The organism is Bacteroidia bacterium (assembly GCA_037045145.1).
Lineage (GTDB): Bacteria > Bacteroidota > Bacteroidia > AKYH767-A > OLB10 > OLB10.
The window spans coordinates 1-461,373 of record JBAOIA010000011.1; the positions used below are offsets into that span (position 1 = coordinate 1).

370 protein-coding genes, 1 tRNA gene and 1 riboswitch (1 of these 372 only partly in view) are annotated in these 461,373 nt (G+C 37.2%); of the genes, 145 read left to right on the forward strand and 226 right to left on the reverse strand.

Annotated features, from left to right (window positions below):
• The 11 genes from V9G42_01080 to V9G42_01130 form a co-directional block, all read right to left on the reverse strand.
• Nucleotides 1–286 (reverse strand): hypothetical protein (locus tag V9G42_01080; protein MEI2758004.1); only part of this gene is annotated, 286 nt, incomplete at its 3' end.
• A 97-nt stretch (nucleotides 287–383) separates the two neighbouring features.
• Entirely contained in the window at nucleotides 384–2,300 is a 1,917-nt protein-coding gene (locus V9G42_01085; GenBank protein ID MEI2758005.1) for a hypothetical protein, read from the reverse strand.
• A 26-nt stretch (nucleotides 2,301–2,326) separates the two neighbouring features.
• A complete protein-coding gene (locus V9G42_01090) occupies nucleotides 2,327–3,157 on the reverse strand; it encodes a T9SS type A sorting domain-containing protein (protein MEI2758006.1) in 831 nt (276 codons plus the stop codon).
• Nucleotides 3,105–3,575 carry a hypothetical protein gene (locus tag V9G42_01095; GenBank protein MEI2758007.1) on the reverse strand — a complete coding sequence of 157 codons (471 nt, stop codon included), beginning with the start codon at nucleotides 3,573–3,575 and terminating at the stop codon, nucleotides 3,105–3,107. Before V9G42_01095 ends, V9G42_01090 begins: the two co-directional genes overlap by 53 nt.
• Before the next feature lie 320 nt (nucleotides 3,576–3,895).
• Nucleotides 3,896–5,893, reverse strand: a complete 1,998-nt coding sequence (locus V9G42_01100) for a T9SS type A sorting domain-containing protein (protein MEI2758008.1) — start codon at nucleotides 5,891–5,893, stop codon at nucleotides 3,896–3,898.
• Nucleotides 5,894–5,990: 97 nt separating this feature from the next.
• Nucleotides 5,991–7,877 (reverse strand): hypothetical protein, encoded by a 1,887-nt coding sequence (locus tag V9G42_01105; GenBank protein ID MEI2758009.1) that lies wholly within the window; start codon nucleotides 7,875–7,877, stop codon nucleotides 5,991–5,993.
• 26 nt (nucleotides 7,878–7,903) lie between these two features.
• Nucleotides 7,904–9,376 carry a T9SS type A sorting domain-containing protein gene (locus tag V9G42_01110; GenBank protein ID MEI2758010.1) on the reverse strand — a complete coding sequence of 491 codons (1,473 nt, stop codon included), beginning with the start codon at nucleotides 9,374–9,376 and terminating at the stop codon, nucleotides 7,904–7,906.
• Between the two features lie 107 nt (nucleotides 9,377–9,483).
• Nucleotides 9,484–11,355, reverse strand: a complete 1,872-nt coding sequence (locus V9G42_01115; GenBank protein ID MEI2758011.1) for a hypothetical protein — start codon at nucleotides 11,353–11,355, stop codon at nucleotides 9,484–9,486.
• A 39-nt stretch (nucleotides 11,356–11,394) separates the two neighbouring features.
• Entirely contained in the window at nucleotides 11,395–12,813 is a 1,419-nt protein-coding gene (locus tag V9G42_01120; protein MEI2758012.1) for a T9SS type A sorting domain-containing protein, read from the reverse strand.
• A gap of 158 nt (nucleotides 12,814–12,971) precedes the next feature.
• Nucleotides 12,972–13,370, reverse strand: a complete 399-nt coding sequence (locus tag V9G42_01125; protein MEI2758013.1) for a hypothetical protein — start codon at nucleotides 13,368–13,370, stop codon at nucleotides 12,972–12,974.
• Nucleotides 13,371–13,705: 335 nt separating this feature from the next.
• Nucleotides 13,706–14,344 (reverse strand): response regulator, encoded by a 639-nt coding sequence (locus tag V9G42_01130; protein MEI2758014.1) that lies wholly within the window; start codon nucleotides 14,342–14,344, stop codon nucleotides 13,706–13,708.
• Nucleotides 14,345–14,548: 204 nt separating this feature from the next.
• Here V9G42_01130 and V9G42_01135 point away from each other — a divergent pair, with 204 nt between their 5' ends.
• The 3 genes from V9G42_01135 to V9G42_01145 all read left to right on the forward strand — a co-directional run bounded on the left by V9G42_01135 (nucleotide 14,549) and on the right by V9G42_01145 (nucleotide 23,448).
• Nucleotides 14,549–17,395, forward strand: a complete 2,847-nt coding sequence (locus tag V9G42_01135; GenBank protein ID MEI2758015.1) for a S8 family serine peptidase — start codon at nucleotides 14,549–14,551, stop codon at nucleotides 17,393–17,395.
• A gap of 118 nt (nucleotides 17,396–17,513) precedes the next feature.
• Complete coding sequence (locus tag V9G42_01140) at nucleotides 17,514–19,640, forward strand: M3 family metallopeptidase (GenBank protein MEI2758016.1); 2,127 nt, start codon at nucleotides 17,514–17,516, stop codon at nucleotides 19,638–19,640.
• Nucleotides 19,641–19,722: 82 nt separating this feature from the next.
• Nucleotides 19,723–23,448 (forward strand): ATP-binding protein, encoded by a 3,726-nt coding sequence (locus V9G42_01145; protein MEI2758017.1) that lies wholly within the window; start codon nucleotides 19,723–19,725, stop codon nucleotides 23,446–23,448.
• 3 nt (nucleotides 23,449–23,451) lie between these two features.
• On the opposite strand, the gene V9G42_01150 is transcribed toward V9G42_01145, so the two are convergent.
• The 5 genes from V9G42_01150 to V9G42_01170 form a co-directional block, all read right to left on the reverse strand.
• On the reverse strand, nucleotides 23,452–24,675 hold the full coding sequence (locus V9G42_01150; GenBank protein ID MEI2758018.1) for a two-component regulator propeller domain-containing protein: 1,224 nt from the start codon (nucleotides 24,673–24,675) through the stop codon (nucleotides 23,452–23,454).
• Nucleotides 24,676–24,730: 55 nt separating this feature from the next.
• Complete coding sequence (locus V9G42_01155) at nucleotides 24,731–29,158, reverse strand: proprotein convertase P-domain-containing protein (protein MEI2758019.1); 4,428 nt, start codon at nucleotides 29,156–29,158, stop codon at nucleotides 24,731–24,733.
• Nucleotides 29,159–29,290: 132 nt separating this feature from the next.
• Entirely contained in the window at nucleotides 29,291–30,463 is a 1,173-nt protein-coding gene (locus V9G42_01160) for a TlpA disulfide reductase family protein (protein ID MEI2758020.1), read from the reverse strand.
• 16 nt (nucleotides 30,464–30,479) lie between these two features.
• A complete protein-coding gene (locus tag V9G42_01165) occupies nucleotides 30,480–32,282 on the reverse strand; it encodes a pseudouridine synthase (protein MEI2758021.1) in 1,803 nt (600 codons plus the stop codon).
• A 7-nt stretch (nucleotides 32,283–32,289) separates the two neighbouring features.
• Nucleotides 32,290–33,015: an SIMPL domain-containing protein gene (locus V9G42_01170; GenBank protein MEI2758022.1), complete on the reverse strand. Its 726-nt coding sequence runs from the start codon at nucleotides 33,013–33,015 to the stop codon at nucleotides 32,290–32,292.
• A gap of 112 nt (nucleotides 33,016–33,127) precedes the next feature.
• Between V9G42_01170 and V9G42_01175 the strand changes: the two genes are divergently transcribed.
• On the forward strand, nucleotides 33,128–33,637 hold the full coding sequence (locus V9G42_01175) for an acyl-CoA thioesterase (protein ID MEI2758023.1): 510 nt from the start codon (nucleotides 33,128–33,130) through the stop codon (nucleotides 33,635–33,637).
• Nucleotides 33,638–33,742: 105 nt separating this feature from the next.
• Entirely contained in the window at nucleotides 33,743–34,138 is a 396-nt protein-coding gene (locus V9G42_01180) for a DUF1801 domain-containing protein (protein ID MEI2758024.1), read from the forward strand.
• A gap of 33 nt (nucleotides 34,139–34,171) precedes the next feature.
• Here V9G42_01180 and V9G42_01185 read toward each other — a convergent pair whose 3' ends face one another.
• Nucleotides 34,172–34,507 (reverse strand): hypothetical protein, encoded by a 336-nt coding sequence (locus V9G42_01185; GenBank protein ID MEI2758025.1) that lies wholly within the window; start codon nucleotides 34,505–34,507, stop codon nucleotides 34,172–34,174.
• A gap of 236 nt (nucleotides 34,508–34,743) precedes the next feature.
• On the opposite strand from V9G42_01185, the gene V9G42_01190 reads away from it, so the two are divergent.
• The gene (locus V9G42_01190) at nucleotides 34,744–35,622 is read left to right on the forward strand and encodes a pirin family protein (GenBank protein ID MEI2758026.1); all 879 of its coding nucleotides are present in this window, start codon (nucleotides 34,744–34,746) and stop codon (nucleotides 35,620–35,622) included.
• A gap of 24 nt (nucleotides 35,623–35,646) precedes the next feature.
• Here V9G42_01190 and V9G42_01195 read toward each other — a convergent pair whose 3' ends face one another.
• The 5 genes from V9G42_01195 to V9G42_01215 form a co-directional block, all read right to left on the reverse strand.
• A complete protein-coding gene (locus tag V9G42_01195; protein ID MEI2758027.1) occupies nucleotides 35,647–35,937 on the reverse strand; it encodes a DUF4157 domain-containing protein in 291 nt (96 codons plus the stop codon).
• 11 nt (nucleotides 35,938–35,948) lie between these two features.
• The gene (locus V9G42_01200) at nucleotides 35,949–41,063 is read right to left on the reverse strand and encodes a PKD domain-containing protein (GenBank protein ID MEI2758028.1); all 5,115 of its coding nucleotides are present in this window, start codon (nucleotides 41,061–41,063) and stop codon (nucleotides 35,949–35,951) included.
• A gap of 109 nt (nucleotides 41,064–41,172) precedes the next feature.
• Nucleotides 41,173–42,723 carry a T9SS type A sorting domain-containing protein gene (locus V9G42_01205; protein MEI2758029.1) on the reverse strand — a complete coding sequence of 517 codons (1,551 nt, stop codon included), beginning with the start codon at nucleotides 42,721–42,723 and terminating at the stop codon, nucleotides 41,173–41,175.
• Between the two features lie 105 nt (nucleotides 42,724–42,828).
• Nucleotides 42,829–45,576: a pitrilysin family protein gene (locus V9G42_01210; GenBank protein ID MEI2758030.1), complete on the reverse strand. Its 2,748-nt coding sequence runs from the start codon at nucleotides 45,574–45,576 to the stop codon at nucleotides 42,829–42,831.
• A gap of 32 nt (nucleotides 45,577–45,608) precedes the next feature.
• A complete protein-coding gene (locus V9G42_01215) occupies nucleotides 45,609–46,460 on the reverse strand; it encodes a M43 family zinc metalloprotease (protein MEI2758031.1) in 852 nt (283 codons plus the stop codon).
• Between the two features lie 140 nt (nucleotides 46,461–46,600).
• Between V9G42_01215 and V9G42_01220 the strand changes: the two genes are divergently transcribed.
• A complete protein-coding gene (locus V9G42_01220) occupies nucleotides 46,601–50,941 on the forward strand; it encodes a PKD domain-containing protein (protein MEI2758032.1) in 4,341 nt (1,446 codons plus the stop codon).
• Between the two features lie 11 nt (nucleotides 50,942–50,952).
• Here the strand turns inward: V9G42_01220 and pheS are convergent, their stop codons facing one another.
• From pheS to V9G42_01235, 3 genes are all read right to left on the reverse strand, one after another.
• On the reverse strand, nucleotides 50,953–51,975 hold the full coding sequence (gene pheS, locus V9G42_01225) for a phenylalanine--tRNA ligase subunit alpha (protein ID MEI2758033.1): 1,023 nt from the start codon (nucleotides 51,973–51,975) through the stop codon (nucleotides 50,953–50,955).
• A gap of 99 nt (nucleotides 51,976–52,074) precedes the next feature.
• Entirely contained in the window at nucleotides 52,075–55,386 is a 3,312-nt protein-coding gene (gene secA, locus V9G42_01230) for a preprotein translocase subunit SecA (protein MEI2758034.1), read from the reverse strand.
• 200 nt (nucleotides 55,387–55,586) lie between these two features.
• Nucleotides 55,587–56,096, reverse strand: coding sequence for a DUF6438 domain-containing protein (locus tag V9G42_01235; GenBank protein ID MEI2758035.1), 510 nt, complete (start codon nucleotides 56,094–56,096; stop codon nucleotides 55,587–55,589).
• 98 nt (nucleotides 56,097–56,194) lie between these two features.
• Between V9G42_01235 and V9G42_01240 the strand changes: the two genes are divergently transcribed.
• Complete coding sequence (locus V9G42_01240) at nucleotides 56,195–57,496, forward strand: hypothetical protein (GenBank protein ID MEI2758036.1); 1,302 nt, start codon at nucleotides 56,195–56,197, stop codon at nucleotides 57,494–57,496.
• Between the two features lie 41 nt (nucleotides 57,497–57,537).
• On the opposite strand, the gene V9G42_01245 is transcribed toward V9G42_01240, so the two are convergent.
• The 8 genes from V9G42_01245 to V9G42_01280 all read right to left on the reverse strand — a co-directional run bounded on the left by V9G42_01245 (nucleotide 57,538) and on the right by V9G42_01280 (nucleotide 65,121).
• Nucleotides 57,538–58,626 carry a class I SAM-dependent methyltransferase gene (locus V9G42_01245; protein MEI2758037.1) on the reverse strand — a complete coding sequence of 363 codons (1,089 nt, stop codon included), beginning with the start codon at nucleotides 58,624–58,626 and terminating at the stop codon, nucleotides 57,538–57,540.
• 4 nt (nucleotides 58,627–58,630) lie between these two features.
• Nucleotides 58,631–59,290 carry a YdcF family protein gene (locus tag V9G42_01250; protein ID MEI2758038.1) on the reverse strand — a complete coding sequence of 220 codons (660 nt, stop codon included), beginning with the start codon at nucleotides 59,288–59,290 and terminating at the stop codon, nucleotides 58,631–58,633.
• 70 nt (nucleotides 59,291–59,360) lie between these two features.
• Nucleotides 59,361–59,990, reverse strand: a complete 630-nt coding sequence (locus tag V9G42_01255) for a hypothetical protein (GenBank protein ID MEI2758039.1) — start codon at nucleotides 59,988–59,990, stop codon at nucleotides 59,361–59,363.
• A 288-nt stretch (nucleotides 59,991–60,278) separates the two neighbouring features.
• Nucleotides 60,279–61,565, reverse strand: coding sequence for an AMP-binding protein (locus tag V9G42_01260; protein ID MEI2758040.1), 1,287 nt, complete (start codon nucleotides 61,563–61,565; stop codon nucleotides 60,279–60,281).
• On the reverse strand, nucleotides 61,565–62,878 hold the full coding sequence (locus V9G42_01265; protein ID MEI2758041.1) for a C45 family peptidase: 1,314 nt from the start codon (nucleotides 62,876–62,878) through the stop codon (nucleotides 61,565–61,567). Before V9G42_01265 ends, V9G42_01260 begins: the two co-directional genes overlap by 1 nt.
• A 1-nt stretch (nucleotide 62,879) precedes the next feature.
• A complete protein-coding gene (locus tag V9G42_01270; protein ID MEI2758042.1) occupies nucleotides 62,880–63,245 on the reverse strand; it encodes a hypothetical protein in 366 nt (121 codons plus the stop codon).
• Nucleotides 63,246–63,334: 89 nt separating this feature from the next.
• Entirely contained in the window at nucleotides 63,335–64,222 is an 888-nt protein-coding gene (locus tag V9G42_01275) for a universal stress protein (protein MEI2758043.1), read from the reverse strand.
• An 11-nt stretch (nucleotides 64,223–64,233) separates the two neighbouring features.
• A complete protein-coding gene (locus V9G42_01280; GenBank protein ID MEI2758044.1) occupies nucleotides 64,234–65,121 on the reverse strand; it encodes a universal stress protein in 888 nt (295 codons plus the stop codon).
• A 165-nt stretch (nucleotides 65,122–65,286) separates the two neighbouring features.
• On the opposite strand from V9G42_01280, the gene V9G42_01285 reads away from it, so the two are divergent.
• Together V9G42_01285 and gldA are read left to right on the forward strand one after the other, a co-directional pair.
• Nucleotides 65,287–66,165, forward strand: coding sequence for a nucleoside phosphorylase (locus V9G42_01285; protein ID MEI2758045.1), 879 nt, complete (start codon nucleotides 65,287–65,289; stop codon nucleotides 66,163–66,165).
• 15 nt (nucleotides 66,166–66,180) lie between these two features.
• Nucleotides 66,181–67,092 carry a gliding motility-associated ABC transporter ATP-binding subunit GldA gene (gene gldA, locus V9G42_01290; protein MEI2758046.1) on the forward strand — a complete coding sequence of 304 codons (912 nt, stop codon included), beginning with the start codon at nucleotides 66,181–66,183 and terminating at the stop codon, nucleotides 67,090–67,092.
• Nucleotides 67,093–67,140: 48 nt separating this feature from the next.
• On the opposite strand, the gene tyrS is transcribed toward gldA, so the two are convergent.
• On the reverse strand, nucleotides 67,141–68,424 hold the full coding sequence (tyrS, locus tag V9G42_01295; GenBank protein ID MEI2758047.1) for a tyrosine--tRNA ligase: 1,284 nt from the start codon (nucleotides 68,422–68,424) through the stop codon (nucleotides 67,141–67,143).
• A gap of 121 nt (nucleotides 68,425–68,545) precedes the next feature.
• On the opposite strand from tyrS, the gene V9G42_01300 reads away from it, so the two are divergent.
• Nucleotides 68,546–68,788 carry a hypothetical protein gene (locus V9G42_01300; GenBank protein MEI2758048.1) on the forward strand — a complete coding sequence of 81 codons (243 nt, stop codon included), beginning with the start codon at nucleotides 68,546–68,548 and terminating at the stop codon, nucleotides 68,786–68,788.
• A 70-nt stretch (nucleotides 68,789–68,858) separates the two neighbouring features.
• On the opposite strand, the gene V9G42_01305 is transcribed toward V9G42_01300, so the two are convergent.
• From V9G42_01305 to rnpA, 9 genes are all read right to left on the reverse strand, one after another.
• Entirely contained in the window at nucleotides 68,859–70,994 is a 2,136-nt protein-coding gene (locus V9G42_01305; GenBank protein MEI2758049.1) for a ComEC/Rec2 family competence protein, read from the reverse strand.
• A 310-nt stretch (nucleotides 70,995–71,304) separates the two neighbouring features.
• A complete protein-coding gene (locus V9G42_01310) occupies nucleotides 71,305–72,684 on the reverse strand; it encodes a di-heme oxidoredictase family protein (GenBank protein MEI2758050.1) in 1,380 nt (459 codons plus the stop codon).
• 2 nt (nucleotides 72,685–72,686) lie between these two features.
• Nucleotides 72,687–73,736 (reverse strand): imelysin family protein, encoded by a 1,050-nt coding sequence (locus V9G42_01315; protein ID MEI2758051.1) that lies wholly within the window; start codon nucleotides 73,734–73,736, stop codon nucleotides 72,687–72,689.
• 7 nt (nucleotides 73,737–73,743) lie between these two features.
• On the reverse strand, nucleotides 73,744–74,166 hold the full coding sequence (locus tag V9G42_01320; GenBank protein MEI2758052.1) for a Rieske (2Fe-2S) protein: 423 nt from the start codon (nucleotides 74,164–74,166) through the stop codon (nucleotides 73,744–73,746).
• Between the two features lie 2 nt (nucleotides 74,167–74,168).
• Complete coding sequence (locus tag V9G42_01325; GenBank protein MEI2758053.1) at nucleotides 74,169–75,356, reverse strand: hypothetical protein; 1,188 nt, start codon at nucleotides 75,354–75,356, stop codon at nucleotides 74,169–74,171.
• Between the two features lie 54 nt (nucleotides 75,357–75,410).
• Nucleotides 75,411–76,979: an O-antigen ligase family protein gene (locus V9G42_01330; protein MEI2758054.1), complete on the reverse strand. Its 1,569-nt coding sequence runs from the start codon at nucleotides 76,977–76,979 to the stop codon at nucleotides 75,411–75,413.
• Nucleotides 76,980–76,994: 15 nt separating this feature from the next.
• On the reverse strand, nucleotides 76,995–78,671 hold the full coding sequence (locus tag V9G42_01335; protein ID MEI2758055.1) for a S41 family peptidase: 1,677 nt from the start codon (nucleotides 78,669–78,671) through the stop codon (nucleotides 76,995–76,997).
• 49 nt (nucleotides 78,672–78,720) lie between these two features.
• Complete coding sequence (gene yidD / locus V9G42_01340; GenBank protein ID MEI2758056.1) at nucleotides 78,721–78,942, reverse strand: membrane protein insertion efficiency factor YidD; 222 nt, start codon at nucleotides 78,940–78,942, stop codon at nucleotides 78,721–78,723.
• A complete protein-coding gene (gene rnpA / locus V9G42_01345; protein ID MEI2758057.1) occupies nucleotides 78,893–79,333 on the reverse strand; it encodes a ribonuclease P protein component in 441 nt (146 codons plus the stop codon). The genes yidD and rnpA overlap by 50 nt, the downstream gene beginning before the upstream one ends.
• Before the next feature lie 97 nt (nucleotides 79,334–79,430).
• Between rnpA and V9G42_01350 the strand changes: the two genes are divergently transcribed.
• Entirely contained in the window at nucleotides 79,431–80,048 is a 618-nt protein-coding gene (locus V9G42_01350; GenBank protein MEI2758058.1) for a hypothetical protein, read from the forward strand.
• 10 nt (nucleotides 80,049–80,058) lie between these two features.
• Here the strand turns inward: V9G42_01350 and V9G42_01355 are convergent, their stop codons facing one another.
• Nucleotides 80,059–80,814, reverse strand: coding sequence for an ABC transporter ATP-binding protein (locus tag V9G42_01355; GenBank protein MEI2758059.1), 756 nt, complete (start codon nucleotides 80,812–80,814; stop codon nucleotides 80,059–80,061).
• A gap of 74 nt (nucleotides 80,815–80,888) precedes the next feature.
• Between V9G42_01355 and V9G42_01360 the strand changes: the two genes are divergently transcribed.
• From V9G42_01360 to V9G42_01370, 3 genes are read left to right on the forward strand one after another with little or no spacing between them, the layout of a single operon-like run.
• The gene (locus V9G42_01360) at nucleotides 80,889–81,470 is read left to right on the forward strand and encodes a DUF3109 family protein (GenBank protein MEI2758060.1); all 582 of its coding nucleotides are present in this window, start codon (nucleotides 80,889–80,891) and stop codon (nucleotides 81,468–81,470) included.
• A gap of 57 nt (nucleotides 81,471–81,527) precedes the next feature.
• The gene (locus V9G42_01365; protein ID MEI2758061.1) at nucleotides 81,528–83,684 is read left to right on the forward strand and encodes a TonB-dependent receptor; all 2,157 of its coding nucleotides are present in this window, start codon (nucleotides 81,528–81,530) and stop codon (nucleotides 83,682–83,684) included.
• Nucleotides 83,685–83,705: 21 nt separating this feature from the next.
• Entirely contained in the window at nucleotides 83,706–84,344 is a 639-nt protein-coding gene (locus tag V9G42_01370) for a hypothetical protein (GenBank protein MEI2758062.1), read from the forward strand.
• 105 nt (nucleotides 84,345–84,449) lie between these two features.
• Here the strand turns inward: V9G42_01370 and V9G42_01375 are convergent, their stop codons facing one another.
• The gene (locus V9G42_01375) at nucleotides 84,450–85,085 is read right to left on the reverse strand and encodes an MBL fold metallo-hydrolase (protein ID MEI2758063.1); all 636 of its coding nucleotides are present in this window, start codon (nucleotides 85,083–85,085) and stop codon (nucleotides 84,450–84,452) included.
• A gap of 236 nt (nucleotides 85,086–85,321) precedes the next feature.
• On the opposite strand from V9G42_01375, the gene V9G42_01380 reads away from it, so the two are divergent.
• Both V9G42_01380 and V9G42_01385 read left to right on the forward strand, forming a co-directional pair.
• The gene (locus tag V9G42_01380; protein ID MEI2758064.1) at nucleotides 85,322–85,918 is read left to right on the forward strand and encodes a DNA-3-methyladenine glycosylase; all 597 of its coding nucleotides are present in this window, start codon (nucleotides 85,322–85,324) and stop codon (nucleotides 85,916–85,918) included.
• An 88-nt stretch (nucleotides 85,919–86,006) separates the two neighbouring features.
• Complete coding sequence (locus tag V9G42_01385) at nucleotides 86,007–86,735, forward strand: DUF1223 domain-containing protein (protein ID MEI2758065.1); 729 nt, start codon at nucleotides 86,007–86,009, stop codon at nucleotides 86,733–86,735.
• A gap of 16 nt (nucleotides 86,736–86,751) precedes the next feature.
• Here V9G42_01385 and V9G42_01390 read toward each other — a convergent pair whose 3' ends face one another.
• Both V9G42_01390 and metH read right to left on the reverse strand, forming a co-directional pair.
• Nucleotides 86,752–87,930, reverse strand: a complete 1,179-nt coding sequence (locus V9G42_01390; protein MEI2758066.1) for an acyl-CoA dehydrogenase family protein — start codon at nucleotides 87,928–87,930, stop codon at nucleotides 86,752–86,754.
• Nucleotides 87,931–88,021: 91 nt separating this feature from the next.
• Nucleotides 88,022–91,681, reverse strand: a complete 3,660-nt coding sequence (gene metH, locus V9G42_01395; protein MEI2758067.1) for a methionine synthase — start codon at nucleotides 91,679–91,681, stop codon at nucleotides 88,022–88,024.
• Nucleotides 91,682–91,809: 128 nt separating this feature from the next.
• A riboswitch (SAM riboswitch) is annotated at nucleotides 91,810–91,916 on the reverse strand.
• A 66-nt stretch (nucleotides 91,917–91,982) separates the two neighbouring features.
• Here metH and V9G42_01400 point away from each other — a divergent pair.
• On the forward strand, nucleotides 91,983–92,567 hold the full coding sequence (locus tag V9G42_01400; GenBank protein ID MEI2758068.1) for a pseudouridine synthase: 585 nt from the start codon (nucleotides 91,983–91,985) through the stop codon (nucleotides 92,565–92,567).
• A 40-nt stretch (nucleotides 92,568–92,607) separates the two neighbouring features.
• On the opposite strand, the gene V9G42_01405 is transcribed toward V9G42_01400, so the two are convergent.
• A complete protein-coding gene (locus V9G42_01405) occupies nucleotides 92,608–93,090 on the reverse strand; it encodes an isoprenylcysteine carboxylmethyltransferase family protein (GenBank protein MEI2758069.1) in 483 nt (160 codons plus the stop codon).
• Nucleotides 93,091–93,382: 292 nt separating this feature from the next.
• On the opposite strand from V9G42_01405, the gene V9G42_01410 reads away from it, so the two are divergent.
• Nucleotides 93,383–96,280: a GH92 family glycosyl hydrolase gene (locus tag V9G42_01410; GenBank protein MEI2758070.1), complete on the forward strand. Its 2,898-nt coding sequence runs from the start codon at nucleotides 93,383–93,385 to the stop codon at nucleotides 96,278–96,280.
• Between the two features lie 8 nt (nucleotides 96,281–96,288).
• On the opposite strand, the gene V9G42_01415 is transcribed toward V9G42_01410, so the two are convergent.
• From V9G42_01415 to V9G42_01450, 8 genes are all read right to left on the reverse strand, one after another.
• A complete protein-coding gene (locus tag V9G42_01415) occupies nucleotides 96,289–96,816 on the reverse strand; it encodes a YkgJ family cysteine cluster protein (GenBank protein MEI2758071.1) in 528 nt (175 codons plus the stop codon).
• Between the two features lie 87 nt (nucleotides 96,817–96,903).
• Nucleotides 96,904–98,628 carry a lysine--tRNA ligase gene (gene lysS, locus V9G42_01420; protein ID MEI2758072.1) on the reverse strand — a complete coding sequence of 575 codons (1,725 nt, stop codon included), beginning with the start codon at nucleotides 98,626–98,628 and terminating at the stop codon, nucleotides 96,904–96,906.
• 301 nt (nucleotides 98,629–98,929) lie between these two features.
• The gene (tsf, locus tag V9G42_01425) at nucleotides 98,930–99,763 is read right to left on the reverse strand and encodes a translation elongation factor Ts (GenBank protein MEI2758073.1); all 834 of its coding nucleotides are present in this window, start codon (nucleotides 99,761–99,763) and stop codon (nucleotides 98,930–98,932) included.
• Nucleotides 99,764–99,789: 26 nt separating this feature from the next.
• Entirely contained in the window at nucleotides 99,790–100,659 is an 870-nt protein-coding gene (gene rpsB, locus V9G42_01430) for a 30S ribosomal protein S2 (protein ID MEI2758074.1), read from the reverse strand.
• A gap of 19 nt (nucleotides 100,660–100,678) precedes the next feature.
• The gene (gene rpsI, locus V9G42_01435) at nucleotides 100,679–101,065 is read right to left on the reverse strand and encodes a 30S ribosomal protein S9 (GenBank protein MEI2758075.1); all 387 of its coding nucleotides are present in this window, start codon (nucleotides 101,063–101,065) and stop codon (nucleotides 100,679–100,681) included.
• A 6-nt stretch (nucleotides 101,066–101,071) separates the two neighbouring features.
• Complete coding sequence (rplM, locus tag V9G42_01440) at nucleotides 101,072–101,521, reverse strand: 50S ribosomal protein L13 (protein MEI2758076.1); 450 nt, start codon at nucleotides 101,519–101,521, stop codon at nucleotides 101,072–101,074.
• A 308-nt stretch (nucleotides 101,522–101,829) separates the two neighbouring features.
• Entirely contained in the window at nucleotides 101,830–102,969 is a 1,140-nt protein-coding gene (bshA, locus tag V9G42_01445; GenBank protein ID MEI2758077.1) for an N-acetyl-alpha-D-glucosaminyl L-malate synthase BshA, read from the reverse strand.
• Nucleotides 102,970–103,033: 64 nt separating this feature from the next.
• Nucleotides 103,034–105,970, reverse strand: a complete 2,937-nt coding sequence (locus tag V9G42_01450; GenBank protein ID MEI2758078.1) for a glycoside hydrolase family 3 N-terminal domain-containing protein — start codon at nucleotides 105,968–105,970, stop codon at nucleotides 103,034–103,036.
• Between the two features lie 198 nt (nucleotides 105,971–106,168).
• Between V9G42_01450 and V9G42_01455 the strand changes: the two genes are divergently transcribed.
• The 5 genes from V9G42_01455 to V9G42_01475 all read left to right on the forward strand — a co-directional run bounded on the left by V9G42_01455 (nucleotide 106,169) and on the right by V9G42_01475 (nucleotide 109,199).
• The gene (locus tag V9G42_01455; GenBank protein ID MEI2758079.1) at nucleotides 106,169–106,627 is read left to right on the forward strand and encodes a DUF4920 domain-containing protein; all 459 of its coding nucleotides are present in this window, start codon (nucleotides 106,169–106,171) and stop codon (nucleotides 106,625–106,627) included.
• Complete coding sequence (locus V9G42_01460) at nucleotides 106,620–107,066, forward strand: hypothetical protein (GenBank protein ID MEI2758080.1); 447 nt, start codon at nucleotides 106,620–106,622, stop codon at nucleotides 107,064–107,066. The genes V9G42_01455 and V9G42_01460 overlap by 8 nt, the downstream gene beginning before the upstream one ends.
• A gap of 1 nt (nucleotide 107,067) precedes the next feature.
• Nucleotides 107,068–107,823, forward strand: coding sequence for a hypothetical protein (locus V9G42_01465; GenBank protein MEI2758081.1), 756 nt, complete (start codon nucleotides 107,068–107,070; stop codon nucleotides 107,821–107,823).
• Nucleotides 107,824–107,825: 2 nt separating this feature from the next.
• Nucleotides 107,826–109,061: a glycosyltransferase N-terminal domain-containing protein gene (locus tag V9G42_01470; GenBank protein ID MEI2758082.1), complete on the forward strand. Its 1,236-nt coding sequence runs from the start codon at nucleotides 107,826–107,828 to the stop codon at nucleotides 109,059–109,061.
• A 64-nt stretch (nucleotides 109,062–109,125) separates the two neighbouring features.
• A tRNA-Met gene (locus V9G42_01475) sits at nucleotides 109,126–109,199 on the forward strand.
• 66 nt (nucleotides 109,200–109,265) lie between these two features.
• Here the strand turns inward: V9G42_01475 and V9G42_01480 are convergent.
• From V9G42_01480 to surE, 6 genes are all read right to left on the reverse strand, one after another.
• Nucleotides 109,266–109,709, reverse strand: a complete 444-nt coding sequence (locus tag V9G42_01480) for a VOC family protein (GenBank protein ID MEI2758083.1) — start codon at nucleotides 109,707–109,709, stop codon at nucleotides 109,266–109,268.
• A 136-nt stretch (nucleotides 109,710–109,845) separates the two neighbouring features.
• Entirely contained in the window at nucleotides 109,846–110,382 is a 537-nt protein-coding gene (locus V9G42_01485; protein ID MEI2758084.1) for a hypothetical protein, read from the reverse strand.
• A gap of 30 nt (nucleotides 110,383–110,412) precedes the next feature.
• Nucleotides 110,413–111,531, reverse strand: coding sequence for a lipid-A-disaccharide synthase (gene lpxB / locus V9G42_01490; protein ID MEI2758085.1), 1,119 nt, complete (start codon nucleotides 111,529–111,531; stop codon nucleotides 110,413–110,415).
• A 5-nt stretch (nucleotides 111,532–111,536) separates the two neighbouring features.
• The gene (locus tag V9G42_01495) at nucleotides 111,537–111,824 is read right to left on the reverse strand and encodes a hypothetical protein (protein ID MEI2758086.1); all 288 of its coding nucleotides are present in this window, start codon (nucleotides 111,822–111,824) and stop codon (nucleotides 111,537–111,539) included.
• 2 nt (nucleotides 111,825–111,826) lie between these two features.
• Complete coding sequence (locus V9G42_01500) at nucleotides 111,827–112,111, reverse strand: hypothetical protein (GenBank protein ID MEI2758087.1); 285 nt, start codon at nucleotides 112,109–112,111, stop codon at nucleotides 111,827–111,829.
• Complete coding sequence (gene surE / locus V9G42_01505) at nucleotides 112,104–112,874, reverse strand: 5'/3'-nucleotidase SurE (GenBank protein ID MEI2758088.1); 771 nt, start codon at nucleotides 112,872–112,874, stop codon at nucleotides 112,104–112,106. Before surE ends, V9G42_01500 begins: the two co-directional genes overlap by 8 nt.
• Nucleotides 112,875–113,042: 168 nt before the next feature.
• Between surE and V9G42_01510 the strand changes: the two genes are divergently transcribed.
• Nucleotides 113,043–113,969: a hypothetical protein gene (locus V9G42_01510; GenBank protein ID MEI2758089.1), complete on the forward strand. Its 927-nt coding sequence runs from the start codon at nucleotides 113,043–113,045 to the stop codon at nucleotides 113,967–113,969.
• Here the strand turns inward: V9G42_01510 and V9G42_01515 are convergent.
• A complete protein-coding gene (locus V9G42_01515) occupies nucleotides 113,966–115,588 on the reverse strand; it encodes a CTP synthase (GenBank protein ID MEI2758090.1) in 1,623 nt (540 codons plus the stop codon). The two genes, V9G42_01510 and V9G42_01515, sit on opposite strands and share 4 nt — an antisense overlap.
• Nucleotides 115,589–115,859: 271 nt before the next feature.
• Here V9G42_01515 and V9G42_01520 point away from each other — a divergent pair, with 271 nt between their 5' ends.
• Together V9G42_01520 and V9G42_01525 are read left to right on the forward strand one after the other, a co-directional pair.
• On the forward strand, nucleotides 115,860–117,227 hold the full coding sequence (locus V9G42_01520) for a LamG-like jellyroll fold domain-containing protein (GenBank protein MEI2758091.1): 1,368 nt from the start codon (nucleotides 115,860–115,862) through the stop codon (nucleotides 117,225–117,227).
• Between the two features lie 82 nt (nucleotides 117,228–117,309).
• Complete coding sequence (locus V9G42_01525; protein ID MEI2758092.1) at nucleotides 117,310–118,239, forward strand: Mrr restriction system protein; 930 nt, start codon at nucleotides 117,310–117,312, stop codon at nucleotides 118,237–118,239.
• Nucleotides 118,240–118,304: 65 nt separating this feature from the next.
• Here the strand turns inward: V9G42_01525 and V9G42_01530 are convergent, their stop codons facing one another.
• Both V9G42_01530 and proS read right to left on the reverse strand, forming a co-directional pair.
• Nucleotides 118,305–118,991 (reverse strand): hypothetical protein, encoded by a 687-nt coding sequence (locus tag V9G42_01530; protein ID MEI2758093.1) that lies wholly within the window; start codon nucleotides 118,989–118,991, stop codon nucleotides 118,305–118,307.
• A 12-nt stretch (nucleotides 118,992–119,003) separates the two neighbouring features.
• Entirely contained in the window at nucleotides 119,004–120,479 is a 1,476-nt protein-coding gene (gene proS / locus V9G42_01535; protein ID MEI2758094.1) for a proline--tRNA ligase, read from the reverse strand.
• Nucleotides 120,480–120,632: 153 nt separating this feature from the next.
• On the opposite strand from proS, the gene V9G42_01540 reads away from it, so the two are divergent.
• Nucleotides 120,633–122,309: a hypothetical protein gene (locus V9G42_01540; GenBank protein MEI2758095.1), complete on the forward strand. Its 1,677-nt coding sequence runs from the start codon at nucleotides 120,633–120,635 to the stop codon at nucleotides 122,307–122,309.
• A gap of 28 nt (nucleotides 122,310–122,337) precedes the next feature.
• The gene (locus V9G42_01545; protein MEI2758096.1) at nucleotides 122,338–123,837 is read left to right on the forward strand and encodes a hypothetical protein; all 1,500 of its coding nucleotides are present in this window, start codon (nucleotides 122,338–122,340) and stop codon (nucleotides 123,835–123,837) included.
• A 7-nt stretch (nucleotides 123,838–123,844) separates the two neighbouring features.
• On the opposite strand, the gene V9G42_01550 is transcribed toward V9G42_01545, so the two are convergent.
• Nucleotides 123,845–124,411, reverse strand: coding sequence for an OmpH family outer membrane protein (locus V9G42_01550; GenBank protein MEI2758097.1), 567 nt, complete (start codon nucleotides 124,409–124,411; stop codon nucleotides 123,845–123,847).
• 142 nt (nucleotides 124,412–124,553) lie between these two features.
• Between V9G42_01550 and V9G42_01555 the strand changes: the two genes are divergently transcribed.
• Entirely contained in the window at nucleotides 124,554–125,483 is a 930-nt protein-coding gene (locus V9G42_01555) for a GNAT family N-acyltransferase (protein MEI2758098.1), read from the forward strand.
• Here the strand turns inward: V9G42_01555 and V9G42_01560 are convergent.
• Nucleotides 125,480–126,451 (reverse strand): hypothetical protein, encoded by a 972-nt coding sequence (locus V9G42_01560; GenBank protein ID MEI2758099.1) that lies wholly within the window; start codon nucleotides 126,449–126,451, stop codon nucleotides 125,480–125,482. The genes V9G42_01555 and V9G42_01560 overlap by 4 nt on opposite strands.
• A gap of 73 nt (nucleotides 126,452–126,524) precedes the next feature.
• On the opposite strand from V9G42_01560, the gene yihA reads away from it, so the two are divergent.
• A complete protein-coding gene (yihA, locus tag V9G42_01565; GenBank protein MEI2758100.1) occupies nucleotides 126,525–127,127 on the forward strand; it encodes a ribosome biogenesis GTP-binding protein YihA/YsxC in 603 nt (200 codons plus the stop codon).
• A gap of 5 nt (nucleotides 127,128–127,132) precedes the next feature.
• Here yihA and V9G42_01570 read toward each other — a convergent pair whose 3' ends face one another.
• The gene (locus V9G42_01570; protein MEI2758101.1) at nucleotides 127,133–127,501 is read right to left on the reverse strand and encodes a DUF6370 family protein; all 369 of its coding nucleotides are present in this window, start codon (nucleotides 127,499–127,501) and stop codon (nucleotides 127,133–127,135) included.
• A 353-nt stretch (nucleotides 127,502–127,854) separates the two neighbouring features.
• Here V9G42_01570 and V9G42_01575 point away from each other — a divergent pair, with 353 nt between their 5' ends.
• The 4 genes from V9G42_01575 to ileS all read left to right on the forward strand — a co-directional run bounded on the left by V9G42_01575 (nucleotide 127,855) and on the right by ileS (nucleotide 134,465).
• A complete protein-coding gene (locus V9G42_01575; protein ID MEI2758102.1) occupies nucleotides 127,855–129,090 on the forward strand; it encodes a zinc-dependent metalloprotease in 1,236 nt (411 codons plus the stop codon).
• Nucleotides 129,091–129,110: 20 nt separating this feature from the next.
• Nucleotides 129,111–129,263: a hypothetical protein gene (locus tag V9G42_01580; protein ID MEI2758103.1), complete on the forward strand. Its 153-nt coding sequence runs from the start codon at nucleotides 129,111–129,113 to the stop codon at nucleotides 129,261–129,263.
• 47 nt (nucleotides 129,264–129,310) lie between these two features.
• Nucleotides 129,311–130,795, forward strand: a complete 1,485-nt coding sequence (locus tag V9G42_01585) for a T9SS type A sorting domain-containing protein (protein ID MEI2758104.1) — start codon at nucleotides 129,311–129,313, stop codon at nucleotides 130,793–130,795.
• Nucleotides 130,796–131,009: 214 nt separating this feature from the next.
• The gene (ileS, locus tag V9G42_01590; GenBank protein MEI2758105.1) at nucleotides 131,010–134,465 is read left to right on the forward strand and encodes an isoleucine--tRNA ligase; all 3,456 of its coding nucleotides are present in this window, start codon (nucleotides 131,010–131,012) and stop codon (nucleotides 134,463–134,465) included.
• On the opposite strand, the gene V9G42_01595 is transcribed toward ileS, so the two are convergent.
• Complete coding sequence (locus tag V9G42_01595) at nucleotides 134,434–134,859, reverse strand: hypothetical protein (protein MEI2758106.1); 426 nt, start codon at nucleotides 134,857–134,859, stop codon at nucleotides 134,434–134,436. The genes ileS and V9G42_01595 overlap by 32 nt on opposite strands.
• Before the next feature lie 13 nt (nucleotides 134,860–134,872).
• Here V9G42_01595 and V9G42_01600 point away from each other — a divergent pair, with 13 nt between their 5' ends.
• From V9G42_01600 to V9G42_01615, 4 genes are all read left to right on the forward strand, one after another.
• The gene (locus V9G42_01600) at nucleotides 134,873–135,445 is read left to right on the forward strand and encodes a TraR/DksA C4-type zinc finger protein (protein MEI2758107.1); all 573 of its coding nucleotides are present in this window, start codon (nucleotides 134,873–134,875) and stop codon (nucleotides 135,443–135,445) included.
• A 71-nt stretch (nucleotides 135,446–135,516) separates the two neighbouring features.
• Nucleotides 135,517–136,176, forward strand: coding sequence for a lipoprotein signal peptidase (locus V9G42_01605; protein MEI2758108.1), 660 nt, complete (start codon nucleotides 135,517–135,519; stop codon nucleotides 136,174–136,176).
• Nucleotides 136,177–136,650: 474 nt separating this feature from the next.
• Nucleotides 136,651–136,989 (forward strand): PadR family transcriptional regulator, encoded by a 339-nt coding sequence (locus V9G42_01610; protein MEI2758109.1) that lies wholly within the window; start codon nucleotides 136,651–136,653, stop codon nucleotides 136,987–136,989.
• 246 nt (nucleotides 136,990–137,235) lie between these two features.
• Nucleotides 137,236–138,189, forward strand: a complete 954-nt coding sequence (locus tag V9G42_01615; protein MEI2758110.1) for a hypothetical protein — start codon at nucleotides 137,236–137,238, stop codon at nucleotides 138,187–138,189.
• Between the two features lie 331 nt (nucleotides 138,190–138,520).
• Here V9G42_01615 and V9G42_01620 read toward each other — a convergent pair whose 3' ends face one another.
• The 9 genes from V9G42_01620 to V9G42_01660 form a co-directional block, all read right to left on the reverse strand.
• Nucleotides 138,521–141,040, reverse strand: coding sequence for a T9SS type A sorting domain-containing protein (locus V9G42_01620; GenBank protein MEI2758111.1), 2,520 nt, complete (start codon nucleotides 141,038–141,040; stop codon nucleotides 138,521–138,523).
• A 318-nt stretch (nucleotides 141,041–141,358) separates the two neighbouring features.
• The gene (locus V9G42_01625) at nucleotides 141,359–142,993 is read right to left on the reverse strand and encodes a peptide MFS transporter (protein ID MEI2758112.1); all 1,635 of its coding nucleotides are present in this window, start codon (nucleotides 142,991–142,993) and stop codon (nucleotides 141,359–141,361) included.
• 62 nt (nucleotides 142,994–143,055) lie between these two features.
• Complete coding sequence (gene tmk, locus V9G42_01630; protein ID MEI2758113.1) at nucleotides 143,056–143,685, reverse strand: dTMP kinase; 630 nt, start codon at nucleotides 143,683–143,685, stop codon at nucleotides 143,056–143,058.
• 24 nt (nucleotides 143,686–143,709) lie between these two features.
• Entirely contained in the window at nucleotides 143,710–144,696 is a 987-nt protein-coding gene (locus tag V9G42_01635) for a bifunctional phosphoglucose/phosphomannose isomerase (protein ID MEI2758114.1), read from the reverse strand.
• Between the two features lie 82 nt (nucleotides 144,697–144,778).
• Nucleotides 144,779–146,563 carry a DUF885 domain-containing protein gene (locus V9G42_01640; protein MEI2758115.1) on the reverse strand — a complete coding sequence of 595 codons (1,785 nt, stop codon included), beginning with the start codon at nucleotides 146,561–146,563 and terminating at the stop codon, nucleotides 144,779–144,781.
• 76 nt (nucleotides 146,564–146,639) lie between these two features.
• Nucleotides 146,640–148,109 (reverse strand): MBOAT family O-acyltransferase, encoded by a 1,470-nt coding sequence (locus V9G42_01645; GenBank protein ID MEI2758116.1) that lies wholly within the window; start codon nucleotides 148,107–148,109, stop codon nucleotides 146,640–146,642.
• Nucleotides 148,106–149,347, reverse strand: coding sequence for a GDSL-type esterase/lipase family protein (locus tag V9G42_01650; protein MEI2758117.1), 1,242 nt, complete (start codon nucleotides 149,345–149,347; stop codon nucleotides 148,106–148,108). Before V9G42_01650 ends, V9G42_01645 begins: the two co-directional genes overlap by 4 nt.
• Nucleotides 149,344–150,741, reverse strand: coding sequence for a hypothetical protein (locus V9G42_01655; GenBank protein MEI2758118.1), 1,398 nt, complete (start codon nucleotides 150,739–150,741; stop codon nucleotides 149,344–149,346). The genes V9G42_01650 and V9G42_01655 overlap by 4 nt, the downstream gene beginning before the upstream one ends.
• A gap of 15 nt (nucleotides 150,742–150,756) precedes the next feature.
• Nucleotides 150,757–151,233 (reverse strand): glucosaminidase domain-containing protein, encoded by a 477-nt coding sequence (locus V9G42_01660; GenBank protein MEI2758119.1) that lies wholly within the window; start codon nucleotides 151,231–151,233, stop codon nucleotides 150,757–150,759.
• A gap of 205 nt (nucleotides 151,234–151,438) precedes the next feature.
• Between V9G42_01660 and V9G42_01665 the strand changes: the two genes are divergently transcribed.
• Complete coding sequence (locus V9G42_01665) at nucleotides 151,439–152,986, forward strand: IS1182 family transposase (GenBank protein MEI2758120.1); 1,548 nt, start codon at nucleotides 151,439–151,441, stop codon at nucleotides 152,984–152,986.
• Between the two features lie 186 nt (nucleotides 152,987–153,172).
• Here the strand turns inward: V9G42_01665 and V9G42_01670 are convergent, their stop codons facing one another.
• The 8 genes from V9G42_01670 to V9G42_01705 all read right to left on the reverse strand — a co-directional run bounded on the left by V9G42_01670 (nucleotide 153,173) and on the right by V9G42_01705 (nucleotide 164,231).
• Nucleotides 153,173–154,993 (reverse strand): cbb3-type cytochrome c oxidase subunit I, encoded by a 1,821-nt coding sequence (locus V9G42_01670; protein MEI2758121.1) that lies wholly within the window; start codon nucleotides 154,991–154,993, stop codon nucleotides 153,173–153,175.
• Nucleotides 154,994–155,044: 51 nt separating this feature from the next.
• Complete coding sequence (locus V9G42_01675) at nucleotides 155,045–156,070, reverse strand: cytochrome c oxidase subunit II (GenBank protein MEI2758122.1); 1,026 nt, start codon at nucleotides 156,068–156,070, stop codon at nucleotides 155,045–155,047.
• A gap of 37 nt (nucleotides 156,071–156,107) precedes the next feature.
• Complete coding sequence (locus V9G42_01680; protein MEI2758123.1) at nucleotides 156,108–157,310, reverse strand: quinol:cytochrome C oxidoreductase; 1,203 nt, start codon at nucleotides 157,308–157,310, stop codon at nucleotides 156,108–156,110.
• Between the two features lie 28 nt (nucleotides 157,311–157,338).
• Nucleotides 157,339–157,944, reverse strand: coding sequence for a c-type cytochrome (locus tag V9G42_01685; GenBank protein ID MEI2758124.1), 606 nt, complete (start codon nucleotides 157,942–157,944; stop codon nucleotides 157,339–157,341).
• A 13-nt stretch (nucleotides 157,945–157,957) separates the two neighbouring features.
• A complete protein-coding gene (locus V9G42_01690; GenBank protein ID MEI2758125.1) occupies nucleotides 157,958–158,470 on the reverse strand; it encodes a DUF3341 domain-containing protein in 513 nt (170 codons plus the stop codon).
• Nucleotides 158,463–159,848, reverse strand: a complete 1,386-nt coding sequence (gene nrfD / locus V9G42_01695) for an NrfD/PsrC family molybdoenzyme membrane anchor subunit (GenBank protein ID MEI2758126.1) — start codon at nucleotides 159,846–159,848, stop codon at nucleotides 158,463–158,465. The genes V9G42_01690 and nrfD overlap by 8 nt, the downstream gene beginning before the upstream one ends.
• Nucleotides 159,849–159,885: 37 nt before the next feature.
• Entirely contained in the window at nucleotides 159,886–162,987 is a 3,102-nt protein-coding gene (locus tag V9G42_01700) for a TAT-variant-translocated molybdopterin oxidoreductase (GenBank protein ID MEI2758127.1), read from the reverse strand.
• Between the two features lie 71 nt (nucleotides 162,988–163,058).
• Nucleotides 163,059–164,231 carry a c-type cytochrome gene (locus tag V9G42_01705; GenBank protein MEI2758128.1) on the reverse strand — a complete coding sequence of 391 codons (1,173 nt, stop codon included), beginning with the start codon at nucleotides 164,229–164,231 and terminating at the stop codon, nucleotides 163,059–163,061.
• Nucleotides 164,232–164,523: 292 nt separating this feature from the next.
• Between V9G42_01705 and V9G42_01710 the strand changes: the two genes are divergently transcribed.
• Nucleotides 164,524–164,913: an SPOR domain-containing protein gene (locus V9G42_01710; GenBank protein ID MEI2758129.1), complete on the forward strand. Its 390-nt coding sequence runs from the start codon at nucleotides 164,524–164,526 to the stop codon at nucleotides 164,911–164,913.
• Between the two features lie 49 nt (nucleotides 164,914–164,962).
• Here V9G42_01710 and V9G42_01715 read toward each other — a convergent pair whose 3' ends face one another.
• The 3 genes from V9G42_01715 to rpoN form a co-directional block, all read right to left on the reverse strand.
• Entirely contained in the window at nucleotides 164,963–165,643 is a 681-nt protein-coding gene (locus V9G42_01715; GenBank protein MEI2758130.1) for a DUF4476 domain-containing protein, read from the reverse strand.
• A 136-nt stretch (nucleotides 165,644–165,779) separates the two neighbouring features.
• Entirely contained in the window at nucleotides 165,780–166,400 is a 621-nt protein-coding gene (locus tag V9G42_01720; protein ID MEI2758131.1) for a hypothetical protein, read from the reverse strand.
• A gap of 2 nt (nucleotides 166,401–166,402) precedes the next feature.
• Nucleotides 166,403–167,929 carry an RNA polymerase factor sigma-54 gene (rpoN, locus tag V9G42_01725; protein MEI2758132.1) on the reverse strand — a complete coding sequence of 509 codons (1,527 nt, stop codon included), beginning with the start codon at nucleotides 167,927–167,929 and terminating at the stop codon, nucleotides 166,403–166,405.
• A 217-nt stretch (nucleotides 167,930–168,146) separates the two neighbouring features.
• Between rpoN and V9G42_01730 the strand changes: the two genes are divergently transcribed.
• Complete coding sequence (locus V9G42_01730; GenBank protein MEI2758133.1) at nucleotides 168,147–169,991, forward strand: DUF349 domain-containing protein; 1,845 nt, start codon at nucleotides 168,147–168,149, stop codon at nucleotides 169,989–169,991.
• 26 nt (nucleotides 169,992–170,017) lie between these two features.
• On the opposite strand, the gene frr is transcribed toward V9G42_01730, so the two are convergent.
• Nucleotides 170,018–170,581 (reverse strand): ribosome recycling factor, encoded by a 564-nt coding sequence (frr, locus tag V9G42_01735; GenBank protein MEI2758134.1) that lies wholly within the window; start codon nucleotides 170,579–170,581, stop codon nucleotides 170,018–170,020.
• Between the two features lie 91 nt (nucleotides 170,582–170,672).
• Between frr and V9G42_01740 the strand changes: the two genes are divergently transcribed.
• The gene (locus tag V9G42_01740) at nucleotides 170,673–170,996 is read left to right on the forward strand and encodes a (2Fe-2S) ferredoxin domain-containing protein (GenBank protein ID MEI2758135.1); all 324 of its coding nucleotides are present in this window, start codon (nucleotides 170,673–170,675) and stop codon (nucleotides 170,994–170,996) included.
• A 13-nt stretch (nucleotides 170,997–171,009) separates the two neighbouring features.
• On the opposite strand, the gene V9G42_01745 is transcribed toward V9G42_01740, so the two are convergent.
• The gene (locus V9G42_01745) at nucleotides 171,010–171,363 is read right to left on the reverse strand and encodes an MmcQ/YjbR family DNA-binding protein (protein MEI2758136.1); all 354 of its coding nucleotides are present in this window, start codon (nucleotides 171,361–171,363) and stop codon (nucleotides 171,010–171,012) included.
• 87 nt (nucleotides 171,364–171,450) lie between these two features.
• The gene (locus V9G42_01750; protein ID MEI2758137.1) at nucleotides 171,451–172,914 is read right to left on the reverse strand and encodes a hypothetical protein; all 1,464 of its coding nucleotides are present in this window, start codon (nucleotides 172,912–172,914) and stop codon (nucleotides 171,451–171,453) included.
• A 385-nt stretch (nucleotides 172,915–173,299) separates the two neighbouring features.
• Between V9G42_01750 and V9G42_01755 the strand changes: the two genes are divergently transcribed.
• On the forward strand, nucleotides 173,300–173,884 hold the full coding sequence (locus V9G42_01755; protein ID MEI2758138.1) for a hypothetical protein: 585 nt from the start codon (nucleotides 173,300–173,302) through the stop codon (nucleotides 173,882–173,884).
• A gap of 51 nt (nucleotides 173,885–173,935) precedes the next feature.
• Complete coding sequence (locus V9G42_01760; protein ID MEI2758139.1) at nucleotides 173,936–183,025, forward strand: PKD domain-containing protein; 9,090 nt, start codon at nucleotides 173,936–173,938, stop codon at nucleotides 183,023–183,025.
• Nucleotides 183,026–183,177: 152 nt separating this feature from the next.
• Here V9G42_01760 and dxs read toward each other — a convergent pair whose 3' ends face one another.
• The 17 genes from dxs to V9G42_01845 form a co-directional block, all read right to left on the reverse strand.
• Nucleotides 183,178–185,109, reverse strand: coding sequence for a 1-deoxy-D-xylulose-5-phosphate synthase (gene dxs / locus V9G42_01765; GenBank protein MEI2758140.1), 1,932 nt, complete (start codon nucleotides 185,107–185,109; stop codon nucleotides 183,178–183,180).
• Between the two features lie 133 nt (nucleotides 185,110–185,242).
• Entirely contained in the window at nucleotides 185,243–185,989 is a 747-nt protein-coding gene (locus V9G42_01770; protein ID MEI2758141.1) for an ATP-binding cassette domain-containing protein, read from the reverse strand.
• Complete coding sequence (locus V9G42_01775; protein ID MEI2758142.1) at nucleotides 185,986–186,837, reverse strand: ABC transporter permease; 852 nt, start codon at nucleotides 186,835–186,837, stop codon at nucleotides 185,986–185,988. The genes V9G42_01770 and V9G42_01775 overlap by 4 nt, the downstream gene beginning before the upstream one ends.
• A complete protein-coding gene (locus V9G42_01780) occupies nucleotides 186,837–187,757 on the reverse strand; it encodes an ABC transporter substrate-binding protein (protein MEI2758143.1) in 921 nt (306 codons plus the stop codon). Before V9G42_01780 ends, V9G42_01775 begins: the two co-directional genes overlap by 1 nt.
• Before the next feature lie 145 nt (nucleotides 187,758–187,902).
• Nucleotides 187,903–188,097, reverse strand: a complete 195-nt coding sequence (locus tag V9G42_01785; protein MEI2758144.1) for a twin-arginine translocase TatA/TatE family subunit — start codon at nucleotides 188,095–188,097, stop codon at nucleotides 187,903–187,905.
• Nucleotides 188,098–188,158: 61 nt separating this feature from the next.
• Nucleotides 188,159–189,400 carry a peptidoglycan DD-metalloendopeptidase family protein gene (locus tag V9G42_01790; GenBank protein MEI2758145.1) on the reverse strand — a complete coding sequence of 414 codons (1,242 nt, stop codon included), beginning with the start codon at nucleotides 189,398–189,400 and terminating at the stop codon, nucleotides 188,159–188,161.
• Nucleotides 189,401–189,476: 76 nt separating this feature from the next.
• Nucleotides 189,477–190,313, reverse strand: a complete 837-nt coding sequence (locus tag V9G42_01795; GenBank protein MEI2758146.1) for a DUF4292 domain-containing protein — start codon at nucleotides 190,311–190,313, stop codon at nucleotides 189,477–189,479.
• Nucleotides 190,306–192,048, reverse strand: a complete 1,743-nt coding sequence (locus tag V9G42_01800; GenBank protein MEI2758147.1) for a tetratricopeptide repeat protein — start codon at nucleotides 192,046–192,048, stop codon at nucleotides 190,306–190,308. Before V9G42_01800 ends, V9G42_01795 begins: the two co-directional genes overlap by 8 nt.
• A 13-nt stretch (nucleotides 192,049–192,061) precedes the next feature.
• A complete protein-coding gene (locus V9G42_01805; protein MEI2758148.1) occupies nucleotides 192,062–193,063 on the reverse strand; it encodes a sugar phosphate nucleotidyltransferase in 1,002 nt (333 codons plus the stop codon).
• A gap of 79 nt (nucleotides 193,064–193,142) precedes the next feature.
• Nucleotides 193,143–194,510, reverse strand: a complete 1,368-nt coding sequence (locus tag V9G42_01810; protein MEI2758149.1) for a sigma-54 dependent transcriptional regulator — start codon at nucleotides 194,508–194,510, stop codon at nucleotides 193,143–193,145.
• 224 nt (nucleotides 194,511–194,734) lie between these two features.
• A complete protein-coding gene (locus tag V9G42_01815) occupies nucleotides 194,735–195,757 on the reverse strand; it encodes a radical SAM/SPASM domain-containing protein (GenBank protein ID MEI2758150.1) in 1,023 nt (340 codons plus the stop codon).
• Nucleotides 195,758–195,891: 134 nt separating this feature from the next.
• Nucleotides 195,892–196,563 carry an RluA family pseudouridine synthase gene (locus V9G42_01820; protein ID MEI2758151.1) on the reverse strand — a complete coding sequence of 224 codons (672 nt, stop codon included), beginning with the start codon at nucleotides 196,561–196,563 and terminating at the stop codon, nucleotides 195,892–195,894.
• A gap of 12 nt (nucleotides 196,564–196,575) precedes the next feature.
• A complete protein-coding gene (locus tag V9G42_01825) occupies nucleotides 196,576–201,411 on the reverse strand; it encodes a reprolysin-like metallopeptidase (protein MEI2758152.1) in 4,836 nt (1,611 codons plus the stop codon).
• A 206-nt stretch (nucleotides 201,412–201,617) separates the two neighbouring features.
• Nucleotides 201,618–202,424: a class I SAM-dependent methyltransferase gene (locus V9G42_01830; GenBank protein ID MEI2758153.1), complete on the reverse strand. Its 807-nt coding sequence runs from the start codon at nucleotides 202,422–202,424 to the stop codon at nucleotides 201,618–201,620.
• Nucleotides 202,425–202,432: 8 nt separating this feature from the next.
• Entirely contained in the window at nucleotides 202,433–202,798 is a 366-nt protein-coding gene (rbfA, locus tag V9G42_01835; protein ID MEI2758154.1) for a 30S ribosome-binding factor RbfA, read from the reverse strand.
• A 21-nt stretch (nucleotides 202,799–202,819) separates the two neighbouring features.
• Nucleotides 202,820–203,488 carry a hypothetical protein gene (locus V9G42_01840; GenBank protein MEI2758155.1) on the reverse strand — a complete coding sequence of 223 codons (669 nt, stop codon included), beginning with the start codon at nucleotides 203,486–203,488 and terminating at the stop codon, nucleotides 202,820–202,822.
• A gap of 97 nt (nucleotides 203,489–203,585) precedes the next feature.
• Nucleotides 203,586–204,431, reverse strand: a complete 846-nt coding sequence (locus V9G42_01845) for a DUF6268 family outer membrane beta-barrel protein (GenBank protein MEI2758156.1) — start codon at nucleotides 204,429–204,431, stop codon at nucleotides 203,586–203,588.
• Nucleotides 204,432–204,530: 99 nt separating this feature from the next.
• On the opposite strand from V9G42_01845, the gene V9G42_01850 reads away from it, so the two are divergent.
• From V9G42_01850 to V9G42_01865, 4 genes are read left to right on the forward strand one after another with little or no spacing between them, the layout of a single operon-like run.
• Entirely contained in the window at nucleotides 204,531–205,154 is a 624-nt protein-coding gene (locus V9G42_01850) for an outer membrane beta-barrel protein (GenBank protein ID MEI2758157.1), read from the forward strand.
• Entirely contained in the window at nucleotides 205,154–205,714 is a 561-nt protein-coding gene (locus tag V9G42_01855) for a UbiX family flavin prenyltransferase (GenBank protein ID MEI2758158.1), read from the forward strand. Before V9G42_01850 ends, V9G42_01855 begins: the two co-directional genes overlap by 1 nt.
• Nucleotides 205,707–206,681 (forward strand): hypothetical protein, encoded by a 975-nt coding sequence (locus V9G42_01860; GenBank protein ID MEI2758159.1) that lies wholly within the window; start codon nucleotides 205,707–205,709, stop codon nucleotides 206,679–206,681. Before V9G42_01855 ends, V9G42_01860 begins: the two co-directional genes overlap by 8 nt.
• Entirely contained in the window at nucleotides 206,665–207,345 is a 681-nt protein-coding gene (locus tag V9G42_01865) for an ATP-binding cassette domain-containing protein (protein MEI2758160.1), read from the forward strand. Before V9G42_01860 ends, V9G42_01865 begins: the two co-directional genes overlap by 17 nt.
• A 1-nt stretch (nucleotide 207,346) precedes the next feature.
• On the opposite strand, the gene V9G42_01870 is transcribed toward V9G42_01865, so the two are convergent.
• Nucleotides 207,347–210,085: a 2-oxoglutarate dehydrogenase E1 component gene (locus V9G42_01870; protein MEI2758161.1), complete on the reverse strand. Its 2,739-nt coding sequence runs from the start codon at nucleotides 210,083–210,085 to the stop codon at nucleotides 207,347–207,349.
• A gap of 99 nt (nucleotides 210,086–210,184) precedes the next feature.
• Nucleotides 210,185–210,967: a DNA repair protein RecO gene (recO, locus tag V9G42_01875; GenBank protein ID MEI2758162.1), complete on the reverse strand. Its 783-nt coding sequence runs from the start codon at nucleotides 210,965–210,967 to the stop codon at nucleotides 210,185–210,187.
• 120 nt (nucleotides 210,968–211,087) lie between these two features.
• Here recO and V9G42_01880 point away from each other — a divergent pair, with 120 nt between their 5' ends.
• The 9 genes from V9G42_01880 (at nucleotide 211,088) to V9G42_01920 (ending at nucleotide 217,138) form a co-directional block, all read left to right on the forward strand.
• On the forward strand, nucleotides 211,088–211,522 hold the full coding sequence (locus tag V9G42_01880; GenBank protein ID MEI2758163.1) for an Rrf2 family transcriptional regulator: 435 nt from the start codon (nucleotides 211,088–211,090) through the stop codon (nucleotides 211,520–211,522).
• Between the two features lie 51 nt (nucleotides 211,523–211,573).
• On the forward strand, nucleotides 211,574–211,807 hold the full coding sequence (locus V9G42_01885; GenBank protein ID MEI2758164.1) for a hexameric tyrosine-coordinated heme protein: 234 nt from the start codon (nucleotides 211,574–211,576) through the stop codon (nucleotides 211,805–211,807).
• Between the two features lie 73 nt (nucleotides 211,808–211,880).
• Nucleotides 211,881–212,270, forward strand: a complete 390-nt coding sequence (locus tag V9G42_01890; protein ID MEI2758165.1) for a group III truncated hemoglobin — start codon at nucleotides 211,881–211,883, stop codon at nucleotides 212,268–212,270.
• Nucleotides 212,270–212,560 carry a hypothetical protein gene (locus V9G42_01895; GenBank protein ID MEI2758166.1) on the forward strand — a complete coding sequence of 97 codons (291 nt, stop codon included), beginning with the start codon at nucleotides 212,270–212,272 and terminating at the stop codon, nucleotides 212,558–212,560. The genes V9G42_01890 and V9G42_01895 overlap by 1 nt, the downstream gene beginning before the upstream one ends.
• A 161-nt stretch (nucleotides 212,561–212,721) precedes the next feature.
• Nucleotides 212,722–213,657, forward strand: coding sequence for a tryptophan 2,3-dioxygenase family protein (locus V9G42_01900; GenBank protein ID MEI2758167.1), 936 nt, complete (start codon nucleotides 212,722–212,724; stop codon nucleotides 213,655–213,657).
• Between the two features lie 162 nt (nucleotides 213,658–213,819).
• Nucleotides 213,820–214,590, forward strand: coding sequence for a methyltransferase domain-containing protein (locus V9G42_01905; GenBank protein ID MEI2758168.1), 771 nt, complete (start codon nucleotides 213,820–213,822; stop codon nucleotides 214,588–214,590).
• Nucleotides 214,591–214,601: 11 nt separating this feature from the next.
• A complete protein-coding gene (gene ric, locus V9G42_01910; GenBank protein MEI2758169.1) occupies nucleotides 214,602–215,330 on the forward strand; it encodes an iron-sulfur cluster repair di-iron protein in 729 nt (242 codons plus the stop codon).
• Nucleotides 215,323–215,787 (forward strand): hemerythrin domain-containing protein, encoded by a 465-nt coding sequence (locus V9G42_01915; protein MEI2758170.1) that lies wholly within the window; start codon nucleotides 215,323–215,325, stop codon nucleotides 215,785–215,787. Before ric ends, V9G42_01915 begins: the two co-directional genes overlap by 8 nt.
• 79 nt (nucleotides 215,788–215,866) lie before the next feature.
• A complete protein-coding gene (locus V9G42_01920; protein MEI2758171.1) occupies nucleotides 215,867–217,138 on the forward strand; it encodes an NAD(P)/FAD-dependent oxidoreductase in 1,272 nt (423 codons plus the stop codon).
• A gap of 76 nt (nucleotides 217,139–217,214) precedes the next feature.
• Here V9G42_01920 and sufD read toward each other — a convergent pair whose 3' ends face one another.
• The 4 genes from sufD to V9G42_01940 form a co-directional block, all read right to left on the reverse strand.
• Nucleotides 217,215–218,519: a Fe-S cluster assembly protein SufD gene (gene sufD, locus V9G42_01925; GenBank protein ID MEI2758172.1), complete on the reverse strand. Its 1,305-nt coding sequence runs from the start codon at nucleotides 218,517–218,519 to the stop codon at nucleotides 217,215–217,217.
• Between the two features lie 11 nt (nucleotides 218,520–218,530).
• Nucleotides 218,531–219,283, reverse strand: a complete 753-nt coding sequence (sufC, locus tag V9G42_01930; GenBank protein ID MEI2758173.1) for a Fe-S cluster assembly ATPase SufC — start codon at nucleotides 219,281–219,283, stop codon at nucleotides 218,531–218,533.
• A 44-nt stretch (nucleotides 219,284–219,327) separates the two neighbouring features.
• Complete coding sequence (gene sufB / locus V9G42_01935) at nucleotides 219,328–220,773, reverse strand: Fe-S cluster assembly protein SufB (protein MEI2758174.1); 1,446 nt, start codon at nucleotides 220,771–220,773, stop codon at nucleotides 219,328–219,330.
• 73 nt (nucleotides 220,774–220,846) lie between these two features.
• Nucleotides 220,847–221,173, reverse strand: a complete 327-nt coding sequence (locus tag V9G42_01940) for an iron-sulfur cluster assembly accessory protein (GenBank protein MEI2758175.1) — start codon at nucleotides 221,171–221,173, stop codon at nucleotides 220,847–220,849.
• Between the two features lie 446 nt (nucleotides 221,174–221,619).
• On the opposite strand from V9G42_01940, the gene V9G42_01945 reads away from it, so the two are divergent.
• From V9G42_01945 to V9G42_01970, 6 genes are all read left to right on the forward strand, one after another.
• Nucleotides 221,620–229,020, forward strand: coding sequence for a T9SS type A sorting domain-containing protein (locus tag V9G42_01945; protein ID MEI2758176.1), 7,401 nt, complete (start codon nucleotides 221,620–221,622; stop codon nucleotides 229,018–229,020).
• Nucleotides 229,020–230,552, forward strand: coding sequence for a T9SS type A sorting domain-containing protein (locus V9G42_01950; GenBank protein MEI2758177.1), 1,533 nt, complete (start codon nucleotides 229,020–229,022; stop codon nucleotides 230,550–230,552). The genes V9G42_01945 and V9G42_01950 overlap by 1 nt, the downstream gene beginning before the upstream one ends.
• Nucleotides 230,549–231,490 carry a T9SS type A sorting domain-containing protein gene (locus V9G42_01955; GenBank protein MEI2758178.1) on the forward strand — a complete coding sequence of 314 codons (942 nt, stop codon included), beginning with the start codon at nucleotides 230,549–230,551 and terminating at the stop codon, nucleotides 231,488–231,490. The genes V9G42_01950 and V9G42_01955 overlap by 4 nt, the downstream gene beginning before the upstream one ends.
• Nucleotides 231,490–233,016, forward strand: a complete 1,527-nt coding sequence (locus V9G42_01960) for a T9SS type A sorting domain-containing protein (GenBank protein MEI2758179.1) — start codon at nucleotides 231,490–231,492, stop codon at nucleotides 233,014–233,016. Before V9G42_01955 ends, V9G42_01960 begins: the two co-directional genes overlap by 1 nt.
• A 304-nt stretch (nucleotides 233,017–233,320) precedes the next feature.
• Complete coding sequence (thiL, locus tag V9G42_01965; protein ID MEI2758180.1) at nucleotides 233,321–234,370, forward strand: thiamine-phosphate kinase; 1,050 nt, start codon at nucleotides 233,321–233,323, stop codon at nucleotides 234,368–234,370.
• Between the two features lie 11 nt (nucleotides 234,371–234,381).
• Nucleotides 234,382–235,161, forward strand: coding sequence for an exodeoxyribonuclease III (locus tag V9G42_01970; GenBank protein ID MEI2758181.1), 780 nt, complete (start codon nucleotides 234,382–234,384; stop codon nucleotides 235,159–235,161).
• 28 nt (nucleotides 235,162–235,189) lie between these two features.
• Here the strand turns inward: V9G42_01970 and V9G42_01975 are convergent, their stop codons facing one another.
• Nucleotides 235,190–236,173, reverse strand: a complete 984-nt coding sequence (locus tag V9G42_01975; protein ID MEI2758182.1) for a DnaJ domain-containing protein — start codon at nucleotides 236,171–236,173, stop codon at nucleotides 235,190–235,192.
• 91 nt (nucleotides 236,174–236,264) lie between these two features.
• On the opposite strand from V9G42_01975, the gene V9G42_01980 reads away from it, so the two are divergent.
• Nucleotides 236,265–238,121 (forward strand): ABC transporter ATP-binding protein, encoded by a 1,857-nt coding sequence (locus tag V9G42_01980; protein MEI2758183.1) that lies wholly within the window; start codon nucleotides 236,265–236,267, stop codon nucleotides 238,119–238,121.
• A 9-nt stretch (nucleotides 238,122–238,130) separates the two neighbouring features.
• Here V9G42_01980 and V9G42_01985 read toward each other — a convergent pair whose 3' ends face one another.
• From V9G42_01985 to V9G42_01995, 3 genes are read right to left on the reverse strand one after another with little or no spacing between them, the layout of a single operon-like run.
• Nucleotides 238,131–238,892 carry a LytTR family DNA-binding domain-containing protein gene (locus V9G42_01985; protein MEI2758184.1) on the reverse strand — a complete coding sequence of 254 codons (762 nt, stop codon included), beginning with the start codon at nucleotides 238,890–238,892 and terminating at the stop codon, nucleotides 238,131–238,133.
• Nucleotides 238,893–238,895: 3 nt separating this feature from the next.
• The gene (locus V9G42_01990) at nucleotides 238,896–241,766 is read right to left on the reverse strand and encodes a two-component regulator propeller domain-containing protein (GenBank protein MEI2758185.1); all 2,871 of its coding nucleotides are present in this window, start codon (nucleotides 241,764–241,766) and stop codon (nucleotides 238,896–238,898) included.
• Nucleotides 241,763–242,341, reverse strand: a complete 579-nt coding sequence (locus V9G42_01995) for a YceI family protein (protein ID MEI2758186.1) — start codon at nucleotides 242,339–242,341, stop codon at nucleotides 241,763–241,765. Before V9G42_01995 ends, V9G42_01990 begins: the two co-directional genes overlap by 4 nt.
• Before the next feature lie 56 nt (nucleotides 242,342–242,397).
• Between V9G42_01995 and V9G42_02000 the strand changes: the two genes are divergently transcribed.
• Complete coding sequence (locus tag V9G42_02000; protein MEI2758187.1) at nucleotides 242,398–243,630, forward strand: PAS domain-containing sensor histidine kinase; 1,233 nt, start codon at nucleotides 242,398–242,400, stop codon at nucleotides 243,628–243,630.
• Nucleotides 243,631–243,632: 2 nt separating this feature from the next.
• Nucleotides 243,633–244,520 (forward strand): WD40 repeat domain-containing protein, encoded by an 888-nt coding sequence (locus V9G42_02005; protein ID MEI2758188.1) that lies wholly within the window; start codon nucleotides 243,633–243,635, stop codon nucleotides 244,518–244,520.
• A gap of 7 nt (nucleotides 244,521–244,527) precedes the next feature.
• On the opposite strand, the gene V9G42_02010 is transcribed toward V9G42_02005, so the two are convergent.
• The 6 genes from V9G42_02010 to V9G42_02035 form a co-directional block, all read right to left on the reverse strand.
• Nucleotides 244,528–244,953, reverse strand: a complete 426-nt coding sequence (locus V9G42_02010; protein ID MEI2758189.1) for a SufE family protein — start codon at nucleotides 244,951–244,953, stop codon at nucleotides 244,528–244,530.
• 2 nt (nucleotides 244,954–244,955) lie between these two features.
• Nucleotides 244,956–246,647, reverse strand: coding sequence for a glutamine--tRNA ligase/YqeY domain fusion protein (locus V9G42_02015; GenBank protein MEI2758190.1), 1,692 nt, complete (start codon nucleotides 246,645–246,647; stop codon nucleotides 244,956–244,958).
• Between the two features lie 151 nt (nucleotides 246,648–246,798).
• Nucleotides 246,799–250,053 carry a tail fiber domain-containing protein gene (locus V9G42_02020; GenBank protein ID MEI2758191.1) on the reverse strand — a complete coding sequence of 1,085 codons (3,255 nt, stop codon included), beginning with the start codon at nucleotides 250,051–250,053 and terminating at the stop codon, nucleotides 246,799–246,801.
• A 4-nt stretch (nucleotides 250,054–250,057) separates the two neighbouring features.
• Nucleotides 250,058–250,990: a T9SS type A sorting domain-containing protein gene (locus tag V9G42_02025; protein ID MEI2758192.1), complete on the reverse strand. Its 933-nt coding sequence runs from the start codon at nucleotides 250,988–250,990 to the stop codon at nucleotides 250,058–250,060.
• A gap of 642 nt (nucleotides 250,991–251,632) precedes the next feature.
• Nucleotides 251,633–252,901 (reverse strand): cysteine desulfurase, encoded by a 1,269-nt coding sequence (locus tag V9G42_02030; GenBank protein ID MEI2758193.1) that lies wholly within the window; start codon nucleotides 252,899–252,901, stop codon nucleotides 251,633–251,635.
• A 13-nt stretch (nucleotides 252,902–252,914) separates the two neighbouring features.
• A complete protein-coding gene (locus V9G42_02035) occupies nucleotides 252,915–254,471 on the reverse strand; it encodes an aldehyde dehydrogenase family protein (protein ID MEI2758194.1) in 1,557 nt (518 codons plus the stop codon).
• 71 nt (nucleotides 254,472–254,542) lie between these two features.
• Here V9G42_02035 and V9G42_02040 point away from each other — a divergent pair, with 71 nt between their 5' ends.
• Nucleotides 254,543–254,974, forward strand: coding sequence for a DUF4258 domain-containing protein (locus tag V9G42_02040; protein MEI2758195.1), 432 nt, complete (start codon nucleotides 254,543–254,545; stop codon nucleotides 254,972–254,974).
• 9 nt (nucleotides 254,975–254,983) lie between these two features.
• Here V9G42_02040 and V9G42_02045 read toward each other — a convergent pair whose 3' ends face one another.
• The gene (locus V9G42_02045) at nucleotides 254,984–257,035 is read right to left on the reverse strand and encodes a gliding motility-associated C-terminal domain-containing protein (GenBank protein MEI2758196.1); all 2,052 of its coding nucleotides are present in this window, start codon (nucleotides 257,033–257,035) and stop codon (nucleotides 254,984–254,986) included.
• Between the two features lie 87 nt (nucleotides 257,036–257,122).
• On the opposite strand from V9G42_02045, the gene V9G42_02050 reads away from it, so the two are divergent.
• From V9G42_02050 to V9G42_02065, 4 genes are all read left to right on the forward strand, one after another.
• A complete protein-coding gene (locus V9G42_02050) occupies nucleotides 257,123–257,509 on the forward strand; it encodes a hypothetical protein (protein ID MEI2758197.1) in 387 nt (128 codons plus the stop codon).
• Between the two features lie 442 nt (nucleotides 257,510–257,951).
• Nucleotides 257,952–258,386 (forward strand): hypothetical protein, encoded by a 435-nt coding sequence (locus tag V9G42_02055; GenBank protein MEI2758198.1) that lies wholly within the window; start codon nucleotides 257,952–257,954, stop codon nucleotides 258,384–258,386.
• The gene (gene kdsB / locus V9G42_02060; GenBank protein ID MEI2758199.1) at nucleotides 258,383–259,141 is read left to right on the forward strand and encodes a 3-deoxy-manno-octulosonate cytidylyltransferase; all 759 of its coding nucleotides are present in this window, start codon (nucleotides 258,383–258,385) and stop codon (nucleotides 259,139–259,141) included. The genes V9G42_02055 and kdsB overlap by 4 nt, the downstream gene beginning before the upstream one ends.
• A gap of 52 nt (nucleotides 259,142–259,193) precedes the next feature.
• The gene (locus tag V9G42_02065) at nucleotides 259,194–261,242 is read left to right on the forward strand and encodes a S9 family peptidase (protein ID MEI2758200.1); all 2,049 of its coding nucleotides are present in this window, start codon (nucleotides 259,194–259,196) and stop codon (nucleotides 261,240–261,242) included.
• Nucleotides 261,243–261,428: 186 nt separating this feature from the next.
• Here V9G42_02065 and V9G42_02070 read toward each other — a convergent pair whose 3' ends face one another.
• From V9G42_02070 to V9G42_02130, 13 genes are all read right to left on the reverse strand, one after another.
• Entirely contained in the window at nucleotides 261,429–262,976 is a 1,548-nt protein-coding gene (locus V9G42_02070) for an IS1182 family transposase (protein ID MEI2758201.1), read from the reverse strand.
• Between the two features lie 363 nt (nucleotides 262,977–263,339).
• Nucleotides 263,340–264,701, reverse strand: coding sequence for a T9SS type A sorting domain-containing protein (locus V9G42_02075; GenBank protein ID MEI2758202.1), 1,362 nt, complete (start codon nucleotides 264,699–264,701; stop codon nucleotides 263,340–263,342).
• A 19-nt stretch (nucleotides 264,702–264,720) separates the two neighbouring features.
• Nucleotides 264,721–265,380: a hypothetical protein gene (locus V9G42_02080; GenBank protein MEI2758203.1), complete on the reverse strand. Its 660-nt coding sequence runs from the start codon at nucleotides 265,378–265,380 to the stop codon at nucleotides 264,721–264,723.
• 10 nt (nucleotides 265,381–265,390) lie between these two features.
• Nucleotides 265,391–265,984, reverse strand: coding sequence for a polymorphic toxin type 23 domain-containing protein (locus V9G42_02085; protein ID MEI2758204.1), 594 nt, complete (start codon nucleotides 265,982–265,984; stop codon nucleotides 265,391–265,393).
• Nucleotides 265,968–266,609, reverse strand: a complete 642-nt coding sequence (locus V9G42_02090; GenBank protein MEI2758205.1) for a hypothetical protein — start codon at nucleotides 266,607–266,609, stop codon at nucleotides 265,968–265,970. Before V9G42_02090 ends, V9G42_02085 begins: the two co-directional genes overlap by 17 nt.
• A 15-nt stretch (nucleotides 266,610–266,624) precedes the next feature.
• The gene (locus V9G42_02095; GenBank protein MEI2758206.1) at nucleotides 266,625–267,218 is read right to left on the reverse strand and encodes a polymorphic toxin type 23 domain-containing protein; all 594 of its coding nucleotides are present in this window, start codon (nucleotides 267,216–267,218) and stop codon (nucleotides 266,625–266,627) included.
• Nucleotides 267,202–267,681 (reverse strand): hypothetical protein, encoded by a 480-nt coding sequence (locus V9G42_02100; protein MEI2758207.1) that lies wholly within the window; start codon nucleotides 267,679–267,681, stop codon nucleotides 267,202–267,204. Before V9G42_02100 ends, V9G42_02095 begins: the two co-directional genes overlap by 17 nt.
• Before the next feature lie 134 nt (nucleotides 267,682–267,815).
• The gene (locus V9G42_02105) at nucleotides 267,816–268,034 is read right to left on the reverse strand and encodes a hypothetical protein (GenBank protein MEI2758208.1); all 219 of its coding nucleotides are present in this window, start codon (nucleotides 268,032–268,034) and stop codon (nucleotides 267,816–267,818) included.
• Entirely contained in the window at nucleotides 268,018–268,767 is a 750-nt protein-coding gene (locus tag V9G42_02110) for a hypothetical protein (GenBank protein MEI2758209.1), read from the reverse strand. Before V9G42_02110 ends, V9G42_02105 begins: the two co-directional genes overlap by 17 nt.
• Complete coding sequence (locus tag V9G42_02115) at nucleotides 268,767–270,320, reverse strand: polymorphic toxin type 23 domain-containing protein (GenBank protein ID MEI2758210.1); 1,554 nt, start codon at nucleotides 270,318–270,320, stop codon at nucleotides 268,767–268,769. Before V9G42_02115 ends, V9G42_02110 begins: the two co-directional genes overlap by 1 nt.
• Before the next feature lie 16 nt (nucleotides 270,321–270,336).
• Nucleotides 270,337–271,161: a hypothetical protein gene (locus V9G42_02120; protein MEI2758211.1), complete on the reverse strand. Its 825-nt coding sequence runs from the start codon at nucleotides 271,159–271,161 to the stop codon at nucleotides 270,337–270,339.
• Nucleotides 271,162–271,244: 83 nt separating this feature from the next.
• Nucleotides 271,245–272,570, reverse strand: a complete 1,326-nt coding sequence (locus V9G42_02125; protein MEI2758212.1) for an RHS repeat-associated core domain-containing protein — start codon at nucleotides 272,568–272,570, stop codon at nucleotides 271,245–271,247.
• An 821-nt stretch (nucleotides 272,571–273,391) separates the two neighbouring features.
• Entirely contained in the window at nucleotides 273,392–276,478 is a 3,087-nt protein-coding gene (locus V9G42_02130) for a DUF2723 domain-containing protein (protein ID MEI2758213.1), read from the reverse strand.
• A 204-nt stretch (nucleotides 276,479–276,682) separates the two neighbouring features.
• Here V9G42_02130 and V9G42_02135 point away from each other — a divergent pair, with 204 nt between their 5' ends.
• The 3 genes from V9G42_02135 (at nucleotide 276,683) to recJ (ending at nucleotide 280,621) form a co-directional block, all read left to right on the forward strand.
• Nucleotides 276,683–277,405 carry a type III pantothenate kinase gene (locus V9G42_02135; protein MEI2758214.1) on the forward strand — a complete coding sequence of 241 codons (723 nt, stop codon included), beginning with the start codon at nucleotides 276,683–276,685 and terminating at the stop codon, nucleotides 277,403–277,405.
• Between the two features lie 12 nt (nucleotides 277,406–277,417).
• Complete coding sequence (locus V9G42_02140; protein MEI2758215.1) at nucleotides 277,418–278,803, forward strand: outer membrane protein transport protein; 1,386 nt, start codon at nucleotides 277,418–277,420, stop codon at nucleotides 278,801–278,803.
• A gap of 102 nt (nucleotides 278,804–278,905) precedes the next feature.
• A complete protein-coding gene (gene recJ / locus V9G42_02145; GenBank protein MEI2758216.1) occupies nucleotides 278,906–280,621 on the forward strand; it encodes a single-stranded-DNA-specific exonuclease RecJ in 1,716 nt (571 codons plus the stop codon).
• On the opposite strand, the gene V9G42_02150 is transcribed toward recJ, so the two are convergent.
• Entirely contained in the window at nucleotides 280,613–280,921 is a 309-nt protein-coding gene (locus tag V9G42_02150; protein MEI2758217.1) for a DUF1905 domain-containing protein, read from the reverse strand. The two genes, recJ and V9G42_02150, sit on opposite strands and share 9 nt — an antisense overlap.
• A gap of 104 nt (nucleotides 280,922–281,025) precedes the next feature.
• Complete coding sequence (locus tag V9G42_02155) at nucleotides 281,026–283,290, reverse strand: aconitate hydratase (protein MEI2758218.1); 2,265 nt, start codon at nucleotides 283,288–283,290, stop codon at nucleotides 281,026–281,028.
• Between the two features lie 196 nt (nucleotides 283,291–283,486).
• On the opposite strand from V9G42_02155, the gene V9G42_02160 reads away from it, so the two are divergent.
• From V9G42_02160 to V9G42_02180, 5 genes are all read left to right on the forward strand, one after another.
• Nucleotides 283,487–284,566 (forward strand): carboxypeptidase-like regulatory domain-containing protein, encoded by a 1,080-nt coding sequence (locus V9G42_02160; GenBank protein ID MEI2758219.1) that lies wholly within the window; start codon nucleotides 283,487–283,489, stop codon nucleotides 284,564–284,566.
• Between the two features lie 119 nt (nucleotides 284,567–284,685).
• Complete coding sequence (gene lhgO / locus V9G42_02165; GenBank protein ID MEI2758220.1) at nucleotides 284,686–285,909, forward strand: L-2-hydroxyglutarate oxidase; 1,224 nt, start codon at nucleotides 284,686–284,688, stop codon at nucleotides 285,907–285,909.
• 171 nt (nucleotides 285,910–286,080) lie between these two features.
• On the forward strand, nucleotides 286,081–286,449 hold the full coding sequence (locus tag V9G42_02170; GenBank protein ID MEI2758221.1) for a cation transporter: 369 nt from the start codon (nucleotides 286,081–286,083) through the stop codon (nucleotides 286,447–286,449).
• A 21-nt stretch (nucleotides 286,450–286,470) separates the two neighbouring features.
• The gene (locus V9G42_02175) at nucleotides 286,471–287,247 is read left to right on the forward strand and encodes a T9SS type A sorting domain-containing protein (protein MEI2758222.1); all 777 of its coding nucleotides are present in this window, start codon (nucleotides 286,471–286,473) and stop codon (nucleotides 287,245–287,247) included.
• A 49-nt stretch (nucleotides 287,248–287,296) separates the two neighbouring features.
• Nucleotides 287,297–288,439, forward strand: coding sequence for a heavy metal-binding domain-containing protein (locus tag V9G42_02180; GenBank protein MEI2758223.1), 1,143 nt, complete (start codon nucleotides 287,297–287,299; stop codon nucleotides 288,437–288,439).
• Between the two features lie 281 nt (nucleotides 288,440–288,720).
• Here the strand turns inward: V9G42_02180 and V9G42_02185 are convergent, their stop codons facing one another.
• Both V9G42_02185 and V9G42_02190 read right to left on the reverse strand, forming a co-directional pair.
• Complete coding sequence (locus V9G42_02185; protein MEI2758224.1) at nucleotides 288,721–291,633, reverse strand: SdrD B-like domain-containing protein; 2,913 nt, start codon at nucleotides 291,631–291,633, stop codon at nucleotides 288,721–288,723.
• Between the two features lie 45 nt (nucleotides 291,634–291,678).
• Nucleotides 291,679–293,724: an O-antigen ligase family protein gene (locus V9G42_02190; protein MEI2758225.1), complete on the reverse strand. Its 2,046-nt coding sequence runs from the start codon at nucleotides 293,722–293,724 to the stop codon at nucleotides 291,679–291,681.
• A 347-nt stretch (nucleotides 293,725–294,071) separates the two neighbouring features.
• Between V9G42_02190 and V9G42_02195 the strand changes: the two genes are divergently transcribed.
• Nucleotides 294,072–295,007 (forward strand): hypothetical protein, encoded by a 936-nt coding sequence (locus V9G42_02195; protein ID MEI2758226.1) that lies wholly within the window; start codon nucleotides 294,072–294,074, stop codon nucleotides 295,005–295,007.
• A gap of 70 nt (nucleotides 295,008–295,077) precedes the next feature.
• Nucleotides 295,078–295,647: a polysaccharide deacetylase family protein gene (locus V9G42_02200; GenBank protein ID MEI2758227.1), complete on the forward strand. Its 570-nt coding sequence runs from the start codon at nucleotides 295,078–295,080 to the stop codon at nucleotides 295,645–295,647.
• Here V9G42_02200 and rsmI read toward each other — a convergent pair.
• Both rsmI and V9G42_02210 read right to left on the reverse strand, forming a co-directional pair.
• Nucleotides 295,619–296,290, reverse strand: coding sequence for a 16S rRNA (cytidine(1402)-2'-O)-methyltransferase (gene rsmI / locus V9G42_02205; protein MEI2758228.1), 672 nt, complete (start codon nucleotides 296,288–296,290; stop codon nucleotides 295,619–295,621). The genes V9G42_02200 and rsmI overlap by 29 nt on opposite strands.
• Before the next feature lie 29 nt (nucleotides 296,291–296,319).
• Nucleotides 296,320–297,018, reverse strand: coding sequence for a T9SS type A sorting domain-containing protein (locus tag V9G42_02210; GenBank protein ID MEI2758229.1), 699 nt, complete (start codon nucleotides 297,016–297,018; stop codon nucleotides 296,320–296,322).
• 99 nt (nucleotides 297,019–297,117) lie between these two features.
• Here V9G42_02210 and V9G42_02215 point away from each other — a divergent pair, with 99 nt between their 5' ends.
• Complete coding sequence (locus tag V9G42_02215; GenBank protein ID MEI2758230.1) at nucleotides 297,118–298,587, forward strand: hypothetical protein; 1,470 nt, start codon at nucleotides 297,118–297,120, stop codon at nucleotides 298,585–298,587.
• Here the strand turns inward: V9G42_02215 and V9G42_02220 are convergent.
• Nucleotides 298,580–300,970, reverse strand: coding sequence for an ATP-binding protein (locus tag V9G42_02220; GenBank protein ID MEI2758231.1), 2,391 nt, complete (start codon nucleotides 300,968–300,970; stop codon nucleotides 298,580–298,582). The two genes, V9G42_02215 and V9G42_02220, sit on opposite strands and share 8 nt — an antisense overlap.
• Before the next feature lie 226 nt (nucleotides 300,971–301,196).
• On the opposite strand from V9G42_02220, the gene V9G42_02225 reads away from it, so the two are divergent.
• From V9G42_02225 to V9G42_02235, 3 genes are all read left to right on the forward strand, one after another.
• Complete coding sequence (locus V9G42_02225; GenBank protein ID MEI2758232.1) at nucleotides 301,197–302,063, forward strand: hypothetical protein; 867 nt, start codon at nucleotides 301,197–301,199, stop codon at nucleotides 302,061–302,063.
• A gap of 161 nt (nucleotides 302,064–302,224) precedes the next feature.
• Nucleotides 302,225–303,259 carry a DUF255 domain-containing protein gene (locus tag V9G42_02230; protein ID MEI2758233.1) on the forward strand — a complete coding sequence of 345 codons (1,035 nt, stop codon included), beginning with the start codon at nucleotides 302,225–302,227 and terminating at the stop codon, nucleotides 303,257–303,259.
• A gap of 57 nt (nucleotides 303,260–303,316) precedes the next feature.
• On the forward strand, nucleotides 303,317–304,537 hold the full coding sequence (locus tag V9G42_02235; protein MEI2758234.1) for a TCR/Tet family MFS transporter: 1,221 nt from the start codon (nucleotides 303,317–303,319) through the stop codon (nucleotides 304,535–304,537).
• 21 nt (nucleotides 304,538–304,558) lie between these two features.
• On the opposite strand, the gene V9G42_02240 is transcribed toward V9G42_02235, so the two are convergent.
• Genes V9G42_02240 through V9G42_02250 form a run of 3 tightly spaced genes read right to left on the reverse strand, consistent with a single transcriptional unit; the run spans nucleotide 304,559 to nucleotide 307,978 of the window.
• Entirely contained in the window at nucleotides 304,559–305,569 is a 1,011-nt protein-coding gene (locus V9G42_02240; protein MEI2758235.1) for a M28 family peptidase, read from the reverse strand.
• Nucleotides 305,544–307,016, reverse strand: a complete 1,473-nt coding sequence (cysS, locus tag V9G42_02245; GenBank protein MEI2758236.1) for a cysteine--tRNA ligase — start codon at nucleotides 307,014–307,016, stop codon at nucleotides 305,544–305,546. The genes V9G42_02240 and cysS overlap by 26 nt, the downstream gene beginning before the upstream one ends.
• Before the next feature lie 2 nt (nucleotides 307,017–307,018).
• Nucleotides 307,019–307,978, reverse strand: coding sequence for an NAD-dependent epimerase/dehydratase family protein (locus V9G42_02250; protein MEI2758237.1), 960 nt, complete (start codon nucleotides 307,976–307,978; stop codon nucleotides 307,019–307,021).
• 221 nt (nucleotides 307,979–308,199) lie between these two features.
• On the opposite strand from V9G42_02250, the gene V9G42_02255 reads away from it, so the two are divergent.
• On the forward strand, nucleotides 308,200–309,864 hold the full coding sequence (locus tag V9G42_02255; protein MEI2758238.1) for a M1 family metallopeptidase: 1,665 nt from the start codon (nucleotides 308,200–308,202) through the stop codon (nucleotides 309,862–309,864).
• A 48-nt stretch (nucleotides 309,865–309,912) separates the two neighbouring features.
• Here V9G42_02255 and V9G42_02260 read toward each other — a convergent pair whose 3' ends face one another.
• From V9G42_02260 to V9G42_02270, 3 genes are read right to left on the reverse strand one after another with little or no spacing between them, the layout of a single operon-like run.
• Nucleotides 309,913–311,151 (reverse strand): T9SS type A sorting domain-containing protein, encoded by a 1,239-nt coding sequence (locus V9G42_02260; GenBank protein MEI2758239.1) that lies wholly within the window; start codon nucleotides 311,149–311,151, stop codon nucleotides 309,913–309,915.
• A 21-nt stretch (nucleotides 311,152–311,172) separates the two neighbouring features.
• A complete protein-coding gene (locus tag V9G42_02265; protein ID MEI2758240.1) occupies nucleotides 311,173–312,201 on the reverse strand; it encodes an HmuY family protein in 1,029 nt (342 codons plus the stop codon).
• A gap of 1 nt (nucleotide 312,202) precedes the next feature.
• A complete protein-coding gene (locus tag V9G42_02270) occupies nucleotides 312,203–314,401 on the reverse strand; it encodes a TonB-dependent receptor (GenBank protein MEI2758241.1) in 2,199 nt (732 codons plus the stop codon).
• Between the two features lie 186 nt (nucleotides 314,402–314,587).
• Between V9G42_02270 and V9G42_02275 the strand changes: the two genes are divergently transcribed.
• From V9G42_02275 to V9G42_02295, 5 genes are all read left to right on the forward strand, one after another.
• Nucleotides 314,588–315,355 (forward strand): hypothetical protein, encoded by a 768-nt coding sequence (locus V9G42_02275; GenBank protein MEI2758242.1) that lies wholly within the window; start codon nucleotides 314,588–314,590, stop codon nucleotides 315,353–315,355.
• Nucleotides 315,355–316,608, forward strand: a complete 1,254-nt coding sequence (locus V9G42_02280; GenBank protein MEI2758243.1) for a M28 family peptidase — start codon at nucleotides 315,355–315,357, stop codon at nucleotides 316,606–316,608. The genes V9G42_02275 and V9G42_02280 overlap by 1 nt, the downstream gene beginning before the upstream one ends.
• A 69-nt stretch (nucleotides 316,609–316,677) precedes the next feature.
• Nucleotides 316,678–317,415 (forward strand): lipoyl(octanoyl) transferase LipB, encoded by a 738-nt coding sequence (gene lipB, locus V9G42_02285; protein MEI2758244.1) that lies wholly within the window; start codon nucleotides 316,678–316,680, stop codon nucleotides 317,413–317,415.
• On the forward strand, nucleotides 317,412–318,545 hold the full coding sequence (locus V9G42_02290) for a serine hydrolase (protein ID MEI2758245.1): 1,134 nt from the start codon (nucleotides 317,412–317,414) through the stop codon (nucleotides 318,543–318,545). The genes lipB and V9G42_02290 overlap by 4 nt, the downstream gene beginning before the upstream one ends.
• A gap of 46 nt (nucleotides 318,546–318,591) precedes the next feature.
• Nucleotides 318,592–318,993: a hypothetical protein gene (locus V9G42_02295; protein MEI2758246.1), complete on the forward strand. Its 402-nt coding sequence runs from the start codon at nucleotides 318,592–318,594 to the stop codon at nucleotides 318,991–318,993.
• Nucleotides 318,994–319,100: 107 nt separating this feature from the next.
• Here V9G42_02295 and V9G42_02300 read toward each other — a convergent pair whose 3' ends face one another.
• On the reverse strand, nucleotides 319,101–320,096 hold the full coding sequence (locus V9G42_02300) for a ligase-associated DNA damage response exonuclease (protein MEI2758247.1): 996 nt from the start codon (nucleotides 320,094–320,096) through the stop codon (nucleotides 319,101–319,103).
• A 113-nt stretch (nucleotides 320,097–320,209) separates the two neighbouring features.
• On the opposite strand from V9G42_02300, the gene V9G42_02305 reads away from it, so the two are divergent.
• The 6 genes from V9G42_02305 (at nucleotide 320,210) to rseP (ending at nucleotide 328,382) form a co-directional block, all read left to right on the forward strand.
• A complete protein-coding gene (locus V9G42_02305; protein MEI2758248.1) occupies nucleotides 320,210–321,571 on the forward strand; it encodes an EpsG family protein in 1,362 nt (453 codons plus the stop codon).
• A 164-nt stretch (nucleotides 321,572–321,735) separates the two neighbouring features.
• Entirely contained in the window at nucleotides 321,736–322,563 is an 828-nt protein-coding gene (locus V9G42_02310; GenBank protein ID MEI2758249.1) for a glycogen/starch synthase, read from the forward strand.
• Nucleotides 322,564–322,613: 50 nt separating this feature from the next.
• Nucleotides 322,614–323,906 carry a DUF4270 domain-containing protein gene (locus V9G42_02315; protein MEI2758250.1) on the forward strand — a complete coding sequence of 431 codons (1,293 nt, stop codon included), beginning with the start codon at nucleotides 322,614–322,616 and terminating at the stop codon, nucleotides 323,904–323,906.
• Between the two features lie 6 nt (nucleotides 323,907–323,912).
• On the forward strand, nucleotides 323,913–325,748 hold the full coding sequence (gene glmS, locus V9G42_02320) for a glutamine--fructose-6-phosphate transaminase (isomerizing) (GenBank protein ID MEI2758251.1): 1,836 nt from the start codon (nucleotides 323,913–323,915) through the stop codon (nucleotides 325,746–325,748).
• Nucleotides 325,749–325,865: 117 nt separating this feature from the next.
• Complete coding sequence (locus tag V9G42_02325) at nucleotides 325,866–327,035, forward strand: 1-deoxy-D-xylulose-5-phosphate reductoisomerase (protein MEI2758252.1); 1,170 nt, start codon at nucleotides 325,866–325,868, stop codon at nucleotides 327,033–327,035.
• A 15-nt stretch (nucleotides 327,036–327,050) separates the two neighbouring features.
• A complete protein-coding gene (gene rseP / locus V9G42_02330; protein MEI2758253.1) occupies nucleotides 327,051–328,382 on the forward strand; it encodes an RIP metalloprotease RseP in 1,332 nt (443 codons plus the stop codon).
• Nucleotides 328,383–328,582: 200 nt separating this feature from the next.
• On the opposite strand, the gene V9G42_02335 is transcribed toward rseP, so the two are convergent.
• From V9G42_02335 to V9G42_02355, 5 genes are all read right to left on the reverse strand, one after another.
• Nucleotides 328,583–331,975 carry an efflux RND transporter permease subunit gene (locus tag V9G42_02335; GenBank protein ID MEI2758254.1) on the reverse strand — a complete coding sequence of 1,131 codons (3,393 nt, stop codon included), beginning with the start codon at nucleotides 331,973–331,975 and terminating at the stop codon, nucleotides 328,583–328,585.
• Between the two features lie 14 nt (nucleotides 331,976–331,989).
• Nucleotides 331,990–333,108, reverse strand: coding sequence for an efflux RND transporter periplasmic adaptor subunit (locus tag V9G42_02340; protein ID MEI2758255.1), 1,119 nt, complete (start codon nucleotides 333,106–333,108; stop codon nucleotides 331,990–331,992).
• Nucleotides 333,109–333,135: 27 nt separating this feature from the next.
• Nucleotides 333,136–334,437 (reverse strand): TolC family protein, encoded by a 1,302-nt coding sequence (locus tag V9G42_02345; GenBank protein MEI2758256.1) that lies wholly within the window; start codon nucleotides 334,435–334,437, stop codon nucleotides 333,136–333,138.
• 59 nt (nucleotides 334,438–334,496) lie between these two features.
• The gene (locus tag V9G42_02350) at nucleotides 334,497–335,111 is read right to left on the reverse strand and encodes a TetR/AcrR family transcriptional regulator (protein MEI2758257.1); all 615 of its coding nucleotides are present in this window, start codon (nucleotides 335,109–335,111) and stop codon (nucleotides 334,497–334,499) included.
• A gap of 125 nt (nucleotides 335,112–335,236) precedes the next feature.
• Nucleotides 335,237–336,250: an amidohydrolase family protein gene (locus tag V9G42_02355; GenBank protein ID MEI2758258.1), complete on the reverse strand. Its 1,014-nt coding sequence runs from the start codon at nucleotides 336,248–336,250 to the stop codon at nucleotides 335,237–335,239.
• A gap of 276 nt (nucleotides 336,251–336,526) precedes the next feature.
• On the opposite strand from V9G42_02355, the gene V9G42_02360 reads away from it, so the two are divergent.
• Entirely contained in the window at nucleotides 336,527–337,909 is a 1,383-nt protein-coding gene (locus tag V9G42_02360; GenBank protein ID MEI2758259.1) for an AAA family ATPase, read from the forward strand.
• Here the strand turns inward: V9G42_02360 and V9G42_02365 are convergent.
• From V9G42_02365 to V9G42_02375, 3 genes are read right to left on the reverse strand one after another with little or no spacing between them, the layout of a single operon-like run.
• On the reverse strand, nucleotides 337,903–338,532 hold the full coding sequence (locus V9G42_02365) for a sprT domain-containing protein (GenBank protein ID MEI2758260.1): 630 nt from the start codon (nucleotides 338,530–338,532) through the stop codon (nucleotides 337,903–337,905). The two genes, V9G42_02360 and V9G42_02365, sit on opposite strands and share 7 nt — an antisense overlap.
• A gap of 27 nt (nucleotides 338,533–338,559) precedes the next feature.
• Nucleotides 338,560–340,683, reverse strand: a complete 2,124-nt coding sequence (feoB, locus tag V9G42_02370; GenBank protein MEI2758261.1) for a ferrous iron transport protein B — start codon at nucleotides 340,681–340,683, stop codon at nucleotides 338,560–338,562.
• Nucleotides 340,684–340,700: 17 nt separating this feature from the next.
• The gene (locus tag V9G42_02375; protein MEI2758262.1) at nucleotides 340,701–340,928 is read right to left on the reverse strand and encodes a FeoA family protein; all 228 of its coding nucleotides are present in this window, start codon (nucleotides 340,926–340,928) and stop codon (nucleotides 340,701–340,703) included.
• Between the two features lie 188 nt (nucleotides 340,929–341,116).
• Here V9G42_02375 and mreC point away from each other — a divergent pair, with 188 nt between their 5' ends.
• From mreC to rodA, 4 genes are read left to right on the forward strand one after another with little or no spacing between them, the layout of a single operon-like run.
• Complete coding sequence (mreC, locus tag V9G42_02380) at nucleotides 341,117–341,962, forward strand: rod shape-determining protein MreC (GenBank protein MEI2758263.1); 846 nt, start codon at nucleotides 341,117–341,119, stop codon at nucleotides 341,960–341,962.
• Entirely contained in the window at nucleotides 341,943–342,464 is a 522-nt protein-coding gene (gene mreD / locus V9G42_02385) for a rod shape-determining protein MreD (GenBank protein ID MEI2758264.1), read from the forward strand. Before mreC ends, mreD begins: the two co-directional genes overlap by 20 nt.
• Before the next feature lie 9 nt (nucleotides 342,465–342,473).
• On the forward strand, nucleotides 342,474–344,315 hold the full coding sequence (gene mrdA / locus V9G42_02390) for a penicillin-binding protein 2 (GenBank protein MEI2758265.1): 1,842 nt from the start codon (nucleotides 342,474–342,476) through the stop codon (nucleotides 344,313–344,315).
• A gap of 3 nt (nucleotides 344,316–344,318) precedes the next feature.
• Nucleotides 344,319–345,581 carry a rod shape-determining protein RodA gene (gene rodA / locus V9G42_02395; GenBank protein ID MEI2758266.1) on the forward strand — a complete coding sequence of 421 codons (1,263 nt, stop codon included), beginning with the start codon at nucleotides 344,319–344,321 and terminating at the stop codon, nucleotides 345,579–345,581.
• Here the strand turns inward: rodA and V9G42_02400 are convergent, their stop codons facing one another.
• From V9G42_02400 to V9G42_02415, 4 genes are all read right to left on the reverse strand, one after another.
• Nucleotides 345,582–348,890 carry a hypothetical protein gene (locus V9G42_02400; protein ID MEI2758267.1) on the reverse strand — a complete coding sequence of 1,103 codons (3,309 nt, stop codon included), beginning with the start codon at nucleotides 348,888–348,890 and terminating at the stop codon, nucleotides 345,582–345,584.
• A gap of 118 nt (nucleotides 348,891–349,008) precedes the next feature.
• Nucleotides 349,009–351,252 carry a reprolysin-like metallopeptidase gene (locus V9G42_02405; GenBank protein MEI2758268.1) on the reverse strand — a complete coding sequence of 748 codons (2,244 nt, stop codon included), beginning with the start codon at nucleotides 351,250–351,252 and terminating at the stop codon, nucleotides 349,009–349,011.
• Nucleotides 351,253–351,334: 82 nt separating this feature from the next.
• Entirely contained in the window at nucleotides 351,335–352,090 is a 756-nt protein-coding gene (locus V9G42_02410; GenBank protein MEI2758269.1) for a hypothetical protein, read from the reverse strand.
• Nucleotides 352,091–352,342: 252 nt separating this feature from the next.
• Nucleotides 352,343–354,364: a gliding motility-associated C-terminal domain-containing protein gene (locus V9G42_02415; protein MEI2758270.1), complete on the reverse strand. Its 2,022-nt coding sequence runs from the start codon at nucleotides 354,362–354,364 to the stop codon at nucleotides 352,343–352,345.
• Nucleotides 354,365–354,603: 239 nt separating this feature from the next.
• Here V9G42_02415 and ruvB point away from each other — a divergent pair, with 239 nt between their 5' ends.
• Together ruvB and queG are read left to right on the forward strand one after the other, a co-directional pair.
• On the forward strand, nucleotides 354,604–355,638 hold the full coding sequence (gene ruvB, locus V9G42_02420) for a Holliday junction branch migration DNA helicase RuvB (GenBank protein MEI2758271.1): 1,035 nt from the start codon (nucleotides 354,604–354,606) through the stop codon (nucleotides 355,636–355,638).
• Between the two features lie 7 nt (nucleotides 355,639–355,645).
• Nucleotides 355,646–356,572, forward strand: coding sequence for a tRNA epoxyqueuosine(34) reductase QueG (queG, locus tag V9G42_02425; protein ID MEI2758272.1), 927 nt, complete (start codon nucleotides 355,646–355,648; stop codon nucleotides 356,570–356,572).
• A gap of 6 nt (nucleotides 356,573–356,578) precedes the next feature.
• Here queG and V9G42_02430 read toward each other — a convergent pair whose 3' ends face one another.
• Nucleotides 356,579–356,776 (reverse strand): hypothetical protein, encoded by a 198-nt coding sequence (locus V9G42_02430; GenBank protein MEI2758273.1) that lies wholly within the window; start codon nucleotides 356,774–356,776, stop codon nucleotides 356,579–356,581.
• A gap of 404 nt (nucleotides 356,777–357,180) precedes the next feature.
• Here V9G42_02430 and V9G42_02435 point away from each other — a divergent pair, with 404 nt between their 5' ends.
• Nucleotides 357,181–358,446, forward strand: a complete 1,266-nt coding sequence (locus V9G42_02435; GenBank protein MEI2758274.1) for an ATP-binding protein — start codon at nucleotides 357,181–357,183, stop codon at nucleotides 358,444–358,446.
• Nucleotides 358,447–358,547: 101 nt separating this feature from the next.
• On the forward strand, nucleotides 358,548–359,285 hold the full coding sequence (locus tag V9G42_02440; protein ID MEI2758275.1) for a CpsB/CapC family capsule biosynthesis tyrosine phosphatase: 738 nt from the start codon (nucleotides 358,548–358,550) through the stop codon (nucleotides 359,283–359,285).
• Between the two features lie 43 nt (nucleotides 359,286–359,328).
• Here V9G42_02440 and V9G42_02445 read toward each other — a convergent pair whose 3' ends face one another.
• Nucleotides 359,329–360,693 (reverse strand): MFS transporter, encoded by a 1,365-nt coding sequence (locus V9G42_02445; protein MEI2758276.1) that lies wholly within the window; start codon nucleotides 360,691–360,693, stop codon nucleotides 359,329–359,331.
• A gap of 35 nt (nucleotides 360,694–360,728) precedes the next feature.
• Entirely contained in the window at nucleotides 360,729–361,016 is a 288-nt protein-coding gene (locus V9G42_02450; protein ID MEI2758277.1) for a YdeI/OmpD-associated family protein, read from the reverse strand.
• Between the two features lie 81 nt (nucleotides 361,017–361,097).
• Here V9G42_02450 and purQ point away from each other — a divergent pair, with 81 nt between their 5' ends.
• Nucleotides 361,098–361,790 carry a phosphoribosylformylglycinamidine synthase subunit PurQ gene (gene purQ, locus V9G42_02455; protein MEI2758278.1) on the forward strand — a complete coding sequence of 231 codons (693 nt, stop codon included), beginning with the start codon at nucleotides 361,098–361,100 and terminating at the stop codon, nucleotides 361,788–361,790.
• A 213-nt stretch (nucleotides 361,791–362,003) separates the two neighbouring features.
• Here the strand turns inward: purQ and V9G42_02460 are convergent, their stop codons facing one another.
• From V9G42_02460 to metG, 8 genes are all read right to left on the reverse strand, one after another.
• On the reverse strand, nucleotides 362,004–364,100 hold the full coding sequence (locus tag V9G42_02460) for a SurA N-terminal domain-containing protein (GenBank protein ID MEI2758279.1): 2,097 nt from the start codon (nucleotides 364,098–364,100) through the stop codon (nucleotides 362,004–362,006).
• A gap of 84 nt (nucleotides 364,101–364,184) precedes the next feature.
• Nucleotides 364,185–365,021 carry a dienelactone hydrolase family protein gene (locus V9G42_02465; protein MEI2758280.1) on the reverse strand — a complete coding sequence of 279 codons (837 nt, stop codon included), beginning with the start codon at nucleotides 365,019–365,021 and terminating at the stop codon, nucleotides 364,185–364,187.
• A gap of 254 nt (nucleotides 365,022–365,275) precedes the next feature.
• On the reverse strand, nucleotides 365,276–365,602 hold the full coding sequence (locus V9G42_02470) for a T9SS type A sorting domain-containing protein (protein ID MEI2758281.1): 327 nt from the start codon (nucleotides 365,600–365,602) through the stop codon (nucleotides 365,276–365,278).
• Nucleotides 365,556–366,836 (reverse strand): hypothetical protein, encoded by a 1,281-nt coding sequence (locus tag V9G42_02475; GenBank protein MEI2758282.1) that lies wholly within the window; start codon nucleotides 366,834–366,836, stop codon nucleotides 365,556–365,558. The genes V9G42_02470 and V9G42_02475 overlap by 47 nt, the downstream gene beginning before the upstream one ends.
• Entirely contained in the window at nucleotides 366,833–369,616 is a 2,784-nt protein-coding gene (locus tag V9G42_02480; protein ID MEI2758283.1) for a T9SS type A sorting domain-containing protein, read from the reverse strand. The genes V9G42_02475 and V9G42_02480 overlap by 4 nt, the downstream gene beginning before the upstream one ends.
• Before the next feature lie 358 nt (nucleotides 369,617–369,974).
• Nucleotides 369,975–370,388: an energy transducer TonB gene (locus tag V9G42_02485; protein MEI2758284.1), complete on the reverse strand. Its 414-nt coding sequence runs from the start codon at nucleotides 370,386–370,388 to the stop codon at nucleotides 369,975–369,977.
• 34 nt (nucleotides 370,389–370,422) lie between these two features.
• Nucleotides 370,423–371,817 (reverse strand): class II fumarate hydratase, encoded by a 1,395-nt coding sequence (gene fumC, locus V9G42_02490; protein ID MEI2758285.1) that lies wholly within the window; start codon nucleotides 371,815–371,817, stop codon nucleotides 370,423–370,425.
• A gap of 32 nt (nucleotides 371,818–371,849) precedes the next feature.
• Nucleotides 371,850–373,952 (reverse strand): methionine--tRNA ligase, encoded by a 2,103-nt coding sequence (gene metG, locus V9G42_02495; GenBank protein ID MEI2758286.1) that lies wholly within the window; start codon nucleotides 373,950–373,952, stop codon nucleotides 371,850–371,852.
• Between the two features lie 134 nt (nucleotides 373,953–374,086).
• Here metG and V9G42_02500 point away from each other — a divergent pair, with 134 nt between their 5' ends.
• Nucleotides 374,087–374,998: an LD-carboxypeptidase gene (locus V9G42_02500; protein MEI2758287.1), complete on the forward strand. Its 912-nt coding sequence runs from the start codon at nucleotides 374,087–374,089 to the stop codon at nucleotides 374,996–374,998.
• Nucleotides 374,999–375,005: 7 nt separating this feature from the next.
• On the opposite strand, the gene V9G42_02505 is transcribed toward V9G42_02500, so the two are convergent.
• Nucleotides 375,006–375,362, reverse strand: a complete 357-nt coding sequence (locus tag V9G42_02505; protein ID MEI2758288.1) for a zinc ribbon domain-containing protein YjdM — start codon at nucleotides 375,360–375,362, stop codon at nucleotides 375,006–375,008.
• 142 nt (nucleotides 375,363–375,504) lie between these two features.
• Here V9G42_02505 and V9G42_02510 point away from each other — a divergent pair, with 142 nt between their 5' ends.
• The 11 genes from V9G42_02510 to V9G42_02560 all read left to right on the forward strand — a co-directional run bounded on the left by V9G42_02510 (nucleotide 375,505) and on the right by V9G42_02560 (nucleotide 386,584).
• Nucleotides 375,505–376,449, forward strand: coding sequence for a helix-hairpin-helix domain-containing protein (locus tag V9G42_02510; protein MEI2758289.1), 945 nt, complete (start codon nucleotides 375,505–375,507; stop codon nucleotides 376,447–376,449).
• A gap of 126 nt (nucleotides 376,450–376,575) precedes the next feature.
• On the forward strand, nucleotides 376,576–377,145 hold the full coding sequence (locus V9G42_02515) for an acyltransferase (GenBank protein MEI2758290.1): 570 nt from the start codon (nucleotides 376,576–376,578) through the stop codon (nucleotides 377,143–377,145).
• A gap of 15 nt (nucleotides 377,146–377,160) precedes the next feature.
• The gene (locus tag V9G42_02520; GenBank protein MEI2758291.1) at nucleotides 377,161–378,216 is read left to right on the forward strand and encodes a Gfo/Idh/MocA family oxidoreductase; all 1,056 of its coding nucleotides are present in this window, start codon (nucleotides 377,161–377,163) and stop codon (nucleotides 378,214–378,216) included.
• A 5-nt stretch (nucleotides 378,217–378,221) separates the two neighbouring features.
• Nucleotides 378,222–379,511 (forward strand): nucleotide sugar dehydrogenase, encoded by a 1,290-nt coding sequence (locus tag V9G42_02525; protein ID MEI2758292.1) that lies wholly within the window; start codon nucleotides 378,222–378,224, stop codon nucleotides 379,509–379,511.
• A 66-nt stretch (nucleotides 379,512–379,577) separates the two neighbouring features.
• Complete coding sequence (galE, locus tag V9G42_02530; GenBank protein MEI2758293.1) at nucleotides 379,578–380,603, forward strand: UDP-glucose 4-epimerase GalE; 1,026 nt, start codon at nucleotides 379,578–379,580, stop codon at nucleotides 380,601–380,603.
• Nucleotides 380,604–380,647: 44 nt separating this feature from the next.
• On the forward strand, nucleotides 380,648–381,715 hold the full coding sequence (rfbB, locus tag V9G42_02535) for a dTDP-glucose 4,6-dehydratase (protein ID MEI2758294.1): 1,068 nt from the start codon (nucleotides 380,648–380,650) through the stop codon (nucleotides 381,713–381,715).
• A gap of 6 nt (nucleotides 381,716–381,721) precedes the next feature.
• Nucleotides 381,722–382,726, forward strand: a complete 1,005-nt coding sequence (locus tag V9G42_02540; GenBank protein MEI2758295.1) for an SDR family oxidoreductase — start codon at nucleotides 381,722–381,724, stop codon at nucleotides 382,724–382,726.
• Nucleotides 382,727–383,142: 416 nt separating this feature from the next.
• Nucleotides 383,143–384,153: a hypothetical protein gene (locus tag V9G42_02545; GenBank protein ID MEI2758296.1), complete on the forward strand. Its 1,011-nt coding sequence runs from the start codon at nucleotides 383,143–383,145 to the stop codon at nucleotides 384,151–384,153.
• Nucleotides 384,154–384,360: 207 nt separating this feature from the next.
• Nucleotides 384,361–384,669 (forward strand): hypothetical protein, encoded by a 309-nt coding sequence (locus V9G42_02550; GenBank protein ID MEI2758297.1) that lies wholly within the window; start codon nucleotides 384,361–384,363, stop codon nucleotides 384,667–384,669.
• A 25-nt stretch (nucleotides 384,670–384,694) separates the two neighbouring features.
• Nucleotides 384,695–385,762 carry a winged helix-turn-helix transcriptional regulator gene (locus V9G42_02555; protein ID MEI2758298.1) on the forward strand — a complete coding sequence of 356 codons (1,068 nt, stop codon included), beginning with the start codon at nucleotides 384,695–384,697 and terminating at the stop codon, nucleotides 385,760–385,762.
• Nucleotides 385,763–385,933: 171 nt separating this feature from the next.
• Nucleotides 385,934–386,584 carry a GLPGLI family protein gene (locus V9G42_02560; GenBank protein MEI2758299.1) on the forward strand — a complete coding sequence of 217 codons (651 nt, stop codon included), beginning with the start codon at nucleotides 385,934–385,936 and terminating at the stop codon, nucleotides 386,582–386,584.
• Nucleotides 386,585–386,597: 13 nt separating this feature from the next.
• Here V9G42_02560 and V9G42_02565 read toward each other — a convergent pair whose 3' ends face one another.
• The 9 genes from V9G42_02565 to ssb form a co-directional block, all read right to left on the reverse strand.
• On the reverse strand, nucleotides 386,598–388,964 hold the full coding sequence (locus V9G42_02565) for a M14 family zinc carboxypeptidase (protein MEI2758300.1): 2,367 nt from the start codon (nucleotides 388,962–388,964) through the stop codon (nucleotides 386,598–386,600).
• Nucleotides 388,965–389,064: 100 nt separating this feature from the next.
• Nucleotides 389,065–390,414 carry a tRNA lysidine(34) synthetase TilS gene (tilS, locus tag V9G42_02570; GenBank protein MEI2758301.1) on the reverse strand — a complete coding sequence of 450 codons (1,350 nt, stop codon included), beginning with the start codon at nucleotides 390,412–390,414 and terminating at the stop codon, nucleotides 389,065–389,067.
• A gap of 28 nt (nucleotides 390,415–390,442) precedes the next feature.
• Nucleotides 390,443–391,714 carry an aminodeoxychorismate synthase component I gene (gene pabB / locus V9G42_02575; GenBank protein ID MEI2758302.1) on the reverse strand — a complete coding sequence of 424 codons (1,272 nt, stop codon included), beginning with the start codon at nucleotides 391,712–391,714 and terminating at the stop codon, nucleotides 390,443–390,445.
• A gap of 114 nt (nucleotides 391,715–391,828) precedes the next feature.
• Nucleotides 391,829–392,914, reverse strand: a complete 1,086-nt coding sequence (locus V9G42_02580) for an MraY family glycosyltransferase (protein ID MEI2758303.1) — start codon at nucleotides 392,912–392,914, stop codon at nucleotides 391,829–391,831.
• 9 nt (nucleotides 392,915–392,923) lie between these two features.
• On the reverse strand, nucleotides 392,924–394,414 hold the full coding sequence (locus V9G42_02585; GenBank protein ID MEI2758304.1) for a PorP/SprF family type IX secretion system membrane protein: 1,491 nt from the start codon (nucleotides 394,412–394,414) through the stop codon (nucleotides 392,924–392,926).
• A 9-nt stretch (nucleotides 394,415–394,423) separates the two neighbouring features.
• Complete coding sequence (locus tag V9G42_02590; GenBank protein MEI2758305.1) at nucleotides 394,424–396,925, reverse strand: gliding motility-associated C-terminal domain-containing protein; 2,502 nt, start codon at nucleotides 396,923–396,925, stop codon at nucleotides 394,424–394,426.
• 241 nt (nucleotides 396,926–397,166) lie between these two features.
• Complete coding sequence (locus V9G42_02595) at nucleotides 397,167–399,122, reverse strand: T9SS type A sorting domain-containing protein (GenBank protein ID MEI2758306.1); 1,956 nt, start codon at nucleotides 399,120–399,122, stop codon at nucleotides 397,167–397,169.
• 151 nt (nucleotides 399,123–399,273) lie between these two features.
• On the reverse strand, nucleotides 399,274–400,005 hold the full coding sequence (locus tag V9G42_02600; protein ID MEI2758307.1) for a hypothetical protein: 732 nt from the start codon (nucleotides 400,003–400,005) through the stop codon (nucleotides 399,274–399,276).
• Between the two features lie 89 nt (nucleotides 400,006–400,094).
• Nucleotides 400,095–400,433 (reverse strand): single-stranded DNA-binding protein, encoded by a 339-nt coding sequence (gene ssb, locus V9G42_02605; protein MEI2758308.1) that lies wholly within the window; start codon nucleotides 400,431–400,433, stop codon nucleotides 400,095–400,097.
• A 193-nt stretch (nucleotides 400,434–400,626) separates the two neighbouring features.
• Between ssb and V9G42_02610 the strand changes: the two genes are divergently transcribed.
• Nucleotides 400,627–401,010: a hypothetical protein gene (locus V9G42_02610; GenBank protein MEI2758309.1), complete on the forward strand. Its 384-nt coding sequence runs from the start codon at nucleotides 400,627–400,629 to the stop codon at nucleotides 401,008–401,010.
• A 28-nt stretch (nucleotides 401,011–401,038) separates the two neighbouring features.
• On the opposite strand, the gene V9G42_02615 is transcribed toward V9G42_02610, so the two are convergent.
• Nucleotides 401,039–402,253 carry a phosphoglycerate kinase gene (locus V9G42_02615; GenBank protein MEI2758310.1) on the reverse strand — a complete coding sequence of 405 codons (1,215 nt, stop codon included), beginning with the start codon at nucleotides 402,251–402,253 and terminating at the stop codon, nucleotides 401,039–401,041.
• A 191-nt stretch (nucleotides 402,254–402,444) separates the two neighbouring features.
• Between V9G42_02615 and V9G42_02620 the strand changes: the two genes are divergently transcribed.
• The 3 genes from V9G42_02620 to V9G42_02630 are packed head-to-tail and all read left to right on the forward strand — an operon-like array spanning nucleotide 402,445 to nucleotide 405,233.
• A complete protein-coding gene (locus tag V9G42_02620; protein ID MEI2758311.1) occupies nucleotides 402,445–403,584 on the forward strand; it encodes a hypothetical protein in 1,140 nt (379 codons plus the stop codon).
• Between the two features lie 7 nt (nucleotides 403,585–403,591).
• Nucleotides 403,592–404,779, forward strand: coding sequence for a regulatory iron-sulfur-containing complex subunit RicT (gene ricT / locus V9G42_02625; protein ID MEI2758312.1), 1,188 nt, complete (start codon nucleotides 403,592–403,594; stop codon nucleotides 404,777–404,779).
• Nucleotides 404,754–405,233, forward strand: coding sequence for a gliding motility lipoprotein GldH (locus V9G42_02630; GenBank protein ID MEI2758313.1), 480 nt, complete (start codon nucleotides 404,754–404,756; stop codon nucleotides 405,231–405,233). Before ricT ends, V9G42_02630 begins: the two co-directional genes overlap by 26 nt.
• An 89-nt stretch (nucleotides 405,234–405,322) precedes the next feature.
• Here the strand turns inward: V9G42_02630 and V9G42_02635 are convergent, their stop codons facing one another.
• The 4 genes from V9G42_02635 to V9G42_02650 form a co-directional block, all read right to left on the reverse strand.
• Entirely contained in the window at nucleotides 405,323–406,165 is an 843-nt protein-coding gene (locus tag V9G42_02635) for a hypothetical protein (protein MEI2758314.1), read from the reverse strand.
• A gap of 525 nt (nucleotides 406,166–406,690) precedes the next feature.
• Nucleotides 406,691–407,542 carry a hypothetical protein gene (locus V9G42_02640; GenBank protein MEI2758315.1) on the reverse strand — a complete coding sequence of 284 codons (852 nt, stop codon included), beginning with the start codon at nucleotides 407,540–407,542 and terminating at the stop codon, nucleotides 406,691–406,693.
• Between the two features lie 20 nt (nucleotides 407,543–407,562).
• On the reverse strand, nucleotides 407,563–408,426 hold the full coding sequence (locus tag V9G42_02645) for an RES family NAD+ phosphorylase (GenBank protein ID MEI2758316.1): 864 nt from the start codon (nucleotides 408,424–408,426) through the stop codon (nucleotides 407,563–407,565).
• A gap of 11 nt (nucleotides 408,427–408,437) precedes the next feature.
• The gene (locus V9G42_02650) at nucleotides 408,438–410,177 is read right to left on the reverse strand and encodes a trypsin-like peptidase domain-containing protein (GenBank protein ID MEI2758317.1); all 1,740 of its coding nucleotides are present in this window, start codon (nucleotides 410,175–410,177) and stop codon (nucleotides 408,438–408,440) included.
• Nucleotides 410,178–410,638: 461 nt separating this feature from the next.
• Here V9G42_02650 and V9G42_02655 point away from each other — a divergent pair, with 461 nt between their 5' ends.
• Nucleotides 410,639–412,894, forward strand: a complete 2,256-nt coding sequence (locus V9G42_02655) for an AAA family ATPase (protein ID MEI2758318.1) — start codon at nucleotides 410,639–410,641, stop codon at nucleotides 412,892–412,894.
• 10 nt (nucleotides 412,895–412,904) lie between these two features.
• The gene (locus V9G42_02660; protein ID MEI2758319.1) at nucleotides 412,905–413,639 is read left to right on the forward strand and encodes a hypothetical protein; all 735 of its coding nucleotides are present in this window, start codon (nucleotides 412,905–412,907) and stop codon (nucleotides 413,637–413,639) included.
• On the opposite strand, the gene V9G42_02665 is transcribed toward V9G42_02660, so the two are convergent.
• The 7 genes from V9G42_02665 to V9G42_02695 all read right to left on the reverse strand — a co-directional run bounded on the left by V9G42_02665 (nucleotide 413,636) and on the right by V9G42_02695 (nucleotide 419,354).
• Entirely contained in the window at nucleotides 413,636–414,043 is a 408-nt protein-coding gene (locus V9G42_02665; GenBank protein MEI2758320.1) for a cobalamin B12-binding domain-containing protein, read from the reverse strand. The two genes, V9G42_02660 and V9G42_02665, sit on opposite strands and share 4 nt — an antisense overlap.
• 243 nt (nucleotides 414,044–414,286) lie before the next feature.
• A complete protein-coding gene (locus V9G42_02670) occupies nucleotides 414,287–414,979 on the reverse strand; it encodes a DUF1003 domain-containing protein (protein MEI2758321.1) in 693 nt (230 codons plus the stop codon).
• Nucleotides 414,980–415,231: 252 nt separating this feature from the next.
• A complete protein-coding gene (locus V9G42_02675; GenBank protein MEI2758322.1) occupies nucleotides 415,232–415,930 on the reverse strand; it encodes an MjaI family restriction endonuclease in 699 nt (232 codons plus the stop codon).
• Entirely contained in the window at nucleotides 415,911–416,606 is a 696-nt protein-coding gene (locus V9G42_02680; protein ID MEI2758323.1) for an MAE_28990/MAE_18760 family HEPN-like nuclease, read from the reverse strand. The genes V9G42_02675 and V9G42_02680 overlap by 20 nt, the downstream gene beginning before the upstream one ends.
• Entirely contained in the window at nucleotides 416,603–417,688 is a 1,086-nt protein-coding gene (locus V9G42_02685) for a DUF262 domain-containing protein (GenBank protein MEI2758324.1), read from the reverse strand. The genes V9G42_02680 and V9G42_02685 overlap by 4 nt, the downstream gene beginning before the upstream one ends.
• Complete coding sequence (locus V9G42_02690; GenBank protein ID MEI2758325.1) at nucleotides 417,672–418,931, reverse strand: DNA methyltransferase; 1,260 nt, start codon at nucleotides 418,929–418,931, stop codon at nucleotides 417,672–417,674. The genes V9G42_02685 and V9G42_02690 overlap by 17 nt, the downstream gene beginning before the upstream one ends.
• A gap of 111 nt (nucleotides 418,932–419,042) precedes the next feature.
• Nucleotides 419,043–419,354, reverse strand: a complete 312-nt coding sequence (locus V9G42_02695) for a hypothetical protein (protein MEI2758326.1) — start codon at nucleotides 419,352–419,354, stop codon at nucleotides 419,043–419,045.
• 13 nt (nucleotides 419,355–419,367) lie between these two features.
• Here V9G42_02695 and V9G42_02700 point away from each other — a divergent pair, with 13 nt between their 5' ends.
• Entirely contained in the window at nucleotides 419,368–420,270 is a 903-nt protein-coding gene (locus V9G42_02700) for a tyrosine-type recombinase/integrase (GenBank protein MEI2758327.1), read from the forward strand.
• Nucleotides 420,251–421,474 carry an IS91 family transposase gene (locus V9G42_02705; GenBank protein ID MEI2758328.1) on the forward strand — a complete coding sequence of 408 codons (1,224 nt, stop codon included), beginning with the start codon at nucleotides 420,251–420,253 and terminating at the stop codon, nucleotides 421,472–421,474. The genes V9G42_02700 and V9G42_02705 overlap by 20 nt, the downstream gene beginning before the upstream one ends.
• A gap of 281 nt (nucleotides 421,475–421,755) precedes the next feature.
• Here V9G42_02705 and V9G42_02710 read toward each other — a convergent pair whose 3' ends face one another.
• Complete coding sequence (locus tag V9G42_02710; GenBank protein MEI2758329.1) at nucleotides 421,756–422,352, reverse strand: hypothetical protein; 597 nt, start codon at nucleotides 422,350–422,352, stop codon at nucleotides 421,756–421,758.
• A gap of 204 nt (nucleotides 422,353–422,556) precedes the next feature.
• Between V9G42_02710 and V9G42_02715 the strand changes: the two genes are divergently transcribed.
• From V9G42_02715 to V9G42_02725, 3 genes are all read left to right on the forward strand, one after another.
• The gene (locus V9G42_02715) at nucleotides 422,557–422,784 is read left to right on the forward strand and encodes a hypothetical protein (protein ID MEI2758330.1); all 228 of its coding nucleotides are present in this window, start codon (nucleotides 422,557–422,559) and stop codon (nucleotides 422,782–422,784) included.
• Between the two features lie 59 nt (nucleotides 422,785–422,843).
• Nucleotides 422,844–423,158 carry a tyrosine-type recombinase/integrase gene (locus V9G42_02720; GenBank protein MEI2758331.1) on the forward strand — a complete coding sequence of 105 codons (315 nt, stop codon included), beginning with the start codon at nucleotides 422,844–422,846 and terminating at the stop codon, nucleotides 423,156–423,158.
• 180 nt (nucleotides 423,159–423,338) lie between these two features.
• Nucleotides 423,339–423,821 carry a glycoside hydrolase family 20 zincin-like fold domain-containing protein gene (locus V9G42_02725; GenBank protein MEI2758332.1) on the forward strand — a complete coding sequence of 161 codons (483 nt, stop codon included), beginning with the start codon at nucleotides 423,339–423,341 and terminating at the stop codon, nucleotides 423,819–423,821.
• Nucleotides 423,822–423,974: 153 nt separating this feature from the next.
• On the opposite strand, the gene V9G42_02730 is transcribed toward V9G42_02725, so the two are convergent.
• The gene (locus tag V9G42_02730) at nucleotides 423,975–424,163 is read right to left on the reverse strand and encodes a hypothetical protein (GenBank protein ID MEI2758333.1); all 189 of its coding nucleotides are present in this window, start codon (nucleotides 424,161–424,163) and stop codon (nucleotides 423,975–423,977) included.
• Nucleotides 424,164–424,331: 168 nt separating this feature from the next.
• Between V9G42_02730 and V9G42_02735 the strand changes: the two genes are divergently transcribed.
• From V9G42_02735 to trxA, 6 genes are all read left to right on the forward strand, one after another.
• Entirely contained in the window at nucleotides 424,332–425,126 is a 795-nt protein-coding gene (locus V9G42_02735) for a sulfite exporter TauE/SafE family protein (protein ID MEI2758334.1), read from the forward strand.
• 97 nt (nucleotides 425,127–425,223) lie between these two features.
• Nucleotides 425,224–425,787 carry a YeeE/YedE thiosulfate transporter family protein gene (locus tag V9G42_02740; GenBank protein ID MEI2758335.1) on the forward strand — a complete coding sequence of 188 codons (564 nt, stop codon included), beginning with the start codon at nucleotides 425,224–425,226 and terminating at the stop codon, nucleotides 425,785–425,787.
• A gap of 10 nt (nucleotides 425,788–425,797) precedes the next feature.
• Nucleotides 425,798–426,310 carry a DUF6691 family protein gene (locus tag V9G42_02745; protein ID MEI2758336.1) on the forward strand — a complete coding sequence of 171 codons (513 nt, stop codon included), beginning with the start codon at nucleotides 425,798–425,800 and terminating at the stop codon, nucleotides 426,308–426,310.
• Nucleotides 426,311–426,433: 123 nt separating this feature from the next.
• Nucleotides 426,434–427,105, forward strand: a complete 672-nt coding sequence (locus tag V9G42_02750; GenBank protein MEI2758337.1) for an MgtC/SapB family protein — start codon at nucleotides 426,434–426,436, stop codon at nucleotides 427,103–427,105.
• A gap of 162 nt (nucleotides 427,106–427,267) precedes the next feature.
• Complete coding sequence (locus tag V9G42_02755; GenBank protein ID MEI2758338.1) at nucleotides 427,268–427,735, forward strand: DNA starvation/stationary phase protection protein; 468 nt, start codon at nucleotides 427,268–427,270, stop codon at nucleotides 427,733–427,735.
• 1 nt (nucleotide 427,736) lies between these two features.
• Nucleotides 427,737–428,054, forward strand: a complete 318-nt coding sequence (trxA, locus tag V9G42_02760) for a thioredoxin (protein MEI2758339.1) — start codon at nucleotides 427,737–427,739, stop codon at nucleotides 428,052–428,054.
• 48 nt (nucleotides 428,055–428,102) lie between these two features.
• Here trxA and V9G42_02765 read toward each other — a convergent pair whose 3' ends face one another.
• The 4 genes from V9G42_02765 to V9G42_02780 are packed head-to-tail and all read right to left on the reverse strand — an operon-like array spanning nucleotide 428,103 to nucleotide 430,645.
• A complete protein-coding gene (locus V9G42_02765) occupies nucleotides 428,103–428,993 on the reverse strand; it encodes a DUF5777 family beta-barrel protein (protein MEI2758340.1) in 891 nt (296 codons plus the stop codon).
• A 10-nt stretch (nucleotides 428,994–429,003) separates the two neighbouring features.
• Nucleotides 429,004–429,555, reverse strand: coding sequence for a YceI family protein (locus V9G42_02770; protein MEI2758341.1), 552 nt, complete (start codon nucleotides 429,553–429,555; stop codon nucleotides 429,004–429,006).
• Nucleotides 429,556–429,565: 10 nt separating this feature from the next.
• The gene (locus V9G42_02775) at nucleotides 429,566–429,937 is read right to left on the reverse strand and encodes a hypothetical protein (protein ID MEI2758342.1); all 372 of its coding nucleotides are present in this window, start codon (nucleotides 429,935–429,937) and stop codon (nucleotides 429,566–429,568) included.
• Nucleotides 429,938–429,943: 6 nt separating this feature from the next.
• A complete protein-coding gene (locus tag V9G42_02780; protein MEI2758343.1) occupies nucleotides 429,944–430,645 on the reverse strand; it encodes a c-type cytochrome domain-containing protein in 702 nt (233 codons plus the stop codon).
• 157 nt (nucleotides 430,646–430,802) lie between these two features.
• On the opposite strand from V9G42_02780, the gene V9G42_02785 reads away from it, so the two are divergent.
• The gene (locus V9G42_02785) at nucleotides 430,803–431,081 is read left to right on the forward strand and encodes a twin-arginine translocase TatA/TatE family subunit (protein ID MEI2758344.1); all 279 of its coding nucleotides are present in this window, start codon (nucleotides 430,803–430,805) and stop codon (nucleotides 431,079–431,081) included.
• Nucleotides 431,082–431,197: 116 nt separating this feature from the next.
• Entirely contained in the window at nucleotides 431,198–433,387 is a 2,190-nt protein-coding gene (locus tag V9G42_02790; protein MEI2758345.1) for a glutamine synthetase III, read from the forward strand.
• Between the two features lie 149 nt (nucleotides 433,388–433,536).
• Here the strand turns inward: V9G42_02790 and nadD are convergent, their stop codons facing one another.
• Genes nadD through nadA form a run of 3 tightly spaced genes read right to left on the reverse strand, consistent with a single transcriptional unit; the run spans nucleotide 433,537 to nucleotide 436,606 of the window.
• Nucleotides 433,537–434,112 carry a nicotinate (nicotinamide) nucleotide adenylyltransferase gene (gene nadD, locus V9G42_02795; GenBank protein MEI2758346.1) on the reverse strand — a complete coding sequence of 192 codons (576 nt, stop codon included), beginning with the start codon at nucleotides 434,110–434,112 and terminating at the stop codon, nucleotides 433,537–433,539.
• Entirely contained in the window at nucleotides 434,113–435,639 is a 1,527-nt protein-coding gene (locus tag V9G42_02800) for a toxin-antitoxin system YwqK family antitoxin (protein ID MEI2758347.1), read from the reverse strand.
• Entirely contained in the window at nucleotides 435,611–436,606 is a 996-nt protein-coding gene (gene nadA, locus V9G42_02805) for a quinolinate synthase NadA (GenBank protein ID MEI2758348.1), read from the reverse strand. The genes V9G42_02800 and nadA overlap by 29 nt, the downstream gene beginning before the upstream one ends.
• A 487-nt stretch (nucleotides 436,607–437,093) precedes the next feature.
• Between nadA and rpiB the strand changes: the two genes are divergently transcribed.
• Together rpiB and V9G42_02815 are read left to right on the forward strand one after the other, a co-directional pair.
• The gene (rpiB, locus tag V9G42_02810) at nucleotides 437,094–437,525 is read left to right on the forward strand and encodes a ribose 5-phosphate isomerase B (protein ID MEI2758349.1); all 432 of its coding nucleotides are present in this window, start codon (nucleotides 437,094–437,096) and stop codon (nucleotides 437,523–437,525) included.
• Nucleotides 437,526–437,550: 25 nt separating this feature from the next.
• A complete protein-coding gene (locus V9G42_02815) occupies nucleotides 437,551–438,270 on the forward strand; it encodes an outer membrane beta-barrel protein (protein ID MEI2758350.1) in 720 nt (239 codons plus the stop codon).
• 2 nt (nucleotides 438,271–438,272) lie between these two features.
• On the opposite strand, the gene V9G42_02820 is transcribed toward V9G42_02815, so the two are convergent.
• The 8 genes from V9G42_02820 to V9G42_02855 form a co-directional block, all read right to left on the reverse strand.
• Nucleotides 438,273–439,040: an ABC transporter permease subunit gene (locus V9G42_02820; GenBank protein MEI2758351.1), complete on the reverse strand. Its 768-nt coding sequence runs from the start codon at nucleotides 439,038–439,040 to the stop codon at nucleotides 438,273–438,275.
• Nucleotides 439,033–439,746 (reverse strand): ABC transporter ATP-binding protein, encoded by a 714-nt coding sequence (locus V9G42_02825; GenBank protein MEI2758352.1) that lies wholly within the window; start codon nucleotides 439,744–439,746, stop codon nucleotides 439,033–439,035. The genes V9G42_02820 and V9G42_02825 overlap by 8 nt, the downstream gene beginning before the upstream one ends.
• A complete protein-coding gene (gene nosD, locus V9G42_02830; GenBank protein MEI2758353.1) occupies nucleotides 439,743–441,002 on the reverse strand; it encodes a nitrous oxide reductase family maturation protein NosD in 1,260 nt (419 codons plus the stop codon). Before nosD ends, V9G42_02825 begins: the two co-directional genes overlap by 4 nt.
• On the reverse strand, nucleotides 440,989–441,417 hold the full coding sequence (locus V9G42_02835) for a nitrous oxide reductase accessory protein NosL (GenBank protein MEI2758354.1): 429 nt from the start codon (nucleotides 441,415–441,417) through the stop codon (nucleotides 440,989–440,991). Before V9G42_02835 ends, nosD begins: the two co-directional genes overlap by 14 nt.
• A gap of 12 nt (nucleotides 441,418–441,429) precedes the next feature.
• Nucleotides 441,430–442,005, reverse strand: coding sequence for a hypothetical protein (locus V9G42_02840; GenBank protein ID MEI2758355.1), 576 nt, complete (start codon nucleotides 442,003–442,005; stop codon nucleotides 441,430–441,432).
• 37 nt (nucleotides 442,006–442,042) lie between these two features.
• Complete coding sequence (locus tag V9G42_02845; GenBank protein MEI2758356.1) at nucleotides 442,043–442,603, reverse strand: fasciclin domain-containing protein; 561 nt, start codon at nucleotides 442,601–442,603, stop codon at nucleotides 442,043–442,045.
• Nucleotides 442,604–442,683: 80 nt separating this feature from the next.
• The gene (gene nosZ, locus V9G42_02850; protein MEI2758357.1) at nucleotides 442,684–444,669 is read right to left on the reverse strand and encodes a Sec-dependent nitrous-oxide reductase; all 1,986 of its coding nucleotides are present in this window, start codon (nucleotides 444,667–444,669) and stop codon (nucleotides 442,684–442,686) included.
• A gap of 22 nt (nucleotides 444,670–444,691) precedes the next feature.
• Nucleotides 444,692–445,204, reverse strand: coding sequence for a cytochrome c (locus V9G42_02855; GenBank protein MEI2758358.1), 513 nt, complete (start codon nucleotides 445,202–445,204; stop codon nucleotides 444,692–444,694).
• A 717-nt stretch (nucleotides 445,205–445,921) separates the two neighbouring features.
• Here V9G42_02855 and V9G42_02860 point away from each other — a divergent pair.
• Nucleotides 445,922–447,304, forward strand: coding sequence for a M20/M25/M40 family metallo-hydrolase (locus V9G42_02860; protein ID MEI2758359.1), 1,383 nt, complete (start codon nucleotides 445,922–445,924; stop codon nucleotides 447,302–447,304).
• Nucleotides 447,304–448,443, forward strand: coding sequence for a 4Fe-4S dicluster domain-containing protein (locus V9G42_02865; protein ID MEI2758360.1), 1,140 nt, complete (start codon nucleotides 447,304–447,306; stop codon nucleotides 448,441–448,443). The genes V9G42_02860 and V9G42_02865 overlap by 1 nt, the downstream gene beginning before the upstream one ends.
• Nucleotides 448,444–448,445: 2 nt before the next feature.
• On the opposite strand, the gene V9G42_02870 is transcribed toward V9G42_02865, so the two are convergent.
• From V9G42_02870 to V9G42_02890, 5 genes are read right to left on the reverse strand one after another with little or no spacing between them, the layout of a single operon-like run.
• Nucleotides 448,446–449,483, reverse strand: coding sequence for a rhodanese-related sulfurtransferase (locus tag V9G42_02870; GenBank protein MEI2758361.1), 1,038 nt, complete (start codon nucleotides 449,481–449,483; stop codon nucleotides 448,446–448,448).
• A gap of 35 nt (nucleotides 449,484–449,518) precedes the next feature.
• Nucleotides 449,519–449,758 carry a hypothetical protein gene (locus V9G42_02875; GenBank protein MEI2758362.1) on the reverse strand — a complete coding sequence of 80 codons (240 nt, stop codon included), beginning with the start codon at nucleotides 449,756–449,758 and terminating at the stop codon, nucleotides 449,519–449,521.
• Nucleotide 449,759: 1 nt separating this feature from the next.
• The gene (gene infB / locus V9G42_02880) at nucleotides 449,760–452,804 is read right to left on the reverse strand and encodes a translation initiation factor IF-2 (GenBank protein MEI2758363.1); all 3,045 of its coding nucleotides are present in this window, start codon (nucleotides 452,802–452,804) and stop codon (nucleotides 449,760–449,762) included.
• A gap of 56 nt (nucleotides 452,805–452,860) precedes the next feature.
• On the reverse strand, nucleotides 452,861–454,099 hold the full coding sequence (gene nusA, locus V9G42_02885; protein MEI2758364.1) for a transcription termination factor NusA: 1,239 nt from the start codon (nucleotides 454,097–454,099) through the stop codon (nucleotides 452,861–452,863).
• Between the two features lie 12 nt (nucleotides 454,100–454,111).
• Nucleotides 454,112–454,567: a ribosome assembly cofactor RimP gene (locus V9G42_02890; GenBank protein MEI2758365.1), complete on the reverse strand. Its 456-nt coding sequence runs from the start codon at nucleotides 454,565–454,567 to the stop codon at nucleotides 454,112–454,114.
• A gap of 135 nt (nucleotides 454,568–454,702) precedes the next feature.
• Here V9G42_02890 and V9G42_02895 point away from each other — a divergent pair, with 135 nt between their 5' ends.
• Nucleotides 454,703–455,425, forward strand: a complete 723-nt coding sequence (locus V9G42_02895; protein MEI2758366.1) for a 3'-5' exonuclease — start codon at nucleotides 454,703–454,705, stop codon at nucleotides 455,423–455,425.
• On the opposite strand, the gene V9G42_02900 is transcribed toward V9G42_02895, so the two are convergent.
• The 5 genes from V9G42_02900 to V9G42_02920 form a co-directional block, all read right to left on the reverse strand.
• Complete coding sequence (locus tag V9G42_02900; GenBank protein MEI2758367.1) at nucleotides 455,422–456,321, reverse strand: class I SAM-dependent methyltransferase; 900 nt, start codon at nucleotides 456,319–456,321, stop codon at nucleotides 455,422–455,424. The two genes, V9G42_02895 and V9G42_02900, sit on opposite strands and share 4 nt — an antisense overlap.
• A 67-nt stretch (nucleotides 456,322–456,388) precedes the next feature.
• The gene (gene mnmG / locus V9G42_02905) at nucleotides 456,389–458,263 is read right to left on the reverse strand and encodes a tRNA uridine-5-carboxymethylaminomethyl(34) synthesis enzyme MnmG (GenBank protein MEI2758368.1); all 1,875 of its coding nucleotides are present in this window, start codon (nucleotides 458,261–458,263) and stop codon (nucleotides 456,389–456,391) included.
• A gap of 86 nt (nucleotides 458,264–458,349) precedes the next feature.
• Entirely contained in the window at nucleotides 458,350–458,778 is a 429-nt protein-coding gene (gene ybeY / locus V9G42_02910; GenBank protein MEI2758369.1) for an rRNA maturation RNase YbeY, read from the reverse strand.
• Nucleotides 458,775–459,302: a 3-hydroxyanthranilate 3,4-dioxygenase gene (locus V9G42_02915; GenBank protein ID MEI2758370.1), complete on the reverse strand. Its 528-nt coding sequence runs from the start codon at nucleotides 459,300–459,302 to the stop codon at nucleotides 458,775–458,777. Before V9G42_02915 ends, ybeY begins: the two co-directional genes overlap by 4 nt.
• 17 nt (nucleotides 459,303–459,319) lie before the next feature.
• Complete coding sequence (locus V9G42_02920; protein ID MEI2758371.1) at nucleotides 459,320–459,607, reverse strand: hypothetical protein; 288 nt, start codon at nucleotides 459,605–459,607, stop codon at nucleotides 459,320–459,322.
• A gap of 74 nt (nucleotides 459,608–459,681) precedes the next feature.
• Between V9G42_02920 and V9G42_02925 the strand changes: the two genes are divergently transcribed.
• Entirely contained in the window at nucleotides 459,682–460,470 is a 789-nt protein-coding gene (locus tag V9G42_02925) for an SDR family oxidoreductase (protein MEI2758372.1), read from the forward strand.
• A gap of 2 nt (nucleotides 460,471–460,472) precedes the next feature.
• Here V9G42_02925 and V9G42_02930 read toward each other — a convergent pair whose 3' ends face one another.
• Nucleotides 460,473–461,373: the final stretch of a response regulator gene (locus V9G42_02930; GenBank protein ID MEI2758373.1), read on the reverse strand. Its footprint extends 2,459 nt past the window's final position; only the last 901 of its 3,360 coding nucleotides appear in the window; the start codon falls outside the window, past its right edge; its stop codon occupies nucleotides 460,473–460,475.

Sequence of the window (461,373 nt, forward strand, 5' to 3'; positions counted from 1 at the left end):
TGAAGCCTGTACCATACATGTTTTGTATGCCTAACTGTACTGTGGCTCCAGTCATTTGATTTCCACCTACATTAAATGTGTTTAACAACAGATTGAAATTATTGACGTAGCTGGTATATATCCCCGTTTGATTATTGGTGAATGTGCTGTTTGCCACAGTAAAGGAAATTGGTACTCCGGTACTTCGTGCATCAATGGCTCTATATAAGTTATTAAACGATGAACCACTGTTGACAGTGAAATTACTATTCATGGATTTGATTCCTATGCTTTTTTTGTTAAACATTACTGATGAATTATAATTGTTGAATTGACAACCCAAAAAACTCATGCCTGTGCAACCATCTATATATACATGCTGCGGTGTATTTGAAAAAATATAGTTATTCGTTAATAAAATTTACTCCGGAAAAATAACTCCTGTTGCCATAATTCTTGCCATTATATAAATTTACATAAGGCAAAAACTCCACATCCATGATGCAGTTTTTAAATGTAGCTCCGGTAGTGGCTACAACAATTCCGCCTCTGTGTAAATTAACGGCAGGGTTATAAAACTTTTGCGCACGAACACCACATATTGCATATTCTATTATTGAATTATTTTTAATGGTGAGCTTACCCACTGCAAGCGGCATTATATTCTGACTTTGATTGCTCTGGCTGCCCCATACTTCTACACCCTGCCAGGTATAGGCAACATTACATGGGTCTCCCATATAGTTTGAAGTTAACAGCGTACCATCTGTAAGTGTTAGCGTACTGCCGGGCTCTACAATAACCTTTGCTTCCGGACTAAATTTAAACGTCATACCGGAAATAGTGAGGTTGGAGTTTTGCCTTATACGTAATTCTCCTGTTACATGTATTGGCACACTTACTCCCAATGGATTGTTTGATGTACCATAACTCCATGTAGCGGTTTGGTTGGTGCTTGCATTGGCAGGATAATTCAATGTATGCGTGGTTACTACTTGTGGTGCAACAGATGGTGTTATCGAACTATAATCCTGCCCGTCTATCTGATCGGGTAGGGTGTAAAGCGTACTATTCGGGTTTACACCTCCTAGTGTATAGTCTGCTTTTGGCGGATTGGGGAATGCAAATGGCTCATTCCCTGTTAACATTACAGGTAATACAATGCTAGGGGCGAATGCTCCAATATTCTTGCCGAAACTTCCACCCATTAAAGAAGATGCATACATGTAACCGTTTTTGGCTAATTCTATTTGTGAAAATCCGAAGGACAGTACTGTATTAGGGTTATTTGATCCTGTCACAGAGATAGGTGTTTGATTGGTGTTAAAAGGAATGGCAACATCCACAGAATAAATACCGTCAGTGCCTGCTCCTACAAAAAGTTTTGTGGTGCTACCATCTTGATAAAACTCTACTCCGCGAAAACCTGATGTGCTTAGATTATAATTAGCTCCGGGAATATTAAACTCCTGATAAACGTTGGCTCCATAAGTGGTTACATCTGCATCTCCGTTGCCATCTAATGCCAAATAGTGATAGCGCTGTTGGGTGGGGAAACCGCCTCCATAATTTCCCTTTGCATAGCTTGCCCAGGCCAACCATTTTCCATCGGCAGACAGTTCCAACTCGCGAGAAAAAATTCGTGCCCCATCATTATCCAGCGGTGTGGTTGGATATATTTGTGATGTATTAACTGGAACCGTCACCGTGCCGTCATTGTTTACTATTACTTTATGGATCTGCCCACTGCCCGATGGCCCTAAAGTTAGCGTACCCGAGCCTGCCATAAAATAAAGATAACGCTCCTGATCTACTCCGTGCGGAAGACCTAAGGCAATGGCTCCAAACTCCGTATTTTCACCACCATTAAATTGAACCTCCACCAAGGCATCTGCCAATGTCTCTACCGACAAACTATTCATATCCACTACTGCCCGATACAAACCCGTAATACTATTGCCTCCTCCCCAGGTGCTGAAAATATTATACTTCCGCTGGCAATTGGTAATGGTATCGTTGGTGCCAAAAGGAACAATAATCACCTCTGCCCCTCCTGTAATTATTGTACCCAGCAGGGTGTTGTTGTAGTCATACACTTTGTTGTCGGCTATATAAAAAACAAGGTTGTTGCCACTGTCGTAAACCCCGTTGGCCACCTGAATGGCTGTGGCCGGGCTACCTGCAATGGGTGTAACCACTACGTTGTTGATTTGCACATCCACTTTATTGGGTGCAATAAACCAGTTTTTCATTTGTGCCTGAAGGGGTGCTGTGATGCTTAGCATCAGCAATGTGGTAATGAGGTTGGATAGCTTTTTCATTTGTTGGTTTTTTAAAAGATAAGATGTTATTTGTGAATTATTACTTTTTCTGATACTGTTCTTGCACCATAATAAAGTGTGGCTATGTATATGCCGTTGGACAGATGGTGCAGGTCAACACTTTCCTTTTTATAGCTGCTCAATGTGCCGGTATAAACACATTGGTTCATGATATTATAAATGCGCAATTCAGCCCTTTTCTTTGGAATGCCTTTGAACTGAAAGGTAAAATTGCCGGATGAAGGGTTTGGATAAACACTAAAACAAACAGGATTATTTCTTTCAGGATGATTAAGCCCGGTAAGCACATTACCTGTACTATCAGTTTTTATTATGTATGCTTTAGCACCGGTGCTTCCAAAAGTTTGTCCTGAAATAATATAACCGCCATCTTTTGTTTGTCTGACAAATGTACCTAAAGCACCCGGTGGCGAACCAAATTGCTTTGTCCATTCAAGATCTCCATTAGAATTAGCTTTAAAAAGATGCAAATATCCATGAAGTGGAACACCGTTAAAAATTGTGCCCACACCAACAAATCCATTGTCTTTAGTTTGTTGAAGTGAATAGATTTCTATTGCGTCTAAACTATAATGCTGTTTTGTCCAAAGCGTATCTCCAAGTGAATCAATCTTTATTAGATAAGTATTGTTTTTATAAAATGTGGTATCGTAAGTAATAGCTGCAATAATAAAATTACTATCAGAAGTTTGCTGAATTGACATTGCAACATCACTTGTTGATTTATCATAGGTTCTTGTCCACAATGTATCACCATAAGCATTGGTGCGGATTACATAGATTTCATCCTCCGGATGAAGGAAGTCCAATGCCACCGGCCATAATAAAACCACCATCAAAGGTTTTATCAATAGCCCTAGCATCGCTGCTTAAAGTAGCAGAATAATTATATACTTTATTAGCTATTAGCAGTCCGTTGCTTAAAGCACCAATAAAATAAGCGCTCCCATTAGTAGCGGAAGTTGCTGTGAAAAATCCCGTTAGACCATAAATGGCGCTATATAGCATAGCCAGACTATTTCCAAAGTAAACATTTGTTGCACCTATTCCGGCAGAAAAAACTTTTGCCCAGAGCGAATCGCCATTTACATCAAGCCGCAAAAGCCAGCTTTTAGAATATAGGCCACCATCATATAAAGCATTTACAATGTAACCACTGTCTGGTAATTGTTCTATGTAAGTTCCGCCTTCAGCACCGGGTCCGTTAAAAGTTTTTACCCACTCAATGGTTCCAATGGAATCTAATTTAGTCACTAATACCTCACCACCATTAATAGAATTAGTGCCTGTAAAAACATATCCCTTATCAAAGGTTTCCTGAATACTATAGAACTCCGTAACAGCCTAACGTATCAATAATTTTTTCAAAAGTGTTTTGGGCTTGCACTTTTATGGTGTTCAACAAAATAATAAATAGAATGAGGACTGCTCGTATGTTTTTTAGTTGTTTTTTACTCATATTTGGTTGATTGAATAATGTTATTCCATTGTAACTACACTTTTTTATTTCTTTACAGTTTTATCCTCATAGGAGAATGACTTCTGTTTCACTCTCCTATGAGGATGCTATCTTTTTATTTTCTCACCGTCAACTTCCCTCTTGCCAAAGTTTTACTACCTGCTTTTATACTAAAATAATACATACCGCTTTTAACAACAACTGTCTGCCATTCTATTACACCTTCTTTTTCTGTTATCCTCACCTTCATTATTTCTCGTCCTGTCATATCTCTTATCTCAAACTCTGGTTTATCTTTTAAGCTGTTGATGCTATATTGAAATGTTGCCTTGTCAGTTGCTGGATTCGGTAAAACCATCACCCTGCATGCCACTACATCTTGCACCTCCTGAAAATGCGCTGCAGGAATATTTGTATTTCGCATTTGTCTGTTGTTTCCTGTACCTGTGGTATCATAATTATCCTGTGTACATATATCATAATAAAAACATAGTGCGTTTTCAGCTATGCTTCCGGCTATATTTGCGTTGTTATTTGCAAATAAAATCAACTCATTGATCTGACTGCTATCGAGCATGGAAAGGTTTTTTCCAGAATCTAAAAGATTCTTTCTGTATTCATAAATGTAGTTGTAACTCGTTAAGGTTTGCTGTTCTGCTTCTGTCAATCGGTAGCATAGTGGTATGGATAGTAAAACATCTTCTGCCAATGCATAGCTGCCCTCTTCAAAGTAATGTTCTGCCATCTCATATTTTGCCTCCAGAGTTTGAATCCGATTTAACCAATAATTTATTTGTTGTGAAATATTGGTGGTGTCGCCCGGATTCGATTCTTCAATAGTTTGGTTGTTCTTATAATTTAAATCTGATAATATCTTGTTTGACACCAATGCCATTTTTTCATTGTAGTCGCCTAGTGTGTTTTCCATTACTGTGCGCGAGGTGCCTACATCCCACGTTGTCTCAATGGCGGCTATCATATATGCTGGCAAGGGTGATGGTATATCATATTGCAAATAGTCTAAAAAATCTTCACTTCTTGTTGCATCAGAATTGGCCATACATACTACCAATAGCATGGCAGGTGGCAGTATGCCTGTGCCTGCAACATCACGCAAAACCTCTTGCGATACATAAGGCGACAATAACAACAACTCGTCTCGTAATGTTGTTGCCTCGGTGGACCAGGTTTGTTGTATCTGTGTCAGCAGGTTGTTTGTACTGCCACCATCCATAAGCGTATTATATGTATAGAGTAAATTCAAATAGGCTGTCTCGGCAGAATCATATTCCATATACAACTGTGATAGCTCCACCTCATCTAACGGCCTCAATGCACAAGGTGGATCGCACAGATTGGAGGGGCATGTTTCACTTCCGCTTATTGGAATTGTTGTTACCTTATACGTACTTACAGGGGTCTGCTGCATATTGCCGGTTTTGCAATAATAACTTAGCTGTGCTGGTGAAAAATTGTAAATGTCATTCCCTTGATTTACCTCACCTGCAGAAAAAGTGTTTCGCGCAGGACTTTGCAAGCTGCCCTGATTCAACCTGATGCCATCCCACGTTGTCTCGCCTGAGGTATATATATAAAAATCGTAATTTACGTTTTGAGTATTCTCATTACATAAGTATTGAAGTCCCTGGAAGTTTGGATTTGTACTGCTGCGGTTGATGCCCCATGCATAGTTTCCAAAGTTAACTTCGTTGAAAGTGTTTTTATATATCTGATTACTCGATGTGCCGGTTTGGTAGCTGGCTATACCAAATTTTGAAGGATTGTATGCTGGGTTGTATGACTTGTTGAAATGATTCTCCTCAATAGTGAAGCCTGTACCATACATGTTTTGTATGCCTAACTGTACTGTGGCTCCAGTCATTTGATTTCCACCTACATTAAATGTGTTTAACAACAGATTGAAATTATTGACGTAGCTGGTATATATCCCCGTTTGATTATTGGTGAATGTGCTGTTTGCCACAGTAAAGGAAATTGGTACTCCGGTACTTCGTGCATCAATGGCTCTATATAAGTTATTAAACGATGAACCACTGTTAACTATAAAATTACTATTCATGGATTTGATTCCTATGCTTTTTTTGTTAAACATTACTGATGAATTATAATTGTTGAATTGACAACCCAAAAAACTCATGCCTGTGCAACCATCTATATATACATGCTGCGGTGTATTTGAAAAAATATAGTTATTCGTTAATAAAATTTACTCCGGAAAAATAACTCCTGTTGCCATAATTCTTGCCATTATATAAATTTACATAAGGCAAAAACTCCACATCCATGATGCAGTTTTTAAATGTAGCTCCGGTAGTGGCTACAACAATTCCGCCTCTGTGTAAATTAACGGCAGGGTTATAAAACTTTTGCGCACGAACACCACATATTGCATATTCTATTATTGAATTATTTTTAATGGTGAGCTTACCCACTGCAAGCGGCATTATATTCTGACTTTGATTGCTCTGGCTGCCCCATACTTCTACACCCTGCCAGGTATAGGCAACATTACATGGGTCTCCCATATAGTTTGAAGTTAACAGCGTACCATCTGTAAGTGTTAGCGTACTGCCGGGCTCTACAATAACCTTTGCTTCCGGACTAAATTTAAACGTCATACCGGAAATAGTGAGGTTGGAGTTTTGCCTTATACGTAATTCTCCTGTTACATGTATTGGCACACTTACTCCCAATGGATTGTTTGATGTACCATAACTCCATGTAGCGGTTTGGTTGGTGCTTGCATTGGCAGGATAATTCAATGTATGCGTGGTTACTACTTGTGGTGCAACAGATGGTGTTATCGAACTATAATCCTGCCCGTCTATCTGATCGGGTAGGGTGTAAAGCGTACTATTCGGGTTTACACCTCCTAGTGTATAGTCTGCTTTTGGCGGATTGGGGAATGCAAATGATGGTTGTCCTGTTGATATAGAAGGACTGCCCGCGGTAGGGTTAAAAGCACCAATTATATTTAAGCTACCTGAACTTGCATACAAATTTCCATTGTAGGCCAACTCTATTTGTGAAAAACCATAAGCTGGTGAATTATTCACAAATGTTGGTGTCTGGTTGGCATTATAAGGAATAGCTACATCCACAGAAAAAACACCATCAGTACCTGCTCCTACAAAAAGTTTTGTGGTGCTACCATCTTGATAAAACTCTACTCCGCGAAAACCTGATGTGCTTAGATTATAATTAGCTCCGGGAATATTAAACTCCTGATAAACGTTGGCTCCATAAGTGGTTACATCTGCATCTCCGTTGCCATCTAATGCCAAATAGTGATAGCGCTGTTGGGTGGGGAAACCGCCTCCATAATTTCCCTTTGCATAGCTTGCCCAGGCCAACCATTTTCCATCGGCAGACAGTTCCAACTCGCGCGAAAAAATTCGTGCCCCATCATTATCCAGCGGTGTGGTTGGATATATTTGTGATGTATTAACTGGAACCGTCACCGTGCCGTCATTGTTTACTATTACTTTATGGATCTGCCCACTGCCCGATGGCCCTAAAGTTAGCGTACCCGAGCCTGCCATAAAATAAAGATAACGCTCCTGATCTACTCCGTGCGGAAGACCTAAGGCAATGGCTCCAAACTCCGTATTTACAACACCGCTAAATTGAACCTCCACCAAGGCATCTGCCAATGTCTCTACCGACAAACTATTCATATCCACTACTGCCCGATACAAACCCGTAATACTATTGCCTCCTCCCCAGGTGCTGAAAATATTATACTTCCGCTGGCAATTGGTAATGGTATCGTTGGTGCCAAAAGGAACAATAATCACCTCTGCCCCTCCTGTAATTATTGTACCCAGCAGGGTGTTGTTGTAGTCATACACTTTGTTGTCGGCTATATAAAAAACAAGGTTGTTGCCACTGTCGTAAACCCCGTTGGCCACCTGAATGGCTGTGGCCGGGCTACCTGCAATGGGTGTAACCACTACGTTGTTGATTTGCACATCCACTTTATTGGGTGCAATAAACCAGTTTTTCATTTGTGCCTGAAGGGGTGCTGTGATGCTTAGCATCAGCAATGTGGTAATGAGGTTGGATAGCTTTTTCATTTGTTGGTTTTTTAAAAGATAAGATGTTATTTGTGAATTATTACTTTTTCTGATACTGTTCTTGCACCATAATAAAGTGTGGCTATGTATATGCCGTTGGACAGATGGTGCAGGTCAACACTTTCCTTTTTATAGCTGCTCAATGTGCCGGTATAAACACATTGGTTCATGATATTATAAATTTTTAGTTCAGCATTTTTTCTCGGAATTCCTTTGAACAGAATGGTAAAATTGCCGGATGAAGGGTTTGGATAAACACTGAAATCGAAAGGATTGTTTACTTCGGCAATGCCTGTGCCATTGCCTACCATGCCCAGGCTGTCTGTCTTGATGATGTAACTTCCTGTGGATGTTGCCCCACAAATAATAAATCCTCCATCTTTGGTTTGCCGAACAAAATAGCCGTAATTATCAATGTTTGGGTTATACGTTCTTGTCCACAGTGTGTCGCCTGTGGCATTTGTCTTTATTAAATATAAACTTCTGCCATTAGAATTGTCCGTATTGCCTGTCATTATATACCCACCATCGGTGGTTTGGTCTATGGAGTAAACAACCTGATGAAGAGGATAAAAATACTTTTTTGTCCAAAGGGTATCACCTGCAGCATCTGTTTTGATTAAATAAATATTATTCTTATACACAGTAGTATCATAGGTAATTGCCGCAATAATAAAATTACTGTCAGTAGTTTGTTTCACATCCATGGCAGCATCGCTTGTTGATTTATCATAGGTTCTTGTCCATAAGGTATCGCCATAGGCATTGGTGCGAATTACATAAATATCACCATACTGGGATGATGTGGCACCTGCACCTGCCATAATAAATCCGTTATCATAGGTTTTATCTATGGCTCTAGCATCGCTGCTTAATGTAGAAGAATAATTATATGTTTTATTTGCCGCCACCAATCCGTTGCTCAGTACGGCAATAAAAAAGACTCTGGGAACAATTGGCATCGTATCTTGTTCAAAGTAACCCGTTAGTCCATATATAGCATTATTAACCGAAGCCATGCTGTTAACCATTGAGGGTATGGTTGCTCCAGTACCACCACTTAAAACTTTTGTCCAAAGCGTATCACCATTTGCGTCAAGTCTTAGAAGCCAGCTTCTTGCAAAAGGTACGCCTATATCATAAACTGCATTTACCATATAACCACTATCCGGAGTTTGCTCAATATAATTAGCCCCTTCCATACTGGGCCCACTGTAAATCTTTGCCCATTCAATGGTGCCGGCAGAATCAAGTTTTACTATACAAACATCGTTGCCATTATAGATGCTGCCTCCGCAAAAAACATATCCCCCATCAAAGGTTTCCTGAATGCTATATGCCCCGGCACTCCCCAACGTATCAATAATTTTTTCAAAAGTGTTTTGGGCTTTAGCTTTCAGGCTGCTCAGCAACACTATTATTAATATAATCTTTATCTGTTTCTGCATAGCGTCTTTATGGTGTTTGGTTTTTTTGGTGATATATACATTAATAGGCATCCTGCCTTTTATCTTCTATAGGTATCACAAATGTAATCAGTAAATGGTGTTCATAAAAATATCTTTTGGCTCATTTTATTTGAGCCTTTCGGCTCACATTGCTCAAACTACATTATGAAAAATTTCCCTTTCATCCTCCTGTTGCCATAATTCTTGCCATTATATAAATTAATGTATGGCAAAAACTCCACATCCATAATGCAGTTTTTAAATGTAGCTCCGGTAGTGGCAACAATAATTCCGCCTCTGTGTAAATTAACGGCAGGGTTATAAAACTTTTGTGCTCGGGCACCACATATTGCATATTCTATTGTTGAATTATTTTTAATGGTGAGCTTACCCACTGCAAGCGGCAGTATATTCTGACTTTGATTACTCTGGCTGCCCCATACTTCTACGCCCTGCCAGGTATAGGCTACATTACATGGGTCGCCCATAAAGTTTGAGGTTAACAACGTACCATCTGTAAGTGTTAGCGTGCTGCCGGGCTCTACAATAACCTTTGCTTCCGGACTAAATTTAAACGTCATGCCGGAAATAATGAGGTTGGAATTTTGCCGTATGCGCAATTCTCCTGTTACGTGTATTGGTACACTTACTCCCAATGGATTGCTTATGCCATAGCTCCACGTAGTGCTTTGGTTGGTGATTGCATTGTCAGGATAATTCAATGTATGCGTGGTTACTACCTGTGCTGAAACAGATGGTGTGATTGCACTATAATCCTGTCCATCTATCTGATCGGGTAGGGTGTAAAAGGAAGTACCCCATGTACCGCCAGGAACATTGGATAAAGTAAAAGAAAAGTTATTTCCCAATATTTGAGGAATAGAATTTTGTGGATCAAAAGAACCCATATTATACATGTTACCGCTGGGATTGCAGGCAGCATACATTCTTCCATTATAGGCAAGCTCAATTTGTGACTTACCGTAAGTTGATAAGTTTGTGCCTGATGAGCCGCTTATCTGAGTAAAATCAGAGGCTGGAGGAGGCGTGGGATAGCTTGACCAGTTTGACCATGGCAGATTAATATAAAAAATACCATCTATACCTGCACCTACAAAAAGTTTTGTAGTGTTACCTGATTGGTAAAATTCTATCCCTCTGAAATCGCTTACAGTGTTATTGCCCGTGTAATTGGGAATATTAAATCTTTTATAAGAATTATTTAAATAATCACCGCTTGCATCTAGTTCCAAAATATGATATCGAAATTGTGTACCCGATTGGTGATTTACCATAGCATAGCTACCCCATGCCAGCCATTTTCCATCTGGCGACAAATCCAATTCCTGTGCAAACACTTCTGCACCGGTATTATTGTTAGGATTTGCAACCGTGGGATAAATACGACCGTTAAGGGTTACAGAACCATCATTCTTGATGGTTACTTTTTTTATTCCTCCTGCTGTTGAATTTGTTGTACCCGGGCCTGCTAAAAAATAAAGATATCGTTTGCTTGAGGTTACTCTACCCACAGCAATAGCTCCAAACTCAGTTCCTGTATTGCCATAATAGTTTATTGTATCAACAAGTGTTGAGGTAACAGATAAACTGTTCAAATCTACCTCCGCACGCCACAAACTTGTTGCGCTTGTAAAACCTCCAGATGTTGTAAAAACGTTAAACTTCCGATGGCAATTGTTAATGGTATCGTTATCTCCAAATGGAACTATTATTATTTCTGTTCCACCATTATTAAGAGAGCCTATAAGTGTATTGTTGTAATCATATACGCCTCCATCTGACACGTAAAATAAAAGATTGCCCGCTTTGTCATACATGCCATTAGCAACCTGTACAACAGTAGCAGCAGAAACTCCACCAAAAGTAGGCGAGATTGTAGATGGAATCGGTGGGGACAAGGACATGTCCATCTTTTTTGGCGAAATGTACCAGTGGTTCAATTGACTTTGCGAGTAACTTGATGTATAAACTACAATAAGTGTGATAACAAACAAAAATTGCTTTTTCATTTTATTTCGTTTTTTATAGTTAGACTGATAATTGTTGATTTACTTTTGAATGACTATTTTTTTTGAAAAATATTGATGGCTTCCTATGATGGTTCTGAGTGAGTAAATACCGGAAGCCAATTCGGATAAATTAATCTGTTTAGGTTTATTATTTATTATGTTTCCGGCATAAACTAGTTGCGATGTGGTATTATAAATATACAGGGATGCCGTTTTCGTTGCCATACCGTTAACATGTACCTGAAAAATTCCGGTTGAAGGATTGGGATAAATATTAAACTTAAATGGGTTATTTACTTCGGCAACACCCGTTCCGGAATTAATATTTCCTAAACTGTCGGTTTTTATTATGTAAGCACCTCCAACACCATTAATAAAGCCATCACCACTAATGATGTATCCGCCATCCTTGGTTTGTTTGACAAAATAACCATGGTCACCTGCTATGCTACCAAATTCTTTTGTCCATATTGTATCTCCATTCTGATTAGCTTTTAAAATATAAACTTGAGGATCAGGGTTATTTATGGTACCCACAACAACATACCCTCCATCATTTGTTTGAAGAATTGAACGTCCTTCGCAGGTAAGTGAACCGCCATAAAGCTTTGTCCAAAGGGTGTCTCCATTAGAATCAGTTTTGATTAAACTCAAATTATATTGAAATGTCGATAAATTCTGAACGATACCCGTTATTATAAAACCGCTGTCATTAGTTTGGAAAATATCAAATGCTGCTTCATGCCATGAAAGGTCATAAGCTTTTGTCCACAAGGTATCACCATAAGTATTGGTTCGGATTACATAAATATCAGATTGCGAAAAAGGTTTCCCAATAACACCTGCCATTACGAAACCACCGTCAAATGTTTTTTCTATTGAACGAGAATCAGTGCCATAAATTGAAGGACTATAAATTTTATTTGACAATTGAAACCCATTTCCAGCTGTTGCAATAAAAAAAGCACTGATAAATGTAGGAGGCATTGGCTTATAGTAACCCGTTAGTCCATATATTGCACTATTAACTGAAGTCATACTATTTTGCACCGATGGATCTGTAGCACCTGTGCCAGCAGAAAATGTTTTTGTCCAAAGCGAATCGCCATTTACATCAAGCCGCAAAAGCCAGCTTTTTGAATACAATCCCCCATCATATATAGCATTTACGATATAGCCACTGTCGGGCAATTGTTCTATATAATCCGCAGACTCAATTCCTGGTCCGCTATATCTTTTTACCCATTCAATAGTTCCAATAGAATCAAGTTTAACAATAATGGCATCATTGCCGTTCAAAGAGCATACACCACAATAAATGTAACCCCCGTCAAAAGTTTGCATAATACAATTTGCTCCACCACTACCCAATGTATCAACTACTTTTTCGAAGGTGTTTTGGGCTTTAGCAGCGTTAGAAAATAAAAAAACAAATATTACAACTATTACTGTTTTCATTGGTTATGGCTTATTTAAAATTGCAGTGTAAAGATAAAAAATCAATCTGTCATTATAGAGGATAACCATTTATAAAAATTTCAAAAAGCATCATGACTACTTGTAGCATAACAAACCAAATGAAAACACAATTTAGATTTTTATGTACAGAATAGAGCTTATGATGTCTCGATCATATCTTTATCTATAATTGCCAATAGTGGGCATATATCACAGGCCCTGCGTCCTTCCTGATGAAACCACCTGCATCTTTCGCGAATACTGCATTGTGGTAAAGTGGTGTCCTTACTCAATGACAGGTTTTCTATATCCTTAAGCACTTTTCGCAGACATCCGCACGATTCTCCCTGCCAGTGCTTGCATCCGCTTTCTAAGCAAACATTACTAAAACGGAACCGCCTTTCGGGATTGCTGATTGCAGTCATCACATCAAACAGGTCTTCATCCACAACGATGTTTTCTTTTAAAAAATCAAATGTATCATTATCAATTTTTACACCTATAAGCTTTGCTCCGGTTTCGCATTTGGTGATGGGGCACATTTTCAACTCTTTCATGTCTTTAATTTTTGCGGTTTTGTAATAATTACTTTTTTCACTGTTAAAATTTATCTGATTCCGGTATTCGTTAATACCGGAAATCAGAATTTTTCAAAAGGGTTAGCCTCAGGGCGATTTCCAAATCCGAGTTGAGGATATGACTTCAAAGTAATATACAATTAATTGAACAACCTAATGGTCTTGTATCAACTGCAGATGTGATTGTACAAAAGATAGTTGCTATTAAAAAGGCTTCAATTTCAATAAAAAATCTTCTTTTCTGCCTCGGGCAATCTCTATGGTATTTCCGTTTGACATGATTACTTCTCCACCATTATTGTGGCTTACAGACTTTACGTGTGACAAGTTAACCATATATGACTTATGTACTCGAAAAAATCAAAATCAGTGAGTGCTTTTTCATAAACGCCTAATTGTTTAGTGACCAAACGCTCTGTATTGTCTGTAAGAAAAAAGCGGGAATAATTGCCTTCGCCTCTGATATGTATTACCTGCTTTAACTTGAGTACATCAAACCCTGAAAATTTGGGAAGGGCAATGTGCATTTCGTCCTTTTGACTTACGTTGTGATTGTGAAGTAATACCTGCAACAGTTCAGCAGATTTTTTACGCTCGGCCTCTACCTCAAACTTTTTTATGGCCCGTTGAAGGAATTCGGGCGTAACAGGCTTTACAAGATAGTCAACCGCTGCTACTTCAAATGCACGTACGGCATACTTATCGAAACCGGTGATAAAAACAACACTGAAGTCAATTTTTTCAAATCTCTTCAAAAGGTCAAAACCTGAGTAAGGCGGCATGTCAATATCACTAAAAACCAAATCGGGTTTTGTGTTTCGGATAAGTGTTTCTGCCTCCGGTACAGAGTTCGCTGTGCCCAGAATTCTTATCTGCGGGAAGTAACTTTCTATGCAGTCTCTTATAAGCTTAATCTGGTTGACTTCATCATCAACAATCACCAGCTTTATCATGGCTTAAAAGTAGTGGAAATCTGACAAAAAACTCCGGTTACAAAATAATTTTTGCAACCGGAGTACCTAACCTAAGCCTATGAAACAATACAACTGATAAACGGTACAGCGCCAATATTGTTTTTACCTCTCACTTATTAACTGAAGGTGAACGACATATTCATTTTATATACATTCGCAACTCCAAAAAGTCACACAAATAATATGCTTAAAAATTGCATCATTGCATCCTTTTTATGGATAGCACCATGGATTACATCAGCCACGAACAACAACACCGGTCATTTTACACTTCCGGCAGGTATTACATCAGAAGATTATCAACAAGGAAAGGTCGTCTTTAAAGTTAAAGATACCTACCGCTCGCTCTGTACAGCTACAGGCATCAACATACAACCACTGAATGTGGTTTTAAACAATTTAAGCTGTACAACTGTTGCAAAAATGTTTCCCGGAAAAGAAAAACCAGCTACTGAAAGAAATGCCATGCATCAACAGTATGCCGATTTGAGTTTAATCTATGTGGCGCAGATTAGTCCAACGGCCTCCATAGAGAAAGCAATTAACGCCATGCTTGCCACAGGTGTTTTAGTCTATGCTGAACCGTCTTACCTCTATAAAACAAACTTTACACCCAATGACGGACAGATTGGCTCGCAGTGGTTTCTTACAAAAATTCAGGCTTTTAGTGCCTGGGACACACAACAAGGCGACACCGCTGTTGTTATCGGGATTGTTGATTCAGGCACCGACTGGGATCACCCCGATCTGCAGAACAATATTAAATACAATTATGCCGACCCTATCAATGGTGTGGATGATGACAATGACGGATACATAGATAATTACCGTGGATGGGATATGAGTATGAACGACAATAACCCAATGGTAGACATGAGCGATCATGGCTCACATGTATCGGGATGTGCTGCTGCTACAACTAATAATGGCACCGGTGTTGCTTCACCTGGATTTAATTGTAAATTTTTACCGGTTAAGTGCGCCAATGCCACTTCCGTTACCACAATTGACAGAGGTTATGAAGGTATTGTTTACGCTGCCGATCATGGATGTCAGATCATCAACTGCTCATGGGGAGGCAGTGCAGGTGGCAGCGTTGGACAAGATGCCATTACCTATGCAACGGTAAATAAAGGAGCCTTGGTTGTTTGTTCTGCAGGAAACACCTACACCGATATTGCGCAATATCCAGCTGCATACAATTATGCATTTAGTGTTGCTGCAACAAACTCAAGTGATGAAAAATCATCTTTCTCTACCTATAATTACTCCGTAGATATCTCTGCTCCCGGGTCAAACATTTTCTCAACTTTATATAACAATAGCTATGCATCGTTGGATGGAACTTCAATGTCTGCACCCATTACATCAGGCTGTGCTGCTATTGTAAAATCGCAATTCCCGTCATATAACAACATGCAGGTGGCAGAACAATTACGTATGACTGCCGATAATATTTATGGCGTTTCGGGCAACAGTGGTTACATTGACAAATTAGGCACCGGACGTGTGAATCTTTATAATGCAGTTACACAAAGTCCAAAAGGGGTTAGAATGGATAATATCAGTCTATCAGATAATAATGATCTTGCTTTTGTTGCCGGAGATACATTACGAATTTCAGGTGATGTGCTTAATCTTCTTGCACCACTTTCAAATCTTACTGTAACACTTTCAACAGTTTCAAGCAGTGTTACTATTTTAAATAATACTATTAACCCCGGTGCTATGGCAACACTTGATTTGGTTAATACTGCCACTACTCCATTTTTAGTTAAGATAAAACCTTCTGCTCCGGTAAATTCAAGTGTTGTATTTAAGCTTTCTTTTACCGATGGTAACCTCATCGTTAACCAATATTTTACTGTTGTTGTAAATGTGGATTACATAAATGTTAACATCAATGAAGTGGCAACAACCATTACCAGTAAAGGACGTTTGTTTTATTATGGTATAAATCAGGTTTCAGGATTGGGTTTTGATTTTAATGGTGATAATTTAGTTTATGATGGTGGATTGATGATTGGCAACAACAATCTTGTTTCCGACAACTGTCGTGATGGTGCAAATTTTGATGATGACTTTCAAAAACAAATTGCTATTAAAGCTATTATTCCTTCTGTAAAATCAGAATTTGACCTGACAACAAATTTTAACGACAACAATGTTGCCACTGCAAACAGATTAAAAGTTTTAGTCAGACATAACACTTATGCATGGAGTTCACCCGGAAATTCACGTTTTATCATTGTTGAATATCATATTAAAAATACAGGCACCAATGCATTGAGTACACTTTATGCCGGCATTTGTGCCGATTGGGATATTCAAACCTATGCTAATAACAAGTCTGATGTTGATGCAGGAATTAAAATGGGATATACATGGTGTACAGATAATGGCGGGCTTTATGCAGGTATCAAACTCCTGTCAGCGACACCGTTTAACTCTTATGCCATAGACAATGTAACCGGTGGTGCAGGTGGTGTTGATGCTACAAGCGATTTTACAAGTGCCGAAAAATATACTACCTTAAGCACAAGCCGTGCGCAGGCAGGAAACACACTTCCTGCAGGAAATGACGTGATTCAGGTTGTAAGCTCAGGACCCTTTAACCTTGCCGGAGGCGATTCAATAACCGTTGCCTTTGCATTGATTGCCGGTGACAGCCTTGCCGACATTCAGCAAAGTGCTGCCAATGCACAGATAAAATATGACGGCATTTTAACTTCTGTTCAGGAAAATATTGCTCAAGGATTGGAAACACAATTGCTGAATCCATACCCAAATCCTAACAGTGGAAACGAATTAAACATACCTTTCTATATTGCAAATAATGAAATGAAATCTGTAAATATGAGTTTGACAGATATGACCGGAAGAACCGTTGTTGAACTTCAAAATATGCAAGTAGTTTCAGGAATGAATATTCAGACTATTAACCTGACAGGGCTAAGTAATGGTATCTATCTGATTAAAATGGTATGTGGTGATAAAATTCACACCGGAAAAATCTCAATACAACATTAACTTTTAAATCAAAAAAATAATACTTCAAACCACACAGACAATAACATTTCTGTGTGGTTTGATTTTTCTATCTTAGCCAAGAGAATAATACAACTTCAATATCATTAATAATTGTGTGATGAAAAAGAAAACTATTTTAATACTTACAACCATGAGTATTGTTGCAACTTCATTTGGCGAAAACAAAGACATAAAAGAACAATCTGCAAATCCATTATTAAAACCCTGGGTAGGGCCTTACAATGGTGTGCCGGCATTTGATAAAGTTAAAGAAGAATATTTTATTCCTGCTTTTGAAGCTGCTTTTGCAGAGAAGAAAGCAGAGATTCAGAAAATTGCTTCAAACAAAGAAGCTCCCAACTTTAAAAACACCATTGAAGCAATGGAAAAAGCCGGAGCTACTTTAAATCGTGTAAGAGCAATTTATGATATATGGTCATCCAATCTGAATACACCTGCAATGACTGCTATTCAGGAAAAAATTGAGCCACAGATTGCAAAGTTTAATGATGAGATTATTCAAAATAAACCACTGTTTACAAGAATAGAAAAAGTGTGTAACGACACTGTGGGAAAAAAATACAGTGTTGAGCAACATCAGTTATTAAAACGCTATTTCAACAATTTTGTCCTTGCCGGTGCAAAACTTAGTGATGCTGATAAAGCTAAAGTGGCTATTATTAATTCACGATTGGCTACCTTGTTTACGCAGTTTTCTAAAAATCAATTGGCTGATGAGAATGAAAAATTTATTGAAATAAAAAATGAAGCTGATTTATCGGGATTGCCTGACGACTTAAAATCTGCTTATGCAAAAAATGCAAAAGAACATGGCAAATCAACCTGGACGGTTGCTAATACGCGTTCTGCAGTTGAACCCTTTTTAACTTTTGCCAACAACAGGGAATTACGTAAACAGGTATGGACAATGTTTATAAACAGGGGCGACAATGGTGATGCAAACGATAACAATAAAATTATTCCTGAAATATTAAAATTACGTTATGAAAGAGCTAAGCTGATGGGTTTTGCATCCTTTGCTCATCAGAAACTTTCAGACAAAATGGCTAAAACTCCTGAAGCAACCATGAAACTCATGGAATCTGTTTGGCCAGCTTCTATTGCAAGAGTAAAAGAAGAAGTTACCGATATGCAGGCTATTGCCGATAAAGAAAATGCAGGGATTAAAATTGAGCCATGGGATTATCGTTACTATGCAGAAAAAGTAAGAAAATCAAAATATGATCTCGATCAGAATGAAGTGAAACAATATCTTCAGCTGGAGAAACTCAGAGAAGGAATGTTTTATGTTGCAGGAGAATTATTCAATCTTTCATTTACTCAGGTTCATGATGTGCCGGTTTTTCATCCTGATGTTACTGTATATAAAGTAGAAGACAAAAACACGCATAAGTTAAGAGGAATTTGGTACTTTGATCCCTATGCACGTACAGGAAAGCGCTCGGGTGCATGGATGACCGCTTATCGCGAACAGGAAAAACTGAGCGGAAACATTACAACTATAGTTTCAAACAATTGCAATTACATAAAAGGCTCCGGTAATGACCCCGTACTGATTTCATGGGATGATGCCACTACTTTATTTCATGAATTCGGACATGCCCTGCATGGTTTATGTTCTGATGTTACTTACCCAACAATTTCCGGAACTAATGTGGCAAGAGATTATGTTGAATTCCCTTCACAGCTTCTGGAGCGGTGGTTACCAACGGCTACGGTATTACAGAAGTATGCAATACACTACAAAACCGGACAGGTATTGCCAAAGAGTTTAATTGAAAAATTAGATAATGCCTCTAAATTCAATCAAGGTTTTGAAACAACAGAATATCTTTCGAGTGCATTGGTTGATATGAAATTACATCTTGCAAGTGATAAGGTAATAGATCCGGATCAATTTGAAAAAGAAACCTTAGCAGCACTGAATATGCCATCAGAAATTGTAATGCGTCACCGACTGCCACAGTTTGGACATATATTTTCAAGTGATGAATACGCAGCCGGCTATTACAGCTATCTGTGGTCAGATGTAATCAGTGCAGATGCTACTGAAGCCTTTACACAAGCCGGTGGTTTGTACGATAAAAATATTGCAGATAAATTGTACCGAAATGTGTTTAGTGTTGGGGCATCAATAGATGAAAGTGCCGGCTACCGCAATTTCAGAGGTAACGACCCTGACGTTAAAGCACTTATGCGCAGTAGAGACTTTCCGGAGAAATAAGCTCTGAAAGGCTTATTATCATAACTATTTTGACGGTCTTCCGTATGATTAAATACTTTTGTTTAGTTTAACATTACGGAATGTGATCAAAGGGAACTTCAGATATTTTCTACTTATCCTTTCATTGGTATTGGTATTTTCTGCCATTGCTCTTGAATGGAATATGCATAAACGCGATCTTGACTTTATCCGGATAACCGTTTTTGCAAAAAAGACTTTACATGAAGAAGAAAACCGGGCAAATAAATATGTTGAATGGCTTGGCAATATGTTGTCGCGACAAACTAGCTATGCTGCCATTGATGACAGTTTGTTGCTTACCTCACAAAAACCTGTTAGTGCCTTCTACAGTTTTGTCTATCTCAACGACTCATTAATTTACTGGGATAACAACGCTGTAAGCTTTGCATACAATCAGGTTAAAAATGGTATCAATCAGCAACTGATTCAGCTTAAAAACGGTTGGTATGAATTGTTTCGTTACCAACGAAGAAATATTACCATCATTGGCTTGTTGCCCATTCGTGCCGGATACGACTTTCAAAACAAGTATTTGCGAAATGAGTTCAATCCTGTTTTGGGAATTCCTGAACATGCTTTACTGTTGCCTGCACCCGCTGTTGGATCCTATCCTGTAATCAGTTCCGATGGAAATTATTTGTTTAGTATCAAATACAATCCCATAATGAGTGATCCAGGTCGCTTATGGTATATAGCTGCCTTGTATTTGGCTGGATTTTTTCTTTTACTTATTTCATTCTATCTCTATGCACGACAGTGGTTATTAAAAAATCCATTCGTGTCTTTTGTAATAATAAGCCTTTTGGTTTTCATCAAATGGCTCATGCTGACATTTCGTTTTCCGGAATTTCTTTACGGAATGCCGCTGTTTAACCCTAAGTTTTATGCAACATCTTACTTTCTGAATTCGCTTGGTGATTTTTTACTAAGTGCATCGGTTTTTTGTTGTGTCATTCTGTTTGTTTATAACTATCTGCATTTAAGAAGGAGAAAAATAAAAGTAATCAGGCAAAGCCCAACATTACTTTCTATAGTTGTAATCGGAAATCTGTTGTTTACTTTTTTATTCTCCGTATTTATTAATTATCTTATAAGTGGTTTAATTCTCAACTCAAAAATTTCTTTCAACGTAAACAATGTTTTTGAATTGACGTTTTTCAGTCTTATTGGATTTTTAATTATTGGCATCCTACTTTTTTCGTTTTATATATCCTGTGAAGGAACCGTAAAATTTGCAGAGTATAGCGGCTTCTCATTACCATACAATTTCCTTTTATTTCTAATTACGCAAGGACTTTTTCTGGTTGTATTAATTCTATTTCGCAATACCGAAGTCTTTATTAATTATGGTGTAGCTACATTTTTCCTAACCAACTCGCTCATTCTATTTATCAGTTATATACGGTTTACAAGCAGACAAAATTTTTCATTTGTACGATACATGTTTGTCATAGCAGGTTTTTCTGTTTATGCTGCATATACTATTTCGAGTTTCAATATGGTGCGTGAAAAAAACAACATGCGTCTGTTGGTATCTAAAGTTGAAAACAGAGAAGACTTGATTGCAGAGTATTTGTTTCAGGAAATTGATCAGAAACTGAAGACTGACCCTGTTATTATCTCAAATATTACACAAGGAAGATCGCCTTTACTGGAAGAAAAAATAAAAAAACGAATCATATTAAACGCCTTTAATCAGGCATATTGGACACGTTACGATATTCAAATTAAAGCTTTTGACTCCGCAGGTGTTTCTCTGTTTGCCAATTCCGATACATTACGCAATGTAACTTTTTATGATAGCATCATCAATACTCAGACACGACCTACATTCAGTCATTCATTCAATTACCTGAGTGCCAACTCAGGTAAAATAGGCTACCTCGGAAAAATTACATATCCAAAAGGCACCGGTGGCGAACTTGCGGGTACAATAATTATTCAACTCGATTCTAAATTTAATCAGGAAGAAGGAGGATTTCCGGACTTACTACTTTCCGAAAAAATGCCTGCATCACGCGATCTTTCAAAATATGGCTATGCAAAATATGAGAATGGAAGACTAATTTTTCAAAGTGGTAAGTTTAATTATTTTCATTCTGCTGCTACTTATGACAGAATGTTTGGGCTTGTTAAATCCGATCAGTTTGTAACCTTAGGTGGATACATTCATTTGTTCTATAATCAGGATAAAACCAATCTAATTGTAATTTCATACAAATCGCCACAGGCTATTGAACAGGTAACTTTATTCTCGTATGTTTTTATCTTCTTTTCTGCATCATTCATGTTGATTTATTTGATTTGGCTTTACCTGGCTAATAATTTCAGGTTACATCTTGATTTCAGAAAACGTATTCAACTTTCAGTTGTCGGCTTAGTTGTAATTGCTATTTTATTAATTGGTGGCGGTTCTATTTTTTATATTTCACGAGGTTACTCCGAAGAACAAAAGGTTAGGATTAAAGAAAAACTATCAACACTGATGCTGGCTATTGAATCAGAATTTAATGATAAAAACTTAACTGAGGCAAATCTAACCGAAGAAACCACTTTAAACTTTTCAAGAATTTCCAATACACTATCAAGCGATTTTAATCTCTATGACAAAAACGGGCGATTAATTTATTCAACACAACCAAAAATATTTGATAAAGAGATTATTTCAAGGTTGATGAACCGGGGTGCCTTCGATCAACTTAAAAATTATCAGGCTAATGGTTATATTCATGATGAAAAAATCGGTTTACTTGAATATACTTCAGCATACGAAACTATTGTTAATAAAGACAATAAAGTGGCTGCATATATCAACCTCCCCTACTTTGCCCGACAAAATGAATTAAAAAAAGAAATCAGTGGATTTTTGGTTACGCTAATCAACATTTACGTACTACTTTTTGGGATCGCCATTGTAATCACCTTTATTATTTCAAACCGGCTTGTAAAACCATTAAACCTTATTCAGCAAAAATTGGCAAGAGTAAAATTAGACAGTAGCAACGACCTTCTTGAATGGGAAGGAGGAGATGAAATTGGCTCTTTAGTAAATGAGTACAACAAGATGGTGAACAAGTTGGCAAAAAGCGCTGATGCATTAGCACAGTCGGAAAGAGAGACTGCATGGCGTGAAATGGCCAAGCAGGTTGCCCATGAAATTAAAAATCCGCTCACGCCAATGAAGTTGAGCATGCAGCATCTTGCCCGTGCATGGAAAGAGAAGAATAACAATTTCGAAAATATCTTTGAGAAAGTTTCCAGGACAATGATAGAGCAGATAGACTCCCTATCAAGGATAGCGACAGAGTTTTCGAACTTCGCAAAAATGCCCAAAGGTAATTTTGAAAAAATTGACCTTGTAAAATCTATACAAAGCAACATTGACCTCTATAGTGAAGTGCGAAATGTAGATTTTGTGTTCAATAAAATCAACATTGATGATGAAGCTATTGTAAATGGTGATTGGGAGCAAACATTAAGAGCTTTTGGTAACCTTATTAAAAATGCTGTACAAGCTATCCCCGAAAATCAACGAGGATTAATTCAGATTCAGCTTACAAAAGAAAACAAACAATTTTATATTAGTATCACTGATAACGGTAAAGGCATTACCGAAGAAGCAAAACAAAAAATATTTACACCTAACTTTACAACTAAAAGTGGTGGCACAGGTTTAGGCCTGGCTATGGTAAAAAGTATTATAGAAAATATGCATGGCAAAATATCGTTTGAAAGTGAATATGGAAAAGGAACTACTTTTAAAATAGAGCTTTTTGAAGCTGAATAAAAGCTACTGTTTACAGAATCGTTTTATAACTGCAACATTATCTTTGGAAACAGCTTTCAAAGAATAAATACCATTTTTTAATCTGCTGACATCAATAGAACTTAAGTTTGTATTGATAGTCTCTGAATATACTATAGCACCTTTTACATCCATTACTTCAACTGTAAATGGCAAAATTTCTGCCTTGAAATTAATTTTGTCTGACACCGGATTTGGATATGACTCAAAATTACCAGCAGGAGCAAGATTACTTAATCCGGTAAAATCCTGAAACTTAACAACGCCTTGTGTTGCCGTTCCAATCCAGATATTGTTCATTGAGTCAATTGTCAGACATTGAATATTATTATCAGGCATTGCCGTATTGACCGTGTTAAAGCAAGTATAAACTGTGCCCGTTTTTCTGATGATACCACTATCGGCAGTGGCTACCCAAACAGACTGATGATCGTTGCTGAATTGAATGTCGGAAAGACTATTGGACTGAATGAAAGAACTCCCCATATAATACCAAAACCATCCGCCAATATTTCTATAAACTACAATTCCATTTGCAGGAGTTGCCATCCAGATGTTACCAACTGAATCCTCATCAAATGCTAAGATGGTATTATCAGGAATTCCTGATCCGTTTGAAATATTAAGGTTTGATTTAATAGTGTCTTCGTGAAGAATAAATAATCCGCCATTCACACTTCCGGCATAAACTTTTCTGTTTTTTGAAGTATGAATAGATGCAATTGTATTTTGAATGATACTGCTTGCGGCAGAATAAACTATCCAGTTGGTTCCGTCAAACTTTACCAGCCCGTCCTGATTACCAATCCACAATGCACCTGCTGAATCAAACGCAAGAGTTCTAATTGAATTTTCTGTAATAGGACTGTTGGTGTCATCATAGACTATCCAGTTTGTACCATCGAACTTTGCAACACCTCCACCAAGGGTACCAATCCATGCATTGTTCAGTGAGTCGAATGCAATAGCGCGTACACTCATTGCAGGTAATCCTGAACTGAAAGGTAAATAAACATTCCAGTTAACATCATCAAAGACTGCAAGGCCATAATCGGTCCCAATCCATTTTCTGCCTATATGATCAACTTCAATACAACGTACTGAATTTTCAGGTAATGGTGAATTTGCTGTTGTATAGTTAGTTAACACCTGTTGTGAAAACCCTTGCACAGAAAATAAAACCAGGAAACAAATTATTAATCTTCTCATTCTTTAAAAATAAAAACCCTCCCTTAGGAGGGTATTATTCCGGTTTTAGATATAACTATTGTATTACAACTTTTAATGTTTGTTTTTTACTACCTGTATCAACAGTTAACAAATATATTCCTTTATTGTATTTAGATAAGTCTAATTTGTGATTGTTTGTTCCTATCACATTTGCAATGTTTTTTATTAACACCGTCTTACCTAAAATGTCTGTCATTTTAATCAAAGCTATACCATTGGTTTCTGAATTTATTTTCAGGTTAACCATTCCTGTTGCAGTTGGATTGGGGGTTACTTCTAAATCGGAAACACTACTACTCATCTCACCTATGCGGCAATTAAATGCAACATGCACTGCTCTTCTGCCGGCATGTCCACAGTCATTGTATGCATTAACACCCACACTACCCGGGTTGGTTCCGAAGTTAACTGTGATGCTTGTGGTTCCTTGTCCGGAGGTAATTATTGATCCTGAAGGAACAATCCATTGATAGTTGTTTGCTCCAAACACACTGTTAGTCTGATAAGTCACATTTTGTTGTCCTGCACAAACTGTGGTTGGTCCTGTTAAAGTTGTTGGTACAGATGGTGTCTTCTTAATCGCAACACAACGTGGCTTACTGCTCATGCAGGAATTGTCCGCTGTTACGCAAACATTACCACTGCTGAAACTACTACTCACATTAATAGAGGCAATCTTAGTACCTTGTCCACTCACGACACTAGCCCCAGTAGGTACCGACCATGTGTAAGAAGTTGCTCCACTCACTGTGGCGGCTGTAAAATTTCCTGCTGCATTACAAAGTCCGGTTACAGGACCACTAATCGTTGATGGTGTAGCTGGAATATTCTTAGTAATGGTTAGCAATCTTTTGGAACTAACACCACAAGCTCCATTGGCAATTACTGAAACGCTACCGCTGGAAAAGTTAGATCCAAAACTCACTTGAATACTGTTAGTTCCTTGTCCTGAAAGAATGGTTACTCCTGAAGGAACTGTCCAGGTATAACCAATGGCATTGGCAACGAAAGCGACAGAATAGTTTTCGTTAACTGTTGGGCAAGGTTTTTTATTACCTGCTATCAATCCAGGCATGGCAGGTGCTGCTCCTCCTGTATTTGCATTGATAGTTATTGTGTTTGTACTAAAACATCCACCGGCAACAAAACCTGTTACTATATAAGTGGTTGTTGTAGCTGGTGTTGCAATTACGGTTGCTCCAGTTGTTGTATTTAAACCTGTTGAAGGACTCCATGTATAGGTATCTGCGCCTGAAGCTGTTAATGTAGCTGACTGACCATTACAGATAGAAGTTGTACTGGCAGTTACGTTAACTATAGGCTGTGTAATAATGCTTACGGTAATTGATGCAGAAGATGTACAGCCATTATCTGTGCCGACAACAGTATAAGTTGTTGTTGCAGTAGGATTGGCAATAACTGTTGCACCTGTTGTAGTATTCAAATTTGTTCCTGGTGACCACGAATAGTCCGATGCACCACTGGCACTTAAGGTCACAAACTGACCGCTGCACACACTAACATCGCCACTTGTTTGAACAACCGGGTTTGGAGTTACGTTTACAGTAACTGATGTACTATTTGAACATCCGTTGGCTGTACCTGTAACCAAATAAGTAGTAGTTGATGATGGTGATGCACTAACTGTTGTGCCGGTAGTGGTATTTAAACCAGTTGCAGGGCTCCATGTATATGCTGATGCACCAGATGCTGTTAATAGCGTTGACTGGCCTTCGCAGATGAAGTTGACTCCGCTTACAATTATGTTAAGTGAGGGTGTTACTGTTAGTTGTGTAATTACTATACTATCACAACCCGAAACATTGATAAAGTTATCATAATAGGTTCCTGTAGTTGTATAAATATTTCCGTTTATTGCGTAAGAACCCCCTTGACAAATTGTTTGTGGATTCTGAATTGAATCGGCCACTGGACCAAAAGGCAAATTCCACAATGTTGCATTCGTTGATGCACATCCAAAACTATTAACAATTGTTACATCCGGACCATGTAAGGGCAACGGATTTGCAAGTATTATTTGATTGATACATGCAGTTGTTTGATTGTTATCCCAAAGATAGGTGTATGGTGCATAAGCTCCGTTAGAAGTATCTGATGCACACACCTGAGCATAGCTTCCTGCACAATGACCATTAGGGTATGTTATAGAAACTAAAGCATAAGGTGTAGGTTTAACATTCACAATAACCTGTGCAGAGGCACTGCCACAGGCATTAGAACCCGTAACTGTATAATTCCCTGCCTGTACCGGTTGAATATTAATTATTGATGGAGCTGATTGAGTAGAACTGAAGCCATCAGGACCTGTCCAAGACCAAGAAGTAACATCATTACCAACCCCACTCAAAAACAAAATATCTCCAACACACAATGAGCCTGGACTTGCAAGTGCACTTACATTTGTAGGCACAGGATTAACCGTTACTGTAAACTGTGTGGTATCTGAACATCCATTCAACATACCAATAACCGAATAAGTAGTGGTTTGTGTCGGTGCAGCTGTAACACTGGCACCTGTAGTAGCACTTAATCCTGTTGCAGGAGACCATGAATAGGTAGTAGCGCCACTTGCAGAAAGAGAAGTAGAATTTCCTAAACAGATTGTATTGTTGCCGGAAACACTAACATTAGGATTTGCAACATTCACCGTCACTGAACCTGAGCCAGCACAACCTGTAGTACTTTCAACTGCAGAGACAGTATAGGTTGTTGTTTGTGCAGGATTAGCAATCGGATTCTGATTCGTTGAACTAAATCCTGAAGGATTAGATGTCCAGTTATACGATATTGTTGTCGGAACTTGTGAATTGATTTTTAATGTCCAGTTTTGAATAGTACCCACATCTACGGAGGCACGGTCAATTACATGAAGTTTCCAAACACCATTCACATTACCTGTCAAACTATTAAAGTTTCCTTCAGGAATAAATGTTCCATTATAAGGTGGATTACCGCTGGTTATAGCCATTGGTCCGTTCATTGCAAAAGTTGTATTGGTATAATTGTCACCACTTCCACCTCTGCGGTTACTTAACACAGCATATTGTCCTGATGGAGCCACCAAACGCAATTCAATGTCACCATCATAAGTATGTGTAATGTTTGCATTTACAGATACTACTACACCAGAACTTAACGTTGCCGGATTTATACCGCTAACAGTTATTGGTGATTGAACTCCTGTTGAATTATTATCAGGAATAGGATAAGCTGTATTGTTAGAAAAAGTTTGTACAACAGTTACAGTTCCTGAACTTGTTGCTGAGCCATTCAGTTGCACAGGATCTCCGGCACAAACATTTGCAGAACTTGTAGATGCAGTTACAGGAAAACTATTAACCGTTACGGTAATAGGAGTAGATGCAGTAGCGCAAGTTGATGTATTATTTACAGTACAGGTATATGTTCCACCTTGTGAAACAGTGATACTTTGTGTTGTAGCACCATTACTCCATAGATAATCGCTTGCACTGCTGCAAGTCAAAGTTACACTGCCACCTGCACAAAATGTTGTTGGTCCATTTGCAGTCACAGTTGGAACTACACCACCTTGTTTTGTAAGTGTAAATGGCACTGCCATTACGTTGTTGTTATCGTTCTCCTCAAGAAAATAATTGTCGGGGTCCTGTTGACATACGATGTAATACGTACCGTTGCAAGTACCGGGAGGAATGTTAATCCACATGCCATCAAGACTTTGATTATAGGTATCAAAATAACCAGCCGATATACCTTGTAACGTAGCTGAACAGCCATAACTTCCTCCACCTAAACCATAGTTACCATAAAACTCTGCAGGTGTATCAAGTGTATCGCCATTGTCCGCAATACACAATCCACTTCCATTTGATGATGCACATGCTCCAATATCTAATAGGCAAAAAGCAAGTTTAGCACCATTACCTACTATCGGCCAGTTAACCGGATTAGGGTCTGCTGTTGGTGTTCTTAATGTGTAAACACCCCAGTTGTCAACGTGCTGATGACCATGTGTTGGGTGATAAGTCATGGTTCCAGCAGGACGATCATAATATGACATTGAATTGCCATTTTTATGATAAATTCTTTGGTTGATAATAATTTTAGGATAGGTAATGTTATCTGGACAAATTGATGGTGCTGTACCAACAAAAGTATCTGTGCCGCAAACAAAAATATTTGATGAGCGGGTTTCCATTGGACCATGTCCGATGTTAGGTGTTGAGACTGTAATTCTAAGACGCCCATCGTTAGCTCCATTCCCTGACTGTGAATATTCAATAACACCATTAGAGCCAAGTATGGTCAATGGCTTTCTTGATGCTGTGATATCAGGTAATAAATCACAATTGGTTCCGCCACCCAGACAAGAGCAACCCGTAGCATTGGTTAATGTACATTGTGAGTACAGTGATTGTGCCGACATTAGCAAAACCACCAGAATTAGGTGAATACGATTCATTTGGTATTTGATTTAAATATTATAGGTGATAAAAAGTAGCCCAAATTAAACATATTTCTGAAACCAGCAAGTATGTTTTTTGACTAACTGAAAAAAATTGTGGTTAAAATTCACTAAACTATAGGCGAACAGCTATTTTTCTGAAAGTAACGTATCCATAATACGGATAAAATCGTCCTTTGTCTTTTCGTGATATGAGCCTGTGGCCGGCCCATTAAAACCTGTGTAGATTTTTCTGACATTACCTTTGCGATCAATAATAATAGTTGTAGGATAGCCATTGATTTTACTGAGCATATTCATTTTAGATGCAGCCATTTCTCTGTTACCGGCAATCAATGTTTCATACTGAACATGATATCTGTCTTTCACTCTTTTCACATTATTAACTGACTTTCTGAAGTCAGATGTTTTTTCAAATGCCAAACCGATTATGGTAATATCCTTGTCTTTGTTTCTGGAATAATAATCAGATAAAAAAGCTGTTTCGTCCATACAATTCGGGCACCATGTTCCCATCATTTCAATAACTACTACTCTACCTTTTAATTCTTTTCGGGGATATGAAAAAACCGTACTGTCCAATCGTAATGCGTTAAATGAAAAAGAAGTAGTATCACTCTTCAGAAAGGTTAGCTTAAAAGGATCTGGCAATTCTGCATTTTCATCAACCACTGCTTGCCAGGGTTGTTGCCAGTGATGCCCTGAATAAAAAACACCCTGCATTGTATTGTTTTTTACAGATGCTTTAAAGAGATAGGCAAATGCCCCATCAAAATAAGATAAAAACAAACTGTCATTATTCAGACATCCATGAAGATAACGATAATCACCAGATTCAGTTAAAAGTGTTCCTTTCACATCGGCACCTTCTTGTTTAAACATTGCAATTGCCTCAGATGAATCTTTTGTGCCCGGGCTGAATTTCCATTTCCATTTTTCAGCGAGTTTCATTTCAGACTTTGCATTATTTATAAAACGATAACTTTCTCCTAAAACAGCTTTGAAGGGTGTTGGTGCATAATTTTTTCTGGAATTGTTATACCAATAGCCATTCATGCTATCACCGGCAACCCTAACTCTGAATTCTGAATCGTAAATCGGTAATTGAATAATTAAAGAATCATTCGCATACGATATTTCATTGACTTCAATCTCTTCATCTCCATTTTTAATAAAAATCTCACTTCGTCCATTAACTTCTTTTGTTTCAAAATTAAATGGCAACTCACCTCCGGGTGTCATTAATACTGCTCTCCAAATACCGGAGGCAATAATCAAACCATGCAATGCGCTATGACTCAAGTGTATTTATAAAAAGCTATTTACTTCGCGTAATTCTTTTGCGTAATTCTTTGGGGTTCACCTTTGCTGTAGCCATCTTCAAAGCATTTACTTCCATCTCCGAGAGAAAACGCCATTTACCTCGTGCAATATCTTTCTTGGTCATACCAGCAAAAACTACGCGATCTAATTTAATTACATTGTAATCCATGGATTCAAATATACGTCTTACAATTCGGTTTTTACCTGAATGAATTTCTATTCCTATCTGTTTTTTGTCATTAAATCCACCATCGTACTGTATGTCGTCAACTACAGCTATTCCATCATCGAGCATGACCCCTTCTTTTATTTTTTCTTTATCAGAAGACTTTAGATTTCTATCCAGCTCAACATGATAAATTTTCTGAACTTCATAACTCGGATGGGTAAGTTTTTTTGCCAAATCACCATCATTGGTAAATAACAATACACCTGTAGTGTTTCTGTCAAGACGACCAACCGGATAAACACGCTCCTTACATGCACCTGCAATAAGATGCATAACTGTTCGTCTGTCTTGCGGATCATCCATAGTTGTAATGTAGTCCTTGGGCTTATTCAATAAAAGATACATGGGCTTTTCATTTCTGATAGTTTCACCATTGTACTTAATCACGTCATTCTGCGAAACCTTGGTTCCCATTGTTGTAACAATTTCACCATTTACAGAAATAAGACCTGCAGTAATTAATTCATCTGCTTCGCGTCTGCTGCAAATACCACTGTTGGCAATATATCTGTTCAAACGAACCTGTCCATCTGATAACTGTTCTGTTGTTTCTTTTCTTTTCTTACTATACTTTTTATTGTCGTCTTTCTTACGAAACGGTTTTTCAAATCTTCCTGAACTTCGCTCTTTTCTATCGTATGAACGTTTCTCTCCTGAATCATCATTAAAAGGTTTGTTAAATCGCCTTGGTTTTTCATCACCTTCAAAGCTATCATCTCTTCTTTTAAAACTTTTTGACTTTTCAAATCTTCCTGAACCACCAAAGTCACTTTGTTTTCTGAATCTTGGTTTATTATCGCCTTCAAATCCCTCACTTCTTTTTTTGTAAGGACGTGGGTTTTCAGACGACTTAAAACCTCTTTTCTCCCGGTCAAAACCGCCTTCTTTCTTAAAGCGCGATGGTCTTTCTTCTCCTTCAAATCCTTCACCTCTTTTTCTGTAAGGACGTGGAGATTCAGACGACTTAAAGCCTATTTTCTCTCGGTCAAAACCACCTTCTTTCTTGAAGCGTGATGGTCGTTCTTCACCTTCAAATCCTTCACCTCTTTTTTTGTAAGGACGTGGAGATTCAGACGACTTAAAACCTCTTTTCTCCCGGTCAAAACCGCCTTCTTTCTTGAAGCGTGATGGTCTTTCTTCACCTTCAAATCCTTCACCTCTTTTTCTGTAAGGACGTGGAGATTCGGACGACTTAAAACCTCTTTTCTCTCGGTCAAAACCACCTTCTTTCTTAAAGCGCGATGGCCTTTCTCCTCCTTCTCCATCAGAAGCTTTTGAGAAAGATCTTTTCCCTTCAAAACGACTTGATTTTCTTTTGTCGAAACCAGCGTTTTCATCACTGATGGAATCTCTTCGTTTTCTTTCAAATCCTGACTCATCAGCATCAAACCTGCGTTTACCGGAAAATTTATTTTTTGAATAATTGTTTCCTGATTTCACAAATTCCTCTTTGGATTTATCAGTGCTGCTTCCGAATTTCTTTCCTCTGGAAGGGCGTCCTTCAGATTTAAATTTGCCGGCTTGCGGCTTGTCGCTGTAGCCGCGTTTACGGCCTTTACTGTTCTGCATTTGTTGTTTATTGTATGGCAAACTGGGCCAATATTTCCATCTGTATAGTTATCTTCTGAAACTCAAGTCCTGAAGGCTCAAAATTGGAATCTGCCATTGAAGCTTCCATCATGCGGCTTTTCATCATCATTGGCTCTGCATAATTTGTTCCTTCAACTTCTTTTATCAACAACACTTTACCGATTTTTTCTCCAATTCCTTCACAAAGATAGGTGGCTTTGGCTTTGGCTGCCTGCAACGCTTCTGTTTTTACCTGCCTTTTAAACTCATCCATTTTGCTGTGTGAAGTGGAACTGATGTACATGTTTTGTGTGCCTTTGTCATCAAGCTGACTCATCAATCTTTCAATTTGTTCGCCTGAATTAAACTTAATTACATAACTTGATGAAGCAACAAAATCAGGGGCTTTCTTTTTACGTTGCCAGTACCACCCACTGTTATTGTAACCATTCATCCCCTGGATGGATATATTTTCTTTAGCTATGCCTGTCTTTGCGCAAGCAGCTAAAAAATTCTTGCGCACCTCATTAATATCTGTTTTTTTCTTATTCTCTGTGTATTCCTGAATGGTTATGACAACAAAAATTTCATCAGGTATTATTTTCATTTCTGCAGTTCCTGTGACTTCAATTTTTCTTGTTTCATTCATATTGGCTGGGGTTTGTGAATGTGCCATTTTAGTGCTAATCATTAGTGCGATTATGGCTGTCAGTTTTACTAGTTTTGTTTGCATTTTAATTGTTTTCCAATTTGGATACAAAGATAGGCTTAATTCCACAGTCAGGCTTTGATTCGTTCATTTAAGCTTAATTATTCAGATATTTGCTGCCGCAAAAAATCAGATTATGAAAGCAAAAACTGCTAAAGAGAGTTTAACCATACAAACTGAGATAGTACTTCCCAACGACACCAACGTGCTTGGCAACCTGATGGGAGGTCGCCTGCTACATTGGATGGACGTTTGTTCTGCTGTTGCTGCACACCGTCATTGTGGGCGTGTAGTGGTTACAGCTTCCGTAAACAATGTATCGTTTAATCAACCTATACGTTTAGGTGATATTGTTACCATTCAGGCAAAAGTATCGCGCTCTTTTACATCAAGTATGGAAGTCTTTATGGAAGTTTGGGTTGAACGTAATGCCACCGGAGATAAAATAAAATGCAATGAAGCCATTTACACCTTTGTGGCTGTTGACCAACAAGGCAGCCCCATAGCTGTACCAGAATTAATAGCCGAAACAGAAGAAGAAAAGAAACGTTTTGATGGCGCATTAAGACGCAAGCAACTTGCCTTAATCCTTGCAGGAAAAATGAAACCTGCTGATGCAACGGAATTAAAAGCATTGTTTTTTTAAAGTCATAAAATTCTATTCTGCTTCAATTTGTACAAGCAGTGAAAAAATACTTCTACTATTTTGTTCTGTAAAATCTGTAAATAGATTCTGTTACTTTTGTTCTTCATGGAAAAATCTATTCAGGCTTACAACAACAGTCAATTACCGGAAGACAAAAAAATTTGTGATTTATTGGCTGCTACTATTAATAGCGAATTAAAAGTTGCAGAAAGTAAAATTTGGCATGCACATCCGGTTTGGTTTATTAATGAAAACCCAATTGTTGGATATAGCAAACAAAAATCGGGTTTGAGGCTTATGTTTTGGAGTGGGATTGACTTTGAGGAAGAGGGCTTAAACGTGCATGGCGAAAAGTTTAAAGATGCTTCAGTTTTTTATACTTCATTTGAACAAATAAATTTAAAAGATTTAAAACGCTGGCTCAAAAAATCGAAAGCCATTCAATGGGACTACAAAAATTTAGTGAAAAGAAAAGGTCAACTTGTCAGAATAAATCTTTGAAGTTGACCTGCTCCTAATTAGTTTCACTTAATCCTAACTTCCAAGAACCGTAATTTTCGCTTTACGATTAGCATTGTTTTTGGTATCATACCAGAAAACAATTTTTTCAATTATTCTGTTATTGCCTTTTAAATCTATTACCCTGCTCTGACTGTTTTTGCTAAAACTGTGTCTCAATTCCAATTCTTGTGTTCCTCCATTCTCAAAATGAACAACCACCTTATGCATATTTAAAGCACCTCCACGAACCACAAATTTAAGTTGATGAAAAACACCATCATGTAAAGATACATCCAACACATCTTTATCTATTCTATAATCTACCACCTTAGTACCTAACACTCGCCAGTTTTCTGCTTTGAATGACATTGATACAGCTGCAATACATAAAAGTATGCTGCAGCAAATAATTGAATATCCTCTTTTCATAAATTTATTTTGTTTTTAGAATAGACTCGCTGAATTTCATTTGGTTTAATCTGTAACTAAAAGAAAGTAAATTTAGGAGTAATGATTCATTTAAAAACCATCTGACAATGAGAATACTTAATCCAGATTAATGTTTTTCTTCAACGGTCACTCTAACTTTGCACAAAAAAAAGAAAATGGCAAAAAGATCTGTAGAAATAGTTGTTAGTCCACGTGAACCACATTTTGTAGGTGACGGTTTCAGAGTACATAATTTTATACCCAGCGGTTATCGTCTTGACATGCAGCGGATGAACCCATTCATCATGTTGGATTATAATTCTAAATTTCACTTTGATCCCAGCGATACTCCAAAAGGTGTTGGCGTACATCCACACCGGGGATTTGAAACTGTTACCATAGCCTATAAAGGTAGGGTAGAACATCATGACAGCAGTGGCGGTGGTGGAGTAATAGGTGAAGGTGATGTTCAATGGATGACTGCTGCAAGTGGGGTGTTGCATAAAGAATTTCATGAGAAAGAATGGAGCAAAACAGGTGGTGATTTTCAGATGGTACAGTTGTGGGTAAACCTTCCTGCAAAAGACAAGATGAGTAAACCCAAGTATCAGGCTTTAGAAAATTCTAAGATCAATCGTTACAAATCAGAAGATTTGAAAACAGAGATTGAAATTATTGCAGGAGAATATAAAGGTATTAAAGGCAGTGCCTCTACTTTTACACCATTACATCTTTACAATGTTAAGATGGCCAAAGATGCTAAAACAGAATTAAGTCTGCCTAAAAATTTTAACACGGCATTATTGGTTATTGAAGGAAGCATTACAATAAATGAAACAGAAAAAGTAGATACAAATCATTTTGCACTTCTGGCTAATGACGGTGAAAGTTTTACAATTGAAGCTACTGAAAATGCCGTTTGTCTGGTGCTTAGCGGTGAACCCATTAACGAGCCTATAGCAGCACATGGTCCTTTTGTAATGAATACAAGACAGGAACTGATACAGGCTTTTGAAGATTTTAACCAGGGACGTTTTGGAACTTTGGACGAATAATAAACTTCACTCGAAGTATTAATATCAATCCTGATTCTCTGCTTCTCTGCATTCTATTTCAAAACGGTTGTTTAAATACCCATGGCGGATAGATTCAATTAGATAAAGAAAAATAAATTGAATAAATCCATAACGTTTGAACTGTTCAATGTGTTTGAGTTCATGCTTCATCCATTTTGAATCACTCTGAAAAGTTTTAACTGATGCCCCATGCAGATAAATTGTTTTTCCGAAGACAATTGCCATTGATTTGTAGCCTAAAAACCGGGCTGCCATCCATGCAACAAATGCATTCTCTTTAATCCTGAAATCCATTAACAGTTTTACTATCTGATTAGGTTTATATTTCCAACATAAAAATGTTGCTTACTGAATAAATCGCGAACTGTTGCTTTATATATGTAAACACCTTGTTGCACTTTGTTTCCTAAATAGGTTCCATCCCACCCTTTGCTTAAATCATTTGAAGTAAATAATAACTGACCCCAGCGATTAAAAACCTGTATGTGAAATTGAACAATGCCAATGCCGTAAGCATTCAAGGTTTCGTTGAAGCCATCATCGTTTGGTGTAAATGAATTTGGCATGTAAAAAGTAAAGTCATCTTTTATTTCTATACTGACTAATGCTGTATCCTTACAACCGTCTGCACTTTCTATATATTGTACAATGGTATATTGCTCTGGCTTATCATACCAATGAGAAGGATTTTGTTCTGTTGTATTCGTTGTATCTCCAAAATCATAGAACCATGATACTGCATTCCATGACCGGTCTTTAATTTCAATCAATGGATGCAAAATTGTATTACTTAATGGTTCTGCTACAAAAGAAGCTTCAGGTTTTGCAAAAACGTGTAAGTAGTCCTGCCGCAAAAAAGTATCGCGGCATCCTAAATCTGTTTCAACAAATAACACAGGACTAAAATATCCTGCCTGATCATAAACAACTGCTGCAGGGAATTTTAATGTATCTGCTATACCATTTCCAAAATCCCAATTCCATTTTGTTATAACCCCTTCATTGGTAACTGAGCTATCAGAAAATAAAACCCAAAGTGGCTGACATCCTTCAACAGTATCTGCAATAAATCCTGCTTCGGGTAACTGATAAACTCTATAAATATGTTTTATGCTATCAACACATTGATTGGCTGTTGTAACAACTAAAGTAATTTCAAAGTCGCCTGTACCTGAAAAGGTATAGGCAGGATTAGTTACAGAAGAACCTGAGCCATCGCCAAAATGCCATTGATTGGAAACAATACTTCCTGCAACAACATTACTTGAATTATTAAAAATCATAGGCTGATCTTTACAAACATTCAATGCTGAAAATGCTGCCTGTGGTTTTGGTGCAACGGTAACAGAATCTGCAACTGTATCACTGCAACCAAAACTATTGGTTACAACAAGTTCTGTATAATAAACGCCATAAGCACCATAATCGTGAACGGGATTTTGAAGTGCGGATTGATCGCCATCACCAAATTGCCACTGCCAAATTTGCAAGGAATCATTTACCGTTGAAGACTGATCAAAGAATGCAACCGGTGCTAACTGACATGCATTGCTGTGTGCAAAAGTTGCGATAGGCTTATCATGTATAATCACGGCAATGGTAGTGTCATTCTTACACCCATTACTTCCTGTAACTTCAAGGTTTATATTATAACTGCCCTCGTTCTGATAAACATGAGTAGGTGAAAAAATCGAATCACTTGAATTGTCTCCCCATTGCCAAAAGGTATTTGCAATACTCCCTCCTGACAATGTTGATTGATTATTGGGTACCAGAGCAGATTGTTCACAAATGTCATTAACAGAAAAAGCTACGTCAGGCAAATGGTTTACTAATACAGGAACTGAAACAGAATCTGAACAACCATTTGTTGCACGAACAATCAGCTTAACAAAAACGTTTCCCGACTGTAAAAATGTATGTAACGGTGATGCTATTGACGCACTGGTACTATCACCAAAACTCCATTTCCACCAATTGATGTTATAACCTGCTAAAGCCGATGTGTCCTGAAACTGTACAGGACTGCCGACACAGGGATTGGAAAAAATAAAACCTACATCAGGCAGCGGCCTGATGATAACGTTCTTTGCAATTGTCTTGCTGCAAAAACCTTCATTCTGTACTGTCAGTGAAACAGTGTACATTGTATCCAGTGAAAAAATATGTGACGGAGATTGTATTGTCGAAGTGGTACTATCACCAAAGTTCCATGACCATGAAATTAAACTATCGGAAACAGGAAGTGATAAGTCGTTAAAAAGTGTTGCATTTCCCAAACAGACATGTGGTGCAAAAAAATTGGCTACAGGTAAAGGAAACACACGAACCGTGTCTATAGCTGTGTCTTTACATGCAAAGTCTGATGTTGCAATTAACTGCACCTGATAATATCCGTCAAGCGTAAAAGTGTTTTGTCCATGTTGTGTTGCAGAAGTATGTCCATCACCAAAATCCCATTGCCAGCTTACAATATTTCCTGATGGTATATTTGATGTATTTTGAAATACTTCAACTGTATTAACACAGGCACTTCCTGTAGCAAACTGTGCCAATGGTTTTGGTCGTACAGTAATATTTTGAGTGACAGTTGCCTTACAATTGTTATTGCCTGTTACAGTGAGTGTAACCGGTTGAACTCCGTAATTTGCAAATACAAACTGTGGGTTGGCAATATTTGCAGTGCCACTTCCAAAATCCCATAACCATCCGGAAATACTTCCATTTATCAATGCTGAAGTATCATAAAAACTTCCGTTTGCTGACTGACACATTTCGTCCCAACGGAATCCTGCAACAGGCAGTGGTTTAATAAAAACTGGTCTGTAAACAGTATCGCTGCAACCGAGTGTATTACCTACAATCAATCCAATTTGCACAAAACCTGTATCAGTATAAACATGAAAGACGCTATCTGTACCGGTCAGAAAAGTACCATCACCAAAATCCCATTTCAGGTAATTGATACTTCCATTTGTAGATGTTGAAATACTGTTCAGATTAATACTGTCATTAACACAACTTGATGAGTTTGTAAACGATGGTATTGGTTTACCACTTACACTTACTTCATGTAATACCGTATGTGTACAACCATTGTTGCTTGTAACAGTTAAATAAGCATTGTAGCTTCCCGGTGCAGCATAGCTATGCGTTGTAGTTGCTGTATTGCCATGTGCGGTTCCATCACCAAAATCCCAATCCCATCCTATAATGGTGCCCGAAGAAATAGTTGATGTGCTGGAAAATGATAACGGCACTAAAGCGCATCCTGATGGTGCAGTAAATTTAGATACCGGTGTTATAGAAGTTGAAATATTATTTACAACACTATCAATGCAACCATTTGAAGCACCAACAATACTCATCACTGCGTAAGTGCCTGTACCGGTGTATGTGTGGTTAACGTTCTGGCCCGCTGTCTGCGCACTGCCATCACCAAAATTCCAAATCCACGAATTTATTGTTGTACCTGCCGGTGCAACAGCAGTACTGTTGAACTGAGCCTGCTGTCCGGGACAAACAGGCATTGAGGTAAATGATGCAACAGGAGAAGGTTTAACTGTAATACTTCGTGCCATAGAGTCACGGCATCCGTTATCGCCTAAAACAACCAATGAAATATTAAAACTTCCTGTGCTGTTATACTGGTGAAACGGGTTTTGTAATGTTGAATTTGTTCCATCACCAAAATACCACAACCATGATGAAATACTGCCACCTGCAAGACTTGATGCATCATTAAACGCTGTAAATTGTGATTCGCATGACCCACTGTTTGTAAAAGCTGCTGTTGGTAAACTTGCCATAGCAACACCTTTAGTAATGGTGTCTGTGCAGCCATTACTGCCTGTAACAATCAGCTGAACTGAGTAGTTGCCACCACCGTTATAAACATGAACCGGATTAGCAGTAACATCTAAGGGTGAGCCATCACCAAAATCCCATTGCCATGCAGTAATGGTGCCGCCCGTCAGTTGAGAAACATCAGTAAAAGTAACGGTATTGTTCATGCACTGAACACTAAATGTAAATCCTGCTACAGGATCAGGCATAGGCGATACAGGTTTAACAATAGTATCTGCACAGCCATTATCTCCTGTAACAATAAGTGAAACATCATAGGGCCCCATACCACTGTAAACATGTGTTGGGTCAGATGCTGATGATGAAAGAAGTCCATCACCAAACAACCATTCATAACTTGTTATTGTTCCGGAAGGGAAACTCGCATTCTGATTAAAAGTTACAGCCTGATTTGGGCATCCGGGTATAAAAGTAAAGTCCGAAACAGGGGAAGGTAAAATACTTATTGACTTGGTTATAGATTTGGTACAACCTCCTGCATTGGTTGCTGTAAGTGTAACATTATAATTTCCTGAAGATGGAAACTGATGCCATGGGTTCTGCATTGTTGAAGTAGTACCATCGCCAAAGTCCCACAGCCATTGGTTAACTGGCGAGCCAGACTGAACATAAGAGGAATCGAAAAACTGGGTTCCGCTCTCGCAGCCTGGATTGAAATTAAAATTTGAATACAACTGTGTAACGGCAATAACCTGATTTAGTGTAACAACACATCCGGTAACTGAGGTCATCTGAACTGAATATGTAGCACCTATGACAGGATTATTGATTGTGATGGTTTGCGATGTTGCACCATTACTCCAAAGGTAGGAGGCAAATCCAGGAGGAGCAATAAGCAATGCTGTAGAACTTCCGGGGCAGTAATCGCTGGTAACAGTCATCGGGCTGCAATATGCATCAACATAAGCATAACCAAAGTGGCCACCTAAGGAACAATCACCGGTAGAAAACTCAATGGTTACCGTTTGACCCATGTAGGACGACAGTTCAATACCTACTGTTGTCCATGTTTTAAAATGAATATCGCTTCCAATGTTAGGATCGAACCAAGTCTGAAAACCGGGAATACCGGCACCGGAAACCACATTGTAAGTTCCGCAGCCAACAGGGTTACCTGCCTGATCAAATACGCGAATCTCAAAACGTGGTTGTTCTATGGGGTCGTGTACAGGGTCTTCTAAAACAACTGCATAACGGTAAATAAACAACTCTGTTTGTGGTGTAACCTGAAAGGAATAAGAAAGCTGTTCTGCTTGTGAGCCTGCCTGATCATTTCCTAATCGTGCGGAATAAGTACCACCGGGTGCCACAACAGGAATCTGATTGTTTGAATGGGGATCAAATCCCGCACCTGACATGATAGTATGTTGTCCGGTCACTATCCCGTTAGAAAACATACTGATAGGGCAGCAAGAGCCGGTTCGTCCTGTCCAGCCTACAAAATTCCCTAATTCAAAATCAAGATTGGTACAACTGCTTGGCTGTTGACCGTATGATAGATTACCTCCAACTGTCATCAAGAAAACAAGTAAATAGATGGAGGATACTTTCATGGTTAAATGAAATAATGGTTTTTGACTCTTTATAGCTTGTAAAAGTAACAGAATTTTTTTAAAAACAACATGTTCTTTCTAAAAAATTCAAGCAAGTGTATAGACCCGACTAAAGCTTTACGAATCTTTTGCAGATAGTACTTTTATTCTGAAATTCAATAACTATTGAATACACTCCTTCTTTAAGCATACTCAAATCCAATACTGAATTTTGCGTTATAGCATCTTTCTTCATCACCACTCCTAAAATGTTGCAAACCGAATAACTTACCGGTATATTTTCAGTATGAAATTGCACAGACACTTTATTTTGCACAGGGTTTGGCAGTAAAAGTACCGATTCATTGTTCTGTAACTCCTGAATGTTTTGAGTGACCAGGTTATATTTAATAATTCCTATCTGAGTTTCTTCCTGTAAAATAGAAATATTGTCAAAATTATTGGCAAAAATCACATAGTATGAAGCTGTGTCCAGATAGTGCTGGAGATAATTCTCATCTGTATTGTGGCTATCATTATAGCTTGCACTTCCTATAACAGCACCGTTAAACTTGTCAATTTTTAATACAAGAATATCGTTGTTGACAGGATTATTTGCTGTGTTAAAAAAACTATAAGATAAAAAAGCATATTGTTGATTAAAAGCAATATCGCCAAAGTCATACTGTCCCTGCGACTCCGGCACCAAACTAATATTGAACAATGAAACATCCTGTCCGGTGAATCCTAAAAAAAAGCTGTTGGACTTAATATAATATTGGTTTGTTTGCTGATCTACAGCAAACTTCTCAAGTTCATCAAAACAAGAAACATTACTTGTAAAATTTTTTGTTTCTGTCATTGTTAACATATCTACACTTGCTACCGACACAAAATGACCTACCGCATCAATAAAAGCAATTTTAAGTGTATCAAAATCCTGAAAGACAATATGAGATGTGCCCATTGTATGACTGTAAATAGTATCTGCAAGTACAGCTCCGCTGCTTCCATCAACTTTAATAAGACGTGAACTATAGTTTGTTAAAGTGGGGTCGGCATTACGTACATACATCAATACTTCGTCTAAAGAATTCAGAAACAAAGTTGGCTTATCATTACTATTTGTACTCAGCACCGGCAATGCTGTCATCCACTGAAATAGGCCATTCACACTGAACTTATAAATTCTAACAGAATCAGAAACCATGCAGGTAAAAAAATCTGTTGCGGACAAATTACTTAGTGGTGCAGCTATAGTTCCATTGTTAACAGTAATTTCATTACTCCAGTCAGTTGTCAGATTTTCACTCATTGAATTATGAAACAACTTTATCACTCCACTGTTCGCATTATATTTAATGAGAGAGGTAATATAATGATTGGCTACATGAATGGTTCCACCACCATAATAAAAAGGTGACTGCACTGTATCATTGGTTAAAGTTATATTCTGAATATCATTTCCGGTATTCAAATCTACTTTTCTAAATCTCTGCAAATCATCTTCGTAAAATGAAAGTGTGAGCGTGTCCTGTTGAACATACTTGCCAAGAGGGTAAGAAAATGTATGTGGCTGAAGAGAATCGAAACAGCAAAAATTATTTACCCATTGCTGTGTGAATTGTGCTTTTAAACAAAAGCTACTCAACAAAAACATTACTGTTCCAAAATATTTCACTTTGAAAGTTGATTTTTAGAAACCATTTTAAAAATGATAATTGAGTTGAATAAATCAATCATCATCTTGTTAGGTATTACAATGTAAAATGCCTAAGCTGGGAATTTACTTCTTTCGGTTAAAATCACCTGCCTGAACAAATGAAATTTTGTCTGGATTAATCCACTTTTTCATTGCAGCATTTACATCTTCTACCTTCAATGCTTTAATTTTATTTTCAAACTCTTCATCCCATTTTATGGAGCGGCCGAGGTATATATAGCTGTTAAGCTTGCTGCATAATTCTCTGTCCTGAGAGCGGCTTACTGACCTTGCCTGTATTAATCCTTTCACAGCATCTGTAAGTTCGGTATTTGTAAATCCTTCGTTCAACATTTTCTGAATTTCTTCCTTCCATGCTGCTATCAGTTTTTCTGAGTTATCGGGATTATAGATGGCATAAGACAAAAATCCTCCTGATTCATCTAAAGAACTTGCCTGCAATTGTGAGCCAACACCATAGCTTATTCCTTCTTTCTGTCTGATGCGTGTTGCAAGTCGCGAGTTCAGAAAGCCTCCGCCCAACATATAATTTCCAACTAATAATGCGGGATAATCTGCATTGTCATCTTTCAACGGTAAATTCATTCCTGCCACCATCATTGCATTGGCTTTGTCGGGTGTATTGATTTTTTCGTTTACAGGGGTCACATCAAAATAAGGCTCAATTGCACGCTCATATAAAACCGGTGAGCCCCATTTATCAAGTAAATTATTCAGTGAAATAACCAATGATGGCTCATCAAAATCGCCAACAATAGCAGCAGTTGCATTTGAAGTGGTATAAAACCTTTCATAAAAATTTTTGATGTCAGCCAGCGTAAGTTTATTCAATGCATCCTTTTCCTCATCAAAACTCATTTCATAACGAAAATCGTCTTTGGGATAAGGATTAAGTGTTTTGCCAAATACCCTGAATGCGATTGACTGTGGTTCGCTGCGTGAACTTTCAAGATTGGAGATTTGTTCTTCTTTTAACTTATCAAACTCTGCCTGTGCAAATGCCGGTTGTTTAATGATTTCACCTATCAGATTTAAAATACCACTCAGGTTTTCTTTAGTTGTTGTTATTGATACATTAACAGTTTGCCCATCACCACGTATGCCAACATTGGATTTAAGTTTATCTATCTCGTCATTAATTTGCTGAAATGATTTATTCTTTGTTCCTCTTCTTAACATCGAAGCGGTGAATGATGCAGCAGTGCCTTTGTTTTGCATTACAGCAGCATTGCCCATTCTCAATGTAATGTTCACACTGACATTACCGCCACGAGTAGTTTTTTTCAGTAGTGTATATTTGGCACCTCCGGAAATAGTTGCCTGTTTTATTCTGTTACTGATGTTTGCAGGTGATGGATCAAATGCTTCTGCTTCTGCCAATGCTTTTTTCCCTTTATAATCTTTAACTAATGACTGAACATCAGGTGTTGCAGGAATCACCGCTCTGTCTGGTGTTGCATCAGGAATAAAAAGTCCTGTCGTTCGGTTGCTGGGTTTAAAATACTCTGCAGCCACTCTGTTCACATCGGCAGTAGTAACTTTTTCCAATGCATCACGATAAATAAAATACAAACGCCAATCGCCTTGAGAAATAAATTCACTCAGTGAAAGTCCTACCCTATCGCTGTTGTTAAACATCAATGACAGTTGCTTTATAATAGCATTCTTGCCACGCTCTGTTTCTTCGTTCGTAATAGGATTTTTACTCAGGTTATCAAAAATACCTTTCATTGTATTCATGACTGTATCAAGAGGCTTGTCTTTTAAAACTTCTGCATAGAAATAGGCATATCCCGGGTCTTTAAGTTGAAAAGAATAGCCCGATGTGCTTGTAGCTTTTTTTGTTTCTACCAGTGCTTTATACAATCTTCCTGAAGGCTCGTTGGTTAAAGCTTCTATCAAAACTTCAATAGCGGCATAGTCGGCATGAGAACCTGAGGGAATATGATATCCGCAAGAGGCAACCTGCACATCGCCCACTCTGCGTAAAACAACATTACGCTCGCCATCCTGAACAGGTTCTACTGTAAAAGTCTCCTGTAATTTACGTTCAGGTTTAGGTATAGGGCTAAAATACTCATTCACTAATTGAAGTGTTTTTTGCTCATCAATCTTACCGGCAATGGTAAGCACTGCATTATCCGGTTGATAATATTTATGATAAAATGCTTTCAGGTTTTCAATAGGAACACGTTCAATATCTTCTTTTGAACCAATGGTAGATTTTCCGTAGTTGTGCCATAGATAAGCTGTTGACATTACACGTTCTTCCAATACACTTGACGGGCTATTCTCTCCTCTTTCAAATTCATTTCGCACAACAGAAAATTCCGATTCAAGATCCTTCTTGTTGATGAATGAATTAACCATTCTATCGCTCTCAAGACTTAAAGCCCATCGAAGATTTTCTTCTGTTGCATTGAATGTTTCAAAATAATTTGTCCTGTCATACCATGTAGTTCCGTTTGGTCTTGCACCATGTGCTGTAAGTTCCTGCGGAATATTAGGATGTTTGGTAGAACCTTTAAACACCATGTGCTCTAATAAATGCGCCATTCCTGATTCGCCATATCCTTCCATGCGCGAGCCAACCAGGTAAGTAATGTTTACAGTGATTGTTGATTTTGATGGATCGGGAAACAGTAATACACGCAAGCCATTGTTGAGTTTATATTCCGTAATCCCTTCTACTGAAGTAACTTTAACGGGGGTAGTTGCTGTCTTGGTTTTGTCTTGTGCAAATCCATTAAAGGAATACAGTGCTATATAGACAAATGCAAGTACAAACTGATTTAATATTCGCAATTTCATAATGATGTGAGTTTAACTAATATAAAATTTTATTACCAAAGATAGTTTCTGTTAGTCAGAAATTGTTGTATCATCCAATTAAACTGTTGTGAGGTAAAACCGCATTTACAACCGGCAGAATAATATGACATGATGTTGCCAATATGCGGCACATACCAATTGCCTGAAGGGTCTGGCAGATAAGGAAGCATCTGACAGTCTGCACCATTTAATCCATTAGGATCTGCGGGGGTATCGCAAATCAGATCACCTGCAACCAGACAATTTGTACCATTAATGAGTTCTACGCCATTGGCTGTTTCAAAAGTATGATAGAGACCGAAAAAATGTCCCATCTCATGAGAAAAAGTTTTGCCATCACCAACACATGACTTATTCAGAAAAATCATGTCGCGTCCACCCGGAAAATGAGCATAACCACAAACTGATGAATTTGTATTGTCAAATAATGTATTGCTGAAATAAACATTTATTGTATTGGGGGTATAGTATAAATTGTAAACTTCATTTTCATGTTTCAATGCATAAAAATCATTGTAATTATAATTGTTTACATACACAAACTCACAGATGCTGAACGACAAACACATTGGTGCAAAGTCGTTATTTAAAATCTGCAATGCCGACAAAATGGATGCCTGTGTGATACCATCGGCACCGGTACTGTCACGAAAAATATAGGCAGTGATAGAAAGTGTTTTATTCAAACAGTTAATTGGAAAAAAAAGCCCACGCTGATTCTGCGAAGAACTTAAATTAGCTGCTGCTTCAGCCTGCATTTTGGCTGTATCAATAACCGTTCCGCACATGCCCTGTGCATTACCGTCTGATACTGTAAAAGCACAGAAAAATAAAATGACGTAAATTAAAGTTGCTGTTTTCATGCAAAGGCTATACTTTTGAGTGATTGAAAATTCATCTTACCGCATACTTACACTACAAACATATAAATTTTTTACATCGTTACCGAAAAGCCGTAAATTTGAAAACAAAAATTAACATTTCACTTTTTTCTTCATTCATCTTGAAAAGAATTTGTTTCTTCATTCTTTTTTGGAGTATATCCAATGCAAGTGCACAAATTACTGCAAGCACCACAAGTGGTTGTGCACCTCTGGTAAATGTCAATTTTACTTCTCCGGCAGGATTGACAAATATTGACTGGGATTTTGGTGATATGACAACATCAAATCTTCCTAATCCGGTACATACTTTTTTTACATCAGGCAGTTTTAATGTTGTTTGTACAGGTTTACTATCAGGAAATCCTTTTATTGACTCTATAAAAATAAATGTATTCCGAAAACCATTTGCATCACTTACAGCAACACCTCCGCTTTCAGGATGTGTTCCTTTAACAGTGCATTTTAATGATTCCTCTGTCGGTGGTGGTGGCACAGCCATTGTTTCAAGGCAGTGGGCATTTGGTGATGGTGCAACCAATGTAGGAAACAACCCCTCACCAACAAACATATACTCTCTTGCCGGAAGTTTTGCTGTCACGTTAAAAGTAACCGATGCCAATGGCTGCGACACTTCTATTTCTGTTCCAAATTATATAAACACCAGTATTCAACCTAATGCTGTAATATCAACAGTACCCAATCCACCTACTGGTTGCACTCCTCCATTATTGGTTGCCTTTTCTGCCTCTGCATCAACTTCTAATTCTACTACAGGAACAGGCCTTACCTACTTTTGGGATTTTGGTGGTGGAAACACATCAACAGTTGTATCACCTCCATCAATAAACTATCCTACAACCGGAACTTTTAATATTTCTCTTACAGTGACCGATAATAACAACTGTCCTAAAACAGTTACCACACAGGTTTTTATTAATCAACCTTTTGCTTCGTTTTATGCAGTTGGTGCGGTTAATGATACTGTTTGTCCTACAGTCATGTTCAAAAGTCAGTCTAGCGGCACCAATCCAATCTATAACTATGGTGATGGCACCTCAGGTGTTGACAGTATTCACACCTATGCACCGGGTACTTATCAGGTAACCTTGCAGGTATTGAATGGAATATGCTCTGACGATACAACCATTACCATTCATGTAGAAGATGTTGTTGCCAACTTTACTTCAACACCAAGTTACAGTTGCAGTTGGCCACTTACTGTTCAATATACCAGTACAGTTTCAACAGCAGGAACCTACCAATGGATTTTTGGTGATGGCACAACTTCAAACCTTGCCAATCCAAGTCATACTTTCTATCGTCCGGATACAAACCAATACACCATTTATGATTATTACTACTACACAGATCAATTAACTTTTACAAGTGTACATGGTTGTAAAGATACCGTTGTAATACAAAAAAACGATACGGTGTTTAGTATCACTGCGCGTTTTATGCCCAATAAGTCCATTGGCTGTGCGCCAATGACAGTTACTTTTTCTGATTCAAGCCGCTCGCGTGAGTCAATTGTAAATTACACCTATCTGTTTGGCGATGGTACGCAAACTTCAGGAAGCAATGGTGTGGTTTCGCATACTTACAACACACCGGGTATTTACTATGTGAGGTTAGTAGTTACAAATGCAGCAGGCTGTAAAGACACTTCTTTTGTGATTCCAATTTACGTTGGTTCTGCTGTCACAACTGCCTTTACCGTTGTACCTACGACAATATGCGCCTACACACCGGTACAATTTAATGTCCTTAATCCGGACACTAATAATATTTATCATTTTTCAGGTGATGGAGGAATGTTGTCTCACTGTTATAATCAGACCAATCCTATTTGGAATTTCAACACACAAACCGGACAACAGACAATTACACTTTCTACTTCAAACAATGGTTGCGTCAGCACAGCCACACAAAATGTCACTGTAAAAGGACCTATGGCAAAATTTTATGTGGCCGGAAACTGCAACACCCCTTTTAAATATAATTTCCCTGCAACAATTAACGATGCTTCTACATGGAACTGGGACTTTGGTGATGGTACTGCATTAATTAATTCAGGAAACATAAATCCAACACATACCTATGCTGCTACAGGTGACTATTGGGTAAAGTTGACTTCATTTAATACTACTTCTGGTTGTGCCCCCGATATTGATTCCAATATTGTTCGTGTCAGAAATTTATCGGCAAGCTTTACAGGAGATTCTGTAATCTGCACAGGTTATACTGCCAATGTAGATGCTTCTTCATCTATTGATGCTTATGGTAGTTGTAATGAAGGGTTTTTATGGTATTGGGGGGGGAATGCTTTTCCGCATAATTCAGCTTCGCCCATTGCATCACACATTTATTTTAATAATGGTCCCTTTTTTATTAAGTTGGTTGTTACCGACATAAACGGATGTGTTGACTCTGTGAAGAAAAAAATAAACGTGTATTCTTCCAATGCCTATTTTAAAACCAATAAAAACTACGGATGTCTTCCGCTTACGGTAAATTTTACAGACAGTAGTTTTGCTGATACAACCATAGCTACTTACTCATGGGATTTTGGTGATGGAAACACTTCTTCTGTTAAGAACCCTAGTCACACCTACACCACTGCACCCGCAGGCGGCAGCTGGACGGTAACACTGATTGTTACAGATTCTCTTGGCTGCACCAGTGTTTATCAAAAGACAATTACTGCGTCATTGCCTGATACGTTATTCTCTTCCACAAAAACAAATATTTGTGTAGGCGAGCCCATTGTATTCAACCCACATTTTACTGGTCATTCATCCTATTCGTGGAACTTTGGTGACGGCACCACATCTGCACAGGTCTCCCCGTCACATACTTATAATGCCTCTGGAGCATACACTGTAATATTATCTGTTACCGATTCAATAGGTTGCCCCGGAAGTAAAAAAATTACAAACTACATTAATGTGCAAGCATATCCAAAAGCAGGTTTTACCAGTAGTGCCGACAGTATGCTCAATAAATGCTATCCATTATTGGTAAATTTTTATGATACAAGTATTGTAAGTGTTTTTGGAAGCCGCAAGTGGAACCTAGGCAACAGCGCCAACATTTTTACAACGCCTGTGGCAGGAACCATTTATCAAACACCCGGAACTTACTACATTCAACTTATTGAAGAGACTACATTTGGTTGCAGAGACACCGCTTATGATACACTTCGTGTTCTTGGACCTGTTGGCAATTTCAACATTGCACCTGCAACAATCTGTAAAGGACAATCCATTACTTTCAGTATAAAAGATACAGCAGACCTTGGTGCATTTTCATGGGACTTTGGTGATGGTATGACCTCTCCGGGAATTTCACCAATAACACATACGTATAATATTAATCCAGTCAGCGGACAAACGCTTGTTGGGTTGGTGATGTGGTCGGCAGATTCGGCATGTACCTATACACAAACCAATCCTGTATTTATTCGAAAAGTGATTGCCAATTTCAACATTAACAGTGGTGACACTGCTTTATGTGTTGGTGAACCTGTAACCTTAGTGAACACTTCTCAAAATGCAAGTAACAACTACTGGAACTTTGGTAACGGTCAGACATTTAATGGTGCCACACCACCGTCATACACCATCAATCAAACAGGGGTTTACACCATTACCTTAGCAATAGATAATTCATCATGGGGGTGTAAGGATACTATCAGAAAAAAAATAAGCATCAATAACCTACCGGTAGTAACTGCAACCGGTGGCGACACTTGTTCCGGTAAACCAATAGTACTACATGCATCAGGTGGTGTAAGTTATCTGTGGTCGCCAGCAACGGGACTTTCAAGTACAACAGTCGCCAACCCTATTGCCACTCCTGGTCAAAGCACTATTTATACCGTATTGATAACAGATGTAAACGGATGTACAGGAGTAGCCACTGCGCCTGTAACAATTTACAGCCCGCCTCTGCAAGTAAATGTTACTCATTTACTTTTTGTAGGAGACTCTTTACAACTGAATACAGGACTTACAAATAATTTAATCATCAACTGGAATCCTGTTACAGGACTAAGTTGTGATCATTGTCCTGCCCCCTGGGCACAGCCTCTGGTTAATACACTTTATACTGCTACATTTACTGATTCCATAGGTTGTTTTTCCGGTATATCAAGATTCAATATTGAAATAGATCCACGAATAACTATTGATGTACCTACAGCTTTTTCACCCAACGGTGATGGCGATAACGATGTAATATATGTTAATGGACTTGGATTGAAACGTCTGATTGAATTTAAGATTTACAATCGTTGGGGGCAATTGATTTTTGAAAGTAACGACTTAAACAAAGGCTGGGATGGTTATTTTAAAGGTCAGTTGCAGAATGTAGAGACCTATGTTTATACAGCCAAAGCCGAAGGGTGGCTGAATGGTAAAATCGTGAGTAAGAAAGGAACTTTCAATCTGCTGAGATAAAATAAACTCCTTTACCCTATTCCACTAAACTGCTTCAAAAAGCGAACATCGTTTTCAGAAAAAATTCGTAGGTCGTTGATATTATAAACCAACATAGTGATTCTTTCTATTCCCATACCGAAAGCAAAACCACTGTAAACATTGCTGTCTATTTTACAGTTGTCGAGAACGGCAGGATCTATCATGCCACAGCCCAGAATTTCTACCCAGCCGGTGTATTTACAGATGTTACATCCTTCACCTTTACAAAAATTACAGGAAATATCCATTTCTGCAGATGGTTCTGTAAACGGGAAATAAGAAGGGCGTAATCTGATTTCAGTATCTGCACCAAACATCTCTCTGGCAAAATAGAGTAATGTTTGTTTCAAATCGGCAAAAGAGACATCTTTATCAATGTAGAGTCCTTCAACCTGATGAAAAAAACAATGTGCCCTTGCAGAAATTGCTTCATTGCGGTAAACTCTTCCGGGCGATATTGTACGCAACGGTGGTTTGTGCTTTTCCATAATTCTCACCTGCACAGATGATGTATGTGTGCGCAGTGCCAGATCAGGATTTTTGCGTATAAAAAAAGTATCCTGCATGTCGCGAGCCGGATGCTCTTCAGGAAAATTGAGTGCTGTAAAGTTATGCCAGTCGTCTTCTATTTCAGGACCATCAGAAACGGTGAATCCAACAGCACTGAAAATTTCAATAATTTTATTTCTGATAATTGATAGCGGATGCAAAGCACCTTCACTCAATGGCTCACCGGGTAAGGTGATGTCTATCTTCTTCTCTTCAGTAGTTATGTTCTCAAATTTTTCTTTAAAACTTTCGAAAATGGCTTCTGTCTTTTGCTTTAACAAATTAACCTGCAAGCCATAATTTTTTCTTTCAGCAGGTTCTATGTTTTTCATCAATGCAAACAAATCTGCCAACACCCCTTTCTTGGAAAGATATTTAAGACGGAAGTTTTCAAGATCGGCAGGTGATTGAATAGAAAATAATTCTGCCTCTTGAATATGCTGCTTAATTAATTCTTGCGACATAAGATAGAATAAGAAGATGCAAATTAACAATAAAAACTGCTGCTGTCAGCTAACATTTTAAATTGATTTAACAGTCAAATAAAATACCTGATGCAGCAATTAATCCACGCCTGCACCATGACAGTTTTTAAATTTTTTCCCACTACCGCAGGGGCAAGGGTCGTTTCGTCCGACCTTAACTTCGGCCTTAGCAGGTTGCTGTTTTGGTGGTTGCGGTGGCCCCTGTGGACGACTTTGTCCTCCTGAATCTGAGTCACTGTGGCTGGTTTGCATTTTGCTCATATCAGTACGTTGCTGTTGTACTTTAGCTTCACGCACGTTTTCCTGATTTTGCACAGGGATATAGCTTTTTATCAAAAACGAAACGATTTCTTTATTCACCCTGTCAATCATCTGTTTGAAAAGTTCAAACGATTCAAACTTATAAATCAACAGAGGGTCTTTTTGTTCGTACACCGCATTTTGTACACTCTGACGCAAGTCGTCCATTTCGCGCAGATGCTCTGTCCATGCTTCATCAATAAAATTAAGTACCGATGATTTTTCTAGAGAAGAAATTAACTCTTTACATTTTGAATCATACGACTTTTTCAACCCTGCAATTACATTCATTGCCTTTGTGCCATCACTGAATGGTACAACAACATCAACAATTGTCTGACCCTGATTGGTGAAAATATTTTCAATAACAGGGAATGCTTTTTCTGCAATAAGATTTGATTTCTGACGGTAATGGTTATTTGCTTTTTCAAAAACCATCTGTGTTAAATCTTCAAGCTTTATTTGTAAAAACTCTTTAGCATCAATTGGTGCTTCTATTGACAGATAACGAATCAGGTCTAACTGTAATGCATCAAAATCGCGCTCCTGATTGTAGCTGCTAACTATGCTTTCGCAAACATCGAATTGCATATTCATAATGTCGAGTGCAAGCCTTTCGCCAAACAACGCATGTCGTCTTTTCTTATAGATAACTTCACGCTGTGCATTCATCACATCATCGTATTCGAGCAAACGCTTACGTATTCCGAAGTTATTCTCTTCAACTTTCTTTTGTGCACGTTCAATAGATTTTGTAATCATGCTATGCTGGATTACCTCACCTTCTTCAATGCCCATTCTATCCATGAGTTTGGCAATTCTTTCACTGCCGAATAAACGCATCAAATCATCTTCTAACGAAACAAAAAACTGCGAAGAACCGGGATCACCCTGACGACCTGAACGTCCGCGCAACTGTCTGTCAACACGTCTTGAATCATGTCGCTCAGTACCAATAATGGCAAGACCACCTGCTTCTTTTACACCCTGACCCAATTTAATATCTGTACCACGTCCGGCCATGTTGGTAGCAATAGTTACCGTTCCTGCCTGCCCTGCTTCTGCAACAATATCCGCTTCTTTCTTATGCAACTTGGCATTTAAAACGTTGTGCTTAATATTTCTTTGCTTGAGCATTCGGCTAAGCAACTCCGAAATTTCAACCGATGTTGTTCCTACAAGAACCGGTCTGCCTGCTGCTGTGAGTTTGGCAATCTCTTCAATAACTGCATTATATTTTTCGCGCTTGGTTTTATAAACCAAATCTTCTCTGTCGTCACGAATAATTTTTTTGTTGGTTGGAATAACTACTACATCCAACTTATATATCTGCCAAAATTCACCTGCTTCTGTTTCTGCTGTACCTGTCATACCGGCCAGTTTGTGGTACATACGGAAGTAATTCTGCAAGGTCACTGTGGCATAGGTTTGCGTTGCTGCCTCAATCTTTACGCCTTCTTTGGCTTCAATAGCCTGATGCAAACCGTCAGAATATCTTCGTCCTTCAAGTACACGACCCGTTTGTTCATCAACAATCTTTACCTTTCCTTCGGCAATAATATATTCATCATCTTTTTCGAAAAGAGTATATGCTTTAAGTAACTGATTGATGGTGTGAATACGCTCTGATTTTACTGAGAAGTCGCGCATCAATGCTTCTTTACGCTCTAACTTTTCTTCGTTTGTTCCACCAGATTTTTCTATTTCTGCAATGGAAGCACCTACATCAGGCATAACAAAAAAGTTAACATCTTCGTTGTTTGCCGTAATTAGTTCAATCCCTTTCTCTGTCAGCTCAACTGTGTTATTTTTTTCATCAATCACAAAAAACAATTCTGCATCTACTTTATGCATTTCTTTTGACTGGTCTTGCATGTAGTGGTTTTCTGTTTTCTGCAATAATGCTCTTACACCTTGCTCACTTAAAAACTTAACCAATGCTCTGTTTTTCGGAAGACCTCTATATGCTCTTATCAATGGCATGCCGGCTTCATCGGGTTTGTTTTCTCCCAGTTTCTTTTTGGCATCGGCAATTACCGTGTTGATATAATTTCGTTGTGCATTAAAAAGAATTTCAACTTTAGGCTTCAATGCAAAATATTCCTGCGTGTCGCCTTTAGGTGTTGGACCTGAAATAATCAATGGTGTTCTTGCATCATCAACCAATACACTGTCCACCTCATCCACAATGGCATAGTGATGCGGTCGTTGTACCATCTCATGTGCATGACGCGTCATATTATCCCGCAGATAATCGAAACCAAACTCATTGTTTGTTCCGTAGGTGATATCAGCCAGGTAAGCCTTTCGTCTTTCTTCAGTGTTGGGCTGATGTTTGTCTATACAATCTACTGTAAGACCTAAAAATTCGAATATCGGACCATTCCACTCAGCATCTCGTTTGGCAAGATAATCGTTAACCGTAACAACATGCACTCCTGCACCTGCTAATGCATTGAGATAAATTGGTAATGTTGCAACAAGAGTTTTACCCTCACCGGTTGCCATCTCTGCAATTTTGCCCTGATGCAAAACAGAACCACCGATAAGCTGCACGTCATAATGAATCATGTTCCAGAGAACCTTACTTCCGGCAGCTGTCCAGGTATTGCTGTATATTGCCTTTTCACCTTCTATTCTGATACCATCACGCTTGGTTACCAGATTTCTATCATTATCGTTGGCTTCTACTGCCAGTTCTGCATTCTCTGTAAATCGTTTGGCAACTTCGCGGACAAGTGCAAATGCTTCGGGCTGAATTTCATTAAGCACCTCTTCTGTCTTCTTATTTCTCTCTTTTTTTAATGCATCTATACGATTATAAATTTCTTCCTTTCGGTTGGCATCCATTTCTGAATCGCTTTCAGCTTCTTCGTTTAGCTGAGAAAGTTCTGCATCAACCTCAGTAAGATAGTCTTGTATGCGTGTCTTAAATTCATTGGTTTTATTGCGTAAATCGTCATTGCTGAGTGCTGCCATGTTTTCGGCTGCTGCATTTACTGCTTCAATTACGGGTGACAGTGCTTTGTAATCGCTTTCGGCCTTACTGCCAAAAATTTTGGAAATAGTTTTATTAATAAAATCAATCATTGTTGCTGATTATAATGAGCTAAAAATAAAAGGTGACAAAAGTAACGTAAAGTGGCTGCAATTCAAAGTGATTTGCAAAGGTTGATTGCCTAAAAACTATGCTTTAAATGATTGGTGCATGAATTTAGGACCTCAATCAGCAAGCTGTTGTCAACTGAAATGCCAAAAAACATTTGGCGACATTATGGCATAAAAGGTTTCTAATCCTGTTGTTGTGCCGGTTTTTGTATCAGTCTCCACTGGCGATTTGGCTCTGTAAAAAACTTGTGCACTTTCTCTTCAAAATCCTTTAAAGAAGTTGGTGACTCGGGAACACCATCAAAAACACGTTTTGTTTTACCATTTAAATTCACTGTGACGATGGTAGCAGGGTAATCTGCAATACCCGGGTTATAAAAGCTATCCGGCATAGTAATAATTCCAGATTGCCTTGCTTCTTCAATAATATTATTCAGTTCCTGCTTTTCAATCTGTGTAGCATAAATTCCAAGGCTATCCATAAATCCTTTCCTGTTGATTACTGCATAACCGCTCTTATATAATGTTGCATCATAATATGGGCAACGGCCAAAACAAGGATAACGACTCATGCTGATGAGTAAACTGTCTGTTGAATTACTTTCAGAAACTTTTTTTGAAGTGTTGCATGAAAAGTTAACTGACAAAAGCAGGCCAACGAAAGGAACAGAAAATAAACTGACATATTTCATTCTGCAAATGTGAAAATAACTTTTGCCTTTATCAAATAACTGTGTGAAATAATATGAGCTGCTACATCCTTAGTAAAATCAATAAAAAATTTAAGAAAATGAAAAGTATAAAAATCATGGGAGTGTTATTACTCTCTGTCGGAACTGTGGCATTACTTACATCAATGAAAAAAAGCAGTGACCGTTTTAAAGTAAAAACTAAAGCCGAAAAAGGATGTGTTTTTCTTTCTGTTTTTGAAGCTGAAGGAATAGACTCGAACTTTATTTATTCAACACCGGTAAAGGTAAAAGAATCAATGTCATCGGCACTGGAGTGGATTAGCAAAGCACAATTAAAAGACGGTGGCTGGGGAGCAGGTTCTCATTCCAGACAATCGGTATTTGACCCACATGCCGTGAGTTCCGACCCGGCAACAACAGCTATGGTTGCTATGGCATTGCTACGAACAGGCAGTACTCCAACAACAGGAAAATATTCGGCCAACCTTTCTTTAGCAACAGAATACTTACTGAAACAAATTGAAGCTGCCGATGCACAAACATTAAATATCACTAAGCAAACAGCAACGCAGCCACAGGTTAAACTTGGTCAAAACATTGATGTTGTTCTTACCACACAGTATCTTACTAATCTAATGGATTACATCATTAACAATCAGACATTAAAAACAAGAGTAAGTAAAAGTCTTGATAAGTGCGTTGTTAAAATACAGCATGCACAGAGTGAAAATGGAAGTATTAAAGGTGCAGGATGGGCAGGTGTTTTGCAATCGTCCTTTGCAACCAATGCATTGGAAAGTGCAAAAGCAGCAGGTGCAGATGTTGACGAGGCAAAACTTGAGCGATATAAAAATTATCAGAAGGGAAACTATGATACAAAGACAAATTCTGTTGCCACAGGTGACGGTGCCGGAGTCATGTTATACAGTATTTCGGGTACTGCACGCAGTACTGCACGCGAAGCAAGTATTGCAAAAGATAAAATAGCAAAAGCAAAAAAAGACGGTAAATTATCGCCTTCTTCAACTGTCACAAGTGAAAGCTTGCAGGCTGCAGGTATGAATGAAGCTGATGCTTACAAATATGCTGCTGCCTATGAAATTAATCAGGCTGCCAGCAAGCAGGCACAGCGTAATGATGTGATGAATGGATTTGGCAGCAATGGTGGAGAGGAGTTTCTTTCATACCTGCAAACCGGTGAAGGACTAATTATCAGTAAGGATAAAGAATGGCATAAATGGTATGACAATGTGAGTGGACGACTTCTAAATATTCAGAATAATGATGGCAGCTGGAATGGGCATCACTGTATTACCAGTCCGGTTTTTTGCACAGCAACTTCTTTGCTTATACTATCTGTAAATAATGACATCGAAAAATTGGTGTCGCTGAATAAATAAAAAAGTATGGGAGTGCTGCATTTGCAGCACTCCCATACTTTTTAAGCTTTCACTTTACACTTCAGTATTGTATGAAAGCTCTCTCCTATCAAAGGGAATGTTTCAACAACTTCCAATCCTGCTTTTTCAACCAAACCGGCCATAGCTTTTACGCTGTACATTTTACTGTTGCCATTTGCCAGTGCAGTAAAATACAAGGATGTTGCCGTAAGACAATATGAAGCGGCTTCAAATTTTTGATTGTCAATAAATGGTTCAAGAATAAAAACTGTTGTGTGAGTTGACGCTGCCTGTCTTACATTTTCAAGAATGGCAACAATTTCATCTTCACCAAAACAATCTAAAAACTGACTCATCCAAACAACATCTGCACCTTTTGGAATTTTCTGACTTTTATCGAGTAGGTTAATCTCAAAATACGAAATGCGATCAGTAAGATTTCTTTTCTCAGCATTGGCTTTTGCAACTGCAATTTGCTGTGGCAGATCAAGAATTTTTACATGTACATCAGCATTGAATTCACAGGAAGCAAAGGCCCATTTCCCCGTATTTCCACCAATATCAAAAATGGTTGCCGGCTTTTCCTTAAACACAATGTTGAGTGCATCACGAAAAGCTTCATCACTATAAAAATGGTCAAACTCAAACCACGATTTTTTAATTTTTTCGGGCAGTGATGATAATGCAGGATAAATTGTTGGCCAGTTGCCAAGCGTTTTAAGTCCTTCAGGTTTTCCATTTTGAATAGACTCGGTCAGAAACTTGAATCCATCATAGCACACATCGTTTGTAAAGTTTATGTTAACACGAGTCATTTCATCAGAATTTAAAAAATATCCGAGCATAGTAACGGTTACAGTATGGTCGTCTAAATATTTTACAATATCGGCATTAGCTGCCATTTCGAGTAAAACTTTTACTCCATAAATACTTACGTTTGTTTTGTCACTTATCTCCTTTAGAGAGATTCCTTTTCTGTTTTTACATATCAGCGGTAAAATGCCTAAACGTTGCATGGCTACCACTACCTGAAAAACAACAGGTGCAAAAGCCAATTTCTGTGCTTCGTTTTTTGCTTCAAATGCAGTTAATTCGCGTTTAACTATCAAAGTATTTTCTTCTGAATCCATCTTTCTATTCCTGAACTATATTATGTGAATATTTTTTACGCAATCTTTTCTTCTTTAAATCTTCGATATGCCACTTTATATTTTTACCTAAAGTGCCTGCAAAACGTTGTTTAAAAGTTTCTTTCTCCGGCAAAGAAATAAAATTTTCTACTTTTTGCAATTTACCTTCTATATCAGGCTCATTATGTGGTAGCAAACGTAGTGTTTTGTACATAATTGGCAGATAAGAGATAGGCAGGCTAAAACGATGTATAAAGCTTACCATAGAACGTGTTTGCACCGGATCTGTTGCCAGTGCAATTTTTTTGAATCCTAACTTTTTAGCCAAACGATATGAATAATAAACATTTTCAACACTGTGCTCTGCTTTGTCTTCAACATAAATATGTTCTTCAGGAATCCCCATGGCTATAGCAAATGCTTTCATTGTCTTTCCTTCTACATAAGGTGAGTAAACAGCACTACCTGAAAAAATAATATTTTTAGCATAGCCATTCTGATAAAGAAATTTCGCCCAAATCATTCTCATTTGCACTACCTGTGGCCAGGGCTGGCCTTCAAAATAAGGAAATCCGGGAACTATAATTACATCAAATGGTTTTGTTGCAATTGCCTTACTATAGGCCTTTTCCTTCGATAAAAACAGACCACGGCAGGAAGACAAGAAAAAAGAAAGCAGGCAAAATAAGATAATCTGCCTGCTTAAAAGAAAGCACAAATTCTTATTCACCAAATTACTTGAATTTATTCTTCCAGGTTTTATAGTATTTACCTTCAATATCTTTTTTAAGTTTAGTTGCTGGCGCAATCCAATAGTTTTTCAAGCCAAAACCACCGGCTTTTTCTTCTATCTTTTCGGTGTAAAGCATCTTGTTGTTTGACAAATCAACAAATGTTACCCACAAAACAGCTTTTTCTAATGTTTTGTTGAAACTTTCAACTACATAAACCAATCCAATTGCATCTTTCTCTTTTGATTTATAATGTGAAACTGCTTTTTTAACATCATCTTCTCCAATAGAATAACTTCCATTTATAACTTTTTCATGCACATTAATTTTACTGTTGATATCCTGAACAACATCAACATTTGTCTCGTACTTATCATTCGTAAGTTTAAAAGCTTTTTGCAGACTGAATTTTTCATACTCTGCTACAAAAGTGTTGTTCCATGCGGCCAAAAATTTGTCTTTTACTGCAGCCGGGTCGGAAAAACCGTCAGTTCCGATAAATCGAGCTTGTGACAAATCATAACCCATAAATATGAGTTTAACATTGTTTTTAAAGAGTTCATTCATTTTCTCCTGCGAAAATGCATGAAGCATAATAAAGGAGAACAGTAAAGTAAGGCAGGTCTTTTTCATAATTTATAAGTTTGAAAATTTATTAAATGTAAATACTAAAATCTGTTTTTTTGAAATAATGTTGTTACTAATCAAATCAATGCTCAAAGTTATACAATTTTATTCATTTATAACAAACCAAAATGAGCCGCCATGTTTTTCAACATTAGCTAAATTTTGGCGATAAGAATCTGTATATCGCCTTAGCATTTTCTATCATATTAGTTTTTCTTAGATGTAAAGTTCAATTTTATGTTTCAATAATTTAATTTTCATTGCTGTTAAAATTTAATGTAGCAAGCTACAATCCTAAATATATACTATTCGTTCAGATTTACGTTTATCTGCCTTAAAAACTTTTTGTTGTAACTCATCACTATCAATAAACTTAAATGCCGGAGTTACTCTGATTTTGGACTTAAATAATGAAGAAATTTCATGTTCAAATGAATCAGAATATAAATCTTTTGGCAACACAATGGTAATGGCATCAATATTAAATTCATTTCGTCTGACTTCAACTTGAAATAATTCAATTTGCGGCATCATGTTGAGTACATTAAAGATTATTTGTGGAAATAATGTAGTTCCTTTAAACTTGATCATCTGCTGCTTTCTACCCATAACAGGGCCTAAGCGAGTGGTGAATCGGCCACATTTACATAAATCATAATGAACGTGGCATAAATCACCGGTTTTAAAACGAATTAACGGCATACCCTCTACACTAAGTGTGGTTACAACAACTTCACCCAATTCACCATTACGTACCTGCAGTCCGTTATCGTCAACTACTTCAAGAATTAATAACTCTGGATGTGCATGTCCGCCATTGCCATAACCACACTCTGTAAATGCAGAACTCATCTCCGTTGATGCATAGGTTGAATACAATTTTACATCCCACAACGAGGTGATTCTTTTTCCAAGCTCGTTCAATGAAAAATCAGCATTGCGAACAGGTTCTCCAAGACAAACAATTTTTTTTACTGAAGTTGATTGAAAATCAATTTTTCTTTCAGATGCATACTGTAATAATTGTGGTATAAACGATGGAATGGCAATTAATGTAGAAGGTTTAAAACGATGAATATAATCCCACTGCGCCTGAGGTGTTCCCGGCCCAACTCTTATGCTGGCAGCACCTAATTTTCTGATACCTAAAAAGTAGGCTAATCCTGCCATGAATAATTTGTCAATGGTGGTCATCATTTGAAAAATATCTTTCTTACTGCCATCAGCGCATTGCAGTGATAAGGCTTCGTTATATGCCAATCTTTCCAGGTCGGCTGATGTGAGATAAAATGTAACCGGATCACTCAATGTTCCTGATGTAGTCACATAATCGGCAACCAGGCTTTTATCAACACATAAAAAAGAATCATTATGTGTTGCCAGATTATCCTTTGTTGTAAATGGCAATTCATTTAAATTGTCAAGTGTAATGTTTTCAATCTTTATGTTATGTTGCCTGAAGACTTCTTTATAATATGCAGAGTTAGTGCTAACATAGAGCAGCAATTCAGAAAGTTTTTGTTGCTGCATTTTACGTATGGTTTCAACACCTTCAAATTCTATTTCACCGAGATGTTTCATTACTTTAATTTTTCAGTACAGGTTTCAATCATCTTTTGAATTTTTTCCTCTTCTGCCTTTGATGCCACTTCTTGTTTTAGTGCTTCCTTATAATAGGCTGTCGCCCTTTGGTAATTTTTTTCATGATAAAAATAATCGCCTAAACTCATGTAGGTAACATAGCTCATTGGGTTATTATCTATATATTGTTTGATCTCAATCTCACTGAGGTGCAGTTTTACACCAAAAGTATTGTGTTTATAAATGCGTTGTTTAATGACTTTAAATGCTTCAAATTTTTTTAAATCGTTGGAATTTACAAATTCACTGGCTGGAATATTCAGTGAGTCAGCATCAGGCATTTTTCCTTTTAAAACATCAGATAAGTTATAGTGAACATAAACACCTTCCTGATAAGGCATTGTAGAAATCCAAAAATCGCTGCTTTGAGGCTTGAACAAAATGCTGTGATGTGCAATCAACTGATTTATTGCCTTTGGATTTCCATAACCAATATTTTTATTGTGCATCCCAAACTTATTTCGGAGGACAGATACCGCTGATGAAATACTGAGTGGGTAATTTTCTTTTAGCAACTCTGTTATTCTGTCAAAGCGGAACTTACTATCGCTAAGCTCTATATTGGAAATGTTGTGTGGATCGTTTTTTAATTCAGCACCCTGATAGTGATTGGAGCATACCAACAATTCGTGTGGTGAATGATACACATCCATTCTTGTTGGTGTTTTCTCTATTAATGCAGCCGTGCTATCCTGTGCTGAGCCAATAAGCAACGATTCTGAAACAAATGTTTCTCTTTTTTCTGCAATTGCAATTGCCTGCTTAATGTTTGTTGCATGCTGCAAAATTTCGCGTGCTAATAATGAAATAGGATCCTTTGCAGTGGTAGGGATATCAGACTTTGCTGCATTGATAGTAACTGTTAACCCTTTTTCATTCATGCCCGAAACAACTCCGGTAAGTCCGGCCCATGAATAAGAAACAAATGAGTAGCCGCTATCAGGTTTTACAAAAAGTAACAGTTTGTTACGGGCAAAATCATCGCCCATATAAAAATCAAAATTTCTGCCGATTAGTAATTTATGATCGTCCGTAAGGCTGTCGTTAGCAGCAAATGACGTACAACCTACTAATTGAAAATCTGTAAGTGCATGTCCAATATCGTGTGCGGCATGATAGTTTAGAATTCGATAATACTTTGGTCCAATATAATCGTACTTATCGGAAAAAGAAAGTGAGATACCATAAATTTCGCGAAGGTTTTCTGCGGGAATATATTTGTAAATATCGCGATTAAACCATGCTACAAACATTTTAATAAACTGCAGAAAAAAATTTGTTGGGAATTATTTCATTGATCTGATCAACAAAATACTCTTCCTGTTTCTCAATTAATTCTTTTGCCAATACGCCATATACAACACCTCTTTCATAGTCATTTCCTTCAATATACATTTCCCAGACACCTTGTTGATTTTTGCGCAACCAGTTGTTGCCGATACGATAGCTGTCAACACCTGTTTGAATACGTTTAAGGTCACCTGGTTTTAGTTTACTGCTTATAGCAGGATCGGGAATCTGAATCCTCCATAGAAATAAAAGAAATAATATAATAAGTATGCCTGCAGTCCATAGTAAAGTTTTAAATATAAAGCGCAGACTACCTTTAAACGATGGCATTAATAGTATTTAAAATTCTGATTGGCGAAGGTAATAAAAACATGGGGGCGCTCCTTAAGCGCCCCATGTGTAAATCATGAAAATTATTTTTAATATCCAACAGTAATGGTGCTGCCGTCTGATTCTGACGGATGCACTGCCATAACCGGTATTTTACTATGGTTCACAACCTGTGTTGCATAGGTGCCAAGGAAAAATCCGGTAATACTTGGTTCTTGTTCTGTCATTATTACAATTAAATCAGCATCCCATTCTTCTGCTGCTTGCATGGTCATTTTGGCCAGGTTGTCGCCTTCAACAAATTTTTTCTCAACACTTACTCCATGTTGCAGAAGCCATTCCTCTACCTGATCCACTTTTAGTTTAAACATTCTCTTATTGTCTTCATTACCGAAGTTTATAAGACCTGCAATACAAATGTGTGAACCATAAGAACGTGCAACAGCTAATGCATAACTTACTTTCTGACGTGATTGTGGTGTATTATCAATTGGTAAAACAATTTTTTTAAACCCAATTTTCTTGCTGTGTGTCTGTACAGAAATCACCGGACAGCCTGCCTCTTCAACAACCTTGCTGGTGTTGGTTCCGACATTAAACTTTTTGTATCCGGAAACACCATGCGTTCCCATAATTATGATGTCAACTCTCTCGCGTTTGGCAACATCAACAATTTTACGATAAATTCTGCCAACCTCTGTGATAGACTTTACGGTAATACCGTTATTCATATGAATTTGCTTGCCAATTTCTTCGAGTTTGGTATTCGATTCAGACTCTAACTTTTTATCTACGTTTCCAAATGCTGCACCAAATGCCGAAGTAAAAGAAACCGATTCTAGAATATGAAGCAGATAAATATCTGCCTTTAATAATTTGGCCATGAAAACGGCATGTTCCAAGCTTAACGCTGCTGTTTCTGAAAAATCATAAGGAATTAAAATTCTCTTGATTTCAAATAATTGATTGCTGCTCATAGGAAATGGATTTATGATAGTACATATTGTGTTGTGTCTTTTCTAACCATAGGTCGGATGCATAAGACAGGAATTTCTGAGTTATTAATAACTTCTTGTGCTGCTGTGCCGATAAATAAATCTGCAATATTGGTTTCGCCTTGAGTCATGATGATTATTAAATCACACTTTTTCATTCTTGCATATTCGATTATACTTAACGATACATTTGAATCACTTTGCGGAATTAATTCACCTTGACATTCAACGCCCGATTCGGTAATGAACTGTTTTACCTGCTGCAATTGTCGTTCCAATTTATTGACTAAAAACTCATCATTGGTTTCAAGCACTGAAAAAATGTGCACTACAGCATCAAAAAGTTTTGCCATATCAATGGCATAGTTCACCTTTTCGCGTGTTTCTTTGGTAAGATCCAGCGGTAGTGCAATATCCTTACATCCTTTAAGGTGTTCATGACCTTTGATTGTAATGACAGGACATAAAGCTTCTTTAATTACTCGTGAAGTGTTGGAGCCGAGAAATTTCTTTTTCATAGTGCTGGCACCTTGTGTTCCCATCACAATAAATGAAGCATTAACGTCATTGGCTTCAGCTACAATTTCATCATAAATTTTTCCTGTTCTGATATTGGTGGAGGTAGAAACCTTCTCTTCTTTATGCACCTTTGTTGCCAATTCATCCAGTCTGCGCTCAATATCATTTCGAATCTGATCGGCATAGTTTTCTTTTGAAAAAATACTGTTGGTTAAATGAGATATAAAGTCCTGATCAATTACGTGCAAAAGTCTGATATGACTTCCGGTTAACCGTGCAAGATTATAAGTTTGTGAAAGGGCAATGAGTGATTGTTCTGAAAAGTCTATCGGGGTGACTATAACCTTCTTCTCTTGGTTCATAAAAAACAGGTGTATTAACTATGCAAATATAAAAAAAGGAAATATCAAATTTAATAAAAATGCCCTCCAACTGATTATTTAACTGTAAATTACATGAGCAGGTCGGACTTTTAGCCTGATGATTTAATATATCTTACCTTAGCACAGAAATTTTTTACAAATGTTATGAATCAAATATCCGAATCAGAGCTTATTCTAAACCCCGATGGAAGTGTTTATCATCTCAACCTTCTTCCTGATGATATTTCTGATGTAATTATAAATGTTGGCGACCCTGATCGTGTATCAAAAGTCAGTGCTTTTTTTGACAACATTGAAGTAAAAAAGCAGAAACGTGAGTTTGTTACCCATACCGGTCATTATAAAGGGCGTAGAATTTCTGTTATATCAACCGGAATTGGAACTGACAACATTGATATTGTATATAATGAGCTTGATGCATTAGTGAATATTGATCTTAAAACAAGAACTGTAAAACCTAATTTAACAGCACTTAATCTTATTCGTATTGGCACTTCCGGAGCGCTTCAACCCGAAATTCCTGTTGACTCATTTGTGTTTTCGACATTCGGTTTAGGATTAGACGGTTTATTAAACTTTTATCAATATACAAATACTCCCGAAGAACAAGCTATTATTGAAGGTTTCAGAAAGCACTATCCCAATAATTGCAAGCTGCCTGAATCCTATCTGACACGCAGCTCTTTAAAATTAGAAAAAGCACTTTCAGAAGGTATGTTTAAAGGTATTACTGCATCTTGCTCAGGTTTTTATGCACCGCAAGGAAGGGTGTTGCGCTATCAACTGGCCAGGACAGATATGATTGAAAAATTAAATTCATTCCGTCATGGTGAGCACAAAGTCACTAATTTTGAAATGGAAACCGGTGCTATGTATGGTTTGGCTAAACTTTTAGGACATCATTGTTGTGCTGTAAATCTTATTGTTGCCAACAGAATTGCACAAGAATTTTCAAAAAAATATGAAGAGCGCATGCATCAATTAATTCAAACTGTATTAGATAGAATCAGTGCTCAACTATAAATTTTTCAGAGGTATATGTCTGTTTCAGTAAAAAATGTAACTAAACTTTTTGGGAAGCAACGTGCTTTGGATAATGTAAGTTTTGAAATCAACACCGGACAGGTTGTTGGTTTACTTGGACCCAATGGTGCGGGTAAATCAACGCTTATGAAAATAATTTCATGCTTTATTCCTCAGCATGAAGGGAAAGTTTCTGTTTGTGGCTTTGATACACTCTCACAATCCTTAGACGTAAGGCGCAATGTTGGATATCTTTCCGAGCATAACCCGCTTTATCCTGACATGTTTGTTAAAGAGTATCTTCAGTTTGTTGGTGGAATTTTTTTACCTCAAAAAGCAGCTGCAAAATGTGCCGACAACATGATTGCCCTCACAGGATTAACACCTGAATATAAAAAGAAAATTGGTGCACTCTCAAAAGGTTATAGACAAAGAGTAGGAATTGCACAAGCACTTATTCATGATCCTGCTGTTCTCATTCTTGATGAACCAACTTCCGGATTAGACCCCAATCAGTTGGTTGAAATTCGTGCTTTAATACAATCCATAGGAAAACAAAAAACCGTTATTCTTTCTACACACATAATGCAGGAGGTTGAGGCTATTTGCAATCGTGTTATTATAATCAACAAAGGAAAAATTGTGGCTGATGATGATACCGGCATGCTTCGTCAAAAAGCTAATACTGTGCATGAAATCACTGTTGAGTTTGATGGAAAAATTGATGCTAAGTGGCTGCAATCTATTCCTACGGTGAGTAAGGTTATTCAACATTCCGGAAATACGTGGAAGGTAAATTACAGCGGTGACGATGATGTGCGTAAAGCTGTTTTCACTATGGCAGTAAGTCATAATGTAGCTGTACTGTCAATGCAAAAAGAAGAAAGCCGCCTTGAAGATGTGTTTCAACAGCTTACACAAGGTTGATTCTAACAAATACCGTCTCTTTTATTTATAAATATTTTAGGGTATTATTCAAACAGCCTTTATCAGGAAAAAATTCTTCTTACCTTTTTGAATCAGTAAAAATTTATTAGCAATCAACTGTTCTTTATTGACAATTTGCGAAGGGTCAGAAAATTTCAGCTTATTCATTGAAACACCGTTTGCAGTAATCATTTTTCGTGCTTCTCCTTTGCTTCCAAAAATTGATGTCTCTACTGCAAATAAATCAAGTACCTGTGTGCCTGCCTGAATTTTTTGAAAATCAACTTCAAATGCATTTTTACCTAATCCGTTAAAAACATCTTGTAAATCAGTCTCCGTTAATTGGGCAAGTTCTTTATCAGTGCCATTAAAAAACACTTCTGAAATTTCTAAAGCCCTATCGCAATCCTGTTGCGAATGTACACGGGTTGTTATTTCACCAGCTAATGCTTTTTGAAGTAATCTTAAGTGGGGCGCATTTAAATGTTCCGACTCTATTGTTTCTATCTCCTGTTGATTCTTCAGAGAAAATATGCGTATATAATTTTTTGCATCTTCATCACTTGCATTTAGCCAGAACTGATAAAAAGCATAAGGTGATGTTTTATTTCTGTCGAGCCATAAATTTCCGCTTTCTGTCTTACCGAACTTAGTACCGTCAGATTTTTTTATCAATGGTGTTGTTAAAGCAAATGCATCTTCAACACGACCTTTTCTTCGAAGTAATTCAGTTCCTGTAACAATATTTCCCCACTGATCGCTGCCTCCCATTTGCAGTTTACAGTTTTTTGCATAATATAAATGATAGAAGTCGTATCCCTGCACTAACTGATATGCCATTTCCATAAATGTCATTCCATTTTCTAATCTGTTTTTTACAGAATCTTTTGCCAGCATATAATTAACAGTAATGTGCTTACCCACATCACGAATAAAATCAAGAAACTTCACATCCCTGAACCAGTCATAATTATTGACAATTTCTGCTGAATTTTTTCCACAGTCAAAATCCAGAAATTTCTCTAATTGTTTTTTCTGACAATTTAAGTTGTGTTGCAGAATTTCTTCACTTAACATATTTCTTTCTGCGCTTTTTCCACTTGGATCACCAACCATGCCTGTTGCACCACCAACCAATGCAATTGGTTTGTGTCCTGCTCTTTGAAAATGCATTAATGTAGTAACCTGTACTAAATTTCCAACGCCCAATGAATCACTGGTAGGGTCAAATCCTATATAGCCGGTAACTGTTTCTTTATTCAATAATTCTTCTGTCCCGGGCATTATATCCTGCAGCATGCCGCGCCATCTGAGTTCGTCAATAAATCCCATATCTGATTTTTAGTGCCGGCAAAGATAATCATACAGCACTTTACTATTATCAGCTACAAAGGGTAAAATTCATGCAACCTTTTATTTGTTGTTCCGTACAACTTGCTTTAACATTAGCAATATGGCATACAAACAAATCATTATCCCTGAAAGATTTCTCAACTATTTATATCATGCTTTTAAAAACATAAGTAATCCTGAGAGTCACAGAGTAAAACTAATTACACGCGATGGACAGAAGTACCGCAATCTGCAGGTGATAAATGGTTGTGTGCTGCTAATAGAACGTTCAGCACCCGTTACTTCAAACGATATTGAAATTCTTCAACTTGATATGGATTTTATTCCGGTAAAAGTTAAATAATATTTGATGTTGGCACAGCCGGTAGTTCCGTTTACGGAATTGCCGGTTTTTTATTTGCTGATATTCTATCTCAAATTTTCACTTGTGCTGCACCTTGCTTCCTGCAATCCCAGATTTGCAAATCTTTAGGCAATTTACTGACATCAACTTTTGTGCGACTGCTCAAATCAACAATCAACAAATCAGAATCAAAATATTTAAAAAGTGTTGGTAGTTTATTTCTGAAACGCGAGGTAACAATTAGCCCATCAACTTTAATTTTGTTTAATGGTGTTTTTTGGGGTAGCCAGCTACCGGGAATAAAAAATAATTTACTGTCTATTTGAATAAATCCATCTTGAATAGCAGCAATATTTCCAACTATTTTACTGTTAAAAATCTCTTTTACTTTACTTTCTGAAGGCTGCTGAAAAAATGGAATGTGAAGCATTTCTCTTTTACCGGTTTCATACCAATAACGGTTAATATTAAAACGCAACAGGCTTTTATCTTCTATTACTTGTTGCGGTGTTATGACTAACCTCTTTCTTGCCTGTGACAAATCAATTGCTGTACTGTTTTTTAAGGCATATATTGTTAAGGTTTTTTGTTGCAGAATATTCCACTCATGCCACAGTTGGGCAAATAGAAAAACGATTGTCAATGCTAATGCTCCATAAAGCGCATTCCTATAGTTATAAAGCAGAAACCATACTATAAAAGCTATGATGCCATAGATAATCCATGTTTCTGCAATGTTAATATACAATCCACTAATCAAAGCAAACGGAAGGTTTTCTAAAAACAATAATAATTTATTCATAAGAAAGGTGAGTACAAAAGTTATTTTCCAAGAATAAAATACAAGAGATGACATGAAGGGTAATGCAGATAAAATAGTAGCGCCAACTGAAACCCAAATAATTCCCGTTGAGATAGGAATGACTAAAAGGTTAGATATTAAAAACAGATTCGGGAACTGATTAAAATAAAGTATTCCTAATGGAAATGTTACCAACTGCGCACATAATGACACTGAGGTCAACTGCCATGCCTGATTCATGAGTATTGAACTTGGATAAAGGACAGTAACCAATCGCTGATTCAGATAAACAATTCCTATAACAGCAAGATAAGAAAGCTGAAAACCAACTTCCGTAATTGAAAACGGATTAATCAACAACAGTAATAATGCAGAAGCCAGTGTAGTGTTCAGCATATAATTATCACGACCCAATTGTTTTGCAATGATGATGATTGAAATCATTGTTGCTGACCTTAATACTGAAGGTGAAAGTCCTGTAAGCATGGCATAAAACCAAATCAATAACAGAATTAGCAGTTGTTTAAACAGATTCAGATTCTTCTTATTGTCAGGAATAAAAATCAGTCTTTGCAATATCACAAAAATCAACCCTACATGCAATCCTGAAACACTTAAAACATGTAATGCACCCGAACTTGCATAAGCCGACAATAAATCATCATCAAGTAAATCATTAAAGCCTATTAACAGTGCTGAGCAGACCGCCACTTCCTGCGGAACTAAAATTTGTCCATGTATTTCATTCAAAAACTTTTTCCGTAATTCAAAAGCCGTACTCAAAAGAATATTAGAGAATCCTTTTCCTGCAGAAGCCCATCGCCCTGACTTTAAATAAAACTGATGGTATATCTGATGAAAACCAAGAAACCTTTTGTAGTTAAATGACCCCGGATTTTGCGGTGGTGCAATCGGTTGTGGTTTTGCATTGGTAACAATCATATCAGCATACTGCAATGCCTTTGCCGCAGCATCAGTGGCAAAATACAACAGTGTCTTACCTCTGCATGTCTGCCATTTATTGTTTTCAAAAACTGCTTCTATTTCAGCTTCTGCTTTTAAGGATTTTTGTTTGATGTGGTATGGCTCGGTTATACGGAGTAAAAAGTATTCAGCACTTTCAAATTGTGAATAGTGATATGGGTCATATTGTTTCGTCTTTAGTTGTGTGAGTAAAACACCCGAAGAAAATAAAAACAAATGCAATACTATTCCAAAAAGGTATCGAAGTTTATATCGCTGACTGAAATAATTTGAGAAATGAAAAACTAAAATTCCACTAAACCCTGAAAACAATATAGCAATTGCCAGCCATGAAGGCACATACATAAATATGCCTACTATTATACCGGTAACAAAGGGTATTAAAATTCTTAAAACAGGAATATGCGATAGGTGACGCATAACTGTGCGGTTTGCTGTAAAAGTATAAAATAAAACACAATATTGTAGATATTAATCGAAAAAAAAGATTGTGCTACTTTTCTCAATCTGACGAACAAAATATACCAATACCTCTGAAGAATAATTTTCTATATATTATCGGAAGAACTTTCTAAATGAAACTGATAAAAGAAAAAGATAATATCTATTAAAGTAATTCAACAATACGATAATTCACTTAAGAATATTTTGTGGAATCTTAAAACACATTGAATAAAAACATTTAGGTGTTTACAATCGGTAAATTCATTAAAGAACTTCCATTCGCAAATTACAACGACTGCAAAAATTTTATCAAAGCTAGTCGGTCGTTTTTGCTCATGTTCTTAAAAGCATTCTTTGCCGTCTCTGCTTCACCGCCATGCCATAAAATTGCTTCCTGCAATGAGCGTGCCCTGCCATCATGTAAATAAAAGTTATGGCCGTTTACTTTTTGTGTCAATCCTATACCCCATAATGGTGCAGTACGCCATTCACTTCCATTGGCATCAAAATCAGGTCTGTGGTCTGCAAGACCTTCGCCCATATCATGAAGCAACAAATCTGTGTAAGGAAAAATTCTTTGATTACTTACTTCTGGGAAATCAACACGAACACCGGTTTGCATAGCAGGTCTATGACAAGAACCGCACTTTGCATCATTAAAAAGCTTCTTACCTTGCAACACTGTGGCATCATCAGCACTCCGTCTAACAGGCACAGCTAATGTCTGTACGTAAAAAGAAACAGCACGTAATATACTATCAGGGATTTCAGGGTCATCGTTTCTGTTATCGTACTGTGCTTGCCCTTTGCTTGATTCTTCCGGAAAAACATAACTTGTAATACCCATGTCTTCATTATAAGCCCCTGCCGTTTGTTGCAACACTGTTGGATTATTTGCCTTCCAACCGAAACGACCTAAAGTGTGTGTTCCCTTTATTACATTCCAAACATAATTCGGCTTGCCGGAAATACCATCACCGTTGGCATCGTTCTCATCTGCATACTTAATAATTTCAGATTCGTCAACAGCTTCGAGCAAACCCAGGCCAAATACAGGTGGTGCCATACGAGGTGACAGCATTACTCCTGCCGGTAAAGGTATATAACTGTTGGCTAGCTGATAGGTTGGTGTGCGTAATGAATATGTTTCTCCGTCAGGAAATGTAAATGTTTGTTCAGAATAATTAATAATAACATCTGCTTCTTTGACAACACCATTTATAGATCGTTGTTGTAACTGCACGCCAAAACCCGGCACAGCCAATGGTCCTCCGTTTGATGCTACACCCGGTATGCTCACCCTGATTAACATAGCCGACAGTGGCTCACTACTATTTCCGGGTGGCTTACCCCTGCCATCAGCAATATGACATGATGCACAGGAAACATTGTTGAAGATAGGCCCAAGTCCTGAATTCAATGGTGCAGGTGCACTGACAAATGTTGCTTCAAATGCCTTATCACCTATTTCATGAATCATGGCATTATGTGCTGAAATTTCAGGAAAAATACTGGAGAATGCACCTGCAGACTCATCAAACAATGTCTGTTTGCCTCCTGAAAGCCACTCATTCCATTCTGATTCTGAAAGCACTTCGGCCTTTCTGCATGACTGTGCTCCGAATAAAAACAGAAAAATAATTACAACAACAATGCTTCTTTTCAAGACTAATTTATTTTTTGACTAACTAAATTTGCCAAATCGTTTTCGATAATATTTTTCAAATCACGAATTGCGTTCTGTGCATTGATTACCTGTGTTTGCTGTGTAAATATGGCCTCACCAAACGGAACTGTTATATTTCCCAATGCTGTTATAGCTGTACTGATTTTTGTTTTAATAGCGCCATCTAAAGAAAGATTGTTTGCTCTGACAAAACGCTCTAATGATTGACCTTGTGTAATATATTTTCCCAGATATACATTCTCAACACTTTTAATGTTGTTTGTAAAATCTATAATTGAATTTTTCGCAAATGGTGATTCTTCGAGCATGGCATTTTGAGAAACTAATGGATCTTCCATCTTTCCATCTGCTACTTCTTCACAAATACCTGCCATAGCACTTACCATTTCCATAAATGCAGCATGCTGTGTAGTGAAAACCTGACTACCATTACCTGCATTAGCAAACTCATTATGATAATTTCCGGTGTTCCAACTTGAAGCTACTTGCTGTGTTAGTGATTTCAGATTTGCTGCCAATGCCTCTAAATAATCTAACTGGCGTGAAGTAAATTGTACAATAGTTTTATTTCCATCAACTCCCCAAAGCAAATACTCAACAGGATGAAATCCTTTTAATGCATCTTCTAGCGAATTGACATAAGTTTCGTCATAAACAGATTGGTTGTTTAATACCGAATCGAGAGAATTAAAATCAACAGGCCAGGTGTCAATACGCGGATCAATATCATCTGTTGCAACAGGGCCAAACAAAAATCCTTCGGACTGCTCCCATGCCTGGCGACATTGTCTCCATAACGACTTACAGTTATCAAGGTTAGCCTGTGTCTGATTCTGAGTAAAGGCTGTAATTGCCTGGTGCAATTGTTCTGTTTTAGAAGCTAAATCATTGTAAGTAGCTTGTGCAACATTAACAGAAAAGTCATTCAGAATTTGTGTTGATGAATAATCATCACTGCTGCTTTTATCTTTTTTACAAGAACTTAAAACCAACACTGATGCTAATGAAAGTAAAATAAAACGAATTTGCATGATTAAATTATATTGATATTTGAATTAGTGAATTATCTATTACTACGGGGTATTTTTTCAGCGGTTGTGTTGCGGGTTCAGCAACAACGTTTCCATTAAGGTCAAAACGGCTGCCATGAAGTGTACAGTAAAGTCCTCCATCACTTACATTGAGTGGGTTGGCGCGGTGTGTGCATTTCATCTCTAAGGCAGTAAAATGATTGTCGGGGTTTTTAACCAGTAAGATATCATACTCTGCTGAAGCATTGCGCACAATTAAAATTTTCTTATCGTTCATGGCTGAAAGTGGAACTGTAAGAAGATGATTCACGGCTTCTGTTTTGAATATTGTAGTGCTTTTACACGAAGAAAGCAGCGACAGTAAACTTCCTCCTGCTACCACCATACCACAACTCATACATGAGTTTTTAATAAAATTTCTACGTTTCATTTTTAAAAACTATAGCCCACACCAAGATTTATAAAACTGTTTGTTGTATAATAGGCCGGTGCATTAGGAAATGGATTCAGATTAAGTGCAGGGTTGAGATCGCCTGTTTGCTTATAAACGTAATCTAACTTTACCACCACTCCGGCTGTAGGAAAGCAAGAAAATCCTGCAATGACATATTGCTGTTTCAAAATATCGTTTTCAATGCCATTCTCTGGAATACTGCTGTTAAGATTAAAATTTTCATATCGGACAAATGCATCTGTTCTTAGTCTTTTTAAGATGCGATAAGCAACTTCTGCATAACCACCAATGGATAATTCAGCAGTGTTGTTGGCATAGGCACGATTAATTTTATCGGCTTCGGGGATTGAAATTGCAGCAAAAAGTACTTTAGCTGTAAGTCCGTTTTTACGATATTGTACATTTACTTCGCCAAGCCCGACTGGGGTGCCGAACATACCTGAATTTAGTTGCAGGCTATCCGCTTCTCTTTTTGTCAGCCCGGCACTTCCACCATAGTAAGCTGAAAGCTGAAAAGTAAAATTTTGCTTTACATATTGCACTGACCCTGTTAAAGCTATATTAGAAGCTGTTGCATTGCTGCCTTCAAATCTGCCTCCACGAATACCGGTACCATTACTGAATCCTGATGCATCAAGCCCATTAACAACAGCAATGGAATAATTTAATCCTGTCATCACATCTGAACTGCCATATAGAGCAACACCCAACTCGCGCCATGTTGATGGAATAAGAAAAGTTTCTGTAAAGGGTCGTTGATTTCCATGAAAAGTTGTTGGTAAGTGGTTCTCATTAATAATTCCAATACGTGGAATAAATAGTCCAGCCTGTAAGTAAATTTTTCTATTTAGCTGAAAACGCAGATAAGCTTGCTCCAATGCAATCTCCCCACCTGCCTTGCCGCCTTCAACGCGTGCATCTGCCAATTCGGTTTCTGAAAGAAAGGATATATTCTTGCTGAATTTATGACCTACAAAAACTACGGCTCTGGTTAAGTTTGCATTAGCAGTCCTGTAGCGTGAATCATAACTTACCATCGCTTCTCCATAGCCTGAGATATAGGTCTGCTTTTCATTAGCTACATTGGTATGTAATGAATCCTCACCCGTTTGTGCCTGAGTAAGGAATGGAAAAAATATAAATATGGCTGCAATGTAGTTTTTCATTGAATAAAAATTATCGGCTGCGAAAGTAATGAGAAAATACTATTTAGAATGTTTCTAAATAAAATTTTTATCTAACTCTTTGTTTTTCAGAAACAAAAACAAGGAATTAAAAAAAATGAAAAAACTTACCCCTGCCTGAGTTTCAAGTGTATCTTCCGTCAGCATTGATAAAAAAGCCGTGACCCAAAAGGTCATATATAAAAAAGACCCGGAATTTTGATATTGAAAAACAGGATAAAAAAGCACAATAATGAAAAGTAAAAGAGCAGGAATACCCAGTGCAACAGCAACAGCCAAAAACTGATTGTGTGAACGTAAACGAAACTTTGTTTCTAACATCGAATTGGCTTCATCATATTTTTTTGCAAAAGCATCAGGCACATCACCTGTGCCAACACCGGTTAACGCATGTTGTTTGATAATTTGTAAAGCTGTCTGCCAGAACTCAAAACGCATAGTCAAAGAATGTCCGCTGGCATTACCTCCTGACCTATAATTATTCAACTCCCAAAGTGTTACCCTTAGTCTGTTGTGAATATTAGATTCTATTAATTCATCTGCATTCGCTACACCATGCTCTATTGCTTCAATTTCTGCTTCAGTAAGCAGTTGAACAGCATGAGCATCTTTTTTTAATCCTTTAGAAGATAAAAACCGGAATATTGTTCTTTTTATTTCATCACCATTCAGATTTTTTCCATCATAATTTATCTTGCTTCTATGGTTCCATGCTTCCCGCAATTCGGGTTCGCAAATGTTAATCCACACCGGATGACCGTTTTCAGCCTCACGGCTAAGTGTGTCATGCGTATAGGGAATACCATTTGCCGTATGCATAGTTAAACTATTCAACTCTGCTTCATTAAAGAATGTCACTTCATGCCATGTGTTTTTGATATTGAAAGCAAGTATTGTTACAGCCGTTACAACTGAACTTGCAATAATGCCTTTTAGTCTTACAGATTTACTATTCAGAATTTTTTTGATAGCATAAATCAATACTACTACTGCCAGTATGCCCAAACCGGTGACAGACTCTATTATTGTCAAGAAATACAGAAACCAGATTATTACAAGCAGCAACCCATAACCATATTTAACTCTTCTAAACAGCCAAAAAGATAAGTAAACAGCAATACAAATCAACAGCGACAGCCTGATATGTGAAATGAAAACAGAAATATCTCTGACATTGTGAAATTCAATGGGTATAATCCCAACATAAATACACATGCTGATTAATGTAGATACCAATACAGAAGCCACAAATACTAATGCCAAAGTTTTAAATTGCTTATCAGAAAAAACAGGCATTGACGAAAAAACAATTGGAACTAATAGTAAAGGCAGTTTGACACGTACATCTTTAAACCCATATTGTAAATCAGTAGTATAAAGCAATCCTGCCACATGCCAAAAAAAGAAAGCAGCCAGTAATAAAACAACTTTATTAGAAAATGCTTTCTTTAATTTTTCTTTTAAATCACCATTAAAAAGCCATGCTACTATGATTATCAGTTGTGATACACTCATTAAAAACATGGAGAGTGGCAGGCCAATAGCAAACAGTAAAACACCGGCAAAAAAAAGAGGATTACTAATACTTTGTAGCCGGCCTGTCATTATTCACGCAGAAAACTAGTGCTTTTCTTTAGCCGAAGCCATAGAGTTTTTCATGATGGAACTGTAAACATCTTTATCCTTGAGTGCTTCTGTTGCCTTCTTAATTTCCAAATCGTTTTTAAAAGATGCTTCAATCTGCCCGGACTGATAATAATAACGTGAAACAATTTCATTCTCGAGCAACTCTGTTATCTCGTCTTTAAATTTCTGAAGGTCTGCATTTTTATCATGCGATATTTTTTTCTTCAGCACTTCAAACTCTGCTGCTGCTGCACTAAAGTACTTTTCTTTTTCTGCTGTAGTTTTAAAATCATCAAGAATTTTTTCACTCTTGGTTTCATAATCATAGTCTTTTGCAGAAATCCATTTTACAAACTCAGCATATTCCGCATCAGAAAGATGAAATTCTTTTGCAGGTGCAATTGATGGATGTGTGTTACGATACATTGTTGCATAATCAAACAATAAATATTTCAGTAACAAACTTTGCGAAATGGGACTAAGCTGTCTGATATCAGTAACAAAGTCAGGCATAACACCACCGCCATCATAAACAGTACGACCGGCCTTGGTTTTAAATTGTGTGATGAGTGAATCAGGAATTTTTCCTACGCTGCCATCGTCATTACGATGTGAATAATCAAGTGCCTGAATGCAACGACCACTGGGAATATAATACTTTGCTGTTGTAACTTTAAGTTGTGCCCCATAACTCAACGGTCTGGTGGTTTGTACAAGTCCTTTACCAAAAGTTCTCTGACCAATAATGATACCTCTATCTAAGTCCTGAAGGCTTCCCGAAACAATTTCAGACGCAGAAGCACTGCTGCTGTTTACTAAAACAGCCACCGGAATTTCTGTGTCAACAGGATTGTTCAATGCATGATAGGTTTTATCCCACTCTTTGGCTTTTCCCTTTGTACTAACTACTTCAACACCTTTATTCACAAAAATATTTACAATATTAACTGCTTCGTTGAGCAGACCACCGGGATTTCCACGCAAGTCAAAAATCAATCCTCTTAATTTTGTCTTAGCTTCCAGGGCTTGTAATGCATTTTTAACTTCCTGCCCTGCATTTTCAGTAAATCCTGTCAGACGAATATAGCCTAAATCATTATCAATAATTCCACTGTAGGAAACACTGTTTATCTTAATCTCTTCGCGCACTACATTTTTATCAATCAGGTTGGGTTCACCATCGCGTCTGATTGTTATTTTAACTGAGGTTTTTGGCTGACCTTTAAGCAACTTGCTCACCTCCTCATTCTTTTTTCCTTTAATGGGTTTACCATCAAGTTCAACAATAACATCACCTGCACGCAGGTCTGCTTTTTGTGCTGGAAACCCTTCGTAAGGATCTGTTATAATAACTTCATTGTTGCGCTGGCCTATTAAAGAACCTATTCCTCCATACTGTCCGGTGGTCATGAAACGATAGTCTTCAATTTCGCTTTCGGGAATATAGTTGGTGTATGGGTCAAGAGAAGCAAGCATATCATCAATGCCTTTTTTCATCAGGTCACCCGGCTTTGTCTCATCAACATAATAAATGTTCAACTCTCGAAACAAGGTGGCGAAAATGTCGAGGTTGCGCGATATTTCAAAATAATCGTCACTGAAACTATAAACAGAAAAAGCAGATATGCCAACCAGAATAACGGCAACATACAATCTGATTCTTTTACGCATTTTTTGTAGCATCTTATAAACTATTTAATCAATTAATATTTAAAAATCATTAAGGTACCGGATGATGACCGTGACCACCAAATGGATTGCAGGATAAAATTCTTTTAAGTGATAAAAAACCACCTTTCAACGGCCCATACTTTTTCAGTGCTTCCATACAAAACTCGCTGCATGTAGGATAATAGCGACATGACATAGGCAACAATGGCGATATGGCTATTTTATAAAACTTTACTATGGCTATCAGAATCCTGTTCAGCAGTTTGATCATTCAATTCCTTTAAACGCTGTAAAATTAGGATTATTTTAGATTGTATTTCTGTGAAGGTAGCGTTAATATTTCCATTATAAACAAACATGATGTGAATGACCTGATCTTTCTTTTTCAGTTCGTTGCTCAATATCTGTTTATTAAGCCTGTAACTTTCTCGAATTAGCCTTTTAATACGGTTGCGTGAAACGGCACTTCTGATTTTTCGCTTAGGTACACTAATTGCAATTTTAACAGGAACTGTTGATGTACTTTCATTTAATTTCAGCCAATATACCCTGAAAGGAAAGCGGTTAAACGCTGCACCCTGACTAAATATCTGTTCAAAATCGTTCCTTCTACATAGACGTTCTGCTTTATTAAATGTATGTCGCAAAGTGCCCTCAGTCATTGTTTGCAAAAGTACAAACATTGTATTTGTAAGATAATTATTTTTCAAGATTATACTGTTTTTGATTCTAACTCTATAATTTGGCGAAAATTTAAATATGCTTAAATCCGGTCTGGCCCTTTGCTTTTTGTTTTTGCTTTTAGGGAACAGCAGCAGCGCCAAGGAAACCATTTTTAAAGAGCAACGCATTGGTTTTGGATATTATCCATCATTTCATGGTTCGCAAAACTTCTGGCTTAATTACAGTGTTAATAAGCGAAGCCGCAATGTCATTTATGCTATCCGAGGTATGTATAATTTTCGCTCCGAAAAAACGCAGGAAGTGAGTAATTATGCCATTGGACCCTGTGTTTCTGTAAAACTACTCTCATTTTTTAAAGAAAGATTAGAAATTAGACCTACACTGTATATTCCATATGTAAATTTTAAATACGAAAAAACAACCTACCCCGGAAGTTTATACGCAACACAATATAACGGTGCTGCACTTTTACCGGGTTTAAATCTGCAAACAGAGTTGACTGACAGAATTGGTGTGCGTTATGGTGCTAATGCAGGAATTTATTATGCTAAAACTCGTGAACCCATTTTTGAACAGAAAAACGGAGTTACAACTTATGATGTTTACACCGATAAAAACATGTATTGGATAATGCTGATTGATTTTAGCATTACCATTAAAATCACTAAAAATTATTTGCCGCATCAGCGTTAAGTAGTGCGTATTATTCGCGCCACTCCTGTCCTGTAAGATTCAGGAACACATCTTCCAGATTTGCTTTTTTTACTTCTTTTTTTCTTTCAAAACCTTTGGCTACTAAAGCATCAATCAACTGGTCTGGTGTATCGAGTGCTATAATTTTTCCGTTTTCAATAATGGCTACACGACTGCATAACTCCTCTGCCTCATCCATATAATGCGTGGTGATTACTACTGTGGTGCCTTCGTTTTTTATCTGTCGAATCAAGTCCCAAAGGTTTCTTCTTGCTTGCGGGTCTAATCCGGTGGTAGGTTCATCAAGAAAAATAACTGCCGGTTTGTTGATTAATGTTGTTGCAATAGAAAAACGTTGCTTCTGCCCGCCTGACAATTCTTTATATTTTGATTTTGCTTTATCCGTTAAACCAACTTTCTGAAGCAACTCCATTGCATTAACATCTCGGCTATACAATCCTGCAAATAAGTCAATCAACTCAAGTAATGTCAGACTTGGATAATAGCCTGCTGCCTGCAACTGAACTCCAATAATTTTTTTTATTTCATCATCGTCTGTACCAACATGAAATCCTTTGATAGTAATCTCACCTGAAGTTTTCGTACGAAGGGTTTCCATAATTTCAAGCGTTGTTGTTTTACCGGCACCATTGGGACCTAATAAACCAAAAATCTCACCTTCATTTACATCAAACGATATACCTTTAACAGCCTGAAAGCTTTCGTAATGTTTGACTAAATTATTTACCGTAATAATTGGCTCCATAATGTGCAAAGTTATAACATTTGACTTCCTTCGTCAAAATGCTATGAAGTTTTACCTTTGCCAAAAATAAACCGGTGTTAAAAGTTGATGACATACTGGTATCGGACCAGGTTATAACAGAGAAATTTATTTGCGATCTTTCCAAGTGTAAAGGAGCATGTTGTGTAGAAGGTGAATCGGGTGCGCCATTGGAAGAAGATGAGTTGAAAGCACTGGAAAAAGTCTATCCAAAAGTTAAATCTTATTTAACGGATAAGGGAATTAAAGCAATTGAAGCGCAAGGGTATTATATTAAAGATGATGATGATGAATGGGTGACACCCTTGATGTGGCCCGGAGGTCCATGTGCTTACACAATTTTTGAAAATGGTATTGCCCTATGTGGAATCGAAAAAGCATACCGAGATAAAAAAATAAAATTCAACAAGCCAATTAGCTGTCATCTTTATCCTATCCGTGTATTAAAAACAAAATCGGGCGATGCACTCAACTATCATGAATGGGAAGTATGCAATCCTGCCTGTAAGTTGGGAAAAAAAGAAAAAGTGAGGGTGTATGAATTTCTGAAAACAGCACTGACAAGAAAATATGGCGAAGCATGGTATAACAAATTAGTTAAGGCAGCACAAGAGTATTTACAGGCACTGACAAAATAATAATTACTTGACAAAACAATGAAATAATTTACCTTTGCTATTCCATAACCGAATCAAATGTATTTATTTAAACATAGAATAACCTGGTTGATTTTTTTTATAATTGTACAATCAGCAGCCGCACAAACTACAATTACAGGAACCGTTACCGATCAAAAAAATAATCCTGTTGCAGGAGCCAATATAGTTATTCGCGACAGTTATGATGGCGCCAGTAGCGATGCCTCAGGAAAATTTAATTTCACTTCTGACGAGACAGGTGATGTAATAATAGTTTGCAGTATGATTGGATTTAACCCTACTGATAAAAAAATAAAACTTCAGGGTGGTACTATTGAAGTAAATTTTAAACTAAAAGAAACAAGCAATGAACTAAATACCGTAACTATTACTGCAGGAGCCTTTGAAGCAAGTGATGAAAAGAAAATGGTCATTTTACGGCCTTTAGATATTGTTACTACCGCAGGTTCGCAAGGTGATATTTACGGAGCACTGCAAACACTTCCGGGCACACAGCCTACACAAGATCAGGAAGGACTTTTTGTTCGCGGTGGTGATGCTGCAGAAGCTAAAACACTTATTGATGGAATAGAAGTTGCCAACCCATATTTTTCAAGCGTTCCGGATGTTCCGCAACGAAGCAGGTTTTCACCATTTATGTTTAAAGGTACAAACTTCAGCACAGGAGGTTATTCAGCGCAATATGGTCAGGCCATGTCATCTGTTTTGGCTTTAGAGAGCGAAGATCTTCCACCACGTTCTGTCGGAAATATTGGTATCATGTCTGTTGGTGGTGGTGGCGGCTACATGCATCGGTGGAAAAAAACTTCAGCAGGTGTCTTTGCCAACTATTTTAACCTTGCACCTTATTTTGCCTTAATAAAACAAAACCGCGACTGGAATTCTCCTCCTCAGACTTTCAGCAGCTCTGCTATATTCAGACATAAAACATCTGAAACCGGCATTATTAAAGCTTTTATCAATTATCAGTATAGTGACTTGTCACTTAACTTCGACAATCTGGAAGACGTTACCGGAAAAAGTAAAAATCATTTTGGTCTCAACAACTACAATATCTTCTCTATAGTATCCTATAAGGAGGTACTGAATAAATGGACAGTGCAGGCTGCCGGATCATACAGTAAAGACATTAATCGCATTTATCCAAAACCACAACATCTGCTTTTCAGTAATCAATTGTGGCAAAGTCGTGTAGTAGTGTCACGATCAATAAGTGAGCTGAGCACTATACGCGGTGGCGCAGAAGTAAAATATAACGACTTCAGTAACCTCTATAATAATTTCAGAGTGGACAGTACTGAAATGTTTACTGCAGTTTTTCTGGAAGGTGATGCTTACATTACAAGAAAATTAGTAGCACGTGCAGGACTTAGAGTTGAAAATTCATACCTTCTTCGTGCAAGTAATCTTGCCCCTCGCATCAGTGTTGCATATAAATTAGGAAAGTTTGATCAGTTAAATGTAGCTTATGGTGACTATTATCAAACACCTGATAAAAACTATCTCATATTTACTAACCTTGACCACTTTGAGAAAGCAACACATTATATATTGAACTATCAGTATGTAAATGAAAAAAGAACTTTTCGTGTTGAAGCATACTATAAAAAATACAATCACTTGGTACAGACAACTAATATGGCATCGAATGTATATGCCACCGCTTTTGCTACTGGCGATGATGGAAAAGGCTTTGCACAAGGAATAGATTTTTTCTGGCGTGATAAACAAACTTTTAAGTATGTGGATTACTGGATTTCATATTCTTTCCTCGACACCAAACGAAAATATTTATACTATCCGTTTGAAGTACAGCCTACCTTTGCCTCAAAGCATGTAGTGAGTGTAGTTATGAAACGGTGGTTTCCAAAATTGAGAAGTAGTATTGGCTTTACTTATGTGTATGCAGCAGGAAGACCTTATTATAATCCCAATAAAACGAGTGAAAATAATTTTCTTTCCGACCGTACTAACGATTATAACAACCTGAGTTTAACGTGGAGTTACCTGACATCAATAGGCAGACACTTTACAGTAATTTCTGCTGCTGTAAACAATGTGTTGGGTATTGAAAGTGCCTACAGCTATCGTTACAGCACAGATGGACTAAGAAGAAGTGCTGTTGGCCCGACTTCAAAGCGTTCATTCTTTATTGGTGTATTTATCAGCTTCGGGGAAGATAAAACAGAATAAATTTTTAAATTAAATAATACAATGAAAAATCTCACATTTCTTTTATTCTTTGTTGCAGGCAACATGTTTGCACAAAGCAACATCAAGTTTGAAAAAACAATGGTCAAACAAATTGATATGCTTGGCAAAGCCAAAGCAGGTACAGACTACTTAAATGCTGCCAATGCATTTGAACGTATTGCAAATGCAGAAACTAAGGAGTGGCTGCCTTTATATTATCAAGCTTATGCTTTAGTACTTTCTTTAAATGATGAAAAAGACAATGTAAAAAAAGATGCTGTTTTAGACAAAGCTCTTGAAATCGCCAATAAAGCAGATAAACTTTCGCCCGATAATTCAGAGATAGTTACACTGCAATCATGGATTACCTCAATGAAAATTGGAATTGACCCAGCAACTCGCGGACAGAAATTAGGTATGGAAGCAGGAATGCTCACAGCACATGCAATAGAACTGAACCCGGAAAATCCACGTCCTTATTTTCTACAGGGAACCGGACTACTTTTTACCCCTGAACAATATGGTGGCGGAAAAGCCAAGGCATTACCGATTCTGGAAATGGCAATTGAAAAATTTAATGCATTTAAACCAGCCAATGCCATGATGCCTAACTGGGGAAAAGAATTTGCACAGAAAATGCTTGATGAGTGTAAAAAATAATTCTTGGTTTGAAGCAGTTTATTGTTTAGAAAGTTTCTGATTCAGATAATCTTTAAGGTTTCAAGGTGCAAGCATGTAGCTTGCACCTTCATTATTTTTTAAATCTTAAACTAAAAACGGATTGTACATTTTTTCAAAACCTATTGTTGTTTCGGGGCCATGACCCGGAAGTACTTTTACATCTGCCGGTAACGTAAATAATTGTGTTCTGATACTGTTCAATAATGTTTGTTCATCACCACCGGGTAAATCATAACGACCGATACTCATTTGAAACAATACATCACCCCCAATAACTATTTTATGTTGTTTATGATAAAAACATAAACTTCCAGGACTATGACCAGGAGTAAATAAAATTTCAAATGAAAGATTACCGAACGAAATAATATCTCCCTCATTCAAATACTTTTCTGCCGTTGGAGATGGCTCCAGAAATATTCCCCACTGCTTACTGTACTCTCCTGCCGCTTCGAGCAATCGTAACTCCAATTGATGAAACTGAGGTTTTAGTCCGAAAGTATCATAGACTAATTTGTTTCCGAAAATGTGATCAACATGGCAATGTGTATTCAGTAATAAAACCGGTTTAAGTTTTTGTTCTTTAATAAAGCCCAGCAACTCTTCCTTCTCTTCCGGCATATAACATCCGGGGTCTATTATAGCACACTGTGATGTCTCATCATAAACAATATAGGTGTTTTCTTCAAAAGGATTAAATGTAAATTTCTTTATCTGCATGACATTAGTTTATGAAACTGCAAATTAAAGAATATTAACTATTGCTTATAAGTAAAGAAAAACGCGACTTTTGAAAATTTAAAAGGAGATGCAGATTGCAGATTTGAAAAGTAGAAACTTTTTATGCTGTGCAATTTGCAAACTCAAATGTTAATTAGCTTATTATAAAACAAAAAAGTTAGAATTTTTCTGTGACTTATTTTATTAAGTGTGATACATTAGCCTAAATTTTAAATATGAAATACATCAAACATCTTTGTAAAGATAAAAAGTTGGCACCGGTAATTAAACATCATGGCGTTGTTGAACTAAAAAAAAGAAAAGATTTGTTTCTGAGCTTATGCGGTTCAATTATATCACAACAGTTGTCTGTAAAAGTTGCTGATGTAATAAAGCAGCGTTTTTATAATTTGTTTGATGGAAAACCAACTCCCGAAAAAGTGCTTCAGGCAAAAACAGAATCATTGAGAAGTATTGGTTTAAGTAATTCAAAAGCAAACTATATCAGAAACATCGCTGCCTTTGCAATGGAAAATAGTTTGCAGTTGAGTAAAATAAATAAGATGAGCAATGATGAGTTTATTGAATACATTACTCAGATAAAAGGTGTAGGCCGCTGGACTGCAGAAATGATAATGATGTTCACCTTAGGTCGCGAAGATGTTTTTTCTGTTGACGATTATGGTATTCAACAATCGGTAATAGGTCTATATAAAATAAGAATATCTGATAAGAAAAAGTTGCGTCTGCGAATTTTATCTATTTCTGAGCAATGGGCACCATACCGAACTTATGCTTGCATGTATTTATGGCGATGGAGAGATAATGCGTGAATACTCAATCCGTCATGCTCATAACTTCATGGATACCACATGTAGAATAGTATTATTTTATACATTTTTGCGTTACTGTTTTGTTTTCATGAAAAGATATATATTTATTCTACTAATGCTGCTGTCATCAGTTGCTTTTGCACAACCAACTGGTAGTGGTTTTGCAGTGGTAGAACTTTTTACTTCACAGGGTTGCGGCAGTTGCCCGGCAGCAGAAATAGTTCTTAAAAAAGAAATGGATGATGCAGTAAAAAACAACAAGCCTGTATATTTTTTAAGTTTTCATGTGGACTATTGGAATAAATACGGCTGGAAAGATCCATACAGCAGCATTAAGTATTCAAGACGACAAAATAATTATGTCAGCGCAACAGGCAGTAACGAAGTGTTTACACCACAGGTTTTTATTAACGGCAACACAGGCTTTGTTGGCTCCGACAGCAAACGTCTGAAAATAGAAATTGAAAAAGGTCTTAAAACACCTTCCAAACAAAAACTGACTGTCAAGGTTATGCAAACTCTTAATGATACACTACATCTCAGCTATAGTGCAAGTAAAGCCGATGCCAATGCAAATATTATTGTTGCCGTAGTACAAAAGAGTGTTACCACAAAAATTACAAAAGGTGAAAACATTGGAAGAACACTGGTGCAAGACAACGTAGTGAGACTTTACGAAGTTTATCCTGCTGACTTAAAAGGAACAATTCTGTTAAAAACCAACAAGCTAGCACTGGATGAGAATTTTCAACTCATTGCATTTATTCAGAACAAACAAAGTAAGAAAATTTCTGCTGTTACTGCATTAACACTTTAGTTTCTTTTCCTCTTTATCAGGTAAATGCATTTTCTCCTGTAATATCCATTCCTGTAATCAGCAAATGAATATCATGTGTTCCTTCGTAAGTAATTACCGACTCAAGGTTCATCATGTGGCGCATAATAGGGTATTCTCCAGTGATGCCCATGCCGCCATGTATTTGTCGTGCTTCGCGTGCACACCACAATGCAGTGTGTACGTTATTACGTTTAGCCATACTGATTTGTGCCGGGTTGGCTCTGTTTTCATTCTTTAATTTTCCAAGTCGCCATACTAACAACTGACCTTTGGTAATTTCTGTAAGCATCTCGGCAAGTTTTTTCTGCTGAAGTTGAAAGCCACCAATAGGCCTTCCAAATTGCTTACGCTCTTTGGCATAACGCAAAGCGCTGTCATAACAATCCATGGCTGCACCTAATGCCCCCCATGCAATTCCGTAACGTGCACTGTTCAAACAACCTAATGGGCCTTTCAAGCCTTTTACATTAGGCAATAAATTTTCTTTAGGTACTTCAACATTATCAAAAACCAACTCCCCTGTTGCGCTTGCACGTAAACTCCATTTTCCATGCGTTTCAGGTGTTGTAAATCCTTTCATGCCTCGCTCTACTATCAATCCTCTGATTACACCTTCTTCGTCTTTTGCCCAAACCACTGCAACCTGTGCAAAGGGCGCATTGCTAATCCACATCTTAGCGCCATTGAGTAAATAATGATCGCCTTTATCTTTAATATTGGTAACCATACCTCCGGGGTTTGAACCATGGTCAGGCTCGGTCAGGCCAAAACATCCCATCCATTCTCCTGATGCAAGTTTGGGTAAATATTTTTTGCGTTGTGCTTCACTTCCATAAGTATAAATCGGATACATCACCAAAGAACTCTGTACCGATGCAGTTGAACGAATACCACTGTCACCTCGTTCCAGTTCCTGCATGATTAAACCATAGCTAATCTGATCTAATCCACCACCACCATATTCTGCCGGAATATAAGGGCCGAATGCTCCTACTTCTGCCAGGCCTTTAATAAGATGTTTTGGAAACTCACACTTCTGACAGGCATCTTCAATAATTGGAGAAACCTCTTTCTTTACCCATTCACGCACACTGTCGCGAATCAATTTATGCTCGTCAGTTAATAATTCATCTATTAAATAATAATCCGGTGCCTGAAATCTGTCTTTTGACATGTTTTAAATTTTAGTCTGCAAAAATAGGTTTTTTGGTTGAAGGAAAATCTGGCTTTGCAGGAATTAAATTTGTACTAAGAATCTCTTCAAATTAATAACCTAAAATACTTCCCAGCCATTGTTCAGCTTCTTCAACGGTCATTGATTTACGTTTTGCATAATCCTCAACCTGATCGCGTTGAATTTTTCCAACAGCAAAATAATGTGATTCCGGATGTGCAAAATATAATCCACTGACAGCAGCAGTCGGATACATGGCTAAATGCTCTGTGAGTATTATTCCTGTATTTTTTTCTACATCAAGCAGTTTCCAAAGTGTATGTTTCTCTGTATGGTCAGGCTGTGCCGGATAGCCTGCTGCCGGTCGAATACCTTGATATTTTTCTTTAATCAAATCCTGTCTGCTCAGGTTTTCATCTGTAGTATAACGCCAGAATTCTTTTCTCACTCTTTCATGCAGATGTTCTGCAAATGCTTCGGCAAGACGGTCGGCCAAAACTTTTAACATGATGGCTGAATAATCATCATGATCGTCTGCAAACTTTTTTAACCATTGTTCAATTCCAAAACCTGTTGACACTGCAAAGGCACCTATATAGTCTGAAGAAAGAATAAAATCGGATAATGCAATATTTTTCTGACCTGCTGCTCTTTCTGACTGCTGACGAATGGTATGTAGTGTAGCAATTTTCTTTTCTCTTTTCTCATCAAATACTTCAATATCATCTCCCTTATTGGCTGCAGGAAAAATCCCGAATACGGCATTTGCGGTAAGCCATTTTTCTTTTACAATACGTTGTAGCATTGCTTGTGCATCATCAAAAAGTTTTTGTGCTTCTTTACCGCGATGTGGATCACTTAATATTTTCGGGTAGCTGCCTTTCATCTCCCAGGCAATAAAAAATGGTGTCCAGTCAATATATTCTGTCAACAACGACAAATCATAATCACTGAAAACTTTAACTCCTTTAAACTCCGGCTCTGAAACAACTGCACCGTTAAGCTCAAATTTATTTTGTTGCGCCTCTGTCAGCGACAAAAATTTTCCTTTAGACCTTTCTGCTTTGTGATAGGAGCGGGTTCTTTCATTCTCTGCTTTAACCTCTTCAATAAATTTACTTTTCTGTTCTGCAGAAAGTAAATTACTTACAACAGGTACACTACGTGAAGCATCGTTTACATGCACTACAACACCTGAATAGTTTGGCTCAATCTTTACGGCTGTATGTACCTTACTGGTGGTAGCTCCACCAATCAGCAGTGGCATTGTAAATTTTTCACGTTCCATTTCCTTAGCAACATGCACCATCTCATCCAACGATGGTGTTATCAAACCGCTTACACCTATTATATCTGCTTTATGTTCACGGGCAGCTTGAAGAATTTTATCTGCTGCGACCATTACTCCTAAATCAACAATCTCGTAATTGTTGCAGGCAAGTACAACGCCAACAATATTTTTTCCAATATCATGCACATCACCTTTAACTGTTGCTAAAACAATCTTTCCTTTCGATTGCCCTTTTACTTTTTCAGCTTCAATAAATGGAGTAAGATAGGAAACTGCCTTTTTCATTACACGCGCACTGCGTACAACTTGTGGTAAAAACATTTTCCCTTGACCGAACAAGTCTCCAACTACTCCCATACCAATCATCAGATGTCCCTCAATTACTTCTAACGCTTTAGAAACCTGTTGTCGTGCCTCTTCCATATCCTGATTCACAAATTCGTCAATACCTTTTATCAATGAGTGTGTGATGCGTGACTGCAGGTCTTCGTTACGCCAGGCGTTGGCAGATGCATTTACTTTCTTAACATTTTTATCCGTTGGTATTTGCGAAAGTTTAATCTCTTCTGCCTTTGCTAAAAGTTTTTCTGTTGCATCTTCTGTTCTGTTTAGAATAACATCTTCAACCAATGCAAGTAAATCTTTTTCTATTTCATCATAAACTATAAGCTGCGAAGGGTTCACAATGCCCATATCCATACCATTTTTTATACCATAAAAAAGAAACACTGCATGAATGGCTTCGCGAATAGGGTCATTACCGCGAAAAGAAAAAGAAACGTTGCTTACACCACCTGAAATTTTAGCAAGCGGCAAATTTTCTTTTATCCACTTACTAGATTCAAAATAACTTATTGCATTTTGTCGGTGTTCTTCCAAGCCTGTGGCAACAGGAAAAATATTAGGATCAAAAATAATGTCTTGCGCAGGGAAGCTAACTCTATTAACTAAAATATCATAGGCACGTTTTGCTATTTCAATTCTACGTGGTGTACTATCAGCCTGACCGTTTTCATCAAAAAGCATAACAATAACTGCAGCACCATATTTTTTAACTGTTTTTGCTTCATGAATAAATTGCTCTTCGCCACCTTTCAATGAAATGGAGTTTACTATTCCCTTCCCCTGAATACATTTTAGTCCGGCTTCAAGAACTTCAAACTTTGAAGAGTCAATCATCACAGGCACTTTTGAAATATCGGGTTCTGCAGCAATAAGATTCAAAAAAGTTGTCATGGCTTCAACGGCATCAAGCATACCTTCGTCCATATTAATATCAATTGCCTGCGCACCACCTTCAACTTGCTCGCGTGCCACACTTAAAGCTTCATCATACTTATTATCTTTTATCAGGCGAAGGAATTTTTTAGAACCTGTAACATTTGTACGTTCACCTACATTCATAAAATTTGAATCGGGTCGCAGTGTTACTGCTTCCAATCCACTCAATCTCAGATTAGGTTCTAATGTTGGTATTTGTCTTGGCCTATGTTTCTTTGCATGTTCTGCAATGTGTTTGATGTGGTCGGGTGTTGTACCACAACAACCGCCAATAATATTCACAAAATTACTTTGTAAAAAATCATCTATCTGCACACACATCTGATGGGGTGTTTCATCATACTCGCCAAACTGATTGGGTAGTCCGGCATTGGGATAACATGAAATATAAAAGGGTGCTTTCTCACTAAGTTCTTCCAGATAAGGACGCATTTCCTTTGCTCCCAATGCACAATTGAGACCTATGCTAAGAAGATTAACATGCGACACAGAGTTCAGAAATGCCTCAACCGTTTGTCCGCTCAATGTACGACCGCTTGCATCGGTAATTGTTCCTGAAATCATAATAGGCAAATCAACCTGTTTTTCTTCCATTACATTCTGAATGGCTACTAAAGCTGCTTTGGCATTAAGAGTATCAAAAATTGTTTCAACTAAAAGCAAATCCGCACCCCCATCTACCAAGCCGTTTATCTGCTCGCAGTATGCATCTACCATCTGATCCCAGCTAACTGCTCTGAAACCGGGCTTGTTTACATCAGGCGACAGAGATAAAGTTCTGTTTGTTGGCCCAATAGCACCCGCAACATAAAACGCTCTATCTAATTTATGTTTTGATTTATACAATGCAACTGCCTGCTTGGCAATTTTAGCCGACTCAAAATTCAGTTCATAAGCCAATGATTCCATGTGATAATCGGCCAATGAAATTTTCTGTGCATTAAAAGTGTTGGTCTCAATAATATCAGCACCTGCTTCGAGATATTCCAAGTGAATCGCTTCAATAATTTCCGGCTTCGTGATTGACAACAAATCATTGTTGCCCTTTAAATCACTTTTCCAGTCTACAAATCTTTTCCCCCGATAATCTGTTTCTTCAAGTTTATATCGCTGAATCATGGTGCCCATGGCACCGTCAATGACTAATATTCGTTCTTTAAGACAATCTTTAATATTCATTTTAAACTTTAATAGTTTTTTATCATTTTCAATTATTACATACTCACTCACCGCTATTTAGGCAAACGAAAAAAAATCTCTTCCGGTAAGCCGAAAGAGATTTGAATATTTTTATTGAATCTGATTTCGACTTATCTGCTTCCCTTAGGGAATGTGAATTGGCACCTTTTCTGCTATTGGCAGACGGTTGTCAAGGCATCGCAGGGCACAATCCCTCCGCCTTTCTCGATAAGCATTTAGAAAAGAACTGGTTGCAAATATACAGCTTTTCGGATGAATTTAAAACCAGTATTTTTAACTCGTGAAAAAATATTATGTACTTCATAAACCTTATGGCTACCTGTCGCAGTTTAGTGATGAAGCCAAACACAAAGGACTTAAACACCTCATTGACGTTGAACCGGACGTTTATCCAGCCGGAAGACTTGATGTTGACAGTGAAGGGCTTCTGATACTGACCAATGACAACAATTTAAAACATCATTTATTAAATCCTCAAAACAAACATAATCGTACCTATCATATACAAGTTGATGGGACTGCCACAAGTGTACATCTTAATCTGTTACGGCAAGGGGTAGAAATTACAATTGAAGGTAAACCATATAAAACTTTGCCTCCGCAAGCCGTAAACTTATTGAATGAGGTTTTTTATCCTGAAAGAATGCCTCCGGTGCGTTTTCGTAAAAACATTCCAACAAGTTGGATTGAAATGGTTCTCATAGAAGGTAAAAACCGTCAGGTAAGAAAAATGACAGCAGCTGTGGGTATTCCTACGCTTAGACTTATCAGAAGCAAAATTGAAGCAATTGATATTAAAGATTATCAACCCGGAGAATTAAAAAAAATAACGCGGTCGGATATTTTTAATTTGCTTAAAATTTAAATTATAGCGATGGTATAAGAAACGTTTATAGTTGCATTTCCTACAGCCAACGTCTAACCCTTTGTTTATACATTTCATACTCCTGACCAAATTCATGTTGCAGATATTTTTCTTCTCGTTTAATAATGTATTCTTGAATAAAAATCACCAACAACGGAAAAAAAATAAAATTCCACAAGTTCCCAATAAGAAAGGTTAAACCGATATAAACAAATAACAAACCCACATACATTGGATTTCTAGTTATAGAATAAATACCGGTGGTTTGTAGTGATGTGGCCGGTTTAATAAGCATAACGGTGTTTTTCGTCAGAAAAAACTGTCTTAAACTTCTGAAAAGAAAAAAAACGGCTGTGATTAACAAGGCAACCCCTGTCACCTTTGATAGTCTATAGTGAAAAAAGTTTGTAGCAAACGGGACTTTCTTTTGTAAAAATATTGCTGCTAAAAAGGTTGCTACATAAAACAAGGGTGGCGGAATATAGATTCCGGGTCCTTTAGATTTGTCGAATGCTATTTTCATAATAAGTTTTTATTACAATATATCCTGGTTTAACAGGTTGCAATCAATATAATTTTTTGGTTTATAAATTATACTTAACTGTTTATTTAATTATCAAAATCATTGATCAGTCTAAATACAAATATAGGTACAGTTAAATTGTTTTTTTATAGAACTATATTTACAATACAGTCAAACCAATAGACATGCAACCTTTCTCTGAATAATAATATATACCGTCTTGACAGAAAAATATATCAAATAACAAATTTAAAAACAATTTATACTTTTATCTGAAAATATTGATGATATTATGAATTTTCTCAAGCACTCATTGAGTCTGATTCTTTTGTTTTCCACTAACCTACTGACAGCTCAGGTAGATCTTACGAAATACGTAAATCCATTTATTGGAACAGGTGGTCATGGACATACTTTTCCGGGAGCAACACTCCCCTTTGGCATGGTGCAGCTAAGCCCCGATACGCGCATTGATGGCAGTTGGGATGGCTGTAGTGGTTATCACTATTCCGACAGTGTGTTGTATGGATTTTCACATACACATCTTAGTGGTACCGGTGTGAGCGATTATGGTGATATTTTGCTACTTCCATTGAACAATGAGCCTGCTTTGGATGAGAGTACACCAAAAGCATTATTCTCGCATAACAACGAAATTGCCACAGCCGGTTATTACGCTGTTACCTTACTTAATGACAGCATAAATGCAGAACTGACTGCAACATTGAGAACCGGCATGCACCGCTATTCATTTAATAAATCGGGATTAGTTTACATCTATCTTGATTTAAATCATCGAGATAAACTCACTGCAAGCAACATTAACATAATAAACGATTCCACCATTAAAGTTTATCGAAAAAGCGAAGGCTGGGCGAAGGAGCAAATACTTTATGCCAACATTCGATTTTCAAAACCTTTTATTCAATCAAAACAATTAGGTAATAAAAAGGCTGTATTTGTTTTTTCTATTTCTGAAAAAGAAAGTATCATGGCTAAAGTAGCATTATCAGCAGTTGATGATGACGGTGCTGAACGAAATATGATTCTCGAAAATCCGGACTGGAATTTTGAGTATATAAAATTAGCAGCCGCAAATAAATGGAATGAAGAATTATCGAAAATAAAAGTAAGCAGTACGGATAAAAATAAGTTAACTGTTTTTTACACTGCAATGTATCACTGCATGATTCATCCCAATATTTATAATGATGTTGATGGAAGATACCGTGGCAGAGATTTAATAATTCATCAGACAGACCATAATTATTACACTGTTTTTTCCTTATGGGATACATTCCGTGCATGGCATCCGTTGATGACTATTATTGATGCCGACAGAGTAACAGATTTTATTCGTACATTTTTATTGCAGTATGAACAAGGAGGCCTTTTGCCTGTTTGGGAACTGGCAGCTAATGAAACTGAGTGTATGATTGGTTATCATGCTGTGAGTGTTATTGCTGATGCCATGATGAAAGGTATAAAAGGCTTTGACTATGAAAAAGCGTTTGAAGCGTGCAAGTTTAGTGCAGAGCAACGCAACCGTTTTGGTTTAGGTGCATACATTGACAAAGGTTTTCTTGAAGCAGAAGATGAACATGAATCTGTTTCAAAAACATTAGAGTATGCTTATGATGATTGGTGTATTGCACAAATGGCTAAATTGTTGGGAAAGGAAGATGACTATAACACCTACATGCAACGCTCGCAGTCATGGAAAAATTTATTTGACCCGGTTACAGGATTTATCAGACCCAGAAGCAATGGTGGTTGGTTAAATCCTTTTGACCCCTTTGAGGTTAACAACAATTACACTGAAGCCAATGGCTGGCAATATAACTTTTTTGTACCGCAGGATATTGATGGTCTGATTACTTTTAATGGTGGCAAAGAAAAATTTGAAAAAAAATTAGATCAGCTTTTTAGTGCTTCTACAAAAACTACAGGTAGAGAGCAATCAGATATTACCGGCTTAATCGGACAGTATGCACATGGTAATGAACCAAGTCATCACATTGCTTACTTGTACAATTATATTGACAAGCCTGGCAAAGCTGAAAAAATTATCAATAAGGTGATAAATGATTTTTATAAAAACAGTCCCGATGGTTTAATCGGTAACGAAGATTGCGGACAGATGAGTGCATGGTATGTGATGAGTGCTATTGGCATGTACCCTGTGTGCCCGGGAAGTAATCAGTATTCGCTCACAACCCCACAATTTAATAAAATTGAAATATCAACTTCAGGAAATAAAATATTTACAATTGACACTAAGAACAAAACAAATAAAACAAACTTTCTGAAAGTCAAGAAAACAAAAAACATTGCTTATCGTGATGGGTTGCTATTTAATCACAGTCGTTTTAGTAATGATAATTTTTTAATACTGATTGCAGATAGTATTCCTTCATTATTACGTAAGAAAGATTCTGCAGATAATTTACAATATGCAGATACTTTTTATCGTGTTCCTGTAATTACCGGCTCAACAACAGTATTTAAAGATTCGCTTAAGATTAGTATAAAATCAAATCAGAAAGATAAAAGCATTATTTATTTGCAGCAAGGACCATTTGAACGTCCGGCAAAGATTGATTATAAAAAGCCTTTTTATATTTACGATACCTCAGTTATTCATGCTTTTGTTACAGACACAACAGGTATTGAAAGTAAGTGGGCAAAAGCTGAATTCTTTAAACTTCCACATCCGAAATGGAAAGTTTCAATTAAAGGAAATTACAATCCACAATATAATGCAGGTGGTGCAAACGGATTGATTGATGGCCTGCATGGCGATGTAAACTGGCGCAAAGGTCGTTGGCAAGGTTATCAGTCACAGAATTTTGAATGTGTTATTGATATGGGAAATCAACAAGAGGTTTCTTCTTTTAACACAAGTTTTTTACAAGATACAAGAGCCTGGATTCTTATGCCCGTGTCGGTAGAATACTTTACATCCGATGATGGTAAATTTTTTAGTAGCGCAGGCATTGTTCAGCATCAGTATGCCCCGGATAATTATGAAATAAGTATTGAGAATTTTAAACTACAAACCGAAGCTCCAATAAAAGCACGCTATATAAAAGTTGTTGCTGTAAATTTCGGAAAACTACCTTCATGGCATCAGGGTTTTACAATGGGTGGCGAAGCTTTTATTTTTGTTGATGAAGTAGAAGTAGAATGATAGAGTAATTAGTTGTTCAGCACAGTTGCATCTTTCTCTACAACTAATTTATACATACGTTCTACAACTTCATAAGTAATGGGACAACTGGTCATGTTGGGAATATTTACTTCACGGCCAATTAAAAAGTCTGTGTGTTGCAGATGTGGAAATCCGGAGCAGTCCTTTGGACGAATCTCATAAATACTGCACTTATTATCTTTTTGTAAAAACTGACATGGCGTTTTTGTATTCATCCAATCGCCTGTGTCGTCTTTATACAGCCATTTGTCTTTAAACTGTTGCACCGTCATTTTAAAATGCGCTGCTACTCTTTTAATATCTGCCGGTTGCCATGTTGGTGTCATGGTTTTACAGCAATTACCACAAGCAAGGCAATCAATTTTTTTAAATGCAAGCTCATTAAGTTTCTTTGCTTTTGCAGTCAACTGATGTACCTTACGGCTATGCAGTCCTTTCAAGAAAGTTGTGTACTTTTTTCTGTTTCTTCCCGATTTAATTCGAAATGCTTTTAAATCAATTCTTTTGATAGCCATAGTTTATAAACAAGCATGCAAATGAACAAATTTATTTAATAACTAAAATTATATGGTAGATAAGAAGGGTATTACTAAAAAGTCTGATTAAGCATCAATCCAGCTTTTTACATCATCCAGCGTTACCATACTTACATCAAGTTTAAGTTTCTTGCGCATGCCACCCATGTCGTTAAATAATTTGTTGGGATTAACTTCTTTGAGTTGTTGTTTTGAAGTGATTCCCATTCTTGAAATAACATCATTCCAGGGTGCAGGAATATGTGACAAACCCATGTCCGTTGCTGCGTTCGTTTCAATAGTCTCGGGTTTCATCTGTGGAAAAAACAATACATCCTGAATACTTGCAGAATTTGTCATAATCATACTCAAACGGTCAATGCCTATTCCTAAACCTGCTGTTGGTGGCATTCCATACTCAATGGCACGAAGAAAATCTTCGTCAAGTTGCATGGCTTCTTCATCGCCACGTTTGCCAAGTTCAAGTTGTTCTTCAAATCTATTACGCTGATCAATAGGGTCGTTCAACTCAGAAAATGCATTACACATTTCTTTACCATTACAGATAGCTTCAAATCGCTCCACCAATCCGGGTTTGCTTCGGTGCTTCTTCGCCAATGGCGACATCTCAACCGGATAGTCTGTTATAAATGTTGGTTGAATCAGATTGGGCTCACACTTGCTTCCGAAAATTTCGTCAATAATTTTCCCTCTTGCCATAGTATCATCCAACTCTATTCCCATTTGAGCGGCTGCCTTTCGCATAGCTGTTTCGTCCATTTCACTTACATCAACCCCGGTGTAATGTTCAATTGCTTCATACATGGTAAATCGCTTCCATGGACGTTTGAAGTCAATAGATTTATCTCCTACCGTCACCACTGTTGAGCTATGCAATTCAATAGCCACCTTTTCTACCATCTCCTCCACTAAATTCATCATCCATTCGTAGTCTTTATAGGCAACATACAACTCTATTTGTGTAAATTCCGGGTTGTGAAAACGACTCATCCCTTCGTTTCTGAAATCTTTTGAAAACTCATACACACCATCAAAACCACCAACAATCAGTCTTTTCAGATATAGCTCGTTGGCAATGCGCAAATACAAAGTCATGTCCAGTGTATTGTGATGCGTTTTAAACGGTCGCGCTGCAGCACCACCATACAAAGGTTGAAGAATAGGTGTTTCTACTTCAAGGTATCCTCTTTCATTCAGGTAATTGCGGATGGTGTTAACTAACTGAGTACGCTTACGGAATGTTTCTTTTACCTGCGGATTAACTATTAAATCAACATAACGCTGACGGTATCTTAAATCCGGGTCAATAACGGCATCAAAAACTTCTCCGTCTTTTTCTTTTACAATAGGTAAAGGACGAAGTGATTTACATAATAGTGTAACTGAACTTGCATGAATAGAAGTTTCTCCTGTTTTAGTTTTAAAGACGTAGCCTTTAATACCTATGATGTCACCTATATCAATAAGTTTTTTCCAAACTGTATCGTACATAGTTTTATCATCACCTCTACAAATCTCATCACGTTTTATATAAATCTGAATTTTCCCTTCTGCATCCTGAATTTGTGCAAAAGCAGCCTTGCCCATATCTCTTACACTCAAAATTCGGCCAGCAATACTGATTTCTTCTTTTCCTGCACCAAAACGTGCTTCAGCCTGTTCAAAGTTTTCAAGAATATAGGTGCTCTTTGAGTTTACTTCGAACTTCTCAGCCGGATATGGATTTATGCCCATTTGTAAAAGCTCATTCAGTTTTTCTCGTCTAATTTGTTCTTGCTCTGATAACGCCATTGTTTTAATAATTTGATTACAAAGATACATGTTGCTGCTTGCAATTATCAATTTCGGTCTGATAGTAGTTTTTTCCGATTAGGTGGTCACAATTTCCCGATGGGGACAAACTATTTGCCTTCTCAACAATACATGTCTAATATTGAATCGTTAATTAAAGATTAATCACTGATAAAATATTTTTAGTTCAGGGTGGGTTTAACTTCCCCCGTCAGCAAAACTGACGGGGTTTTTTTATGTCAGTTATCCATAAAAAAAGCCACCCTTTTGGAGTGGCCTTATGTGTATTGTTATGGTTTAGTTAACCAATTTGAACACGTTTGAAAGCTTTAACGGTAAGCCCTTTTTCCACTCCATCTAAATACTGACGAATGGTTTTCTTATCTTCTTTTATAAAAGCCTGATTCAACAAAGTTGATTCCTGATAAAATTTATTCAGTTTACCCATTGCTATCTTCTCAATCATATTTTCAGGTTTACCTTCTGCACGTGCCTGTTCTTTTCCAATTTCGATTTCGCGATCCAATGTACTTTGATCTACATCGTCTTTGTCAATTGCAACAGGATTCATAGCGGCAATTTGCATAGCCACATCCTTACCTGCTTCATTAGCAGCAGTAGCAGATGATAAACCTACCATTGAAACAACTCTGTTTCCTGGGTGAATATAAACCACCACCTTGGGAGCTTCGATTACTTCATAACGTGTAATTTCAATCTTCTCACCAATTTTGCCAACCATCTCAATCAGTTTTTCACTGATTGTTGTGCCTTGTAATTGTAAAGCCAACAATGCATCAAGACTTGCTGCATTATTTGTCAACGCTGTTTCAAGAACATCTTCTGCAAATTTTACAAACTCTGCATTTTTAGCAACAAAGTCTGTTTCGCAACTTAAAGCAACTAAATATCCTTTAGTAGCATCATTATTGGTCTTTGCAACAATATATCCTTCTTTTGCTTCGCGGTCTGCTCTATTTGCGGCAACCTTCTGTCCTTTTTTACGAAGCTCATCAATGGCTTTTTCAAAATCGCCATTGGCTTCCATCAGTGCTTTTTTGCAATCCATCATTCCTGCACCTGTCATCTGACGGAGCTTGTTTACATCGCTTGCACTAATTGTTACTGTACTCATTATTGTAATTATAAATCTTTAAAATATTAATCTTTTTTTCTTGTGGTCGGCTTACGGCTGCGTGTGGCAGCTTTTTTAGCAGGAGATTTTGACTTTCCTTCTCCTGACTCTTCACCTTCTTCTGACATTGCAAATTCTTTTTCGCCATCACCTCTTTCTCCACCTTCTTCTTCAGCAGCAGCTTCACGTTCACGATCTGCTTCTTTGTCCATTTTACGCTCTTCAAGACCTTCTTCAATAGCCTTAATCATGGCATTCATAATTAAAGAGATTGATTTTGTTGCATCATCGTTTGCCGGAACCGGAAAGTCAATCAATGTTGGGTCTGTATTGGTGTCGCAGATAGCAATGGTTGGGATGCCTAATTTCTGTGCTTCAGAAACCGCAATATGCTCTTTTAATACGTCAACAATAAAAAGTGCTGCCGGCAAACGCGTTAGGTCGGCAATACTACCTATAAGTTTTTCCATTTTAGCTTTCTGACGAGATACCTGAAGGCGTTCTTTCTTAGAGATGTTGTTGAAAGATTCGTCTTTCATGAAACGATCAAAGCCTGTCATTTTCTTTACCGACTTGCGCTGTGTTGCGAAGTTGGTTAACATACCACCGGGCCAACGCTCAGTGATATAAGGCATGCCAACAGACTTGGCTGCATTGGCAACGATTTCTTTTGCTTGTTTCTTAGTAGCAACAAACAATATTTTTTTGCCTGATTTTGCAATTTGTTTTATGGCAGCGGTAGCTTCTTCAAGTTTTGCAGCTGTCTTATTCAAATCAATAATGTGAATTCCGTTGCGCTCCATAAAAATATAAGGAGCCATTTTAGGATTCCACTTACGTTTCAGGTGTCCGAAATGACAACCTGCATCTAACAATTCCTGTGTATTAATAGACATTTTTTGCTGGTATAATTTTTTAACGTTTGCTGAACTGGAATTTCTTACGAGCCTTTTTCTGACCACTTTTCTTACGCTCAACCATTTTGGGATTACGTGTCAGGAGTCCTTCTTTTTTCAAAGCCGGACGATTTTCTGGATTCATTTCGCACAATGCACGTGAAATAGCTAAACGGATAGCTTCTGCCTGTCCTGTTATTCCTCCACCCATTACATTGGCTTTAACATCAAACTGCTCGTTTGCATTGATAACTGCAAATGCCTGTGTTACTTTATTCTGAAGTGGACCAGTAGTGAAATAGTTTTTGAATTCACGATTGTTGATTACAATAGTTCCTGTTCCCGGAGTCAGATAAACACGCGCTACGGCTGTTTTGCGTCTTCCTATTTTATGTATATTATTCATTGCCGATTAAATATCTAAAGTTATTTTACGGGGATTTTGTGCTTCATGGCTGTGTTCACTGCCAGCAAATACCCTTAGGTTTTTCTTTATAGCGTTTCCTAATCTGTTTTTAGGAAGCATTTTATGAATGGCATTTTCCAGAATTCTTTCAGGATAAGTATCTATCAGTTTCTCCGGTGAAGTAAAACGCTGACCTCCGGGATAGCCCGTGTGGCGCACATATACTTTCTGTGCCATTTTTTTTCCGGTAAGTTTTACCTTCTCGGCATTGATAATAATTACATTATCTCCGGTGTCAACGTGAGGTGTAAATCCTGGACGGTGTTTGCCTCTTAAAATCTTAGCCACCTCGGATGATAAACGGCCTAAAACCATATCGGTTGCATCAATCAGCACCCACTCTTTTCTGGCAGTTTTCGCATTCAGCGATATTGTTTTGTATGATAAAGTATCCACAGTATTATGTATTAACCTTTTACAATTGGGGTCGCAAAAGTAACACTTATTTTCAAACCAACAAACGTTATAAACAAAATAGTGTGAACAGTTTGCCAATATTAATCAACCGTTTTCTGTTCCTATCTGCAATGATTTTAAAATATAATTGATTATCAGATATTTAAATAAATTGATGCGCTATACATTTTGGTCGCATTATTCACAACAAATCATTGAAATGGGTTTAAAAGGCCTACCTCAGACCATCAATTTTTATTCTTTTATGATAAAAACATTCTTGAAAAAACAAATGAAAATGCCGGAACTTACGGTGCAACTGTAAAATTCTGAATAATGGACTGATAGTAATTTTCGTAACGCGGAAGGATGACGTTAATATCGAAATCGGAAGCTCGCTTCAATGCATTTTGCTTGAAAATGTTGAGTGTTTGATCGTCCTTTAATATGTGATAAGCTTTCTCCGCCATATCTTCAATGTCGCCAACATTACTTGTAAATCCTGTCACACCATCTAAATTTAGTTCAGGCATACCTCCGGTATTTGATGAAATTACCGGCACCTGGCAAGCCATGGCTTCTAATGCAGCAAGTCCAAAACTTTCTGTTTCACTAGGCATGATAAACAAATCACAAACAGATAAAATTTCTTCTATAGCATCCTGCTTACCTAAAAATCTAACATCATCACACAATTGCAGTTCACGACAAAGTTTTTCGGCACCGGCCCGTTCATCACCATCACCAATCATCAGTAATCGTGAAGGTATTCTTTTATGAATCCTTGCAAAAACCTGTATTACATCGTTCACCCTTTTAACTTTTCTGAAATTAGAAGTATGTACCAACAGTCTTTCTCCTCCTGGCGCAATGGCTCGTTTAAAATGGTCTTTTGGCTTTTTTGAAAACCTTTTCAGATCAATAAAATTATGGATGACTTCAATATGTTTGGTGACTTCAAAATTTGCATAGGTATCGCGCTTTAAACTTTCTGAAACAGCTGTCACACCATCACTTTGGTTGATAGCAAAAGTCACCACAGGCTCATAACTGTTATCGCGGCCAACAAGTGTAATATCTGTACCATGCAACGTGGTTATTACCGGTATATATATTCCCTTTGAAATCAGAATCTGTTTAGCAAGATAAGCTACGGATGCATGGGGTATGGCATAGTGCACATGCAAAACATCTAACCCCTCATGCATGGCCACATCAACCAACATGCTTGTTAATGCTGACTCATAAGGTGCATATTCAAACAACGGATAGTTACTTACCGATACTTCATGATAGGAAATATTTTCAGAAAAAGAGTCGAGCCGTACCGGCTGACTGTAGGTGATAAAATGAATACGATGACCCTTAGCTGCAAGTGCTTTGCCAAGTTCTGTAGCGACAACTCCACTGCCTCCAAAAGTGGGATAACAAACTATACCTATTTTCATACTGTAAGAATCAATCAACAAGAATAATGTTGATTTGTTTAACAGGTTGTAAAAATAGTTTCTTTCAACGTATTTTTCTTAAACAATCGTAAAACACCTGCTGTATTTCTGTTCTCACGCTTAGCTTACTGATTTTTTGGTTAGAAGCTGTTGGATAAATACGGTTAGAGAGAAAAACATAAACCAACTTATTGGAAGGATCGGCCCATGTGCAGGTGCCTGTAAATCCCTGATGGCCGAAAGTTTGCGGTGATGCACTTTTACATGTCGGGCTTCCTTTTGCAGGATTTGTTTCGGGTTTGTCAAACACCAAACCTCTTCTTATTCCGGAAATAGGTGCTTTCGTAAATACATCAACAGTAGCTTTGCTAATATACTGCTTACCGGCATAGCTGCCTCCATTGAGTAACATTTGCATGAGCACTCCAACGCTCTGCGCATTGGCGAATAAGCCTGCATTGCCTGCCACACCACCCATCAACGCTGCTGCCGGATCGTGTACATACCCCTGAACCAAGGTGTGCCTGAACACTGTATCATCTTCCGTAGGTACAATGTCTGCTAATGGAAATTTATTGCGAGGATTAAACAACAAATGACTCAATCCCAGTGGCTGATAAAATTCTTCATTGAGCAATACATCCATCTTTTTGCCTGCCTGCCTTTCAATAATTTTTTGCAATAGCAGCATTCCTAAATCAGAATATACATATTTTCCTTTTTCCGTTAATGGTGAATCTTTAATACTTTTATCTATTCTGACATAAAATTTAGGGTTCATAAAAAGACTGTCTGTTACCTGCACAGTATAATCATCATGCAATGACGAAGAAAAATATTTTTTCATCACTTTACCATTCTTAGTAAGTCCTTCTTTATAGAATGGAATCCAGGCTTGCAATCCTGCAGTGTGTGTCATAAGCTGTTCAACTGTTAATGACCCTTTATTGGTATTTCCATAATCAGGCAGGTAATATTCTATTGTCTGTTTTAAGTCAAGCAGATTATGGTCATAAAGCCACATGGCTGCAAGAGCAGTGGCATCAATTTTTGTAACAGAGGCAATATCATATATCATATCATTTTCCACTGCTTGTGTATCTGCATAAGTTGTAAAGCCAAACGATTTGTTATAGATAACCTTACCGTCAACCGATGCATATACCTGACATCCGGGAAATGCTTTTTGTTTTATGGCATCATTAATTAAGGAGTCCACTTTTTGCAGACATGTTAGATCAATATTTAACTCAGCAGGCATGGTATATTTTACCACACCCGTTGCCTGAAGATTCAGACCATCACCACGATGAAAGGTTAAGCCGGGTGTTACAGGCAATCTTCCATTGAAAGGGACAGCACCAAACAGTGCCTGTGCAGTTATGTGTTGTGGCAGATAAGTGTCTTCGTAGGCAATTATCAGAGCTTTCGTCTGATCGGGAATAACCAATTTATTCAGACAATATGAATTTCCAAACAACACAACAATAGCTTTGGTGCGCATAGAAACTTTTTGGATAACCGAATTCATGCTTTCAGTAATTCCAAAATTAAACTGAGGCTTGGTTGTTGTGTTATGAATGCTGACAATAACTTTTGTGAATCCTGATAATACTGCGGCAATGCTGTCCACGGTGGCAGGAGAAGCATCTTTTGACATTACAAAATTCTGAACAGGTGCAAATAGCGACAATGTTTGCTGAAATGCATTCTCAAGAGTATCGTTAATTACCAATGATGCAATCCGCTCAGAAGAACTGTTTTGCAGTGGTAAAACAGCATCATTTCTGAGTAGTGTCAGCGACTTTTCATACAAACGATAGTTGAGATATGAAGCACCCGCATTGTTTAAATCATAATACAGATTTGTCGTGTCAACAGGAGTATAGTTGTTTAAACCAGCCCAATGCTTGGCCATCAGAATTTTTCTGACTTTTTCATCAAGAGCACTTTTGCGCAACTTTCTTTTCTGAAGTGCAGTATTTATTTTTTCGATAGCCGGCTTCACATTCTCCGACATTAATAAAATATCATTACCAGCCAACAAAGCCTGCAATTCAATATCACCCGGTTTGGCATCGGCTACAATGGCACCTTTCATATTCAATGCATCGGTAATGACGAGTCCTTTAAAGTCTAAGTCGTCTTTAAGATAGCCGTTGATAATTCTTTTAGACAATGATGCAGGATAGTTCTCATCGTCAAGTAATGGAACATTCAGATGGCCTGTCATAATACTGCTGACCCCATTCCTAATAAGCTGCCTGAAAGGAAACCACTCTAAAGTATCTAACTCACCGGCAGATTTATTGATTACCGGCAAGGCATAATGCGAATCTGTATCTGTATCTCCATGACCGGGAAAATGTTTTCCACATGCAAGCACATGCTGATGTTGCAAGGCCTGCATATAAAATATTCCACCTTGTGCTACTTCAAATTTATCATCACTAAATGAGCGTGTATTAATTACAGGGTTCTGCGGATTATTGTTGATATCAATGTCAGGAGCAAAGTTTAGTTGAATACCCATACGTTTACATTGTGATGCAATTTCGGCAAATGCTTCATTAAGCAAACTGTCATCATGCATGGCCGACAAGGTCATTTGACGAGGAAAGCGAATGGTACTGTCCATGCGCATACTTAGCCCCCATTCGCCATCAATACTCACCAACAAAGGAATTTTAGCTGCTTTCTGCATTCTGTTAATACACTGTGCCTGACGATATGGCCCTCCTTTAAAGACAATCAAACCTCCAAGATGATAATTACGGATTAACGATTCTAATGAATCCAAATCTTTTTCAGGCCAAACACTTTGCATCTGTACCATAAAAAGCTGACCAATTTTTTCATCAACAGTCATTTCATCAAGTACACTATCGGCCCAATGATAAGATACAGGGTTAATAAATCCGGGCAGTTTCTTCTGCGAATAAGAAACTAAGGGAAGCAGCACCGTGAATAAACAATAAAGCGATTTCTTTAAAAACATCATGCAAAGGTATTTTCATAAAGCAAACTTTTTGCCTTTATACAATAGAGTAAATAACAGATTTATGTTAGAAAACCTTTATCTTAAAAGCTTCCGTCAGGGTGTTTGCTTAATGAATAGTTGTTTTTATAGTAATAGAATGAAAAAGACTGTATTTTAATTAAATCAAAAAATTACCTTTGCAATTCAAAATTCAATTACATGCGTACAATTATATTAGTTGCTTTTGCAACAATGATGAGTCTGACATTGATGGCTCAGGATAAAAAAGTTTCTCATTTCGGAAAAAAAATCACTGAAGAGAATGCACAACCAGCTTCTGTTGTTGACAGAATGTTAACTACAAAAGATACCGTGAATGTTAAAATTCAGGGGAAAATTACAAGTGTTTGTCAGAAAAAAGGCTGCTGGATGATGATGGAAACCGCTGATGGCAATACCATGCGAGTGCGTTTTAAAGATTATGAATTTTTTGTGCCTAAAGATTGTGCCGGGAAAACTGCTGTTATTGAAGGAATAGCTTTTAATGATGTAACCTCTGTTGCAGAGTTGAAACATTATGCTGAAGATGCCAATAAACCAAAAGAAGAAATAGAGAAAATTACCCAACCTGAAAAAAAGCCTGCATTTGAAGCAGAAGGAGTAATAATTTATGAATAAAATATTTGTCATAGCAGGAATCATGTTCTTGCTGTATGTATCATCCTATCAATACAAAACAGTATGGACAAATGCTGCGTTTGCAGATACTACCGATATTAATCCCAATAAAAGCAGTGAGCTTTCGTTACTGATGCGAGAGATGTACAACCATGCTGCCGAAGCACGCAAGGCAGTAAGCGAACAGCGGACAGTTTCTTATCCAAAAACATTTTTAAACATCAATACAGCAAAGCCAACTGATGATAAAACAAAAAATGAGTATTACACAACGTTTGCCGACTTATATCTTCAGACTTTGGAAGGTTATGAAAATTCAACCAATGCAAACAGAGTTAAAAGTTTCAATAATGTTGTAAATGCATGTCTGGCTTGTCATAGCAGTCATTGTCCGGGACCGGTACCAAAAATTAAACGACTATTAATTCCTCTTGATTAAAATGCAGATTAGAGTTTTTTTATTTGCCGTACTGATTTCGTTTTCTTCACTACAGACTACAGCACAGGCATTGGTACGTGATTCTGCCATTCTCATCCCATTTTTTGGTGTGGGAGGAGAATTTCATTTACCGGGTGGTGATATGAAAGAACGCTTTGGTGCTGATTATGGAGTGCAAAGCGTTTTTGGTATTAAGACACCAAAGAATTTTCTTTATAGTATTCAAGGTGGATTTTTTTTCGGCAATAAAATCAATCAACCCGGATTACTTGCAGGTATTGCATCTAGTTATGGAACAATAATTGGTAGCGATGGCCGCACAGCAGATGTCAGACTTTTTGAAAGAGGATATCACATCAGTGCACAGGCAGGAAAAGTGTTTGCATTCAAAAAACCAAATCCAAACAGTGGCATCTGGATTAGTGCAGGTGCAGGATTTATGCAACATAAAATCAGAATAGAAACCATTGGAAACACCGTAAAGGAGCTTTCTAAAAAATACAAAAAAGGGTATGACAGACTTACCAACGGAATTATTGTTGAAGAATTTGTTGGATATGTTTATTACGGAAATAAAAAGCTGATTAACTTTTATGCAGGATTTAATTTTATTCAGGGATTTACACAAGGGCGCAGAGACTATCAGTTTGATACTATGAAAGCCGATGATCAAAGTCGTGTTGATTTGTTATTTGGTTTTAAAGCCGGTTGGATAATTCCCTTCTATACCAATCCTGATAAATATTATTACTATTAATCATGTTGCTGCTTTATTCCATAGGAATAAGACTCTATCATTTAGCAGCAGCACTTGCTTCACCTTTTAATGCTAAAGCAAAAGCTTTTACTGAGGGTCGAAGAAATTTATTTCAAAAAGTACAGCAAGAACTACAAAACGAATCTGCCAAACGCATTTGGTTTCATTGTTCTTCTTATGGTGAATATGAGCAAGGTAAGCCTGTTTTGCAACAAATAAAAAAATTGTTTCCGCAATACAAAATTGTGCTTTCCTTTTTCTCTCCATCAGGATACAAGCAGGGTGCTAAAGAAAAATTGGCTGATTATGTTTTTTACTTACCCTGTGATAGCATCAGTAATGCACGTAAATGGTTGGATTGTATAAATCCAAACATGGCAATATTTGTTAAATACGATTACTGGTTTCGCTATATGAGTGAGTTGAGCAAGCGAAGTATTCCATTTATCTACATCTCTGCTGTGTTTAGAGCTAATCAATTTTTTTTCAAATGGTATGGAGGCACATTTATTAAAGAATTCAAAAAAGTAACCCGATTTTTTGTTCAGAACAATACCTCACTCCATATTTTAAATCAAAAAGGAATAACCCGGGTTGAAGTGAGTGGCGATACTCGTTTTGACAGGGTAATTCAATTGCCGGGATTGGAATTTATGGATGAAAAAATTGAAAGTTTTATTGCAGCAAAAAAAATAATTGTGGCAGGCAGCACCTGGCCGGAAGACCATCATTTACTGGCAGATTATTGTAATTCCACAGAAGTAAAACTGATATTGGCACCACATGAAATACATGAAAGTTCTTACAAAGATTTTATTGCTGCATGTAAAAAAAATGTAGCGTGTTATAGCAAGGCTACAGAAAATGAATTATTAAAAGCCGATGTGCTGATTATAGATAAAATTGGCATGCTTTCTAAATTATATCGTTTTGCAACAATAACCTACATAGGTGGAGGCTTTGGTAAAGGAATACACAACACACTGGAAGCAGCTGTATATGGCAAGCCTGTAATTTTTGGTCCTAATTTTCAAAAATTTGAAGAAGCTAAACAGTTGCTTGAGTCGGGAGGTGCATTTACAATCAGCAACTCTAGAGAATTGAAAACTATTTTTGATGATTTATTAAACAACAATAAAAAGCTGGAGCAAGTCGGTGAAATCTGTCAAAATGTTGTGAAATCCAATGCTGGCGCTACAATGATTATCACCAATTGGCTTCAAAACCATCTACATTAAGGGAAATTTCTACAAATTGTTTTTACATTTGAAAGGGAATACTACTTTTGCAGCCTCAAAATCAGGCGAGGTAGCTCAGGTGGTTAGAGCGCAGGATTCATAACCCTGAGGTCGGGGGTTCAATTCCCCCCTTCGCTACAAGAAGAGGCTGTCATGATTTATTACGACAGCCTCATTTTTTTTGAAACCTAAATTAATAGAAAATCAAATCTGACCTTTATACCTTGGATCAAAATCCACCATCCATTCAATGCCGTATTTATCTCTGAACATACCAAAATAAGAACCCCAAGGACTGTCTTCCAACGGACATTCTATTTTTCCTCCGGCAGATAAACCATTAAATAACTTATCTGCTTCTTCTTTGTTCTCTGTACTAATAGAAATTTTACTTCTGGTTTCATTTTCATTGTGTTTTCCCATTGACTCAGGCGTATCGCTTGCCATTAAAACATCGGTTTTACCTATTGGTAGCGCAATATGCATAATTTTATTCGCCTCCTTTTCCGACATTGGAAAATCAGGGTTTGAAGGCATGTCTTTGAAACGGACTATTGTTACAAACTCACCGCCAAAAACTGATTTGTAAAAGTTGAATGCCTCTTCGGCATTACCATTGAAATGAATGTAAGGATTGATACTTGCCATTTATTTTGATTTTAATGTGTTTATATTATTAGAAATTTGCTTTAGAAAATTATTTTTTCAATCAAAGTTGAATTACAATGAATGTCTCTTCTAACAATTTTCTAAGCCGTTATTTAATTTCAACTGCTATGTAGCTTCAATTATTCTTTATGCTGATTCTTTTAAAGAACCCATTCATAACTTTAACTGTATCGGTAGGAGAATTAAAATTGATGGCATTAAATGAAAACATTCCCTCTGCCGTACTGTCTGTAACATTGATGGTATTGAAAGTTAAGTTGGCAGTACTTGCAATGTAGGTAACAGAAGTTGAATTTTTGACAAATGTTGCCTGTGCATTACTGACAGTTCCTATGCTCAGTGAACCGGAATAAATTATAGTTAGTGAACCTAAATCTGATGATCCTGAAACAAAAAATGCACCATTTGCATACTTACTGGTGATGGTATTAAATACAGCCTTAAAAGTATCGGCATCAACCATTGCAGTCATAGTTGCCTGACAAAGTGGACATGGTCCGCCACAGTCAATATCTGTTTCGCCCTGATTCATGATGCCATCATCACAAGTGGCAGCAACTTGTGGCTCATTATCTGTTTCTGCTTCCTGCTTCTGACATGCAGAAAGCATTAAAGTAGCAATAAGTATAAGAATATAGCTTGCTGTTTTCACAAAAATAATTTAGCATAAAAATAAATAAATTTATTGTACAACCGTGTTCTTCAGAAAATCAACCATTTTTCGTGCTGTTTTTTCTGATGCCCCAGCCATGCCCAACTTAGCTTCCAACTCATCATAACCTGCAAGGATGTTGCCTCTATACTTTTCGTCTTCGAGCAACAATTTCATTTCTGCAGTCAGTGTTTTTTCATTCATGTCGTCCTGAATGAGCTCCTTTACCAACATGCGGTCAAGTATAAGATTTACTAAAGAAATGTATTTCACCTTAACTAATTGCCGCGCTATAAGGTATGAAAAACGGTTGCCTTTATAACATACAATTTCAGGTACTTTAAACAATGCTGTTTCCAATGTGGCTGTGCCACTGGTAACCAATGCAGCATAAGCCTGCTGCAAAATATCGTAGGTGTGGCCATGTATAATGGCAATATTCTTTCCGGAAATTGTCTGATAAAAGGAATCAGGAATGTTGGGTGCTGCTGCAATTACAGGACTAAAATTTTTAAATGCTGAAACAGCTTTCAACATCACAGGAAGCATTTCTTTTATTTCCTGCATACGGCTGCCCGGCAACAGTGCAATAATTTTTTTGTCATTATCCAACTGCGACAATGCCTTAGCCGGTTGATGTTTTATTTTTTCAATCTCATCCAGCAATGGATGTCCGGTAAACTCAACTTCATAATTAAACTTCTTATAAAAATCTCTTTCAAATGGCAATATCACAAACATCTTGTCCACATCGCGTTTAATTTTGTGTACACGCGATTGTTTCCATGCCCAAATCTGAGGAGATATGTAATAAAATACTTTTACACCTTGCTGTTTCAGAAACTCTGCAATCCGCATGTTGAATCCCGGATAGTCAACAAGAATTACCACATCAGGTTTAAAGGTTAGAATATCCTTTTTACAGGCTTCTAGGTTTTTAAAAATAGTTCGTAAGTTTTTTATCACTTCCACAAATCCCATAAATGCCAGCTCGCGGTAGTGTTTAACCACTTCTACTCCTGCAGCCTGCATTTTATCACCACCCCATCCACGCAAAACAGCATCTGTATCATATTTACGTAGTTGTAATACCAGATTGGATGCATGCAAATCGCCCGAAGCTTCACCGGCAATGATGTAGTAGCGCATCGGTATCAGAAAAATTTAAGATAAACAATGTAAAATCCATAAATGAATGTTGCAGCAATGACTCCGCGCGATCCGTTCAATTTACCAAATTTATCAAACACAAAGAATAATGCCAGGTTAGCAAGCAAACTTAAGCTGATAGCTGCTGCAAGTGTATTGTTTGCCACCAGAGTGTTGTAAAAGCCGGTAAAATTCATTTGACGGAATAGTCCAATATAATAGAGATAAAAACCAATTAACGGTGCAAGAAGGCCACCAATAAATCCTGTTATAAACTTATCTTTACTAAACATGATTATGATTTTTTAATAAGATAAAATACAAATAAGGCAAAAATAAAAACACTAAACATCCATCCACGGGCAAAGTGTTGTTTTTGAAAGTTAACCATCATTATTCGTAAAAAAACAAGCTGCAGTGCAAACACTATAAAATACAATCGTGGAAATGCCAGATAATCCTTTAGTGCAGATGTTGCAATTAACACTTCGGTGCGACTGATAAGCAGCCATGCAAGCACTGACACAATCAAAGCCAACAGTGCGCCTATATGAAATGTGTCAGGAATTTTCTTAAACATTCCAATGCAACTTGTTTAATATGGGAATGGCATGATGCGCTGTAAAGTCAAATTCAACAGGCACAACAGAAACATATCCATTTGCCAACGCCCATTCATCGGTATCTTCTCCTAAATCGGGATTGAGAAACTTTCCGGTGAGCCAATAGTATTTTTGTTGCGCAGGATCCAATCTTTCATCAAACTCTTCCTTCCATTTTGCCATTGCCTGCCGGCAGATTTTTAATCCTTTCATTTCTTTAAGCGGAAGGTAAGGAATATTTACATTTAGCAACAGTTCGCGCCAGGGGCCGCCCTGCAACACCGCACGTGTAACAACACCTGCATAATGACGTGCTGCTGAGAAGTCAGCATCAAACTTATAGTTTAATAAGGAAAATCCAATGCTTGGAATACCTTCTATAGCACCCTCCATTGCGGCAGACATGGTTCCTGAATAAATAACGTTGATGGAAGAGTTGCTTCCGTGATTGATTCCACTTACACAAATATCGGGCTTGCGATTTAAAATTTTATTGACCGCCAGTTTTACACAATCAACGGGTGTACCGCTGCATTGCCAGGCGTCAATTCCTTTAAACACATCTACTTTATGCAAACGTAACGGATTGTGAATAGTTATGGCATGACCCATGCCCGACTGTGGACTATCCGGTGCAACAACAACCACATGGCCTATTTCGCGCATGGCCTCCACTAAAGCATGTATGCCATTTGCTGTAATACCATCATCATTGGTAACTAAAATTGTTGGTTTCGACATGCTGCGAAGATAACAGTATTTTACTTGCTTTTGACCCTCAGTTGTTTAGTTGTTTTTGGGGGGCCGTATTAATCTTACGCTTATGTGTATAAGTCTATGATAACTCTAATATGTTCTCTATTGACTTTTGCAATTTTCCTTTATATTATTGAGAGATAAATATAATTTATGAATCATCTCATTCGCTACTTTTTTTTAATAGCTGTCTTTGGCTTGTCTGCCTGTAAAAAGGAAGAGAATAATAATGTCACTCCCGAAAAAGATATTGAGAAATTTTTCAGTGAGACAGGTGCTCCTGTACAACAATTTTCTTTTTCGTCTGCTGCCAACATCAACCAAACAACTGCAGCAGGAAATACTTTTATGATTTCTGCCGGAAGTTTCACCAAAACAGATGGTAGTGCAATAAGTGGAAATATTGATATAAAGCTACGGGAATGTGTAAGCAAGCGTGACATTATTCTTTCAAATCTGACTACACAATCTGGAAATAAATTTCTAACAACAGGTGGTATTTTTTATCTTGCAGCTTACCAAAACAATGTTGCATTAAGTTTGTCCAACGGCAAAACCATCAACTACTTTCTCAATTCTTCTTTCGGTAACGGACAGATGCTGCATCGTTATTACAGCAGTTCTTTACCTCTTGAAAATAAAAGTAATGATGTTTCATGGACAGCTGATGCCGACACTCAAATGATAAATCTGTTAACCTCTTCCAGTCAAGCGCACTATGCCTATGTAATGAAAAATACAGGTTGGCAAAACGCAGCAGAACCGGTTTTCAGCAATAGTAACAGAAAAAAAATAACTATTGACACCGGTACGGATTATGAAACTTCAAATACTGCCGTTTTTGTTTCTGTTGATGGCAGCAATACCATTTGTAAAGCCAAATCTGTTACACTAGGTGTTTGGGAAGTAGAAAACTTTCCTTTAAATCTACATGCAACGGTGGTGGCATTGGCGAAAGTCAATGATAATTACTTCTTTTCAAAATCATCGGTACTTGTCAGCACTGATGTATCTGTACCTTTAGTAATGAATTCCATTACCTTATCCGCATTAAAAACAGAATTAGAGCAACTGCCTTAAATCTGTAAGGCTCCTTTGGCAAATTCGCTGGCTGCCTTCACAAATCTTACAAATAATGGATGAGGATTTTCTACCGTACTTTTATATTCGGGATGAAATTGAACACCTACAAACCATGGGTGGTTTTTTATTTCAACTATCTCCACTAAGTTATCAGTAGGATTTATTCCTGTGGCAATCATACCGGCATCTTCAAACCTTTTCTGATACTTACTGTTAAACTCATAACGGTGCCGGTGTCGCTCATAGATTTTAGTTTTGCCATAGGCATTTGCTACCTTACTTCCTTTTACTAAAGAGCAAGGGTACTCTCCCAGTCGCATGGTACCCCCTTTTGCAGAGATCTCCTTTTGCTTGGCCATCAAGTCAATAACAGGATTTTTTGTCTCCTTATTCATTTCCGAACTGTGCGCATCTTTTAGCCCAAGCACATTGCGTGCAAACTCCACTACTGCACATTGCATGCCCAAACAAATTCCGAGAAAAGGAATTTTACTTTCCCTTGCGTATTTAATAGCTGCTATTTTTCCTTCTATACCTCTGTCGCCAAAGCCTGGAGCCACTAATATTCCCGACAAACCTTTAAGCTTATCGGCAACATTGTGTTCATCAATTTTTTCGGAATGTATCCACTCAATATTCAACTTACATTCATTAGCAACACCTGCATGAATAAATGCTTCGGCAATTGATTTATAAGCATCTTTAAGCTCAATATATTTCCCTATCAACCCGATTTTTACTTCAGACACCGGATGTTTTAATTTGCCCAAAAAAGACTTCCATGCCGTAAGGTCGGGTTCTTGTTTGAATGATAGTTTTAATTTATTAAGTACTACTTTATCTAATTGCTCTTTGAGCATGTGCAACGGAACTTCGTAAATGCTGCTGGCGTCAACAGCTTCAATAACGGCATTGACATTTACGTTACAGAATAAGGCAATCTTTCTGCGCAGATCGGCACCAATAGGTTTCTCGCTACGGCAAACCAAAATATCAGGTTGCACACCATATTCGAGCATGGTTTTTACTGAGTGCTGTGTGGGTTTGGTTTTTAGTTCTCCTGTAACATTCAGATAAGGTAAAAGTGTAAGATGAATAACACAACAGTTGCTGCCCATTTCCCAAATCATCTGACGGATAGCTTCCACAAAAGGCAATGACTCAATATCACCAACGGTTCCACCTATTTCAGTAATTACTATATCATACTCACCTGTTTCACCTAAAATTTTAATCCTTCTTTTTATCTCATCAGTAATGTGAGGGATTACCTGAACAGTCTTTCCCAAAAAAGCACCTTCGCGCTCTTTATTAATTACCGTTTGATAAATGCGCCCGGTGGTTACGTTATTTGCCTGAGAGGTGGGAACGTTTAAAAAACGTTCGTAATGCCCAAGGTCGAGGTCTGTTTCTGCACCATCATTAGTAACATAACATTCTCCATGTTCATATGGATTTAATGTTCCCGGGTCAACATTGATATATGGATCTAACTTTTGAATGGTTACTCTATACCCGCGTGCCTGCAACAATTTGGCAAGAGAAGCAGAAACAATCCCCTTACCTAATGATGAAGAAACACCACCGGTGACAAAAACATACTTTACAGCGCTCATAAGAAAAGGTTGTGGTGATACGGGATGCAAAAGTAACGTTTTGATTCGGCTTTGCAGAAAAGAACTCCAATAAATCAATATTATTTAGCAGCCTTTTACTTTTCACTTGTTTAAACAAACAATATTATTTCGAACTGCCACTATAAATAATCTTTAGGTTTATCTTGTCTTTAAAATTCCCACATGTGGCAGCGAATTTTAACTACAACAAAATCAACAAAATGCGTATTGAAAGTTTTTATATTTGTAAAAACTATTAAACAAAAAAGTAATGAAAAAATTATATGCTTTTGTGATTTTAATACTGGCAAACGCTTTCATAAGTTCAGTATCTGCGCAGAGTCAAAATGCACTTGATTTTGACGGCTTAGACGATCAGGTTGTTTCGGTAAATGCCTCGTCACTCATTGCCAATTCATCACAAATCTCACTTAGCTTTTGGGTGTATCCGCGTAACCCTGTTCCGGGATTTCCTGACTTTGATGGTCTTGCAGGATTCAGAGATAATACCGTAGCCGATTTCTATATTTTGCAGTATTCTTCCACTGCCGTTGAAGCACGTTTTCGAAACAGCGCTGGTATAAATTTCGACATACTTTCGCAAGGGCTGCAACTTAACACATGGCAGCAGTATGCACTAACTTATGATGGTTCATTCCTAAGACTTTTTAGAAATGGCTTAATTACCGATTCCGTTTCAGCCTCTGGTGTAATTTCCAGTACTGCCACATCATTTTATTTGGGTAATCTTGTTTTTAGTGGAACTAATTTCCTTCTTGATGGCCAAATGGATGAAGTGGCACTTTGGAACAGAGCACTAACCCCACAGGAAGTGTTGTGTATTTATAAAAATAAAGTCAATACTACTTCTACCGGATTACAACTTTATTATGATATGAACACCGGCATTGCAGGTGGAAACAATTCCGGCATTCTTACTATTCCTGATATTTCAAACCACATCAATGGAGTTTTACAAAATTTTAGCATGACTGGCACATCTTCAAATTTCGTAAATGGTGTTGACCATGCAACCGTTATTACAGACACACTTTGTTCTGGTCAAACTTATTCTTTCAACGGTCAAACTTTGACACAAGCCGGTGTTTACACTGCAACATTGGTATCATCCTTAAACTGCGACTCCATAGTGCGACTTACTCTTATTTCGAATGATACTACGGTAAATCAAAATCAGGCTGTATTAACAGCTGTACAGACTGGAGGAGTTTATCAGTGGGTAGATTGCAACAACAGCTATAACCCAATACCGGGTGCTACCAATCAGACCTACACAGCTACAGCTAATGGCAGCTATGCAGTTATCATCACTGCAAACGGATGCAGTGACACTTCAGCGTGTCATACAGTTGTTACAGTGGGTATCCATGAATATTCTGTATCAAACTGGAACACTTACCCAAATCCAACTGTTAATGATTTTACTATAGTTACAAATGAAATAATTAACAATGCTGAAATTATTATTTCCGATATATCCGGGAAACAAATCAGCAGAATGACTAAAGACATAAAATATCAGTATGCCGTTGATGTTTCAACTTTGCCTTGTGGCTCCTACATCATCACACTAAAAACTGAAAAGAAGACTGAAAAATGGCGATTGATTAAAATTTAAAAATACCAACAATACATACAGTTGTAATTCAGATTTTTTAAAGTTAGCACTCATTTTAGAACGACCCTACTACAAATAGACAATGGATAAAGAGTTAGAAAAATTAGCACCTTCAAAGCGGTCGGCAGCCAAGACATTGTTTGCGACTTTTAAAATTTTAAAAGAAGTAGGCGGACAACTTCCAGGCAAACAAGTCATAGACAAAATTCGTGAGACAGTTGAATTAACAGACTGGGAAAAACAAGTTTATGAAAAGACGGGGTATGTTAGGTGGGAATCAATTCTTCACTTCTATACCATTGACGCAATTAAAGCTGGATATCTAAGAAAAAACAAAGGGGTTTGGTATTTAACTGACGAAGGAGAAAAAGCAATAAAACTTGGACCTGCTAAACTTCTTGAGACTGCATCGCAACTTTACAGGACTTGGGCTGCTGACAACAAGGAAAGCAAACCCAAAAAGGGAAAAGACACAGAGGACGAACCGACCGAACTTGAAGAAAATAAAACACAAACTCAAAAAGCAAATCTTGACTTATTAGAAGAACAGGCTATTTCCGGAATAAAAGATTTCATCAGGGGTAAAAACGCTTATGAGTTTCAAGATATGGTTGCCGCATTATTGAGAGCTATGAAATATCACACACCATTTATTTCACCAAAAGGTAAAGACGGTGGTTTAGACATTGTAGCTTACAACGACCCATTAGGTGCGACCGCACCAAGACTGAAAGTGCAAGTAAAACATAGACCTGACGCATCAGTTCCTGTTGACGACATTCGTAGTTTGACAGGACTTCTCAACAAGGATGGAGACATCGGTTTATTTGTAACCTCGGGAACTTTTACATCTGAGGCAGAACGTTCCGCAAGAGAAAGTCATAGACACATTAAGCTATTAGACATTGACAATTTCATTGAACTTTGGCAAGAATTTTATAACAAGCTGACAGACGATGACAAGAATATGCTTCCATTACACTCAATCTATTTTTTAGGCAGCAATGATTGACAAGAAAGACAGAAAAATTAGTTCTAACAAAGTATTGGCAATAGTGGAGTTATCCGTTATAAAGTTTATTCTGTATCAAGATCATCGGCTTTCAGTTTAAAGCCCAGTTGCTTGCTGCTTGCAACAGCAGAGCCAAACGAGCCTGAAGATATTTCACGATAACTCATGGCAGGAACCTGATCAAAAGGTTGTGCAAACAAATCGTATTGCAGGCAAAATAAAACTATCTGATCGAGTACATCGTTCAGGCGTTGCTCTGTCAATATATCATTGCTGATATCATTAAACAATAACCCTAATTGCTTGCGTCCTTCAACCATAAAATGATTTTCGTAGTTGACAAAAATTCTGGCAACGAGCATGCCATAATCGTCATTCCTGCGTTCTGCAAGCGAGTCGGACAGAAAATTATAAACATGTATCACAGCACAACGACTGCGGTAGTCATCATCACGTAAATAAGAATAGCGATAAGCAGGATTATCAGGGCTTATGCGAAATAAATTTGGATGTAAATGAAACCATAACGTGTCATCGCCCAGTTGCAATTCACACTGATTACTTCCGGTATCATAAAATTTTATTCGCTGACGTTTGTTGGGTGCCTGATAGTACGTTGCTGTACCTTCAACAAATTTTTTCAGATAGTTTTTTATCTCATTAAAATGCCCGCTTGCAAATTCAACTATTTTGCAGTTGAGCGGGAAATGAGTTTTAATAAGTTCTGCTATCTTGTCGTTTACCGGTTCCATAGTTTTGAGATTTTAATAAGCTCGTGCAAACAATACCCTTTGTGTGCTGGGTTTTCCTGTAAGAATACATTTGCCGTTTTCTTGTTTGTTGTTTAATGGGATGCATCGGATGGTAGCCTTGGTCTTCTCTTTTATTTTTTCTTCTGTTTCTGCAGTACCATCCCAATGTGCAAATACAAATCCTCCCTTGGAGTCGAGTATTTTGATAAACTCATCCATACTATCGGCAACGTGGGTTGATGTGTCGCGAAAATCAATTGCTTTTTTAAAAATATTCTCTTGAATTTGCTGAAGAAGATTTTCAATCTTCAATTCAATATCTGTTATCTGCACTGTCATTTTCTCTTTGGTATCGCGTCTGGCAAGTTCAACAGTGCCGCTCTCCACATCACGCGGACCTATAGCAAGGCGAACCGGCACACCTTTCATTTCGTATTCGGCAAACTTCCACCCTGGTTTGGCTTGATCATCATCATCATATACTACGGCAATGCCTCGTGCGGTGAGTGCTTTCTTAATTTTAAGTGCAACGTCTGATACAAGTTTCAGTTGTTCATCACTTTTATAAATTGGTACAATGACTACCTGAATAGGTGCCAACTTAGGTGGTAACACCAATCCATCATCATCAGAATGTGCCATCACCAATGCGCCCATCAGTCGTGTTGAAACTCCCCATGATGTTGCCCACACAAAATCCTGAACACCTTGTTTGGATGTAAACTTTACGTCAAATGCCTTTGCAAAATTCTGTCCGAGAAAATGTGATGTTCCTGCCTGTAATGCTTTACCATCCTGCATAAGTGCTTCTATGCAATAGGTATCTAATGCACCGGCAAAGCGTTCGTTAGCAGATTTCACACCTTTAACAACAGGAATAGCCAGCCATTGTTCAGCAAATTCAGCATAAACATCAAGCATTTTTCTGGTTTCTTCAACTGCTTCTTCAGCTGTAGCATGTGCCGTATGCCCTTCTTGCCATAGAAACTCTGCAGTACGCAAAAACAAACGTGTGCGCATTTCCCATCGCACCACATTAGCCCATTGATTGAGTAAAATAGGTAAATCTCGATAGGACTGAATCCAGTTTCTGTATGTATTCCAGATAATTGTCTCTGATGTTGGACGTACTATCAACTCTTCTTCGAGTTTAGCTTCCGGGTCAACAACTACACTTTTTCCATCATCTGATTGTTTCAATCTGTAATGTGTCACAACGGCACATTCTTTTGCAAAACCCTCTACATGGTTGGCTTCCTTGCTAAAGAATGATTTTGGGATGAAGAGTGGAAAATATGCATTGCTGTGCCCTGTTGCTTTGAACATGCTGTCTAGCTGTTGTTGCATGCGCTCCCAAATGGCATAACCATAGGGTTTTATGACCATGCAACCCCTGACAGATGAATTTTCTGCAAGGCCTGCACGAATGACAAGCTGGTTATACCACTCTGAATAATTTTGATCGCGTGTTGGAAAGTCTTTAGCCATTTTTTATCTTTGAAGTGAAATTGCAATGAATGATTTTTGCAAAACTGTTGAATATTATGAGATGGCAGCAAAATTGTAAAACAAACATAACATATCCAATTACGTTAAACTATTGTGCATAAAAACATGTCAAATAATAAAAAACAAAATACGATGAAATCAATAGCACTATCTGCAGTAGCAATGTTCACACTTGCCTCCTGCACCTCATCACAACAGGCTTCAAATGCCTATTCCGATGACGTTTATTATTCATCCAAAGCAAAACCTGCTGAAGCCGTTCAGACACAGCAACAAGTGCAGCAGCCACAGCAGGATGCCAATAATCAAACAGAATCCAATCAGGGCAGCAGCACTTCTGCTGAAAACCGTTTTGATTATAACGATGCCGGCACAACAACACAGGATGGCAACACCTATGTGACAAATAATTATTACAACGATGATGATTATTATGACTACGCCTATTCATCACGCATACGCAGATTTTATCGCCCAATGTCGAATTATGGTTATTATGATTCATATTATACCAATTCATACTGGTATGATTACAATCCTTATGACTATGGTGTGAGCATTTATTGTGGTTATAATTGGTGGGCTCCTTCTTTCTGGTGGGCTCCTTCTTTCACTTATTTCAGTTGGGGTTATTCACCATATAACTACTGGTGGAGCAGTCCATATTCGTACTATGGATATGGCCCTTACCATAATCATGGCTGGAACAATTATAGCTATGGCTACTGGAATGGCTATAATAACGGATACTGGAATGGCTATTACGATGGTTACTATAATGGTTATGGCTACAATCCATACTATTTTAACAGTTACGACAGCTATAGCTATAACAACACTTATTACGGACCAAGACGCTCAACTTCAGGTTCTGGCAGCAGCAATGCCATTCCTCCAAGAAGTATGGCCGATTCATACAACAGAGCTTTGGTAAAAAACGGTAGAAACTCAATGCCTGTGAGTCAGAGCTTTGCAAATGCAATGTCATTGCCAACACGTGATTCAAAATCTACTGATGCAGAAGTAATTCATCCAAGGAACAATGTGAACACCAATAGTCCTGTAAAAGATTCTCGCAATGTTGAAACAGCACCTGTAAAAAATAATGATGCTGAAAACATTCATCCAAGGAACAATGTGAACACCAATAGTCCTGTAAAAGATTCTCGCAATGTTGAAACAGCACCTGCTAAAAATAATGATGCTGAAATCATTCATCCAAGGAACAATGTGAACACCAATAGTCCTGTAAAAGATTCTCGTAATGTTGAAACAGCACCTGTAAAGAACAACAGAGCCGATCAGTTTTCTACACCAAGAAATAATGGAGATGTAAAAGACAACTCAAGTACTCCTATTGCACCTCCGGTGCGTAACAACAGCAGAAATGAAGTTAATCCGGAGTACAATAGTAGTCCACGTAATACAGAAACTGTTCCTCCACGTAACTACGAAAGCAATCCACGTTATACTACACCTAAAGAATCTCCAAGGAGAAACGTTGAAAGTAATCCACGCTACAATACACCGGCAGAGTCGCCCAGAAGAAATTACGAAAGCACCCCTGAGAATGCGCCACGTCAATACAGGAATACTGAAAGTGAGCCACGCCCAAGAAGAAACGTAGAAAGTACACCAAAACATGAGGCGCCTACCAGACAACAACGTACTGAGCCTTCACGTCAGGAGCAGACACCAAGATATGAGCGTCCGGCTGCACAGCCACGTCAGGAGAGAAACTACTCTGCACCTTCACAACCACGACAAGAGTCAACACCTTCCAGAAACAATTCACGTAACGGAAGATAATTAGCAGTAAACAACAATTAAAGACATTATGGATAATAGATTTAAAAGCATGCTTGCGGCATGCTTTTTTTTAACCGCAACAGCTTTTGCACAGAACGAAAATGATGCATTACGATACAGTATGCAGCAAAACTTTGGTACTACTGCCCGCTCACTAAGTATGGGTGGTGCTTTTGGTGCTTTAGGTGCAGACTTTTCAAGTCTTTCAATAAATCCTGCAGGTATTGCCGTTTATCGGAGAAGCGAATTTACATTTAGTCCTGTATTACAGTTCAGAGATAATTCTGCTTCTTATTCAGGTACATTAACTACTGACAACAGAGCCAATATTGGAATAGGTAACCTTGGATTTGTACTTGCTTTTCCGCGCGAGAAAAAAACTTCCGGATGGATGGGAACATCATTAGGATTCGGTTACAACCGCATCAACTCATTCAGCGACAGGTTTGCTTTTGAAGGAATCAACAAAAACAATTCCATCAATGATTATTTTGCAGAAATAAGCAATGGAATAAGCAGAAACAATCTCTCCGATGATGAAATGTATCAATTTGATGCAGGTCTTGCATACAACAGTTATCTTACAAATCCTGTTGCTGACAGCAACCTCATTGACCAATATCAGGGCACTCTTTATAATGGAGATTTGAAACAAAAAGGCCTCATCACACGAACAGGCTCACAAGGTGAAATTGATATTTCTTTTGCAGCCAACTACGACAATAAAGTTTTTCTTGGTGCAACAGTTGGTATTCCTTATTTCAGATATTCTTCAACCGAAGTATATGAGGAATATGCAACGCAAAACACCACCAAAGACAGTCTGAGTGGTAAAACTTTTAAAAATTCAAAATACACACAAAAGCTTTCAACACAGGGTAATGGAGTGAATCTGAAATTGGGTATCATTATTAAACCTACAGATATGTTGCGTTTAGGACTAGCCATTCACACGCCAACATATTATGAAATGAACGATCAGTATTCTTCAAAAATTTATGCAAATTTTTCTGAAGGATATTTAGAAAACAAATCACCTGACGGGCGATTTTCTTATAACCTTACAACACCCTTTAAAGTAATCACCAGTTTAGGGTTGGTTTTTTTAGACAAAGGTCTTATCAGTGCCGACTATGAATATCTTAACTACAGCATGGCGCATTTTAACTCCAATGAGTATAATTTTTCTGACGAAAACAGAAGTATTAAAGACCGTTTTGAATCGGGACATACACTAAAGTTTGGTGCAGAATACCGTTATAAAGTTTTTAGTTTCAGAGCAGGAACTGTTATGCAATCCAGTCCTTATGAAAGCGGATTAACATACAAAGAAGGTAATCGTAGTGCAGTGAGCTACACCGGTGGCTTGGGGATTAAAGGGGGAAACTTTTTTCTTGATTTAGGTTATGCCTATACAAAAACAAGTGGCAACTACACACCATACACCTTGGTTGATGGCAGTCAGCCAACTGCTTCAATAAAAACAACCATCAACAGGTTTATGATGACTTTTGGAGCGAAGTTTTAAAATACGATTATTTTTTATTCAGCCCTTCAATTACACTTTGTGTAATATCGAGTGAATCGTTGGCTAATAAAATTCCATTACCGCGCTGATATCCGAAAACAAACTTAAAATTTGTTTGCTTATTCATATCTTTTAGATAGCCCACCAAATGTTTGTGCAAACTATCTTGCATGACGGCTTCTTCTTCAGTTAACTGATCGAGTAAATGGTTTTTGTATTCAACCAACTGTTGTTGTTTGTGTCCTAACCTTTCTTCTTCAGCACCGCGCTGCTGATCCGTCATATTTGCGCCTCGTTTCTGATAATTCACTATTTCGCCCTCCAGCTCTTTGCCTTTGTTTTTCAGAATCACATCAATGCTGTCTTGTTTCTTTTTAAGCGACTCACGAAGGCTAATGTAATAGTCGTAGTGTTCAAGTAATGTATCTACATTTACAAAAACAATATTGCCATCGCTCATAGCTGCAGAAACACCTGCAGGAGCACAATTGCTTGTACAGTTGTTTACTTTGTAAAACAAATACGCCACTGCCAGGGTAAGCAATACACAGTAAATTAAAAGTCCGTTTTTCATTTTTCAGAAGAATTATTCAAATAGCGTGCAAATCTATCAAATTAGGCATAACAATGAGGATACAAGAGATTAAACCTATTCTCAAACCAAATTTTTACTGTCATTCTATGCAATCAAAATACTTTTTCTATTTTCGTGAAGTATGCAAATCATTGACCCGGTCGAAAGGCACCTTCTGGAACAGGAACTAAACAATGGTCGCTTTATCCGTGATGCCAACAATGGGCCGAATAAGTTATATGTGGTTACTGTTCATGACTCGCCTAATGTGCTGAGGGAAATTGGCCGGGTGCGCGAACTCACTTTCAGGGCTGCCGGTGGCGGCACCGGAAAAGCACTTGATTTAGATGAGTTTGATCTGATTGAAAACTGCTACAAGCAACTTATAGTTTGGAATCCTGCCGAAAAGGAAATTGTTGGAGGCTACCGTTTTATCAGATGTGCCGATGCAGCCACTGACCCACACAGTCAGTTTAAGTTAGCTACAACAGAGCTTTTTCATTTCACTGAAAAATTTATCAAAGAATATTTTCCTCATACCATTGAATTAGGCCGCTCATTTGTACAACCACAATATCAGCCAACTGCAGAAAATCGTAAAGGCCTATTTTCCCTTGACAATTTATGGGATGGACTTGGTGCTATTGCCATTGATAATCCAGACATGAAATATTTTTTTGGGAAGGTTACCATGTATTTGCGCTTTAACCGCATTGCCAGAGATATGATTCTGGCTTTTATGCAACATTATTTTCCTGATGAAAATAAAATGGTTTACCCACATCATCCATTGCCGGCAGAAAACGATGTTAATGATTTTGTGGCAGGTCTAAAAAATCTTCCTTACAAAGAAGGGCATCATATTTTAAATAAAAAAGTACGTGAGCTTGGAGAAAATATTCCTCCATTGTTTAACAGCTACATGAATCTCTCTGCTACAATGAAAACTTTTGGTACTGCCTTAAATCATGAATTTGGCGATGTGGAAGAAACCGGCATTTTAATTTCTATTGATGATATTTACGAAAGTAAAAAAGCCAGACATGTAAACACCTATCATCCGGCACCTTAAAACTGTACCTTGCCGCTGCCGTTAAAAAGTGTGGCAGTAGTAAACTGTAATCTAAAAGGTGCATCACAGAAATCAAATGTGTTTAGCGCTTTTAATTTTACCGTACCACTTACTGCCTGATACGTTCCTGATGCATTACTGAATTCCACACAAACTTCACCGGGTGTAAGTGCTCCACTGCCACTGCCGGGGCAGTGTGCAGGATTAATAATATAGTTACCGGTAGATGGATTGTTGCCATAAAACGTAGCACGCAATTGCGAAGTTCCGTTAAGTCCTGTTCCTGTAATACTTCTTGTATTGGGATAAAGATTGGCACTGCCATAGGAATACAGAAAATAGTTGCTGTCTAATGTGTTGGCAAATGTGTTGGATGATGGGTTGCATTGATTAAAACTTACCACCACACTATCGGGCTTGCTATAGCAGTGATCTTTGTGAGCATAAACAGTATAAACACCTTCATTGCCTGGAATAGCGTTATTAATAACAGGATTAGGTAAATTAGATGTAAATCCGGAAGGGCCGTACCATACGTACTGTACTGAGTCTGTTACAGAATGTGCGTAAAGCTGAATGTCATCATTGGTTTGAATGACGGTGTAGTAGTTGGCAAAAACATCTTCAGGGCGATCGCAAACTACTGTAACATAAAAAGAGTCAATATTACTTTTACAAAGTCCATTAATATCAGCACCGGCATAATAATACCCTTCGTTGAGAGAGGATGATTCGGATATTACCGGATTGAAACCCGTAGCCACAAATCCATTAGGGCCTGTCCAGGAGTAGGTGGCACCTGTAAACAAAGTTGCCATTAATCCAATACTGTCTCCGGCAACAACCGTAGTATCGCCACTGATATGCATCTCCATTGCAGGACAAGGCGGATTATCTGCGCTTTTGTCGTTATGGCACGATTGCAAAATACAGAAAGCAAAAAGCAAAGAAATCAGGTATCTGTTCATTCCTTAAAACCGGACACGAAACTACATGATTCCGGTTGAAGATTAAAATTTACTTTTGTCATTTGTAAAAATTATGGAAATAAGTTCAGCAGAATTTGTTCAAAGCAATACGGATGTAAAAAAATGTCCGGAACCCAACAAGCCCGAATATGCATTTATCGGCAGAAGTAACGTAGGCAAATCATCACTCATCAACATGCTTTGCAACAAAAAGGGTCTGGCAAAAACTTCTTCTACTCCGGGAAAAACACAACTCATTAATCATTTTATCATCAATGAGCAATGGTTTTTGGTTGACTTGCCTGGATATGGATTTGCAAAAACTGCTCGTACAGAACGCGAAAAATGGGACGGCATGATTCGCAATTACATGATTTATCGCAAAAATCTGATGTCTGTTTTTGTATTGATAGATATTCGTATTTCACCACAACAAAAAGACCTTGACTTTATCAATTGGCTCGGTGAAAAGGCCATTCCATTCTGTCTGATTTTTACTAAAGCTGATAAACAAACACGCACTAAAAACGATTCATCTGTAAAGCAGTTTTGCGATCAGTTATATAAAACCTGGGCAACCTTGCCGCCACAATTTATTAGCTCTGCAGAAACCAAGGCCGGGCGTGCTGAAATATTAGCATATATTGACAACACCAACCTCTCTTTTAAAAAATAAACGTGTTACGGCTTTTTATTGCTGTCGGTCTGTTCACCGGCATCTAAAAGTTTAAAATAAGTAGCTTTAAAACGGTTGTTTACCACTTCTCCCTGAACTTCGGCTTTGCGTATGGCAACACAAAAACCGTTCGCATCGTGCGGATGTCCGAATTCAAAAATCGAAACCCCATCAACATAATATGCAGTGCCATTAATGCGCACAGCCAAATCGCAGTCATTACCGGGTAAATCAAACTTACACTCACCACAAGAGGCTTCAACGGTCATCAACACCTTTTCAGTATCCGGTTTTGAAGCTAATTTAGAGGCCACCTGTGCCTGAACATTAAGAGAAAGCATACCCAATAAGAATGAAAGAATAAAGTACTTCATGATATTCTATGGTTTAAAATGAAACACTACAAATATAACCAATTATATGGTGGGCATTTATTTTTCTATATCAGGAGTGCCCCTGTCAGCAGGAAAGAAATCGGTTAGATTAGCCCCTTTGATGGCCTACAATTAGCACATTTCAGGCTTGTACAACCTATGAAAGTTGCAGCAAGGCTGCTAATAATTTGGGTGATTATCAATTTTTAATACTTTTATGGTTTAAAAGATATATGAGTCAGACAAACTTGTAAATATATGTATGTTATCAAACGTTTGAACACAGTTGATAAACTGTAGTGCTTAAAAATATATTGTGATTTTTTATCTATACAATTAATATAAATTATATCATGAAAACAACATCAACTATTCTCGTCCTAATAATTTTTACAGTCCTATTTCAAATGGTTGCCAGCGGACAATGTGCAACCGATACTGTTCATCAACATTTGATGCAAACAGATTCCCTTTACGCAAGAAATTTTTCTATTCTTAAATCACAAGTTAATGGTGCTATAAAAAGTGAAACAGTAAATAAATTTCACTCTACTGTTTACACCATTCCGATTGTTGTTCATGTAATTCATGTAGGGGAGCCGGTAGGAACAGGATCTAATATTTCTACAGCACAAATTCAACAAGCCATAGTTGGATTAAACAATCGGTTTAGAAATATAATAGGTAATGGTGTTGATGTTGAAATTGAATTTTGCCTTGCAAGCGTTGACCCCAATGGTAATCAAACATCTGGGATTAATCGTATTAACGGAACAGTTTTGCCACGATATGCTGCTCATGGAATTAGCCTTTTCTTTAATAATTGTGATGCTCCAAGTGAAGATTCAGTAAAAGATTTAAGTAAATGGCCTGTTGCTGATTACTATAATGTTTGGGTAGTTAATAAAATATGCCAAAACTTTAATGGATATGTTGGATATGCTAATTATCCAAATGGTGGACCATATGATGGAACTGTTATTGCTTCATGGGCAATGGACAGTTTAGATGCAACCCTTGCGCATGAACTGGGTCATGGTTTCTTTCTGTACCATACTTTTGAAGGTGATGGTTATAATCTTAATTGCCCCGTAGATACAAATTGTACACTTGATGGCGACAATATATGTGATACTCCACCTCATAAAGTTGCCGATTGTGGATCAATAAACCCATGTACTTCTAGTGGTATTTGGAATAATAGTCGATATAATTATATGAGCTATTGTTCATTAAAAACATTATTCACACTAGGGCAAAAAAATAGGATGAGATCTACTGCAATTGTTTATCCAAGACTAAGTTTACTGTCTTCGCAGGGTTGTGGAATTGTCGGTATAAATAATATAAACGAAGATTCAATTGTGTATTTTTATCCAAATCCCTTTAATGATAACCTAAGAATTACCAGAAATACCAACGAAACACTTGATATAAGTTTATATGATGTTACCTCAAGAAAAATATTTAATCAATCATTTACTAACACTACTTTAATAAATACTGAACAACTGGCAAAAGGATTATATCTTTACGAAGTAAGAAATAGAAACAGAGTAATTAAAAAAGGTAAGGTTGTAAAGGATTGACAAGTGTAGAAATAAGTACCATGGCGGAAATTGTGCTTAAAAAGCAAACTTTCAATTATCAGGGAGAAGCCATAGTTTCCATTTCATTATTAAATTATGCACAAGGGGTGTATATAATAAAAGCTACATCTGAAACAGAGGAAAAAATAGCTAAATTGATAATTATCCGATGAGCATACTTAGTAGGTTTTTTCTTGGAATTTTATGCATTGTCTTACTTATGCCAAATGCTGTTGCACAAAACCGCAGCAGTATTTGGATATTTGGTGATAGTGCAGGAATTGATTTTTCAAATGTATTAAATCCAGTTCCTATTATAAGCAATTGCCAGAGCAGAGGTACAGTAGCGTCCATAGCAGATAGCGCAGGTGATTTTTTGTTTTATACAAGCCCTAAATTAAGGGCAGGTACTGCTAAACAAGGCAAAGTATATAATCGCCAATTCCACCTTATGGACAATGGCGATTCACTTCAGTATGTACACGGCATATATAATAGTGCAATCATCATTCCCAATCCAGCAGGGAATAATCAATATTATATTTTTAATGTAAATTCGAACGTAGGTTTAGGTTCTGTGAATGGATTATTTTATTCAGTTGTTGATTTAAACTATAATAACGGCTTAGGAAAAGTAACCACTAAAAATCAGCATTTGATAACTACCGATTATATGACCGATGCCATGGCAGCGGTGAAGCATGGCAACGGGCGAGACTGGTGGGTGCTATGCAAGCCGTTATATATTGACACATTAACAGGTGGTTTAATTTCTTCCGACACCTTTTATATTTACCTCGTAACGCCAGATAGCATACATACTCCCGTGAAGCAATGTATAGGTTATAATAAGGCTAGTTGGCTTGGAAATTTTACATTTTCATCTGACGGCAGCAAATTCAACTTTGTCTGTTATAGTGGCTTATCAGAAATTATGGATTTTGACCGTTGCACAGGAACAATGTCAAACGCCAATATCATTACTGATTCACTATGGAATATGGATAATTCTTTTATAGGCTCTGCATTTTCACCCAATGACAGTTTGTTATACATTATCAAAGGGGTCTATTATCCTTTTTATTTATTGCAATATGATATTTATTCGCAGGATATGGATACCATAGCACAGATAACCGGAACGCAAACGGTTGTAAACAGGGGGAGGTCCCCCGGTCATATCAGACTTGCTCCAGACGGAAAAATATACATGACTGCATCCTATACCGATACACTAGGGTATCTTTATTTCCCTTATGCAGATTCCTGTTATTTTCCTGAAAACATGTATTTGGGAGTCATCAACAATCCGAACGTGAAAGGTGTGGGGTGCAACTTTAATAATTTCGGGTTTTATCTTGGCGGCAAACGTACTTATTGGGGTTTGCCCAACAACCCCGATTATGAGCTAGGAGCACTTGCAGGCAGCGGATGTGATACTATCACAAACCTTACCCCCGAACTTTGTTGCAGAGATTTGCATTTAAAGATATTTCCAAATCCGGCAAATGAAACTATAACCATCAAGTTCAACCACAAAAATGTTGCTGACTACACCGTATTTGACACACATGGCAGAATAGTTCAGCAGGGAAAAATAAATGATAACAGTTCCATTTCTGTTAAGCAACTGCCGCAAGGTATGTATTTTGTTTTTGTCAGCAATAATGAAATTAGCTGCAATAGTAAATTTATAAAAAAGTAAGGTTGTTTTTATACATTTAGTTACAAAAAAATACACCCTCTCGTCCTCGCCTTAAGTCAAAGCCTTCGCGTAAGAAACGAGGAGGTAAAAACAAACACAGGTATTTTACATCCTCGATACACTTACACCATACTGCCCGTCAGACGCGGATGAGTGGGGCGGTAGGCTTTTGGATTTACTTTTTACCTTTGCACTCTTTGTAAAAACAGTGATGATGAATCAGAAACCATATCCAGAGTTTAAACAGTTGGATTTGGCCGCAATAGCCAATGAAGTTCTATTGAAATGGGATGCCGAAAAAACATTCGAACAAAGCATCGTTTTGCGTGAAGGGGCAAAAACATTTACCTTCTACGAAGGGCCACCCAGTGCCAACGGCCTGCCCGGCATTCACCATGTGATGGCTCGTGCCATTAAAGATATTTTTTGTCGTTTTAAAACCATTCAGGGCTTTCAGGTAAAACGCAAAGGCGGATGGGATACGCATGGTCTGCCCATTGAACTGAGTGTTGAGAAAACATTAGGTATTACCAAGGAAGATATAGGCAAGAAAATTTCTGTTGAAGATTACAACAAAGCTTGCCGCAAAGAGGTGATGAAGTATAAAGAAGTGTGGGACGACCTGACACGTAAAATGGGCTATTGGGTTGACCTGGAAAACCCTTACATCACTTTTGAAAATGGCTACATTGAAACTTGCTGGTACTTGCTGAAAGAGCTTTATAAAAAAGATTTGTTGTACAAAGGCTACACCATACAGCCCTATTCACCGGCAGCAGGAACAGGCCTCAGCTCCCATGAATTGAACCAACCCGGCACCTATAAGATGGTGAAAGATACAACGGTGGTGGCTCAGTTTAAAATTAAAAAAGAATCGTTGCCAGAAAACTTAGCATCACAGCTTGGTGATATTAAAAGCAATTTTTATTTTCTTGCATGGACAACAACACCATGGACATTACCCTCGAACAGTGCATTGGCAGTGGGCGAAAAAATTAGTTATGTGTGGGTGCAGACTTTTAATCAATACACCAACAAACCTATTGTAGTTGTTCTTGCCAAAGTTTTGTTTCCAAAATATTTTAGTGAGAAAAATGCAGCACTTAGTCTTGATGATTTTAAACCCGGTGACAAACAAATTCCTTTTAAAATTATTACAGAATGTAAAGGTTCTGCGCTGGCTGGTATTGCCTACGAACAACTTTTGCCCTATGTAAAACCTGATGGAAAAGCTTTTGTTGCCGTTGCAGGAGATTTTGTCAGTACAGAAGATGGAACAGGTATTGTTCACATTGCTCCCACCTTTGGTGCAGACGATTTTCGTACAGCTAAACAACAAGGTATAGAAGCTATTTTGGTGAAAGATGAGACAGGAAATGCCATGCCTCTGGTGGACAAACGCGGGCGTTTTGTGAGTGAGGTAACCGATTTTGCCGGTGAATTCGTGAAAGAAGAATACCTTTCGGAAGAGGAAAAAAAACAAGAACGGCAGAAACAAAATAGAGACAAATACCTGTCGGTAGATGAACGCATAGCTATCAAACTAAAGCAAGAAAACAAAGCTTTTAAAGTAGAAAAATACGAGCATAACTATCCACATTGTTGGCGTACAGACAAACCTGTTTTGTACTACCCATTAGACAGTTGGTTTATCCGTACAACAGCATGCAAAGAGCGGATGATAGCGCTCAACAAAACCATCAACTGGAAACCTGAGTCAACCGGCACAGGACGTTTTGGCAACTGGCTCGAAAATTTAGTTGACTGGAACTTGTCGCGCTCGCGCTATTGGGGCATACCCCTTCCGATATGGCGCAGTGAAGATGAAAAAGAAGAAAAGTGCATAGGCTCTGTTAATGAGCTAAGGCTTGAAATAGAGAAAGCCATTGCCGCAGGGGTGATGGATGCCAAACATTTGGAACATGTAGATGCTTCTAAAGCCGATTTTGATTTACACCGGCCTTACGTAGATAACATTGTATTGGTGTCGGATAGTGGGCAGAAAATGTACCGCGAAACAGACCTCATTGACGTTTGGTTTGACAGTGGAGCCATGCCCTATGCGCAGTGGCAGTTAGATTATGACAAACTCAACCGGGGTGAAGCCATGCCGTTTAAACAGGGGTTTGAAAAAAGCTATCCTGCCGATTTTATTGCAGAAGGAGTTGACCAGACTCGTGGTTGGTTTTTTACCTTACATGCCATTGCAGTGATGTTGTTTGATTCTGTAGCTTTTAAGAATGTTGTCTCTAACGGATTGGTGCTCGACAAAAACGGTAATAAAATGAGCAAACGCTTAGGCAATGCTGTAGATCCGTTTGAAACCATCAATAAATTTGGCCCTGATGCCACGCGCTGGTATATGATAAGCAATGCACAGCCATGGGACAACCTCAAATTTAACGTTGACGGCATTGCCGAAGTGCAACGAAAATTGTTTGGAACACTTTACAACACCTACTCGTTTTTTGCCCTTTATGCCAACATAGACGGTTTTATTCCTGACGACAAAAAAACGGTTCCCCTGGCAGAACGCTCTGAGCTGGACAGATGGATTCTTTCTAAGCTGCACCATCTGGTGAAAGAGGTAACGGCAGGGCTTGAAGACTATGAGCCTACTTTTGCAGCCCGTCAGATAGAAGAATTTGTTGATGAGCATCTCAGCAACTGGTATGTACGTCTTTCGCGCAGGCGATTCTGGCGCAGTGAAATGAATAAAGATAAACAATCGGCATACGAAACGCTTTTTGAATGTTTAATGGTTACCTCACAACTGATGAGTCCTGTTGCCCCATTCTTCTCAGATTGGCTTTACAGAAACCTGACAGATTGTGTTCGCAACACCTCTCCGTCCCTTTATCAGCTTAAATCCATACACCTAACCCTGCTGACACCGGCCAATGCATCTTGCTTAGACAGTGCCCTAGAAGAGCGTATGGATTTTGCACAGCGTATATCAAGTATGGTGTTGGCATTACGAAAGAAAGTAAACATAAGGGTGCGGCAGCCATTACAAAAAATACTCATTCCTGTTGACAGCCCTCAGCAACAAAAGGTTATAGAACAGGTGGAAAAACTGATACTTTCAGAAGTAAATGTCAAAGAAATGGAGTTTGTTACCGATGCCTCGGGATTGTTGGTAAAGAAAATTAAAGCCAATTATAAAGTGCTGGGCAAAAAACTGGGAGCACTCATGAAAGATGCTGCTGCTGTTATTGCACAAATGACTCAGGATGATATACGTACCTTAGAAAGCAAAGGTGCTTTTGACCTCAGAATCAACGAAAATGTAGTTGCTATTTCTGTCGAAGATGTTGAAATCAGCTCAGAAGATATCCCGGGCTGGCAAGTCAACAGCAATGGCAGTTTAATAGTAGCATTAGACATCAGTATATCGCCTCAATTGCGTGACGAAGGCATTGCCCGTGAACTAGTTAACAGAATACAAAACCTGCGTAAAGACAAGGGATTTGAGGTTACGGATAAAATACAGGTTAAACTTAAAAATCAGCCATCTATAATCACTGCTATCGAAAGCAATTTAGACTATATTTGCGCGGAAATTTTAGCCTCCTCATTTACATGGGTAGAAACATTAGCTGCTGCTGCAGCCGATGAAATAGAGGTTGAAGAAGGAGTTAAAACAATAATTGAAATAGAAAGGATTTAAAAATGGCAAGTAAAGCGAAGAAAAAGCCTGTGACGAAGAAAGCAGCACCAAAAAAAGCTGCAGCAAAAAAGGCTACACCAAAAAATAAAAAAGCAGCGGTTAAAAAAGTAGTTAAAAAAACTGCTGTAAAAAGCAAGCCTTCAGCTAAAAAAGCAGTAGCTAAAAAGCCTGTTGCAAAGGGCAAACCGGCCAAGGCAAAGTCTGCACCTAAAAAAGCAGTTGCAAAAAGAAAAGTAATCAAGAGTAAAGTCGTTGCTAAAAAAGCAGTAAAGGCAAAACCTATTGTAAAAGCTAAAGTAAAGGCAGTAAAACCAGCAAAAGTTGCTAAGGTAAAACCGGCAAAAGTTGCTAAGGCTGTAGCTGTTGCTAAGCCACAAAAAGAAGATAAAAACAAATCGGCTACATCTATGATTAAACACGTAGAAAAACCGAAAGAATATACACGCAGACGCAGCAATCCTCCAATTGTTAAACCTGCTGCACCTCCACGTACAACACCATTGCGTGAAGACCCTGTTCTTCCTGATGCACCGGTTGCCTCAATTCTTAAAAAACCGGTAGCAATGCTTGACAACAGACCAACAAAGTTGGAAAATAGCCCTGATAAAACCCGCTACAGTGATGCAGAATTAAATGAGTTTCGCGAGTTAATTATTCAGAAATTGACTGATGCAAAAGTTGAGTTGAATAACTTACAGGCATTTCTTAACAACAGCAATGAGCATGGCACTGATGACACTGCATCATCTTTTAAGATGCTTGAAGATGGCAGCGACACTTTAGCAAAAGAAGAAGCAGGGCAGCTTGCTGCACGCCAACGTAAGTTTATTGAGCAATTGGAAAACGCATTGGTACGTATCGAAAACAAAACGTATGGCCTTTGCCGCGTAACAGGCAAGTTGATACCAAAAGAAAGACTTCGTGCTGTACCACACACTACACAAAGCATTGAAGCCAAGGTACAACAGTATCGCAATTAATAATTATTTATAAAAAAATACGAGGGTTGTCAGCTATTTTGGCAATCCTCATTTTATATCAATCCATTCCATTGAAAAAATATATTACGCTTGTTGCCGTCATTCTGATTTTAGATCAGTGTTTAAAATTCTGGATTAAAACCAATATGTATCTCGGCCAGGAATATCATATTGCAGGTAATTGGTTTATTATTCATTTTACTGAAAATAACGGAATGGCCTTTGGTATGGAGTTGTTCGGAAAAAAATTCCTTTCACTTTTCCGTATCGGAGTTATGTTTGCATTAGCCTGGTATGTTTGGCATCTGCATAAAACAAAAGCACATCATATTTACACCACAGCCATGGCATTAATTTTTGCAGGTGCAGTAGGCAATATTATTGACAGTATTTTTTATGGTCGCTTATTTTCATCCAGCGAGTTTGGTGTAGCTGCATTTATGCCCGATGCCGGTGGCTATGCCGGGTGGTTACATGGTAAAGTGGTGGACATGTTTTATTTTCCGATTATTCAAACACACTATCCACAATGGTTTCCGTTCTGGGGGGGTGAAGAGTTTATATTTTTCAGACCGGTTTTTAATATTGCCGATTCAGCAATTACTGCAGGTGTTTTATTAATTATTCTTTTTAACCGTTCTATTTTTAAGCATATAGAAGAAAAATCTCCGGAGCCTACTGCGGAAATGCCATTAGCGGAAAAGGAAGAACAACAAGTTACAGAACAATAGTTTTTCATCACGTTTATTACTGCTACAATAGCACAATATTTACTGCTACATTGTAAATAAATAGGAGTAACTGCATCCTCGTCACATGCACACAATGCTCCCTTTCTGACAAAGACGAATTTATAATATAGATGATTCACATTGTGGTATATTAAAAGACCGTAATGATGCTTTGAAAACATTTATTAATACTCACACCAAAATTCCTAATCTCTATCTCACAAGGCTAAATAATTTCTTCATGGAGCAGTTGGTGTTACTATTGGTGCTTTTGTTACGTGCTTAGCGTTTATTAATAGAATAAATTCATTGGTAAGGTGAAATGCTTTTCAGAATATCTTTAACAATCATTTACCATTGATTGAATTTTTTATTGTGAAAATCAATAAGTTAATAATTATTTTTTAAAAATATTTTTATAATACATAATATTCTTATGTATATTTGTGTTATGTATTCAATATTTATAATATGATCTACTCTTCCGAACTTATAAAAGGCACACTAAAAACCATAATACTAAAACTATTGAAAGAAAACAAAAGAATGTATGGTTATGAAATTACGCAAACGGTAAAAGAACTTACCGGTGGAAAAATACAACTAACAGAAGGCGCTCTTTATCCTTCACTCCATTCACTTGAAGCAGAAGGGATATTAGTAACCGAAACAGAATATATTGGTAAGCGGGTGCGTAAATACTATAAGCTTAGTCCTGAAGGAAAAAACATGACCAAAGAAAAACTGAGCGAGTTTGCCGATTTCATAAACACCATGAAATTTTTACTGGATATAAAAATCAACAATGCATAAATGTATTGCATCACTGAGCAACAGATAACGTTTATACTTAACGACATTAAAGAAAAAGGCGTTGAGATGGAGGACCTGCAGTTAAACCTCCTAGACCATGTTTGTTGTATCATTGAAAATGAGCTGGAAGCAAATGGGGACTTCGAGCAATTCTACTTCGCTACCATTAAAACTTTCTACAAGAAAAGTTTAGGTGAAATTGAAGTAGAAACAATTTCCCTTGTTAACAATAAAAACTATTATGTAATGAAAAAAGTAATGATGATGAGCGGGATTATTTCCGCAGCGCTTTTTAGTCTAGGTATAGCTTTTAAGTTTCTACACTGGCCGGGAGCAAGTGTTTGTATTGTACTTGGTGTAGGTATTTTAAGCCTTGTATTTTTACCATTGGTTCTTACTCTTAAAGTAAAGGAAAAACAAAGTACACGAGACAAATTTCTCCTCTCCATGGGAATGTTAAGTGCTGTTTGTATGATCCTTTCTATCTTGTTCAGAAGTATGCATTGGCCGGGATCCCTTTATTTAGGTTATCTGACCATTATCCTTTTAATTCTGGTCTATTTGCCTGTTCATCTCACATTTGGCATTAAAAATCCTGACACAAAAGTGAATACAGTTGTAACATCAGTACTATTAGTAATAGGTTGCTGTCTGTGGTTAACGCTTGTGGTTTCCCCAAAAGGATTGCAGATGCAAGGAGTAAGAAACACGCAATCAATAATTCGAAACAACGAGCTGTTGCAACAGGAACAACACCAAATTAGTGAACTTATTAAATCACATAAGTCAACATCTCCCCTACTTGAGCAAGGCGAAAAAATTAATGCATTGTGCAATGATATAGTTGAATCATTAGCTCAACACAACACGGGACTTAAAACATATAACCTTGTTCTTGAACAAAAAGATGTGAGTATTAATGACACCTATTTTAATGATTTTTTAAATGAAATACCTGAGGCCGAAAATAAATTGAATGCGTTGCGAAAACTATCAATTCAGTATAACACAGAACAACTTAAGTATGGAGAAAAATTATCGCCTATCCCTCTTACACAAAACATACTGGAGAGTAGTAATGGCCGACATTCAGTTAAAGTAATGCAAGCTTTTACTGATCTTTTTCAAATACAGATGTTTATATTGCAAAATGAGAGGAGACTATTGTCTGCAAAACCAATAACAGCATTATTACAGTAGGTTGTGATAAAGTAAATTATTAAACCCAGATGATACATTAGAAAAAATATAAGGAGCGGTTATTCCAGGCAATGTACAATAAAAAGTATCTTACCAATGTCTTTTATCAACTGTTACACTTAGTTTTAGCATTGGAGTTCCATTAAATGTTATCTGGTTAAATGGACACTGGTAGGTGTAAAAATAAATTCAATATTTTAATTCCAGCACTCTCTGACCGGTAATTTATATCCTCGTCACACTTACATAAATCCGCCCGTCAGACGCGGACAAGTGGAGAAAATTTAGCTGAACAAAAGGTAATTTACTTTTTGTTCAGCTAACATTGTGTTTATCGTTTAACTAATTTGTAGTTTGTAATTCCATTTTCATTGTTTAGTTGCAGAATATACATGCCACTAACAAATTGCTGCATATTCATCACATTCCTACCCTGATGCAATATACCACTCCACAATTGCTTTCCTTCAATAGTCATAATCACTGCATTCTCTGTCTGAGGTAATTCAATTGTAAGATAGCCGTTAAACGGATTTGGAAACACATTATGCCCTTGTTTAAAAACAGTTTGTAAACCAACTGTTGTCATATTAAACACTGCTGACATAGCTGAACAACCGTTTGCATCTGTAAACATTAAAGTGTAGTTTCCGTTTTGTGATGGAACAAAAAAGTTATTTGTAGCACCGGTTATGGCATTACCGTTGTAAAACCACTGAAAAGTACCTGCACTCGTTGATGCCAATAATGAATCGTTAGAAAGTGCAATTGTAGGTACTGCAGGTAATGGGTATGCTGTTACTGTAACAAGAGTTGACATGGCAGAACCACAAACATTAGTTACTTCAACCTCATAATTGCCACTTTGCGTTGCTGTTATTAATTGCGAAGTTGCCAAGGTTGTTCCATTTAGATACCATTGCCAGGTGTAATTATTACCTGATGGTGCTGTAAGTACAACATCTCCTCCTGCACAGAATGACAAAGTCCCTGAAGCGGTTATTGCCGCAATTGGTAAACTGTCTGCTGTCAGTATTACAGCAACGGAAGTATCGCTGCCACATAGGTTACTTTCAACAATAGTATAAACGCCCGCAGCATTTGCAAAATGATTATTGGCAGTAATACCGGGAAGAACATTTCCATTATGTAACCATGTAATACCGGCAGACTGCAAGGAATAGCTAATAAGTACAGAATCACCATGACATAAAGTTGAAGAAACTGCTGTGAGATTTCCTGCAATCGGTGCTGATTGAACGGTAACTGTTTGAACAGACGATGTTACATTACCACAACTGTTGCTCACAACAACTGTATAATCACCGCCATTTACAGCAGTGTAATTTTCTGTTGTAGCACCGGAAATATCAACACCATTCAATTGCCATTGATAGGAATATGTAGAATCATATAACGTAGAAAGTGTAACTGCATTACCTTGACAGATAGATAACGCACCTGAAGCAGTCACCAGAACTGTTGGTAATGGCATAACATTAATCGAAACAGCATTTGATACAACAGTACCACATGAGTTAGTAATATTTAATACAAAGTTACCTGTTGCTGATGCCAAGTAGCTATATGTAGTAGCACCGGAAATATCTGTGCCATTTAGTTGCCATTGATAAGTGTAACCTGAATCACTATTTACTGACTGTAATAATGCCGAGTTGCCACTGCAGAATGCCGATAAACCCTGATTAACAATAGAAGCAACTGCACTGTTCTCTATTCTTAAATCAAATCCATTATCACCGCCTGTCAAAGCAGGACTTGAAGAAACAATTCTGATTCTGTAACCATTTCCTGCAGGTGTATTAGCAGGAATTACTGCACTAATATTTCCAGAAACTCTTGAAGTAACATTTCCAATGTTTACAGCATTTGCAAAGCTGCCGGTGGCATCACTTAACTGTGCTGTAAAAGAATTAGCAGACTGCAAAAACCCAGAACCGTTGAAACTACCGGTAGCTGTGTATGGAATTGATATGCTACTGCCTGCACAGTATGCTGCATTTAAACTTCCGGGTGATACCGTATTGTAATCATCGCGATATAAAATTTCTGTTACTACTTCTAACCCTAAAATTTCTGTTGTTGTAATCTGTAGTACAGGAATAATTTCATTATTTGCCAACCACTTGTATTGTGTTGTCTTAGGTCTGTCTAAAGCAAAATTCAGATTTAATGTGTCAACACTTATAGTATCTTTAATATACAATTGTGTCTTAACTCGTAATGTGTTGTAAGTGCCATGTGGTGTTGTAAGAGTACCCCAACCATCAACATGATTAATTCTTGTCTGCGAAAGTCCATAATAACCTAAACCCGGGAGTCCGATATTCCATGCTGACTGAGAAGTATCTGCATCGTTATAGCTTAATGGCAGGTTGTAAATAATATCATGCTGACTGAAGGCAACCGGCATAGGAATATTCGCAATCTCTGCGCCAAAGCCCACCTGTTTATATACGTTACTTGAACGATAATAAAAATTATATGGATCAGTAATTGTCAATAAAGGGTTTGAAGGCAAAGCTTGTCCGGGTTCTGTCACGTTAGCTCTGTTAGGATTAAATGGCAGATTAGAAAAAAACAAAGAATAAATAAATCCAGTAGATGAAACACTTTGATAAGATTTTAAATCTTGTCCATTGTTCCGGAGGTTACCAAAGCTCCAAGTGTGATTGGCACCAGTAGCACTAAAGTTTATCAATGGATTAACAACAGCTTTTGTGAATCTGGCAGTATCACCAGCCGAAGGCATTTCATTGTTTGTGATACTAATTTGTGCCTGCGAACATAGGCTTCCTAATAAAATAACAGCAGTAGATAGTAACCTCATAATACTCGGATTTTGAATTATACCCATAATATCTCAATTTCCATGCAAGTAATGTTCGTTTTGGGTAAAGGTGTGATATAACCTTGTGAATGGCTGAAATTTTCAAACCAAAAAAATCTCTCTTCTAAAAAGAGTAAAAACATTTTTATCTACCTTACTAATCTGGAATATTAACAGATACATCAAAATGTTATCTGTTATTGTAATAAGAATATATAAAGACTATTTGGAACATCTATAAAAAAATCACCTCTTCTTTAGAGTTTATTCAGGAACAGTATGCAGACAAAGATTTAGAATAAGAACAATAAAACACTATTACGCTCCATGTTCTTTAACAATTTTATTGAGCCATTTAAGCATCAGAAGAATAATCATGGTTGTAATTAACACCAATGCAAAGTTCACCAAGAAGAAGTTTGCTTTATGTTCGTATTCATCCCACATACTTGCAAGCACGCCACTCAATTTATTTCCTATGGAAGTAGATAAAAACCATCCTCCCATCATCAGTGCTGTCAGACGTGGTGGACTTAGTTTTGAAACTAATGACAATGCCATTGGACTTAAACAAAGTTCTCCAACAGTTATTACTCCATAACTTGCAATAAGCCACCACATTGAACTTTTTTCTAACCCATTATGGCAGGCATAAGTGGCTGCAACCATTACCAATGTTGACAATGAGGTAATGAGAAAACCATAAAATATTTTCCAGGTAGTAGAAGGCTCTTTATTTCTGCGTTTGAGATATGCCCAAAAAGCTACTATAACCGGTGTTAGCAACACTACCCAAAATGGATTAATTGATTGCCCTAATTCCGTTGAAATAAGTGTTAGCGACTCACCTTCTTTAGGCAATTTATCTACTGGAATATTCTTGTAATAAAGTGGGTAATCCCATGTTTTAATTGCTTTTTTATTTTCGTCACGTGCCACACGAAACTGACTATCTGTTAAAGGTACAGAATCTTTTGCGTAGGTTACAGTTTGTGTTACTCCAAGTACTTCTGCAACAGGCTCTATACGCTGTGACACTTCGCGATTGGTATAGCTTTCAGCCCAAGTGGTGAGTGCTGTACCATTTTGTTTAAACACGGCCCAAAAAACAATAGCAACAGCAAACACAGCCAGTAATGCTGCCAGTGGTCGTCTGTCTTCTTTGTCAGAACGTAAAAGAATATTTACATAATATCCGGCTACCGGCAATGCTCCCAAAATAAATGCATCTGTAGAGTCGCTTCCAAAAATATTATCAGGAATTATCCAGCCAATATAGCCTGCAATTAATGCAGGTAATAATGTTATGCCCAATATTTTTGATACAGGCATATCTTCGGGTTTTACAGCCTTGCGAACATCGGCATGTGCGAAGTGTTTATTACCAATCCAAAAAATAATAACTCCAATAAACATTCCAATACCTGCAGCGGCAAAAGCTGCACCCCAACTAAAGTTGTTTCGTAAATAGGAGCCGAAAAAATTACAGATAAACGCACCGATATTTATCCCCATGTAAAAAATATTATATCCAGAATCTTTAAGTGGCTTATACTCCGGATCATTATACACATTACCCAGAATGGTTGAAATATTTGGTTTAAAAAATCCATTACCAACGATTATGAGCAATAGCGAAATATAAAATGCAGTCATGCCGGGAATTGCTAAACCACAATATCCTATACCCATTAGAATACCTCCAAGTGTAATAGAAATACGATAACCTAAAACCCTATCAGCAATTAATCCGCCTACAAAAGGAGTCAGGTAAACTAATGCAATGAATGTTCCGAAAATATCTGAAGCTTCTTTTCTATCCATTGCCATGCCACCACGTTGTGTGTCTGTCATGTAAAGGAAAAAAATACCAAGCATGAGATAGAAACCGAATCGTTCCCACATTTCAGATAGGAACAGGTAGGGCAATGCCTTTGGGTGCTTCTTATTCATTTTGAAATGATTTAAAATTTCAGCAATGATAAAAAACTAAACTAAAAAAACAATAAATTTTCTTAGGTATGCAACAAATTTTTTACGATTTTAAAAACTTCGGATGCTACTTGCTGAACCTCATTTTTACCATTAACAAAAGCGATGTTTTCAGATTTTTTTAGTAATTCGAATGCCTTAAGATAATTGCCATAGACTTTATGCAGGTTTTCTTTGGTTTCGTACAGTTCTGTTGAGGTGCGTGAAGTAATAATACGATTAAATGCTGTTTCAGGATCTACATCAACAAAAACATTCAGGTCAGGCTTCAGCAACGCTGCACATTTTGCATTGATAGACATTACCCATTCCATTTCTACATAGGCACTGTGATAGGCATAGGACGAAAAATAATAGCGATCTGTGATTACTGTATAACCTTTTTCAAGCATAGCCAGTATTCCGTTTTCTTTATCTAGCAAATGTTGCAGTCTATCTGCAACAAACAATGCCGCAATAGTATGCTGATCTGCATTTACTGTATGATTAAAAATTGACCGGATGAGTTTACCTGTTTCAAAACTTGTTGGCTCATGTGTTGTATATACTTTATAGCCCGCTTGTTCAAGATTGGTCTTTAGTAATTGCACCTGAGTGCTCTTACCACTACCGTCAATTCCCTCTACTGCGATAAATAAATTTTCTCTTTTCATGCATGACAGGTTCAAACAGAATAATTAATTCAGTTTGGCCATTTCACTTTTAAGGTAGTCAATAACTTTCACTTCTGTACAATCAATATTTCTTATTTCGCTAAGATACCAGCTAATCCAGTCACCAAGGTGAATCAGATAAACAGCCTTTTCAAGTGGGGAATTTCCTTTGCTCCACACTTCGTAAATGTGTGGTGTGTAACGATTAAAAATTTCTTTACAAATTTCCATTCGCTTTGCTGTTCTGAAAAAATCATCTTTATCTCTGAACAACACTACTGCAACATCATGATGGGGCTGTGTCCACCCTACCAATTCATTGTGTGTCATTTCCGGAAAGACATGATGCCAACACAACATCTTTCCATTTTCCTGAACTTGTTGTCTGAAACGAACAACAACGCCTTCATTATTGGAAGCAGAATAAATTACCGGAATTTTTCCAATCAGTTCTGATGCCAGTTTATGTGATGCTGTTTTGATGTTTTGAGATTCAGCTTCTATAAGTTCAATGGCTTTTTTTAAGGATGATTTAAAAGCATCACCAATGAGATTAAAAGCATGCAGTATATAAAAAAGTTGTGTTGACGAATATCCATAGCAGGAACGTGGTGGCATGCCTCCGGGAATTAATATATGATCCAACCCATGTTGTTTCGCTAAGTCCACTGTTTTACCTCCCGAACTAACACATACAACTTTTGCGCCTTGTTTAAGAGCCATTTCCATGGCATGAAGAGTCTCTTCTGTATTTCCTGAGTAAGAACTCACAACTACCAGAGAATGTTTATTTACAAACGCAGGCATAAAATAATCTTTGTTCACTAAAAACGGAATGGGCATTTCTTTTTCACACAACTGCGACACGATGGTTCCTCCAATACCGGAACCTCCTAGTCCGGTTACCAATACATTTTTTATTTCATGTGGCCAGCTTGTTGCTTTAAAAGTCTCGCCAATAGTCATGGCCTCACGCAGTTGAGCCGGAAATTTTTCGATTAGTTGCTTCATATCCATACAGCAGAAAAACTTAAAATGTTATGCTGCAAACATAAGCTATTTGTATGAAAATTTATACTTAGCAATAGTTATTTCAACCTTGCTTTTTCTGCTCTTTAATCCATAGGTCAATGGATTTTTCCAATACGCTAAGCGGAAGACAGCCATAAGAAAGTAGCTGATCATGAAATTTTTGAATATTGAATTTATCTTTCAACTCCTTTTCAGCTTTATGTCGCAATTCAATAATTTTTAATTGACCTATTTTATACGACAATGCCTGACCCGGTATTGCCATGTAGCGTTCAATTTCTGCAGTAATATCAGCCTCACTTTCCATTTCATTATCCAATGAATATTGAATTGCTTTTTCACGAGACCAACCTTTAAGGTGAATACCCACATCTACAACCAAACGGATGGCTCTGTGCATTTCCTCGCTCAGGCTTCCAAAATATTGATAGGGATCTGTATATAAACCTAACTCTTTTCCGAGTGACTCTGTATATAAAGCCCATCCTTCACCATAAGCTCCAAACCATCCAAAGCGTCTGAATTCCGGTAGTGATGTGTTTTCTTGCTGCAAAGAAATCTGATAATGATGCCCGGGGATGGCTTCGTGCAAGAATAAATCTTCCATACCTACAACATTATATTTTGTTGCATCCAAAATAGGCACATAAAAAACACCCGGTCTTGACCCATCAGGAGCAGCAGTATTATATTCGGCACTTGCAGATGCTGCACGATAGGCCTCTGTTTGTCTGACTTCAAAAGCTGCTTTAGGAACATGATTAAACAGTTTTTTCAACTGCGGTTTCATTCTGTCTTCAATTGCAAGGTAAGCTTCAATTACATCAGAATCCTTTTTAAATGGAAAAAATTGTGAATCTGTGTGAATGAAATGAAAAAATTCTTTCAGTGAGCCTTTAAATCCGGTTTCAGCTTTAATTTTATCCATCTCCGAATGTAAACGTTCAACTTCTTTAAGGCCTACATTATAAATCTCATCAGGGGTCATGGTTGTTGTTGTCCATTTATTAGCAAGCCAGGTATAATATTCTTTTCCTTCCGGAATATTAGAAATACCGGCAACAGTAAGACAAGCCGGAAGATAAACTTTCTCTAAAAATACTGCCATCTTTTCAAAGCTAGGATTTAGCTCCTGTAAAATAGCTTTTGAATAAACATCTGTTAATCGCTTTTTATCTGCATCAGAAAAACTATCGGGCATGTTTTTAATTGGTCCGTAAAAAACACTTTCTTCAACTTTACTTGCAATGAGTGATTTATACTGAGGAATTGTTCTTTCAATGAGAATGCGTGGAGGTACAACACCTTGCAACATTCCCCTCTTCATATTACTTATAGAAGTATCCTGATAGGCTACAAAGGCCGAAATACGTTTCAGAAAATCATCATAGTCTTTTACAGTTTTAAATGGCTGAGAGCCGTTTCCGGAGCCTAATTGAGAGAATGTCAGATGCATACCCCAAAACTGATTTACAGGCATCAGATTTGAATGGAATCTTAAGCCTTTTTCTTCTATTTCCAGGGTGTATTGCAAAACCTCATAGCTTATCAAATCCTGACCAGTCAATTCAGGCTTGTTAATGGTCAGTAGTTTCTCTGAGTAACGGTGATAGAATTGACGAAGTGTATCTATATAAGCATCGCTGATATCAATTGGCAGTAAATCATTATAACGATTATCGGAATTTGCTGTAGCTTCAAGAGGAAAATAATGCATTCGCTCTTGATAATAACCATCAGTAATTTCTTTCAGCAGAACAGATGTATCTTTTATTGACTGTTTTCTATTCTCGGTTGTACATGAGCTAATAAAAAATACACAAGCTGCCACTAGATACTTTTTCATTTTACCTCCAATTTGAAAAACCAAATTTAATATTAATAATAAATAATAAATATCGAATATTGTCTAGTATTCTTTATCAGAATTGGAGATAAACCGGCATGACAGGATCGGCCTGTTTAAGGACAATAACAATAATTATTACTGCAGTAGCTACAGATGCCTTCAGTAGCCAATGCCATTTTTCTGTGTATTTGATAATAAATTCATTCCATCGCATTGGAAAAAAGTGCAATACAAATCCCAGTAACATCACTACTAGCACTTCGCTATAATTGGTGCTGAATAGTTTCCAGCCTTCAGAATAAAAGTTAAACACAATCTGATGAATCATGTTAAAACTGTCGTTAAAGGTTTTGCACTTAAAAAATATCCAGCAAAGACAAACAAAATGAAATGTAATAAAGACACCGGCAAGGTGTGTTATACGGCCTGAAAAATGTGAAGGGAAAGCTGACTTCCACAATTTATGAAATGCCAATGCCACACCATGTAATGCTCCCCAAAAAATAAAATTCAGACTGGCTCCATGCCATAGTCCTCCAAGCAGCATGGTTATAAATAAGTTTATGTAGGTTCTCACTTCACCTTTACGATTACCGCCCAAAGGAATATAAAGATAATCGCGTAACCATGATGAAAGAGAGATATGCCATCTGCGCCAGAATTCTGTAATGGAAGCCGATTGATATGGTGCAAGAAAGTTAATATTGATATCTATTCCCATCCATTTTGCAATACCTATTGCCATGTCACTATATCCAGAAAAGTCACAATAGATAACCAATGCATAGCCATACACCGCAAAAAGGCATTCCATACCTGTGTGTCGCAAAGGGTCATCAAACACATACTGAACAAGATTGAGATAAATAAAATCTGAAATAACCACCTTCTTAAATAATCCTGTTAGAATTAAAAACAGACCTTTAGAGACATCATGTGCAGTGAGTGTAATACCTTTTCTTATCTGTGGAATAAAATCTGCCGCACGAACTATTGGCCCCATCATCAGTTTTGGAAAAAATGAAAGAAAAAACAGGTAGTCAATAAATCTTTTTACTGGCACAAACTGTTTTCTGTAAACATCAATAGTATAACTCAGATTCTCAAAAGTATAAAATGATATTCCTATGGGCAGATAGACATCTATTGGCTGAACATTTCCGGCTAGTACGGCATTATACAAATCAATTAGCAGGTTGGTATATTTGAAATATGCCAGAAGTCCAAGATTGATTACAACACTGAAAACGAGCAATGCTTTTCTTCGAAAATCGGATGTTGCGCTGTGAATTAAATTACTGAGGTTAAAATCAACTATTGCTGCCACAAGAACCAATAGAACATAAACACCTGATGCTTTGTAAAAGAAATAAAGTGAGAAAAGCGTCACTGCAACAATTCGTACAGTTCCTGTTCGCTGCAATAGTCTGAAAACAAATAAAAACAACAATAAATAAAAAATAAAAAATGAGCTGTTGAAAAGCAATGGATTTGCTTTATCATATAAAAATTGTTGCCCAAGTTCTTCCCAGTCTATTGTCATTGATAAGATAATGGTTTAAGAATTGCCTGAAGCAACATTAATCCTTGCATTTCATATCCTGCACGGTTCAGGTGAATTCGTCTGGCATCACTCATTTTATTTTTTGCAAAACGAAACATACTTCCTTTTCCCCCTGAACATTCATAAAGATCAAAAAATGCAATTTTATTTTCTAAGCAATATTTCTGAAGGAGATTTCTGATTGTAATTACATTTGGGTTTGGCGCAAACACACCTCGTCTGATACGTTTGCATGATTCTTGCGGTGAGGTAATTAATATTGATGCTGATGGTGAAACATACCTGAGTTTGGCTATAAAGGAATCTACTGTCTGAATAAATACTGTTCCATCAAAATTCTTTGCAAAAGCCTCGTTCGTGCCAAATGAAAGTATATAGAGATCAGCATTCAGTTCTGGTACTTGTTCAAAAAACAATGGTTGACCAAGAAAGCTTTGGTACTCTGCACCATTTACACCAATATTATGATAGACAACACCCGAGCTATCATTCAACAGGTTTAAACCAAATAAAGCAAAAGATGTGTCTGAATTGATTTTAATCTTACAGTTTGATAAATAGTTAAGTAATCTGAATTCTTTAATTCCAGTTGCAAGCTTTATTGGATTCACAGCTTCTGTTATTTCCAGACTATCGCTTGCAGTCATACCGGTGCTATCAGGTTTATAAAAAACCTGTACACTGTTAAATTTATAATCTATACCTTCATTATTTCGCAAACTAATACCTACAGATGGATTACTATCGTTTGTTGTTACTGAAAATCCGCTTATGCCTGTTGCAAGAGAATCTTTAGTAACAACATTTCTACTTCCATTCCAGATATTTTGAGAAAAAGAAACATAGTCATGCGGGCCATTAGAACGTGCAAGTCTGTAGGGAAACACCATTCCTCTGCCCGCATTACCATAGCGTTGTTGCAAGCCTCTGCGAACCATTCCTGAAAAATATCCTGCCTGCAAATGCGAATCGCCAATATGCACAATGTTAATTTTATTTCCTTTGGATTTACAATACAACAGTTTATTATAAAAATTCTTCAAAGCCTCCTGTTGCTCAATAATTGCTGAGTCAGGCTTAAGAAATTTCAATAAAGACATTTTTTGTGCAATAAATTTTTCGTATTGCAACACAGGCATTGTAGTATCGGAATCATTTTGTGCATGACAACTTGTACAAAATATCAACAGAGAAAGAATTAAAAGTGTTCTTATCATTGTTTTGCCTGAGGATCAATTATTGTATCTTTTTTCACTTCCATAACACTCACTGTTTTACTATATCTATCATAGCTTTTAATAATATCATCATACAGCATTCCGGCAATTTTTCTTCCTCCTGCAAAATTAGGATGCGTGTAATCTAAATTAGCCAATCGCGGATTACCCTCAGCCCAACCCACCATGCTGTTATAACCTCCCATTGCTTCATATAAATTATAAAAGGCTACATTACTTCTTTGTGCAATTCGTTTTTGCAATTCTACAAATACCGGAATATCCGGTTCTGTTTCATAGCCATCTTCTGCACGATAACTTTTATCTCCAACACTCATTATTAGTATTGATGCATCTGGGAATGCTTCTTTAATGTAGTTTAATGTTTTCTGAAAAGAAGAAGCATACCAACTATAATTTTTAATATCATGTGCTACTACATTTAAACCATAGCTCAGAATTATCAGTTTGTAATTTTCTTTTGTTCCAAGATTTTTTAATTCCCCAAAAGGAATATTTGAAAGCGGAATACCAGAATTTCCCCGAAATGAAAAATTATCTACATAAACACCCTTGCCATTGTCGAAGTAAAGCCCATGTATCTCGCAACCCGGCTTCTCAAAAGTTAATTTTATTCCTTTTATAGTTTTGTTCTTTACCAATTCAATTTCTTTAAATGCAGTAACACTATCAATCGGAAAAACATCAGCAGTGTCTTCATTCAGAATAAAACTTGCTGCCGGGCACTGCCGACAAATTATTTTTACTTCAGAATAGACAGGGTATAATCTGCTTGTTTTGTAATCAACCCAGCTACCTTTTGACGAAACAAAGCTATATCCTCCAATTCCAAGTTTAAAATTTTGCCTTGGCTTTTTTATAAAACTATAAACCTGCCAGTCGTCAGAAAAAGTTTGTCTTATTGTTTGTCTGAATTGTGCTACCGGTGAAGTAACAGGAACAAAACCAACACCGCTGCCACCAAATAATTTTTGCATTAATTTTCTAAAATCCTGTGTTACCAAATCTCCTTCAATCATTGAATCACCGAACCAAGCAATCCTGATTTTTCCATTTTCATTTTCATTATTGTGTAATGCTTCAAAAAATTCAGATAAATCAAGTTCACCAATTTTGTAATTTACTTTAACGGACGATGATTTAGCTGTGTCTTTTAATACCGGCTTAATTGTGTCATTCTTAAAAAATACGGAATCATTAACAATTGCTAAATTTTGTGTCTCATCTTTTTTACTTTTCTTATTAACAATATCGCTATAGAGGTTAATTTTTTTACTTCCTTTCAGATAATTTGGCATTACTGATATAGCAGATAATATTACTGTAATGAAAAACAGAATTTTTACAGGTTCATTATTTCGGAATTTTTTCACAGCTTTTTATTGACTTTACTGAGCAGTACGAGCTTTAACCAATTTTAACACCTTAATGTAATGAGGAGAACGAGCGTATTTTATTCGTTTCAGAAAATCATAATAATTTTCTGAATGGTTTGTATAAAATTTATCTTGCCATTTTTTATAATAATCAACACTTGCTTGCCAATTGATAAAACTCATATAGTGTTTTGTAAAACGAAAGGCAAAAAGATTGTTTTTATCCATTAGAAGTTTGGCTTTGAAGTGTCCTGTTTCGAGCAATGCTTGTTTTAATACTATATCAGAATTTAAAACTCCAATACTGTCCATATAATTTTTAACATCATTAATATTTATTCTTGGTTTATTATAATACTTCTCCTTTTTATGCTTCTTGGCAACAACTTTTGTAGAATCAGAAAATGCAAACAGAGTTCCGCTATTGAATATTGCAGCAATCAAAAAAAGAAAAGTGTATTGTTTGATATTATTAAAAAAAAACTTCATTGGTGCAAAATTATCAATTTATATATGCCTTTAGTGCTGACTTTTACTCTTTGTAATAACGCTGAAAAAGTATTTAAAAACAGAAGAGGCTGTCTCAAAAGTAGGCAGCCTCTTTTGATTTTTTAGAAAATCAAAGGTTATTAACAAAAAAAGAATAGTTATCCAAAAGGGAAAGAAGGAAAGGTGATGCAACTAAATTTGTTGCATGAGCAAAACCAATATAGTATTCAAACCATATCAGTTTAATCCGCAAATGTTGTTGCCACCGAGTTTTGATGAACTCATTGATAAGAATCATCCGGTGCGTGTAGTACAACAAATCATCAGCGAAATTAAAATAGATGGGCTGATTGATCAGTATAAAGGAGGTGGTACAAGTTCATATCATCCACGTATGCTATTAAGCGCCATTGTGTTCGCTTATTTAAGCAATACGTACAGCAGTCGTAAAATAGAAGCGGCCCTGAAAGAGAACATCCATTACATGTGGCTAACGGGTATGAGTACACCGGATCATAATACGATTAACCGTTTTCGCAGTTCGAAATTAAAAAATGAGATTAAAGAAATATTTGCCCAGGTGGTAACCCTGTTGGTAAAGGAAGAACTGGTTAGTATAGAAGAAGTTTATACCGATGGCACCAAGATAGAAGCCAATGCCAACAAATACACCTTTGTGTGGGGCAAAGCCATCAAAACGCAAAAGGAAAAAATAGCAAAACAGTTAGAAGCGTTGTGGAACTACAGCCAGCAAGTTGCCGTAGAAGAATTAAAAGATACCGAACCGATTGATTTTAAGAACATCGATGCAGCAAAAGTAAAAGCTGTGGCAGCGCAGATTGATGAGGCATTGAAAAACAAACAGGTTGAAAAAAAAACTCTTGACCAAATCAAAAAAGCAAAAACCGATTTTGTAAAGCGCATGGAAAAGTATGAGCAACAAGAGGCCATACTGGGTAATCGAAACAGTTACAGCAAAACCGATCCGGATGCAACTTTTATGCGTATGAAGGAAGACCACATGCGTAACGGACAACTTAAAGCCGGATATAATTTACAAGCCAGTTCATGTCCCGGTAAAAAAATATTTTGTGTGAACTACAGCTTGCATCAAAAACCAACCGACACCACTACTCTCATTCCGCACATCAATCAATATCAACAACTTTACGGTAGTTATCCAAAGAGCATCACAGCAGATGCCGGATACGGGTCGCACGAAAACTATCAGTTCCTGCAAAACAACAGCATTGAGGGCTATGTTAAATACAACACCTTTGATAAAGAACAAAAGCGCAAAGCCACCTATAAGAAAGGATTTAAGAGTGATGAACTTTATTACAATAAGGAGCAAGATTGCTACTACTGCCCAATGGGTCAACGCATGCAATACATCAGTACTTCAACACGCACAACCGAAAATGGATATACACAACAGGTAAAAAAATACCAGACGCAAAACTGCAACGGATGCCCGTTAAGAAGCGTATGTCATCAATCAAAAAACAACAGAACAATCGAAGTCAATCAGCAACTGATCCAACTGAAAAATAAAGCCAATGAAAATTTGAAAAGTGAACAAGGCATCGCCCATCGAAAAAAAAGATGCTACACCATAGAGCCTGTGTTTGCTTGCCTCAAGCAAAACAAAAATTTTAAACGGTTCATGCTGCGATCTATTCCTAAAGTAGAGATAGAGGCCGGATTGTGCCTGATCGGATTTAATCTCAAACAAAAAGCACTCTTGAACTGAAAAAAATCAAAAAAAGGATGTCATAATCATTAAAAACATCTCCTAATGCACCATAACGTCCTTCAGGAATAAAAATAAAACTTGATTTCTTTTTAATCATCTGCCTCTATAAAGCAGTATATAAAAAAAGGCTGCCTCAATTTATTGTTTTGAGACAGCCTCTTCAGAAATAATTATTAATTCACGTTACTCTTCACCCGGAAGGTTTGAGTTTTTTGTTTGCGAAAAAGGAATTGTTTGAGGAATATAATCATCATCTGCGCCTGGTTTACTGTAGTCATAAGGCCAACGATAAACTGTTGGTACAGGACCACTCCAATTGCCATGAATACCTGTTCCTGCAGGCGATGTCCATTCAAGTGTATTACTATGCCATGGATTCTGAGGTGCTTTCTTTCCTTTAAAGATGGAATAGACAAAGTTGAAAAGAAAAATAACTTGTGCAATTGCCGCAAGGAAAGCAAAAAGAGTAATTATTGTGTTTATATTTAAAAACACATCAAAACCTTCATAAGCAGAATTTGAATAATATCTTCTTGGAACACCACCAAGTCCTATAAAGTGCATTGGGAAAAATACACCATAAACAGCTATCAGTGTCAGCCAGAAATGTACATAACCTAAGGTTTTATTCATCATTCGGCCAAACATTCTAGGAAACCAATGATAAACACCGGCTAACATTCCAAATATTGCTGATGCACCCATTACAACGTGAAAGTGGGCAACAACAAAGTAGGTATCATGTACATTGATGTCTAATGCTGAATCACCAAGAATAATTCCGGTCAATCCACCGGAAATAAATAACGACACCAATCCAATTGCAAAACACATGGCCGGTGTGAGTTGTATTTTTGCTCGCCATAAAGTAGCTAAGTAATTAAACACTTTAACAGCTGAAGGAATTGCTACAAGTAATGTGGTAAATGTAAATACAGCCCCAAGGAAAGGATTCATTCCTGTTACAAACATGTGGTGTCCCCATACAATACATGATAAAAATGCAATGGCCATTAATGAGCCAACCATGGCTTTGTACCCAAATATTGGTTTACGACCCATTGTTGACAACACTTCAGATGTCAAACCAAATGCAGGAAGTATGATAATATATACTTCGGGGTGACCTAAGAACCAGAACAAGTGCTCATACAACACAGGACTTCCACCTGATTGTGGTAAAGCTACTCCGCCAATAAAAATATCTGAAAGGTAAAAACTTGTTCCAAAACTTCTGTCAAATACCAAAAGTAATGCTGCTGCAAAAAGAACCGGGAATGTCAATACACCAAGTATTGCAGTAATAAAGAATGCCCATACTGTTAATGGAAGCCTGGTCATACTCATTCCTTTTGTACGAAGATTGATTACCGTACAGATATAATTGATACCCCCAAGTAACGACTGGACAATAAAGAAAACCATACTCACCAACCAAAGTGTCATACCAAGGCCAGAACCCGGCATTGCTTGTGGTAAGGCACTTAATGGTGGATATACTGTCCATCCTCCTGCTGCTGGGCCTGTTTCAATATAAACGGAATAAGTCATTACTGCGCAAGACAGGAAGAAAAACCAAAAGCTTAGCATATTTAAAAAGCCCGATGCCATATCACGTGCACCAACTTGTAAAGGAATAAGCAGGTTACTGAAAGTTCCGCTAAGTCCACCTGTTAAAACAAAGAACACCATAATGGTTCCATGTATTGTTACAAGCGCCATATAGAATCCCGGATCTAGTCTTCCACCTTTACCCCATTTACCAATCAAACTTTCCAGAAAAGCAAATTTGGTATCAGGAAATCCTAATTGCAAACGAAATATTAATGACATGTACATTCCGAAAAATGCCATAATGATTGCTGTAATCAGATATTGTTTGGCAATGGTTTTATGGTCCTGGCTGAAAATATATTTTGTCCAGAATGTTTCGTGATGTTCGTGATCATGTGTGTGATCATCGTGATGTTCTATTGCAACATCTGCTGTATGTTTTACGTCCATTATACTATTATTCTTAGCCTAAATTATATTGAACAAAAGAAATTATCAAATTTAAATTGTTTCACTGCTGTTTGCAGTATTGTTTAATGTACTCACCGGAGGTGCAGCTTTAACTTCAGAAGCTTTTTTCTGTGATTTCAACCATGCTTTAAAATCAGCAGGTGTGTCAACCACCACTTTCATTTTCATGGTGTAATGTGCAACACCACAAATTTTGTTACAAAGCAACACATAGTCAAACTTATCATTACCTGTAATCTTTCGCATTTCAGCTGTGGTAATTGTAGGTTTAAATGAGAAAAACGTATTCATACCGGGTACTAAGTTCATTTGTGCTCTGAAGTGTGGAAAATATGCGCTGTGAATTACGTCACGTGCATTAAATTGAAATTTCAATTCCTGTCCAAGTGGAATATGCATTTCATTGCCTGTTGTATAGATATCATCTTTTACAGCGGGATCATTTGCATCTAATCCTAATGGATTATCATCAGTAATGAGTTTATAGTTGGATTTTCCCAGTGTATTATCAGGTCCGCTAAAACGGGTAATCCATGCAAACTGATATCCATAAACCTGAACATTCATGCTGTTTTCTTTTTCAGAAAAGATACCGTTCCATTGTTTCAAACCGGTAATGATCAAAGTAGTTAATACAATTGTTGGAACTATTGTCCAGATTAATTCAAGTTTATAGTTTTCAGGATAAAAATAAGCTTCATGCTTTTTGATATCTCTATACTTATAAGAGAAATAAAACAAAGCTATTTGAGTGATAAAGAAAACTATACCAATGATTGCCCAGTTAATATTTAAAAGTTTATCCAATCCAACACCGTGTTCAGATGCAGAGACCGGAAGCAAATGTTTGGAATAGTCAATTGTAAGATAAATTATAAGACCAAGACCAAGAACCATAAATACAATAAAACCATACCCATTGGAATTATTGTGTCTAATCTCTTCTTCTTGTGAGTCACTGCTACCGGTTAGTTCCGAGGATAATTGTACAATAGTCATTAGTCTAACTAAAACAAGAATGCCAAGCAGGATTGATATTGTTATTAAAAGTGTCATGTCTTAATATTACAGATTTGTGTTAAAGTCTTTTATATTATAAAATAAAATGCTCGCTCTCCTGAAGCATTGGATGTTTCTGAGGAAGGAGTGATAATTTGCTAAGTGCATTAAATACAACGAATATAAACATTCCCATAAAACCAATGGTTGTACCAATTTCCAGGATTCCTATTGTACCTTTTTCGTGCATAATTCCCGGCACTACCATCAGATAGGTGTCTATCCAGTGGCCAACAAAAATTACAGAGCCTAATATTGCCAATAAACGTAATTTTCTTTTTGCATCACGAGTCATTAAAATTACAAAAGGAAGAATGAAGTTAACTAAAAAGTTGGTTACAAAAAGAGTTTTGTAATAGTCTTGTCTTTCCATAAAATAGGTTACTTCTTCGGGAAGGTTAGCATACCAAATGAGCATGAACTGTGCAAACCATAAATAGGTCCAGAATATACTGAAAGCAAAAATAAACTTGCCTACATCATGTAAGTGATTTTCGTTTAAATGATGCAGATATCCCTGACTGCGCAGATAAACAATTATTAGAGCAATTACACCTAGTGAACTAACAAAAATTCCTGAAAAAGTGTACCAGCCATACAGTGTGCTAAACCAGTGTGAATCTATTGACATTACAAAATCCCAGGCAGAGGTTGATGAGGTAACTGCAAAAAGAACAAGAAAAATAATACTGAGTTTACGACTACGGTTATGATGTTCTATAGCACCTGTTAAATCTTCTTTCATTGCATGTTTACGCAACAAAACTGCGAAGCCATACCATATAACAAAGTATGCCACCATTCGAATTAAGAAGAATGGGACATTTAGGTATGCACTTTTACCTGCTAAAATTTCATCATAATCCGGATTGGGTTTTCCATCAGGCAATGTTTCCATAACTAACTCATGGTGTGTCCAATGCCAGATATGATGACCTGCGGCAAAAAATAAAATGAGCATAATGACACCACTAATCCAAAGGTATTGCGACATAGCTAATGGAATTCTAATGATGTAAACACTCCAGCCAACTTCTGCAGCATATTGTACTGCGTAAAAAAACAAGCCACCTAATGCTATGGTTAAAAAGTAAAAGTTGTTGTGCATGAGGTTTGCCCATGTTTGATCCGGATTTGTAGCAAAGCTTATTCCAATTGAAATTGCACCTATCGCCATGAGAATAAACGAAAGGGTTTTCAGCTTACTTGAAAAGGTATATGTGAGATTGTCCTGCATAGTATTATCTTAAATAGGCTGCGTTATGTTATTTATTTTGTGCGGTAGCCGAACTGTCAGTAACAACTGCTCCAGGTTCGTCTCCCTGTAAATGGTTAATGTATAAAATAATTTTCCAACGGTCATCTGCACTTACCTGTGCTGCATGCGATCCCATGAGGTTTCTACCGTAAGTGATAGTGAAAAACATTTTCCCATCAGGTAGGTCCTTAATTGCCGCACTTGTATAAGACGGTACAGGGAATGGGTCTCCTTTAATTTTAAGCCATCCTTTACCATCACCTTTTTCACCATGACAATGGGCACAATAAGTATTAAATTCCGTTTTACCCCGTTCCATATTTTCTGCTGTAGATTGAAAAGGATTTTTTAACTCCAAACCTGCTGCCTCATATCCTTCATTGGTATTGGGGTAATTAAAGTCAACGTACTGACCTCTGGCAACTGTTCCGGCAACGGGTGCCAATGCAGAAACACTATCTTTTGTGATATGCGATGGAGAATACGCTACCACCGCTGGTGTACGATACATATCAGGCATATATTCCAAGCCCGGTGATTGTTTATCGCCACAGGCGCCAAGCAATAGCATGCTGCTTATTATTACACTTAAATATTGGTATGTTTTTTTCATCCGATTTAATTCTTTATGATCTTATTTCCACTGCACCAACTTGTTTCAACGATTCGCGAATAGCAGTTTCATCACTTACTTTTCCTTCAACAGTTAAAACAAAATGATCGTCATGCATTCTATCATGTATAACATTAGGAGTAACTCCGGGTAGTAATTTGCTTCGCAGGTAGAATGTAATCACCATGCCATGTGCCGCACATAAAACTGTAAACTCAAAAGTTATGGGGATAAATGCAGGGATATTCTTATATAAGTTCCAACTTGGTTTACCACCAATATCCATTGGCCAATCCCATATATTCATGTACCACATCATTAAAAGTGCTAAGCATGTGCCGGTTGCACCATATAAAAATGAAGCGATGGAAATTCTGGTACGTTTAAGGCCTAAGGCACTATCAAGGCCGTGTACAGGAAATGGCGAATAGGCATTGGTACATTTAATACCTTTTGATTTTAGTTCTTTAATAGCATTTAAAAGAACTTCATCATCATTAAAAATGCCATGCAGTTGTTTAGTCATGATGTTGTACTCCTTTCTTTGATTGAGAGCCGGATGACTTCAAAATAGTTTTTAATTCGCTCATTGCTATAACAGGGAAATATCGTGTAAAGAGTAAGAAGGGAACAAAGAACAAACCTATCGAGCCGATAAAAAGGCCTATCTCAACCCACGTTGGATGAAACATTGTCCAACTTGATGGAACAAAGTCTCTGTGTAATGAAGTTACGATAATTACAAAACGTTCGAACCACATACCTATGTTTACAATAATTGATAAGAAGAATGTTACGAAAAGGTTTCTTCTGAGTTTACTGCTCCACATTAATTGCGGTGAAATTACGTTACAAGTCATCATACTCCAGTAAGCCCACCAGTAGGGTCCGGTTGCACGATTAATAAATGCATATTGTTCAAATTCTACACCTGAATACCATGCAATGAAAAACTCAGTCAGATAAGCACATCCCACAATAGAACCGGTAATAAGAATAATCCTGTTCATCATGTCAATATGATAAATTGTAATATACTCCTCTAAGTTTAATACTTTACGTGTAATTATCAGCAGTGTTTGAACCATTGCAAATCCCGAAAAGATAGCTCCTGCAACGAAATACGGTGGAAAAATTGTTGTATGCCATCCCGGAACCAATGCTGTTGCAAAGTCCATTGATACTACAGAGTGTACCGAAAGAACCAGCGGTGTTGAAATACCTGCCAGTACTAAAGAAACCTCTTCAAATCGCTGCCAGTTTTTAGCTGAACCCACCCATCCCATACTCAAGGCTGAATACCAGAATTTACGAGCTTTGGTTTTTGCACGATCGCGAACTGCTGCAAAGTCTGGAATCAATCCGGTGTACCAAAAAACTAATGATACAGAGAAATAAGTTGAGATTGCAAAAACGTCCCATACCAATGGAGAATTAAAGTTTACCCACAATGAACCGAATTGGTTTGCAAAAGGAAGTGGCCAATAGGCAACCCATGGTCGGCCCATGTGTGCTACAATAAATGACGCAGCACAGATTACGGCAAATATTGTCATTGCCTCTGCAGAGCGGTTAATTGATAACCTCCATTTCTGACGAAACAATAATAAGATTGCAGAAATCAAAGTTCCTGCGTGACCAATACCTACCCACCAAACGAAGTTGGTAATATCCCAAGCCCAACCAACAGTTTTGTTCAGACCCCAAACACCAAGTCCTGTTCCAACGGTATAAGCTACACAAATAATCCACCATAAAAGTGCAGCACAAGCAACACTAAATACCATCCACCAGTATTTGTTGGGTTTAGATTCTATAGGTCGGCAAACATCCTCAGTTATATCATGGAGCGTTTTATCTCCTTCGATGAGTGTCGGCCTAAGCGGTGATTCTACATTCGACATATTGTTGAAAAATTTCTATTAGTTCGATTAATTTTATTTATGCTTTATGACTGTTATTGGCTTTGCCTGTAGTGTTACGTATCTTAGTTAAATAATTTATTGAAGGCTGAACATTAAGTTCTTCAAGCAAATGATACATACGTTCGCTACCACTTTGTTTTACCAATCGGCTGGATTTGTCATTATAATCACCAAAAGTAATTGCATTGGTTGGGCAAGTTTGAGCACATGCTGTATTAATATCGCCATCTTTTACAGGATGCCCTGCTTTCTTGGCTTCTAACTTACCATATTGAATGCGCTGAACACACATAGAGCATTTTTCCATTACACCTCTTGAGCGCACAATTACATCCGGATTCAACACCATTTTGCCATAATCATTATTCATGTTATAGTCAAATTGAGGATTATCAGAATATTTAAACCAATTAAAGCGTCTTACTTTATACGGACAGTTGTTGGCACAATAACGTGTTCCTACACAACGGTTATAAGCCATCATATTCAAGCCATCCTCGCTATGAGTAGTTGCGGCAACCGGACACACTGTTTCGCATGGCGCATGATTACAATGTTGACACATTACAGGCTGAAATACAATTTCAGGATTCTCCGCAGGTTCTTCCATAAAACCATACATACTTAACTTACCCACTCCCTGCTCATGTGCTTTTTCCTTATCCATATCGCTTGTATAATAGCGATCAATTCGAATCCAATGCATTTCGCGGCTGCGTTGTATCTCTTCTTTACCTACCACCGGAACATTATTCTCTGCAGTACATGCCACTACGCAGGCGCCACAGCCAATACATGAGTTTAGGTCAATGGACATACCCCAGGCATTTATTGGACGGTCGAATCCCGGATTATCTTTTGTTGCCCAAAGGTCTAATTCTTTAGCTGAAACTTTTCCTTTATAAGAATGAAATTTCTCCTCTTCATTACCTGCCTTAGGATCTTTAATATACTCTTCAAGTGTAGATTCTTTTACAATAGCACGACCCATCATGGTGTGGTGAGACTGTGTTGTTGCAAGTGTGTAATCGGCTTCAACCGTTTTATTCAGACTTGCTCCACTAACTGTAAAGTTAAATGTACCTTCTGAAAAAGTCAGTAATGGGTATGCATTCATCCCAACTTTATTCCCTGCTTTTCCACTACTTGTTCTACCATAACCGGCAGCTATAGCAATTGTATCTTTTGCCTGACCGGGTTGTAATAAAACCGGCCCTTTAAGTGTTACATTCCCTGATTTAACTTCAATAATATTTCCTTGTACCAGACCTTTTTCTTTTGCCATTGAAGGGGCAATGGCAAAATAATTATCCCAACATATTTTAGAAACAGGATCAGGTAGCTCTTGAAGCCATGGGTTATTTGAATGACGTCCGTTACCTATACCAGCTTTTTCATAAACTAGAATATCTAAACCGCCTGACTTTCTAGCAGCAACGGCACTCGCTGCATCATTTATATTACCAACAAAGGCAGGCTCACTCTCTGTAACTTCACCATTCCAAACACCTTCCTGCAAAACTTTTTCCCATGCAGGTACAGATGCCATTCCCGTTGCTGTTGAAAGAAGACCTTGTCTCCAATTTTGCATCAGAAACTCATGATAGTCTGTTACTGCTGCCTCGCTCCACAATAAAAATAATTCTTGTGATTGTTTTGTATCAAACAGTTTTTGAATTGTTGGCTGCATTAAGCTGAACATATTGCGTACAGGCTCTGCATCATTCCACGATTCAAGATAGTGAGAGTCCGGACAAATATAATCGCACTTAATCGCTGTTTCATCATTACGGTCAGACAAAGAAATTTTTACTTCTACTTTGTTTAATGCAGAAGTAAATGCTGTAGTATCAGGATAGTTGTACAAAGGGTTTGCATTGTAAAAAATTACAGCACCCACTTCACCTGAGTTCATTTCACGTAATAGTTCAGCCATAGCTTCATCATTTCCCTGTCGTACATTGCTATGTTTTGCTATACTGATTGTGGCGCCATAATTACCAAGCAAGTTGTTAATGGCCGCAACAATTAATTGATCGTTTACATTATTACTGCCACAAACAACCAATGATTTACCTTTTGCATTCCAAAGTTCATTTGCTGTACTGTTAATAGCAGCATCTGCATCGGTCTTGCCTGCACTTACAGTTGCAGCACCTGCTTTAGAGGCTACTGCATTATATAATGACAACAAAGCATTGCCTGTCTGGCTTGCCTTTAATTTATATCGGTTATCAGCATTGCTACCTGTTAAAGAAAGGGCTGCTTCAAACTGAATGTGTTTCGACATGGTTTTTTTGCCATCATCTAACTTTCTTGTCTGTGCGTACTGACGTGCATATTCAATTGGTGCAATCCAGTTATTCAGAAAATCAGCACCAAAGCTTACAATTACATCAGCTTTGTCAAAGCTAAAACTCGGAGTTGCTGCCTTTCCAAATGCTAACTGGTGTGCTTTAATTATTCCATACTGTGATATGGCATCATAGGTTACCAATTTAGCAGTAGGATATTTTGTGGTAAAAGTTTCAATTGCCTTTTTTGTTGTTGGGCTAATGATGGTTGAAGAAACAATACGGATTTTTGTCTGCTTTGTATTAGCAGCAGCCAGTTTCTCTTTTATTTCTTTATTAACAGTATCCCAACTTGCAGCCTTGCCTTTTGCCATTGGGCCTTTAATTCTTTCGCTATCGTACAAATCCAAAACCGAAGCTTGTACTCTTGCATTGGCACCACCTTTAGTAAGTGGCGACAACTCATTACCATCAACTTTAATTGGACGACCTTCGCGAGTTTTTACAACGATACTTGCATAATCATGACCATCAAAAAAAGTTGAGGCATAATAATTAGGAATTCCGGGAACTAAGTTCTCGGGACTTATCAGGTAAGGAATTGTTTTTCGAACAGGGGCCTCGCATGCTGCCATTGAAGCGGCTACAACACCAAAACCTAAAAATTTGAGAAAATCTCTGCGTGGTGTGGCATCTTTGCTTTCAGCTTTTTTGCCAAGAACTTCATCCACAGGGATTTCTTCAAAAAACTCATTGTTTTTAAGACGAACAAACTCTGCATCATTTCTGAGTTCTTCTACACCTTTCCAATATCGTTTTTCCATATATTATTTAAAAAGTTTGTGGCCGACTGTTTTTTATTTGAATGAACAGATACAGCTTTTAGTGTTTTTGATTAATAGTGACAGCGGGCACAATCAAGACCGCCAATTTTGTCAACTGTAAGTTTAGCATCTTTACCATACTTGGCTGCTAATGTTTTATGCACTTCGTCATAATAGCCATTGCCATCCATTTTAACTTCTGTTTCGCGGTGGCAGTTTATACACCAACCCATGGTCAATGGTGAGAATTGCTTCACAACATCCATTTCCTGCACAGGTCCATGACAGGTCTGACATTCGATTTTTCCAACATTAACGTGCTGAGCATGATTAAAATACGCTAAAGCCGGTAAACTGTGTACTCTAATCCATTGTATTGGCTTTTGATTAGTTCCATATTTAGAACCATCCCAATCAAGGGCTGCATAAATTTTCTTGATTTCCTTATCGCCATATACCGGTCCTTCTTTAACATATTTATGGCAGTTCATACAAGTACTTGCTGAAGGAATATTGGCATGACGGCTTTTATCTGCACCACTATGGCAATAAAGACAGGCTATTTTATTATCTCCGGCATGAAGCTTATGCGAAAAGTGTATGGGCTGCTCAGGCTCATAGTTGGTATATACACCTATATCTTTTAATGCATACCACCCTTTAACGCTACCTAAAACTACCAAAAGCAATAAAACAACTGCAATCAGTTTTTTATTCTTGCTAACCCATAAGCTACGTGCCTCTTTTGGTGCTAAATGAGGTGGATGAGGAATACCTTCTTTTTCACGCACTGCATATTCCAGACCTTTTTTAACTTTATTGAGTGTAGCTGCCAATGCAATTAATATCAGGATAATAGCTAACACCCAATACAAAGTAGAGTTATCTTTTTCAGTTGCAACTGTTCCGGGTGCAGGTGCTGTGGGTGCAGCTGCTACCGGTGCCTGCTCACTCTCTTTACCAATATAGGCCAAAACTGCATCAATCTCAGCATCAGATAGATTCTGATTAGGCATGACCATTTTATTGAACTCATTGAAAACTGCTACGGCATCTTTATCACCGGCTTTTACTAATGCTTGTGAGTTCTTTATCCATTTATGTAGCCACTCAGCACTGAATTTTTTATGCACATCCTTTAGTGCAGGGCCAATTACCACATCATTCATTGCGTGGCATGATTTACAGTTGGCATCAAAAAGTGCTTTACCATCCTGTGCTTTAACTCCTATTGAAAATGACAATATCAGGAGCATAAAAAACAACCCCTTACATTTGACAAGAAGGTTATTAGTGAGCTTTTGGTGCATAAATTGTTTTTGTTTTCGTATCAATTTATAAATTAGTCAAACTGCAATAATTCCGTAAAATTCCAGTTTGGAGCGCGCAAATTTATAACTTACCTTTTTTAATTCATAAAATTTTCAAATTAAAATTTAGTCTAAATAACAGTCTTTTATGTTTTTTTTGACCTTGTTATTCAATTTTAAGCTGTTTTTACTGCAAGTTTTATGTTTAATCTGTAATATTGAAGCCATGATTAAAATTGTAAAGAATGTCCTATTAATTATATGTTGCATTCTTTTTCATGTTCAAACCAAGGCACAGACCGGTGATGATAGCCTGACTCATGTACTTATAAAAAAACATATTGCCTATAATATGGCTAAGCCCTTTTCGCAAGGCTACCGCATTCAACTTTATTTTGGGTCACAACGTGACAAAGCCTATGAGTTAAGGACAGAGTTTATAAAGCTATATCCGCAAACGGCTGCCTATGTACTATACCAGCAGCCCAACTTTAAATTAAGAGTTGGCGATTTTCGTACACGACTTGATGCACAAAAAAGCTTAAAAGAGCTTCAGGCCTATTACCCATCGGCATTTTTAGTTAAGGACGATATAAAATTAAAAATGGACGAATAAAAAAAGGTGCCGTTTCTGACACCTTTTCACTGTAATTTATTTATTTCTTTTAGTTGCGTAATGCAATATAATCTGTCAACTCGGTAATGCTGCTTTCGAAACTAAACTGATCATTAACTAAAAAGTAGTTGTTTTTATCCAATGTTTTAGAATAGGCATATTTTGCTAATTCAAGTTTGCTCGACTCAAATGTCATTTGCTGCATTAATCGTCCAACCTGACGTGAGTTGAAATAATTATTATTGACCAACTGTTTTGCAACGGTCATGCGGGTACTTTCAAAATTATAGTTGGTTAAGGACTGTATCATTTGACTAAACTCATAGTCATCCACTTCGCAACGAAGATGTTGTGGATAATAATGCGGCTCTTCATATACCTGTGGTGCATATTCAAAAAGTCTGCTTCCGGTTATACGAAATCTGTTACGATTAACCTCTGCCATCACTTCTGATGCTTCGGGAATAAATACATATCCGGAAAAAACAGTGATATAGACAGGATGATGTGGATGTCCTGCAAGACGCATCACTTTAATAAAATGGTTTCCTGGACGCAATCCATCAGAATAAATATTTGTTGAAGCATTGCTAAATGGTGCTCTGTCTATTGATACAGTCAAAAGACTTCTATCAACAGAAGTTATGGCCAAAGCTGACTGAAAAGGATGAGCTGCTTGCACAATAACAGCTAAACTTAAGATGGCGAGAGTAGTAAATAGTTTTTTCATAATAAACCTCACTTTCTAATTTAACAGATTAAATTCAACTGTTATGCCAAACTATTAAAGTTAAAGCTTTTCTGTTTTAGTTCAGAATCATTTCATCTTTAAAAACAATATATCATGCTATTATAAATACAGTAAATTATGTACTGAGTGACCACATGATAAAAAGATACTCGCAAGCAAAACCAACTATGAATCCTACGTACAGTTGTGAATGTGTATGAGCATTTTGAGATAGGCGGGCTGTTGCAGTAAGTCCGGCCAATAAAAGTGCTAATATAAAAGGAAGAAGAAACTCATTACCCATTAAAACTGTAAGTATATAAAAAGCACCTGCCATTCCTCCTATACCAATGAGATGAATACTTATTTTCCAGAAAAAGTTAATTATAAATGCAAGTGCGATACAGCATGCTGCTGCCAGAATTAGAATTTTTATAACAGATGAAACCGGAAGTCTCAACAAAAAATAATAACAGGCAATATAATAAACTAGTGTTAAAAAATAGGGTATTGTTCTACTTTGTCTGTCCTCCATCAATAAACCTTTAACCCCTTGCTTTTTAAGTAACAATACCGATGTTAAAAAAGGCATCAGACAGGTGAGGATAAAAACTGCTGCTAAAATTATTCGCTGTAATGCAGGTGAAAGTGTATAAGATAGATAGGTGTCCGAATTGAAAAGTATAAGTAATAAATAGATAGGTATTATTAAAGGATGAGTCAGATAAGTAATGATTGAAAAAAAACGGTTCAACATTTTTAAAACTCTTTTCGCAGCCTTGCAACAGGAATGTTTAGTTGCTCGCGATACTTGGCAATAGTTCTGCGTGCCACATTATAACCCTTGTCCTTTAGAATTTTTGCCAATTTATCGTCCGGCAAAGGTTTTTTCTTATCTTCTCCTTCTATAGCATCAGACAGAATTTTTTTCACTTCTCTTGTACTCACTTCCTCGCCCGAATCTGTTGCCATACCTTCCGAGAAAAAAGTTTTTATCAGAAATGTGCCGAAAGGTGTTTGTACATATTTGCTGTTTGCAACTCGTGAAACAGTTGAGATATCAAGCCCAACAACCTCTGCAATATCTTTTAAAATCATTGGCTTTAATAGTCGTTCATCACCTTCCAGGAAATATTCTTTCTGATAGTTCATGATAGCTTGCATGGTATGAAGCAGTGTTGCCTGACGTTGTCTGATAGCATCAATAAACCATTTTGCTGAGTCAATTTTTTGTTTTAGGTATAAGATAGCCTCCTTCTGCGAACGATCTTGTTTTTTACTCTTTGCATAGCCCTCCATCATTTCATTGTACTCCCGGTTAATTCGCAAATCAGGAGCGTTGCGGGAGTTGAGCATCAACTCAAGCTGACCCACGTTGTTTGTTATGATAAAATCAGGCACTATATGCTGAACAGATTTTGTTTCTGCGGAGATATCTCCTCCAGGGCGCGGATTCAATTTTAAGATTTCATTCATGGCTTGTTTCAAATATTCGTCAGGAATATTCATCAATCGGGCAATTTTTTCAAAATGCTTTTTTGAAAACTCATCCATGTAATTTTTAATAATTTCTATTGCTCTGTTAACCGATTTGCTGTTAGGTTTTCGTTGCAGTTGAAGCAGAAGACACTCCTGCAAATTACGTGCACCAACACCAGGCGGGTCAAATGTTTGAATCACTTGCAAAACCTGTAAAAGTTCATCGGCATTAGTTTCAATATTCTGTGTAAATGCAAGATCGTTAACAATAGAATTTAAATCTCTGCGCAAGTATCCATCTTCATCCAAACTTCCAATCAGGTGCTTTGCCATTTGCATTTGTTTGTCGTTGAGGGCAACCATTCCAAGTTGCGCAAGCAATGTTTCCTGAAAAGTTACAGACGAACCATACGGCACTTCTGTTCGTTCATCATCAGGCGAGGTGTTATTGGCAGAGGTTTTATAGTAAGGAATATCTTCGTCAGTGATATAATCATCAACATCAAAATCATCATCTGTTCTGTCTTTTATGTCCGTATCAGCAGTATTGTCAAATTCGTCTTTTTTATTTTCATCACCTTCATTTTCCTCTACGCCTTCTTCCAGTTCAGGGGTTTCGTCCTCATCCTGCTGTACATCTTCGTCCACATCTTCGGGAGCGCCTTCTTCCAATGCAGGATTAACCTCCATTTCCTCTTTTATCCGCTGTTCAAGTGCCATGGTGGGCAACTGAAGCAACTTCATCAGCTGAATTTGCTGAGGTGAAAGCTTTTGTAAAAGTTTTTGTGATAAGCTCTGTTTTAACATAATTCAATAACGCTCCAAATTTACCATTTTTTATACGAGGATAAGACAAAATGGTTTTTATACATCTATATTGAATTAATATTAAAACAAAAAACCGATTTTTAGCTCAATAATTTCTTGCATTAAACAGGTATTTTGTTTTACATTTGTAGTCAGATAAAGCCTTCTCCAAAGGAAGGCTTCATTGTTTGATTATTATTTAATTTTAATTAGTACCATGACAGAAGTAAACAATGATTTTCTTGCAGAAGAAAATCAGCAAGCAGGTGGAATTCAATCGGAGAATGAATCTATTACACAACCTATGCAGGAGGAGCATCTTGCAGCATTGCCCGAAGAACATCTTGAAACATTGCCTGAGCAGGAAGAAAATTACAATCATTTAACCAAGGCTGAACTTGTTAAAGTTGCTGAAGGGTTTGCAGATGGTGATGTTGCTGCTGTAAAAAATAAAATCAATGCATTGAAGAATGCATTTGAACAAATTCAATCTTCAGAAAAAGCACTGGCACTGTCAACCTTTTTAGAAGAAGGTGGTGTTAAAGATGATTTTAAATTTAGCTATACGCAAGCAGACGATCGTTTTCTGGCAGCATTAAAAAAATACAACAAACGCAAAGCTGAATATGCAGAGCAACAGGAAAAACTCAGAGAAAATAATTTAAATGTAAAGCAGGAAATACTTGTTGCCATGAAAAGCCTTATTCAAAATGAGGAAAACATGCAACGTGCATTCGATCTGTTTCACGAACTACAGGCAAAATGGCGTGCAACAGGACCTGTTCCTTCAGGTCAGTTGAATGATTTGTGGATGACCTACAAGCTTTACACAGACAAATTTTATGAAAACATAAAAATTAACCGCGAACTTCAAGAGCTTGATTTCAAAAAGAACCTTGAAGCTAAGATTGAACTCTGCGAAAAGGCAGAAGATCTGATTAATGAATCATCATTAAATTCAGCACTACAGACATTGCATAATTTACAAAGCAAGTGGCGCGAAACCGGTCATGTAGGACGTGATAAAAGCAATGAAATCTGGGAACGATTTAAAGCTGCAAGTGATAAAGTTTATGAACGCAGAAAAGAATATTTTGAGCAGTTAAAGCAACGCTATGCTGAAAATTTAGCTGCAAAAAACCAACTTATTTCAAAAACTGAAGAGTTACTTAAAGACGAGCCCCTGAAAGCCTCTGAATGGATGGAGAAAAGCAAAATGCTTGTTGGAGTTCAGAATGAATGGAAAAAAGTTGGCTTTGCCGACAAGAAATCTAACGATGAGGTTTGGGCTAAGTTCAGAAGTTTGTGTGATGGATTCTTTGTTCGAAAAAATGATTTTTTCACATCATTGAAAAAAGAACATGCTGCCAATCTGCAACTAAAAAATGAATTATGTATTCAGGCAGAAGCATTAATAGAAAATACCGATTGGAAAAAAACAACAGAGGAGCTTAAAAGACTTCAGGCCGAGTGGAAAAAGACCGGATTTGCAGGTGACAGAAACAATCAGAAAATCTGGGAAAGGTTTAGAAAAGCCTGCGATGCATTTTTTGAAAGAAAAAATGCGCATTACACTTCTCTTGAATCTGACTATAAAGAAAACTTCGACAAGAAAAACGCGCTTATTGAAAAAGTAGAACAATTTACACTCGGTGAAAATATTGATGAGACTATTGATCAATTAAAAGATTTTCAACGGCAGTGGAGTGAGATTGGTATGGTGCCGCTTGAACATAAAGACACCATTTATGCAAAATTCAAGGCAGTGATTGACAAACACTTTCAATCAATAAGACAACATAACAAAGAGCGATTTACAACTGGACATAAACCATCTTTTAGAAGTGGCAAACCGGGTAATGAAAAGAATGATTTAAAGTATAAGATTAATCAACTTACAGGAGAAATTAATACCTGGGAAAATAATCTTGGTTTTTTTGCTCGTTCTAAAAATGCTGATGCAGTACGCAAAGAGTTTGAAGATAAAATCAATCATGCAAAAGAGGAAATAAAACGAATTAAAAAACAGTTAGACGAAATCTCTCAGGCACCTAAGGAGTAATTGAACCTACTCCTTTTTACAAGACATTAAACAGTCATTACTTCTTTCTCTTTTGTTTCAAGATGTTTATCAACTTTTGAAATAAAGCCATCGGTAGTTAACTGAATTTTAGTTTCTGCCTCGCGAGCTTCGTCTTCAGTAATGCCTTTCTTCAATTCTTTCTTTATTGCATCATTGGCTTCTTTTCTGATTGAACGTAAACTTATTTTAGCATTCTCTCCTTCGGTTTTACATCGTTTAACCAAATCTTTTCTTCTTTCTTCTGTTAATGGCGGCACTGCAATACGAATGATAGAACCGTCATTCTGCGGATTAAATCCAAGATTGGCAATCTGAATGGCCTTTTCAATTGGACCTAACATACCCTTTTCCCATGGTTGTATTACAATAGTACGGGCATCAGGTGTATTGACATTGGCAACCTGATGTAATGGTGTTTGCGAACCATAATAATCAACATGAATAGACTCGAGCATCTGTGGATTTGCTTTACCAGCTCTGATTTTTGCCAATTCAGTCTCAAGATGCGAAATGGATTTGTCCATATGCGATTGCATTGTATCAATTATCTTTTTTGCTATGTCGTTCATACACCGTAATATTTAACAGCAAAATTAAGCATTGAATTTGAATTGGACTAATTGAGTTTGAATTCTGAACACAATTAGTTTAATTTGCATTATGAGGTTTCAAAAACACATTTTTATTTGCACCAATCAACGCAAAGAAGGTGAACGCAAATGTTGCGGTGAAGTGCATGGTCTTGCACTGGTTGCAGCATTCAAGAAAAAAATTAAAGAATTACAATTGTCCATACCTATTCGTGCGCAAAGGTCGGGCTGTTTAGATGCCTGCGACTATGGCCCATCGGTTGTTGTTTATCCCGAAGGTATTTTTTATGGTAATGTTCAGTTATCGGATGTTGATGAAATAGTTGAGCAGCACATAAAAAATAACAAACCTGTTGAGCGGCTTATAATAAATTTTGATGATAAAAAAGTTTAAGTTCTGATTGACATTAAACTTCAAACCTCATGCGTACTTTTTTGGGTAATTTTTTAACCACTTCAGAATAGCTGTGATCAATAAGCCATTTTAATTCAGAAGGAGGAATAGATTTGTTAAATTCCACAGAGTTCCAATATTGCTTGTTCATGTGAAAGCCAGGTGTAATTTCAGAATAATGTTCACGCCACTCTAAAATAATTTCCGGATTCATTTTAAGATTTACCGTCATGGGCTTTTCTGTTAATGAAACTAAAGCAAACATTTTTCCGGCAACCTTGAAAACTAATGTGTCTTCATCGAAAGGAAAACTCTCTGTTGTTTCTTGTTTCGACAAACAATAGTTTCTGAATTTTTCAATATCCATTTGATACTATCAGTTGATAAAAGTAGTAGAAATTATTCACAACAAATTAAAAAAACAAAGGCGGCAATTTCTGCCGCCTTTGTTTTTTTAATCTTTAATTGGATTTGTCATTTTCCGAATCAATGTATCATCAATTTTAATATACTTCAGAATTGGTTTATCACAATTATTTGCTTCTTCAAACTTAATCAATAATTCGTTGATGCGCACAATTTTTCTCCTGAAGTCCGAAGGCTTTAATGCTGTTTTAAGAATCTTTATAAATATTGTGGTTGACTCAAACTCATGTTCAAAATCGGCAATCTGTCTTTTAATGCTTGAAATCATTTGTTGTGCCAGGCTATCTTCACCCATCAGACAATAGCACAACCCTTGAAAAAGTTTGCTGTCAACATCGGTATGTGTGAACTGTTTTAAAGAAATATTATTTCTTAAATCGTATATAGTTTTTGCTGCACCCTGGTAATCCTTACTATAAAATTTACATAAAGCAATGTACTTCTTAAAAGAAATATAATGATACGGTTCGTTTATATTGAGGTCAAATGTTTTTTCAATTGTCTGATTAAATTCATTCAATCGGTACATTTCACCATCAACCAGAAACTTTTCAACTCGAGAGTTCAGATACTGGATAATAAAAAAGTGCATAGCAGTTTTCTCACTCCAGTCAATAATAGTGTCATTTATTCCATTGCTCAGGTAATGATCGGCTCTAACCTGATTTTGGATTTTCTGATAGTATTCATAGTGAAGTATATCTACCAAAGGACTAATGTTACTATAGAGTGTATCTATCGGAAATGCATCAAATATTTCATTAATACGTTTTAAAATATTTTCTATTTCAAGTTCAAGGGATTTTAACTCCTGTCGTTTTGATGGCAATGAACACAAGTAATAGATTCTGACAATATTGTATAATACAAACAAACGATGTGAATCATACATTTCTGCAATATTGGCAATCTTCCTTTTAAGCATAATAACTTCTTCTAAAGTATCAGGGTCAAGTGTTAACTGATAGGCCCCTAATTTTTTAAAGAAGAGAAAAAATATTTGCTCAGCTTTTGAAATTGCCAATGCATAGGCAACATGTTTATTGTAAAGCTTGTTGTAATGCTCGTAGTCTTCATGATGAATGTGCAACAATGCAAGTGTTTTATAAACTGTAATCAACTCATTACTCATATCATACTCCTTCAGTTGCTTTTCAATTTCTTTTAAAGCTCTGATAGAGAAATCGCGGTTGGTTCCATAAAGAGTTGCAGGAACACGAACTACTTCTTCCATCAATTCACGAATAGGGTTTTCAACTTTCTTAGAAAGGATTTCTGCTATTCTTGTATTGAGACGGGATTTTAATGTATAATAAGCACTTGGATTAACCTGAAGTTGCTTCATCATTTCTGTATCATCAAAATGATTGTCGTTGCGTGTAGCTTCTAAGACATAATAAGGCTTGTTTTTCTTCTTGCCCGATACCTGAAGCAACAATGCCTGATACTCTTCGTCACTAAGTTTCTTTATTGTTTTTCTTAATATATCCATATAAGCTTATGATTAACTTTTTTAAAGACTCTTCCTTATTACGTAAAAAAAACTGCAAGGTTTTAGCTTTTTTAAAAAAATTTCCAGTTTGCATGTTAATGTCCTGGTACCCTTGAAACCCGTTATTAATCTATTTCATTTATATAATAATAAATATACTTTTCTGATAACCCGTTTAAGCACATCAATAAAAGCAATATAAAATGCTCTATCAAGAAGCAAAACCAACTCAATTTAATGAAAAGTGTAACCCAGATACAAATCGGGCGTAAAAGCGGATATGAAAAGAAAATGTGCAGATGTATTACAATGTAATGTTTTATCAGAAATTACAAAAACTACTGCTCATATAAAACGTAAATTTCACTTATAAAAATATATCATTATGGAAGATACAACGATGAACAACACAATGGACTTTTACAAAATGGTTCGTGAAAACCGATTTGCCATGTATTCAAAACCTCGCAGATATTATAATCGTGATGGCATAAAAGGTTCAGCAATCAAGTTCTTGTTTTTTGTGCAGGCAATTATTTTCTTTTTGATGCTTGTGACACTTCATTCTGCTACAGCACAAACAGCAACTACACAACCTGTATTAATGGCTGATGCCAACATAAATGGAACTATTGCAAACTATACTACCATTTATAACTCAGGAAAAGTATTTCTGAACTGGACAGCAAAAAACGAGTCGGCTGATTGTCTTTATATCGTTGAGCGATCTCTTGACGGGAAAGTGTATGAGTCAGTAGGTATAAAAGAAGGTCTTGGTACTGCTGTTGAACTTTTCTATTCATGGATGGATCAAACACCTCCAAACGGATATGCATTTTACAGAGTAAAAAAGATTGCACGAGATGGTTCGCAATATTACAGCTCTACCAATACGGTAATAAATCTTGATTCAAGCTATGATCCGAAATCAAACTATGCTTCGGATAAAAAGCCGGAGGATCAGAAATAAGAAATATAAAAGGGACGACATTACACTTTGAATTTTTTTAACTTATCAAATATGAACAGATACTTTACCACAGGCAGAAACATCACGTGGAAGTTATGTTTTGCTATTACGCTTCTACTTGGCACATTTAATGTCAAGGCGCAGATTCCAACAGCATCGTTTGCTGCTGATTCTACAGAAGGTTGTGTACCTCTGACGGTACATTTCAGCAATACTTCCACTTTAGCCACAAGCTACTTCTGGGATTTTGGAAATGGTAATACATCAACATTACCCAATCCACAAACTGTTTATTTAGCTCCGGGAAATTATACTGTGAAGCTAATTGCCTACAACAGTACTTCCGGAAAATCAGATACATTGATTATTCCGAATTACATTGACGTTGTTTCTTTTCCGACAGCTAACTTCACATCTAATGTTACATCAGGGTGTAGTCCATTATCAGTATCATTCAATAATACTTCATCCAACTTTACCTCGTGTATATGGGATTTTGGTGATGGTTTTTCATCAACGCAAACAAATCCGACACATATATATAGTATTCCAGGAACTTATACTGTAAAGTTAGTAGCTTATTCATCTTATGGTTGTTCAAACGTAAAAACTCAAACAAACTATATTACTGTTTATGGTCAACCAACAGCACAGTTAACCGCAAATCCGTCAAGCACATGTGATGCCAATCAGGTTATTCAGTTTAACTCAGCATCTGCCGGGGTTGTAAGTTATCTTTGGAACTTTGGTCAGCCTTCGTCAGGTGGTGCAAATTCTTCAACGTTACAGGATCCTACACACACTTATGGAACTCAAGGTTCTTTTAATGTTAGTTTGATTGTTACTGATGCCAATGGGTGTTCAGATACTGTAGTTGCAAACAATATGATTTCTATTGGAACAGCACTTACACCAACATTTACCTGGACCAATGGCGCGGGATGTAAGCCGTTAACAACAAATTTTACTGCACCATCAATAACAGGTGCAACCAGCTATGCATGGAACTTTGGTGATCCTTCATCAGGTGCTCAAAACACATCTACTGCTGCAAACCCTTCACACACTTATGCAAACTCAGGCACATACTCTGTTTCTCTCTTTGTAACAACATCGAGTGGATGTAACGGAGGTGTGACTTTAAATAATATCATTGTTGTTGATCAACCACCGGTAGCCTCGTTCACATCCAATCCTACAACAGGATGTAAACCACTTGCAGTACAATTTAACAATACTTCGACAGGTGCTGCCACTTATCTTTGGGAATTTGGTGACGGAACTACTTCAACACTTGCATCACCTTCTAAGACATATACAACAGCAGGTACTTTTAATGTAACATTACATGCATTCAGCACTAATGGTTGTGAAACAATAATTGTAAAAAACAACTATATAGTAGTCAATCAAGCAGTAGCTAACTACACTTACAATCCCGGGTCAGGATGTGCACCATTAAATGTTAGTTTTAATCCAACGGGTACAACAGGTATTGTTGCATTCGAATGGAACTTTGGTGATCCCGCTTCAGGAGTATTAAACACTTCTACAGCATCAAATCCAACACATCTTTATAATAACATCGGAACTTACTCAACTAAACTGATTGTTACATCATCAGCAGGTTGTAAAGATACACTTATAAAAAACTTTGTAAAAGTCAGGGATGCTTCTGTTCTTTATACTGTACCTGATACAATTAAGGGTTGTCAACCTTATCCGGTATCATTCTCCAATCCATTACTGGGAGCTACTGTTTTCCATTGGGATTTTGGTGTACCTTGGTTAACTAATGATACAAGTAATGTAGCAAATCCAACTTTTACATTTGACTCTGTTGGTATTTATACAATAACATTAAATTCGTTCATGCCAGGAAATAATGGATCCGGATGTTCGCAATTTTTTAATCCAGTTGCCATAGTACAGGTGTTTCCGATGTTAATTTCACCGATCACCTATATTCAAGCTACCCCTTGTGCACCCTACCTGATTCACTTTAGCGATACCACCATGGATGTAGTTTCATGGGATTGGGATTTTGGTGATGGTTCACCACATGCTACTACACAGTTTCCTTCTCATACCTATGCACAACCCGGGACGTATACTGTGGTATTGAATATAGTTTTGCAAAGTGGGTGTATGACTAGTTTAAGTACTACAATCACTTTAGGTTATCCTAATCCGATAACAGTAAACAAAAAGGCCGGTTGTCATGATGATCCATTTACTTTTGGCTTAACAGGAGGACCTTGGACAAACATACAATGGAATTTTGGTGATGGCGTTGGTACGTCAACTTCTGCTAATCCAACATATACTTATAATCAAGCTGGAACTTTCATAGTTTCTGTAAATGTAACAAGCAGTGATGGATGTGTTAATACTTATACTGATAGTATTACAACAACAAATCCACAGCCATCGTTTGTCATAAATGGACCTACATCAAGTTGTACGAATCAATTTGTGTTCTTTACAAACACTTCAACAGGTGCAACTTCGTATTGGTGGGACTTTGGTGACCCAACATCATCTACCGGATTTTCTTCTTTAGAAAATCCATCAAGAAATTTTACTACTCCAAAAGCGTACACCATTTCGTTAACAGCAACCAATGGTGCCTGTTCGCGTACGGTTACTTATCCAGCATTGATAAGAATTAACAGAGCTGCTCCGAATTTCTCATTCACACAGAGCTCGCAATGTTTTCCTATTACTGTTACATTAACTGATCTTACCGGACCTACACCTGCTATTAAATGGGGTTGGAATTTTTATAACGGCTCAACAGATTCAACACAAAATCCGGTTTACACATTCTATGCGCCACCAACCTCTGATACAATTTCGCTTTGGGTTAGAGATACAAATGGATGTTCAGCAACAAAACGACTTAAAGGAATAAAATACAAACAAGCAAAATTTACCATGTCAGCAACCGGAGGTTGTAATCCAACAACAATTTGTTTTACTGACGCCAGTGATACTACTGTTGTTTCAAGGAAATGGGATTTTGGAAATGGTGCCACATCAACACAAACTAATCCTTGCTATACTTATACAACTGATGGAGTATATACAGTGACTTTGATAACAACCTTCTCCACAGGCTGTAAAGACACATTAGTCATGACGAATGCTGTTACTATCTCAACACCTTCTGCCGACTTTAATGTGCCTACGCAGGCATTTTGTGCACCGGCATTAGTAAATTTCAACAATCTTTCAACTAATGCGACAACATACTATTGGGATTTTGGTGATGGCTCTAATTCTATTGCCACATCGCCATCGCATGTGTATAACGTTCCAGGTGATTATACTATTACTTTAATAGCTATTAATGGAACATGTCGTGATACAATGACGAAAGTTAACTACCTTCATGTACCGGGAACTTTCTCATATTTTAACCTTGTGAGTCTGCAAAGTTGCGTAGGAAACTTAGTTCAGTTTACTGACAGTTCATTGAATGCACAAACATGGTTATGGAACTTTGGTGATGGTGACAGCTCTACCCTACAAAATCCAACACACTTATATTCAACAACAGGAAGTTTCACCGTTTCACTGATTACAAGTGATAACCTTGGATGTTCTTCACACTATATATTCAGTAATCCGATAGTTGTTCATCCTGTTCCAACAGCTTCTGCAACAACTATAGATACCGTTGGTTGTAGTCCTTTAACATCAACATTTACGCAAAACTCAACAAATGCAACTTCGTATCTGTGGAACTTTGGCGACCCTGCTTCAGGTGCATCAAATACTAGCACTGCATCTACAGCAACACATACCTACACTCTAGCCGGTACTTATCAACCCTATTTTGTTGCCTACAATAATTTTGGATGTAGTGATACTTTGTGGTTGCCTAAGACAATAAATGTTAATCAAACACCGGCAGCACAATTCAGTTCTTCTGCAACCAATGGCTGTACGCCTTTGACTGTAAACTTTACAAACACATCAACTCAATTAAACTCCCCTCAATACTTATGGAATTTTGGAAATGGTAATACAGCCATTACTTCAAATGCTACTGCACTTTATGCTGATTCAGGAAGCTTTAATGTTAGTCTTATAGTTACAAATACTGCAGGATGTACAGGCACAGCAACTACACAAATTACAACTGTTCTTTCACCAACAGCTATTGCATCAACAACAGATACTGTTGGATGTAGTCCACATACTGTGAACTTCACAAACACATCTTTGAATGCAACAAGTTATCTATGGAATTTTGGAAATGGTGCTACCTCAACACTTGCGAATCCAAATTATACCTACCTTAATGCAGGCAACTATACTATAACATTAATTGCAACCAATGCTTCAGGCTGTAGTGATACACTTGTGTTCCCATCTCAGATAGTTGTTAACCAAACTCCACGGGCAAGGTTCAATATGAGTCCGGCTACAGGATGCTCTCCTCTCACCGTTAACTTTACAAACACTTCTGCTAATACTTCCGGTGCAACATACAACTGGAACTTGGGTAATGGAAATACTGCATCTACGCCAAATACCTCTTCCGTATATCCTGATTCCGGAATTTTTGCAGTTACATTATTAGTAACAAATGCTAATGGCTGTTCAGATGATTCGGTAAGAAACGTAGTTGTAAAATTATCGCCAACAGCAAGTGCATCTACAAATGATACAACAGGATGTAATCCATACACAAGTACGTTTGTAAACAACTCAATAAACGCAACATCTTATAGCTGGAATTTTGGTGATGGAGGAACATCAACGCAAGTAAATCCTACACACACTTATCCCGGAACAGGTAATTTTACAGTTACACTTATTGCAACAAATACAGCAGGATGTAAAGACACTTTCGTGTTTAACAATACCATTCAGGTAAATCAAACACCATTGGCATCATTTACTTCATCAGCAATAACAGGGTGTTCGCCTTTAAATGTTAACTTCACCAATACCTCAACCGTTATATCAGGAGCTACCTATTTTTGGGATTTTGGAAATGGCAATACTTCAACATCTGCCAATCCATCTACAGTATTTGCTGATTCAGGTATTTATCAGGTTGTGTTGAATGTAAACAATGGAAATGGATGTACTCATACGGCTTCGCAACTAGTCACCATTAACATTTCTCCAACAGCAAATGTAATAACTGCTGACACCGCAGGTTGTACACCTCATGCTGTGAGCTTTACTAACAATTCTACTAATGCTACAAGTTATCAGTGGAACTTTGGTAATGGAGCAACTTCAACAGCAGTAAACCCTAACTATACTTACACAACAGGTGGATTGTTCAATGTAACATTAATTGCCAGCAATTCTGCCGGATGTCGTGATACATTTGTTTTACCCTATCAGATTAATGCAAAGCAATCTCCCAGAGCGAGATTTAATATGAGTCCGACTCTTGGTTGTGCACCTCTGAATGTAAACTTTACCAATACAACTGCAAATATGCAAGGTGCTACTTTCAACTGGAATTTTGGCAATGGGTCTTCAGCAACGATAGCAAACCCTTCAACAGTTTATTCAGACTCTGGCACCTATGCTGTAACATTAACAGTTACCAATAGCAACGGTTGTTTTGATGACTCGACACGAACAGTTCGTTCTAATCTTTCACCAACAGCAATAGCTGCTACAACAGATACTGCAGGGTGTGCTCCTTATACCAGTACATTTACAAACAATTCTCTTAATGCTACCTCATATCAATGGAGTTTTGGTGATGGCAGTACCTCTACGATTGCAACACCAACACATACCTATAACACATCTGGAAATTATACTGTAACATTGGTTGCTACCAATGCATCAGGTTGTAGAGATACATTGGTGTTTCCATATACTATTAAGGTAAACAACAAACCGGTAGCTGCATTTACACCTGCGTCTGCATCAGGATGTGTTCCATATACTGTGACCTTTAACGATATATCTACACAGGTATCAGGAGTTACTTACTTATGGAACTTCGGCAATGGCGATACTGCAACCACCAAGAATCCAACATACACATTTACTAATACTGGAACATTCACTGTCAGTATGATTGTTACCAATGCAACGGGTTGTATGGATAGCACTTCGCATACGGTAAATGTAAACGGCCTTCCTGTTGCTATGGCTTCAACAAATGACACCACAGGTTGCACACCACAGGCAGTAAGTTTTACAAATTCATCTTCTAATGCAACTTCTTATATATGGAACTTTGGAAATGGCTTGACATCAACCACTCCAAATCCAACACATACTTATACAACAGGTGGATTATATACTGTAACATTAATAGCAATTACTTCTAATGGTTGCCGTGATACATTTACGCTTCCTTATCAAATAAACATAAAGCAATCGCCTTTGGCTGGTTTCAGCCAATCTGCTACAACCGGTTGTTCACCCTTGGCAGTGACTTTCACAAATACTTCTTCAAATATATCAGGAACTGTATGGAACTGGAACTTTGGAAACGGGTCAACATCGTCCTTACAAAACCCAACTACATTTTATCCTGATAGTGGTACTTATCAAATAACACTTTGGGCAATGAACAGCAATGGTTGTATGGATGATACCGTGAGAACCGTCAGAGTAAATCAAACACCAACAGCGATTGCAGCTACAAATGATACCATTGGTTGCACACCTTACAATGTAAACTTTAGCAACAACTCATTGAATGCAGCTAGCTATAACTGGAATTTTGGTGATGGAATAAGTTCAACAACAGCAGTTCCAAACCACACCTATACCAATGCAGGAACATATACCGTTACACTCATAGCTACATCAAGTGCCGGTTGTAAGGACACTTTAATTTTACCTAATAATATTACGGTAAATCAAACTCCGGTTGCTTCATTTACAAAATCTGCATCATCAGGCTGTTCGCCATTAACGGTAAACTTAAACAACACTTCAACACAAACTAACAATGCTTCTTACCTATGGAACTTTGGTAACGGAACTACTTCTACACAAACCAATCCAAGTGTACAATACACAGATTCCGGAAATTATACAGTAACATTAATTACAACTAATTCCAGCGGATGTTCGGACAGTACAACACAGCAAATACATGTTGACTTGTCGCCTACTGCAATTGCAGCGACAACAGATACATTAGGTTGTAGTCCACATATTGCAGTATTTACCAATAATTCCATCAATGCAGGTTCATATATCTGGAACTTTGGTGATGGTTCTACTTCTACAGTAACAAATCCAACACACACTTATGCAAATGCCGGAAATTATACTGTATCATTAATTGTAAGTAATGCAGCGGGTTGTAAAGACACCTTGTTGTTACCACAAACAATACAGGTTAACCAAACACCGGTGACGGCATTTACGCCATCAATAACTTCAGGATGCTCGCCATTGTCTGTTAACTTCAGCAATCAATCTTCTGACACTATCAATGCAAACTTTGCTTGGAATTTTGGAAATGGAACTTCCTCAAATGCAACAAATCCAACAAATGTATTTGCAAGCTCAGGAACATTTGCTGTAACACTTACTGTAACCAATGCAAATGGATGCCAGGATACTGCAACACATAATATTCAGGTGATGCAAACACCAACAGCGAATGCATTCACAAATGATACAACAGGTTGCTCACCATTTACTGCAAACTTTACATCACTTTCTGCAAACAGCGACTCTGTGGTGTGGTATTTTGGTAACGGAACAACAGCTTCCGGAAATAATGTTCAGGCAACTTATTTGCAGCCCGGAGTTTATCAACCTTACCTAATTGCTTATAATTCTACAGGATGTACAGATACTTTCTATCTTCCAAAAACAATTCGTGTTAAACTTTCACCTGTTGCAAATTTTGCTGCAGACCAAACTGCATCATGTTCAGGAACCAACTTTACTTTCAGTAATCTGTCTTCCGATACATTGTCACCGGTTTATCAATGGACAATTGGTGGTTTCAGTACAAACAATCCATCATTCTCCATACCATTGTTGACACCCGGATTCTATACTGTGGCTTTGTCAGTTACTAATAGTAATGGATGTGCTGATTCAATTGTAAAAGCAAATTACATTCAGGTATTTGACACTTTACCTCCACCACAAGATCCTATTTATAGTGTAAGTGTTTTGTCTGATACGCAAGTAGAAATTAAATGGGCTAACAGTGCTGCTTTAGATTTGGGCTCTTATAAATTGTGGCGATTGGATCCTTCAAGTGGAAATTATGTGAATGTATATACAGACAATAATCCAAGTAACTCTACAATGAATCCGGAGTCGAAATATACTGAGAATGGATTAAATACATTGAGCAACACCTATACCTACAAGCTTCAGACGCTTGACAGGTGCTCGTTTGCACTTCCATTAAATGTATTGAAAGCTCATACTACAATTAACGTAAGTGCAAATAAGAACAGTAATGGTATCAATGTTACATGGACGCCCTATCAAGGTTGCCCGGTATCGCAATATGAAATCAGCAGAACTGAAATGAGTAATGGCAGCAGTGCAGTCATAGCTACTGTTCCTGGATCAACACTGTTTTACTTTGATTCAACTATGATTTGTCCTGATGACTACAGTTATAGAATAAAAGCTTACGATCTCTGTGGAACAACTTACACATCATATAGTGATACAGCAGCAGCAAAACCAGATTACAATTTACAGGAGCAACAAGCTATCATCGTTCGTTCCACAGTTGTTAACAACAACTTTGTGCTTACTGAATGGTCTGAACCAAGATTACATCCTGAAAGAGTAATGGAATATAACATTTATCGCAGCACAGATACGACAGGAAATTTCTATTCACTACTGGCAACAGTTTCAGCAAATGTTACAAGCTATGAAGACCTTGCAGTAAATGTTAATGAACAAAACTATTACTACAAGATTGAAGTAATCAGTGATTGTAACATGGCAGGTCAATTAAGCAGCAACAGTTCTTCAATATTGTTACAATCGAAATGGGAATATGCAAACAGCAGATTGTGGTGGACTAAATATGATAAATGGGATACAGGAGTTGAACGATATGAAATAGAAAAATATAACTGGGGCACCGGCCAATGGGAAAAAGTTAAAACAGTTCCCGGCAATGCTACAGAAACAGAAGTCGATGAGTAATTAAATTATTCATTGTGTATGTCCCCCCGAAACCCGACTCGAGAAGTCGGGTTTCTTTATTTACGTTACTCAGAAAATTTTGATGATTAAAATAATTTTCAACCAGCCTCAACAATTAACATTGAGTGACTTACTAAACTAACAGAAAAAAATTATTTAAGAGATTTAATACCGGGATGTGATGCAGTAACCAGCTGTCTAACCGTTTTCATTATTGATTGTGTATCAAAATGACATTCTGCATATAATTCAGCTTGCTCACCATGTTCAATAAATTGATCGGGGATACCCAGCCTTACTATTTCTGCAGCATAGCCGTTATCAATCATAAATTCTGCAACTGCGCTTCCCATTCCTCCTTGCAGGCATCCATCTTCAACTGTAATAATCTTTTTAAAATTAGCAAAGACTTCGTGAAGCAACATTTGATCAAGCGGTTTCACAAATCGCAAATCATAATGTGCTGGATAAATATTTTCTTTAGCAAGTTCATCACATGCTGCTACTGCAAAATTGCCCGGATGTCCGAAAGTTAAAATAACAACATCTTCGCCTCCTCTCAATTTGCGACCTGTTCCAACAGGGATTGCGTTAAATGGTGTACGCCATTCTGTCAATACTCCATTTCCTCTTGGATAACGAATACAAAAAGGACCTAAGTTATCATGTTGAGCAGTGTACATCAAGTTACGCAACTCTTCTTCATTCATTGGAGCACTTACAATCATATTGGGAATGCATCGCATAAAGGCAATATCAAATGCGCCATGATGTGTGGGTCCGTCAGCTCCTGCAAGCCCACCTCTGTCGAGACAAAAGACCACATTTAATTTTTGAAGTGCAACATCATGCACCACCTGATCGTAGGCACGTTGCATAAATGAAGAATAAATATTACAAAAAGGTATGAGCCCTTGCGTAGCCATGCCTGCACTAAATGTTACAGCATGTTGTTCTGCAATACCTACATCAAATGCTCTATCCGGCATTGCTTTCATCATAATATTTAAAGAACAACCTGAAGGCATTGCAGGTGTTACGCCAACAATTTTTGAATTTTTTTCTGCAAGCTCCACGATAGTATGACCAAACACATCCTGATATTTTGGAGGTTGAGGGGTATTGTTTTGCGGCTTAAAAATTTCACCTGTTATTTTATCAAACAAACCAGGTGCATGCCATTTGGTTTGATCTTGTTCGGCTAGTTTAAATCCTTTTCCTTTTACAGTAAGACAATGTAAAATTTTTGGTCCGGGAATATTTTTTAAATCTTCAAGTACTTTGGTCAGATGGTTCACATCATGGCCATCAATAGGGCCAAAATATCGAAAGCGAAGTGATTCGAATAAGTTACTTTGTTTGAGCACAGCCGATTTCATAGCATTCTCTATTTTTTGTGCTATTGCCTGTGCATTGGGGCCAAACTTACTAATGACACCTAATGCTTTCCAGATTTCGTCTTTTACTTTATTATAAGTTGGTGATGTAGTAATGTCAGTAAGGTATTCTTTTAATGCACCAACATTAGGGTCAATACTCATGCAATTGTCGTTAAGTACAACAAGAAGATTACTGTTTTCTACGCCACCATGATTAAGTGCTTCGAATGCCATTCCTGCTGTCATGGCACCATCGCCAATTATAGCAATATGCTGCCGGCTTTTATCCTCTTTTAATCGGCTTGCAACACTCATTCCCAGTGCTGCAGAAATTGAAGTTGAACTATGACCTACTCCAAAAGTATCGTAAATACTTTCGCTCCGTTTGGGAAAACCGCTAATGCCTTTATAAATCCTATTGGTATGAAAAATATCGCGTCTGCCTGTTAAAATTTTATGACCATAAGCCTGATGGCCAACATCCCAAATCAACTGATCGTTGGGTGTATTAAAAACATAATGTAGTGCCACTGTTAATTCTACAACACCGAGGCTAGCCCCAAAGTGTCCTCCGTTAACAGAAACAATATCAATTATAAATTGTCGTAGTTCCTTACAAACCTGTTCGAGCTGCTCCGGTTTAATTTTCTTTAAATCGTCAGGTGTGTTAATTCTACTAAGAAGCTCTCCTGCTTTAATTTCCATACAGCAAATAGTCATGCAAACTTACAAATAATGAATGGAACAACCTCAATTACCAATGAAAACAGCTTATTATTTGGTAAAAGGTTGATAAATACCCCTCAAAAGAAGGTTTTTCCTTGACAGACAGTTCAGATTAATCAAACCAATTTACTATTTCGTTCAGCGTTAATCTCTCCTTTGAAACATTATCTAAATCCCTAATTATTTGGCCTGATGCCATTTGAATAACTCTATTTCCATAATCAAGCACTTGTTTGGTCTGATGTGTAACCATTAACACAGAAACCTGCATTTGATTTAAAATCCGTGTGGTTAATTTCATAATCAGTTCTGCACTTTTAGGATCTAGGGCTGCCGTGGGTTCATCCATCAGCAGCAATTTAAAGTCATCCATAGTTGACATCAATACTGTTAATGCCTGACGTTGTCCTCCGGAAAGTGCTCCCATCTTACGATTTAACCGGTCTTCGAGACCAAGGTTAAGCCATGAAACTCTTTCTCTGATGGAGTCAATAAATTTTCTGTCAATACCTAATTTCAGATTCTTTGATTGAGTTCGCAAAGTTGCCAGCCGGAAGTTTTCAATAATAGTAAGATCCGAGGCAGTACCTGATTGTGGGTTTTGAAATACTCTGGCAATAAAACGACTTCGTTCATGTTCTTTAAGTGCAGAAATATCGTTACCATCAACATAAATACTACCTTCATCAAACAATAAAGTTCCTGCAATAATATTCAGCAATGTAGATTTTCCTGAGCCATTGGCACCAACAACAATCACAAATTCCTTTTCTTTAATTTGCAGAGATGTAGGTTGCAAAGCAATGACAGGCTTTTCACCATCAAAAAACTTTTTGCTTATTTGTGAAATTTCGATCATTGCGCAGGCTTAAAAACAAATTTAAAAACTCCTGCTGCCAGTAGTACAAGAATTGCCGTAAGCAGTTTAAGCATTTGTGGAGGTACACCGGCAAGCAATGCAAATGCTAATAGCAATCGGAATAATACAGAGCCTAATAATACCGTAATTAAAGAACTTAGTATAGAAGTGGATTTGAAAAATACCGCAAAAGATTCGCCCAATATAACAGCAGCTAATCCGGCAATTACAATTCCAATACCCATATTGATATCAGCAAATCCCTGATACTGCACCATCATATAACCGCTTAATGCTGTCAGTGCATTGGCAATTGCCAAACCGGCAACTTTCATAAAATTAGTGTTAATGCCCATAGCTTTAACCATTAACTCATTGCTTCCTGTTGCCCGCATTGCAATACCGAAATCGGTTTTCAAAAGCCAGCATAACAACAACAACAAAACAATTGAAAACACCAATGCAAGTAACATATTATAACTCATGTTTTCATTAAAAATATTTGCTTCATTGATTAATGGAATGTTAGGCCTTCCCATAATAAACAGGTTTATGGAATAAAGTGATGTCATGACCAAAATACCTGCAAGCAACGGATGCAACTTTAACTGTGTGTGAATGATACCTGTTGCAATACCTGCCAAAGCACCTGCAACAAGTACAATAGGCAATACAGCAGCAGGAGGCAAATCATTTGAAATTAGAATTGCAGTGACAGCGCCACCTAAAGTATAGCTGCCATCGGTGGTAATGTCCGGAATATTAAAAATCCGCAAAGTCAGATAAATGCCGAATGCCATGGCAGCATAACACAAACCCTGGATTATTGCAGGAATAATTACTTCCATCAGGGTGTATTAATTACTATAAAACCATTGGGGGCAACAAGGTTGAAACGTGCTGCTGCTTTACTATTGAATACATATTGCCTGACCTGAACAAGCTCCGGTTTGGGGATTAACGCAGTATTCGATTTAAGATAATTTGCAGCTTCCACACCTGCCTGAAAACCCCATTGATAAAAATCGGCACCGTATGATGCAATAGCACCACGGCCAACCAAACCTGCTTCGCTGGTAAAAACAGGAAGTTGTGCTTCATTGCATGCTTTAACCACAGTTTCAAACGATGCAAAAATGACATTGTCGGGCAGCGCAAAAAAAACATCAGGTTTTTTTGCAATAAGCGATTGTGTTACCAATTGTGTTTCTGAAGAATTTGTAACCGGCAATGCAATTATCTTCATCCCTGATGCAGCTGCTGCTTTTTGTAATTCTTCAAGGGCATCTCTTGATTGTGGTTCGCTGGAATTATAGATAGTACCAACATTGATTGCATTGGGAAAGAAACGTTTTATCAATGCTACAGAGCTGTCAATGTATGCCAATGTTTCAAAAACACCAAACAGATTTTTAGGATAGTTTCCCTGAGCATCTGTGAGTCCTGCTAGATCGGGGCGTGGTGCAACCATCATACAAACAGGAATTTCTTTTGTGTGCTGCACTGCTGCAATTGTTGATAGTGTTGAATTGGCTGCAATGAGCTTTACATTTTTTGAAATAAGATAATCACAAGCCTGATTTAACACGGCAATTTCTCCCTGTGCATTTGAAAAATAAACTTTGAGTGTTTTGTCTTTTTCTGAAAATCCATTCTTTGCCAAAGCATCAAGAAACCCTGTTCGTGCTTTAGCTAAAGTTGCATCTTCTGCAATATCTAAAAATCCGATTGAAGGAACAGTCTTTGACGGATTGCTGCAAGATGTCATGAAACAAATTGATACAATCCAAAATATTTGCAGGTTTTTCATAACAAACTATAAAAGTATAAAACTAAAAAAATCAAAACAATCTGAAATGAAAAACGGGACGCTGCTTGCGCAAACGTCCCGAAGCCATGAAAACTATCGTTGTTTATTTATTCTCTTTTTTTTCTTCATCCTTTTCAACTCCGGATGATGCGTCTTTAAATTCTTTTATTCCTTTACCAAGTCCTCTTGCTAATTCAGGTAATTTTTTTCCTCCGAAAAACAACAACAAGACCAAAACAATCAGTAATATTTCGGACCCACCTAAACTCCAAAGCAGTAAACAAGTAACAGAACTCATTATTTAAATATATGGTACAAATATACAAGAAATTTAATGCTATATACAAATAATCGTTAAATTATTTTTTTGCAATCCACACAATGGGATTTAATTTGGTAAATCCTTTCCAAATTTGCAAATTAAGATCTGCGTTGCCGGAATCCGAATCGGTCCTGACACGTCCAATATTTTGTTTTGTTGTAACTTTCTCACCTTTAGTAACAAACACTTCGTCAAGGTTGGAATAAACAGATAAAAATTCGCCATGTCTGATAATTACTGCCGAACCATTTGGTAAATTGACTGTACCTGTAACTTCTCCACTAAAAATGCTACGTACAGAGCTACCTTTGGCCGTTCGTATATCTATCCCATCATTCTTAGTTGTCACATTTTTCAATAATGGGTGCTGATGTTCTCCAAAAGTCTCAGATATTCTCCCTTTTTCAACAGGCCATGGTAAACTGCCTTTATTCTTGGCAAAGCTATTGCTTAATTGCTGTGCTTCAGGTGTTAATGTAAATACGTTTTCGTTGGTAACATTCTTTTTACCTGCTTTCACTGCCTTTTTCTTTGCTGCCTCAATTTCTTTTCGCACCAATGCTGCAATGGCCTTGTCTAACTTAGCCTTGTCCCTGATTTTTGCTTCAAGCTTTTTGCGCAATGACTTTTCACTTGCCTGAAGATTAACCATCATTTTATCCTGCTCTTGTTTTTCACTTTCAAGATTCTTTCTTTGGCTTTCCTGACTTTGTTTGAGTCCGGTTTTTTCATTTTTCTTTTGTTGCAAGTCGGCTTTTTTACTGTTTAGATTGCTTTGCACTTCTGCAATCTGCTCAACATGAAGACGTCTGTTTTCCGTAAACTGTTTTAAAAATTTAAGTCGCTTGTAGGCCTGATTGAAATCGTCAGCTGCAAAAACAAACATCATGGTTTGATATTTATTTCTGTTGCGTTGTGCAAACTGAATCATTGCTGCATAGTCTTCGCGCAATTGCTTCATTTGGTGTTCAAGAGAATCTATTGATTTTCCGGTTTTATCAATTTCACCGCTGAGTGATTTAATTTCAACATTAATTGAGTTGATGAGTTCATTGCGAAGCGATATTTTTTTTCTCAAGGCATCAAGTTGTGCTTGTGTGGCATTTTTATTTTTCTCTGTAAGTTTCAGCAACTTGTTGGTTTCATTGATTTCATGCTGAAGGCGTTCTCTTTTTTTCTCCAGTTCGCGTTTATTACCTTGTGCCAAAACATTATTGCACACAACCAATAATAAGAATGCAGCAATAAAATAAATCCAACCGAAACGGAAAATTTTCATTGCAGCAAAATTAGGTTTAGTGCTTCCTTTAGTTCTGATGAAACAAATTAATTATTGACACATTTATGCACGACAATCAGCGTGCTTTCTTAAAGCTTTTGGGTATGTTGAATGGAAACTCCAACGTGTCTTCAACGGATACCTTTGTATATTCTATGTCAACAAGAATATTTTTTTCTGCTTTAATATTCGTTACAGAATGATAAGGAAAAAACCCTGCAGAGGTGTCTGAATAACCGGAATATTTTGTTATCAGTGATTTTTGAATTCTGCTGTCTTCAATAGCTAATTTCATAATCCTATAGTTACTTCCGTCAACATAAAAATCCTGAATGACGGGTTTGCTCGGGTCTTTCTCTTCAAGTGACCGTTTTAGTTTACGCTTACTGAGTGTACTGAGGATGTAATACTGATCTTCAAGATAAACCGAGTGAAACTTATTTCTTTTATAAACAAAAAGATTTCCTGTCAGAATACCCTGAACAATATCAAAGTCGAGGTTGCCTGCAAAAAGCAAATCGTTAATTTCTTTGTAGCCGGAAACTTTATACTCTTTATTGATTCTGTCGAGAAAACGAACCGTATCCTGTGTCAGCAATATGCGTACGGCTTCTATACCGAGTAGTGGTGAAACAGAAATCCAGATAGCACTGTCGCGGCATATACGCAATGAAACATTAAAGTTATTTTTATCACCTTCTATATTTGTATTGACTGTTGCTTTACCGCTAATCCATTTACCATAAAAAGCACTGTCAACAATATTTTTCAATAAGGTTTCTGCTGCTTGCTCTTCAAGTTTTGTTATTGGCTTAATTACAATCGGCTTTTCTGACTTCTTGGTAACCTTACAGGCATTAAACACCAACATTGGCATCAAAACACATAAAGTAATCTGAAGAAATTTACTCATACAACTTCTTATCCCTGATTTTCTGGTCTAACAGTCCCGATGCATCTCCTGATTGCTTTGCCTTTTTCCAGTATTCAAATGCTTTTTCGGATTGATTCAGCTTAAACAAAATATCACCATAATGTTCCAGAATTGTACCGCTGTTTTCACCACCATTTTCCATGGCTTTTTCAATCCACTTTTTTGCTTCATCATACTTGCCTTCCTGAAACAATATCCATCCATAGGTGTCTAAAAATGAAGATTGGTTGGGTTGAAGTTCATTACTATGTTTTGACATCTTTTCTGCCTGATCTAACTTTTCTTTTCTAACGGAAAGATAGTAGGCATAATTATTCAGCACAAAAGGTTCATTGGGATCAATTTCAAGAGCCTTATCGAACGAACTGTCAGAGGCTGAATATTCTTTTGTCTTGTTATAACAATCACCCAGGTTGGAATAAAATTGTATCAATTGCTGGTCGTTGTCAACTACCAATTTAACACCTTGGTTTAAAACAGTAACTGCTTCGGCAGGCAAGTTAAGCTGACTTTTTGCTATACCATTGAGAAGATAAAGTGAAGATTCATTAGGAAACAATCCAATTGCTTCGGCACTTGCCGTATCCATGGCACGAAAATCTTTAAGCTCAGAAAGATTAATAACATATTGTTGCCAAACATTCAGATTATCTTTTTCCAGGTCTAATGCTTTTCTGTAAAATGAAACAGCCTGTTTATAATCTTTATTCATGGTTAACAAATCACCATAAATAGCCTGTGCACGAGCCTCATCAGGATGAGTTTCTGCAAGGGTTTTACACAGCTCCATACACTGTAACATCATTGAAGAATCGCGTTGCAGCAATGGAATGTAAGAGGAGATTATTTTAACTTTTATATCTGTATCTAAGTCGCGGTTGGTAAATGCTTTTTGCAAATTTTCAAATGATTTCTCTTTATCACCTTTGTTGCGATAATAATCAGCGAGATTGAGATAAATGCGTGGTTCATTCGGATTAACAGCCTTCATTCTATCAATTACAGACAATGCTTTGTCGGGCATGTTGTTTACTGAATAGAGTTCATATAGGAGCGAGTATATATCCATACTCTCCGGATTGTTGACAATATAATTTTCAAGTACTTCAGCGGCTTTGTCAACTTTATTTTGCTTCAGATAAATTTGCTCTTTACGCAAAGTAATTTCTTTATCAGGGCCAACAATAGATTCGATTTTATCAAAGGCTTTTAAGGCATCATTCAACTTAGATGCATTTACCAATGCATAAGCCCACTGATAATAAAAATCTATTCGTTGTGGAAATTCAAGCGTAAGGTTCTGATAAATTAAGGCAGCTTCGTTCCACTGATTTGTTCTTTGATAAATTTCTGCCAGCAATTGTTTATACCATTCATTCTTTGGATTAATGCTTGATGCACTTTTTGCAAAGTTTAATGCTTCAGCATATTTTTTACGATTAGCATATAGCTGCGCCATTTCATAAAGCGAAGCATCGTTTCGCGGATCAATTTTTAAACACTCTGCAAAAAGTTCAAGTGCACGTCCTTCATTACCCAATATTTTTTCTTTATTGGCATTCACAAAGAAGTACATAAGTTTTGTTTTATTCTCTTCTGAGAGATTGGTGTCCTTGCCTGCGGAAGCTGTTTGTTGACTTGTTTTACAAGATGTGGCCAATACACCTATCAACAAAAAAACCAAAACTTTATGTACTGATAAAAACCTATTCATCTTAACTTATTATTTATGCCCGTGTTGAATAATCACCCATGCTCAAATCATCGGACTTACCTTTATAAACACAATAGTTTCCTATCATTGAATTACTGATAATGGCATCGCTGATATTGCTGTTGGTTTGAATAATACATTGTGAAATAACACTGTTCTCAATTTTTGATTTTGCGCCCACACTCACTCCGGGGCCAACTATGCTTCCAATAATTTCTGCATTATCTGCAATAAAACACGGTTTATTGATTACACTATTTGTGATTTTTGCTGAAGGTGAGATATAATTTTCCGGGTATTTTATATTGAGCATACGTCCGTTGGTATAGGTTGTAGCATCTTTATTACCACAGTCGAGCCACTCCTCTACTTTACCGGAAACCAATTTTAGTCCTTTGTTTTTCATGTTCTCCATGGCATTGGTTAACTGAAACTCTCCTTTATCTTTAATATTATTATCTATCAAATATTGAAGTTCATTCTTCAGATTTTCGCCATCTTTAAAATAGTAAATACCTATGATTGCCAAATCAGAGACAAACTGTGCAGGTTTCTCAACAAAGTCTGTTATGATATTTTCGGAATTAACTTTAACAACACCAAACTGACGTGGGTCTTCTATCTGTTTGACCCAGATGGCACCATCTTTCTCAGAATCAATTTTGGCATTACTTTTAAAAAGAGTATCGGCAAAGGCAACAACAACTTTTCCTTTCAGTGAAGAATGCGCACATAAAATAGCATGGGCAGTTCCTAAGGGTTCGTCCTGATAGTGTATTGTTCCCTTAGCACCTAATGATGCGGCAATATCTGTCAGCGTTTTTTCTACCTGACTACCAAAACGACCTACAACGAATGCAATTTCATCAACCTTTTCGGGGCAAACGGAAATAATGTCTTCCATAAGATGTTGAACAATAGGTTTTCCGGCAACAGGAATAAGCGGTTTAGGTACTGTTAAAGTGTGAGGGCGCATGCGTTTGCCCATGCCAGCCATTGGAATAATTATTTTCATACGTTATTAATCGTCATTATTTGGAGCGGCAAAGGTAATGAAGAGATGGCTCTGTTCAAACTCAATTTCCAAAGCATACTTAATCTTCAGAATTGCTTTTTTCTTTATTTAACAGTCTGTAAATAGTGCTTTTACCGATGTTTAATTTTTCGGCAGCTTGAATAACATTACCATTGCATTGAGACAATACATGTAGGATGATTTTCTTCTCAAACTGCTCCATTGTGAGGTTTTGCGACAGAAGTTCTGTCTCAAAATTACTCTGTGAAAACAAGATATCATCGGATTCAATCATATCATTGTTACTCATCACAACTGCCAGTTCAATAATTGATTTCAACTCTCTGACATTGCCAGGAAAATGATAAGCCAGAAGTTTATTCTGAGCTTTAGCAGACATTTTTTTTACAGGCAGTTGATTGTCTTTACAAAACTGAGTGATAAAATATTTAGCAAGTAGAATAATGTCCTTTTCTCTCTCACGAAGAGGTGGCAGGTTTATCTGAAGTCCATAAAGTCTGTAATACAAATCTTCTCTGAATCTGTTCTTTTTTACCTCGTCAAGCAGGTTACGGTGGGTAGCAGCAATTATGCGTGTATTAATTTTTAAAGGCTTGTTACTTCCTACACGCACCACTTCTTTTTCCTGCAACACACGAAGGAGTTTTGCCTGCAGGGATAGCTCCATTTCTGCAATTTCGTCTAAAAATAAGGTGCCACCATCGGCCTCTTCAAATTTTCCAATTCGGCTTTGAAGTGCACCTGTAAACGCACCCTTTTCATGACCAAACAATTCACTTTCGGCAAGTTCAATAGGAATAGCTGCCATGTTTATGGCAACAAATCCCGACTTTTCCCTTGACGAATTGTAATGAATAGCCTTTGCAATTTCTTCTTTCCCTGTACCCGTTTCACCCGATATGGTTACTGTGATGTTGGTGGCCGCTGCCTTTTCGATAAGCGGAAACAATGCTTGAAAATTGCTGCTACTGCCAATCAACCTATCCTGAAAATTATATTTTTTCTCCACCTCTTTTTCAAGGCGTGAAATTTTTTGTTTCAACCCCTGTCGCTCTTTTATCAGCTCTACCGTATTGAGCAGTTTCTCTCGTATATCTTTCGATTTAACAAAATAGTCAACTGCTCCTGATTTTAACAATTCTATAGCAGTGTCAATGTTGTGTTGTTCGGAGATGATGAGCGTATCGGCATCAGGGCATTGTTCTTTAATGAGTCCGAGCAAAGTACTTCCATCAGTGTCGGGAAGATGATAATCAATGGTAATGATGTCGGGGTGCAGATGAAGGTTCTTCAGTACTTCTTTACCTGTGCTGAAAACCGTTACAGCATGATCGGGGTTCAAGGACAACACATAGTGCAGAAACTCTCTGTACCAGTCGTCATCTTCTACAACGAAAATACGTGTAATGGAGGTGGTATTCATCATACAAAAGAAATAAAAAAAGGTTGCCGTTATGATGAAGCAACCTTTTGTAATGTTGTCCGACTAGGATTCGAACCTAGAAAGGCAGAACCAAAATCTGCAGTGTTACCTTTACACCATCGGACAAACGAGGGCGCAAAAATAGCATATTTTTGAAAAGAAAAAATCACTTTTTCAAAAAATCTAAATACTGAAAATTAACTGTTTATGTAAGTATTAGAAACCTTTCAGGTCCAAACCTTAGTACCTTCGGTACAATTGGTACAAATGTCAATATTACTTCGCGATTTGAGGACCAACTTTCTAAAACGGTTATAAGGTTCACTTTGCCACACTTTTCTAAACCCCAAAGTTGCAACCTGCCCAAGGCGGTGACTTGCATCTTTATCAAAACAGCAGGGAACCACATTTCCATCCCAGGTGATGACACATGAATGCCACATCCGCCAGCAATGATTTAATAACGGATTGCGAATACTGTAGGTACCGTCTTTATTTTTCTTATAACGTGAATGTGTAAGATCGTTTGGCATCAATTCATTGCCATGAACATAATCATAGAGTTGGGCTGTTTTATAAACCACTTCGTCAATACCGATGGATTTGGCTAATTGCTGTACCTCTTTTATCTGATGTTCGTTAGGCTTTACAACCAAAAACTGAAAAATGAGATGTGGTGTTTTGGATTTAAGCTGTCGTTTCCATTTCACCATGTTTTGGGCACCTTTAATTACTTTCTCTAAAGATCCGCCTATACGATATTGCTGATAGGTTTCCTGAGTGGTTCCATCAATTGAAATAATTAGTCTGTCAAGACCCGACTCAATGGTTTTGCGTGCATTGTCATCATCCAGATAATGTGCATTGGTAGATGTTGCAGTATATATTTTTTTCTGTGATGCATAACGTATCATCTCAAATAGATTCTTGTTGAGAAAAGGTTCTCCTTGAAAATATAAGATGAGGTACAATAAGTCAGGTGCCAGTTCATCAACAACTTTTTCAAAAAAGTCGGGCTGCAACATACCTGTTGGTCTGCTGAATGCGCGCAGTCCACTCGGACATTCAGGGCAACGAAGATTACAAGAAGTTGTAGGCTCCATTGAAATACTCACCGGCATTCCGCTGACACTTGCCTTCCCGGTTATGCGCGACAAATAATAGCTACCAAGAATTTTACTGAAGTTAAACAGTCGTCTGAAAGTTAACTTACTCAGCAGGTTTGATATGTCTTTAAAATTACGATTCAATGGAAAAGAAACAAAACACGAAAAAGTAAAAATTACGAATACAATTTACTTGTTTCTTATGACAAAGTAAACATTTGTGCAAAGCTAATGTTTTTATATGCTTTTTTAATTTGAATCTTTTATTGGAAGTTACGCTAACGACATTGCCATTTTGAATTTTTCGGCAATGGTATCTTATAATGCATGGCTTGATTTGTTTTGGGATGGGAAAAAAGTATTTCAGTTGCTATCAAAGCAATGGCTCCTTGCTGATATTCAGTTGTTGCACCATAAAATGAATCGCCAACAACAGTTGCATTTCTTGAAGAAAATTGTACACGTATCTGATGGTAGCGACCGGTAATTAATTCAACTTTATAGAGAACCGCATTTGACCTTGTGTTACATACTTCTTTATACTTTAACTCTGCTCTGACAAAGCCTTCCTTCTTTCTATTTGAAAGAATTGCTTTTTTAAGTTTTGTGTGTTTCTGATGATAGTCTGTAAGTGTGCCTTCTGCAGTAGGTAAAGCATGTTCTGCTAGCACGTGATAAACCTTTGTGATACTCCTACTGTTAAACTGTTGGTTGAGATTTTGCAAAGCAGATTTTGTTTTTGCTATAATAATCAACCCTTCTGTCACACGGTCAATACGATGCGGAAAGCTGATGTAGTAGTTTTTGTTGGTTGGGAATTTTGTTTGAAGATGATTCAGAAACCAGCTTTGCAGCGAAGGATTTCCATAGTTATCATCTTCGACCATTAACCCTGCCGGCTTATGCAGCACGGCAAGGTAATAGTCTTCAAATAGGATTGATGGTAGCAACTGTTTATTTGTTTATTGAACAATAAACTTTGATGTCATTTTATATCCGTCACCATTGGTGAAATAAACAAAATATATTCCCGGTTTCAAATTTTCATTTCTGAATTCTAAAGCATTTGATTGCAGGTGTTCTTCTTTTAGTACACAGTTCCCCAGCACATCATAAATTAATATACTGCCATTATCAACTGTAAGGTCGCTACTTATTATTATTGTTGCCTCTTGGAAAACAGGATTTGGAAAAACAGATAGAGTAGATTCTGTTTCAAATACATTACTCTCTCCGGCTGTGCGACAAGGATTAACTTTAACCTGTACTAATGGAGACAGTTTGGAGCAACCATTACCGGTTTGGCGAACTCTGTATCCTCCTGCTGTATTTGCAGTATAAGAAGCACCTGTTTCACCGGTAATATCAACGCTGTTTTTAGTCCACTGATAAACTACACCCGGCCAAGAGTTAGTACTTAAAACAACATTCTGACCATTACAAATTGTTGTTGGACCCGATGCTGTAATTGCAGGTGTTGGGTTATTAATTACCGTCAAGACCAAATTAGCTGTTGTAACTGGACAAATACCATTTAAAGAAACTATAGCATAATAAGTACCTGCTGATGTAACATTACAAGATGGATTTACAGCACCATTTATGGCAACATTATTTCTATACCACTGATAAGTGTATATAGGATTTGAAGTAACCGATAAGTGGAAAACTTGTCCGGCACAGATTGTAGCTGTTCCTGAAGGAGAAATAACAGCAGAAACTGTAGCGCTGTTTACCGTCACAACATTGGACGTTGCATTACCACAAGGCGATGTCATATAAACTGAATAACTGCCTGCAGTGTTTACAGTCAAAGTCGGTGATGTTGCTCCGTTAATATCAACACCATTATTTTTCCATTGATAGGTGAAACCTGTGCCCGTACTTGCAGATAATACTACAGAAGCACCTGTACAAATTGTAACTGTTCCTGCAGGAAGCACCGATGCACTGAATGAACCAATTGATACCGGTATTGCATTGGAAATTGTTGTACCACATGATGCTGAAACCTTACATGAGTAACTGCCGCTGGAAGTTGCTGCATAAGTTGTACCTGTTGCATTGCTTATATCCACACCATTCTTTTGCCATTGATAAGAATAACCCGGAATAGGGTTCACCAGTGCCATATTTACTGTTCCGGTAGGTGAGCATAAAGTTGTCTGGTCGTTGGTGTTTATCTGAGCTGTTACACCTGTAGCCTTTTTAACACTAATTGTTTTTGATTTAACACAACCGTTTGCAGTTTCAATTACTCTATACCCACCTGCTTGTGTTGCATTATAAGTCTGTAAAGTGGCTCCGGGAATATCTACACTGTTAAACTGCCATTGATAATTTACGCCTGCAAAAGTATTGGCAGTGAGTGTAACATAGCCGGGTACACAAAACGAAAGTGATGTTGACGAACTAATGGATGGTGTTGGGTTATTAATAACACTAACCACAATTACATTTGAATTTCCTGAACAAGTACCTGTTACTTTACAATAATACTGTCCTGCACTGCTTGCATAATAATTCTGATTGACTGAAGTTCCTAAGGCAACATTATTTCTATACCACTGATAGGATGATGCCCCTGCAGGAGCAGATAGTTGAACATTGCTTCCGGCACAAATGTTTGTAGAACCATTAGCAGCAATTTGTGGTGATCCGGTGCCAAGCGTTAGTATTGATTGTGATGAAGTTGCTGAGCAACCTGCTAAAGTAACCACAACATCGTAATTGCCGGATACGGTGGCTGTATAATTATCGGCAGTGGCGCCTAAAATATTGTTGCTGTTAAGTCGCCATTGAAAGCTAAACCCTATACCTGTTCCGGCATTTAATAATTGTGATGAATTACATGTTGTAATATTTCCTGATGGTGTAATTGTTGCAACAGGTAGTGGGTTTACTGATGTTGTTGCGCTTGTGCTTCCTGTACATCCACTGGCATTAGTTACAGTTACTGTAAAAGTTCCTGCTGTTGATACATTGATTGATGACGTTGTTGCTCCGTTTGACCATAGATAGGCACTAAAGCCTGCACCGGCATTCAATGTTGTTGAACTGCCTAAGCAGAATGATGTTGCTCCGCTGATAGATGGTATAGGATTTGAATTAACTGTTGTTGTTGCACTAGTGCTTCCTGTACATCCACTGGCATTGGTTACAGTTACTGTAAAAGTTCCTGCTGTTGATACATTGATTGAAGATGTGGTTGCTCCGTTTGACCACAGATAGGCACTATATCCTGCACCGGCATTCAATGTTGTTGAACTGCCTAAGCAGAATGATGTTGCTCCGCTGATAGATGGTATAGGATTTGAATTAACTGTTGTTGTTGCACTAGTGCTTCCTGTACATCCACTGGCATTGGTTACAGTTACTGTAAAAGTTCCTGCTGTTGATACATTGATTGAAGATGTGGTTGCTCCGTTTGACCACAGATAGGCACTATATCCTGAACCGGCATTCAATGTTGTTGAACTGCCTACGCAAAATGATGTTGCTCCGCTTATTGATGGTGTTGGGTCTGTACTAACTGTTAAGTTACTATTGTTGTTGCTGCCAATTACTGAAGGATTAGAACTAATCACACGAATTCTGTATCCTGCTCCTGCTGCAGTACCTACAGGTATCTGACAATTAATTGTTCCGGCAGTGGTAGAAGTAAGCGTACCAATGTTCACAGGGCTGGCAAATGAACCGCTGGAATTTGAAAGTTGTGCTGTAAATATATTACCGGCATTGGCTGCCGCATCAACAGTGTAAGAAACATTTAACAATGTACCTTTACAAAAACTTAATGGTGAAACTGGTGATGTGGTTATTGTTGTTAACCCGGTTGAAGTTGTAATTGTAAAATTTGTATTACTGATGTCGAAGAAAATATTTCCAACCGCTTCAACTTTTACTCTTGCCGTTGTTGTTGAAATATTAGGAACTGTAATGGTCTGGCTTCCATCATTAGGAGTAGTGGCTAATAAAACTGTTGGGTAGGTATAACCACCATCAGTACTTAATGAAATTTTCACGTTAGCAGTATTGATACCACTTCCTGTTGTTCCACTAACATTCCAGGTTACTGTTTGTGTGCTATTGCCAGCCCAGGTTACAGCTGTGTTTGGCGCAGTAACTGCGAAAGCGCCACCTGCGTTAACAACTGTCACAATTAGGTTAGTGTCAGGATGCATGATGCCACCGCCACCGGTACGGCTGTCGCGTGCAGTTAGTCTGAATTTTAAAGTACGTGCCTGATTAGGTAGCAACTCTCCTACTGTTGTTGTGTTATTTACCACATCAGACATTTGCGGAAAGGTGCGTGATGGGCTTGTGGTAGGTGGAAAAGGACGAAACATTGGTGCCGTAGTTGACTGTACATTCCATGCACCCGCAGAACCCAAATCGCGTTCTTCCCAAGAATAAGTTAGTGCATCACCATTTGCATCAGTTGCAGCTCCTGTCAAAACAAATGGTGTGCTGATAGGAATTGAACAGTTATTACCCATATTGGTAACTACAGGCGCTGTATTTCCTGTAGAAGTTGTAACCGGACAGGAGTTTCCTCCTCCTGTATTTGAAAAAGTTATCATCTGATCAAGGCTGTAGCCATGAAAATAAGCTATACTGTGTGGTGCAAGATTATCGCTTCCGCAAATTCCGGCATAAGCCTGAATGGTAATGCCACTACCGGGTTCATAAGCTGCCGTAGAAGATCGGTTGCCATTGCAACTTCCTGTTGTGCTGTTAAAAGTATGATCACCTCCAAACTGATGACCCATTTCATGAGCTACATAATCAATATCAAATCCATCTCCTGAAGGAGCGCTATTTCCGGTTACACCTTTTGCTTTATTGGAACTGCTACATACACAGCCCAAATAAGCCACACCACCACCACCTGTGCTGAATACGTGACCTATATCGTAGTTTGAACTGCCAATTACATTATCACAAGTAGTTTGATTCTGGCTCAACATTGTTGAGCCATTGTTGTTGGTAAATGGATCCGTTGACGAATTGGTATAAACAATCAGGTTGTTGTTGGCAACCATGATCATGCGAATTGAAAGTTCTGATTCATACACACCATTTACACGATTCATTGTAGTAGCCATTCCTGCCATTGCACCCGATACGGTTCCTCCATAAAATGCTGCATACTCACCTGTACACGCTAATGCAAGCCTGTAGGTTCTTAGCAGTGTACCGTTGGTACGCTGCACTGTATTACTAACTGTATTTTGTATTTCCATTGCTGTTTCGTCAGCTAGAGAGCATTCAAAAGAGTTTTGTCTGACTAAATTTTTTCTCTCATAGCTCATGTAATAATTTACCGTATTTTGATTATAAGGATCAATATAGACATCGCCTTTTGAAGAACGAATCATGGCATGAAATCCAAATTGTGTTACATCCAATTTGATGGTTGATGTAACATCGTTAATGCCCTTACCGGTGTATGTCTTTATTTGTGGAAATTTGGCAGCCAAATCAGGGTGCATGATGTTATATTGAAAAATGCTGAAACGCTCAAAAGAGCCATCAGGCATTGGCACTTCAAGCATCAATCCGTTGGTAAGATTTGATGTTTGAGAAGGCTCCGGTTTTGCGGTATTTAAATACTGTTGTAATAAATTTAAATCGAGATTAAGTGCTCTGTAGCTTGAAGGTACAGTTAGTCGTTCACCGGAAACCGGAATAGAAGATACCTCACGCCAGAAATTTCTAGAATCCTGAGCGTTGAGGACATAGGTTGCTTGTATGATGAGCAATGCCGTCATCATTGTTTTGAAAATACCCTTCATTTGAAAATCGTTTTTTATTATACTTTGAAACAAAATTCCTTAAAAAAACCATTATTAGCAAAGGTCGAAGTAATAAATGCACAAAAAGAAGTATCGTATGCAAAATACATTAGTTGTTTTGGAGAAGTCAGGGGAATCAGAATAGCGTGCTTAGACATAACAATATAAAAACCTGCTGCCGAAAGAAAGATGTTAAACAAAAAAAATTATTTCCAGGCTTTTACGATGAGGCCGGTGCCCGTAGGATGTGTCATGTTTACATCAAAATAGTTTAACACAAAACAAATTGGATAAAACAACAGATAATAGAATGGTAAAACAACAAAAAAGGCTTTGGTATATCCCAATGCAGAGATAGGATATTTCATGGATAAGCGCCAGGATATTTTTCCAGGAGTACCGTAAGAATATTTTGCTTCGGCACGGCTAAAACCATTTCGTAGCAGCTTTGCTTTTATATCGTCAATATTATAGCCATCGCGAACATGCTCTTCGATGAAAGATTGCTGGTCATCACCATGAACATCACTACCGCCCTGATCGCTTGGTGTTGAAATGACTAACATGCCTCCGGTTTTAAGCGATGCCGAATAATTTCTGAACACCTGTTCATCTTCAAGAATGTGTTCCATTACATCAACACAAACAACAAGATCGTAAGTTGAAGGTGATTGGTATTTTGTTAAATCTTCTATACCAAATTGTACGTTCTTATATCCTGCTTTATGAAAAAATGCATTACAATCACTAACTTGTTCTTCTTTTACATCTACTGCATATATTTTCCAATTCTTATTTCGCGAAGCAAGCCAGTAGGTGTATTGTCCAAAACCCGATCCTGCATCTAAAATATTTGCATTATCACCATATAATTTTTCCCACTGCCTTAGCTCTTTATGAATATGCCAGGCACGCAAGAGAAGTAAATCGAGTAAACGGTAAAATGTTTTTCTTAAAAATGGTGATTTATTAAACACCTCACCCAGTGAGCGTTTTATAGGATCGTATTGCATTCAGTGTGTCAGTCTTCCTTTGGGTCGTTTTTATGAATTTCTTTAAACAACTGTTCAATATGCTCTGCATAGTCTAAGCTTTCATCATTAAAAAATTTGAGCTCCGGGATATGCCGTATTTGATTTCGGATTCTGTTGCCTAACTTTCTTCTGATGTCGTGCATCTTATGATTCAGGTTACTTACTATCTGTTCGGCATCTTTTTGCTTGAACAAACTTAAACGCACATAGGCAATACCAAGGTCTGGTGTTACTCTGACATTGGTAACAGTAACAAAAGCATTTCCATAAAACGAACTGCCTTCGAGCTGAAACAAACTACTGATTTCTTTTTGCAACATTCTTGAAATTTTCTGTTGCCTTGTGCTATCCATTAAATCATACTTAAATTAAACTTATTTGATTTCGCCAAGCTTGCTTGTGAGAAGCTGAATGGCAGTACGCTGACTGTCTATTTCACTCTTCTTCTTGTTCAGGTCATTTTCCTTTTTGTAAACATCGTCTTCTGCTTTTTTGATATTATCCTTATATTTTTCAATATCGCTGCGCAAAGTTTTAATATCTTTTTCTACAGAGCCTCTGTCGCTCTCCATCTTACCCAACAATTTTTCTGCATCTTTTAGTTGCGCCTGAACTGGTGCTTTTGTAGTTTCAACTGCAAAACTTTTTACCATCTGCTCTGCTGCTCCATACTTGGTGGCATCAACAGATGATGATAAATAAGCTCCTCCCAAATCAAAGGCAACCATCACTTTAACACTGTTGTCTGATTTGTTTTCTTCAAAACGAGCGTAAATGTCAACAGGATTGTTTCCCCAGTCTTTTATCAAAACATTGTCGGTAAAAGTTTCTTCTTTACCTGCTGTTACTTTTTTACTCTTTAAAGATTTCATATAGGTTGTCCAGCTATTGGTTACATCTTTAAGGCTGTTGTTAAAGCAAGTTGTAACAATTGCAGGCTGCTGTCCGGTAGAGAATGTTGATGTTTGCTCAGCTACAGTAAGAACTTGTGCCGAAGTAATTGTGTGCGCAAAAAACAATGCTGCCGCTAAAAATTTTTTCATACTTTTTTTGTTTAAAAATAATGATACAAAGGTAGTAAAAATGACACTTCGCACTGAAAGTACGGTGATTAAAATCATTAACCTCATTGAAACTGCTCTAAAGTTTATCAAGCCTCACTCTATAAGTATATCCTAACCTCACAAACCACGAATTTTGAATACTCATAGCGCTTTGTGAATCTATATTCCGATTCTTTGTTCCCAGAACAAACTTTCTGAAAACAGAATGTCCGGTTTCTAAAAACAATACATTGTTCTTCTTAATATAAAAATCTGCTGCAATTCTAAGCAAGTTGTCATTGGTTCTTAGGTAATAGCTGTCGTCCTTTCGGTAAGAAAGTGTTATGGTTTTAAGCGAAATTAAAAAATGTAATTTGTTGATGACGGCCTTATACTCTCCGTTGAGCGAAGCAGGAAGAATACCCCATAAATTCCATCGTGGTGTTATACGATAATCTATTCCGAGAAGTGGCAAAAAATAGGGACCGAAAAATTCACTATTATAATATATTCCAAGTTTGTAACTAATTCGTTCTGAAGGATGATAGGTTTGTAAAACCGCTCCTCCTATCTGATAGCTGTCTTTTTGTAACCAATATTTACTTTCAGAAATAGATTTTGGAATAAAAATAAAGGCTGTTTTAAAACGTTTGTTTTTCCACTCATGCTGCCATGTCAGTGTAAGCTGTCCACTCATATAATGTTTATCTTGCTGACGCAATCTGAAAACGAACCTGTCAAAAGAGGGATTAATGATAAAAATATTGTTACCGTTTTTTATAGGAAGCGTCAGGAAAAAATTGGTGTATTGAAGTGTTGAAGATTCATTGTTGGTGAATTTTAATGGACGATGATAACTATAGTTCAATGATGCAATGTCAATTAATGGCTGTGCCACTACCGACTGATTCAATACAAAAAGCAATAGAACTACAAGACGCATATTTATAGCTTATTTAATGCAAGATTAGCATTTGGGCTGCAAATTACCAACCTTTACAACCTGTTAATTTTTACTTTTGTTGTATATAATACTCAAACAATGTTTAGCATTTTTAAAAAAATATTGATTTTGCTTTTGTTGCCCTTCATTGCAAATGCACAATCGTTCAAAGCTTCCATTATTGCCGGTGTCAATGCATCACAAGTTTCCGGTGATGAATTAGGGGGGTTTAATAAAGCGGGAGTAATGTTCGGAGGCAGTACCTTTTTGTCTGTAACGCCAAAATCAGATGTTGCCATGGAGTTGTTGTTTATTCAGAAAGGAAGTAAAACTCCTACATCGAAAGACAACATCAATGCCGACTATTACAAAATGAGTTTAAATTATCTGGAAGTGCATTTTAATTATACTTATCATGCATCTAAAAAAATAGGATTACATGTTGGTCCTACCTTTGGTGTACTGGTAGGTGAGAAAGAAGAAGATATAGCAGGAGAGTTGACAGAAAGACCAGAGTTTGAAAAAACAGAACTAGGTGTTGCGGGTGGGCTATCATTTCACTTCAGCGAGAAAGTTGGTTTGTATATGCGCTTGTCAAATTCGCTGTTGCCCATTCGTAAAATGGGTGCAGACACACGTTATTTTAAAAGCGGACAATACAATAGCGGTTTGGCATTTTTTCTTACTTATACTTTTAGTTCAAAAGACAAACAAAAGCAATAATGAAAAATAAAATAGTAGTTGCCGTTTCCGGTGCCAGCGGTAGTATTTACGCATCAATGTTGTTTGATAAATTGTCAATGTTAAAAGAACAATTTTCAGATGTTGCAATAGTATTTTCAAAAAACGCAACAGCTGTGTGGCAACATGAATTAGGTAATGATTCATTTAAAACATTTTCTTTTAAAAGGTATGATACGATGGATTTCAATGCACCATTTGCATCTGGGTCAGCACAATATAATACTATGATTATTATTCCATGCAGCATGGGAACAATGGGAAGGATTGCTGCAGGAATTTCAAACGATCTGATAACACGCGCAGCAGATGTAATACTCAAGGAGCGCAGAAAACTTATTTTAGTTACACGTGATATGCCGTTGAATCTTATTCATATCAACAATATGAAAGCCATAACTGAAGCCGGAGGAATAATTTGCCCTGCATGTCCGTCTTTCTACAGCAAGCCGCAAACTATCAATGATGTGGCAGCAACAGTAGTTGACCGTGCGTTGGATCTTGCAGGATTTAGTTTAAACAGTTTCCGCTGGAATGAGTAAACAGCCTTCGGCATTTGATATGCTTTCCAATCTTATTTTCATCAGATTGCAGCAACTTAAACGCGAGTTGATTAGAACCGGATGGCTTTACAGTCTTATACTCTTAATCATTGTCGGGATTTTTGGATTTTTATTTTATCATTTGGTGCAAACACAAATTCATAGTTTTTATTTATCGGCTTTATTGATTATAACTGTGTATGCTATTCATAGTACCAGAAATGATTTGACATTTATCAAACAACAATTATGGAATCCGTATTTTATCCTGACATCTGAATACCTCTTGTTGACTCTTCCGGTTTTTATCTTGTTATTTGTAAAAGGTTTTTTTGCATCAGGATGCATAATAATTGCAGGTTGTCTCTTAGTAGCTTTAACTGTTCCCGGAAATTCAACAACCTTACTTTTTCCAAAACTTACAAGATGGATACCTTCAGGAATGTTTGAATGGAGGAGCGGTATTCGTAACTCTAAAGGTATTGCCGCAGTCTTTATTATTGGTTTGTATGCGTCCTGTTTTTTAAAGTTTTTTCCATTAATATTCCTGTGGTTAATCACCATATCAGTTGCCGGGTTTTATCAATTTGGAGAACCATTGTCACTTCTCTATTTACATGAAAATGCCAAACAACTGCTAAGAAGTAAAATTATTAGTTCTTTGTCACTTTACTTAAAGATAACTTTTATTCCGGTATTGGCGAATATATTTTTTCATCCTCAAATTTGGTGGGTTAACATACTGATTTATTCTTTATACACACTTGTTGTTATTTGTGCAGTGTTGATTAAATATGCTGTTTACAAACCCAATGAAAAACTAACAGCAGGAAGTATGTTGCTATCTATAGTTTCTATTTCACCGGCTCTTCCATTCACCATTCCTTTTCCCATAGTTGTTGCAACTATAAAGTATAAAAGCGCTCTTCAAAACTTAGATTACTACTTTCATGATCAGCATCAATAATCTGAAAATTTCTTTTGATAAACAACAGGTGATTAATATTGAAAAATATTATTTTAATACAGGAAAAACACTTGGTATTATTGGTCTTAATGGTGCCGGAAAAACAACTTTTTTTAATGCCGTATGCAAGTATTTAAAGCGTGATGTACAAGCCGTTTTGTTAAACGATAAACCATTTGAGCGTTGTGATGCAGCCTATCTGGAAACAACAAACTACTTTTATAATAACATTACTGCCGAAGAATATCTTTCGCTTTTTCCATCCAATAATTTACTTTTCAATAAAAAGAATTTGATTGAACTGCTTCAGTTAAAATCCAATGAGTTGATTGATACTTTCTCTACAGGCATGAAAAAGAAGCTGGCTTTGATTGCAATTATCTGTCAGGACAAACCGGTGTATATTTTAGACGAGCCTTTTAACGGATTGGATTTAGAATCGAATAAAATTCTGGAAATGCTGATTCAAAAACTAGCTGAAAATGGTAAAACAATATTTCTCTCATCACACATTCTTTCCCCATTGACATCATTGTGTGCTGAAATTCATTTGATTCAAAATGGACGTTTTGAAAAACAATTTCAGCCTGAACAGTTTAACGAAATTGAAAATGTATTATTTTCTAATCTCACCGAGAAGGTCAATTCAATTCTAAAAAAGTAATTTAGACAGTTACTTTCTCAAATGCTGCTTTAATTAATTGTTGTTGTTCTTCATCATGAGCACTGTGTGATCCAGTTGCAGGACTGGCACTTTCAACACGTGCAATAAGTCTGATGTTCAAATCCGGCATCATCCGTTTTATAAAACTCCATGCACCCATATTATCAGGTTCTTCCTGCAGCCAGATAATGTCATCTGCTTTTGAATATTTCCTTAGCAGTTTTTCAACCTGCTGATGTGGGAAAGGATAAAGCTGCTCAATTCTGATTAAAGCTATGTCAGAAATTTTTTCTTCTGTGCGATGCTGTAATAGGTCAAAATACACTTTACCTGTACAAAAGATTACACGCGAAACCTCATTAGCCTTAACTGTATCATCAATTACTTCACTGAATATTTTATCCGTAAAATCACTGATGGTAGAAACACAAAGCGGATGACGAAGCAAACTCTTTGGTGTAAATACAATCAAAGGTTTTCTAAAAGACCATTTAAGTTGACGTCTTAAAGCGTGGAAAAAATTAGCAGGTGAAGTACAGTTGGTAACAACCATATTATATTCTGCGCTTAGCGTAAGAAAACGCTCCATACGTGCGCTGCTATGTTCGGCACCTTGTCCTTCATAACCATGAGGCAGCAACATTACCAATCCATTCATACGATTCCACTTGTCCTCTGCGCTGCTCAGATACTGATCAATAATTATTTGTGCACCATTTCCAAAATCGCCAAACTGTGCTTCCCACAAAACCAAACTGTTGGGTGATGTAAATGCATAACCATATTCAAATCCTAAAACACCATACTCCGACAACAGCGAGTTGTAAATGTAATATCGTGCTTGCTTGTCTGAAATATGATTGAGTGGTGTATATTGCTCTTCAGAATCTTCAACACGAACAACAGCATGTCGGTGTGAGAATGTGCCGCGTTCACAGTCTTGTCCGCTCAAACGAACAGGAAACCCTTCATAAAGTAAGGTTCCATAAGCTAATAGTTCACCCATTGCCCAATCCAACCTGCCATCACCTTTTAACATTTCTTTTCTTTCACTGAAAAGTCGTGTTATCTTATTAAAAAACTTTTTATCTGCCGGAAGATCTGTAATTTTTTCTGCAATTGATAATAATACCTGTGACTTAACTGTTGTATCCGGAGACTGAACAAAATCTTCAGGAGTTGAAAAGCGGAGTTTACTCCATGCACCATCTTTAAAGTTAGGAACTTTTGTTTTCTCAACTTTTTTGGCAACACTTAATTTTTCTTCAAGCAATGCTTTGAATGATTTTTCCATCTCCTTCACCAGGTTTGTTTCTATCTCGCCTTGTGAAAGTAATTTCTGAATATAAATTTCTCTTGGGTTTGGATGTGAAGCAATGGCCTTATACAAAAGTGGTTGCGTGAAACGTGGTTCATCACCTTCGTTGTGCCCATATTTTCTGTAGCAAAGAATATCAATGAAAACATCACGATGATATTTCTGACGATATTCCATCGCCAATTTCACTGTGTAAATGAGCGCTTCAACATCATCGCCATTGACATGAAACACTGGTGACAAAGTTACTTTTGCAACATCGGTACAATAGGTACTTGATCGTGCATCAATATAATTAGTTGTAAAACCTACCTGATTGTTTATAATAAGATGTATAGTTCCTCCCGTAGAATAACCCTTGAGTAATGACATCTGAATAACTTCATAAACCACACCTTGTGCTGCTATCGCAGCATCACCATGAATCAAAATCGGTGCAATATCATCTGTTGTTCCCCCTTGAGCATCAATTTTTGAACGAACTATTCCTTGTACCAATGCATCTACTGCTTCGAGATGCGAAGGGTTTGGTGTTAATGAAATATGTACTTTCTTGCCATCATAAGTTTCAACATCTCCAGAATAGCCAAGATGATATTTTACATCACCACCAAAGGCATTATCTTCAAAAGCTTTTCCTTCAAACTCAGTAAAAATTTCATCATAGCCTTTATTGAGAATATTTGCAAGTACATTCAGGCGGCCTCTATGTGCCATGCCTATAACAAATTCTTTGATGCCCATTTTGGCACCAAATTCAATTACTGCATCGAGTGCAGGAATAGTTGTTTCGGCACCTTCGAGTGAAAAACGTTTCTGTCCAGCAAACTTTACATGTAAAAAATTTTCGAATGCAACAGCTTCGTTCAGCTTATTCAGAATTTTTCTTTTATCATCAATAGTAAACTCAAGGCTGTTTTTGCAGCTCTCCATTTTTTGTTCAAACCATTTTACTACTTCCGGGCTTCTGATATACTTATACTCCACACCAACACTGCGGCAATACGTGTCGCGTAGGTGTGCGATAATATCTGATAATGATGCTTTGCCAATTCCAATTTGATGACCTGCCTGAAAAAGCGTAGGCAGATCACTCTCAGACAATCCAAAATGCTGAATATCTAATGTAGGTTGATATTTCCTGCGCTCACGAACAGGATTGGTATCTGTAAATAAGTGTCCACGTTTGCGATAATCACTAATTAATCGCAATACCATAAACTCCTTTTCTATATGTGCTGCATTTGCTGCCGATACAACATTGCCACCATCAGGCGATTGGCTTTTCCTTGCCAGTTCAAATCCATCAAAAAAAGTCCGCCAGGTATGATCTATTGACTGCGGGTCTTTAAGATATGAGTTATAAAGTGCTTCTATCGCTACCGGATCAGCATTACCGAGGTAAGTACGTTTCTTTTCCACATTAAAAAATAACTGAATTCAGCGCACAAAGGTAGTCAATTTGCCGGTGTAAAAACTGATTTTGGTTAGCTCAATAGCCATTCTGTATTTAAAAACTCATCAATTAAACAGTTCGGTTAGTATATCAACACTTTGCAAACGAAAACCATCCGGAAGATGCAGTTGATAATATTGCAACAAAACATTCATTAAATCTGTTCGCTGTTTATGATTAAATTGTGGATTATTGATTGATGAATTAAGACATCGATGTAATAAAAACGAAGTTGATGAATCAATGACATAGAGATGTGACGAGTTTTTTGAACTAAAATTACCCTCCTTCAAGTCAAAACAAAATTGTTCCTCATAATTATCTGTAGGTCCAAAACCGAGAAATGCAGAAAGCTTTATCATAAAAAAAAGATGAAAATCAGGGTTGGCTGTTAATGAATTATCGAGTTGAACTATGCTATCAAACAAAAATCTGAAAAGTGCAGGATTAGCCTCTTCTTCACGAATAGTACGGTATAGCAATTCTGCCATAAAAATTGACTGTGTGCTTTTGGTAATATCAAAGGGAATAGTGATAAAGCGGTTTGCAAAAGCCAGATTCTTTATGCGTTGAAGTCCTTTGTCCGGACGATGATAAACAACAAGCTGCAGTAAGCATAAAGGTTGAAAAAATACACTCTTGCTTTTTGCCTTTGAAGAACGCACACCATTAACCAGATAGGTCTGTATGCCAAATTTTTCTGTATAAATTTTAGCAATAACAGATGAATCGCCATAGGGCGACATGTTCAAAACAATTCCGTCTGTGTTATGCAAGGCTGACATTCCGTTTTTTCTGTTCTGCGTATTTTGCTGCAAATTTATGACATGATTCTGACGATTCAGCATAAATATAAAAACAGTTTTAACACTGCATAAATACAATGAAATTGACATTTAAAAATAATTTACGATATTTTTGTCGTAAATAAAAAACTTCCTACTTTTGTACCCTGAAAAAACGCAACAATGTTTTCTAAAGCCTGCGAGCATGGCATAAAGGCCATAATATATATAGCAACACAATCCATGGATGGAAAGCGCGTAAAAATTGGTGATGTTGTAGAAAATTCCGGATCACCTGAAGCTTTTACTGCAAAAGTTCTGGGCTCATTAACCAAGTATCATATCGTAAATTCCTATACAGGACCTAACGGGGGATTTTTTATTGATGTTAAGGACATGAAAAAAATAAAAATGAGCGACATCGTCAATGCCATTGATGGAGATTCATTATATAATGGCTGTGGTATGGGACTGAGTGAATGTAGTAAAGCACAGCCCTGCCCTATGCACGATAAATTTATTAAAGTCAGAAAAGAAATAAAAGAAATGTTAACTACAACTACTGTTTACGATTTGGCATTAGGACTAAAGTCCGGAAAAACAGTTTTAATGAGATAATAAATTTATTTAAATCAGAAATATTCAATAGACAATAAAAAACACAAAACAATGGAGACTACAGAAATATGGCTACCATCGCTAATCACAAAAACACCTCAGGAGGGAAGAGAATTAGCAATTAAAATGGCAAGAAAATCAATTGCAGCAATACAAACAAATCCGGAGGTAAGAAAAAAACTACGTGACGATTATGCATCCGACACAAAACAACTGATAGCTTCTGCTAATGTAATAGCACTAGAATTTCAGACTGTGGCAGCAGCAAATAATTATTGGAAGTAATTCTTTACATTTTACTAATGAGCATTACAATTAAAAGATTTACATTAAAGTTAAAACAAACTAATTTTCAGTAATGGTGATGAAAGATATTGAAAACATAAACGATATACAATTATTGGTGGATGGCTTCTATAGTAAAATTCGCAATGACGAACAATTAGGTTCTATTTTTAATGGTATTATAAAAAACAGATGGCCCGAACATCTTGAAAAGATGTATCGCTTTTGGCAAACAATTCTATTAGATGATCAAACTTACTTTGGCAGTCCATTTGTTCCACATGCTAAAATGCCGGTAGATAAAAGTCATTTTGAGCAATGGATAAAACTATTTTCCGAAACTGTTGATGAAAACTTTGCTGGTGAAAAAGCAGAACAAGCCAAATGGCAAGGTCAGCGAATGGCAGATATGTTTCATTACAAGATTGAATATATTAAAAACAGTTCCACTACTCCACTATAATGACTGTTGTACATCTGCCCATAGCCTTAATTGCATCCACACTATGGATTGGATTTGTTAGTGCAATAAGTTTTATGGAAGCCTGGCTAAAATTCAGAGCACCGGGAATTACTATACCCTTAGGTTTAGGTATTGGCAGGTTAGTTTTCAATGCACTCAACAAAATTGAATGGGTTCTTGCAACATTAATTATCTGTAATCTTATTTTAGCTAAAGAACAATTTATCAATCCCGTCAATGGAGGGCAGGGAATATTTTATCTTATTCCGTTACTTATATTATTATTTTAGACACTTTGGCTTTTGCCACAACTTGATGCCCGAGCACAAATGCAAATAAACGGTAAGCCGGTTTTGCCTTCTAAACTTCATTTTTACTATGCAGGACTTGAAGTGGTTAAAGTGGTATTTTTAGCAACATTTATTTTAACACTCTTTAAAAACATAACAACATGAACAATGAAAAACTAATTAATGAAATTGAAAATAAATATCAGCAAACAGGTGAAAATTCAGAAACCTATCTGAAAGGACTTTTACATGCAAAACCCATTACCTATTGGGACTATGTAGAAGTTGAAACACTTTTATCGCTGCAAAGACCCAGAACGAATTTCAAAGACGAAGAAATTTTTGTGATGTATCATCAGGTCACAGAGCTTGTATTGAAAATGATGGTACATGAAATAAAACAAATGGTTTTTGATCCATTTGCAGAACACATTTGGATTGATAAAATCAACCGCCTCAACCGTTATACATCCATGCTGATAACCTCCTTTGATGTTATGAAATATGGAATGAACTATGATGATTACAATACTTTCAGAAGTACACTGGCTCCTGCAAGTGGATTTCAATCGGCACAATTCCGATTCATTGAAATTTACCTGACACGATTGGAAAATTTAATGAATGAAGAAGGAAGAAAAAGATTAGGAAACAATCCATCAATAGAAGATTATTTTGAACATATCTATTGGAAAGATGCAGGTATAGACCGTAAGACAGGAAAAAAATCTATGACTTTAAAACTGTTTGAAGAAAAATATTTAGCAAGCTTCATTGCACTAGCAAAAAAAGTAGAAGGCAACACTATAGAAGATAAAGTGATGCAAATGGGAAATTGTTCTGATGCGCTTAAAACGAAGTTAAAAGAATTTGATCACATGTATAATGTAGCCTGGCCAATAGTTCATCTTGAAACAGCACAGCATTATCTCGATTTAAAAGGAGAAAACAAAGCTGCTACCGGTGGAAGCGAATGGAAAAAGTATTTACATCCAAAATATCAACAAAGAAAATTCTTCCCTTCATTATGGACGAAAGAAGAAATTGCAAACTGGGGAAGCAACGAATTTCAAACTACAACGAATAACAAATCATAATAATAGCACCGTTTTGATTCTAAAAGCAACTTGTTTGCTTTAATATCTGAAAAAAACTTTACCATTTTCAGATATCCTCTCACCCAACACCTGCACTGTCAAATAGATTCAGAACTTGTGGTTATTATTTATTAATTATTAAAGATCATAAAATAAATAATCATGGATACTAAAGATATACAGAAAGCACATGGCCACTGGATATTGGCCAAAATGGGTAAAAGGGTGTTACGCCCCGGTGGTAAAGAACTTACCAAGAAATTAATTGATAGCTTAGCTTTTAACGCTTCAGATGACGTAGTTGAGTTTGCTCCCGGAATGGGATTTACAGCATCTCTTACACTTGCGCACAAACTACATTCGTATGTTGGTATAGATGCTGATGAAGATATTGTGAGAATGTTAAGTAAAAAACTACAAAGTGCGCAAGCATCTTTTAATCTCGGAAATGCATCTCAAACAAATCTCAAAAGCGCATCAAAGGATAAAGTTTATGGAGAAGCTATGCTAACCATGCATGCCGATCATAGAAAGTCTGAAATTATCAGAGAAGCACATCGCATTCTCAAAAAAGGAGGCTGGTATGCCATTCATGAATTAGGTCTTACCAATGTAGATGAAACATTAAAAAGCAAAATTCAAAGAGATTTGGCTTTATCAATAAAAGTTAATGCCCGTCCACTCACTGAAAACGAATGGAAACATTTGCTGGAACAGGAAGGTTTTACTGTAAAAAAAGTTATGACCAACGGCATGCACCTTCTTGAAATGAATCGGATAATAGATGATGAAGGTTTGATAGGAGCTGCAAAAATCAGTTGGAACATTCTCACGCATCCAAAAGCAAGAAAAAGAATTCTTGAAATGAGAAAAGTATTCAAACAGTATCAAAATCACATGAATGCAATTGCAATAATTGCTGAAAAACTTTAAAAATAAAAATTATGCAAATCACAAAAGACACTATTGTTGGCGACTTGGTTGCTAAAGACTACCGAACAGCAACAGTTTTTAAACAAAACGGTATAGATTTTTGTTGTAATGGTAATCGCACACTCGAAGAGGTGTGCAAACAAAAAGAAATGTCTGTAACAAACATCATTGGTGAACTAAATCAGGTTTCGCAGCAAATATCAGCAGCACAGACTGATTTTAATTCCTGGCCATTGGATTTACTTGCCGACTACATTGAGAAAAAACATCATCGTTATGTAGAAGAAAAAATTCAGGAGATAAAACCCTATTTAGATAAAATTTGCAAAGTACATGGTGAACATCATCCGGAGTTGTATGAAATCAACCAACTTTTTAACGATTCTGCGGGCGAGTTAGCCATGCACATGAAAAAAGAAGAGTTGATTCTATTTCCGGCAGTAAGAAGAATGGTGAAAGCACAAATGCAAAAAACAACACCTGAAAGACCACAGTTTGGATCGGTAAATAATCCGATTAAAATGATGATGCATGAACATAATAACGAAGGTGAGCGTTTCAGAAAAATTGAGGAGTTAAGCAACAAATACAATCCACCACAGGACGCTTGCAACACATACAGAGTATCGTTTGCCATGCTCAAAGAATTTGAAGATGACTTGCACTTGCATATTCATCTCGAAAATAATATCCTTTTTCCAAAGGCATTAGAACTTGAAAAACACATATATCATGAGTGAGCCGATAAAAAGAAATGAAGCACTTAAGCCAATAAGTCGCGATCATCATCACGCCCTCTTGCTGGGCTGGAAAATCAGACAGGGAATAAAGAATAAAATACCTGCCGAAAGAATTAAAAAATATGTTGATTGGTTTTGGTCAAGTTATCTTGAAAATCATTTTGAGTTGGAAGAAAATAACTTGTATCCGGTATTAGGAAGCGATCATGCAAGCATTAAAAAAGCTATGCAGCATCATGAAAAGCTTAGGAATCTTTTTCTTAGTAAAGAACAAACCATTCAACAATTGGATGAATTACAAAACGAACTTGACAGGCACATTCGTTTTGAAGAAAGAGAGTTGTTTAATGAAATTCAAAATGCAGCATCGGCAAAACAATTACAAGACATGGCTGCAGTGCACAATGAACCATTTCATGACAACTACAGTGATGAGTTTTGGGTGGCTAAAAAATAGTTTTCTAATATTTCAGACCAAGGGCATTAAATCACATTGTGATGTTTAACGCAACATCAGTTTTTTAAAGAGCTTTTATATGAATATTCCTGATCTGAAAATTCCACGTGTTGTTATAATCGGTTGCGGCTTCGGTGGATTACAATTAGCCAAATCACTCCGCAATGCTCGTGTGCAAATAGTGATGTTTGACACAAACAACTATCATACTTTTCAACCTCTACTTTATCAGGTTGCCACTTCGGGTTTGGAGCCCGATTCTATTGCCTATCCCATCCGAAAAATTTTTAAGAAACAAAAAAACTTTCTTTTTCGTTGGGGAAAGGTAGAAAATATAATTCCTGAAAAAAACACCGTTCAAACTACAGTTGGGGAAATAACTTACGACTATCTGGTAATTGCTACCGGAACAACAACTAATTATTTTGGTAATGCTGACATAGCTCAACATGCCATGCCAATGAAATCCGTCATTGAAGCAATTAACCTCCGTAGTTTAATACTTCAAAATTTTGAACAGGCATTGCTCACGCAAAGTTTAAAAGAGCAAGAGGCTTTAATGACATTCACCGTTGTTGGTGGTGGCCCAACAGGTGTTGAACTTGCAGGGGCCTTGTGTGAGTTAAAAAAACATGTGCTGCCAAACGACTACCCCGAACTTGATTTCAGAAAAATGCGTGTGCTGCTTATTGAAGGCACAAACACTGTTCTGCAGGCAATGAGTAAGGTAAACCAGCATCGTGCATTAAAATATTTAGAAGAGTTAGGATGTGAAGTTTGGCTGGAAACACAGGTGTCGTCTTATAATGGCGAAGAAGTAGTTTTTAAAAACAATAAAGTATTGCCAAGTAAAAATCTTCTTTGGGCTGCAGGAATTAAAGGCGTTACAATTTCCGGCTTAAGTGACGATGCCCTTAATAATCGGGGGCGATATATTGTTGACGAATATTGTAAGATAAAAGGTTATGAAAATATATTTGCTATTGGTGACGTTGCAAGTATGACTACTACAAACCTTGCTAACGGACATCCACAGGTGGCACCGGTTGCAATTCAGATGGCACAATTGCTTGCTGAAAACATACAGCAGGAGATAAGGCAACAGCCGATTAAAAAATTCAAATATTTTGACAAAGGCACAATGGCAACCGTTGGAAGAAACAGAGCGGTAACAGAATCTTTCAATATTCGTTTTGGAGGTTTTGCAGGATGGATGGTGTGGATGGCATTACATTTAATGCTGCTTGTCGGATTTCGAAACAAGGTGGTGGTATTCATTAACTGGTTGTGGAACTATATTAACTATGACAGAAATATCAGATTGATTATTCCTCCTTATAAGAGGAAATAGTTTCTGATTAAATCTATAATAATTCTAAAGGAAGGAAATCTAACTTCGTAAATACGGTAACCGAAGTGTATTTCAATTACTCTTCAAATTCAACCGTAGTATTTAACTTTTGTGATAGTAGCTTTAACAAGTTTGATTTAAGCGCATCATTATTGATTTTTTCAATAACATCACTGGCAAATGCATAATTCAGTAAAGCTCGTGCATCGCGTTCACCAATACCACGCGAACGAAAATAAAACAATGCATCATCATCCAGCTGACCTGTGGTTGCGCCATGTGAGCATTTTACATCATCTGCAAAAATTTCTAATTGTGGCTTAGCATTCATCACGGCAGTATTACTCAACAATACATTCTTACTGCTTTGAAAAGCATTGGTCTTCTGTGCATCTTTTCGAACAAAAATCTTTCCGTTAAAAACCCCTTGTGAATGGTCGTCCAAAATATTTTTGTACAACTGATTACTTTCACAGTTTGGACTTGCATGGTCCACCACTGTATGATTATCCACCACCTGATAGCCATCAGCAACAGTGAGTCCATTCAGATGCGCACAGGCATTGGGTTCACTTAAAATAATTTCAAGGTTGTTGCGAACTAAAGCACCGCCCATTGTTACAGTAAATATATCAAATACAGCATTGCGTTGTACACGGGCATAAACTCTGTTAATATGGTTGGCATTACTGTTTTCATTCTGTTTGATGTCGAATTCAACAACTGCATTTTCACCTATAAGAAATTCTGTCACCGTATTTGTGAGTGATGGGAAATTATTGAGTGAATGATAAGTTGCTATTACCTGAAATGTTGAATTTTTTCCGGCAACAACTATACATTTAGGGTGTGCTGCAACAGCTTCTACTTGCGAATCGTTAACATGAAGAAGATGAATAGCCATTGGCATACGGCAATCATCAGGAACATGAATCATGATACCGCCCTGATGAAAAGCAGTATTCAAAGCATGAAAAGGTTCGTCTTCCGAATTACGCAAAGTCTCTAAATACAGCTCTGCTTCTCTGCTTTCGAGCGAATAAATACTGAAAGGGTGTTTGTGGCTTTGATGTCCGGAAAACTCAGAACAATAACGTCCATTCATAAAAACCAAATTCACAGTATCGCTGCCTGCATCGTTGAATTGCTCAAGGTCTGAAGCTTTCAATTGTGATACTACCACACGGTGATTGTATTTTGTCTCACTGATAGGTTTCAGGTTAAGATACTTCCACTCTTCATGTTTTGAATCAGGAAATCCTTTCTCTAAAAATTTATTTAATGCTTCGAGCCGCAATTTTTGCAGCCCGTCAAAGGGAATATTCTCTTCGGCAATGCTTGTTTCGTTAGTCACAGAAAGTGTATCAACAGATGAGTTCACAATAATCAGGTTTAAATTTCAACTTCTTCTTTTATCCAATCATATCCTTTCTCTTCCAGCTCAAGCGCCAGTTCTTTAGGACCGCTCTTTACAATTTTTCCCTTATACAAAACGTGTACAACATCAGGAACTATGTAGTCAAGCAATCGCTGATAGTGAGTAATGACAATGAAAGATCGTTTGCCATCACGTAATGCATTGATACCATCGGATACAATTCTGAGCGCATCTATATCAAGTCCTGAGTCGGTTTCATCAAGTACACATAACTCCGGTTCAAGCATGGCCATCTGAAAAATTTCATTACGTTTTTTTTCACCTCCACTGAATCCCTCATTAACGCTGCGCTGTGTCATACTTTTATCCATCTTCACCAACTGCATTTTATCTTTCATCAGCTTTAAAAAATCTTTTGAATCGAGTGCATCCAAACCTTTTGACTTACGCACTTCATTAACTGCTGTTTTCAGGAAGTTGGCATTACTTACACCCGGTATTTCAATCGGATACTGAAATGCAAGGAATATTCCTTTTCGTGCTCTGTCTTCGGGAGAAAGCTCTATAAGATCCTCACCGTGAAACGATATTTCTCCTTCATTAACTTCATAAGCTTCGCGTCCTGCAAGTACCGATGCCAATGTACTTTTTCCTGAACCATTAGGCCCCATAATGGCATGAACTTCTCCGGGATTTACCTGAAGGTTTAGTCCGTTTAATATTTCTTTACCTTCGACTGAGGCATGTAGATTTTTAATGTTTAACATACTTTTTTTACAAACTTTATTCTTCTGACTACTATATTTAAATTTTATCCGACTGATCCTTCCAATGAAACCGCCAATAGTTTTTGTGCTTCAACAGCAAACTCCATTGGCAACTGATTAAACACTTCTTTGCAATATCCATTTACTATAAGTCCGATTGCATCTTCAGTAGAGATGCCTCGCTGATTGCAATAAAATATCTGATCTTCTCCAACTTTTGATGTTGTGGCCTCGTGCTCAACTTTGGCTGTTGGATTTGCACACTCCAGATAAGGAAAGGTATGTGCACCGCATTTATCGCCAAGCAGTAATGAATCGCATTGCGAAAAATTTCGTGCTTTCTCTGCCTGTTTACCAATGCGGACTAAGCCACGATAACTATTGTTGCTGCGACCTCCGCTAATTCCTTTACTGATGATAGTGCTGCGTGTATGTTTCCCAATGTGAATCATTTTTGTTCCGGTATCGGCTTGCTGAAAATTGTTGGTTAATGCAACAGAATAAAATTCGCCTGTTGAATAATCACCTTTTAATATTACACTTGGATATTTCCATGTAACAGCACTGCCTGTTTCAACCTGTGTCCAGCTTATTTTAGAACGTTCTCCTGCACACAGTCCCCGCTTGGTAACAAAATTAAAAATACCTCCGCGACCTTCCTTGTCACCCGGATACCAGTTCTGTACCGTACTGTATTTTACCTGTGCATCGGTATGTGCATAAATTTCTACTACCGCTGCATGCAATTGATTCTCGTCACGCTTTGGAGCTGTACATCCTTCGAGATAGCTAACATAAGCACCTTCATCAGCTATAATAAGTGTTCTTTCAAATTGACCTGTGCCTGCTGAGTTAATTCGGAAATATGTACTCAACTCCATTGGGCAACGTACACCTTTAGGAATATAACAAAATGAACCGTCACTAAAAACGGCACTGTTTAAAGCAGCATAAAAATTGTCGGTATAGGGAACCACGCTGCCCATATATTTTTTTACCAGTTCAGGATGTTCCTGAACAGCTTCGCTGAACGATGAAAATATTATTCCCAACTTACTTAACTCGTTCCTAAACGTAGTTTTGACACTAACACTATCTATCACTGCATCAACAGCTACACCCGCAAGGCGTTTTTGCTCAAGCAATGAAATTCCAAGTTTATCAAATGTAGCTTTGATTTCCGGATCAAGTTCGTCTAAACTGTTGAGTTGTTTCTTGGGCTTAGGTGCAGAGTAGTAAATGATATCCTGAAAATCAACTTTTGGATAGTTTACATTAGCCCACTGTGGCTCCTGCATTTTTTGCCAGTGACGGAATGCTTTTAAACGGAATTCAAGCATCCACTCGGGTTCTTTTTTCTTGGCCGAAATAAATCGTACAATGTCTTCTGATAAACCTTTGGGAGCATTCTCCGATTCAATGTTACTTACAAATCCCCACTTATACTCGCCACTCGTTACCTCATCTATTATTTTTAAATCTTCGCTCACTGTTTTACAAAATTTGTTTATTTAGATTATTTCTAAAATTACTTATTGGATAAAAAAAATTTACCTACATAGTTTATACTGCAAAGCTTTCTCCGCAACCACAAGTTCTTGAGGCATTAGGGTTATTAAACTGAAACCCTTTGCCATTTAAACCATCTGTATAATCAAGTTCTGTACCTACTAAATACAAAAACGATTTTCTGTCGCATACTATTTTTATTCCCTTATCTTCAAACACTTTATCTTCCGGTTTTAGCTCTGTATCAAAAACCAACATATAGGTTAAGCCCGAACATCCGCCTCCTTCTACACCAACGCGAATAAATGCATTGGCAGGCTTGTTCTCTGCTTGCATTAAACTTAAGGCTTTTGATTTGGCTTTTTCAGTTACTGTTATCATTTTCAAGTACTTATAAAAGTGGTGCAAAGATAGGCTTAATTGATGTTATAGTCAACAATTACGAGGTATAAAAGTTTTTATGAAGATAATAAATAGTGTTGGTAATGCACTTAGGGAAAATAAATAAATTTGAAATACCAACTCTTTTCCCATTTCAAAATTTATTCCTATCCTTGTAACACAATTTAATTCAAAAAAATGACATAAAAAACAACATACATAAAATATTGCGTTAGCAAATTCTTGGTTCAAAATCGGCTAAATTTTAATATTCAACTCAAGAATAAGTTAAACGCTGCGTTCTGCGCGGTGTTGACTTATTTGAGTTGTGGGTTCTTAGCCGAACCTTGAGCCAGATAATCAATTTCCGCGCAATTTTTTTTTGCTCAACCCCTACAAATCCAAAAAATCACTGTAATTTAGTCACACCCCGAAAACCAAATATTATGAAAAACCTAATTTTTACCACTATAACAGCCATTGTGCTCTGCATGACTGCTTTGTTTACTCAGGCACAAACTACTTTATTCTTATCCTCACCCGACACCCTCAGGGCATGTGATGTAAACAGGTTTAGCGTTTCAATTGTAAATCCTGTTACCGATACGGTAATCATCACACCTCAATTGAATTTTCCAAACGGAACTTCTGCAAGCTGTACAACAAGTGGCAGTGGTGTAAATTACATCTTTGAGAGTGTTTCCGGAGGTAGTGCCACTACATTGCAAACAGGCAATGTTTTGCGCTTTGTATTAAACGGAACCGGCACAGTTACTTACACCTATCGTGCAGAGATAGATTGCCATGTAATTATGATTGATTCTTCGGCAGGATTGGTTAAACTGCAACAGGATTTTACGGGAAGCAATTCCTATATCATAAACCCCGGCAGCAGCAACAGTATAGAGCAAGCCGTTAACTACACCAAAATAACCGAATTAAATGCAGGCAACAATTTTTATGTTAACTACCAACAAGATACAACATGGCTTTTCTACTATAAAAATACGCTTTCGCACAGAGCAAACATTGGCTTTACTTTCAATGTCTATACAGGCACAGCCTGTAATGATTTGGTGTTTGGTGCAGTGGAATACAGCATTGGACTCCAAGGCCAAACGGTGGCTTACAGCGGCTCCCCTTCTCAAGATACAGTGATGCTAAATGCATCCGACACATTGGTGATACGGATAAAGGTAAAAGCTACCAATTGTGTGTCGTGCAGCAGCATGAATGCAGCCTTCAGCTACCGGTGCAACCAAAGCCTGAGCGGTTGCAGCACTTGCGAACACAGCTTTGTTCATGCCTACACAGCCAACATGAACGATAAGCCTAAAATAGATGTGTTGCGAGTGAGTCCGCAGCAAGTTACCTATGACAACAGTTGCATTAACGATACTACACAAACAACCCTGTGGAGCTACACGCTTGTAAACACAGGCAATTGTGCTATTGACAGTGTTCAGTTTGATCTGACACAACTTGGCGATGCAGCATGGGATGTACGCAGGCTGATGCTCATGCCCCGTAAAAGTTTGGTGATTGAAAAAACTTCGTTGTCGCATTGTACTATTGATACCGTGCTTGAACTGAAAAGCCAGCATCTGTGTGCCGATTTGGTGGACACTGCCGTGTATAGTTGCTATACCATGATTACTGATTTTTATCCCGGAGATACGGTGCATCTGCAGTTTGCGCTGTTGCGATGCAGCCAGGACACCTCTGTGCTGATGAATGCTTATAAATACTACAATGCATGGATGTTTAAAGGATTAAAGACAAGAAGTATTTGTGGTGTGGAACAGACCATACCCACAGCCAGTGGCTTTGCCGCAGGCACCCTGTTGGCAGGTCAGACAGGTGGTGGCGGATACGATGTGCATCTGCAACATCAGTTCTACCCTTCGGTGTCCGACATGAGTGTTTCCAATTCCGGCACTGGAGAGAAAGCTACCTTCAATGTCAATCTGCAAAGCATCCTCAACAATGGCAAGCCTTATGTGTATCAACTCTTGGGCTGCAATCAGCCGCAGCAACAATGCACCACTTTAAACGGATGGCTGCGTGCTACTGTGGTGTGCAACACCAACCTCACCATTCCCAATGCTTATAGTGATGCTTTTATGATAACACTGTCTGCCACTGGCGACACTACTTTTTATAAACCCTACTACTACGACATCACGCAGGACAGCCTGAGTTGTGAGGCTAAAAGATACCACTATTACTTTAACCTTGCCGACAGTGGCATGCGCACTGTGATAGACAGCGGCAGGTTTGTTTATACCCTGCAGGCCTGCTGCAAAAGCGACATCGACCCCACACCCTACAAGGCAGAATTTCATTTGCTTGCCGATGCAGGCAATTGCTTTACTATCAATTTACCCTCAGCAAGTGTTTTTCATTATCAGGAGCCTACTTTTAGCGCAACCGATGGCATAGCGCAATGGCTGCCGCTGAGCCATGCCGGCAATACTATTAGTGTGCATTGTCCCGGGTGTAAAATTTTTGGCCCAATAGTTGACCATTACCGCATGGAACGCAACACCTACGGCCTTCAGGACAGCGACAACGACCATCGTGCCGACAGTGCCACTGCTGTTATAGATACAGGCAGTGTGTGGTTTGCACAAAACAAAAATAACCTGAGCAGCACCACCCTTGCCTTTGGCGACCGCTGCACAGACTACCTGCGTGCCCACGTGCAGCCTGGCGACCCCGGCAATGACGGCTACACCTATGCCATGATGAAAGCCTTGGGGCTGCGACTGAATGCCCTGCAACTGAGCCGCATCATGCCCTTGGCATTAGACACCATGATGGTGGTGCCCGACACACTTACATTTTATATTGACGACCCCACCGATAGCATTGGCGGTTGTCTGGAATGTGAGCCTTTTGGTGCAGGCAACGATGATTTTATTACCCTGCTTAAAATTGTAGTAACGGGGACGGATATTGCGCAGTTCTTTCTAAACACCAACACCAATCTTAACGAATACCTGTACAACTTTACCAGTTTTTTTGACAGCACGGCAGTGAGCGATACAGGCAACCTGCACATCACCACATTGAACGTGCCCATAGGCAGCAGTCGCAGCTTTCATGGGTTCGAAGAAGGGCAAAGCATCAGACTTAAAGTGAGCTATCATGTTTGCGGCAACTTTAACCCTGCCGGTGACCTTACAGCAGAAAACACCTTCAGGCAAAGCCACATACAAAACACCATGTGGCTGAGTGGAAAAAAACAATCTCACTCGCAGGTGCCGCAGATGGAACAAAGCCTCACCCTGCTGCAAGACAGTATGAACATTACCATTTACGATACATTAGCGCCACCCTACAATCTGATGGACACAAGCTATGTCAACAACCGGTTGTTTTTTTGCGAAACAAGAGGTAACTTTGCTTACTTTGCAGCTACCACTTTCAGAAACAAAACCATCATCACCAACAAAAATATTTTTCAATGCCGCAAACGTATGGAGATAAACATGTCATCGGGCTATTGCAACAATGCACAGGTGTATGATGCCTATCCGTTTGAATACCGCAGTCCGCTGATGGCGGGGCAGTCTGTTGCTGTTAATGTACCACCGGGTTATGAAATTGTGCAAGCCACCAGCAAACATAAGGTGCCCATAGGCAACAACTTTTATCAAACACTGCCTGTTGACATCACAGCTCTGTTGCCAAATACTACAGGCAACTTTTCTTTAAATACCACACCATTTATTGCAACACATTGCCTTACCAACGACACAACAGCACAAAACCTTACCACCGGCACCACAGCCTACATGGGCGACCAGTTTTATGAGCACACCATTACCTTAGACATGATGCCTATTGCCTGCACCGATGATACGGCACACAACAACAGCAGCAGCACAGTGGTAACTTTTGGCAATCAGGCAGCACCCTGCCAGAGTTTTTATGGCTGCCAAAATACCTCTGTAACGGCAACCAACTCGAGCAATGCCATTGAAGATTTTACCTTAGCACCGCAACTCACCTCTATGGGAATTGGCAACAGTCTGGCCACAGGCATTGGCGACACGGTGTGCTGGAACAATCTGGTTTTAATGAATACCACAAAAGATAATGCAGACAATGTTTTTCTCTCAACAGTAAATGCACCTGTCTATCTGAGCCAGTGGCATTACATAAGCCATCCTTCGGGCACCATAACACAGGCAAATGGCGATGTGATTGGGCTGACACCAACCTTAGCACAAAATATTTTACTGAGCGGCAATGTTTGTGCCGTGATGGACTCCTGCCCTCCGCTGCAGGATACGCTGCAATTTTATCTCTACTACGGTTGGAACTGCAAAAACTTTCCGGCTACACCTTTTGCTATTGACAGTGTTTGTTTTGCCGACAGTGTGCCGCTGAAGTTTACCCGGGCAGCTTATGAGTTGGTCACGGCATCGTGGAGCCAGACAAACAGTTTTAGTTTATGCGATACCCTTTTTGCAGAAGCCAAATTCCAGAATGGCAAGGCAGGTTTTGTTTATCCCTTTCTGGTAACACTGCCCGGCTACGACCCGCGCCTGCAGATTATTGCAGCTATGGCAAGCAGCAATACAGATACTGTGGGGCTTACACCCACAGCAGCACCTGATGTGTGGACAGTGACAACAGACAGCCTGCTGGCACTATTGGGTAGCACAGGCATACACAACAGCCAGTATGTTACCATACGTTTTTTGATGGTGGCATCTTGTGGCTTTGGAATGAATGTGGCAGACATTTTGCCCGACCTGCAACTTAGTGCAACAACATTGTGCAGCGACACCATCACTGCCACCTCGCGGCAATTGGGTTTTGCCATGCCTGCATTTGCATGGGATTCTACCAGCCAATGCCCCGACTGCTGGAGCATTGCCAAAACTGCCAACACCGACACAGCAGCAGCAATTACCGATACGGTGACCTACACCATTACCGTGTGCAACAACAGCGTAAATACGCAGACCGGTACCCTTGCAGACAACACCCCTGCAAATTTTGTAATTACCAACAGCACACTGCCTGCAACAATAACGCTAAACTCCATGCAATGCGACACCTTTACCGTATCAGGATATTTTACCTCTCCGGGTAGTTGTTTTTACAATGTAGCAAGTGTTACTTCTCCGGCTAATACCGTTTGGAAAGATAGTGTTTGTGTGAGTGTGAACTATGCTTGCACAGACAGCAGCACGTTCATCATTTACGACAGCACCTACAGCACTACCCTAAATTACAGATACGACACCTTAAACATATTTGTTGAAGGCACACTGTTTGTAAACGATACCTTAAAACTAATGCGCTGCAATGTATATATGGATGCAGGGGCACATATTATTGTACAGAATGGCGGCTACTTAGACATTGACAGCAGTATGGTTATTGGATGCCTTGCCATGTGGCGCGGCATAACGGTAGAAGATTTTGGAGAGTTGCTGGTGCATGAAGGCAGCACCGTTGCCGATGCCGACACTACTGTGCTTGCCAACAACAAAGCAAAAGCTACATTGCAAAACGCTTATATCACAAACTTTGTACTGGGTGTGTATGTGCCACCTACTACAAATGCTTACTACAACGGCACAACATTAAAAGTAGCGCAGACAACTTTTGATTTTACAACATTTAAACCAAACTACACAGGGCAAAATACACATGGCGTAAAGCCGGAGTGCGGTGTTTTATTGAATGATTGGATTGGGACGATTGGAACCTATCAGGATTCTATGTGGCTAAACAAATTCTTAAACCTGAACAATGGTATTGTTACCAAAAGCAGCACTGTAACAGTAAAAAATTGTTTCTTCGGCAATATACAAGCCGATGCCTTTTATGGTAAACAATACAATGGCACGGCAGTAGCATCTGTTGGTGATGTTGCAGCGGGCAAAAGAGGCAACCTCACCATGCAGCCCGTGATGAACAATCAAATCACTATCAACAGCAGCCACTACGGTGTGTGGACAAGCTACAGCACACTGAACTTAAACAATGTACGCATGGACAGCATGTATATAGGCACAACAGTGAACCGTTGCAAAGACTACCTGAGTGCTACCATTGCCTGGAATGAAATAAAAGCCAAACGTGCAGGTATTGTCTGTAACAACAATGCCGGTGCAGCCAAGATGGATTTAAACAACAACACCATTCATGTTAATGGTGCAGGATTAAATGTGGCATCAGGTATCATCATCAGCGAAATCAATAAAAACGGACAGGGTAATTATTATATTGATAACAATTACCTGTATCTTTACAATGTGCGTTATGGCATACGCATGCAAAATGTTTACAAACCATTGGTGGCACATAACTACATAGAGCAAAACAACAGCAGCAGCAGCTTTTACAGCGAAGGCATAACATCAAACAATTGCGACAGCACTCAGGTACGTTGCAATGGTGTACGCAATCTTAATATTGCTAACACAGCAACAAAAGGTATTGTTTACAGCATCAGCAGTAATGCAAGCATCAGTTGCAACAGCATTGACAGCACAGCAACAGGAATATTTTTTGGCGGCAACTGCATGGGTGCTCAACTCAAAGGCAACACCATGCGCAATAACCTATTGGGGCTGTACATTAACAATGTTGGGTTGATTGGCGTGCAACCCAACAACGGAAATAAATTTATTGATTACCGCGATACGGTTGGTGCGTATAATGCAAACATATCAGGTTTGCAGCTTTCGGAATTTCGTGTAAGAATAACAGATGTAATGGGTAATATCTATTATCCAATTCTTGCACAGCAAAACTTAGGTTGGTTTCAACCAATTTTAACGAGTAGTCCTTATCAATGTGGCACTGCGTGTTACGATATGCTTACGGAAGTTGATTATGAATTGCTGTACCGCATCATTGCCAGTGACAGCATTATAACGGACATATTTATCCCCGAAAGCCAGAGCATGGCAAGGCAGTATTTGTTTCAGGTATTGGCAAACAACGACAGTTTGCTTGCAAGCGATACGCTGTTTCAGAATTTTTATAATGAAATGCTTGCAGAGGCAGAAGGCCAACTTAATTCAGTAGAAAGAAGGTTTGAAACCTACGGCAAAATGGATTCTACTTTTGCGCCCATGTTGCATAACATTGATTCACTTTTAAAAGAATTTAATAGTTCTGTAGAAGATTTTGAAGTGATGCGAGATTCAATCGAGCAATCAGGCACCAATGCTGATTCTCTATTGGAACAATGGATTATACAAATAGAAAATTTAGAAACAACCAGACAGAACATTATATTGCAGTATAATGCTGTTGTAGCGGGTGAAATGTATGAAGGCGAATTAACCAACAACATTATAAATGGTGATGAACAAAATGAAATAAACAGTACATTAATGAATGACCTGTTTATGCAGTTAGAAGAAGCCAATTATACAAACTTTAATGAATTGTACTCGCAGTTGTTAAGCATTGCCGAGCAATGCCCTTACTACGGAGGAGAAGCGGTTTACAGGGCAAGAGCAGCAATTGCTTTGGTAAATGATTCCATTGAATATAATGATGATGTTGCTTGTTTGCCGTATGGTATTTACAAACAAGGGGGATTACCTGATAAAAATTCAGATGATGTAAGAATCAGTGTGAAACCTAACCCTGCAAACAGTTACATAAAAGTAAAAGTGATTTGCAGAGAAAATGAAATGTATAATGCTAAAATTACAAATGCAATGGGACAGAAAATTTTAGAAACAACTTTACAGTGTAATAAAGAAAATGTTATTCGCACCACTAATTTTCAGCAGGGCTTTTATACAGTAACAGTAAAGACAAATACAAAAGTTCATTCATTCAAATTATCAATTATCAGATAATGAGATATAAAATTTTGGTTGTAATATTAATTGTGTTCTTCCCGGTGCTATTAGCAGCACAGGGAAGAACACATAATTTTTTAATTGGCTACAATACACTAACAGACCAATATACTACAGCAGGGAAAGCGCGTTTGTTATTTGATAGCGTGTCTATTGTTGTTGCAAGTGATGTTAGAAAAATGGAATTTCGCGCAGCACAGGGAAATATCAGTGATGAGAATGGCAATTTGCTAATGGTTAGTAATGGCTGTTGGATAGCTGATGCCACAGGCGACACCATGCTAAATGGCGGTGGGCTTACACCGCCCGGCAGCTTTACAAATGATTTTTGTGGATTATATCCAGAAGGGATTCCATTTTCTTATTCAAGTATGATTTTGCCCTATCCTGATAATCATGATAAGTATATTTTGTTTCATCAGACAGGTGATTATAATTTAGGCGGTGATGTTGCTCCCAATTTAATGTACAGCGAAATAGATTTGTCGCTCAATGGTGGCTTGGGCGCAGTAACATTAAAAAGTCAAATTCTTATTAATGAACCGTTGTTTCCAAGTATTACAGCTTGTAAGCACGCCAACGGACGGGACTGGTGGATAATAGCTTTTAAAGAGGCATCAAATAAAATTTATAAAATTCTACTCACACCCACAGGCATTGATACCATTATTCCTCAAGTTCTGAATGTACCACCAGCCTCTTTTAATGGCGGACAACCCACATTCAGCCGCGATGGTAAAAAATTTGTATATGCTGATTTTTGGGGAACAATAAACAACGTTTTTCACGATGTAAGACTGTTTGATTTTGACCGATGCTCAGGAATGTTCAGCAATGAACAGATAATAGATATTACCGATACCTATGCAGGCTTTGGCTTGGCATTTTCATCGGATTCAAAGTATTTATATGCTTCTTCATTTCAAGTAATTTATCAAATGTGTGTGGATTCATCTAATGTAGCCGCAACTAAACAAATTGTTGCTGTAAATGATGTGTATGGCTCACCAATACCGCCCTTCTATACAAACTTTTGGTTAATGTACCTTGCAGCCAACGGTAAGATTTATATTTCATCGGGTAATGGTGTGGTGGATTTTCACTACATTAATTATCCCGATAGTGCAGGCGTAGCCTGTGATGTTCATTTGCATGATTTGCATTTGCCCTGTTATTCTTTCAGAGGCAATGTTAACCACCCCAACTACTACCTTGGCTGCGATACCACACAAACCACCTGCCCGTGTTTAACAACCGGCATAAATGAAATTAATCAGCATAATTTTAAATTCTCAATTTCCCCCAACCCAAACAATGGCAATTTCAAAATCATGTATTTGCTACCTCAGAATCGCAAGGGCACTTTTGAGGTGTTTGATATTACAGGCAAAAAAGTTTTTAGTTACAACCTGCCGCAATGGAGTACGTTACAAAATTTTGATTTGAGTTTTTTAAGTAATGGCGTTTATCATTGCATTATTCAAAGTAATCGTTTTTCTGTTTCTAAGAAATTAGTAATAATAAAATGAGCGGTATTTTTATTCCCGAAAGCCAGAGCATGGCAAGGCAGTATTTGTTTCAGGTATTGTCAAGCAACGACAGCTTGCTTGCAAGCGACACGTTGTTTTTGAATTTTTACAATGAAATGTTAGCGGAGGCAGAAGGACAGTTGCAGGAAGTGGAAAGAAGGTTTGAAACCTACGGTAAAATGGATTCCATTTTTGCGCCCATGCTGCAAAATATTGATTCGCTGACTAACCTGTACAATTATTACATTGAGCATTTTGATGAAATGCGTGATTCCATTGAGCAGTCTGGAATAAATCCCGATTCCTTGCGCGAACAATGGATTTTTCACATAGAGAATTTGGATGTTACAAGAGTAAACATTGTTATGCAGCACAACGCTGTTATATCGGGCGAAATGTATGAAGGGGAATTAACCAATAATATTACAAATGGAGATGAACAGAATGAAACAAACAGTACACAAATGAATGAACTGTTTATTCAATTGGAGGAAGCGAGTTACACTAACGTTAATGAATTATATGCACAGCTCATGAACATAGCCGAGCAATGCCCTTATTACGGTGGTGAGGCTGTATATCGTGCACGTTCAGTGTTAGAATTAGTGAATGATAGTTTGGTTTACAATGATGATGTTAATTGCTTGCAATACGGAATTTACAGACAGGGAGTGATTGCTGATGAAAATAAAAACGCTGTTATTATTGTTAAGCCCAACCCTGCAAATGAATATGTGTTTGTAAAAGTTCTTTGTAATGATGATGAAAAGTTTGCTGCTGAAATTTCTGATGCTTACGGACGTATAGTGTATAAAGATGATTTAAGTTGTAATAAAGAAAACAAAATCATTACAAGAGAATTAAAGCAGGGTATTTACACCTTGCTTGTTAAAACAACACAAGGAAACAAAACATATAAGATTGCAATTATCAGGTAATGAAAAAGTTAATCATTATCCTGAGTTGTGTGTTCTTTCCATCAATAATAAATGCACAGGGAAGGACACACAATTTTCTAATTGGTTACACAACAATTCTTGACTCGTTTACAACTTCCCCAAAAGGAAGATTGTTATTTGATAGTACGTCTGTGAGTGTAATTGGCGAAACAAGAAAAATGGCTTTTCGTGCAGCGCAGGGAAATATATCAGATGAAAACGGAAATTTATTAATGGTAAGTAACGGCTGCTGGATAGCCGATGCCACAGGTGATACCATGATGAATGGAGGTGGGCTTACGCCACCCGGCAGCTTTACAAACGATTGGTGCGATTCATTTCATGGTATTCCGTTTCCTCATTCTTGTGTTGTGTTGCCGTACCCTGATAATCCTGATAAATATATTTTGTTTCATCAAACAGGCGATTATAACTTAGGCGGTGATGTTGCGACAAACCTGATGTATAGCGAAATTGATTTATCAATGAATGGCGGCTTAGGCAAAGTAACATTTAAAAGCCAGATTCTTATTAATGAACCGTTGTTTCCATGCGTTGCCGCTTGTCGCCATGCCAATGGTAGGGATTGGTGGATAATCGCATTTAAAGAGGCATCAAATAAAGTTTATAAAATTCTGCTTACGCCCACAGGCATTGACACCATTATTCCTCAATTTCTGAATGTTCCTCCTGCTTCATTCAATGGTGGACAGCCCTCATTCAGCCGCGATGGTAAAAAATTTGTCTATGCTGATTTTTGGGGAAATTTCGGGAATGTTTTTCACGATGTAAGGCTATTTGATTTTGACCGGTGTTCGGGAATGTTCAGTAATGAAAAAATTATTGATATATCTGATTCTATTTCGGGATTCGGTTTATCCTTTTCATCAGATTCAAGATATTTATACGCTTCATCGTTTCAACACATTTTTCAAATGTGCGTTGATTCTCCTAATGTGGCAGCTACAAAACAAATCGTTGCAACAAATGATTTATATTATTCTCCTTATCCACCCATAACAACAAATTTTGCATTTATGTATCTTGCCGCTAACGGCAAAATTTATATTTCATCAGGTAATGGTGTAGTGGATTATCACTATATCAACTATCCTGACAGCGCAGACATGGCATCTGATGTTCATTTACATGATTTGCATTTGCCCTGTTATTCAGGAAGGGGAAATGTTTATCATCCTAATTATTATTTAGGGTGTGATACTACGCTTGGCTGTACGCCATGTTATACAGGCATAAATGAAATAGGGCAGCATGATTTTAAATTTTCTATTTCACCCAACCCAAGCAATGGCAACTTCAAAATAGTTTATCTCTTACCACAGAACAAATCCGGCATACTTCAAATATTTGATATAACAGGTAAAGAAGTTTATAAACAAAATGTGCCACCGTGGAGTACCATGCAATACATCTCATTGCCAAAAATTACAAGCGGTGTTTATCAATGTGTGATTAGCAGTAGCAATGAAAGGGTGCATAAAAAGTTGGTTGTCTTTAAGGAGTAATAAAAAGCAAACACTCAAACCTAATATACCATGTTTACAAAGTTTACTTCATGCCTCAAAGACCGACCTTCTGAAAAAGCACGTTAAGCAAAAGCCATCTGTATGAGCAAAAAAAAACTGATTCAGAATAAAAATCAAGTGTATCTGAAGTTTAAATTGTAAAAAGGCCTTCTTTTTATCATCCATAAATGTAGCAGACATTGATAAGCTAAGACTATTAAAAAATAACTCGTATTTTTATTGGATAATAATACTTCTCTATTTTGATTCTTTACTTTTGCCATTAAAGTATAATTTTGTTTCAATGTTTGAAAACGCAAACAACCGCACAGAGTTGAGTAGCTTAGGTGAGTTCGGACTTATCAGGCAACTGGAAAAGGCCGTTGAAATCAACAATAAAGAAACACTAAAAGGCATAGGTGATGATGCTGCTGTTGTTAACTTGAATAATGATGAAAATGTTCAGCTTATTACAACCGATATGCTACTCGAAGGTGTACACTTTGACCTTGTTTACTGTCCACTCAAACATTTAGGATATAAAGCTGTGGTAGTAAACCTGTCTGACATATACGCCATGAATGGACAACCCAAACAAATTGTTGTGGGTCTGGGATTGAGCAATCGCTTTTCACTCGAAGCCATTGAGGAGCTTTTTAACGGTATGTTGATTGCATGCAAACATTATGGTGTGGATTTGATTGGTGGCGACACTACCAGCAGCCGAAGTGGTTTGGTTATTTCAGTCACTGCCATAGGTACAGCAAAAAAAAATGATGTGGTTTACAGAAACAGTGCTCAGGAAAATGATTTGATTTGTGTTAGTGGTGACCTTGGTGCTGCATATTTAGGATTACAACTGCTGAACAGAGAAAAGAAAGTGTTTTTAGATAGTCCGGGAGTGCAACCCGATTTTCAGGGGAATGACTATTTACTTGAACGACAACTAAAGCCCGAAGCAAGAAAGGAGATAATTGAAGCATTGAAAAATACAGGAGTAAAACCCACTGCCATGATTGACATCAGTGATGGACTTGCTTCAGAAATTATGCATATTTGTACGCAGTCAGAAAAAGGTTGTACAATCTATGAAGCTAAAATTCCTATTGACGAAAAGACCTTTAATCTGGCTCGTGAATTTAATTTAGATCCAACAGTATGTGCCATGAACGGTGGTGAGGATTACGAACTGCTGTTTACTATCAACCAAAAAGATTTTGAAAAAATCAACAGAGTAGCTGACATATCTATTATCGGTCACATCACAGCTAAGGAAGAAGGTTATTATATGCTCGATAAATCTGACCGTAAAGTAGCTTTGAAAGCACAAGGCTGGGATGCATTAAAATCATAAAAAATATTACAATGAGTCAAAAAAACTACCGCATACTTTGCTGGAATGTAAACGGAATTCGTGCTATCTGGAAAAAAGGATTTCCTGAATGGTTAACAAAAGAAATGCCCGATGTACTATGTCTTCAGGAAACCAAGGCACAGCCAGAACAATTGGATGATGAAATAAAAAATTTCATTGGCTATAAAAGTTATTTCTTTTCTGCTCAGAAAAAAGGATATAGTGGCGTTGCCATCTACACCAGACGTGAGCCCTTGAAAGTAAGGTATGGATTAGATGACGATTCCTTTGATGTAGAAGGGCGTTGTATAGAAATGGAGTTTGAAGATTTTGTGTTATACACTGCATATTTTCCAAATGGTGGTCGTGGCCCGGAACGGGTTAAGTATAAATTGGATTTTTATGATTCGCTTTTTCAAAGAGCAGAAAACATGAGAAAGAAGAATAAAAATATTGTTATTTGCGGAGACTATAACACAGCACACAAGGAAATAGATTTGGCACGACCAAAAGAAAATTCAAAGACAACAGGTTTTTTGCCTATTGAGCGCGAATGGATTGATAAAATTATTGATATGAAGTATGTAGATATTTTCAGAGAGTTCAATAAGGAAACCGGTCAATACACTTATTGGGATCAGATTACACGCGCCCGCGATCGTAATGTTGGCTGGCGTATAGACTACTATATGATTTCTGAAGAACTGCGTAAATACGTCAAGAGTGCTCCCATACACATGAATGTAATGGGTAGTGATCATTGTCCTATTGAACTGAATTTGTCATTCTAGAAATTCTTGTAAAGAAATTTGTCACTGTTTATAAAAACAATTTGTTGACAAACATTAATGTACGGCTTATCAGGTTTCGTGCATGAGGTGGATATGGCTGGTATCCATTTTGCAGATATGCGTTTACCAATGAATATTTTCTTTCAGACATAAAAACGGGTTTCACCTTTACGAAGTAGTAAAGCAGATAGGTCATAATTGCTCCATAAGCAGAACCTATAATAAACCCAATAATTACATTTCTGTCAATTTTTATGGCAAGTATCAATCCCCAGAGAGCAAAAAACAATTTAAGTACTCTGCCAATGGTATGATATACCTGTGCATAATAACTTCTGGGAACATAAATGATGTGTTTTGTATTGACTAAATATTTTCTGTTTGCACCTCCTTTCTCGGCATTGTACCATAGTGAAACCTGTAAAGGTTTTCCATCAGCAAGTTTATTAGGAGAAAAAAAACACTGTTGCGGCAACACCTGAACAAATTGTGTGGATGTAAAAAAAGTTTTACCAAATAATTTAATGGCTGCACGATTTATTGTAAAATTACCCGCTCGTTTTGCTGTAAGTACATATCGAATAGTTGTTTCGCGTGCAGTTTTTTCCAAACGATACACATCTCGAAATGATACAAATGGTTTGCCTGTAATATAAAAATCACGCAAATCTGGCTTTTGCATAAATCTTCCTTCACCGGTATAGGTAAAAATCAACTCAAACTCTTCGCAAACTTTAACTTTATTACTGCTGACTTGCATTTCGAAATAGTGATCAAACTGAGCGGCATTGCTGCGCGAATAATTTTGATATTGTTTATCAAAACTCCTTCTTTTATCAGAGTCTGTCAGTAAGGCATAAGCCTCATTTAATTCTCTGAAAAGCTCCTCAGCATGATTGTCACTGTTGCGGTCAGGGTGAAGCTCGAATGCTTTTTTACGATATGCCCGCTTGATTTCCTCTGCTGTTGCTGAATAGGATACACCTAAAATGATATATGGATCTTTCTGCATTTAGTGCTTATGGGTAACGATTAAACAATATTGAACATTTTTGTGTTAGTTTGCAACTGTTTTTAAGCATTTATTTATAACAATTATTTTTTTGAAAAATTACTTTAAAATACTTCGATTCGTAAAACCTTATTGGGGCTATGCATTATTGAATGCATCGTGCAACATATTGTCAGTTTTATTTTCATTTTTTTCATTAACATTAATTGCTCCATTTCTTGATTTACTGTTTCTGAAAGATGATAACTTTTACTTAGAGAAAATGGCTGCAGGCAAACCGGTGTTGAATTTATCAACCAGGTCTGTTGTTGATAGCTTCTATTATTACCTTACCGAAATGATCACCGACCCCAACAGAGGCAAACAATATGCATTAATGTTTATTTGTATTGCCGTTGCCGTGATGTTTTTTCTTAAAAACCTGTTTCGCTATTTGGGACAGTTTTTTATATCACCAATCAGAAACGGTGTGGTTAAGGATTTGCGTGCAGAGGTTCATAAAAAGATGATGCGCCTTCCATTATCGTGGTTCAGCAATGAACGTAAAGGTGACATCATAACACGTGTTACCTCTGATGTACACGAAGTGGAATGGAGTGTAATGAGTTCGCTGGAAGTGGTGTTTCGCGACCCTTTCAACATATTTCTGTTTTTGGGAATGATGATTTTTATTAGTGCCAAGCTCACTGTTTTTGTTTTTATCCTACTTCCATTAGTTGGTTTTTTAATTGGCCGTATTGGTAAAAGCCTTAAACGTACTTCTGCAAAAAGTAAAGAAAAACTTGGATTGCTGATTTCAATTATTGAAGAAACACTCTCCGGCCTGCGTATTATTAAAGCTTTTAACGCAGAAAAGTTTATGTCAGAAAAATTTGCAAAAGTTAATGAGCGATACAATACCATCGCCATCCGTGCATTACGCAAAACAGATTTATCTTCACCATTAAGTGAGTTTTTAGGTACTGTCACCATGATGATTGTAATGTATTTTGGCGGCATACTTGTACTGGGAAAAGATGCATCACTGTCAGCTTCAGCATTTATAACCTACATTGCCTTGTTTTCGCAAATTATTCCACCTGCGAAATCTTTCACACAGGCATTTTACAATATTCAAAAAGGGCTTGCCTCTGCCGACAGAATATTTGCAGTGCTTGAAGCCGAAGAGAGTATTAAAGATCAACAGTCGGCAGATACAATTAAATCATTCAATGATAAAATAGAATATAAAAATATTTCTTTTGCCTACAGAAAAGGTGATGAAGGTTTTGTTTTAAAAAATGTGAGTTTTACCATTGATAAAGGAAAAACAATTGCATTGGTAGGACAATCAGGATCGGGCAAAACTACACTTGCAGATTTGTTACCGCGTTATTATGATGTTGATGCAGGAGTGGTGCTGATTGACGGAATAGATATCAGAAAATTACAATTGTATTGCCTCAGAGAGTTAATGGGTGTCGTTTCGCAGGAGCCTATTCTTTTTAACGATACTATTTATAACAACATTGTTTTTGGCATGAGTCATGCAACAGAAAAAATGGTTGAGGAAGCTGCAAAAGTTGCCAATGCACATGAGTTTATAATGCAAATGCCTGAAGGGTATCAAACAAATATTGGTGACAGAGGCAGTAAACTCTCCGGTGGACAGCGGCAACGAATAAGTATTGCACGTGCTGTTCTTAAAAATCCACCCATTTTGATTCTTGATGAAGCTACATCAGCATTAGATACAGAAAGCGAAAAGCTGGTTCAGGAAGCATTGACAAGTCTGATGAAAAACCGTACGGTATTGGTGATAGCTCATAGGCTAAGCACAATTCAACATGCCGATGAAATTATTGTTTTGCAGAAAGGAGAAATTGTTCAGCGTGGTACACATACGCAACTTGCAAAAGTTGAAGGTGTTTACAAAAAGCTTTATGAATTACAAGGTTTAAGCTCCTGAAAAAATCTTTTATTTTCCTGCCAGCCATTGCTTAAAAACGCCACTACGTTCTGTACTAACAATTGTGTCTTGAATAGTTGTTGGATGCAGCGTGAGCTTAACTCTGGATTTTGACACTACATTCATTTTCTGAATAGCCTTAAAGTTGACAATAAACTGCCTGTTAATTCTGAAGAATACAGAAGGATCAAGAATAAGCTCAAGCTCATCTAAGTTATGATCAACAATAAATGATTCTCCACTAAAAGTGCAAAGGTTATTTATCTTATTCTCTGTAAAAAAATAAGCTGTATCTTCAATTTCTACAGTTTTAATAGTATCAGCAAAACGAATAACAATTCTTTTCTGAAAGCCCTTTTTTTCCTGCAATAAAGATTGAATCAGTGAATCATAATTTATTGTTGAATCTGATTCTATAAACCAATTCTCATACTTCTGTATTGCCGCTTTTAGTTCTTCTTTTTTAACCGGTTTCAGCAAATAATCCATTCCATTGTGTCGAAATGCATCTATTGCATACTCATCATAAGCCGTACTAAATATTACCGGTACTTTTACAGAACAATTCCTGAATATTTCAAAACTTAATCCGTCTGCAAGCCTGATGTCTGAGATAATCAGATCGAAACTTTTATTTTGACTAAAAAATTCTTTGCCGGATCGTACAGAGTCAATTACTGAAACAATCTCCACGGCAGTATGAACCTCATTAAGAAGCTTTATCAGTCTGCGGGCAGCAGGCTCTTCATCTTCAAAAATTACTATTCTCATTTTTTAATTATCTATCAACGGCAATGATACAACAAAATAATCTTGTGATGATTCAATCTGAACCGTTTTATCAGTCAGCAAACGATAACGTGCAATAATATTACGCAGCCCTGTACCTGTTGATTCATCTTTATTCCATTTAAGGTTAATATTATTACTAATGACAATCTCTGAACCGGAAAATGACACATGAACCTTTAGTTTCTTTTCTTTAGAAACTTCATTGTGTTTAATAGCATTTTCCAGTAAAAGTTGCAAAACCATAGGAACAACATTCTTTTCATCGTACATGCTATGTTCGTCAATTACTAGTTGTAAGTTAGAGCCAAATCTCTTTTGTTGTATAAAATAAAATGCCTTCACAATTTTAATTTCTTCAGATAGTTTAATGGTATCTTTATCTTTATAAGTAACAATATTTCTGAAAAATGAAGAAAGGTTTTCTACATACTCAACAGCATGTTCTTTGTCATGTTCAATTATATCAATAAGTGTATTAAAACTGTTGAACAGGAAATGAGGGTTAACCTGATTGCGTAATGTTTCAAACTGAAACTTGATGGAATCGTTCCTTAATTGTTGTAATTTTTTTACTCTTGCATCCCTAATTGTTATGAATAGGTAAATCAACACAATTGTAAATAATACAAGTGTAATGTAAAACCAATCTTCATTCCAAAATGGTTTTTTTATTTCAAACGAAAAACTTCTTTCATTATTGAATGTAAATTGTGGATTTATTGAAGTTCTGATTTTAAAAACATACTTCCCCGGTGGCAGGTTTGGAAATACTTGTTTATTATCCTTCGTTTTTATCCACTCTGTGTTAAGGCCATCTAACTTATATTGATAAAGAATTCTTTCGGGATTAGTAAACCAAGTTGCCGCATACTCAAATGCGATTGTGTTTTCATTGTGACCAAACACAGGCATATCTACAAAACGATTTTTAAATACCGGTTGTATCATGTTTAATTTACTCAGTTGCGGTACGGTATTTGGGTTCAGTAGTTTCGGATTTATTACAACCATTCCTTTGGCAGAGCCAAACCATATTCTTCCAATACTATCTTTAGCTACAGCATTAATGTCCGGGTTAAGGTTATCGAGATTATTTTCTGTTCCAAGATACATCACTGATCCTGTTGCATGGTTCAAAATATCAATTCCTCTTTTATTAACCATTGCCACACTGCTATCATTAAGTACTGCAATACTTGTTATATTCAAATCTCGAATACCGTTTGTTCGGTTATATAACTTAAAGTTGTCGCCTTTAAGACAAAAAATTCCTTCATCGGCAACACAAAACCAAATCACATCATTCTTATCACCGGTGATTGAATATACGGTTTTACCTTTAAACCTTCCGTCAAGTGGGGCAACAAACCTATCATCGTCTAACAACACTATTCCATTCTGATCTGTGCCGAACCAAAAACGTCCTTTTACATCACGATAAACACAATAAACATAATAATTTCCCAGTGGTGATTCAAGAGAAAAACTTCTGATACTGTATTGAAGGTTGTCTGTTTTTAATTCCTTTACTTCTATTAAAGCTGCTCCTCCAAATGTTCCAAGCCAAATAACTTTTTCATTACCATTAATAAATAAAATACTGCTATAATCGAATGGAACTTCTATTCTCTGAATTTCATTCTCAGAAGGATTTATTCTGAATACCCCTCTACCTAATGTACCAACCCAGATATATTTTTCCTGATCAATATACAAGCCTGATACATCAATATTTTTTTCGGAAGGAAGAATCGTCCATTCTTTTATTGTAGTTGTGTTAAAAGACAGAAGCAAAACTTTGTTTTTAATACTCACTACCATTCTATTGCTATCGAGAAAAGCGACTTCATGAACATTTTTTATATCAACCCCATTAAATTGATTTAAAAATGTAAGCCATTGCCCGTGTGAACGAAACAAACCACGTTCGGTTGCTACCCAAACATTATTCTGATGATCAATTGCTACTGAATATACTGTGCTAAATAGTCTATCCGACTGTTGTTTAAAAGAAAACATTCTTTCTTCAGGGTTCTCACAGTACAGTAGTCCACCTGACTCTGTTGCCACCCAAATTTCATGTGTTTGTTTATTTAAAATAATGTCATTTAGTGCACCGTATTTCCAAACTGATTCATTTTGTTGTTTTTGAAAGCTATTCTGCTTAAGGTCGTAAATGCATAATCCGTTTTCTTGTGTGCCAAGTAGCAGTTTTGAATCATATAAAACTATTTTCTTAACTATATTATCACATAATCCGTCTGTGGCCTGTAGTTTACGAAGAACTTTCCTTCCTCTTACTGTTGTGCACAGCGACAATCCCTGATCCGTTCCTATCCACATGTTACCCAATTTATCAGAAGCTGAAGTATAGCAGTAATCATCGCTCAATCCATCTTCAATACCAATATGATAATATTTTTTATCCTGCAAATAATATGCCCCATCTCCAGCGGTAGTAAACCACATAGAACCATTGCTATCCACATTGATTGATGTTATGGCAACTGTTGTTTTTAGTTTAAACGCTTTAATTATTCTTAATGTATCATCTTCAACAAATCCTATTTTACCATCTTTTGTGCCAATCCAAATTATACCGGCAGCATCTTCAAATAATGTATTCACATTGCACTTTATGTCACTATCAATTGCAAGCAAATGATGGTCATTTCCATCACTACGGTAAAGACCCTCTGAAGTACCGGCCCATAGAAACCCATTCTTACAAAACAAAATGGCATTGAATGTAAAATTTTGGGTATCTCTGTTTAAAATAATTTGCTTAAAAAAAGGATTTTGTCCATTCACAATTTGTACAATACAAAGCAGAATTAAAACTATTCTTCTCATTTACGTCTTAATATAGCTTTTACCTGTACCAAAACTTCGTTGGCAATTTTTTCCTGAACAACACGAGGCACCTTTATCTTATGATCTTTTAACGGGACACTAAAGACCGAATAAACAGTAACAACATTTCCCTGGATAGTGATTTTTGACTTAATAATCCTTTCTTGCTCTACCCCGTGAATTGTTAGTTTACCTTTTGCTCTTACTGTTATTTCACTTGGTTTAGAAATATCAACATCTTCAATAATCTTACCTGTAAATGTTGCAACAGGAAATTTATCACTCTCCATATAACGATCCAGAAAATGTTCTCGCTGCAATTCGGCATTGAAACCTTTAAAAGAGTTTATAGGAATTAAAAATTCAAATGCTTTTTTCTGAAAATCAACAATGGCTTCCAACTTTTGAGACTTTGCATCTATCAATTCCAACTTGGCTTCACTTCGAAAAAATACTTCACCATTGGTGCAGGAATAAACAGATTGCCCAATGACAGTATCAGGCAAGCAAAACAAGAAAATCATGAGTAATAACCTTCCACCTTGTTTCATTAAAACAAAAATATTAATCCGCATGGATATTTTCAAAGTTTAATTGTAATGATATAAATTTGTGTTTTTGATGATTGATTATGTATTCTGAACAAAGCCACAAATTTCACGGACAGCTATTTAAATATGCAACGGAGAGCGTTGTTGTTACCAACTCCAAAGGTCTCATTGTAACAGTAAACCCTTCTGCACTAAAACTTTTTGGCTATACAGAGAATGAAATTATTGGTCAGAAAATTGAAAAGTTGATGGCTTCGCGATTTGAAGCGGTGCATCAAACACACAGAGCCGGTTTTTATAAAAACCCACATAATCGTTCCATGGGCATTGGACTCGACCTTCATGCCATGCGTAAAGATGGAAGCGAATTTCCGGTTGAAATTAGTTTGAGCCCCTTTACATTGAATGACGAATCGTATGTAATGGCTTTTATTATTGACATAACGGGAAGAAAAAAAGTTCAGGCACAGATGCTTGAACAGAAAAATCAGCTCGAAGATATTACCCGTATGCTAAAACAAAGCAATGAGCGTTTGGAAGCAAAAGTTCTTGACCGTACAAAAGTTTTAGAAGAAGCACTCAACGAAATTGAAAAGTCCAGAAAAGAATTAAGCGAAGCTCTTGCAAAAGAAAAGGAATTGAATGAACTCAAATCACGGTTCTTGTCAATGGCATCACATGAGTTTCGCACACCACTCACCACCATTCTTTCATCAGCATCATTAATTACCGCATATATTGAAAAGGAGCAGCAAGACAAGCGTATCAGACATGTTGAACGAATAAAATCTGCCGTTAATAATCTGAATGATATTTTAAGTGACTTCCTTTCGTTGAGTAAAATTGAAGAAGGAAAAACAAAAACCGATTATGAAGTATTCAATCTGAATAATATAATCAGTGAAATTATTAATGATCTGGCTACAATAAAAAAACCCGGACAAGCAATTAATTATGTACATACAGGAAAAAATGATGTATTGCTCGATCCAAGGTTGATTCGAAATATCGTCATCAATATTCTTTCAAATGCCATAAAATTTTCTGATGAAGGAAAGCTCATTGAAATAAAAACAGATATTGGTGAGAATACCACTGTGCTTGAATTTAAAGATCAGGGAATTGGAATCAGTAAGGAAGATCAACAACATTTGTTTGAACGCTTTTTCAGAGGATCGAATGCTACCAACATACAAGGCACAGGACTTGGCTTAAATATTGTTGCCCGCTATGTTGAGCTGATGAACGGTGTAATTGAAACCGAAAGTGAACTAAATAAAGGAACTGCTTTTAAGATTACTATACCCTGTTAATAATGAATATTTCTAATCCAATAATTTTCAATGGTCATGGCAGTGCTGTATATTGCCTGTTACCAAAAAATCAAAATGCATTTTATTCCGGTAGTGGCGACCATCATCTGATTGAATGGAGTATTGAAACACCTGATAAAGGCACTGTTGTTGCAATTCTTCCGGCAGGTATTTATAGTTTTACTTTATTTAACGATTTGCTCTTTGCAGGCTGTGGCAATGGCGAAATACATAGTGTTAATATTAAAAATACATCTGCTTTAGCAAAGGCACATTTACACAACAGTTATGTCTTTGATTTATTTCTTAATAATCATCAACTCTACACAGCCGGTGGTGATGGACAAATAATTCGAACAGGCTTACAATTAAACAAACATGCATCCGTTCGCTTAGGTGACTTTAAAATCAGAAAACTATTACCACATCCGGACGAACAACACATAATTGCAGGTTGTGGTGATGGCACTGTCAGAATTATTAACTCAAACACCTTGAAAGAAGAACAGATTATTACTGCACACAACACAGGTTTTTCTGTCAATGCACTTTGCTTTACGCCTGATAAAAAATTTCTTCTGACAGGCTCTCGTGATGCACGACTTAATGTATTCGATGTACAACAAAATTTTAAGCTAATTGAAAGTATTGCCGCTCACAATTATGCAATTTATGCTATTGCTTTTAACCCCTCCGGAAAATTGATGGCAACAGCCAGTCGTGATAAAAAAATAAAAATCTGGAATGATGATTTATCTTTTATTTCCCGTATTGAAGAACATCCTGTAGGTCATAAAAATTCTGTGAACACACTTTGTTGGCTCTCAGATACAGAGCTAATCACCACGGGTGATGACAGAAGTATAATGTTATGGCATCTCAATGCATAACAAATAATTACCCCTCTTTATGCGCTAGTGCATAGGCTTTCATCTGCTTAATCATGCTGGCCAAACCATTAGCACGGGTAACAGCAATATGTTGGCGCAGACCTATAGCATCAATAAATTTCAACTCTGCAGATAGGATCTCTTCCGGTGTGCGTCCACTCAATACTTTTATCAGTAAAGCAATTTCGCCCTTTACAAAAACAGAATCGCTGTCGGCTTCAAAAAAAAGCAAACCATCGTTTTCAAAAGCATTGAGCCAAACACTACTCTGGCAGCCTTTAATTTTATATTCTTCTTTCTTAAAACGCTCTTCTAATGCCGGCAGTTGCTGACCCAGTTCTATGATGTATTCATACTTCTGTGTCCAGTCGTCAAACAACTCAAAGTCTGCAATAATTTCTGCCTCCACTACATTTATATTTTCCTGCTGCATGACTATTTCTTTTGTTTCTTTTGTTCTTTCGCCCACTCATCTTTTAACGTCACTGCACGGTTGTATATTCTTTTTGCAGAGGTGCTGTACTTGTCTTCTACAAAATAACCCAACCTTAAAAACTGAAAGCGTTCTCCTTTATCATGATGTAAAAGGTCGGGTTCTACTTTGGCATTGCTGAAAATTTGTAATGAATGTGGGTTGATAAACTTTTTAAAATCTTCGTCCTGAGCATCGGGTGCTTCAACAGTAAACAACTTATCGTACAACCGTACCTCTGCATCCACAGCAGTGGCAGCATTCACCCAATGTATCACACTCTTTACTTTTATACCCGACTTATCCTGTCCACTTTTGCTCTCAGCAACATAGGTACAATGAATCTCCTTGATAGTACCATCATCATGTTTCAACACATTTTCGCATTTGATAATGTAAGCATGCTTTAGTCGCACCATGCCTCCAACAGTAAGTCTGAAAAATCCTTCTCCGGCATGTTCCATAAAATCATCATGCTCAATAAAAATTTCTCTGCTGAATGCAACATCTCGATAGGTTTTTTCAACTGCTTCCGGATTGTTTTCTGCCTTTAAAATTTCAGTTTTGCTTTCCTCATAATTCAACAACACCACCTTCAGAGGATTGATAACTGCCATGGTTCTGACAGCAACTTTATTCAAGTGTTCACGAAGACAAGATTCCAGCAAATTAAAATCAGTAACATTTTCACGTCTGGAGATTCCTGCCACTTCTGCAAAATTGCGGATGCTTTCAGGAGTATAACCACGTCTGCGCACACCGCTGATGGTGGGCATGCGCGGATCGTCCCAACCGTCAACAATTTTTTCGTTTACCAATTGCAAAAGTTTACGTTTACTCATCACCGTATAACTAATGTTTCGTCTGGCAAACTCAAACTGTCTGCTGGGATAAATATTTAATTTTTCAATAAACCAATTGTACAAAGGTTTATGTACTTCAAACTCCAGAGTACAAATACTGTGTGTGATATTTTCAATGGAATCACTCTGCCCATGTGCAAAATCGTACATGGGATAAATACACCATTTGTCGCCAGTGCGGTGATGATGGGCATGTTTGATGCGATACATCAGCGGGTCGCGCAGGTGCATGTTGGGCGATGCCATATCTATTTTTGCACGCAATGTTTTCTCGCCTTCTTTAAATTCACCATTACGCATACGTTCAAATAAGTCCAGATTTTCTTCAACAGAACGGGTTCTATAAATTGAATTTTTACCTGCCTGCGTAGGTGTACCTTTCATGGCTGCAATTTCTTCTGCTGTTGAATCATCTACATAAGCTAATCCTTCACGAATAAGTTTTAAGGCAAACTCATACAATTTTTCAAAATAATCACTGGCATAAAATTCATTGGCCCATTCAAATCCCAGCCAACGTATATCTGCTTTAATGCTCTCTACATACTCTGTATCTTCTGTAACGGGGTTGGTATCATCAAACCGCAGATTGGTTTTTCCACCAAAACGCTTTGCAATGCCAAAGTTTAAACAGATAGACGAGGCATGACCCAAATGCAAATAACCGTTTGGCTCAGGTGGAAATCGGGTAAGCAGCTTTCCCTGTTGTACTTTTTCTGAATGAATTTCTGCGTCAATCATTTCTTCCAGAAAATTCATAGTTTCTTTTCCGGTTTTTTTGGCCTCTGACATATATCTATAATTGAAAAGCAAAGGTAAGGAAAAGCTATTGCATGGTTTTTGAAGAACAAGGTACTGCGAAAAACAGCCTTTAATGCTATATTGAAAAGAGGCGCATTGCAAAGATTTATACTTGAAGAATCAAAAAAAAATTTAAACTGAATTATTTCACTTTCACCATGCGTTTGGTTTTAACGGTTTTATTATTGACCACCAACGAATAGCTGTATTGACCCGATGAAAGATTGCTTCCATATACCAACAGTGAGCCTGCTCCTGCCTGATGTATTTTAACCGACTTTAATATGCTGCCGTTCTGATTGTAAAAAACAAGCATGGCAGTTATTGTTTTTGTGTCCTGTTGCGGTATGTTCCATGTGATAGTGGTGTTTTCTGCAAATGGATTGGGGTCATTGCCCAATATGATTGCCGGTGTGTTATCCAGCTCTATGGTTTGTTGATTGTTGCTATTGTTTTGATTTAACAAGGGTGCATTGCAGCATGAGGCTACCGCCATCACCAACGAATCGAGCCTGCTTTGCAATGTAGTTAGTTGGCTGGTTAAGGTGTCTATCTCCTTAGCCTGACTTTTATAGCCTGCTATCAGCAGCGGTATAAACTCTGTGTAGTTTACTGCCTGAATATTTTTTTGTTGTGATAGCACTGTGCCTGCCGTATCGTATTCTTCGGGCTGTATAAATTCTTTTACCAACTGGGGTAGCACTTGCCTTACTTCATGTGCCAGCAAGCCGTAGTGCTTGCCTCCCTGCAACGTCAATCCGTAATTATTCAACGTATCGTAATTAAATGTATAAACAGAAAGATTATTGAGCAAGGTGTCGCTTTGTATTGCCGGTGTTATGTTTTGTTTTAATGACGAATCGCTGGTGTTATAAACGGCTGTTGTGGTATAAACTTCGCCATTAAAAAATCCTGCTGCCTTAGGGCATGTGTTCACTCCGCTACTACATTGATGATTGTAGGTGCCTGAATATATTCCGTAATTAAATAACGTCCCTCCTTGTGCCAAGGAATAGATGCCATAGCTGAATGTTGATGTGTTTCTGGACAAGCTAAATACACCGCAATTTACGTATCCGGTTCCCGTACTTGTAAAATAGCCACCATAGTTATTTACTCCGGATAGAACGGTGCCAAATGCCTCGCCTGATACACCATAATTATTAGCCAAAGGCCTTGTTGTGCCGGAGACTGAGTTTGCACCTGTACCTTTGAATTTGCCTCCAATATTATATATATTATTTCCGGTGCGTACTCCTGTACATTCCCCATTTACACCTGTCATTCTATTGCTGAGTAAAGTGTTTACATTTGTATTGTTGTTTACTGCTTTTACTGCATCTGTCATGTTGTTTCCTGTGTAGTTTAACGGTGTACGGGCTTCAACATATAGTTTAGAATGATTTCCACTTACAGGACCATTATAATCATCTTTCATATAGCACGTATTGGTTGCAGGGTCAAAGCTCAACCAATGGTTTACATTGCCTGCATTATCTTCGTGGTCAATGGTTAAACTGTTTACAATACTATTGCCTGTAGGCGTTCCTACCATACGCAGGTGATATTGTTTATTTGCATCGCCATATAATTTCAGCAAATCTTTTACATTGGGACTTGTTGTGGCGCTGTGAAGTATAGAAAGCCCTTCATCATCCTTTGATTCTATCATCACCGCAGGTGGATTATTTTGACCATGCACCGTTAATCCAAATGGTGTGCTTATGTGATTGCATGTAAACAGTGCAGTGCCTTCCATCTGAAATTTATACTGAGGAGTAGTGGTAAAAAATCCAATACGATTGTTAGGTGTTGCTGATGCATTGTTGTAAATATCGCTGCATTGTAGCACGTTGCCTGTATTGTCGAAGAGGGCAACTATATCTTGTATGTTACAATTGCTACTTACCGTGCCGCCAATGTCATTCACTAAAATCACATCCTTAGTTATAGGGTCAACACTAAGTACTTTACCATTTGAATTGCTTGTTGTACTTAAATTTCTTAAGCGCAAACCGCTAATTGCTGATGAGGTAGAATTAATATCAACAACATTTGCAGGCGAAACAGACAAATCAAATCCGGTAAAGTGCCCTGTTGGATTGATTTTCAAATCACCACTTGCTGTTGTTTGAAAGTTGGTGTGAATATTATTTCCATAATCATAAGAAATACGAAACTGTGGTACATTTAAGCTACTTAATATTTGTAGTTTGGTAAGAGGGCCGCCTGCAACACCTGACATGCCTATGCCCACGTTAATATCATTATCTCCCAATATCATTACTTTATCATTAACAGCTGTGGCATTGGTGCCTATAGCTGATGCATTGGAAATACCAGATGCCGTGCCACTCCCGCTACCTGCACCAACAAATGTATTTTGATGACCATTTCGGTTGGTAATGCCTGACTCATAGCCTATAAAAGTATTTCTCATGCCTCTATCATTGTTTTCACCTGAACTCTTTCCGATAAAAGTATTTTGATCGCCCTGTATATTACTTAGCCCAGACTTGGAGCCGATAAATACATTAAACCGAGCTGTATTAACTATGCCGCTTTGGTAGCCTGAAAACACATTTTCATCTCCTGTTGCAAATTTTCCGCTCTCTGTACCGCAAAAAACATTGTAATTCCCCTTTATAAAATTTTCTCCAGAAGAATGTCCAAAAAAGGAATTACCATTACCATCATTAATATTTCCTGACCCACTGCCCAAAAAAGTATTTGTACTTCCTGTGTTATTGTTTCCGCTTAATACTCCCAAAAATGTATTTGCATTACCCTGATTGTTTTCACCGGAGCGACTCCCAACAAATGTGTTCTCATGTTTGTCGTACATTTTTCCTGCAAGCCAGCCAATATAGGTGTTGCCGCCAGAATGTACATTATTCATACCAGATTCTTTTCCATAAAAAGTATTGGCATAACCATTGGTATTATTAGTACCTGAATATGCCCCCATGAATGTGTTATCAATACCTGTATTGCTCTGCCCTGCGCCTACGCCCACAAAAATGTTATTTGCTCCCCAATTATGCAGCACCGTTTGATGGTTTATGCCTATTCCTGTATTCGGAAAATTAATATCAGGCAATATATCAAGCACATCATTGCCCGGTGTAAAGTTTAACCCTATGCCTATGTGACCGGGTGATTTATCTATTATCATCCGTTGGTAGTTAAAAGTTCCTGCTCCGGCATTGGTGTAAAAGTGAATGGGCTGGTCAAGTTCGTGTTTGATGTTTAAATCGGGGCTTCCCGGTGTGGTGTTCCAACCGACATAATTTGTATTCGCGGAATAAGTATTAGAACTTACTGACACTTGTGCAAAGGTTTTATTGATTAATAAAACCCAAAAGCAAGTTAATGCTGTTAAAATTTTACTTTTCATCTTTTTAAAGTTTAATAAATTTATAATAATATATGTTGTTGTTGTGAGTTTTTAATTTTATAAAATATATCCCTGATTTTAAATTGCCAATATTCATTTCTACAAGGTTAGTGTTTAAATTACTCATTTTATTCATGGGTTGCCCTGTAATACTAATAACAGAAACATCTTTAAAATAAAATTCATCCGTAACTATTTTCAACCTCTCCTTTACAGGATTTGTGAATTTAATCATCGAGAAATTAACGCCCTTATCATTTATATTCGTTGTGGTATCTTCCATAATGGCTATATCATCAATATAATAATAAGCCTGTGATGCAGGAGGTATGTAAATTGTGTCCGTATTTGTGTCATCAAAAAAATTGCCTATGGTCATATAAACATAATCGGAATCGGCAATAAAACTACCTTCAACATGAACCCAGTTAAGAGTATCTGTAATTATTGAATCAGTATAAAACTGAGAATAATTGCCAACAGGTGCAGGATTACTCAAATTATAATTAACCGTGCTGAATAACAGTCCCATTTTATTACTGGCTAAATTAACACATGAATTTGCTAATGAAAGATAATAGGAAACCCTATATTTAACTCCTGTAATTAACGGATTAATTAACTGACAGGTAAAATATTCTCTTTCATTACCACCATTGAGGTAAGCAGCAATAAATCCGCAATATGCAGAACCACTATGTGCATATTGATAGCCAAGAAAATTATACGGCACAGAACAATTGTCAGCAATAAAAGCACAATCATTAAAATAATCTGGACTACCTTTACTCACATGCCACCCCACAGCTTTATCTAACTGGTTGGCATAATGAGGGCACTCTATGGTATCTTCAAAACTCGGGTTGGGCACTAAATTAATTTGCGCATTGCAAAGGTTGTAAGCAAAAGTTAAAATAAGTAGTATAAGTTTTTTCATCACCTTTAATTTTTTGTTAATTGATTCAATTGTTCTTTTAGTTGGGCTATTTCGTTTTTCAGTTCGTTTAGCATGGCTGTTACATCTTGCTTTTGGTTTTCGTTTTTTATAATAATTTGTTTGACTGTTAGCGCTCCGTTATTTCTAACTCACATTTGCGAAACGGGAATGGTGTAATGTAGCGATGGTGGCTGCGGGCTAAGAAAAACGCAGCATGCGCTTATAGCGCATCAACCTTGCAAGTGCTTCTGTTGTTATCATGGTAGTTTGGTCTAATTTAAGAATTGTAAAATTAAAACTATTCAACTCAATTTATCAAATTTTTCTGAAATTACTTCTTACTAGAAGTTTACTCCCTTTTGTCCTTTTCTGAAGCCAAAAACCCTGCATAAGAAAAGAAGGTGTTTTTCTTTTTACTTCTTTCCATGATGAAAAAACTAACAATAAAAATACTGCCTGAAAAACTGCTTACACGGTTGTATGCTAATAGTTGACAAGTGTTGGCAGGTAAGCAAGATGTGTACTAAAAAACGTCAGGAGGTGCGTTTGTGGCTTGGCTTACGCCTACAATATCACTGGCGTAACTTGTCCCATTCAAACAATTCTATCCGTTAGACAATGTTTGTAATACTTAATAATCTGCTATCTTCTCAACCTACTAATTGCCATCTTCACTCCCTGCACAAGTGTTTCTATCTCGGCCAGGGTGTTGTAAAATAAAAACGAAGCACGAATGGTTCCGGCAATATTAAATCTTTGCATAACGGGCTCTGTACAGTGATGCCCTGTACGAACTGCAATGCCTAAGGTGTCGAGGTACATGCCTGCATCCATAGCATTAACTCCTTCTATGATAAAAGATACCACACTGGTTTTTTGATGTGCTGTACCTATAAGCCGAACGCCATCTATTTCGGCAAGTAATTTTGCAGCCCTTTCGGCCAACATAATTTCATGATTTACTGCGCCAATGCGGTCTAAGTTATTTAAGTAATCTATGGCAGCTCCAAATGCAATGACATCTGCAATGTTGGGTGTGCCTGCTTCAAAGCGGAAGGGAATATCGTTGTAGGTAGTTTTCTCAAAACTCACACTTTTAATCATGTCGCCACCACCGCGGTAGGGTGGCATGTTGTTCAGTAAATTTGATTTACCATAAAGCACTCCTACACCTGTTGGTCCCAACATTTTATGTGCAGAAAAACAGAGAAAATCACAATCTAACTGCTGCACATCAATAGGCTCATGCACTACGGCCTGTGCAGCGTCTATCAATACAGCAACTGTCTTCCCGGTTTTCTTCTCATGCTGGCGAACGGCATGTACAATGGCTAAAACAGGGTTAATAGTACCTAATGAATTAGAGGTATGGACTACTGCTACAATTTTTGTTCTTATGGAAAGCAACTTTTCAAATTCAGACAACAACAACTCACCATCATCATTCATGGGAATAACCTTGAGTAATGCCTTTTTTTCCATGCAAAGCATCTGCCATGGAACAATGTTACTGTGATGTTCCATAGCAGAAACAATAATTTCATCGCCTTCGCCAATATGTTGACGACCCCAGGTGGCAGCTACCAGATTAATGGCATCTGTTGTACCTCCGGTAAAAACAATTTCTTCTTCTGTTGCAGCATGAATAAAATTTTTAACCTTTATGCGTACATCATCATAAGCCTTCGATGCCGTTTGCGACAAAAAATGTACACCCCGGTGTATATTGGCATTATACTCTGAATAATACTTAACCAAGGCATCAATCACCGGTTGAGGCTTTTGCGAAGTTGCTGCATTGTCGAGATATACCAATGGTTTTCCATAAACACTTTGCGACAGCACAGGAAAATCCTTTCTGATGCTTTCTGCATCAAATACTACGGTTGCGGTTTTTGTCAATCTGCTCATTGTTCAGGCTTGTTTACACATCAAAACGGATACCTTGTGCCAAAGGCAGGCTGGTACCAAAGTTGATGGTGTTGGTCTGTCTGCGCATATAGGCTTTCCATGCATCAGAACCAGACTCTCTTCCACCACCGGTTTCTTTTTCGCCACCAAAGGCTCCGCCAATTTCTGCACCTGATGTTCCGATATTGACATTGGCTATTCCGCAATCCGATCCTGCTGCTGACAAGAACAATTCCATTTCGCGCATGTTTGATGTAAATATGGATGACGACAATCCCTGCGGAACATTATTCTGCATGGCAATTGCTTCTTCAATAGTATTATACTTCATCACATATAATATTGGCGCAAATGTTTCTTCCTGTACAATTTTAAAATTGTTTTGCGCTTCAATTACACATGGTTTTACATAACATCCCGATTCATAGCCATCACCGGAAAGAACACCACCTTCAACAATAATTTTTCCACCTTCTGCTTTGGCTTTTTCAATGGCATTAAGGTAATCCTGTACAGCACCTTTATCAATCAATGGGCCTACATGATTGCTTGCGTCTAAGGGGTTGCCGATTTTTAATTGAGCGTAGGCGTTTTTAATCACATCAAGGGTTTTATTGTAAACGCTTTCATGTATAATCAATCTGCGTGTTGAGGTGCAACGCTGACCGGCAGTGCCCACAGCACCAAATACTGAACCGATAAGAACCATATTTAAATCGGCCTGTTCAGAAACTATTATTGCATTGTTGCCACCTAATTCAAGAATGGTACGTCCAAAGCGTTCGGCAACCGATTTGGAAACATGTCGGCCAATGCGGGTAGAACCGGTAAAAGAAACTAAAGGAATGCGTTTGTCATTATTGATTAAGTCACCCGATTCATTACCAATTACCAGACAGCTTACACCCTCCGGAATATTGTTTCTTTTCAAAACTTCTGCAACAATATTTTGACATGCAATGGCACACATAGGAACTTTGGAACTTGGCTTCCAGATACAAACATCGCCACACACCCATGCCAGCATGGAGTTCCAACTCCAAACAGCGACAGGAAAATTAAATGCAGAAATAATGCCTACAACACCCAGTGGATGCCACTGCTCATACATGCGGTGCATAGGTCGCTCACTGTGCATAGTGAGACCATAAAGCTGACGCGATAAGCCAACAGCAAAGTCACATATATCAATCATTTCCTGCACTTCACCCAGTCCTTCCTGAAGACTCTTGCCCATTTCAAAAGAAACTAATTTTCCCAAAGGCTCCTTATATTTACGTAGTTCATCACCCATCTGACGTACAATTTCGCCACGCTTGGGTGCCGGCATTAAACGCCATACCTTAAAAGCTTCTTCAGCAGTTTTCATCACTGTAGCATAATCATCTGCAGTAGCGGCATCCACACTGCCTATTTTTTGCCCGTCAACAGGTGAATAAGAGTCTATGGTTTTACCTTTTGTGGTAATCCATTTACTGCCTGTGGCAGCACCTTTATTTATTTGTGCTATTCCCAACTGTTTCAGCACTTGTGCAATGCCATAATCTTTCTCAACTACTGTGTCTTTCATATTTGTTTATTTTTATTTGCTGATGTAATGTAATTTTAGCCTGCAAAATTAAGCATTTCAACGCCTTGTCTATGGTAAAAACAACATCTAAAGCATCAATTGCAATAATTATTTTATTGGCACTTGCATTACTAACAATAAAAGGCATTAAAAGTTGCCGTTCAACGAATGAAAATACTGAAGTTGCTGCACCTCAATGGAAAGATGATGGCCGCAATAAAAGAAGCGAGTGGCGCTATCAGCCTTTAGAATACACATCACATGCAAAGTGTCGCATGCAATGTCGCCAAATCAGCGAAGCAGAGGTTTCTGAAATCTTAAGAAGCGGAACCATTAACTACAAAAAAAGTAATCTTAATGACAAGCCATGCCCCACCTATGCCATTGAAGGAAATACAAATGACGGACAAAAAGTGCGCATTGTTTTTGCAGCCTGCAAAACAAATACACGTGTGGTAACAACGATTGACATTGGCAAAGAGCATGAGTGTGATTGCAAATAGATGTTCACCTTATCGCACCATTAAAAATTTTCCATAGAAATAAACCGCTTTTGCCGATTTGAGGGTATATAAATAAATACCGTTTTCAAGACCTTGCCCTGACCAATTGTTGCGATAGTCTTTTGTAGTATAGACTTCACGACCCTGTACATCATAAACAGTTAAACTTATGGGATTACTGAGACCGGTAACTACAAAGCCATCATCCTTATCCCATAATGTTGAAATCTTAGGATTGCAATTTTCAGATACAGCAACTTTTGAATTGCAGCTACCGTCATAAACATAAAGAGAAACGGCATTTACTCCCAATGCTGCGATAAAAGAGGTAATGTCCTGTGGCAAGCTGTTGTAGTTTTCTCCATTTGTACTGATATAATATCTTACCGCACCTTGGTAAGGCTGCCATGTAAATTTATTTCCATTTGCTGTAAGTATAGGGCAGTTTAATTGTGGTGCTTCCGGTTCAGGTTTATTGACGACATGAGTTGAATCCGCAACCATACAACCATCAGTTGTTGTAAAAAACATTTTGCAAAAACCTTCTTTAGTAACATCTAACCACGATTGATTATTCTGAAGTGTATCACCATCAAATATCCAGAGAAAAGTGCCGTTATCATTGATACCACTCAACAATTCTATCTGACTGTTTACACATCGTGCAACAGTATCTGACAATAGAGATAAAGGCACATTGTAAAAACTAACATGTAAAGTATCAAATGCCATACAATATCCTTCTGACCATGCCTGCACCACAACACTTCCGGTGTCGGCCGGAGTAAAGATATTGGTATCGGATGCATAAGGAATGTTGTTTAAATACCACATTACGTGTGAACTGTTGGTAGTACAATTTATTTCAGGGAAAGAAGACTCTTTACAAATATTAATATCAGTACCCAGACTTACAGATACTGCCTGTTTACGGATTATATAAATGGTGTCTGTTGCTTGACAAAATGACCCTAAGTATGCCTGTAAAATATACTGTCCGGTGTCAGCAGGTTGCAAATAAGAAAAATGTTGATTTAGCAGCGTATTGTTGAAATACCAATTGTAATTTGCAACGGGTGTTGAAGCAGAATATAAAACAGGTAACGTATCATAGCTGCATGTCCACAAATCGCTGCCTAAATCAACAGTCATATTGTTGTAGCTGTAAAATTTTGCAATTGTATCACTAACACTCACAAAGTTGCCACATAAGTCGGAAATAGTATTGCCATCGCTGCCATTGGCGGCAAGCAAATAAAAGTTGTTGCTTCCGGCAAATGGCTGAGCAAAAAATAACTCTGCTTCTGTTATGTAAGGATGTGCAGAATCACAGCCTACAAAAGTTATACTTACAGGTATTTGTAAGTTACCATTATCATCAGCAAGAATCATATCACTACCACTTGATGTTAGTGTACTGCAAAGAACAGGTTCATTAAACTTTACTTTTAAAGATGTTTGTGTACAAGCTATGGTGTCGTTGGATGCATGTGGCGGTGTAACATCAAAAATTAATGCCGTGGATGCAGAAAAGTCAATGGTATAGCCACTTTGTGAGGAGGAATAGTTACTTATGTTGATAAGGTATGATTCATTTGCAAGAACAGAGATGACACTTTCTGTCTGACCACAAGGACCAAAATTTCCATTGGCACCCGTGACACCATTACATCCAATATTGGCATCATAATTACAGCTGACTTCCATTGAAGAATCGTTGTAAATATTGCTGCATGACTTTTGTGTGATGTTAAATACTGCCCAATCATAATCATCAGCCACGTTAACCGGTGTAATGCTGAAACTGATTGTTCCGGCAGAATGTGTTCTGAACAAATACCAAACATCATTTTTTTCGCCTGAAGAAAGACACGAATATGCGTTGTTGATCTCATTGGGAATATTTCCTGACCCCGTATATGATGCCGTAGTAGAATAGGTTGTCTGACAAATAGGAATAGCACCAAAACAATCTTGCTCGGGCATACCCGATAAATTAGTTTGTGCATGACTGCTGCAAATCCAGAAAAAACCAATAAGGTGAAGTAAAAAATGTCTCATCCGTATTTAGTATGATACGAATTTCTGTTCGCTATGTTGAATACATATCCCGAAAAATCTTACACTATAAATTAATCTTCTGCACTATTGAAAATAGCTACTTTTACTCCATCTATTCAAACAACAAACATGTACGAAAACTATTCGCAACCCATACTCCCTTTTAAAAAATTCAGTCTCCGGCTGTTTAAAAACTTTCTATGGTCGTGTAGCATACTGTTACTTTCTCTCCTTGCCGGAATGGCAGGATATCACTATCTTGAAGGATTATCATGGATAGATTCCATGCTGGAGGCATCTATGATTCTTACCGGAATGGGACCACTACACCCATTAACCAACGACTCTGCAAAAATCTTTGCAACTATTTATGCCCTTTATAGCGGGGTAGCGTTTTTAACGGCTATTGCTGTTTTTCTGGCACCGGTCATTCACCGTTTTATGCATCATTTTCATTTTGATGACGATAATTAAACTTTTTTCTCTGTTCTCTTACAAGTCAATAAAATGCCGCAGACTATTAGTTAAATGCTATGTTACTTAAAAATTCTATACCAACAGCAGCCTCATGCACAAAACCGAACACTTGATTTATAATAACTTATGCCTGACATTAAAATAATTTTACCCTATCATAAAACTTTTTTATTGTATGGATGTTCCTAATAGTAATGAGTTTGGTTCTTTTGAAAGATTAAAAATTATCCAAAATCTTTTCAAAACATGAAATTTCTACTGAATTCATTGTTTTTTAATATTAATGTTGTACTTTAGCACTGTAATTTAGAAACGAGAAACACAAAATATTTTTTTCATAGGGTTAGTTTTAGGTTACGAACAGGGAACTCAACGGAGTTCCCTTTCGTTTTTTATATACCTGAGTAAATATTGCCGATGATGTTTTACTTTTGAGCGAATGAAAAAAACAGTTTTAATTTTTACTGTGCTCCTCTTGACAGGTCACATTGCATTGGCTCAGAAAATAAATCCTACCACAGAGGCCGAATTTCTATATGGCTCCGTTGGATACAAAATTCAGCTCAACAACAAGCTTCCTGTAAAAGAAGGATATTCTTTAAAAGATTTCAAACCGGTAGTTGAAGAAAATCGTCAGGTAGAATTTAAAGGCGTTTTCCGTAAAGGAGAAAACACCCCCTGTGCTGTGATAATGATTTATACTAAACTGCGTAATGCTCCGCAATACTATTGCATACCTACAGATGATGCATCAGCGGATTTATGGCAAAGGTTTAATGCAAGCCTTCTTGACGATTCGGAAAACCAGCAGCCACAGTTACAGTTTTTTGCTTACTGTTTAGCCTATTTGTCTTCTCAAAATCATCAGCCATGAGTGAGCGTATAAATGCGCTGGCAGTAATACCTGCCCGATATGCCTCTACTCGTTTTCCGGGTAAACCACTAGCCTTGATACAGGGAAAAACTATGCTGCAACGTGTTTATGAGCAAGTAAAGAAAAGCCATGTAAAAAAAATTATCATTGCTACAGATCATGATGACATTGAGACACACGCCAAAACTTTTAATGCCGAAGTGATGATGACACGGGCAGATCATGTTTCGGGCACTGACCGCATTGCCGAAGTGATACAACGTATTCAACAAAGATTTGATGTTGTTGTCAACATACAGGGTGATGAGCCTTTTATACATCCCGAACAGATAGATCAAATTATCAACGCTTTTAATGACCCAACAACAGATATTGCCACTATGGTGAAACCGGTTTCAGGAGCGGACGAATACCACAGTGCCGATGTGGTGAAAGCTGTATTAGCCATTAATGGCAATGCTTTATACTTCAGCAGACAGCCTTTACCTTATTTCAGAAAAGGATTTGACGAAAAAAAACTACAACAAAATGCTTACAAGCATCTTGGCATGTATGCCTACAGAACAGAGGTAATTAAAAAAATTGCGCAACTTCCGGTGGCACCACTCGAAGAGGCCGAACAATTAGAACAACTGCGGTGGCTTCAAAACGGTTATACCATCAGAGCAATAGTTACTTCAACAGAAACCATTGCCGTTGATACATCTGATGACCTGAAAAGAGCAGTGCAATTTCTAAACAAAAACAACGTCTGATATTTTTATAATATCATACTTTAGTACACTGAAAATTTTAATCACAGATACAATGAATAAAATCATCTTGCTGGCAGGAAGCCTGCTTGCAGCCACCACAGTGATGGGGCAAAGTAAATTAACTCCGGAACTTCTTTGGAAGCTGGGACGTGTTGGAGAGCAGGCATTATCTCCGGATGGAAAAACCGTAGTTTATACTGTCAGAAATTTTAATCTTGCCGACAACAAAGGCAACACCGACATGTACACCATAGCTGCTTCAGGTGGTGAACCCAAATTGATTGCAGGCACGGCAGACAATGAAACCTCACCTGCATGGAGCGCTGACAGTAAAAAAATCTATTTCCTGAATGACAAAGGCGGTGTCAACAATTTGTGGAGTATGAATGTTGATGGATCTGATGCAAAACAAATTTCGAACTCGAAAGATGATATTGCATGTTTTGGCATAGCCCCTGCAGGCAATAGAATATGGATGGTAATGGAAGTTAAGGTTGATAAAACTACACAGGACATTTTTCCTGACCTGCCCAAAGCCACCGGAAAAATTTATGACGACCTTATGTACCGTCACTGGACAGAATGGGAAGATGGCTCCTACTCGCATGTGTTTGTTGCCGATTTTAAAAATGATGTTGTAGGTACTGCCACAGACATACAAAAAGGAGAACGTTTTGACACACCAATGAAACCTAATGGCGGTGGCGAACAAATAGCCTGGAGCAATGACGGGAAAAAGCTTGCCTATACCTGTAAAAAACTTGCGGGCAAAGATTATGCAACAAGTACCAACTCTGATATCTATCTTTATGATGTAGCTTCCGGAAAAACTGAAAACATTTCTGCATCGAACGAGGGTTATGATATGTCGCCAGCATTTTCGCCTGACAACAACAGATTGATGTGGTTAAGCATGCAGACACCCACCTACGAAGCCGACAGAAACAGGATTATGATTTATGATTTTGTATCTCAAAAAACTACTGAGGCAACAGCCGGTTTTGATTATACTGTTGATGCTGCAAAGTGGGCACCTGACGGATTTAAAATTTATTTCATCAGTGGCATCAATGCTACCGATCAGTTATGGGTTTATGACGGACGACTGCGCAGCTACCCACCCCTTCGGCAGCTAACCACCGACATTGGCGACTACACAGGCTTTTCACTTTCTGCCAATAAAACCGAGCCTTTTTTAGTAGCTTCAATGATGTCTATATCATCACCTACGGAACTGTTTCGTGTAGATTTGAAAACAGGCAAATCAACACAGTTGACTTTCACCAATAAAAATGTTTTGAAAGACACCCGTATGGGAAAAGTTGAAAAGCGAATGATTAAAGCAACGGATGGCAAAGAAATTCTCACTTGGGTAATTTACCCTCCTGATTTTGATGCCTCCAAAAAATATCCAACACTGCTTTACTGTCAGGGTGGACCGCAAAGTACCGTATCGCAGTTTTTCAGCTACCGTTGGAATTTTCAGCTCATGGCTGCCAATGGCTACATTGTAGTAGCACCCAACCGCAGGGGTTTACCTTCTTTTGGCACGGCATGGAACCGCGAAATTTCCGGTGACTGGGGTGGGCAGTGTATGCGCGACTACCTGTCTGCCATTGACGAAGTAAGCAAAGAACCTTTTGTAAACAAAGACCGTTTAGGTGCTGTTGGTGCCAGCTTTGGAGGCTACAGTGTTTATTGGCTTGCAGGACATCATCAGAAACGTTTTAAAGCTTTTATTTCACATTGTGGTGTCTATAATCTGGAAAGTATGTATGGCACTACAGAAGAGCTGTGGTTTCCAGACTTTGATCTGGGAGGCTCCTTCTGGCAGACACCTAAGCCAAAATCATACACACAGTTTTCTCCTGTTGACTTTGTGCAGAACTGGGATACTCCAATTCTTGTCATTCATAACGAAAAAGATTTTAGAGTGCCTTTAGGTCAAGGTATGGAAGCCTATACCGCGGCAAGACTACAAAATATCCCTGCCCGTTTTCTTTATTTTCCGGACGAAGGACATTGGGTTAACAAACCACAAAACAGTGTGATGTGGCAGCGTGTGTTTTTTGGCTGGCTCGATAAATACCTTAAACAATAATTTGATTCAAGGCATATCAAATAAGAGGCTGTCTCAAAACAATAAATTGAGGCAGCCTTTTTTTATATACTGCTTTATAGAGGCAGATGATTAAAAAGAAATCAAGTTTTATTTTTATTCCTGAAGGACGTTATGGTGCATTAGGAGATGTTTTTAATGATTATGACATCCTTTTTTTGATTTTTTTCAGTTCAAGAGTGCTTTTTGTTTGAGATTAAATCCGATCAGGCACAATCCGGCCTCTATCTCTACTTTAGGAATAGATCGCAGCATGAACCGTTTAAAATTTTTGTTTTGCTTGAGGCAAGCAAACACAGGCTCTATGGTGTAGCATCTTTTTTTTCGATGGGCGATGCCTTGTTCACTTTTCAAATTTTCATTGGCTTTATTTTTCAGTTGGATCAGTTGCTGATTGACTTCGATTGTTCTGTTGTTTTTTGATTGATGACATACGCTTCTTAACGGGCATCCGTTGCAGTTTTGCGTCTGGTATTTTTTTACCTGTTGTGTATATCCATTTTCGGTTGTGCGTGTTGAAGTACTGATGTATTGCATGCGTTGACCCATTGGGCAGTAGTAGCAATCTTGCTCCTTATTGTAATAAAGTTCATCACTCTTAAATCCTTTCTTATAGGTGGCTTTGCGCTTTTGTTCTTTATCAAAGGTGTTGTATTTAACATAGCCCTCAATGCTGTTGTTTTGCAGGAACTGATAGTTTTCGTGCGACCCGTATCCGGCATCTGCTGTGATGCTCTTTGGATAACTACCGTAAAGTTGTTGATATTGATTGATGTGCGGAATGAGAGTAGTGGTGTCGGTTGGTTTTTGATGCAAGCTGTAGTTCACACAAAATATTTTTTTACCGGGACATGAACTGGCTTGTAAATTATATCCGGCTTTAAGTTGTCCGTTACGCATGTGGTCTTCCTTCATACGCATAAAAGTTGCATCCGGATCGGTTTTGCTGTAACTGTTTCGATTACCCAGTATGGCCTCTTGTTGCTCATACTTTTCCATGCGCTTTACAAAATCGGTTTTTGCTTTTTTGATTTGGTCAAGAGTTTTTTTTTCAACCTGTTTGTTTTTCAATGCCTCATCAATCTGCGCTGCCACAGCTTTTACTTTTGCTGCATCGATGTTCTTAAAATCAATCGGTTCGGTATCTTTTAATTCTTCTACGGCAACTTGCTGGCTGTAGTTCCACAACGCTTCTAACTGTTTTGCTATTTTTTCCTTTTGCGTTTTGATGGCTTTGCCCCACACAAAGGTGTATTTGTTGGCATTGGCTTCTATCTTGGTGCCATCGGTATAAACTTCTTCTATACTAACCAGTTCTTCCTTTACCAACAGGGTTACCACCTGGGCAAATATTTCTTTAATCTCATTTTTTAATTTCGAACTGCGAAAACGGTTAATCGTATTATGATCCGGTGTACTCATACCCGTTAGCCACATGTAATGGATGTTCTCTTTCAGGGCCGCTTCTATTTTACGACTGCTGTACGTATTGCTTAAATAAGCGAACACAATGGCGCTTAATAGCATACGTGGATGATATGAACTTGTACCACCTCCTTTATACTGATCAATCAGCCCATCTATTTTAATTTCGCTGATGATTTGTTGTACTACACGCACCGGATGATTCTTATCAATGAGTTCATCAAAACTCGGTGGCAACAACATTTGCGGATTAAACTGATATGGTTTGAATACTATATTGGTTTTGCTCATGCAACAAATTTAGTTGCATCACCTTTCCTTCTTTCCCTTTTGGATAACTATTCTTTTTTTGTTAATAACCTTTGATTTTCTAAAAAATCAAAAGAGGCTGCCTACTTTTGAGACAGCCTCTTTTTTATTCTGATAAAATTTCAAATCTACTGAACCAATGATTTCTAAATTTTAAATTCTTTCGTAACCACTTTCTTCTTACACACCAAAGTTAATGTTGCACACAACGCTACCCGTCAGACGAGGATGAGTGGGGGTTAACTCACCTTACTCCGGTTAGGTTGCTCTCGCAACTGATGTAATTGGAGGTAATTAGAAACGTTCTGCATTTTCAATTTGTATCATGACAGTTGTATAGTTGCATCATTCATGATATGAGTTTTGTTTGAGTACCTTTATTACACGAATTTTATTACCACTTTGCAATTTTAAAAAGTACAATCCTTCTGATTTTTGACTCCAGTCAAGTTGATAATTAAGCCTTTTAAATTTAACTTGTTCGTTTAGCTTTCCATAAATATCTGTTACTGTCAGCAACACTTCTCCTTCGGCTTCAGGAAAATTAATTCTTAAAGTATTGGTTACAGGATTTGGAGATACGTGTAAGTTATCTTTTTCTACTTCCTTGGTTGAAGTCAAAAAATTCAAATCGTTTGGGAAGTTAGGCAACCCGACAGAAATATAATTACTATCTAAAGAAACAGCATTGGTATCATAGCCACACATCGGCCCCTGAGCATCGGGATAATTGATTGCACCTAAATAGGTGCTCCATAATTCAACAACATAAATTTTGTTATCAGGAGCTAAAGCTAAATCGCACATATACATTGGTGTCTGGCCAACTACAACCGGAGGTAAAGTATTCTGTGTCATATCAAACTGATAAAGAATACCGGGATGATAATATGAAACATAAAGATATTGCCCGGATGGGGAAAAGGCGCTTGAATACAACCATGAACTATAATATAAAATATCGTTTGCAGGATCAAACGAAACAATTCCTGTTGAGTTATCAAAAGAATAGGTTTGAACACAATCATCATAATATACTACGCTCAACTTGTTACCGGCTACATTTGATTTCATTGTGCCACAACCCATATTGCCATTGGGTGTTACACCTGTAGTACTTACAACAGGTGTTAGAACGACTCCTGATGGCGTAACCCTGAAACTTAAAAACTTATTTTCAAGTTTTTTATGTGCTATTAGCCAGTAATCCTGACCATTTGAATGGCGGATTGCACTTTGTTTTTCTGACATTGCAGTATCCAATAGAAAATTTTTAACTGTAACATCACCCAAGCCACCATCAAGTGTAATGTCAACAACAGAATACCACAAACCATTTGATGAATCTAAACCTCTTTCTGTTGTAAAAACATAATATTCTGTTGTGCTTAGTGGTTTTTTTACAATCAGCGCAGCTTGTGTGGCAGAAGCACTACTGTTTAATCCAACACCATTGGGCATGGCATGATGTATTCTGTTAAAAACATGTTCGCCATCGGCATAAAAAAGTAGTGTTCCGGCACTATCACTTATTGAAGAACATCCTTCCTGGGTAAGTGAGCTTATTGCACATCCCGGCATAAAAACCGGACTACCGATGTTAAATGACAAATAACAGTATTCGCCAAACAACCAATTGTTATATTCCTTTTGCGCATTTGAACAGAGTGCAATGAATATAAAAAAAATTGTAATGTTTTGTTTCATATTACATTAATTTAATGCTTTATTTTATTTTCCTGCTCTCATGCAATCCTTTTTTATACCACCTCTTTTTTAAAAACCATGCTTGACTGCTATCCGGTTTGAAATCGGTTGGGTAAAATTTGTAGAATGCAGGTGTTTTATAAATAAGAATAGAATCATTAACATTATACCTGCTTGAATTATATAACTTATTCCACCAAGTGCATTTTTCTTCTGAAATAATCAAATTATTTGCACTCCCAATCCTTCCATACAAATCAATTGTATTTCTATTCATTAATCCAGTTTGATGTGTACCGTTATTATAGAAATATTGAATAATCAAACTATCGTTGATTAGGCGATAAATTCCCCATTTATCTCTTACTATACTTTTTATGTTGTAATCTTCTTTTAATTCCTGAAAAACGGAAGATTCTTCACTCCAAACTAGCTCATAATTTTCAATGTGTGTATAATTTGAGATTAATACCTGTCCGTTATTATAAAGAAACATAAAAATAGGCGAATGGTCGTTGTTACTTTCGCTTATTAAATAGATGCCATTCGTTTTTATATCCTGTTTTTGCTGTTTAATGGTCAATGGCGTTTTATAAATGTAAAAATATTTATGTACGTTATAACAACTTGACAGCATCAAAAATATCAATACATATAAAACAATTTGAAATTTCATCATATTATTTTATTTAAAATAAACCAAAGGGATTATACGTTCTATAATACAAATATAACTTAGATGGTGTATTATAATCAGTTATAATATATGGAGATCCATGCCATCCAGGAATTAAATTAGCCCACCATGACTGATGAATACCGTTTTGAAAAGCATCCTGTATCCAAGGGGAATCAATACCTATACGACTAACAGTGCCTGCACCATTTACTCCGAAATAAAGGGAACTATAAATTCTTTTCCCATCAGCATAAGACCCATTTCCCCCTCTATTTTTTTTATATATTCTACTTTCCCAAGTTTGGTCTATTTTACTTTTATCAGGATTGTTTGTATAAACATTCATCCCCACAGACAATTCTCCGTAGCCAATTTCAGCAGCTGCAGTTCTGTATTTATCACCACCGCCCCACGATGATGGTAAAAACGCATCATTGGTCATACTAAAAGAAAAATCACCATTGTGGTATGAAGCATACCAGTTGGTCTGAGCATCATAACCACCATAGTGTGTAAAGCCCAAGGTATAGCTGCTGTTGCTTTGGTTATAAGTTGCCCCAAAGCCATATTGCCATTCATTGCCTTTGCTACTTCCTGCTTTCATGCAGTCCTTTTTTATACCACCTCTTTTTTAAAAACCATGCTTTGCTGCTATCCGGTTTGAAATCAGTTGGGTAAAATTTGTATTCAACAGGAGGAGTGAATTTTTTAACAGCATTTTCATTGTATATCGTAGGGGACATGGACTGGCACCATCCACACTGTTTTTCCACTAACATTATCGTGGAATCATTGGTAATTACCCCTCGTAATTCAACCAAATCTCTTTTAACAGTAGTCTGATTAAATTTATAAAAATATTGTATATAAATTGAATCATTTATAATTTTATAACTTCCCCACCACTCTTTATTAGGAAACTTATTCCAATATTTTTCTAATGATTCTGCGTAATCTTTAGGATTCGACCAAAACAAATTAGCCATGTTTTCTACACCATGTGGTGGCACATAAGTACTGCCATCTAAATAAAAACAAATATATCCTGTTGGGTAAGATTCATTACTACTTTTTATGAAATAAATACCATCATAACGAATACGGAATTTATTCTTCGAAAAAGGAACTTCCTTGAAATAGTTAAAACGTTTATGCTTACTTATGCAAGCTGGTAAATTAATAATAGTTACAATCAGTATTACCAAAATTATCCGTTTTTCATATATCATAATATTAGATTAAGATTAATATAATGAATAAGGAGAGTTAAACTTATTAAACCTATAAAAGCCGGTAGGAGTGGTATAATCTATCTGAAAATACGGTGAGCCTCCCCATAATATTCTTGCAAAACGAGACTGATGTAACCCATTTTGAATGGTATCCTGAATCCAAGGGGAATCTATGCCTATACGACTAACAGTACCTGCACCATTTACTCCAAAATAAAGGGAACTATAAATTCTTTGCCCATATGTATAAGTCCCATTAGGATTATCTCCATAAATATGAGAAGTCCAATTATTGTTCGTTTCGGATTTACCATCAACATAAGGATTATTAGTATATAAACTCACTCCAAGTCTTAAATTTCCATATCCCAGTTCAAACCCTGCTGTTCTGTACTTATCACTACTATTACCATTTACAATATTTAAAAACGCATCATTGGTCATACTAAAAGAAAAATCACCATTGTGGTATGAAGCATACCAGTTGGTTTGAGCATCATCACCACCATAGTGTGTAAAGCCCAAGGTATAGCTGCTGTTGCTTTGGTTATAAGTTGCCCCAAAGCCATATTGCCATTCATTGCCTTTGCTACTTCCTGCTTTCATGAAGTCCTTTTTTATACCAGTGCTTTTTTAAAAACCATGCCTGACTGCTGTCGGGTTTGAAATCGGTAGGATGATAATAACAAAGAATTGTATCCTGATCGAAAAAAGTCTTTAAATCATAAGCATAAGTTGGATAGATTATCAATGTTGAATCATTTAAAATTTTAGTTTTAGTTTCCAAAACCATTCTTCCACAAAAGCAATCATTACATTTACCAAATTGTTGAAATATCATTGTTGAGTCACTTGTTACTTTATAATTACCCCATAATTCCTTATTATTAAAATCGTATTTACTCAATAAATAATTTGGATTAAAAGGTGCATGGATCATATAAGGATCCATTAAGATAGAATCCTGAGGAGTTTTTTCGAACAGCATGATATCTTTAACTAATCCATTCTCAAAAAAATAATAGGCTGTTTTTAATTTCTTGTCTGTAGATAAATAAACCCCATTCATAATAAATCTATTTTTTATATCGGCAACAGGCTCCTTATAGATCTTATAGGGTTTAATACAATTTAAACAAGATGATAAAAGCAGGACAAATACAGCTAATAATACAAATGAAAAATTTTTCATAACAAATAGAGCTAATAAAGTGAAAAGGTAGAATAAATACCATAACGTAAATACCAATTAGTAGGTGGTCCATTTCTTGTATCAAAATACGGACTTCCTGAAATGTATTTATGAATACCATTTTGGAAAAAATCTTGTACCCATGACGCATCTACTCCAATTCTGCTAACCGTCATCCCTGAGTTTATTCCAAAATATAATCCTGCATATACTCTACTTCCTGCTTTCATGCAATCCTTTGTTATACCAATGCTTTTTTAAGAACCATGCCTGGCTGCTGTCGGGTTTGATATTTATTGGAAAAAATTTATATTTTACTTTCGGTAAATAACTTTGTGGATTTTGTTTTTTATTGTATTCGCATTGATAGCAGTGAAACCACCGTCCACAATTTCTATCTGTAATTAGTAACGTTGAATCATTCTCAAAATATCCGTTCAATTCAATCATATATCTTTTAAAGATAATACTTTCCTGATCCGTCCTTGTAAAATATTGTATTTTTATCTTGTTTCCATTAATTTTATAAGCCCCCCACCATTCTTTAATTCCTTTATTGTTTTTATTTACATTGTTATTAAAAATATTATTTACATTTTGATAAGGGTCACTCCAGAAAATCGAGTCATAAATATGCATATAAGGCTCAATGCTTCTAATTAACCATGGTCTATTTTTATCATACCCAAATTCAGTTTCCACCAAATAACGATTATGTCCCCCAGAACTACGAATATAAGTCAATCCATTAGTGTATAGAAATAAATATACGAATGGAACACACCTTTCAACTGGTTCACCATTTAAATAATAGATACCAGTTGTTTTAATATTAAAGGTATTTAAGTCTTCCTTTGGAAAAGAAAAATTAGTAAATTTTTTATGTGTTGTATAACAACCAATTGTTAATAAACAAATTATAAAACTTGAATAATACGTAATTATTAAGATTATTTTTTTCATCAATAAAGTGAATAAGGAGAATAAAAACGATTAAACAAATAAAAACTTGCAGGGGTAGAGTAATCAGTAGGAAAATAAGGTGAGCCTCCCCATAATATTCTAGCAAATTTGGATTGATGTAATCCATTTTGAATGGCATCCTGAATCCAAGGGGAGTCAATACCTATACGACTAACTGTATTTCCATCGCTAACACCAAAATATGCAGCACTATATATCCTTCTACCATCTGCATATGCACCTTTTCCTGAAGCATTCTCTCCATAAATTGGAGATGGCCAATTTTCTCTGCTTTCTGAAACAGGATTATTCGTATAAATACTTACACCAATACTTAAATTTCCATATCCCAGTTCAAACCCTGCTGTTCTGTACTTATCACTACTATTACCATTTACAATATTTAAAAACGCATCATTGGTCATGCTAAAAGAAAAATCACCATTTTGGTATGAAGCATACCAGTTGGTTTGAGCATCATCACCACCATAGTGTGTAAAGCCTAAGGTATAGCTGCTGTTGCTTTGGTTATAAGTTGCCCCAAAGCCATATTGCCATTCATTGCCTTTGCTATTATAAGAGTAACCTCCAGAAACACCAAACATCCAGTTGCCCGAACGATAACCAACATTAACTCCTGCACTGATATCGCGCTGAATGCCAACCCCAACACTTGCTGCGGCTTGCCAATCGCCCTGGTTGTAGCTTGCATTAACTGAAACACCGATTGAATATACATCTAATCCTGCTGTTATCTTAAAATAATTGTTTTTGTATATTGTAAATTGACCCAACTGGCTCATTCCATTGGTTACGGTATTGGCAACATCACTAGAAAATTTCCAGTCGCCACCGCTTGACATTGCTGTACAAGAAAAGAAAAAAAGCCAGGAGGCTGCTTTTAGAAAATGCCCACTCGGATCCGTATATTTCAACGGATTATTGAGCGCATACGCATACCGGTTCATACCAATGGTACTCGACACATTGTTGTTGTAATTGTCAACACTTAACATGCGGCAGAGGGTGGGGTCGTACATGCGGCCGTTCATGTTTATCAAATCAAATTTTTCTAAATGCTCATGTCCGGTGTAACCTCTGTCGAAATACAGTGCCGATGGAGTTGGTGTAAGCGGAGCATTTGCCTGATACAGTGCCCATGTTTGTGGGTCTCTGCGCCTGCCCCAGGCATCAAAGCTCACCTGCTGCAGTACGTTACCTGCATCGTCTGTTATACAATCTATGCTGCCAAGGTAATCTGTAGTTATATAGCGTGTGTTATACTGCGTTGCCGGTGTTTTTTCCACCACTGCCACCAACCCGTAAGGTGAATGAATGTAATGCAATCTTCGCATTACATTATTGCTTGCATCTCTAAATTCCTCATAGTCGCCTGCATAGTATTTAATCTGTTCGGTGGTGTTGGTTTGCGTATTTATCAGTTCGGTTTTAAAACGCTCGTCATCAGCTGCATAGGCTATGTTGTACTCATAGTCTCCTTCGGTTATCTGACTTGCTTTGTTAAAAGCGGTGTAGGCGATTTTTTGGAACATTACCACATTACCCCTATTATCTAAAATATTTAATTCCCAAACTTTCTACATAAAAATAAGCATTAGTGCTTTTTTTATAAGTTTTTTTTGTGCGTAAACACTCATCAGTAATAATAAATTGCGTATAATTAGATTTATCCCAATATTCAAGCAAGGATGGCTCTCCTGGTCTTCTACAATCAACATCAGAAGTAAGCGATGTTGTTATAATCTTCTTTAGATTATTTAAATCTCTATCTTTTAGTATTACAGAATCTTTTTTTATCATTTTAATACCTTCTCCATCATTTGACAATCCAATTGTTTTATAAAAAGTAGCTGACTTTTCATGAAATTTTATTTCATACAAAAAATATATTCTTTCACAAGTCAGCTCATACGTTATGCTCGGTTTAATGTCAGTTCTATTTTTTAAACAAGATTGCTTTAAATTCGTGGGAATTAATATTCTTAACGAAGGGGTTTGCTCTTCAACAATCTTCTCTACCCTTAACTTTTTATATATATACGAAAACCTTGCATCATCTATTACTTCAATATAATTATTCACAACACCATTATTTACTAATGTTTTAACATCAGTGGAGTTTACTGAATGTAGAGGATTAAAAGTTATAAGAGTATCTGTACATTCAATATCAATAGTTTTTAACACATAATGCATTCCTCTATTTTTTTTATTTGAGCTAAAGATTTCACTATTGTTATCAATAATATTCACCATACCTATATTAAATTTAAAATTGCCAAAATCATCAACATTGTATGTTAGCGTATATATAGAATCGTGTGTTACATACAATACAGGTTTACGTTTAATGACGACCTCTTGGAGTTGCATAAACGAGTTTTCTTTTTGAGAATAACAATATGGCGTGTAGCCTATCAAAAAGATAAAACAATGTGCAAAAAATATTCTAATAGTTACCATTGAATAAATGGAATTATAGTTCTGGAATAAAATAAATCTCGGAAAGAAGATACTGGATTGCTTAAATAACGATAACCATAAATTTTAACACTACTAATTCTTTCTAAAGATTCAAATCGGTAGGTAGTACCATGAAGTTCTTGTTTTATTATGGTATTTCCTATTAGGGAGTTATTAGATGGAACTTCGACTCCTGTTAATCTATCAACATTTGATGAAGCTTTAATGGTTGCAACAAAATTACCATCCGAATTAGTGTTAATTTTAATATATTCTCCTTCCACTACTTGAGTGTCGTATGAACCATTCACCTCACTATAACCTACCTTGTTATCATTTAAAGCATTCAACGATGCATCACCAATTCGATTAATTTTAACAATCACATTTTGTTTTTCTGCACCAGTCCAAAAATTTCTGTCATGAATAACAGCATCTATTCCTCCTGTAACTCCACCAAGAACCCCTCCTACAACGGCTCCTATTGTTCCATCGTGAAGACCTGCTTGAAGCATTTGTCCTATATTTTTGTTTTCTATAATTGAGTTGCCAAATCCAGTTACAAAGCCTCCTGCAAAGCCCGCCCCCGTACCGGTCACAAACCCCGAAGCAAAGCCTGTACCTGCAGCCGTTGAAGTGCCCACAAAACCTGCTCCAAATCCCGCTCCACCAACTACAGATGCTATTCCTCCTCCCACACCGGCTGCTAATGCGCCTGCTGCTGCACCAACACCAAAAAAACCAAGCCCTTTTGCATTAAATTGAGCGCCATGTACAGCCCAATTTACAACTCCCCCCACAACAGCACCTATTACAATATGCCATATATGCCCATCTTCTTCATAATATTTTAAAGGATTGTTCCCAACATACGCATACCTGTTCATGCCAATGGTACTCGACACATTGTTGTTGTAATTGTCAACACTTAACATGCGGCAGAGGGTGGGGTCGTACATGCGGCCGTTCATGTTTATCAAATCAAACTTTTCTAAATGCTCATGTCCGGTGTAGCCTCTGTCGAAATACAGTGCCGATGGAGTTGGTGTAAGCGGAGCATTTGCCTGATACAATGCCCATGTTTGTGGGTTTCTGCGCCTGCCCCATGCATCAAAACTCACCTGCTGCAGTACGTTGCCTGCATCGTCTGTTATACATACTATGCTGCCAAGGTAATCTGTAGTTATATAGCGTGTGTTATACTGCGATGATGGTGTTTTTTCCACCACTGCCACCAACCCATAAGGTGAGTTAATGTAATGCAATCTTCGCATTACATTATTGCTTGCATCTCTAAATTCCTCATAGTCGCCCGACATACACTTTGTTTATATGATTATACTCTCAAAAGTAAAAAATTTTTTCATGTATTGTTTTTTGTATTCTATGGCAAGCGTTAATTACATCCTCGTCTCTCGCACACTATGCTACCCGTCAGACGAGGATGAGGGGGGATTCCAAAACCAACTGTATAATTAATTCAATGCTGCATATGTAATTCCTGCCAATATCATAAGGATTATTGAAAATGTCATATATGCAATAGTAATCAATATAAAATGTACTTTCTTAAGCCTATTGGTTTTGTCATAATACTCTTCTATTTTTTTATAATTACTATTATAAAGAAATAAACTTTTGTTGATGAAATATAATATAATAGGAAAAATTGAAAAGAGAAGTAAAAATAATATCTTATTTATTGGAAAGAATTGTATCACCTTAGTGAGAGTTAGCGTTACTCCAAAATAATTTGTTATACCGAACAAAAGCACATTTGTTGATGACTCAGGAACTAAATGTTGTAAGTTTTCCTTTGTCGTTAGCTTAACACATTTATAAATTATATAAAACAGATAATAATATGGATTCATGGCTTAACTCTGTTAGGTGTTAAAACTGGTGCAGGAGCATTACACAAATGTAATCAGTAAATGGTGTTCATAAAAATATCTTTTGGCTCATTTTATTTGAGCCTTTCGGCTCACATTGCTCAAACTACATTATGAAAAATAGCAATTATTAAAAAAACCTAACCGAAATCATAAATTTTCTTTATGAAAACTATGTGCTGAACCCCTGAAAAAAAAGAGGTTGCTGTATTTAAACAACAACCTCTTTATTATCGTTACTGAAAAATTTATCTCGAATACTGTGCTTCCAACTGTTCGAATCGTTTTTGCAAATCGTCAGTTATGGCTTTCTGGTCTTTAAGTTTCGAAAGCCTGATTAACTCCTGAAACACTGCCAGTGCCTGATTGGTTTCCCGTTCTACACTTTTGGCATAAGGTGTTCCTTTGAGTGATAAATAATATTGCAAATCGTTCTGATAAATATCGGCCAAACGTTTAACAATTGTATTCCCTTTTTCAATACTTTCTTTTGAATCCGTTTTCTTTAATTCCACATCATTGCTAAGCATCTGTAAACTATCAGGCAATACATTATTCATTGTACTGCGATAGTACAGCTCGGCAATACGCAACATCATAATGTTATAGGGAACTGTTTTATCAGGCATTTCTACCAGACACTTATCAAGAACTTTCACTGCAGAATCAGGCTCGTTTTCTGCAAGCAATGTTTCACTAAGACGTGCAAAATTATTACGGAAATTCATGGTCATGTTCAGGTTGTTCTGATCGAGGTAAACTCTTTCGTCTTTCATATTACCCCACATAAATTTATTCATCATGTTGTCGTACATGCGTTCCGAAGCAACACTACCGGTTTGCCCTGATGGGTCGGCAGCAGCTTTAATAGGAACAAAACGATAAGCCAATCCTTCTGTCTGAAAATAATTTTCGAGATTCAGATAGGAGTCGTTACCCACCGTCACTGCAAAATATATTGGGCGTGTCCAGTCGTTGTGTGCTATAAGATCCAATATCATCAGGTCGGCTTTCATAATATAGTTTTTGCTGATTTCAAATTCAATATAATCAACAATCTTGCTGGTATCTTTTGCCTCCACAACATGATTTTTTATCACTGCCTCTTTATCCACTTTTATTCTGAACTTTTTTGTAGGCAGATAATTAAATTCATCGCCACCTTCGCTGCGCACCTTAGCCTCGGGATTATCGCTGGTAACAAACTCAATAATATCTTTCAGGTCGCTATAGCCTTGTACACTTCTGTCGTAAAACGGAATATAATCACGCGTTCCCTGAACATACTGTCTTGTTTTTAGTGTAAATGGAACCGGATCTGATTCATAAGCCTTACGTTTTATCTGATCTATGTACCAGTCGGTGTTGAGCAGACTCAGGTTGATAACACGCACATCGGTACGAACGCCCTCTACATCCTGAATATACCAGAGCGGGAAGGTATCGTTATCGCCATTGGTAAAAATTACTGCATTAGGCGCACAGGAGTTGAGGTAGTTATAAGCAAAATCGCGTGAGGTATAACGGTAAGAACGGTTATGGTCATCCCATCCTTCTTTACCCATCACAGCAGGCACCGACAGGCAAAGCAACGCTGCCAGCATTGCCGCAGTTGTTTCGGGCATTCGCTTTTTAAGTGCATCTGCAATTGCAGCTACTCCCAGACCAATCCAAATACAGAAAGCATAAAATGCACCTGCATAAGCATAGTCACGTTCACGAGGCTGATAGGGTGTCTGATTCAGATAGATGACAATGGCAACACCGGTCATGATGAAAAGCAACATGACAACATTGGCATTGTTCATGTCTTTTTTATAGTGATAAACCAAACCTGCCAGCCCCAGCAATAGTGGTAAGAAGTAGAATGTATTTCGGGCTTTGTTATTTTTCATGCTATCGGGTAATTTATCCTGCGGACCCAAAAACATACTGTCAATAAAAGGAATACCGCTTATCCAGTTTCCTTTTAATATGCTGCCATGTCCCTGTATATCGTTTTGGCGACCAACAAAATTCCACATAAAATAGCGCCAGAACATGTGGTTCATCTGATAGCTGAAAAAATATTTGAGGTTATTGCTGAACTCCGGTTTTTGTTCACCTTTTATTCCTGACCATTCTTTGTAGGCTGAAACATGATTGGGCTCGCGGCTGTACATACGTGGAAAAACTGTACATCGTGCCGGATCATATTCGGGAATAACTTTAGCTCCGGTTGGAATGTATTTTCCATCAATAGCTGTGTAGCTCATTGCTCCTTCTGTCTGACCTACAACTTTGGCATCATAATATTGTCCGTAGCCTAAGGGGCGGTCGCCATATTGCTCGCGGTTGAGGTAACCTAAAAGTGCAAAGGCATTCTCCGGGTTGTTTTCGTCCATTGGCGGATTGGCTAAAGAGCGTACCACAATTTGCGCATAAGAAGTATATCCCAACAACAGAAATGCAAAACTCAGCAAGATGGTATTGAGCAAAGATTTTTGATTTTTCTGTGAGTAATAAATACCATAGACTAATGCAGCAATGATGATGAGTGAGTAAACCACAAATCCTGTCCACAGGGATGAACCGGACTGATTGAACCATAAGTCTATTTTAGCACCAATGTTTACAAACCCTGCAATAATTCCGTACTGCACAACCATTAAAATGACTAATGAAATACCCATTGTTTTGGCTATACCCATCCACGAAAAAGGATATTTGCGGAAATAATAAACCAAAGCCAGTGCAGGGATACAAAGTAAGTTCAGTAAGTGCACACCTATTGACAAGCCCATGAGGTAGGCAATGAGAATTATCCAACGGATACTGTGCTTTTCGTCTGCAACATTCTCCCATTTAAAAACAGCCCAAACAACAATACAGGTAAAAAACTGGGATGTTGCATAAACCTCACCTTCAACAGCAGAAAACCAAAATGAATCTGTGAAAGTAAATGCCAAAGCACCAACAACACCACTGGCAATTACTGTGAGTATTTGCGAAAATGTGGGCTCCTGATTTTTAGTAAAAACTACTTTTCTGGCAATGGCTGTGATGGTCCAGAAAGTAAACAAAACGGCAAATGCACTCATTATTGCACTGAATGCATTAACCATAATAGGAATGGATGCTTCATTGCCACCGGCAAACAATGTCATGATGCGTGAGAGCATAAGAAACAATGGTGCTCCGGGAGGGTGGCCTATCTGTAGTTTGTAGGCCGCAGCAATAAACTCGCCACAGTCCCAAAAGCTGCCTGTCATTTCAATGGTTGACAGAAATACCCACGCTGCAATGGCAAAAACTGCCCAGCCTGAAATGTTGTTGAATTTTGTATATTGTTTCATGTAAAACAAAGAAGGTTACAAGCGTGCGAAAATAGCAAATTATGCTTCTGAATGGCTTATAATTTTAAATAAGCTGTGAATACCGTTAACAACATTTAACCTCTGACATGATTTACTGATGAATATGTTAAGTGAAATAACACTACTCCTTATGTTTAAAACAAGAGGTTTGTAAAATGCCGTGCAATACGGTAACATTGCAAAATGAACTTAGTAATTGATATAGGCAACACCAGAATAAAAGCCGGGGTGTTTGATGGCAAGAAATTAATGACTTGTTTTCTTATAAAATCTTTTAAAAAAAGTTCTTTAACCTTTCTGATAAACCGCTATGCTATTCGTTCAGTAATTTTTTCATCAGTAGTAAAAGAAGAAAAGCTCTTAGCAGTATCAGAATCTTTACAAGTATTTTATTTGAACCATAAAACGGCATTACCCATCGTTAATGATTATGCAACACCTGCAACATTAGGCACAGACCGTTTAGCCAATGCCTGTGGGGCAGCCATTCTTTTCAAAAAGAAAAACTGTCTTGTATTGGATGCCGGCACTTGTCTGAAATTTGATTTTATTACTGATGAAGCACACTATAAAGGAGGAGCAATTTCTCCTGGATTGAATATGCGCTATCAAGCATTACATGACTATACAGACAAGCTTCCTTTAGTCAGAAAAACAGATTTAGTTGAATTGACAGGATATTCAACTAAAGCCTCTATTGCCAGTGGCGTGCAGAATGGTATTGTTGCAGAGGCAGAGTATTTGATAGGTGTTTATAAAAAGCAGTTTAAAGGCCTTAAAGTGATTGTTACGGGTGGCGATATGGCGTTTTTTGCAGATAGACTGAAAACACACATCTTTGCAGCCCCGGATTTAACTCTTGTTGGGTTAAACAGTATTTTGAATTTTAATCTGGCCCGGCAGTAAAACAAGTTGATAATGCAGAAACAAAAATATATTTTCATAGTACTTTTCCTTGCTTTAGGTCTGGCATCTCATGCACAAACAGGCACAGAAACCCCCTATTCACGCTACGGCATTGGCGAATTGCAGTATGGTGGCTTTGCCCGTCAGTCGGCAATGGGTGGACTGGGCGCAGCTTTTCAAAGTACCTCTGCTGTTAACTTTAGTAATCCTGCATCGTATTCATCAATTCGCATAAGCACTTTTGAAACGGCACTGCGAGGTGAGTTTGCACAAACATCAACATCGGATTTAAAACAGACAAAAAAAGGAATTTTATTAAACTATCTTTCATTAGGTTTTCCGGTAATGAAAGATAACTGGGGTGCCAGCTTTGGTTTAATCCCTGTAAGTTCTACAGGCTACAATCTCAAAGAATCCGGTCAGGTTATCAACCCTAACGATACCATTACAACAGATTTCACCAAATACTATAATGGTAGTGGCGGATTAAGTCGCTTTTACATTGGCAACGGATTTGCACCCTATTCAAAAACTCTTGATAAATACTATGCTTCACAACACTATAAAGACTTAAAAGAAAAAGGCGACACAGCTACCATCAATAAAGAAGTGCGATGGAGAAAAATTGTAAAAGGATTTTCAGCAGGTTTTAATGCATCCTATCTTTTTGGAAGCCTGAATAACGTACGCAGGGTAAAGTTTAGTAATTCGGCATTTATCAATACAAAAATTACTGAAAGCACTGCTTATGCCGATTTTTATTTTGATTACGGCATTCAATATCGCTATGATTTTACTGCCGACAATAAACTTATTATAGGCATTTCAGGCTCAGGAGGCACAAACATCAAAGGCAGACGTGATGTGCTTTGGGCATTGGTTTCATCATCAGATTTTGAAGCTAATATTGATACTGTCTATTTATCTGAAAACGAAAAAGGCAAAGCATTTATTCCAACATTTATCAATGCAGGGTTTATGTTTCAGCAAGGTGATAAGTGGCTGATGGGTGCTGAATATGCAACACAACAATGGAGCAGATACAAAGCTTTCAGCTCAAATCAAAAACTTAAAGATATGTGGCGGATTTCTGCAGGTGCACAATATATGCCTACAAATAAATTAGCCTACCGTGCGGGAATAAAAGTTGAACAATCGTATATAAACCTCAATAACAGCCGTGTCAATGATTACGCACTTTCTTTAGGTGTGGGTGTGCCTGTACGTCTCACCTCAACAGAAAGAAGGTTATTTGACAACCGTACGATGCTCCATTTTAGTATTGAAGGCGGACAGTTGGGTACTACAAAAAATAACCTCGTTAAACAACAATATGTGAGGCTTTATGTAGGTATTACTGCCAACGAACTTTGGTTTATCAAGCGGAAATACGATTAACAAAACGCTAAATCAGCCTTTTCGTCAGATTTTTTTAAGTTTTACATCGGCCTCCACACTAATACAATAGTGAGGTTCTTATATTTGCTGACAGAAAACAAAATGAATAAACGCTGGACACTGCTGAAACAGGCAGATAATGATAAGTCAATAAAATTTGGTAAAGAGTTAAATATTAACCCTGTGCTTGCCAACTTATTGATTCAGCGAAGTGTAAACACCTTTGATGAAGCAAAAGAGTTTTTCAGACCCTCACTGTCATTGCTTCACGATCCATTTTTGATGACAGATATGGAGAAAGCAGTAGCCCGAATAGATAAAGCAATTGCCAAAGGTGAAAAAGTATTGATTTATGGTGATTATGATGTTGATGGTACCACAGCAGTAGCCTTGGTTTATCGTTTTTTTAAAAATCGTTTTGCCGAGTGTAACTTTTACATTCCTGACAGAAATACTGAAGGTTATGGGATTTCTTTTCAAGGAATAGATTGGGCAAAAGAAAATGGCTTTACTTTAATCATTGCACTTGACTGCGGTATAAAAGCAATGGATAAAACAAAGTATGCCTCAGAAATGGGTATAGATTTTATCATTTGTGACCACCACAGACCGGGAGCAGAAATTCCACAAGCAACTGCTGTTCTTGACCCAAAACGGGTAGATTGTGCCTATCCTTGCAAAGATCTTTCCGGATGTGGTGTTGGTTTTAAACTACTTCAGGCATTTGCCAAAAAAAATAATATTGACCAGCAACAAGTGCTGGACCTTATAGACCTTGTAGCCATAAGTATTGCTGCAGATATAGTTCCTATTCTTGGTGAGAACAGAATTTTAGCATATTATGGTCTTGAGCTTATCAATAAAAATCCACGTACAGGCATAAAAGCTATTCTAGAGTTAAATGCCATCAGGCGCGAACTGAACATTACTGATGTGGTGTTTATCATAGCACCGCGCATCAATGCAGCAGGAAGAATGGATCATGGAAAGTCGGCAGTGCAGTTACTCATCAGTGATTCTGCTGGTGATGCCAACACAGAGAGTTTAAAAATTAATCAAAACAATCTTGACAGGCGCGATGCCGACAAGCAAATTACAGAACATGCATTGCAGCAGATTAGCCGCGATAATACTTTTGAAAGTAAACGAAGTACCGTTGTTTATAGTGCAGAGTGGAATAAGGGTGTAATAGGCATTGTAGCTTCACGACTTACAGAAAAATTTTATCGTCCTACAGTAGTATTGACAGACAGCAACGGACATATTGCCGGTTCGGCAAGGTCTGTAAAAGATTTTGATGTGTATAATGCTATTGAAGCATGCAGCGAATATTTAGATCAGTTTGGCGGACACATGTATGCAGCAGGACTAACCTTAAAGCATGAAAATTTTGAAGCCTTTAAACAAAAGTTTGAAGAGGTGGTTTGTGCCACCATTGAAGAACACATGCTTACACCGGAGGTGGAAATTGATGCAGAATTAAATTTAGAAAGTATTACCAAACCATTCTATAATGTGCTAAAACAATTTGCACCCTTTGGCCCGGGCAACATGTCGCCTGTGTTTGTTAGCCGAAATTGTGTTGCCGACAAAAATCAGACACGACCCGTAGGGCAAGATAACAAACACCTGAAACTATCTTTTACACAGCATGGTTTGGGCAAGAATTTTTCTGCTATTGGATTTCAGTTAGGCGAATATGCCGATGTACTAAAGTCAGGAAAACGATTTGATGTTTGTTACCATATTGAAGAGAATCATTTTAATGGTAACACTGAGCTACAACTCAACATTAAGGATATAAAAATTTCAGAATAGTTTTTTCTTTACTTTCTGAGGAGTAGAGATTTTCTTTTTTATCTCAATAGATATTTCAACACTATCTCCAATTGTTTTGCCAATTGCTTCGCGCCATTCTTTTTTAATTGTCAGCCAATGTGAGCCATCTGTCTTCGGTTGCAAGGCACCTTCAATAGGGTGGTTATCTATGAAACCTGTTATCTCTATAATACCTGTTTCGCTAAAGTGATTGCCTGCTTCTCTCAACACCACATAAGTAGAAACACCTCTGATGTCCCTGCGATGGAGATTTGTTTTTAAACTTAACTTTTTCGCCATAGCACTTCTGTTTTTATTTTACCCTATAAAGATAAGAAAATAAAAATGAAAAACTCCAGTATAAAAAATTGATACCGGAGTTTTGAAGTATTAGAAATTTAATATCAGGCTTGTTCGCTGCGGATAATGTTTAGAGCACCACCGGCTTTAAACCAGGCAATCTGATGTTCGTTATAAGAATGATTTACTTTGATTTCATCTTTTGACCCATCTGCATGATGTAATACCATTGTTAATGGAACTCCGGGTGAAAACGCTGTCAGGCCTATAATATCAAAGGTGTCATCTTCTTTTATTTTTTCATAGTCTGCTTTATCGGCAAATGTCAATGCAAGCATACCTTGTTTCTTCAAATTGGTTTCGTGAATGCGGGCAAACGATTTTACCAATACAGCACGCACACCTAAGAAACGTGGTTCCATTGCTGCATGTTCGCGCGAAGAACCTTCACCATAATTTTCATCACCCACAACAATAGAGCCTATTCCTTTTGCTTTATAAGCACGTTGCACTTTGGGCACTTCATCATAGCTGCCGTCAAGTTGATTCTTTACGCTGTTGGTATTATCATTAAATGCATTAACTGCACCAATAAGCATGTTGTTGGAAATGTTATCGAGATGTCCTCTGTATTTCAACCACGGACCTGCCATTGAAATATGATCAGTAGTACATTTACCTTTTGCTTTGATAAGAAGTTTCAAGCCTTTTAGGTCGCTCTTTTCCCATGCTGCAAATGGTGCAAGCAACTGCAAACGGTCGCTTGTGGGCGAAACAATTACTTCAACTTTACTTCCATCTTTTGCCGGTGCCTGAAAGCCTGCATCTTCAACAGCAAATCCTTTAATTGGAAGTTCAATGCCTTGCGGTTCGGCCAACTTTACTTTTTCCCCTTTATCGTTTGTGATAAAATCTGTAACCGGGTTAAATGTAAGGTCACCTGCAATGGCTAATGCAGTTACAATCTCTGGTGAAGCAACAAAAGCATGTGTATTGGGGTTGCCGTCATTTCTTTTTGCAAAGTTGCGATTAAAAGATGTGATGATAGAATTCTTTTTGTTTGGATCGTTGGTATGGCGTGCCCACTGTCCAATACAAGGACCACAGGCATTTGCTAAAACCACCCCTCCAATTTTTTCGAAAATGCCAAGGTAGCCATCGCGCTCAACAGTATATCGCACCTGCTCGCTGCCGGGAGTAATTGTAAATTCACTTTTAGCTTTAATTCCTTTTTCGGCTGCCTGTTTTGCCAATGATGCGGCACGCGTAATGTCTTCGTAAGATGAGTTGGTACAAGAACCGATGAGACCTACTTCTAATTTTGCTGGCCATCCATTCTCTTTTACTGCTGCTGCAAACTTACTTAGCGGCCATGCTAAATCCGGAGTAAACGGACCATTAATGTGGGGCTCTAATTCAGAGAGGTTAATCTCTATCACTTCGTCAAAATATTTTTCAGGTTGCTGATAAACTTCGCTATCGCCACGCAGGTGGGTAGCAATGCCATCAGCAAGATCTGCTACATCGGCACGTCCTGTTCCGCGCAGGTAGTCAGCCATTTTTTTATCGTAATTAAAAATAGAAGTTGTAGCTCCTATCTCTGCTCCCATGTTGCAGATAGTTCCTTTGCCTGTACATGACATGCTCTCTGCTCCTTCTCCAAAATATTCAACAATCTTATCTGTTCCACCTTTAACGGTTAATATTCCCGCTACTTTTAATATTACATCTTTGGCAGAGGTCCATCCGCTTAGCTTACCTGTAAGTTTTACTCCGATAAGCTTGGGCATTTTCAGTTCCCACGGTAATCCGGCCATAACATCACAGGCATCGGCACCACCAACACCAATGGCTATCATTCCTAATCCACCGGCATTTACGGTATGGCTGTCGGTTCCAATCATCATTCCTCCCGGAAAAGCATAGTTTTCTAAAATTACCTGATGGATAATTCCTGCTCCCGGTTTCCAAAAACCTATTCCGTATTTATTGGAAACAGATGCCAGAAAATCAAACACCTCCTTACTTTTATCCAGAGCAGAGGCCAAGTCTTTTGCAGCTCCGTCTTTTGCCTGAATCAAGTGGTCGCAATGTACGGTTGATGGTACTGCAACTTGTGGTCTGCCGGCTTGCATAAATTGCAACAAAGCCATTTGTGCTGTAGCATCCTGCATGGCTACACGGTCAGGATTGAAATCTACATAGGCTTTGCCACGCTCATAGTTTTTTACCTCAAACTGTGGCAAAAGGTGACTGTATAATATTTTCTCTGTTAATGTTAGTGGACGGTTCAGGTTTTTACGGGCCTGCTCAATGCGTGCAGGCATTTCAACATAAACCTTTTTAATCATTTCTATATCAAATGCCATGATCAATGTTTTTTTATTTTATCGGAACGCAAAAATACAGATAAAGACGATTCATAATTGTTTGATTGAATCTAAATAACCGCCTTAGCTGCATTTTAAAAACAGCGCTCCGCAAAAAGAGTTTCATTTTTTTTGAAAAAACTTTTCTTATTGAAAAGAATGAATTACATTTGAGGTGCCAAAAAAAATAAATATCATGAAAACACTACAAAAACAAATTATTGCATTTTGCATTCTATTAACACTTACAGGAGTTGTATTTGTATCCTGCAAAAAAGACAAAGACAACAACAATACTGTTCCGGCTACGGAATATGGTGTTGTCACCGGCAAAGTACATTCGCCCAACAATGTGGTTATTGCCAGTGCTAAAATCATTTCGGGAGAATACTCCACCATAAGTAATACACAGGGTGAATTTTCACTTAGTTTACCTATAGGATTTCATAAACTTATAATTCAAACCGGAAGCGGGCATGTGTTTAAGTCAGAAGTTGATGTTCAGGTAAATGCACACGAAACAATTTCTTTAGACAATGCACAAAGTGAGCTTAAACAGGTTAAGCAAATTGCATTCATACCGGGAGCTTATGATAGAATTGAAACTATCATTATAGACACTCTTGGATATACTGCAACTGCAATTACGGTTTCCTCTCTCGACAACTTGAATTTTATGCAAAGTTTTGGAGGTATATTTTTAAATTGTGGTGTTAACGGAAATTTAGATAGTTTAAAATATGCCAATCTTAATAATTATGTGAGTGGTGGTGGTAATCTTTATGCCTCTGACTGGTCAGTTGAGTTTTTAACCGGTGATGGTTTTTTCCGACCTTCCGCCTCTTCCTTTTTTACCAACAGTGCATTCAAAAATCAAACTCATGAAGCTGCTTATAGTACAATGTCAACCTGTACCTCTCCCTTAAACGGAGGTTTTTTACCTGACAGTGCTTTGTGTACAGCCAAATTTGGACCTGTCACCATGGTGCAAAATGCACATATTCTCGATCCGGATATTATTAATGTTTTGGGCAAAGATTCAATGGATATCTATTACGATTTAAATGCATGGGAAGTAATCAGCTTAGTAAATGCTCCATTTACCACCATCATAGAAGATACACAGTCCGGTTTAGGATCATTAGCCGTTACCTGCGATTTAAACGGAACCATACCGGCAGGACACATCACCTACACTACCTTTCATAATCATCCACAGGGCAACATCAGTCAGGATGTTAAATTAGTCTTGCAGCATTTTATTTTGAATATGTAGGTTGCACCTCTTTTACTGCTTAAATTTTAAAAACCCGAAAAGTATTTGGGCTGAATTTGATATTGTGTAAACATATTAAGAGTGCTTCATTTACCTTTGCCGCAATTTAATAAGTAAGCATGAGTAGTCAAGCAGAATATGATGTAGTAGTAATTGGTGGCGGATGTGTAGGCATGGCATCTGCCTATAAACTTAACCTGCGTTTTCCACATCTGAAAATTGCAGTACTTGAAAAAGAAGACCGCCTTGCTGCACATCAAACAGGAAGAAACTCAGGAGTTATACACTCCGGCCTTTACTACAAACCGGGCTCTTACAAAGCTAAAAATTGTGTGGATGGGAGAAGAGAGTTGGTTTCTTTTTGCAAAGAACATGATGTGGCACATGATGTGTGCGGAAAAATTATTGTGGCCACTGATGAAAAAGAATTGCCACACATGAATCGTGTTTTTAATAATGGTTTACAAAACGGTGTTGAAGGAATTGAAAAAATTAATGCGCAACAAATTAAAGATATTGAACCATTTTGTACTGGCATAGAAGGTATATGGGTTCCTTGCACAGGCATTGTTGACTACGTTGGGTTGACAAATAAGCTGGCAGAAATTATAGAACAAAAATTTACGGGAAGCAAAGTGTTCACAGGTCATGAAGTAACAGCTTTTGAAAAGCAAGATGGTCACACACTAATTGTCACCAAAAAACAAAACTTCAAAACCAAACACCTCATTAGTTGTACAGGGTTGTTCAGCGACCGAATGGCCAAGGCAGACGGTGTGGATCCTAAGATGCAGATAGTTGGTTTCAGAGGCGATTACTATGACCTGACAGAAAAAGGAATGCACAAAGTGCGAAACCTGATTTATCCTGTTCCCAATCCGGAGTTTCCTTTTTTGGGTGTTCACTTCACAAGGATGATACAGCACGGAGTAGAATGTGGACCTAATGCAGTTTTTACTTTCAAGCGAGAAGGTTACGGAAAAACAGATTTTGATTTAAAAGATACGCTTCAGGCATTATCCTACGGTGGTACATGGAAATTATTTTTCAAACACTGGCGTTTTGGTTTGGATGAATACAAAAGAGCTTTTTCCAAAAAGTTATTCCTAGAACGGTTGCAGCGACTAATCCCTTCATTGGAGATGGACGACATTACTCCCGGAAGGGCCGGTGTGCGCGCAATGGCACTCGATGCCAGCGGCAATATGATTGATGATTTTAAGATAGAATACAGCGGCAATGCCATACACGTTCTCAATGCGCCATCACCGGCAGCTACTGCATCATTGGCTATTGGAACAGCAGTGATGGAAATGGCAGAAAAACATTTTCAGATTCATTAGTGTTAATTTTGTTTAATAACTTGAACAGAAACTAAGAAAACACATATTTCAGCTTACGTCTATTCATTGAGGTAAACTACTCATGTTTATGAATGACAATAATCATTTCAATCTTTAACCTTTAAAGGCTTTTAATATCTAATTTTGTGGTGTATTTAAAGATAAGTCACTATGCATACATTATTCAAATTTTCTGTTTTACTCTTAAGTATTGTGTTTTTTAACATAAGCAGCTATGCACAGGAAAGTAAAACAGACACCATTAAAGTTTTTGGTAACTGTAATATGTGTAAAGAAAAAATTGAAGGTTCTTTAAAAGAGAAAGATGGTATAACAGCAAAAAATTGGGATAAAAAAACCAAACTTTTGGTCGTAACTTATGATGCTGCAAAAATTTCAAAAGAACAAATAGGACAAAAAATTGCAGATGTCGGCTATGATAATCAGTATGCAACAGCTACTGAGAAAGCATATAAGAAACTGCATTCATGCTGTCAGTACGACAGGCCTAAACAACCTGCCGGTGATGAAAATAAATAGTCACGCAACAAACATAATAAAATGAAAAAGCAACTCCTTACACTTATTCTTTCAGCCATAACATCTTTAGGTATGGCACAAACAGCTACAGATTTTACAGCAAACGACTGTAATGGCAACTCACATAATCTTTTTACAGAATTAAATTCCGGAAAGGTTATTGTCTTATGTTGGGTTATGCCATGTGCATCATGCACAGGACCAACATTAACAACTTATAATGTTGTTCAAAGTTATCAGGCTTCCAATCCAAATAAAGTTTTTATGTACACCTGCGATGATTATGCAAACACCAATTGCACTTCTTTAAACAGTTGGGCAACCGGAATTGGTGTTATGCAACAAAGCTGGTCGCTGCGATTTTCAAATACAGCAATTAACATGTCGCATTATGGTTCACCCGGCATGCCAAAGATTGTAGTTATCGGGCCTAATCATACTGTGTTTTATAATTCAAACAATACTGTTAATGCCACTAACCTGCAAAATGCCATTAACAATGCTTTGGCAACAACAGGTTTAAGCGAAAATAATTTACCTGCATCATCATTATCTGTGTTACCAAACCCTACTCAAGATGTAACAAAAATTAAACTCAATCTTCTGAATAACGCTGATGTAATTCTGGAGTGCTATAACCTTGAAGGAAAAAAAGTGCAGGAAATATTTTCCGGAAACCTGAATAAAGGAGAGCATATTATTCCTGTAAATCTTGAACCTTTTACTAATGGTATGTATCTTATCAAATTTTCTGATGGAAAACAATCAAAGTATATTAATTTGATAAAATCCAAGTAATAGAAAAACAGTTTTTCGGTTGGCATTAAATTTTGTAAATTAAATATCTATGTGTAATAAAGCTCAACTGAAGTTTTCTTTAGTTCTGTTATTAATTTGCTTCTCTGTTTCAGATACTTTTTCACAATGTTGTGCCGGTGGTAGTGGTAGCCCCATTGCCGGTGGAACATCACAAGGGGTACTTCAGGAAAAACAAGTTGAAATCAGTACTAACTTTCAATTTATCAGCACCAATAAATTCTATAAAAAAAGTTCCGTAGCTCCGGATTCTGTAAGAACATTTGATGGCTTTAAAAACACTTATGAATACTTCAGGGTAGCTTATGGTATTACAAAAAACTTAACTTTTTCTGTTGAGAGCGGTTATTATTATCAAAAGAAAGAAATAGGCCTGAATAATGATGAGGCTACAACATACAATGCAAAAGGTTTTGGCGACTTAATTCTCTTTCCACGCTACGATATCATTAACTGGACAGAAGAAAAACACCGTACAGAAGTAACTATTGGTTTAGGTTTTAAAATTCCACTTGGAAGTTATAATGACTCAACAGGCAATGTAGAGCCTTTTTCGGGAAACACCTATTATGTTACCAACCCGACATCGGTACAGCTCTCATCAGGGGCACATGATATTATTTTTTACACCTTTCTTTACAGAGGGTTTACAGAAAAAAACTTTAGGGTTTTTGCTAATGCCTTATACATAAAGAAAGGTTATAACCCCAATGGAGAAAAACTTGGTGACTTTGCCAGTGTAGGGATTTTTGCTGGTAAAACTTTCTTTAATAACCTAGGTGTAACCTTGCAGGCACGATATGAATGGATGGACAGAATGAAGGTAAATGAATCTATTTATCTGTTCGGAAAGCCATCAAACTATTTTCCGGAAGCCACAGGCTATAAAAAAGTTTTTATCTCTCCACAGCTCAGTTTTACAAAAGGCAAGTTTACTGTTTATGGCTCCTACGATATTCCCGTTTATCAATATTTAAATACATCGGAACATTACACCCAAATGGGTTCGCAGCATCAGGCTACTATTGGTATTACTTATCGTTTTCTGGCGTTAAACAGCTTTTTAAAAGAAGGTTCCGGCACCACCTATGTTTGTCCAATGCATCCACAAGTCACTTCCGGTAAACCGGGAAAATGCCCTGATTGTGGAATGGACTTGGTTAAGAAGAAATAAATTTTTAGTAATCCCCATCAACGATAACCAGCTTCTGCTCTCCCTGATTGTTTTTGGCAAGTAGATGTTGTTGCTTTAGCCAATGCTTTAGGTTCAACTGTCTTTTATAATAAGTACGTTTTACTACAGTTTGCTTGTGGTTTATATCCACAAAACACAAAGGGTTTATTCTGGCTTAGTAGCAACATCAATAAAAATATATACTTTTTTTTTTGATGACAAAAAAATAACGGCTGCTCAAATCGAGTCAGCCGTTATTTCACTTAATTCTTCTGTTTATTCTAGTTGCTTATTATAAATCTTCCGGAGTATGATTTTGCATTACCCTCTGGCAGCAATCTGAAATAATACATGCCCTCTGCAAGATTTTTGCGTTCTATACTAATTCTATTCATGTTAGTAGTGGTGTGCAATATCTCTTTTCCTGCTGTGTTATAAATAACAAGATGATATGTTTGATTATTTTCATTATCAAAAACAATATCGGCCTTACTGTTAAATGGATTGGGAATTACTCTTACCATTGACTGCGATGAAGCAGGTATTTCCACAACAGAAGTTGGCAAGCCAATTACCATAGTATTGAAAGTTTCATTGGTAATTATCGGATCATTCTGATCAAAATATATGGCTGCATCATTAAATACAGTTGTGTTATTTGGCAACCACTGATTTGCCATGATACTGTAACGCACATATCCGTGACTTAGCAATTCGTTGGTGTTACTGTCAACTAACATTATATTGGGGAAAGTAAACACCACTTCACGGTTGCTGATGTTAACCTGTGTTTGTACATTATGACTGGCATCAATCAATGCAAAAGTATTCAGGTCAAGACCGGCATCAATAACATCTCTGACAACCACTGTATAGGCTGTATCATTTCCGGTATTCTGGAATCGTATCAAATAATCCAATTGACTACTCATGAGTGTGTAATTGTTACTTAAGATTCCGGCAGGTGTCACCGACTTATCATTAGGATCATAACTACAACTAACAATATTACTTGAAATTAAAGTATCTGTTTCCATCACTGTTCCGTTTATCAAAGATTCCATAATGATGGTATCTGAAACTAAGCTACCTGCTGCGGGCATTCCAAGTTCGAATATGATTAAGCCGGTTGTCTGTGCAGTTAATCCCGGAAAATCATAAACTACTGTTTGTCCATTGACAGAAGTTGGTGTAATGCTTCCGGCAATGAAAGTTTGATTGGGCGAGAATTTCATGGTAATTCTAGCATCGTAAGTTACATATCCGGTGTTTTTATATTTGACTGTAGTTGCATTGTTTAAAAGGCACCTGCGTAGGCCAACCCGTGATACTACTTTGCAATCATAAACCGGTAAGGTAGAATTAAGACCAAAATCGAGACCTGTAGTGGTGGCTGAAGCATTTACGGTGTAACTTGGTTGACTACCTGGCGATAAGGAATAGCCGGGCATGGTATTTTGCCACTGTACGGTATGAGTACCGGCATAACTTCCCGCACTATAATTTCCGGAGTTATCCGTAAACACAAATACATTATCAGGTTGTACAGTTACTTTCTGGCCTGAAAAACCAGGTTCTCCTATATCTTTTATACCATTACTGTTTGCATCATAAAATACATTGCCTTGCAAAAACAGCGAACCCTGATCAACATAAAGAGCATTTTGTAAATATAATGTTATGTAAGAACCGAATCCAGTAGTATCATAAACTACACGTAGATTGTACCAACCAACAGGTGCATTGGCAGGAATTGAAAAATCTGCATAAAAGTGGAAATCGTCTATTACAATAAAAGTATTTGCATTGGCATGGTACGTAACTGCCGTATCTGTACGGTATAAGTAGGCATCATATATTGCTCCTGTGGGTGGTGACGAACTTTGAAAGATAGTATTTGCTCCGGAAATGTATGCAGTAAAACCTGTACCTGCCAGCACATTGAATGGTGACATTGAAGTTAAATATTGATTGGTAGAGCTTAAAGGGAAGTTGAGCCCTGTTGTAGTGATGGTATAGTTACCACTGATGGTAGCGGCACTAGGTGGATTAACCACATTGTTTGCTGTTGGTGTGATTGTAATAGTTTTGCTACCCGGTAATGTTGGTATTTTATAGTTACCTAAATAATCAGTCTGAACGGTTTGATTGTCGGGCTGAAGCGTGATAGTCTGCCCCGCCATACCAGGTTCCTGAAATCCTAGCAAGCCATCCGGGGTGACATCACTAAATGCAGTGCCTGAAAGGTACATGCTGGCAGCATAAACGGTTACAGCATTTGGTAGGGTTAAAGTATGAATATCTCCAAGAGAGTCAATATAGAAAACAACTAAATTATAAACACCGGGTGCTAAATTATTCCCAATACTAAATGAACCTGAAAACTGTGTTTGATTAATTACAGTTACATTCCAGCCAAAAGCTACAGGTATACCTCCTGGAGTTATAAGATAGGTGTTCATAATTGCCCCAATTGGTGATCCATTTTGTAAAGCCACACCTGCACAGGAAATAACTGCATTCAAAGTAGTGCCCTGCAGCATAGAGTCGGGCGAGATATTGAGAACTGCAGGCCCTGTGGCCGTTAGTCCAAAATTATATCCCGTTGCCGGTGCTGTAAAATTTCCGGTATAGGAGGCCTGACTTCCTGCTGATATCATGTAACTTGGCGATGGTTGCCACATAATGGTTTTTGTTCCTGGAGAAGTGTTAACAATATAATTTCCGTTTGAATTGGTAGTAAATAGAGTATTATCGGGTGTTAGTAGTATTTGTTGACCGCCTATACCTAGCTCCCCTGCGTCCTGCACCCCGTTTCCATTCTGGTCGTCAAATACTACACCTGAAATGGTAACGCTTGCCGAAAGAATTTCTACGGCATTAGGCAATATCAACGTAATAAAAGTTCCCTGACTGGCTGTATCTTCATAGACATAGCGCAAATCATACCAACCATAGGGAACAAAATTGGATATTGCAAAATCCATCTCTGTCTGTGTTTCGGACAAAGCATTCATGGAACTCAATGACCCTATAATGCTGTTTGTCCCCTGCTCCAAATAAAAACCTATGGTTGATGAGGACTGAAATAGGGTGTTGGCTCCGCTGATAAGAGCCGATAGGGTTGTACCCCTATAAGTTGAATTCGGTGATACCGATGTTAATGTTTGTGCCAACGTGGTTTTGCACAACATTACAATTACGAGTACTGCTACTAACTTTTACATGATTTGCGATTTTTAGTGAATATTATTTTTAATAGAATCTATTTCATGTCTTATTACCTGAACAAAACTTTTGTTTTGCTTCATGGCTATACTTTCATAATACCAAAGATTGGTCCCTGTATATTTTACTTTCCAAACCGGATTTACATTAGGATCAAACCCAACCGAGCGGAATATACTATCGCCTACATGTTGTATAACAACTATCATGTAGTCTGCATACTTGGCAGGCGGATGCAGCGCTCTTACTTCTCTAAACAAATTATAAGCTCCCAATTTGTTTCCTTTATTGAATACAGCAATGGCCTGATTGAATTTTGCATCCGGAAAACGTGGATTGATTTCAAGCGCTTTATTAAAATAGTTGTTTGCCGTATTGTTATCTCCTGCATTCATATAAACAGCGCCAATATCATTCAGTATTTGTACATGATACGGTGCCAAAGCAATGGCATCCTCATAGTAGCTTAATGCCTCCTTGGGTTGGCTATTCATAAATGCTGCTGCTCCTTTATACCAGGCAATGGGTGTTGCATTATAATCAATAGGGAAATAGGTTTCATCCATTGACTTGGCAATTCTATAGGCTATGGGCCATTTGTTTTTTTCTTTGGCAGCAAGCAATTGCTGGTACTGCGACTCTGCATTTAAGCGTGCCGCTGTTACCTTGGTAGAATAAATAGCAAAAAACATGAAACCAACCAATGCCACCGGCACAAGTTTAGATTGGCTTAGTTTTTTACTTTCTTTCATTTTGTAAAATATCAACAGTGAGAAATAAGTCATCAATATTACCATCAGGAGCATTTTCTCCATCGGGAAACCAAAAAAAGAAACTGTTGTAAATGTAACTAGTCCTGCCAAAAGTACCAAATTTTCTTTTGCTTTATTAGTTACATATTGCTTTATAGACATAAAAATACCCCAGCCCAACAAAAAAACATAGGAAATAAATCCGCCTATTCCGGTTTCAGCAAACATTTGAAGAAAATCGTTATGAGGCCGGGTAAATTTAATGTTGTCGGTAGTAAGGTAATTGGCTCCTGTAAACCCATACTTCGGTGCCAGCAATTTCCAGTTTGCCAATCCGCAGCCTGTCCAAAAATTTTCAACTATCAGTTTACCCGAATTTCGCCAAAGCATCATTCTTTCAAAAACACTGTTGGCATTAAACTTCACATCCGTAGTGTTTCCTTTTAAATAGGATACTGCAATTTCTGCTTTCCTGAAACCATCAATTTTATTAAAGACTAAAATTAACCCAACTATTGAAGAAAAGAGAGTAGCAATGGTAACCAAATTAATCCGCTCCTGCCTAACCTTGAATTTTATGGTAATAGTATTTCGAATCTTTGAATAGGATAGAAATGAAAGAACTATCATCACTAACACAAGCGCTACAAAAACAGAAGATGATTTAAGAAGTATCAAATAAACCAATGATAAGGCAAGAGAAACAATTGCAGATTTTTTCCACCTGTTTGAGTCCGCTATGATGCACATAACTTGCAATGGCATGCAAAGTGCAATCATTTCGGCAAATGAATTTTTATTGGATAATAATGAGGTAAGCCTAAAACCTATCTCAAATTCTTCTTTGTGTTCGTGCGCATAGTTCCACATATCAATCAACTGCCAAACGCCAACCAATTGAATAATATAAACCAGTAAAACTACTGTTCTTGAAACCATTTTCATTGGGTCAGCAACTATCTTACTCAAAATCGAAAACGCCAATAAATAGAACAACAACAATGTCCACTTGATGAATTCAAACAAGCCGTCATTGCTACTTAAGCTTTTATTCCATGCCATTCCGGTGATGACAACAACAGCAAACATGATAAACACAGGAGCAAAAGAAGTATCGAATATAGAAAATGTGATTTTTTTACTGTAGATACCATATAAAATTAATGCAGCAAACGGAAAAACAAATACCGATGCTGTCAGTAATCGTAAAGTATGGTCAGGGTCGGGCAAAGTGCTTGAAAAGGAAATAGTAAGCACTATCATAAAAAGTACAAACAAATAAAAAGCAACTTTATGTATTGACATAACTATCCTTATAAATTTACCAAACACAGAAAACAAACAATGCTAACAAAGATAGTTGCAAAAGGTGAATTAAGGAATTAAAATTTATGCAAAATAGCCGTTTCAGTATCCACAAATTGTACAAAAAAGATTGATAACTTTGTTTATCAGGAACAGTTTTATTTTAAATCAGTTAAGACCTACCTATATGTTGTATTTGTTTAATCAATATTATAGTTCATTGTTTATTGAATTCTGTGCTATATTGGTAAGTGTCTTTTTTAGCTTAAAAGTTGCAGGTAGCTTAAAATATTCTTTTTGTATTCTAAAAACAAGAAACTATATCTTTACATCTTTAAGCACATGAAATGAACACAGAAGCTCTCATTCTTACCATCAGAAAAAACATCGTTTGGATATTAGTCATTGCATTGGTAGCTTTTATAGTCAGTTATAAAATATCAGGAAGATTGAACAACTATTATAAAGCTGATATTATGTTTTTGTTAAACGATTTAAATCTTACTGATGATTCACCAAAGGAAAACAGCATTAGCAGCGTTATCAAAAACAAATCTATAGAAAATGAAAGGATTCTTGCTATCATTTACTCAGATGCACTCATCCAAAAAGTAGATAAAAAACTGAAACTTGGAAAGCATTATGGTTTAGATGACAAAGATCCAAAATACACGCTCAAACTAACCGCTTCTTTTGTTAAAAATGTTGCTGTAGAAATAACCTCCAGCAAAATTCTGTTGCTGAAAGTACGTGATAGAGAAGGACCAGAATTTGTTGCTAATTTAGCTGAGTCTATTATGAATGAGCTTTTGGCTTTTAACCGTGATCAAACCCAAGAATTGTTAAATGAAAAACTAGCATTTAACAGAGCCTTATTTAATACCTTGGATTCACGCTATATCAGTAAATTAAAAAAATTGGAACAATCAGTAGAGCAGCTTAGACACAACCGTCCAAAAGAAATGACATTTAATGATTTCCTTGTTATTAAATACAATATTATGGAAACCACCAAACAAATGGGAATGTTGACTTCTGAAATTGAAGATAACATCAGGAGCAATCTTTTAATTAATAAAACATTAGAAGGTAAAAAACTGGAAAGAATAATTGTCTTAAACAAAAAATACCTGATGCCGCAATCTCAAAATACAATGTTAAATCTGGCCGTTGCAACCGTTGTTTCCTTTTTAACCATACTTTTATCAATAATTGTGATTCATAGTTACGGATCCAATAAAGATTTAATTCATCTGTTTATTTTTGGTAAAAAGAAAGTGTAATTTTTATTCAATGCTTTTTGTTCAGCCCTCTTTTTTAATCAGAAATTTTTACGCTCGTTTGTTATGGCGAATGTCTGTTCATGAACCTATTGTTTACCTTACGTTTGATGATGGTCCTGATCCCGAAGTTACGCCTTTCGTATTGTCGCAGTTAAAGAAATGGAATGCTCTGGCAACCTTCTTTTGTATTGGAAACAATATTGAAAAACATCAGCAGCTGTTTAATCAGGTTGTTGCTGCAGGACATCAGATAGGCAATCACACACAGAATCATTTGAATGGTTGGAGTAACAACCTCAATACTTATTTGACTGATGTTGAACAATGCAGCACACATATTTCATCAGGTTTGTTCAGACCTCCTTATGGAAAAATCACGCTGAAACAAATTCGTTCACTACGTTCAAAATGGCAAATTGTAATGTGGGATGTTTTGTCTTACGACTTTGAAACTAAGGTATCACCAACAGCGTGTATTCAGAATGTGATGCAGCATGTACGTCCGGGATCTATTATTGTTTTTCACGATAGTAAAAAGGCATTTAAAAATTTAAGTGAAACGCTGCCTTTTGTTTTAGAAAAGCTTTCAGCAGAAGGTTATTCTTTTAAGGCTATTCCTCCTTACCGGCCACAACAATAACAATTTCACCTTTAGGTGGATGGTTGGTATAATATTCTGTGATCTCTGCTAAAGTACCTCGCTTTTTTTCTTCAAACATTTTTGAAATTTCACGTACCACACAAACTTTTCTATCAGGTTCAAAGTAAGTCATAAAATCCTGCAGTGTTTTGATTAACTTGTGTGGCGACTCATAAAAAACCATAGTACGAGCTTCTTCCTGCAAAGTCTTTAATTTTGTTTGTCGTCCTTTCTTAACTGGTAAAAAGCCTTCAAACACAAAACTGTTGCAGGGAATACCTGACATTACCAAAGCAGGAACAAAAGCTGTGGCACCGGGCAAACAAGTGAGTTCTATTTCATTCTCAATACAGGCACGTGTAAGTAAAAAACCCGGATCTGAAATACCCGGTGTTCCGGCATCACTGATTAAGGCAATTGATTTTTGTTCTTCTTTTAAAAGTCGCACCAACTCATTCACAGCTGCATGTTCATTGTGTTGATGGTGTGTAAAAACCTTTTTTGAAATTCCGAAGTGGTGCAACAGCACAGAAGCAGTGCGTGTGTCTTCTGCAAGAATAATGTCGCATGACTTGAGAATATTTAATGCTCTGAGGGTAATATCTTCGAGGTTACCAACCGGTGTGGGAACGATGTATAACATTCATCAAAAGTAACCAATAGAAGTTAACTTTAGTTTTTTATAAATTTTGCATTATAAACATGATCATCAGAAGTGATTGCCTCTAAAAAATAAACCCCGTTTGACAGTCCTTCAACTGTTATCCGATTTGACAAGTCAAAAGAATAGTTTCTGACCTCCTCACCGGCAGGGTTGAATATTCTTACCCTTTTAAGGTATAAATTTAAAGGCACATTCAGGTAAATAAACTTGTTGGAAGGATTAGGAATCACGTCAAATTTACTTCTGTCATATTCATTTACGCCAACAAACGGTAGAAATAGTACACAGGCTAAGTAAGGGTTGTATTTAACCACCGTGCCTCCTTGTGTACTGACCGGCCAAACCACAACTACATTACTGCCTGCTTTGTAATTAGCACCATTGAAAAAATAAGGTGACTGAATTAAAATGTTTATACTGCTATTTGGTTGAATAGTATATGACGTTCCAGAATTAAGAATTATTGAATCTTCCGGAAGTGAATCACTCTGTAGTTTCAACATCAAACCACCAGTAAAAGTGGCATTGGCATTATAATTCTTAATGGTAACCTGAATATTTGCATAAGGCTGTTGTTCAAGGGCAGAATCAGGGCATTGTGGAAATTGAGGTGAAATAGCTATGACAGCTAATGAATCTGTTTGTGCTGAGGCAAATTCACAAAACATCAAACTTATAAACAACACTAATATCTGAACCCTTTTCATGATGAAGTTTTTTAAAATAAAGACTAAATAAAAGTATAAATTGTTTTTCAATGCTGAATATTTATTTTTGCTTTATCTTACCTGCCCAAAAAGGAAATAATGGATATTTTAAATCAACTGATTAACGGACTTAACAAAGAAGAAGTACGTTTTTTTAAAATGTATATCAATCGTTTTGAGAAAACTGAAAACCGTAAAGATGTTCAATTGTTCGATTATATCCGTAAATCAGCAGATAGATTTTCCGATGATATTATCTTTAAAAAATTATATCAACCCAAAGAAAAAAATTCTTATTACCGCTTAAAGAACAGGCTCATCAGAGAGGTAAATAAAAGCCTGACATTACAGCATTTTGACGATGATACTGTTGTATATATTTTCAGGCTGCTGGCATTGGTAAAATTCTATCTGAATAAAAATGCTCTAAAGCCTGCCTATTTTTTTCTTTGCAAAGCCGAAAAAAAGGCCAATGAAACAGAAAACTTAGAATTGTTAGACATCATTTATGGCGAGTACATCCGACTCTCGCGCGAAATGACAAGTATAAATCCGGAGTTTTATATTGAATGTAGAAAGCAAAATTCAGAGAAGCTAAACCAACTCCGGGTGATTGATGATATTCTGGCTGTAGTTACCTATCGGTTAAAAATTACTCAGAATTTATCATCAAAAGACGAAACGGTAATTTCATTACTTCAAAAAACTACTGATTCTTTCATTGGTGACCCAAAGGTTATTAAAAGCCCTCTCTTTCGTTTTAGGATTTATAACGCAATTAGTCAGTTGCTACTGCAATCGCATCAATACATACTATTAGAAGATTACCTGCTAAAAACGCTAAAAATATTTAATCAGGAGAAACTGTTCACTAAAAACAATCACGAAACCAAACTTCAACTGTTGGTGTATTTGGTTAATAGCCTATATAAAAATAACAAGTTGAAAAAGTCGCTTGAATACACAAACATTTTACACAATGAAATGAAAGCATACAACCATCTTTTTTATGATAAATTTTTATTCTATTACTTCAATGCACTGGTGATTAACTATTCAAAAACTGACAAACAAAAGGAAATAGTTACGCTGCAGGAGATGGAGCAAAATGAAAAAATTAATTCTAACTTTTTTTACCGTCAGTTTATCCTGTTGAATTTTGCATTGGCATATTTTGACCAGAAAGAGTTTACCATGTCGGCTAAAAGTTTTACGCGGTTACAGATGCTGCCGGACTATAAAGAAACTGATGAGTCGTTGCGAATGAAAGTTGCCGTTGCAGAACTTATGACACGCTATGAGTTAAGCGACTACAACACTTTTGAATATAAGTTAAAACAATTTAAAAAAGACTTTAAAAGTGGGTTGAATATACTTGAAAACAAACCAGAAAAACTGATGAGTGAGATATTAAATCTAATGATGTCCATAAGTAACAGAAAAAACAAAGCAATTGAATTACGTTTAGCACAACTCAAAACCCTATCTAATGATGAAGACCAATGTGGCTTGATTAACTATATTGATTGGCTTCAGGAAAAAAAATTATTCAAAAATAAAATCAATTAGTTGCCTCCTTTTCCAGGCGCTCAATATCTTGCTGCATGGCAGAAACAAGTTTCTCAAACTGTTCGGAACATTGTTGCAATAATTCAGTAGCAGCTTTTTTTTCTGTTCCTTCAAGCATTAACCATTCTATATTCTTTAAGATTGATGCAAAGGTATCTAAGTCAAGTTGCCTGAACCCCGGAATCATTCTGTGAACAGCTGCTGCCGATTGCTGAAAATCTGATTCCTTAGCAAAATGAATGCTCTTTTCAATCAAACTTTGATTGCTTGAAATAAAAACCTTCAACATCCTGATAACAAAATCACTTTTTCCGTTTGATGTCCGAAATAAGTTTTCGAGAGAATAGCTCAATAACGGTTGATGCTGTATCTCACGATTTTTTTCTATCAGCGGTAAAAGAATTTCAGACAGCTCGTGGAGCTTAAATGGCTTCAGAATAACTGCATTCATCCCTGCTACTATACATTCGTTTTTTGCGTCATTCATCATATTGGCAGTGATGCCAATCAATGGTAACATGGAGCTAATGTGTTCGCGAATAAAAGAGGTAGCATTTCGCCCATCAAGTTCAGGCATCTGAATATCCATTAACACACCGTCAGGATTATACAACAGAATTTTTTCAATTGCCTCTTTACCACTTTCTGCAGTTATAACTTCTGCACCACCATCTTTCAACATGGCAGAAATTAATTGTCTGTTGAGTAAATCATCTTCTGCAACAAGCAAACGCAATCCATGTAATGAAACAAACTTTGTTTCTGCAATATTTGTTTCATCACTTTCAACTATAGGAAAGTGTAGCATAACAGATACTGTTGTTCCTTTTTGAGGAACACTTTTCATGGATATTGTTCCCTTCTGCAGCTCAACTAATTTCTTTGTGATTGCTAAACCCAGACCCGTTCCACCATAGTTTCTTTCAATATTTTCAGCCTGCTGATATGGGTCAAATAACCTGGCAATTTTATCTTCTGCAATGCCAATACCGGTGTCTGTTATCTCGAAATTAAAAAAGTCATCTTCCTTTTTCTCAACTTTTACAAATACGGTTCCTTTTTCTGTAAACTTTATTGCATTACCAATAACATTGATGAGCACTTGTCGCAACCGCAAAGCATCGCCCGAAACAGTCATATTACGAATAGTATTTGCTTCTGATAATAAGGCAACATTTTTTTCGTCAGCTTTTTGTCTTAATAAAGTTACTACATTATTTACTTCCTTATAAATAACAAAAGGCTCTTGTAAAAAATTTATTTTGCCTGTTTCAATTCTTGAAAGGTCCAATACATCATTTACAATATTCAATAGGTGTTGCCCTGCCATATTGATAGTGTTTACATAATGTCTTTGTTCTGTAGTTGTGTTGGTTTGTTGCAGCCTGTTGATAAAGCCTGTCAGTGCACTTAAAGGTGTTCTGATTTCATGACTCATTGTTGCCAGAAACTCTTCCTTAAATCGTGCAAGCTGTTCTGAACGTGCCCGTGCTTCTTCAAGTTGAATTTTATATCTGTTGGCACGACTGATATCCGTAAGAATAATTATTGAAAGTATTAATATGAGAATTGAAGCTGTAATAGTTGCAATTACAACAGTTTTTAACTGTTGCTGCGACTGACTGATAACTTCCAGTGATCTGCTTTCGTTATTATGTCTGATGTTTTCCTCGAGTAAAGCAATTTGTGTTTGAATCTTTTCTTTCAACATTCTGTCTTGCTCCAGTAACAACAGCTCACCATCACTTAGTTGAGCTACCATTTTAATCTCATTCTCCTTAGCTTCAGAAATGGTTTGTTTGATGGTGTTTAACTTCTGTGCTTGCAAGTTGTTTAAAGAATCGAGTAACATTGCTTTTTCTTCAAGTTCTTTTAATTTCTTACCTGAACTAAAAAGCTTTTTAAAAAACCCAGGCTTTGTTGTTTCTATACTATCAATACTCTGATAAATAATATCATCCTTAACCTTATCAGAAATTTTACTCATGGCAGCATTGATGAGCTGTCTGTAGCGTAATTCAATCAGCTTTTGATAAATTTCGAACTTATGATGGATGGAGGTTGTAAGTGAATCAAATGCCTGACTGTTTGCAGGAAATAAACTTTTAAGTTTTATAAGCTGAGAGTCCGTCTGAGCTACTTGTTCATAATAATTTTCTAAATATTTTTCGTTGCGTGTAATAGCAAAAGAACGTACATGGCTTTCAGCAAGGTTAACATTCAGAATTAATTCTTTCAGGTCAGAAAGTCTGGTATCGGGTTTTTGAAGTAGTGTAATTGTTCTGCTTAATGCTGTTGTATTCTGATAATTAAACCATGCCAGAAAAAATGCTACTGCAAGTGCCAGCAACATCAGAATAACTATATACAATCGTTTCTGCATAATGACTCAAAAATACAACGCTGAATCTCCCAATGGTGGAAATTATTTCCCAAAATGAAACAATTTTTCAGAAATCGGATATCTGTTGTATGGGCGTTAATAACTTTATAACTTATTGATTGGTAAAGTCTTTAAATGTGTACAAGCCTGTTGAATCATCAACAGATGCTGCAATGGCACATTATTTAATAATCTATTGATGATAAACATTAAAAAATCAATTACAATGAAAAAGCTAATTTTAATTGCACTTCCAATAGTAGGTATGACCTTGTTTGGTTGCGAAAACTATAAAGAACAAGCTGCACAGTTAACACGTGAGCGTGATTCTTTAGTATCACTGAATGTTGCAGGAACACAAACTATTGATGAGTTCATCACAACATTAACAGACGTTGAAAACAGTCTTGGTAAAATTACTGAAAAACAAAATTCCATTGCAATGACTGCAGACCGCAATCCGGAAGCAGCACGCAACTCACGCGAGAGACTCAATGCACAGATTGAAGAAATTAATCGTATGATGCAGGAAAACAAAGAAAAAGTTGAGCAGTTGACTAAGAAAATTAAAGGCTCAAATGCATCTGCAGCAAAATTTCAGAAAATGGTTAAGTCGCTTCAGGAGCAGCTTACTCAAAAAGAACAGGAACTTGCTTTGTTAAATGAAAAATTAGCAGGGTTAAATGTTGAATTGGCTACTTTAAAAACCAACTTCGATTCGCTTTCTACAACAAATCAAAATCAGGCTACAGTAATAGCTGATCAAACAACTAAAATTCACACTGCTTATTATACCGTAGGAAACTACAAAAACCTTCGCGACAAACAAGTGCTTTCTAAAAAAGGTGGTGTCCTTGGTTTAGGTAAAAAAGCAACTGTAGTGCCTGCAATTAAAAACGACAATTTCACCAAAATCGATTATACCCAAATCAGCACTATTCCTGTGAATAGTAAAAAAGTTGAGTTGGTTACTACACACCCTGATGGATCATACAAAATTGAAAAGAACAATGATCTTGTTAGCGACATTTTGATTACAGACCCTGAAAAATTCTGGAGTGCATCAAAATATCTTGTTGTATTGACCAAATAATAAAAACAGAAAATAAAATATTCTTTGGTTTTAGGTTGGGTAGCGGGGCAGCAATGCTCCGCTTTTTCTTTTTAAGAGATGAATGTTTAATAAAATTTTTTACCTAAGTATGTTATGTTACAAAGTCACCATACATTTGTCCCTCCTGACATTAAGAAGTTATGCAAAAGAAATTTTTTTGCCTTATACTATTGGCATTTGGGTGTTTAAACCTCCATGCACAAACAAATCCTGCACAAGCAACTGAAAAAGAATCGTTAGTTAACTGGATTAGCTTAAACGAAGCTGAAAAACGAAACAAGGAAATTCCAAAGCCCATTATTATTGATTTTTATACCAGCTGGTGTAGCTGGTGCAAGGTGATGATGAATACAACTTATTCAGACCCATCAATAGCCTCATATATCAATGCCAATTTTTATCCGGTTAAATTTGATGCTGAAACCAAAGACACTATCGAGTATGATGGGGTTACCTACAAACCAACAGGCACGCAAAAGCGCGACCCGAATGAATTTGCAGTAAAAATGCTAAATGGTACCATGATGTATCCTTCTACTATTTTCATGAATAAGGCTGCTAACTTTACCATGTCTGCACAGGGATATTTGGAAACAAAGAAGATAGAACCCATGTTGGTTTTTACCTTGGAAAATGGCTTTCGAAACAGCAGCTATGAAGATTTTAATGCCCAATTTCAAAAAGCATTTTACGATTCCTTACAAACCAATATTTACGAATCTGTTAAATGGCAAACCCCTGCACAGTTTTTTATTAAAGACAAAAAGCCGGATCAGAATAAGAAAATTGTATTTATCAATACAGACTGGTGCAATACGTGCCGTGTTATGTACAGAACAACTTTTAGTGATACTGCTGTAAGCAGCATGTTATCCAAACATTTTGAATTGGTAAATTTCAATCCTGAAACTAATGACAAATTATTTTTTCAGGATAAAGAATTTGAGAACATACATTCTAAAGAAATGCCGTTTCATCAGTTGGTGTATGCACTTAGCCGAAACGGATTAATATTTCCACAAGTAATATTTATGGATGAAAAGAATACCGTTGTTGATGCTATTCCATTTTACCTGAATCCAAATGTTTTTAAAAATATTGTACGCTTTTACGGAGAAGATATTTATAAATCAAAAAACTGGGAGACATATATCAAAGAACAGGAAACAAAATAATCCCTGATAATTATCTTAGATAAAATTTAAAGGCCTGATAACACAAATCTCTTCCGTATGAAAAGCTTAAAAAATCCTGTTACTTTTATATTTATTACTGTATTAGTTGACTGCATCGGTATTGGAATTATTTTTCCGGTAATTGCATCATTGATAACAGAAGTTAGTCATGTTCCCGTCAACAAAGCAACAACATACAGCGGTTGGATGATGACTCTTTATGCTTTGATGCAGTTTGTTTTTTCTCCTGTCCTTGGTGGCATCAGTGATCGCTATGGTCGCAGACCGGTGCTACTCTTGTCATTGTTAGGTTTAGGTATTGATTACCTGTTTTTATCAGTGGCACACACCCTCACGCTATTATTTATTGGAAGAATTATTGCTGGAATATGTGGTGCAAGTTTTACTACCAGTTTTGCCTACATTGCCGATGTTAGTCCGTCTGAAAAAAGAGCTCAGTATTTTGGAATGATGGGTGCAGCCTTTGGTGTCGGATTTATCATTGGTCCTGTTCTTGGGGCATTAGCAAGTCATTGGGGTGTGCGTGCACCTTTTGTTGTAGCTGCATGTTTGTCTCTACTAAATTTTCTATATGGATATTTTATTTTGCCCGAATCATTGAAACCCGAAAACAGAAGAGCATTTCAGTGGAAGCGAGCGAATCCTTTGGGTGCATTTATTCAGATTAAAAAAAGCAAGAATATCAGAACACTCATCTTTACCATGTTTTTACTTTATCTTGCAGGTCAGGTAATGCCTTCTATCTGGGCATTCTACACCAAGTTTACCTACAACTGGTCTGATGCAGAAATAGGTTATTCATTAGCTTTTGTCGGTGTGATGGTGGCTATTGTACAAGGCGGATTAATTAAATGGTCACAAACAAAATTGGGTAGTCACACTTCAATTTATACAGGACTTGCTTTTTATCTGGTAGGATTAACACTGTTTGCCATTGCCAATCAATCGTGGATGCTTTATGCATTTACTTTTATCTATGCATTAGGAGGCATTGGTCCGCCATCAATTCAAGGAATCATTTCAGGTTTAGTACCGCCTAATGAACAAGGCGAACTACAAGGAATGATGACTGCACTAATGAGTGTGTCAACAATTTTATCTCCACTACTCATGACTAATTTGTTTTACAATTTTACAAAACCCGAAACGATATTTTATTTTTCCGGAGCACCATTTGCTGCTGCTGCAATTTTAGTGTTGATTTCATTCTTTGTGGTAAAACGGGGCATAAGAAATTTGTCACGCGTAAATGCCTGAACCGTTATTTCTCCGAAAGACTTACTTTGTAAAAATTGTTTGAAGCACCACACGTCCTACCATATTTAATGTGTTTTTATCAATTATTGAAAGGTTGTCGCCATGTGTATGATGATAAGGTGGATATTCTTTCTTTACATTGTCGTAGTGAACAATATCAATGGTTCTGATATTGGCAAGTTGATTTATGTATAAATGGTCATCTATTGTTTGTGGAGCAGGTTCATTAATAAAATATTGTCCATAGCCCATGTTTTGCGCTATGTTCCAAACCCTGCTCAACACATCCGGTGCATAATACAATGATGTTCCTTCCTTTGGAAAAACCGGATGAACACCACCAACCATATCGAGAAGTATTCCGTATTGCGCAAAATAATCGGAGCGATGCATGTTCTTTGCCCAGAATTGTGAACCCAAGCACCATGTATTTTCCTGACGTGGAAAACGGGTATCATCTTCTTCCTGCCCGTAATCTTCAAGGTCAACCAACAATATATCAATGCCTGTTTCAAGTCCTGATGCAGGCAACAACCTTGCAATTTCAAGCAACACTGCCACACCACTCGCTCCATCATTTGCTCCGTCAAAAGGTTGATCCTTTCCAATTGAATCATGATCGGCCCAAGGGCGTGTGTCCCAGTGCGCAAGCAACAACACTCTTTGTTTTGCCTCAGGTTTATATTCAGCAATAATATTTTTAAGTCTGAATTTTTTATTATCGAATGTGGTTATTGTTTCAGACTGAATTTGTGTCTGTAAACCAAAAGATTTTAATTTCTGAAAAAGATAATCAGCGCATTTTGCATGTGCATCAGTTCCCGGAACACGTGGACCAAATTCAACTTGTGTCTGTAAATAATGCAAGGCCGAATCACTATTAAATGCCGGCACGGGAATATTAATTGCGGCTGGAGCTTCCTGTTTTGTTTCTGTACTCTCCGGTGCAGGCTGTTTACACGAACCTATTACAAGTAAACTAGCAATGGTAAGTAATTTTAAAAAACTATATTTTTTCCCAAGTACTGCCATCTTTTGAGTCTTTAACATTTATTCCCATTGCATTTAAACTGTTACGAATATGATCCGAAACAGAAAATTCTTTTTTTGCTTTAGCCTGATTACGCATTTCAAGAACCAATTGCATTACATTATCAAACATAGACTGATCGCCTGAAGCAACTGAATCGTCCATCAGTCCTGCAATATCAAAAACAAAATGCTGAATAATTGATTTTGCTTCTGCAATATCTTCTTTAGTCATCTTCTCTTTTCCATCATTGGCAGAGTTGATTATCCGAACTAACTCAAACAACTGTGCAACCATTACCGGACTGTTGAAGTCATCGTTCATGGCATCATAGGCGTTCTTTCTTATTAAAGATAAATTTACAGAGGTAACGTCTGAGGCCTTTACGCTGTTGAGTGTTTTAACGGCAGACATCAATCGCTGATAGCCCTTTTCTGCTGCCTGCAAAGCTTCATTGCTGAAGTCGAGCGTACTTCTGTAATGCGTCTGCATCATAAAAAAGCGAACAGCCATAGGCGAATAGCCTTTTTTGAGTAAAGGATGATTGCCTGTAAAAAGTTCACCCGGAAGAAATCCATTACCAGCAGATTTTGACATTCGCGTACCGTTAACCGTTAACATGTTGGTATGCATCCAATAGCGGCATGGCTGCACGTTGCTGCATGCCTGCGACTGTGCAATCTCATTGGTATGATGTGTTGCTGCAAGGTCCATTCCGCCACCATGAATATCAAAGGTAGTACCCAAATATTTAGTACTCATTGCCGAACATTCAATATGCCATCCGGGAAAGCCAATTCCCCAAGGCGAAGGCCATCGCATGATATGCTCAGGCTTTGCATTAATCCACAGTGCAAAATCCAATCGCCCTTTTTTTTCATCCTGTCCACCCAGTTCACGTGTGTTGGCAATCATATCTTCCAACAAGCGGTTGGTGAGCTGACCGTAGTTAAATTCTTTACTGTATTTCTCTACATCAAAATAAACAGTGCCATTCACTTCATAAGCATAACCATTGCTGATGATTTGCTTAATCATTTCAATCTGCTCAATGATATGTCCGGTTGCAGTAGGTTCAATACTTGGCGGCAAGGTGTTGAATGCACGCATCACATCATGAAAACCTAAGGTGTAACGTTGCACAATTTCCATTGGCTCTAATTGTTCCAGACGTGCTTTCTTAGCAAACTTATCATCACCTTCATCTCTATCGCCTTCGAGGTGACCGGCATCGGTAATATTTCTTACATAACGCACTTTATATCCCAGGTGCAAGAGATAACGATAAATGAGATCGAAAGAAATAAATGTGCGGCAGTTACCTAAGTGCACATCACTATAAACAGTAGGACCGCAAACATACAGTCCTACGAATGGAGGTGTTAATGGCTCAAATTGTTCTTTCTGTCGTGAAAGTGTATTGTAAATATTCAGCGGTTGATATTCCATGTTTATTTTTTGTATTTTTCTCTGATGTGTTTTAACATTTCTGAGGTCATTTCTTTGAGATCGTACTGATGCTTCCATCCCCACTCTTTTTGTGCAATACTATCATCAATGCTTGCAGGCCATGAGTCGGCAATTTGCTGACGTGAATCAGGTGTGTATGTGCAGGTAAAAGTTGGAATATGTTTTCTTATTTCTTCAACCAATTCAGCAGGTGAAAAAGAAATACCTGCAAGATTATATCCACTGCGTGTTTTAATTTTTTCTACAGGTGCATTCATCAGTTCCAACGTTGCACGAATAGCATCGGGCATATACATCATTGGCAGTGTAGTATTTTCTTTCAGAAAACAGTCGTAAGTATTTTTCAAAACTGCATCATGAAATATATTTACAGCATAGTCTGTAGTTCCTCCTCCCGGGTCAGCTTTGTAACTTATCAGGCCGGGATAACGAATACTTCTAACATCAACGTGATGTTTTTGATTGTAATATTCGCACCAGCGCTCACCGGCTTGTTTACTGATGCCATATACTGTTGATGGCTCCATTATTGTTTGCTGTGGTGTTGAATTGCGAGGGGTTGTTGGACCGAAAACAGCAATGGAGCTTGGCCAAAATAATTTGATGCCGGTATTTTCTTTGCAATAATCGAGCATTACAAACAGTCCATCCATGTTGAGTTTCCATGCTGCTTTAGGTTTTTGCTCTGCCACTGCCGATAATAATGCTGCAAGTAAATAAACCTGCTTTACATTATTTTTCTTTATGAGGTCGTACACCTGCTGTGTATCCAACACATCGGCCATATAGAATGGACCCTTCGCTTTAAAATCGGCAGGCTGATCTTTTATGTCTGTTGCAATAACATTGTCAGACCCATATAATCTTCTGAGTTCTTCTACCAGGTCTGTTCCTATCTGACCTGCGGAACCCAGCACAAGCGTTCGCTCTGTTTGTGACATATTTTACAAATATCTGTGAAAGGACAAAAGTAAAATTTCTAGGCGTTTGTTTAAATGCCTTCTACATAAATCCTTCGGACTTCTTTTATTTTGGTTACTGGCGCTATTATAGCGCAGGTTTTTTCTTTTATAAAAATGCTGAAATTAAGATTGAGAAGGCTTTTGCAATTTCTTAACTATTTATTACAAGATGCTTTCTACTTTTGAAAAAAATCTAAACAATGAAAAAGCAAGTTATATACCTCTCTGTATGCTTCCTTATAGCGTTAAATTGCCAAGCACAACTTTTTAATGGTGATAAACCTGCATTTACCCATGCTGATTCGTTACGTGGTTTTCTGTCGCCAATAAGAAGTTGTTATGATGTTAAATTTTACGACTTGTCAGTTACATTGAATATTCCTGATGAATCTATTTTGGGTAGCAACAGCATTTGGTTTGAAGTAGTAAGCCCAACAAAAATGATTCAAGTTGATTTAACAGAAAAGTTATCAGTTACCGCTATTACTGATGAGCATAACAATAAACTAAACTTTAGTCGTGATGGTAATGCCATAATGATTTCTTTTCCAACAATATTAAATAAAGGCATGCATTACAAAATAAAAATTGACTACTTCGGGAAGCCTGTTGTTGGCAAGATGTTGCCCTGGGATGGTGGCTTTAAATGGACTAAGGACGAAGATGGTTTGCCATGGGTGGCTGTTGCCTGTCAGGGAACAGGTGCTAGTGTGTGGTGGCCATGCAAAGATCATCAAAGTGATGAGCCTGACAGTATGATGATAAATATTACTGTTCCAAAAGAATTGATGGATATTTCAAACGGAAGACTTCGTAAAAAAACTCCTGTGGGTAATGATATGATGCAATATAGTTGGTTTGTCAGTTATCCGATAAATACTTACAATGTAACCATAAATGTTGGAGCCTATGTTCATTTTAATGATTTGCATGTAAACAACAACGATACTTTAACACTTGACTATTATGTAAAATCATACAATTTAGAGAAAGCAAAAAAACAATTTGAGCAAGTGAAACCTATGTTGAATTGTTTTGAAAAATATTTTGGAAAATATCCTTTTTACCGTGATGGTTATAAGTTGGTAGAAACACCATACCTGGGCATGGAACACCAGAGTTGTATTGCCTATGGAAACAAATATAAAACCGGATATTTGGGAGCGGATTTTTCAGGTATAGGTCTAGATTTTGACTATATCATCATTCATGAGACAGCACATGAATGGTGGGGAAATAATCTAACAACAAAAGACATTGCTGATATGTGGGTACATGAAGGCTTTGGCAGCTATGCAGAAGTGCTTTATGTAGAATGTTTGTATGGAAAAGCAAAAGCACTTGACTACGTCAATGCACAACGTAAAAAAGTAGGAAACAAAACTCCGGTCATTGGTCCTTATGATGTTAACACAGAAGGAAGTGGTGATATGTACCCTAAAGGGAGCCTGTTATTAAACACCATCAGACATTATATTGATAATGACTCCTTGTTTTTTTCTATTCTGATGAACCTGCAAAAAACATTTGCTTATCAAACCATCACCTCTGCAGATGTTGAATCATTAATGACAAAACAGTCAGGTAAAAATCTTGCACCAATATTTGATCAATACCTGCGCCAAGCAGCAATTCCTGTTTTTGAATATGAAGTGGTGAAAGAAAAACCATTACAAATACGTTATCGCTGGACAGCAAATGTTGCTGCTTTTAATTTACCGGTAAGAGTAGATTGTAACAATGAAAATAAAAGGTTATCCGTAACAACACAATGGCAGGAAACAACACTTGAAGGGTTTGACAGTAATTGTTTAACTGTAAGAGATGACCTTGGCTATTTTCACATCACTAAATTGAATAAATAAAAAAGGCTGCCCTTTAACAGACAGCCTGATATTAAAATCAACTCAATATTATTGTACAACCAATTTAAGTTGTTGTAGTTGTTTGCCGGTGTCAATTTTTACAATATAAATTCCCTTTGTGAAATTTTCTGAAGGAATTGTTATGTTACTTAGCCCATTTACTTGCTTTGCAAATGATGAAACCAAACGGCCATTCAATTCTGTAACAACAATATTAACTGTTGTGGCATTGTCGCTGTTTATAATAAGTTGCGAGTTACCTGTTGCAGGATTCGGATAAAGTGCAATAGCTTCAATACTGTTGTTTTCCAAAACCGATAATGGACCCATGTCATATTTATCAAAATAGAAGTTGCCGTTAGCAGAACCACCAAATCCGGTGAATACCATTTTCCATTTATGATTATTTTTGTCTATGACAAAATAAGCAACAGAATCTTCAATTACGAATGTTGAGCCGTTGAAAGCTTTCCAGTCATAGCCAATAAGGTTGTTTTCGTATGAATACCCATAACCTGCATCGGTGGCAGTAGTTACATCATTTACCGGATAGGCTTTAACAGATTGTACACTGTCGTTGGTGAGTACCCCTGTAACTTTGTAATTGATAAAATGATCAACATATTGCTGGAAACAAAGATCCCAACTGTCCTTGGTTGGTTCGCGGTCCAAGAACTGATCGTTTGCAATTGAGTAGTAGCCGAAGTTCTTTGCAGGATAGCTCAACTTTTGTAATGAACGTTGAATTTCATTGCTGCCATCTAAATCAGCAATTCGAAAATTATAGGTTGCATTGATAAGCGATTCAATCCAGATTTTTTTAACTGTATTACTATTTAGTTTTATAAAATAAACAGAATCACCCATTACAGCGTGCGAGCCTAAATCATACTCTCCCCAGCCGAGATCAAACATATCGGATGTGTCTGCTGTGGTGTTGAATGCACCGTTAAACATATGTGCTTCGTTATTCAACAACTCGTAATTGTACATACCTGTTGTATCTGCAGCTGTCATGGTACTCCACTCCGAGGCATCTTTATTTGCTTTAAAAAGTTTTACATTATTCTTTGAATTGATGAGAATGGCTGCTTCAAAACCTGAAATCTGAAATCCAAGGTCCCAATCAGTATTGTCAATGGTTGATATGGTAGCATTGGCCATACTGTAAAAAGTCTGATTGGTGTAGCCGGCATTAATGGTTACTGTTTCGCTTACTTGTGCAATTGCAGTAAAAGGCAGTAACAGTGCTATCAATAATTTAGTAGTTGTAGAAATGTGTATCATTTGATTATTTAATTTAAGAATTTAAAAAATACGTTGATAATAAAATGCAGGATAACCTCTTTCGCCTGAAGTATTGTAAAAATCATAGAACTTTATTTTATAATACTGATCGTTTTTATCCTTGAGTATATAATATATGTCGGGTGTTATGTAATATTTATTGTCGTTAAAATTGAAATACTTCCATTCAAATCCAATAATATTTCCTGTTGAATAGAATGGATAAGAAGAAATATCGTTATGATTAAAATTCTCGAATGGCATATAACCGGGCAGAGAATCTTTTTTAAGAATTGCACAGGTAATATTGTTCCATCGGTTAGACAGAACACCGTTTACAGAATAATATCTGAATTGCAATGGCTCGTCCCAATAGGTGTGAATATAACGGGTAAACATCATTTCCCATTGATCTTTAGGTGGAGCAAAGCTTACCATTTGACCACCATTGTTGAAAGAAAAATAAACCTGTGAGTAGTTATTGTCTTTTGTTATAACAAACTCATGATAATCGGAATTATTCAATTTGCTGTATCGAATCGTATAGGTACTGCTGTCAATAGTCACAATTTGAATTTTACGATAACGGTCACTGCCTATATGGCTGAATTTCCCTCTGTCAATAATTACTATTTGTTGATTTACATCGCCACTTGAAGTTAAATTACTTCCAAACACAGTGCTATCACCCAGCATATTATCAGAATCGGTGAGCCAGTTAAGTCCTGTTGTATCAGTATTTATAATATCTGTACATTGAGTACGCCAAGCAAACATGTACTTGCCTGTGTTGAGATAAATATGCTTTGATTCGGGTGAAGCATCAAATGACAGATCATAATCTTTGACTGCACTGCTTTTTACAACACCGGCTGTCAGACTTACAAAAACAACTGTATCGTAATTTACTCCAATATTTACTTGCATGGATTGTAAGGTTGTGTCAATAGGAGGCAGCACAATTGCCTTGTCATTATCTTTTTCGCAAGAGGTAAAAAGCAATGTTGCAATGAATAAGCTAAATAAATATATGCTGACTTTGTTTATCATGTTAAATATTCACTGAAAGTTTTAAGAAAAATAATCGTCCGGGAAGCAAAGAGGAAGATGATGAACCACCGCTGTGTATTTCGCCTGTGGAGAATCTTCTTACATCGGTAACATTAAAAATGTTTTTAAGTCCACCTCCTATTTCAATTCTGTCCTGCCATATTTTTTTTGAAACGGTAACATCGAGCAATTGATAATCTTCGTTGGTTTGTTTGAGGCTGTTGCCTTTACTGTCTAAAACATACACAGGAACTTTTCCATTGTACTTGTAATACATTCCTGCTGTCAATCCGAAAGGTTTAAAACAATAGCTTACAGAGCCATTTACCTGTGGATACCATGACAAATCATTAACAAGTGATTCGTTGAAGGATGATGTTCCCGTATAGGAAATACCTGCTGAAACTGAAAAACTGCCAACATCAATTTTATTTGACCATTCAATGCCTTGTGATGTAAAGTGTCCGACATTGATGTAGGTATATAGGTTTGATGTATCACTATAAGTTGCTAATGTTATCAGGTTTTTTACTTTGTTGTAATACAGTTTTATCTCTGAATTTATTTTTACACCTTTTATCTGTGGCAATAAGGAATATATTAACTGAAAATTATCTGACGACTCAGGCTTTATGTTACTATTTCCCTGAACATTGTGATTAATATCAATAAAGTCAAGATAAAGTTCTTTAATTCCGGGAGTGCGAAATCCACGGCTATATGCAAGACGAACCGCTTGAATTTTTGTTAAATCATACTTTAGATTCAGCGAAGGAATTAACGGAATTGTAAAATCTGAATGTAATGCATAACGCAATCCGGGTCGGATAAGCAGTTTAGAAAAAGGTTTGTACTCTGCACTTGCAAACACTGCATATTCCTGCATGGCAGCTTTGTTGCTAATACGTTTACCTGTTCCATTTTCAATATTAAAATCTATGCCTCCCTGATAATTAATATTTTTATTTTCATCAACATGGCTGAATGCATTTCTAACATTCCAACTGTAAAATTTTGTTTCATCACTAAAATCAGGGCCTGTAAGTTCTGTCTGTTCAAGGGCAACCATATCTTTCAGAAAAACTTCTTTATGCCTGTCGTATCCTGAAAAAGCTACATGTCCATTGATTTTATTTTTTCCTGAAAGGAACCAATCGTAACTAATTGAATGGTTGTTGCGAAGGGTTTTAAAATAAGTGTCGTAACCATAAGCCGAAAATGGTGTAATTGTGACAGGGCCTTTATCGGTAATTTTCTCATCAAAGATGCCCATTTGATATGCAACCTTCACCTTGTTGAAAGTATATTGCAGCAATGCTGTACCGAAATATTGTGTCTTGGGTTTCCACTCAAAAGCTCTTCTGTCATCAATAAGGTTCCATCCTTCAAAAAAGTTTCGCCCTCCTGTAATTTTAAGCCCTGCATGTTTAAAGTTTACGGAGGTATTCAGGTCCGTGTTGTAGGTTCCAATGTTTTCGTAATAAGCCGATGCGCCTGCAGTAGTTTTTTTAATAGTTTGTGGTTTTGTAATCAGATTTATGGCGCCTGCAATTGCATCTGTACCATAAGCAGTGCTCATTGGTCCTTCAACTACTTCTATTCTTTCAACTGCTGCAAGATTAAGTTGGTTGAGATCAATATTTCCGTTCATTCTTCCTATTACAGGTACACCATCTATCAGCACTTTTACATTTTTCATATCCATGCCCATCATGGTTAGTGTGCTGCCGAAAGCCTGATCATAACCAGTGCTCATATTGAGTTGTTTGCTGAGAACATCGGCAACATTAACAGCGCCCATATTGTCAAAAGTTTCTTTGCCAATTACTTTTATGGCATAGGTAGATTGTATGGTAGGTGCAGGTGCATAAGATGCTGTGACAGCAACTTCATTGAGGCTGACCTCATTTCTGGTTAGCCAAATGGTATCACCGGAATTTTCTTTATTAATTTTTTGGTTCTGATAACCAAGACAACGCACCTCAATTAAAGAACCCGATTCTCTTGTTGCCGGCAATTTAACACATCCTTTGTTGTCGGGTAGTAGAATTTGTGATTTCCCGGAAGGCATTATCCAAAGTACAACGGCCTCATTTACCGGCTTGCCATTGGATTTATCTTTAATAAATAATACTTGATCGGTAGCAAAGAGCGTTACAGATAACAGAAAAAATGTGAATAGGAGTATGGGTTTTTTCACGGTTGCAAAAGTAAAAGCACCTCCCTTCAGCACAGAAAAGTTGTGTTGATAAATATCAGTCAGCCAATAATGTTGACAGTAGTATGACAATTAATTTTGCTCATGAAAATATTCTGAGGTTACAGTTAGATTTTCCAAATCAAAAATGAATTAATTTATTTAGCGTTAGCATAAAAACACAATTTCATGACAAAGCAATCTATCACCAACGAAATTCAAGTTGCAATTGAACAGATCTATAGGCAATGGGGCGTTTTTTCATTAGACAACCGTATTCCTGAAAATGATGAACTGGATATGTTGAAAAGCAAACTGATGAAACTACACGATAAAATCAATCATCTTCAATTACTTGAATCCGTTTACAATAATGAGCAACCTGTGCAGGTAGCTTTTACAGAAACAATGAAGCAACCATTACTGCAAACTGTCATTGAAAAAGCTGAGCCAGAACAACAAACACGTGTTGAAACAATGGAACCGGAAATTAAAGTAGAAACTACAATAGTTTCAGAAGTAAAAACAGTGCTGGTAGAAGAAGTAAAACTTGTTAAAAATTCTGAGCCTGTTATTCCACCTGTACAATCAGTAAGAGCCGAGGTTTTTAAAGTGGTGGATCAGACTGTGGCAACTATGTTTCACGAGACGGAAACCATACATGATAAAATAGGTGTTGAACAACCGGCTTTTGCTATTGCAGATAAATTAAAATTATCACCTATCACTGATTTGGTCAAAGCCATTGGCATTAATGAAAAATTTTTGTTTATCAATCAGTTGTTTAATGACGATTCTATAAAATATCAATCAGCGATAGACAGGTTAAACTCCTCAGCAAATTTTAACGAAGCCTATATGTACTTCGACTCTGAAATTACCTCCGGCAATCAGATAGACAAGAAAAGCGATGCCTTCAGGCAGTTTGTAGATTTGCTGCAAAGGCGATTCATGTAATGCTGCGAAAACATACTCTTGCATCACTGATTTTTATTTGTGTACTACTCCAGAGACATCTTGTATTTGCACAGCAAGACGATGCACGTAAAGTCATTACAGAATTAACTTCAAAAAAATATTTTGGTCGCGGCTACCTAAAAAATGGCGATAAGAAAGCGGCACATTTCATTAAAAAACAATTCAGCAATCTTGGATTAACGCCTGTTAATAACAGATGGTTTCAACATTTTACACATCCGGTAAACCGCTTTCCAAAAAATGTAAGTTTGATTACCGACACAAAAAGCTGGATTCCCGGAAAAGAATTTATAATTCATCATCAATCATCAGCTGCGAATGGAACCTGGCCTATAGCATGGGCAGATTCTTCAGAAATTATTTCATGTCTTAACAATGATTTCGACAGTTGTTATGTTATAACACGTCCGGTTTACAATAAGCATCAAAAAGAAATTACAACATTACTGTTTAAACGAAAAAAAGGAGCATTGGTGATTCTTGAAACGAATAAATTAACATGGAGTGTTGGCACTTCTGTGTTTAATACTCCTGTTGTTGAAGTATATGATAGTTTATTCAGTCGTCAAACTAAAAACATCACCATAAAAGCAGATGCTGAATTTAATACACGATATGAATCAAAAAATGTAATTGGATTAATTACCGGAAATAAAAAACCTGATTCTTTAATTGTAATAACTGCACATTACGATCATTTAGGTGGCATGGGAAATAAAACATTTTTTCCTGGTGCTAATGATAATGCAAGTGGTGTTGCCATGTTGCTTTCTTTAGCAGAATATTTTTCAAAACAAGAAAACAGACAACCCTATTCTATTTTATTTATTGCTTTTGCAGGTGAAGAAGCCGGGTTACAGGGTTCAAAATACTATACAGATCATCCTTTGCTTCCATTATCAAAAATTCGATTTTTGATAAATCTCGATTTACTTGGTACAGGCGATGATGGTATTATGGTTGTTAATGCAACTGAATTTGAAAAAGATTTTTCAATTTTACAATCCATCAACGACACAGCCAAATATGTAAGCAGCATTGGCAAAAGAGGTAAAGCAAAAAACAGTGACCACTACTACTTCAGTGAAAACGGTGTGCCTTCATTTTTTATTTATACACTTGGTGGCGTTACCTGGTATCATGACGTAATGGACAAGTCAGAAACTCTGACTTTAACCAAGTATGACAATGTATTTCAGCTTTTAAAATCATTCGTCATTGCTTTGCAGTGAGCAAACTTTATCACTGAAAAATCGTTTCTCCTATTCAATTATCTTTGTAAATTATTATATTTTATAAAAGTGCAGGAAATACTTTATGCGGATTTAGGTTCATCGGACTACAAACAAACCTGGGATTTTCAAGAGCAACTTCTTCAACAGATTATGCAACTGAAATTAGAAGGACGTAATCAGGGATTTGGCGATCATGCACCAACACCGCATTACTTATTGTTTTGTGAACATCCGCATGTTTTCACCTTAGGAAAAAGTGGAAAGCCTGAACATTTGCTTTCTAACGAGCAGCAACTTAAAAATGCCCATGCTACCTACTATAAAATAAATCGTGGTGGCGATATTACTTATCATGGTCCCGGACAAGTTGTAGGCTATCCCATTCTGAATCTTGACTTGTTTTTTAATGACATTCATCGCTATATGCGCTTCCTCGAAGAGGTTATTATTCGAACCTTAAATGAATATGGCATTGTTGGGAGTAGAATTGAAAAACTTACAGGGGTGTGGATTGATGCAGGAAAGCCAAGTGCCAGAAAAATTTGTGCCTTTGGTGTACGATGCAGCAGATGGATAACTATGCATGGGTGGGCACTCAATGTGAATACACAGTTAGATTATTTTAACCACATTGTTCCATGCGGCATCAGCGATAAAGCAGTTACATCCATGGAAAAAGAACTTGGAAAAAATATGAATCTTGATGAAGTGAAATCCATTTTACTAAAGCATTTCAGTGAGGTTTTTAACGCATCAATTAAAAATGTTGGAAAAGAAAAACTTATTGTAAAAGAAAGAACATGAAAAAGATAATCAAATACCTGCTGTTTATTTTACTGATAACAACAGGAATACTTGCAGCTTCAGGAAAACTGTATTACTACAAAGCTCTTGTTTACAACTTTGTTGATATTGACGATCTTAATTTATTTCACAACAGAGAGGTTAAAAATGGAACCGGATTGCCATGGAATTTTTCTACAGACTACAACAAAAAAAATCTGACCGACACACTAACTGCATTATTGGAAGCCAACAAATCTGTTGCATTTTTAATCGTAAAAAACGATTCCATTTGTTTTGAAAAATATTGGGAGGACTATGGGCAGCAATCACTCTCCAACTCATTTTCTATGGCAAAAAGTATAGTAGCATTATTGATAGGAAAAGCAATTGACGAAGGAAAAATTAAAAGTCTCGATCAGCCGGTTGCAGATTTCATTCCTGAATTTAAAGATGGAGAAAAATCGAAAATCACCATACGTCATCTGATGATGATGAGTTCGGGGCTTGATTGGAATGAAGGTTATTCATCTTTGACATCACAGGTTACGGAAGCCTATTATGGTACAGAACTTTACAAACAAGTAACCTCATTGGGTGTTGCCGAAGTTCCCGGTAAATTTTGGGAATACAAAAGCTGCGATTCGGAATTGTTAGCCATCATCGTCAACAAAGCAACCGGAAAGAGTGTTGCAGCGTATGCCTCTGAAAAACTTTGGAAACCATTGGGTGCCGAACACAGTGCACAATGGAGCCTTGACCATAAAGATGGTTTAGAAAAAGCTTACTGTTGTTTTTACAGCAATGCACGTGACTTTGCACGGTTTGGAAAATTGATGCTACAACATGGTCGTTGGAATGACACACAAATTATTGACTCTGCTTTTATACACCAGTGCATCACACCAAATAATTTACCTAATAAAGAAGATAATAAACCTGTTCAACACTACGGCTATCAATGGTGGTTATCCACCATCAGTAATCACCCTGTATATTACATGCGTGGCATCTTAGGACAATATGTCATTGTTATTCCCGATATGCAGATGATTATTGTACGGTTAGGCCATAAAAGAAGTAATAATCCGGATGGAAAGCCTAATGATTATAAATTTTATGCCGAACAGGTCATTAAAATGTTTGAATAACACGCTGTCACGGTAACTTCTAATTACATTACTCGTTAAATATTATATGCTAAAAGATATTCCACAACTAAAAGTTGAAAATGTAGCCGTTGCCATAGTAAAAGAGCAATCAAACGGTGCTGATGTTTGGAATGCCTACATCATTAACCTGAAAAATGAAGTGTTGGAGGGTGTGTTGATTACAAGTAAAGGCTATGGCATGATGGAAGGTGAAGAAAGAAAAACGTCAACTCTCAGACATTTTATAGAGAATATTCCTCCTCTTTCGTGTGCAAAAATTGAACCTATTACAGATAATGTTCTTAACTTGAATAATGAGTACTGGGTAAGCTTTTATCTCAACAACACCATGTACGATCGTAAATATGTCTTTCTTCCAGGCGTAATCAACGAAGAATTTTTTACACAGATACCATTGCTTGAAAAGCGTGGTGTGATGATAAGGTAACCAATAAACAATCTGTAATCGGTTTGCTTTTTCTGTTTTCAAAATCGAAAATAGTTTAAAACACTTGTTTGGTTTTAAAATATTTATGCGAAAACATTAATTTCATTTTAATCAACGCTACCTACCCCTTTCATCATATTAATTTCCTTTGCATCATATCCATTTTCGCAAAGCCATTTTGAAAATGTTGCTGTACTTCCATGAGTTACATAAATTTTTTCTGCACCACTTTCTTTAACTGCTGTATTCAACTCCTCCCAGTCGGCATGGTCGCTTAGTGCAAAACCACGGTCAACATGACTGTAATATTTCGATTTACCATGCAACATCCAGCCACTGCAATAACCAACACTATAGTTTTCAAGTTTCTTGAATAATGCTGAGCGCGCCCCTGATGGTGATGCAAATATTAATGCCCCTTTCAGGTTTTCTTTTTCATAGTTTGATTTCAACTGTTTAACATAAGGCAAATCACAACCGGCTTCGCGCAATCTGTTGTTGACAGCAACAACATCGGGTGTTCCATAAATACCAAAGTCAAAATGGTTTAAGTGTTTAATAAGCCTTTGCATTTTACCAAGCGTATAACCCATCAGCACAGAAGTAGTTTGTTGCTGATTATTTGTATTTATCCATGCAGAAATATCCTGCATCACCTGTTGTTGTGGCTGCCATTTGTAAATGGGTAAACCAAACGTTGACTCTGTAATAAACACATTACATTTTACTTGTTCATATTTAGGACAGAAACCATCATCGTGTAGTTTATAATCGCCAGCTGCTACCCATACTTCATCTTTATACGCAACCTTTATCTGTGCACTGCCAATAATATGACCTGCCGGATGCAAAGAGAACTTTACTCCGTTAATGGTAAATGTTTCACCATAATCAACCGTACGCAAACTGATTTGTTCGCCCAATCGCATACGCAGCATGGCTTCTGAATCTTTATGAGCAAGATAGTGACTGCTTCCAGGGCGTGCATGGTCGCTGTGCGCATGTGTGATGATGGCATTTTCCACTCTGCGATGTGGATCAATATAGACATCTGCCTGTGGACAGTAAATACCCTTGTTTGTCAACTCTAATAACATTGCCATGACGATGATGCAATTATTTGTAATTACGTAAAGATATAAATGTGTTGTTAAAATAGAATTAACATCATACAAAAATGGTTTAAACATGTTACTTTGCGTCCATGAATCAGACTATGCGGCTTATCCTTTTGGGAATATTGGTGTTTGCCAGTCGTTGGTTTTTTCTTGATGCCGGTTATGGTGCCGAAGAAGATGCATGGGGCTATGCCATGAATGCACTTGCAATGGATTCAACACATAGTTATCAGTATTCACGTTTGCCCGGACACCCTGTACCTGAGTATATCTATTACCTTTTGCCTGTAAGACATTCTTTTGTTTTTAACCTATGTACAGCGCTGTTAAGTACCATTGCTGTGTTGCTGTTTTATTTAATCTGCAATAAGTATAAACTCAATGCTACAGCCGGAGCGTTGATGCTTGCTTTTACTCCAGTATTTTATATTCAAAGTACCAATGCAATGGATTATAACTGGTCTTTGTGTTTCTTATTAGCATCACTCTATTTTGCAGGAAGGAGAAAAATATTTTTAGTTGCCTTCATGCTTGCTTTAGCTACAGGATGCCGCATCACTGCTATTCTTTTTATACTACCACTGTGTATTTATCTCTATAAAGCTGATAAAAGCTGGAAACATATCAGGCAATTGCTTTTTCTTACACCCATACTCAGTACACTATGCTATCTTCCATTAATTCTGAAATATCAATTAAAGTTTCTTACCTACGTAAATCAGTTTGGATATCCCTCTGTTTTAAAAACCATCTATAAAGCATCTTTTGGAGTTTGGGGTACATTGGGTTTTATAGTTATAGTTATAGCTTTTGGATATGCTCTTCAAAATATTATTATTGGAAACCAAAGCCGAAAATATAAACCCATATTGTTGTGTGCCGCATCAACAATTATAATTTATACCTTACTTTTTTTCTATGAACCGCATAAGTCTGCATATCTCATTCCAATAATTCCCTTCGTGTTTATAATAATTCTGATTGCATTGCAGGACAAAGTTTGGCCCGTAGTGATTACAGCTTCATTGGCAACAAGCTGTTTTTTTGCAGGTATCAATCTGGCCGAGCCCAACCGGTCGGCACTACCCGGTAAATTTGCATTAACAAGAAAAGTTAATAACCAACGGATATGCTTCGACCCTTTGAGTGGTAATGTTGTTGACGATTATGCCAAAAGAATACAGCGAATAAAATATGCTGAAAGTGTTATTGAAAAAGTGCAGCATCTACAAGGTGGCAATGCAGTGATTTGTGGCTATTGGGTTAATATGATTTCCATTTTGAGTATAGGACACCTGAACGAGCAAATAACACTGTTGCATTATGCCGATGAGCAGGAACTGATAAGATTGAAAAATGCCAATATGAAGATTTATTATATACCGGGGCAAGACAGTTTTAATGATGTTTGTTTTAAAAGTGTCTTTACACATAAATGGGCAAAAAGCCTATTTCCATAAAAATTATCAATCTCAATAGCTAAATTTAGTCTTCATTTAAAGTTAAAGTTTAATCCTTTTACCTGCATATCAACGACTTTAACAAAATATCGTTAAAATTTTGCCGGTGCAAAGGGAATTTTTATATATTTTTGCATACGTAAATTTTAAGAGAAGAAGATTGCATGATTAAAAAGCCCAAGGTCCTGTTCATATCGCAGGAAATTTTCCCTTATCTCGAAAGTTCAACAATAGGTAACATTGCAAGACATCTGCCACAAGGCACACAAGAGAAAGGTAAAGAAATAAGAACCTTTATGCCACGCTTTGGCGTTGTTAATGAGCGTAGAAATCAATTACATGAAGTTATCCGACTTTCAGGTATGAATCTGATAATTGATGAAAGCGATCATCCTTTAATTATAAAGGTTGCCAGTATTCAGGCTGCTCGCATGCAAGTGTATTTCATTGATAATGAGGAGTATTTTCAAAGAAAACACACAACGCATGATGCAGACAACAACTTTTTTAAAGACAATGACGACCGAACCATTTTCTTCTGTCGTGGTGTTCTTGAAACGGTTAAAAAACTCGGTTGGGCACCGGATATAATTCATTGCCATGGCTGGATGTCGAGTCTGATTCCATTATTTGTAAAAACAGCTTATCGCGAAGACCCTATTTTCAGAAATGCAAGAGTAGTGTATTCTGTGTATGATGATGAATTCAGTGAATCCTTTCATGACAGTTACTCCAAAAAGTTAATGATGGAAGGAATATCAACTAATGATGTAAAAGACATAAAAAGTCCAAACTTCGAAAACATTACAATTGCTGCAATTAACAAGTCCGATGCTATCATTAAAGGTGCTGAAAAACTCAATACCAAGATTGATAATCATATTAAAAAATCAGGCAAATTGATTTTACCATACCAATCTCCTGAAAATTACGTTGAGGCATACAATACTTTCTATGACGAAATCATGGAAGAAATATCCATTGAAGCCTAAGCAGAGTATTGTCCAACATAAATTATTTTCAAAAACCACGCCTTATTTATATGCAACACTTTAAGCGTTTGTGGATGGCATGTGTCGTGCTTCTAAGCATTTCATGTAACAAACCCGATTCTGTAGGTTTGAACCTCTTACCCGGAGAAGATGCCATGAATGTTGATTTTTTCGACACATTGACACTTCAGACTTCATATAAGCAGGAAGACAGTTTGCGTACCGATGCACATCTGCTTTATGAACTTCAGGCCACCAATCATCAGTTAATGATCGGAAAATATGTTGACCCTGTTTTTGGTGAAACAAGTGCTGAGTTATTTACACAACTTAAGCCATCAGCAGTTTTTTCCAATACCAACAAAACATTTGATTCGTTATTTCTGAATCTGGCATATATTTCTAACTACGGTGACACTTCTGCCTTGCAGACTTTTGAGGTTTATGAACTCACTGATGCCATGTATGACACGGCAAGTTATTATTCTTTCAACAATCTTAATTACAGCACAAAAGTTGGCGAAATAACATTTAAGGTTGAAGATGTAAAAGACAGTATTGTAAATATTGACTCAACAAAAAGTGCCCCACGACTGCGTCTGCGACTAGATGATGTTTTAGGTCAGAAAATATTTAACTCCGACTTAAGCGATCCATCAAAATTTAAAGAAACGGTTAAAGGTTTTTGTATTAAACCGGCAGCAGCATCGTATGGAAGTATTATCAATTTCGATGCAAAAACAACCGTTTCGTCAATGATAATGTATTTTACAGATCCGGCTACTACAGGCATTGACTCATTACCGTTTTATTTTTATAGTTCTGATGGCAGCATAGCCCGTTTCAGCAGGTTTACACATGATTATTCAGCATTTGATTTCACCAATCCTCTGACTGATAAAGCCTACGTTCAGACAATGGGTGGTATAAAAACAAAGATCACCATTCCCTATCTCAACAACCTGAAACAATTAGGACCTATATCCATTAATAAAGCTGAATTAATAATTAATGTTGACCCTGGTACCGTAACCAATTTTCCTGCTCCTGATGCATTGAGTCTTTATGCCATAGATTCTGAAGGGCAAATACAAACTTTGCCTGATTTGACACGTTCATCTACACTTTTTGGCGGTGGACTGGCAAATAATCAGTATCGTTTTAATATTGCACAGTTTTTGCAACAGATTTTATATGAAAAACGTATAGACTACGGAATGTACTTAAGAGTCAGGGTGCCGGTAGCCTTTCAAACACCAAATCGTGTGGCTTTGACAGGAGGTGATTCTATGTCAACATTACGAATGAAACTACAAATTACTTATACAAAATTAAATCCATAAAATATCATGTGTGGAATCGTTGCCTATATAGGAAATCGTCAAGCTTATCCAATAGTTATTAAAGGACTTCAGCGTTTGGAATATCGCGGTTATGACAGTGCCGGTGTGGCATTATTGAATGGCGAATTGAGTGTTTACAAAAAAGCAGGAAAGGTTGCTGACCTGGCCGCCTATGTATCTGATAAAAATTTAGTCGGACAAGTAGGAATGGGACATACACGTTGGGCAACACATGGTGAACCGAACGATAGAAATGCACATCCGCATTATTCCGAATCGAAAGATTTAGCCATCATCCACAACGGTATTATCGAAAACTATGCAGCCATTAAACAAGAGCTGATAAACTTAGGTCATACATTTAAAAGTGATACAGACACTGAAGTGCTGATACATCTTATTGAAGAAATAAAACATAAAACCCATGTAGCTACCGAAGAGGCTGTACGTCTTGCTTTGGGCGAAGTTATTGGAGCTTATGCCATTGTTGTTTTATCAAAGAATGAGCCTAACAAAATGATTGCTGCACGTAAGGGCAGCCCTATTGTTGTGGGTATTGGTAAAGACGAATTTTTTATTGCTTCTGATGCAACACCTATTGTAGAATATACTAAAAACGTTGCCTACCTTAACGATGGCGAAGTTGCAACAATAGATAATGGTAAGCTGACTGTAAAAACTATTGATAACGAAACCAAAATTCCTTTTGTTCAGGAATTGGAGTTAAAGCTTGAAGCCATTGAAAAAGGTGGTTACGATCATTTCATGATGAAAGAAATCTATGAGCAACCCCGCTCTATTTGGGACAGCATGCGTGGTCGTATTGATGCTGACAAAGGCAGGTTGAGATTAGGTGGTATCAGCGAATTCGAAAATAAACTTATCAATGCAAAAAGAATAATCATTGTTGCCTGCGGAACATCATGGCATGCAGCATTGGTTGCAGAATATCTTATTGAAGACCTGGCACGTATTCCTGTAGAGGTTGAATATGCCTCCGAATTCCGATATAGAAATCCTATCATCTCAGAAGATGATGTAGTAATTGCTATATCGCAAAGTGGCGAAACTGCCGACACCCTTGCAGCCATTGAAATGGCTAAAGAACGCGGTGCAACAATCTTTGGCGTTTGTAATGTTGTGGGAGCATCTATTCCACGTGCAACACATGCAGGCTCCTATACACATGCCGGACCGGAAATTGGTGTGGCTTCTACCAAAGCATTTACGGCACAAGTAACAGTACTGACCTTAATGGCACTTCAGATTGCTAACAAAAGAGGTACCATCACACAATCACGTTTTCGTGCATTGCTCAACGAACTTGAGACCATTCCTTCAAAAGTAGAAATTGCACTTAAATCAAACGATAAGGTTAAAGAAATATCTGCATTGTTTAAAGACTCCAGAAACTTCCTTTATTTAGGTCGTGGTTATGGATTTCCTGTTGCATTAGAAGGTGCATTAAAACTTAAAGAGATTTCATACATACATGCCGAAGGTTATCCTGCTGCAGAAATGAAACACGGGCCTATTGCTTTAATTGACGAAGAAATGCCTGTAGTTGTTATTGCAACAAAAAATTCTTCATACGAAAAAGTGGTTTCAAACATTCAGGAAGTAAAAGCACGTAAAGGAAAAATAATTGCCATTGTAACAGAAGGTGATGTTGATGTTAAGAAGATGGCAGATTATGCAATTGAAATTCCGGAAACGGATGATATTCTTGTACCATTAGTAAGTGTAATACCATTGCAGTTATTAAGCTATCATATTGCAGTTATGCGTGGTTGTAATGTTGATCAGCCTCGTAATCTGGCAAAAAGTGTTACCGTTGAGTAACATTTGTGTTTCATCAACTTCTCTCATAAAATTTCAGTTAACATTACCATATCGCTGCTGGATAATTCATACTTCAACAGGATTTAACTAATATTGTCTGCTCATAGTCAAAAAACTTTGAAAAAACGAATTGCAATTCTTGGTTCAACCGGTAGTATTGGCAGGCAGGCACTTGAAGTGATTGCCGCACATGCCGATGTTTTTGAAGTTGAGTTATTAACTGCAAACAGTAATATTGAACTACTCGAAAAACAAGTAAGGCAATTTACCCCTGCTACAGTTGTTGTAACTGATAAAGAGAAATACAAAACGCTTAAAGAAAATATTGCAGACCTTCCGGTTAAAGTTTTTGCCGGAATTGAGTCTGCTGAACAAGCCGTACAGTCCGACTCCATTGACATTGTTCTTACAGCCATGGTAGGCTATGCAGGATTGTTACCAACGATTGCAGCAATAAAAAGTAAAAAGACCATTGCCCTTGCCAATAAAGAAACACTTGTGGTGGCAGGAAAAATTATAACCTCCCTTGCAGAAGAAAACGGTGTGAGCATTTACCCTGTTGACTCCGAACACTCAGCCATTTTTCAATGTCTTACAGGAGAGTTTCATAACCAGATAGACAAAATTTATTTAACAGCATCGGGCGGGCCATTCCGAGGAAAAAGTAAAAAAGAGTTAGAACAGGTAACATTGGCTCAGGCATTGAAACATCCAAACTGGAGCATGGGTGCAAAAATTACGGTTGACTCTGCTACCATGATGAATAAAGGCCTTGAAATGATTGAAGCCAAATGGCTCTTTGGATTGCAGCCACATCAAATTAATGTTGTTGTACATCCACAGTCAATCATACATTCTGTAGTGCAATTTACTGATGGCAGCATGAAAGCACAAATGGGTTTGCCTGATATGAAACTACCTATACTGTATGCGTTAAGCTATCCACATCGCCTGAAGACCGATTTCATGAGATTCAGTTTTTTTGACTACCCTCAACTTACTTTCGAGAAACCGGATACAGAAGTTTTTCCTGCCTTACTCCTGGCTGAAGAAGCAATGAAAAAAGATGGAAACATGCCTTGTATTCTTAATGCAGCAAACGAAGTTGCTGTTGCTGCGTTTCTCAAAGAGAAAATAAGTTTCTTTCAGATTCCCGGCATTACAAAACATCTCATGTCAAAAATTACCTACATTGAAAAACCATCGCTTGAAGACCTTATTGCAACAGATACAGAAACACGATTGCAAACGGAAATATTATTGACTAAAAAAATTAACTTCGCATAAAATTTTTAAAATCTGATGAGTGGATTGATTATGGCAGCTCAGTTGATACTGGGCCTCTCAATATTGGTAACCCTGCATGAACTGGGACATTTTCTTGCTGCAAGAATGTTCGGTATCAAGGTCGAAAAGTTTTACCTGTTTTTTGATGCATGGGGAATAAAATTATTTAGCTTTAAAAAAGGCGATTGTGAATATGGTATAGGATGGCTTCCTTTTGGCGGCTATGTAAAAATTGCAGGCATGGTTGATGAAAGCATGGACAAAGATCAGTTGGCACAGCCTGCACAACCTTGGGAATTCAGGAGTAAGCCCGCATGGCAAAGATTAATTGTCATGGTTGCAGGTGTTGTAATGAATGTTATCCTTGGCATTGCCATTTTTTCAATGAGCTTATTGCACTACAAAGGTAGTTATCTTAAAAACGACTCTGTTAAACATGGCATTGTTGCCTATAAACTGGGTGAGGAAATTGGTTTGCGTACGGGAGATAAAGTTGTTGCTATTAATGGAAAACCATTCGATCGTTTTGATGACTTACTTTCAACACGTGTATTATTTGGTGCAACATTAACTGTTAACCGCATTGGTGAGACAATACAAATTGAAGTGCCTGATGATTTTTATAAAAAAACAGGTCCTAATGCACGTTCACTTTTTCTTGGAGCAGGACATCTGACCTATGTTGTTAAAGAAGTTGTAGTTGGCGAAAATGCATTCAAAGCCGGTGTAGAAAACGGTGATATCATTACAGAGGTAGATAAACAAAAAATTACCGGTGAAGATTTTATGCAACGCTACTTTGCTGATAAGAAAGGAGAAACTGCATTACTCTCAATAATTCGCGATGGCAAACCCATGGACATTACAGTAAACATCAGTTCAAAAGGAACTATTGGCGTGCGATATAATGGTGACGTAGTAATACCTGAGGAATATATTAAAACACCTTACACATTATCATCAGCATTGGCATTTGGTACATCAGATGCATTTGAAACATTAGTGAGCAATGCTAAAGGGTTTAAGAAACTCTTTAAAGGTGAAGAAAAATTTCAGGAATCTGTTCAAGGGCCTATTGGTATAGCAAAAATTTATGGTGGCACTTGGGATTGGCCACATTTTTGGGTGCTTACCGGCTTGCTGTCTATGATTCTTGCTTTTATGAATATACTTCCTATTCCTGCACTCGATGGCGGGCATGTTTTATTTCTGCTTATTGAATCTGTAACACGTAAAAAATTCAGTGATGCATTTATGGAAAAAACTCAGGTTGTTGGAATGGTTTTACTCCTCTCATTAATGGTCTTTGTTATTGGAAACGATATCTGGCGGGCATTTATTAAATAGTTTTTTATTACAACTTTTTCTTCCTTATTTCAAAATTAGTTGGCCTTCTTGCAGCAAGATTTATTTTACCTGTTACCTAATAAACGAATTTAAATTAGAAAGTTTTTTTAAGTAATAGAATAATTGTCAAAAATTAAAAAGGCTATCTCAAATATCATTCTGAGACAGCCTTGTTCAATTATAAACTTTAAAAATTTCTATCAGGCAATCAATTCATCATCCGGTTTTTTCATTAACGGCTTTGGTCTTTTGTAAATTTTTGATTTCAGATTTTCTGACATCAGATACATTACCGGAACTAAAAACAGTGTAAGGAAAGTGGCAAACATTAACCCGAATATCATTGTCCAGGACAATGGTCCCCAGAAAGCTGTGCTGTCGCCACCAAAGAAAATATGAGGATTAAATTCTGTAAACAGCGTTACAAAATCAATATTCAAACCTATTGCAAGCGGAATAAGTCCTAATGATGTTGCAGTGGCTGTAAGAATTACGGGAGTCATTCTGGTGCGACCGGCTTCAACTATTGCCTCGAATGTTGGTACGCCTTGTTCACGAAGTAACTCTGTAAACTCAACCAACAATATTCCATTTCTAACAACAATACCTGCAAGTGCTACAACACCAATACCTGTCATCACAATAGAGAACCCCATTTTGAATAGGGCAAACCCAAGTAATACTCCTATAATACTAAATATAATTTCAGATAAAATTATTATGGGCTTACCTATTGAGTTAAATTGAATTACCAATATCATAAAAATCAATCCTAAAGAAATCAACAATGCTGTTCCAAGAAACGACATTGTTTCTGCTTGTTCTTCCTGCGAGCCTGCAAACTTAATTTCTACACCCTCTGTCTTTGGAAATTGTTTAACCGCAGCCATCACATTACTCACAACCTCTGCTTCGCGACTTTGATAGTCGGTCAGCAGGTTTGAAGAAACCGTTACCACCCTTTTCTGATTCTTTCTCTTTATGACACCATAGGTGTTATCATATTTCACTGTTGCAAAAGATGCTAATGGAACATTACGTACCAACCCGCCCATTGACATGTCGCGATAAAGTATTTTTAGATTATTAAGCAGGTTTACATCATAGCGCTGATCTAACTTATAGCGAAGCATAATTTTATACTCATCATTTAAATCGCGATACTTTGACGTTTCGCGGCCAAGAACTGCCATGTTGATTTCATTTCCTACAGTACCTGTCATAATTCCAAGACGATTCATGTGTTCGCGATTGATATCAAATACTATTTGTGGCTTGCTATCCTGTAAATCAGATTTTAACTCTTCCACACCTTCAATCTGTAAAGAGTCGAGATATCGCTTAAGGCTTTTAGAAGTTGTAGTTATTGCCTGAAGATCATCACCACTAACTTCAATAGAAATTGGTTTTCCTACAGGTGGTCCACCTTGCTCTTGTGCAACAGTAACTTCAGCACCGGGAACAGTGTTTTTTACTGCTTCTCTGATTTTCTCTAAATAGTTGCTTGTTGAAACACCCTTTCTTTTACTGTACTCGACAAAAGCAACTTCAATTTTACTCTTGTTGGCATAGTATCCCTGATCTTCGTCTGAAGGATCAGATACGTTTACACCCACGCTTGCCATAACAGATTTTACGACATCATTCTTTTCTCCCAACACATTATACACCTTGCCCTCCAGAATTTTTGTAACAGAGTCTGTATAGGCCTGATCGGTTCCAACAGGCAGTGTTGTGAAAACATAAACAAAGTTTGGATCTGCAATAGGGAAAAAGTTTACACCACCGTTTCGAAGTCCAATTGCAATGAATGATAAAAACAGCAATCCAATAGTTCCTGCCATCATTGTACGTGGGCGATGAAGTACTTTAATCAACATTCTTTTATATGATTCCTGTACTGAAGGCCAAGTTTTAGTCTGAAAACGAACAATAACTTTATGTAGCCAAAACCTGTGAAGCAAATTCAGAAGTAGAATAAAAATGGTAAAATTTCCCATACCAAAAACACCAGTCACATAAAATATCAATGCAATAGCAATAAAAATGATAGAAGTAATTTTCAAACCTTTATATGGGTTGTGCTTTTCATCGTGTTTTTTCATAAAACTAACGGCAAACACCGGGTTGATAATGTATGCAACGACTAAAGATGCCAGTAATGTTATGATAAGAGTAATTGGTAGAAAGAACATAAACTTTCCTATGATACCTTTCCAGAACGCCAAGGGTACGAATGGTGCAAGTGTGGTGAGTGTTCCTGAAAGCACCGGTAAAAACACTTCGCCTGTTGCCATTTTTGCCGCTCTTACGATATCTGTCTTTCCGTTGTCAAAAATTCGATGTGTGTTTTCAATAACAACTATAGCATCATCAACAACAATTCCCAAAGCAAGCAGAAAGGAGAACAACACAATAAAGTTAATTGTAAAACCAATTACAGGTAATACTAAAAATGCAACACACATAGACAGTGGTACTGACATAGCAACAAAGAATGCATTACTTGTTCCCATAAAAAACATCAGCACCATTAATACCAACACAAATCCAATGATGATTGTATTTATTAAATCATGCAACTGAACACGTGTTTGTTCGCTCTGATCTCCTGTAAGTACTACATTCAAATCTTTAGGCCATGAATTTGCTTTAAGTTCATTAACAACATCCACAATTTTATCTGATGCATCAATCAGGTTTTCACCGGAGCGTTTGATGATGCTGAGTGTAATTACGTTTTTATGATTTAGTCGCGCATAGCTTTCCTGCTCTTTGTAGGAGTCCACTACTTCTGCAATATCTTTTAAATAGATAGGAGCACCATTTATTGAATTTACGACTAAGTTTTTTATCTGATCAACATTAGTAAACTCCCCAGAAACACTCAATGACCTGCGTGTTCCATCGGCCATTCGTACACCGCCACCGGGTACAGTCATGTTCTCGTATTTAACAGCACGTTCAATATCGCTCATTGTCAATCCGGATGATTGCAGCTTAAGCATGTCAACATTTATCTGAATCTCACGCTCCAACTCTCCTATCAGTTTTACTTCCTTAACTTCTTTGAGGCTTTCAATTTTATCTTTTGCATCATCAGCATAGCGTTTCAATTTTGCAAGATCATAATCACCGGAAAGGTTTACTGCCATAATAGGTAGGTCAGAGAAGTTTACTTCGATAATATCAGGCTCGTTGGGTAAATCCTGAGGAAGGTCATTGCGCGCGCGGTCAACAGCATCTTTCACCTTTCGTTTAGCTTCTTCAATCTTTACATCGCTGTTAAACTCTACAACAATACTACAATAATCCTGCAGTGCATTACTCTTGATTTTTTTTACACCTGAAATTCCTTTGCATTCTTTTTCAATATGACGCACCACCAAATTCTCCATATCTTTTGGTGAAGTACCCGGATAGACAACACTGACATAAATATTAGGTAAAGAAATATCAGGAAAGCTTTCTTTAGGAATATTGATGTATGACATGATACCCGTCAGCGTAATAATGACGGTAATAATGTAGATAGCAGTACGATTATCAATCGCCCATGATGAGGGCTTGAATTCTTTAAATATATCTTTCATAAAACGTTTGCGGTTTATAGTTTAATGATATCGCCTTCAACTAAATCGTGATATCCTGTTGTTATTACTTTATCACCTTCATTCAGTCCATCAGTAATCTCAACATTGCCATTATAAATCATACCACTTTTTACTGCTTTACGTTTTGCAACTGTTTTTCCTCCTGAATTTTCAGCAACAAAAACATACTCACCATCAAGTCCTTTTTGTACAATACTTACCGGAAGCGACATTGCCTTTTCCTTATTGTAATCAGCAATTTTTAAAACAGCCAGCATATTAGGTCGCAGAAAATTTTCTTTGCTTCCAAATCGAACTTCCACATTAAAAGTACGGTTCAGGTTGCTGATGGCATTACCGGAATAATAAACTTTACTTGTAATTTCCTTACCCAAGTCTGGAAAATAAACCAACACATTGTCATTTTTGTGCACTCTTCCAATATAAGATTCCGGTAACTCTCCTTTTACTTTAAGCATTTCGAGGTTTACCACTCTGATGGCAGGAACCTGTGGCGAAACTAATTGTCCTGTTTTTATCATTACATTATCTACTGTGCCACTGAACGGTGCCTTAATACGAGTCATATCCCACTGCTCCTGCATAGATGCTAACTTTTTCTCTGCACCTTCTTTTCTTGTTTTTGCTTCCAGATACTGTACTTCGCTACCTATCTGTTGATCCCAAAGGTTTTTTTGACGGTTATAAAGCGTTGTTACCAGATTGAGTTCGTTCTGCACTTCAGCAATTGCCTTCTGCATTATCTGATCATCTAGAGTTGATAGCACCTGACCTTTGGTTACATGATCGCCTGCTTTTACATTGACTGAGGTTACTGTCCCTGCTGTTTTTGGACTCAGTATAACATCTTCATCACCTTCAATATTTGCCTGCACTTCAATATAATGAGTAAATGGTTTCAAACTCATTTCTGTGGCTGCAACAAACTTTACTTTGTCTTTCCTGGTAGAATCTGTAAGAGCTATTTCTGCTTCTAATGATTTTATTTTTTCATTTAACTCAGATTGTTGCTTTCTGAGTTTTTCAAGCTCTTCAACTTTCTTGCTGCTGTTTCCTCCACCGCAGGCAGTAAGAAATCCAATTGCTGTTAATACTATAATTACCTTTTTCATATATTTTATTATGTCAGAGTTTATATTTTATTTTATTAATGTTCCTGTTGCTTTTTCAAAATCTACTTTGGCAATAAATGCATCTACCATTGCAGCATAATAATTTGTTTCCGCTACTTTCAAAGCTGTTTCGGCATCCATCACTTCAAGACTGCTGCCAACTCCCTGCTGATATTTTATTTTTGTAATTCGAGCAACATCAGCAGCCAGTGTTCTGTTTTTTTCCTGACTGGAAAGAGAGCCCAATGCATTGGTTAAAGTTGTCTTTGCAGTCTGCGCTTCTAATTCAAACCCTTGTGTTGCAGTCCGAATTTGATTCTCCATTTTATTCAATGTAAACCTAGCCTGATTTACTCTTGCTGCTTTCTGAAAGCCATCAAAAATGGGTACATTAAGTTTAACCCCTATTATAGAAGTTCGAAACCAGGGTTTGTTTTCAAAAATATCAAAATCATTGCGTGAAGCACTTACGCTGTATGATCCAAAAGCTGCTAACGAAGGCAGGTAAGAAGATTTTTTTAATCGTAAATCTGCTTTAAGCAGTTCTTTGGTTGTATTCAACACATCCATTTCTATTCTGTTACTTATATCAATGTTTTGATTCAAACTATTGTCCGCAACAACTTTAACATCTTCTAATTTGTCTGTGAGAATAAGCTCATCACTAACATTTAATCCTATCTGGAATTTCAACAGATTTTGTGCAAGTACAATTAATCGGTCAGCATTTGCTTTCTCGGTTTCAATATTGTTATAGGCAAGGCTGATACGGTCTAAATCAATCTTTTCAATAAAACCATTATTATACATAACCTGCATTTCATCAAGCTGCTTTTTTAATCGTTTGACATTTGCATCAAGCATCTGCAAACGCTCATTATTTACCTGAACATTATAATATGCTTTGCTGATGAGTGCTGCTTTCTCTGTCTTGGTTTGAACAACTTGCTTTCGCATCAAATCGGCATACATCCGTGATGCTTTTACGCCAACTAAATAAGATCCGTCAAACAATAATTGAGATGCCGACAGTCCTGCTGTGGAACTATATGGCTGGCCAAATTGTACTGGTGCATAGCTGCCTTTTTCTCCGCCAAAAAATTCAGCAGGAACAAAGGTTGTCGGTATGTCAATAAAATGTGTGATGTCAGCACTGGCACTGACTTGTGGTAAACCAATTCCCAATAATTCATTGGCTCTGCTTTGTGCTGATTTTTGATCAAGAACTGCATTTTGAATATCCGTCTGATTTTGAAAAGCAAAATCAAGAGCCTGTTTCAGTGAGAAGGAATAGGACTTTTTGTCGGATTGCTGTGCTTGTATATTCATTGATATAAGCAACAGAAATCCTGTTAGAAATTTAATTTGATTTAGCATACGGTTGTTATTTATTCTTCGTCTGTTATGTTTTTATATTTATTAATGAGTTTATGCCCCTTAACGGTTACTATGCCATGCAAATAATGATCGAGCAGTGCAACCTGAACATCCTGCGTTTTGAAGTTTTTTAAGGGAAATACATTGGTATTCATTCCTAATGTAATCTCCTCGATTCTAAGCTTTACCAATATTTTAATATTGATATCCGGTCGGTAAAGTTTTTGCTCAATGCCTTTTAAAAGATTCCTTTCAATGACCTCTGCCACATGTTTATCTTTAAACTGCACATACATACTCCACACTCGTGGATAAAATTTCTGTAAGTCTTCAAACAAGGCCGGATTAATGGTGGTGAACATATCTTGTAATTTTTCCATTGTCAAAAATATCTCGTGAATGGCATCCTTACTTTCTGTTTCTACATGTTGGAACTCACAACGGCTGTTTTTTAAATACCCCTGACAACATTCAGATACAATTTCATCCTTATCATCAAAACATGCATAAATTGTTTTTTTTGAAACAGATAAATGCCTTGCTATGTCGTCCATGGTAATGCGCCTGACTCCATGCGCCAGAAATAATTCCAACCCCGACTCTAAAATTCTTTCTCTTATATCCATGCTAATTGTTAAAAACGGGACAAAACTATGGAAACTATTTTAGTTTTTTAAGTTTCCATAAGAAATTTTAAGAAGTATTTAACAATTTTTAACCTCGTTTTAGGAGATTCGATGAAAGTAAATGTCTATTTCAAAAACAATTCTTTTGATAAGCCCAGCCACTCCAAGGCTGTGCCACCAAGCAAACGTTCTTTAGTTTGCAAATCGAGTTTTGAATTTTTAATTAAGGTTCCCGGAATATTTTCACCTAACGGAAAAGGATAGTCGCTGCCTAATGCAACACGATTTGCGCCAGCAAAATTAATAAGGTAATGCAACATGTTTTCATCATGCACCAATGAGTCAAAATAAAATTTACCAATATATTTCTCCGGTGAAGTTGCATTATCTAAAGCTACCAAATCGGGACGGCAATCAAAGCCATGTTTAATACGTCCAAACGTTGAAGGAAAACTTCCTCCGCCATGTGCAAAAGCAACACGCAAGTTTGGTAATCTTTCAAATACACCGCCAAAAATCATAGAACAAATGGCGCGAGATGTTTCTGCGGGCATTCCCACTAACCAAGGCAGCCAGTATCGTTGCATTTCTTTCTGACCCATCATTTCCCATGGGTGAACAAAAAGTGGCATATCGTTTTCTGCACATGCCTGAAAAAACGGAAACAGGTTCGCATCATTCAGGTTCCAGTCATTTACATGTGAACCTATTTGTAATCCTTGAAGACCTATTTTTTTGCACCTTTCCATTTCCTTTATAGCCAAATCAGGTGCTTGCAGCGGCACAGTACCCAAACCCACAAAACGTTTTGGATATTGTTGAACTATGCTTGCAATATGATCATTCAGAAATTCTGATACAGCAAGCCCATCTGCAGGTTTTGTCCAATAGGAAAACATTACAGGTACAGTACTCAATGCCTGAACATGAACACCATGTGCATCACACTCATGCATTCTTGTCTTTGCATCCCAACAATTACTTTCAATCTCACGAAAAAAAGTACCGTCATCACGCAACATCCTTGCACAACAACTTTTGTGATGATCCAAAGTGATAAAACCACCATAACCAAATTTCGACTTCCAGTCAGGTAATTTTTCAGGCAATATATGTGTGTGTATGTCTATACTAAGCATTGTTTTAACTTTTTCAGTGCGAAAGTACAAAGATTAATGGGTAGGTGATAAGTGCATATTTAGAGTTCATATTAAAATAAGTGACTAAATAAGTGTTGTTAAGTTTAGATAACCATTTGTTTCGATAACGAGTAGTTCTTAAAATTTGCACAACTCCATACGCCATTAATAGTATCATAAATAGCCTTACTTATTCTGATAACTTTTCCTTTTGTATTTTTATGCGATAATAACGCAAAAAAAATATTGAAGCCTGCAGCAGTTTTAAACCTTTTATTGAAAAATTTTCCCTTTGAACCAACCAATGCTCAGAAAAATGCATTTGCCGGATTATCAAAATTCATAACAGAAGACACTTCATATAAATGCTTTCTGTTAAAAGGCTATGCCGGAACAGGAAAAACTACCGTCATAAATTCTCTTATTAAAACACTAATTCATTACGATTTCAGGGTAATAATGCTTGCCCCGACAGGGCGCGCTGCAAAAGTCATTAACCATTACACCGGTGATGATGCATCAACTATTCATCGCTATTTATATGAAATAAAAAGTGATAAAAATGGTGACATTAAGACAAAGGTAAAACCCAATAAATACAAAAAACAGATTTTTATTATTGATGAGTCTTCAATGATTTCGAATGAAGATGATAAGACTTTATTTAAAGGAGCAAGTTTACTTTCTGACCTTGTTGATCATGTTTACAGTCAGACAGACAATGCCATTGTCTTTATTGGTGACACTGCGCAATTGCCCCCCGTTGGCTTGCAATGTAGTCCGGCATTGGATCAGCATTTTCTTCAAAACAATTGTCAACTTGTGGTAAGACAATATGAATTGAAAGAAGTGGTGCGACAACAACTTCACTCCGGAATATTAGCTAATGCACATTGCACACGACTATTGCTTGAAAGAGAGGAGCGTTTTCCTCGTCTGAAAACATCAGGGTTTGACGATGTAAAACAAGTATCTTCTTCAGAGCTGTCTGAAGTGCTTTCGGGATATTTTCCTTCCGGTGACGATAACACAGTATCTATATTGTGCAGAAGCAATAAACAGGCAAACCGTTACAATGAATATATAAGAAAGACTTTTTATGGTTTTGAAGAGGCAGTTGAAAAAAACGAAAGATTGATGGTTGTAAAAAACAATTACTACTGGCATGAATCAGACAATGCCAATGCCTTTATTGCCAATGGTGATGAAATTAAACTGATTCGTTTAAAAAAGCAGGAAGAATATTTTGGATTTCGTTTTGTAAATGCTACTATAGAATTATCTGATGATAAGTCAACAAGACTTGAGGTAAAACTGTTGCTTGATACCTTGAGCAGTGAGTCGCCTGCATTGACTTATGATGAGTATAAAAAATTATTCGATGAAGTAAGAAATCATTATCGCAAGGCAGATGGTAAGGTAAACATGCGTAAACTCAGGGAAGATCCTTATCTCAATGCATTGCAGGTAAAATATGCCTATGCTATTACAGGGCACAAAGCACAGGGTGGGCAATGGGAAACAGTGTTTATTGATCCGGGTTTTATGGCAGAAGAAATGTATGGTGTTGATTATATGCGCTGGCTCTACACTGCCATTACACGTGCTCGCAAAAAAGTTTTTCTGATTAATGTACCTGATCGTTTCTTTGTTCAATAATCTACAGGCATCACTTCGGTAATGGGATTAATAAAGTAAATGCTTTTGGAACGACAATCAATACAACTATAATTTTTGCGGAGTTTTTCTTTTTTGATAAAAGTACGACCGGTTCTGATTTTAAACTTAACGCCAAAGTTTATTTCTTCCAGGGTAGTCCATTTATCTTCTTCTCTGTCGTAGTTGCGTAATGCCCTCAGCAGGTCGTGGTCCGAGCAGCTTGTGGCAGATGGATTTGTCATATAATTATTCAATGCAACAACAACATCAGTTGGAAAAATATTCTCTTGTAATATTGGTAGCATCAGTTTGCGATACTCTTCTTTCCAGTCTTTTCCATGTGGAGTGATAATTTGTTTTTTACGTTTCCACTGGTTTAGATGTGCTACTTCATGAATGAATGTGATGAGAAAGGCATAAGGATTAAGGTCGTGATTGATAGAAATACGGTGACCAAATCCCCTTTGTGGCGGACGGTAATCACCATATTTACTATTTCGGCTTCTTGTAATTTTAAGATTTATCTGATGTTCTTCAATCCACTGTACACAATATTTAATTGCTTTATGGGGAACATATTTCTTTAATGCTTCTTCTATAAATTCCAGTGTAACTTTTGCCATAATTTATTTCGGTCGAAAAATAATAAATTAACTCAGAAATTGAAATGCGGCAAAACTTGATACCCATGCTAAAGCACTCATATACACAAACTGAATGATTGGCCATTTCCAGGTTCCTGTTTCACGTTTTACTACTGCAAGTGTACTCATACATTGCATGGCAAAAGCATAAAATAACATCAGAGAAATTCCAACTGCCAAGGTATAAAGTGGCGTTCCATCTGCTCTTTTTTCTGCACTCATTTTTTCTCTAATCGGCAGATTTTCACCTTCGCTTCCTACACTATAAATGGTTGACATGGTTCCGACAAACACTTCGCGTGCTGCAAATGATGTCACCAAAGCTATCCCTATTTTCCAGTCGAAGCCCAACGGCTTAATTACAGGTTCAATAATTTTTCCTGTCCATCCTGCATAGGAATGTTCCAGTTTTTGCGCCTGCAATTGATTCAGTTCGTCCTGTGTTGTTTCGGGAAGTTCTGCTTTAGCTTCGTATAGTTTTTCAGTTTCGGCATATTCTTTTCCAGGTCCTCGTGATGATAAAAACCAAAGTATAATCGAAATAGCAATGATGATTTTTCCGGCATCGAATAAAAATATTTTTACTTTATCGAAAATCACGAAGAAAATATTTTTCCATCGTGGCAAACGGTAAACCGGTAATTCCATGATAAAAAAATCACGCTGCTTAGCCTTAACAAACATTTTAAACAACCATGCAGAAAATATGGCTGCAACAAATCCGATCAGATACATGAGCATCATTACCAATCCCTGAGAATTAATAAACCCAAAAACATAATAACGAGGAATAACCAACGAGATGAGTAACGTATAAACAGGAAGTCGTGCAGAACAACTCATCAATGGTGTTACCATAATTGTTACTATACGTTCTTTCCAGCTTTGAATGGTTCGTGTGGCAAGAATGGCAGGAACGGCACATGCTACACCACTCATCAATGGAATTACTGACCTGCCATTTAATCCAAATGGTCTCAGCAACTTATCCATAATAAAACTGACTCTTGCCATATATCCGGTGTCTTCAAGAATGGTAATGAATAAAAACAATAAGGCAATTTGTGGTACAAATATGATGATGCCACCAAGGCCGGCAAGAATACCGTTTACAATAAGATCATTCAACACACCTTTTGGAAGTATTTCGCTTATTTTTTGAGAAAAATCGGCAAAAGTTCCGTCAATAAAATCCATCGGAAACTGTGCCACGTTGAATATAAACTGAAAGATTACAAAAAGTATAGCTAAGAAAATTCCATATCCCCATATTCTGTGTGTAACCAAATTGTCAACGGTTCGTGTCAGTGATTTTTGCACTGAGGCCGGTTCGCTGACACAACTTTTAAGAAGAACAGAAATAGTTTTGTAACGCTCAAGTGTTTCCGTTGCCTGCATTGCTTTTTGGCTAAACTGATGCTGCTGTAAAAGTGTATCCAGTTTTTGCTTTCCGTCTTGCCCTACAAAACTCAAATCAACTTTATCGTAATTACCTGCAAGAAGATACGCAGTGTAATCACTTTTTACCGGAAATGCTTGTTTGATTTCCTGAATCAATTCAGGTGCCAGTGTTGTTGCCGGCATAATATCGTTTTCGGGAATTGGAATAGTGTGGAGAACCGCTTTCTTGATTTCTTCTATACCGGTTTTCTGACGTACAATTGCCGGAATTACTTTGATGCCTAATGCCTGTTCCAGTTTTTTAATATCGGGCAGCAACCCTTTGTGAACAGCTAAGTCCATCATGTTAAGCACCAAAACAACAGGAATCTTCAGGTCAATTATCTGAGAGCATAAGAACAAACTGCGTTTTAGGTTAGATGCATCAGCAATAACAATAATCCTGTCGGGAAAAGATGGGTCTTGTGGGTCGGTTAGTACTTTATATGGAATTTGTTCATCAAGTGTTTTAGGGTATAAGCTATAAATACCGGGCAAATCTGTTAGTTCAACTTTATAATCAACACCTTCAAACGCATTGCGTAAGCTAAAGTAGCCCACATGTTTTTCTACTGTCACACCCGGAAAGTTGGCTACCTTTTGATTGAGACCCGTCAATACATTAAACAATGTGCTTTTACCACTATTAGGGTTACCAACCAATGCCACTTTTAGAATAACTTCACCCACTTAAATTCTCCTTCTATTTATAATGTACTCACCCATACAGTTTCTGCCTCATTTTTTCTTAAACTAAGCTGATAGCCTGCAACTTTAATTGCAATCGGATCGCCCAAAGGAGCCGTTCGTTCCATCAGTACAGTTTCACCGGGAATACAACCCATTTCCATCAGCTTAAGTTTTATCTCTTCATCACTGAAATTCTGAATAACTCCCGCCTCACCCGGCTTTAATTCGCTTAACTTTTTTTCCAATCCGGCACTATTAAATTTTATGATGCGAAAATAGGTAACCGCAAGCACATTACGGTCACTCAGTTGGTGGTGATTTTTGTAAGAAAATATTGATAACCTCGTTTAAAACTTTTCAATTGTCAACAATGCTTAGAAAATTAACTTTGCACCTTTGTAAAGGTTGGGTTTCATTCTGCAAATTATAGTTTATGCGTAATTTATTCCTGTTTTTAAGCCGGAATTACATTTTCATATTTTTTATACTGCTTGAGGCAGTTTGCTTCTTCCTTATTGCACAAAACAACTCTTATCAGAATGCAGCAACACTTAACTCAACCAATAAAGTTGTGTCATCTGTTTATTCCACTATAAGTTCTGTAACCGATTATTTGAATCTGGCTGAAAACAACAGAAGGCTTGCCGAAGAAAATGCCTACTTGCGCACTCAGCTTCCTTCATCTTATTTCGATACCACAGTTGTAAGAAATCATAAAGTGGACACCCTTCACAATCTTGAATATTCCTACATTGAGGCTAAAATCATTAACAACAGCACAAACAGGCGCAACAATTATATGACTCTTAACAAGGGTTCCGATGCCGGTATTGCACCCGAAATGGGTGTCATTACAGGTCATGGGATTATTGGCATCGTTAAGAATGTATCTGCACATTACAGCACGGTTACCTCATTTCTTCACACACAAAGCAAGGTAAGTGTGCGCTTTAAAAACAACAACTACAATGGTTCAATGGTTTGGGATAGCGATAATTCTCCAACAGAGGCTACAGTGATTGACATTCCGCGACATGTGCCCTTTAAAGTTGGCGACACCCTGGTAACTACAACATTTTCGCCCTACTACCCTGAAGGTATTATGGTAGGTACAGTAAAATCATTTGATATTGATGCAGGAAGTAACTCCTTTAGAATTATACTAAAACTAAGTACAAGTTTTAATGATGTATCGTATGTGTATGTGGTGAACAACTTGCTGAAAAATGAACGTAAACAATTAGAAGAGAAACAAAAAGATGCTGTCCGAGATAATTAAATCTGTCTTACGTTTTATTCTGTTGATATTGTTGCAGGTTGTACTGCTTAACAAAATCCGCTTTGCCGGATATATCAATCCTTTTGTGTACCCGCTTTTTTTATTACTGCTTCCCGTTCGTATTCCAAAAACACTGCTGCTTATTCTTGCTTTTATTACGGGTATATGTGTTGATATTTTCTCTGATACTTTGGGTATGCATGCAGCAGCATCGGTGTTTCTTGGTTTTATGCGTCCCTACATCATTAAACTTCTTGCCCCTCGTGATGGCTATGACTCAGATGCAGTAATATCATTAAAACAAATGGGCATTCTGTGGATGGTGTATTATTTATTTATCAGTATTTTTCTGCATCATCTGTTTTTGTTTTATACAGAAGTGTTCCGTTTTAACGATTTCGGAGCAACATTCCTCAGAGTATGTTTATCTACCGTTACATCTGTGGTAATAATTTTTATCATTTTGTTGTTATTCGACAAAACAAAAGTGCAACGCAAATAATTCAAGATTTTGAAAACCTCGCATAGCACACAACGCCTCATTTTAGTAATTAACATTGCATTGGTGGCTATTGTTTATATCGGGCGTTTGTTCTATTTACAGGTTATTGAAGATAAATATAAGTTGTCGGCCGATGAAAACGTACTACGCAGAATAATTGACTACCCTTCGAGAGGTTTGGTTTATGACAGAAACGGAAAACTACTGGTGTTTAATCAGACTGTCTATGACTTAATGATTACACCCCGTGAAGTCAAAGAAATGGACACTGTTGAATTTTGTTCTATCATAAAAATCAGTATTGAAGATTTCAGGAAGAAATTTCAAAAAGCAAAAAATTATTCTCCTTATCGTTCGTCAATTTTTGAAAAACAAATTTCAGCAGAAACATACGGAACACTTCAGGAAAAGCTTTTTAAATACAAAGGCTTCAGTGTTCAACCACGTACCATCAGAAAATATCCTTACAACACAGCAGCACACTTATTGGGGTATCTTGGTGAGGTAGATGAAAATGTGACTGCTAAAAACAACTATTATCAAATGGGCGACTATATTGGTATCAGTGGAATTGAGCAGAGCTATGAAAAAGAATTACGAGGCAGACGCGGTACCCGATATATGATGGTTGATAATTTTAATCGTGAAAAAGGACGTTTTAAAGAAGGGAAATATGATACCCTTGCAATATCCGGTGAAAATTTAAAACTATCGCTGGATGCAGAATTACAAGAGTACGCAGAGTTATTATTTCAGAATAAACGAGGCAGTGCCGTTGCTATTGACCCTTCAACCGGTGAAATTCTTGCAATGGTTAACAGCCCTACATACAATCCTAATCTGATGGTTGGCAGAGAACGCTCGCGCAACTATGGCCGTTTATTAAAAGATGAGGATAAGCCCCTTTTTAATCGTGCCATGATGGCCTACTATCCTCCCGGTTCAACATTTAAAATTATCAACTCACTCATTGGTTTGCAAGAGAAGGTAATCACCCCGGAAACTTATTTCAGTTGTGCAGGTGGCTATAGGGTTGGAAATATTTTTGTTCACTGTCACCCGCACAGCTCTCCTCTTGATTTACGCACTGCAGTTGCCGTTTCGTGTAACACTTATTATTGCCAGACTTTTCGTGGGGTGATTGACAATAGAAAATACAACAGAACAGAAGATGCTTTTGATATCTGGCGCAATTACGTTCTTAGCTTTGGCATAGGTAAAAAAATTGATGTAGATATGCCGCATGAGTTGCGAGGTAACGTACCCACGGTTGATTACTATAATCGCTTCTTTGGAAAAGGGCGATGGAAATCATCAACCATTATTTCATTAGCAATAGGACAAGGTGAATTAGGTATAACACCATTACAAATGGCTAATGCTGCCTGCATTGTTGCCAATAAAGGATATTATTATGTGCCTCATATTGTAAAAGAAATCGGTTATAAACATTACCTGCCTGATCATTTCAAAAAGAAAAATTACACGTTGGTTGATTCAAAATATTTTGATGCCATACAAGATGGAATGGAATGGGTTTTTGAACGTGGCACAGCCCGTGGCTCGCGTGTTGACAGTTTGGTGATGTGTGGTAAAACAGGAACGGCACAAAATCCACATGGAAAAAACCATTCTGTTTTTTTCTGTTTTGCTCCGCGTGAAAATCCAAAAATTGCTGTTGCCGTTTTAGTTGAAAATGCTGGACAAGGTGCACATTTTGCAGCACCTATTGCAAGTTTAATGGTTCAGAAGTATTTACTGAAAGCCATAAAACGTCCTGATCTGGAAAAACGAATGTTAGATGCAGTGATAGTACCTGTGGCAAAAGACTCAACCGTTTTAGATGACTAAATAATGAGAAAGCAGAAAAGTGTTTTTCAGAATATAGACTGGTGGCTCGTGTCGCTGTATTTAATTATGGTTATTGCCGGTTGGTTAAACATTTTTGCAGCAGTCTATAATGAAGAACATCGGGCCATAACAGACTTTTCACAAAACTATGGCAAGCAAATGATGTGGATTTTCACATCTCTTGTTATTGCATTTTTTATACTGATTATTGATGGGAAGTTTTATGATGCCTTTTCCGGAGTAATTTATACAATCAGTATAATCTCTATGATAGCTGTACTTTTTTTCGGTCATACAGTTGCAGGAAGTAAGTCGTGGTTTCGCATTGGCGATTTTGGAATTCAACCTGCGGAGTTTGCAAAATTTGCTACTGCTATGATGATTGCAAAATTTTTAAGTCCGCCAGGAATAAAGAAAAACACATGGCAAACGCGCATTTATGCAGTTGCGATTTTCTTTATTCCACTTCTACTCATTTTATTAGAAAACGAGACCGGTGTTGCATTGGTATTTCTATCATTTTGCATTGTTCTATATCGCGAAGAAATTATTCCGGGATGGTTGCTTATGATTGGTATTTCTGCTGCCATATTGTTTGTAGTTTCGTTGTTAGTGCCTAAAATAATACTCGTTACCTCTCTGCTGATACTTGCTGCAATAATTGTTTTACTGTTTCGGAAATGGAAAACATTTTTTGTTGTTGCCGGATTGGTTGCCATTTGTATTGGTGTTGTAGTTAGTGTTGATCATGTATTTAACCATGTTTTAGAACCTCATCAGAAAAAACGAATTCAGGTATTTTTAGGAATGGAAGAGGATCTTAAAGGTGCCGGTTACAATGTAAATCAAAGTAAAATAGCAATTGGCTCAGGTGGGTTGACAGGAAAAGGTTTCTTAAAGGGTACTCAAACCAAATATAATTTTGTACCGGAGCAAAGTACTGATTTTATTTTTTGCACGGTTGGCGAAGAATGGGGATTTGTTGGTACAACAACTGTTGTTCTTTTGTTTCTGGCATTGTTATATAGAATTATTTTTATTGCCGAGCGGCAGAAGTCAGCCTTTGCAAGAATTTATGGTTATGGTGTTGCAGGAATAATATTCTTTCACTTTATGGTAAATGTAGGAATGACAATAGGTCTGATGCCCGTAATAGGAATACCCCTGCCCTTTTTCAGTTATGGAGGGTCATCATTGTGGGGATTTACAATCCTCTTATTTATTCTGATAAAACTAGACAGCTATCGCACATTTGTTTTGCGATAATCAGAAATCGAGGCCAAGAGCAAGATTAAACAATGGTTTTTGTACCTGACGATCGTCAATGCCAAAACCCCAGTCGGCACGAATAAAATAACCGAATACTCGACTACGAAATCCAAAGCCATAGGCTCCAACTACAGGTTGTATTTGTTTAATCACAGTAACTGTTACCGGGTTGCTGCCTCCGCCACCAATCACTTCTTCATTAAGTCCGTTCGTGTTAGAAAATGGTGAAGTACCAGACCATGCTGTGCCTGCATCGAAAAATACTACTGCTTGAAAATTCCGAATCAGGTCTGAACGAATTGGTCTATTGAGCAAATATTGAAATACCGGAATACGCAACTCCGAATTAAACAAAGCAAAGCTGCTACCATTACGGATATTCTGTTTAAACCCCCGCATGGGCGAAGCTAATGTTTGAAAAACGTACTCCTCGTTCTTGTCAACACTAATTTCATTATTAAAATTATTACCCGGAACAATAACATTATCCTGCGAGCCTAAATAATATATCAATTTTTGCTTGCCCAATGAAGTGCTTGCCGATAATCTGTTTGCCCAGATAATTTGCCTGTGTACTTTAATGTAGTGACGAAAATCCGCACCAATGATGTAAACCATTTTTTCGGGCCTGTTGATTTTACGAAACATTTCAGCAAAAATTTTAAACCGTGTACCATTGTAAAGATTCAATGCTTTATTAATAGTGTTATCAAAAATATATTCTCCTTTAATGCTGGCCCAATAGTCTATTATATCACTTTTTTCTAATTGTGCTTTCTCTGTTGCAACATATATAGACTTATCCATGCGCATGTCAATGGTTCCCTTAACTGCGGAAATTTCGCTGAATGGATATTTTCCTGAATATTTTAAATTATAGGTATGTGTACGTAACACATCGAGGTCTGAAACTGAGAATAATTTTGACTGACGTGAGAAAAGAATCTGTTTATCAATTCTTTTCTTTAAAGATTCAATCATCAACATGTATTCATTACTATTAAAATCAAATCCGATACGAAACGCACCACTGATTTTGTAGTCATTCATCAAGTCGCTCATTCCAATTTTGAACAGGGCATTCATTCCGGGATCAAAATATACGGCACCACCGGTGTATGGCTGATAGGTTGTGTTGAACAAACTGTTGTCGAGCTGTGTAAGAATATAGTCAGAGGAAAATGAAATATCGTAGTTGCGCTGTTTTGGCATCCGGAAAATTGCAGAATCAGAAGTGACTTTTTCTTCAATGCTATCCGGCTGCAAATTCACTTTCTCTTGAATAGTTTTAACTGTATCTGTTGTGACAGATTTACTTTCTATCGGTTCTTCTTTCTTCTTCTTTGATTTGAATTCACTCTGAAAAACATAATTTCCAACATCAATAGCTGCACTGTCTTTTTTATGTGATGGTTCACTTGTTACAATACGTGCTTGTGTTTCCTCGGGTTTTGATTTTACAACTTCAGGTTTTGGTTTAAAAACCGATTGTGAAGAGTAAGTTAAATCAAAAGTCTTTGACTTATCAAAGGGCATATTGTCTTTCAGAAAAATTCTGTATCTGCCATTGTTAACAGCTAATTCTGTAAACTTATTTTTTCTTGCTGAAAAATCCTGTTCCAGAATATTTCTGTTGCTATTAGTTAAAGCATAATGTCTGAAAAAATATCGGTAATGTTCTGTTGTATCTATAAAACTAATAGCACTATCCATCTCCGAGACAAATCTATTGATGACACCATTTTTATCAGACAGATAGGTTATTCGAAGTGAATCACTCATAGCAGGGAAAGTTTCATTCTCAGGCGAATGGGTTATACGCAATAATTTTCCCTCTCTATTGTAGAGGTCTTCTATAAAAAGATCCAAATTGTTCTGTGATGGATTTTGTTTAATGTCAACTCCAAGGGTATCATTGCTTCTGTTTGATGAAAAAATTATTCTGCTGCCTGTAATATCATACTGTGGGTACAAGTCATCATACACATCATTTGTAACCTGATCGAAGTTACGACCTCGCACATTAAATACATATATATCGCTTTGACCTTTTTGAACAGCCGACATCAATAGTTTTGATCCATCGGGAGAGTAGGTCATGCTGAGAATTTTAGAAAAACTCATTATCTCTGAAAGGTCAGGTTTTTTTGTTTCTGTATTAAACAAATTCAGAATAATATTTCCCTTTTGTTCTTTAACTATTGCTAATATTTTTCCGGACGGATGCCAGGCTGTAATGGGAAAGGAACAATCGTTCTCTGTTGTCAAAGAAACATATCCACCTTTATCAGCGCAAATACGTTTACCTGTTTTCACATCAGCAATTTTAACCTTGTAGCGACCGCGTTTATTGGTTACATAACTTACTCTGTTTCCAAATGGGTCTGATTTTACCTGATAAATTAATTTGTTCCTTTCTTTAATTTTTAATGGTGTTGCTACAATTGGAAGTTTGTTCTTTTCAAATTCCTGAAATTTTTTTGTGTGATAACTTAACCAGTCGGCAGAAAGTTGCTTTAAACGGACGCCAAGAACAAAAACAAAACCGCTTTCAAGACTACGGTTGATGCGTGTCATATAAACCAAATTACTTAATGAAGCTTCCCCATAAGTTGTAATGATATAATGCCATAACGACTGACCTGCAAAAACTTCATCACGCTCAATAAGTTTATTCAAGACCGGTTTTTTTTCTGTCATGATATAATCTCGCAATTTATTATCGTCTTCAGCTGTCCATCCTTTGGAAAGGTAGGTTACCAATCCCTGCGTGTACCATTGTGGAAGATTAAGGAGAATGGATGCCTGCAAACGTTCTCTGATGTTACCACCATAAAACAATTGTTCAAGCAATGCTCTTGCCATGCCGGCACGAATTTGTTCTTGTAAGTGCTGATGATTTCCATCAAAATAAATGAGTACTTTGTTACCAATCACCTTAGTCATACCTCCAATATTATAGGCCTGATCGTCTAATTCAAGTCCAATATTTGTTTGTTTAAGGTCGCTGAGTTTGTTAAAAACCACAATCTGAAAACGTGACATACTTCGATAATCCAAAGTACGTTCCATGGCGTCCATTTCATTCTGTGCCTGCTCTGCAACATAGGTGGCTAATTCTTTTCCTCCTACATAATTATATACATCGTAGTTTTTAAATCTGTAAAATGTCCAGTAAAAATCATTGTATTGTACACGGTTTTTGCCAAAAGACAACTGCGAACCCTGATAAAACTGTGCATCTGCAGATTGCAGTATTGTAATGGTAAATAAGAACGTGAATACAACTTTGAAAAACAGCTTCACCTTTTTTGTTTTATGTGATATGCGAAAGTAGTTAATTTGAACTTTATTTAAACTGAATTTTAAACGTAAAAAAAGGGCTGTTTTTGTCAACAGCCCTTGTATTGCTATCAAAGCATTTTTATTTAATAATTATTTTACGTTCTGCTGTTCCGTTTTCTGTTTCTGCTTTTAGAAAATATAAGCCGGCTGGAAGTTGTCCTACATTCAGTGCTACCTGTGCAGAAGTATTCTTAGCAGCAATGGTTTGTGACAACACAAGTTGTCCGTTAACACTGAATAAGCGTAAATTTAATTCGCCATGATTGCTGTTACCTATATAAACCAACAGCTCATTGTCTGCAGGATTGGGATAGGCAGTAAGCTGACTCAGACTGTTGACTTCATTAATACCAACCGGTGCTGAAATAGTAAACACCTTGTTGTTGATGTCAAAAAATATAGAGCCGGCACTGGCACCTTCTACCCACATTCTGCAAATGTTCGATTGGTTGTTAGGCACTGTAAAAGTATAGCTGCCGTTGTTGGCAACATTGGTTGCAATTGTTATAGGAAATGTTGTTCCGTTATTTATCGAAAGGTAGATATTTACCAACTGCTCGTTAAAAGGTGCTGCGTCAGTGCCACCCACATCCCACGTAACTGTTTGTGTACTCAAGGCAGGCCATGTTATGCCTGTTACATTTGGATAAGTGATGGCAAAAGGTGCAGCAGTCTGAACAACATTTACTGTTGTAATCGTATCATTATAAGTTACTCCTCCGCCATTGGGTTTGTTATCTCTTGCCGTAAGTCTGAAATGTAAAGAGCGCGCATAAGATGTTATCAACTCACCTTTGGCATTTACCTGATTAAGCAATACAGACAGCTTTGGGAATAAACGAAGTGCAGAAGTTGAAGGAGCATAACTGCGATACATTGGTGCATTGCCTGTAGGTAAACTCCATGCTCCGGCAGGGCCCAAGTCAAACTGCTCCCAACTAAAAGTAATAGAATCACCATCAGGGTCACTGCCATAGCCATCTAATTTAAATGCAGTGCCTACAGGAACATTAAATATACCTCCACCACTAACTGTAGGTGCGTTGTTAAACGTGATGGTATTTATCGGACAAGAGTTACCTGTTGATAAGGTAGAATAATCAACTATTTCGTCAAAGCTTTTAGTATGAAAATAAGCTATGCTGTGTGCAGCCAAATCATCAGAACCACAAATGCCTGCATATCCCATAATAGTTACTCCGCTACCGGGTTCAAATGCTGCACTTGCCTCACGGTTACCCTGGCAGCTTCCCGTTACACTATTAAAAGTGTGATTGCCTCCAAACTGATGTCCCATTTCATGGGCAACATAGTCAATGTTAAATGGGTCATTGATTGGAGCTGCTGATCCTGTAACTCCTTTTGCCTTATCTGCAGTTTTACAGATACAACCCAGGTAGGCAATGCCTCCACCACCTGTACTAAAAACGTGACCCATATCGTAATTGGGGGTTCCAATAAAAAAGTTTACTACAGATTGATTTTGTCCCAGCATGGTGCCGCCATTATTATTGGAATACGGGTCTGTGTTGGCATCAAGAAAAATTAATGTGTCAGTGTTAGCAATTAAGTTTAGTCTGACATCTACTTCAGATTCATAAACACCTGTAACGCGATTGATGGAAGTTACCATACCTGATAATGCACCCGCTTTTGTTCCGCCATAATAGGCCGCATACTCTCCTGTGCAGGCTAATGCCAAACGATAGGTACGTAAATTTGTACCTATTGAGCGGTTCATTGCAGGCATAGCGTTTGTTAATGCCTTATTTGCATTCTGACCTTGTTGTAAGTCGTCAAACTCACAAACCATACTGCTCTGCGAATGCATAAAATCTTTTCTGAAATAGACTAAATATTCAGAGGTGGTTTGCATGGAATAAGGATCAATATAAATATCGTCCTCTGCTGTTCTTATCAATGCATGAAAGCCCCACTGTGTAAAATCAATTCGAACCCATGAAGATTTGTTAATACCGCTACCTGAATACGTTTTGATGAATGGGTATTTAGCTGACAATTCCGGTTGCATAACAGGCGACTCTACAATAGTAAAGCTATTCCAACTGCCATCGGGCATAGGTAGCTCAATAACAACCGGTGATTGTTTTACAGGAACGGTAAATTCCATTGGTGCATTGAGCAGTTGGTTTCTCAACCCTTGTACATCAAGAGTATAAACCATGTATTTATCAGGAATAATCTGACGTTTGCCGGATAACATTTCTTGTGTTTCTGATTTAACCGTCCAGAAACTGCTTGCCATTGTTTGTGTGCCTAATAGCATAACAAAAAATGTGCTTAGTGTTAAAATTTTTCTCATGTTTGAATAAATTGAAGTTGCGAATGTAATCTAAAGGCAAACAAAATTAATATCCTGGTAACAAATAATTTAAACTTTTACATCATAATGATGCTGCAATCCCTTTTGCCAACAGTGGAAAACACTTCAAAATAATTTCGTCCATTTGATTTACATTTGATGGAATAACTGCAATGGCATAGTTTCCATTTATTAGTTTTCCGGTTTTATCATAGATGGTAAAATGAAGTCTGATTTCACGCTCATAAATTTTATTGGCAATATCTAAGCAGTTTTTATAATTGGTTTTAATTTCAAATTGTGTAAGAAAAACAAAGATGTCGGTATTGAATCGCTCGCTCAAATCGGCTAACACTTTTTTGTTCTGAATATCCGCTTTCATGTAGCGGTTGTGTACATCTGTATTCAAATAATTGGTTGCTGTACGCGAATCGGTAAGTGTTTTGTCTGATGTTACATTATTCATCAGACTTTCGGGTGATCGTGTTACGGGTGTAGCATAATCAAATGCTGTTTGACTGAACAAATCACCTGCTGACTGAATATATGCAGGTACGGTGTCGTTCTGCAAAAGTGATATTGTTGGATAATGTCTCTTTAGCTCACGCCAGGTAAACCATTCGCTGCGATTGTGAAAATAATTACGAATTGTTTTAGGGTCTTTTCGGGTTTCTTCAGCAATGTCTTTATCGGCATCAGACAAATAAAAACGCGGGTCGTAGGGAATAAGTAAAATACGATGTTCAATACTATCTTTCTTTTCTACTTTATTATCCTGCGCTTTTGTACTTATAAAAGCCAATAGTGATATTATTATACAAACAAAACGTTGCAACATACTTTTTCTTTTGTCATACAAAAATAAAAAGAGGCACTATACAACTTGGCTGTTCATTAGCAACTTATCAAAATGCTACTGTTAGTTTATACGGGTTGCTAAATATGACTTGCTAAAATCCGTTTTGTATGAAAATAAAAACATCCTTAATAAAAACACAACTAAAAAAACATGCCATGGTTACGAAGCGAAACATCTTTGCGAGCTTTGTGTAATAAAAATTTTATCGTTTAAAATTAACAAATTGTTGATCTAACGCAACAACATTACTGTTCCCGTTTCAATTAAGGACTTTGCAGGATTGTTTATCCGAATGGTGTAAATGTACATTCCTAAAGGCAGTTGTTGGTTTTTATAATAGCCATTCCATTGTGGTTTTCCTGTTTCTGAAAAAAGTAATTGTCCCCAGCGATTAAAAATCTGAAGTGTGTAATCCGGCATTTCTGCTCCAATTGGAGCAAACCAATCATTCAATCCATTGGCATCAGGCGTAAATGAAGAAGGGATAAAATAACTTTTCGTTGTTTTAATGTCCACAGGTACCTCTGTTGTATCATGGCAGCCATCATCACTAACTGTAATGAGTTGCACCATATAAACACCACTGTTTTCATAAATATGTTGCGGGCTTATTGAAACAGATTGTGTACTATCTCCAAAGTTCCAATAGTTATAGGTGTTACCCACCGATTGGTTGATAAACTGCTGTAGCACATTAATGCTACTTGTTGAAACAGTGTTTGTAACGAATGAAGCTACTGTTGGCTGCAACACTGATGCAACTTGTGTATTGGATATTGCAGTGGTATCGGTTACACAAATAGAATTACTGATGAGTTGCACCGAGACGCTGTCACCATTGTTAAGTTGATTCGTAATATAGTTAGGATAATTATTAGATAGTGCTTGTCCGTTAATATACCATTGATAGGTAGGACTATTTCCGGCAAACTGTGTGGAGGCATTAAACTGAATGGCTGTACCTGTACAGATTGCTGTATCAGGAAACATGCTCAGAGTAATGGATGGTAGTTGGTTGTGAGGAATTGATTTTACAAGTATAGAAAAAACATAGGTGCTATTTTTCGAAGGACAACCATTGTCGGTTGATTCTACAGTAAACATATAAGGAAAAGATGCTGCTTGTCCGCAAATTGTTTTCCAACAAAACTGAGCAGTATTATTGTTGGTAGTAGGATTCGCAACGAATAGGGCAGGCGGATTGGCGAGTGCTACATTAAAAAGATTGCCTGTTGCCGAAATATTTATCAAGTCGTTTTCAGCATCTATAAACGTGAGGGGAAAGCAAATTGAATCTCCTTCATCAATCTGATAATTTAAAACCACGGGTGAGGTTAATTGTGGTGCCGTGTTATAGGAGCATGCCGCAACTATCACCTGCATGTCGCGCCTTGTTCTTGAAAGAAGTATTCCATTTCTGTACTCTTCCACTTCTATGGCCACAACAAATAACCCCTGATTTGGTGAAGCGATAGTCAATAGTCCTGTTTGTGAATTTATATTACAAAGACCTCCTGCACCAAAAGGACTTGTGTAACTATAACCCGGGCTGTAAATGACCGTAGGTAACGGAAACAAAAAGTATAAGTTTAAATTAATATCCTGATAGGTCATTAAATTGTTTACACCTAAATTGCCATAAGGACTCACTAATTTATAGGCCAAACTATCTCCATCACTGTCAAATGCCAGATTACTTAACTGAACTGTATCTAAATTACAGATGAAAGGGGTTGGCGAACTCGAAAACTGTGGTGTAGAATTGGAAATGCCTGCCGGAATAACCGTATAAAAAAATATGCCTGTGCTATCAGGCTGAATCAGATTATTGATACTTACATTTCGTGCCCCATCATTTAAAAACAAGTGCCAGGTTGTATCCTCCGACAATATTACTGTTGCTTCATAGTAAGCTTTTTCTACACACCAATTGTTGTTATAATAACAAGTTGTGTCTAATACTGGAAGTGTTACCGGTTGTGTGTTTATCTTATCAAGCGAAATTTGCGCATATAATCTTTTATAGTTGGTGTTGGAAGAGTCATAACAAATATAAAGATCAAAATACGTTTGAAATTGTGCAGCCGAAGTATCGCAGTTGCGGTAATAATTGAGACTTATCTTATAAACCTTTTTCTGTTGCTGTGGTACACTTCCTATAAATGTATAGGTAAACTCGCCACCCATAATATGACTTGCCAGACCTGCATTATAGAGCAGCATAAAAATAAGGATTGCAATGATACTCTTCATAGCATCTATATTCTCAAGATGTTTTCCAATAGAAATACGTTGCCTAAAGATAATAATTTTCTATTTCCGAATCCCATACTATTCTCCATTTATCTTTTCGCCATATTATTTTGAATGACTGATAAATTTCAAAGTGTTGGAAAGACCGGTCACTTGTTGTTGTTCAATGTGTGGTAAAAATTGAGATAATCACAGTCTTTCCATGTCTCCCAAAAATTTTACTTTTGTGGTACATGAGTATCAATAAAAATCTTGATCCGGCAAGTGAAAATTTAAGTACTGCCGAAAAGGAAATAGAAAGGGCATTAAGACCGCTAAGCTTCGATGATTTTGCAGGACAACGTAAGGTAACAGAAAACCTTACTGTATTTGTGAAGGCAGCAGTACAGCGTGGCGAAGCACTTGATCATGTTTTGCTGCATGGCCCTCCGGGCTTGGGCAAAACTACATTAGCCAACATTATTGCAAACGAGCTTAACGTAAAAATAAAAGTTACGTCAGGGCCTGTACTTGACAAACCGGGCGACCTTGCAGGCTTGCTCACAAATTTGCAAGCCAACGATGTTTTGTTTATTGATGAGATTCACCGCTTAAGTCCTATTGTGGAAGAATATCTTTATTCTGCAATGGAAGATTATAAAATTGATATTATGATTGAAAGCGGACCTCACGCACGCTCTGTCCAGCTTAAAATAAATCCTTTTACACTCATCGGTGCTACTACCCGTTCGGGATTGCTTACATCACCATTGCGTGCACGGTTTGGTATCAACTCGCGACTTGAATATTACGATGCACGATTGTTACAAGACATTGTAATGCGCTCTGCATCTATTCTAAAATCTGCTATTGACGAAGAAGCGGCTTTTGAGATTGCCCGTAGAAGCCGTGGAACCCCTCGTATTGCTAATGCGCTGTTGAGGCGTATTCGAGATTTTGCTCAGATAAAAGGTAACGGAACCATAAATATTGAAATTGCACGCTACGGGCTTCAGGCACTCAATGTTGACATTGACGGTCTGGACGAAATGGACAACAGAATACTTAATGCCATTATAGAAAAATTTAAAGGTGGGCCTGTAGGGCTCAACACCATTGCTACCGCTGTTGGTGAAGAAGCCGGCACTATTGAAGAAGTGTATGAGCCTTTTTTAATAATGGAAGGTTTTTTAATGCGAACGCCACGAGGTCGTGAAGCAACAGAAAAAGCTTTTAAACATCTTGGCAAAAAGTCTTTAAAGCAGAAAGGCACATTGTTTGACTCTGAGTCTTAAAAAAACAATGAACCGAAGCCAGACAACAGCATGGGTTAAAACCGAAGCATTAAAGTTGGGCTTCTCACATTGCGGTATCTCTAAAGCTGGTTTTCTGGAAGAAGAAGCACCACGACTCGAACAGTGGCTTAAAGCAAACATGCATGGCACAATGTCGTACATGGAACGCAATTTCGACAAGCGTTTAGATCCAACTAAATTAGTTGAAGGAGCCAAGAGTGTCATCTCTTTACTTTTTAATTACTATCCGGAAAAAAAACAAAATCCACAGGCACCGCAAATTTCAAAATACGCCTATGGCACAGATTATCATTTTGTAATTAAAGAAAAACTGTATCAACTACTCGAACTCATGCGACAGCATATTGGAGCAATTGATGGACGTGTTTTTGTTGACTCTGCACCGGTATTAGACAGAGCATGGGCTCGCAAAAGTGGATTGGGATGGATTGGAAAAAATAATAATCTTATAAATCCAAAATCAGGCTCTTGGTATTTTATTGCAGAACTGATTCTTGATATTGAACTCGATGCCGATGCTCCAATAAAAGATTACTGTGGCTCTTGCACAAAATGTATTGATGCCTGCCCTACAGATGCTATTGTCATGCCTCATGTTGTTGATGGCAGTAAGTGTATTTCATATTTTACGATTGAATTAAAAAATGAAATTCCTGTGTCTTTCCAAAACCAATTTAAAAACTGGATGTTTGGCTGCGATATTTGTCAGGATGTATGTCCCTGGAATCGTTTTGCAAAACCCCATCAGCATGAAGAGCTAAAAGCAAATCATGAATTACTTGAGATGAATCAAAATGACTGGGAAGAACTAACAGAAGAAATTTTTAAAGAAAAATTTAAAGACTCTGCCTTAAACCGTACAGGCTTTAAAGGTATGATGCGAAACCTTGATTTTTTAAATCAGAAAAAATAACAGAAACTATCCCTGATGTGTAACCTTTCTGAAAACTTCTGTCAGCACATCAGAGTATTTATGACCGAAAGTGGCCAGACACCAAACCATAAGCATCTTTTTTTCATCACTCTTCAGCCATCGCATAGCTTTAACCAATTCTTTTTTGAATAGCTTTTTATCAAAACTCACCTTGGTAAGAATTTCTTTGGTGTATTCGTACATTGGTTTCATAGATTAAAATTACAGTGCTAATATACTTTACTAAACATTAATAAAAACCTTTCGTTTGGCGAATTATTGTAATAATTGGGTTAAAAAATTAATTGCATAGCTTTCAGCTACATAAAATCTCTATCGGTTGTATTTCTGCCTTTTTTAAAATCTGGCACACTCAGTTATGACACTTTTCATCGCATTGATTCCAATCTGCTTTTTTGACTTAGCATCTTTATAAAAATATAGTTGCAAAAAGTTAGCTGTTGCTTTTTTCAGCCATTTAACTATACTCACTACACGGTATTTTTTTTTAATAAGCATGATTAATATCATAAATTAAATGTGCTCATGCGCAATTACTATTGTTGTTTATATTGTTTATTTTATATTACATTTACACCTCTTTCTATATGGCAGTCAGAAGCTTGAATAAAATTGCAACAACGTTAGCTCAAGTTGATCTTTTGAAAAATTTATCTGCTGAATTGATACATTTACTTTCTACCATCAGCACTTCTGCACCATTCAAAAAAGGCCAAACTATTTTCAACTCAGGTGATAAAGCAAATAAAATTTTTTTCATCGAGAAAGGTACCATTTCAATAGTTGATACCGAAGTTGAATTGTTAAAACAATTTACTAATGATTGTTTTGGTGAAGAATGTATTTTATCTGATGGAGTGTATCCGTTTTCGGCTGTTGCAGCAGATGATGTAGCCTTGTTACAAATAAACAGACAAGAATTTTTAGCTGTTATTTCCAAACATCATGATGTCTTTAATAGTATTTTGATTGCCCTGTATCAAAAAATGTATTTGCAAAATCGGTTAAAGCAAGAAGCATTTCTACAAAGGTTGGACAAACTAAACAAAGAATTGGCAACAGCAAAAAATGATGTAGAGGTCAGAACTACTGAGCTGATTAAACAGGAAAAATTAGCCTCTTTAGGTTTGTTATCTGCCGGCATTGCGCATGAATTGCAAAACCCGTTAAACTTTGTCAATAATTTTGCTGAACTGAGTGGAGAAATGATCAGTGATATAAAAAGCACAACCAGCACTTCAGAAAAGGAAGCATTGTTGCGCGAAGTTGCCGGTAATATTGACAAGATTAAACAACATGGCATGCGTGCCAGCCGCATCATTAAACGCATAGTTACCTTCAGCCGCGAAAATAAAGGTGATTTTGAACTTACCAATGTAAATACCATCTGTAAAGAATATGTCTATCTGGCAACAGCTGGTATAAAGTCAAACATATTGGGTTTTGAATGTAACCTTGTTGAAAGCTATAGCGAACAGCTGCCCATGATCAACACCAATGCTCAGGATCTTGGTCGTGTTGTTCTGAACATTGTAAATAATGCTTTTTATGCACTTAACGAAAGGAAAAAAAACTATCCTGTTAACGAAAATTATCAGCCGGAATTACAGCTAATCACAAAGAATGTAAATAAAAAAATTTATCTGCACATTAAAGACAATGCTATGGGCATTGCTCCAGAACTGCAAACAAAAATTTTTGAACCTTTTGTTACAACCAAACCTGACGGTGAAGGTACAGGGCTTGGTTTAAGTATCTGCAGAGATATCATCCAAAACCTGAAGGGCGACATCAATCTGATTTCCGAAATAGGAAAAGGAACGGAATTTATTATTACCTTACCTGTTGAATAAAAACTATATTGCGGCATGAAGATCTCTGATACATTGCACATTGCAATGTAAGTTGCAATATTTTCTTATACTTTTGTTGTTATAATTACAGGAAATAAATTATGTTCTCCTTTTTTAAACGCAAAGAAAATAATACTGCAGCCAACTTTCTGGCAGTTAAAACCGATATGCATAGTCATCTTATTCCCGGAATTGATGACGGAGCTAAAACCATTGAAGACTCTCTTGCACTGATAAAAGAACTACATTCATTAGGTTATACAAAGCTCATTACTACACCGCACATCATGAGTGATTTTTATCGTAATACGCCCGAAATAATTATGGCAGGGCTTGAAGATGTGCGAAAGGCAGTAAAGGCAGAAAATATTCCTGTAACCATTGAGGCAGCAGCCGAATATTATCTTGACGATGGATTTATACATAAGCTAGAAGAAGAAAAGTTGTTGACCATTGGCAATAACAACCATCTGCTTTTTGAAATCAGCTATGTAAACGCACCCGATAATTTATTGCAAGTAATTTTCAGAATGCAGGTACTGGGCTACAAACCCATCATGGCACATCCTGAACGCTATCCGTTTTGGGGAAATAATTTTGATTTTTATGGCAGCCTCCGCGATCAGGGTGTGTTGCTGCAAATCAATGTTAACTCTCTTGCCGGCTACTACGGCCCCGATGCCAAACGTACTGCCGAAAAGCTGATTGAAAAAGAATGGGTAGATTTGATTGGCACCGATACACATGCTATTAAACACATCAATGCGCTACACAAAACAGTAAAAGAAAAATCTTTTAAAAAACTGCTGGAGTTTAATTTACTCAACAAGCATTTGTAACTTAACGTTGCTGTTTCTGCTTTGTATTCTACGTGATTTGATTTTATTGCGTTAACAGACTTGCTTCTTTCTGCACCACTGCCAAATATTGTTGCTCTAACTGATCTATTCTTTCAGAATGTTTTTTGGTTTTAATCTGCATCAGTATAATCATCACAAAAATCATCATCATTGCAAATACAGCAAACAACACCTGCCAGGAAAAATGTACACGCATTGTTCCTAAAAAAGCTGCACCTGCTGCCAGCCCTAAATTATAAATGGTCATACATAGAGTGAATTGAAGTGCCGAAATACGTTTCCAGCATAGCTGCATGGCCAATGCCAGGATGCCAATGTTGGTGAGTGTAAAAAAGGTGCACAGTAAAGCAATGTAGGTGCAAACAAAAGTGGTATCAGACCAAAGTGTGGGAATCATAGTCATCGTTATGGCAAGAATAACTATTAGAATAAGGCTGCCCTGCATCAATCGGATAACACCAAACCTCTGAATCACAAAAGCACCAACAATCATTCCTGCAATACCACCCAGTAAATTTGAAGTTGAATAAATTTTAGAATAATAAACATTGGTCCAACTTAATTCCTGAATGGTAAAAATCGGCAGCATCGTCCTCATAAAGTGAATAGCAGCCATCAATAGAAAACCTGTGGTCAGCAGCAACAATACATTTCGTAACATCACTACCTGTTTGAAAGATTTAAACAGTTTTCCCCAACTGTCAACGGATATTAAAGCAGTAGCTGCTGATGTTTCTCCTTTTGACCAGGGGTGTAACTTTTCTCCTTTACGCTCTCTTGTCAATAGGGGAATAAAAATAATCAACAAAACAGGTATTGACATCAACAAAACTGCGTCTGAAAATCCATAATTATTGGTAAGCCAACTGCCAAAAAAGAATGATGCCGAGGTACCGACAGTCTTTGCGCCCCACATAAAACTGTTGGTTTTGCCTTGTTGTTCTAAAGGAACAATATCAATGGCCAGACTATCAGTTGCTATATCCTGAAACATAACAAAAATGTGTACAAAAAGCACTACGGTTGTAATTATGGAAATATTATCGAGTGGATTATGGATAAATGAAAGTGACACTACGCTGCATAAAATTCCAAACTGTCCGAACAAAAGCCACGGTCTTCTGCGCCCCATTGGAAGGTAGGTGTATTTTTCTATCATGGGAGCCAATAATATTTTCATACTTGTCGGAATAAGTACAATAGCACTGTATGAAGCAATCTCTACTGCACTTTTGCCATTCATGGCCATCCATGCAGGAATAACAAATAACGTAATACCTTCGGGAATACCTTGCGAAAAATACAAGGCAATAAAAATGATGTAACGCAAAGTTGCATTCTCTGCAAGAGAGATGCCGGAGCGGAGGCTCGTGGCTTTTGCTTTCATAGAGGTTTGATTTAGTTTTGGGTGTTTGTCAGATATTATTTGGTTGGTTTCTTAAACCACTTGGCTGCATTGGTGTTTCTATGCGGACAACCCGGCCAGCAACAAGGTTGCCTTTTTCCGGCTTGCAGATCTTCAATCAGTCGTTCAATATGCTCTACTCTTGTTTCGCTTTTTTTCACAATGGTAACCCAGCAAATCCATTCATTGCGCTGTATAGGCGTAAGGCTGTTCCATTTTGTTACTAAATCGGTTTGTGATGCCAAAGCTTTCTGAATATCATCTGTTACTTCATGCAATATGCCGTCAGCAATTTTTGTACTCATTGTAATTTAGTGTTGCAATATTAATGGCTACTAAATTATTTAATTTTATCGTTACTTTTGCCATAAGAAATATTATTCAAAATGAAATTTGGTGTAGTTGTATTTCCTGGCTCAAACTGTGATGAAGACATGGTTTATGTGTTGCGCAACATATTGAAACAACCGGTAGAAAAATTATGGCATAAAGAACATTCGCTTCGCGGATGTGATTTTATTGTACTTCCCGGAGGCTTTTCTTATGGTGACTACCTGCGTTCGGGTGCCATTGCCCGTTTTTCGCCAATCATGCAGGAAGTGATGGAGTTTGCTGCAAAAGGCGGATATGTTTTAGGCGTGTGTAACGGCTTTCAGATTTTATGCGAATCGCAACTTCTGCCGGGAGCATTGCTACACAACTTCAGTCATAAATTTATCTGTAAAAATATTTTTATAAAAGCCGAGACTGACGAAACCATTCTTACCTCATCATTAAAAATTGGCGCAGCCATTAAAATACCCATTGCCCATGGCGAAGGACGTTTTTTTGCAGATGAAGCTACATTAAATCAGATAGAATCGAACAATCAGGTGCTTTTCCGTTATTGCGATGAGAATGGCTATGTAACAGAAGCTGCTAATCCCAATGGAGCCTTAAACAATATTGCAGGTATCTGTAATGAAAAACGAAATGTTTTTGGAATGATGCCACATCCTGAGCGTGCTGCAGACCCTTTATTGGGTAATACAGATGGACTTGGAATTTTTAAATCTATTCTCAATTATGTTGATGCCTGAGTTTTGGCTGCTTTATCTGAACCACTCTACTGCCCCATAGAAAATAGCAAGCCATATCAGACCTTTAATCAGGAAAAATAAAAATCCTGCCAGCCCCAACCTTTTGAACCACAATATGACTTTCTCTTTATTCACACCACAAAAATATTAAGGGCTTCGAAGATTATTGTTCCGAAGCCCTTATTTTTTTAAGTAAAATCTTTTTTACAATTACTAATAGAACTTACCTCTGTAGTCTTTAACCTTTGCTTTTTCTTTCAAAGCATTAAAGGTTTCGTACTGCGAACGGTTTTGTAATTGTTGCTCTGCCTGAGTTTTACTTTCACTAAAGTTAGCAGGAGCCTGTGGCTCTTTTACATCTGTAACCTGAACAACAAAAACACCTTGCTCGCCTTTTATAGGTTTACTCACTTTATCTTTTGCTAATCCAAACATCGTTCCTATAACACTCATTTCTGCACCCAGGTTTGGAATGTAGGGTGAATTAAATGTAACGTTTTCCATCGTCTGTACCGGTGTATTTAGCTTTGAAGCCAATCCGTCAAGACTTTGTGCTGCACCGGTTGCATTGATTTTTTCAGTCAGCATTTCTGCTTTTTTGTTTTTGCGTGCTGCAACTTCTACCTGCTCTTTAACATCTTCAAGTGCCAATGTACCTTCCGGCTTTATTTGCATTAAATGTGCCACCACAAATTTATCACCCAATTCAAATGGTGTTGAAACATCGTTCTTTTTGGCTTTATATGCCCATCGTATCAACTCACGTGCATTGTCAAGGCCGGGAACAGTTTTGTCATTTTCTTTTAAACTTTCAATGTTGCGGGCATTCAATCCTTCGTCTTTTACGGCTTTAGTATAGCTGTCGCCATTGTTATTTTTTGCTGCAAAATCATTTGCCTTTGCAAATACACCTTGATAGGTTTTGGAGCTGGCTTCAATTTTACGTCCAACAACATAAACTCTGACATTTTTTGACATGCCTGCCTGATCTGTGATTTCAATGATATGATAACCAAAATTTGTTTTTACCACTCCTAACGAGCCTTTTTTATTGTCAAAACAAAAATCGTTGAATTCAGGAACCATCATTCCGGGTTTAAACCAGCCAAGGTCACCACCTTTAATGGCAGAGCCCGGATCTTCAGAAAGCATAGCAAACTGATCAAATTTAGCACCTCCTTTTATCAGATTATAAATACTGTCGGCAGTTGCTTTTACATGTAATGAATCTTTTCCTTCTGTCTTAAATAAAATGTGACGTGCCTGAACAGAGTCAGGAAGCATTTTTGTGCCTTCTAATTTTGCAACATAGTAGGCATTGTTTTCCATATACGGAGCTGATACAAAACCTACAACTTCTGAAAACATTTGTGCTTCAATAGCAGGAGAAAGTGTGCCTGTTTTATGGTAGCTGTTGTCAACGGGAAAATCAGAGTTCTGAGCTACAAACAATGAGTCGTCTGTACTTGCAGCAAATGCAGGAACAAGGTCTGTAATATATTTTTCTGCCACCGTTCTGTCTTCGTTAGATGGAACAACATCAAAAGTCACATAATCAAGTTTTCGCGATTCTTCTGGCTGCTCATAGCTTTTGATATTCTCGTTATATGCTTTTTGCAAATCGGCATCAGTAAGTTTTACAGTACTGTCGGCAATGGTATTGTAGTTTAGCATGATATAACGAGCCGATTCTGTTTTGTTCTTTGCTTCAAAGTCGCGCTTGGCTTCAGCAGTGGTTATATAAAGTCCTTTTTTAATCAGGTCGAAATATTTCTGATTGAGTCTTTCTTCTTTAATGCTGTTTTCGAAGTTAACCCACTGTGCACGGGTGCGGCCAGTCTGATCGTTATCCATATTTTTCAAAAACTGGATTACGTTTTTCTTGTCAAACTGCTTGGTGTTAGGGTCGCTGAATGCTTGTTTTATCTGAGGGTGAATGTCATTACCCTGAACCATATCAAACAATTCATCACTACTTACAACCAATCCGGTTTTAGCAATTTGTTTGCCTATTAATTCTTCGTTAAGCATCTGTCCCCAGGTCTGATCACGCAATTGGTCTGTTGTCTGTTGGTCAACCTGATCTTTACCCTGGCTGAGTTTATAGTTTTCTATATTCTGCTGAACTTTGGCTTCAAAATCCTGAATAGAGATTTTCTTTCCACCAATGACACCTGCTGTTGTGGTGTTTCCCTGAATGAATGAGCGGTTAGAAGTGAGCAAGTCGCCAAGGATAAATGCTACTAAGCTTAATCCGATGATACCTATGAGCAGGCCGGCTTTACTTCTTATTTTTCCAATAATAGCCATAATGTCTTAATAAAGGGGGTTTAAAAATGAGGGGGCGAATATACAACTGAAAAAGCAATAAATAAAACGAAATTTTTAGAGATATCAGGCTCTGAAAAACGCTATTGTTTCGTTTACAACTTGCTGATAATGAGGTGGCAATAATTGTCCGGCATAAGGATGTTCGGCACCAAAACTATGGTTTGCCGAGGCTATTGGTGTCAGACAGGCTCGTGTATTCCATGAATGCATGACTAAAGCATCACTAAAACTTACTGTTTCATCCTCTGTTCCATGAATGATTAAATGAGGTATTGAAAGCTGTTTTACTGCCTTATGAATATTTATTCTTTGCGCATTGTTGATGGCATCTTCAGCAAGCTGATAGTAGAGCGGCATTTGCTGATGGGTTCGTGCATTTTCAATATAAATGACTCCTGCCTGCTGCCACAAACTAAGCTGTTGTGGAGAAATATACTTACCAAACTCAATAGGCGATGCCCATGATGCAATCTTGCTGATACGACCATCTTCTGAAGCTTTGATTATTGAGATAGCTCCTCCGCGAGAGTGTCCTGCGAGATAAATAGTATTTAAATCGAAACGCTCTTTTTGCGGATGCTGCCACAGCCAGTCCAATAAAACATCAAGGTCATCTAATTCTTTGGTAAAATTATTTTGTCCGAAGGCTTCGAGGTCTGCAAACTCAGTCGGGTTATCGGGAGTAGTTCCGTTAAACGAAAAATTAAATTTGATAAAGACAAATCCTGCATGAGCAAACGATTCTGCAATCATATCATACGGTCCCCAGTCTTTGAATCCCTTAAAGCCGTGAGCAAAAATAATTACAGGCATAGGGTCTTTGTTGCCATTGAAAAACATATCGGCCACAACAGGTTTGCCGTGTTTTCCATTGATGAGGATATTTTTAAAGCGGTTCATTGTATTAAAATATGAGAGCACAATTTACAAAAAAACAAAACAGCTGTCAATGAAGTTTTGACAGCTGTTTCAAAATTGATGCTATTAATCTATTTTTTATGCTTTTTCTCTTCTTTATCAGGCACTATCAATGAAAAACGTACAGGTAAAGTATAGTGTACACTCTGTATTTAAAAATAAGAAAAAAAACAGGTTGTATCTATATCATTATTTTTTTTACTTAAATACTTCAATTTCTTAACCTTTAAAAAACCTCATTCCCTTATCACCGCCACCTTTCTGCTCACCCTCTTCCCATCACTCCATATCACACAATTATAAACCCCATTGGCTAAATCTGGTAACTTAAAAGCCTGCTCATTGCTCCACGGTGGCAGCGTATATTTAAAAACAACCTTGCCTGTTACATCAACCATCTCAAACAAACCGCTCTTTCCGCCACTGGCGGATTGCGGCAGCAAATAACCAATATTCAACACACCGTTAGTTACAGGATTAGGATATACTCTAAATTTAAAATCGGGTGGTGATAAATCATTTACACCCGTTATTAAACAAGGGCAAGTTGGTTTGCGTAGTATCGCACCCTAAGTAGTAGTTGGGGTGGTTCACGTTACTTCTAAATGTAAAACACGGCATGTGCAAATCATGCAAATGCACATCGCAGGCAAGGCCGCCACTGTCAGGATAATTAATGTAATGTAAATCAACGACACCACTTCCTGAACTTATGAGTATTTTGCCATTAGCCGCAAGATACGTGGTCCAGAAACCGGTTTGAAAAAGTGTCTGTCCCGGAGGCGAATAATAGCCATCATTAATGGCCACCACTGTCATGCTTGCCTGCATGTTTGATGTGTCTGTATTTATTTGGAGGATAGTATCAAAATCCGAAACCGTATAAAGATATTTTGAATTAGACGAAAAAGCCAATCCCAAGCCACCGTATAGGCTGGGCCAAGATACAACTCGTGGATTGCTGAAGTTTCCTGTGCACCGGTCAAAGTCAAAAACCCTTACCTCATTAACAACATTACCCATTACACCGGCATGGTATCTATATGCAAACTTTTTCCCGTCAGGTGAAAAGCATTTCTGCGCTTCATTTGTTATGTGTAATACACCTATATTCTGTGTTGATATATTTGTTATTCCCTGATTGGTTAATAGAACCTTATATATCATACTGCTGTTACCTTTAAGAATATACACCCACCAGTCTTTGCCGTTGGCATGTCTGCAGGCTGCAAAACCCGGCAGTAGGGTATCTTGAATAAGCGTTATTTTTTTTTGGCCGGGAATAACATCGCCAAGACCATTATCCAAACTCATATCTATAACCGAGTAATAAGATATCAGCGGCAAATCATTTGGCGGATTAACATAACTGCTACCATGATGAAAAAGCACATACTTGTTGCTGTCATCGGGCATGGGCAATATCAAGCTGGATTGAACCCATTGAATTCCTGCTGTACTACACCATATAGAATCTATAACATCCGTAGCTATTCTCGCTCCATTTGGCATAGTATCTTCCATTGCATTGGCTATCCAGCAACCGTTTGTATAAAATAAAATATCACCGTTGGCATTGGCAATATTTGCCTGTGCACCTTGAAATTTCATTTTTCTCGACAAACCTATTACATTAAAGTTGAGGGTGTCAATTTTTATTATTCCTTTATCAGAATTTACGCCCCATGGGGGATAAGCGAAATCATATCCAATTAAAAAATTATGATTATACCCTTGCCCGAATAAACTTGCTGATGCAATGAACAGCAGCAATAGACTGATTACCTTCTTTTTCATTGGATGACAATCAGTTTTTTAGTGTTCAGTGTAAGTCCGTCTTTGCGCAGTCTGATAAAATAAATGCCCTGATCATAGTTGTTCACCGATATGACTATTGACTTTATTCCCTTATCTATCACAAACTCATTAATTTTTGCACCCAACACATTGCGTATCTCAAAATTTACAGCTTCTTCATTGGTGAAATTCAATGCTACCGTCACCTGTTGCGATGCAGGGTTGGGTATCAGCTTATAGTCATAAGCAACAGCAATGCTATTTACATCCGTTGTCATTAATCTGTAAATGCCGCTTTGCAAACATACAGCATCATCATAATATTCAAGGGTATCATTTATTTTTTCAAGCAATGCCCTTGCCTGATACACTGCCGGGCCGCCTGAGTAGGGGCATTGCTGTGCAATGGCAAACAATGCTGCAAAATTACTGCTGATGCTGCCTTGTCCGTTTTCTTTATATTGCAATATCATTTCATTCACCTGCTTGTGGTTTATTTCAGGCAGCTCTGCCGGCAACACGGCACTGTTTTTTAATGCTGCTGCATTATATGTGCTGTCTGCCATTGCATCATGCTGCTGCAAAAGAGTTGCCACGGTTACATTCAGCGTGTTTAATGTTGTTATTAAATTCTCGCGCTGTGTACTATATCCGCTAATGCTGTCGGTTGCATACAGGCTGTCTAACACGGCAATGCTGTCTATCATAATTTTTATCAGGATGTCGGCCAGGGCAAGTGTTGCTTCCTGCATGGGGGTAAAACGGTTGGCTGCACTCATGCTCTCTTTAACTGCTTGCAACTGCCCAATGGCTACGGTTTGTTTATTGCCATAAAAATTTTGAAACACAGAGTCGCTTGTCCGCAGCAGCGAATCTTCCTGCAACAAGGCATAGAGGTTGCTCTGCGCCTGATTCAGGTTTTCGTCTCTGTAATCAAATGATATGGCGCTGTCGCGGGCTACCAGCTTCAAATGCTCCTCATCTCCGCCACCACCGGTTATTGCTGTATTGCATACCTGAGTACCGCAACTGGTAAAGTCACTGGTCGAAATATCAGGGTCAAACCATAATGGGGGAGAAATTGTATTAGGATAATAGGCAGTTCCGGAATTTGGATTATACCGAATTCTTGAATTTAAATAATTGTTATTAAAAGTATTCTGATTAATAGCCGTAGTATTTCCAATCTGTGGGTTATTCCACACATTGCCTCTGTGTATTTGCTGCCCTATGCGTGATACGTTGTTGAGATACAAACCTTCAACACATTCTGTCATCACATTGCCGGCAACATCATTAAACACGTCACATTCTCCTGCAAAACTCATCCCTCTATATGGCCCTGTGCTGCCTTGCACCAAATTGGTTCCAAAATTATTACAATTAATTTTGTTGTTTGTACTCATACTCACAAACATGCCTACGGTCTTTATGTTGCTATGCGGTATGGTATTGGTAACAGCATTGCAGCTAACACCATTCATGCTGCCATTCTCAAACACCATTCCACTGGCACCGGATGTAGGCTGTTGGCTTAAATTGGTAAATATCAAATTGTCTTTAACACTTGCATTTTCTACTCCTCTGGCAAATATGCCTGTGGCCGTGCCCTTTGTTTCCAAATGATTGTTGTTTACAATCTGATAGTTGGCATTATTACCCTGCACAAACTCATTCATACTAATACACATGCCGCCTTTTGAATACTGGTTTTTACGCTCCACTACTATTGTATTGTCCTCTGCTCGCATCAACGAGGCACCATCATTATCCACCCAGTCTATTCCTTTATAAAAGGCTTCTATATTGCACTGCATCACCACTACACTGCATTTAGAATGCGATTCCTCAGACTTTGTTCCTACAGCAACATTTTTCATTGATATTCCTTTAATGGTGGCGCTATAAAAATTGGTATAAATACCGTAATTGGCATTATCTATTGTGGTGCCTCCATTGGTCAATGGGCTGACATTTAAATTGTACTTGAAATCATTCGTCCTTCTTGCTGTTATGGCTGCCCCGAAAGGTGCCTGTACCAAATAGGGCTGCTGCGCATAAACATAGTCTGTTGTCATCTTCTCAAAACGGCAGTTAACAACATCCACATTGCTGTTGTGTATTTCAATGCCAAAATTAAGATCATGAAACAGGTTTTCATTCATGTTATAATTGCCAATGGTTATGGCGGCTAAGTCATTTATCAGCATGCCGGCTCTTCCAACCTTGCCATGCTGTGGTTGTGTGTTATATTCGCCTTTCAGCGCTAAGTTTACCAGCCCAAACTCTGTGCCTGTTACCGTTCCAGTGGTTTGACCCATCAGGCCTGTGGCAGCAGTTTCAATGCCCGTCACACAGTCCACTATCCTTGAATTTACAATATCAAAGCGGCTGCCATTTTGAGCCATAATACCCGTTTGAGCATCTTTCAGGGTGCTGCCCTCCATCATCAGTTTGGCAGCAGGCTGCAGCGTGATGCCTTGCCACATTTGTGGGCAGGAGTACAACAGCGTGTTGTGAGTAACGGTGACGGATATGCCGCTGTTAACAACAATACTGCTGCCCGAACCCATAACTAAGGTGCAGTGGGTGAAGGTGGCAGACCTGTCTACGATTAATGCTACAAAGTCTTTTACATAAATAGTGTCTGCATAGAGGCTATGGCTGTCCACCAACTCAGAAACATACGTTTGAGCCGCAACTGCATAAAATGTTTTTTGACGGGCATCAACAGCACTTGCAGTTATTACTAACACAAAAAACAAAATAGGTATAGCCACATGTTTTAACATCTGTTATTTCTCTTTTATTACCGCAATTTTTTATTTTAGATCTGTATTCTGTTTATTCCCTCAAAGTAAATATAATATTATCAGAAAACGAATAGTTAATGAAAAAAAATTTAGCACAAAAAGAACATTTGTTGAAAATTATTTAGGAGACCATCTTGAAAACAAAAAGCCCCAAAAGCATCAAAAAGAATTTACATATCAGCCACTACGGGTTTACCATGTTTTCCTTCTATGCGTATATTTTTAAAGCGGTTCATTGTATTAAAATATGAGAGCACAATTTACAAAAAAACAAAACAGCTGTCAATGAAGTTTTGACAGCTGTTTCAAAATTGATGCTATTAATCTATTTTTTATGCTTTTTCTCTTCTTTATCAGGCACTGTCAATGAAAAACGTACAGGTAAAGTATATTGCACACTTACAGTCTGTCCGGCCTGCATACCTGGTTGCCAGCGTGGCATGGCATTAATAACACGCAATGCTTCCTGATTAAACTGCTCATTGTTTCCTTTCAAAACGCGGGCACCGGTAACCTCTCCGGTTGACGACACCACAAAGTTTATATACGAAACGCCTTCCACTACATTGTTCCTTGCCTCCTCGGGATATTTGATGTTTTTTAGAAGATATTCCTGTAAGCCTGTTTGTCCACCTGGAAATTCAGGCATTTTTTCCACTGTAGTAAATACCTCACCCGACTGCGCAATTGCCACAACCGAAGTGAGAAAAATAAATCCGAAAATGATAACCTTTTTCATAAACTATTATTTTAATCGTTAAAAGTAATAAAAATTATAATCCCACCATATCTTCGGGTTTCACCCAGGCATCAAACTGCTCCGAAGTAACATAGCCCAAATCAATAGCTGTTTGTTTCAGTGTTTTGCCGTCTTTATGTGCTGTTTGAGCAATCTCTGCCGATTTATAGTAGCCTATATGGGTATTTAGTGCTGTTACCAGCATGAGTGAGTTTTCCAGATTTTTGCGAATGTTGTCATGCAATGGCTCTATGCCGATGGCACATTTGTCGTTGAACGATAGACAGACTTCGCCAATGAGTCGTGCACTGTGCAGGAAGTTATAAATCATTACAGGCTTAAATACATTCAACTCAAAATGTCCTGTGGCACCGCCAATATTGATGGCTACATCATTACCTAATACCTGAGCGGCAACCATGGTCATGGCTTCGCACTGTGTAGGGTTTACCTTTCCGGGCATGATAGATGACCCAGGTTCGTTGTCGGGAATATATACTTCGCCAATGCCACAACGGGGGCCACTGGCCAGCAGACGTATGTCGTTAGCAATTTTCATCAGTGAGCAGGCAACGGTTTTTAATGCTCCATGCGTTTCTACAATAGCATCATGGGCTGCTAATGCTTCAAACTTGTTTTCTGCTGTAACAAATGGCAGTTGCGTCAGTGCAGCAATATGCTTGGCCACATTCACTGCATATCCCGGAGGTGTGTTTATTCCGGTGCCTACTGCTGTGCCGCCTAAAGCCAATTCTGCAAGGTGTGGCAACGTATGTTCAATGGCACGCATTCCGTGGTTGAGTTGTGATACATAACCACTCAACTCCTGACCCAAGGTTAAAGGTGTAGCATCCATCAGGTGTGTACGACCTATTTTAACCACCTGCATAAACTCTTTAGACTTAGCTTGTAACGTATCGCGCAATTTTTTTATACCGGGCAAGGTAACATCTACCAGAATTTTATAGGCTGCAATGTGCATGGCCGTAGGGAATGTATCGTTGCTCGACTGCGATTTGTTTACGTCATCATTTGGGTGAATGGCTTTCTTTTCGTCTAATAAACTACCTCCGTTAATGACATGGGCACGATAAGCTACCACCTCATTCACATTCATGTTGCTTTGTGTGCCGCTGCCTGTTTGCCATACCACAAGCGGAAACTGATCGTTCAGCTTACCTGCAAGAATTTCATCGCAGACAGAAGCAATCAAATCACATTTTTCTTTGGGCAACACTCCTGCTTCAAAATTTGTCAGCGCTGCTGCTTTCTTTAAATAGGCAAATGCTTCTATAATTTCTTTAGGCATTTTATTGGTGTCGCGGGCTATTTTAAAATTTTCGATAGAGCGCTGTGTTTGTGCACCCCAGTAAACCGATGCAGGAACTTCGACTACTCCCATCGTGTCTTTTTCTTTTCTGTATTCCATTTTCAAAATGTATAATTTTTATTTGTTGATGTTTATTTAACAGTACTTCCGTTGTTGATGTTTAACTTTTCTGGTGTTATAAAAGAAAGCTCACCATTGGCATTTTGTGCCATCAGAATCATTCCTTTGCTTTCAATACCTTTTATTTTTCGCGGTGCAAGGTTTGCCAGCATCACCACCTTTTGTCCGACAATTTTTTCAGGATCGTACCATGCTGCAATACCCGAAACAACAGTACGTTGGTCCATGCCGGTGTCAAGCAACAACTTCAGTAACTTGTCGGTTTTTGGTACACGCTCTGCTTCTAAAATTGTTGCAACACGAATATCCATCTTGCTGAAATCGTCAAAAGTGGTTTCTGCTAACTGTGGTTCTATGCTATTCTCATGGCTTGGTTGGGCTTCTGTTTGTGTAGTATTCATCACTTTCTTTTCGTGCAGTTTGTTTATTTGTTTTTCTATTTCTTCGTCTTCTATTTTTTGAAAGAGAATAAGATTAGAAACATTTAACTTTATACTGTGCATGTTAAAAAATCCTTCCGGTACACCTATAGAATCTTTTGATATTATCAGTTTTTGATTGTCAGCAGGAATGTTTAATAATGAAAATATTTTTTCTGCTGTAACAGGTAAAAAAGGTTTAAGCAACAAACCTGTTTTTGAAATAATGCTTAGGCAGTTTATTAATGTGTTGCGTGTATCATCAACACTTTTTTGATTGTTTGAATCAAATTTTTTCCAGGGTTCTTTATCGGTTAAATATTTGTTTCCAATGCGGGCTAAGTCCATAACACCACTCAGCGCATCGCGAAATTGATATTTCTCAACGGAATTTACATACTTTACAATTAATTCATCAAGGTTGAATTCATCAGCATTTAATTCAACATCCTTTTCGGTACTTAAATCACCTTTAAAATATTTGTCAGCGAGTACAACTACCCTGTTCACAAAGTTGCCTAAGATTGCTCCCAACTCATTGTTCACTCTTGCCTGAAAATCTTTCCATGTAAATTCACTATCCTTGGTTTCGGGTGCAATAGAAGTAAGCACATAGCGAAGTTCATCTTCGCGACCCGGAAAATCTTCAAGGTATTCATGCAGCCACACAGCCCAATTGCGCGAGGTTGATATTTTATCTCCTTCGAGATTTAAAAATTCGTTGGCCGGAACATTGTAGGGCAACACAAAACCACCATGCTGCATGAGCATCATCGGAAAAATGATGGCATGAAAAACAATATTGTCTTTGCCGATAAAATGAATAAGCTTAGGATTGTCTTCTTCATTGTTTTGCTTATGCCAATAATCTTTCCAATTGTCCGGCAAAAGTTCTTTTGTAGCCGAAATATACCCGATAGGTGCATCAAACCACACATATAGCACTTTCCCTTCTGTATTGGGTAAAGGCACTTTCACTCCCCAGTCGAGGTCGCGGGTCATGGCACGAGGCTGCAGGCCTTCGCTGAGCCAACTATTGCACTGTCCTTTAATGTTGGGTTTCCAATGGTCGAATCGTTTAATATACTCCTGAAAATCGTTTGACTTTTGAATTTCACCCATTGGCAAAAACCAGTTTTTTGTTGGTCTCAACACTGGGGTATTGCCACTAAGTTTTGATTTGGGATTTATGAGGTCTGTTGGGCTGAGTGATGCACCGCAGTTTTCACATTGGTCGCCATAAGCATTTGGATTGTTGCAGCGCGGACAGGTGCCGGTGATATAGCGGTCGGCAAGAAACTGCTTGGCTTCTTCATCATAAAACTGCTCTGTGGTTTCTTCAATAAAAACACCTTTATCATAAAGTGTTTTAAAGAAAGCTGCTGCTGTCTGATGGTGTACCAGTGAAGAAGTGCGTGAATAATGATCGAAAGAAATACCGAATTTTTCAAATGATGATTTCATCATCTGATGGTATTTGTCAACCACTTGCTGCGGTGTAATACCAAGCTGACGTGCTTTGATGGTAATAGGTACGCCATGTTCATCGCTGCCGCAAATAAATTTTACATCTTCGCCTTTCAGCCGCAGATAACGACTGTATATATCGGCAGGAATATAGCAACCTGCCAGATGACCTATATGTACCGGTCCGTTGGCATAGGGCAGTGCAGCGGTGATTAAATATCTTGACATGAAAAATGTTTAACAGTTGTAATGTATAAAAGTTATGAAGAATATATTCTGAAAACGTTTGAAAAAAAACATTTCTTACTCAGGTTTAAACCTCAAACTACTTTTACTTTGCAAAGATAAAAAAACGAAGGCAGATGATTTTTCCACCTCCACTTGTTGCTGGCGATACCGTTGCCATTGTAGCTACTGCACGCAAGGTAAGCCGCGATGAAATGGCTCCGGCCATTGGCATACTGCAGCAGTGGGGGCTTCAGGTTACTGAGGGCAAAAATTTATATGCTGATAAAAATCAGTTTGCCGGTGATGACTCTTTGCGTGCAGAAGATTTTCAATGGGCTTTGGACAATCCTAAAATAAAGGCTGTGCTTTTTGCCCGTGGCGGATATGGTTCTGTAAGAATTATTGACAGAATTGACTTTTCCGAATTCAAAAAAAAACCAAAGTGGCTCATTGGCTTCAGTGACATCACTACCATTCACACACATGTGCATAGTCATTTGAATGTGGTTACATTACATGCACCAATGGCAATAAATTTTCCTAAAACACCTGACGCTGTTTTAAATCAGATAAAAGATTTTCTTTGGGGCAACAATGTTGTTTTAAATACTCCTGCTCATCCTTTAAACAGAATGAAAAATGCCACCGGGCAATTGATTGGAGGAAATCTTTCTATTTTATACTCACTTGCAGCATCAGCATCTGACATTGATACCAAAGGAAAAATTCTTTTCCTTGAAGATTTGGATGAATATCTTTATCATATTGACCGTATGATGATGCAGCTCAAACGCAGTGGGAAGTTACACGGTTTGGCAGGACTTGTTGTTGGTGCTATGAGCGATATGAAAGACAATACCATTCCATTTGGAAAAACTGCTGAAGAAATTATTGCCGAACATGTTTCTGAATATGATTTTCCTGTTTGTTTTGGGTTTCCTGCCGGGCATATTACAGAGAACAATCCACTGGCGATGGGAGGTTATGCAGAACTAATTGTAGAAAATAAGGTTTCGTTAAAAATGAATAACAAAGCGTTAAGCTGATTTTATCTTATGCCTTCCTGACAAACTCAGACTTTAATGCCATTGAACCAAAACCCTCTATTTTGCAATCTATATTATGATTGCCCTCTACTAATCGAATATTTTTAACCTTGGTGCCTGCTTTTACCGGTTTGGGTGCGCCTTTTACAGGAAGATCTTTAATAACAATTACTGCATCGCCATTTTGAAGTTCATTACCATTAGCATCAAAAACTTTTCCATTATCTGTACCGGATATTTCTTCTGATACAGCTTGTTGTTCTTCGGGATTCCACTCGTAAAAACATTCAGGACAAACCATCAGATTGCCATTTTCATAAGTATAAATTGAATGGCATAACGGGCAAGGTGGTAAAACAGACATGATAAAAATATTTTCTGCAAATATCTTTAAAATTACGTCAAACTTAAATTGTTTAATACGTGATTATAATTTTAAAATATAAATACAAACACATTTAAAAAACAGTACTTTCGCTTTATAAAATCAACTTACCTGATAGACCATGAAAAAGAAACCGCCTTTTCATAACCTACGGAGTATTTTTAAACAGTACAACACGTTTACTTACAGTGAGCGCAAAGGTATAATCGTATTATCTATTATTATTGTTGTGCTGCTGCTGACACTATACGGACTTAAATTTTATGAGCCGCCTATCACTGTCAGCACAAGTCGTTTAGATTCTGCTGTTGCACAATGGAGTTTATTACAAGCCGAATCTAAAGTTGTATTGAAAGATTCAACTTCTCTTTCAGAAAACATTTTACCACAACCTACAAAAAAACTTTTCCCTTTCAATCCAAATAATTTAGCCGATTCACTCTGGGCCAATTTAGGTTTGTCTGAAAGACAAATTGCATCCATCAAAAAATATGAAGCACGTGGCGGGAGATTCAGAATTCGGTCAGATGTAAAAAAACTATTTGTCATCACACCTTTGTTTTACGACAGTATTTATCCTTATCTGCTTTTACCTGATTCATTACCAGAATTCCAAACGACAAAATATGTGACAGACTCCATCAAATCTAAAAAAGAAATAATTATTGCGCCTATTGAAATAAATCTGGCAGATGCCGAAGAGTGGCAGCTGCTTCCTGCCATAGGTGTAGGAAGGGCAGCGGCAATTGTTGCATACCGAAATAAATTAGGTGGATTTACTTCTGTTAAACAATTGCTTGAAATCAACTCCATTGTGGATTCTGTTTTTGAAAAAATCAATCCATATTTACTCTGTAACATAAAGCCCATTCAAAAGATAAACATTAATACCGATGATGCCTACAGCCTTAAACACCCATACATCAGCAGCAGTCTGGCAACTATTATCGTAAATTACAGAAAAATGCATGGTGATTACAAATCAATAGAACAATTACGCGATCTGAAAATAATTAAACCTACAGAGTTTGAAAAACTGGCACCCTATCTTGTCGTGAAGTTTTAACAGCAAAAACTCTATATATTCTAAAAAATGTAAGATAATGACCATCATAATCTAAAAACAGACTATCATTCTTAACAAAATTAAAGTAAATTTGCCCCCCAATTAAAGCGGGTTAAGGAAGCGAATATGGATTATTTTAAACATGAATCGTCCTATGTTGACGATGGATGTACCATAGGAAAAGGTACCAAGATATGGCACTTTTCACATATTATGTCCGGTTGTCGCATTGGCGAAGGTTGTAATATTGGTCAAAATGTGGTTATCTCACCTGATGTTGTTTTGGGTAACAATGTAAAAGTTCAGAATAATGTTTCGTTATATACAGGCGTTGTTTGCGAAGACGATGTTTTTTTAGGACCGAGCATGGTCTTTACCAATGTCACCAATCCACGAAGTGCTGTAAACCGCAAGAATGAATACAAAAAAACTGTAGTGAAAAAAGGTGCTTCAATAGGTGCTAATGCCACTATTGTCTGTGGACATGATATAGGTCGTTTTGCCTTTATAGGTGCCGGTGCCGTAGTAACAAAAGATGTTGCCGACTATGCACTGATGGCAGGCAATCCTGCCCGTCAGATGGGCTGGATGAGTGAGTATGGTCATCGGCTGCAGTTTGATAAAGATGGGCAGGCTGTTTGCCCTGAAAGCGGAGAAAAATACCTGCTTAAAAACAATCAGGTAACAAAAATTTAGAAAGACCACGCTTGTATGAGCACAGGAAAAAAAGAAAAAATAAAATTTGCTGTCATCGGTTGTGGGCACATTGGTAAACGTCATGCCGAAATGGTTAGACGTAACCAGGAATGTGAGCTTGTTGCCATGTGTGACATCAGACCGGAAACTGAAGTTGGCATTGCCGACTTTAATGTTCCGTTTTTTCAGTCGGTTGACGCAATGCTCACCAGCGTACCGGATATTGATGTAGTGTGTGTTTGCTCACCTAATGGCGTTCATGCAGAACATTCATTAAAAGCATTAGAAGCAAAAAAGCATTTAGTTTGCGAAAAACCAATGGCGCTGACCAAGGCCGATTGCGAAAAAATTATTTTTAAGGCACTTCAGGTATCGAGGCATGTGTTTTGTGTAATGCAAAACCGCTATTCACCACCATCGGTATGGCTAAAAGAAGTTATAGATAAAAATGTCATTGGCGAAATTTTTATGGTTCAGTTGCAATGCTATTGGAATCGTGATGAACGTTATTATAAAAAAGGCGGATGGAAAGGAACCAGCGACATGGATGGCGGAACATTGTTTACGCAGTTCTCGCACTTTATAGATATTATGTACTGGGTGTTTGGTGATATTACAGATATACAAGGCAAGTTTGAAGATTTTACACATCAGCAAAACACATCATTTGAAGACAGTGGATTTGTAAACTTTAAGTTTGTAAATGGAGGTATGGGCAATATTGCCTACACTACATCTGTTTGGGATATAAACCTTGAAAGCAGTATTACCGTAATAGGAAAAAACGGCTCTATAAAAATTGGCGGACAGTATATGAATGAAGTAGAATACTGTCATATAAAAAATTATAACATGCCCAAGTTAGACCCCGTTAATCCGGCAAACGATTATGGTGCATACAAAGGTTCTGCCGCCAACCATCACTACATAATCGAAAATGTGGCCGATGTTTTGCGTGGTCGCACTTCAATTACAACCAATGCCCTTGAAGGATTAAAAGTCGTAGAAATAATTGAGCGTATTTACGCACTTCGTAAAATAGAAAAATCAGAAATAAAATTTCATCTTTAAAATAAATGTATCAGGACATATTAGATAAAAAAGCAAAAGTTGCTGTTATCGGCTTAGGTTATGTTGGACTTCCTATTGCACTGGAATTTGCAAAGAAAATTTCCGTAATCGGATTTGACATTAATGCAGAGCGTGTTGAAAAAATGCAAAATAAAATTGATCCTAGCGGAGAGCTGCCAGCCGAGGCTTTTGATGGTTGTGATATAACTTTCACCAACTCATTGGATGTACTTCGCGAAGCACGATTTTTTATTGTTGCTGTTCCTACTCCTATTGACGATCATAAACTACCCGACCTGAAGCCGTTGATAGGTGCATCTACCACCATTGGCAAAGTGTTGAAGAAAGGTGATTATGTTGTGTATGAAAGTACCGTTTATCCGGGCTGTACAGAAGAAGACTGTATTCCTGTTCTTGAAGAACATTCAGGACTTAAGTTTCCGAATGATTTTAAAGTAGGCTACTCGCCAGAGCGAATTAACCCTGGCGATAAAGAACATACCATCACAAAAATTATGAAAGTGGTGTCGGGTTGCGATGCCGAATCGTTAGATGTGATTGCAAAAGTTTACGAAATAATCGTAAAAGCAGGTGTGCACCGTGCCAGCAGTATAAAAGTGGCCGAAGCAGCTAAAATTATTGAAAACACACAGCGCGATGTAAACATTGCACTGATGAATGAGCTTTCTATCATCTTCAATAAAATGGGAATAAATACCTATGAAGTTATTGAAGCCAGCAGCACAAAATGGAACTTCCTCCGATTTTTTCCGGGTCTTGTAGGCGGCCACTGTATTGGCGTAGATCCTTACTACCTTACCTATAAAGCGCAGGAGCTTGGCTACCACTCGCAAGTAATTAACTCAGGCAGATACGTTAACGACAGCATGGGATTTTATGTTGCCAAACAAACCGTAAAGAAAATGATTGCCAAAGGCAAAGACATCTCCAAATCGAAAGTGCTGGTGATGGGAGCTACTTTTAAAGAAGATGTGGAAGATATCCGCAACAGTAAAGTTACTGATGTGGTGAACGAATTTAAATCATTTGGAGTAACCATAGAAGTAACCGACCCTTATGCTTCTTCTGAAGAGTTGGTGCATGAATATGGTTTTGGATTAGTTGATAAAATTGGCAACGATTATGATGCTGTTGTAGTAGCGGTTTCGCATAAAGATTATCTTAAAATGGATGAAAACTATTTTAAGAGTATCTGTAAGCCTGATGGTGTTATTGTTGACATAAAAGGATTTTTAAGAAATAAAATCCATAATCTTCAATACTGGAGTCTGTAAACACATAGTGCGGCAACACCTTGACCGTTATTCAGAAATACTAATCCATTAAAAATATTACAAGTAATGAAAGTGTTGGTCACCGGAGGCACCGGTTATATTGGGGCACACACTGTTGTAGAACTAATGAACAGTGGTTTTGATGTTGATATTATTGACAATCTGAATAATTCAAAAGAAGATGTTGTTGATGCTATTACAAAAATTACAGGCAAACGCCCATATTGGATTAACATTGATCTTTGTGATGCTAACGAAATAAAAAACTATTTCAAAAAGCATAAACCTGATGCTGTTGTACACTTTGCAGCGCATAAAGCAGTTGGGCTTTCTGTTGAACAGCCTTTAGAGTTTTATAGAAACAACTTGCTTTCACTCATTAACCTGCTGCAATGTTGTGTTGCTAATAAGTGTAATAATTTTGTGTTTTCATCAAGCTGCTCTGTTTATGGTGACCCTGATAAGCTACCCATTGATGAAAATGCTCCTGTAAAAACGGCCAAGTCGCCTTATGGCAACACCAAAAAAATAGGCGAAGAAATTATAACAGATACTGTTAAATCGTCTTTACTTCAAGCTGTTTCACTGAGATATTTCAATCCTGTTGGCTCACACGACAGTGCTTTAATCGGTGAACTGCCTACAACGATGCCACTGAATGTAATGCCTATAATTACACAGGTAGCTATTGGTAAACGCAAAAAGTTTGTTGTTTTCGGTAATGACTACCCAACACCCGATGGCAGTTGTATCAGAGATTATATACATGTAGTTGATGTGGCAAAGGCACACGTTATAGCTGTAATGCGATTGCTCAACAAAAAAAACTTGTCTGCTTACGAGGTATTTAATCTGGGAACAGGAAAAGGATTTTCTGTTCTTGAACTCATACATGCATTTGAAAAAACCATCGGTCAGAAATTAAATTTTACCATTGAAGGAAGACGTGCCGGTGATGTGACAGCCGTTTATGCCGACACTACCTTGGCCAACACTGTTCTTGGATGGAATTCTGAACGCAATTTGAACGATATGATACGCACAGCCTGGAACTGGGAGTTGCATCTGGCCGGAAGAACAGATTTTATCTGAGCAAATAGTTCTTTATTAAGTTTTAATTTTTTAATTTTACCCTCATGCCAAAAAGTACAATCATTATTACAGGTGGTGCCGGATTCATAGGTTCTCATGTTGTGCGCAGGTTTGTAAACAACTATGCCGATTACAACATCTATAACCTCGACAGCCTGACCTATGCAGGTAACCTTGCCAATCTTAAAGATATTGAAAACAAACCCAACTATCAGTTTATTAAAGGCGATATAACCGATGCCGCTTTTGTTAACCGTCTGTTTACTGAAATCAATCCTGATGCAGTCATTCATCTTGCAGCAGAGTCGCATGTGGACAGGAGCATTACCAACCCGCTTGATTTTATTATGACCAATATTGTGGGCACTGTTAACCTGCTGAATGCCGCCCGCAACATCTGGATAAAAGACAAAAAGGTGGCTGATGGAAAAAGGTTTTATCACGTCAGTACTGATGAGGTTTATGGCTCGTTGGGCGAAACAGGCTTTTTTACCGAAAACACATCATATGACCCCCGCAGCCCTTACTCTGCATCTAAAGCCAGCAGCGACCATCTGGTGTTTGCTTATCATCACACCTACCATCTTCCTGTTGTTTTGTCCAACTGTTCCAACAATTACGGCTCGCATCACTTTCCGGAAAAATTAATTCCTCTTGCCATTAACAACATAAAAAACAACAAACCCGTACCAGTTTACGGCAAAGGCGAAAATGTGCGCGACTGGCTGTATGTTGAAGACCATGCCCGTGCTATTGACCTTATTTTTCATAAAGGAAAAGATGGAGAGAAGTATAACGTAGGTGGTAATAACGAATGGAAAAACATTGACCTGATACAACTGCTCTGCCGTATAATGGATAAAAAACTCAACCGTGCTGAAGGTACTTCGGCAATGCTCATTACGTTTGTTACCGACCGTCCGGGACACGATTTGCGTTATGCCATTGACTCTTCAAAACTTCAGAACGAATTAGGGTGGCAACCCTCATTACAGTTTGAGGAGGGATTAGAAAAAACCGTTGACTGGTATCTGGCAAACGATAACTGGCTGCAACAAGTTACCTCCGGTGAATATATGACCTATTACGAGCATCAGTATGCAACAAGATAACCCACAATGAAGACAGAAACCATTTATGAACGCGCCTACCACCATTCATCACTAAAAGATAAAAGCTTCCTCATCACCGGTGGCTCAGGTTTTATAGGCAGCAATATCGTAGAATATCTTTTAGTGCATGGTGCCAAAAAAGTGCGTGTGCTCGATAACCTTGCCAACGGCTATAAAGAAAATATTATTCCTTTTTTAAATCATCCTGCTTTTGAATTTATGGAAGGTGACATTACCAATGCCGACACGTGCAAAAAAGCTATGGAAGGAATACAGTTTGTTTCGCATCAGGCTGCTCTTGGCTCTGTGCCACGCTCACTTGCCAATCCACTTGCCACACATCATGCCAATGCCACTGGTTTTCTGAATATGTTGTGGGCAGCAAAAGAATCGGGCATTGAACGTATTGTATATGCAAGCTCATCATCCGTTTATGGCGACAGTCCTGAGTTACCCAAGCGCGAACACGTTACAGGCAATCCTCTTTCGCCTTATGCCGTTTCCAAAATGTCGAACGAACTGTATGCTTACACTTTTTCCATGCACTACGGAATGAAAATTATTGGACTGCGCTACTTTAATGTTTTTGGTCCTAAACAAAACCCCGACAATCCGTACGCTGCTGCTATTCCGCTATTCATGAAAGCATTATTGAAAAACCAAACGGCATACATTTATGGCGATGGTGAGCAATCGCGCGATTTTACTTTTGTTGAAAATGCTGTGCAGGCAAATATCCGAGCACTGTTTACCGACCATAAAGATGCTTTTAACAAAGTCTATAACATTGCCGTTGGCGAGAGTATTAGTTTGAACAAACTGCTTGAACACCTCATGCACATTACAGGTAAAAGTATTGCGCCCGTTTACAAAGACGAGCGACCCGGTGATGTACGTAATTCACTTGCCGATATCAGCCGTGCACAAATGTATCTTGGCTACAACCCACTGGTAAAAGTAAAACAAGGTTTGGCATTAACCGTTCCATGGTTTCAGAAAACGTTTTGTTGAAGTATTACCAACCTTATTTGGTTAGTGAAACCAAATAAAAAGCCGGTGTAAAAAAAGACTTAAATGTGAAATAAGGTGGTTTTAGCCATAGACCAAAAGTCTATTTTACCCTTCAAGTGTTTAATGACATTTAGACACTTTACATCACATTGAAAGGGTTAATAGCATTGTAAAAAACATGGTGTTATACTTGCACCTTCCGTCATTCCTATGATTTGATATACGAAACGGTTTTAGAAACTTACAATATAAAATGCGAATGATTGACTTTAGCAATATGCCCCTATCTTTCGATTGGTCTATACTTTAAAAGTAGAAAATTACTTGCTTGAATGAAAATTGAATAGTTTCGTATATTTGTGAGTTAGCGCTCAGTTTAGTACGATCTAACAACAAAACAAGACAGCAGAAAATAAATGGCAGTATTAAACCAATTCCAACAATACTCACAAGGAGAAAATACTGTAACAAACAACGTTCTTCTAATGTTGTCAAGCCTCTATGAAATCAATCCAAAGTATTACGAAGAATTTATCAAAGGACTTACTGAAAATGACCAATACGAAGTAATTCCAAATTTCAGACAACAAGTTGGAAATCGTGATAACGGAATTATTGACGGACATATTCAAGTAAAAGCATCAAAAATCATAATTGAGACTAAACTTAACAGCTTAGAGTGGATAGACAAACTTGTAAAGTATTCAAAAAGTTTTGACTCGAATGAATACAAATTACTAATTCATTTAAGTTCAGCAAGGTATTCCGAAACAGAAGTAGAAAAAATTGAGAACAAATTAAGCGAACTAAAAGCACTTGGAAAAATCAACTTCCACTCATTGACATATCAGGATCTAGTTGACCAATTACAAGAACTTGCGAGTAATTATCAATACGAACATTATCTACAAAGACTGAATGAACATTTTGAAAGTTATTGCTTAGGAATGGGATTAATGCCAAGAAGTAATAATGTGTTAAGAGCAATGGCATGTGGACAATCCTACAACCTTAATGTAAAACACCAATTCTATTTTGACTTAGCATCAAGAGGTTATAGCGACTTCAAATTTTTAGGAATTTACAAATGGAAGTCGGTTAGACAAATTGGACTTGTTGAAAATATAATTGAAGCAGATTGGGATGCTGCTAACGGACTAATAATTAAGAAATTTAAAAATACAGTCACCGCAGAACAAAAACAAAGACTAATTGATGCAATCAAAGAATCAATTAGCGAAGGTTGGAGTATAGGGAGAGACCATACATTTTTCCTATTGACAAACTTTACTAAAACTGACTTTAAAAAGACAAGCCCGGGTGGCATTTTTAGAGTAAGGTATTTCAACCTTGAAGACGCATTAGAAAAAGTGCCAGACAACATAACTGAAATAGCAGAACAATTAAAAGCAAAAACGTGGAAATAAAAGCCGAACCGCTAACAAACAAATTGGCAATAGAGCAGGAGAAGTGCTTCTGTTGGGTATTTGTGCTAAATTCAACGGCAGTAATTCTATTGAACTTTAGTGCAAATATTTAACCACTTCGCCAATACTAGAAACGTTACCAGCAAACGTATTGGACGACACAACAAAAAACAAACGACTGACATAAACGAGAAAATGTAAACCATTTTGACAGGTGACCAACAACATAGAAACCATATTACAAACGGACAGCGAGTAAGCCGATTCAAGCGACTTGGTTTAATTGAAGAAGACGGAATAGCACCGCACATTTCTACCTACTGTAAATGTGAAGTAAGTGACACAGACAACAATGGAACTATTGACAATAATGCTGAACAATTTGATACCGTAAAAGATGTTTATGCTGAAATGTGCAGAAGGTTTGTATTTACACCAACAGGTAACTTTTCGGAAGCGTTTACTTATGAAGGGAAAACATTTGCAGACCGATTAGCTGAAGTGAATGTACCATAAAAACGGCATTTTAAAAAGAAAGAAAATGGAAAACTTTGATGAATATATAAGACAAGGCGAGCCAAACAAAGCAGAAAAAGTAAAAGTTTGGAAAACAGCTATCGGCTTGCAACAAGTGGACGGCTTAAAACCGTCTGACTACTTGATTAAAACCGCCAAACAAAACATTGAAGGCGACATTACCATTGACGAAGTAAAAAAACGCATTGACAGTTACTACCAACAACACCCAACCAAAACAGACGAAGACCGCACCGAAGAAGCCGATAAAGTTTCCGTACGCATTGCCGAAATATTGAGTGAACAAACTTTCACGTTTTCGCCAGCCGAATACTTGTCCATTCATCGAAGATTATTCACGGGTATTTACAAATTCGCAGGTAATATCCGTGATTACAACATCACAAAAAACGAATGGGTGCTGAATGGAGAAACAGTTCTCTACGCAAGTGCCGACAGTTTGAAAGCAACCTTTGAATACGACTTTGAGCATGAGAAAAAATTTAGCTACAAAGGATTAAGTGAACAAGAAATTATTGAACACATTGCACACTTCATTTCTTACTTGTGGCAAATTCATATTTTTGGCGAAGGCAACACACGAACAACAGCTATTTTCTTAATCAAGTATTTGCGAAAATTGGGTTTTAGAGAAGTGAATAATGATTTGTTTGCCGAAAATTCTTGGTATTTCCGCAATGCACTTGTACGAGCGAATTACGAAGATTTATCAAAAGGCATTCATAAAACGGAAAAGTTTCTTCTTCGCTTTCTATCAAACTTATTATTCAAAGAAAATTATTTGCTTAAAAACAGAGAAATGCACGTTCAGTTTGTTGAACCTGTAAATGATCTTGTAAACAAGCAAAATGACCCTGTAAAAGCAGGAAATGACCTTGTAAATGACCCTGTAAAAGCGAACATCTTGCAACAGTTACAACAAAACCCGAATGCAAATTACGCTGAACTTGCAGAAAAGACAGGCTATTCCGCAGCAACAATAAAACGACATATTCAGGAACTTAAAAAACTTGGTTTGATAAAACGCATTGGAAGCGACAAAACAGGACATTGGAAAATAGTTGAAAAATGACTTGTCCTGAAATAGGTTTACACTATAAAGTAGATGAGCTATCATTCACTCTTAAATGTAAATAAATGGTAACCATTCTCTGCTCCCTGTTTTAAGAAATTTTTTTGCTTAAAAGTAGATTCTTCGCTTTCCTTTTTTACCTTCGCTTTCTCAAAATTTATATCTATACAAATGAAAAAACTATTCATCCTTGCATGTCTCACTGTATGCAGTGTAACACTTTATGCACAAAAATTAAAAGAAGGTACTGCCCATTATAAAATTGATTACACCATGGAGTCTGACGAAGGCGGTATGAAAGGCATGTTACCTACAGATGCCAATATGTCGTTTAAGGGCGACATGTTTATGGTGGAAACAACAGGCGGCATGTTTGATCAGAAAACAATTTCCGATTCTAAAAAACAAGAGTCAACCATGCTTATGGATATGATGGGCAATAAAGTTGCTGTTAAAATAACCAAGGCTGATATTGAAAAAGAAAAAAACAAAGGTGCTAAACCAAAAGTTGAAATCACTAACGAAACAAAAATGATTGCTGGCTACAACTGTACTAAAGCCATTGTAAAAGCAGAAGGTGCAGAACCTGTTGAAATCTGGTTTACAAAAGATTTAGCCATTAACAATGGTTTTAGCCAAGGTTATGATGGTATTGACGGTATGATGCTTGAATACTCTGTTTCACAGAAAATGTTTACCATGAAAATGACCTGTACAGAAATAAAAGCTGATAAGGTTGATGATAAGGTTTTTGAAATCCCATCAGACTACAAGCAAATGACACGCGAAGAACTCATGAAAATGAGTGGTGGTGGCCATTGATAATACGCAGTATTTAAAAAATCGTCAGCCGGCACTGACTAATGGTGTTATCATCAAATTTTATTTTAACTACGTAAATGCCAGGAGCGAAATCAGCAACATTTAACTCAACATGTTGCTGATTTTTGTTTATGGGGTTTGAATGAATCTGCTGCCCTAATGCATTGTACAAAGTCAATTCTTTTGCATTGCTTTGCGTCAATACAACATTAACTTTATCTGATGCCGGATTCGGGTAAATCTGAATAGGCTGCTGCGTTAAATTTTGAATACCCACACCTGATGCTACAATTTTTTCTAAACTTAAATCATCAACATAAAATCCATCATACTCAACAAAACCATCACTCACCATAATAAATTTCAACTTCACATTTTTTCCTACATAAGCATTCAGGTTTATATCTTCTTTTACCCAGTCTAAATTTACGCCCTGATAAACAGGATTGCCCGGATCTTGAAAATTACTTCCCGGCACTGTATATTTTCCACATAATGGTGTCCATGTGCTGCCATTGTTATCAGAAATAAGCAACTGTGCAAAATCATACTGCGGTTCTGTTGCCCACTTTGCAAAAAAGGTTAGTCGTGCAGCAGCAGCATTCAGTAAATTAATACTACTGATTGTTGTAATTGCATTATTTGAAGAAGATTGATAATCGCCAACAGGAGAATCTGCAATGCTTGATGGTGCTGATACAAAAGAGGATGTTGCTGTTCCCCAGAATTGTGTATTCCATGCTGATGCAGTGCTTCCATTTTCATAAAATGGCGTCACGGCAGGACCATAATATTTTATAATGGTATCAGATATGTCATACAATCCGTTGTTTACGGTTAACAGAAATTTTACTTCATCACCGGGTAATGTAGTTGAATTTAATGTGATGGTTATTGAGTCTGCAACCGATAAGTTAAAATTTAAACCACTGAATGTTTTTACTGCTCCTGTTGTTTGAATGTTAGAAGAGATCGGAGTTAACGAAACTGTAAATGTTCCAACAGTATCCAATCCAAGCAATTTAAAATCGAATGGAATATAGGAAGTAAGTGCCGGAATATTCCACCTGCTTTTATCCGTAGCCTGTCCAAATTTACCTGCCAAACGTGCCAGCATTAAGTTGGCATACATATTTTCTTTGCATAAGTCCACAATGCGCGATTGCTGTGGCCAGAAACCATCGTCTGCACTGCCAATCTCCGGTGTCATGGCAAAAGTCTTTGGTTTCAATGTTTGTTCACCATACATCCAGTCGTCAGAACTTCCGTTAACCATATAGCCTACCGTTTGATTTGCTGTTCCTGCTGCGTATTTATTATATGTTGTTAAAATATCACCATAGTTTTTATACAAAGCACTGTCAGGTGTGTAGTAGTCCGGAATATATCCCCAAGGATAAATCAATAAATTACTATAGGTGTGATAATTTAATGCCAGCTTAAAATTGTGTTGTTGGCAAAATGCACTCATCATTTGTGTTTCATTCTCACTGAAAGCTGAAGGACCACGGTAAGTGTCATCTGCAGGATCTGGTGATGAACCTATATCATCATATCCCCACTGTACACCGTAATTACGATTAAGATCAACACCAAATTCTCCACCCGGAAACGGCTGTCTGTTTTTACGCCACATGCCTCCACCATTAGGATCGTTCAGTTCATTAAACACATAACCATCAGGATTTACACAGGGCACAAAATACATTTCAGTATTATTCACCAACTGCTGAATGTCGGTGTTGGTAGCATAGTTTTCGAGCAGATACCACATATAATATACCAATGCTGCCATACCATTAGGCTCACGGCAATGATGCAATGCAGTGTAAAGTACTTCAGGTTCCGGCTCTGCCAAATTGGGATTATCAGAAATTTTAACATAAAAAATCGGACGACCTTCTATGGTAGTTTGTGTGTTGCTAATAGCTTGTTTGATGGTAATCAGGTTAGGATATAATGCAGCCATTGAATCGAGGTTATCTAACAACTGCTGATAAGTAAAAAAACCTCCCATACTTCCATAACCAAAGTGTGCAGGTTGAGGATAATCCGGTGCTGTGCTGCATGATGTCACTGCTGATAAAGTTTTCTGGGTCTGTTGTTCATTTCGTTGCTTATAAAATTGTTTTACATCATCAATTAACACTTCTGTTCTAAATCCGGCCGTGCTGATTCTATTCAATTCAGATGTACTCAAATCTGTTTCATAATAAAGTCCTTTGCGGTAATGTGCCTCACTAAGATCTACTCCTGTTTGTGCAAGTGAAGAAACTGCTTTCCCATCAAGCCAGATACGCACTTTCTGATATTTCTCTGATTGAGCAAACATGTTGACACTTATTAATAGTGCCAACACAATTGTATTTATTGATTTCATTTTTATTGAATAATACTTTATTTTGATTGATTGATATGGCTTTTGCAATAGCAAAACTATTTAAAAAAATCTTTAGTCAAATTTTTTTAACCTGTTTGTTTTAAGCAATTGCTTCAACACTGATTTTTAAAACACCGCTACTGTTCTTTTCCACTTTAAACTTCTCGCTGATACGTCTTCCTTCAAGCCACATCAATTCATTATTACTAAAAAACAACAATTGTTTTTGTTTTTCCGACTGACTTATTTTTTCATCTGTAAAAAAATCGGATACTAACTTTTTTCCATGCATACCCAATGGATAAAAGTAATCGCCATGTTGCCATGACCTTATTACAATTGGAAATAGTGCTTTTTCTGCATCAAAATAACCGGTTGTTTTGTTGTTGTTCTTTAATATACCATTATACAAGTCCTCTGTATTCTCAAACAATTCTATTTTTATTTGAGAATTAGTAATAGTATATGTTCCTGTTGTTGGAATTTCAACACAGAAGTTATCTGTCTTTTTTTCTTCAAATGGAGTTAAAATTAATTGATTCCGCTCTTTAATAAGTTGAAATCTGTCCGAATAAAATGTCTTACTCTCAGCATGACTCAGCGATTTAAAAATATCAAATACGTTTGTTGAGTTAAATCCAAAAGGTTGAAGAATATAATACAATACTGTATGTGGTGCTGTTGTTTTTAACAAATCTGAAATGGAAATTATAGTTTTTTTCTCATTTGTAACAACTGATACTGTTCTGAATCTCTCAATTTGCTCAAGAATAATTTTTTCGGCTTCCGATACAATTTCAGCATGATGAAACAACGTTTCCACAACAGATGGATTGATTTTTTTTAATACAGGAATCATCTGTTGTCTGATGAGATTTCTGGTGTAATCTTCTTTCAGATTAGAACTGTCCATACGCCATTGAATATTATTCTCCTTTGCGTATGTTTCAATTTCATGCTTTTGAGCAAACAACAGAGGTCTGACAATATTTCCTCTCTTTACTTCTATGCCATGCCATGACGCCATTCCACCTCCACGACTCAGGTTAATTAAAATGGTCTCTGCAACATCATTGGCATGATGAGCAGTAGCAATAAAATCATAATGAAAACGACTACATAACTCCTGAAAAAAATTATATCTCAGCTCGCGTGCTGTAACCTGAATAGATTGTTTATTTTGTTCTGACAGCCTTTCGGTTTCAAATTTAGCAACATGAATCACTATTTTATTTTCCTGACAAAATGAGTGAACAAATTGTGCATCACCCTCTGACTCTTCACCTCGTAACATATAATTACAATGTGCCACAGCAATTTTATATCCTGATTGCAGAAGCAGTTGCAATAACACCATGGAGTCAACACCTCCGCTAACAGCTACAAGAATTGTCTGTTCCCGACTGAAGAGTTTTTTTTCTTTTACAAACTGTTGAAATTGTAATAACAAACGCTGCTTAATTTTCTGCTAATGTACATCATCCTAAAACATCCATCATTGCCTTAGCTTTAAGCATACATTCCTCATACTCGGCATCGGGGTCAGACTGTATGGTTATTGCCCCACCTGTCTGCACTGAAACATAGTTGCGCTTTGCATTGTACAAAATAGTACGTATAATAACATTGAAATCAAAATCACCTGCCGGATCAATATATCCAACACTGCCGGAAAACAAGCCTCTGTTTGTTTTCTCATGTTCATCAATCAATGTCATGGCACTAATTTTTGGAGCACCAGTCATACTTCCCATCGGGAATGCAGCTCGCATAATTTCTGAGAAGCTGATAGTGGGTGCAACTTCACAGCTTACTGTAGAAATCAATTGATGAACTGTTTTAAAAGTATATACACCAAGCAGCTCATTCACATCAACAGTGCCTGGCTGTGCGATTCGCGAAAGGTCGTTACGCACCAAATCTACTATCATCATATTTTCTGCACGCTCTTTTTCGCTGTTCTGTAAATTGTCTTTCAGCCACTCATCTTCTTCACGTGATGAACTGCGTGGTGCTGTTCCCTTTATTGGTTGCGAATAGATTTTATTCTCCCTCCTACACATAAACCGTTCAGGACTTGAGGAAATAATAAACTGGTTTTCCTTCTTATAAAAACACGACATGGGAGCACGTGTGTTTGCATTGAGTTTAATATAGGTTTCAAACGGATTAATGTTTGCCGAGTCATTATAAAACTCCTGACAAAAAGTTACCTCATAAATATTTCCTTGTTGCAGTTGTTCTTTTAGTTTCTCAACAGCTTGTTTATAATCATCATTGCTAAAACGAGGCGTTAAAGCTACGCTGGCAGATGCATTCATTTGTCTAAGCTCTACATCATCAGCTACAAATTGTTTTGTTGTCTGTTCAAGCTGATCTATCATGCGCAATTTTCCACCTTGAGAGACTAAAACAACTTGCGGTACAAAAAAATGCAAAACCGGAAAATTCAACCTATCTGTATGAGATGATTTCAGTTGTTCTATTTCATTTTTTAGCTCGTACGATATAAAACCAAACATCCACTTACCTTTATTCTTTTGAATAAATGCTTCCAGCTTCTCTAATGATTCTGATGAAGCTTCAACAGAATCGAGAGCATTAATCCCGGCAAGAAAATCGTATTTCGTCAGGCCGCTATAGCTGCCTTCAGCAGCATTGTTGCTGTTTAAAAAGCAAAAATTGCGAAAACCATTTGATGACTTAAGCAGCTCTTCAAATTCTGCAGGTGAAAATTTTGTGTCGCTCATAAAGCAAAAAAAATCAAAAAAGATTTCTATTGCTCATGATTCAAAAAAAGTAGTGAACACGTTTTTAACAGGTACAATAAAACAGATGGCTTTCTTTGTGTAATTCACGGTGTTTCAACCTCTGTCAACACCCATTTTACTTTCTGGAGCACCGGTAATTTTATTTCTTAACAGTGCAACATACGACATGACCTTGGAGTTTATTAACAGAATAGCCACACAGAAACAAAAAATAAGAAATGTGATAAATCGCAGTTTACCTAACGGAAGTACTAATACAATAAATAGAATGTTAAATGCAGCCAAGATAAAAGTGCCTCCACGATGTCCGAATTGCTGACGGCAAATCATATGATGTAAATGGCTTCTGTCTGCTTTAAATGGTGAAATACCATTTGACACCCTGATAAAAACAACTCTTGTTAAATCAAAAATCAGAATAAAAATAGTTGCTAAAGTTAATGAAGGACCAAAAGAAACTACCGGAGATGTAAACCAAAGATTAAAAAGTTTTAAAGTACAAATGGCGATTAGAAAACCAACAACCAGCGAGCCCGTGTCGCCCATAAATACTCTAGCCGGATTAAAATTAAAATAAAGAAAGGACACCAATGCCCCTATAACACTGACACATAAAACTGCATAAGCCTGTTGCCCGTGTATATGAAACAATACAGTAAAAATACTGAATATAATAAGTCCGATTGTTGCTGCCAAACCATCTAAACCATCTATAAAATTATAGGCATTAACTAAAAACAAAATAATAAAAATGCTGATAGCGTATTGTGCCAGAATAGGCAATTCATGTACCCCTGCAAAACCATTCAATGTTTGAATTCGCAATCCAGAATAGGTAACTATTAAGGCTGCCACAAGTTGAATATTTAGTTTTACTCTTGCTTTTATATCAGTAAGGTCATCAAAAAATCCGGTTATAAATAAAATGAGCATTGCTGCTGTAATAGAATGAAAGTTTGTATCCTGATTGTTACTTCCAAATAAAAAAATCGAAATCATTATAGCTATAAAAATTCCTATACCGCCTAATGAAGGAATAATTGCTGTATGATGTTTGCGTGTATCCGGACGATCAAACAGGTTCCATTTTGAGCATAGCTGAATCCATGACGGAATAATTATTGATGCTACAATAAGAGCAGTAATAAATGGGAAAAACAGTTGAATAATCTGATTCATACAGGTGGTTTATTTAATCAATAATATATCTGTTCGCGATAGCCTTTCTACCTGTGTGCCTTCTTCAGTCATTAATGCAGGCATTTTGTCTTTAACATCAACCGTTATTATTCTATCCGCATCAATTCCTTTGTCTATCATATAAGCTTTGACTGTTTCTGCTCTTTGCTTTCCAATACTGCTATTTTTATTCAATTCTGCTTCTGAAGCATTTCCAGAAACAATAATTCTTCTGTTCGAGTTTTTATACAGATAATCAATTGTTGCTTCTATTACATCAAAACGATTGTTGATGTCATATTTCAGCGAATAATTCTGAAATACTACATAGCCAATAGTTTGATAATTGTATTCAGAAAGTTCTGTCTTCTCATTCATTTTACTCTCACCTTTCATTGACATTTCTGCAAGTGAAACCACTATTGGATTCTGCTCAATTATTGAAGGTGTGATAACCGGTGCAGGTGTCAGCACTTGTGGAGGAGTAGCTTTTTGTTCCGGTAACTTTTTCCTGTTAACGGGCTCTGGTTTTCTTTCTTCATTGCGTTTACCTTTTGCACGGCCTTGTGGTGTGTAAACAAGTGAAATTTCGTAAGCCCCACTGCCGCCAGGTTTATATTTCGATGTATTAAAGTCATAGCTTGTACCCAGAAATACTTTATTAAACTGATAGCCTGCATAAGCAACCATGGCATCATTATTTCTGTAAAGCAAACCTAATTTGACTAAGCTGTTATTGCTTAACGATAATTCAGAAATTATACCGGCACTCATTTCCTGAAAACCATCCTGCTTCATAAAGTAAACAAGTGGTTTCATGTCTATTGTTTTTGAACATGTGATTGTAACACCTCCATGAAAATTCATTCTTATTGGGTTTACATTCTGCTCTTCAATAAATGATTCTTTTGGTTTGTTGATGTGAGAGAAAGAAGCACCTGCAAAAGGTTTTATCAGAATTTCTTTATTGCCCTGTGCATAATGATAAGCAATGCCTGCATTAATATCAGGACGTGTAACTTTTGTGTTAGCAAATGTTTCACCATTCGATGCTGAAGGGTCGTAACCAATATCAGGTGTGTACTGACTTTCAAATGTAAGTTTATTAGGGTCGAAAGATTTCTGAAGAATTCCAACCTGAAAACCTGAAGATAACTGATGTCTTTTTTGATAACCAAAATTTGCATGGTAGCTGATACCACCCAGTACACTTAATCTGCTGAAGCCATCTTTACCTGCACTGTTTTTACTAACCATTAAACCAAAACCAACCTTATTAACAATTTTATCCAGAGCAATTGTTTGTGTCTTGTTACTTAATCCCGGAGCAAGCCACTGATTACGATAATCAACAGCAATGCGCATGTTCTGAATTCCATTACCTGCTAAAGCAGGATTATAAAATACTGGTACATTAAAATATTGTGATAAATGATGGTCTTGTGCGTTAACCATTCCCGACAACATGCACAGTGTAGCTATAGTGATTATTTTTTTCATGTTTGCCGGCTATTTAATGATTGAAATATTTCCCTTCATCACTTTATCACTACCATCATTTAACTTAATTTTTACTACATAACTGTAAGTTCCATTAGGAGCAAGATTTCCTTTTACAGAGCCATCCCATCCTATAACTGCATTGTTTGTTCTGAAAATTAATTGTCCCCATTGATCAAGTATCAACATTTCTGCTGAAACAAACCCTGAACCTTTTAGTCTGAAAATATCATTGATGCCATCGCTATTAGGAGTAAATGCAGAAGGTAAAAACAAGTCATGTGCAACGGTAACTGAAATATTTTTTGTGAAACTATTCTCGCACCCAAACTCATCTTTTGCAGAAAGTGTTACACTGTAATCACCTTCTGATGAATAAACATGTTGCGGGTTTTCTTCGTTGGATATTGCATTGACCGAACCATCACCAAAATTCCAGGTATATGTATTATTCCCTGTTGGAGTATTGTTTTGAAATGATACAGCATAACCACCATCTGCTTTCACAGCCTGGCTTTCTGTAAAATCTACATGCAAAATTGGATGTATGTATGCAAGTACAGGAAATCTTATAACACTTGTGCAGCCATTAGCATTAAGCTGAACATAAAAAGTTGTGCTCTCTGCAAGAGGTGCTGTAGCATAGCTGCTGCCTGTTGCAAGTGCTGTGCCTCCTGCTGCCTGATCAAACCAGCTATAGGTTGTATTGCTTTGCTGAACTACAGATAATAAAACATTTTCACCGCTGCATGATGAATCGCTGCTTGCTTCTATAGATGCTGGCATTGCCTTCAACGAAACATTAACCACTGGCGAAACAGAGGTACATCCAAAATTGCTTGTCACAGCTACTGTGTAATTTGCAGCTGTCTTTGCATAAATGCTTTGTGTTGTTTTTCCATTTGACCACAAGTATGACGTTCCTGTTGTGGCAGTTAATAGTACCGAATCACCGGGACAAATTACCTGTGCTGCAGATGGTGATATAGATGCACTGAAAGATCCATTTAGGCTTACAGTAACGGAATTACTTTGATAACTACAACCTCCGGTATAAGTTATACTCACTGCGTAAGTGCCGGGCAGGGTTGCATTGATTGATGATGTTGTTGCACCGTTTGTCCACAGGTATGCTATTCCAGCCGAAGCTGTCAAAGTAGCACTGCCGCCAGAACAAATTGATATGGGCCCTGAAGGAGAAATTACAGGTGTACTTGCATCAACAATAGTAATACTCAATGCAGTTGTTGTTGCATAATTTCCCAATGGTCCTGTTGCTGTACAAGTGATAAGATGTGTACCTGATGCTAATGTTCCCAACGATAATATACCTGTTGTATTTGTAGCTAATACTGTATTTCCTTCTTTAAAAGTATAACTGTTTAGCCCTTGTGGAGATGCTGTAACAATAGAAGTTGAACTTGGGCAAAACACATTCACGTTATTTAATGTTGAAAGTGTTAGTGGATTGCTACTCTGATTCATGTTGATGAGCCGGATCAGTTCATTTCCTTCATCACCAATAAAATACTTGTCTGATGAATGATATGCCATAGACGATGGCGAATTAAATGATGCCTGAAGTAACGGGCCATTTGCCGCACCTGCAGTTCCTGCAGTTCCTGCAAAGGTGGTTACTGTGCCATTGCTGATTTTACGAATACAGAAGTTATTTACATCACCTACAAATATATCACCTGATGCATCTGCGCAAATGCCCAAAGGGTTATCAAATTTACTCACAGAAGCTGCACCATCAGCATATCCTGCTGTACTTCCTGCATAGGTACTTACTACACCTGCAGGCGTAATTTTTCTGATTTTATTATTCCAGGTATCTGTGACAAATATATTTCCCGACTGCCCAATTGCAATGCTGTGTGGATGGTCGAACTTTGCATTGCTGCCTGCACCATTGGCATCACCACTCTGAAAAGCAGTTCCTGCAAAAGTGGTAACATTACCGTTACTTATTTTACGGATAACATGAGTCATAAACTCACTCACATAAATATTTCCGGAAGCATCTACAGCAATACCTGTAGGAAACCCAAACTGTGCACTACTTGCCGGTCCATCAGTAACACCGGAAGTTCCGGCACCTGCAATGGTTGTAACAACTGCTGTTGGAGAAATTTTTCTTATTAAATAATTTTTTGTGTCTGCAACATAAAGGTTTCCTGTCTGATCAATTGCTATTCCCCAGGGTTCAAAAAATGATGCAGCGGTTCCTATTCCATCTGAACTCCCTGCAATACCCGATCCTGCAAATGTGGTCACCAAACCTGCCGGTGTAATTTTTCTGATAAGGTGATTGTTTCTGTCGGCAACAAATAAGTTTCCGGACTGATCGCAAACCATGCCATGTGGATTGTTGAACGTTGCAGAAGTACCTGAACCATTAGCAGCACCTGAAATACCACTCTGTCCAGCCAGTGTAACTACATTCTGAGCATTGGCTGTTAACATGCATAACATGACAACCCATATTGCTATTCCGGCTCTTATCATTCGTTTTTCTTCAAAAGTGAACTCCCTTTTATACTTCTTAATCGTAGTAAGGTTACACCTTTGAAGTGTTACACAAGAAAATTACTATCCGTTGAAAATGTGATTGGTAGCTCTGAAACAATCATTTACAGAAAAGTTTGACTCACTGATTGAATAAGCTACTAAGTATTTAACGAGTATGAAATTAATTTTGAACTGTCTATATACAATATGATTGTATGCTTAGCCGGTTCATTTCGAATTATCTCATAATTATCAACTTAGATTTTTGTAAAAAGCCACTCTTTGTCTTTATAAGGACAAAATATAACCCTTGTTGTAAATTGCTAACATCAATATTAAAGCGGTTGACTGAATTGATAATGGTTTTTGTACTGACTTTACAACCTGTTGTATTTAATACTTCAACAATGAATTCACAATTTTTTGGAATGCCATTCATTTCAATACTGATATTATCTTGCGCAGGGTTTGGGTAAATACTTAATTTTTGTTCTGATGAAAGTTCGTAAACTGAAACTAACTGTTTTAAGTAAACAGGTTTAATTGCTTCAAGGCTATCGCCCAGATTATTCCTTATCACCAATCGCAAAAAATAATTTCCCGTTGTAAATCCATTGGTATTCCAACTACCAAGTAATCCATTGTTGTGAATTTCGTTAGTTACATTAGTAACAATAGGTATCCAATTTGAAGTATTAGTACTCCAATACAAACTGTAATCATCAAAGTCCATCCATCCACCTAATGGTCCTTGATCAATCCATGCCGATCCATTTATTGGAACCAGTGTGTTGACAATAGCTGTATCAGGAGATGAAATATTTTGCATCCATGCAACTGCTCCATCATACGGAACAGGATCTTGCCCTAAGGTGCTTTGAACACAAACCATCAAACTATTGCCTAATGCAGTTGGTGCCAGAAAAGGTTGCCAACCGTATGCAAGAATAAAAATTCCATTTTTCTCACTTCTTGCAGTAGTATAAATGGTTGTTCCCATAGCAAGAATACCGCTGCTGTCTGTTGCCCAAAAATATCCGCCACTGCCATCTAACAATAAATTGTTTGCATTCACCAAAGAATTTTGTTGTGTACCTACTTCGCCTAACTGACAACTATCTATGTCAACCTGAGATGAGTCAAAAACATAAAAACTCCATGTTTGTACATCAGTGTTTATCAAATGCAGATTTCTGTCTGATAATGGTGCTGTATAATTGTTATAATTTGAATTATTGAAAATACCGGAGACCGAAGCAACATCACCCCGTTCAAACCAACAACCAATTAAACGCAAGTTTGAATTTGATATAGTAATATCAGAGCCATTAACAGGCATTATAGCCCACATTACATTATGACAACTGTCTGCACTAACCTGATATCCTATACCATTTACTCCCGGAGTGCTGTTGTTGCATACATAATTGTAAACCGTATCACCCGGAGGAAAAGAATAATTAACCACTGCGGTATCCGGAAAATGGTGCCAGAGGATTAAAGTATCTGCATTCTTAAATGTAGCCCGGCAATTCTCTGTTAAAATATATTCACCGGTCAGGTTGCAACCATTAATGTCTATTCTGGCATTACCATATAAACCACAAGTGGTGAAATCATTTTGATGAATGTTGGTAAGTTCAATTATTGCCGAATCGGCTAAATATAAGTTATGCGACATACCACTGTAATTAAACGAGGAGTTCATTATTTGAACAAAACCCTGCTGTGCTACAATTAAACTACGTTGATAAAAGTATTGCTGTGGAAAAGTAAATGCTGTTGAGTCTGCAAATAATTTTCCGTTGCCAAAAACATAAATTTCACCTGTATCAACAACCGTTGCCTGATTAAATATCAGAACACCGTTATTAAAAACCATAATGGGACCCGTATGTGTAAAGTTCCCGGTAATTACTAAAGTATCATTTATCTGTGCACCTACAATGATGGTATCTGATGCCATGTATGCCTGTTCCGTATTACTATCAAGTACCTTTTTGAAAATTACTGATGCAGGTGATGAAACAAAACCGGATGCAGTGTGGTTTGCTTGCTTGTACTGATTGTTCCAGAGTGATGAAGCAATAAACTTATTTAATGCTTCATTAATTTTTTGCTGAGGGAAAAGCTTTGCCGGATTGCTCTGAGAAAGTAAATTCTGATTTACCAAAATCAAAAAAAATACTGTCATGGAAATTATGCGATTTACCATTGGCTGATGTTTAGAATCATCACAAATAGAGTCTTCAAAAATGCTATTTGAATGTTTGTGATATTTATAAACCGTAAATATAATAACAGTACTGATTGGGAATCAAGAAAACAAAAATTAAATTTAATAACTAATGTGGCACCGGTTGCTCCTTTACAATTTCCTGTTTAACCCAACTGTTCGTCTTTTCGTCCCACCACCATTTGTTATTCAGGTTTTGTGCTGATGACTCTTGCGGAAACTGAAATTCTGTTTTCCATTTTGGGATATTGTTTTCATCAAAAATTATTTCTGTTTCGTACCAATACATGCTTGCTCCGGGGTTAATGGTAGTTTTTGCCAGCGAACATGCACCATTCTCATGAAATCTGACAAGATCGGTTGTTTGTGAATAACTCCTTCTGATATCACTTATAGAATATGTTTTATTTCCAAATGGATCAAAAAAAATCAATTCGCGTTTACCATCGTGCCAGGGCGTTATTTCTACTGACACTTTTTGTGGTGATGACTTATAATAATAAAACACAGACCCTAAAGCGTTTGACTCATTAATTTTTTGCCTGGTTACTTTCGGAGTAATTTTTTTTTCAGCTGTTATTTTTAATGTGTCTTGAGGCTTAACTTTTTGTGTAATGGGCAAGCGCTTTATTGCTGATGGTTGATTTGCTTTTACAGAATCAACTTTGACAGTCTCACTTTTTTGAAGTGTTTCCTGAAATTCTTGCTTTACCAATTTTTTTTCTAAAGTCTTTATGCTCTGTTGGAGCGAATCAATTTTTTGATTTAATTTTTCATCAGAATTGTTTACACATCCCGAATAAAAAATTATTAGCAATACATAAACTATACATTGTTTCATAATAAGTAAAAGATGCAAAAATCATTTTTTTTCATAAAAAACAAAAGCCGCATTGCTGCGGCTCATGTTCTTTCAGAAGGTAAATTCTATCAGTCTTTTTTGTCTAACATCAGAATTTCATTAATTACTACTTCGGTAATGTACTTCTTGTTACCTTCTTTGTCAGTGTAGCTTCTTGAAGTCAACTTACCCTCTACAGCAACTTCCTTACCTTTGTCAAGATACTTTTCGGCAATTTCTGCTGTTTTACCCCATGCCACCAGATTGTGCCAGTTGGTTTCTGTCACCTTTTCGCCTTTAGCATTCACATAGGATTCGTTTGTAGCAAGATTTAAACGCGCTACTTTGTTACCATTGTCAAGATTTTTAACTTCTGGTGCTGCTCCTAGATTTCCGATGAGTCTTACGCTGTTTCTTAATGTGTTCATTGTACTTTGTTTTTAATTGTTTATATTATTTATTTTGTTTGAATCGTCTGATGTTGTTTCCGATTGACGATGCAAAAGTGCAGCAGCCCCGGAATATTAGTCGGATTATAAGCAGTTAGTTCCGAAAACAACCGAATGTAACCGTTTGTAATCGGATTTTTTTATCTTTGTATTCTTCAAATTATACTCTGAAATGGAAAAAGAAAAGACCTGTTTAGAATGTGGTGAGACTTTGGTTGGTCGTGCCGACAAAAAATTTTGTGATGATCAATGCCGCAGCAACTACAACAATAAAGCCAATAGCGATGTAACCGCAGAAGTCAGAAACATCAATAATATTTTAAGAAAAAACAGACGCCTTCTGGAATCAATTGCAGGCTCTGAAGGAAAAGCAAAAATCAGTAAACAAAAATTAGCCGATAAAGGATTTAATTTTAAGTATTATACACATCAGCATCAGACACAAAAAGGAAGTATTTACAAATTGTGTTATGACTATGGATATTTACCTATTGAAAACGATTTAATCTATATCATTAAGTGGGGCAACTTCGCACCTCAGCAAGAAGGGAAATAAAAAGTAAATGGTACTTAATTGAAAAGAATTATGACTGAATCATTTTAATACCCGGCAATTCTTTACCTTCAAAATACTCCAGCAATGCGCCTCCGCCTGTTGAAACATAACTCACTTTATCAGCCAAACCAAATTTATTGATTGCAGCTGCAGAATCACCTCCGCCAATTAATGAAAAAGCACCTTTTGATGTTGCACTGACAATTGCATCGGCAATGCCTTTTGTACCTGCTGCAAATTTTTCCATTTCAAAAACCCCCATCGGGCCATTCCATAAAATGGTTTTACTCTGACTGATGATTTCCGAAAACGCTGTTATTGCTTTGGGTCCTATATCCAAACCCATCCAGCCATCAGGAATACTCATATTATCGCTAATTGATGTATTTGCATCATTATCGAACTTATCGCCAAGTACTGAGTCGAATGGTAAATGAAATTCTACACCCGATTGTTTCGCACGTTCTAAAAGTTGTTTTGCAAGTTCTAACTTATCCGATTCGCAAAGTGAGGTTCCTATATTGCCACCCATTGCTTTGAAAAAAGTGTATGCCATGCCACCACCAATAAGAATATGATTGCAGCGCGACATTAATTGTTCAATGATGAGTATTTTGTCTGACACCTTTGCTCCGCCCATAATTGCTGTAAATGGCTTTTCTGCATTGCGCATAATACGTTCTGCATTTTTAATTTCATTTGCCATTACATAACCAAACATTTTTGCTCCGGGAAAAAACTGTGCTATGATGGCAGTGCTGGCATGGGCACGATGCGCTGTTCCAAATGCATCGTTAACATAAACATTGCCTAATGCAGCTAATTGTCCTGCAAATTCTTCATCGCCTTTTTCTTCACCTTTATGAAATCTCAGGTTCTCTAACAAAAGCACTTCACCGGGTTGAAGGTTCGAGGCAAGAGCAGATGACTCTGCCCCAATGCAGTCAGAAGCAAATTTTACAACTACACCTAATAACTTCGACACTTCATTAACCGTATGCTTTAAAGTAAATTTTTTAGTGTCAACCGTACCATCCTCTTTCAGCTTTTTTAATGGCCTGCCCAAATGACTCATCAGCACAACACTTCCACCATCTGCCAAAATTTTTTTTATGGTAGGCACAGCTGCTTTAATGCGCGTATTGTCAGTCACCGCAAAATTTGTCTTGTCTAAAGGAACATTAAAATCAACACGTACTAAGGCTCGTTTCCCATTAAAATTAAAATCATCTACTGTTAGCATAATCAATATAAGTAATTTTATCTGCAAAGATAACTACTGTCTATTAATTCTATGGCATGAAGTAATTTTAAAACTTGTTGTTTTTCTACTATTAAAAAACATGTTTGACTAATTGGATAATTGCAAAAGGTCGGCTGTTCAATATTTCTTAAATCAGCATAGGATAGCGTCTTCTGTTATCGTACTTTTGCATGATGCAGTTTAAAGATGTAATAGGACAAAAAGACACCAAGCAGTTGTTGTTGAAAATGGTCGGTGAGAACCGTATTCCACATGCTATGCTTTTTATGGGTAATATCGGAAGTGGAACACTGCCTTTAGCAATAGCTTTTGCTCAGTTAATTAACTGCGAAAATGCCGGGGCAGACGATAGCTGTGGGATATGTTACAGTTGTCGTATGTATGCAAAACTTACTCATCCGGATTTACATTTTGCACTACCTGTAAATACTACTGATGATATAAAGAAACCCAAAACAGATGATTTTATTGAACAGTGGCGTTCAGCATGTCTCAAAAATCCATACCTCTCTCTGCAAGATTGGTACGACACCATAGGTATTGAAAAAAAGCAAGGAATAATTGCTACAGAAGAGAGTGCTGCAATTGTACATAAACTTTATTTAAAAAGTTTTGAGGGCAAACACAAAGTGCTCATTATGTGGCATGCCGATAGAATGAACAGTGCAACAAGCAACAAGCTTCTTAAAATAATTGAAGAACCACCCGGAAACACGGTGTTTATACTAATCACCGAACGCTTTGATGGCATTTTACCAACCATACTTTCGCGTACACAATTGGTGAAAATTCCGAAAATAGATAATGATTCGTTGACAAAATATGCCTGCGAAAACTATAATATCAACATTAACAAAGCCCGCAATATGGTTCATCTTTCTGGTAATGATATAACAGAGTTGCAGGTACTAATGAATCAGGAAAACTTATCCGGACAAATGGAACACTCATTTATAGAGTGGATGCGCATGTGTTGGTTGTTTGGAACAAATTATAAAGGATTATACAGTTGGATTGAAGATATATCAAAACTATCACGTGATGCACAAAAGAACTTTTTGAACTTTAGCCTGGGCACTGTGCGCGAATGTTTAATTACCAACATGGCAGGTATAAACCACTCACGTTATACCAATGCAACTTTTAATGGTTTTGAGAAATTTAGCATGATGATAAATGCAGAAAACATTGAGCCTTTTGCAAAAACACTTGAAGAAGCTATTTATCATATTGAGCGTAATGCCAATCCAAAAATATTATTTTTAGATTTGTCGTTCAGAATGCATCGCATTCTACACATGAAACTTTAATTGATTAATGACAACCGAAACAATAAATACAAATAATAAAAGTACAGGGTGTACTTCCTGCGGAACAGGCAGCTGTAATAAGTTGAATGTTTACGACTGGCTTAGTGATATGGAGTTTCCACCGGGACATATTCCATTCAACATAATAGAGGTGCAGTTTAAAGGAACACGAAAAGAATATTTCAGAAATACTGACGGATACATACTTAAAGCCGGTGATGTAGTTGCTGTTGAAGGTAATCCGGGACACGATATTGGAACTGTTACAATGACGGGTGAGTTGGTGAAACTTCAACTAAAAAAACGTGGATTCGAAAGTGGTGCTGCCGAGATTAAACAACTTTACAGACCTGCTAAACAAGGTGATATAGAAAAGTGGGAGCAGGTTAAACAGTTGGAACACGAATCCATGCACCGTGCACGTAAAATTGCATTGCATCTTGGCTTAAAAATGAAACTTAGTGACGTAGAATATCAGGGTGATGGCAAGAAAGCTACATTTTTTTATACAGCAGAAGAACGTGTTGATTTTCGTGAGTTGATTAAAAAGCTACATGAAGAGTTTAAAGTTAGAATTGACATGAGGCAAATTGGTCTCAGACAAGAAGCAGGACGTCTTGGAGGTATTGGTTCATGCGGAAGAGAGCTTTGCTGCTCTAGCTGGATGACAAGTTTTAAAACTGTCGGAACAGCAGCAGCACGCTATCAGAATCTATCTATCAATCCTGTAAAACTTGCCGGACAATGTGGAAAATTAAAATGCTGCCTCAACTTTGAGTTGGACAGTTATATGGATGCTATTAAAGATATTCCAGAACAAGGTACAGCCATTTTTACAGAAGCAGGCAAAGCATTGCACCGCAAGACAGACATTTTTAAACGCATCATGTGGTATGAACTAATACCTAATTTAAAGGATGGTGAATATTACCAACCAAGTGCCGATAAGTGGGTTATGATGCCTGTTGACAGAGTTAAAGAAATTATTGCACTCAACAAAACAAACCAAAAACCGGCTGATTTGAAGACAGGCCTTCCTGCAGAAGAAGAAGTAGAAGAACCTGATTATGCAGATATGGTAGGGCAAGATAGTCTTACCAGAATGGATAAAAAGAAAAAGAAGAAAAAGAAGAAGAAAAAACCATCGCAGCCCAATCAACAAACCAACAATGGCCAACAGAACAAGTCTTCTTAAGTATCTCATTGCAGGTGTTGTTGTTGTGTTTGCTTCCTGCAGTCAGCAATATCTGTTTGAAGAAAACAAATCTATTAAAGGTAGCAATTGGGATTTTTCTGAGCCAATAAATTTTGATGTCAGCATTGATGATACGCTCTCTGCATATAACATGTACATTAATGTGCGCAATCAGGGTAACTATCGTTTCAGCAATTTATTTTTATTCATTAACACACATCTGCCACAAGGTCAACATTTACGCGACACCGTAGAAATTACCTTAGCTACTCCTGATGGAGCCTGGCTTGGCAAAGGCATTGGTGATTTATATTCCAATCGTTATTTGTTTCGAAAAAACTTTCGCTTTCCTCAAAAGGGTGCTTATCACTTTGAGCTAATTCAGGCTATGCGTGTAAATCCGCTTCCGGGAATTCTTGATGCGGGTATCAGAATTGAAAAAACAAAACAATAACTTTTTATATAACAACAACTAATATCAGCACAAAAACAAAAGCCGCTTTAAAAATAAAGCGGCTTTTGTTTTAAGAATTCTTTATTTCTTTATTCAACAATATTCTGACGTGCTTTTTCTAAACCTGATGCCAGTCGGGTTAAGAATGCATTATCTATTTGTTTTTCGTCTGACGGCTCTTTATAAATTGTCAACAATGCTTCATAATCTGACTTTATTTTCTTTACCTCATCATTATCAGCAAACTCACTAAGCAATTTTGTAATATTGTCAAGATACAAACGCTGCTCCCATACTCTTTTATACAATATTTCATTGTCGGCATTTCTGGTTGCTGTAAGCAATGATTTAACTGTGAGGTATTGACATTCGAGCCAGCTGCCTGCCAGTACCTGACTGGCTGTTTCCAACCTTTTGTTACTGCGTAAATAAGCATCTGTTGCAGCGTATGCATCATCAATAACACGTGTCAAAGAATCACGATTGTTGCTGTTGGACTCAAAACGATTTACAAACTGATTAAATGTTTCTTCCATACCTAATTGTGCAGCAAGTTTCTTTGCAGTATTGTAATACTTAATGGCATCAAGGGTTCTGTTGTTAACTACTAAATAGCCTAAATCCACACCATAAATTCCATAGTTCATCGCTTGTTTGAGTGATGTCATGTATTTGTCTGCACTTTCTGCTGGATTAAGGAGCGAAGTGTTTACTTCAAGCTTTGATTTACTAAACTCATCTAATACCTGCATGGGTGGCGGCAGGTTAGCTATGGTGTAGGTAAACTGAAAAGTTGCCACTTCACTAACGGGCATGGTATCTTTAGTTTCTGCCGTCTGCTCTTTGTTTTCTTCACCTGATTTATTGCTGCATGATCCGGTGAGCAACAATCCGGCAATGACAGTGGATAAATAGATATATCTTTTGTGCATAGTATTATTTTCAGCAAACGTAACAGATTTTTTTGCTTAATGCAAAAAATGATGAATCATACTTTAATTCAACTGTTCATCTTAGGGTTAAAACTCCTGAAAAAATAGGCTTTGATGGTTTTATAAACAAACTCAAAAACCGGAAGCCGGATTATCAAAAGATAATATTGGCTCTGCTAAAAACAGCCCATTTTTTATGCTAGTTTTTTCAAAACTTGTCCCGATTGCCCGGGAACTTGACGAAGAAGGGATTAACGCAGTTTCTAAAAATTGAGATACGAAGAACAACTGTTTGATATGTGTTGCAAGGTTTCACTCACGATGACGAGTTTGCCTCACCACACAACTCTTTGTTTACTACGACCCACGCGTCAGTCTGGCGGATATCAAAGTCCGATAATTATCGAACCTTCTTTTTTCTATTTCTTTTAATCTTTATGTTACCTGCATGTGGCACTGTTCGTTCGAAGTTCATCAATTTGAAGTCCGCAGAGAAGTTTGTTAGAAGTTCGTAATCGTATCGTGTCATGCAGGTTGTTCTTCTTTTGCTCCGAGTTTATCAAATTCAATTTGCAGTTTTCCTAATGCTTCTTTTTCACCTTGCAGTTTGTCAAGCGGATAACTAAGATAAGCGAATGTTGCTCCAATGCCACGAATGATGTAACTGATTGACCAGATTATTCTGTCAAGGTCTTGATTTATATTTTGTCGCTGCATGAAGTGTGTCATGATACCGAAATGCTCATACTTTGAATAGTAAGTATAAAGGTCATAAACCATTGAAAACTTTTTTGTCAAAGGATGAGTGTGAATTCTTGTAAAGATTTGTTTTGGTGACTTGAACATCTTTGTCTTTAAAGTTGAAATTGGATTGTTTAAGTCAAGTCCGGTAAAGAGAAAACTGTAAGTGTGATTTAAGTTCTGAATTGTCTGCTCAAATTCTTGCTGATTAATTTGCCGATGTTCTTTCATTAGTTCCAAGTACTTTATCGTGTTGTGCATTTGGTCAGAAACTAAAGCATCAAACTGTTTGTCAAATTCTTCCTGAGCATCTGGATTCTCGTCCGTTATCTCTGCTTGATATGTGGATAGATAATTTATCGTCATAAAGTCAAGCAAACTTGCACGAATAATTAATCCAATACCTGTCTCAACATTTGGTTTCTTCTTAAAGTTTGAAAGCAAAATCTCAATTGACTCAAGGGAATAAGTAAATCTCTCCAAGTAATTGATGAAAGTGAATACAAGCATCTCATAGTCCGCAGTCGGAAACTTATTCAGTGCAGAAACTCCAACCTTAACCGTTTGCTGTGTCAAAGTAATCGCTGTCAGAAGTCGCTGTTCACTTTCGGTTGTAAGTTTTTCTGTTTCGTCCATTTCTTGCAGAATGTTTCAAGTTAGCAGTGTCCCCAGCCATTGCAGGTAACGACTTCAAATGTTGTTTGCCCTTTTGCAATTTCTGTTATCGTGTCATTGTCCAATACAATGTGTTTAGCTTTTTTGTATAGCGAACATTCACCTGCTACAATTGGTATCATGTTGTTGTCTACAAAGTCGGGATGTATTGCAACATTAAATCCTTTTCCTTCGGCTCTTACACTTGGATAGTAAACACCTGCGAAACCTTGTTGCAGAGCTACCTCTGTAAAGAGTGCAGAGATTAAATAGTCATAATCGTGTGGAGTTTCAATTTTTGCAAATTCACTTGCAAGATATTCTGTTACTGCATTACTATTTACAATGTCATTAGGATTGCTTTGCAAAAATTTCTGATATGCTGTGTGCAATTCATTTGTATGTGAGGAGTTGTTGATAAAGTCCTTGTGATAAACTATTGCAATAAGTGGAATGTCTTTAGTTACAAGCCAACGGCTGAATGTAATTTTTTCTTCTCCGTTTTCTATTCCTTGACGATAAAGTTTACTCGCTTCAAAAATGGAAGTTACTCTTGCATTGTCAAGTTCACCTTCCGCAATATTTTCGGGAACAACACAACCGTAAAACATTGTTGTGTTTGGTGTGCTTGCTCGCTGAAATGTTGTATTGAATTTTGCTGGCTTATAACTTATCTCTGAAACAGTTTTAAAAGTTTCGTTTCCTTCGTTTGGTCTTGCCCTTATAATGCTTTTCCCTTCATGCAATGTCATAAGCACAACTCCAAATTTTCCGAACTCTTTCATAATCTTGTTGATTTCATCAACAGGATATTTTGAAAGAGTTAACTCTTTTAATTTTTGTATTGGATTTGTTACTTCGGACATTCAGATGTCTCTTATTTTATTTTTATCAAAACAACATAATCAGAAAGAACTTTTATTTTTTCTGTTAATGTTTTCGTTGAAATGGTAACATCACTCGGGAGATTTAAAGTTTCAGGCAAGACATCAAAAATGTTTTTTACATAACTTGATTTAATAGCATAAGCAACATTATCAGCAGCCATGATTTTTGCATTTACAACACCAATGATGTTTCCGTCATAGTCAAATAAAGGTCCTCCGCTATTTCCAGGTTGAACAGGAACTGAAATTTGATATGTTGTAATGTCGCCTTGAAAACCTGTCTTGGAACTTATTTTTCCGTCTGTGAACTTGACTTCATCCCCCATGACGGATAAAGCCATTGGATAACCTAAAGCAAAAATATTTGTTCCAACATCGCTAATTTGAGTTTTAAAGTTGTAGGGCAATTTTGAATAAGGTTTAAATTTAGGGTCGTCAATTTTGATAATTGCCAAATCATTTTGCTTATCAGTTGTAATAACTTTCGCTTTGTATGAGTTCTTCTGTCCGCTTTGAATTAAATCTACTTCAATTTCATTTGCTTTTTCAACAACATGATAATTTGTAACGATATAACCTTTTGCATCAACAATAAAACCTGTTCCGTTTCCTTTCCAATTGGAGCTTGATGAAAATTTTGAAATTGCATCATCCTCATCAATGTCTTGCTTAACAAGTAACCGCTCAAAAAGAACTTCCTTTTTCCCTGACTGAATATAAAAGCCAATGTTGTTTCCTTTAAAGGAATAGAAATCTTCACTTTCAACAATTTGTCCGTTGATAGAGAAATAAACTTTGTCTTTGGCTTTGTTTATTTTAATAAGGTTTCGTTCACTTCCCTTATTGATGTTCGGTGATTCTGTCCATTTTGCGTATTCCAAATTTAATCCGTCTGTTCTTGCTCCAATCCTATAATAGCCGTTTGCACTTACGAAAAAGTAGTAATAGTTATTCCAATCTTTATAGCCATAAATTAGTCCATGTGCTGTATTTTTTTCTCCGCTCTTAAAATCTATTATAGTTTCAATTGAAAAATTTTTTTCAATTTCAATCGGTAAGTGAATCCATTGTGCATATCCTTTATCAGTTTTTGTTTTCATTAGTAATCCTTTACCTGCGATGATTTCACTTTTATAATCTTCTAAGTCCGCTGGCTCCCACCCATTTTCATCGTCAGTAGTTTTGAAACCTTCAAAAAATACTTTTTGACATTTTTCAAATTCATCACAGTCCATCACCCATTTGTCAACAAGTTTTCCGTCCTTATATTCTGCTTTAAACTTTAGTTTACCTGATTCATAATAGTCAATCCATTTTCCATTTGGAACACCCATTTTATAGTCAACTTCTCTTGCTTTTTGTCCATTCTCATACCAGAAAGTTGTAAGTCCATCTTCTTTATCTCCAACCATTGTGCTTACTCGGGATTTTTGTCCGTTCTTGTGATACCAAGTGCATAGTCCATCTGAAATATCTTTTTTGTTATCATACTTATCAATGACTATCATTTTCCCTTCCCATTGCAATTCACCCGTTATGTAATAATCCCTTGTTGTGCCAACAGGTTTACCATTGTCATCAAAATTGCAAAGGCGGTAGAAGGCAGCTTTGGATTGAGTGGTTACTTTCCAATCCTTGTCATAATAAATTTTTTCTTGCTTCTGTCCGAAAGCAAATTGTCCTGCAAATAAAAGCAGCAAGAGTCCAAATGTTTTAGTTAGTGATTTCATTTTGTTTTTGTTTTCTGTGTTCAAAGCACAAATGTTTCAAGTTAGCACGGTCGCCAAAGCATTGCGGCCAACATTCATATATAAGAAGTTTTTCATTAAAACTTGCCGAATATTTCACAAATATACCGGTATTAAGAAGTTGTACAAATTTAAGGTGCATATCCTATTTTGTCTAACGGGATTTGTATTTTACTTAGGTGGTTTTTACTGTGGGTATAAATCATGGCGGTACGCAGGGTTTTATTGCCTAATAGCTGTTTAATTGCCAAAAGGTCGGTGCCACTTTCAAACAGGTTTTTTCACCACTTGTCCCGATTGCTCAGGAGCCTGACGAAGAAGGGCCGCATTTAACGACAAAGGCCTAAAATGGTTACAGCAATCTGCATATTAATTAACAATCCAAAATGTAATGTAACCTAATAGCCTTTTTCCTTGTATAGAAGTTATAAAATTCAATAAAGATGACAACAAAATCATTTTGGTCACAACGCGCCATGCTTAACATCAGGTCAAACAAAAGATTGTTTCTTGGCTGCCTGCTGGCAGGAAGTGTTGGTGCTTCAGCCTATTTGTTTTTAATACCTAAGGTTTATGAATCGCAGGCTATTTTAAAAAATATTGACCCCGATAAACAGTCAACTTCCATTGCTGCAGAAATGATTCGTTCACCCAAAACAATTGAACAGTCTGTAAAAGGCATGGGGCTGAACGTAGAATATTTTGTAACCAAAAACTTTCAGACATCAGAGTGTTTTGACAATAAGCCTGTAAAAATTTCATATAACTTAAAGGACGAGTCGTTCAGTCAGCAATGTTTTAGTCTGCAACACGATGGTGAAAAAACCTACATACTTGAATATGAAGATCAGGCAGGACATCAACAAAAAAGAGGCAGCTATAATGAAATGCTCGATCTTGGATCACTGGCTGTAACCATTGAAAAAACCCCTTATCTGAATTTACTGGACGATAAAGACGAAGTTTCGTTTACCATTTATTCTGACAGGAGCTTAGCCAACAAAATTGCTGAGCAAAATCTGACTTGTACTATTGAAGATGGCGGAGTTATAAAACTAAACAGCCAAAGTACTAATCCTGCCAAGGCTTATCGTATTGCAAGTGCCGTTTCCAAAGGCTATGGCAATGCCGGACAAAAAGCTAACGAATCACATTCCATTGCCAATGTACAACTCATCAATAACCAACTCGATCGTGTTTCGCAAGAGCTTGACAATGCACAGCGCGAATTGTCGTATTTTCAAAGTGCAAACAATGCTTATGAAATGCCACAGCAGGCAGGTGCAGTATTAAACACCGTAAGTCAACTACAGATTCAGAAAGTAGAAGCAGATATGCAAATAGCTGCTTTGGATAACCTGAGTGACTATATGCGTAAGAACAGAAACGTGAATACCATTTCACCGGAGTATGGAACTATTACAGATATTATATACACAGAAACTTACCTGAAACTGAATGATAAAGTTGCAGAACGTCAGCAGCTGTTGGAGCAAGGTGCAGACCTTTCAAAAGTTGATAAAGAAATAAGCTCACTTAAAGAAATGCTTGCAGAGAGTATCCGAAATACAAGAAAAAAATTAACCATCAGACAAGAAACTCTTGTAGCAGCTATTGTTTCGGCTAAAGACAGAATTCAAAATCTGCCACAGACAGAAGAAAAACTACAACAACTCAACAGAAGTATTTACTTATACACCAAGCTTTATGATTTTCTGATTCAGAAAAGAGCAGAAGCTATGGTTGAGGCTCCTGTTTTGCCACCATCATCATACATACTAAATGAGGCAAAAATGCCTACCTCACCTATCGGTCCTAATCCTGCAAAAGTATGGTCGCTGGCATTGCTTGCATCACTTTTATTTGGTGCTTTAATAACTGCTGTTAAGCCACTACTAAAAATAAAAATCCGTAATCGTAAAGATCTTCAGAAATTTACAGACATTCCTTTTATTGCCAATATTGAAGCAGGTGGTAAAAAGCATGATTTCAGTGAGTCCTTTATGACACTTTGTACCAAAATACTCATGCTTGGAAACAAACAGTCTGTACAGATGATAACCATAACATCAGCTAAAGCCGGTGAAGGAAAAACTACCATTGCGCAAAATTTAGCTATGGCTATGGGTAGGTTAGGAAAAAAAGCACTGTTGATTGATATGAATCCCATAAATCCTTCATTAAAAAACACTCTGGGCAATGAAGAAGAAAGCAGTTTTGCACAAGTTATTGAGGACAATAAAAACCTTCATCAGGCTGTACAAATAACAAACTACGAAAATGTTGATTTGCTTAGTGCCGGATATCTTGCGCATGGCGTAAACACACTTCTTATAAATGATAAAACTGGCAACATTCTTGCAGATATGAAAACATTATACGATTATGTGATATTTGATACCCCCGAAACCAGTAATTATATGGATGCTGTTCCGTTGATGAAAATGAGTGATTTAAACATGTTTGTTGTTAAAGCAAACAGTGCCACTTTTGATCAACTTGAATATGCATCACAAATGAAAAAAGACTTTCAGGTTGAGAACCTATTTATGATTATTAATGGCATGACGGATACCATGAACCATTCCGGTATGCAGACTTCGGGCAAGGTAAAACAAATTCGCAGGCGTGAACAGGCAGAAGCAGAAATCAGGCTTATGCCAAGAATAATGAAAAAAGCAGCGTTATGGTTTTATTAATCTAAATTTTATGGGGGATAAAGCAAAATTCTTAAATCATTTTTTTGAGCGTATCAGCGAAATCAGGTATGCCGCAATGGGATTAACTGTTTCGCGCCCCGATGAAATTGCTGCAGATATTATTCAGATTGCAATAAACAGGGACGACACACGCAAAATATTAACGGTGCTTGAATTTTCACCCTACCTAAAAAGAGTGCGTCTAGAAGAAAAGCCATTTTATTGTTTCATTCACCTAAAATTGAGTAATGGCCAATGGATTCAAATACAACTTATCTATGGCTTTGTAAGAAAAGGTATTCAATTTATGAATGAGAAAGAAGTATTGAACGATTGTACAGTTAATAGTGGAGGAGTAAAAGTTCCCGGTCATCATTTGAATTTTGAATATGTGTGGCTGATACATTGTTTAAACAAAACAAATGTTCCCAATATTCAGCAATTATTTTTCTCACAATATAACCGTAATGAGCGTTCTGCAATTTTTGCACACATACGAAGCAGATATTTTTTAGAGCTCAATGTATTGGACGAACTATATGCTTTTCATAAAAAGACCTATCATCAGGTTTATGAAAAAATTATTCGCAGAAAGGAAAATATCTGGATAAAAAGAAACACTCGTAAAACACTTTATGCATTTTACAGTGCATTAAATCTTATAAAAACAAAAAGCATTAAAGTGCAGTTTAAAGGCTCAGGGTATCATCCGTTTTCAAAAACAGAAAGAGCAAGAGTCTATTAGTCTTTTCTATATTGTTCAACCCAATTGTTTATGTACTGAACAATTTCATTAGTGTTAGTGCCCGGGGCGAACAGTTTACCCACACCCATGTCATTTAATTTTTTCATATCGGCATCAGGAATAATGCCTCCGCCAGTAACAAGTACATCGGTCATTCCTTTTTCTTTAAGAAGTTCCATAATTTTTGGAAAAACAGTAAGGTGCGCTCCTGAGAGGATAGACACGCCTATGACATCAACATCTTCTTGCAGGGCAGTGTTCACCACCATTTGTGGCGTTTGTCGAAGTCCGGTGTAAATAACTTCCATTCCTGCATCACGAAGAAAAGAAGCTATCACTTTTGCACCACGATCGTGACCATCGAGGCCTACCTTGGTAATTAATACTCTGACTGGTCTGTTCATAAACGCAAAAATAGCAAAGTGAACGGTATGGCAGCCGGGTTCAAAAAGATTGGTACTTTGAACATTTCAATCAGCAACAAACAATCGCAACACATCAAACAATAACTTTTTAAAACACTAGAAAGTAAAAATCCCTGAGGTGAAAGAACATCAGGGCCTTTTTTGTAATGGGGCTGTTTGATATTTGGTATAATGTTAGTGGCTGTTTTTCTTTTCTGTTGGGTAGTTTTACTTGGCAAACAATTAATTCTTTTTTATTTCTTTCATCAGGTCTTCCAGATAGTCAATTTGAACTTCCTGAATTTCCAATAATTTTTTGTTTTGATGAACAAGTAGGTGGTCAATTTTTTCACTTAGCAGTTTAATCTCAAGCTCAGCTTTTAGATTGATTTTGTAATCGTGTTCGCCACGCTGTCTATCCTTTTGTTCTTGTCTGTTTTGGCTCATCATAATAATGGGTGCTTGGATAGCTGCCAAACAAGAAAGAATTAAGTTAAGCAAAATGAAAGGATAGGGATCAAACGGTTTTGCTGCTATGAACCAAATGTTAATGGACATCCAGATTATAATGAATGAGAAAAACGTAATGATAAATGTCCAGCTACCTCCAAAGGCAGCAACTCTGTCGGCTATTTTTTGCCCTAAAGTTAAAGTGGATTCAATTTCGTCTTGAATGTTTTCTGAAAGGATTGAATTGTTTTTTATGGCATCCATCACATCTTGGTCAATGACCGCCAATTCTCCCTTTTCTTGAACTATTAAAGAAGTCAAATAAAGTCGTCTGTATTGGTTTAATTCAACTAATGAAATATAGCTGTCTTTGTTGAAGTCCGGAATGTTAGATTGAATTAGGTTAAAAATACCTTCTCTGATTTCTTGTCCTTTTATTTCTTCACCATTTGGAATTTCTTTTTTGGTTATGTGACTTATTTTCATTTCAAGTGTCCTTTAAAATTCTGACTAACGTCAGTTTGTGAAAAAAATAATTTCAAAAACATGTTCAAATATATAGATAATGTTGTGTGTTTAGTTTATTCCTGCCAACAACAAACAATCGCAACACATCAAACAGCAAGCGTAAAAAACACTAGAAAGCAAAAAGCCCTGAAGTGTTTTCTACTCTCAGGGCTTTTTTGCATTAGGGCTTTTTTCTATTCGGCATAATGTTGGCGGATGTGGCTCTTTTTCTCACTTCGTCAGTCGTTTAATTTCTTGGGCAATATGGTCAACAACTTCTTCGTTCTTTATCTTGTCGTCAATGCTGAAAACTACGAATACCTGTCCACCGAATTTTTTAGTGAAGTCGTCAAAACTCGCTTTCATTCTCTCGGTCGCAGAGTAGTTGCCGAAGTTTGCTTTTGCTGTTACAGGTTTTATTTGAATGCCAAATGCTTTGTCGCCAACCCAACCCAGATAATCAATGTCGCCTGCGTGGTCTAGTTCGGGGTCGCTTTCTTCAAACTTTATGTTCGGAAAAGTCTTTGCAAGATTATCTTCTATTACAGATTTCTCTCTGATAAATCCGTCAAAAGTTCTGTTGATGGTAAGGTTATGAATATACTCAATGCAGTCTTGTAATGTAAGTTGGTTAAATGCTTCCGTCCATTCAGGAATTACTATCTCTTTAATTTTAATATAAAGTCTCTCGCCAAGTTCTTCCAAACTTTCTTTCGTAATTTTTGTAGGTGCTTTTCCATCTGTTGTTGCATTTTCAAAATACCATTTTTCCCAATCTTCAATCGTTTTCGGTTGGCATTCTCGAATGAGAGCCATTACTGCTCCAACCTTGTTAGGTCTGGAGAGCTGATAAGTTTGTGTGGCATAGTTTAGAACTTTCTCTTTCTTGCCAAACTCTTTGGAAAATCTTTTAGTAGGTTGCTTTTTCACGATTTCTTAAATATTTTTTGTTAGTAGCACAGTCCATTACTATTTCTTTGAAGTTAAATAGGAACCCGTTTACAACAATGTCATATAGCTTTTTATATTCTTCAATTGAAATTGGTAAATACTCTCCATGGGCAATGCTGTTTCTTTGTCCTACTAAATCTTCATCAATGGTAAGTTGTATGTTTCGGTCAAATTTCCTCTTGTATCTGCTTTCAAACTCTAATGGATTAATGCCTAAAAGAATACAAACATCTTCGAAAATTACAAACTTTAAATTTGAAGTTTTTATTGGGCTTTTCCTAGAGAAATATGCCGTTTTATTCATACCCTCAAAAATCATCTTTATAACTCTTTGATGGTCTTTAATCTTGTTGCTGCTTTCTAAAACGTTTAATTCAGCACGTAGAATTATGCTTGCAAACGATTCACTTAAATCTGAAACATTATGAGACTGAAAGCTTACAAAGTCATAATACCAATTCGCTAATTGCTTTATAAAGCCCTCCCAATGAGCGTAAAGCAAGGCAACACCAGCCCTAATTTTGGCTTTTTGTGCTTTTTCATTTTGCTCGGTAAGTAAAGCACTTCTATAATTGGAAAGTTCTGATATTCTCCAAGCATAGTCTTTTTCAACCAATTCGTATAGATATGTAAGTGTCTTTGGTTCTATACTCATTTTTTAAAGTATTCTTTCCCGAATTTTACAGTAAGAGGAATTCTTGAACTAGTATTGGCAGCTTTGGGAATATGAGTTTCAATATTTTCAATTTTTGACTTAATTAGTTCAATGTCTCCATCTAATTCGGAATAAGAATCAATATTTGAGTATAACCCAATTGCTATTGATTCAAAATAGGATTCTAAAAATTGTGTTCCTTTACCATCTTTTTTAAAGACATCCTTGCCTTTGGCTTTATGCAATAGCATAAAAGTTTTTTTAAACTTATATTTTTCGTCATCTAATTTGAACTGCCCGTTTTGAATTTTACTTATAAGAGAAGCTTCTTCATTATATAAAAAATTGTCGTTAATGAAATCATCCACTTTATAAACTGGCTTTTCTGCAAACATTGAGAAAATGTAGAGTCTCAAAACTAATTCATAGTGGTATTGTTCATCTTTCCACCTATCAGTTAAGTCTAAGCATTCATTATATAATTCATATTCGGCTTGTTCTTTTAGCCACTTATAAAGGTTTTTATCAAGCATTATCAAAACAGCGTTTCTAAACTCTTGTCCAGATAGAACTGAAGAATAATTTAATCTTTGAAAAACTTCAAATTTTGCATTTTGGTGAGATGTGCTTTTAATAATTTTCACTTCAATTTTTGTTCTTCTGAAGTCTATTTGCAAAGGTTCTTTTGGTAATTTCTCCCAAGTCATGCCCTCTAAAGAAGGAAGCATTTTAGTTTTAATTAATGTCGAAGCAGGGAGCTTCTCGCCTTTTTCATCTTTTAATTCTCCCATAAATTCCAGTATGGTAGATATTCTTTGCACACCATCTACCACTTCCCATTTACCTTTATCATTTTGGTAAACAAAAATTGATGGTAATGGAACTCCAATCAAGATGGATTCTATCAGTCGTGAACGAAGCTGTTCTGACCAGCGAAACTTTCGCTGAAAATCGGGATTGATTATTATTTCCCCTTCTTTATAGTTACTTACAATTTCACCTATTGACATTGAATAACCATCGGTAATATACTCTTGCCGACTTTTTATAACCTCAGATAGTAAATTATCTTCTTGTGTCATTACTTTGAATAAGATTTAAAAATTTGTCCTTGTATTTGAAATCAATATCACTGTCAACTTGCACCAAACCGTTCTTAATTAAATGAGCATTGATGAATGTTTTGTTTTCAAGGTAGAGATAGCAAAGTAAATTGTTTTCGCTGTCGTGCTTTACATTGTCGTATTTCAGAAATACACGTTTCCCTTTCGTTTTTTCAATTAGGAACGAAGTTGCTTTGCCGTTGATTACAGGGTCCTCTTTTACTCCAAGAAGTTTTATAGTCAAGTCGTTACTTAAACGTATTTTTTCAGGGCTGATAACTTCTTTAACTGTAAATAGTTCTTCTCTTTTGGTGGAACTGTCTTTATCAATTTTAGAACCGAACTGTAATTTTTTTACATCAATTTTCTTGTCAAGCGTATGAGGGTCTTTGAAAATGTAAGGCAATTTTTGAATTTCTTTTTCAAAGTCGGTTATAGTCAATTGTTGCGTTACAAACTCATAAGTAGTTCCATTCAAGTCCCTCTGATGAACTTCTAACTTTTCTTTGATGTAAGGAATAAATTCGGGATTGATTTCAAAGCCAACGGAATTTCTGTCTGAATTTTTTGCAGCTATAGCTGTTGTTCCGCTTCCTGCAAAGGGGTCAAGAATTGTTTCGCCAACAAACGAAAACATTTTAATTAAGCGTTTCGGTAATTCTTCAGGAAACATTGCAATGTGGCCGTTTTGCCTTGCACCTGCAAAGTTCCAGTGTCCTGCAAAATTTGTGTTCCATTCTTCAGCAGTCATTTTTGAAAGCTCCTTTTGCTCTTTGGTTGGCTTAGGACTGTCGCCCAATTTTTTGAAAACAAGAATAAACTCATAGTCCAATTTCAAAATTCCGTTTCTTGGATATGGATAGGAACCCATTTGAACGCCACCGCCTGTTGTGTTGGAAGTAGTCACCTTTTGCCAAATGATAGCTCCCATATAATCAAAACCGATGTTCTCACAGAACTTGATTATTTCTTCACGAATAGGAATGACTTTGTAACGTCCATAGTAAACTGCACGGGCAAATTGGTCGCCAATGTTTACACACAACCTGCAACCGTTGTGAAGAGTGCGATAGCACTCTTTCCAAACCAAATTCAGGTTATTGATGTAATTCTCATAACTGTCGTGGAAGCCGATTTGATTGTCAGTTCCGTAGTCTTTGAGTTGCCAATAAGGAGGCGAAGTAATAGCCAAATGCACCGAATTGTCAGGCAATTCAGCCATTTGTCTGCTGTCTCCGTTTATTATTTTATGATGAGTTTTCAAGTCGTCTTATATTAAAATTTTGTCTCGGTCAAAGTTACTCAAAATGTCGGTTTAACCGTCCAAAAGTTATCAAGTTTTCACCTGTCGCTCGATAGAAGCACTGTCGCTCTGCCATTTCCGCCAACGGACAGGGCTTTGTGCAGGTGGGATATTAAAATTCCCTCTGCCCGGAGACGCTGCTGATTGAAAATATTTTGTTGAAGATAAGAACAAAAGCCCAGCGATGCTCGTCAAGCCCGAACTGAAGCAGGGATTTGCCAAACTGCTGATTGTACTTCCGTCAGCCCCACTTGCACAAAACCCATGTTCAAGCGACACCTTCGGTGAGTTTTGTATTTTGCTATTGACATCATAAGCAAAGATACGGACATTACCTTTCATCAAAAAATATATTATGAAAGGAAACACCATTTCTTTAAAACCACTCAATGAAAGTGGCAAAAGATGGTTGCAAAAGACTCTGCAACTTTTACAAATACAAGAGTACGGCAAGGGCTCTGTGCGCAACTACCTGCAAGAGCTCACCTTGCTCTTTAAGCATTACAACAATTTGCAAGTGGAAGAATTACGGCAAGAACACATTGAGCGTTATGTGCTATTTATTAAAGAGAACCATAGGGTAGGCCGAGCCAAATGCAGGAGTGTGGCACAAGCCTGTAGTTACTTTTTTAAGAAAGTTATGCCATCGGATTATATCGTTCCCAGCAAGCTTTACCCTAAAAAACAATTTGTGCTTCCTGATATTATGACAGAGCAGCAAGTAGCCCAACTGTTTAATGCATCGCTTTCTTTAAAAGAATACTGTGTTGTGGGGTTGCTTTATGGCTGCGGTATGCGCATTAGCGAAGTGTGTGATTTAAAGATTAGCCATATAGACAGCACCAACCAGCGTATTAAAGTAGTACAGGGTAAAGGCGGAAAAGATCGTTTCACCTTACTGCCACAAAGTTTATTGATTCAGCTTAGGCAGTACTATTTACAGGCCGGACGCCCCAAAGAATACCTGTTTACCAGCCAACAGACCAAGTGTGCTGTTCATGTACGCAGCATGCAGTTGGTGGTAAATAGTGCCATGCAAAAAGCAGGATTCGAATGCGGACGGTTTACGGCACATACCCTGCGACACTCCTTTGCTACGCACCTGCTCAATCAGGGCAATAATATTCATGTGATAAAAACACTGCTTGGCCATAGCAAGTTAGAAACCACCATGATTTATCTGCACCTGCAACACCACACCCAGCTTGGCATTGTATCTCCCTTAGAAAGATTGGGTGGTGGAACAAGCGGAAATTAAGCAAAGGCTTCAAACCAGAATCTTTGCCCACCACAGTGGACAGCAGTTTAATCCGTACAGTCAAAGTGTGTTGAAAAAGTTGTCCGATTGCCATACGTTAAGGTTAGGCATGCATGTTTATCGCTGCAATACTTGTTCTCACCAACATCACCAATATCATAGTTGCGGCAACCGGCATTGCCCCAATTGTGGTGGCTTAAAGCGCGAACAGTGGCTGCACGACAGAATGAGTGAGTTGTTGCCCACCACCTATTTCCATATCGTGTTTACCCTGCCGCAGCAATTAAGAAGTCTGGCCATGGGCAACCGCAAAGCAGTTCTTAATTTGTTGTTTGAAGCAAGCAATTATACGCTTAGAAAATTGGGTAGTGATGAAAAATATCTTGGAGGAACACCGGGCATCATCAGCATTTTGCACACCAACGGACAAGACTTAACTTTTCATCCGCACATACATTGCATCGTGAGTGGTGGTGGCATAGATAAAGAGGGCCGGTGGCAAAAAGAGAAACGCAGGACCGGTAACTTTCTTTTTCCCAGAAGAGCGATGGAAAAGATTTTCAAGGGCTATTTCTTAGAAAAACTGTTAGCATTAAAATTCAATCATCAACTGAATATTGAAGATGAAAAAATGTTTGAGAAAACAATGGGAGAATTGCAGTTCATCAAGTGGAATGTATATGCCAAACGTCCTTTTGGCGGGACACAACAGGTGTTGGAATACTTAGGCAGATATACGCATAAGGTTGCTATTACTACGCATCGGATAATGGCAATAACCGACACAACCATCACATTCAAATACAAAGACTACCAAGATGACAACAAACAAAAGTTGATGACCTTGAGCCATGAAGAATTTTTGCGCAGGTTTGAGCAACACATACTGCCCAAAGGTTTTGTGAAGATACGGCACAGTGGGTTTTTATCCCATCAGAACAAAACAGAGCGTTTAAAATCTATTTGCAGGCAATTAAAAATAGCAGAGCCACCACTAAAAGTAAAACTACCCGTAACCACTTTAGCAGCGATGAAGTACGGTGTGGATATTACGCAGTGTAGTGTTTGTAAAACTGGAACCTTAGAATTACAGGCAACCTATATCAACATAGCACGGCAGGGTGTACAGTTAGTAAATGTAGCGCTGTTGCACAACAAAGGCTCTCCACAAAAGATACAAAAACCTGTTAAACAAATGCGATGACAATAACAAACATAATGACAGCATCTAAAATCCTAAGTATCTTGGGTAGGGGAAGTTGTGTGTTTAAGCAAACCCAATCATCCGCAAACATGCGAAATACTACAACCGGTAACTATAAAAAGCACTAAATCACAAAGAACCAAAGCTACAAAACCTCCTACACAAAAAATACCGGTGTCGCTGAACACCGAATAGCAAAAAGCCCTGAAGTGTTTTCTACTCTCAGGGCTTTTTTGCATTAGGGCTTTTTTCTATTCGGCATAATGTTGCCTGTAGTTTTGTCAATTAGCAAATTGATTATTTTTTTGTTCTTGCGCTGTCCATATCATGTAAATCCCATAAAAAGTCGTAACAATTCCTATCCCAATTCCTACAATAATACTAATATCGGTGCTTGAATTTTTTTTGGTAGCTGTGAATAACAAACCTGCCAAGCCAACAATTGTTGCAAATGAGGCTGTATAGAAGTCTAATTTTCTTTGAAAAATTGAAGACATTGGGAAAAAATGTAAGCCAACGATGGTGGCTATAGCTGGGATAATGAATTCATGGAGATTGAATTGCTTTAATAATAATACACAAACTGCTATTGTTAGCCCTTCTAAGCCGAAAACTAATCCAAACTTCGTTAAAATTTTTCGCCTAATTGTCTTATCTGATTCTTGGGTTTGTGGGAATCTTTTTGAAATTAAAAATAAATGTATCGCATAAACAATAAACACTATAGCAATTAAATCAGTAAACGCAAACAATATCCACATAAAATTGCCGCTTAAGTTTGATGCAGCAGTACCAAACCAAAAAAGTGTAAAAAGAGCCATAAGAATCAAACCAAAGCCCATTGATTTTATCATGTCTCTTGAAACAATACTTCCCATTTTTATGCTGTTAATTCGTGTCGATTAAAAATTACAGGCAACTCACAAATATACGCAACTCCCCAATATTAACAAAAAAATTACGATAGGCGTGATTGTTCTTCACCCTCAGCTGTTTAGAGTATAAATTTTATTGCGGTTTTTGTATTGCTCTTGGTTTTTATCGTACTTTTATAGTGCATTTGCAATACAAAATACGATGTTATGAATAAGCATAATAACACAACATTTACTCCCGAAAACTATGTTTTCGAGGCAGGGCAGCATAAGGATAAAAAAGTGATCTGGATTATTTTTCCTAATAACAAAGAGCTTGCCTTATCACTTAAAAAAACTATGAAAGCCTACTGGAGTGGCAGTAATAAAAAATGGTACGTAGCCGACAATTTTCAGCACCGCAGCTTGTTGGGCTTAGAGCCAAACTATTATTAAAAATCCACTTTGCTGTCCATGGTAAAAAAGACCGTTATACAGTTTTGCCCAAATTGGCCTTGGCACCGCTGCGAAAGTATTATTTAGATAACAAACTCAAAAAATATTTGTTTGAGGGTCAGTATGGTGGTCAATATTCGGTGCGCTCTGTGCAGCAGGTATTCAAAAATGCAATGCAACAAGCTAAAGTCCACAAAAAAGTGGGTGTACATAGTTTACGTCATTCCTACGCCACACATCTCATAGAGCAAGGCACAGACATTCGTTTTGTACAGATACTTTTGGGTCACAACAACATCAAAACCACAATGGGTTATACAGCACTGACCGACATTGCAAAACGAAAAATCAAGAGTCCATTGGATGATTTGTAATGTAAAAAGCTGCCATTGTCATTGATACAGATAAATTTTTTTATGTATTGTTAGTCTGCCATTACAATAAAACCATATAAAGTATAACAACCATTCACTGTCACAAAAATTAAAATACACTGTTCATAATTTACAACCATCTTTAGCACTGCATCAATGCCTCTTTGTATTTTAGCCTTTATGAAAGTTTTTTTTATACCCCTGTTTCTGCTTCTGAATGTTGTCTCTCTTTTTGCTCAAAATGACCTCAGAATTATACCCAAGCCCACAAGCATTGTTGAACAACCCGGCACCTTTATACTACACCGTAAAATTGCCATTGTAGAAGGTCCTGCATGGGTTACCGGTGATGCAGCAGCAAGGGTTTATTGTGCACAGCTAAAAGATAGCATTGGGCTACACCTTGCCATTGTGAATGCGCTGCGTGAAGGCACCTTTGAAAACGCTATAAACCTGAAAAAAATAAATGATGCTTCATTAGGCAGTGATGGTTATAGAATAAAAATTAAAAAACCTGCCATTATTGTAGAGGCTAACAACGACAACGGACTAACAAATGCGCTGCATTATCTATTTCAAATAATACCAAGAAAATTTTTTGAGGACAAAAATCCCAAAGCAAAAATTCCACTCAGTTGTAGCGAAATTACATGCAAGTTTTGAAAGCTATATAGCTTTAAAGTGTGATAAATATATCAGGCATAAAGAGAAAATTACTATCCAGAAATGGATAGTACAATATATTGCATTTACCAACTTAATTAAATAGTTAATAAAGTACCAACCGTTTACTGAACAGTAAGTATTAAAGATGCATTAAGTAGATTTAATGGAATGGTTGTTATAATAATACTTGGCTGTAATTGGAATAAAAATGAAAGCAAGCATTCCAAGACCGAGCACTAGCATAACATTGGCTCCCGGCCAATACATTGTTTTGAATAATACACCAAGAGTAGTCAACGATGCGGCAACGGCTCCTGAAACAAACATAATCTTTTTCATATTTTATATAATTTAGTGTTTCTACTCAAATGATAATGCTTATTTAAACGCATTAAAGATATATTAATTGTGTATTTATGGATACTATTTAAATTAATGTAACTGAAGTTGCATTACAGTTATGATTTTTATCAGACTTTTGCGGCAAAGTATTAATAAAGAAAAGTTGTGGAATTATTAGGCTATGCCGGTGCAGTACTCATGGGACTTTCACTCGGTCTTATGGGTGGTGGCGGCAGCATATTAACTGTGCCTATTTTAGTTTATCTGTTTTCTATTGACGCTGTATTGGCTACAACATACTCTCTGTTTATTGTTGGCTTTACAAGCCTGATAGGCACTTTCAGTCACATTAAAATGGGAAACATACACCGGACTACAGCTCTTGTGTTCGGCATTCCCTCCGTTTTTTCCGTTTTTATCACTAGAGCTTTAATCGTTCCAGCCATTCCAGATCAACTTTTTAGTATAGGTGCTTTGCAGATTACAAAACCTATTGCACTGCTGCTGTTGTTTGCCATCATCATGTTGTTTGCATCTTACTCCATGATCAGAAGAAAAAAGCAAAAACCGGATTTCGAAAAAATTCAATATAACTATCCTCTCATCATTATGCAAGGTTTAATTGTAGGTGCTGTTACAGGTTTAGTTGGTGCCGGTGGCGGTTTCTTAATTGTGCCTGCATTGGTATTGATGGCTCACCTGCCAATGAAAAAAGCTGTGGGCACTTCTTTGTTTATTATTGCTATTAACTCCTTGCTGGGTTTTACAGTCAGTCTGTTCCATAAAGAAACCATCAATTGGAATTTTCTACTGACTTTTTCTGCCGTAGCAGTAGTGGGCATTTTAATAGGCAGTCTGTTATCTAAAAACATTGCAAACGAAAAACTCAAACCTGCATTTGGCTGGTTTGTTCTGGTAATGGGTATTTATATTATCCTTAAAGAAACATTGTTGAAATAATAATATGTTTTACCTCAATTTGTTTCCGCATTTCATTACTCAATACACTATACTTTTTTAAAAATTTTTTTACTCAACACTAAATATATTTAAAAATATGCTTGAATTAATTCTTAAACCATGGCCGTGGTATGTTGCAGGACCCCTGATTGGACTCATTGTACCGGCATTGCTGATACTTGGAAACAAATCATTCGGCATCAGCTCTTCATTCCGTCATGTTTGTGCTGCTTGTATGCCATCAAACATTCCATTCTTCAAATATGATTGGAAAAAAGAAAGATGGAATTTGTTTTTTGTTGCCGGAATAACGGCAGGTGGATTTATTGCAATGAATTTACTTACCGTAGCAACAAAAGTTGATATCAATCCTTCGTTAGCAACTTCTCTTAATGAAAATGGGATAACAGACTTTAGTGGTTTGGTGCCTGCAGATTTATTTAACTGGAATAGTTTATTTACCCTAAGAGGTTTTGTTATGATGGTTGTAGGTGGTTTTTTTGTTGGCTTCGGCACCCGTTATGCAGGAGGATGTACCAGCGGACATGCTATAATGGGATTATCTACGCTTCAACTTCCTTCTTTGATAGCTACCTGTTGTTTTATGGCCGGTGGTTTCATTATGGCTAATGTAATTTTACCTTATATACTTTCCCTTTAAAATTAATTTTATGAAATCAGAAGTTGCTATAGAAAAAGAACAAAACACAGATTTTGAAACACGTTCGTTAGATACAATTTGTGTAAACGAAAGTCATCTTGAACATAGTTGGGTTCATAACATAAAATACAGCCTTATGGGAATTGTGTTTGGAATTATTTTAGTAAAAGCAGAAGTAATATCGTGGTTCAGAATACAGGAAATGTTCAGACTTCAATCATTCCACATGTATGGTATCATTGGCAGTGCTGTTGCTGTTGGTATCTTGTCTGTTTGGCTTATTCGAAAATTCAAAATCAAAACAATTTACGGAGAAGAAATAACCCTGCATCCAAAAGAGTTTAATAAAGGACAAATTTGGGGAGGATTGATTTTTGGTTTGGGATGGGCTACCACAGGTGCCTGTCCGGGACCTCTGTTTGCTACAATTGGCTCGGGTGCTACTGTTATTGTTGTAAGCTTGCTAAGTGCTATTGCCGGAACATGGGTATATGGTAAATTCCGCGACAAACTTCCGCATTGATTTAAAAAGTTAGTTGCTGGCTGAGTTTTGATTTTAGTTTTAAAAACAAATTTATTTTTGTTCTGTTAACCATAAGTGGTCTGAACTATTGTTAGTTTTATAACAATAAATTTTGTCACCAAGATGATAAGTGTTTCTGAAATCATTTTACGGCTTTTTTTAGCATCACTCTTTGGTGCCCTCATTGGACTTGAAAGAGAAAGAAAGCATTGGGCAGCAGGTATGCGAACACACATGCTTGTTTGTGTAGGCTCCTGCCTGATGATGATGGTGTCTGCATTTGGATTTTCTGACATCTTAGGCAATCCTGATATAACACTTGACCCTTCGCGAATTGCAGCACAAGTAGTCACCGGTATTGGATTTATTGGTGCCGGAGCCATTCTGTTTTCCAAAAATGAAACTATTAGAGGACTAACTACAGCAGCAGGAATATGGACAGTGGCAGGTATTGGCTTGGCAACAGGAGGTGGAATGGTTCTTGCCGCAGCTATAACAACAGGTTTTGCCATAATTATATTATGGGGACTACAGCCTTTAGAAAAAAAATATTTTGAAAAATTTAAACAAAAAAGTTTACGTATAACTACAAGTCATGATTTTGGTAATGCAGAATTTCTGACTGCACTTTTAAAAGAAAATGGAATAGTCCTGATTTCATTAAATTTTACAAGAACAAACGAAGATTTGATATTCCAGATTCAACTCGAACATGCTGACACCGGAACATTAGAATCAGTTATAAATCTACTTAAAAAAAATTCAGCCATTAAAGAAATTCAATGGTTAAATTGAATATTGAAAACACACTTACTTCTAAAGATTAAAATTAAAACAATAGTTCGGTTTTCTTGTTTAAGATTGTCAATACTTCATAATCGGTGATGATATAAGTCAGCAGCTGATTTATAATTTAATTCTATTTTAGCGGTCAGTGTTTAATAAAATTTCTTAGTTATGATTAATATAGGTATCAATAAAAAGCAGGCAAAACAACTGGCTGCAAAACTTAATCTTCTGCTTGCAGATTACATGGTATTTTATCAAACAACTCGTGGTTTACACTGGAATATCAGAGGTGAAAAGTTTTTTGAACTACACTTAAAGTTTGAAGAACTGTATAACGACTTATTGGTTAAAGTTGATGAAATAGCAGAGCGTATTTTAACTTTAGATGAAACACCACTACATACCTTTAGCGATTACAGTAAGGCATCACAACTGAAAGAAATTAAGAATGTATCAGACCCGTCAAAATCAATAAAAGCAATTTTGGATGCATTTGAAACTATTTTAATTAAACAGCGCGAGATATTAAAAATGTCAGCTGATGCAGATGATGAAGGTACCAATGCATTGATGAGTGATTATATCAGCGAGCAGGAAAAATTAGTCTGGATGTATAGCGCATATTACAATAAATAGAATGGAAACAACAACACAAAACAAATCTTTCAAAGAAATTATTCAGGGTGAAAAACCTGTATTGGTTGACTTTTTTGCCGAATGGTGCGGCCCGTGTAAAATGATGGCTCCCATACTACATGAAGTAAAAAATGAAGTAGGCGATAAAGCTGTGATACTTAAAATTGATGTGGATAAAAATCCTGCTGTTGCAGCTGCTTATGAGATTCAGGGAGTCCCAACATTAATCTTGTTTAAATCCGGAAAAGTTTTGTGGCGGCAAAGTGGTGTGGTTAACAAACCACAACTACTGCGAATCATTGAACAAAATATGGGGTAGATGTTTTATGATATTAAATTGGCTGTCTAATACCATAAAAAAATGTAATTATTGTTCTTTGGGATAATAAATCGTAAAAACCCTGTTGAGGTTAAAACCAAAATGAATGCCGCCATCAAGCCAGTCGCCTGTGGTTTCGGCAATAAAACCTTTTTCTACCATACTGCGAGAATTTGTAAAATGTATTTGAAAAACGTGACCTCCTGTTTCAATATCAAAGCCTACAGCAAGTGAGTTTTTATAAGTGCTGCTAATCTGATCAGGTAATACATAATAGTATTCTGCTGTAAAAGCAATACTCTTCGAAATTTTTATTCGACCGCCACCTCCTAATGCAAATACATCGTTTTTTTCATTGACAGTAGGTACCAGATTACGATGAATGAGTGTTGGCATTATCTGAACAGAAAATTCATTACTTAATTTAGAGCCTATTAACAGCTGATAAGAATATGTCAATCTTGATGAGAAATAGTTTTTTCGCTGCGGATCAGTAAATTTTAATGAGTTCAGTTGCATGGATGTCACTGCTGAAAGCGTAACCGGTGTACCGCCTTTTCGTTGCTTTAGTAATTTAACTTTTAATAGTCCATCATACATTTTTTCAAATGTGCTGCGTCCAATACCAACATTCAACCAGTCTGTAACACCATAGTCAAATCCGAGTCTCATGGTAGCGTTGTCTAAACCAAAAAACTCATATCCTCCACTATTTATCTGCCCGAAACGATGTAATATCATCAACTGTAAAACACCTTGTTTGTTGTTTTCAACACTATGCCCATTAATGAGCCTGGTTGATTTAAATGTTGCCGTAACTTCTTCTTTCTTTTCTTTCTCACCACTTTCATTAAGCATTTTCATCAGGTCGTCCTGTGCAGCTGCTTGTAGGGTAATAAAAGTAAATCCAATAAAAAACAGTTTTCTGATTGCTAGCATAAAAATATTTTTAGTTCTTCTTTTGATATGGAACAAGTTCAAATTTACAGGTTACTTTAACAACTTCGGCAATATTCTGAATAACCAATTTCGGAATATCAACTTTGTGATCTTTTAAAGCCACATTAAAGCTACCTTCAATTGCCGGTACTCCTGCTTTAAAACTATATTCTGCTTTATAATTTGCCGGATTTTCAACTCCATGAATTATTATTGTCCCGTTTACGGTTACCTGATATGCTGTGTCACGATCAGTAACCAAGGGCTCCTGAATTTTTCCTTTAAATGTAGCATCTTTATATTTATCGCTTTCAAGATATTTTTCATTAAAGTGCTCTTCCATCAATGCTTTTTCAAATTTGAATGAACGAATGGCTACCAACGAAACAATATCACCTGTTGTAACATTCAAAATGCAATGTGCTTTTTTACTTGTGGCATCAATGTTTTCAAGAGGTGCTTCTGAAAAGAAAGAAATGGTACCGGCATTGGTTGTAAAAACATTTTGTGCCTGTGCATAATGCATTCCTGCCATTAATACACAAAGAATTAATTTTTTCATTTTTATATGTTTAATTATTGGGTGCTCCCTGATTTATCCAGATTGAAATTTTTTTGATGTTGCAATCACTTAATTTATTTTGATTTTTTGGCATTGGTTCATATCCCGACTCATGATTGAGAGAACCTAAAAGTTTTCCATTATCAACATAGGTTTTTATTGCTGTATAAGTATCAATAACAACATTGCCTTGCGCCATAGATGCCGAATGACAAACCTTGCAGTTGCTGCTAATTATTGGTGCCACTGTTTGTGAGTAAGTAATGTTAAGGGTATCACAGTTGCCTGTATTCGGATATAACTCATCTTCCACATCATAGTAACAACCACTTATGCAAAATGCAATTAAAATACCCAAAATAGAAATTAAACTTTTATTCATGCTTTGTTAATTGTCGGGATAACCATCATTTACCCACTTAATAATTTGTTTTATTTTACAGTTAGGAATATATTTTGTTGAATCATCTTTGTCGGGCATGGTAAAATATCCGTCAGCATGGGTTACAGCACCAACTAACTGTCCTGTCATTGCTACTGCAGAAACATCATCATAAGTAACTAATGAAAGGTTTCCCAACGGTGCACTTCCACTATGGCAGGTCTGACAAATGGTTTGCATAATGGGTAAGATACTTCCCGAAAATGTTACATTAATACTATCGCAGCCCAGACATTCATTGTTTTTAGCACCTTGCATAATCCATTGGTAAATATCATTAATCTGTACACTACTCAATGGAGAACCCGGTGGTGGCGGCATGATATCATCGGGGTCATTTTCAATAAGCACCTTGTAAAGTTTGCTGTCTTCGGGCCGGCCGGCTTTAACATCTCCTGTCTGAATAATGTTGGCATAGGTATCTAAAATAACGCCATCTTCTGCAGTTGCAGCATCGTGACATCCGCTATAGGCACATGATGCAGTTATTATTGGCTGAATGGTGTTTTTAAAATAAACCGTATCGGTGCTGCAATCTTCAGTGGCAGTGCTGTCATCGGTTGCTATAGCTAAGTCCTGCGGCTCGTGCTTACAGGAAGCTGCTGCAATTGTCAGTAGCATCAACCAAAAAAATATTGTTTTATTCATGCATGATTCAATTTTAAAACAAATAAAAAAGATATCTTTTAATTGTAGTCAATAAAAATGTATTAATGGGAAAATATAATGGCTGAAAGGTAATAAACATAAATATTCATTGTTTCAACATCAACATTTGAGTTACTTTTGCTCAAATATTTAAGATATGAACGGCATGCTTTTATTTTTAGATAATCTTGGTGGGGGTGAATTATTAGTGATCATGGTGTTTGTATTATTCTTCTTCGGTTCAAAAAAAGTACCTGACTTGGCCAGAGGGCTTGGTCGTGCCAGCCGCGAGTTTAAAGATGCTATGAATGGTGTACAACGCGAAATTGAGCAGAGTATGCAAACCCCGCCACCATCACCACAACAACCTCCAAAAACCATTGAAAAGCCTGATACCCCCGAAAATAATGGGGGTATAGATGAAAAAAATGCCTGATTTTAGGTGAAAGGCCCTGTTTTTTAGGGGGGTGTTTGAAAAAAAACGATATTTTTCTTGACATTGCCCTTTTTTTCAATGTATTTTTACCCCGTTTTTAAAAAATCAAACACTATATGAGCAATGTTCGCTTTCGTGCCCTCGATGCTACCAATGGGCGCATACCTGTAAAAATAACCCCTCCGTCAGTAAAGGTATCTGACTATTTTGCAACAAACGTTTTCACCAAAGAAGCTATGTTTAAGTTCTTACCTAAGAACGCATTTAATGCTGTAATGTCAGCAATAGATACAGGTGAGAAAATAGACCGTAAAATAGCTGGTGAAATTGCCCATGGTATGAAAGAGTGGGCCATCAGCAAAGGTGCTACACACTACACACATTGGTTTCAACCGCTAACCGGAGCTACTGCCGAAAAACATGATAGCTTTTTCGACATGAGCAATGATAACTCATTCGAACATTTTTCAGGAAGTTCTTTAGTGCAACAAGAGCCTGATGCAAGTAGTTTTCCAAGTGGAGGAATAAGAAATACTTTCGAAGCACGTGGCTATACGGCATGGGATCCGGGTTCTCCGGCATTTATTATTGAAAGCCCAAATGGACGCACCCTTTGTATTCCTACAATTTATGTCTCTTACACAGGTGAAACACTTGACTATAAAGCACCATTGTTAAAAGCATTGCATACACTGAATGAAGTAGCTGTTCCTGTAGCACAATATTTTGATAAAGACATCACACGCATTAGTACAACATTGGGCATTGAACAGGAATATTTCTTAGTTGACACTTCTTTGTTTTATGCACGACCTGATTTGGCCATTACCGGAAGAACAGTGTTCGGTCATTCACCGGCAAAAGGACAACAATTAGAAGATCATTATTTCGGTTCTATTCCCGACAGAGTAAATGCCTTTATGCACGATTTTGAAATTGAAGCCTACAAACTTGGCATTCCATTAAAGACACGTCATAATGAAGTAGCACCATGTCAGTTTGAATGTGCTCCTATTTTTGAAGAAATAAATCTTGCTGTTGATCACAATCAGCTTCTTATGGATTTAATGGATAAAGTTGCCCGCAGACATCAATTCAAAGTATTGTTTCATGAAAAACCTTATGCAGGAATAAACGGTAGCGGCAAACACAATAACTGGAGTATGGTTACCAACACCGGAAAAAATTTATTGTCGCCAGGTGGAAATCCAAAATCCAACCTCATGTTTTTAACTTTCTTTATCAATACCATAAAAGCTGTTCACGAACATGCAGACTTGCTACGTGCCAGCATTGCTTCAGCAGCTAATGACCATCGTTTAGGTGCTAATGAAGCACCACCTGCCATTATGAGTGTTTTCCTGGGTGCACAGTTAAGCAGCATCTTAGATAATATAGAGAAAAAAGTAGGTTCAAGTAAAATGAGTGTAGAAGATAAAACTGCACTTAAACTCAACATTGGTAAAATACCCGAAATATTACTTGATAATACCGACCGCAACCGCACATCACCCTTTGCCTTTACAGGAAATAAATTTGAGTTTCGTGCCGTTGGCTCTTCTGCCAACAGCAGCAATGCCATGACCGTTTTAAATACCATAGTGGCCAATCAACTTCGAATTTTCCGCAAAGAAGTTGACGCACTTATCAAGAAAAATGTGAAAAAAGACGAAGCTATACTTCGTGTGCTGCGTCAATACATTGTTGAGACAAAAAATATCCGTTTCGAAGGAAATGGCTATAGCGAAGAGTGGGTAAAAGAAGCAAAGAAGAGAGGTCTTTCCAACCATCAGACAACTCCGGTTGCATTAGATGCAATGGTTTCAAAAAAATCGCTGAAGCTTTTTGAAGACAACCATATTTTTACACATCGTGAAGCTGAAGCAAGACATGAAATAATGCTGGAAACTTATATCAAGAAAATTGAAATTGAAAGTCGTGTCATTGGCGATCTGGCACAAAATCATATTATTCCTGCAGCATTCCGTTATCAGAATTTTTTGGCAGAAACTGTTGACAATATCAAAGACTGCGATCTGAAAGCAGAAACATATTCCACACAGTTGCTGCTGATAAAAGAAATCAGTGCACACGTAAATGCCATTAAGAAAAATGTTGATGCCATGCTTGCATCACGAGATAAAGGAAATAAAATAACAGATTTACGTGAAAAAGCTATTTTTTATTGCGATAAGGTTAAAGTGTCCTTTTCAACAATCCGCGAACATGTTGATGCATTGGAAATGATAATTGATGATGAAATCTGGCCAATGGTAAAATACCGCGAATTGGTTACAATCAGATAATAGTGTTGCATAAAAAAGCTGTCCTTCGGGGCAGCTTTTTTGTTTAGAAGCTATATGCAAACATTGGAATAAATGGTTTTTAATTCAACCTTTGATACTGTTTCAAAAACTACTTAACCACAATTTGTAATTCTAAATTTTCCCACTCACTACTTCTTATAAAAATTCATTTCATCTATGTAATCATACACCGATTCAGGAAGATAAAAACGCACGTCCTTGCCTTCTTTGATGGCTTGTCTGATAAAGGTAGAAGATATTTCAACCAATGGTGCCTGAATAATTTTTACAAAAGGATGATTTTTTAATTCGCCCCCATCGGAATCTGGTCGCGGATAAACATATATTTTATAGTTTTCTAAAATCTGTTCAAAATTTTTCCATTTATGAAAAGTGATAAGGTTGTCGCTACCCATTATCAACACAAACTCATGTTGTGGGAATTTTTCATTCAGATGAACTAAGGTGTTTATGGTATAGGAAGGCTTAGGTAAGCCGAATTCTATTTTCGAAATTTTTATTTTTTTATAACTACCAATAGCTGTTTCTACTAAATGCAACCTCTGATAATCATTAAGCAAAGATCCGGCAGGCTTAAGCGGATTGTGTGGTGATACCACTAACCACACTTGTTCTAAATCTGTAAATTCTGCAAAATAATTTGCAATCATCATGTGCCCGTTATGCACAGGATTAAATGAACCAAAAAATAAACCAATCTTCATTTAGTTAATTCTTATTCTGTCAATGCGGGTAATTTTGTCTGCCTGATAGTTTATGGTTAATATTAAAACACCTTTATCATCATATATCTTCCATAATCCATTCCGTTGACCTTGTTTGTAGTTACGCACTTCATGTAATTTCCCATTGTCGTTGTAATAAACATGTTCGCCATCTTCAAGACCATCAATATACTTTCCTGTAAATGCTGTTTTGCCGTTTTTATAAGTCTGATGCCATGTGCCAAATTTTAATCCATCGGCATATTCACCTTCTGCAACATATTCTCCATTATTATATTTCCATAGTCCTTCTTTTTTACCATCAACATATTTTCCTGTTGCTATAAGTTGTAATGAGTCGTTATATTCTTTAGAAATGCCTTCTTCTTTACCATTTATAAAACTTTCATCTCGTCTTATTTCACCATTCCTAAAATACCATTTCCACTCACCTTCCGGAAGACCGTTTTTATAATTTCCAATTTGTTGAACAGCTCCATTTTGGAATAAAAATTTCCACTCGTCAATTCGTTTTCCATCTTTATATTTTCCTATAGAATACACTGTGCCATCTTCATAGAAAAATTTCCATTCTCCCTGTCTGTTTCCATTTTCATCCGTAATTCCTTCTGCAACTGGTTTATCGTCTTCAAACAACTTTCCTGATATAACATTTCCTTTCTCATCATAGATTTTTTCTACTCCCTGTCGTTTATCATTTATTACATTTACAATAGATTTTACTTTTCCTCCTGTATAAAAATTGCGCTTTACTTCAAACTTAGTAGTGCTTTTCTTATCAATTACTAACTCCCCATTTTTATACTTTTCTGAAAGAGCCAATGTGCCATCACTATTATATACCCTATAAAAGCCATTCCTTTTATCGTCAAGATATTCTGTTTCTTCTTTTAATTTATCATTGTCAAAAAACACCTTCCATACACCTTGCTTTAATCCAAATTTATCTATTCTGTTTATTCTCGCTTCGCTGCGGATATAACCCTCGTTGTAAGTTGTGATGGTAATCAATCTGCCATCATCTGCATATGATTTTGCAATTCCATCTTCAACACCATTTTTAAATGGTACCATATTTATAAGCTGGCCATTCTCGCCAAAGTCTTTTACCCAACCTTGTCTGATGCCATCTTTTAACTCTTCTTCCTGTTTTAATTTTCCATCAGAAAAATAGTAACGTTGTATTCCGTTTTTTAACCCTAAATCATAAATTAGTTCACTGGCTATTTTCCCGTTTTCATTGTAAAATTTCCATAAACCATCCGGTTTATTATTATGTCTGTTTCCTTCTGATTTTAATTTTCCGTTTTCAAAATAAGATTTCCATAAACCTTCTGGTTTTCCATTTACGAAGTTACCTTCGCTGCTTTTATTACCATTCTGATAATAAAAAGTTTTAAAACCATTGGTTGCTGCACTGTCTGTTTGTGCAAATATGTTTGAATAAAATGATAAAAAAAATGCTGCAATCAGTATTCTACAAACCATGTTGTTTTGATATTTCAAGCATGCGTTTTAAAGGTTGAAGTGCTGCCTGCTGCAAATGTTTAGGGATAATTACTTCCGGTACTTCGTTTTTCATACAGAGATACACTTTCTCTAAAGTATTTAGTTTCATGTAAGGACAATCGTTACAAGCACAGTTATTTTCCGGTGGCGCAGGAATAAACATTTTTTCAGGCGACAGTTTCTGCATCTGATATAAAATTCCCGACTCTGTAGCTACAATAAACACTTTCGCAGGATTATCTTTTGTGTACTTCAAAAGTCCTGTAGTACTGCCTATAAAATCTGCATGTCGCAATACATGATCTTCACATTCAGGATGCGCAATAACCAACGCTTCAGGATATCTCTCTTTAAGTTTTATAATTTTTTGTTCTGAAAATATTTCATGAACTACACAACTTCCATCCCACAACACCATGTCACGACCAATTTTTTTATTAATGTATGCTCCTAAATTTTTGTCCGGAGCAAAAATAATTTTCTGATCCGGAGCAAAACTTTCAACAATTTTTACCACATTGCTCGATGTACAAATAACATCACTCAAAGCTTTTATTTCTGCAGTGCAATTGATGTATGAAATAACAACATGATCAGGATGTTCTTCTTTAAATTTTTTAAAGTCAGCAGGTGGACAACTGTTAGCTAACGAGCAACCTGCATTCAAATCAGGTAAAACAACTTTTTTATCGGGATTCAGCAATTTTGCTGTCTCCGCCATAAAATGTACGCCTGCAAAAACTATCATAGAGGCATTAGTCTTTTCGGCTTGCTGCGCCAGCCCAAGACTATCACCCACAAAATCCGCCACATCCTGAATATCGGATTCCTGGTAGTAATGCGCCAGTATGACGGCATTTTTTTCTTTTTTTAATTTTTCTATTTCTTCAAACAAATCCATGGAGGCAGGAATACTTTCCGGCAAATATCCATGTTTCAAAATCATTTCAGAAACTTCAGTCATTACAATCAATTATTATAATTAAATAAATAAATATTATTTTAAAAAATATTATGTTGTTATAATTAGTCGGTTAATATGTGGTATAACTTTTTAAGAAGGTACTTGTATTTTAAGTTACCATGCATGCATTAACAACTTATAAACCTTTTATCATTACTAAACTTTTGATTAATAAAGGCATAAATATAACAATTAACAACGGTTAATAAGCATATATGTTTATAAAAAACGGTTAATTAAATGTTTATTTCTGTGCATGGCTCTGTTTAAATATTAGCTAAAACTTAGTACTAAAAAATTTTGATTTAATATTAAATATGATAAGGCATTTTAGATATGAACATTACAAACAAAAGAAATGATAAACTATAAACAGAAAATATTAATATGAACAAGAATGTTGTTAATTTTACACCATTATAACACACTATTAATCAGCATAAAAATATTTGCCTGTTAATACTGGTTAATAACTTAAATTTATCACATGCAAAGTATAATTATAGGCAGCGATCATGCCGGTTTCACATTGAAAGACGCCATAAAGAAAAAATTTTCTAAAAATTTTGAATTTACTGATAAAGGTACATTCAGTTCAGATTCTGTTGATTATCCTGACTATGCACATGCAGTTGCCGGAGAGGTAGATGCCGGAAAATTTGCATTTGGAATTCTTTTATGTGGTAGTGCTAATGGTGTTGCTATTACAGCTAATAGACATAATGGGGTGAGAGCTGCAATTTGCTGGATGCCCGAAATTGCTGAATTAGCCAGAAAGCATAATAATGCCAATATTATCTGTATTCCGGCACGCTTTGTTAGTGAAGAAACAGCTTTTTTAATGATAGAGAAGTTTGTAAGTACGGATTTTGAAGGTGGACGTCATCAGAAAAGAATAGATAAAATAAACTGTGTTTAATATTTAAAATAGAAAATAAATTGCTATGAAATTAAAATTTATTCTGCTGTTTTGTGTACTTCCATTTTTTGTAAAAGCACAGGAAGAACAAGATACTTCTTTAGTAACTTCTAAAAAACAGCAACGAGAAATTCCTCGATTTGCAATTACCGCAACTGGTGGCCTTAGTTGGAGATTAGCCGATGTTAACCCTGATGAGAATAGTTTAACTAAAGCTTATATTAAAGATTTGAAAAGCGGAAATGGTTTTGAGATTACCGCAAAATATTTTTTTAATTCAAAATTTGGTGTTGGTTTAAAATACAATAGTCATCTTTCAAAGGTCAGATACGATAATATGTACTTCTCGTATAACAATCAGAATTATTTTGGTACAGTGTCTGATGATATTTCAATCAATACCATAGCAGTAACTTTTAGCGGAAGATTTTATAATAGACAGAAAACAGGTTATTTTACTTTTGATGGTGGCATTGGTTTGATGACTTATAAAGACGATTCGAAAATCGCTACCAATATGATTAATATTAAAGGAAACACAATGGGCTTTAATGTTTCTGCCGGAGTGGGTGTTAACATTACAAGAAATGTAAGTTTAGTAATAGGTTTAAATTTTCTTAATGGTACTTTATCACAATATGATGTAACAGAAAATGGAATAAAGCAGCGGGTTACATTAAGTGAAAACGAATATCAAAGCCTTAGCCATATTGATGTTTTTGAAGGGCTGGTATTCACCTTTTAGACTCATAAATCTTTTTTTCTGAATTTACGCACAGCAAGTAGTGTTGGCATAACTATCCATATTAAAAGTATTAATAGAATAGTAATGGTTCCTTTCTGCGAGCCTAAAAATTCATTAAACAAAGCACCTGTATAACCCATTAGTGCTGAATAGTCTGTATGAATAAGAATAAGTATTCTGGCTAAGTCAACAGGATTAAAAGTAGTCAGTATCATAAGCGGCTTTTCTATAGGATAGTCGCCAAACTGAAACATTAATAGCAGTAATAAGCCATCATAAAGAATGGTAAAAAACAACCATGCAAATATTGCAACACCAATCCCCTTAGCTTTATCTTTTGTAATGATAGAACCAAGAAAAGCCAATGAAGTAAATATCAATGTAAGTAAAATACCGGCTAACAGAAAAATAAAACCTGTTACATCTGGTGTAAAAAGTAATATGGGTAAACCAATTCCAATTAGAAAAGCCAACGTTAAAGAAAGAACCACACCTGCATAAATACTTATAATAAGTTTTTTTCTGGAGACCGGCTGTGCTGTAAGTAACTCAATGAATTCTGAAGAATTAAAAATATAGATAGTAGCATAGATAAGGCAAACTAAAGGAACAATAAATAGAATAATATTTAATAAACTGATTAATCCTTTTGAAGTATTTTCATCAAGATTAAAAATGCTGAATCCTGTTACCATCAAAAAAACAAGGTAGGCTATTACAACCTTGCTTTTTAGAATGTCTAACATAATATATTTAACTATCTTATTCATTATTCCTTTTAAGAATGGTTGTAATAACTTTCGAAATAGATTTCTCGCCTGTTTGTAGTTGCAGTTCTTCTAATTTATTATGAAACATCAACTCGCCTTCCTTGAAGAAAATAATTTCTGAAACCAACTCATCCAGTTCACTTAGAATGTGGGATGTAATAATAATCAGTTTACCATTATTTTTTTCTACTCTAACTTTTTCTTTAAGTATCTCTGAAGATAAAGGATCGAGGCCGGCAGTTGGTTCATCTAGAATAATTATTTTAGGATGAAACAGAAATGCAAGACAAGCACTCACTTTTTGCCTTGTTCCACCAGACAAGGTTCCCATTCGTTTTTGAAAGATTGATTTCATGTTAAACGCATCGAGTAAATCCGTGTCAGCATGATTCATTTGCTCTTTACGCATATCCATAATCATTTCAAACACCTGACCAATATTCATATTTTCAGGATAGCGACCTATCTGCGGCATATATCCAATCTGACTTCGGTAGCTGACATCATTCTTTATATCTGTATTGTTAACTTTTATTGTGCCTGATTCGGGCAGCACCATTCCTAAAACAGATTTAATAAATGTTGTTTTACCTGATGCATTAGGTCCCAGTAATGCAACAGAGCTGTTGTTTTCAAGTTTTATGGATATATCTTTTAATACCCTGATCTTACCAAATGTTTTATTGATGTTTAATGATTCAATCACAGTGCTACAGGTTTCATTAATGGTTTATTGTCAACTAAATTTTCCGGTGTGATACTAGGAATAATCTTTTCGCTGCGGTCAAGTAAAAACACAATTAAGCTTTTAATAAATATTGAAGCAATGGGAATATTTTCTGTAACCATAGAAAACAAACTTACCGGTCTGTAGGGTACATCTCCAATACCATCGCGTTTTAAATCATAACCTTCATATTTATCCCAATAGTTACCATCAAAGTTATTTAAAACCAATGAGCCATTGGTTGCAACATCAAAAGTGTTGCTATTAAAGTTATTGTCATGAACGGTGTTGTTGCTACAACTTGCTTGTACACGCAAGGCATACCCATTTTTAAAGAAATTATTTTTTATGATATGAAGCCTGTTGGTTCCTTCCATCAAAACACCGGTAGTGTTGTTTTCAAATATATTATCTTTAATAGCTCCGTCAGATATTTCTTTTAACAACAAACCGTAAGCTGAAGCGCCTCTATTCATACTAAACAAATTTCGAAACATTGAAATGTGATTGGAAAACATGACTGCAACACCGGCACCATTATCAGTAAACGTATTGTCTATATAGGAATCATTATTTGAGAACATAAAGTGTAAACCATAACGCAAATTATTGTAACTGTTGTTTTTTTCAATATGAGAGTTTTCTACAAATTCAAAATATATACCATCTCTGTGACCGGAAATATTGTTGTTTTTTATAGAGGCATACAGGCACTTCCATAGATGAATAGCATTACCGGTAGATTGTTCATCAGTTCCAGGTGTTCCGCGAATTGTATTATTTTCTATTTTAAAATTATCGCAGTTGGCTATATGTATTGCAAAATAAGAGTTAATCAGAGTATTGTTTTTAATTAAAAACTGCCGGCTATTCATAACTTTAATTCCGGCTAAATCTTTCATGGAGGAATATCCTGAATTTTTAATGGTTAGTCCGGCAACCAAAACGCTGTTTGCATTAATGGTTAATACCTCAAACTTATTTTCTCCATCAAGAACTGGATTATCAACACCTATCAGTGACAGTGTTTTTTCTATGAGAATGTTTTGTTCTTTATATAGGCCGGAATAGATATAAAGTGTATCAAAAGGTTTTGCCAATGCAACACCTTCTTTAATTGACTTAATTGAAAATTCTTTTCCTATTTTTAATACACCTGCCTGTGATTTACCTGAAAAAAACAGAAGAATCAGAAAAAAATTTACAACAACAGAAAGTGTTTTATTTGATTTCATTCTGAACAAAATTCCAGTCAACTAATACACCGCCATCATCTTTTAATAGTTTCTCGGCATCTTCTTTATTAGCAAAAGCAGCAAAGCCGCTATTCATTGGCGTACGTAGGTTGTCGCTTTTTAAATAAACGGCATCAGCTGCATTCATCAAATCAATCTGATCAAAATAATTTACGACATAAAAATTTGCAGAACCCGCATTTACGTTAGATGATTGTCTGCTCCATTGCAACATGCAGTTAATATCATCAAATTTGTAAATACGACCTTTGTCCGATATTATTTCTGCACCAAAGCGAGTATCTGCAATAGGCATTTTGCAATGAACACAGGCATCTTTTCCGGCAACTAATGGCTCTGGCTTAGTCGTACATGATACTATAAGAAGAGAAATAATAATGAATGTCCACCTCATACATTTTATTTTTTACGATTTACTTTTTCTTAAACCCATGGCCCAAATTATAGCACAGATGAGTGCGGAACCAATTACAATATAACCACCTACATCGGGCATAGAGTGTGCATCAAAATTCAGCAACTGCTTATGGCCTAATATAGGTGGTTGATATACCAATCCTGGAATTTTAATGGGTGCATTAGGATCAAGATTATGTCCATAATCATAACCCCACTGATAGAAATCGTAGAGTGCAAGAATGCCACAAATAACAGAAACTACTAGGTAACTAAATAAAATTTTACGACTACCGGTTATGGCTATCACTAATCCATATACAATAAATGCGGCTACAATATATTTCAGGAATGAAAATTCGGGAAACATTTCTACACTTATTTTTTTCATTCCTATATAATGGTTCAAACCATTAATAACCTCTACGTCACCGGTTAATTTATCGAGCCATATTTTCATTACCAATCCTTCCGGATATTGTGGAGCGAATAAATCAATTCGCCAGATGGGAACGAAAAATGAAATGGCAATTAGTAAAGAAGAGATTGCAATGATAACTCTTGATACACCGTTTATTTTTGTCATAAAAATTTGTATTTAATTTTACCTCCTAAGAATTAAATTATTTATCGGGTGGCAATAAAACTGCATCTATAACATGTATCACTCCATTTGCTGCAGGAATGGTAGCAATGATATTTGCCTGATTGTTAACCATAATTTTATTGTCCTTGTTCGAAATTGTAATGTTTTTCAAATTTGCCTGATTGATTGTCTGGCCATCTGTAAGCATTTCCGGTTTAAAAACACCCAGCGAGACATGATATTCAAGAATATCCTGAAGCTTGGCTTTATTTTCGGGCTTCATTAAATCATCTACCGTTCCTGCAGGTAACTTATTAAACGCTTCATTGGTTGGTGCAAAAACAGTAAATGGACCGGCATTTGAAAGAGATGTTACATAGTCGGCTTGCTTTAGTGCGGCTACCAAAGTTGAATGGTCAGCTGAGCCTACTGCAATTTTAACAATATCTTTTTGCGAATCATCGTCTATAACAGCTTCTTGTCCGCCTGCTTGAGTTTCTTCAGTGGTGGCTGCTTGTTGGTTTTCTGCTGCGGGAGGATTACAGCTAAATGCTACTGATGCAGCAAACATTACTCCCATTAATAATTTTGTGTTCATAATAATCTTTAGTTTTTATAAAGCACCTCGTTGGTAGTGACACAACGAGGTGCGTTGTGTTATGTTATTAAATTAAAGATTTAGTTGATTGGGGGTTGATTTGTTCCTGTACTAAAAGTCAATGGAACATTTGAATTAGCTGGACTGATTCTGATATAACCTTGCATTTCCTGATGTAATGCAGAGCAGAAGTCAGTACAGTAGAATGGAAATACGCCCACTCTGTCCGGTTTCCACATTAAGGTAGATGTTTCACCGGGCATGATTAGTAACTCAGCATTATTAGCCCCTTTTACAGCGAAGCCGTGTGGCACATCCCAGTCTTGCTCTAAGTTAGTTACGTGGAAATAAACCACATCACCTAATTTCACACCTTCAATATTATCAGGAACAAAGTGTGAACGGATAGAAGACATATAAACATGCACTTCGTTTCCTTTTCTTTCAACCTTTGCTTCTTTTTCGCCTTTGGTTACATAAGGGTGGTGATTATCTTCAATCTTATAAATTTTTGTAGAATTTTTAGATAGCAACTCTGCAGGAACAGCTTCTGCATAGTGTGGCTCACCAATTGTTGGAAAGTCTAATATAAGTTTCATTTTATCGCCACTTATATCATAAAGCTGCGCGCTTTGTGTCAACTCCGGACCTGTTGGCAGATAACGGTCTTTTGTAATTTTATTATAAGCAATTACATATTTACCCCATGGCTTTTTAGTAGGACCACCGGGAACACATAAGTGACCAACAGAATAATAAGTAGGCACACGGTCAAGTACTGATAAATCGCTCAAACGCCATTTTACAATCTCTGACGATACAAAGAATGAAGTATAAGCATTGCCATTTGCATCAAACTCTGTGTGTAATGGTCCAAGACCAGGTTTTTTAACTTCACCATGTAATACGGCATCATATTTTAAAACAGGTAAGCCATCATAATCCCCTTCAAAGTTTTTAGCATTTATTGCCTCTTGCATTTTTGTAAATGAGAACACAGGAATTACTGCAGCCAATTTACCGCTACCAACAATATATTCACCTGTTGGATCAGTATCACAACCGTGTGGTGATTTTGGACAAGGCATCAGATAAACCATATCAGGACAATCTTTCGGATCGAGCATGATAACCTCTTTTTCAAGAGTTGAAGTAGCTGTGTGTGTTTTATCATCAAAGGTATTGTGAGCGTATGAAACACTCTTTTTTACGCCTTTTCCGGCTTTAACATACTCTTCGGCTTTTTTCCAGTTAACGGCCATAATAAAGTCTTTGTCAAACTTCGAGGCATTAACTTCAAGTAGCGTGTTTGCTCTTTCAGAATTGTAACAACTGAAGAAGAACCAACCATGTGATTTACCTTTACCTGCTCGAGACAAGTCAAAGTCAACACCGGGTAACAATATCTGAAATGCAATTCCCATTTTTCCGGACTCTTTATCTATATTGATAAAGCTTACAGTACCTTTGAAATTCTCCTTATAGGTATTAATAGGAACGTCTGTAATTCCATTAGTCATAGGTACACTGAAACGGGTACCGGCAACCACATACTCTGAATTTTCAGTAATAAATGGCGAAGAGTGATTTCCTGCACTATTAGGAATTTCAATGATTTCTGCTGTCTTAAACGTTTTCAGGTCAATACGTGCAATACGCGGAGTGTTGTTTGCATTTCCAAAAGCCCAGCGACCATCATGAACACCATCTGTCACTGATAAAGAAATGTGGTGCAAATCATCCCAAGGAACAAATCCATGAGAAGTGTTGAGCATAGCTTTGGATTCTTCGCTGTAGCCATATCCTTTTTCAGGATCTACAGAAAATACAGGAATTACCCTAAACAGCCTTCCTGAAGGTAATCCATAAATACTCATTTGACCACTAAAACCTCCTGATACGATGTTGTAAAACTCATCATACTTTCCAGGGGCAACATAGGCCTTTTGTGCAGCATCACCCGAAGTGGCTGTGCTCACATTTTTTGGCTTGCATGACGGCATTACTGCAATAGTTATTGCAACTGCCGATGCCATTAATACACTTTTAATTTCCGATTGTTTCATTATATTATTTTATTTTAGTTCCTTATTTAACACCATCGTTTTCACGCATATACTCATAGATATGACGTGCATCATCATCACTTAGCCCTTGATTTGGCATACGCACCAAGCACTCTTCCAACAAACCTTTAGCAACGGCATCTTTATCTAACATTTCATCAGGATTGGTCGAAAAGTTCATAATCCACTCTGCAGACCTCTTACCTGTAACACCTTTCCATCCCGGTCCTACTAATTTCTCATCAGTAAGTTTATGACAAGCAGAACATTTTACATCATAAACTGTCTTACCTGCATCAGCCATTTGTTTGTCAAGTTTTGGATCAACTTTTACATCAGTAAACTTGCCAAAACCTTTTCCATCATCTGCCACCTTAGTATCTTCTTTTTGTTTTTCTTCTTCGTAATACTGTTTCATATCTTTAGATTCAGCAGCTTTTTCTTCTTTAGTTGCAGACCCGCCACAGGCAGCAAACAGGGTAATGCCCATTCCGGCAATCATTAAATTGATTAAGTGTTTTTGAATTGATTTCATATTGATGATTTTAATTAAAATTTTACACGACAAAAGTATATATAATTAACAGGGTGTTCAAAAAAGACTGATATGATTGTTGTCACACAAACAATTGATAATTGCATGTATTGAAAACTGCTTTTCAGCATGTTTTTTTAATACTTCTAAATCTATTAAGATACATATCAAGATAAAAAATATGTATGGTATGCTACAACGGTTGTTTAATTTAAAAAATTTAGCAAAAAACAGAAATCAACCAGGAATAGAGTAATGCAACAACTATGGATCCAATAATAATATATAAAGCTCTCAAACGGTCTTTCTTTTTACAATGCTTGTTATCAATAGTATCAAGATTTCCCGGTTCATGAAAATTATGCAGACTGAAAATTGCAAAAAGCACACAAAATCTGCTTACAACTTCAATAAAAAGAATTATTGTTGCTAAAGTTGTTAGGAAAAGAAGATAAAAAATCCACAAGCTATGAAGGAAATGAACTGTTATTGTTAATATTATACTAATCAGTAAAAAAGAAACCAGAAATTTTTGCCTTATTCTAATCTCAGCTTCACCTATGTTGCAAGACCCGGCTTTATACTGATTTGTGCACATTGTAACTATTATTAAACCTTAACATCAAAGCCGCATTATTGTTCTGTAAAAATATTAATCAGTGCGAAAATATTATAGACTCACTTTATTTACTTTCACAGCCAAAATAGGCAATGGTAATGATGAAAAAAACCACATTTGTTTTTTTTATTTTATTCGGTCAGTTAATAACCGGTTTTAGTCAGTCGCAAGATTCTTTGGTGCTTCGAAAAATATACAATGAATCGTTAGCGCACGGACAAGCTTATAATTATCTTAAAGTGTTGTGCAAACAAATTGGACACAGACTTAGCGGCTCTCCGGCAGCAGAGAAGGCTGTGTTATGGGCAGAAAAATCAATGAAAGATTTTGGCGCAGATACAGTTTTTTTACAAGATGTTATGGTGCCGCATTGGATAAGAGGTGAAAAAGAAAGTGCGTCCATAATTTCTTCAAAAAACAATCTGTCAACACCATTAAATGTTCTTGCTTTGGGAGGAAGTGTTGGTACTGAGGGAAATACCCTTATTGCCAACGTAGTGGAGGTTACTTCATTAGATGAGTTAGATAAATTAGGTATAGCAAAATGTGCAGGCAAAATAGTTTTTATCAATCAGCGCATGGATGCAACTGAAGTTATGACGTTTAATGCTTATGGACCTGCCGTTGCCATTCGTTGGGCTGGAGCAAAAAAGGCTTCACCATATAATGCTATTGCTGTAATTGTTCGCTCAGTAAATCCTTCATTAGACGATTTTCCACATACCGGAACATTACATTATCCGGACACAATTAAAAAGATACCCGCTTGTGCAATTAGCACCAATGATGCTGAAAAATTATCAGCAATGCTTAAAAGCGATCATCAGCTTAAAATAAAACTGAAGATGAATTGTAAACAACTTCCCGATGCACCATCGCACAATGTTATTGGTGAGATAAAAGGCACAGATTCAACGGCAGGATATATTGTTGTTGGCGGACATCTTGACTCTTGGGATACCGGTGAAGGGGCACATGATGATGGCGCAGGAGTGGTGCAAGCAATGGAAGTATTAAATCTTCTGAAAAAGGCCGGTATTAAAACACGTCACACAATCAGGGCTGTTGCATTTATGAATGAAGAAAACGGAGGAAAAGGTGGAGAACACTATGCAAAAAATGCGCTTGAGAAAAACGAAAAACATTTGGCAGCAATTGAATCCGATTGTGGAGGTTTTACTCCAAGAGGATTCTTTTTGCAAGGTGATTCATTAAAAAAGGAAAAAATCAGATCGTGGAAAAACCTTTTCGAACCCTATCAGATTCACAGTTTTAATTTTAATGGTGGAGGTGCAGACATCGGACATTTAAAAAATCAAAATACATTTTTGTTAGGTCTGCTACCCGACACGCAACGCTATTTTGATATTCACCATTCGCCAAATGATGTGTTTGAGCATGTTAACAGACGAGAATTGCAATTAGGTGCTGCTACAATGGCTTCCATGATTTATTTAATAGATAAATACGGTTTGGAGTAATGTTGTTGAAAGAAACAGAGCTGAAACAAAATGCAGCACTTTACCATGAGCGTCAAAAGAATAATTCTTCTGATTCCCCACCAATATTTTTAGAAAGAAAAAAAGAAGTCTTTTCAGATTATGATCTGGCAACACGCAGAGCGGCATATTACCGCTGGAAAAGCACTGAAAGCCTCGACAAGCTGCTCATAACCTTTGAAGCCAATGCAATTAAATCAGGAATAAAAGTCTTATGGGCTGTTGATGCCATTCAGGCTCAAGCAGAACTCAATACTGTTATTAACAAGTTTCAACAAAGTAAAATTCAAATCAACACTTGTTATAACGAACTTGAAACCGAAAAATTAATCCTGCCTTTATCTGCCAATACAAAAAGTAAAATCAGTATTTGTGATGCAATTTTTGTTTCCGCAGAACCCGCAATAGTTGCCTGTTTATCGGATAATAATTTCTCTGAAAGCGATGTTAAAATATTACTTACCTCGGTTGATAAATTAGCTTCTTCTGTCAATGAACTTGAACTGCTTATGTCGCTGCAATCGCTTCAAAAAAGCAATTCAAGAAAGTCCTTTTCTTTAATTTCCAATGCCGGAAGTAACAGCCATAAACAGGAAGTTTATGTTTTGATTTTTGATAATGGACGAAGTAAATTATTAGAAAGTCAGACAGACAGACAAATGCTGCATTGCATTGATTGTGGGATATGTCAGGCTGTTTGCCCTATAACAGAAAGTATTGGTACAACGGGAGGCAATGAAAATAATTATGGCCCGCCATCATATATCAGAGCCGTTTATGATGGAGGACAACGCGAATTTGGCCATTATGCCGGGCTATGCAATATGTGTGGTAAATGCAATGTACATTGTCCTGTTTATATTGACTTTAAGAACTCATTTCTACATCTGCGTTATGAGAATGTTCAACAGAAACAACGCTCACAAAAGGAACGACTTTTTTATATGGTTTGGAGGAAAACTATGCTTAAGCGGGAGTTTATGAATTGGAAAACAGTTAATCCGTTACGCTATGCTGTTGAAACACTATTTCTAAAATCAAAAACAGGAATACGAAAACTGCCACAACCCGCTACAAAATCATTTAATCAGATGTGGCGCGATAAAATGGGAATGAAATAATTTTATTTCAGAATTTTTTTCAGATCAGGTCTTAGTCTGCTTTTGTAAACAGAATGGGCATGTTCTTTTATGCGTCCTTTACGAAGTCGTTTTTGTTCTTCTTCCGGAAGGTTAATAATCACTTTACATTCGGGAGTACAGCAACCCTCAAAAGCTGTCTTACACGACTCGCACTGAATAAATAATAAGTGACAATCGTCATTGGCGCAGTTAACGTGTGTATCGCAGTGTACTCCACATTGATGACATGTACTAACAATTTCATGGCTTATTCTTTCACCCATTCTTTCATCAAACACAAAATTCTTACCCAGAAATTTATTTTCTAAATTTTCAGTTTTTACTTCTCTTGCATATTGGATGATGCCGCCATAAAGTTGATTTACATCCTTATAACCATGATGCTTAAAATAGGCACTTGCTTTTTCGCAACGAATGCCGCCTGTACAGTACAATAAAATTTTATTGTCTTTATTGTTCTTTGTCATTTCAATTGCTTGTGGTAGTGCATCTCGAAATGTATCAGCATCGGGCTTTAAAGCATCTTTAAAAAAACCTACTTCACTTTCGTAGTGATTACGCATATCAACAACAATGGTTCCCGATTGCTGCATGGCCTCATTAAACTCTTTAGCAGTAAGATGATTACCCACATTTGTTATATCAAATGCATTGTCGTTTAAACCATCAGCAACTATTTTTGATTTGATGCGGACAATAAGTTTGTAGAATGACTTGCCATTATCTTCAACAGCAATTTTGAGTGGCATGTTTTTGAGCAGAGGTTGTTCTTCAAGATAATTTTTAAAAACAGCCCAATTGTGCTCAGGAACACTGATTTGAGCATTAATACCCTCGGCTGCAACATATATTCTGCCGAATATGTTTAATGCTTCGAAGTCGATATAAAGTTGATTTCTGAAATTTTCAACATCCTCAATATTAAAATATCTGTAGTAAGAAACAGTTTTTCTATTGAATGTTTCTTCGGAGAGACGCTGTTTGAGGAGTTGCTTACTTACAAGGTTTCGTAATTGCATGTTACGTGTTGTAATTAAACAGTTAGATATAATGATTAACCTTCTTTGGTTTCTTTTTTCTTGATTTTGCTGTAAAAAAAATAAAAGCCTGCACCAACCATAATATATGGAACAGCCATTAAATAAAGTATTCCTTTATTGAGACCTTTACCTGCTTTGTATCCCTGTTCAACGCTGCTTTCTGCACCGGCCCGGCAAACACTGCATTGTGCATTTACATTTTGAAAGGTAAGTACAGAAAAGAATATAATTAATAAAATTAAAAGCCGTTTCATATTATACTGTTAGCGTTCGTTTTACTGCAACCTGCTCATAGCCTTCAATGATGTCGCCTACTTTAATATCATTGTACCCTTCTATGTTCAATCCACACTCAAAGCCGGCAGAAACTTCTTTTACATCATCTTTAAAACGTTTAAGTGATGCCAGTTTGCCGGAATAGGCTACAATACCATCACGAATAACTCTGATGGCAGTATTTCTTGTCATTTTTCCATCAAGTACCATACAGCCTGCAATGGTTCCAACTTTAGGTATCTTAAATGTTTCACGCACTTCAATATTGCAGACAATTTTTTCTTCAAACTCTGGAGCAAGCATGCCTTCCATAGCCGCTTTAATTTCATTGATAGCGTCATAAATAATGCTGTAAAGCCTTATTTCAATCTCTTCTTTTTCTGCAAGTTTGCGGGCATTTACTGAAGGACGCACCTGGAAGCCAACAATGATGGCATTTGATGCTGATGCTAAAAGAACATCAGATTCTGTTATGGCACCAACTGATTTGTGAATAACATTAACCTGTACTTCTGCTGTGGAAAGCTTAAGTAATGAATCGGCAAGAGCTTCAATAGAGCCATCCACATCACCTTTTACAATTACATTTAGTTCTTTAAAGTTTCCAACGGCCAAACGTCTTCCTATTTCATCAAGTGTAATATGCTTGTGTGTACGAATACCTTGTTCGCGCTGCAACTGCAATCGTTTGTTGGCAATTTCTCTGGCTTCTCTTTCATCATCCATCACGTTAAACTGATCACCGGCTTGTGGCGCACCATTAAGTCCGAGAATCAAAACCGGTGTTGCCGGTCCCGCATTGTTTCTCTTGTTTCCACGCTCGTTGAACATTGCTTTCACACGTCCGCTGTAACATCCAGCAAGAACTACATCTCCAATCTTCAATGTACCGGATTGAACCAGCACCGTTGCAATGTAGCCTCGCCCTTTATCTAATGATGATTCTACAACGGTACCAATAGCATTTTTATTTGGATTGGCTTTAAGATCGAGTAACTCCGCTTCAAGCAAAACTTTTTCAAGTAATAGGTCAACATTCAATCCTTGTTTAGCACTTATCTCCTGCACCTGAAATTTACCTCCCCAATCTTCTACCAATATATTCATTTTAGACAGCTGTTCCTTAATTTTTTCAGGATTAGCTCCCGGCTTATCAATTTTATTTATTGCAAAAACAATAGGAACACCTGCTGCCTGTGCATGGTTTATTGCCTCAATGGTCTGTGGCATTACACTGTCATCTGCTGCAATTACTATAATGGCAACATCGGTAATTTTTGCACCGCGTGCACGCATAGCTGTAAATGCTTCGTGACCGGGTGTATCAAGAAAAGCTATTTTCTTACCACTGTCAAGTTGCACTTCATAAGCACCTATATGCTGTGTTATTCCACCGGCTTCTCCGGAAATAACATTCGTTTTTCTGACATAATCCAACAAAGACGTCTTTCCATGATCTACGTGACCCATTACAGTTACAATAGGTGCACGTGGCTTCAAGTCTTCGGGCTTGTCTTCTACTTCTTTAATGGCTTCCTGTACTTCTACTGAAACGAATTCAACAGTTGCACCAAACTCTTCGACAACTACACTAAGTGTTTCTGCATCTAAGCGCTGGTTGATGGATACAACCATACCCAGACTCATACAAGTTGATATAATCTGATTAATAGGTACACCAAGTAACTTCGACAATTCGCTGGCCGTTACAAACTCGGTTACTTTAATCACTTTCTTTTCGTTGCTTTCCTGCTCTAGTTGTGATTGTAATTCTTCCTGAGCTTGTTCGCGTTTAAGTTTTTTAAGTTTAGATGATTTTGACTTTCCTCCACCACTTAGCCTTGCTAATGTAGCTTTAATCTGATCTTGAATTTCCTTATCGGTAACTTCAGGCTTTGCTTCGGCCGGTTTATTACGGAAATCATTCCTGCGTTTAAAATCACCATGTCCTCCACCGGGCCTTTGTCCACCACCTGTTCGTGGCGCATTACCCTGATGCGGTTGGCTGCCGGTTTTTCCAATATCAACCTTCTTATCTTTTCTTTTTCTCTTTTTCTTCCTGTCGTCTTCAGATGATGTGGCAACAGGCTTTTTCTTTGGCGGATCAACAGGCAGGTTTATCTTACCTAAAATAGTTGGCCCTGTCAACTTCTCCCGATCCGTTCTGAATAATTCTGGGGGCGTTGTATCTTCAGTTTTTGGTTCGGTTTCTGAAGTAACAGTTTTGTCGGTTTGTTCAACAACGGGTGTATTGTCAATAACAATTTCAGGTTGTACCTCAACAACTGAAACAGGTTCCTCATGGGTTACTGCCGCTACTTCATCAATTTGTTTTACTTCTTCCTCTTCTTTTTTCTTAGTTGTTTTCTTTTTCTTTGGTTCTTCTTCTATAGCCGCTTCTTCTGCTTTTTTCTTTGCTGTAGTTTTCTTTGGTTCTTCAGCAATGCTTTCCTCTTTCTTGGTGGTTTTTTTCTTTTTCTTGTCTGTACTTTCAAGATCTATCTTACCCTGAATTTTCGGACCCTCAAGCTTGTTGGCTTTAGCTTTAACAACTTCAGGCTCTTTTGTTTTTTCTTTTGGTGCAGCCGGTTTTTCTACTTCTGCAACAGGTGCAGGTTCTTCTGCTTTAACAGTCTTTGACTTAGTTGTTTTCTCTGTGTTTTCTTTTGCCTTTGCTGTAGTTTGTTTTTCTGTTGCTTGTTGTTTTATACTAAGTAGTTTATCAACCAACTCATCATCAGTTTCCGATTCAGAACCGGATTTGCCGGAATCATCTTTTACTTCAATGATGGTGTTTTCGCGTTTTTGTTTTTCGCGTGTAATTTCGTTGGCTTCCTGACGTGCATGCATATCAGGTGCAAACTCTTTCGTCAGCAGAAAAAAAGCATCAGCACTGATTTTGGTATTAGGGTTCTTTTCCACTTGAATTCCATTCTTATTCAGAAATTCAATAATGTGGTCAATACCCACACCCAAATCTTTGGTGGCTTTACTTAAGCGTACGTCTTTTTTCTCGTCTGACATTAAACAGTCTGTGTTTTAATATTTATAGCAGCATGCATATAGGCTGCAAATTTAGCTTATTCAAACTCTTCATTCAGGATTCTTACAACTTCACGAATAGTTTCTTCTTCAAGGTCGGTGCGTTTTACCAAATCGTCAATAGAGATGGCAAGAACATCTTTAGCAGAGTCACAACCAATTTTTTTGAACTCTTCAATTATCCATGGTTCAATTTCATCAGTAAACTCATCCAAATCAACATCTTCATCGTCCTCAACGTCAGAATCACGGTAAACATCAATTTCAAATCCGGTGAGTTTACCCGCCAACTTAATATTGTTACCTCCTTTACCGATGGCTAATGAAACCTGATCGGGTTTCATATATACAGCTGCTTTTTTGTTTTCGTCATCAAGCTTTATTTCCGCAATTTTTGCCGGGCTTAAAGCACGCTGAATGTAAAGAGATAAATTGTTTGTGAAATTTATAACATCAATATTTTCGTTGCGTAATTCACGAACAATGCCATGAATTCGCGAACCTTTCATACCTACACAGGCACCAACAGGATCAATTCTGTCATCATAAGACTCAACAGCAACCTTGGCACGTTCTCCGGGCTCGCGAACAATGTTTTTTATTGTAATTAAGCCGTCAAACACTTCAGGTACCTCAAGTTCAAACAAACGCTCAAGAAATACCGGTGCGGTGCGTGATAAAATAATTTTTGGGCTTCCACCTTGCATTTCTACTCGAAGAACTACGGCTCGCACAGTATCACCTTTTTTAAAGAAGTCAGCAGGAATCTGTTCATTTTTTGGTAGTGATAGCTCATTACCTTCATCATCAATTACCATGATTTCTTTTTTCCAAACCTGATAAACCTCACCGGTAACTATTTCACCTACACGATCTTTGTATTTCTGATAGATGGATTCTTTCTCAAGCTCCATAATTCTGGCTACTAAATTCTGACGTGCAGCAAGTACAGCCCTGCGACCGAAGTCATCAAGAAGAATCTGTTCTGTAACATCTTCACCAACTTCAAAGTCCGATTCAATTTTTAGTGCATCGCTTAAAGCTATTTGTGTGTTTTCATCTTCAACCATACCATCTTCTACAATGGTTCGGTTTCTGTACATTTCCACATCACCTTTATCGGTATTGATTACAACATCTATATTGTTGTCTTCACCAAATTTTTTTCTGACCATAGCACGGAATACGTCTTCCATGATACTCATTAGTGTAGCACGATCAATGTTTTTGGAGTCTTTAAACTCACTGAATGATTCTATAAGGACGGCATGATCCATTGTATTGATGTATTATTTAAATTCTAATTTAGTTTCTTTTATAATTTGCATTGGTAGGGTAATTGTAAGTTGTTTTTCAACCTTTTTTCCTGCTATTTTTTCTTTAAAGGTTTCCTGCAGTTGCAATTCCTGATCATTGGCATCAACAAGAATTCCGGTATGTTGTTTTCCATCATTAAGAAGAATTTTAACTGAACGGCCTATTCGTCTTTTATATTGACCAAGCACTTTCAGAGGTTGGTCCATTCCGGGAGAACCTACTTCAAACTCTTTATTTTCAAACACTCCTGATGACTCCATCTCTTTGTATAGATAACGATTGAGTAATACACATTCATCAATAGTAATTCCGGCAGGTTTGTCAACTAAAACAGTTATTTTGCCCGGTGTAACCTTTAAGTCCACCAAAAACAAGTCCTTGTCTGTAATATAGACTCTTATTAATTCATGTATTTGCTCTGCAATCATCTTTAATGTGTACTGAATAAAAAAGGGGACATTGTCCCCTTCACTTACCTAATACGTGACAAAAGTATAAAAAATTACTAAATATAAAATGAAAAGTATATTTTTACCATTGATAATACCTTAAATCAAATTTCTATGGCCGACAATCTAAACTTAGAAAAAGTTCTTTTCTTAGATATTGAAACAGTTCCACAATTTGAGTCCTATACAAGTTTAACAGGAATTGGTAAAGAATTATGGGATAATAAAGCGCTTAATCTGAAGAGGCATGAAACGGATTCAGCAGAAAGTTTGTATCCAAGAGCAGGTATATATGCAGAATTTGGTAAGATTGTATGTATCTCTGTTGGGTGGTTTGCACTTGAAAGTAATAAAAGATATTTTAAGGTTAAATCTTTTTATAGTGATAGTGAGGCAAATTTATTATTGAAATTCAGAGAGTTATTGGTAAATCAATACAATAAATCGTCTCATTTGTTATGTGCACATAATGGTAAAGAGTTTGACTTTCCTTATTTATGTAGAAGGATGCTCATAAACAAAATGAAAATTCCTGATATTTTAAATATTGGAGGTAAGAAACCCTGGGAAGTGCAGCATTTAGACACAATGGATATGTGGCGTTTTGGAGATTACAAAAGTTATACACCCTTGAAATTGCTTACACACATTTTAAATATTCCCAGTCCTAAAGACGAAATTGATGGTAGTGATGTCTGGCATGTTTACTGGCAGGATAAAGACCTTAAGAGAATTGTAAATTATTGTCAGAAAGATGTGGTAGCTGTTGCAAGATTACTTCTTGCCTTTAGAAATGAAAGTGAATTGAAGGAATCGGAGATAGAAATTATTGATTAATTGTTTTTTCTGAAAACATAAATCAGACTGGAAAAATTCCCTGTGTAGATGGCTGCATGCAAATTTGAATGAATACCTCTGTAAAGTGCATTAGTAAGTTGTATTGCTTTTGATGATTTTGCTTTATAGCGTTCACTTAGTAATGAAACATAAGTGGAGTCAAATAGCATTGGCTTTTTATAGAGTAAAGTAAAATTAAATGATTCTATTAGTGTTGTTAACGTTTCAGGTGTAAAATGATAAAGGTGTCTTGGCACATCATAAGCAGCCCAAAATTCTTTATAATATTCAGCATCTTTAGAAGCCGCATTTGGCACTGCAATAATGAGAACACCGCCTCTTTTTAGGGATAGTTTAATGTGGGTTAATGTTTCTTTAAGTGTGTGGACATGCTCTAATACATGCCAAAGTGTAATACAGTTAAACTCTTCAGTATCAGTATTGTAAAACTCTTCAATGGGATGCAAGTCAGTATTAAAAGCCTCTTTAGCAAGATTGATGGCCTCCTGTGAGGGCTCAAATCCTTTTGCATGGAAACCAGATTTTAAAAGTGCTTTCACAAAATAACCATTGCCTGCACCCAGGTCGGATATTGAAGAATTTTGCGGTATAAGCTTTTTAACCAATCTAACTTTTTGATTTACAGCGATATTCCTAATAATAGGATATAGCTTATCAATAACGCCCTTGCTTTTATTGGTATGAGAAACATAGTCATCAGACTTATAATAAGCGCCTATTTCAGCAGCATCGGGCCTTGGTGATGTGAATAACAATCCGCATCCAACACATTGATTAATAGTGAAATATGATCCAGAATATCCAAAATCTTTACAGGCTAAGTATTCAATTTTATTATTAATCCCACAGGAGGGGCATTGATTGAGTATTTCCATTAAGGGGCAAAAATAAAAAAAGACCACCAACAGGTAGTCTTTAGTTTCACGTGAAACAGCAATTTTATTATCGTCCTAAATAAACCATTAAAATAGATATGTCTGAAGGAGAGACACCGCTTATTCTAGAAGCTTGTCCCAATGTCTGTGGTTTAACTACAGAAAGTTTTTGACGTGCCTCAGCACTCAAAGATTTTATTTTATTGTAATTGAAATCTTCGTGTAAAACGAGATTCTCCAATTTATTTAATTTAACGGTATGTTCAAACTCTTTTGCAATATAGCTTTCATATTTCATAGCTATTTCTGCTTGCTCAACGACTTCATTTTTTAACTCAGGTGTTATAAAGGATAGTTTTTCAGATAATACAGAAGAATAACTTATTAGATCCGATAAACTTATTCCCGGACGATTTAAAACCTGTATAATTTTTACTTTTTGAGAAAGTTCTGCAGACTCTTTTGAATTAAGGTAGCTATTTATTTCCGTGGGCGAAATACTTTCAGCTCTGCAAGCTTCAATTATTTTGTTTACAAAATCTTTTTTTACTGTTACACGTGAAAATCTTTGAGCATCGGCCAAACCAATTTGATGACTTACTGGTGTTAACCTAATGTCAGCATTATCTTGTCTTAAAAGTGTACGGAATTCTGCGCGACTTGTAAACATACGATAAGGCTCATCGGTTCCTTTTGTTACCAAATCATCAATAAGCACACCAATGTAGGCGTCAGAACGTTTTAAGATGAAAGGATTTTGATTATTAATTTTTAGATGGGCATTTATTCCGGCAATCAAACCCTGGCATGCAGCTTCTTCATAGCCGGTGGTTCCATTTATTTGTCCTGCAAAATATAGGTTCTCTATTTTTTTTGTTTCTAAAGTCAGGTTTAATTGAAGAGGAGGAAAATAATCATATTCTATTGCATAGCCGGGTCTGAACATTTTTACGTTTTCAAGTCCGGGTATTTTTTTAAGCGCAGCATATTGTACTTCTTCAGGCAGACTGGACGAAAAGCCATTAAGGTAAATTTCTACTGTATTCCAACCTTCAGGTTCAATAAATAACTGATGACGGTCTTTATCTGCAAACCGATTGATTTTATCTTCAATGGAAGGACAATATCTTGGTCCTAGTCCTTGGATTCTACCGTTGAACATGGGCGATTTCTCGAATCCGGTTTTTAAGATATTGTGAACTTCTTCATTGGTGTATGTTATGTGACAGCTTCGTTGCGAAGAAAGTGGTTGGGTATCTGTGAAGGAGAATTTACCCGGGTTTTCATCGCCTTTTTGCTCCTCTAATTTTGAATAGTCTATGCTACGACCATCTAGTCGTGGAGGCGTACCTGTTTTCATTCTCCCACTTACAAAACCTAAACTTACTAATTGTTCTGTGATGCCTGTAGCAGCTTTTTCTCCGGAACGACCACCGCCAAAGCGTTTTTCACCGATGTGAATAATACCATTTAGGAAGGTTCCATTAGTAAGTACCACTGCTTTGCATCGTACTTGATGTCCCATACTAGTTACAACCCCCTTTAGCTTATTATCTTCAATTATTAAGGCACTAACCATGTCCTGCCAGAAGTCAACATTAGGCGTGTTTTCAAGCATTTGTCGCCATTCTGAAGCAAATAACATTCTGTCGTTTTGAGTACGAGGGCTCCACATGGCAGGTCCCTTAGAGCGGTTAAGTATTCTGAACTGTATGGCAGATTTATCGGAGATTATTCCCGAATAGCCACCTAAAGCGTCAATTTCACGAACAATTTGCCCCTTTGCAACACCTCCCATAGCAGGGTTACAACTCATTTGTGCAATGGTTTGCATGTTCATGGTAATTAATAAAACACGGCTACCTATATTGGCAGCAGCAGCAGCAGCTTCGCAACCGGCATGGCCAGCCCCAACCACAACGATATCGTACTCTTGGATCATATATAGGCACATTTAAAAACCAAAACTTTCGGTTTCACGTGAAACATTTAAAATATTGTAGAATTAAATTCGTAAACCCTTTTAAATCAAAAGGTTCGCAAAGATAGGTATTTGTTTTCTGCCAAGGTCATTTTTTGTTTGTCGGCAGGCTTTTTATCACTATATCCACATAAATGAAGTACACCGTGAATCATGACACGGTGTAACTCATCCTTTGTGCTGTTTTTCAATAATTTAGCGTTTTCTCTGACCCTGTCAATACTGATAAAAATATCACCAGAAATAATAGTATTTTCAGAATAATCAAAGGTGATAATATCTGTTAATGTTTTGTGATTCAGATATTTTACATTCATTGAATGCAAAAACGCATCAGAGCAAAAAATAAAATTTAAGATACCCTGTTTTTTGCGGAGCTTTTTAACACACTCCACCACCCAAGAAGAGATATCCGCTTTGCCATTTAAACGGAATTGTACATCTTCCTTAAAAAAATTCACTTCAGGTTTCATCATTTAGCTGTTACAGGAGGCTCCATAACAGCCTTGCATTGCTTGCAAGTTCTTTTTTCTAGCGAATTATAGAAATCGTTCATCACTACAGGTAATTGATTTACAATATCTTTTAATGGGAAAAACTCTTCATATAGTTTGTGATTACATTTTTCGCAAAACCACATACAGGCATCCATTTCATCAGGTTTGCGATAGCGCTCTATTACTAAACCAATAGTGTTTGCGCCTCTTTGCGGACTGTGTGGCACACGTGGTGGTAATAAAAACATTTCGCCTTGTTTGATTGGAATATCAACGGGTTTTCCATCTTGTATGGTTTTTACCACAATATCTCCTTCTATCTGATAAAACAATTCTTCTGCATCTTCAAAATGATAGTCTTTTCTTGAATTTGGACCTCCAACGATCATGACAATAAAATCTTTATTGTCTATGTAAACTTGTTTGTTGCCTACAGGAGGTTTTAACAGATGACGGTTTTCTTCAACCCACAGCTGAAGATTAAAAGGTTTGCTGACTGCCATAGTTTTTTAAATTGAATTTATTTTTGAAATAGATTGTTGAGTTTCTTCGATACTTCTTCGGTAAACTCCTGTGCTTTTGTGCCAAGGTCTTTTGCCGAACTTTCAAGATCATCCTTTAAAGTTTCAAATTTTTGTTTTACACCGTCAGATAAATTTCCTCCCGTAAGAAGAATGTCTATTTGGTTATGTAGCAGATAGGGCAATTTTTCTTTTAGTGCAGCTGAGACAGCTTCTATTGCTTTGGTAGCTTGCTCCTGATTAATATTAGCAGCCTTGCTTACCTGATCAACGATTGGATTTGACATGATTTTTTGTTTTTTTGTTTTCCAAAGTTATGGTAAAAAAATGTTTATCAAATTAAGTCAGGTACATTTGCACTATGAATCTGGATTTAACGCATAAAAAAGCCCTTGTTTGCGGTAGCACACAAGGCATTGGTAAAGCAGCGGCAAAAGAACTTTGCCTTCTTGGTGCCAAGGTTGTGCTTTTGGCAAGAAATGAACAAAAACTTAAAACAGTAGCTTCGGAGCTAAACACATATAGTAAAACGGAACCAGAATATATTGTGGCAGATTTTTCTGATCCTGAAAATTTAAGAAAGCAAGTTCGTGAATACATAAATAAAAATGGTGGGTTCAATATCTTAGTCAATAATGCAGGCGGTCCTCCGGCCGGAAATATTACCGATGCTACAGCAATAGGTTTTATTCAAGCATTTAAAGAACATCTTATTTGCAATCATTATCTGGCACAGGAATGTATGGCCGGCATGAAGGAGTTGGGCTATGGAAGAATTGTTAATGTAATCTCAACTTCGGTGAAACAACCGATAAAAGGACTTGGTGTTTCCAATACCATAAGGGCCGCAGTAGGTAACTGGAGCAAAACCATGTCAATAGAACTGGCACCATTCGGTATAACAGTAAACAATGTTTTGCCCGGTGCAACACTCACAGCACGATTGGAACAGATAATTGCAGATAAGGTTGAGAAAACAGGAAAATCAGAAAGGGAAGTTATTGAATCTCTAACGACAGAAATTCCTGCCAAACGTTTTGCCAATCCCGAAGAGACAGCAGCTGCAATTGCATTTTTAGCTTCTCCAGCAGCAGGTTATATTAACGGTACCAACGTGGTTGTTGATGGTGGCCGTACTGCATGTCTGTAAAATTATTGATAAAGCAGAAACTTGATTTTATTTAAAATTTGATCGTTGTTTAATGGTCTCGCTAAAGTATCTGTAGCACCGGCATTGAGGCATTTATCTTTTTCCTGAGCATCAGAGCCTGACAGAACAGCCAGTACGGGTATATTTTTGTACTGAGCAGTTTTGCGTATTTCGGCAATAGCATCAATTCCATTCATCACCGGCATCATGATATCCATTAATACAATATCAACATGAGGATTTTTTTCAAGTTTATTTATGGCTTCTTTTCCATCATAAGCACATATAAGATTTGCTCCTGCATTTTCAATTAATGTTGTTAAGGCATAGATGTTTCGCAAATCATCATCTGCCATCAATATGGTTTTTCCGCTTAATGATGACTCGTGAAAAGTATGCTCAACAATGGCTTCTTTTTGCGGAATACCGGCAGGCACCTGTAACTGATTCATTACTTTTTCGAGCTGCTTTTTATTTAAAGGCTTTCGGTGGTGTGCTGTTATATTATACTCACTAATCAAAACTTCTGTAGGCTTAAGTTCACTGATAATATGGATAGGAATTTGACTAAGTTTTTTCTCCGAGCGGATACTGTTAAGTAAACTTCCTCCATCAATATCAGGCAGATTATGGTCTAAGATAATGACATGTGGTTGATATTTCTTTGCAAGTAAAATTCCTGTTTCACCATTCTGTGAAGCAATTGCTTTATAGTTAAAAATATGGCAGTAATCTATTAATGTTTTAAGGAATGCAATATCTTTTTCGAGAATTAAAATTACCTTGTCGAATGGTGTGATGAAATTTCTGTCATCGGTAAAATCATTATCAGGAAAATTTGAAACAATGGTATTGATTAATGGCAATTCCTGTTTAATATTTTGCGGTTTTTGTTGCTTAGTT

What these genes read in the sequence shown, in the direction of transcription:
- V9G42_01085 (MEI2758005.1), bottom strand. Translation starts at nt 2,300, where the DNA reads ATGAAAAAGCTATCCAACCTCATTACCACATTGCTGATGCTAAGCATC.
- V9G42_01090 (MEI2758006.1), bottom strand. Translation starts at nt 3,157, where the DNA reads ATGGTGGTTTTATTATGGCCGGTGGCATTGGACTTCCTTCATCCGGAG.
- V9G42_01100 (MEI2758008.1), bottom strand. Translation starts at nt 5,893, where the DNA reads ATGTTTAACAAAAAAAGCATAGGAATCAAATCCATGAATAGTAATTTT.
- V9G42_01105 (MEI2758009.1), bottom strand. Translation starts at nt 7,877, where the DNA reads ATGAAAAAGCTATCCAACCTCATTACCACATTGCTGATGCTAAGCATC.
- V9G42_01110 (MEI2758010.1), bottom strand. Translation starts at nt 9,376, where the DNA reads ATGCCTATTAATGTATATATCACCAAAAAAACCAAACACCATAAAGAC.
- V9G42_01115 (MEI2758011.1), bottom strand. Translation starts at nt 11,355, where the DNA reads ATGAAAAAGCAATTTTTGTTTGTTATCACACTTATTGTAGTTTATACA.
- V9G42_01120 (MEI2758012.1), bottom strand. Translation starts at nt 12,813, where the DNA reads ATGAAAACAGTAATAGTTGTAATATTTGTTTTTTTATTTTCTAACGCT.
- V9G42_01125 (MEI2758013.1), bottom strand. Translation starts at nt 13,370, where the DNA reads ATGAAAGAGTTGAAAATGTGCCCCATCACCAAATGCGAAACCGGAGCA.
- V9G42_01130 (MEI2758014.1), bottom strand. Translation starts at nt 14,344, where the DNA reads ATGATAAAGCTGGTGATTGTTGATGATGAAGTCAACCAGATTAAGCTT.
- V9G42_01135 (MEI2758015.1), top strand. Translation starts at nt 14,549, where the DNA reads ATGCTTAAAAATTGCATCATTGCATCCTTTTTATGGATAGCACCATGG.
- V9G42_01140 (MEI2758016.1), top strand. Translation starts at nt 17,514, where the DNA reads ATGAAAAAGAAAACTATTTTAATACTTACAACCATGAGTATTGTTGCA.
- V9G42_01150 (MEI2758018.1), bottom strand. Translation starts at nt 24,675, where the DNA reads ATGAGAAGATTAATAATTTGTTTCCTGGTTTTATTTTCTGTGCAAGGG.
- V9G42_01155 (MEI2758019.1), bottom strand. Translation starts at nt 29,158, where the DNA reads ATGAATCGTATTCACCTAATTCTGGTGGTTTTGCTAATGTCGGCACAA.
- V9G42_01165 (MEI2758021.1), bottom strand. Translation starts at nt 32,282, where the DNA reads ATGCAGAACAGTAAAGGCCGTAAACGCGGCTACAGCGACAAGCCGCAA.
- V9G42_01170 (MEI2758022.1), bottom strand. Translation starts at nt 33,015, where the DNA reads ATGCAAACAAAACTAGTAAAACTGACAGCCATAATCGCACTAATGATT.
- V9G42_01175 (MEI2758023.1), top strand. Translation starts at nt 33,128, where the DNA reads ATGAAAGCAAAAACTGCTAAAGAGAGTTTAACCATACAAACTGAGATA.
- V9G42_01180 (MEI2758024.1), top strand. Translation starts at nt 33,743, where the DNA reads ATGGAAAAATCTATTCAGGCTTACAACAACAGTCAATTACCGGAAGAC.
- V9G42_01185 (MEI2758025.1), bottom strand. Translation starts at nt 34,507, where the DNA reads ATGTCATTCAAAGCAGAAAACTGGCGAGTGTTAGGTACTAAGGTGGTA.
- V9G42_01190 (MEI2758026.1), top strand. Translation starts at nt 34,744, where the DNA reads ATGGCAAAAAGATCTGTAGAAATAGTTGTTAGTCCACGTGAACCACAT.
- V9G42_01195 (MEI2758027.1), bottom strand. Translation starts at nt 35,937, where the DNA reads ATGGATTTCAGGATTAAAGAGAATGCATTTGTTGCATGGATGGCAGCC.
- V9G42_01200 (MEI2758028.1), bottom strand. Translation starts at nt 41,063, where the DNA reads ATGAAAGTATCCTCCATCTATTTACTTGTTTTCTTGATGACAGTTGGA.
- V9G42_01210 (MEI2758030.1), bottom strand. Translation starts at nt 45,576, where the DNA reads ATGAAATTGCGAATATTAAATCAGTTTGTACTTGCATTTGTCTATATA.
- V9G42_01215 (MEI2758031.1), bottom strand. Translation starts at nt 46,460, where the DNA reads ATGAAAACAGCAACTTTAATTTACGTCATTTTATTTTTCTGTGCTTTT.
- pheS (MEI2758033.1), bottom strand. Translation starts at nt 51,975, where the DNA reads ATGTCGCAAGAATTAATTAAGCAGCATATTCAAGAGGCAGAATTATTT.
- secA (MEI2758034.1), bottom strand. Translation starts at nt 55,386, where the DNA reads ATGATTGATTTTATTAATAAAACTATTTCCAAAATTTTTGGCAGTAAG.
- V9G42_01235 (MEI2758035.1), bottom strand. Translation starts at nt 56,096, where the DNA reads ATGAAATATGTCAGTTTATTTTCTGTTCCTTTCGTTGGCCTGCTTTTG.
- V9G42_01240 (MEI2758036.1), top strand. Translation starts at nt 56,195, where the DNA reads ATGAAAAGTATAAAAATCATGGGAGTGTTATTACTCTCTGTCGGAACT.
- V9G42_01245 (MEI2758037.1), bottom strand. Translation starts at nt 58,626, where the DNA reads ATGGATTCAGAAGAAAATACTTTGATAGTTAAACGCGAATTAACTGCA.
- V9G42_01255 (MEI2758039.1), bottom strand. Translation starts at nt 59,990, where the DNA reads ATGAAAAAGACCTGCCTTACTTTACTGTTCTCCTTTATTATGCTTCAT.
- V9G42_01260 (MEI2758040.1), bottom strand. Translation starts at nt 61,565, where the DNA reads ATGAAACATCTCGGTGAAATAGAATTTGAAGGTGTTGAAACCATACGT.
- V9G42_01265 (MEI2758041.1), bottom strand. Translation starts at nt 62,878, where the DNA reads ATGTTTGTAGCATGGTTTAATCGCGATATTTACAAATATATTCCCGCA.
- V9G42_01270 (MEI2758042.1), bottom strand. Translation starts at nt 63,245, where the DNA reads ATGCCATCGTTTAAAGGTAGTCTGCGCTTTATATTTAAAACTTTACTA.
- V9G42_01275 (MEI2758043.1), bottom strand. Translation starts at nt 64,222, where the DNA reads ATGAGCAGCAATCAATTATTTGAAATCAAGAGAATTTTAATTCCTTAT.
- V9G42_01280 (MEI2758044.1), bottom strand. Translation starts at nt 65,121, where the DNA reads ATGAACCAAGAGAAGAAGGTTATAGTCACCCCGATAGACTTTTCAGAA.
- V9G42_01285 (MEI2758045.1), top strand. Translation starts at nt 65,287, where the DNA reads ATGAATCAAATATCCGAATCAGAGCTTATTCTAAACCCCGATGGAAGT.
- gldA (MEI2758046.1), top strand. Translation starts at nt 66,181, where the DNA reads ATGTCTGTTTCAGTAAAAAATGTAACTAAACTTTTTGGGAAGCAACGT.
- tyrS (MEI2758047.1), bottom strand. Translation starts at nt 68,424, where the DNA reads ATGGGATTTATTGACGAACTCAGATGGCGCGGCATGCTGCAGGATATA.
- V9G42_01300 (MEI2758048.1), top strand. Translation starts at nt 68,546, where the DNA reads ATGGCATACAAACAAATCATTATCCCTGAAAGATTTCTCAACTATTTA.
- V9G42_01305 (MEI2758049.1), bottom strand. Translation starts at nt 70,994, where the DNA reads ATGCGTCACCTATCGCATATTCCTGTTTTAAGAATTTTAATACCCTTT.
- V9G42_01315 (MEI2758051.1), bottom strand. Translation starts at nt 73,736, where the DNA reads ATGCAAATTCGTTTTATTTTACTTTCATTAGCATCAGTGTTGGTTTTA.
- V9G42_01320 (MEI2758052.1), bottom strand. Translation starts at nt 74,166, where the DNA reads ATGAAACGTAGAAATTTTATTAAAAACTCATGTATGAGTTGTGGTATG.
- V9G42_01325 (MEI2758053.1), bottom strand. Translation starts at nt 75,356, where the DNA reads ATGAAAAACTACATTGCAGCCATATTTATATTTTTTCCATTCCTTACT.
- V9G42_01330 (MEI2758054.1), bottom strand. Translation starts at nt 76,979, where the DNA reads ATGACAGGCCGGCTACAAAGTATTAGTAATCCTCTTTTTTTTGCCGGT.
- V9G42_01335 (MEI2758055.1), bottom strand. Translation starts at nt 78,671, where the DNA reads ATGCGTAAAAGAATCAGATTGTATGTTGCCGTTATTCTGGTTGGCATA.
- yidD (MEI2758056.1), bottom strand. Translation starts at nt 78,942, where the DNA reads ATGATCAAACTGCTGAACAGGATTCTGATAGCCATAGTAAAGTTTTAT.
- rnpA (MEI2758057.1), bottom strand. Translation starts at nt 79,333, where the DNA reads ATGACTGAGGGCACTTTGCGACATACATTTAATAAAGCAGAACGTCTA.
- V9G42_01350 (MEI2758058.1), top strand. Translation starts at nt 79,431, where the DNA reads ATGCTTAAATCCGGTCTGGCCCTTTGCTTTTTGTTTTTGCTTTTAGGG.
- V9G42_01355 (MEI2758059.1), bottom strand. Translation starts at nt 80,814, where the DNA reads ATGGAGCCAATTATTACGGTAAATAATTTAGTCAAACATTACGAAAGC.
- V9G42_01365 (MEI2758061.1), top strand. Translation starts at nt 81,528, where the DNA reads ATGTATTTATTTAAACATAGAATAACCTGGTTGATTTTTTTTATAATT.
- V9G42_01370 (MEI2758062.1), top strand. Translation starts at nt 83,706, where the DNA reads ATGAAAAATCTCACATTTCTTTTATTCTTTGTTGCAGGCAACATGTTT.
- V9G42_01375 (MEI2758063.1), bottom strand. Translation starts at nt 85,085, where the DNA reads ATGCAGATAAAGAAATTTACATTTAATCCTTTTGAAGAAAACACCTAT.
- V9G42_01380 (MEI2758064.1), top strand. Translation starts at nt 85,322, where the DNA reads ATGAAATACATCAAACATCTTTGTAAAGATAAAAAGTTGGCACCGGTA.
- V9G42_01385 (MEI2758065.1), top strand. Translation starts at nt 86,007, where the DNA reads ATGAAAAGATATATATTTATTCTACTAATGCTGCTGTCATCAGTTGCT.
- V9G42_01390 (MEI2758066.1), bottom strand. Translation starts at nt 87,930, where the DNA reads ATGTCAAAAGACAGATTTCAGGCACCGGATTATTATTTAATAGATGAA.
- metH (MEI2758067.1), bottom strand. Translation starts at nt 91,681, where the DNA reads ATGAATATTAAAGATTGTCTTAAAGAACGAATATTAGTCATTGACGGT.
- V9G42_01405 (MEI2758069.1), bottom strand. Translation starts at nt 93,090, where the DNA reads ATGAAAATAGCATTCGACAAATCTAAAGGACCCGGAATCTATATTCCG.
- V9G42_01410 (MEI2758070.1), top strand. Translation starts at nt 93,383, where the DNA reads ATGAATTTTCTCAAGCACTCATTGAGTCTGATTCTTTTGTTTTCCACT.
- V9G42_01415 (MEI2758071.1), bottom strand. Translation starts at nt 96,816, where the DNA reads ATGGCTATCAAAAGAATTGATTTAAAAGCATTTCGAATTAAATCGGGA.
- lysS (MEI2758072.1), bottom strand. Translation starts at nt 98,628, where the DNA reads ATGGCGTTATCAGAGCAAGAACAAATTAGACGAGAAAAACTGAATGAG.
- tsf (MEI2758073.1), bottom strand. Translation starts at nt 99,763, where the DNA reads ATGAGTACAGTAACAATTAGTGCAAGCGATGTAAACAAGCTCCGTCAG.
- rpsB (MEI2758074.1), bottom strand. Translation starts at nt 100,659, where the DNA reads ATGTCTATTAATACACAGGAATTGTTAGATGCAGGTTGTCATTTCGGA.
- rpsI (MEI2758075.1), bottom strand. Translation starts at nt 101,065, where the DNA reads ATGAATAATATACATAAAATAGGAAGACGCAAAACAGCCGTAGCGCGT.
- bshA (MEI2758077.1), bottom strand. Translation starts at nt 102,969, where the DNA reads ATGAAAATAGGTATAGTTTGTTATCCCACTTTTGGAGGCAGTGGAGTT.
- V9G42_01450 (MEI2758078.1), bottom strand. Translation starts at nt 105,970, where the DNA reads ATGATGTTTTTAAAGAAATCGCTTTATTGTTTATTCACGGTGCTGCTT.
- V9G42_01455 (MEI2758079.1), top strand. Translation starts at nt 106,169, where the DNA reads ATGCGTACAATTATATTAGTTGCTTTTGCAACAATGATGAGTCTGACA.
- V9G42_01460 (MEI2758080.1), top strand. Translation starts at nt 106,620, where the DNA reads ATGAATAAAATATTTGTCATAGCAGGAATCATGTTCTTGCTGTATGTA.
- V9G42_01465 (MEI2758081.1), top strand. Translation starts at nt 107,068, where the DNA reads ATGCAGATTAGAGTTTTTTTATTTGCCGTACTGATTTCGTTTTCTTCA.
- V9G42_01470 (MEI2758082.1), top strand. Translation starts at nt 107,826, where the DNA reads ATGTTGCTGCTTTATTCCATAGGAATAAGACTCTATCATTTAGCAGCA.
- V9G42_01480 (MEI2758083.1), bottom strand. Translation starts at nt 109,709, where the DNA reads ATGGCAAGTATCAATCCTTACATTCATTTCAATGGTAATGCCGAAGAG.
- lpxB (MEI2758085.1), bottom strand. Translation starts at nt 111,531, where the DNA reads ATGCGCTACTACATCATTGCCGGTGAAGCTTCGGGCGATTTGCATGCA.
- V9G42_01495 (MEI2758086.1), bottom strand. Translation starts at nt 111,824, where the DNA reads ATGTTTAGTAAAGATAAGTTTATAACAGGATTTATTGGTGGCCTTCTT.
- V9G42_01500 (MEI2758087.1), bottom strand. Translation starts at nt 112,111, where the DNA reads ATGTTTAAGAAAATTCCTGACACATTTCATATAGGCGCACTGTTGGCT.
- surE (MEI2758088.1), bottom strand. Translation starts at nt 112,874, where the DNA reads ATGTCGAAACCAACAATTTTAGTTACCAATGATGATGGTATTACAGCA.
- V9G42_01510 (MEI2758089.1), top strand. Translation starts at nt 113,043, where the DNA reads ATGAATCATCTCATTCGCTACTTTTTTTTAATAGCTGTCTTTGGCTTG.
- V9G42_01515 (MEI2758090.1), bottom strand. Translation starts at nt 115,588, where the DNA reads ATGAGCGCTGTAAAGTATGTTTTTGTCACCGGTGGTGTTTCTTCATCA.
- V9G42_01520 (MEI2758091.1), top strand. Translation starts at nt 115,860, where the DNA reads ATGAAAAAATTATATGCTTTTGTGATTTTAATACTGGCAAACGCTTTC.
- V9G42_01525 (MEI2758092.1), top strand. Translation starts at nt 117,310, where the DNA reads ATGGATAAAGAGTTAGAAAAATTAGCACCTTCAAAGCGGTCGGCAGCC.
- V9G42_01530 (MEI2758093.1), bottom strand. Translation starts at nt 118,991, where the DNA reads ATGGAACCGGTAAACGACAAGATAGCAGAACTTATTAAAACTCATTTC.
- proS (MEI2758094.1), bottom strand. Translation starts at nt 120,479, where the DNA reads ATGGCTAAAGACTTTCCAACACGCGATCAAAATTATTCAGAGTGGTAT.
- V9G42_01540 (MEI2758095.1), top strand. Translation starts at nt 120,633, where the DNA reads ATGAAATCAATAGCACTATCTGCAGTAGCAATGTTCACACTTGCCTCC.
- V9G42_01545 (MEI2758096.1), top strand. Translation starts at nt 122,338, where the DNA reads ATGGATAATAGATTTAAAAGCATGCTTGCGGCATGCTTTTTTTTAACC.
- V9G42_01550 (MEI2758097.1), bottom strand. Translation starts at nt 124,411, where the DNA reads ATGAAAAACGGACTTTTAATTTACTGTGTATTGCTTACCCTGGCAGTG.
- V9G42_01555 (MEI2758098.1), top strand. Translation starts at nt 124,554, where the DNA reads ATGCAAATCATTGACCCGGTCGAAAGGCACCTTCTGGAACAGGAACTA.
- V9G42_01560 (MEI2758099.1), bottom strand. Translation starts at nt 126,451, where the DNA reads ATGAACAGATACCTGATTTCTTTGCTTTTTGCTTTCTGTATTTTGCAA.
- yihA (MEI2758100.1), top strand. Translation starts at nt 126,525, where the DNA reads ATGGAAATAAGTTCAGCAGAATTTGTTCAAAGCAATACGGATGTAAAA.
- V9G42_01570 (MEI2758101.1), bottom strand. Translation starts at nt 127,501, where the DNA reads ATGAAGTACTTTATTCTTTCATTCTTATTGGGTATGCTTTCTCTTAAT.
- V9G42_01575 (MEI2758102.1), top strand. Translation starts at nt 127,855, where the DNA reads ATGAAAACAACATCAACTATTCTCGTCCTAATAATTTTTACAGTCCTA.
- V9G42_01580 (MEI2758103.1), top strand. Translation starts at nt 129,111, where the DNA reads ATGGCGGAAATTGTGCTTAAAAAGCAAACTTTCAATTATCAGGGAGAA.
- V9G42_01585 (MEI2758104.1), top strand. Translation starts at nt 129,311, where the DNA reads ATGCCAAATGCTGTTGCACAAAACCGCAGCAGTATTTGGATATTTGGT.
- ileS (MEI2758105.1), top strand. Translation starts at nt 131,010, where the DNA reads ATGAATCAGAAACCATATCCAGAGTTTAAACAGTTGGATTTGGCCGCA.
- V9G42_01600 (MEI2758107.1), top strand. Translation starts at nt 134,873, where the DNA reads ATGATTAAACACGTAGAAAAACCGAAAGAATATACACGCAGACGCAGC.
- V9G42_01615 (MEI2758110.1), top strand. Translation starts at nt 137,236, where the DNA reads ATGAAAAAAGTAATGATGATGAGCGGGATTATTTCCGCAGCGCTTTTT.
- V9G42_01620 (MEI2758111.1), bottom strand. Translation starts at nt 141,040, where the DNA reads ATGAGGTTACTATCTACTGCTGTTATTTTATTAGGAAGCCTATGTTCG.
- V9G42_01625 (MEI2758112.1), bottom strand. Translation starts at nt 142,993, where the DNA reads ATGAATAAGAAGCACCCAAAGGCATTGCCCTACCTGTTCCTATCTGAA.
- tmk (MEI2758113.1), bottom strand. Translation starts at nt 143,685, where the DNA reads ATGAAAAGAGAAAATTTATTTATCGCAGTAGAGGGAATTGACGGTAGT.
- V9G42_01635 (MEI2758114.1), bottom strand. Translation starts at nt 144,696, where the DNA reads ATGAAGCAACTAATCGAAAAATTTCCGGCTCAACTGCGTGAGGCCATG.
- V9G42_01640 (MEI2758115.1), bottom strand. Translation starts at nt 146,563, where the DNA reads ATGAAAAAGTATCTAGTGGCAGCTTGTGTATTTTTTATTAGCTCATGT.
- V9G42_01645 (MEI2758116.1), bottom strand. Translation starts at nt 148,109, where the DNA reads ATGACAATAGACTGGGAAGAACTTGGGCAACAATTTTTATATGATAAA.
- V9G42_01650 (MEI2758117.1), bottom strand. Translation starts at nt 149,347, where the DNA reads ATGATAAGAACACTTTTAATTCTTTCTCTGTTGATATTTTGTACAAGT.
- V9G42_01660 (MEI2758119.1), bottom strand. Translation starts at nt 151,233, where the DNA reads ATGAAGTTTTTTTTTAATAATATCAAACAATACACTTTTCTTTTTTTG.
- V9G42_01665 (MEI2758120.1), top strand. Translation starts at nt 151,439, where the DNA reads ATGAGCAAAACCAATATAGTATTCAAACCATATCAGTTTAATCCGCAA.
- V9G42_01670 (MEI2758121.1), bottom strand. Translation starts at nt 154,993, where the DNA reads ATGGACGTAAAACATACAGCAGATGTTGCAATAGAACATCACGATGAT.
- V9G42_01675 (MEI2758122.1), bottom strand. Translation starts at nt 156,070, where the DNA reads ATGACACTTTTAATAACAATATCAATCCTGCTTGGCATTCTTGTTTTA.
- V9G42_01680 (MEI2758123.1), bottom strand. Translation starts at nt 157,310, where the DNA reads ATGCAGGACAATCTCACATATACCTTTTCAAGTAAGCTGAAAACCCTT.
- V9G42_01685 (MEI2758124.1), bottom strand. Translation starts at nt 157,944, where the DNA reads ATGAAAAAAACATACCAATATTTAAGTGTAATAATAAGCAGCATGCTA.
- V9G42_01690 (MEI2758125.1), bottom strand. Translation starts at nt 158,470, where the DNA reads ATGACTAAACAACTGCATGGCATTTTTAATGATGATGAAGTTCTTTTA.
- nrfD (MEI2758126.1), bottom strand. Translation starts at nt 159,848, where the DNA reads ATGTCGAATGTAGAATCACCGCTTAGGCCGACACTCATCGAAGGAGAT.
- V9G42_01700 (MEI2758127.1), bottom strand. Translation starts at nt 162,987, where the DNA reads ATGGAAAAACGATATTGGAAAGGTGTAGAAGAACTCAGAAATGATGCA.
- V9G42_01710 (MEI2758129.1), top strand. Translation starts at nt 164,524, where the DNA reads ATGATTAAAATTGTAAAGAATGTCCTATTAATTATATGTTGCATTCTT.
- V9G42_01715 (MEI2758130.1), bottom strand. Translation starts at nt 165,643, where the DNA reads ATGAAAAAACTATTTACTACTCTCGCCATCTTAAGTTTAGCTGTTATT.
- V9G42_01720 (MEI2758131.1), bottom strand. Translation starts at nt 166,400, where the DNA reads ATGTTGAACCGTTTTTTTTCAATCATTACTTATCTGACTCATCCTTTA.
- rpoN (MEI2758132.1), bottom strand. Translation starts at nt 167,929, where the DNA reads ATGTTAAAACAGAGCTTATCACAAAAACTTTTACAAAAGCTTTCACCT.
- V9G42_01730 (MEI2758133.1), top strand. Translation starts at nt 168,147, where the DNA reads ATGACAGAAGTAAACAATGATTTTCTTGCAGAAGAAAATCAGCAAGCA.
- frr (MEI2758134.1), bottom strand. Translation starts at nt 170,581, where the DNA reads ATGAACGACATAGCAAAAAAGATAATTGATACAATGCAATCGCATATG.
- V9G42_01740 (MEI2758135.1), top strand. Translation starts at nt 170,673, where the DNA reads ATGAGGTTTCAAAAACACATTTTTATTTGCACCAATCAACGCAAAGAA.
- V9G42_01745 (MEI2758136.1), bottom strand. Translation starts at nt 171,363, where the DNA reads ATGGATATTGAAAAATTCAGAAACTATTGTTTGTCGAAACAAGAAACA.
- V9G42_01750 (MEI2758137.1), bottom strand. Translation starts at nt 172,914, where the DNA reads ATGGATATATTAAGAAAAACAATAAAGAAACTTAGTGACGAAGAGTAT.
- V9G42_01755 (MEI2758138.1), top strand. Translation starts at nt 173,300, where the DNA reads ATGGAAGATACAACGATGAACAACACAATGGACTTTTACAAAATGGTT.
- V9G42_01760 (MEI2758139.1), top strand. Translation starts at nt 173,936, where the DNA reads ATGAACAGATACTTTACCACAGGCAGAAACATCACGTGGAAGTTATGT.
- dxs (MEI2758140.1), bottom strand. Translation starts at nt 185,109, where the DNA reads ATGGAAATTAAAGCAGGAGAGCTTCTTAGTAGAATTAACACACCTGAC.
- V9G42_01770 (MEI2758141.1), bottom strand. Translation starts at nt 185,989, where the DNA reads ATGATCGAAATTTCACAAATAAGCAAAAAGTTTTTTGATGGTGAAAAG.
- V9G42_01775 (MEI2758142.1), bottom strand. Translation starts at nt 186,837, where the DNA reads ATGGAAGTAATTATTCCTGCAATAATCCAGGGTTTGTGTTATGCTGCC.
- V9G42_01780 (MEI2758143.1), bottom strand. Translation starts at nt 187,757, where the DNA reads ATGACATCTTGCAGCAATCCGTCAAAGACTGTTCCTTCAATCGGATTT.
- V9G42_01785 (MEI2758144.1), bottom strand. Translation starts at nt 188,097, where the DNA reads ATGAGTTCTGTTACTTGTTTACTGCTTTGGAGTTTAGGTGGGTCCGAA.
- V9G42_01790 (MEI2758145.1), bottom strand. Translation starts at nt 189,400, where the DNA reads ATGAAAATTTTCCGTTTCGGTTGGATTTATTTTATTGCTGCATTCTTA.
- V9G42_01795 (MEI2758146.1), bottom strand. Translation starts at nt 190,313, where the DNA reads ATGAGTAAATTTCTTCAGATTACTTTATGTGTTTTGATGCCAATGTTG.
- V9G42_01800 (MEI2758147.1), bottom strand. Translation starts at nt 192,048, where the DNA reads ATGAATAGGTTTTTATCAGTACATAAAGTTTTGGTTTTTTTGTTGATA.
- V9G42_01805 (MEI2758148.1), bottom strand. Translation starts at nt 193,063, where the DNA reads ATGAAAATAATTATTCCAATGGCTGGCATGGGCAAACGCATGCGCCCT.
- V9G42_01810 (MEI2758149.1), bottom strand. Translation starts at nt 194,510, where the DNA reads ATGATGAATACCACCTCCATTACACGTATTTTCGTTGTAGAAGATGAC.
- V9G42_01825 (MEI2758152.1), bottom strand. Translation starts at nt 201,411, where the DNA reads ATGAAGGGTATTTTCAAAACAATGATGACGGCATTGCTCATCATACAA.
- V9G42_01830 (MEI2758153.1), bottom strand. Translation starts at nt 202,424, where the DNA reads ATGCAATACGATCCTATAAAACGCTCACTGGGTGAGGTGTTTAATAAA.
- rbfA (MEI2758154.1), bottom strand. Translation starts at nt 202,798, where the DNA reads ATGGATAGCACAAGGCAACAGAAAATTTCAAGAATGTTGCAAAAAGAA.
- V9G42_01840 (MEI2758155.1), bottom strand. Translation starts at nt 203,488, where the DNA reads ATGAAAAAATTTTTAGCGGCAGCATTGTTTTTTGCGCACACAATTACT.
- V9G42_01845 (MEI2758156.1), bottom strand. Translation starts at nt 204,431, where the DNA reads ATGCGTCTTGTAGTTCTATTGCTTTTTGTATTGAATCAGTCGGTAGTG.
- V9G42_01850 (MEI2758157.1), top strand. Translation starts at nt 204,531, where the DNA reads ATGTTTAGCATTTTTAAAAAAATATTGATTTTGCTTTTGTTGCCCTTC.
- V9G42_01855 (MEI2758158.1), top strand. Translation starts at nt 205,154, where the DNA reads ATGAAAAATAAAATAGTAGTTGCCGTTTCCGGTGCCAGCGGTAGTATT.
- V9G42_01860 (MEI2758159.1), top strand. Translation starts at nt 205,707, where the DNA reads ATGAGTAAACAGCCTTCGGCATTTGATATGCTTTCCAATCTTATTTTC.
- V9G42_01865 (MEI2758160.1), top strand. Translation starts at nt 206,665, where the DNA reads ATGATCAGCATCAATAATCTGAAAATTTCTTTTGATAAACAACAGGTG.
- recO (MEI2758162.1), bottom strand. Translation starts at nt 210,967, where the DNA reads ATGCTGAATCGTCAGAATCATGTCATAAATTTGCAGCAAAATACGCAG.
- V9G42_01880 (MEI2758163.1), top strand. Translation starts at nt 211,088, where the DNA reads ATGTTTTCTAAAGCCTGCGAGCATGGCATAAAGGCCATAATATATATA.
- V9G42_01885 (MEI2758164.1), top strand. Translation starts at nt 211,574, where the DNA reads ATGGAGACTACAGAAATATGGCTACCATCGCTAATCACAAAAACACCT.
- V9G42_01890 (MEI2758165.1), top strand. Translation starts at nt 211,881, where the DNA reads ATGGTGATGAAAGATATTGAAAACATAAACGATATACAATTATTGGTG.
- V9G42_01895 (MEI2758166.1), top strand. Translation starts at nt 212,270, where the DNA reads ATGACTGTTGTACATCTGCCCATAGCCTTAATTGCATCCACACTATGG.
- V9G42_01900 (MEI2758167.1), top strand. Translation starts at nt 212,722, where the DNA reads ATGAACAATGAAAAACTAATTAATGAAATTGAAAATAAATATCAGCAA.
- V9G42_01905 (MEI2758168.1), top strand. Translation starts at nt 213,820, where the DNA reads ATGGATACTAAAGATATACAGAAAGCACATGGCCACTGGATATTGGCC.
- ric (MEI2758169.1), top strand. Translation starts at nt 214,602, where the DNA reads ATGCAAATCACAAAAGACACTATTGTTGGCGACTTGGTTGCTAAAGAC.
- V9G42_01915 (MEI2758170.1), top strand. Translation starts at nt 215,323, where the DNA reads ATGAGTGAGCCGATAAAAAGAAATGAAGCACTTAAGCCAATAAGTCGC.
- V9G42_01920 (MEI2758171.1), top strand. Translation starts at nt 215,867, where the DNA reads ATGAATATTCCTGATCTGAAAATTCCACGTGTTGTTATAATCGGTTGC.
- sufC (MEI2758173.1), bottom strand. Translation starts at nt 219,283, where the DNA reads ATGTTAAACATTAAAAATCTACATGCCTCAGTCGAAGGTAAAGAAATA.
- V9G42_01940 (MEI2758175.1), bottom strand. Translation starts at nt 221,173, where the DNA reads ATGATAACAGTAACTGAAAAAGCCAAATCAAAAGCCTTAAGTTTAATG.
- V9G42_01945 (MEI2758176.1), top strand. Translation starts at nt 221,620, where the DNA reads ATGAAAAACCTAATTTTTACCACTATAACAGCCATTGTGCTCTGCATG.
- V9G42_01950 (MEI2758177.1), top strand. Translation starts at nt 229,020, where the DNA reads ATGAGATATAAAATTTTGGTTGTAATATTAATTGTGTTCTTCCCGGTG.
- V9G42_01955 (MEI2758178.1), top strand. Translation starts at nt 230,549, where the DNA reads ATGAGCGGTATTTTTATTCCCGAAAGCCAGAGCATGGCAAGGCAGTAT.
- V9G42_01960 (MEI2758179.1), top strand. Translation starts at nt 231,490, where the DNA reads ATGAAAAAGTTAATCATTATCCTGAGTTGTGTGTTCTTTCCATCAATA.
- thiL (MEI2758180.1), top strand. Translation starts at nt 233,321, where the DNA reads ATGTTTGAAAACGCAAACAACCGCACAGAGTTGAGTAGCTTAGGTGAG.
- V9G42_01970 (MEI2758181.1), top strand. Translation starts at nt 234,382, where the DNA reads ATGAGTCAAAAAAACTACCGCATACTTTGCTGGAATGTAAACGGAATT.
- V9G42_01975 (MEI2758182.1), bottom strand. Translation starts at nt 236,173, where the DNA reads ATGCAGAAAGATCCATATATCATTTTAGGTGTATCCTATTCAGCAACA.
- V9G42_01985 (MEI2758184.1), bottom strand. Translation starts at nt 238,892, where the DNA reads ATGAGAATAGTAATTTTTGAAGATGAAGAGCCTGCTGCCCGCAGACTG.
- V9G42_01990 (MEI2758185.1), bottom strand. Translation starts at nt 241,766, where the DNA reads ATGAGAAGAATAGTTTTAATTCTGCTTTGTATTGTACAAATTGTGAAT.
- V9G42_01995 (MEI2758186.1), bottom strand. Translation starts at nt 242,341, where the DNA reads ATGCGGATTAATATTTTTGTTTTAATGAAACAAGGTGGAAGGTTATTA.
- V9G42_02000 (MEI2758187.1), top strand. Translation starts at nt 242,398, where the DNA reads ATGTATTCTGAACAAAGCCACAAATTTCACGGACAGCTATTTAAATAT.
- V9G42_02005 (MEI2758188.1), top strand. Translation starts at nt 243,633, where the DNA reads ATGAATATTTCTAATCCAATAATTTTCAATGGTCATGGCAGTGCTGTA.
- V9G42_02010 (MEI2758189.1), bottom strand. Translation starts at nt 244,953, where the DNA reads ATGCAGCAGGAAAATATAAATGTAGTGGAGGCAGAAATTATTGCAGAC.
- V9G42_02015 (MEI2758190.1), bottom strand. Translation starts at nt 246,647, where the DNA reads ATGTCAGAGGCCAAAAAAACCGGAAAAGAAACTATGAATTTTCTGGAA.
- V9G42_02020 (MEI2758191.1), bottom strand. Translation starts at nt 250,053, where the DNA reads ATGAAAAGTAAAATTTTAACAGCATTAACTTGCTTTTGGGTTTTATTA.
- V9G42_02025 (MEI2758192.1), bottom strand. Translation starts at nt 250,990, where the DNA reads ATGAAAAAACTTATACTACTTATTTTAACTTTTGCTTACAACCTTTGC.
- V9G42_02030 (MEI2758193.1), bottom strand. Translation starts at nt 252,901, where the DNA reads ATGAGCAGATTGACAAAAACCGCAACCGTAGTATTTGATGCAGAAAGC.
- V9G42_02035 (MEI2758194.1), bottom strand. Translation starts at nt 254,471, where the DNA reads ATGAAAGACACAGTAGTTGAGAAAGATTATGGCATTGCACAAGTGCTG.
- V9G42_02040 (MEI2758195.1), top strand. Translation starts at nt 254,543, where the DNA reads ATGGTAAAAACAACATCTAAAGCATCAATTGCAATAATTATTTTATTG.
- V9G42_02045 (MEI2758196.1), bottom strand. Translation starts at nt 257,035, where the DNA reads ATGAGACATTTTTTACTTCACCTTATTGGTTTTTTCTGGATTTGCAGC.
- V9G42_02055 (MEI2758198.1), top strand. Translation starts at nt 257,952, where the DNA reads ATGAAAAAAACAGTTTTAATTTTTACTGTGCTCCTCTTGACAGGTCAC.
- kdsB (MEI2758199.1), top strand. Translation starts at nt 258,383, where the DNA reads ATGAGTGAGCGTATAAATGCGCTGGCAGTAATACCTGCCCGATATGCC.
- V9G42_02065 (MEI2758200.1), top strand. Translation starts at nt 259,194, where the DNA reads ATGAATAAAATCATCTTGCTGGCAGGAAGCCTGCTTGCAGCCACCACA.
- V9G42_02070 (MEI2758201.1), bottom strand. Translation starts at nt 262,976, where the DNA reads ATGAGCAAAACCAATATAGTATTCAAACCATATCAGTTTAATCCGCAA.
- V9G42_02075 (MEI2758202.1), bottom strand. Translation starts at nt 264,701, where the DNA reads ATGAAACAAAACATTACAATTTTTTTTATATTCATTGCACTCTGTTCA.
- V9G42_02080 (MEI2758203.1), bottom strand. Translation starts at nt 265,380, where the DNA reads ATGATGAAATTTCAAATTGTTTTATATGTATTGATATTTTTGATGCTG.
- V9G42_02085 (MEI2758204.1), bottom strand. Translation starts at nt 265,984, where the DNA reads ATGAAAGCAGGAAGTAGCAAAGGCAATGAATGGCAATATGGCTTTGGG.
- V9G42_02090 (MEI2758205.1), bottom strand. Translation starts at nt 266,609, where the DNA reads ATGATATATGAAAAACGGATAATTTTGGTAATACTGATTGTAACTATT.
- V9G42_02095 (MEI2758206.1), bottom strand. Translation starts at nt 267,218, where the DNA reads ATGAAAGCAGGAAGTAGCAAAGGCAATGAATGGCAATATGGCTTTGGG.
- V9G42_02100 (MEI2758207.1), bottom strand. Translation starts at nt 267,681, where the DNA reads ATGAATGGGGTTTATTTATCTACAGACAAGAAATTAAAAACAGCCTAT.
- V9G42_02105 (MEI2758208.1), bottom strand. Translation starts at nt 268,034, where the DNA reads ATGAAAGCAGGAAGTAGAGTATATGCAGGATTATATTTTGGAATAAAC.
- V9G42_02110 (MEI2758209.1), bottom strand. Translation starts at nt 268,767, where the DNA reads ATGAAAAAAATAATCTTAATAATTACGTATTATTCAAGTTTTATAATT.
- V9G42_02115 (MEI2758210.1), bottom strand. Translation starts at nt 270,320, where the DNA reads ATGTTCCAAAAAATCGCCTACACCGCTTTTAACAAAGCAAGTCAGATA.
- V9G42_02120 (MEI2758211.1), bottom strand. Translation starts at nt 271,161, where the DNA reads ATGCAACTCCAAGAGGTCGTCATTAAACGTAAACCTGTATTGTATGTA.
- V9G42_02125 (MEI2758212.1), bottom strand. Translation starts at nt 272,570, where the DNA reads ATGTCGGGCGACTATGAGGAATTTAGAGATGCAAGCAATAATGTAATG.
- V9G42_02130 (MEI2758213.1), bottom strand. Translation starts at nt 276,478, where the DNA reads ATGAAACAATATACAAAATTCAACAACATTTCAGGCTGGGCAGTTTTT.
- V9G42_02135 (MEI2758214.1), top strand. Translation starts at nt 276,683, where the DNA reads ATGAACTTAGTAATTGATATAGGCAACACCAGAATAAAAGCCGGGGTG.
- V9G42_02140 (MEI2758215.1), top strand. Translation starts at nt 277,418, where the DNA reads ATGCAGAAACAAAAATATATTTTCATAGTACTTTTCCTTGCTTTAGGT.
- recJ (MEI2758216.1), top strand. Translation starts at nt 278,906, where the DNA reads ATGAATAAACGCTGGACACTGCTGAAACAGGCAGATAATGATAAGTCA.
- V9G42_02150 (MEI2758217.1), bottom strand. Translation starts at nt 280,921, where the DNA reads ATGGCGAAAAAGTTAAGTTTAAAAACAAATCTCCATCGCAGGGACATC.
- V9G42_02155 (MEI2758218.1), bottom strand. Translation starts at nt 283,290, where the DNA reads ATGGCATTTGATATAGAAATGATTAAAAAGGTTTATGTTGAAATGCCT.
- V9G42_02160 (MEI2758219.1), top strand. Translation starts at nt 283,487, where the DNA reads ATGAAAACACTACAAAAACAAATTATTGCATTTTGCATTCTATTAACA.
- lhgO (MEI2758220.1), top strand. Translation starts at nt 284,686, where the DNA reads ATGAGTAGTCAAGCAGAATATGATGTAGTAGTAATTGGTGGCGGATGT.
- V9G42_02170 (MEI2758221.1), top strand. Translation starts at nt 286,081, where the DNA reads ATGCATACATTATTCAAATTTTCTGTTTTACTCTTAAGTATTGTGTTT.
- V9G42_02175 (MEI2758222.1), top strand. Translation starts at nt 286,471, where the DNA reads ATGAAAAAGCAACTCCTTACACTTATTCTTTCAGCCATAACATCTTTA.
- V9G42_02180 (MEI2758223.1), top strand. Translation starts at nt 287,297, where the DNA reads ATGTGTAATAAAGCTCAACTGAAGTTTTCTTTAGTTCTGTTATTAATT.
- V9G42_02185 (MEI2758224.1), bottom strand. Translation starts at nt 291,633, where the DNA reads ATGTTGTGCAAAACCACGTTGGCACAAACATTAACATCGGTATCACCG.
- V9G42_02190 (MEI2758225.1), bottom strand. Translation starts at nt 293,724, where the DNA reads ATGTCAATACATAAAGTTGCTTTTTATTTGTTTGTACTTTTTATGATA.
- V9G42_02195 (MEI2758226.1), top strand. Translation starts at nt 294,072, where the DNA reads ATGAACACAGAAGCTCTCATTCTTACCATCAGAAAAAACATCGTTTGG.
- V9G42_02200 (MEI2758227.1), top strand. Translation starts at nt 295,078, where the DNA reads ATGTCTGTTCATGAACCTATTGTTTACCTTACGTTTGATGATGGTCCT.
- rsmI (MEI2758228.1), bottom strand. Translation starts at nt 296,290, where the DNA reads ATGTTATACATCGTTCCCACACCGGTTGGTAACCTCGAAGATATTACC.
- V9G42_02210 (MEI2758229.1), bottom strand. Translation starts at nt 297,018, where the DNA reads ATGAAAAGGGTTCAGATATTAGTGTTGTTTATAAGTTTGATGTTTTGT.
- V9G42_02215 (MEI2758230.1), top strand. Translation starts at nt 297,118, where the DNA reads ATGGATATTTTAAATCAACTGATTAACGGACTTAACAAAGAAGAAGTA.
- V9G42_02220 (MEI2758231.1), bottom strand. Translation starts at nt 300,970, where the DNA reads ATGCAGAAACGATTGTATATAGTTATTCTGATGTTGCTGGCACTTGCA.
- V9G42_02225 (MEI2758232.1), top strand. Translation starts at nt 301,197, where the DNA reads ATGAAAAAGCTAATTTTAATTGCACTTCCAATAGTAGGTATGACCTTG.
- V9G42_02230 (MEI2758233.1), top strand. Translation starts at nt 302,225, where the DNA reads ATGCAAAAGAAATTTTTTTGCCTTATACTATTGGCATTTGGGTGTTTA.
- V9G42_02235 (MEI2758234.1), top strand. Translation starts at nt 303,317, where the DNA reads ATGAAAAGCTTAAAAAATCCTGTTACTTTTATATTTATTACTGTATTA.
- V9G42_02240 (MEI2758235.1), bottom strand. Translation starts at nt 305,569, where the DNA reads ATGGCAGTACTTGGGAAAAAATATAGTTTTTTAAAATTACTTACCATT.
- cysS (MEI2758236.1), bottom strand. Translation starts at nt 307,016, where the DNA reads ATGGAATATCAACCGCTGAATATTTACAATACACTTTCACGACAGAAA.
- V9G42_02250 (MEI2758237.1), bottom strand. Translation starts at nt 307,978, where the DNA reads ATGTCACAAACAGAGCGAACGCTTGTGCTGGGTTCCGCAGGTCAGATA.
- V9G42_02255 (MEI2758238.1), top strand. Translation starts at nt 308,200, where the DNA reads ATGAAAAAGCAAGTTATATACCTCTCTGTATGCTTCCTTATAGCGTTA.
- V9G42_02260 (MEI2758239.1), bottom strand. Translation starts at nt 311,151, where the DNA reads ATGATACACATTTCTACAACTACTAAATTATTGATAGCACTGTTACTG.
- V9G42_02265 (MEI2758240.1), bottom strand. Translation starts at nt 312,201, where the DNA reads ATGATAAACAAAGTCAGCATATATTTATTTAGCTTATTCATTGCAACA.
- V9G42_02275 (MEI2758242.1), top strand. Translation starts at nt 314,588, where the DNA reads ATGACAAAGCAATCTATCACCAACGAAATTCAAGTTGCAATTGAACAG.
- V9G42_02280 (MEI2758243.1), top strand. Translation starts at nt 315,355, where the DNA reads ATGCTGCGAAAACATACTCTTGCATCACTGATTTTTATTTGTGTACTA.
- V9G42_02290 (MEI2758245.1), top strand. Translation starts at nt 317,412, where the DNA reads ATGAAAAAGATAATCAAATACCTGCTGTTTATTTTACTGATAACAACA.
- V9G42_02295 (MEI2758246.1), top strand. Translation starts at nt 318,592, where the DNA reads ATGCTAAAAGATATTCCACAACTAAAAGTTGAAAATGTAGCCGTTGCC.
- V9G42_02300 (MEI2758247.1), bottom strand. Translation starts at nt 320,096, where the DNA reads ATGGCAATGTTATTAGAGTTGACAAACAAGGGTATTTACTGTCCACAG.
- V9G42_02305 (MEI2758248.1), top strand. Translation starts at nt 320,210, where the DNA reads ATGCGGCTTATCCTTTTGGGAATATTGGTGTTTGCCAGTCGTTGGTTT.
- V9G42_02310 (MEI2758249.1), top strand. Translation starts at nt 321,736, where the DNA reads ATGATTAAAAAGCCCAAGGTCCTGTTCATATCGCAGGAAATTTTCCCT.
- V9G42_02315 (MEI2758250.1), top strand. Translation starts at nt 322,614, where the DNA reads ATGCAACACTTTAAGCGTTTGTGGATGGCATGTGTCGTGCTTCTAAGC.
- glmS (MEI2758251.1), top strand. Translation starts at nt 323,913, where the DNA reads ATGTGTGGAATCGTTGCCTATATAGGAAATCGTCAAGCTTATCCAATA.
- rseP (MEI2758253.1), top strand. Translation starts at nt 327,051, where the DNA reads ATGAGTGGATTGATTATGGCAGCTCAGTTGATACTGGGCCTCTCAATA.
- V9G42_02335 (MEI2758254.1), bottom strand. Translation starts at nt 331,975, where the DNA reads ATGAAAGATATATTTAAAGAATTCAAGCCCTCATCATGGGCGATTGAT.
- V9G42_02340 (MEI2758255.1), bottom strand. Translation starts at nt 333,108, where the DNA reads ATGAAAAAGGTAATTATAGTATTAACAGCAATTGGATTTCTTACTGCC.
- V9G42_02345 (MEI2758256.1), bottom strand. Translation starts at nt 334,437, where the DNA reads ATGAATATACAAGCACAGCAATCCGACAAAAAGTCCTATTCCTTCTCA.
- V9G42_02350 (MEI2758257.1), bottom strand. Translation starts at nt 335,111, where the DNA reads ATGGATATAAGAGAAAGAATTTTAGAGTCGGGGTTGGAATTATTTCTG.
- V9G42_02355 (MEI2758258.1), bottom strand. Translation starts at nt 336,250, where the DNA reads ATGCTTAGTATAGACATACACACACATATATTGCCTGAAAAATTACCT.
- V9G42_02365 (MEI2758260.1), bottom strand. Translation starts at nt 338,532, where the DNA reads ATGGCAAAAGTTACACTGGAATTTATAGAAGAAGCATTAAAGAAATAT.
- mreC (MEI2758263.1), top strand. Translation starts at nt 341,117, where the DNA reads ATGCGTAATTTATTCCTGTTTTTAAGCCGGAATTACATTTTCATATTT.
- mreD (MEI2758264.1), top strand. Translation starts at nt 341,943, where the DNA reads ATGCTGTCCGAGATAATTAAATCTGTCTTACGTTTTATTCTGTTGATA.
- rodA (MEI2758266.1), top strand. Translation starts at nt 344,319, where the DNA reads ATGAGAAAGCAGAAAAGTGTTTTTCAGAATATAGACTGGTGGCTCGTG.
- V9G42_02405 (MEI2758268.1), bottom strand. Translation starts at nt 351,252, where the DNA reads ATGAGAAAAATTTTAACACTAAGCACATTTTTTGTTATGCTATTAGGC.
- V9G42_02410 (MEI2758269.1), bottom strand. Translation starts at nt 352,090, where the DNA reads ATGTTGCAACGTTTTGTTTGTATAATAATATCACTATTGGCTTTTATA.
- V9G42_02415 (MEI2758270.1), bottom strand. Translation starts at nt 354,364, where the DNA reads ATGAAGAGTATCATTGCAATCCTTATTTTTATGCTGCTCTATAATGCA.
- queG (MEI2758272.1), top strand. Translation starts at nt 355,646, where the DNA reads ATGAACCGAAGCCAGACAACAGCATGGGTTAAAACCGAAGCATTAAAG.
- V9G42_02430 (MEI2758273.1), bottom strand. Translation starts at nt 356,776, where the DNA reads ATGTACGAATACACCAAAGAAATTCTTACCAAGGTGAGTTTTGATAAA.
- V9G42_02435 (MEI2758274.1), top strand. Translation starts at nt 357,181, where the DNA reads ATGGCAGTCAGAAGCTTGAATAAAATTGCAACAACGTTAGCTCAAGTT.
- V9G42_02440 (MEI2758275.1), top strand. Translation starts at nt 358,548, where the DNA reads ATGTTCTCCTTTTTTAAACGCAAAGAAAATAATACTGCAGCCAACTTT.
- V9G42_02445 (MEI2758276.1), bottom strand. Translation starts at nt 360,693, where the DNA reads ATGAAAGCAAAAGCCACGAGCCTCCGCTCCGGCATCTCTCTTGCAGAG.
- V9G42_02450 (MEI2758277.1), bottom strand. Translation starts at nt 361,016, where the DNA reads ATGAGTACAAAAATTGCTGACGGCATATTGCATGAAGTAACAGATGAT.
- purQ (MEI2758278.1), top strand. Translation starts at nt 361,098, where the DNA reads ATGAAATTTGGTGTAGTTGTATTTCCTGGCTCAAACTGTGATGAAGAC.
- V9G42_02460 (MEI2758279.1), bottom strand. Translation starts at nt 364,100, where the DNA reads ATGGCTATTATTGGAAAAATAAGAAGTAAAGCCGGCCTGCTCATAGGT.
- V9G42_02465 (MEI2758280.1), bottom strand. Translation starts at nt 365,021, where the DNA reads ATGAACCGCTTTAAAAATATCCTCATCAATGGAAAACACGGCAAACCT.
- V9G42_02475 (MEI2758282.1), bottom strand. Translation starts at nt 366,836, where the DNA reads ATGAAAAAGAAGGTAATCAGTCTATTGCTGCTGTTCATTGCATCAGCA.
- V9G42_02485 (MEI2758284.1), bottom strand. Translation starts at nt 370,388, where the DNA reads ATGAAAAAGGTTATCATTTTCGGATTTATTTTTCTCACTTCGGTTGTG.
- fumC (MEI2758285.1), bottom strand. Translation starts at nt 371,817, where the DNA reads ATGGAATACAGAAAAGAAAAAGACACGATGGGAGTAGTCGAAGTTCCT.
- metG (MEI2758286.1), bottom strand. Translation starts at nt 373,952, where the DNA reads ATGTCAAGATATTTAATCACCGCTGCACTGCCCTATGCCAACGGACCG.
- V9G42_02500 (MEI2758287.1), top strand. Translation starts at nt 374,087, where the DNA reads ATGATTTTTCCACCTCCACTTGTTGCTGGCGATACCGTTGCCATTGTA.
- V9G42_02505 (MEI2758288.1), bottom strand. Translation starts at nt 375,362, where the DNA reads ATGTCTGTTTTACCACCTTGCCCGTTATGCCATTCAATTTATACTTAT.
- V9G42_02510 (MEI2758289.1), top strand. Translation starts at nt 375,505, where the DNA reads ATGAAAAAGAAACCGCCTTTTCATAACCTACGGAGTATTTTTAAACAG.
- V9G42_02515 (MEI2758290.1), top strand. Translation starts at nt 376,576, where the DNA reads ATGGATTATTTTAAACATGAATCGTCCTATGTTGACGATGGATGTACC.
- V9G42_02520 (MEI2758291.1), top strand. Translation starts at nt 377,161, where the DNA reads ATGAGCACAGGAAAAAAAGAAAAAATAAAATTTGCTGTCATCGGTTGT.
- V9G42_02525 (MEI2758292.1), top strand. Translation starts at nt 378,222, where the DNA reads ATGTATCAGGACATATTAGATAAAAAAGCAAAAGTTGCTGTTATCGGC.
- galE (MEI2758293.1), top strand. Translation starts at nt 379,578, where the DNA reads ATGAAAGTGTTGGTCACCGGAGGCACCGGTTATATTGGGGCACACACT.
- rfbB (MEI2758294.1), top strand. Translation starts at nt 380,648, where the DNA reads ATGCCAAAAAGTACAATCATTATTACAGGTGGTGCCGGATTCATAGGT.
- V9G42_02540 (MEI2758295.1), top strand. Translation starts at nt 381,722, where the DNA reads ATGAAGACAGAAACCATTTATGAACGCGCCTACCACCATTCATCACTA.
- V9G42_02545 (MEI2758296.1), top strand. Translation starts at nt 383,143, where the DNA reads ATGGCAGTATTAAACCAATTCCAACAATACTCACAAGGAGAAAATACT.
- V9G42_02555 (MEI2758298.1), top strand. Translation starts at nt 384,695, where the DNA reads ATGGAAAACTTTGATGAATATATAAGACAAGGCGAGCCAAACAAAGCA.
- V9G42_02560 (MEI2758299.1), top strand. Translation starts at nt 385,934, where the DNA reads ATGAAAAAACTATTCATCCTTGCATGTCTCACTGTATGCAGTGTAACA.
- V9G42_02565 (MEI2758300.1), bottom strand. Translation starts at nt 388,964, where the DNA reads ATGAAATCAATAAATACAATTGTGTTGGCACTATTAATAAGTGTCAAC.
- pabB (MEI2758302.1), bottom strand. Translation starts at nt 391,714, where the DNA reads ATGAGCGACACAAAATTTTCACCTGCAGAATTTGAAGAGCTGCTTAAG.
- V9G42_02580 (MEI2758303.1), bottom strand. Translation starts at nt 392,914, where the DNA reads ATGAATCAGATTATTCAACTGTTTTTCCCATTTATTACTGCTCTTATT.
- V9G42_02585 (MEI2758304.1), bottom strand. Translation starts at nt 394,414, where the DNA reads ATGAAAAAAATAATCACTATAGCTACACTGTGCATGTTGTCGGGAATG.
- V9G42_02590 (MEI2758305.1), bottom strand. Translation starts at nt 396,925, where the DNA reads ATGATAAGAGCCGGAATAGCAATATGGGTTGTCATGTTATGCATGTTA.
- V9G42_02595 (MEI2758306.1), bottom strand. Translation starts at nt 399,122, where the DNA reads ATGACAGTATTTTTTTTGATTTTGGTAAATCAGAATTTACTTTCTCAG.
- V9G42_02600 (MEI2758307.1), bottom strand. Translation starts at nt 400,005, where the DNA reads ATGAAACAATGTATAGTTTATGTATTGCTAATAATTTTTTATTCGGGA.
- ssb (MEI2758308.1), bottom strand. Translation starts at nt 400,433, where the DNA reads ATGAACACATTAAGAAACAGCGTAAGACTCATCGGAAATCTAGGAGCA.
- V9G42_02610 (MEI2758309.1), top strand. Translation starts at nt 400,627, where the DNA reads ATGGAAAAAGAAAAGACCTGTTTAGAATGTGGTGAGACTTTGGTTGGT.
- V9G42_02615 (MEI2758310.1), bottom strand. Translation starts at nt 402,253, where the DNA reads ATGCTAACAGTAGATGATTTTAATTTTAATGGGAAACGAGCCTTAGTA.
- V9G42_02620 (MEI2758311.1), top strand. Translation starts at nt 402,445, where the DNA reads ATGATGCAGTTTAAAGATGTAATAGGACAAAAAGACACCAAGCAGTTG.
- ricT (MEI2758312.1), top strand. Translation starts at nt 403,592, where the DNA reads ATGACAACCGAAACAATAAATACAAATAATAAAAGTACAGGGTGTACT.
- V9G42_02630 (MEI2758313.1), top strand. Translation starts at nt 404,754, where the DNA reads ATGGCCAACAGAACAAGTCTTCTTAAGTATCTCATTGCAGGTGTTGTT.
- V9G42_02635 (MEI2758314.1), bottom strand. Translation starts at nt 406,165, where the DNA reads ATGCACAAAAGATATATCTATTTATCCACTGTCATTGCCGGATTGTTG.
- V9G42_02640 (MEI2758315.1), bottom strand. Translation starts at nt 407,542, where the DNA reads ATGGACGAAACAGAAAAACTTACAACCGAAAGTGAACAGCGACTTCTG.
- V9G42_02645 (MEI2758316.1), bottom strand. Translation starts at nt 408,426, where the DNA reads ATGTCCGAAGTAACAAATCCAATACAAAAATTAAAAGAGTTAACTCTT.
- V9G42_02650 (MEI2758317.1), bottom strand. Translation starts at nt 410,177, where the DNA reads ATGAAATCACTAACTAAAACATTTGGACTCTTGCTGCTTTTATTTGCA.
- V9G42_02655 (MEI2758318.1), top strand. Translation starts at nt 410,639, where the DNA reads ATGACAACAAAATCATTTTGGTCACAACGCGCCATGCTTAACATCAGG.
- V9G42_02660 (MEI2758319.1), top strand. Translation starts at nt 412,905, where the DNA reads ATGGGGGATAAAGCAAAATTCTTAAATCATTTTTTTGAGCGTATCAGC.
- V9G42_02665 (MEI2758320.1), bottom strand. Translation starts at nt 414,043, where the DNA reads ATGAACAGACCAGTCAGAGTATTAATTACCAAGGTAGGCCTCGATGGT.
- V9G42_02670 (MEI2758321.1), bottom strand. Translation starts at nt 414,979, where the DNA reads ATGAAAATAAGTCACATAACCAAAAAAGAAATTCCAAATGGTGAAGAA.
- V9G42_02680 (MEI2758323.1), bottom strand. Translation starts at nt 416,606, where the DNA reads ATGAGTATAGAACCAAAGACACTTACATATCTATACGAATTGGTTGAA.
- V9G42_02685 (MEI2758324.1), bottom strand. Translation starts at nt 417,688, where the DNA reads ATGACACAAGAAGATAATTTACTATCTGAGGTTATAAAAAGTCGGCAA.
- V9G42_02690 (MEI2758325.1), bottom strand. Translation starts at nt 418,931, where the DNA reads ATGGCTGAATTGCCTGACAATTCGGTGCATTTGGCTATTACTTCGCCT.
- V9G42_02695 (MEI2758326.1), bottom strand. Translation starts at nt 419,354, where the DNA reads ATGAAAGGTAATGTCCGTATCTTTGCTTATGATGTCAATAGCAAAATA.
- V9G42_02700 (MEI2758327.1), top strand. Translation starts at nt 419,368, where the DNA reads ATGAAAGGAAACACCATTTCTTTAAAACCACTCAATGAAAGTGGCAAA.
- V9G42_02710 (MEI2758329.1), bottom strand. Translation starts at nt 422,352, where the DNA reads ATGGGAAGTATTGTTTCAAGAGACATGATAAAATCAATGGGCTTTGGT.
- V9G42_02715 (MEI2758330.1), top strand. Translation starts at nt 422,557, where the DNA reads ATGAATAAGCATAATAACACAACATTTACTCCCGAAAACTATGTTTTC.
- V9G42_02725 (MEI2758332.1), top strand. Translation starts at nt 423,339, where the DNA reads ATGAAAGTTTTTTTTATACCCCTGTTTCTGCTTCTGAATGTTGTCTCT.
- V9G42_02730 (MEI2758333.1), bottom strand. Translation starts at nt 424,163, where the DNA reads ATGAAAAAGATTATGTTTGTTTCAGGAGCCGTTGCCGCATCGTTGACT.
- V9G42_02740 (MEI2758335.1), top strand. Translation starts at nt 425,224, where the DNA reads ATGCTTGAATTAATTCTTAAACCATGGCCGTGGTATGTTGCAGGACCC.
- V9G42_02745 (MEI2758336.1), top strand. Translation starts at nt 425,798, where the DNA reads ATGAAATCAGAAGTTGCTATAGAAAAAGAACAAAACACAGATTTTGAA.
- V9G42_02750 (MEI2758337.1), top strand. Translation starts at nt 426,434, where the DNA reads ATGATAAGTGTTTCTGAAATCATTTTACGGCTTTTTTTAGCATCACTC.
- V9G42_02755 (MEI2758338.1), top strand. Translation starts at nt 427,268, where the DNA reads ATGATTAATATAGGTATCAATAAAAAGCAGGCAAAACAACTGGCTGCA.
- trxA (MEI2758339.1), top strand. Translation starts at nt 427,737, where the DNA reads ATGGAAACAACAACACAAAACAAATCTTTCAAAGAAATTATTCAGGGT.
- V9G42_02765 (MEI2758340.1), bottom strand. Translation starts at nt 428,993, where the DNA reads ATGCTAGCAATCAGAAAACTGTTTTTTATTGGATTTACTTTTATTACC.
- V9G42_02770 (MEI2758341.1), bottom strand. Translation starts at nt 429,555, where the DNA reads ATGAAAAAATTAATTCTTTGTGTATTAATGGCAGGAATGCATTATGCA.
- V9G42_02775 (MEI2758342.1), bottom strand. Translation starts at nt 429,937, where the DNA reads ATGAATAAAAGTTTAATTTCTATTTTGGGTATTTTAATTGCATTTTGC.
- V9G42_02780 (MEI2758343.1), bottom strand. Translation starts at nt 430,645, where the DNA reads ATGAATAAAACAATATTTTTTTGGTTGATGCTACTGACAATTGCAGCA.
- V9G42_02785 (MEI2758344.1), top strand. Translation starts at nt 430,803, where the DNA reads ATGAACGGCATGCTTTTATTTTTAGATAATCTTGGTGGGGGTGAATTA.
- V9G42_02790 (MEI2758345.1), top strand. Translation starts at nt 431,198, where the DNA reads ATGAGCAATGTTCGCTTTCGTGCCCTCGATGCTACCAATGGGCGCATA.
- nadD (MEI2758346.1), bottom strand. Translation starts at nt 434,112, where the DNA reads ATGAAGATTGGTTTATTTTTTGGTTCATTTAATCCTGTGCATAACGGG.
- nadA (MEI2758348.1), bottom strand. Translation starts at nt 436,606, where the DNA reads ATGACTGAAGTTTCTGAAATGATTTTGAAACATGGATATTTGCCGGAA.
- rpiB (MEI2758349.1), top strand. Translation starts at nt 437,094, where the DNA reads ATGCAAAGTATAATTATAGGCAGCGATCATGCCGGTTTCACATTGAAA.
- V9G42_02815 (MEI2758350.1), top strand. Translation starts at nt 437,551, where the DNA reads ATGAAATTAAAATTTATTCTGCTGTTTTGTGTACTTCCATTTTTTGTA.
- V9G42_02820 (MEI2758351.1), bottom strand. Translation starts at nt 439,040, where the DNA reads ATGAATAAGATAGTTAAATATATTATGTTAGACATTCTAAAAAGCAAG.
- nosD (MEI2758353.1), bottom strand. Translation starts at nt 441,002, where the DNA reads ATGAAATCAAATAAAACACTTTCTGTTGTTGTAAATTTTTTTCTGATT.
- V9G42_02835 (MEI2758354.1), bottom strand. Translation starts at nt 441,417, where the DNA reads ATGAGGTGGACATTCATTATTATTTCTCTTCTTATAGTATCATGTACG.
- V9G42_02840 (MEI2758355.1), bottom strand. Translation starts at nt 442,005, where the DNA reads ATGACAAAAATAAACGGTGTATCAAGAGTTATCATTGCAATCTCTTCT.
- V9G42_02845 (MEI2758356.1), bottom strand. Translation starts at nt 442,603, where the DNA reads ATGAACACAAAATTATTAATGGGAGTAATGTTTGCTGCATCAGTAGCA.
- nosZ (MEI2758357.1), bottom strand. Translation starts at nt 444,669, where the DNA reads ATGAAACAATCGGAAATTAAAAGTGTATTAATGGCATCGGCAGTTGCA.
- V9G42_02855 (MEI2758358.1), bottom strand. Translation starts at nt 445,204, where the DNA reads ATGAAATCAATTCAAAAACACTTAATCAATTTAATGATTGCCGGAATG.
- V9G42_02860 (MEI2758359.1), top strand. Translation starts at nt 445,922, where the DNA reads ATGATGAAAAAAACCACATTTGTTTTTTTTATTTTATTCGGTCAGTTA.
- V9G42_02865 (MEI2758360.1), top strand. Translation starts at nt 447,304, where the DNA reads ATGTTGTTGAAAGAAACAGAGCTGAAACAAAATGCAGCACTTTACCAT.
- V9G42_02870 (MEI2758361.1), bottom strand. Translation starts at nt 449,483, where the DNA reads ATGCAATTACGAAACCTTGTAAGTAAGCAACTCCTCAAACAGCGTCTC.
- V9G42_02875 (MEI2758362.1), bottom strand. Translation starts at nt 449,758, where the DNA reads ATGAAACGGCTTTTAATTTTATTAATTATATTCTTTTCTGTACTTACC.
- infB (MEI2758363.1), bottom strand. Translation starts at nt 452,804, where the DNA reads ATGTCAGACGAGAAAAAAGACGTACGCTTAAGTAAAGCCACCAAAGAT.
- nusA (MEI2758364.1), bottom strand. Translation starts at nt 454,099, where the DNA reads ATGGATCATGCCGTCCTTATAGAATCATTCAGTGAGTTTAAAGACTCC.
- V9G42_02890 (MEI2758365.1), bottom strand. Translation starts at nt 454,567, where the DNA reads ATGATTGCAGAGCAAATACATGAATTAATAAGAGTCTATATTACAGAC.
- V9G42_02895 (MEI2758366.1), top strand. Translation starts at nt 454,703, where the DNA reads ATGGCCGACAATCTAAACTTAGAAAAAGTTCTTTTCTTAGATATTGAA.
- V9G42_02900 (MEI2758367.1), bottom strand. Translation starts at nt 456,321, where the DNA reads ATGGAAATACTCAATCAATGCCCCTCCTGTGGGATTAATAATAAAATT.
- mnmG (MEI2758368.1), bottom strand. Translation starts at nt 458,263, where the DNA reads ATGATCCAAGAGTACGATATCGTTGTGGTTGGGGCTGGCCATGCCGGT.
- ybeY (MEI2758369.1), bottom strand. Translation starts at nt 458,778, where the DNA reads ATGATGAAACCTGAAGTGAATTTTTTTAAGGAAGATGTACAATTCCGT.
- V9G42_02915 (MEI2758370.1), bottom strand. Translation starts at nt 459,302, where the DNA reads ATGGCAGTCAGCAAACCTTTTAATCTTCAGCTGTGGGTTGAAGAAAAC.
- V9G42_02920 (MEI2758371.1), bottom strand. Translation starts at nt 459,607, where the DNA reads ATGTCAAATCCAATCGTTGATCAGGTAAGCAAGGCTGCTAATATTAAT.
- V9G42_02925 (MEI2758372.1), top strand. Translation starts at nt 459,682, where the DNA reads ATGAATCTGGATTTAACGCATAAAAAAGCCCTTGTTTGCGGTAGCACA.